Genomic DNA, 461,373 nt, shown 5'->3' with positions numbered 1-461,373 from the left:
GTGACGTTCGACGGCATGAACGCCACTTCGTTCACCGTGAACAGCGACACGACGATCTCGGCCGTCACGCCGCCGGGCACGGGTCCGGTGTCGGTCACCGTCACCACGCCCACCGGCTCGCCGAGCGTGCCGGGCGGGTACGAGTACGTCGGGGTGCAGGCCGCGACCCTCGCCGCGCATTCGGTACACAAGGACGCCGCACAGGAGCCGGCCGGGACGGACGCCAAACAGGCGCACAAGGCCGGCGCCAATGCCAAGGCGAAGGTCAAGCACAAGGCGGACGCCACGGCCGCACCCCGGATGAAGAAGGTCTTCTTCCGGATGCCCACCCCGGCCTGCCCGGCCCCGCCGAGCGCGCCCAGCCCGGTCACGGCCACCGCGGGTACGTCGTCGGTCAACGTGAGCTGGACGGCGGCCACGCCGCACGACTCGCCGGTCACCGGCTACACCGCGACGGCCACCCCCGGCCCGGCGACCTGCACCACGCTGGTCACCGACCCGGACCCGCTCAGCTGCGTGCTGGGCGCGACGGCCGGCCAGCAGTACACGGTGTCGGTGGTGGCCAACTCGGCCGCCGGCGCCTCGGATCCGGCCACGAGCAACGCGGTCACACCGGCCGCGCCGGCCGTGCCGGCCACGCCGCCGGACACCCCGCTGAACCTGACCACGGACAAGGGCGCCATCAGCACGGCCGAGCCCGGTCAGGACATCGTGGTGATCGGCACCGGATTCGCCGCCTACTCGACGGCGACGATCACGCTGTACTCGGAACCGGTGACGCTCGGCACCGTGGTCACCGACGGCAGCGGTGACTTCAGCAAGCCGGTCACCGTGCCGCACTCCCTCGCCGCCGGCGTGCACACGCTGGTCGCGCAGGGCGTCGCACCGTCGGGCAACCCGCGCGCGATGAAGCTCACCGTCACGGTGGCGGCGAGCGCGGCGAGCCCGCCGAGCCCGGCGAGCCCGCCGACGGGCGGCCTCCCGGTCACCGGCGCGCCCACGGGCCCGCTGGCGCTGGCCGGCCTCGCCATGGTGCTGGCCGGCTTCGGCCTGCTCCGGCCGTGGCACCGTCGCATGATGCCCGGCCTGCGGTAGGGCACGGCGCTCCGGGGCTGAGCAACCCTCAGCCCCGGGGCGCCGCAGTCGCGCACCGCATCGCCCGCCGCCGCTACCCGTGGCTCTCCGCGCCCGGCGCCGCGGTCGCGCTGCAACCTCCCGCCCCGGCCGTGAACATCGCCGGCGTCCGGCACGTCATACGTGCAGCTGATTGGCGGCTGGGAGGGCGTGCTTTGACCGGTGAGGTGCCTCGCGCCTGGTTGTGGGCGGAGACGACGGCGGAAGACCTGATCGCGGCCGGCGAGGACGCCGCCCGGCGGGGCACCTTCGAGTTTCGGGCCACCCGGGATGTGCTCGCGTTGACGCTCTTCCTCGCCGATGCCGACCGGTCGCCCGCCGGCCTGCGCATGGAACTGCTCCACGACCATCTCGCCGTCGCGACGGCATGGCTGGCATGGTGCCGGTCCCGTCTTGACGGACAGCAGGCGGCCATGCGGACCCCGGACATGCGCCTGGCCGGAGACGCATGGCGATGGCTGCGGCGCAGCCGGCTGCTGGCCGGCCCAGGGCTCAACGACGTGGCGGGTGACGATGACGCCTGGTGGATCGCGGGGCCGGCCTGCCGTGTCGGTCTGAGCCGTGCACGCCGGGTCGTCGATGCATGCCTGAGCGGAGGGGTCTGACGGACCTGTGCCGGGTCACTGGCGAGCGTCAGTGACCGGACCGCTGCGCTTGTCGTGAGAATCGCCGGCGGCCGCGATGTGCGGCGGCATGATCGCCGATGCCAGCAGCGCGAGCTTGTCGGCGTCGGCGGTGCCGGCGTCGGGGTGGTAGATGACGAGCAGGATGCCGTCCGTGCCGCTGATGTGCAGCTTCTCCCGGTTCAGGCACAGGTCGCCGACCAGCGGGTGCAAAAACGGCACCACCGCAGCCGCCCGCGGGCGTACGTCATGGCGGGCCCACAGTTGCCGGAACAGCGGGCTGGCCAGGGACAGTTCGCCGACGAGCTCGATGAAGCGCGGGTCGTCGGTGTCGGTGCCGACAGCGCCGCGGAACGAGGCGACCAGCGCGGCGGCGGCCGCCTCCCAGTCGGGCCACAGGGCCTGCTCAGTGGGGTCGAGGAACACGTCGCGCAGCCGGTTGGCGCCGGCGACCAGCCGCGGCGACAGGGCGGTGGCCAGCGGGTTGGCCGCGAGCACGTCGAGGTAGCGCCCCTCGATGAAGGCCGGCAGCGGGAGCGTCGCCACGAGTTTGGCGGTGCTGGGCGGGACGGTCTCCTTGCGCGGACGCCGCGGCCGGCGGGGCTTGTCCATGGCGATCCCCAGCAGGTACTCCCGCGCGCTGTCGTCCAGTCGCAGGACGCGGGCGAGGGATTCCAGGACCTGGACCGACGGGCTGCGGTCGCGGCCCCGCTCGAGGCGCAGGTAGTAGTCGGCGCTGATACCGGCCAGCATCGCGACCTCCTCGCGGCGCAGACCCGGCACCCGCCGAACGCCCACCACGGGAACACCCGCCTGCTCGGGAGTCACAAGCTCACGACGGGCGCGCAGGAATGCGCCCAGTGGATTCGATTCCCCGGCCATACCGCCACCCTAGGCGCGACGCTTCGCCGGTGAGGGGGCCCCGCCAGGCCCCCGGCTGGCGAGGGCTCTACCTCTGCCGCAGCGCCGGCCGGATCGTTGTCCCCGGCGTCGCGAGAACGCGCGGCGCGCCGTACGGATTCCACTGATGGACGAGGCGGATCACATGACTCAGCGGCGTGTTCTTGTCACCGGCGGTTCCGGCTTCATCGCTGGTCACATCATGCTTCAGCTGCTCGAGCAGAGCTACCAGGTGCGCACCACCGTACGCTCGCCGCAGCGTGAATCCGCGGTCCGTGCGGTGCTGCGCGAGGCCGGGATGGTCAACGAGGACGCGCTGAGCTTCGCGGCCGCGGACCTGCTCAGCGACGCCGGCTGGGCCGAGGCTGTCGTCGGTTGCGAGTTCGTGCTGCACGTGGCCTCGCCGGTGCACATCGGCAACACCGGGGATGAGAACACGATCATCGCCCCGGCCCGCGAGGGCACCGTGCGGGTGCTGCGCGCCGCGCGGGACGCGGGCGTCAAGCGGGTCGTGCTCACCTCCGCCTTCCACGCCATCAGCTGGGGCCACCCGCACCGCGATCGCGCGTTCACCGAGGACGACTGGAGCGTCCTGGACGGACCGGGCGTCGACGCGTACGCCAAGAGCAAGACCCTCGCCGAGCGTGACGCCTGGAACTTCGTCGCCGAAGAGGGCAAGGGGATGGAACTGGCCGTCATGTGCCCCGTCGCCGTCGTCGGACCGGTGATGGGCAAGGACATCTCCGGGGCGAACCACCTCGTCCAGCGCAGCCTCGAAGGCAGCATGCCCGGCTACCCGAACATCTACATCCCGTTCATCGACGTGCGCGACGTCGCCGCCGCGCACGTGCTGGCCATGACCAAGCCCGGCGCCGCAGGCCAGCGTTTCCTGCTCGCAAGCGGCCCGGCGATCCCGATGCAGCAGGTCGGCGCCCTGCTGAGGGCCAATCTCGGGAACGCGGCCAAACGCGTGCCGAGCCGGACCATTCCCAACGCCGTGGTACGGCTGGCCGCGCTCTTCAACCGGGAGTTCCGGCCCATCGTCCCCGACCTCGGCTACGCCAAGAAGGTCTCCAACGACAAGGCCCGCCGCGTGCTGGACTGGACGCCCCGCCCGGCCGATGCGGCCATCATCGCCGCCGCCGAAACCATGATCAGCAAGGGCCTGGTCAAGAACTGATCGTCCCGAGCCGGTGTGCGGCTTCGTCGCCGGCCCCTTCGCGGACACCGGCGTAGTTACGCTGTCACAACCCTTGCCGAAAAGGTTTTCGTGCGTCAGAGTGGCCCCAACGCATCGGTACATGGCTATACCGTCGGCCCGCCGCCAAGGGCCGCCGGGGTCCCAAGCGCCACACCCATCGCCGCCGGTCGATGCTGGACTGGCCCGTCACTGGCGTTTCGAACGGATGGTGTTCGAGCCGTGAAACTCCTCCAATCGCGCTCACGCTGACCCTCGAACCGAGGCAGCCCGAACCCCGGCGTCCCCGACGCGCCCGGCACCCAGCTGCCGGGGCCGTCCGGCGAACCCGCGTACCGATGCGTGCGCCCGGGTCCCGTCGTGCCCCGGTTCGCACACCCGTCACCGAGCCCGGCCCGGCCCATCGGGGCGCGCTCGGGCCACATCCCTCGAAAGGGAATCGAGCCATGCGTCAACGTCCCTGCCTCGCGGCCCTGGCCGTCGCGACCACCCTGGCCACCGCGTTGATCCCGGCCGCACGGGCGTCGGCATCGCCGGGCGAATCATCCGCTCGACTGGCCCGGCCCGCCGCCGACGGTGGCGGCACGGCCCCCATCGGCGGCGCCGTGCCGGGCCTCACCGGCGCCGCCGCCCGGGCCGCCGCGGGCCCCGTCGCCGAACGCCACGGACGCTCGAAGCTGCAGGCCGCACAGGCACAGGCCGCGCAGGCACAGGCCGCACAGCTGCACACCGACTGGGGCGTCAACATGCCCAGCGCCACCACCCAGGGCCTGCACGCCACCCAGAGCGTCCTGGACACCGGCCCCACCACGACGACCGGCGGCGACTACGTGTACGCGCCGACCGCCCTCCCCGGCGGCGGCGCCTGCATCGAGCTCACCACCGCCTACACCCCGACCGGTCCGTACCTGTGGGCGTGGGACTGGTGCGGCGGCCGCGACGGCGTCGGCAAGCTCACCCCGATGGACGCGACCTTCCTTTCGACCTACACCACCGTGGTCAACGGCCGGCGCGCGTACAGCGTGGACGAGCACCGCACGTCCAGCACCGCCAACACCTGGACCGCGTACCTGTACAACTACGTCACCCATGCCTGGGACACCTACTTCACCAGCTCGGGCACGTACGACCTGCCGCAGTTCAACTTCGGCTGGAACATGTTCGAGATCTACACCTCGGTGGACCCGGCCACCGGCGCCGGCTACTACTGCCAGACCTTCGCCGGACGCGGCTTCGAGAGCAGCGGCCTGCAGGTCTACACCGGCGGCGCCTGGGTCGCGGCCACCGCGGCGAACACCACCACAACCCACCGCACGCCCCCGCCCGGCAGCGCCTACGACTGCCCGGCGCTCACGTTCACCATGGTCACCGCCAACGACCACTGGCTCGCCCAGATCGGCGGCGGCCAGCCGACCACCGGGACCTCGTACGAGGCCGAGGCGTCCGGGAACACGCTCGGCGGGCAGGCCGCCATCCGCTCGTCGTCCGGCGCCTCCGGCGGCGCGCTGGTCGGCTATGTGGGCAACGGCACCGCGAACTTCCTGCGGTTCAACAACGTGACCGCGGCGGCGGCCGGCAGCAAGACCGTGCGGATCTACTACGCATCGGGCGCGGCACGGTCGGTGACACTCACGGTCAACGGCGCGGCCGGAGCGACGGTGAGCACACCGTCAACGGGCGGCTGGGACACCGTCGGGTCGGTCACCGCCACCGTCACGCTCCAGGCCGGCAACAACACCATCCAGCTCGGCAACGCCACCGGCTGGGCCCCCGACATCGACCGCATCGTCGTCTCCTGAGGAAGGAAACATGCTCGCCGCGGCCGCCGCCGTGGGTGGCGGCCGGGCCGGCGCATCGCCGCCGGACAGTGCGTCGAGCAACGCTTGCCATCCTGTGTAGCCTCGACAGGTGACCGAGCAACAACCTTGGGCGATTCGGGTGACGCTCCTGGCCTCCGACGCAGAACTGAGGTCGATAGTCGACCGGATCGGCGCGGCGATCTGCGCGCCACTCGACCATCCCGGACCGTGTGCGAATCCATGGTCGATCATCTCGGCGCCGGTGAACGAAATCGATGAGCCGGAGCGCTCGACGTGGCTGTCGTCCGTCGACGAACTGCTCGAACAACGCCGCGCGGAACAACAGCAGTAACCCGCGGCCGGAGATGACGTCGACCGAGAGGTCGAGGCGGCCGGTCCGCTCGGCCGTTGGCATGGGGCCGTTCGACCAAGCGCCTACCGGAAGGTGAGGCGTGCGGTGTACATGCCCATGACGCAGGAGTAGCGCACCAGCCCCCGGGCACGCACGCCGAGGTCGATGCGGACGTCGCCGTCGGCTGGGAGCACCCACTCGCCGTCGCGCCCGGCGATCACCACGGTGCGGATGCAGCCGGTGGCGTTCCTGGCGCGCAACACCAGCGCCGTGGGCACGCCCGCGCGGACCGTGACGTCGGCCGGGTCGAAGCCGTTCGACCGTACCGTCACGACGACCGTCTGGTGGCCATCCGCGACCGACACCACCGCGCCGCCCACGCTGAGCGGACGGTCCACGGTCGCTCGCGGTACCACCACACCGGCCGCGGCCAGACCGCCGACCGCCGTCCACCCGCCGGCCGCGACGAGCGCCGCACCGGTGACCAGACGCAGCCGGCCCCGCCACGCCGTCACCGCGCGGCGCGCGAACAGCCCCAGCACCCCGAACAGCGGCCAGGTGCCGAGCACGAACACCGCCATGACCGCCGCACCGGCCGCCACGGAGCCGGACGCGGCCGCCAGCGCCTCCACCGCCACCGTCACGCCGCAGGGCACCAGTACGGTCGCGAACCCCGCGCCGGCCGCGGCGGGCACCCCGCTGAGCAGGCCGCGATCGCGCCGGTCATGGCCGCCGAGGCGCCAACCGGCCGGACGCCGTAGCCACGGCATGCCCAACTGCCCCAAGCCGAGCGCCAGTACCAGCGCGCCCACCGCCACCTGCACCGCGCCACGCGTCGACGCCCCGACCGGCAACACGGCCCCGGCCAGGCCCAGCGCCGCCCCCAACGCCGCGTGCGACGCCAGCTTCCCCGCCAGGAAGCCGGCCACCGGGGCCAGGTCCGAGCGCAGCGCCGCCGAATCGCCCGCGTCCTCCCCCGCCGCGCAACCAGCGTGGCGGGTGGCGACCCCGGCGAGCAGGCCACCCTGTACCACCGCGCACGACGTGCCACCCGCGGTCAGCCCGAGCAGCAGTACCGGGGCCAGATCCACGGCCGGCTCCGGGTGTGCGCGGGCTCAGCCGTGCAGTCCGTGCAGGACCTGCCGGCATGCCTCGGCGCACTTGAGTGACGCCTGGGAGCACATCCGGCAGTGCTCGTGATGGTGGGCGTGCTTGGCGCACAGCTCCGCGCTGTGCTCGCAAGCCATCACACACGCCTCCAGCTGCGCGCTGAGCAGCGCGGCGTCGCTGCCGCGGCTGAGCACCCGGCGGGTCGTCGCCACCGTGTCGACGCAGTTCAGGTCGCGGATGATCGCCTCTTGCAGCGCACCGACATCCTCCGCCGCGACCATCGCGGCCGCGCAGGCGGTGACGGCTTCCTCGCATTCCAGCATGGCGTCGATCGCCGCCCCCAGGCGCTCGCTGCTCACCTGGGGCCGGAAGCTGACGGTGAAGGTGTCAAGGAGTTCCCGAGTCTGCGGCATGGCGATCCTCCCGATGCCCGGTGCATGGACCGCACCCACCTACCACGCAACGTTCGCCTCAAACCAGCACCTGCTCCCGCAGCAGGGTCAGCACTCGACCACGATCAGGGCGAGCTCCTCCAGTGCGTCGCGCCGGCTGCGCAGCCGCGCGTCGGGCTCGTCGGATTCCAGCAGCCGCAGGATTCTTCTGCGGGTCTTGACCCATCGGCCGCGGCGCTTCGAGTCCAGGCAGCGGATCAGTTCCCGTTCGGCCTCGTCGAGGACCTTCTCGCCGCCGGCCAGGATGATGTCGACGACGGTCGTCAGCAGGGTGTCGACGTCGTCACCCGCCGGCTCGGCCCGGCGTGCCGCGGCGACCAGCTTCACCAGAAGCCCGGTCAGGCGCTCGGCCGAGGTGTCGGCGCGCAGGACCGTTTCCAGCACGACACGTGCCCGGGCAACGTCGTCCCGCTCCCGCAGGTAGCGAAACGCCGCGTTGGCATGGCCGGCGGCGGCGAGGTCCAGCAGGGCGGCGTACACGGCCGGTCTCGGTTCCTGCGACGCCGCGACGATCTCGTCCAGCCGTTGCCGCACGTCGATGTCGCGCAGCCGCCCGGCGTGGCTTTGCAACAGCGCCTCGGCCTTGCTCCAGTCCTCGGCGGCGAGCCATTCGGCCAGCTCGGCCGGCGGCGGCTCCGGCGCGGGCGTGGCGAGTCCGGCGGCGTGCCGCAGCGCCTCGCGCAGGGCCGGCTCGGCGAACGTGCGGACCGACCCGTCCGGACCGCGCACGATCCAGGCCTCCTGGAGCCCGGCCGGCCCGCGGTGGACGACCGCGAGGCCGTGCCGGTGCGTCGCATCCAGCGTCCACGGGTCCGGCCGGCTCCGGGCGAGCACGACCGGCGAAGAACCGCTCCACCGGTACCGCCGCAGCACAGTGTCGAGGAGCGCGAGCGTACCCGGCTCCGCGACGACCAGGGGCGCGTCGACGGCGCCCGCATGCTCGGCGACGGTCCGCCGGAACGGCCGGGCGGCGGCCGCGGCCGCGCCGAGCACCGTGATGCCACCGTCCAGGTAGGTCCCCGCGGGCAGTCGAAGCGGAAGGCCCCGTAGCGCGGCCCGGTCCGGCGGTACGGCCCGGTCCGGCGACGTGGCCCGGTCCGGCGACGCGGGCCCGCTCACGGGTGTGTCCGTGCCCGGATCGTCCACGCCGCCGAGGTGCACGCCCCCGCTGACCTGACCGGTGTCCACGGCGGCGATGCCGTCGAACGGCCGCACCAGCGATTCGTCGCCGGCCTCGATCACGTCGTTGACGACGTCCCACGGCTCGTCGTCGAACGCGGTGAGCAGGCGCCACGCCCGGCCGCCGAGGGTGACGACGTCGCCGCGCCGCCGCGCCGAATCGACGACGATGTCGCCCTCCGGCAGCAGGACGTCGTCGCCCCAGGCCGCGCGCATCGCCACCGCGAACTCGTCGGGGACCGCGCCCGGCTCGCACGAGGCGAGCACGAGCGGGCCGCCGGCGCCCAGGAGGGACTTGGCCACGGCGGTCACCTGCGTCACGTCGAGGAGCTTCTCGTACTCCCTCCCGGCCGGGTCTCGTACCCCCACCCGGGCATACCGGCCCTGGTGGCGCACCAGCAGGGCGGGGAGATGGCCGTCGGGCAGCAGGGTGCCGGAGGCCGCCGCGGCGAAGTCAGCCCTGGGCAACAGCGCCATCGTCATCCGGCGCTGGTATGACCAGTGGATCAGCAACTCGGCGCCGTCGACCCGCCACACCCCCTGAGCATCCCTGGTGACGGCGGCGGCCCGGGCCGGGTTGCCGGCGGCGGTCGTGCCGATGTGGTAGTGCTCGTCGAGCGCCGGCAGGGACGCGAAGCCGGGCGGCTGATCGAGGAGCCGGGTGGCGGTGACGTCGGTGATCGCGAGGATGGGCTGGTCCGGGTGGGTGAACCGACGCATTCGGACGCGGCCGGCCAGGGCGGCGATCGGGCCGCTGAGCACGCCGGTCGCGTCCGGGAACCCGTGCAGCCCCAGCCATTGGTCGAGGGGCATCGGCTGGCCGGGAACCGCGGGGTCGAGCACCACCCAGAAAGCCGACGGCCCGGAGGCGACCCACAACGCGAGCACGGATGGCACGGTCCGGCCGGTGCCGTTCGGGTCGACCAGCACCTTCGCGGCCGGGATCCCCCACTCGGCCAGCGTCAGAGCCTGCCGGTGGACCTCGGGCACGCCGCCCGTCCCGGCGACGGCCGTGCCGAGTTGCTGGTGCGCCCGCACGGCGATGTCCCACGGCACCGGCGGCACGGCCGGGTCGAACGGGTCCGGCGGGTGCTCGATCGCGGTGAGTATCCGCTCGACGCCGGCGACGTCGCTGTCGAGGCGTTCGACCGCGCCGGCGTAGATCGACCGGACCGCCTCGACCCGCGTCTGCTCCGGGATGTCCTGCCGATCGACGGTCTGCGCGGCGTGCACGACGCCGGCGTTGAACCGCTCGCGCGCGTCGTCCAGCAGGCCGGCGATCGTGGGCCGCAGCGTCGGTGGTGTCCGTTGCCACAGCGCCGGGACCCTTCCGAACGCGGCCGCGACCCGGGCGGTGTGCTCTTCGATGGCGTCGCCGAACGCCTGGTAGGCGGCGTCGCCGTTCTCCCGGTACCAGCGCGCGTCGGGGTAGTACGTCTGGATCCTCGCGTCGATCCAGTCGTCGATCAGGTCGACGTGGTCGAAGCGCTCGAAGATGTCCTCCGACGTCGTGATCCGGCGCAGCTCCACAACGGACAACGGCTCGCCGGCCAGCCGCCCGTGATGTTCGTCGAGCGCGGGCAGGGCGGTGTGGATGGAGAACATGTCCTTGTGCAGGACGAGCAACGAGGGTCCCGGCAGCAACGCGTCGAGCAGGTACTGCTCTGTCGTCCAGTGCTGCCTGGTGTTGGTGAAGTAGTGGCCGAGCAGCCCGCCCGGCCGGTGCGTGATCCAGTTCCCGTCAAGGTCCGGGTGGCTCGCCGAGAACAGGCGGTCGAAGGCGCCGATGATCTCGCGGTGGTACTGCTGCAGGTAGAGCTGAACCCGATACGGCAGCCCGTCGCGGACCACGCCCAGCGGCTGCCTGGACAGCACCGAGACGTACGACTTGACCACGCCAATGCTGCGGTTGTTGTGCATCAGCCACGACCGCAGCGGGTACCCGGCGGCGTGCAGGTACACCAGGGTGAGGTACCCGTCGAGCCCCACCGAGTGCTGTGGCTGCAGGCCGTGGCCGGCCGCCCTCGCCCGGACGGCGGCGCCGAACCGCAAGGCGTCGCCGAGGTGGCTGGTGATCTCGGGACGCTGCCGTGTCGTGGCCACGAAGGCGATGAAGTCGTGCAGCGCGCGCAGCGGGACGCCGCGGTTGAACTGGTTGTACGTGCGCACGTCGGCGAGGTGCCGACCGTGCGGTGGCGCGGCCACCGAGACGGTGCTGGCGTTGCCCTGCTCCGTGATCAAATACTCGCCGCCGCCGAACACATTGCCGAGCGGCACGCCGTCGGCCCGGTCGACCCGGCGTAGCCGGTCCATCGCAGCCCGGCGCGCGGCGAGCGTATCGCGTTTGGACGCAAACAGCCGCTCGGCCGTGAGCAGCCGAAACGGTTGGGTGACCAACTCGTTGATCCACCCCTCGCCGGAGGCGTCGACGACATCGCGGAGGAAGCGGTTGGACATCAGAAGATCGTTGTGCCGCAGATCAGGGCCCTCGACGCCGTATCCGGTCTCGGTCTCGTCGCCGCCGCCGAAGCGGGCCGTCGCGGTGACCTGTTCCAGCTCGTCGGACGGCACCGCGTCCCACGTCGCGGGCGCGCCGAGGAACTGGGGCTCGGCGTTGCGCACGAGGCGCACCCATTCGCCCGGCTCATTGTTCGGGCCGGGCAGCAGGCCGATGTTCGCGCTCCGGCCGTCGAGCACCACCATTCCCCACCGGCCGACCAGCAGCGGGATGTCGTCCAGCTGATCCGCGACGTGCTGGGCCAGCAGCCGTCCGTCCGGCCCGAGGTCGGACGCGGTGCACTGCGGGAGGATCATGGCGTCGCCGGCGCCGGCCCGCAGGTCCTGGACACTGGGCCGGCGGGCCAGCCGGTCGCCGAACGCCGGCCACGACAGCCGCTCCACCAGGAACTGCACCGTGTCACCGGTGGCGTGCCCGGCCGGCATGTACACGACACCCAGCGGGCTGCGCGGCATCGGCGCGATGTCGGCCACCGGATGCCAGGCCACCGAGCCGTCCGCATCGACCTGCCGGACGCGGGCGAACGTCGGCTTGGACAGGTCGATGCGGTCCAGGCGCAGCCGCGACCGCTCGGCCGGGTCCACGAGCGACCGGACGAGGCCGCCGGGCACCTCGATCCGGGAACTGCCGGCGTCCGCCGGTCCGGACGCTTCGGTGGCCGGGTCGGCTGACTCCGTCCGGCCCGGATCGACCGGGTTCGTGGTCGGCAGGGGCGGCTCCGCCGGGCCGGTGCCGAGATCCAGCTCGCGCAGCCCGCTCGGCAGGAACCCGCGCAGCCGGTCCACCCGCCGGCGGACGCGCTGCGGCATGGCGACTCCCGGCGCGCCGTACACCAGCACCGGCCGATCATCCACAGTGGACTCCGCGGTCAGCTCGGCGGGCGGTGCGCCGGCCATCGCCGCGGGCCGCACCCACAGCCCGCGCTCGAAGACCTCGACCACCCAGCCGCCGGCCAGCCGGTAGGTCCCCGGCCGGTCGCCGCGATGCAGACCGAACCGCTTCCTGGCCCGCCGGTCGCCGTCGACGCCGCTCGGCACCACCAGGGCCGACACCGCGAACGGACGCAGGGTCGGCGCACCGGCGCCGTCGCGGTACTCCAGCCGGCCGGCATCGACGACGTCCGTGGCGGCCGGCACCGGGCCGACCGCGACCCCGAGGCGGTCGGCGGCGGCGAGCACCTCGGCCGGCGAGGGCGGCGGGTGCACCGCGCCGGCGTCGATCTCCAGCCGCTCGCGCGGCACGCGGTCCAGGTGGGGCTCCAGGAACTGGTCCAGCTCGTCGGCGCTGAGCAGGTTCTGGTCGAGCACGACCCGGATCCGGCCGTCGTCCGGCAGCGTTGCGACATATGCGAGTACCGCGGGCGCTACCGGCTCGGTCTCGGTCCGGGGCCGGGCCACGATGCCGCGTGCGGTGGGCATGGACGTCAATGGCGGGCACAGGTTCAGCAGTGCATGATCTGCCGGCTCCATGGCTCCCGGACCCTCGTACGACGCGGCACCCCCGCCGCTTGCGAACCTACGGCCGGCGACCGGGTAGGTCGCCAGTCCCCCGTTCTCGCCGCCGCCGTCACCCGGAAGCGGTCGTTTCCCCCGCGGCGCGGGCGGGACGAAGCCTTCGTGCTGGACGTCACAGGTCCTACCGGACCCGGTCGGCGAACCGGCGGCACCGCCGCGTCCGCGAGCCCCCGCGGCGACCGTCGATGCCCTGGTCAAGGCCCGGACCGCCGGCGCCGCGCGGACGGAACGTCGTGGCGCTCGCACCGGTCGGGGGCGTCCCAGGGGCCCGGAAATTGGGACCCCCTGGGCGGGATGTTCGCCTCATCCCCCGGGGGTCCCGCCGACCGTACGGTTCACGCCGTCGGTACCCGCGGATGGGGAGGTCGGAGATGAAAGTACGCGAACCGTGACCGCGGCGCTGGCCGAACGCGCACCGGCCGATCTCGACGGCGCGCTGCGGGAGCTGTACGACGTGCACGCGCCGGTGCTGCTGGCGTACCTGCTGCGGCTGACCGGTGGCGACCGGCACCGGGCCGAGGACATCCTGCAGGACACGCTGATCCGGGCCTGGCGGCACCCGGAGGCCCGGCGGCCGGACGGTTCGTGGAGCCGGGCCTGGCTGTACACGGTGAGTCGCCGCATCGCGATCGACGGGATCCGGGCGGCGCGGACCCGCCCGGCCGAGCTCGGCGACCAACGGCTCGACGACCGGCCCGGCGACGTCGACGTCGAGGAGCGGGTCCTCGACACCAGCGGGGTCCGTGACGCGCTCGCCGCCCTGCCGGGGCGCTTCCAGGAGGTACTGGTCGCCACGTACGTCCACGACCACCCGATCACCGAGGCGGCGGCCCGGCTCGGGGTGCCGCCCGGGACGGTCAAGTCGCGGACGTTCTACGCGCTCAAGGCGCTGCGGGTCGAGCTGCTCGCCCGCGGGTTCGGGCATCCCGAGCAGCCGTGACCGGCGGCATGCGCACGCACCCGCCGCGCCGTCCCGAGGTACCGCGCGTGGCCGTGCACCGCCCGGCCGACGAGGTCCGGGACGTGTCGCCGGGGCCGGCCCGGCTCCCGCGGTCGTTGCCGGGACTGACCGACGTCGTCCTGGCGCCGTCCCGCGACGGCGGTCTGACCACCTCCGGCGGCTCCGGTCCGGGCCTCACCGCGGCCGGGCTCGCCGACCTGCTCCGCTCCCGCGGCTCGGGCGGCCACGACGTGCGGATCGTCGCCGCCGACGGCGCCCGGCACCGCACCTTGCTGGCCGCGGTCGCGCGGATCCTGGACCGGGACGTGTACGTCACCCCGCTCGGCGCCGACGTCCGGGTCCTCGCGGCGCGCGGCGCGACGCCCGGCACCGAGGAGTACGTCGCCGTCGACCGGGTCACCCGCCGGCGGGCCGCGTGGCAGGTCATCCCGCCCGGCCCGGCGGCGCGCCCGTCCTGGTTCGCGGTCGCCGACGGCGCGGTCCGGCCGCGGTGGGGGATGGTGTCCGTACCGCTGCCGGAGGGCCTGTGCCTGGCGACCCGGGCCGACTTCGCCGCCTGGCGGGCGCTCGCGGCCCGGCTGGCGCCCGGGCATCCGCGCCTGGTCACGATCGGGGTCGGGGTCGACGGCGGTGACCTGGTCGTCGGCGGCTACGACGGTTCCGCGGCGCGGCGCGGCGGCGAGCGGCTCGCCGCCGACCTGGCGAGCCTGTGGCTGTACGGCGGCGACGTCCGCATGTGGCTGACCTGGCCCGACGAGCCGGTGGAGCGGCGGCGGCTGCGGGACAACCTGTCCCAGCTGGCGCACAGCACCGGCGCGGTGGTGTGGGCCCCGGCCGCCGGCCGCCGGATCGAGGTCGCCGGCGACTGTGGCGATCTCGTCGTCACCGGCGGCGGCGACGGGGCCTGGCAGGCGTTCCGGCCCGGGCACGACGGCCCGGCCCGGTTCGAGGCGGATCGCGACGGCCGGCTCGTGCCCGCCGGCGGGTTCGTCGTGCGCCGATACCGGGGCGTCGCCGCCGTGTCGGTGCCCCAGTCGCGGTCCCCGCGGCTGTCCGGCGCGTACCCGAGGGTCCGCCCGCGGCGCGGGCTCGCGGTCGCCGACCTGGCGGTGCTCGACGACGGGCGGCTGGCCGGGCTGTGCACCGACGGCGTCGCTGTCGCGCTCGGCGGGGCGCGGCTGCGCCGCCTGCTCGGCGACCCGGCCGCCTCGGGTCCCGGCGCCGCGATCGCGCTGCTGGCCACGCCGTTGCCCGAGCAACTGGAGGGGCTGCGGCGGTACCTGCGCGGCGCGGCGCCCGGATGCGCGGTGTTCGTGCCCGAGCCCGGCAGCGGAATCGTGATCGCCGACGATGCTCCGCGAGTGGTACGCGCGGACGGCCCGGCCCGCTGGGAGCGGCTGGACGACGGCGATCCCCGCGGCGGCGATCCCGGCTGGGAGAGCCGCGACGGCTGGCTCGTGCCGCGGCGGCGCTCCGACGTGTCCAAGCCCGAGCCCGGCCCGGTCGATCCGCCCGCGGCCGAATGGCCGGAGGGCCCGTTCATCGGGCCGCGGCTGGAGGAGGCCGACCGGGACGGGCGCGGGCACGGCCTGCCGTGGCTGCGCGAGCGGCCGCAGATCAACGCGGCCCCGTTCGAGCTGTACCTGCCCAGCGTCCAGGACCCGCAGCGGGTGCTGGAGCGCGGGTTGGCCAACCCGTGGCTGTTCCTCGTCGGGCATCTCGACCCGGGGCTGCTCGCCCACGAGATCCGCCAGGGGTACCTGCTGCAGGTCTCGGTCGAGCGGCACGGCGCGGTCGACGTCCCGGCCAGCGACGCCATCGCCCCCGGCGACGCAGCGGCGCGGGCGGCGCGGCTGGGCGCGTACCTGCTCCCGGCGGCCTGGCTGGAGCGGACCCGGGTGGTGTCGGTGTTGCGGGTCGCCGGTGGTGAGCTCGTGGCCCGGGAGCCGGTGGCGGACGGCCGGCTGCGGACCCGGTGTTCCGGTGCCGGGCACGGCGTCGCCGGGCTGCCGGAGGAGGCGACGGCGTGGCCGCAGACCCGGCTGCGGCGGTACCGCACCGGCTACGCGCTGCTGCCCGTCGCCGGCCCGACCCCGGCCTGGCTCACGCTGCACCGCCGGCCGCCGGCGCCGCAGGACGGGTTCCGGCTGGCGACGCTGCGGGTTCGCGCCGGCACGGCGATCGACGTCGCCGCGACGGCCGAGCGTCTCGCTGCGCTGCCCGCGGTCCACGCCGCCGCCGATCGCCTCGTCGGCCGCGGCACCGCGCTGGTCCTGCCGTGGCGCTCGTACCGCGCGACGCCGCTCGTCGCCCTCGCCGAGGTCCGTGGCAGCCGCTGGCGGCGCGTGTCGCGGGGCGCGGCCCGGACGCTGACCGCGCACCTGCCGGCCGGCGGGACCGCGCCACCGTCACGGGCGTGACCGCCCTGCAACGAGACCCTACGAACCAGGAGCCACCGTCATGCCAGTGACCTCCGGGCCGTACGCCCAGATCGCGCTCGCCGCCTCCGCCCTGCTGCTGGTGGCCGTCGCGGTGCTGCAGGTCGCGCTCGTCGTGCAGAGCCGCCGCGCCAACCGGGAACCGTCGCACCGGCGGCGGCGCATTCCGCTGGCCGCCGCCGAGGCGTTCGTCGCGACCGCACGGGCCGCCCGGACGCCGCCGTCCGCCGAGCTCACGGCGCTGCTGCCGGCTACCCGCACCCCGGTCGCGCTCGCCGCGCGGCCGGCCGGCGACGGCCCGGACGACGTCGTCGACGACGGGCCGGAGCGCTTCGGCGAGGTCGGTGGTGCGATCGTGCGGGCCGTGGTCGCGGCCGGGCCGATGCTGCTCGACGTCAGCCTCGTGGGCGTCCGGCCGGGCCGGGGCGCGGCGCCGTTCCGCTGGGCCGGGCGGGCCGCGGACGGGCCGGGCGGGCCCGGCGTCGTCGTGCTCGGCGAGCACCCGCGGCTCGGCGCTCTGGTCGTCGACCTGGCCCGCGCGCCGGACGTCGTCACCGTCACCGGCTCCCCCGCCGAACGCCTCGCCTACGCCCGGCAGCTCGCCCGCCAGCTCGTCGCCGGCGGCGCGGCCGTGACGGCCGGCCAGGACGTCCTCGGACCGGGCGCCGGCCGCCCGGCCCACGCCCGGTCCGCGACGTCGGCCGTCGTGTTCCGCACCGGGCCGGGCGGCCCGCCCGAGCCACCGTCCCCGGACGCGACGATCCTCGTCGGTGACCTGCCCCGGGCCCGCTGGTCGATCGACGCCCGCTCGCGCTGAGCAGCGTCAGCGGACCTCGAACTCGTAGAGGGAGTGGCCGTAGCCGTTGGCCCGCACCGTGCCGTAGACGGTGACCGGCCCCTGCTGAGCCGGCGCGGCGCCGCGGCGACCGTTACGGCGGCGTTGCCGTTTGCGATCATGGGTTGCGCCGGGGTCGTACGACCCCGGACGATGACGGCGGCACCCGTCCACACGACCCGGGACGGCACCCGTTGACCTCGCTCTCCGACATCGGTCACCCGCGCGGCACACAGCCGGCCGGCCCGATCGACCCGGCCGTCGCGCCCGCCGCCGTATGCCGGTCGCTGCTGCTCGGGCGGGGCGCGGTCGTGCTCGTCGCGGCCGGGTCGGGGCTGCTCGTCGTCGACGAGGCGTGGCGGGTCGCCGCCGTGCTCGCCATCGCCGCCGCCGCGACCGTCGCCATGGTCAGTGTGCTGACCCGGTGGCCGCAGACGGTCCGGCATCCGAATCTCGTGCTGCTCGCCGACCTCGGGATCGCGGTGGCGGTCCTGGCGGCCGGGCGGGCCGGCATGGCGTACTTCTGCTGGCTCGCCGGCTCGGCCGCGATCGCGGGCGCGCTGCAGGGGATGCGGGGCGCCCCGGTGTGGTTCGCGCACTCCGCGCTCGGATACGTCACCGCCGGCGTCCTGCTGCGGACCAGCCCGACCTCGGCCGAGGTGACGGCGTTCCTCGCGGCGTTCCCGGTGATGTGCGTCCTGGCGGGGCTCGGCGCGGCGACGGCGACGAAGGCGCTCGTGCGGTTCATGGCCCTGAGCGTCGACGCGATCGGCCGGGCCCAGCAGTCGGCGGCGGCCTCCGAGCGGGCCCGGCTCGCCCGCGAGCTGCACGACTCCGTCGCCAAGACGCTGCGCGGGATCTCGTTCGCCGCTGTCGCCCTGCCGGCGTCGCTGCGCCGCCACCCCGACCTCGCCGAGCAGCTGGCGACAACCGTGTCGAAGGGCGCCGAGGCGGCCGCCCGCGAGGCCCGGGAGCTGCTGGAAGGCCTGCGGGTCGACGCCGCCGACCAGCCGTTCCCGCAGACGGTCCGGGCCGTGTGCCGGCAGTGGTCGCAGCGCTCGGGGATCGAGGCCGCCGTCAGCGTCGCCTCGGTCGAGCCGCCCGTCGACGTGCGGTACGAGCTCGGCCGCATCCTCGGCGAGGCCCTCGCCAACGTCGAGCGGCACGCCGAGGCGACCCGGGTCGCGGTCCGGCTCGCCGGCGGCGCCGGGCGGGTCGAGCTCACCGTCAGCGACGACGGGCGCGGGTTCCAGCCGCGGGACCCGACAAGCTGGCAGGCCGACGGGCACTTCGGGATCGTCGGCATGCACGAGCGGGCCCGGCGGGTCGGTGGCGAGCTGCGGCTCGTATCGGCACCGGGGACCGGGACGACGATGACGGTGGTCGTGTCGTACCGCCCCTGATGCCCTGCCGATCAGGCGGGCTTCTTCTCACAGTCCACCACGACCATCGCGAGTTCGTGCAAGGCTTCGTCGAGCAGGACCTTGGCCACCGGCCCGAACTCGTATTTCTCGTCTTCGATGACCTTCAGGGCATGCCGGCGCTCCTGCATCCAGTCGGCACGGCGGGCACCTTCCAAGCACAGGATCGCCTTCCGGTCGTCCTCGCTGAGCTCCACCTCGCCGGTCACCAGTACGGTCTCCGTCGCGATCTGCAGCACGACCTCGGTGTCGGTGCCGGCGTCCGCCCGCCGCGCGGACCTGATCAGCCGCTCCAGCGGCTCACTCGGCACCGCGTCCCGCCACGCCGCGAGCAGCAGGAGCCGGTGCCGCTCGGCCAGTCGCCGCTGGCCCAAGTAGTCGAACGCCACGTCGGCATGGCCGGCCCGGGCCAGCTCCAGCACCGCTTGAAAGACCTTCAGCCGGTGATCGTTCGGTGACCGGTCGGCGATCTCCTCCAGCCGGCGCGGCAGGTCGTCGGCGAGCAGGAGCGCGCGGTGTTCGGTGAACACGCCCCGCGCCGCGGCCCAGTCTCCGGCCGACAGCCAGTCGGCCAGCTTCGCCGGCGGCCGGTCCGGCTCCGGCATGGTCTGCGACAGCGCGTGGGCGTGTTCGACGGCCGATCGCAGCTCCGCCAGCTCGAAGCTGTCCGCCGGCCCGGCCGGACCCTCCACCTGCCACTCGTCGTCAAGGCGCGCCGACCGCTTGTACACCATCGCGACCTGCTGCTGCCGCATCGCCCGCACCACGGCGTCCACGGTCCGCGACAGGAACACGACCGGCTTGTGCCCGCGCCACCGCAGCTGCTCGACCGCGGCGATCAGGTCCGGCAGCGCGTCCGCGCTTTCCATGGCCAGCACCGGGAAAGGCACCGCCTCCGCCACCGTGCGCAGTGTCTCGCGGCCCCGACCGACCGGGGCCTTCCCCGCCCCGATCACGATCAGCCGGCCGTCCGTCGTCGCCGTCGACGGCACCTGCGATTCCTGGTCTTGCACCGCCTTTGCCCCGGACAACGGCGCCGGGCTGCCGGGATCGGAGCTGGTGTAGGAACCGGAATCGGTGCCGGAGTCGGCGCTTCTGGGGCGCTTGCCCGTGCCGACCATCTCGATCTGGCCGCCCGCACCGAATGTGCCGGTGCCGGGGACTCGCGTCAGATTGCCGGTCGCCTCGCCGAACCGCTGCTTGGCGAAGTGCTCCGGTTCGGCGTCAGGGGAGAACCACACCCACTCCCCCGGCTCGCCGTTCGGGCCCGGCAGCAGGCCGATGTTCGCGCTCTCGTCGCCCAGGAACATCATGCCGTAACGGCCGACCCACGCGCCGCGGCCCAGCTGGTCGACCGCGGCCTGGGCGCGGGACCGGCCGTCGGCCCCCAGATCCGCCGCTCCGCAGCCCGGCAGGATCACGAAGTCACTCGCCCGCAGGTTGCGCACACTCGGCCGGCGGCGCAGCCGGCTGCCCAGCGTCGCCCACGACTCGCGATCGTCCAGGAACCGCACCTGGTCACCGTCGCCGTGAAACGCCGCCACGTAGCCGGTCCCGAGACTGTCCCACGGCACCACCGCCTCGTCGGATTCCGGGTACCAGCTCACGGAACCATCCGCACCGACTTGCCGGATGCGCGCGAACCACCGGTTCGACAGGTCGATCCGGTCCAGGCCCAGCCGCGAACGCTCCGCCGGGTCTACGAACGCCCGGCCCAGGCCGCCCGCCGCCTCGATCCGCCAGCCCTCCGGATCGGCGGTCCCGGCGGTTTCGGCCGGGACCGTCAGATCGGCAAGGGTGTCGGCCCAGTCGACGGTCGAGTCGACCGGCTCGGTCAGGTGCGCATCGACGGTGCCCGCGGTCGGCAGGAACAGCACGTCGACGCGCCCGCCCACGGGCAGCTCCGCCGGCGCCGCCGACAACGGGTCGACGAAGACGACCTCGCCGTGGCGGCCGGTGAAGACGTTGAGCAGTCGCACGATCGGCATGCCGAGATCATCGATCTTGCGGTAGATGACGAAGCCCTGCCCGGGTGCGGTCGCGAGCTGGTGGATGACGCCGTCGAAGCCGGACACGGGGTCACCGGACGGGCTGAGGAACCGGACGAATCCGCCGCTGTCCGGGAAGTGCAGCGCGAGTTCGCCGGGCAGCGCCTCCCACGGTTCCGGCGCAAACGCTCCGGGATCGCCCGCCCCTGCTCGGTGCCGGTCCAGAGCGAACGCACGGGTGTACTCGTCGACATCGTCGACCGGCGGATGGGAAACCCCGGCGCGCGGGACGCCGGAGTGTTCCAGGAGCAGCAACCGCGCCGCGTTCGTCGCCGGGTCCGGGGTGCTCGCGGGTCCGGACGACGCGTGGACGACCGTCACGGTCAACCCGCCGGGCAGCGGCCACGCGGTGCCGGCCTCGTTCAGCAGCGCCGCGTGCAGTCCGGCCATCGCGCCCGGAACGCCGCTTTCGCCGGCCAGGTCGTATGGTTCGGCGGGCCGGCCGAGGATGTTCCACGCCTCGACGTAGTGGCGAACGATCGACGGCTTGAGCGCGCCGATCCACTGACCGCTTCGCGCGGCGAACAGCAGGAAGCGCCCGGCCGCCGTCTCGCCGAGGTCGCTCAGTGCCGGCGGAGGCCAGCTGAACAGCTCGTCAAGCGTGTCGCCGCCGACCGGCACGAAGCTTGCCGGGGTTTCGTCGGCGGTCGGGAGATACAGCACGTCGACCGTGTCGCCGGCGGGCAGTACGGCCAGCGCTGGGGCCAGCGGGTCGACGAAGACCACCTCGCCGTCCTTGCCGGCGAAGACGTTGAGAACGTTGCCGGCCGGGTCGCCATCGGCTCCCCTCGTGCGGTACACCACGATGCCGCGGGCTGCGGGTACGGATGCGATGTGGTTGATGACGCCGGCGAATCCCGGCACGACCCGTCCGGCGTCATCGAGGAACCGGCCGAACCCGTCGGCCGACGCGATCGCCCGCACGACTTCGTTGACGGTCTTCGGCCTCAGTTCGTCGAGCCGGTACCACTGCTGCGTGTCGAACGACAGGATCGCGTCGGCGTTCAGTGCGCGGTGGAACCGCACCGCCGCACCGGCCCCGGTGACACCGTCGGTGCCGGGCAACAACCTGTGGAGATGGAGGTACAGGTTCTCGTGCGCAGTCGGGGCGGTGGCGGACTCGGCCGCGTGAACGATTCGCACCGGCGTGGTTCCCGGCCGCTGCCGGGGGGTGCCGACGCTGCCGAGCAGGGTCTGCCGCAACGGGCCGGCGTCGGTCTTCCCGGACGTGACGTACGAGAAGTAGGCCCGGCGGACCTCGGGCGACAGGCCGCCGATGTCGATCCGGTTGAACGCGTCCTGGTAGATGTCGACCAGTTGCGTCACGCGGAGGTTCGGACCGAGGTACTCCAGCAGGCTCAGCGGGCCGCTGACCGTGTCCGGATCATCGAGCTGGTCGGCGTCAGCCAGCGCCTGCCGGAGGTCTGCGGTCGACGCGTTGCGCGGGGTAGCCTGGCCGAGCCGGAGGTATACGCCGAACAGCCACCGTGATGTCACCCCGAATTCGCGCGCTTGCCGCGCGATCGCCTCGGTCATGCTGGTTCGCTCGACGAGCACGTCGAGGATACGCACCGCCGTCCGCATCGAGAATTTCGGCTGTTGCCGCAGCGCCCGGAACGCGTTGCGACCCAGCCCGAGTTGCGTCGCCTGCCAGAGTTCCACGCGCACACGCAGTTCGTCGGCCATGTCTGACCAGCGCAATGTCAACCCGGAGTCATGCATGGCCTCCAGCAGCGTCGGCGAACCGACGCCGATGGCAGAAGCCCGCTCCGCCAGCCACTCGAACCACTTCGACAGCTGCTCGTCCAGGTCACGGCTGTGCTCGAGCAGCCTCAGGATCGGCGACACGTACGCCGAATCGACGCCGAACCTCGAAGCGACGCGGAAGAGGGTGTGGACATCGGTTCGCAACCTCTCGGCCCGCGCCGGCAGATGGTCGGGAATCCAGCCGAACACCCGGACGTACTGCCACACATTGTTGAAGGGCTCGCCCGGCATGGTTTCGGTGGTGAACGTGTGGAGCTGATGGTGGATCAGCCACGGGCGCTCGACCAGGTCGGCTTCGATCTCGGTGGCGTCGACGCCCAACGTCGCAGACCAGTGGTCGGCCCGCGTCCTGGCGACAGTCTTCGCCAGGGTTTCGGTCGGCACCCCCACGATCGACCGATGCTGGTCGGCCAACTCCCGCATGACCAGCTTCGCCTCGGCCGGACTCAGGTCGTAGCGTTGTACAGCCTCGGCCATCGCGATGAGCAGCGGGCCCAGGCTGCGCGGTGTCGACCGGTGCTCGCCGGTGGCGATGGTCGCGGCGACGTCGGCCACCGACATGGTGTTCAGCCGCTGCAGGTCGTCGGCGTCGTTGAACTCTTCCAGGTGCGTGCCCAGCTGTGACGCCAGTGCCAGCAGTTTGCCCGGTGCGTCGACCCCGAACCGCCGCGCCGCTCTCGCCACGTCGACAACCGGCCGGCGGGTCGCCAGGCTCAGGGCCGCCAACCGCGGCCATCCGACGCCGAGCAGGGCGGCCTCGCGTCGCAGATCGCGGATGTCCCATCCCTCACCGGCGACGAGTGCGCCGAGCAGGATGGTGTACCCGTCAGGTGCTGCCGCAAGGACCGATTGCAGCTCGGCCTCGGTGAGGTGCAGCACCTCCCGCAGCCAGGCGGCGAACCGCACCGGCATGGCTTCATCCGGCGTCTCGAGCTGCTCGACGTCCTCGACGCCGAGGCCCTCGTCGGCCATGAACGACAGCAGGAAGCCCGACGACGTGTGCAGGCGTCGGCGTTGGTCGCTGAGCCATTGGCCCCAGCGTGATGCCAGCTGCGACGGCGGGATCTGCCAGTCATGCTCGAGCAGTGGCCTCAGCAGCCGGGGATCCACCTGCTCTGACGGTTTCCGGTCGTAGGTGGTCAGGAACTTGAGGAGCACTTGCGGGGGCAGGCCCGCACGGCCGGACAGTTCGGTGATGTCGGCCGGCACACGGCCGATGTCGAGGCTGAGCTCGCGCAGATCGCTGAACGCCCCCAGGCCGCGCCGGGCCAAGGTCTCCAGATCGGCGGGCCGCAACCACGGCCGATCCAAGAGGTCGTCCTCGACATCGTCCTCAGTGCGGTGGAACATGCTTGCCAGCACTCCGGCGCGAAAGCGAGTAATCTCCGCTCCGGCCACCTCACTGCGCGTGAGCTGACCGATCGACATGCCCGCGTCCCGCAGGAACCTTGGCAGTTCCACCATCTCCACGGCGGCGATGCCGAGTCGTTCGACGATCGTGGCCGCCGGGAGCAGCCGAGAGGCGAATCGCGGACGCGGCGGGTGGGCGGCGGACCATTCGGCGTCGGCGCGGAACCCGGATAGGATCATGTCCAGTGCGGCGGGCCAAGCGCGGGCCGGCACGGCGGCAAGCCACTCGATGACGTCCGTCGAGATGTCTCCCGGCTCGGCGTCCAGCCGCGCGGCAACGGTCATCAGCCGCCGGTTCACGGCAGCCGACCAGCCGCTGAGCTGCGGATCCAAATCGTCGGGAACCATGCCGTTGCGCACGCTGAACGTGGCCAGCCAGGTGAAGCTCACGTCGAGGCGGGCGGCGAGGCCAGGGAGCCGCTCGACGCCGTCGGGGTGCACGACGCCCGCGGCCTGCGACCGGATGAGACCCATCATGATCTCGATGATCCGCAGCGGGACTGCGTCCTGCTCCGGCGCGAACCCGAACACCAGCGCTGCCCAGTCGCGCAGATGACGACGAAGCTCGTCCTCGTGCCCGGGCGAGGGCAGCGCAACACCGAGGTCGGCAAGTGCCTCACCGAGCCAGCCGGCGGTCCAGCCGACCGCCTCGGCGGCCTCGTGGAGCCGTCGCCACCACCGCGCCGACGCCGACCACACGGGTTGTGTCAGGTCAGCGGCGTCGGCGACAACGGCGATCACCCGGGGTGGCATTTCACTTTCCACCGCCAAGCTCAGCAGCGTCGCTGCCGGAATGCCGAGGGTGGCGGCGATGGCCGGCGCCGCGTAGGGCAGCTCCGCGAATATTTCGCGCGCGCGGTAAACGTCCTCCACCCGCAGGTCGTTGCCGCGAGCGAAGCGCAGCAGCTCCTGAGCTGTGACATTCCACTGTTGCAGGTTCCGCTCAACCCCGAGCGGGGCGACACCGGCGGCCTTCGCGAACCGCAGCGTCAGCCAGGTTTCGACCAGTTTTCTGCCGCTGGCGAGGGGGTCAACGACCTCCGCCTCGACGACCGGCCCGTCTTCCCCGTCGACGTCGAGTTCCGATCCGGCGTCCGAGACCTCCACCTCGACGGCCGGCCCATCTGACCCATCGACATCGAGTTCCGATCCAGGGAAACGGGCGCGGTTGGCGTGGTCCTCGTCCAGCCAGGAGAAGAACGACCAGATGTCGTCGCCGGCGAGCGCGTAGTCGCGGTCGAGGTCACGTGCCCAGTCCGGGTACTGCTCCACGATCGCGAGGTGCACGGCAGCGGCTTCGGTGGGCAGCGCCGGCGGGACGCTGCGACCCCTGACCGCGGCGAGGCCGGCCTGGTGCGTACGCCAGCGGATGAAGCGGGCCACCAGCCGCGGATCGACGTCGAGGTCCCGGGAGGCGCTCAGGAGCACCGCGACCGGCACTGCGCCGTCTGCGCTGTCCGCCAGCGCCAGGATGTCGTCCGGTGCCCGTTTCGTGGTAACCATCACGTGCAGCAGGTCGTGCACGACGTCGCGGGCGGGCGCCGGGTGCCGGGATTGGCGGATGCGTTCCCGGACGGCCCGGGCCAGCTCGGCGACTCCGGCCAGCCGGCCCGCCCCGGGCGCGGACGCGTTGAGCGAGCGCAGGCCGTCGGTGTCGTGCAGGTCGCGGACGTCGACGCCGGCCAGCGAGGCCACCGCCAGCAGCCGCACCGGATCGTCGACGCCGAACCACTGCGCCAGATCGGGCAGGTCGACCGGGACCCGGCCGATCCGGACGCTGTACGCCGCGAGGAGGTCGGAGCTGATCCTCAGTCGTGCCGCCAGCTCCTCCAGCAGGAGGACGTCCGGGGGTTCGACAGCGGCGAACTTCGTGATGGTCGTGAAGAGCTGCTCGTGCTGCTCATCTGTGAGCTCGACGGCGAACCGGGACGCCTCGGCCGGCGAGACACCCCAGAGGACGGCTCGCCACAGCAGCGGCGCACCGTCGTTGATGACCGGCGATTCCGTGTGCTCGGCGAAGACCAGGCCGGTGTCGGACATCAACGCCAACACGTGTTCCTTGCCGAGTTTCAGCGCTCGGCCCCACGTGTCGATGGCCCGCCCGCGCCGGTCCCGCTCCTCGGCGGTGGGTATGGCCAGCCGGCCTTGAACGGTGAAGGGGGCCAGCAGGTGCGGAGGTGTGCTCCCGGTCAGGGCCAGCTTCGCCAGCTCGGCGGGGGCCACCTGCCACGCGGCGGCGAGGTCCGGCAGTTCGAAGGGCACACGGCCGGTCATGGTGGCGATCCCGAGCATGTCCTGCCACGAGACGCCGGTCGCGGCGGCGAAGTCGGCCACGGCGTCGAGGTCGAGGTGGCGCTGCTGCTCGATGACCTGGCCGATACGGTACTCAGACGTGCCGAAGCGGCCTGCCCACCAGGGCAGGAGCAGTGCGTTGTAGGGGTCGTGGGAGGCGAAGGGATCCGTGGGCTCCCGGCCATTCCGGGGTGGCGGCGGCGGGCCGAGATCCTGGCTGGGGGACAGCCATGGGAGGGTGTGGTCGAGGAGGTCGTCGAGCGGGTTGAACAACGGCGAGCGGCGCAGGGCCAGCGCGGCCCACCGCAGCCGAGTCCGGAACAGCATCTCGTTGCGGCTGTCGATCTTGCTGTGGCTGACCAGGTAGAAGAAGTGCGCGATCCCGTCCTCGTCGGCGGGGTACGACGTGCCCCGCAATGCGATCGTCGCCACCTCCCGCAGCGTGGAGAGGATCTCGGCGGCGGGGATCCCGCCCGGGAACAGCGCTGACTTGGTCCGGCGGATGAGGCCGCGGAACGGCAACAGGTGCCGCGGGTCCGCGCGCAGCTCGGCCGCCAGCGCCAGCAGCACGGCCGGCGCGGTGCCGATCCGGTATGCCAGCGAGCCGAGATCCGTCGGCAGCCGGCCGATCCGCACGGTGAGCGTGACCAGCCGCGCGACCAGCTGCACCTCCTGGTCCGGGTCCACCCTCAGACCGAGCCGGTTGGCCAGGTCGGCGATGTGGTGCGGTCGCACGCCAAGGCCGGCCAGCGCGTCGTCCTCGTTGTAGGCCGGCGGGTCCTCGACCACCGCGTGGACGGGCAGCGGACCCTCGACCACCGGCTCCAGGAACAGCGGATCCTCGGCCGCCGCGTCGTAGGCCGGTAGCGATTGCTCCTGCCCGGCGCGCGGGAGCCGGGCGATCAGCGCCTCGGCCGCCCCGAACGGCTGCGAGCTGAAGGCCCGGGCGACCAGCCCGTTGCGGTGCCGGCCCGGCGGCAGCACCGTCAGCTCCGTCGGGACGAAGCCGAGTTCGCCGGTCAGCTTCAGGTACGGCTCGACCTGGGCCGCGTCGAGGTCGAGAACCACACCCAGTGCCCGGCGGACCGCTCCGGCGAGTCGTTTGACCCAGTGAGGCATCCGCTTGCGTCGCTCGTCCGAGGTGGCTGCGGAAAACTCCACGTCGGGATGCTCGTCCGCGAATCGCGACGCGGCCGCATCCAGGTGGTCACCGTACAGCTCGGCCAGATCCTCCGGCACGGTACGCAACTCGTCAGCGAGCGCATGAAGCCAATCCAGGGAGACGAGCCGCCACTGCCGGACCAGCCCGACCGGATCCGTGGGCTCGGCTATTCGTTGCCGTTGCCGGAGCAGCAGCCGTTCCACCGTCGCGGCCGGCAGGTCGTGCAGCAGTTCCAGCGACGTGCCCCGCCCGATCACGGCGGCGAGGACGGCCAGGTCGCTCGGGGTGAACTCGTGCCGGACGCCGAGCTCCAGCAGCCACACCAGGTCGGCGTCGACGTGCACGCCGAGCGTCGTCAGCCGCGTGCGGAGTTCGTCGAGCATCCGCCCGGTCCCGAGGCGTGCCGTGCCGGCCACCGCCCTGAGCTGGTTGCCGATCACGCGGAGACTGCGCGGGTCGACGCCGAGCTCCCGCACGAGCAGGTACAGGCTCCACGGATCGTCGAAGCCGAACTCGACGGCCAGCTCGGGCAGGTCGTCGGGCACCCGGTTCGTCACCTGGCTGAGCCGGATCAGCGCGTCGATGTGCTGCGATCGGGCCGTCTCGGTCGGGCTCCGGCCGGGGATGCCGAGTGCCTCGATCAGGCCGGGCAGCCGGGCTCGGTCGAGCCCCAGCGAGCCGTGCTCCTCGAGCCTTTCGAGGTGCTGCGGACTGTAGAGGCCCGGCGGCCCGGCGGCACTCGCGTCGTCGAGAATTCCCGGCGGGAGCGCGTCGACCGGCACCACCACGCCTTCGAGTTCGGCCGCCACCGGCTCCGGCGGCCGCGCGTAGGGAAAGTGCCGCACCGCCGTGCCCTCGGCCACCGCGAAGACCGGCGCCGGGGGTCCCGCGTCGTGCGGGCCCTCGGCCACCTCGAAGACCGGCACCAGGGCCGGCGGTCCGGCGTCGTCCACCGGGAGTCCGGGCTCCACGGTGCCGTCGGGCCGGCGCACCCCGAGGCGTTCGAAGACGATCAGCTCGGTCCGCGCCAGCTTGGTGATCCGGTCGGCGAACTCTGGTCCGGACCACCGGTCGCTGTCCATCGTGGTGATCAGTGCGACCGGCCCGGCCTCGAGCGGCCGTCCGAGCCCCTCCGCGACCGGACCGAGCGCGGCGACGAACGCTCCCGCGTTGTCCAAGCCGTACGAATGGCCGTCCCAGAGCAGCTTGTCGTCGCGCACGTGCACCACGATCCCGAACACCTCGCCGAGGTTCGGCAGCGTCTCGGCGAAGCTCAGATGCTGCTCGCCGGGCACGTCGATGGTGTCGCCGGGGGGCAGGTAGACGCCGGCGGCGATGCGTTCGGCGGCGGACGGCGGCCCGAGGTTGACCACGGGCGTGCCGGCCGGCAGCGCGTCGCGCAGCGCGGCCACCCGCCGCGCCACGGCCGCCGGGGTGACGACGCCGCGGACGCCGTGCATGAGTCGTGGCGGTGCATCCGCCGCTGCCGCCGGGCCCAGCGCCGCCGGGACGTCGCCGGGCGCACCGGCCGGGCGCACCCATAGCCCTCGGGGGAACACCTGGACGACCCAGCCACCGGTCAGGGCGTAGGTATCCGGCTCGGGGGTGCGGCGAAGCCGGAACCGTCGCAGGACACTCGCATCGTTCGGGGCCCCGCTCGGCAACACCCGCAACGTCGTGGCGAACGGCCGGAACGTCGGGAGGCCTTCGGCGTCACGGTACTCCAGCCGGGCGTCGCCGAAGCCGGCGATCGCGCTGAGCGGCAGTTCGATCGGCAACGTGAGGCGGTTGGCCGCGGTGAGCGCGTCGGTCGCCGACGGCAGCGGCTGCAGCGCACCGGTGTCGATCACGATGGCGGCGCGCAGCAGCGGCGAAATCCCGGTCACGAACGGTACGAGAAACTGCTCCAGCGCGGAGGGGTTCAGCAGGTCGCCGTCCAGCACGATCCGGGTCGCCTTCCCGGCCGGACGGGACTTGGCGTAGTTCAGCACGGCCGAACTCACCTCGCCGGGCGACGAGCGAAGGCGGATCACGGTTGCCCGTTGGGTCGGCCACGGTCGCAGTGCCGGGCAGGGATTCAACGGCTGAGCTTCCGTCGTCACCTCGGTCCACGCCCCTCGTCCGGCGCGGCGGGCCCGCGCAAGGATCAACGTAGGTCCGACCGCCGGGTCGGCCACCAGTCCCCGTTCCCGCCGCCGCCGTCACCCGGGCAGGGATCGTCCGGGTCAGGCGGGAACCGCAGCCGCGGCGGTGACGTCTTTGCAGTTGACGACGAGGTCCGTCAATTCCTGGAGGACAGCGGTGAGGCGGTCGGCATCGGCCCCGGCCAGCTCGGTGATGGCGGCGCCGATCGCGCGCCGCTCGCGCAGCCACGCCTGGCGGCGTTTCGGATGCAGGCAACGCAGCGCCTTTCGTTCGGCCGGTCCGAGATGATCCAGCCGACCCAGCGCGAGCGTCGTCTCCGTCGCGACCAGCAGCACCACGTCCTCCGGGTCGATGCCCCGTCCGTCCGCCCGCCGCGCGGCCCGGACCAGCGCGGCCAGCAGTGCCGGCAGGCCGGGGTCCCGGGGGGCGCCCAGCAACAGCCGCCGCCGGGCATCCGGGTCCTGCTCGCGGAGGTATTCGAACGCGAGCTCGGCGTGGCCGGCCCGGGCCAGGTCCAGGATCGCCCGGAAGGTCCGCAGGCGATCGTCGTACGGGTGCCGGGCGGCGATGGTGGCCAGCCGGTTGGACGCGTCGTCCTTGAGCAGGGCGGCCGGGAACTGCTTGTACACGTCCCAGGCCTCGGACCAGTCGTCGGACCGCAGCCACGCGGCGAGCGCCGCCGGCGGCCGGTCCGGTGCCGGCATCGCCTGCGACAGGGTGCCGGCTTGTTCGAGGGCACGGTCCAGTTCCGGCCTGGTGTGGCTGCCGGTCTCGCCACCCGGCCCCTCGACGTGCCATCGGTCGTTGAGCCCGTCCGACCGCGGGTACACCACCGCCACCCCGTGCCGCGCCAACTCCCGCTCGGCAGCGAGGTCGGCGCCGGCCGGCAGGAATACGACGGGTGCCTTGCCGCCCCAGCGCTGCCGCTCGACGGTTGCGAGCAGTTCTGGCAGCGCCGTGTGGTGTGCGAGCACCAGCACGGGTACGTCGGGCAGCCCTTCGGCGGCCAGGTGCAGCACATCCCGCACCGGACCGGCCGGGACTTCGCCGGCGCCGATCACGATGAGGCGGCCGTCGAGCGTCGCGAAGCGCGGCAGCCGCGGGGTGACGTGGTCGAGGGCCAGCAGCACGCCGCCGCGGATCGTGTTCAGCGCCGCCGTGAAGCGCCGGGAAGTGTCCGGATCCCCGGTGGACACCAGCAGGATCGGCTCGTCGCGGGGCACGATCGTGTCGGCGATCGAGGCCAGCGCTTTCGGGTCGATGAGGACGGTGCGCTCGTTCCCGGCGGCGTCCCGGACGCCGACGTGGGCGAACAGGCCCTCGTGGTGGACGACGAGCACGGCATCGGTGCCGTCCGGCAGGTGTGCGATGCCGTCGGCCAGTTTGGCGGCCGGCAGGATGGCCCGGCCGGGCCGGCCCCCGGGGACAGCATGGATGACCAACTCGTCCGCGTCGACCCGCCAGACCCCGTCGGCGCCCCGTTCGACGGTGGTCGCGACCCCGATCACCCGCCGTTCGCGCAGCGCGGCACGCAGTTCCGGGCCGAGCGGCCGGATCGCGCCGTCGGGGGCGATGGACCACCAGTCGCTCTGGTCGCCGTGCGCGTCCTCGGCGAAGGCGTTGACGGCGGTGCGGCGGACCGGGCGGTCGGGCACGACGACCTGCCCCGTGCCGGTGCGGGCGTAGGCCTCGGCGAACAGCCGGGCCCCGTCGACGCTGCCGGGCGCGTCGAGCGGAACGAGGATGAGGTCGGTGTCCGGTGACACGGCGTCGGCCGTGTGCCGCCCCCGCAGGGAGGCCGGGGTGAACACGGTGCCGTCGAGCGCGGTGACGACGCTGCCGTCGGCGGCGAACGTGCCGACCACGCCGAACACGTCGGACAGGCCCAGCATGTCCATGGATTCGTCCGTCGGCGGTGCCGCGGGCGGGTCGAGGACCGTGTGGTGGGCGCGGATGATGTCGGTCGCCGCGACCCACCGCCGGCGGGGCGCGCCGTGCTCGTGCCAGGTGTCGGAGTCCTTGCGCCGGCGCCGGGTGACGCCGGTGACCTCGAACAACACGTGGCGGTACATGATCCGGTGAGCGGACGGGGCCTGGGGGTCGGGGCCGATGCCGGAAGTGTCGCCGAGCGGGTCGGGGACCAGCCGGGGCGCGCGGCGGGCATGGCTGACCCCGGCGGCGGCGGTGGTGTGTTCGGCGCCGGACTGGGCGGCGAGGCGCCCCGGGGAGAACACGCCGGTGGCGCGGTTGCCGAGGGTCGCCCCGTGCTTCGGGTCCACGACGCCGGGCGTGTCCTTGACCCGCCAGCCGAGCTGCAGGGCGAGGCTCCACCGGCGGCTCGTGGTGGCGGTGAGCTCGGTCGACTCCGTGTGTTTGGTGAACCGCTCCAGGTTCACCTTGGTGGCCTCGCCGAGGGGGACGGGGGTGCCGGTGGGGGTGCCGTCGTCGAGCCGGTCGGTGACGGGTTGCCAGCCGGTGGCCCGCAGCGGCCGGATCGTGAGGACCTCCTCGTAGACGTGCACGGGGTCGCGGCTGTCCACCGGGAACGTCCGCCGGTCGCCGGTCGCGGTCGAGATCCGTTCGTGAAGGGTGGCGGAGCCGAGGCCGGAGAGGTACTCCTTGACGGCCCCTTTGGCGAGCCGGGTGTTGTCCGCCTTCTTGAGGACTTCGAGGGCGGCGATCGTGATCGGTCCAGCCGCGCCGGACACCATCGTGCGGTGCACGGCCGGCGGTTCGGTGTACAACCGCGGCCACGCCTGGATCCCGGCCGCCGTGAACGACCCCAGGGCGGGGTGCGGCGCGGAGCCGGCCAGCGGGTCGCTCGTGAACCGGCTCGCGGCGCGCAGCCAGTCGGGCGTCTGGCCGTTGACGTGCGGGGCGGTGGTGGCGTCGTGCTGCAGCAGGTCGAAGTCGACCGACATCTCCGTCCAGCCATCCGCCGGGGCGGCCGTTCGCCCGGACGGCCGGACGAACGACTGAACTGCCGACCAGGCGGCCGAGATGCCGCGCAGCATGACCGGTCCGATGCCGGTGACGAGGCTCTTGTCCGGCTGCGAGAGCTCGACCCGCACGGCGAGGCGCAGCGGCACGTCGCCGAACCCGGCGGTGCCGTCGGCCGTGCGTTGCATGTACCGCTGCGACGACTCGTGCTTGTTCTGCTGACCCCGGCCGCGGCCGCCGCGCCGCTCGAAGGTGATGCCGGGCAGGCCGGCTTCCTCGAGGGTCGACACGCCCCGCGGAACGCCGCTGACGACGACGCCGCCGTTCCATCGGGTGCCGGCGGTGAAGCCGTCGGAGCGGCCCTCGGCGATGAGGCCGTGGTTCTCCATGTCGACGTCGGCGGTGACCCGGCCGGACAGGGTGCGCAGTCGCGGGTCCGGGGTGGCGTCGGCGACGAGGAGCACCTCGGCCTGGACGAGTCCGAGCGCGGTTGTCGTGACGAACACGAAGGAGGCGAGCGGAATCTCCCCGGCGGGGTTTCCGGTCGTGCCGGATTTGAACCACTGCGCCACCGCCGGGGACACCACCGCGGTCGACACGAGGTTGGCCAGGTTCTGGTGGACGCCCGGCAGGTAGCTCACCGAGCCGGGATCCATCGCCCCCGGTACCGCGTCGTTGACCGCCTTCAGGCCGGCGTCGAGCAGCTCGCGGTGTCCGCCGCGGGGCCGCACGTCGGTGATGGTCGCGTCGCCGAGGCCGTGCCGGGCGGTGACCCACCGGGGCAGGAACCGCACGTCGGGCCCGGTCGCGAACCGGCCCGCCGCCCGCAGGGTCCGGTCGGCCAGCGTCTGGCGGTACAAGGCGTGAATCCGGTCCTGGACGTGCTGCGGGAGGCCGCCGACGAGCGTGTCGACGCTGGCGTGCGGGGCGAGCCGGTGCATCGCGGCGAGCATCTTGACCAGCGTGCCGAGGCTGGCATGGACGGTGAGCGCGTCGGGGACGGTGACGTACCCGATCGCGAGCGTCGACATGTCGGACAGCAGCGACGCGGGGGTGGCCAGGACGTTACGCGGCGCGCCGCGGACGATGGCGACGTAGGTGAGCGCGGCGTGCAGCGTGTACGTGTCGCCGGTGAACGTCCAGGTGCGGTCCTCGCTGCTCTCGCTCCCGTGCGACCGCTCCCGCCGCTTCGGCGCGCTCCGGCCGCCGCTGGCCTGAGGCGCGATGTTCCAGTGGTCACTGATCGGGACGACCGGGCCGATGCTGCCGCCGGCGCGAAGCGCGCGTTCCTGCCCTGTTTCCGCGGCCGAGCCGCCGCTGGCGACGGTGGTGTCCTCGATATACATGGCGTTGGTCTCGACGCCGGTGTGGTTCGGCCGGTACTGGAAGATGCCGGGGAACGCCCGCAGCTGCACCCAGCCCTCCCACTGCGACAGCATCCCGGGCTCGAACAGCTGGTCCGAGGCGTACACCCCCCGCATCGCCTGCTCGATCGCGCCGGGCAGCCGCGCCGGGGACGCGAAGACCCGCATGGCCTGCGCCGACAGGCCGGCCTGGTCCGCCGGGCCGGTCCCCGTTGCGAACACGGCCTCCAGCAAACGCGTGAGCAGCCGGTTCACGTCCACCGACCCGCCGACGAAGGCCATGCCGGGAAGTTTCGGCGGCGGCTCGGTCGCCGGCCGCAGCCCCGCCTCGATCTCGGCCAGCTTCGCCTTCGTGGGCTTCGCCACGACCGTGATCGGCGGCTCGGCGGGATTGGCGGCCCGGGAGGTCAGCATCCGGAAGTCCGGGACCAGCAGCGTCACGCTGCCCCGTTGCGGGTTCGCGGCGGTGAGGACCGGGCCGGCGGTGCCCTGCCGGCGGATCTCGGCGACGAGCTCGAACCGCACGACGGTCCGGTGCTGGGAGCCGCCGGTCGGGGAGGCCACCACGGACTCTTGCTCGTACGCCCCGCCGAGGTGCAGGGTCCGGTCGGCAGAGGCGGTGTACTGCAACGGGCCGGCCGCCGCGGAGAGGGGGATGTCGTCCGTCACGCCGATCATGACGTCGCCCTGGACGAGGCCGTGGGCGCTGTCGCCGGTCTGGTGGGCCAGGTCCATCGCGACCTGCCGGTCCCACAACCGCCAGACGGTGAGGTCCTCGACGACGCCGGTGCTCTGCGTCGTGCCGACCCGCCGGACGCGCCAGCGCACGACGACCCGCTGGACGCCGGTCAGCGTGGTGCGCGTGAACGGCTCCCAGATCCCGTGGCCGTCGAGCTCGTCCCAGGCCGTCTCGCGATGGTCGGCGGTGGTGACTTCGAGGTAGCGCCGGTGGTTGGCGAGCTGCTCGTCGGTCGCGGACGGTCCCGCCGCGATGAACCCCTGCTGCTTCAGCCAGTTCCCGATCTCGTCGTCGACGGGTTCGGCGACGGGCTCGCCGGGACCACGGTGCTGCGGCGGGTGGAGCGTGAATTCGGCGGCATTGGCGAGTCCGGAGCCGCCACCGTGCTCGACCCCGGCCGGCGGGAACAGCCCGGGGACCGGTGATGCGGCCGTGAGCGGCGCGTGCCGGACCCGGACGCCGGGCTCGCCCGTCTCGGCGCTGTCGATCCGCAGCGGCTGGGCGCCGGCGGGCGCGCCGACCAGGGTGATCAGCCAGACCAGGTTGGCGTCGGCGACGCGGATCGGCCGGGCCTGGCTCGCCGTGGCCGAAAGGCCGCTGCCGAGCCCGGCGCCGCCGTCGGCCATCAGGGTGTCGGCGGTGAACCCGCCGATGCCGCCGCCGACGTGCAGGCCGCCGGCCGAGCCGGGTACCCGGCCGATGGTCTCCTCGTAGGGGTGCCGGGTGCCGGTGATCCCGATGGTGCCGCTGACTTCGGTGGCGTTGCGGATGGTGGCGGAGCCGCCCTCGCGCACGTAGTGCCGCCGCCACATCTCCATCCACCCCTGCCGCTGGAGGGTGACGGTGCGGTACTCCTCGACCGTCGGCAGCTCCAGCCGCAGGAACCCGACCGGTTTGCCCTTCCGGTCGTACAGCGGCTCCGACAGCAGCCCGCCGGCCCGCGCCTTCGCGAACCCGGCCCGCAGGTTGCGGCCGCCGACGAAGCGCAGCAGCGCCCGCAGCGACGCGACGTTGAGCTCCTTGAGCCGCGGGTAGTGGCCGGCCAGCCGGGCGTGCAGGAACTCCGGATCGTGGAACCCTTCGGCGGCAACCAGCTGCTGGGGCAGCGGCGTCGGCCGGGCCGCGCTGGTGACCTGTCCCGGCGGGCGGGCGATGTGGTGCGGAAACCAGACCGTCAGCGGCTCGGGATCGGTCCGGGTGGCCGGCGCGGTCGCGGCGGGCGCGCCGAGGACGGCCTCGGCGGCGGTCACCGTCCACGTCACCACGTAGCGGTGGGCGTACTGCTGCTCGCGGAGCCGGTGAACCTGCAGCTGGGTCGTGCTCTGCTCGGTGACCTGCCGGCGATGGTACTGGTTGAACGTCCAGCGCAGGGTCACGGCCAGCAGGATGACCCGCAGGAACGTCAGCATGCCCATCCCCCAGGCATGGACGTACGACAGCGGCAGCTCGCGGTAGGTCGTGGCGAGCTGCTGGGCGAGCCCGATGATCTGCTGGAGGTAGCGCAGGTCGCTCTGCATGTCGCCGGGGCGCACCGGCAGCTCGGCATGAGCACCGTCGGGAAGGCGCCGCAATCCGGCGTTGAACCGCAGCTGGACGGCGTGGTCGTGGTCGCCGAGCAGCAGCGCCCTGCCGGTGGCGGTGCGCAGGCCCGGCAGTTCGACCTTCACGAACTCCAGCGTGATCCGCTTCCGCAGCTCGTCCAGGATTTTCGGCGGTACCCCCCTTCTCCGGCTGCCGAAGTAGTCGGCGAGGGCCTGCTCGGCGGTCTCGATGAGCCGTGCGACGTGACCGTTGGTGAGCTCGTCGACGGTGCCGGCGTCGAGCATGGCGAGGGAGCCGTCGCCGAAATCGGTGAGGTCGGCCTGCCGGCCGATGCGCCGCCGCCAGGCGGTGACCTCGCCGGCCAACCGGTCGGCGGCTTCCCGCAGGGTGCTCCGGTTCGCCTGGGCCGCGTCGCGGCGCCGCGCCGCGTTGTTGACCGCGTTGTGGGCCTCCAGCAGCGCCGAGCCGGCCGCGTCGCGCCGCCGGGTGTACTCGGCGACCAGGTCGTCGGCGGTGCGGTGGCCGGCGCTGGGCCCGGCCGGTCCGGCGAATCCGTCAAGCTCCAGCTCGGCGGCGGCGAGGTCCCGGGCGAGACCATCGGCGCGATCCTGGTACCGGGTGACCTCGCCGGTGACCTCGAACAGGCGCCGCCGGGCCAGCTCGACGGCGGGTTCGTCGGGCTGCTCGGCCAGTTGCCAGGCCTGGTCGAGCGTCTCTTGGGCGGCACGTTCGAGGGCTGTGGCCGCGCGCACGGCGTCCTCGGCCTCCTGGTGCTGCCGTCGCAGGCCGGCGGCCTTCGCGGCGAGCCGCTGGACCGCCTGGAGCTCCCTCGCCCGCCGCCGTAGCTCCTCGGTACGTTCGGTGAGGCTCGTCCTGGAGTCGTCGGAGGCGGTCTCGCGGTCGGCCACGGTCCGCTGCGCGACCTCGAGGACCGTGTCGGCCTCGTCGCGGGCGCGCAGCGCGGCGGTGTGCCGGTCGTGGGCCTGAGCGGCGGAGAGCGTCAGGTGCGGGTCGCGAACCGGGGTGGGCGGCAGCAGCCAGGCAACCTCCGCGTTCTGACGCGTGGCGGGGCGGCCGGCGGAGTCGCGGTACTCGATCCGGTTCTCGTCGGCGCCGGTCGCGGCCGGCGCTCGCAGCTGGACCGGCACCGCGAGCCGCTCGGCGGCGGCGAGGGCGATGGCGGCCGTCGGCGGCGGGTCGAGCACACCGGTGTCGATCGCGACTCGACGGCGCACGGCCGGTGCCAGGCCGGCGACGTACGGCACCAGAACCCGCTCCAGCATCGGATCGGTCAGCAGGTTCTCCTCCAGCACGAGCCAGATCGTGCTGCCGGCCGGGCGCTGCCTCGCGTATCGCAGCACCCGGTCGTCGATGTCGCCGGTCCGTGCGCGGCGCCGGATCACGGTGCTGCGCTCCGTCGGCACCGGCCAGATCGCCGGGCAGGGGTTCAGCGCCAGCGGTTCCACTGTCACGGGCTGACCGTACGACCGAGCACCGGGGAGGCAGCTAGTCACTACTTCACGTCGCGGCAGTCATCTAGACACGGACGGTTCACGTTTCGTTCGTGTTTCGTTAACCATCGCGGTAGGCGAGCGGGGTCAACGCCGGGGCAACACGAAGCCGCGCCGGGCGCGCCGCGTCAGCGGCAGCACCCGGCGCGGCGGCGTGGCCCGTCGGGGCGGGGGTCGTGTTCGGCTCGCCCGATGTCAGCAGTTCAGGGTGAGCTCCCCCAGTTCGTCGAACGCCGCCCGCTGGCCGGCGTTGAACTGCTCCATCTGGCTCAGTTCGTAGAGCCGGTCGGCCCACCGTATCTTGTCGTTCCCGTCGAGGTGCCTGATGCGGTTCAACGGGAACCATTCGGTCCTCGGACGCTCCTCGGTCTTGGTGAGGATCTCGTCCAGGGACTCCAGGACCGCGGCGTTGGCGTCGTCGACCAGTCCCTCGCCGACAGCCAGACCGAGGCGCCTCAGCACGTCCGCCACGCCCGGCAACTGCTCCGGCGTGACCGACAGCGTCACCTCGACCCGGGCCATCGCATCGGGGGCGGCGAGGAACTGGTACGCGAGGTCGGCCTGCTTGATCCGGTCCAGCCGGACGACCGCGTCGTGCACCCGCGCGTCCTCGACACCGTGCGGAGCCCGCTGGGCCATCTCGGCGAGCCAGTTCAGGACCGCATCGGACGTCAGCTGCGCGGAATGCTCCGCGAGCATGGTCCGCGACCCTTTCCGGTCGCCGCGCGCCCAGGCATCCAGCCACGCGGCGAGCATCGGCGGGGACGGCGGCGCCGAGACCGCCAGCGCCTCCGCACCCTGCAGGACCTGCCCGGTCAGCGTCTCCTCGTGATGTTCGGGCCGTCTGGAGCCCGGGCTGGTCACCGCCCACACGTTGCCGATCCGCAGGCCGGACTGCCCGCTGGGTGGCGGCGCCTGGTGGACGATCGGCACCTTGAACTGATGGCTCACGACTGTGAGCGCCGGCGTCAACCGGGACGCGAGGACGACCGGCACCTGGCCGAGCAGCCGCAGCCGCTCCAGCAGGACCTTCAGCTTCACCACGGCCGCGTCGTCGCCGGACTGCTCGACGAGCACGAGCCGCCGGCTCAGGGAGCCGGTGAGCGGCTCCGCGGTCCTCCACAGTGGACTGTTCGCGGCCGGATCGCCGACGAGCAGCGCGCCGCCGTCCAGCTCGCTCACCCCGTCCGGCAGGAGCAGGGGCGGCAGGAACAGCTCGGCCAGGGTGCCGGCCCAGTCGGCGTCGGCGTCGACCGATTCGGTCCGGCCCGCAGGCGTTGCGGGCCCGCCGGTGGGCAGGAACAGCACGTCGGCGCTCGCACCGTCGGGCAACTCGGCCAACTGCAGGCTGACGGGGTCGACCAGCACGACCGTGCCCTGCTCGTCGAACGCGTACAGCACCCGCTCGTCGGGCCGGCCGGCGGCGCCGAGGCTGCGGTGCAGCACGATGCCCGCGCCGCCGGTGCCCGCGAGTTGCCGCACGAGGCCGCCGAGGCCAGGCGCCCGCCGGCCGGTCCCGTCGAGGAACCGGACGAATCCGCCGCTGTCCGGATACTGCCGGAGCAGGTCCGCGATCTGCGGCCGGCCGAGCCGCGGAAGGGGATGATCGGGGTCCGGTCCGCGGCGCCACTCGTCGAGCGCCATCACCCGCTCCAGCGGGTCCGCGGCGGTGTCGGCACCCTGTGGGCGGGGCAGGCGCAGGCCGCTGCGGATGAGGTACAGCCGCCGCTCGATCGGCGTCGCGGTGCCGGAGCGCGCGTGCACGACCCTGACCGGATCCGCATCCAGCCTGGCGACGGCCTCGGCGACCTGCGGCAGCAGGAAGGCGAGCGCCTGGGCGTCGCCGAGCACGGCCGCGGCGTACGCCGCCCGCACCGGCTCCGGCAGAGCGCCGACGTCGATGCCGTCCTGGGCCAGCGTCGCGCGCAGCGCCTCGAGCTGCTCGGCGGTGGCGTCGCCGATGTACGGCAGCAGGCGCAGCACGCCGGCCCAGGCAGCCCGCCGCCGCGGCGGGGGGAATCCCTCGGCCAGCGCCTCGACGGCCTCGTGCCAGCCGTTCGGGCCGCGCTCGGCCAGCCGGCGCGCGTCGGAATCGGTCAGGCCCGAGCCTTCGCTCGGGTGGCTGCCGAGTCGCGCGAAGAGGGCGACGACCGCCGCCTTCTGCCACGCGGCGGGCCGCTCGCCGTCCGCGGTCCTCCGTCGAGGCGGCCCGGCGATGCCGTTCTGCGGTGGATTCCCCGCCGGCCGGTCGGCGAGGTCCAGAAACTCGGCCGGGCTGACCCCGGTGAGCAGGACCGCGGTGTGGAACCACGGCCGGGAGACGCCCAGCAGGCGGGTCATCATGGCGACGTCCTCGTCCGACCAGCCCGCGAGCCGGACGAGCCGGGCCGTCAGCAGCTGGATCCGCGCCGATTCCGAGGGCGGGACGCCGGTCGCGCCGAGGACCTGGGCTTGCCAGGCGTCAACGACCGCTCGGGCGGCCGCCAGGTCACCGGCCCAGGTCGCCGTCAGGCCCGCGTCGACGAACGCCTGCCCGACCTCGAGCCGGGGGATTCCGAGGGCGTCCGACCAATCCCGCAGCGGGTCCGGCCAGGAGCGGTCGGTGCGTGGATCGACGGGGGTGACGTCGCCGGTGGGGCGGGGACCGTGCGTCGGCAGGAACAACACCTCGACGTCGCCTTCAGCGGGCAGGACCGCCGGCAACAGGGTGAGCGGGTCGAGCAACAGGACCTCGCCGGCCGGGCCGCGCAGCGCGTTGAGCACCCCCGTCTCGGTCGCGGTTGCCGTGCTCGTGCGATAGAGCACGATGCCGCGGGTGTCCGGGGTCGTCGCGAGGTGCGCCACGACGCCGTCGAAGGCACGCGCGGGGTCGCTGTCGGGGGCGCCGAGCCGCAGAAAGCCGCCGTCGGGGTACGCCGCGAGCAGGGAATCGATGAAGATGCCGTGTGTGTCCTGCAGGTACGGCCCGAACGACCTGGCGTCGGCAGGAGCGTCATCAATTTTGTAGATGAAGTTTCTGATGCGCAGATCGCCGTCGGTGTCGAGCACCCCGACGGCGCGGTCGAAGCCGAGTGCGCGCGACAGCCGGGCCGGCTCGGGGGCAGGCGGGCGCCCCACCCAGTGCTCGATACGCGCGTCGTCGAAGAGGTCGATGACGAACTGCAGGTACGCCTTCACGCCGCTGGGCGTCGCCCGGCGCTCCACGCCGGCCGCGTGGACCACCAGCGCCGTCTGCGCGCCGGACAGGCCTGGGACCGGCCAAGGCTCGCCGAGCCACTCGGCGAGTCGGGCCATCAGCCGCACGCGAAGCTGGTCGTGGGTTGAACTGGACGCCAGCCTCCATGCAGCGAAGGCGGTTCGGACCTGCGGGCTCAGCGCTCCCAGGTCCGTCGCGCGATCGTTGCCGTTCTGCTGATGGCTCACCAACCGGCGGAAATCTTCGAACCAGACGCTGCGGGTCCGGCCCGGTGGCAGCGGGAGCAGCGGGTACGCCAGAAGCAGCGCCAGGTCGATCGCGACCAGCGGCCGATCGCCGGGCGGTTCGGACGAGGTGTCCGAGCCGGCGCTCGACCGGCTGTCCCGCTGAGTGCTCTGGTGATCCTGCGTGGCCCCCGGCGCCTCGGCGGCCGGTCGATGGCGCACGGCGGCCGTCATCTCCTGGACGGCCGCCCACCACCCGGCCGGCCCGCGGACGGCCAGCCGGTCGGCTTCCGCAACGGTCAGCTCCGGCCAATGCCCCAGGTCGGCCGCGAGCGCGAGCTGCGCGGCCGGCTGCGGTGGCGCGTTCCACCCGTCGAGGTCGGATGTACTGCTGCCGAAGCGGAGCATCGCGCCGCGCAGCCACACCGCCGACACGCCGAGCCGCTCGGAGAGCGTGGTGAGCGGTGTGCCCGGCGGCGGCGTAGTCACCGCCGCCATGAGTTCCCAGCCGGCGCGCAGGTCGAGCGAGCCGGCCCGCTCGAGCTCGCGGAATGCCTCGACGTTCTGACCGAGGGTCGTCGCGATCCAGCTGTCGACGATGTCGCGCAGCTCCTCGGGGGTGCCCGCCCACTCGACGGTCATGCCGGTGTCGTGCAGGGCGGCCATCAGCAGCCCGCGATCCGCCCGCACGTGCGTCCACCGGTCGAACCACGCCGTCCACTCGGCGATGCGCTCCGCCAAGGTTCGCTGGTCGTCCGGCCGGTACACCCCAAGGATCGGGCTCAGGTGGCGCGGGTCGGCGTCGAAGGTGACCGCGATCCGGAACAGCGCGCTGGGCCGGATGCCCCACCGTTCGGCGATCTGCTGGATGTCGTCGGGCAGGCGCCCGATGCGGACCGCGAACCGCCACGATTCGACGAGGTCGGTCTCGGCGCCGATCGCGGCGGCGACCGCCTCGACGGCCTCCGGCGACAGCCAGGCGAAGTGGTGGTTCAGGTCGGCGGCGACGTCCTCCACCGGCTGCCCCAGCAGCGGCGCCCACTGCCCGGCCCACTGCTGGATGAGCATCGACCGCGCGATGCGGCCGGCATCCATCGGCTCGTCGTCCTCGCGCGCCTCGCGCACCGCACGGCTGATCACGTCGCGCTCGTCGTCGGTGACGGCCGGCAGTTCGTCCAGGAGCCGGCGCAGACCGTTGCCGTGTACCTCGTGCCCTGGGCGCAGCCTCCCGGACTGGCGCAGTTCCTCGGCCAGGGCCCGCGCCGCGCCGTACCGGTTGCCGGCCGGCTGCGGATCGTTCAGTCGGTGGTGCAGCCCGTCCCAGCCGCGCAGCCTGTCCGGGTCGACGCGCAGGGCCGCGGCGACCGCGAGGAGCTGCGGCGCGTTGACCTCGAGCCGCCGGGCGACGCGGGCCAGGTTGGTGAGCGGCTTGCCGGTGCGGGCGCTGGCGGCGGCCAGCCAGTACGGGCTGACGCCGCTCGCGTGGGCCTCCCGGAGCAGATCGCCCGGCGTGTTCGTGAGCCCGTCGGCGGCCCACAGCACCGGGTCGAGGTACCGCCGGCCGAGCCGTTGGCGGTAGCCGCGGGCCTTCGCGGTGTCGATGCCGAGGATCATCGCCGCCCACGCGTCGAGGTCGTCCGGCGTCGCGCGGTCGAGGTCGGCGGCGGTCCGGCCGGTATCGCGCAGGAACGCCAGAGCGATGCGGTCGGAGACGCGCAGCCGCGCCGTCAAGCGGTCGAGGTCGGCGCGGATGTCGGCGACGGCGCGCCGCGTACGGCCGGCGAGGATCGGCTCCAGCGCCCACGGGTCGAGGCCGAGGTCGATCGCCAGGTTCCACAGCACGCCGGCGGTGATGCCGTGCCGCTCGGCGACGTCATCGAGGCCCGTCGGCTGGTCCTCGGCGGCGAGGGCGGCCCGGCGCACGACCTGCGGGGCGATCCGCAGCCGGCGGGCCAGGTGCAGCGCCGCCCCGTGTGCCAGCCACGGCCGCTGCGCCGCGTCGGCGTCGATGTCGTCGGGCCGGACCCGGAATTCGGCGGCCAGCCACTGCAGGCGCAGCTGCGACCGCGCCTCGGGCGGCTCGCCGGCGAGGCTGTCGAGGTCCCGCCCCTGCACGGCGAGCCAGCCGGCGAACGGTCCCAGTTCGTCGGTGGCGAGGTCCAGATCACGCGCCCGCCGTACCGTATCCCTCAGCTGGGCCCCGAGCGCCTGCTCCGGCGGATGCGCGGCCGTCCACGCCGGGTCCCCCAGCAGCCTGAGCGCGGTCACGCGGGCGGCATCGGCCGGCCCCGCGACCGAGTACGGCGCCGAGACCGGCGCTTCCAGCAGGTCGAGCAGAGCGCGCTCGGCGAGCAGTACGGCCGGGTCCAGCCCGAGCCGCGCGGCGAGCAGGGTCACTCGCCCGTCCCGGTCGGCGGTCGCGAGCTCGACCGGGACCCGCCCGATCCGCAGGCTCAACGCGGACACGACGGCCGCGCTGACGCCGGTCGCGCGGACCACGGCCTCGATGCCGGCCCGGTCGAATCCGGCCGCGTCGATCCGCTGTTCGATGAGGTCGAGCAGCAACGCGAGCGACTCGTCCGGGTAGGAACTGGCGTCGCCGCCGAGGAGGAGCGCGGCCCACTGCGCGACGAGATCCTTGACATTGCCGGACGTGATGTTGTCGAGGGCAACGCCGAGATCGGCGAGCATCCCCCGCAGCGAGCGGTACTCGAGGCCCGCGGGCCCGGCCAGGAGCCGGAGCCGTTCGCCGGCGCCGGCCGGGTCGTCGGGCCCGGTCAGCTCAGCGGGAGCGGCCTCGACCGGCACGACGGGCTCGGGCTGCCGTGTCACCGCGGCCGGTTCGGCGGTGTCGGGGAGTTCGGTGACCCGCGAAGCGGGCCGTTCGCCGAGCCACTCGACCCGCAGCCGGGCGACGGTGCGGATCGGCAGGCGGCGGCGCATTCCGTCGAGCCGGTTCAGCACGGCGTCCGGGACCGTGCCGCCACCCGGCACTCCGAGGAGCACCAGCGGACGGGGGTACGGCAGGGCTTCGGGGGTCGCCTCGGCGGCGATTCGCCGCTCGACCTCGGCCACCACCTGCGTCACGACGCCGGACGCGACACCGGCCGGCCGGACCCACAGGCCCCAGTCGTAGTCCTGCACGAGCCAGCCGTGGCCGAGGTCGTACGTCCCCGCCTCGGGCCCCGCCACCACCTCGAACCGCGCCGCGATCCGGCCGGCCGCCTCCTCGGCCGTGTTCACGCCTTCGTCCAGGGCATCGGCCGGCCAGACCCGCACCCGGTCCGCCATCGCCTGCGGCACCGCGCCGAGCCCGTCCCTGAACTCGAACTCCCCGTCCGCGAATTCGTGGGCGGTCTCCAGACGTACCTCGATCGGCCGGGTGAGCGTGTTGGCGGCCCGCGTCACGGCTCCCGCCGCCGGTGGTGGTTCGGCGATGGTGGCGTCGATGTACACGGTGTCGAGAATGGACAGTGGAAACGGCCTGAGGTATCGCCGCAGCGACAGCCCCTGCAGCTGCCGCGCCAGGGCGATGATGATGCGGACCTCGTTGGTCTGCGGAGCGCTCAGGGCATATCGCCGCGCCAGCGCGGCCTGCTCAAGGGGCACCACCGGCGGCAACAGCAGCGAACCCGACGGGTGCGGCTCGGATTCCTTGTCCGGACAGATGGAGGGGGTATGAGCACCCGGCACGCCAACCTCCGCAGCTGAAAAGCCTACTTCAACGCCCGACGGTACGGCCGGTCAGCGGAACCCGACGAGTCCCCCTTTCGGCCTCCCTGTCCCACGAAACAGGCATCCACCTGCGGAAACGTGTCCGAAATACGCCGTGCACCCGGCTGATATCCATGGCGTCAGTCGCACCCGACCAGGATGCCGAGCAGCACGTTCAGCTCCGCCGCGTGCTCGGGGTGCCGTCGCTTCTCGACTTTCATCTTCTTGATCCACTCTTGCCGGGCCAGCGGTGTGAAGTCGCACCGTACGTCGGTGGCGGCCGCCTGGGCGCCCGGCCAGTCCCCCGCGACGACCATGTCGATCAGCCGGTACACCTTCCGGTCCAGCTCGCTGCGCGGATCGGGGTCCGTCGCCGGCGCCGCCTCCGGCTCGGGCACCGCCGGTTCGCCGGTAACTGGATCGGCCGAGTGCGGATCGGCGGGCTCGCCGGTCGCGAACGCATTCGCGGCCGGATCGGTGACCGGGGATGTGACCGGCAAGGTGACGGGCGATGCCGGCACAACCGGCGACGGCATCGACGGCGGGACCAGCGGCGTCACCACGGGCGTCGACGGCTTCGGCTTCGTGTACCGCGGGATCACCTTGCCGTGCCGGTCCACCAGCAGGAACCGCATGCCGTCAGGCAAAGTGCCCGGGGTGGCGCCGGGCCGGTCAACCCGCGGCCGGTCGGTCGTGTCGACCCAGACCAGGCCCCGGTCGGCGGTGTAGTACAGGGCATTGGTGCGGCCGTCCCGCCCGACCACGAACGCCGTCGTACCCGGGCCGGATCCGCGCACGAGATTCTCGACGGCGGACCACGACGACGCCGGAATCCAGTACGGCACATCGGCGAACCGGTGCCGCGGCTCGGTCCGGGCGCCGGGCCCGCCGCGGGTGGGCCCGGCGTCGAACCGGTTGCTGCCGGCCGGCCGATCGCGGAAGATACGGTCGCGAAGCCGCGCCAGGCGCTGCAGGCCGTCCGCGGATGGGCCGTCCGCGGACGAACGGGCCACGGCCGACCTGAGGCCCCGGTACTCCAGGATCGGCGCGGCCGGATCCTGCGCGATACCGCCGACCAGTGGCGATCCGGTCTCGCCGGCGAGGGACACCGCCGCGGCCAGCACCCGCTGCGGAACCGCGACGCCGGCCACGCCACCGATCACGATCGCGGGCTTGCCCCCCGCCCCGGACGGGACAGCGACGGCCGGTCGCCGGGTGCCCCGGGGCAGCTCGCCGGGCCGGATCCACACCCGGTCGGGCCGGCGGATGTCGAGCACCCATCCCTCCGGCAGCCCGTACACCAGCGGGCCTGGTCCCGCGGTGAGCCCGTGCGGCGGCGGTACCCGGCCGATCGACGCGCCGTCGGGCACCGCGAGCAGGAAGTCGGCGAACGGCTCCAGCGTCGGGACGACGGATTGCAGATACGGCAGGAACTTCCCGCCGCGGTATCCGCGCCCCGGCGAGGCCAGCACCGGCACGTGCGTGTGCAACTCCTGGGCGAGCATCGTCGCCAGGGCGGAGGCGTCGCCGGTGCCGGCGTGCAGCACGACGCGGTCGCGCAACTCCTTGGGCAGGTTGCGCAGGTACGCCGCGGTTCGCTGGTTCGACACGGATCCGTCGACGACGATGAGGGTCCGCCCGGGCAGGTCCGGCAGCTTGGCGGGGATCTGGTCGGGGCCCGGCGGTTCGCCGCGCGCCGACAGGACGAACCGGCCGGGGGCGAGGAAGCGCAACGCCAGGTCCCGCGGCAGCGACTGCCGCCACACCAGCGTGGCCAGGTGCGACCACCAGTCGGCGGCCCGGCCCGGCGGCTTGCCGTCCACGTGCAGCTCCAGCACGCCGGACCCGGGCGTGGCGCGGAGCTCGTCGAGGATCTTCGCGATGGCGACCTGCACCGCGCGGGGGACCGCGACACCGCCGACCCCCACGTGCATCCGCGGCACCCCTGACGCCGCAGTGCTCAAGGGTTCGAAGTCGGACGCGGGCGGCACGACCGTGATCCCCGGGCCGCTCGCGTCGAGGACCCAGCCATCCGGCAGCGCGTACCGGCCCGGCCGGTCCAGGACGGACAGCCCGTGCGGGGTGCGGACGCCCGGCCGGGGCGCCTTACGGCCCAGCACGTGGTAATGCGACGCGACCGGACCGAACGTGACGACCGGCCCGTCGGGCCCGTCGACGACCGCGAGCATGCGATCCGTCGGCACCGGCCGAGTCCTGAACCGCTTCGCCGGGACCACGAGGGTGGCCGCGCCGAGGTACCGCTCGGCCCAGGCGACGATTTCTTTGGGCTCGTACCGCCGGCCGGCGCCGGTGGTGAACCAGCGCTTGAACTCGCCGAAGTCGTGCGGCTGCGCGGAGGTGCCGACGTGGACGTGCAGCTTGGCCTGGACCGGTGCGGGCAGGGCGGCGATGAGGTCGCCGGCGGCGCCGAGGAGATCCCGGCCGAGCGACGGGTCGAGATGCACACCCGGCCGGCGGGCGGAGGCGGTGCCGACGGGCGCCGTGCCGTCCCGGCCGATCACGACGGCGCCGTTGCCGAGGAAGTGCAGCCGCAGCGGGGAGCCGGATGGCAGGGCCCGCAGCAGCGCGCCGTGCAGGACGTTCTCGTCCGGGGTGGGGACGCGGCCGAGCTGTTCGGCGCGCACCCGTGGCCCGAGCCGGTTCACCAGGCGGTCCAGCACGCGCCGGACCGCGGCGGGGACGACCTGGCCCGGCTCGCCGACGGTGAGGGGGACGTCGGCACCGCGAGACACCGGGTCGGCCGGTGTGGCAGGCTCGCCGAGGGCCTCCTCGGGGACGGCGCGCAGCCGCCCGTCGCCGCGCGCGTCGAGCACCCAGCCCGCCGGCAGCTGGTACACCCCGGGGATCGTGTGTGGCCGCAGCCCGTGCGGCGGCGGCAGGTCGAGGGGCGCGGCGCCCGGCGGCTCGATCAGGTAGGCGGTGGCCAGCTGCGGCAGGGTCGGACGGCCGCCGGCGAGCGGCGTGACGCGCATCGTCGCGGGCGGCGTCCCGATGAGCCGCTTCGCCGGGATGATGACGGGCACGCCGGCGCCCGCGCCGAGTTCGTCGGCGCTCCACCGGCCGAGCTGGTCGGCCGGCACCGGCTGCTTCCCGAGGTCGTGGAGAACGATCTTGCGGCGGGTTTCCGGGTCGAGCGAACGCAGCAGGTCCGCGACGGCGCCGTCGCGGACGCCCGGCGACACGGAGAGCACGACCAGGCCCTCCAGCCCGCCCGCGAACCGGCTGGAGGGCTCGAACCCGCCGAATGCCGGCCGGCCCGGCTTCTCCAGCACATACCCGCCGGGCACACGCCGGGCGGTGACGCCGTCCGGCAGGGCGTCCAGCACCGCGTCCAGGACCGGCTGCCGCGGGTCCGGGGGCGGCGGTTTCGGGCGATAGTACGCGTACGCCTCGACGTCGGCGGGGTCCGGCAGGTCCGTCCCGGCCAGCAGCTGCCGCTTTCCCGACTTCAGCCACGCCCAGGTCTTCACGCCGTCCCCGCCGAGCGGGTCGCCGTCGAGCTGCGCGGGCCGCAGCGCGACCGGCGTCCCGATCGCGGTCGACATCTCGGCCGCGACGGCCGCGGACATCGAACCGGCGGGCCGCACCACCGGCGACGGGTGGCGCCGGCCGGGCTCCCGCCGGTACGCCGCCACGTAGTCGGCGACGTCCTTCGTGGCGATGCCCTCGGCGAGGTGCAGGGTACGCTTGCTGACGGCCGGCCCGGTCACCTCCGGGGCGGGGTGGCGCGAGTTGTGCAGGATCCCGCCGTCCGGCGTGGGCTTGAGCTCCAGCCGGCCACCGGTCCGTGGCAGCTGGGCGTGCTTCGGCGGCCGCCATGCCGGAATCTCGACCGGCGCGGGTGCGGGGTTCGTCTCGGGCACGCCGACCGGCTCGTCGGTGCCGTAGAACGTGTACTCGGCCGCGCGGTCCAGTGTGGACACCGAGAAGGGGCCGAACGCGCCGTGGAGAATCGCGGTCTCCCCGGCCGCGTTGCGGCCGATGACGGTGGCGCCGGCGCCGAGGCGGTCGGCGAAGCCGCCGATCAGCTTGTACATCGGGACGACCACCCCGACCTTGAGCTTCTTCGCCAGCGCCACCGCGTCGTACGCGCTCATCGAGTGCTGCGGGTCGACGAGAATCCGGGTGTCGTGGCCGAACGCGCTGCGCATCACGTCGACCAGGCGGGCCGTCTCCTCCGGCGTCGAGCGGTGCGGCAGCCGCATCGCCGGCAGGCCGGGCTTCGCCGGGGGCGGCTCGGGGGCCGGCTTCGGCGCGGGCTTCGGCGCCACGGTCACGAGGGGTCCGGCCGGCGGCCTCCCGTCACCGAACGACCAGTCGAGGACCCGCTGCCGCACCGGAGGCTCGGCCTCCAGCACGACGGTGGACCGGTGCCGGGACGGCGGCGACGGCAGCTCGGCGACGGACGGCGTGGTGCCCCGGGCACGCGACGGCGCGCCGAACAGCTCCTTGAACCGCTCCGGCACCGGCTGGGCCGCTTTCGCGGCACCGGCCGAGCGCCTCGCCGGGTCGGCTGCGGCCGCGGCGGGTACCTCCGGCGTGTCCATCGGCGCGTCGAAGTCCGCCCGGCGCAGGTAGACGTATCCGGACGCCTCGCCGTTGAGCTCCTCGAACGGCCCGCTGCGCCGGCTGGTCGGCCGCACGACGATCCCGTCCGGCAGGTCAGCACCCGGCGCCGTGGTCAGATGCGAGCGGGAGACGAAGATTCGGTGCCAGTACCCGTCGAGGACCATCTGCCCCGCCTCGCGCGCGGTGATGGGGCGGTTCGGATCAACCAGCGTCTTGCTGCCGGTCGGCGCGCCCATGACGCGGTGGTACCGGGCGGCGAAGGTCTTGACGTCGGTGGCGCCCAGATCGCCGGCCAGCCGCAGCCGCTCGAAGCCGGGCGGGTTCTGCCCGGTCAGGCCGGTGCCGGAGCGCTCGGGCCGCGGGCCGCCGGTGCGGTACAGGTCGCCGCCGCCGGTCGCGCGATAGATCGACACGTTCGCGGTGTTCAGCGTGTCCCAGTCCTTCGGGAAGGGACGGAAGGTGTACTCGATGGGCCCGCCGCCGCGGCCGCGTTGGCTGCTCGGCTCGAACGACGCGGTGTCCGGCACACCGTCGGCCGGGCCACCGAGCAGGTGCTGGCGGCGGACGACCACGGTGACGTGCTCGTCGAGGGCGAACTTCGCCGCGGCCGCGGCGGTGATCGGCCGGTCCAGGTCGAACACCGGCACCCAGGGGTCCCCGTCGGCGAGACGGTACTGCCTCAAGTAGGCCTTCGCGGCCGACGTCTCGACGCCCTCCGGGACGACAAGGCGGAACCTGCCCTTCCAGCCCGCGTCCGGCGGTCGCGGCGCCGGCGGCGGCTCACCCGTCCGATACAGCGTCGCCCCCGCACCAGGGCCCTCCGCGCGCACGACCGACAGCCCGGCCGCACTCTGCGGCAGCTTCGCCCGCCCCCCGATCGCCTCCGTGTACTCCGACGCCCGCAGATACACGTAGTCCGTCGCGCCACCGTCGACGAGCTTCTGGAACGGGCTCGTCCCTCGATTCACCGGCCGGACCACGATCCCGTCGGGCAGATCGGCATCCGGTGCCGTGGTCAGATGCCGGCCCGAGACGATGATCCGATGCCAGTACCCGTCGAGCACCATCTGACCGGCCTCACGGGCACTGATCCGCCGGTTCGGGTCGACCAACTGCGCCGAATGGCCAGCCGGGCGGTCCCGGTGCGCGGCGTACCTGGAAACGAACGCCTCGACCTCGGCAGCCGTGAACTCCCCGGCCAACCGCAACCGCGCATGCCCTGGCGGAGCCGACCTGGCCATCCGCGCGGACGCGGACAGCTCAGGCGGCTCGGTGCCCGGCCGGTGCAGGTCACCGCCGTCGTGCGCCCGCCGGAACGACACCTCCGCGGTATCGAACGGATCGGCCCGACGCACTCCCTTCGCCGGGGCCGGGCCGGCGACTCGGGAGGGCGCATGCTCGAAGACGTAGTCGGTGGTGCGCTTCGCCTTGGCCTCGGCGAACCCGTTGCGGGCATCGACCGGCCGCACGGTGACCCCGTCGGGCAGCCCGTCGGCTGGAGCGCCACGCAGATCCTCACGGCGGACGATGACCCGCGACGCCGGCCCCTCCTGAACGAGGCGGGCGGCCTCACTCGCCGTCATGGGCCGGCCGAAGTCGACCGCGGGCGAACGGTAACCGCTCTTGCCCTCGTGATCGCCGACGTACCGGCCGAGGTAGTTTCGAAGCTCGACCGGATCGACGCCGTCGGCGACCTCCAGCCGCACGATACGACCGGCGGTGTCGCCCTGTGCCCTGGACTGGGGCGGGGTCGTCCCGGTTCGGTACAGCGTCCCGCCGCCACCAGGATCGCCGGAACGGGCCAGCGACAGCTCCCCCACCCGGTCCGGCAGGTCCCCGGGCTTGCGGACCGGGACTGGCAGGTCCCCGGGCTTGCGGACCGGGCCCGCGACCTTCGCGGGCGGTGTCACCGAGGTGCCCGCCTCCGACTCGGACGGCACGCCCCTCGCCGGGACCGAGCGGGCCCCCGCGTGCACCGGCTCGAAGACGTAGTCGGTGGCGTGCTCCGGCGTGGTCTCGGCGAACCCGTTGCGGGCGTTGACCGGCCGCACGGTGAACCCGTCCGGCAGCCCCTCGGTATGACCGCCTCGAAGATCCTCACGGCGGACGATGACCCGCGACGCCGGCCCCTCCTGAACGAGGCGGGCGGCCTCACCCGCCGTCATCGGCCGGCCGAAGTCAACCGCCGGCGAACGGTAACCAGGCTCGCCCACGTGATCACCGGCGTACCGGGCGAGGTATTTGCGAAGCCCGACCGGATCGACGCCGTCGCCAACCTCCAGCCGGACGATACTGCCTGGCGTGTCGCCTTGGACCCTGGACGGGGGCGGCGTCGTCCCGGTCCGGTACAGCGTCCCGCCACCACCAGGATTATCGGATCGGGCCAGCAACAGCTCATCAACCCCGTCAGCCAGCTCACCGGGCTTGCGCACCGGCTCCACGACCTTCTGACCGGACGGGGCGGCAGCGGGACGAGCCGCATCGCCGGTGCCCTCGGGCCGCTGGTGCGCCGGCGGCGTCACGGAGGTGCCCGCCTCCGACTCGGACGGGCGCTGGCGACTCGACGACTGCGGCCTCGCGACGGGACGCACCGACACCTCGGCGTCGCCCGACACCGGCCGGGTCCCGTCGCGTGCGGGCGTCTCCGGCGCCGGCGTGACCGTCCGGTCGAGGCGGGCCGGTGGAATGTCCGACTCGCGGGTGAGCGGGGGGCGCTCCGAAGCTCCACCCCGGCCGCCGCCCGACAGCGAGCGATCGGGGGTGGTGGCTTCCGGTGTGTTCGTGCGGGACGGTGGCGGGGTCGTCAGCCCGCCGCCGTTACCGTGCCCGCCGTGACCGTCGACGCGATCGGGCGGCGGGACATGCGCCCCCAACCGCGGCGAACCCGACGGACCCAACGGATCCACCACCGGCGCCTGCCGCGACGGAGACGGCGCCAACCCACCAGCGCCACCATGCGCGCCTGGAACGTCAACGCCTTCCCGTGGCGGAACGTGCGGACCCAACCGCGGCGAACCCGCCGGACCCAACGGATCCGACACCGGCGACAACCGCGGCGACGGCGGCAACCCACCAGCCCCACCATGCCCACCCGGAACATCAACACGATCCCGCGGCGGAACATGCGGACCCGACGGATCCGACACCGGCGACAACCGCGACGACGGCGGCAACCCACCAGCGCCACCATGCCCACCCGGAACGTCAACGCGATCCCGTGGCGGAACATGCGGACCCAACCGCGGCGAACCCGACGGACCCGGCGGATCCACCGGCGCCTGCCGCGGCGGAGACGGCGGCAATCCACCAGCCCCACCATGCGCACCCGGAACCTCAACACCTTCCCGCGGCGGAACATGCGGACCCGACGGCTCCGACACCGGCGAGTGCCGCGGCGGGGAAGGCGGCAGACCACCGGCGCTACCATGCCCACCCGGAACCTCAACACCATCCCGCGGCGGAACATACGCCCCCAACCGCGGCGAACCCGACGGACCCGGCGGATCCGACACCGGCGACAACCGCGGCGACGGCGGCAACCCACCAGCGCCACCATGCCCGCCGGGAACCTCAACACCATCCCGCGGCGGAACATGCGGACCCAGCCGCGGCGAGTTCAACGGAGTCCCTACCGGCGACAACCGCGGCGACGGCGGTGGCGTATTCGATGGGCTCGACCCCGGCGACCAGTCCGGCGCAGGCCGGTGCGACGGCAGTCGTGGTGGTGGCGCGCCGCCGGCGCCGATCGGCTCGGGCGAGGTTCCGGTGCTGCCCGAGCCCGGCGTCTCGTCGCGCCGATACAGCGGGAGCCGGCCCCCGTTCGGCAGTTCCACCGGCGTCTTGGTCGTCGCCTCGGGCGGGTTCGGGGAGCGCTCGGGAACGGGAACCACCGGAGTGTCGGTGACCTCGGCGGGTTTCGGGGTCCGCGCGCCGTTGTTCGGCGGGGCGTTGCCGGCGCGGCGTTCCGGCGGACGCCAGGGGATGACCTCGCCGCCGCCCGGCAGGTGGAGCTTTTCGGGATCGGGCATGCGGGCGGGGCCACGCATGCCGTTGACAGCCGAGCGCGGGCCCTCGCCCAGCATGACGCCCATCAGGCCGCCGCCCGTGAAGGCCGTGACAGCGTTCATGATGAACTGGTTCCAGTCCAGCAGCGACCCGAGCGGCACATCCATGATCGCGCTCACGGTGCCGTTGACGATGATCTCGAACGCGGTGGACAGTGCGGCGCCGACCGTGCCGTGGAAGAGGAAGGTGGCGATGAACTCGGCCGCCGCGACCGGCAGGATCCGGATGCCCTGCAGCAGCCGCGAGAGGCTGGTGATCGCGGAGGTGATGAGGTCGCTGAGGCCCGCGAACATGGTCGCGAATCGCGTCAGGAACCCCAGCGCGCCGACGAAGATCAGGATGAAGTTGACGAACGCCATGACGATGGAGACGATTTTCGCCGCTTCCCGCCGCTTGATCTCCTCGCGGATGTCCTTCGCGAAGCCCTCGATGTACCGGGCCATGTCGTCGCACCTGGCGGCGACCCGCTCCAGGTGGCCGAAGATCGCCAGGGCGGCCCGCAGCGCCTGGCCCTGCGCCTCGCCCGTCCAGGTGGTCCCCTGCACGGCCGGGCCGAGATGCCGCCCGAGCTCACGCAGCTGCTCGCCCTGCGCCCGCCAGTCCAGCGCCAGCTGATCCAGCGCGTCCGGGTTCGGGTGCAGGACGTCGTCGCTGCGCTGCTGATCGGCCACCACCCCTCCCCCGGGCGCGAACCGGGGCCGGTCCGGCCCACCGACCGTAGGCCGGGGCGGTACGACCGGGACAGCCCTCGTTCCGGCCCGTACGGGTCCTCGCAACGGGGACCTGGAAGCCTCGGCCGCCGTCGCCGACAGTGGCAGGGTCGGCCGTAGAAGGGAGGGCCCGTGCCCAAGGACGAGAGCCCGTCACACGACCTGCTCCAGACGGCACCGCCAGACCCCGGCCCGATGTTGGCCTATCCGGTCCCGCCGGTGCTCAACCTGATCTGGCCGACCCGCCCCGACCTCGCGCTGAGCGGCGGCACGGGCGAGTCCGGGCGGGCCGACCCGCCGGAGCGGGCGGCCTACCGGATCGGCCCGGGCAGCATCCTGGCCTCGGAGCAGGACCTGCTGAACCAGATCGGCGGGGTCGTGCAGCGCTACGAGGAGTTCCGGCTCAGCATGGCCGCCCGGCAGAAGTGGATCTGGGTGGTGACCGACCCGAGCGTCGATGCGTCGATCCCAACGCCGGAGACGGCCGAGGAGGCGCACGCCCGGGAGAACGGCAACTCGATGACGCCCGGCTCGAGCAACTTCCAGGGCAAGGGAGCCCAGCCGGAGGGCAACCGCTACTGGGGGCTGAGCCAGGAGCAGGTCGACGACATCAACCGCGGGATGGACAGCCTCCTGCTGCTGGTCGCCGACCGCATCCACCTCGTCGGCAACTTCATCGCGGCCCTGAACGAGGCCGCCCAGGCCTACGCCAACGCCGACCACAACGCGACGATGCCGTTACCTTTCAGTGAGTCAATGTGACTCACGATTGGCAGTCGTCCGTTGCCGGGCGACGTTGACCGGATGAACCGGTCTTGACGCTTCGCGGCCCGCTGCCCTGCCTGCGGGTGCAGGTCTTCCAGGTCTTCTGTGGGCTCCACGTCCTGTTTTTGCGTCGCCCGGCGACTCCAGGTCGACGTGCCGAACGAGGTCGGCAAGGTTGCGTGCGGCGTTGACGTCCCGGTCCAGGGACAGTCCGCACGTGGTGCAGTGGTAGGTGCGCTCGGCCAGCGACAGCTTGGGTTTCACCGTCTTGCAGGCGGAGCACGTCTTGGAGCTGGGGTACCACCGGTCGGCGATGTGCAGGGTGCTGCCGTACCAGCTGGTTTTGTAGCCGAGGTGCCGGCGCAGCGTGGCGGGGGCGGCGTCGGTCAGGGATCGGGCCAGCTTGCGGTTGCGGACCATCCCGGCCACGTGGAGGTCCTCGACCACGACCGAGGTGTACTGCTGGGCCAGGCGGGTGGTGAGGTGGTGCCACGAGTCGGCGCGGACGGCCGAGACGGTGGCGTGCAACCGGGCCACCGCGTCCTGTGCCCGCTGCCACCGGTTCGACGCAGTCCGTTTCCGCCTGGTGGCCGGATCGTAGGGACCGATCCGCCGGGCAGCCCGGCGCTGGGCCCTGCCAAGCTTGCGCAACATAGCCTTGAACGGCGCCGGGTTGGGCACCAACTCACCCGTGGACAGCACCGCCAGGTATGTGATCCCGGCGTCCACGCCGACGACCCGGCCAGCGTTCGGCGCGTGCGCCGACCGTGCGAGCGTGCGCTGGACCGCGACCTGGAACGCGCAGAACCACCGGCCGGCGGTCTCGGTGACCGTGGCGGACAGGACCTTCGCGGTGCCCGCCCGCACCCGCCGGGCCAGCTTGCGGGTGGACTCGTGGGTGCGGATACGGCCCAGCCGGGGCAGCACGACATGCCGGTAGCCGGGGCCGACCCGGATCGCGCCGGTGGTGAACCGGACCGACCTACGGCCGTGCTTCCTCTTGGCGCGGGGCCAGCCCACCCGGCGTCCCGTACGGGTGCCGGTGCGCGACGCGCGCCAGTTACCCAGTGCTACGGACAGGTTGGCCAGTCCAGTGTTGAACGCCTCCTTGGAACATTCCGCCCACCACGGCGCCACCCACGCCTTGATCGCGTTCCAGGTGCGACGCAAGTCCGGCAGGGACCAACCCTGCCACGGCGTCAGATCCGCCTCCGCCACCCCGTAACTGGCCTCAGCGGCACGCTGCGCCGCGACCGCGCCGACCCGCCGCAGCATGTGGTTGTACACGAACCGGGCCGCACCGGTGTTACGGCGCAGACCGACCACCTGGACATCACTCGGGTCCAGAGCGAACCGGTACGCCTGCACGGTCCAGCCCGCCGGCGGCTCGTACCGCTTCACGAACCGTCCCAGGCGGTGGCGGCAGCCACCGCACGGCTGAACCGCGCGAACCGATCCCGGTGCTCGACCACGATCGTCGTCACGTCCGGGTCGCGCAGCAGCCCGGGAACCTTTTTGCGCCTTCCGTTCAGCGCGGAGCCGACCTCAGTGACAACGCGCGAGACGGCCATGCCCTGCCCGGTGACCCATGCGGTTACCCGGGCGACCTGCCGGTCCGGGTCGGCTTGCTGGCCGGCCGATGACACCCGGGCGTGGACGACGACCTGACCCTGCTGCGCGTCGCCGGCCACCTCCACCATGATCGTGCCGGATGGAAGACGCCGAGCGGGCACCGGCATGGTCCCCTCACGGAACCAGCGGTACCCGGTCTGCGGGCGCACACCATGACGGCGCACCCCCTCGGCAAGCTTCACAGAAGAACACTAACACTCACAGATTCGCATATCTGCTCACAGGAGAGTGAGCAGTTGTCAACCCTCACCCGAGCACGGGTGAGGGCATCGGCCCGCCGTCAAGAAGACCCGCCGGCAAGAAGGCTGAGCGTCAGGAAACCATGCCGTGGCCCATCGCGAGCAGCTCGCCGTACACCCCGAAGACGCCCATCGCCAGGGGCGCCACCGCGAGGTGGCACAGCAGGCCGATCACCTCGGCGGCCGAGCGCCGCCCGGGCGCGGCGGCGCCGCCGAGCGACACGTCGGTCGTCCCGCCCTTGATCGGCATGCGGACGACGGTGACGAACAGGCCGGCGCCCAGGACGGCGCAGCCGCCGAGCAGCAGTACCGTCGCGAGGCCACCGGTGCCGGCCCAGCGGCCGGCGAGCTCGGTGACGACGGCGAACAGCCCGGTCATGGCGGCGGCGCCGAACCCGAGGATCTCCGCGAAGGTACCGGCCTGCTGGGTGCGCACCAGCAAGCCCGCGGCGGCCACGGCGGCGAGCAGCAGCGGGAACCAGCCCGGCGAGCGGGCCAGGACGAACAGGCCGGCGATCAGCGCCAGCAGCGGGCCGGCGATGAGCGTCGTGAGCAGCCAGTCGGCCCGTTCGAGCAGCCGGTTGACGGACCGGGCCGCGGGGCGGTCGGCCCAGGCGGTGATCGCCGCGGCGAGCCACTTCGACAGGCCGAGCAGCGCGACGGCGAGGACGACCGCGGCCGCGGCCACCTGCGCCGGGCCGACCGGCAGGGCGATCAGCAGCGGGCAGAGCAGCGCCGCGGCGATCGCGTGCAACTGCAGCGCGGCGAGGACGACATCGGGGACGGCGGCGAAGGCCATGAGCACGCCGAGGTTCGCCCCGGCGACGATGCCGATCCAGCGGTACTGCGGGCCGGCGAGCCCCGTCGCGAGCAGTCCGCAGGCGACGGCGACGCAGACGGCGGCCGTGAGCGCCATCCCGAGCGGCAGGGCCGCCGGGACCATGGTACGCCGCTGCCCGAGCAGCCATGCGGTGCCCAGCAGCGCCAGCCCGGTCACCGCGAGCACGGTGGCGGCGGCGAGGCCGCCCGGGCGCGCGGCGAGGACCGCGGCGGTGGCGGCGAGCCAGGCCAGGGCCAGGCCGGCGACGACCGTTCCCCGGCGCGGCTGCTTGGCCCGGGCCCGCTCCCGCGCCTCCGCGACGAGTTCGGCGATGTCCTCGACCGCGGGCTCGCGGGCCGGATCGCCGGCGAGGTCGGTGAGGTACAGCACGGCGCCGTCGGCGATCCCGGCCCCGGCGAGGGACTCGTGAGCGGCGATCGGCGCGGCGCCGGGTGTGGCGAGCGACCACGCCGGCGGGAACACGTCGTCGCGTTCCTGGCCGCACAGTTCGGCGAGCCGGCCGGCGTACTCGCCGACCGGTGCCGCCGACGGGAGGGTGACGTCGACGCGTTTGCGGGTGCCGACGACGGTGACCCGGCTGAGCTGGTCGATCATCAGTGCTTCCAGGCGTTGCCGTTGACCGTCTCGGTCTCGGCGTAGTTCTCGTAGTTGACGTTCACCGCGTGGGCGATGGCGGTGAGCACGCCCTGTTCGCCGAACAGGCCGTCGGCGGCGGCGTTCCACATCGCCTGGTACTCCTGGTAGGCCAGCTGCGTGTCGCCCTGCCACACGTCGCCGAGTGGTGCGAGCTTGCCCTGCAGCGTGGTCAGCTCGCCGACGAGAATCTCGCCGACGCCGGACAGGAACGGCCCGGCCTCGGCCAGGCTCGCCGGGACCCGCAGCTGGGACGACTCGATGTCCGCCATGACAACTCCCCTCTCGCTCTTGCCGCGCCGGCGCGGATCACAGCCGCGCGGGCTGCAGGTCGCCGTCGATGCTCAGCAGGTTGCTGTCGACGACGCCTTCGTTGTCGGTGTAGTTGTAGTGGTTGGTACGCAACGCCCCGCCGATGCCGACGAGCGCGCTGTGCAGCGTCTGCGCGTACGTGTCCCAGTTGGCCATCAGCTGCTCGAACGAGGTCGCGGCGACGCCCTCCCACTCCACGCGCAGGCCGGTCACGTACTTCTTCAGCGTGTCGAGCTGCTCGCTGACCTGCTGGGCCGTCTGCTCGCAGTCGACCGCCGCGGCGGCGAGGTACTGCGGGGTCACCACGAATGCCACGGCGACCTCCTTTCCGTCGGCTTTGCTTTCGCTGCAGCATCGCAGCGTGAGCGCGGACCCTGCCATCTCCCGTATGCGGTGTCCCGCCACGCCGGATCGGGTACGTCACGGGGTGTCCGTCAGCGCGACCTGGACCAGCCGGGTCGCGGCACCGCGGCGGACCAGCGTGCCGCGCCCCGGCACCCGCTGCGCGGCGCGTTCGCCCCCGAGCACGGCCCCTTCGCGCGGGTCGCCGGAGAGCACCAGCCCCGCCGCGCCGAGCTCCTTGACCCGGTTGAACAGCTGGTCGCCCAGCGCCCGGCCGGCCCCGCCGACCCGCCGGGCGAGCACGACGTGCAGGCCGATGTCCCGGGCGTGCGGCAGCAGCTCCACCAGCGGCGCCAGGGGCGACTGAGGGCCGCCGCCGATGAGGTCGTAGTCGTCGACGACGACGTAGATCTCCGGCCCGTCCCACCAGCGCCGTTCCCGCAGCTCCTGGGGCGTGATCGTGGCCGGCGGCAGCCGCTCCCGGAGCTTCTCGGCCACCTGCTGCGCGTAGGCGGTGGCGGCCCGGGCGTCGGCGGCGTACGCGCCGAGGTGCTCGTCGGGCACCGCGCCGAGCAGGGTCCGGCGGTAGTCCACGACGACGGCGCGGGCCTGCATCGACGACTGCCGGGCGGCGAGGCCGGCGAGCCACGTCCGCAGAAACGCGGTCTTCCCGGCGCCGGTGTCGCCGAAGACGATGAAGTGCGGGTCGGTGCCGGACAGGTCGACGACGGCCGGGGTGAAGTCCGGCTCGCCGATCCCGACGGGCACGGCCGTCTCCGGCAGGTCGGCCGGGACGGCGAGGTCCGCGACGGCGAGCCGTTCGGGCAGCATCCGCACCGCCGGGGCCGGCTCCCCCCGCCACGATTCGGCGAGCTTGGTCAGCACGTCCTGCTGGGCCTCGCGGACGGCCTCGTCGTCGTCGCGGCCGTCGGCCCGCGGCAGGACCACGTGTGCGTACGCCCCGGGCGGCACCAGCGCCCGGCCGGGTACGCCGGCCGGCATGCGCTGTGCCATCCGGCGGTTGACGTCGGACTCGGTGTGGTCGTTGAGCCGCAGTTCGAGCCGGGCACTGATGGAGTCGCGCAGCGCCGGCCGGATGTCCAGCCACCGGTTCGCGGTGAGGACCAGGTGCACGCCGACGCCGAGCCCGCGGGCGGCGATGTCGGTCAGGACCGCCTCGGCGCCGTCGTGCTCGGCACGCACCGCGCCCCAGTTGTCGACGAGCAGGAACACGTCGGCGCCGCGCACTCCGGCCGGCAGCCGCCCGGCGTTGCGGCGCATCCGGAAGTCCACGATGGACTCGATGCCGCGGTCGCGGAAGAACCGCTCCCGCTCGGTGACAACGGAGCGGACGTCGGCGAGGGTCCGCCCGACGCGCTCGGTGTCGAGCCGGCCGGTGACCCCGCTGACGTGCGGGGCGGTGGCGTACGGGTGCAGCGTCTCGCCGCCGAAGTCGACGCAGTAGAAGTGGACCTCGTCGGGGGTGTGGGTGAGCATCGCCGACAGCATCAGCGTGCGCAGCAGGGTGCTGCGGCCGGACCGGGGCGCGCCGACGATCGCGACGTGGCCGTGCTGGCCGGCGAAGTCCAGGACCATCGGCTCCTGGGCCTGCAGCGCCGGGAGGTCGATGACGCCGACCGGGATGGCGAGGGTGCCGGCCGACGGCCAGGTGCTGGCGGTGAGGCCCCGCTCGGGCTCGACGGCCAGGGACCCGAGCAGCGCGTCGAGGGGAATGGCCGGCGGTAGCGGCGGCAGCCACACCTGCCGGGCGGCTGGACCGAGCCCGCGCAGCTTGCGCACGATGACGGACAGCTCCGTCGGCGGCTGCTCGCCGGCGGGCCGGGGCGCCGGGTCCGCGGCCGGCTCCGGCGGGGCGGGCTCGTCCTCGGCGGCGCTGCGCAGCCCGAACGCCACGATCGGGATCCGGTCCGCCACCCGCTCGCCGGGCCGCTCGCTGGGCACCGGCGCGGTGACGTGCGCGACGCGGAAGCGCTGGTAGATCGACTCGTCGACCTTGAGGTAGGCGGAGCCGGGGATCGGGGGGAGCCGGTACGCGTCGGTGTTGCCGATGACCGCCCGGCTCTCCTGCGCGCTGAACGTGCGCAGGCAGATCCGGTACGACAGGTGCGAGTCGAGGCCGCGCAGCCGCCCCTCGTCGAGCTTCTGCGTGGAGAACAGCAGATGCATGCCGAGGCTGCGGCCGACCCGGCCGATCTGGACGAACAGCTCCACGAAGTCGGGGCGCTGGGACAGCAGCTCGGAGAACTCGTCGATGATGATGAGCAGGTACGGCATCGGCTCCAGCGGTTGGCCCGCGGCCCGCAGCCGCTGGTACTCCCGGATCGAGTCGACGTTGCCGGCGGAGCGCAGCAGCTGCTGACGGCGCTGCTGCTCGCCGGCGAGCGCGGCCTGGACCCGGTCGATCAGCGCCGCCTCCTCGGCCAGGTTGGTGATCATTCCGGCGACGTGCGGCAGGTCGGCGAGGGAGGCGAACGTGGCACCGCCCTTGAAGTCGACGGCGACGAAGTTCAGCACCTCCGGCGAGTGCGTGAGGGCCAGCCCGGCGACGAGGGTGCGCAGCAGCTCGCTCTTGCCGGACCCGGTCGCGCCGACGATCAGCCCGTGCGGGCCGGACCCGCCCTGCGCCGACTCCTTGAGGTCGAGGATGACGTGCTGCCCCTCGCCGTCGGTGCCGATCGGTACCTTGAGCAGGTTGTCCGCGGAGGCGGCGGCCCAGCCGGCGGCGATGTCGGCGTCGAGCCCGTGCGTGCCGAGCAGGGTCTCGGTCAGCGACACGGTCCGGGCGAGGACCTGGTCCTGCTCGTCGGTGAGGGTGAGCGGGGCGAGGGCCCGGGCGACGAGCTCGGCCGTGACCGGCTCGATCGCGTCGGCCTCGGCATTGTCCGGGGCGGCGCCGCCACGGCCGAGGACGCGCAGTGAGCCCTCGGCGTCGACGGTGACCCGGACGTCGACCCGGCCGGGCTCGTCGGTTTCGCGTTCCCCGACGAACAGCAGCGTCAGCCCGTACTGCGGCCCGGCCGCCTCCAGCAGCGTGCGCAACAACGGGCTGCGGCCGAACTCCGACACCGGGTTGAAGCCGGTGAACACGACGAGCAGGCGCTGCTGCTGCGGTGCGGCCGACCGGTCGTAGCCGACCGCCAGCCGCCGGGCGGCCTGCGCCTCCTGCCGGCGGGCGAGCTCGCGTTCGAAGAACCCGGCGAGGTCGGCGGGGCCGGCCGCGACCAGCGACGCCCGGGAGCCGGGCTCGCACGCGTGCGGCAGCCACTTCGCCCACTCCCACTGGGCCCCGGCGGTGGCGTCCACGGCGACGAGGACGTCGTCGGGTGCGTGCAGGACCGCGACCTGGCACAGCAGGGCCCGGGTGAGGGCCTCGGTGCGGTCGGGCAGGCCGAGGACGCTGATCACCCCGGCGGTACCGATGTCGAGCGGGACCGGCTGCCCGCTGACGGTCCCCATCCGGTCGACGAGCCGGCGGGCGGCGCTCATGCAGTCCCAGTCGTAGTCGGCGAGCGGGTCGAGCCGGCTGCCGATCTGCAGCGGGGTGGCCAGCGGGGCGTCGCCGCGACCGATGCGCACCTGCAGGAAGTCGGGGTCGCCCTGGCGGCGTTCCCAGACCCGCCGGGCCGCGGCGGCGACCGCGAGGAGCCGGTCCGGTTCGGGGTGCGCCCAGGCGGCGAGCATCCGCTGGGCGGCGGCGACCTCCCGGGCGCGGGCGCGCACGTCCATGAGCAGCGCGCGGTACCGGGCCCGCTGCCGGACCCTCGCGCGCTGTTCCGTGTGGCGGGTCTGGGTCCGCATGCCGATGGCGGCGCCGATCGACACCATCGCGAAGATGATGGCCAGGGCGATGAGCGTGGGGCGGCCGTACGAGATCATGTAGGCGGCGATGCCGAGGCTGCCCATCAGCGGCAGGATCATGGCGATGACGTTGACGGCGCTCTGCTTCACCTCCGGCGGTGCCGGGAGGACGACCTTGTCGTCGGGGGCGGGCGGCGGCATGAACCGGGCCGGGCGATGGAACGAGAGGCGGGCCATGGCATCCTACCGATCGAGTGCCGCGTCGGGCAGGTCCTGCGGATCCAGCTCGGTCAGCTGCTCCGTGGTCGGGTCGGCGAGGTCGGCGACGCGGGCGGCGTGCCGCTCCGTCATCCGCTGGAACACGCGCCGGGCGTAGCGGCCGTTGCCGAAGCCCGGCCCGCGGTCGGCGTCCTCGAAGAGCAGCCGCAACGCCTCCAGGGTCGCCGGGACGAGTGTGTACCGGTGCTCCGCCGCCTGGTACTCCACAATGGACACCAGCTCGCCGGCCGTGTAGTCGTCGAAGGTCAGGGTGCGGGTGAACCGCGACGACAGGCCCGGGTTGGTGGCGACGAACCGGTCCATCTCGTCGGGGTATCCGGCGACGATGACGACGACCTCCTCGCGGTGGTCCTCCATCAGCTTGACCAGGGTGGCGATCGCCTCCTGGCCGAAGTCGGCGCCGTGGCCGTCGGGCACCAGCGCGTAGGCCTCGTCGATGAACAGCACGCCGTGCATCGCCCGGCGGAACACCGCCTGGGTCTTCGGTGCGGTGTGCCCGACGTACTCGCCGATGAGCGCCGAGCGGTCCGCCTCGACGAGGTGTCCGCTGCTGAGCATGCCCAGCGCCTTGAGGATCTGGCCGTAGAGGCGGGCGACGGTCGTCTTGCCGGTGCCCGGGTTCCCGGCGAACACGAGGTGCCGCGACATCGGCGGGGGCGGCAGCCCGGCCTCGCGGCGCCGCTTCACCATCTGCACCAGCTTCACCAGCGCCCCGACGTCCTGCTTGACCCGGTCGAGGCCGACGAGCCGGTTCAGCTCGTCGAGCAGGGCGCCGAGTTCCGGCTCCGCGGTATTCCCGGCCGGTGCCTGCGCCGCCGGCGGTACCGCATCGGGAGCCGGCTGCGCGTCGAAGACCGGCGCCGCGGTGGCGTCGATGTTGAGGTCGGTGTCGCAGTCGTGGATGGTGAGGCCACGCAGGACCGGACGGGCTTGCGGCCCGACGTACAGCGCCGGGAAATCGGTGCCTGACACATCGGCGCCGGACACGCTGGCCCGGCAGCCCTGAGCGAGGTAGAGGCCGTTCTTGGCGCAGCGGGCGACGGTCAGGCCGCGGATCGTCGGCGCCGACCCGGTCCAGGCGACCAGACCGCTGCCGGCGGTCCGCTCGACCCGGCAGTCCTCGACGAGCGGCGCCGCGGCCGCCCCGACATAGATCCCGGCCGCGCCGCACGCCGTGAAGCTGCTCGACCGTACGATCGCCGAACCCCCCTCGCCGATCTCGAGCCCGGTCTGGGCGATCTCGCCGACCGTGCAGTCCTCGACGAGCGGCCGGTGCGGGGTGTCGAGCCGGATGCCCGTGCCGCAACCGTTCACCGTCACGGCGCGCAGCCGGGCGTCGCCCCCCTCCTCGACGCGGACCCCGGCCTGCCCGGCGGCGGCGATCCGGGCACCGTCGAGCGCGAGCAGCGCCCGGCCGGTGACCCGCACCCCGCACTCCGGGGTCGTGTCGACCTCGCCGTCGGTGACGGCGGCGACCGCCGTGCCGCCGATGTGCACGGCGGTGAACCCGGACCGGTGGGCGGCGACGCCACGCAGATCGGCGCGGCTGTCGTCGGCGAGGAAGAATCCGTTGGCGGCGCTGTCGGTGACCCGGCAGCCGCCGGCCCAGGCCCGGGCCGTGTCACGCAGCGCGAAGCCGGTGCTGCGGCTGCCGGCGACCGCACAGTCGCGGGCCAGCAGCCGGGCCGCACCGCCGGCCAGGACGCCGGCGGCGCCCGTGGTGTCGATCGCGCAGTCACGCAGTACCGCATGGGCGTCACCGGACAGGGCGACCGCGGTGCCGCCGGTCCGCTCCACCCGGCAGCCGACGACGGACACTCCACCGGGGTCGCCACCCGGCTCCGGGACGTCGGCGGCGCCGCGCATCGGGTCCGGGTCGCGCCACCAGTCCCCGAACGGGCCGCTGCCGGCCAGATGCAGGCCGTCGCCGTCGTTGTCGTGCAGGTGCGACCCGCGCATCCGCAGCCGTCCGGCGCCGGCGACGACCACCGCCGCGGTCGCGGTCCCGGAGATGACCGCGTCCGTGACGACCGCGGCGGCGTGCTCGGCGACCTGCAGCCCCGCCTTGCCCGTGCGGCGGATCGTGGTCTCGGCGAGGGTCACGCTCGCGCCCCCGCCGACCGCGACGCCGACCCCGTCGACGTCCTCGACCGTGCATCCGTCCAGCTCGGCCCGGGCCGCGTCGGCGGCGCGCAGGCCGGCACCCGGGCCCGCGAGCACGCAGTCGCGCAGGATCGCCACCGATCGGCCGGCGACCCGCACCGCTCCGGCGCCGATCCGGCACCCGGTCAGCCGCGCGTCGGCGTCGACGGCCACCGCGGTCCGGCCGTCACCGTCGATGGTCAGCCCGCTGACCTCGACCGGGCCGGATCGCAGGATCAGGGCCGGCCCGCCGGAGCAGGAGAGCCGGACGTCGCCGCCGGCCTCGGCGACGATTCGCAGCGGCTTGTCGACGACGACGCTCTCGGCGTAGAGGCCGGCGGCGACGACGACGGTCGCGCCGGGGGTGGCCGAGCGGACGGCGGCGCCGATCGTACGGTGCCGGCCCCAGCCGCGGGCGCTGACGCGCTCGACCCGGCCCGGGCTGACCGAGATCATCCTTCCCTCCCGCAGCCGACCCGCAGTTGGCTCACCACGACCCGCCCGTCCTTGGGCTCGGGCGCACCGCCCGAGGCGGCCAGGCGTACCGTCAACGTGCCCTGGTGCAACGGAAACGTCCCGGCGTCGGTCCAGCCGGCCGGGGCCTTGGCCATGTCCAGCTGGAACGTCGCCGCCACGGCACCGTCGCGCCCGGCCAGCACGTGGTAGGTCGTCGCCTGCGCCGGGGCGGTCTCGGGGCGGTACACCGCGAGCGTGCAGCGCCCGGACGCGAACCCGGGGCGGAACGTCCACAGCGCCCCCTCGCTCGGCGAACCCACCGGCACGGTGAGGTACGACCCGCCGCAGCCGTCGCCGGTCCACCCCCCGTCGGGGACGCTCATCCACCGGCTGGTCCGGCCGAACGCCTCGAACTGCCGATCGGTGCCGCCGCGGCAGTCCCAGCCGGCGACGGCGGTCCAGGCGGCGGGTGCGGCCGAGGCGGTGCGCTGCTTGCTGTCGTTGCGCAGCAGGCCGGTGATGATCCCGCCGACGACCACGCCGACAACGGTGACGACCGCGACGAGCAGCAGGCCTCTCGGGCCGGCGGTGAGCCGGTCGGCGCTCGGCCGGGCCCTGGTGTGCTCGACGAAGGCGTCGATGAACTCCCACCGCTCCGCGTGCGGCACCGCCTCCTGTGGCATCTCAGGCGGCCGGGTAGCGCCGCAGGTCGCCGGGCACGTGGCCGAGTTCGATCGCGAGGCGGGTCAACTCGGCCTTGTTGCCGGCGTTGAGCTTCGCCCGGATCCGCTTGGCGTACGTGTTGACGGTCGCCTCGGTCAGCCCCATCCGCCCGGCGATCTGAGCGTGGGTGAGGCCACGGGCGATCCAGCGCAACGTTTCGACCTCGCGCGGGGCGAGCCCGGTCGGGTCCTCGTTGACGTTTCGGACCAGCTCGCCGCGGAAGCGGTCGGCGAGGTCGGGCGAGACGTAGAACCCGCCGCAGCCGACCGCCTCGAGCGCGGCGACGATGATCGGCCCGTCGCAGTGGCTGGACACGAACCCGCAGGCGCCGGCCCGCAGCACCGCCCCGAACGTCAGCGGCCGCTCCCACGAGGAGCTCACGACGACCGGTGCCATGCCGCAGAGCCGCTCGATCGCGGCCAGAGCCGGGCCGCTCGCCCGCAGCGGCAGATCGAGGATGACCACACCGAACCGCGTCTCGGGGTCGAGAACGTCGGCGCCCCCCACCGACTGGGCGACCTCGAGGCCGGGCGTGTCGGCGATGAACTTCTCCAGCCCGGCCCGCCGGACCGGGTGGTCGTCCACGATGGCGACAGGGAGCATGGTGGTCCTCCTCGTTCAGGTTGGCGCCGGTGTAACGAGGAGTGGGACGTTCCGGTTCACACCGGGGTCAGATTGAGCCCATTGCGGACCTCCACCCGCACATAGCTGTCGTACGTCTGCTGCATCCGGTGGATCGCCTCGTCGAGCACCTCCAGCAGCTGACCGCCGGCGCGGCGGATCTCGGCCAGTTGCGTGGCGTAGGCGTCCGCGGCCGGCCCGTCCCACACCCACAGGGCCGACACGAGCTTGGTGTCGAGCTGCTGCATCAGCGACGCGATCTGGTTGCGGCGTCCTTGGACGTACCGCGTCCCCTCGGCCAGCAGCGGCAGGTCGACCGCGAAGTCGACCAGAATCTCGTCGCCCTTGCCCATCTTGGTCGGATGGTTGTGCTCATCGAAGATCGTCCACCGGCCGTCGCCGTAGGTGTACTTCACGTCGCCATTGCCGAGATAGGTGAGCGTGATGGTGTCGCCGCCCAGCCGCTCGGGCAGTCTCAGCTGCGTCGGCCGGTTCTTGGCGCCGAAGCGACTCCACGTGTATCCGTCGGCGGTGGTGATGCTGAGCAGCTTCCTGCCCTTGCTGTACTCGATCACCGCGGTCTTCTCGATCGTCATCCGCGACGACCCGTCCCGCCGGTGGAGGATGGTGACCGCCTTGTGGTCCTTGGTCCTCCCCCGGATCGGCCGCCGCTGCGAGTCGAACGCGTCGAACACCGTCTTGTCGGGAGTGACCATCAACGTAGGCTTCCCGTTGGGGTCCGCCTTGACGATAGTCTTGTCCTCGTAGGTCGTGGTCGAACTGCCGTCGGGCTCGTAGACGGTGTCGAATCTCAGGCCGTGGCGGGTCTTGCCGCTGGTCGGCAGATCGGTGAGCGGGTCGAACCCGCCATACTCGGTCCCGTCCGGCGTCCTCATCCACGTCGGGTGGCCGGCCTTGTCGGCTTTGACGATCGTCTTGTCCGCGTAGGTCGTGGTAGAACTACCGTCGGGCTCGTAGACAGTGTCGAATCTGACGTTCAGCCGGGTCTTGCCGCTGATCGGCAGATGGGTGACCGGGTCGAACGCGTCATACTCGGTCCCGTCCGACGTTTTCATCCAGGTCGGATGCCCGGCCTTGTCGGCCTTGACGATCGTCTTGTCCACATACGTCGTGACCGAACTGCCGTCAGCGCCGTACACGGTGTCAAACTCGACCTTGTCGCGCGTGACACCGCTGGTGGGCCGCCGCAACTTGTCAAAATGGTCGTAGACCGTCAAGTCCCGCGTGCGCATCCACACCGGCTCGCCGAAGCGGTCGGCCTCGACGATGGTGTCATCCTGGTACGTGGTGACGGAGCTGCCGTCGGCCCGGTAGGTCGTGTGAAACTCGACCTTGTCCGGGGTGATACCGCTGATCGGCTTGTTCGTGACGGAGTCGAACGCGTCGTAGACGGTATGGTCGGCGGTGCGCATCCAGGCAGGCTTACCGTCGGCGCCAGCCTTGACGACGGTATCATCCTCATAGAACGTCGTCGACCCATGCGCGTTGTAGACGATGTCAAAATCGAGATCGTCTTTCGTCGTGCCGTGCACCGGCTTGTGCGTGACCAAGTCAAACTTGTCATACAACGTCCGATCCGGCGTCCGCATCCACTCCGTCTCACCATCAACCCCAGCCGAGACGACCGTCCCGTCCTCATACCGCGTCGTCGAACCATGCGCGTCGTAGCCGATACTGAAATCAACGTCATCACCGGTCGTACCATGCACCGGCTTATGCGTGACCGGATCGAACTTGTCGAACAACGTGCGGTCGGGGGTCCGCATCCACTCGGTCTCACCATCAACCCCGGCGGAGACGACCGTCCCGTCCTCATACCTGGTCGTCGAACCGTGCCCGTCGTAGCCGATACTGAAATCAACGTCATCACCCGTCGTACCATGCACCGGCTTATGCGTAACCGGATCAAACTTGTCATACAACGTGCGATCCGGCGTCCGCATCCACTCCGTCTCACCATCAACCCCGGCCCCGACAACCGTCCCGTCCTCATAACGCGTCGTCGAACCATGCGCATTCTGGAAGATGTCAAAATCGACGTCATCACCCGTCGTGCCATGCACCGGCTTATGCGTAACCGGATCAAACTTGTCATACAACGTGCGGTCCGGCGTCCGCATCCACTCCGTCTCACCATCAACCCCGGCCCCGACGACCGTCCCGTCCTCATACCTGGTCGTCGAACCGTGCCCGTCGTAACCGATACTGAAATCGACGTCGTCACCGGTCGTGCCGTGCACCGGCTTATGCGTTACCGGATCGAACTTGTCGAACAACGTGCGGTCGGGGGTCCGCATCCACTCCGTCTCACCATCAAGACCAGCCCCGACAACCGTCCCGTCCTCATACCGCGTCGTCGAACGATGCGCATTCTGGAAGATGTCAAAATCGACGTCATCACCGGTAGTGCCGTGCACCGGCTTATGCGTGACGGGATCGAACTTGTCGAACAACGTGCGGTCGGGGGTCCGCATCCACTCCGTCTCACCATCAAGACCAGCCCCGACAACCGTCCCATCCTCATACCGCGTCGTCGAACCATGCGCATTCTGGAAGATGTCAAAATCGACGTCATCACCCGTCGTGCCGTGCACCGGCTTATGCGTAACCGGATCAAACTTGTCGAACAACGTCCGATCCGGAGTCCGCATCCACTCCGTCTCACCATCAACCCCAGCCCCGACAACCGTCCCGTCCTCATACCTGGTCGTCGAACCGTGCCCGTCGTAACCGATACTGAAATCGACGTCGTCACCGGTCGTGCCGTGCACCGGCTTATGCGTTACCGGATCGAACTTGTCGAACAACGTGCGGTCGGGGGTCCGCATCCACTCCGTCTCACCATTATGACCGGCCCCGACAACCGTCCCGTCCTCATACCTGGTCGTCGAACCGTGAACGTCGTAGCCAATACTGAAATCAACATCATCACCCGTCGTACCATGCACCGGCTTATGCGTAACCGGATCAAACTTGTCGAACAACGTCCGATCCGGCGTCCGCATCCACTCCGTCTCACCATCAACCCCAGCCCCGACAACCGTCCCATCCTCATACCGCGTCGTCGAACCATGCGCATTCTGGAAGATGTCAAAATCGACGTCATCACCCGTCGTGCCATGCACCGGCTTATGCGTTACCGGATCAAACTTGTCGAACAACGTCCGATCCGGCGTCCGCATCCACTCGGTCTCACCATCAACCCCAGCCGAGACGACCGTCCCGTCCTCATAAAACGTTGTCGAACCATGCGCATTGGACACAATACTGAAATCGACGTCATCACCCGTCGTACCATGCACCGGCTTATGCGTAACCGGATCAAACTTGTCGAACAACGTCCGATCCGGCGTCCGCATCCACTCCGTCTCACCATCAACCCCAGCCCCGACAACCGTCCCATCCTCATAACGCGTCGTCGAACCATGCGCATTCTGGAAGATGTCAAAATCGACGTCATCACCGGTCGTGCCGTGCACCGGCTTATGCGTTACCGGATCGAACTTGTCGAACAACGTGCGGTCGGGGGTCCGCATCCACTCGGTCTCACCATTATGACCGGCCCCGACAACCGTCCCGTCCTCATACCGCGTCGTCGAACCATGCGCATTCTGGAAGATGTCAAAATCGACGTCATCACCGGTAGTGCCGTGGACCGGCTTATGCGTTACCGGATCGAACTTGTCGAACAACGTGCGGTCGGGGGTCCGCATCCACTCCGTCTCACCATCAACCCCAGCCGAGACGACCGTCCCATCCTCATACCTGGTCGTCGAACCGTGCCCGTCGTAACCGATACTGAAATCAACATCATCACCCGTCGTACCATGCACCGGCTTATGCGTAACCGGATCAAACTTGTCGAACAACGTCCGATCCGGAGTCCGCATCCACTCCGTCTCACCATCAACCCCAGCCCCGACAACCGTCCCATCCTCATACCGCGTCGTCGAACCATGCGCATTGGACACAATACTGAAATCGACGTCATCACCCGTCGTACCATGCACCGGCTTATGCGTAACCGGATCAAACTTGTCGAACAACGTCCGATCCGGAGTCCGCATCCACTCCGTCTCACCATCAACCCCAGCCCCGACAACCGTCCCATCCTCATACCGCGTCGTCGAACCATGCGCATTCTGGAAGATGTCAAAATCGACGTCATCACCCGTCGTGCCATGCACCGGCTTATGCGTAACCGGATCAAACTTGTCGAACAACGTGCGGTCGGGGGTCCGCATCCACTCCGTCTCACCATCAACCCCAGCCGAGACGACCGTCCCATCCTCATACCTGGTCGTCGAACCGTGCCCGTCGTAACCGATACTGAAATCAACATCATCACCCGTCGTACCATGCACCGGCTTATGCGTAACCGGATCAAACTTGTCGAACAACGTCCGATCCGGAGTCCGCATCCACTCCGTCTCACCATCAACCCCAGCCCCGACAACCGTCCCATCCTCATACCGCGTCGTCGAACCATGCGCATTCTGGAAGATGTCAAAATCGACGTCATCACCCGTCGTGCCATGCACCGGCTTATGCGTTACCGGATCGAACTTGTCGAACAACGTGCGGTCGGGGGTCCGCATCCACTCCGTCTCACCATCAAGACCGGCCCCGACAACCGTGCCATCCTCATACCTGGTCGTCGAACCATGCGCATTCTGGAAGATGTCAAAATCGACGTCATCACCGGTCGTGCCGTGCACCGGCTTATGCGTTACCGGATCGAACTTGTCGAACAACGTGCGGTCGGGGGTCCGCATCCACTCCGTCTCACCATCAAGACCGGCCCCGACAACCGTCCCGTCCTCATACCTGGTCGTCGAACCATGCACGTCGTAGCCGATACCGAAATCAACGTCATCACCGGAAGTACCGTGCACCGGCTTGTGCGTGACCGGATCAAACTTGTCATACAACGTACGATCCGGCGTCCGCATCCACTCGGTCTCGCCGTCAAGACCGGCCGACACGACCGTGCCGTCCTCATAAAACGTCGTCGAACCATGCGCGTTGGACACGATATTGAAATCGACACCGTCGCCCGTCGTGCCGTGCACCGGCTTTCCGGTCGTCGGGTCGAACTTGTCGTACACCGTTTGGTCGGGCAGTGTCTGGCGAATCAGCTCACCCGCGTGGTTCGCCTCGACGATCGTCCGGTCCTCGTAGGTCGTGATCGACGAACCGTCAGGACGGTAGGCAATGCGAAAGTCCACGCCGTCCGGGGTTGTGCCCGCGGTCCACCGGCCGACGCTGTCCGGGTGCGAATACGTCCAGCGACCCGGAGTCACCTTGCAGATCGCGTTGCCCTCGGCGTCGAACGTTACAAGCGTGCCGTCGGCATAGCGTGCCACCCCGCCGACCGGTTGATACTCAGCCATTTTGCCACCGTCACTTGCCGCGGCGAGCAGCGGCAAGGCACCAATACCGGGACTTTGCCGATGTCCGCCTCCGGCCGGGAGCATGGCCCGCACAGGGTGGGAAAGGGCAACGGGAAAGGCTCAGCAGTGGGCGTCGACTACAACACGGGCGGCTCGTTCTCCGTCGACCAGGGCAAGCTGTACGAGATCGGCCGCGACGTGGCCCAGCTCGGCCGAGCCATCGGCGTCGAGTACGAGGCGATCGGCAAGCGGTGGCAGGAGCTGAAGATCGGCTGGGCCGGCAAGTCCCAGCAAGAGGCCGAGAGCTTCGTGGAGGTCCTCCGCGCCGTCACGGCCGACTACTTCGGTGAACCCGAGGAGTCGGCGACCGAGGCGCACCACTCGTCCGGCGGGAAGCCCGGGTCCGAGTCCGGCAAGGAGGGGGACGAACCCCAGCAGGGCGTCCTCAACCGGTTCGCCACCGCGATCCTGGGCGGTGCGATCGTCTACGACACGACAGAGCGGCAGCTGTACTCCATGTTCAAGACGATGACCGAAGAGGTCTTCACGATGACGGCGCAGCTCGTTTCCGGCGGGGGCGGCGCGGATCCCGGCGAGGCGCAGAACTACAACCGCAACTTCACCGAGGGGCCGGTCACCGAGATCACGCCCACGGTCGCGCCGTAACCACTGAGGAGCGTACGTAATGCAAACCGACAACGGCCGCGGCCTCGACGAGTTTCTCGCCCGCGCCGAGGCGTTCCAGCAGCAGCTCGCCGACGTGGAGCAGGCGCTGCGTGAAACGACCGTCACCGGCTCCGCCGGCAACGGTCTGGTGACCATGCACATGGGGATGGAGGGCCAGCTCATCGACCTGCGTATCGATCCGGAGATCGTCGACCCGAACGACGTGGCCACCCTGGAGGCGCTCGTCCGCGAGGCGTTCCATGACGTTACGGCGGCGCTGCGGCAGGCGTCGCAGGAGCGGCTGCGCCCGGTCACCGAGTACATGGGCGAGCTCGGCGGCTTGTTCCGCTGAGCCCTCGCGCGACCTTCGCTCAGCCGAAGTCCACTGACCACCGGGCCGACGTGACGTCCCCGATCAGCACGGGCACCGCCCGGGCCCCGGCGTCCTGCATCCACGTCCGCAGCGCCGCCAGGTCCTCGCCGGCTCCCACCAGGCACACGACGACCGAGGGTTGGGTGACCGGCCCACTGGGAACCGTGAGCGACCCGACGTCCGCGACGCGTGAGCATCCGTCCGACAGGTGCTCGTCGAGGCCCGCCCCGACGACCGTGACGTCGGCCCCGGCGGCGACCAGGCCCTCGACGGCCCGCCGGGCGAACCGCAGCCGCGCCGGCTCGTCGCCGATCACGGTCACCGCGTCCGGCGCCGCGGCCAGGTCGATCCACAGCCGGCGCGGTTCCTGGCTCCCGGCCGGTCCGGAGGACTCGGTGGATTCTCCGGCGACGATCACGGCTCGCCCCGGCGGTGCCGGCTCGCCGGCCCTGAGCCAGCCGTGCCCCTGGTCGGTTCGGGACCCGATGAGCCGTACCCGGGCCCGGTCCCCGGCACAGTCGATCACGCACTCGGCGGCGGAAGTCGACGGTGGAGCATCCGAGCCGGCCGAATCAAACCCCGAGGCGGTCGGAACGGGTACGGCGTCGATCGGCACGGGCGCGGGCAACAGCGCCTCGGGCTCACGGTCAGGTAGGGCGGACGGGACAGCCGGCGAAGAGTCAGGTGGGGCGGACGGGACAGCCGGCGAAGAGTCAGGTCGGGCGGACGGGACAGCCGGCGCGGAAACCGGCGAAACGGGCCCGTCCAAGACCCGGCGGCGACCGCCCCGCAGAACGCCGGCGGCGGCCACGAGCAGCACGACCGCGACCCCGCCCGCGCCGACGCTCAGGGCGATCGCTCCCCCGCCGCCGGAGGCTGCGCCGGTCGTACTGGACGGCGCCGCGCTGATCCCCGCCGGGGCGAACGTCGGCGGCGTGCCCATCCGGACACGCGGACCCTTCGCGTCGGCCGGAAGCAGCAGGATCCAGCCCGGGGCCACGACCGCGTCGGTCATCCGCCGGCCGTCGGGCTGGACGCGGTCGCGGTTGAGGTCGAGGATCTCCCGGTATCGGCGGCCGTCGCCGAGGGTCTCCGCCGCGATGCCGAACAGGTGCTCCGGCTGCCCGTTGACGCCCGGCCCGACCACGGTGTACCGGCCGGTGCCCGACGGCGCAACGGATGTGGACGGCCCCGGCGCAGCCGCGGACGGGGCCGCCACGCTGCCCAAGGCGACCGCCGTGCCGCACCCGGCGACGACGACCACGACGAACCGTACCGCTGCTCGGGAAGCCACAGCCGGATGACGGACAGCGGGCCGCTCCGGTTCACGGACGTCCCCGGCCGAGGGCGCTGTTACGCGGGTATTTCGCTCAGATGTATGTCTCTCTGCAAGGTTGCGTACGGGCGGGTCAGCCCGCACCATGGTCATCGGTTTGGGGGAAAGGGTTCGCATCGCGATGGACTCGACGACTCGCATCGCCAGCACCGCGGTCACCGACCGGCCCGGCCCGGGTCGGCGGCGCGCAAACCCGGCGCCGGGCACGGCCGCGCGGCTGCGGCGCTGGCGCAACGTCTGCCTGGCGACCGCGATCGGACTGATCACGGTGGCGGTGCCGCCCCTGCTCATTCCCGACCGTGACCCCGCCCCGGTCAAGGATGCCCAGCAGGATGCCCAGCCGCAGCCCGGGCCGTCCCAGGAGCCGTCCTCGACGGCCGCGAGCCCGGCGAGCAGCCCGGCGGCGTCGGCGGCCAGCAGCGCAGGACGGCCGTCGGCCAGCGCCGGGGCCACCGTGTCGCGGCCGCCGTCCGGCGCGGCCGGCGCGGCGCCCTGCGCCACCTCCGGCGGGGCCGCATCGCCGCCGGCCTGCACCGTGTACACCAACACCCTCGGGCCGGGCTGGCAGGCCGCCGGGGCCGGGGCCAATGTGTTCCCGGCCGAGCGCGTCCCCGGCTCCGACGTCGTCGCGATACGGGTCGAGCCGAAGCAGGACGGCGCGTCCGTCTGGCTGAGCGCCGGCACCGCCGCGACCGTGCCCGGCACGCTGCGGCTGCGGGTGTACGGCGGGCGCGTCAACGGCACCGTCGCGCGGGTGTCGCTGTCGTCGACGGCCACCGCCGACCGGAGCCGGACGGCCCTGATCAACGCGCCGGCGGATGTCTGGACCGAGTTCGAGTTCCCGGTCGCCAGCCTGCTGCCCGACGGCGGCCGCACCGTCCAGCGGATCGATTTCATGATCGTCGACGAGGCCGTGCCGGCTTCGTACCGGTTCTTCATCGATGACATCGCCTTCGTCCAGCGATGAAGCGGCCGGGATGGGCGGTCCACCTGATGGGACAGCACCTGTGAACGCCGTCACGGTCCTGGTCACGGACGACAACCCGATCGTCCGCGGGGCGTTGTGCGCGGTCCTCGCCGGCGAGGACGACATCGAGGTGGTCGGCGAGGCGGTCAACGGCGTGCAGGCACTCGACCTCGCCCGCGCGGCCCGCCCGCGCGTGACGCTGCTGGACTACCGCATGCCGGTCGCGGACGGGCTCGACGTCGTGGCCGAGCTCAGCCAGTACACCTCGATTCTCGCCCTGACCAGTGACGACAGCACGCAGGTCATCACCGCCATGCTGCGCGGCGGGGCGCGGGGATACCTCGTGCACGGGCAGTTCGACCCGCCGGACCTGGTGCGGGCGGTCCGAGCGGTCGCGGCGGGGCAGGGCTGGCTCTCCCCGGCGGCGGCGACTGCGGCGGCGGCGGCGCTGCGCGAGCACGACGACCGGGAGCAGGACGACCGCGACCGTCTCGAGGGCCGGCGCGCCGACTTCGCCCGCCGCACCGGGCTGACGGCCCGCGAGCGGGAGATCCTGACGCTGCTCGGCGAGGGACTGTCCAATGTGGCCATCGGGCAACGGTTGGGGCTCACCGAGAAGACCGTGAAGAACCACTTGAGCAGTGTTTTCTCCAAGATCCACGTGACCAGTCGCACGGAGGCCGCGGTGCGCTGGAGCACGCCGTCCTGACCGGGTCGCGACCGGCCGGGCGAGCGTGGGACGGTTCCGGCGTCTCCGTCCGGAGGATGCGACGCCGTCCCCGTGGGCGGTGACACCCGTGGTGAACATCGAGTGAACGGCAAGCCTCTCCCGCCGGAGGGGGCCGTAACAGCGGCGTGCGCCCGCGTTTGCGAGCGCCTCCGGAGTCCCCGAGAGGGGACGGCGCCGCGTTCCCGGATTCGGGGATCCGGCCGTGTACCCCGCCGTCCAGCCGGCGCGGATCGTCGGATCTGACGGCTCGTCCGCCCCGTTCGCCACTGGCTACCGTCGGACCCCGGACGACGGAACAAGGAGGCCGCGGTGACGGCACCGGTGAGCGCGCCTCGAGAACTGTGTGCCGATGGCCGGACCCAGCCGATACCGTCCGGGGTCTATCTTCACATCGGGCCGATGAGCCGGGAGTTGGACCCCGCGACGCGGGCTTACGCGCGCAGGGCGACGCCGCTCGCGGGGACCGCGCGGATCGTCGTGCCGCCCGGTGGGCTGGGGTCAGGGCTGCTCGGACGTTACGTGGGGCGGCTGGCACTGGACGACGAAATCCAGTTCCTGCTCGACGTCGGCGAACCCGCGCAGCCGCCGTCGCAGGCCGACGCCGAGGGCTACGCCGAGCAGTACGGCCTGCCGATCGAGCTGCCGGCCGGTCCGGTCGAGGACCCGGCCTCGCCGCGGCTGATGGCGGTCGACGAGGCGGGGCGGGCGACGTTCATCCCGCTGGCGAACCGCCTGCGAGCGCTGCCCCCCGCCAAGGCCGGCGACGCGCGGCCGAAGCCCTATGGGCTGGCGCCCGGCGCGCGGCCGCAGACGTACAACCTCGGCGACGGCTGGGAGCTCGCGGTCGGCGACACCTGGCTCTGGCTGCGCCCCGCCGGAGCGGCCACGGCGCCGCCGAGCACGAGTGACGGCCCGGCAACCGTCTACATCGGAGTCCCGGACGCCGCGGTTCCCGCCCGGATCGCGGCGTTCGCGGAGCTGCTTCCGGATACGGTACGGCCGCAGTGGCTGGGCGAGCAGCCACCGCCGGACGACGGAGGCTCGGCGACCGGACCCGCCACCGCAGCGGTGCGCAGCAGTCCCGGCCTGGCGCGGCTGGTCGAGGCGGCCCGCCGCGTACTCGCGGACGCCGGCGCGAGCCTGGAGATCGCCGTTGCCGGCGGCGACACGGTCCGGTTCACCCGCAACGGACGCGTCCGCACGGTCGAGGTCGACCTGACCCGCGGCGGGTGGGACGCCGGGTCCGACGAGGATGCGCTGCGGCTCATCGGGCTCGGCGCGCAGGCCCTCGCCGAACCGCGGGGGCGACTCAGCCGGTTCCGAACCATGTTGGGGGGTCGGCGACCCGACCGGCTCACGCCGACCGGGGCCACCCTCGTGCACCACGCGGCGACCCCCGCCGACCGGGGCCGGCTGTACCTCGCCGAGCTCGCGGTCGCGGCCTGGCAGCGGGCTCCGGCCGACCGCCGCGGGGAGGCCGAACTGCGGCTGACCGCGGCACTTCGACGCCTCGGCGCCCTGCGGGACACGACCGGCGGGATCCGGCGCGGCGAGAAGGTCCTGCGCGGGCTGTCGTTCGCGACACTCGCCGGGCCGGAGCGGGAGGTTCTGCAACGGATCATGTGGTCGGCCCGGACGGACCTCGGTGACACGCAGGTGCTCGACGCGGTCGACCGGGCCGCGACGTCGTTCGCGATGCGGCACCCGGACGTGATCGACTCCGTCGAGCTGGCGCGCCCGGCCGGCGGCACACCCACGCTGCGTCTGACGACACCGGGGGCACCGGACGGCGACGTCGTCACCCTGCCGGTCCGCCTGGTGCCGCCGCAGCGGTGGGGCGTGCCGGACCGGGCGGTCGTCCGGCGCTCCGGCGCCCTGGAGGTGCGCTCGGACGCCAGCGACGCGGCGATCGCCGTCTCCCTCGCCGGTGAACTGCACGCGGAGGCCGTGCGGCGTCGCGAGCCGGCGGCCGCCGAGCCGGTGCTGCAGGCCTGGCGACTGCTGGCGGAGCACCGCACGCTGCTGCATCTGGCGTTCCAGCGGGGCCGGTTCCGCCGCGGCGCGCACCGGGTCCGGACCGCGGTGACGCCGTACGCGGCCGACTCGGCCGAGGTCGCGCTGCGTGCCGTTGAGAGCCGTATCCGCCACCTGCTCGGCGGGCCCGACGCGAACCTGCCGACGGAGATCAAGAAGCAGCTCGGCGACGCGCTGCACGAGCGGCGGGCGGCGCGGGTCGAGGAGCCGCTGTCGGGCAACGCCGCGACGACCTTGCACATGACGCGGCGGCTCACGGCGGCCACGGCGCAGGCCGCGCTCACGGCCGGTGTCGCGGTGCTGGCCGGCCGCAGCCCCGGGCTCACCGCCACCAGCATCGCCACGTCGATGTCGCAGGCGGTCAGCCAGGCGCACGGCGACGGGCTCGCCGCCGCGTCCAGCGCCGCCGGCCCGGCCGCGCGGGTCCTGGCCAGGCCCGGGCCGCCCAAACCGACACGGCCGTTTCAGCCGCCGTCGATCGGGCTGCCGAAGGCGGCGCTGCAGAAGCGGGGCGAGTCGGCGGTCGTCAGCTCCCTGGTCAGCCTGGTCCTCGCCAGCGTGACGAAGGGCCCCGAGGTCGGCGCCATGGCCCTCGGCCTGAACGTCGCCCAGAGCCTCGTGACGGGGGCGGGTGGTGAGTGGGTTGCCGAATGGCGGGAGGGGGTCGCGAAGCGCCGGTTCGATCACCTGTACGGCGCCAGCCCCGACGGATTGCGCAACGGCTCCCTGGAGGCACTGTTCTACCACGTGTTCGAGGCCGCCGAACGGCTCACCGGCGCCGATCGGCCGCTGACCGCCCGCGAGCAGGCGACGGCCGAGCAGGCCGCCGAACGGCTGCGCGCCATGCGGGACGCGCTCGTGCGGGAGGTCGGCATCCGCCTCAAGGAGCTGCGCGCCCGCCGCCGGTTCGCCCTGGCCAAGGCCGGCAGTGCGGCCCGGCGGGCGCTGCGGCGCGGGGGCGAACCCGCCCGGGATTCCGCACCGGACCAGCCGGTGACGTACGACCTGTTCGCCCGGGGCTTCCCGCGCGCCGCGCCCCGCCACCGGGTCAACGTCCTACGGGTCGGTGTGCAGGACCCCGGGCTGCAGGTCCCGTCGCTCGTCCTGGCGCACCTGCTCAACAGCGTCCCGTGGCTGTCGGACTCGATGATGATCGCGGCGGCGCTGCGGGCGGTCGGCTACGGCTACGGCCGCAGCGAGGTGAGCCGCCTCGCTCGCGCCGACGACGCGGCACTGAAAGCGGCCGACGCGCTGTATTGGCTGACCAGCGCGCTCAACGCGCTGGAGGCGCTGCTCGCCGGCCAGCCGGTGGTCATGCCCCGGTCGGCCGACCCGGCGAACCGTCCATGGCTGCGTCTGATCTCCAAGCGCGCCGCGGTCGCGGCCGACCAGGCGGCGCTGTACAAGGAGCGGAAGCGGCCGAAGCAGGTGCCGCTACGGCGGGAGATCTACAAGCATCTGCCGTCCGGGGCCGGGCAGGCGGCCGGGCTCGGCATCGCCATCGGGGCCGGGTTGCTCGCCGGGCCGCCCGGCTGGGCCTTGCTCGGCGGCGGCATCGGGGTGTCGCTGCTGGCGTTCCTCGGCGAGACCGTGATGCGCAACCTGGAGCCGATGTCCACGCATGCGGCCCGCGACCGGACGGCCCGGCAGGAGGTCCGGTTGCTGCCGTGGACGGTCGAGGAACGGCTGACGGTCATCGACGCGCTCGCCACGCAGGCGGCGGCGTTGCAGGCCGAGGTGACGCCGGTACCGGTGCCGGTCCGGCAGTGGACCCACCGCCTCGGCGGCGGGCTGGGGCGCCGCCTGTACCAGAGGGGTGTCCGCGTCGCGATCCGGACCGCCGACCTGGCCCACCGCGACGGCGGCCGAATCCTCAGCCGCGCCCCGCTGCCCGCCGCCCGGGGGCTGCGGCTCACCCCGCAGGACCGGTCGGCCCTCGACCGCCTGCACCGCCTCCTCGACGACCTCGCCCTGGCCGAGAGCGGGACGGCCACGGCCCGTGCCGACCTCGACGCGGACCGGCTGCGGGCCGAGGTGGCGGTCCTCGTCGACGAGCTCGGCCTGCGCGATGAGCAGCCGGAGACGGAACGCCGCTGGACGCTGGTCCGGCCGTACATGTGGCGCCGGTACCGCCGTGACCTGGGCCCCGAGGTCGCCGTGGCCCGGGCCCGCCGGGTCGTGCTCGGCACGCCGCCGGCCGCCGGCGCGCGGGAGCGGGCGGCGTACGAGGCGATCCGGGACTCGCGGGCCGCACAGCACCGGATGGAGCGGCTGTGGGCGGCGGCGGAGCGGGTGTGGGCCGCCACCGGTGGCCCCCGGGTCCGCGTCGACGTCCGGTCGGCGACCACGCTGGAGGTCAGCACCGGTGCGGTGCCGTTCATGCTCACCGTCGCCGAGGGACGGCTGCCGTACGGCCGCCGGGGAGAGCTGCGGCTGGCCGACGACGACCTGCTGCACGCCGTGCCGGGCCGGGCACCGCGGGACCCGCACACGCTGACGGTGACCGCGCAGGCCCTGGCCGACCCGGCCCTCCTCGCGGACCTCATCGAGCAGGCGGCACACATCGTCCGGCTGGAGCGGCGCTCGTCCCGGCGCCGGCACCTGCTGTGGTCCGGCGACCCGTCGCCGACCCGCGCGCTGAGCGGGCTGCGGACCGTCAACTGGCCGCTGGTTCTGCCGCCCGGCGTGACGACCCGGGACCGGGCGCACTTCGTCGACGCCAGCCCGGCCGCGCCCCGCCCGTGGTGGGATCGGGTGAACGAGCTGGCCGCCGCCCGCGGCACCCCGGTCGTGGTGTTCGGCGCCGGCGGCCGCGCCACCATCCTCGCGGCGCTGCTGGAGCGCATGCGGTGGCGGCGCGAGCGGCCCGTCGTCGTCACGCAGGGCCCCGCGACCGACGAGCTCACCGCCCTCGCCCGCGCCCATGGCCTCGCCCTCGTCCATCAGAGCGCGCCGTCCGCCGGACCGCTCGCGGGCTGGCAACCCGTGCTGCGGATCGGCAACGTGTGGACCGTCAACGGCCCGGACGGCACGACCGCGACCTTCGGCGAGGCGTTCACCGACGCCCTGTTCGACCACGCCGCCGGTGCGGTCCAGCTCGTGGACACCGAACCGCCGGTGGCGCTGGCCGACTGGCTGGCCGCCCCCGACTGGTCGCAGTCGGAGCGCGTGCTCACCGAGCAACTGAACACGCTGCTCGATCCGGCGGCCCGGCAGTGGCTCGCCGAGGTCGCCGGCCGCGCCGCCCCCGGCGACCACTCCGTCGCCCTGCATGAGGCGATCCTCGACCTGGCCGCCCAGGGTGACGCCGGCCTCGCGTACACGTACCTGACGCAGGAGCGCGACACCCGGTACACCACGACGTTCCAGCAGGCCCTGCGGCAGCCGGCCCGGCTGGAGCCGCTGAGCCGGCTGGTGGTTGCCGCGGCCCGCGACGACGTCGAACGCGCCGACGCGGCGATCCTGCAGTCCCTGCACCGGCTGCTGAACGAGTCGGTGACCAGCACGGGCGGATTCGACGCCGAAGTCATGAAGTGCCTGCCCGCCGACAACCGGGCCCGCTGGACCAACCTGCTCCGCCCGTTGCGCGACCGGGCCCAACCGCACGCCGAGGCCGTGCGGCAGCTCAACATCCTGATCTTTTCGTGCTGACACCGAACCGCCCCGCCCCGTGCGGCGGGGCGGGGACGGCCGGGTGCTGTCGCAGTGTCAGGCGCGGTCGGGGTCGCCCGCCGCCGGCTCCCGGCTGAGCAGGCTGCGGTCCAGCAGGTCGGTATCGCCCGGATCCCGCGCGTACGGGTCGCGGCCGGCGGGTTCCGGTTGCTCGCCGGACTCCTGGGCCGGCTCGGTGCGGGCCCAGCGGCGGACGCGGATCATGAAGAGGGCGACGGCGGCCAGTACGACCACGACGATCACGACGACGGCCAGCACGACGCCGCCGGTCGAGCCGCCCTTGCCGGTCGAGCCGGACGCGTCCGCGTCGGGCACCTGTGTCCCGGACACGGCCGCGGCCGCGTCGATCATGCCCCAGCCGACCCGCGTGTCGGGAGCGGCGGCGCCCATCCGGTCGGCGGTGCGCGTCAGCCGGTCCTTCACCTGGACCGCGGTCAGCTTCGGCTCGGCCGAGCGCACCAGAGCCGCCGCCCCGGCGACCAGAGCCACCGCGTACTGGTCACCGGAGACACCGATCTCGCCGGTGCCGGCGATACCGAGGCTCCGCACGTCAACCCCCGGAGCGACCACCTCGACAAGCCCGTCGGGATGAGAACCCGCCGGCGCACCGGCCGGATCAACCGCCCCCACCAGCAGCAACGCACCGGTCGAACCGTCCCCGGGCGCCGCCGGCGGCGAACCCTTACCCGGCGCCGCCGCCACAACCAGCACATCATGCCGCAACGCCAGCGCGATCGCCTCCGCGACAGCCGGATCAGCGACATCGAACCCCGCACCCAACGCGACCACATTCGCGCCCGCCGTCACCGCGACCTCGATCGCCGACGCCTTCGCCGCACCACTCACCGCCGCACCCGAATCGCTGACCCGAACCGGCAGAATCTGCGCGGCCGGCGCCACCCCCAACGGCTGATCACCACCCCCGGCAATCAGACCCGCCATCGCAGTACCACTGCCAAGACAATCCTGATCACCACGCCCCTCACCGGTAACCAGATCAGCACCCGCCAGCACGCGGTCGCCGAACTGCGGCAACGTACCGTCAACCCCCGAGTCGACAACCGCGACGGTCACCCCCGCACCGCGGGCCCTGCCCCACGCGGGACCCGCCGAGACACGCTCGCGCGCCCAGTCCGACTTGGGGCCGCTCGCGCCGGCGGCGCACCCGCTCGTGGAGCCCCGGACCGGGGTCGGGGTCGGCGACTGCGGCGACGACGGACTCGGGGAGGCGGACGCGGCGGACGACGCGCCCGGCACCGCGGGAGTGCCCGGTGCCGCGCTGGTTCTCGGCACCGCGGGGCTGGCCGGTGCCGCCGGGGTGCCCGGAAGCTGGCCGTATCGCACACCGGTCCCGACCGCGTCCCACGGCAGGACCAGGTGCCAGCCGACGTGCAGCTGCGCCGGGTCACTGAGGGCAGCGCCGTCGGGCTGGACGCGGCCGGCATTGAGCCGGTACAGGTCGCCGGCGCGGTTCACGTCGCCGAGCAACCGCTCGGCGGTGCCGGCGAGCGTCTCACCGGGCGCGGCGACGGTGTAGTACAGGACGAACGGCGCCTCGGCGGGCGCGGCGGCCGAGCGGCCCGGCGGCGCCAGCAGCAGGGCCGTCAGCAGCACGGTGAGCAGCACGGACACGCGCTGCCAGCGGGTGGTTACCACTGGTTTCCTCCTCCGCCGGAGCTCCGGCGCAGCGGGCGAACAGGCGCCCGGTAGACGAGCGCGCCGCCGCCGCGGTTCACGACCGGATGGTGTCCTTGACCGCGATCGTCCAACCGGCCAGCAGCGGGCGACGGCCGGACACGCCGACCGAGGTGGCCTCGTCGACCGCTTCGGGCCGCAGCGGGATGCACGATCGTAGGTCGCCGTCGAGCTCGCCGATCCGGGCCAGGCTGTGCCGGACGCGCTCGACGGCCGTGCGGGGGTTGGTCACGATCCCTCCCCCGCCGCGCCGGAGCGGGCGCCGCCCGGCACGACCAGCAGCAGCTGGCCGCCGGGGCGGGTGGTCATCCGGACCGGCATCCGCAGGGTCCGGCCGGCGCGCACCAGCAAGGTCGCGGTGTCGAGGTCGGCGACGCGCAGGCCGGGCGCATTGGCCCGGGTGGGGCCGCAGACCAGCAGCATCGCGCGCCAGGCGGCCTCGGACAGCAGCCGGGCGTGCCGGGCCTGGCGCGGCCGATGCGGCAGACGCAGGCCGTGCGGCCGGCCGCAGATCTCGACGTACCCCTGCTGCCAGGTGCGCTCGAGCAGGCCGAGGGTGCCGAACTCGGTGAACACCTGGGAGATCTCGTAGCGGTGCCGGTTGCCGGCGGTGTAACGATGCACGCTCGCCAGCCGACCGATCGCCTGCAACAGCTCGGCCAGCCGGTCCGCCGCGCTGGACCGGCTGAACTCCGCGAGCGGCCCCGACGCGATGCGCGCGAGCCCCTTCCGCGAGCCGCGCTGTGCGTCCCGGTCCCAGGTCCCGGTGCACCGCACGAGCATGCACGCCTCGAACGCGGCGATCTCCAAGGCCTGGCGGCGGTGCGGATCCGAGGCCGTGTCGATACTCGCAATCGCTGTCGATTCCGCCAAGGACATGCCGAATGCCTCCCTGTGGTTCGGATGATGGTTGAGCGCCGTAGCGCACGGCAGCGCCGGCCCGAAAGCCCGATCGTCCACTATGGACACTTCATCGCGCGACGCGGCGGTCGCGCGTTCCGAGCGCGATGACGGGCCGGGAAACACCGCCAGGGATCGTCAATCGGCCGCGCACCGCGTCACCGGCGGCGGCGTCGCTCGCCGGTGCGGCGCCTGTATCGGATTGCCGGCCGGGTCAGCGCCGCCCGCGATCGGCTGACGCGAGCGCCGGCGCCGCCCCGGTGGGCCGTGCGCGTCCGCCGACCGGGACCTCATCGACGATGACGAAAGCCAGCATTGCCCCTCCAGTTGCCGTCACACCGCCTGGGAGCGCTTCCATAGCATCGCCCGGGCCCACGTAGAACGGCCGCCCCGCCGGTTCGGTTCAATGTCGCCGGAAAGTCACCTAAAATTTGTCCGGAGGCGCTTTCGTCGCCGGACCCGGCTTGCAGGTCAGGACGAGCAGGATGAGCTTGCCGAGCACCTCGACGCGGTCGAGGTCGTCGCCCAGCGTCGGGGTTAGCTGCTCGAGTCGCTCGACCCACTCCAGCCGATCTTCACCGGGCAGGCAGAAGATCGCGGACCGGTCGAACTTCCCGGGATCCGGCTCCTCAGCGTTGAGAACGATGTCGATGGCGGCGAGGACCGCCGCGTTGGCACGGTCGATCCGGTCCGCTGCGGTCGCCGAGGCCAGCCTGGCCAGCGGGTCCGCCACCGTCCGCAGCTGCGCCAGCTGCGCCGGGTCGGTGCCGAACGCCGCCGCCGCCCGCCGCTGCGGATTCGGCGCGGCCCGGTAGGCCAACCCCCGGTCGGCGTGTCCGAGCACGGCCAGGTCCAGCAGCGCGATGTGCGCCGGGCCGGTCCCGTCGCCGGCCGCGGCCCGGTCGGTCATCTCCTGCAGCCACCGCCGCACCTCGGCGTCGGTCAGCTCGGTCAGCTGCTCGATCAGCATGGCACCGGATCGCTGCGGATCGGCGGTCAGCCAGTCGACGAGGGCCGCCGGCGGCGGTCCGCCCGGCGACCGGGGCGACCGGGCGGCCGCCTCCTGGAACACTGCTGCGGTCAGTTCGGCGCCGTCGTACCGCACGCTCGCCCCGTCCGGGCCGGTGACCGCCCAGACGTTCGTCAGCTGCGGCGCCGCGCCGTTCGCCGCCGCGGGCGGCGCCTGGTGCACCAGCGCGACCCCGTGCCGGGCCAGCAGCTCCAGCAGGTCCGGGCCGGGCGGCGCGGTGCTGCCCAACACGACGATCGGGCCTTCGGCGTTCCAGCGCAGCCGCTCCAGCAGCTGCCCCAGGGCGACCAGCGTGGCCGGGTCCTCCGGCGACTCCACGATGACGGGCCGGCCCAGCCCGGCTGCCCGCTCGCCGACGATGCTCCACAATGGACGTACGCCCGGTGACGCACCGGCGACCAGTACCCCGGCGAGCTCCGTCACGCCCTGCGGAAGGACCAGCGGGCGCGGGTCGGGGCCCGCCGGCCCGGCCGAGGGCCGGAACGGGGCGGTTCCGGTGGGCAGGAACCGCAGCCCGGTCGCCCCCGATGTCGGCAGGTGCCCCGGCAACAGGGTCACCGGGTCGATGAAGACCACCTCGCCGCCAGGAGCACGGACCACGTTCAGCACGCCCTCGGTCTGGACGCCGCCGGCGCCGGCCGTGCGGTGGAACACGAGGCCGTGCCGGCCGGGCGACCCGGCAACGTACCTGATCACATCGTGCAGCCCGGAATCGGCCGGGAGATCTACCGGCCCGCGGCTGCCCGGGTAACGGCGCAGCAGTTCGTCGAGCTCGATCTCGGCCGGGGTGGGCGCCAGCGCCGCTGCCGGATTCACGGCGGCCAGCCGCCGGTCCACGGCGAAGGCGCGGTGCAGCCGGTGCGCGGCCTGCTGCGGATCCGTGACCGGGTGGGCCGCCTCGTGCAGCCCCAGCTGGTACAGGTAGAGCCGCCGCGCACCCGAACCCGCCGGTTCCGGCTCACCCGAGGCGGCATGTACCACGCGGTGGACCTCACCCGTCGGCACCGTCCAGTCGGCGCCCAGCCGGGCGGCCAGTGCGTCCCGGGAGAAGCCACCACTGTCCGGTTGCACGATCGCGCGGAGCTTCGGCCACGTGCGGGTCAGGTCGAAGGCGGGCTCCTGCTCCAGTTCGTGCAGCACCGGCCGGCTGATCCCGAGGACCTCGGCGACCCACCGGTCGACGATCGACCGGAGCGCGTCGAGGTCGCCGAGCGAGTTGATGTCCAGGCCGCTCGCGCCGATCGCCTGCAGCACGAGGGCGCGGTCGCGGCCGAGCGCCGACGAGAAGTGGTAGAGCTTCTCGCTCCACTGCTGGACCAGCTCGGTCAGGGACCCGCCGGCCGGCGGCGAGACGAGCATGGGGCTCAGCCAGCCGGGTTCGACGGCGATGCGCACGGCGATCTCGGCGATGACGTCGGCTCCGACCTTCCACTTCGCCGCCAGGTCGGGCAGCTCGTCCGGCATCCGGCCCAGGCTGCGCGCAAGCGACCAGATGCGACGGATCCGCTCCGGCTGTTGCTTGTCGGACGGCAGCAGGTTTCGCAGCCGGTCGTGATCCAGCCACGGCCGGTCGGTCCGGTCGGCGTCGACCTCGTCGGCCTCGACCTGCAGCAGGTGCGCCTGGTGCGTGGTGCGGACCTTGCGGACCGCCTCGTCCGCGTTCTGCGCGGTGTCGGCGAGCCCGCTGATGACCGGCCCGATCTCGTGCGGCCGCAGCGCGTGCCGCTGCACGAACTCGGCGAGGCGGACCAGGAAACGGCCGACCGTACCGGCGCTGTCGATGTCCATCGTGTCGGTGCCGGTGTCCGGCGTGGTACCGAGGTCCCGATGGATCATCGGATGCGCCCGCAGCCGCCGCACGGCCTCCTGCTGCCAGCTCGTCCCGGCGGCCTGGGCGGCTCGCGCGAGGTCGTCGGCACTACCCGCCACGGCAAGCGCGGCCCAGTGCAGCAGCGAGTGAACCGGGTACGGCGCGTGGAGCAGCTCGCTGCTCTGCTCAGGTGCCACGTCGAGCACGTCGCGAAGCCAGGCGTGGTATCGCTCGACCAGTATGTCGTCACCGAGGTCGTCGAGATCGCCGGCGGTGACGCCCGCGTCGGTCAGGACCGCCAGCAGCGTCGCGACAGTGTCGCCGACCCGCCGGCTGACCCGGGTGAGCCGGTCGTCCAGCCGCGTCACGGCGGGGCCGTCGGCGCCCTCGCCAAGCATCGACGCGACTTGCCAAGGGTCGGCGCGCAGCGTCGACGCCCACTCCCACAGCTGACCCGGTGTGGACCCGATCCGGCGGGCCAGGTCGGGCAGGTCGGCCGGGACCCGCCCGATCGTCATGCTCAGCTGACGGACGTGTGCCGGTGGCGCACCGGTCGCCCGGGCGAGCGCGACCATCTCGGAGTACCCCAGCCAGGGCCGCTCCTCGAGCTCCTTCGCGATGATCTCCGGCCTCAGCTGGAACAGCCTGCTCCACCGGCCGAACCGCCAGTGGCGCACGGCGGCCACCGCGTCCGGGCCGGTCGGCGCGGGCCCGGTGAGCCCGGCGATGAACGGCCCGACCTCGACGGGGTGCAGCCCGAGACCGGATACGTCCGGGGCCGGCCGGTCAGGCACCGCACCGGCGCTCGGGTCGGCCGGTTCGAACGGCGCGGTCACGCCGCCCTCGGTCGCCTGGAACAGCACGTCGAGCGGCGCGGTCCCGGAAAGGTCGGCCGGGCTGCCGGTCAGCGGATCGAGGAAGACGACCTCACCGGCATCGCCGCCGAAGACGTTCAGCACGCGCACACCGCTTCCTGCGGTGCCGCCGGGCGAACGCAGCATCACGATGCCCCGGCCCCGGACGGTGCCGGCGATGTGCTCGACGACCCCGTCGAGGCCGTGCGCCCGGGAACCGTCCGCGGACAGGAAACGCCCCCACCAGCCGTATTTGTCGCCGGCGCGGCGGGCCGGCTCGGGCGCGTCCCCGGCTGCCGGGGGCTCTTCCGCGTCCACGGCGGCCGGTTCGCCGGCCCGGAGACGGTCCAGTTCCCGGGCCAGCGTCCCGGCGCTGCCCTGGTCGGTGGCCGGCCAGTCCGCGGGCACCCCGAGCAGGTGCTCGTACAGCCGCTGCTCACCGGATGCGTCCGGCCCCGGCGCCCCGGACCCGCCGTGCACGACGGTCGCCGACCGCCCGCCGGGCAACTGCCACGGGTGGCCGAGGCGCCGCAGCAGCAGCTCGGCCACCGGCTTCGACCAACCTCCGCGCCGGTCGCGCCGCGCCTTCCAGTACGCCTGGTACGCCGCCGAGACCTCCGGCGTCAGGGTGTCCAGCGGATACCCGCCGGCGACCGATTGATCGTGCAGTTCGACGGCGTCCGCACCGCTCAGTCCCGGGTCGATCAGCGACAGCAGCTTGACCATCCGCTGGTACGGCCCGGGTTCAGCGGCGGGGGGCGTGCGGGAGAGCAGATCCGTGAGCGCGGAGGACTCCCAGGATTTCGGTATCTCCAACACGGGGCCGAGCCGGACGGTTGCCCCGTTCGCGTACAGCTGCGAGATGCCGAACAACGCGGCGAACGTGTCGATCGCCCGGCTGGGCTGCAGGCCGGCGAAGTGCTCGACCACCGCCCTGATCTGGTCCAGGTCGAACCCGGGTGTCTGGGCGAGTTGCTGGTATGCGGGCCCGTCGAGGCCCGCGGTGACGGCCAGCCAGGCTTCGACGATGGTGCGGGCGTGCTCGGCGCCGGTGACCTTCCTGATGGGTACCGACGAGTCGCTCATCGCCAGAACCAGCGTCGCAGCGTCGTATCCGGTCTCGGCCGACCAGGTGTCGAGGGCCGCACGCCGCTGCCGGATCAGGGCGGCCCGCGCTTCGCTGGTGCCGTGCAGGCCCTCCATCAGCGGCCGGAGGTATATCGGGTCGATCCCGATCGCGGTGACCACCTCGAACAGCCTGGCCGCCGGCACACCCCATTTCTTGGCGGCGTGGAGCACGCTCGTCGGCTGCCGGCCCACCCTGCGGGCCAGGATCAGCAGGTCCCGGTGCGCGACGTTGGCGGCGTTCGCGGCGGACACCAGATCGACATGCGACAGCCAGGGGCGCTTGGCGAGGTCTTCCGCGATCTCGTCCACCGGCACGCCGAAGTGGTCCGCCCAGTAGCCCGCTCGTTCGGCCGTGACCATGGCCGCGAACCCGGCATCCGTCACGGACAGCGCGTCCAGGCCCGCCTCAGCGAGTCTGCGCAGCACCGACACCACCTCGTGCGTGGCGAGCGCGTGCTTGCGTACGAGCCGCGCTGTCGCCGTGATCAGCGGTGCCACGGCCGGCGCTGAGGGCAGGCGCCGCTGATGGTCCGGCTCCTGCCGGAACCAGTCGGCTACCTCCTCGGCCGTCGACGTGTTGAGCCGCCGGATCCACTCCTGCTCCACGAGGACCTTCGGGTCGACGCCGAGCACCTGCCCCAGCTCCAGCAACCGCAGCGGGTCGTCGACCCCGGCCCGGCTCGCCAGCTCGGGGACGTCGCTCAGCGCCCGCCCGACCCGCAGGCTCAGCACAGCCAGCCGATGATCGGTGACGCCGAGCCGGCGCGCGGCGGGGAACAGCTGCGCGTGCCACTGCCGGGCGTGCACCAGCCAGGACAGGATCGTCCGCCAGCCGGTGCCGCCCTTGGTGGCGAGCTCGTCCAGCTCGCTCTGGTCGGCCCCGAGCAGGCGCTGGGCCCACTGCGCGAGCCGGTCCCGCTGATCGGTAATGGGATTGTCGAGGTCGGCGACGGTCCATCCGGAGTCGAGCATCGCACCGAGCAGCGTGGCGTCGTCGGTCCGCGCTCGTTCCGCCATGCCGTCCAGCCAGGCGCGCATCGCAGCCCCGAGCCCGGCCCGGTCGGTCGGCCACTCGTGGCTGAGCAGCGGCACAACCAGCGCGGGATCCACCCCAACGGCGCCGGCCAGGTCGAACAGCTCAGCGGGCGGCACGCCGACGCGAGCGGCGAGGCCGACGATGTCGTCGGGTACCCGGCCCCAGACGCGGCTCAGTTCCCAGATCAGCTCCGCGCCGCGGCCCAGCTCGCCGCTCAGCTCGCAGATCAGAGCGGGCTGCAGCCACGGGAAGGACGTGAGGTCGCCGGGGGCGCCACCCAGCGTCGTGGGAAATCGCTGCACCCGCCAGGCCCGCAGCTGCGGCAGGTCGGGTCCGTCTGCTTCGCTCAGCTGGAGCTCGTTGTCTTCCATCCAGTTCTGGAACCGCACCGATTCCGTACCGGTGAGCGCCAACTGCCGAGCCAGTACCAGCACTGATCGCAGCTTGGCGGCGAGGCGGGACGGGGCCGCAACCGCCGGGCCTCGTTCGGTGCGGATGTGCTCAGCAGCGGTCCGCACGGCCTGGGCCCGGGTCGTACCGGGTGCGTTGAGGATCTTCCGAACCTCGGCGTCGGCGAGGCCCGCGGGGTCCATCCCGAGGTGGGCGCCGAGCAGAACGAGCCGGCGGTTCTCCTCGGCACCCCATCGGTGTCGATTCCGCAACGTGAACTTCTTGTCCGTGTGCAGACTCAATGCCATGACCACGACCGGGCTCAGCCCGAGGCTGTCGGCAGCCTTGCGCGGCCCCGTGCGGTCCAGGCCGAACCGAAGCTCGTACAACAACCGCAACGCGACCCGCAGCAGGTCCGCGTCGCCGGGGGCGGGGACGTCGATGCCGAGGACCAGGCTCGTCCAGCTCAGCATGAGCCGGCCGAGGTCGTCGCCGGACCCGGCGTCGGCCAGCGGCACGCCCAGGTCGGTGAGCACGACTTGGACCAGGGCGGACGGCGCGCCGAGCGGCGTCGGTGCGCCGAGCGAGGCGGCAGCGTCGTACGCGTTGCGGTGCAGCGCCTTGGCGGCCTCCGCGAGGGGTGAATCGCGGTCGGCCGGGGTGGTGAGCACGCCGATCTCCGCCGGCGTGAACGTCGCGGCCTCGGCGAGCGCCAGCAGCCGTCGCGGCGGCAGGTTCAGCGCCGCCGCCGTGTCCGCGACGACGATCGGGTCCGGTATGAAGCCGAGCGTGTGCACCACACGCACGTAGTCCACCGACGACAGGCCGGCCCGTCCGGCGTTCGCTCGAAGCTCGCGCGAGGCGGCGCGCATCCGCTTCAGCTCGGCGTTGCCGAGGGAGAGCCGGGCGAGTTGCTGGTCGAACCATCTCGTCACCAACGCGGTCGCGTCACCCGGGTAGCTCGATGCCAGCGTCCGGTCGCCGGCGAGCCAGGTGAAGAACGACCAGATGTCGGGCTCCGGCAGACCGTGGCCGCGGTACAGCCCAGCGGCCCAGTCCCGATACCGGTCGAGGATCGCCTGCCGCAGCGGAACGCCCCGGGTTGTGCCATCCAGTGACGTGGCGGTCGCGTTGACAACGCCGGCCGCCCGGTCCCGGACCAGGGCGGCCACCGAGCGCGGGTCCACCCCGAGGTCGCGAGCGGTGGCGAGCAGCAGGGTCACGGGTAGCTCGCCATTGGCGCTGTCGGCTAGGACAACCAGGTCGGCCGGCACCCGTGCGGTGTGAGTGGTGAGCCACAGCAGGTCCTCGAGCACGTTGCGCTCCGGGCGGTCCCGCTCCGGCCAGTCGCCGCTGGCCTCGATCTCCCGGGCGAGCTTCTCGACACCGCTCAGCAGATGCCCGCCGGGCTGGTCCCGGTTGAGCCGCTGCACTCCGTCGGAGTCCCGCAGCACTCTGATGTCGACGTTGAGCCGGGCGGCGAGCGCGAGCAGCCGCGCGGGGCTGGCCACCCCCAGGCTCGCGGCGACCGTGCCGAGATCGGTCGGCACCCGGCCGATGCGCAGAATGTACGTCTCGAGCAGCATGCGGCTCATGCGGACCTGGCTGATGAGCCGAAGCGACGGCGACTGATCCGGGAGCGACTGATCCGGATACAACCTGGCGACCAGCTCCGACACCAGCCGGGCGAGCGCGGTGTGCTGGACCCGGTCGAGCCGGGTGCCGTAGCCGGCGGCGGCATCGGGTGGCATGCCCCACGCGATCGCACGCCACTCGGTCAGGTCAGCCGGCCGGGGCAGTCGGTCCGGGTCGAAGTCCCGTCCGAAGTCGGCCATGATGCTCAGGATCGTGGCCGGGTCCACCCCGAACTGCGGGACCAGCACCGTCTCCAGCATGCTCGCCCGATTGAACAGCGGCGACAGATCGCCCCGGCTGTCCCGCAGAACGACGGGCAACGTCAGGAGCGGGTCGACCTTCAACGTGGCCCCCGCCCACACGATGTCGTTGACGGCCACCTTCGAGTTGCCGGTGAACGCCCGCAGATCGATCGGGACACGGCCGATCGCCGTTGCGTACGCGAGCAGCGCCAGACCGCCGATCTTGTAGTCCGCAGCCATCGCGACAAGGGCATCGAGGTCGGCGTGGCGATGCTTCCCGGCAAACGTGGCGACCTGAGCGATGTGCGCCTGCAGCCGCTCCGCCCAGTACTGCACGAGCAGCATGCGGTAGGGCGCGGTGCCACCGAACAGGACCTTGCCCGGGTCCGGCGGCGTGATGCCGGGCCAGTCATTGCCCGCCCAACCGGTCTGGCTCAGGATCTCGTCGAGCGGCTTGCCCCGCAGTTCGGTTCGCAGTCGCTGCGAGAACGTGCTGAGGCGGTCGAGGAAGGTCAGTTCCCGGTCGGCTCCGAGCTGCGCGGCCGTAGCCAGCCAGAAGAAGATCGGAACCTGCTGCCAGGGATCCGTGACCGTCGGCGAGGCCGGGCCGAGCGCCTCCACCGCCAGCTCCCGCAGCCGCCTGACGATCTGGTCGACGCCGATCCCCTTCTGCTGCGTCCCCCGATCCGCGCGGTACAGCAACCTCCCGAACGGCAAGAGGTGCCGCGGATCGGTGTCCAGGGCCGCCGCGACCTCGAGAAGCAATCGCGCCGGGATGTCCATCCGGTACGCGAGCGCCGCGAGGTCGGCCGGGACCCGGCCGATCGTGTCGGTGAGCCGGGCCAGCCTCGCCAGGTCCTGCGGGCTCAGGCCGAGCCGCCGGCCCAGTCGGTCGACCTCCGACAGATCGCGTCCCGGATACGCGGGTAAGGCCGGCTCGCCGGGCGGTGCCATCATCGCCAGCAACCGCATGGTGTCGCGCGGGATCCCGTCCATCAGCGTCTGGGCCAGCAGGAGGTCGCGGTGCCGGGTCGAGGGGATGCCGGCCAGTTCGGTCACCGGGAAACCCAGGCGCCCCGAGGCTTCCATCGCCCATGGGAGGCCGTTCGCCGCGACTCCCCATTCCGCACGCAGTGCCTTCTCGACCTCCGTCGCGAGGTTCGTCACCCAGCCGTTGACGGTCGAGGCGTACCGGGCGTGCAGCGACGTGACGTCCGGGCGCTTCGCCCAGAGCTGCTGTACCGCCGCGTCCAGTTGCCGGCCGTACAGTCCGGGAAGGTCCTCGACGCTCACCCGCAGCCGACGGGCGAGCTTGCGCAACGCCGGTTCATCGCGCAGTTCCCACTGCTCGACCAGCGCCTGCGCCGACGCCGGTTCGGTGATCCGCTGACGTTCCCGGGCCAGGATCCGGTTCGTGAGCTCGGCCGGCAGGTAGTGCAGCAGCTCCACCGGCAACCCGCGCCGCGCCAAGGACCGCAGCACCGGCAGGTCGGCGGCACCGAGCGAGTGCCGGTCAGCGAGCTCCAGCAGCAGGACCAGGTCCGTGCCGCTGTGCGCGCCGGCGTCGTGCAGCGCCTCCCGCAGCCGGGACCACGCCGCCACGGGCCCGTCCGCGAAGGCGGCCGGCAGCAACTCGGCGAACGGCCGGAGCAGGCGCGGGTCCACGGCCAGCCGGCGGGCCAGGTCGAACAGGTCTCTGGGCCGCACGCCGAACTCGGTGGCCAGCGCCGGCAGGTCGTCCGGGACCCGCCCGATCACCTCGATCCACCGGAGCAGCTTCTTCGCCAGCGGATCCCTCGGCTGGATTCGCAACGCCTGGCGCAGGCCCGGAATCGCCTGCCAGTGCAGCCGCTCCAGCGTCGGCGTGGCCAGCAGGAGCAGCTCTTCCGGCGTGTACTGCCGCGGCGGCCCGGCCGGTTCGCCCGGCCGGGCGGTCGTGTGCAGCAGCCGCAGGGTGTCGTGCAACGCCGGGGCGAGCGGTTGCGCAACGGTGTGGCCGGGGGTGAACAACCGCGCCGGTGACCCGTCCGCCGTTGTGAACCTCTCCGGCCCGGCGTTGATCTCGGACAGGGGAATCGGTGCCGGCCCGTCGACCAGGACGACCGCCGTGCCGAGCGACTCGCTGACCTGCCTGCCGAACGCCGCGTCGAGCTGGGCCACGTCCCGGGCGAGATTCACCACCATCAGCCTGCGGCCGTGCAGCGGCACGCCGAGTGCCTGCGCGATCCCGGGGATCGCGGCGGAGAACTTGTCCGCGTCGTACAGCTCGTGCTCCCACACGATCGCGGCGCCTTCGCCGTACACGAACACGACGAGCATGTCCGCGATCATCGGGTGCAGCTCGGCGAGGTGCAGGCTGTCGGCAGTCTGCAGGCCGGAGGCGTCTCCGGGCGGCAGGTGAACCCCCGCGAGGACATAGTTCGCCTCCGGCCACAGCCGTGGCCCGGAACGTCCGGGCGCCGGCTGCCGCGCCTGGACGCCGGGTGGCAGGGCATGGGCCGTGCGCGCGTAGGGCAACCCAGCCGGCACGCCGTCGGCGTCCAGCAGCTCCAGCCGGTCCCAGTCCACATCTTCCGGGGCGTCGCCGTCCCACGGCAGTTCCACCCGGACGCCCAGCTTCGTCGCCGCGGCCAGCGCGTCCAGGGCCGACAGCCGCGGCTCGACCGCGCCGGCATCGACCAGTACCCGCGCGCGGACCCGCGCCGGCATCGACTTCAGGTAATCGGCCAGCAGCTCGTCGGCGAGCAGATCGGCACCGAGGACGATCCGCACCATGCGGTTGGGGTTGGGTACGACCACCGACCCGTAGGCCACGAGCCGGCCGTCCGGGCGCACCGGCGCGCTGCGCGGCCGTAGCAGCAGACCCCGCGACATCGGCGTCGCCCGCCACGGCGGACACGGATCAAAGGTCGGCATCACAGCGCTCCGGTCCGGGTCAGCATTCGAGCGTCATCCTCTGCAGCACGGCCAGTGCCGCTTTCTGGGTCGAACCGTCGCTGAACGGTGTGCCGATCCGGTACAGCCGGTTCTCCCACTCGACACGTTCCGCCCTCGACAGGCGCTGGATGCGCTCCTCGTCGAACACCTGGGGCGTCGGGCTGTCGGTGGTGAGGATGTGCCACACGGCGTCCAGCACTGCCGCGTCGGCCTCGTCGACCGGACGGCCCTTCGCGGTGGCCCGGGCGAGGCGCACGAGCGGCTCGAGCCCACCGGTCGGTGCCTGCAGCGCGGCCTCCATCCGGGCGGCCGGGTCGGGCGCGGCCAGGAATCGGTAGCCGTGATCGGCCGCGCCGAGTCCGGCCAGGTCGAGCAGCGCGGCGTGGATCGCGGCCGTGTGGTCGCCGGGCACCGCCCGGGCCGCCATGCCGTCCAGCCACGCCCGCACGGCCGGCTGCGCCAGATCGCCCAGCTGTACCCCGAGCAGCCGCTGCGACTCGCTCCGGTCGCCCGCCGCCGCCGCGTTCAGCCACTCGGCGAGTGCCGTCGGCGCCCGCTGCGGCAATGGTGCACTCATCGTCGCGGCCGCCTCGAAGACCTGCCGCGTCGGCTGTTCGCCGTACAGCGCCGGGTCGCGGCCGGGGCCGGTCACCGCCCACACGTTGTCCAGCCGGGCGATCGTGAGCGAGCCCGCCGGGGGCGCCTTGTGCACCAGGACCACGCCGTGCGCGGCGCCGAGGTCGCGCAGCGGTGGCGTCAGGGTGGCCGGGTGTACCACGACCGGCCGCCGGCCCTGCAGCCGCAGACGCTCCAGCAGCGTTGCCAGCGTCGCCAGGTTCTCGCGCCCGGACCGGGCGTCGAGAATCACGACCGGCGACCGCAGACCCGTTGTGAGCTCGATGATCCTCTTGCGCTGCGGATCGTCCGTGGTGTGGTCGCCGACGAGCAGCGCGCCGTCGATCTCGGCCGCACCCGGCGGAAGGACCAGCGGCACCGGTGGGAAGAGGTCCGCGAACGTCGGCGCCCACGCCGCGTCCGCATCGACCGGTTCCGTTCCGCCCGCCGGCGCATCCGCCGAGGTGCGCAGCAGGAGCACGTCGACCGGCCGCCCGGTCGGCAGCACGGCGGGCGCCAGCGTCACCGGGTCCAGCAGGATCACGGCCCCGTCCACGGCGATCGCGTTGAGGACCGCCTGGACCCCTCGACCGGTGTCGTCGAGGCTGCGATGCAGGAGTATGCCCGAACCTCCGGTGGCGGCGAGGTGAGCGACGGCGGCGGTGAAGCCCGGCACCCGGCGGCGGTTCGGGCCCAGCAGGCGGACGAAGCCACCGGCGTCCGGATAGTGCTCGACGAGCTCGCCGAGCGAGCGCTCCTCGGTCTGGAAGTGCCGCCGGCCGGACGACGGGCTCCGGTACCAGGCGTCGACCGCCAGTGCGCGGGCGACGGGTACCCCCGCCGATCCCGGGCCGCCGGGTACCCCCCGGACGCCGTCGCTGCCCGGCCGGGGCAGGCCGAGCTTGTCGAGCAGCAGTGCCAGCGCGGGTCCGGCCGCCGAGCCGTGCACGACCCGGACGCTCCTGCCATCGGGCAGTGTCCAGCCGTCCGCGGCCTCGCGCAGCACGGCGCCGGCCAGTGCGTTGACGTCCTGTTGGGACACGTACTGCAGGTATGCCCGCAGAACGTCCTGCGACAGGGCGGCGAAGTCGACCGACTCGGCGTTGGCGTGGTCGCGCAGCTCCGCGAGCTCGTCCAGATAGTTCTGCGTCCGGTCGAAGGTTTCGTCCTCGAAGCGGTCCATCGTGTGCAGCGGCACGAGATGGAACACCTGGGTGTTCGCCTTCGCGACGGGTGCGGACCCGGCCGAGCGCAGCTGCCCGGCCGTTCGGGTCACCGCCGCGAACCAACCCGCGGGAGTGGACAACCGCTTGACCTGATCGTCGGTCAGCTCGAAGCTGGCCGGCGCCCGGCGCAGCTGCACCGCCAATGCCAGCTTCGCCCGCCGCAATCGGGGATCGTGCCGGTGCTGGTGATCGATCACGTCGGCCGGACGCGCGCCGGTGAGCAGGACGGCGCCGTGCAGCCACTCGGGAGAAACGCCGAGCGCCGTCGCGGTCTTGCTGACCTCGCCGCCGGTCCAGCCGTTCTCGCCCACCAGGTACTGCAGGCTCTGGCGCATGTGGTCCTGCTCAGCGGCCGGAAGCGCCCGCAGCTTCCGGTACAGCTGCGGGGTCAAGCCGAGCGCCGTAGCCTCCCAGCGTTCCTTGACGGCGGCGAAGTCACCGCTCCAGCCGTCCTGCACCCCGCTGTCGGTGGCGATCCGGTACGCGTCGGCGCGGTCGATGCCGAACGCGGCGGCCCACTCGCTGAGCTGGTCCTGCCAGTCCCATGCTTCTTCGCGCGGGTCGGCCGGATCGGCGCCGCGCGGGGTCTGCGCCTGCGGCGTCGTGTCGAGGAAGAGCGCGTCAACGGTGTCGGCGGCCGGTAGCCGAGCCGGGGCGAACGTGAGCGCGTCGAGAAATACGACCTCGTCGCTGGGTCCGCGGTACACGTTGAGCACACCGGTCGTGCTCCCGGCGACACCGGCCACCCGGTAGAGGACGATGCCTCGCCCGTGCCGCTTCCACCTGATGTGCCGCACGACGCCGTCGAAACCCTGCGCGGACCCGCCGCCCGGCAAACGGAACCGCACGAAGCCCCGGCCAGGGTACGCGGCGAGCAGATCCTCGAGAAACATGCCGCCCGTGTCGCCGAGGCGGATGCCGTTGCGAGGATCGTCGGCGGGCAGACTGCCGGCGGTGCCGAGGAACCGGTCGAAGCCGACGGCCCGGGAGAATCGAGTCCCGGGCGGCGCGGGCGTGACGACCTGCGGGCCGGGCAGTGTGAGCCAGAGGTAGAGCACCGTCTCAGCCGGGCCGGGCGGGCCCGCCGGGCCGCTCACACCGGCGTGCACGACCCGTGCGGGCGCCAGGACGAGGTTCTGCTCGTCCGGCCCCGGGAGCAGCCGCCAGTCGCCGGCAACCCTTGTGAGCAGCAGGGTCATCAGGTCGTCGCGTTGTTGGGAGGTGGTCGCGCCGGTAGTGTCCCGCCCGTTCCACAGCCGTACGTAGCCGGCCCGGATCTCGACGGGCAGGTCGAGCAGCGGGATCGCGTATCCGCGCAGATGCCCTACGAGCTGCTCAACTCGCTCCAGAGTGGCTGAGACACCCGCCCGCAGAAGCTCGATGAACGCCTCGGCCTCCGTGACCGGTTCGCCGGTGCGGGCCGTAGTGCCGGCCGGGAGTTCGGCCGCGACCAGCTTGACCGCCGGCCACCACCCGGCCGCCGGGTCCGTGACCAACCGGGCGGTCTGCTGGCTGGTCAGGCCGAGGTGCGCCGGCGGGCGGCCCAGCGCGGCGGCGAGGGCGAGCAGCGCGGCGACGTCGGCACCCCCGCCGGAGGCCGCGGCGGCGACATCGGCCGGGGAGATGCCGGTGCGGACCAGGACCCCGCGCAGCCAGACCACCGGGAGGTCGAGCCGCGCCGCCAGCCGGTCGAGGTCGCGCGGCCGGCCATTGTCCCCGCCGGTCCGCTCAGCGATCCGGCGCACCGTGTCCCATGCGGCGGGCAGGTCGAGCGGCGCCGCCCGCTCAAGATCGCGCAGCGTCGTGCGGTCCGTGCCGATGGTCGCGGCCAGCCAGTCGTCGACCATGTCACGCAGGTCGTCGACGCTGCCGGGCCAGTCCAGCGACAGGCCGAGGCCGTGCAGCGCGAGCACCAGCGTGCTCCTGTCCGCCCGGACCGCCGACCAGCCGCCGAGCCGGTCCGTCCACTCCTGGAGCTGGGTCGCGAGTGGCCGCTCCGGGTCGTACACCTTCAGCACGGGCGACAGATCATGCGTGTCGACCTCGAGCATGAATGCGATCCAGTAGAGGTTCACCGCGTCCAGCCCGCGAGCCGCGGCGAGGTCGTCCAGGCCGGTGGGGAGCCGCCGGAACCAGACCGCGAATGCCCAGATCTTCAGCGGGTCGGCACCGAGCCGGGCTGCGAGCGACTCGACCGCGGCCGGGGTCAGCCAGTCGTGCCGCCGCAGGTCCCGCGCGACGGCCTCTTCGGGGAGCGCGTGCTGGACGGCCCACTCCTGCGCCCAGATGTCGCTGAGCCGGCCGCGAACCAGCCCGTCGAGGTCATCGCCGGTGAGCTCGGCCGTCATGATCCGCTCGGCGAGGCGCACCGACGTATCGTGGCCGACCTCGTATTTCAGGACCAGGTCCAGGAACGGACGCAGGAGTGACGCGTACGGCGGCAGATCCCCGTCCGTGCGGTCGCGTGTGCGCAGGGTCCGGGCGAGTTCCCACGCTTCCTGGTACGGATAGCCGGTTTGCGGCAGGCGCCGGTACCGCGCCATCACGTTCGGCTTTTCCCGCTGGGAGGGCGGCAGGTCAGACCCGTGCGCCGAGATGAGCGCGAGGAGCTGCCTGGTGCTGGTCATGCCGTACTCTTCGGCCTTCTCGGGCAGACCCACGAGCGGCCTGCGAACGCGAATCGATGTCAGGACGAGCCAGAGCGGACTGATCGCGATCTGGCGGGCGGCCCGGGTGAGCTCGCCGTCGCGGTCGAACGCCTCCGCGAACCACGACAGCGGCTCCAGGTCGGCGGCCGTGACCGGCCGCCCGAGCGCGTGCGTGTCCGCTGTCCCGTGCCGGCCGAGCAGCATGCCCGCCCACGCGTCCAGGTCGTCGCGGGTCATACGGGCCGCACCCGAACTGGCGGACGGCCGCGTGTCGAGCACGAACGCGAGGACGACGCCGGCCGGAACGCCGAGGGCCGCGGCCCGGTCCTGCAGGTACGCCCGGACGGCGGCGGCGAGCGCGTCCCGGTCCACCCGCCGGCCGGGCCTCACCAGGCCGGCCAGCAGCGGTTCGAGGGCCCACGGGTCGATCCCCAGGTCGGTGACCAGGTGCCACAGCATCCGCTCGGGCAGCCGCAGCCGCTGCGCCCGCTCGTCCAGGTCCATCGGCACCTGCCGGAACCGCAGGCTCCACGTCCGCACCTCGGCCGGGGGTACGTCCAGGCGCTCGGCCAGCAGCAGCGCCTGGGTGTGGCGCAGCCACGGGTGCCGATCGAGATCGTCCTGAATGGAGGACTCGTCCGCATCGAACTCGGCGGCGAGCCACTCCAGCCGCATCGAGCCGACGAGCACGTCCTGCATCCCGGCGAGGTCGGCCGGCCCTCGGCCGTCGCGGGCGAGCCACGCGACGAACGGGACCACCTCGTCAGGTTGGAGCCTCAGCCTGTCCGCCAGCCGTATGACGTTCATCAGATCGGCGCCGAACGCCCGCTCGGGTGGATGCCGCCGCTGCCACTCGGGATCGTCGCGGCGCCGGGCCATGGCCGCCCGCGCGGCGGCCCCGGGTCCGCTCGGCGACCGCTCACCGGACGGGAGCTCGTCCAGCAGCTGCCGCAGCTCCTCCCGGGCCGGCCCGCCGGGATCGACGCCGAGCAGGACGGCGAGCAGGAGCAACCGCCCGTCGCCGGCGCTGCCCAGCCGGGTCCAGTCGGCCAGCTCCACCGGCACCCGGCCGATGCGCAGGCTGAACGCGGCGATGAGCGTGCTGCTGAGTCCGGACGACCGGGCCAGCCGCTCGATCCCGAGGCGGTCCAGGCCCGCCTCGTCGACCCGCCGCTCCACCAGGTCCCGCAGCGGTTGCAGCGAGTCGAACAGCTGCTGGTACTGCGCCCCGTGGGCGTCACCGAGCACCAGCGAGATCCAGTCCTGCCGCAGCGTCTTCAGCTCGTCGTCCGTGGCGGCCTCGTCCAGGCGCACGTCAAGGTCGGCGAGGATCTCGCGCAACTGCACCGCGGTGAGCCCGGCCTGCTCCCCCCGGGAGAGCAGCGCGCTGTGCCACTGCTGCCCGGCGTGGTCCGCGACCTCCAGCAGCCGTGCCGGTCTGCCCGAGTGACGCACGATGTGCTTGTCCGTCAGCAGGACCCGTACGGCGAGTGGATGCTGCTTCGTGACGTGCATGAGGTCGAGGAGCCAGCCGATCGCGCTTCCACGCATCGCGGCGAGGTCCGGCACCTCGATCGGCAACCGGCCGATGCTGACCGTGACCGCGTACAGCGCGCCCAGCCGGGCCTTCCACGCCGCCGCCGTGGTCCGCACCGTGAGCAGGTCGGTGCCGGCCTCACGCAGCCTGGCCCGCATCTGCTCGACGGTGTCGTCGAGCCCGCCTTCCGGCGCGGTGCCGAGTATCCACTCGTCGACGAGTGCTCCCAGCTCGTCGGGGAGCCGTCCGGCCCGCTCGGGCTCGTCGAGCCACGCGAGGAACGGCTTGAGCTCGTCCGGGGTGAGACCGCGCTCCGCCGCCCACTGGTGGTACCGCTCGACGATCGCCGCCGGGGAAGGTTCGACGGTGGTGCCGAGGTGCTTGAGGGTCTGCGCGACCACGTGCGGGTCGGCGTCGAGGTCGGCGGATACTCGCAGCAGGACGGCGGGCGAGATCCCGGAGTCGAGCTCGCCGGCGAGCCGGAAGAGGTCCGTCGGCACCCGGCCGTGTCTGGCGATCGTCGCCGCCAGATCGTCCATGAACTGGCTGCCCGGCCGCGGGAGGGTGCTGCCGTGTTCGCCGCCGAACTCGGCCGCGGTGGCCAGCACCGCGCGCTGCCGGCTGTCGTCGTTGCGGCGGGCCAGCGCGGCCAGCTGGTCCGGGCCGGCCAGCGACCGGATGTCGGTGCCGAGGAGGGAGGCGAGCGCGAGCAGCCGCCCCGGATGCACCCGGGCGGCGGCGGCGAGGTCGAACAGGTCGTCCGGCACCCGGCCGATGCTCAGGCTGTACATCGCCAGCAGGGTCGGGCTCACCCCGGCCCGGGCCGCCAGCCGGTGCAGCAGCTGCGGGTCGTTGGCCTGGGCGGCGAACGCGGCGGCGGCGAAGGCGCGCAGGCCCTGCGCGAGTGCGGTCCAGGGACCGACGCTGACCGTCTGCACCCGATCGGGGCCCCACAGCCACTCCCACCATCGCTCCGCCAGGTCCTCGGAGGTCCACGAGGACCAGGCGTCGGCGAACGTGAGGTCGAGGTCGGTCAGCAGGGCCAGGGCGCTGCCCCTGTCCCCACCGTGGAACCACTCCCGCCACAGGGAGTGCGTCTGGTCGATCGCCTCCGACGGGTGCCGCATCGGGGCGAGGGCGGCTGGGTCGACGTTCCACCTCACTGCCTCCCGCAGCAGCCGGTCCGCGTCGACCCCCCACCGCTGGACCAGGCCGGGCAGCTCGGCGGGGATCCGCCGGGTGTCGAGCACGAACCGCACGAGCGAACCCGGGCCGCCCGGGAGCGTGGCGGCCAGGGCGACGAGCGCGTCGAGGTCGACCCGCAGACCGGCCAGCTCCTCGACCGGCACGCCGAGCTGCGCCGAGAACCACCGTTGCCGCAGCCCGCCGGACAGGTCGGCGCCACCGAACGGGTCGCCGGGCGGCGGGGCGGCCGGATCCAGGGCGGCCAGTACCGCCGGTGTCGTTCCGGCGAGGTGCGCCAGCGCGGACAGGTCGGCCGGCTCCCGCCCGGTCCGCGCCGAAAGCGCCGCCAGGTCCGGGTCGAGCGTCTCCGCGATGGCGGGCGCCGGTCCCACCGGCGGTTCGGCGGGCCGGTGCGGGGTGAGGTCGGCCTCGATCAGCGCGTTGAGCAGATCGGGAAGCAACGGCTGCGGCCCGCCGCCGTCGGCGCGGTAGCGGGTCACCGTCGTGCCCTGCGGCACGGCGAGCGCAGGAGGCGGTCCATCGGCCGGCGGGGTCACGCTCACCGTGCCGCCGGGACCGCGGAATCCCAGGCCGGGGACCTCGATCACGTCGGCACCGCGCAGGACGGCGAACCGGGCGGCGTAGTCGGGGCTCAGCCGGGCGGTCCCGCTCAGGCTGCTGACGAGCAGGAGCGGGCCGTCGTCGTCCGTTCGGGGCACGATGCCGGCCAGCCCGGCCGCGTCGTACAGCCGGTCCTCGTACACCACCCGCCCGGCGAAGGCGTGAACGACGAGCGCCCGTGCGCCGACCGCCGACAGGTGCTGGGCCAGCTGCCGGCCGGCCGAGCCGTCGAGACCGGAGCGCGGTCCCGGGTCGAGGTGGACGGCGCCGGCCGGGGCGGTCGCCGCCGTCCGGGCCGGCCGCCGCGGGCGCTCACCCAGCCATCTCAGGCGCAGCCGGGCCAGGAGCTGGGGCGGCAGCTGGCTGCGCAGTTCGTCGATCCGGCGCAGCACCGAGTCCGCAACGGCGCCGCCGCGCACCCCGACCACGACCAGTGGCCGGCTGTCGGCCGGCCTGCCGTACCGCCGGCGAACCTCGTCGGCGACGCCGGCCGGGACGGCGGCCGGGCGGACCCACACTCCCCAGTCGAAGACCTGCACCACCCAGTCGTCGCCGAGGTCGTACGTCCCGGGTTCGGCGCCCGGCGCGACACCGAACCGATTCGCCACCTGGTCGGTGCCGTCCCGTTCCTCCAGCACGTCCGCGGGGAACACGAGGGCCGCGGTGGCGAACGGCAGCGGCATCGGGCCGAAGCCGTCGACGAACTCGAGCACGTCCGGGTCGAAGCCCGGCGCACCGCCGCGCGGCACCCGGATCGCCACCGCGTGCTGGTTCGCCGCCGCCACCACGTCGACCGGGTCCGGCTGCGGGTCCAGCATGACGATGTCGATGGACGCCTGCTGCTCGGGCGTCAACTCCATCAGCTGGCGAGCCAGCATGGGCGTGTCGAGCAGATCCTCGGCGAGGTAGACGCGTACCTCGCCGGTCTGCGGTTCGTCGAGCGCGTACTCTTGGGCCCGGTCGGACTGCTCCGCGTCGACCTGCGACGTCTGCAAGAGCGTCCCGGCCGGCATCGCCACCGACCACTTGCCGGGGCAGGCGAGCGGCGCGTGTCCACCAACCGGCACTTCGACCTCCCGATGACAGCGGTCCGACGTTACGGCCGGTCAGGGTTGGCCGGCGAGTCTCTGTTCCTTCGCGCCGGGTCATCGAAAAGCGGGCGTCATCGGCTCTGCGCCGCAGCCGCGCGTCGCGCTCGTCCTGCGCGCCGTCCCGGCCCGCCGCGGAAGCGGCGCACTGGCCCGGCGACGTCGCCGAGATGAAGGTTTCAGACCGTGTCGGTGACGAGCGGCGCATGGGCGCAGGACGAGGCCAAGCCGCCGGGAACTCGACACCGATCCTTTACCTCGCAAATATTGCGGGGAACACTGGACGGAGCATGATCCAGGCGCCGGGTCGAACCATTTTCACGTTCCACGCCTGCTGCGCCCGAGTCCCGGCGCGCCGCAAGCACGTCGTGCCGAGGAGAACACCGATGGTGAAGTCGAGACTCCGAAGACTCGCCGTACTCGTCCTGCCGTTGGCCGCCGCTTTCGCGATCGGCCCGACCGTTCAAGGTACTGCCGCCAGCGTCCAGGCCGACGGCCTGCCGCTCTGTGTTGCCAATCGCTGCCCCAAGTAACACACAACGAACGGCCGGGTGTCACGTCCCTGTGACGCCCGGCCGTTCGTGCCCGTATCGGCGTCACCCGCATCGCCACGTAACGTCCCATTCCGGGGACTTGGTGAGCCGGGACACGGTTGCATCCGCCGCACCGACCACGCACCATGGTGGCGGGCCGGGTCCGCGACGACTCCAGGGATCACACCGTTGGAAAGCAACGATCAGACACCTTCGGTCGAGGTCGTCGGGGCCGGCGACACCGCGCCCTCCGCGCGGGAGCGCAGGCCGGCGTCCGCCGTGCTCGCCCAGCGGTGGCGCACCCTCGGTCTCGTCGTTGCCATCGGCCTGATCACGGTGACGGTCCCGCCGGCCATCGTGCCGGACCGCAAGCCCGCCGGAGCGGCGGGCGACATGATGCCCACGGGGGCCAGCCCGGCTTCCGTCACGGCCTGGACGACCGCCGGCGCGTCGCCGTCGGCGACCACCGGCCCGTCGGCGACTTCGGTGCCGACCGGCAGTCCGAAGCCGTCCGCGCCGCCCACCGGCCCTCCCCGGACGTCGCCGGCGACGTCGGTCTCCGCGCGAAAGCCGCCGTCGAGCACGACCAGCTGCACCGCGTCCACCACGTTCGCCGACGTGGTTGTCCAGGTCTGCTGGGTCTGGGAATACCTGGGCACCGGCTCGACGTGGCGGCCGCGGCAGTTGCGGCTTTCGACGACGGATGTCGGCCGGCGCGTGAGCATCCACGTCATGACGAACGACACGGACAGCCCGGTCGACATCTACCTGGGCGTGCACGGCGGCGGCACGATCTGGGACGTGCCGAGCTCGTACAACTGGGACTTCACGGCCGCCCAGTCCACCACGACCCTGGTGGCCCGCCGCCTCGCCAACCACACGACCGAGTGCTTCGCGCGGTTCCGGCACCAGCCCAGCGGGGTGGCCCTGGTCAGCGTGACAGGTTCGTGCTGACGCTTCGCCCGGCGGCGTGTCCCTCAGCTCGGCTCCCTCACTCGACTGCGTCGAGGAAACCGACGAGCGACTCGCGGTACTGTTCGGGCTGGTTGCCCGCGATGGCGTGGCCCGCCCCCGGCACCGCGACGAGCTTCGCCCCGGGCAGCGTGCGGCGATACTCCTCGGCCGTCTCCGGCGGGACGAAGTCGCACTCGCCACGCAGGATCAAGGCGGGCACGTGGACCTTCCGCAGTGCCGGGCGCGGGTCGGGGATGTGGGCGAAGTCGGCGACGGTGAGCTGGTTGCTGTAGAAGCCTTGGTGGTTGTCGTGTACGCGGGCCGGCTGGCTGCCCGGGCAGCCGGTGGCGTCCTTGCCCAGCACGCCCACGCGGTGCAGGAGTTCGTCGGCCTCGTCGTCGCCCATGAACGCGTGGGCGGCGTTGGGGTTCACCTGCTGCAGCAGCGCCTCCACGATGATGCGGGGGCTCGAGAGCAGCTCATCGTGCTGCTCACGTTGCGACGGGGTCATGCGCGTCCACGGATCGCCGGCGTCGCCGCCCGGGTCGGCGCCCGGCCAGATGGGGCCCGGTCCGGTGAACGCGACCGCGCGCACGTTGGCCGGGTGCTGGGCCAGATACTGCGCGGCGAGCGAGGCGCCCCAGGACTGGCCGACGAGGACCATCCGGTCGACGCCGAGCAGGGCGCGGATCGCCTCGAGGTCGGCGACGTGCCGCGCGACGGTGTACCCGGTCACGTCCTGCAGCCGGGTGGAGCGACCCGCGCCCAGCTGGTCGTAGGCGTACACGTCGAACCCGGCCGCGGTCAGGGCCTCCGTCACCGCCGGAAGGCCTTCGCCCGGGGTACCGGGGCCGCCGTGCAGAAACACCACCGGCCCGCGATGCACGGTCGCGGTCGCGGGGGCGTGGACGTAGGCGATGCGTGAGCCGGTCGGCAGCGACCAGAACCGCACCCCCGCGGGCGTGGCGCCCGCCGCCGGGTGCGGGCCGGCCGGCAACACGATGACCGCCGCGAGGCCGAGCCAGGCGACGGCGGCAAGCGCAGCCACCCAGGTCCGGGACCGCGCGGGAAGCAGGAACCTGGTGGCGGCGCGCGACAGCCCGTAGGCGGACCCGGCGAGCGCGAGCGCGCCCGCTCCGAGAAACAGCGGCAACGAGTCGGTGACCGCCGCGGTGGCGAACACGACGGCCAGCGCGGCGACCGGTGGCAGCGCGATGACGAGAAGGGCGAGCAGGACGCCGGCGATCCGGCGGGCGAAGATCGGCATGCTATCCAGTTTGTGGGCCGGCCGGCCGCCGAGCGTCCTCAATCAGCACGGTCCTCACCGGCCGGGACCCCGCCGCACGGCGGGGGTCGGGCTCCCCAGGGCCGCCCTCAGGCCACCCCTGGGCGGACCAGGCCGGTCTCGTATGCGGCGATGGTCGCCTGGACCCGGTCGCGGACGGCGAGCTTGCCCAGGACCACGGCGACGTGGTCCTTCACGGTGGCGGGGCTGATGCCGAGGTCGGCGGCGATCTCCGCGTTGGACAGCCCCCGCGCCACGCGTGTGAGGACCTGCGTCTCGCGAGGCGTGAGTTGCTCCAGCCGCTGCGCGGCGCCCGGGCCCGGTCCGGTCGCGAAGTGCTGGATGAGCCGGCTGGTGATACCCGGGTCGAGCAGCGCTTCGCCGGCGGCGACGACCCGGACCGCGTCGACGACCCGCTCCGGCTCGGCATCCTTGAGCATGAAACCGGCGGCGCCGGCGCGCAGAGCGGCGAAGACGTACTCGTCCAGGCCGAAGGTGGTGAGCACGACGACGCGGGTGCGCGGATGCCGGACGCTGACCTCGGCGGCGACGGCCAGGCCGTCGACGCGTGGCATGCGGACGTCGAGCACGGCCACGTCGGGCGCGGTGGCGGCGATGAGGGCAAGCGCTTCGGCGCCGTCGGCGGCCTGCCCGACGACCGTCATGTCGGCCTCGGCGTCCAGGATGGCGGCGATTCCGGCTCGCACGACACTCTGGTCGTCGGCGACCAGCACCCGGATCAGCGCAGAGTCAACGGCAGCCACACTCGCACCGTACCGCCTTGCCCGTCCACCGACACCGCGCCTCCGCCCGCGTCGACCAGCCGCCTGGCCCGCGCGACGCCCCCGTCGGCGCCGGCGGCCCTCATCAGCACACTGCGGCGACCGCGGTCACCGGCCGGTGGCCGGCGCACCGTCACCTCGAGCGCGTCGGGCAGGTAGCTCATGGTCACGGCCGACCCGTCGGCCAGCAGGGCGGCGACCGCCTCCTGCGCCGTGAGGGCGACCGAGTCCGGAAGATGATGTGGTTCTCCGAGCACGCGGACGGTCGAGCGGCGCGCGGCGGCGACGGCGCGGATGCCGAGCAGGCCGGGCGGCGGCTCCGGCGGCTCCTCGACGGTGACCAGGTGCCGCAGCGCGTGCAGGCCGTCGCGGGCCTCGCGATGCACGGCCTCCAGGTCGCCGCGCCGCCGAGCCTCGAGCACCGCCACCACATGCCGCCGGACACGTACCTGCAGCCCCGAGACGATCCGCCGTCGTTCGTGGTGCGCCGCTGAGTCCGCGGCGACGGCTGTATCGCGCCGGCGCTCCTCGGCCCGCCGGTCCTGGCGGAGCCGGCGCACGCGGGCCAGCCGTCCGGCCGCCCACACCGGCCCGAGAAGCACCGCCAGAATCGCGGCGAGCACCGCGGCGGCGGCCGGGCGGGGCCCGGTGATGCCGTGGCCGGCGGCGAGTGCCGCGCCGCCGAGCGCCGCCACCGCCAGCGGCGCGGGCCAACCCCGCCCGGCGCGGTGCGCGCCGACCGCGTACACCAGCGCCACCTCGACCCACCAGGTCCACAGAAACGCCTCGGCCGGGTCGAGCGGGATCCACCCGGCGCTGGTGCATCCGGTCAGTGCGGCTGAAACCACGCAGGCCGCGGCCAGCGCCGCCGCCGGCGCGAGCCGCCGCCCCGCCAGCGGCAAGGCGTGCAGCACCAGCAGCACCAGCAGCGCGCCGGCCGGGCCGGGCCGGGCGAGCAGGTCCATGTCGTCGGGGCCCGGCAGCAGGACAAGGCCGGCAGACAGTCCGAACGCCAGCACCGCCATGGCGCGGTCCCGGGCGGCGGCACCGCCCCGGTGCGCCGGCCAGCCGCCCGCCGCGGCGTCCTTGGGCAGCGGCAGCTCCGCCCGGACCCGCCACCCGCCGCCGGCGCGCGGCCCGGCGTCGAAGCGGCCGCCCGCTGCCTCGACGAGCGCCCGCAGGCCGGTGAGGCCCTGGCCGGTGCCCACGTCACGACTCGCTGCGGCGCCGCCGTCGTCATCGACGACCACCCGCACATCGCCCACACCCTCGTCGATCTCGACCTCGAGCCGCGCTCCGGCGGCGTACCGCGCCGCGTTGGTCAGCGCCTCGCGGACCACCCGGTGGGCCAGCGCGGCCACCGGTGCCGGCACGTCGGCGACGGTGCAGCGCAGCACAGTGCCGGGACGCTCGGCACACAGCCGCCGGACGTCCTCCAGCGTCGGGTCGGCCACCTGCGCCGCCGCGATGTCGTCGAGTTCGGCGAGGGCCTGCCCGCCCGCCACCTCGGCGTGCGCCAGCGCCTCGGCCTGCAGCCTGCGATCGGCCAGTCGCCGCGCCGCGGCCACGGACACCACGACCCCGGTCAGCCGGTGTGCCACGACGTCGTGCAGGTCCGCCGCGAGCCGCCGGCGTTCCGCCGCCGCCGCGAACGCCGGCAGCGTCGCCGCCGCGGTGCGTGCCGCGGCCGCGGCCCGGCGATCGGCCAGGCCGCGGCGGCGGCGCCGCCCGACCGCCCACACCCCGGCCGCGACGGCCCCGACGACCAGGGCCACACCGGCCGCGTCGCGGACCGACCCACCGCGGGCGGCGGCCACCACGCCGGCCGCCACAGCCACGGCGAGCGCGCCGACCACCGCGACCCCCGCGGTGCGCCGCACGCTGAGCGAGTAGAGCGCGACCGCGACCGCCGCCGGTCCGGCCGGGGCATCGGCGGCGACGGACCAGCCCAGCGCTGTGACGACGACCGTCGCGGCCAGCACCGCCTCGGGTGCGCGCTGACGGTACGCCAGCGCACCGCCCACGACCGCGCAGACCACCGCGACCGGCAGCAGCCGCGCCTGCGGCACCTCCTGGCCGGACCACCACGGCACCAGTGGCCACCACAGCGCCTGCAGCACCAGCAGTCCGAGCGGCACCGCCACCGCTGACCGGGCCGGCCTGTCGAGCTCCACGGCATTGAGGCTACGCGGTACCCCAGTGCCGGAAGCCGATCCGGCGCTCATGCGGTATCGCGGGGAATCTTCCCTGGACACTGCATAAGGTCACTGACCGGCCGGTTTTTGCCGCCGCACGTGGTCGTCCGTCCGGCGGGGCGTCAGGAAGTGCTGCGGAGGTGGGGCGGGGGTCGGACGGTGGAACGGGAAGGCCAGGGTGGCGCGGATGGTGGTGCCGGTAAGCAGCATGACGAGCCGGTCGACGCCGATGCCGAGGCCGCCGGTCGGTGGCATGGCGTACTCGAGGGCGGTGAGGAATGCCTCGTCGAGCTGCATGGCCTCAGGGTCGCCGGCGGCGGCCTTCAGCGATTGGGCGGTGAGGCGGGCGCGTTGCTCGGTGGGGTCGATGAGCTCGGAGTAGGCGGTGGCCAGTTCCATGCCGTAGGCGACGAGGTCCCATCGTTCGGCGACGCGGGGGTCGTCGCGGTGCGCGCGGGTCAGCGGTGAGGTCTCGGTCGGGAAGTCGAGGTAGAAGGTGGGGTACGTGGTCTGCTTCTCGACGAGCGCCTCGTAGAGCTCCAGGACGAGCTCGCCGGCGGTGGCGTCGGCCGGCGCGTGGATGCCGTGGCCGGTGCAGATGGTCCGCAGGTCCCGGGCCGGGGTGTCGGGCGTCAGGTCGGTGCCGCAGGCCCGGCTGACCGCGGCGTGGACGGTCACGACCGGCCAGGGGTCCGTCAGGTCGACCAGATGCGTGGTGCCGGTGTCATCCGGGCGCAGGGCGCAGGGGGTGCCGTGGACCGCGGTGGCGACCTCGAGGATCAGGCTCCTGGTGAGTTCGCGCATGGTGTGGTAGTCGGCGTAGGCCTGGTAGGCCTCGACGGAAGTGAACTCCGGATTGTGGGTGGCATCGGCGCCCTCGTTACGGAAGTTCCGGTTGAGCTCGAACACCTTCTCCATGCCGGCCACGCAGAGGCGCTTGAGGTGCAGTTCGGGGGCGATGCGCAGATAGAGGTCCATGTCGTAGGCGTTGATGTGGGTGCGGAACGGCCGGGCGGTCGCGCCGCCGTGAACCGGTTGCAGCATGGGGGTCTCGACCTCGGTGAATCCGCGGGCCGCGAAGCCGTCGCGCAGGGCCTTGACCGCGGTGCTGCGCCTGCGCAGGACCAGCATCGCGTCGGTGTTGACGAGGAGGTCGAGGTGGCGCTGGCTGACGCGGGCCTCGGGGTCGGTGAATCCGGCGTGCTGGTCGGGCAGCGGCCGCAGGCACTTGGCGGCCATCGTCCACGCCCCGACCAGGATCGACAGCTCGCCCCGCCGGGAGGTGACCACCTCGCCGGTGACGCTGACGTGGTCGCCCAGGTCGACCGTGGTCTTCCACCACCGCCTGGCCTCGGCCGGGGTCGTGTCGGCGGTGAGCATGGCCTGCAGGATCGCGCCGGTTCCGTCCTGCAGCACGCCGAACGTGACCCCGCCAAGGTCGCGCAGCGCCCGCACCCGGCCGGTCACCGCGACGCGGACGCCGGTGCGGTGGTCGGGGCCGAGGCCGGCGTGCGCCTGCCGGACGTCGGCCAGCGTCGCGGTCCGGGGAACGGTCACGGGGTAGGGCTGGTGGCCGGCACGGGCGAGTCGTTCGGCCTTGGCCAGGCGGGCACGCTGCTGCTCGGCGACGCGGCGCTGCGGCCGGGCGGAAGACAGCAGCTCCTGCTCCTGCTGGCGTACGGCGACCGGGAACGCGACGGTCCCGCCGGTCTCCAGCGGGATCTGCTCGTGATCCTGGACGCGCACAGCGGGGTTGAAGGCCGGCAGGAATCCCTCGGCCATCCCGGCGGCGAGGGCGGCCCGGGTCAGCGTCAGGGAGGAGTCGTAGCACAGGAACCGCGGCAGCCAGGCGGGCAGGTACTTGGCGTTGGCCCGATAGAGCGACTCGAGCTGCCAGAACCGTGACGCCACCGAGAGAGCGGTGTCGGTGAGGCGGACGACCGGGCCGGCGCCGACGCGGTCGGCCGAGCTGAACACCGCCCGGAACATGGCGAAGTTCAGTGAGATCTGCCGCACGCGCAGTTCACGGCATACCTCGATCAGGCCGGCGATCATGAATTCGTTGATGCCGTTCTCGGCCGTGCGGTCGGCCCGCATGAGATCGAGCGAGAGGCCGTACGCACCCCACGGTACGAACGACAACAGCCCGCGGACGCGGCCGCCGGCGTCCCGGGCGATCACCATGACGCACCGCTCGTCGGCGGGGTCGCCGAGCCGCCCGAGGGCCATGGAGAAGCCGCGCTCGGGCGCGTCGCCGCGCCACGCCTCGGCCACGCGGACGATGTCGGCGAGCGTGCCGGCGTCGAGGGAGCCGTGCCGCTGGACCGCGACCGTGTAGCCCGCGCGGCGGACCCGGGTGACCGCCTGCCGGACCGGCCGCATTGTCCGGCCGTCCAGGCTGAAGTCGGCGACGGTGAGGATCGCCTCGTCGCCGAGGCTGAGCGCCTTCAACCCGGCCGCGACGTAGGCCCCGGCACCGGCCTCGCTGGCCGAGAGCACGGCTGGGAACCAGGCGTACCTGCGCGCCTCGGCCAGCCACGCCTCGATCGCGGCCGGCCAGGAGGCGACGTGACCGATCGGGTCGGCGCTGGCCAGGCTGACGGAGGCGACGACGCGGTAGGTGATCGCGGCCCGCCCGTCGGGCGAGAAGACGACGGACTTGTCGCGCCGGGTGCCGAAGTACCCCAGCGAGTCCCACTCGCCGTGCTCCAGCAGCAGCCGCCGGATTCGCAGTTCGTCGCCGGCGCCGAGAAACTGCTTGGCCCGCGCCGAGCGCAGGAACACTCCAACCGCCGCGAACAGGGCGGCCGCCGAGGCCGTGCCGGACAGCACCGCGATCCAATGGTGCCCGCGATGACCGTGCAGGCCGGCCTTGTCCTCGGGCGCGGTCAGCCCGAACGCCGATCGGGTGGCCCAGACCAGCGACTCGCCGAGGCCGCGCAGCGTATGCGGGAACAGCTCGGTCAACCCGAGTGCGAGCAGCCAGGACAACGCCAGCCCGGCGGCGAGGACGGCCAGCGCGGTTCGGCGGCTGCCGGGTGCCAGCCGGGCCGGGAAACGACCGCGGGCGCGCCACAGCAGCACGACCAGGACCACGCCGATCGGGAACGACGCCGCGATCAGCACGACCTCCCACTTGTGCGGGCGATCCGATGCCGTCAGGCCGTCCCAGTCGACCGACAGGAAGGCGATGGCCACCGCGTCGAGCAGCGTGACCAGCGCCTGGTACGCCACCAGCAGGATCAGCGCGACCCGTAGACGGCGGCGCAGCGCGCTGCCCAGCAACAGCAGCGCGGCCGCGATGAACACGTTCGGCGCGACCGGCAGATTGAGCAGACTGAAGGCGTCGTCGACCCGCCACACCCACGCGGAGTGTCGCAGGGGCAGGCTGACCACCACCCACAGACCCGCGACGGTCACAACCCGCCCGGCCCACGCCGCCACCTGATCCGGCCACTGGCCGGCAGGCCCGGCGGCCGATGCCACGGGCGGCGCGGTATCGCGTGTGAGCATCACGAGGGTATCTTCACACGCCCAGGCTCGCGGCAAGCTGGGTATCACCAGTGGTGCGCGCCGCGGCGGCTGCTGGATGTCGTACGTCATCCTCCACAAAGGACGCGATGGCGTCGATCAGTCGATCAGTGGGGCGGCCTTCTTCCACTCGAAGGCGAGGTCGACCGGCGTACCGACGGCAACCCCCTCGCCGGGCGCGACAACCACCTGGACGGTCGTACCGTCCGGAAGTCGCACGTCGTGCAGGACGCCGCCGGGCTGGTACTCAACGGCGCGGACGACGCCACGGTGGACGCCGTCGTCGATGCCCGCCCCCGGGCCGGTTTCCACCATCCGGATCGCGTCCGGCCGTATCGCGACCGCGACCACCGGCACCCCGGTGTCGGACCGGGTGTCCATCTCGATCACGTCGCCGAACCCGGTGCGCAGGTGGTGTCCGTCCGGTGCTACCGGGATGACGTTGGCCAACCCCAGGAACTCGGCCGTGTACCGGTGACGGGGCCGGTTGAACACGTCGATCGGGGTGCCGGTCTCGACCACCCGTCCGGAGTCCATCACCGCGATCCGGTCGCCGAGCGCGAGCGCCTCGGTGTGGTCGTGCGTGACGTACACACCGGTAAGGCCGAGTTCCCGCTGCAGCCGCTTGAGCTGCCCGCGCAACTGGACACGGATACGATGGTCCAGGCTGCTCAGCGGCTCGTCCAGCAGCATGACGGTGGGTCTGGTGACGAGCGCCCGGGCCAGCGCGACCCGCTGCTGCTGACCGCCGGAAAGCTGCTTGGGCTTGCGGCCGGCGAAGTCGGCGAGCCCGACCAGCGCGAGGGCGTCGTCGACCCGCTGCTGGCGCTCCACGCGCGGCACTCGCCGCATGCGCAGCCCGAACCCGACGTTGTCCCGCACCGACATGGTCGGGAACAATGCCCAGGTCTGGAACACCATGGGAATGTTGCGTCTGTGGGTCGGCACGGCTGTGAGGTCGCGGCCGTCCAGCCGGACGCTCCCGGCGTCCGGCTGGAGCAGGCCGGCCAGCACGCGCAGCAGGGTCGTCTTGCCGCATCCGCTGGGCCCGAGCAGTACGAGCATCTCGCCACGCGGCAGCGCCAGGTCGACGCCGGTCACGCCGCCGCCGGTGGGGTACTGCTTGCTGATACCCGAGATGGTCAGGTAGTCGGCTCCGGTCATTGGCGTCTCCGTTCGGCGCCGCCCGCGAGGTGACCGAGACCGCCCAGCCGCCCGAGGACCAGGGCGGCGGCGATGCCCACGACGACGAGGATCGTGGAAATGGCGGCCACGGTCGGATCGGCGTTGTTCTCCAGGTACTGGAAGAGGGTGATCGGCAGCGTCGTCTGACCCGGCGAAGACAGGAACAGCGAGATCGACACATTGTCGAACGAGAAGATGAAGAGAAAGACCGCCGCGCTGCCGATCGCGGGCAGCATGCTGGGCAGCGTGACGGTGAGGAACGCCCGCATCCGGGAGGCGCCGAGCGTGGCCGCTGCGGCCTCGAGGTTCGAATCGACCGCGGCAAGGCCCGCGACCAGCACCTGGAGTGCGATCGGCAGGCCGACCAGCACGTGCCCCAGCACGAGCCCGACCAGGCTGTTCGACAGCGACAACTGGCTGAGCATGATGAGCAGGCCGAGCGCCAGCAGGATGTCCGGCGTGACGAGCGGCATGGCCATGGCCAGCTGGACGGTCCGCTGAACTCGCCCGCTCCCCCGAGTGAGCGCGACCGCCGCGGGAACCGTGATGAGCAGGCCCACCACCACCACGATGAGCGCGATCTGGAGGCTGAGCGCGAGCGAGGTCCGGAAGCTCGGATACGCGAACGCCTCGCTGAACCAGCGCAGCGAGAATCCCTCCGGCGGGAACAGCAGGTACGGGTCCGGGTTCAGCGCCGCGAAGGCCACGACCACCAGGGGCAGGAGCAGCAGCACGGTGATCACCAGGGTGAACACCGAGACCTTCTGCCGCTCTTCGCGGGCGGCACGTCGCTGCGGGGTTTCCGCAGTGGTGGCCATCAGCGGGGCCCCGACGTGTCACGGCTGCCGAAGTGCGTGCCGAGCATGATGGGGATGACCAGGACGACGACCAGGACCACGGCGAACGCGGAGGCGGTCGCCCAGAGCTGGGACTGGCTCACCGACGTGTAGATCATCTGGGGCACGGTGTTCACCCGGCCGCCGCCCATCATCGCCGGCACGACGAACGTGCCCGCCGCCGCCGCGAAGGTCAGTACCCCGCCGGCGACCAGACCCGGCACGGCGATCGGGAGGAGCACCCGAACCAGCACCGACAACCTGCCCGCGCCGAGCGTCCGCGCCGCCTCCAGCTGTGAGGTGTCCAGCCTGGACAGGCTCGCGTACACGGCCATCGCCATGAACGGGAACTGGAACATGACCAGGGCGATGACGATGCCGGCGAACGAGTAGTCGAGGCCGAGCGGCGAGTCGATCAGGTCGGCTCGCAGCAGCAGGTGGTCCACCGAGATCAGCCCGAGTTGCAGACCGAAGATCCGTACCACGCCGTTGACGAGCAGCGGCGTGAGCAGCAGCGCGAGCTGGAGCCGGCGCAGCCCTGGCCGCACGGTGAGCTGGTACGCGTAGACCAGACCGATCGCGCCGGTGATGACCGTGGTCAGCACCGCGATGAGCAACGTGTTGGTCAGCGCCTTGACGTACAACTCGTCGGAGAAGAAGGAGATGTAGTGGCTGAACGTGAAGCCACCCGAGTCCACGTCGTTGCTCTTGGCCAGGCTGGTACGCAGCACGGTGATCGCCGGGTAGAGGAACATGAACGCGGTGAACAGCAGCAGCGGGGCGGCGAGCAGCCAGCCGCCCTGCGCGTTGCGGGCGCCGCTGTCCGCCGGCTCGGCGGCCCGACGGGTCGGCGGAGTGACCGTCACCTGCCGAAGATCCTCTGCCAGCGGGTCGTCCACTCGGTGATGTTGTCGCCGAACTCGTACCAGTCGATCGGCCACAGGCGGTCGGCGATCTGCGGGGTCTCGACCAGGTTGGTCGCGACGTCCGCGGGCAGCGTCACGGTCGTGGAGCCCGGTGCCGCCTTGCCCTCCCTCGCCCATTGGACCTGGGTCTCGTCCTTGAGCATGTAGTTGATGAAGTCGTACGCCTGGTCCTTGTGCTTGGCGGCGGCGGGGATCGTGAGGTTCTGCACGCTCCAGGTCGAACCTTCCGCCGGCACCACGGTCTCGACGCCCCGGCCTTTCAGCGCGATGCCCTGGTCGGCGATGGTGACGATCGCCGCGACGCTGCCGGCGGCCAGCTTGCTGACGCCGTCGGTGCTGGTGGTGAAGAGGAACTGGACGCTGTCTTTGAGCCGCTCCAGGGCCGCCCAGCCGGCCTCGTAGTCGGTCGGGCCGTTGCCGAACAGCCGGGCTCCGATGAAGACGAGGAAAAGGCCGCCGATGGACGGCGCGTTCTGCAGCGCGACCTGACCCTTGAGCTCGGAGCGCCAGAGGTCCTTCCAGGAGGTGATCTTGAACGGGACCTTGTCCGTCTTGTAGAGGATTCCGGACGCGGTGTAGCTGATCGGGACGGCGCTGACCTTGCCGTCCTTGGTCTGCCCTTCGGCAAGCCGCTTGACGATCGAGCCCCACTTCTCGATGCGGGACGTGTCGATGGGTTCGAGCACGCCGCTATTCAGGCCGCGGGCCGCCTCGCTGCCGATCAGCCACGCGAGGTCGTACTGCCCGGGCTTCTGCCGCAGCAGGGGCACGGTGTCGCTGCCGGGGTCGTTGAGCACCTCCACGCCGGTGGCGGCGGTGAACCCGGGAGCGACCTTCCGCAGGGCGGTTTCCCAGACGCCACCCCAGCATCGGGCCACGATGCGGGGGTTGCCGGCGGCCTTGGGGGATTCCCCGCCGCACGCGGCCAGCAGTGTGCCCGCGCCGAAGCCCAGGCCCAAGGAGAGCAGACCGCGCCGACTGCACGTTGTTCCCATGACTCCTCCTGCGGTTGGCAGTGCGCACCAACTCCCATTCACCAGGTTCGAACTGATACCACACTTGCGGAGTTTCAACCATCTTCTGGTATCGATTGCCGGACCCGCATCGTCTGGTAGTGCCGACACGTCCCGACGTTTGTCGGGGCTGCTTCTCGCCCTTACCGGCACCCGGTCACCAGCCCGTCAGGCCCCCGGGGACGTGCGATTACCCCTGCGCGCCGACGTTTCATTCCCGGACACGCTGAAGGCGGTTCAGGCAATCCCCTGAACCGCCTTCAGCGTGTCCGGCGAGGTCAGCAGCCGGAGCCGGCGCCTACACGCCGACGCTCAGGTGCGTGGCGAGTTCGGCGACGGAGGCTGACGGCGTGCCTCTGATGCGGCGCAGCACGTCGCTGAGTACCTCGTGGGCCAGCGGCCGGCAGCGGATCTCGGACGGGGCGTGCCGGTCGCCCTCCAGCAGCATCTCGCTGGCCACGTCGATGTCGCCGATCAGCACCCGGGCGCGGGCCTGGTTGAGGAAGTGCTGCGCCCGGCGCTCCGGCAGCAGTGCGTTGAACCCTTCGAGATCCAGCCGTTCATGTACCTCCACCGCCATTCGGGCCTCGCCGAGCTCGAAGGCCGCGGCGGCACGGTACAGCTGCACGTTCGTCGGCCCAAAGCTGGTCCGGTAGTGGTTGTGGTCGCCGCCCAAGGCCAGCGCCGCCTCCTGCGCGCTGCCCAGCAGGTCATGGACGGTGCTGCTGTCACCGATCCGCGCCGCGGTAAGGGCGGCCTGCAGCAGCAGGAGGCCGTAGACCGACAGGCGCTCGGGCGAGCAGTCGTTGCCGTTGGCACCGGGTGCGAGCCGGTTGGCGACATTGAGGTTGATCTCCAGCGCGGGCCGCGCCCGCCCGAGCGACAACAGCGCCATCGAGACCCGCGTGGTGGCCACACCGGCCAGCAGCTGGTCGCCGGCCCGCCGCGACACTGTGACCGAACGGTCCGCGGCGATCCAGGACAGCTCGTGGTCGCCGAGCTTGCGCAGCACCGCCGCGGAGATCTGGTAGACCTGCCCGAGCAGGTGGGCGGCCTCCCTCGCGTTCGGGCCGTCGCTGTAGGCGGTGTCGGCGGCCTGCGCCTCCCGCAGCAGGCGGGGCAGGGTCCGGGCGAGCGCGCCGTACTTCGCGTGCTGGAAGGACAGCCAGGCGTGGGTGACCGCCTTGCGCATCTCGCTCAGTGGCAGCGGCTCCGGCGGGGCGTAGAAGAAGGCGCTGACCTGGTCGTAGCGCTCCAGAGCCGCGCGGATCTCCTCGACCTCGACCTGGTCGACGCCGTTGGGGTTCTCGGGACGGCGCTCCGAGTCCTTGCCGAGCAGGATCTGCACGTCGAGCTGCAGCACATCGGCGATCTCGTGCACGACGGAGAACTTGTCGAGCCGGCGCACCCCGCGCTCCACCTTGTCGACCCAGCTCTTCGATTTACCGAGCCGATCGGCGAAGACCTGCTGTGACATCTTCCGCCGGTTCCGCCAGTACGCCACGCGCCGGCCGATGGGCAGCTCATCCACGTCGCTCACCTCCGGAGCTCACCCCGCCCAGCCGGCACCGCACGTGCTGCGCGAACACTGGATGTTCCTGACGCTGCCCAACAAGCACCATCCCTGCACGAACATCACGCACAGGCATCTTGAGGCACCTAACGTAGCCGCAACATTGCTCCACGTCGACCCCTGTCACACCCAAGGAGTACTCACAACTGGAACACCCACTGCACAGCCATCGCGTGCCAGTCACTTAATTGATCATGCCAACGTCATCCGGTTCAGTACCGGAAGCCGGCCACCAGCGTGTTGAGTTCGCTGGACATGCGGGCGAGCTCGCCGGTGGCCCGCCGCGTGTCCGCGACACCCTGACTGGTGTCGATCGCGCCCTGGGCCACGGCGGTGATGCTCCGGGCGATCTCATTGGTACCGCTGGCCGCCTCGCTGACGCTGCGGCTCATCTCCCCCGTGGTCGCGGTCTGCTCCTCGACCGCGGAGGCGATGGTCGTCTGGTAGTCGCTGATCCGGCCGATCACCTGGGAGATCCGCTCGATCGCGGCCACCGCGCCGGTCGTGTCGCCCTGGATGGCCTCGATCCGGCGAGAGATGTCCTCCGTCGCCCGGGCGGTCTCCTGGGCAAGGTCCTTGACCTCGGAGGCGACGACGGCGAACCCTTTGCCGGCGTCGCCGGCCCGAGCCGCCTCGATGGTGGCGTTGAGCGCGAGCAGGTTCGTCTGCTCGGCGATGGCCGTGATCACCTTGACCACGTTGCCGATCTCGGCGCTCGACTCACCGAGTTTGTTCATCGTCTCGGAGGTCTCGGTCGTGATGCTGACGGCCTCGACAGCGACCCGGGCGGCCTCCGCCGCGTTCTGCGAGATCTCGCGGATCGAGGCACCCATCTCCTCACTGCCGGCCGACACCGTGTCGACGCTGCGGGAGACCTGCTCGGCGGCGGCCGAGACCGTCTGCGCCTGGCTCGAGGCCGTCTCCGCGGAGTTGGCGATCTGCACCGCGGTGCTGCTCATCTCCTCCGCGGCAGTGGCCAGCGAGGAGGCTGAGCCGTCGATCGTGCGGACCGTCTGGCGGAGGTTTTCGATCGCGGTGTCCAGCGCACGCGCCATCTGGCCCGTCTCGTCGCGGGAGGTCACGCCACTGACCACGGTGAGGTTGTTGGCGACCAGCGCCTCGCAGACGGCCTTGACCCTGTTCAGGGACCGGACGATCCGGCGGGCGACGAGGATACCGAGAAACAGTGCCAGCACCGCACCGACGACCATGACGATGACCATCACGAGCCGGCCGTTCTTGTACCCGGCGGCGGCCGCCGCGGCGTTCTTCGCACCGTCGGCGGTCTCCGCGGCGTCCAGCTCCGCCAGCTCGCCGTCGATCCTCGTCAGGATGGGTGTGGTCTTCTCGTCGCGGATCTTGGCCCAGCCCGCGTAGTCGTTGCGGGAACCGGCGGGCAGCATCTCGTTCCGCACGATGGTCGCGTACTGTTCCCAGTCGCTCTGCAGCGTGTTGGTCGTGTTCCGGTCGCCGGCCGGAAGACTGGCCCGATACGCCGTCATCGCCTGGTCGAACGCTTGCGCCTGCGTGGCGAACAGGTCGGAGAACTTGGTGACGTCCGCGTCGTTCCTCGAGATCGCCTGGTTCGCGGCCGCCTGGCGAGCCTGGTAGACCGCCGACTTGATCTGTCCAAGGGCCTTGATGCTGGCCACGTTGCTGCTGGAGATGAGCTCCGCGGACTGACTGCTGTCCCGCAGCTTCAGCACACCGACGACCCCGACCACCACGGAGACCGCCACCGCGGTGAAGACGGCGATGACAATCTTCAGGTTGATGCTGAGGTCTTCGAACGAACGTCGCCGCGCCGAAGGCGGTGCACCGTGAGCTGCCATGTCCATGCCCATTTCCGTCGAGCTCACTCGGACTGGCGAGCTGCCCATCGCAACTATCACCCCCACAGGTGGGCAAATACCGGCGAATCGGAGAATCACTGGCAAACCGGTGCCCGCCGAGGTAGCGGGCCTCTGGCCGGTCAGCGGATCGGTACCCGCAGACTGACGATGCCCGCATCGGTGGCCACCGCGATCTGCGAACCACCGCAGAGCGCGACCGCCCGGATCTCGCTGGACACATCTATCGACATCACATCCGAGATCGACAATGTGAGCGGATCGTCCGGGCGCTCTGCGGCGTCTACCGTCGCCTGCCGTATGTGCAGCATGTGGTCGTCGCCGCCCGACACGATGACGGTTCGGCCGTCGAGCCGGCCCACCGCGACGGCCCGGACGGGCTTGATGTGGCCGTTGAACGGCTCGCCGACCGGGTCCCCGGTGGCCGCATCCCATATTCGGACCGTCTCGTTGTCGCCGCCGGAGACGACGACGGTGTGGCCGCCGACGTCGCCGACGGCTACCGACCACACGGTTCCATGGTGGCGGACGAGGAGTCGGCGCAGCGGGGCGCCAGTGGCCGCGTCCCAGAGCCGGACGGTGGCGTCGTCGCCGCCGGACGCGACGATCGTCCGGTCGCCGAGCGGTCCGATCGCCACGGTGCGCACCTGGTCGAGGCGGCCGGCCAGCGGTTTCCCGATGGGAGTGCCGGTGGCCGCATTCCAGAGCCGCACGGTCCGGTCGTCGCCGCCGGAGACGACGATGGTCCGGGAGCCGAGCCGCCCTACCGCCACCGCGCGCACCTGCCCGGCGTGGCCGGTGGCCCAGGAACCGACCTGGGTCCGCGTGGCCGCGTCCCAGATCTGGATCATGCCGAGCGTGGTGCAGGAGGCGATGACCGGGCGGCCTTCGATCTGCCCCGCCGCGACCTCGTGCACCGCGCCCGCATGCTTGGTCAGCGGGTCACCGATCGGGGTCCCCGTCGCGGCATCCCACAGCCGCACGGTGCGGTCGTAGCTGGCGGACGCGACGAAGGTGCGGCCGTCGACCTGTCCGGCGGTCAGCGACCACACCTGCTCGGTGTGGCCGGTGAACGGATTGCCCAGCGGCGCGCCGGTGGCGTGGTCCCAGACGCGCACGGTGCGGTCGATGCCGCCGGATGCCACGATCGTGCGGCCGTCCGCACGGCCGACGGCGACCGAGAGCACGGCCCCGGTGTGGCCGGTGAGGGGATCGCCGATCGCGGTGCGGGTGGTGGCGTCCCACCGCCGCGTCGTCTTGTCATCGCTGCCGGAGACGATGACGGTGCGGCCGTCGACGTGGGCGATGGCGATCGATCGCACCGATCCGGTGTGGCCCGTGAGTTGGCCGGCGATTGCGGTACGGGTGCGGACGTCCCAGAGCCGAATCGTGCGGTCGGCACCGCCCGCGACGACCACTGTGCGGTGGTCGATCCGGCCGATGGCGACCGCCAGCACCGATCCGGCGTGGCCCCCGATCACGGTTCCGATGCCGGTGTCGGCGTCCCAGAGCCATACGTTGTTGTCGTCGCCCCCGGAGACGATGATGTCCCGGCCGTCGATCTGCCCGAGCGCCACCGACCGCACCCAGCCGAGCCGGCCCGTCAAGGGGTCGCCGACCTGGGCACGGGTGGTGGCGTCCCAGAGCCGTATGGTTCGGTCGGCGCCGCCGGAGACGATCAACGTGCGGCCTCCGGCTCGCCCGATCGCGACCGCCGAAACGGGTTCGGTATGGCCGGTGAGCGGATCGCCGAGCGAGGCGCCGGTGGCGGCGTCCCAGATCCGCACGGTGTGGTCGGCGCCGCCCGAGACCAGGACAGTGCGGTCGCCGACCTGCCCGACCGCCACTGCCTGGACCCAGCTGGTGTGGCCGGCGAGTGGGGATCGGACCGCGGTGCCGACGAGGGCATCCCAGATCCGGACCGTGGCATCGTCACTGCCGGAGATGACGACCGCGCGCCCGCGTTCCTGGGCTATGGCCACCGCATTCACGGACGCGGTGTGGCCGGTGAACGGGTCGCCGACCGGGGCGCTGGTGGTGGCGTCCCAGATCCGGACCGTGCGGTCGGCGCTGCCCGACATGAGCACCGCCCGCCCGTCCACCTGCCCCATCGCCACGGACCACACCCGGGTGGTATGGCCGGTGAACGGGTCACCGATCTGGACTCCGGTGACCGCGTCCCAGACTCGTACCGTGGCATCGTCGCTGCCGGAGACGATGACGCTGTGCCCGTCGAGCTGCCCGACCGCCACCGCGAGCACCTCGTTGATGTGGCCGGTGAGCGGCCCACCGATCGGCGCCCCGGTCGTCGCGTCCCACCGCCGGACCGTGTCGTCGTCGCTGCCGGCGACGATGATGGCGCGCCCGCCGGCCTGGCCGAGGGCCACCGCGTTCACGCCCTTGGAGTGGCCGGCGAGCGGGTTGCCGATCGGGGTTCCCGTGCTCGCGTCCCAGACCCGCACCCGGGCGTCCTCGGCACCGGAGACGATGACGGCGCGTCCGCCGATCCGGCCGAGCACCACCGACCACACCGGGCCGGCGTGGCCGGTGAGCGGGCCACCGATCGGGGCGCCGGTGGCGGCGTCCCAGATCCGCACGGTGTGGTCGGCGCCGCCGGAGACGATGATGGTACGGCCGTCGAGCCGCCCCACCGCCACCGACGATACGGACTTGGTGTGGCCGGTGAGCGGGGCGCCGATCGGGGCGCCCGCACCAGCGTCCCAGATGCGCACAGTGCGGTCGGCGCCGCCGGAGACGATGATGGTACGGCCGTCGAGCCGCCCCACCGCCACCGACGTCACGGTGTCGGCGTGGCCCCGCAGCGGCTTGCCGATCGGGGCGCCGGAGGCGGCATCCCAGATGCGCACCACACGGTCGCTGCCGGCCGAGACGATCACGGTGCGCCCCTCCAGCTGCGCCACCGCGACCGCGTTGACACTCGCGGTGTGGCCGGTCGCGATGTGATGCGGGATCCGCAGGCGCCAGGACGCCCAGTCAGTGCTCCAGGCGAGGGGGAGGTCGCCGGCGGCGATGGCGTCGGCAAGACGCGGTGCCCGTGCGCAGCGGGCGGCGAGCTGGAGATACGCGGGCCGCAGGGGCGCATCGGCGTTGCGTAAGCGGGGCACGGCCCGGCGGTAGGCGTCGGCGGCGGCCCGCGAGTCCGGCCCGGTCGCGGCCGGCAGCGCGAGCAGCAGCGGGCCCGGGTCGGCGCTGAGCAGGAAGCGCGGGTCGGTGAGCAGGGCGTCCAGGGCCAGGGTGCCGATCGCGTGGGTGGCCAGGTGGGTACGGGTGTACGGGTGCGCGCGGGACCAGTCGGGATGCCCGTCGGCGCGGCGGGGGCAGTGGGCGGCCAACAGGCCCGTGATGCGGCTGGCGTCGTCGGCCGGGTCGGCACGGTCCGCACGGAGGTGCTCGGCGAGGGCCTCGTGGTACAGCCGGTAGGTGGAGCGGCGGCCGCCTTCGGTGGTGGCCTCGGTGATGTAGTAGCCGGCAGTGTCGATGAGCCAGTCGATGTCGGCGTCGGTGTAGCGGCGCCCGGACAGGGCGGAGGCCAGGGCGGGCCAGAGGTCTTCCCAGGGCAGGCCGCTGCCGCGCGAGTAGGCCAGCGGCAGCAGCAGGTCGCGGGCGCGCCCGGCGTCGGCGCCGAGGCGCTGGTCGAGGTCGTTGCGCATGGCGGCGTCGGCGGCAGTGGGCAGCGCGGCTCGCCAGGCCGGGTCGTGCGGGTCGGCGAACTCCCGGCGCAGGGCGAGGCTGCGGGCGGTGATGAGTGCGACGAGGAACGATCGGCCCGCCGCGCCGGCGATGGCATCGGCGACGGTGTCGAGCAGGGCGGTGGGCTGGTGCCGGTACGGCGAGTCGTCGGCGAGCTCGACCAGGCAGGCTCGCGCGTAGTGGCTGATGCTGGGCCGGTCGGCGTACTGCTCCAGGTCCAGGTCCAGGACCAGCGCCGCCCGGCCGAACGCCGGGAGCAGGTGCCGGCGGGTGCCCAGCAGCAGGCGCAGCGGGGTCCGCGCCGCCGCGGCGATCAGCGGCGCCAGGACCGTGTCCACGAGCGGGAAGAATCCCTGGCCGTCGTGGTCCTGCCCGCCGGCCGCCTCATCGACCGCGTCGATGATCACCGTGCGCGGGCGGCCCGCGGCGCGGACCGCGGCCAGCAGTGCGCCCGGGCTCGTGGTCGCCGGCACGTCGCACGCCTCGCAGAGGGCGGCCATCACCTCGTCGGGGGTGCGGCCGCGGGCGTGGATGAACCGGTCGATGCCGCCGGCTGGCGGCAGGGTGGACTCGGGCAGCGTGTGCAGGCCGGGCACCCGACCGCGCAGGCGGGCGTCGGCGAGCACGAACAGGCGGGCCAGCAGCGCGGACTTTCCCGAGCCTGGGTCACCGGTGACGATCAGCGCGGACGGCTCCCGGCTCCGCAGCCATCCGCACGCCTCGGCCAGGGCGGCGTGCCGGCCGGTGAACAGCCAGCGGTCCTCCGCCGGCTCCGCGCTGTCCAGGCCGCGAGCCCGCGGCAGGGCGTGGTCCCGCTCGTCTGCCCGGCGGTCCGCGCGCAGCCGGCGCAGCGCCTGGGTCCGCAGGTCCAGATCACGCAGCCACCGGTCCAGCCGCGGGTTGGGCAGGAACTCGGTCACGCCCTCGCCGGTCAGGAAGAGGCGGGCGTGCTGGTACTGCGGGGTGGCGGCGTTGACGATGCCGACGATGCCGTCCAGGGCGAGAAACTCCGGCTCGTGCCCGCCGCTGGCCCGGTGCCCGACGGCCTCGGCGAACGCCCGGCTGAACTCGCTCGCCCCGGCCCGCTCGTACGGCCGCGCGGCCACCACCACCGCGACCTGCGGCGCCGTGGCCAGCCCCTTGAGCCGGTTGACGAAGTCGATGCCGCCGCCGAGCAGCGCCGCGCCGGCCGCCGCGGCGTAGCACGCATCAAGGATGATCAGGAGGCGCTGGACCGCCGCCCCCGACAGCACGCGGCCGGTCAGGTCCGCCGCCCGCAGCGCAGTGAACGCGACGTCGGCCGTGGTGTCGGCCATCGGCAACAGCAGCTCCCCGTCGGCGAGCGTGCCGTGGCCCGTATGGTAGACGACCACTACGTCCTCGGCGGCCCGCTCGGCGCCGGTCAGGAACCCCCGAAACCGAGCCAGGAAGGCATCGGCGCCGAGGCCCGGGCCGAACCCGGGCACCTCCTCATACCCGAGCGAGGCGAACAGCGCCGCCATCCGGGTCGCTTCGCCGGCGAGCTCCGGCCGGTCCTCGAACCCGGACTCGACCCGGTAGTGGGTCGCGGCGGAGCCGATGAACCAGCGCCTCACCGACCCAGACCCGCCATGATGCCGGCGCCGGTCTCCTTGGCGGTCAGGTACCGGGTGACGTCATGGAACTTCCAGCCGTTGTTGATCTCGACGTCGGTGATGCCGCCGAAGCGTGGGGCGAGCCGCTTGACCAGGGCGACGAAGTCGAGCCGGTCGGCCACGTTGGTCCAGGACCGCACACCGCCCGGCCACGTCGCCCGCCAGGCGTCGCCGACTCGCGACGGGGCCGGGATCAGCCGGTCGAAGATCACATTGCGGATGCCCAGCGGCGAGCCGAGGGTCACCAGCCCGCGCACCGGCCAGGCCGGGTTGGCGCACAGGCCCTCGTAGGCCACTACCGAACCGAGCGAGTGCGCCACGACGACTTCGGTGTCGGTTCCGATCACCTCGGCGAGGCGCCGCCGCACCGCCGCGCGCACCTCGATGTCGGTGAAGTACGCCCGGACCTGGCGCAGCAGCCAGATCAGCAGCCGCTCGCTCGCCCCGGCCAGCAGCCGCGAGCCGGCCAGCGCCGCGAGCGCCGCCTGAACGCTCGCGGCGGCGCCGAGCGATCGGGTGTCGGGCGGGATGACCGCCGGATCGACCGCGGCGGCCGCCCGCCACCACTCCAGCAGCAGCTCGGTCTCGCCGTCGCCCGGCACGTCGGAGGCGTCCAGGGTCTCGACGTCGTCGTCGCCGAGGTACCGGCCGGGCGGGCGAAAGAGATCACCGTAGAAGACGGCCTCGATGTCATCCGCCGACAGCAGGCCGGCGCCGCCCGCCAGCCGGACTCCGGACAGCAGCGCGGGCACCCACTCGGCCGCCTCGACGTCCGCGCCTTTGTACGTCTGCAAGATGCCGTGCACGAGCACAACCCGGGCCACCGCGACTCCCGCCAGAGACTTTCCCCAACATCACCGAAGACGACTTCACCACGATCGACGCACGAACGGCAACACCGGGTCAGGGCTGGGAGACGATGCGGTGGCGAGCCATCCGGCGTCGAAGTGCTCGTAGCCGGATGCCCCATGCGCCGGGCGCTTGACCTTGACGTGGGCGTCAGTCTTTACGTTCGGGTCCCATGACGACAACCATGCAGTTCGACGGCAAGGCTGTGATCGTGACCGGCGCGGGTACCGGTATCGGGCGCGCGACCGCGCGAGCCTTCGCCGAACAGGGCGCCCAGGTGCTCATCGTGGGACGCACCGCGTCCCGGCTCGCCGAGACCGCGCAGGGGCTGCCGGGCATCCGCCCGCTCGCGGCCGACATCACCGGCTCCGGCAGTCCGGAGATGATCGTGCGGACCGCGGTGGAGGAATTCGGCCGAATCGACGTGTTGGTGAACAACGCCGCCATCGTCCGGCAAGCCGTGCACGGCGACATCAGCCGCGACGTCGCCGTCGAGATGACGGCCACCAACCTGCTCGCGCCGATCTATCTCACCCAGGCCGCCCTGCCCCAGCTGGCCGCGGCCGGCGGCGTAGTGGTCAACATCAGCACCTCCATCGGTCAGCGAGGCTGGCCGATGCCTGGCAGCGAGCTGTACGCGGCGTTGAAGACCGCGCTGGAGTCACTCACCCGCAGCTGGGCCGTGCAGTTCGCACCACGCGGAGTTCGCGTGGCAGCCGTGGCGCCGGGCCCGATCGCGACGCCCATCGCCCAGCACCAGGGACTGACCCGCGAGCAGATCGATGCGACACGCGAGGCTCTGATCGCGCACGTCCCGCTCGGACGGATCGGCCGGCCTGACGAGGTGGCCTTCTGGGTCACCCAGCTGGCCCGCCCGGAAGCCGCCTACACCACTGGCCTGGTGATCCCGGTGGACGGCGGAGCGGTCGTCGGCTGACCCTCGGCCGGGTAGCCTGCCCATGTGCGAATCGGCGAGTTGGCGCGGGCCACCGGTGTCTCCACGAGGGCGTTGCGGTTCTACGAGCAGCAAGGGCTGTTGCGGTCCCGCCGCACGTCCAACGGGTATCGCGCCTACGGTGAGGAAGCGGTGACGCGGGTCAGGAACATCCGCTACCTGCTGGCTGCCGGTCTCACCCTGGAGGACGTCGCGCATTTCTGGCCTTGCCTGGACGGCGACGTGCCCGGCACCACCACGCCCGATCCGGCGCTGGTCGCGATCGCCCGGCGCCGGCTCGCCGTGCTCGACGAACGCATCCAGGCACTCGTCCAAGTACGCGACCACCTGGCCACCGAACTGGAGGGCAAGGCCGTGCCGGTCGCCGTTCGCTGACAGCCGGGCCGCGACATCGTCGCACCAGGTCGCTACTCGAACGGCTTCAGCACCGGGACCGGAGGCCGGTACTCCTCGAGTGTCCCGCCGTTGTCCGTGGACTGCCGCACCAGCATCGTCAGGGTGCCGACAAGGTGATGCTGCACCGCCTCGCTCGCGCCGGGCGCGTTTCTCGCCATGACGTTGTCATAGATGTTCTCGTGAACGGCCAGAATGTCGGCGAGTGTCCGGGTCCTGGTGGTCGACAGGCCGAGCGCGTGCATCTGGGAACGCGTGTTCGCCACCACCTGAACGACACGCTCGTTGCCGGCCGCCCGCACGATCGTCTCGTGGAAGACGAGATCATGCTTCTGAAACAGTCGCTCGTCGCCGGTATCGCACGCTTTGCGCATGCCGTCGAAGGCTCTCGTCAGCGCGGCACGCTCACGGTCGCTCATGCGCGTTGCCGCGCGGTATGCCGACGGCGCCTCGAGCAGCAGCCGTAATGAGTAGATTTCCTCGATGTCCTTGACCGATAGCTCAAGAATGCGCACTCCACGGCTGCGCTCGAACCGGACCATGCCGTTCGCCGCGAACTGCAGGAGCGCCTCACGCACTGGCGTGCGTGACACGCCGAGTTGATTCGCGATCTCCACAACCGAATACAACGATCCGGGGACCAGTTCGCCGGACAGGATCGCGGTCCTGATCTGTTCGAAAACGCGCTCGGTCAGCGATGCCTGGTCAACGGACAGCGGCTTCACTCACGCTCACGCTTCCCATCGGCAAGGCACGGGAGGCCACTGCGGCCTCTCCTGTACGGCAAAGTTGCGGGCACCATCGTTCCCCAGGTTTCGGTCCTCGGCGTCACAGAAAGGATAGATCAGCGCCTTGACTGGCCGGCAGGACCGTCTCGGCGTAGAGCCGTCGCCAGCCGCGGCTGGGTAGCGGGGCCGGCGTGAAGTCACGCAGGCGCCGGGCGATCTCAGCCTCGTCCACCATGAGGTCGAGCCGGCGAGCGGGCACGTCGAGCCGGATCAGGTCACCGTTGCGGACGACGGCGAGCGGCCCGCCGGCGGCGGCCTCGGGATCGCAATGCAGCACGACGGTGCCGTACGAGGTGCCGCTCATCCTGGCGTCGCTGACCCTGACGATGTCCCGGATGCCCTGCCGCGCCAGCTTGCCCGGAATGGGCAACGCGCCGGCCTCGGGCATCCCCGCACCGACCGGCCCGGCCCCCCGCAGTACGAGAACATGATCGGGCGTGATGTCGAGGTCGGGGTCGTCGAGGATCCTGGCGATGTCCTGGCCGGCCTCGACCACGAAGGCCGGGCCGGTGTGCTGCAGCAGCTCGGCGCTGGCCGCCGAGGTCTTGATCACCGCACCGTTGGGAGCGAGCGATCCGGTCAGGACGGCCAGCGCGCCGGGAGGGCCGAGCGGGTCGCCCAGGGGTCGGATGACGTGCTGCCAGTCCTCGCGCGGGCGAGTCTGCTCGAGCAGTTCGGCGAGCGGACGCCCGCTGATGCCGACCGTCGAGGTTTCCAGGTGTGGTTCGAGCTCCTTGAGCAGCGCGGGGAGGCCGCCGGAGCGGTGGAAGTCCTCCATGTAGTTCGCGCCTGACGGCTTGCAGTCCACCAGCAGCGGCACCTTGGCGCCGATGGTGTCGAACTCGGTGAGCGACAGGTCGATGCCGGCGCGTCGGGCCACGGCGACCAGATGAACGAGGGCGTTGGTGGAGCCGCCGAGCGCGGCGAGCACCTTGATGGCGTTCTCGAACGCGTGCTTCGTCAGAATCTCCCGGGGAATGGGTGCCCCCTGCCGTGCGAGTTCCACGGCTCGCCGCCCGGTCGCGGCCCCGTGCCGAAGACGCTCGCCGGTCGCGGCGCCCGCGGTGGCTCCCCCGGGAAGCATCATGCCCAGCGTCTCGGTCATGCAGGCCATGGTGGATGCGGTACCCATGACGGCACAGGTGCCCGCGGTCGTCACCAGTTCGCCGCGGGCCTGCGTGATCTCGCCGGCGTCCAGCTCCCCGGCCCGGTGGCGAGCCCACAGCCGCCGGCAGTCGGTGCACGCGCCGAGTCGCTCACCTCGCCAGCTGCCGGTCATCATCGGCCCCACGACCTCCAGCAGGACCGGCTTGTCGGCCGAGGCCGCGGCCATCAGCTGGGCGGGAACGGTCTTGTCGCACCCGCCGAGCAGGATGGCGGCGTCCATCGGCAGTGCGTGGATCATCTCCTCGGTGTCCATCGCCATCAGGTTGCGGAACAACATGGAGGTGGGCGAGGTGAGGATCTCGCCGAGGGAGATGGTCGGAAACTCCATCGGCAGGCCACCGGCTTCCAGGACGCCCCGCCGGACGGCGTCCGCGAGCGCCGGCATCTCCCGGTGGCACGTGTTGTAGGCGGAGGTGGTGACCGCGATCCCGATCACAGGCCGATCGAGATCGACGTCGTCGTACCCCGCCGAGGCGAGAAACGCGCGGCGGAGATACCGGCTGAAGGCCTCGTCGCCGTAGGCGGTGCGGCTGTGGTCGATCGCGGAAACGGACTCTTGTGCAGACATGGCAGGGGTCGCCTTACGTGTACGAAGTATTGACGGTATGGGGCCGTGACCGGGAGCGCTCAGCCGGCCAGCGGCATCGCGAGCGGACGCATGGGCGCCCCGGTGGCGCCGCGGATCTTCAGGCAGGCGCCGACGAACGCGAACTCGTGGATGGATTCCGCGGCGAGCCGCTCGCAGTCGACGATTTCCATCATCGGCACACCGGCCTCGCCGAGCAGGTAGGTGTGGACGACCTGCCAGTTCTCTGGATCGTCGGCGGGCATCTGCTCCAGCGCCGAGTTGTCCCCACCGATCACTGATGCTCCGGCGCGGGCCAGATACTGCGCGCCCGCGAGGTTCAGTCCCGGGCTGTTGTCGATGTACCGTCGCGGGTCGGGCCACTGGGTCATGCGTCCGGTGCGGACGAGGGCGATGTCTCCCGGGAAGAACGACGTGCCCTGTCGTCGCAACGCATCGCGGAGATCGTCGGCGCCGATCCCGTAGTTGTCCGGCAGCATGTCGACGCCGTGCAGGCCCGCCACGTCGAAGAGCACACCGCGACCGATGATCGGCGGTATCTTGTCGGCGCCGCACTTGGTCCAGTGCCGCGAGCTGAGGTGCTGAGCCGCGGAGAATCCGTTCCAGATCTCGCCGTTGTAGCCGAAGTGGTTCAGCGTGTCGATGTGCGTCCCGGTATGGGTGTACATCGACACCGCGTCCCCGGAGTAGGAGACCAACTGGTTCTGCGTGAGACCGGCGCCGGTCAGGTCGTCCAGGATCGTGCCGCCGGGGGTGTGGGTCATCCACTGCTGGAAGGCCGGGTCGCCGGCCTTGATCCACGACGGCATGCCGACGAACAGGTCCACGGAGAGGTCGATCGCGGCGCCGCCATCGGCTCGACGCATCACCTCCCGTGCCCGTTCCGGCGACAGGAGGTTGAGCATGCCGATTTCGTCCTCGGCGCCGAAGGGGCTCGTCGTCACCTTCCGGAACTCGGCGGCGTACGCCGCGATTCTCCTGCGGGTCTCCGGCGTGATGAACTCAGGTCCGCACACGAGCGATCTCCTTTCTGCCTGCTTGTCCTGCCCGCTGACGGCGTCCCGGCTACGAGCCGGGCACGGAAGTCCGGGTTATTTCCCGGTACAGGTCGGGTTTGCGCTCGGCGAAGACCGCGACTTCGTACTCGTCCGGGATGATCACGAGCTTCTTGGTCCGTGCCTGAGCGAGGTCCACGCCGGCACCGAAGATCCCTTCGGCGTCGCCCGCGTCGACGAGCACCTCGCCGGCCGGTGACACCACCTGGCTGCGGCCGAGGAAGGCGACGCCGTTCTCCTCGTCCGCGCGATCGGCGACGGCAAGGTAGACGAGGTTCTCCAGCGCCCGTACGCGAGTGACGTGCTCGGCGAGGAAGGTGGCGCTGCGCGGCCATGCGGTCGGCATCGCGATGATGTCCGCCCCCTGCAGTGCGAGCACCCGCGCGGACTCGGGGAACCGCAGGTCGAAGCAGATCATCACACCGATGTTGCCGATCGGGGTCGGCACCACCCTCGGGTCCTTGCCGAGGCCCGGCGCCACGAAGCGGTCCAGACCCAGCAACGGCAGGTGCTGCTTGCGATAGATCCCGAGTATCCCGTCAGGCCCCAGTGTCACCGCGGCGTTGTAGAGCACGTCGCCGGCCGACTCAAGGAACCCGACCACGGCGATGACCGACGCCTGGCGGCAGGCTTCGACGAGGTGGGCGACTCGCCGGTCCCCGACAGCGATGGCCTGCCGCTCGGCCTCAGCCCGTGAATCGACCATATATCCGCTGAGCGCGCACTCGGGGAACACGAGGAGCTCGTGGCCGGCCGACCCGGCGCGTCCGATCGCGTCGATCGCCCGCTCGAGGTTGGCATCCAGATCTCCCTTGGCTGAGGGCAGCTGGGCGACCGCGACGCGTGTCGTCCTGTCCGTTTCATGCACCTCGGTTGACCCGCCTTCCTGTTCCAACGGGGTCGAAAAGTAGCATGCTGCATGCAGCACGTCAATCAACGAACGTTGCTCGCGCCCCCCTTGACATGCTGCATGCAGCATGTCAGCCTCGTTCGAGCTTGCAAGTCGTTGACGCAGGTCAGATCGTCGGACTACCCCCCGATCGACTTGCTCTGGTCGCCGCGAGCGCACGCTTGGCGGGACTGCGAGGTACCCCTCGACACCTGGCGCCAAGGCACTTCCCAGGCGCGACTGAGGACTCCTAAAAATCGAAGGATGTCGTTGTGAGGAACGTCGTCATGATTACCGGTGCGAGCGGTGGGATCGGCGCCGGCGCCGCCCGGGCCGTCGCCGATACGGGCAGCGCCGTGCTGCTGGTCGATCACCGCGTCGACGGCATCGAGCGACTTGCCGCAGAGCTGCGCGCCGACGGGCGACAGGCCCTGGCCTGCGCCGCCGACGTCACGGACGAAGCCGCCGTCCAGGGCGCGGTCGCGGCGGCGGTGAACGCCTGGGGTGGCATTCACGGCCTGGTCAACTGCGCCGCCACGATGATCTCCCGGCCCCTCACCGAAACGACGCTCGAGGACTGGACGCGGGTGCTCAGCGTCAACGCCACCGGCACGTTCCTCACGTGCAAACACGTCGTCCGCGCGATGGTCGGACAGGCAACGGGCGGTGTCATCCTGAACCTCTCGTCGATCTCCGGTCGCGTCGGCCTGCCGAATCAGCCGGCGTACTGCGCGTCGAAGGGCGCGGTGCTGCAGTTGAGCCGGCAGATCGCCGCCGACTACGCCCGGCACAACATCCGCTGCAATGTCGTGAGCCCGGGATCGGTGCGGACGGATCAGCTGCGCTCGTACCTCGCCGCACAGCCGGACCCGGCCGCGGCCGAACGGGCGCTCGTGGACTCGCATCCGCTGCGCCGGACCGCGGACGTCACCGAGATCGCAGCGGTCGTCGTGTTTCTGCTGAGCGCTCAGGCGAGCTTCATCACCGGCGCCGACGTGCCGGTCGACGGCGGCTACACCGCCGTCTGACCAGCTGAATCCCGGCTCATAGAAGGTACCTGCCGATGTCTTTCGACATACGCGAACCGGAGCAAACCACCGTGTTGACGCGTCGACCCCGTCTGAGCCTGCCGCGGGGTCCATTCATGCCGGTGTGGGTGATGGCCGCCGGGCTCTTCGCGATCAGTCCGCTGATCGCACCCGGCAGCCTCTCGATCTCGGCACTGCAGTCGATGCTGCCCTTCGCCGCGATCCTTGCGATCGCCGCGCTCGGCCAGTCGTTCGTCATCAGTCAAGGCGGCATCGACCTGTCGGTGCCCGGGGCGATGGCACTGGCCGCCGTGTTCGCGACCAAGGTACCCCAGACGACCGGCATGCCGGTGCCGCTCGCGGCCGCCCTCGGCCTGCTGGCCGGTGCCGTCGGCGGGCTCGTCATCGGCGTCGCCGTAGTGCGGTTCGAGATCGCCACGTTCGTGGTCACCCTGGCCATGAACGCGGTGCTGATCGGCGTCGTGCTGCAACTGTCGAAGGGCTTTCCGGGATCGGCTCATCGTCGTTTCAGCGAGTTCGCGGCCGGTTCGCTGTGGATCTTCCCCAACCTGCTGATCATCGCCGCCGTCCTGGTCGCCGTCACGCAATGGCTGCGACGCCGTACGGTGGTGGGTCGCCGTTTCATGGCCGTCGGGGCCAACCCTGCGGCGGCGCGGCTGCTCGGCGTCCGGACGTCGGCGTACCAGATCTCCGCCTACGTCGTGGCCGGGCTCCTCTACGCGTTGGCGGGCCTGCTGCTCGCGGGATACCTCAGGACGCCGGACATCCTGCTCGGCAACACCTACCAACTGTCGTCGATCGCCGCCGTGGTACTCGGCGGAAGTCTGCTGACCGGTGGCATGAGCAGTGCGCTCGCCACCGGCGGGGCGGCCTTGTTCCTGACCCAGCTCAGTCAGGTCGTCCTGGCAGCGGGCGCCACAACCTCCGTCCAACTGCTCGTCCAGGCGGCTGTACTCGCACTGGCGGTCATCCTGCGCCGGGTGCCGTTCGGCGCGATCTCTCGCCTCTTCAAGGCAACCGGATTCCACCCCCGGTGACCGGGAACCGAAGGAGACGCTCCGTCCTGCCTTCGATCACCGGGAACCGGAACACACCCCAACTGGAGTGACGATGCTCTACAAGCGAAGCCGCATGCTGGCGGCCGGATCGCTGGTCACCGCCGCCTTCGTGGTCACCGGATGCGCCACGGCGAAGGGTGACTCGGCGGGCTCCACCAACGTCGACAAGGTCTACAGCGACAGCAGCCGGATCGGCGACGTCGGCCAGCTGAAGTCGATCACCGAGTTCTGCGGCACCAAACCGCTGAAGGTGGCGCTGGCCGACGGCACGGGCGACAACGCCTGGCGCAAGACGGCCCGCGCGGAGTTCGAGAACGAAGCACACAAGTGCTCCAACCTCACAGTGCTGCCGTACTCCGACGCCCAGAACAACCCGCAAAAGGCCATCAGCGACATCAAGGCGCTCGTGAGCCAGGGCGCCGACGCGATCGTCGTCTTCCCCGACGCCGGTGAGGCACTGCTACCCACCCTCCGGGAGGCACTGCAGGCCGGCGTGGCCGTCGTGCCCTGGACCGCCAACCCGGGTGGTACGCCGGGCAAGGACTACACCACGTTCGTCGGCCACAACACCATCAACGACGGACACACCTGGGCGCGGTGGACGTGCGAGCACCTGGGCGCCGCGGGAGGCAACGCCCTCTTCCTCGGCGGTACGCCCGGCAACACGCAGAGCACCACCGAGATCAAGGGCGTCGAGGAGGAGTTCGCCAGCAACGCGGCCTGCAAGAACGTGAAGCTGTTGAACGATGCCGGGAAGCCGATCGACACGAACTGGAACCCGGCCCAGACGCAACGTGTCGTCGCCGGGCTGCTGACGAAGTACCCGAAGATCGACGCCATCATCTCCGACTCGGGCGACGGCTCGCTGGGCGGCATCCGGGCCTTCCAGGCCGCCAACCGCAAGCTGCCGCTGTGGACGGCGAACGACCTCAACGGCTTCGCATGCGAGTGGCAGCAGCTCAGCACCCAGCAACCGGGTTTCAACATCGTCACGGTGTCCAGCCGTACGTGGATCGTCCGACTCGCCTTGCGCAAGGCCGTCGCCGCCAAGCAGGGCATCAAGAACGATGAGCCCGAGATCATCAACATTCCGATCTACGAGGACAGCTTCGACACCGCCAAGCGGCCCAAGTGCGACCCGGCGTTGCCCAGCAGCGCCATCCTGTCGGCCCAGATGCCCGCCGAGGAACTCAAGAACGTCTACAACTGACCGCCTCGACGCCTGGTCGCAGCCGGTTGATCCGGCTACGACCAGGCACCGAAAGGACACCCACCCATGGACGCATCGAACGCCCGCCTGGTCATGCGCGGTGTGACGAAACGCTTCCCCGGCGTCCTCGCACTCGACAGTGTCGACTTCGAAGTCCGTGCCGGTGAGATCCACGCGCTCGTCGGCGGCAACGGCGCCGGCAAGTCCACGCTCATGGCCGTCGCCTCCGGCGCGTTGAAGCCGGACAGCGGGCAGATCGAGATCGCCGGACGAGCGATCACCGCCAGCTCCCCTACCGCGGCGCGGTCGGAGGGGCTCGCCATCGCCTTCCAGCACCCGGCGCTGCTGCCCGACCTCACCGTGACCGAGAACCTCATGCTTTCCGTACCGGACCGGCAGCGGCCTCGGTTCTCCGCGGCGACACGGTGGGCGGCGGACCGGCTGCTCCCGATGGGGATGCCCATCGACCCTACCGCTGCGGCCCGGACCCTCACCCTGGCGGAGAAGCAGGCGGTCGAGATCTGCGGCGCACTCGCCTGTGATCCACAGATCGTCATCCTCGACGAGCCCACCGAACCCTTCATGGCCGCCGAGACCGCCCGGCTGTTCGAGTGCATCCGGCAACTGGCCGCCCGCGGCGTCGCGGTCGTCTACATCAGCCACCGTCTGCCCGACGTCTTCGCGCTGGCCGACCGCATCACGGTGCTGCGGGACGGGCAGACGCGCGGAACGTTCAACCGTTCCGAGGTCACCGAGCAGGAGATCATCACCCGCGTGGCCGGCCGCGAGGTCACGGCGCTGTTTCCCGATCGAGGCCGCGACCCGGGCGAACCCGTCCTGCGAGTCCAGCACCTCACGTCCGAACGCTTCACCGATGTCAGCGTGGAGCTCGCGCGGCACGAGATCCTCGGCCTGGCCGGAGTCGAAGGCAATGGCCAGCGTGAGTTCATCAGGGCCCTCGGCGGCGCCGCACCGGGTCACGGGCAGGTCCTGGTCGAGGACCGTCCCGTCAACGTGTCGAACCCGCGCCGGGCGCGCCGGGCGGGCATCGTCCTCATGCCACAAGAACGGCACGTCGAGGGTGTCGCCAACGTCCACTCCGTTCGCGAGAACCTCGCGGTCGCGGCCGTGGAACGCACGGCACGACACGGCATCATCGCGCTGGACCGCGAAGATCAACTCATCGGCCGCGAGATTGCCGACCTCGGCGTCAAGCTCGCCTCGCCCGACGTGGCGGTCGAGACGCTCTCCGGCGGCAACCAGCAGAAAGTGGTACTCGGCCGGTCACTGCTCTCCGATCCCAAGGTCCTGCTGTGTGACGAACCGACGCAGGGCATCGACGTCGGCGTACGCTCCGACATCTACCACCGGCTGCGGGCCACCGCCGACGACGGCGTTCCCGTCGTCGTCCTCAGCTCGGACAACGTGGAACTCGCCGGACTGTGCGACCGGGTCCTGGTCTTCTCCAGAGGCAGCGTGGTGGCCGAACTCGTCGGCGACGAGATCACGGACGAGGCGATCACCGCGGCGTCTCTGACCGGGTCGGCCGCCAACCAGGCCGACCGGGGCACCTCGTCCGCGGACGCCCCACGCCAGCGCTGGCGGAGCTTCCTCGCCGGCGAGCAGAGCCCGACCTTGTTCCTGGCCGCCGCCGTCCTCGCCCTGGGCGTCGTCGGCGCCGCGCAGAACGACCGGTTCCTGTCGAGCTTCAACATCACCAGCGTGCTGGAGCTGCTCGCTCCCGTGCTGTTCCTGGCCACCGGTCAGTTGATCGTGATGCTGACCGGCGGCATCGATCTCTCCGTGGGCCCGCTGAGCGGCACGCTCGTCGTCGTGGCGTCGTTCTACGTCGGCGCCGACTTCCCGGTCGGGTGGTGGATCCTGGGATTCGTCCTGATGGCGCTGCTGGCGGGAGCGGTCGGACTGTGCAACGGGGCACTCGTACGCTTCGCCGCCGTCACCCCGGTCGTGGCCACGCTGGTCGCGTTCATGGCGTTGCAGGGACTGTCGCTCGCCATGCGCGACACGCCCGGCGGGACGATCGCCCAGCCGGTGACCGATGTGTTGCAGGCGCGGCTGGGGCCGGTCCCCTGGTCGGTACTCGCCGGTGCGGCACTCGTCGTGGCACTCGAATTCGCCTCCCGGCGCAGGATGACCGGACTCTTCCTGCGGGGAACCGGGTCGGACGAGCAGGCGGCGCACAAGCGCGGCATCCCGGTCGGCCGAGTCAAGGTGCTGGCCTACGTCGCAAGCGCGTTGTGCACGCTGCTCGGCGGATTGTTGCTCGCGGCCCAGATCGGCGTGGGCGACCCGACCGCCGGGACCTCCTACACGCTGGCGAGCATCACCGCCGTCGTCCTCGGCGGGGCATCCATCTTCGGGGGCCGCGGCAGCTTCTTGGGAGTCTTCTTCGGAGTACTGCTGGTGCAGGTCACCCAGAACGTCGCGGTGTTCGCCGGGCTTTCCCAGGCATGGCAATACTGGCTACCCGGCCTGATGGCCCTCGCGGCGACCGGGCTCTTCGCCCAGGCACAACGCCGGACCCGTCTGCCATGAGCCCCGTTGCGCATCGGCGGCGACGGGCACAACCTCTCGAGTGACGACATCACGGCGTGGGGCGGCGAGGATTGCACCTCGCCGCCCCACGACTCCGTCCGCGATCGAAAGCCTCCGAGCTGTCGGGGGGGAACCGCCAGTCGTCACGACGCCGCGATGTGACGGCGCGGCGTCGGCTCCTCGGTGAAGGTGTGTTCGGCGAAGCCTGAGGCCAGCGCGATCAGCGCGGCGTCGAGGTACACGGTGAGGTTCGCGTCGGCGCGGGCGACCCATCGCTCGTAGGCGGCCCGGCACGCCGCCAGCGTCACTCGCCCGACCGCGAGCGGGTAGAGCGAGTCGGCCGGCTGACCGACCCGCTGCGCGACGTATTCGCTCACCACCCGCTCCCAGGCGTCGTAGTGCTTCGCCGCGCCGAGGTTGAGGCCAGGGATCGACCCGATCAGCTTCATCCGGGCACGCAGCTCGGGCACGTCGTCGGCCCGGTAGTGATTGACGGCCACCACCGCCTTGCGGATGGCCTCCATGACGGGAGTGCCGGGCGGCGCCGCGGCGAGCTCCTTGCGAAGCGCGTCGACCTCCGCGTCGAAGGCACCCCACAGCACGGCGGCCTTCGAGTCGAAGTATCGGAAGAACGAGCGCTTGTTGATCCCCGCCTCGGTGGCGATCTGGTCGACCGTCGTCTGCTCGAAGCCGTGCTCGGCGAAGAGCCGCAGCGCGATGCGTTCCAGCTGACGCCGGCTCGTGCCGGGGGGCCGCCCACGGCGCGGAACAGACTCGGTCATGGATGTAGTCTCCTGCACCGGCCTCGCCCGGTGCACCCCGGCACCGCCGACCTCTTGTGGAGGGCGCGTCGGCGGGTTACCGTCCATACATTCATCACCGAGTGACGAATATACGGCGCGGTACCCCCGATCACGGCAAGGAGCACCTGATGAATCCACCCCTGGAGTCGGCGATTATTGTCACCGACCCTCGAAATGCGCCGGTCGCGGTCGAGGGCCACACGGTGGTTGACGAGACCCTCGTCGAGGAGGACCTCCTCGTCGAGGAGGTCTCGATCGACGGCATGTGCGGTGTCTACTGAGTCCGGGCCGGACGGCTTCGATCCGCAGGCCGCATGGCGCCTGCACCCGCAGGTCTCCGTCCGGCCCGAGCGCTTCGGCGCGCTGCTCTACCACTTCGGCACCCGCCGTCTGTCGTTCCTGAAGAGCCCGACGCTGCTCACGGTGGTCAAGGGCCTGGCGGACGCCCGGACGGCCGACGACGCCTGCCGGTCGGCCGGCGTCCGCCCGCAGGAGCTGCCCACGTACCACCGGGCCCTGGCGACGCTCGCGGGGTCACACATGATCTGCGAGAGGGGCGAAGACGCGTGAGTGGTACCCCGCTGCCGTTGGTCGAGCAGTTCCAGCACGGGCTTGACGCGCCGATCTGCCTGACCTGGGAGCTGACCTACGCCTGCAACCTGTCGTGCGTGCACTGCCTGTCCAGCTCCGGGCGGCGCGATCCACGCGAGCTGAACACCGCCGAGTGCAAGGCCGTGATCGACGAGCTGGAGCGGATGCAGGTCTTCTACGTCAACATCGGCGGCGGCGAGCCGACCGTCCGTCCCGACTTCTGGGAGCTGGTCGACTACGCGAGCGCCCACCACGTCGGCGTGAAGTTCTCCACCAACGGTGTGAAGATCACGCCCGAGGTAGCCCGCCGCCTCGCCGCCAGCGACTACGTCGACGTGCAGATCTCCCTGGACGGGGCGACCGCCGAGGTCAACGACGCGGTCCGCGGCGCGGGTTCCTACGACACCGCGATGCGGGCCATGCGGCACCTCGCCGACGCCGGGTTCCGCGGCTTCAAGATCTCCGTGGTGGTGACCCGGCACAACGTCAGCCAGCTGGACGCGTTCAAGGCGATCGCCGATCGCTTCGACGCCCAGCTGCGCATCACCCGCCTGCGCCCATCCGGCCGCGGCGCCGACGTCTGGGACGAACTGCATCCGACCGCCGCACAGCAGCGGGTCCTCTACGACTGGCTGGTCGCCAACGGCGAAGGGGTGCTGACCGGCGACTCGTTCTTCCATCTTTCCGGGTACGGCGAGTCGCTGCCCGGGCTCAACCTGTGCGGCGCGGGCCGGGTCGTCTGCCTGATCGACCCGGTCGGCGACGTCTACGCCTGCCCGTTCGCCATCCACGAGAACTTCCTCGCCGGCAACGTCCGCGACGGCGGCGGCTTCGCCCGCGTCTGGCGCGAGTCGGCCCTCTTCGCCGACCTGCGCCGCCCGCAGACCGGCGGCGCGTGCCACTCGTGCTCGGCGTATGACGCTTGCCGGGGCGGCTGCATGGCCGCCAAGTTCTTCACCGGGCTGCCGCTCGACGGCCCGGACCCGGAGTGCGTCAAGGGACATGGCCAGGCCGCCCTGGCCGCCGCCGCGCTCCGCGAGGTACCCCGACCGTCGGCCGACCACTCGCACCGCGGCCGTCCCGTGCCGGTCACGCTGACCCGGCGGGGACCCGACCGCGCCTGCGACGAAAGCCCTCTGGCCGGACTCTCGCCGGCCTGACGCCGCCCGCGGCTCGGCCGCATCACCCACCCGCTTTGACGTCGCAGTGTCGACGCTGTCCGCACCGTGAGGGAGTCGATTGCCGTGTCCGCCTGGGTGGCCGACCTGCCGTGGCCCGTCGTCCGGCAACGCGCCGCGGCCGGCGCGATCCTCGCCGTCCCGCTCGGCTCGACCGAGCAGCACGGCCCGCACCTGCCGCTGTCCACCGACACCGACATCGCCGTCGCGCTGTGCCGCCGGCTCGCCGCGGCCCGCGACGACGTGCTGATCGCACCGCCATTGCCGTACGGCGCCAGCGACGAGCACGCCGGCTTCGCCGGAACGCTGTCGATCGGCCAGAACGTGCTGGAGCACCTGGTGACCCGGCTCGCGCGCTCCGCATGCGAGACGTTCGGCCGGGTCCTGCTCGTCTGCGCCCACGGCGGCAACGCGGAGGCGGTGACGCGCGCGGTCGCCCGGCTGCGCGCGGAGTCGCGCGACGTACGGGTACACATGCCGCATTGGGAAGGCGAGCCCCACGCCGGCCGCACCGAGACAGCCATGCAGCTGTCCATGACACCGCAGCGCGTGTCGATGGCCGACGCGGTCGCCGGGGACCCACGGCCGATCGGCGAGCTCATGCCGCTGCTGCGGGCCGGCGGCGTCCGGTCGGTCAGCGCGTCCGGTGTGCTCGGTGATCCGGCGGGGGCGACCGCCGCGGAGGGATCGCGGCTGCTCGACACGCTCGCGGTGCGGCTGATCGAGGAGGTGGAGGCATGGCCGGTCCGCAGCGAAGCGGAGGGGCCGGCCACCATCAGCTCAGCCCACAGGCCAGGCGGCCGGAGCGAAGCGGAGGCCGCATGGCCGGTCCGGAGCGAAGCGGAGGGGCCGGCCACCACCAGCTCAGCCCACAGGCCAGGCGGCCGCAGCGAAGCGGAGGCCGCATGGCCGGCCGAGTCGCGCTCGTGACCGGCGCAGCCCGTGGGATCGGGGCGGCCACGGTGCTGGCGCTGGTCGACGACGGGTGGTCGGTGCTCGCGGTGGACGTCGTGGAGGACAACCCCCACCTGCCGTACCCGATGGGGACGCGGGAGGAGCTGGACGCGGTGGTCGCGGAGGGCAACCGGCGCGCGGGTGACGCGGGCCGGGTCCGCGCGTTCGTCGCGGACGTGCGTGATCCGGTGGCGATGGACGCGGCGGTACTCGCGGCCGAACGCACCTGGGGCGGGCTGGACGCCGCGCTCGCGGTCGCCGGGGTGATCGCCGGCGGCGCGCCGCTGTGGGAGGTACCACCGGCCCAGCAGCAGGCGGTGCTGGACGTCAACCTCGGCGGAGTCGTGTCGCTGGCCCGCGCCGCCGTGCCGGCACTGCTGCGCCGGCCCGCGCCCCGGTCCGGCCGGTTCCTCGCGGTCGCCTCCGCCGCCGCGACCCGCGGGCTGCCGATGCTCGCCGTGTACTGCGCCGCGAAGGCCGGCGTCACCGGGCTGATCCGCGCACTCGCCGTCGAGCTGGGCGGCACCGGGGTGACGGCCAACGCGGTGAGCCCCGGCTCCACCGCGACGCCGATCCTCGACGAGAGCGCCCAGCTCTACGGGCTCGCCGACGCCAAGGCGTTCGCCGCGCAGCAGCCGATGCGCCGGCTGCTCGACCCGGGCGAGATCGCCGCCGTGCTGGCGTTCCTCGCCGGGCCGGGCGGCAGCGGCATGACCGGCGCGGTCGTCCCGGTCGACGGGGGGCTGGCGCTGTGACACCGCTGCCGATCGGGTTCGGGGTGGCCTTCGATCCCGGCGCACGGCTACTTGACGGTGCGACGCTGTCGGGCGGTGCGCCACCGCGGATCCTGCGGCTGGCGCCGGCCGGGCGCCGCGCGCTGAACGAGCTGCGGTGCGGCTCGGTCACCTCCGCCGCCGGCGGCGCCCTCGCCCGCAAGCTCACCGACGCCGGCCTGCTGCATCCGCGGCCGCCGAGGATGCGCGAGCGGCCCGACGCGACCGTGGTCATCCCGGTGCGCGACCGGGTGCCGCAGCTCGACCGTTGCCTCGCCGGGCTCGGCCGCGACTACCCGGTGATCGTCGTCGACGACGGCTCCCGGGACCCGCGCGGGGTCGCCGCGGTCGCTGCCCGGCACGGCGCCACGGTCGTGCGCCGGCCCCACAATGGCGGCGCAGGTGCCGCCCGCAACACCGGCCTGCGCCACGCCGGCACCGAGATCGTTGTCATGGTTGACAGCGACTGCGTCCCCGTGCCCGGCTGGATCGAGCGGCTCGCCGCGCACCTGGCCGACCCGCTGGTCGCGGTCGCCGCGCCAAGGATCGTCCCACTGGCCACCGCCGCGCCGGTGCGCAGCGTGGGCCGCTACAACCAGGCCTGCGGCAGCCTGGACCTCGGCGACCACGAGGCCCGGGTCGTGCCGCTGACCCGCGTGGCCTACGTCCCGACGGCTGCGCTGGTGGTGCGGCGGGCCGCGCTGCTCGACGTGGCCCGCGGCGAGGACGTGTTCGACCCGGCGATGACCGTCGGCGAGGACGTCGACCTGATCTGGCGGCTGCACCACGCGGGCTGGCGAATCCGGTACGACCCTGCGGTACAGGTGCAGCATGACGAGCCGAGGACCTGGCCGGCGCTGCTGTCGCGGCGATTCCGGTACGGCAGCTCCGCCCCGCAGCTGGCGCGGCGGCACCCGGCCGAGATGCGGCCGCTGGTCGTGTCGGCGCTGCCGACGGTGACCGTCGCCGCCCTGCTCGCCCGCCGGCCGCTGGCCGCGGGCGCCGGGTTCACCGCGGCGGTCGCCGCAGCCGCGCGGACGCTGCACCGGGCCGGCGTGCCCGGCGGTCCGGTCCGTGATGCCGTGCCCGCCATGCTCGGCGCCACCTACCGGACCTGGCTGAACCTCGGCCGCTACAGCGTGCAGTTCGCCTCGCCGCTCCTGCTCGCCGCGGTCCTCGCGCCCGCGGTCCGGCACGAGCGGCGCCCGTGGACCCGCCGGCTCGGCGCAGCCTCGCTGCTGATCGGCCCCGGCCTCGCCGGCTGGTGCCGGCACCGTCCCCGGCTGGACCCGCTCCGATTCACGGCGGCGGCGATCGCCGACGACATCGCCTACGGCAGTGGCGTGTGGTTCGGCTCCATTCGCCACCGCACTCTTTCCGCAGTCCGTCCGGTCATCGCGAGTGGCCGTCCTTTCGATCGGAGTAACACATGAGCAGCGGGTGGTTCGAGACGGTGGCCGTCGCTCAGCGCCAGGCCCGCAAGCGCCTGCCGAAGTCGGTCTACGGTGCCCTGGTCGCCGGCTCCGAGAAGGGGCTGACGCTGCAGGACAACCAGGCCGCGTTCGACGCGCTGGGCCTCGCACCCCACGTGGCCGGCCTGCCCGCCAAGCGCGACCTCGCCACCACCGTGATGGGCCAGTCGATCTCCCTCCCGGTGATCATCTCGCCCACCGGAGTCCAGGCCGTACACCCCGACGGCGAGGTCGCCGTGGCCCGCGCCGCCGCCGCCCGCGGCACGGCGATGGGCCTCAGCTCGTTCGCGAGCAAGCCGATCGAGGAGGTCGTCAAGGCCAACCCGCAGACGTTCTTCCAGATGTACTGGGTCGGCACTCGCGAGCAGATGGCCGCGCGCATGGACCGCGCCCGCCGGGCCGGCGCGGTCGGCGTCATCGCCACGCTGGACTGGTCGTTCTCCAACGGCCGCGACTGGGGCAGCCCGCACATCCCCGAGCGACTCACCCTCCGCGAGGCCCTGCGCTTCGCCCCCGAGGCGCTGACCCACCCGCGGTGGCTCGCCAAGTTCGTCAAGGCCGGGCACGTCCCGGACCTGCGCGCGCCGAACATGGCCGAGGAGGGCAAGCAGCCGCCGACCTTCTTCGGGGCGTACTTCGACTGGATGCAGTCCGCGCCGCCGAGCTGGGAGGACGTGGCGTGGCTGCGCGAGGAGTGGGGCGGACCCTTCATGCTCAAGGGCGTGACCCGCGTCGACGACGCCAAACGGGCGGTCGACGCCGGCGTCACCGCGATCTCGGTGTCCAACCACGGCGGCAACAACCTCGACGGCACCCCGGCGTCGATCCGCGTCCTGCCGTCGATCGCCGCCGCCGTCGGCGACCAGATCGAGATCCTGCTCGACGGCGGCGTCCGCCGCGGCAGCGACGTGGTCAAGGCCCTGGCCCTCGGCGCCCGCGCGGTGATGATCGGCCGGGCGTACCTGTGGGGCCTGGCCGCCAACGGCCAGAAGGGCGTGCAGAACGTCCTGGACATCCTGCGCGGCGGCCTGGACTCCGGCCTGATGGGCCTCGGCCGCGCCTCGATCGACGAGCTACGGCCCGACGACATCGTCATCCCGCCGGACTTCACGCGTACGCTCGGAGCTTAACCGGACCGCCACGGACCGAGGGGCTCGCCGCGCAGCATCGTCTCGATGTCGGCGGCCACGGCCGGCAGTTGGCCCCGGCGGCCCGACGCCGAGCAGTGGTTCCAGAAGTCGACGGCGTGCAGGACGCGGTAGATCGCGACGCGCCGGGCCCAGCCGGCCGGCAGCGGCCCGTAGCCGCGCAGCAGTGCGTCGCGACGGCTGTCGTCGTCGCGGATCGCGTAGTACTCGGTCTTGGCCAGATCGAGCAGCGGGTCCGCGGCGACCGCGTTCTCCACGTCGATGCAGCCGGTGAGCGTGCACCGATCGCCCTCTGCGGCCACGAGGACGTTGCCCTCGTGGAAGTCGTTGTGACACAGCACCGGCGAGCGGCACGCCGCCAGCTCGCCGGCGTGCCGCACTGCGTGCGCGGCGACCGCCTCGCGCAGCGCGGGATCGCCGCCGAGGTCGGCGAAACGCTGCAGCTTCTCGGCGAACTCGGCCTCCATGTAGGCGACATTCGTCGGCTTCGGATCGTAGATGCCGGTCACGATGTACCCCCAACGGCCGCACCGGACCCGGTGCAGGGCCGCCAGCAGCGTGCCCATCTGCTCGTAGACACGGCCGATGGCAGCCCCGGACAGCCGCCCGGCGACCGCGGACAGGGGCTCACCGTCGAGCCGGGTGAGTACGACGAACGGCAGCGGCAGCGCCGGGACGCCGGCCGGTTCCGCGTGCAGCACCCGGGGAACGCCGGTGATGCCGCGCCGGGCCAGCTGCCGGTAGACGTACACCTCCTTGGCGAGCTTCCACCGCCACCGCTGCGCGTAGACCTTGACGATGAGCGGGCGGAGCGGCCCGTCCAGCCGCACCTCGAAGACCCGGACCACCTCCCCGCCGGGCCGCGTCACCACCTCGGCGACGCGGCAGCCCGGCACGACCGGCCGCAGGATCGCCTCCGCGTCGGCAGCCTGCAACCACGGGACCTGCACACGCAGAACACTACTTCGGTTTCCCGCCACCGGGGGGAGGCGCACTTCGGGTGGATGAGCCGGTTCGTCGGACTGGACGTGCCGGCATCGGTTCACCGCCTCGGGGTCTCGCCGGCAGCCTGTTCCACCCGGCGTGCGGTGGCGTCGATCGAGGTGCGGATGTGCGCCGCCATCAGGCGCCGGGCCCGCGGGCCGTCCTGGGAGAGGATCGCGTCAGCGATGGCCTCATGTTCCTTGAGGTTGCGAGTGATCAGCCGTGAGTTTCCCGCGTAGGCGGCGAAGGACAGGTTGTGCGGCAGGCGGCGACGCAGTTCGTTGATGGTGAGCGAAAGGTAGGGGTTCCCGGCCGCCTCGAGAATGACGGAATGAAACTCCTCGTTCGAGATCGCCCACTGCTCGGCCTGTTCCGACGGTGACCTGCCGAGCGATTCGCGGAAGGTCTCCCACGAGCCGGTCATGCGCTTGATCTGGGCATCGTCCATCCGGTCCGCGGCCAGCTCCGAGGCGAACCCTTCCAACTCGGCGCGCACTTCGCCGATCTCACGGATGTCCTGCCCCGACTGCCCGTTCACCTGCGCACCCCGGTTCGGTGCGATCGTGACGATGCCCTGCGCGGCAAGGATCCGCAAGGCCTCGCGGACCGGCGTCCGGCTGATCCCGAGTTCTTCGGCGAGCGCGCCGTGCCGCAGCCACGTGCCGATCGGGATCTCACCGGAGAGGATGCGACGCTGCAGGACGGCGACGACGACGTCGCTGAGGGACTCCCCGCTACCCGAACCGCGGGTCAGGATCGCACCATCGGACACCAAGTCCCGCCTCATCTTTCAGAACCGGATCGTTGAGAACACGAACACAACCCATCTTAATGCGTTCAATTCATGCACGATTGAATGCACCGCCGATCTTGCGCGCCGGCTGCGAAGAACTTGACTCAGCCGCGCGCCGGCCAGGGATTGTACCCGGGCAGCGTGAGGTGGCCCGCGTCGACCGGAAGCTCGATCCCGGTCACGTAGCGGGCTTCGTCGGAACTGAGCCAGACTGCGGCGAGGGCGGGCGCGCTGGCTGGGATCACCCCGGTGTTGCGAAGCACGGTCCACACGTGGAGGGCCTCGAGGTAGTCCTCGCGGGTCGCGTCCGGCTTCCCGCTGGCCCTGCTCCAGCCCGTTTGGTGGTCATTGATCTTGGTGTCGGTCGTGCTCGGCAGGAGCGCATTCACCCTGATCCCGTATACGCCCAGTTCGAGCGCCGCGGTCCGCATCAAGCCGATGACACCGTGCTTCGCGGCCACGTAGGGAGCGCTGAACTGAGCTCCCTCCCTGCCCAGGTTGGAGGAGGTGAACACCATCGATCCACCCTCGCCCTGACGGATGAGGTGGGGGGCAACGGCCTTGGCGCTTCGCCACACACCCTCGAGGCACACCCCGATCTGGTCCGTCCAGGCCTGGTCCGAGGTCTCCCAGAGCGGGCTGGAGGACCAGTCGTAGATCCCGGCGTTCGCCACGAGGATGTCGACGCGGCCGAGTTCGGCCACGGTGGCGTCCACGGCCGAGTCCAGGGCCTGCTGGTCGCGCACGTCGGCGATGCGGGCGACGCAGCGTCGGCCCTGGGCCTCGACGAGCGACTTGGTTTCTTCCAGGTCATCCTGGGTGGCGAGCGGATAGGGGACGGACGCGATGTCGGTCCCGATGTCGACCACGGCGACGTCGGCGCCCCGCCGGGCGAATTCGACCGCGATTTCCCTGCCCTGCCCGCGGCCCCCGCCGGTGACGAACGCGACCTTGCCTTCGAAGTTGCTCATCGGATCTCCTTTTGCCGAGGCGGAATCAGTTGATGTCGAGTACGGCCTTGCCGGTGATGCGGCGGTTCAGCAGGGCTGTGTAAGCCTCCTCGGCCCGCGACCAGTCGCCCCTCCAGCCGATCTGCGGGTCGAGCTCGCCGGCGGCGACTCGGGCGGCCAGCCAGCGCAGGTCGGGACCCAGGCCGCGCAGGTCTCCCAGGAAGAAGGTGACGATGGCGCGATCGTGCCGGCCCTCGTCTCCGAACAGGTCTCCGAAGTCGAAGGTCTCGCCCTGCCCCGATGAATGTCCGATGGCAACGAGAGTTCCGTGTGGGGCGAGCCGGCGGAAGGCGTCGACCAACTGGCCGCCGCCGACCTGGTCGAGCACACCGTGAACGGGCCGGGTCACCTCGGCCGGGGTGGCGACGATCTCGCTGGCGCCGAGCCGGCGCAGAGTGTCGCCGTGGGCGTCGGGGTTGCTGGTCGATGCCACGACCTCGGCGCCCGCGAGGCGGGCCAACTGGAGGGCGAATGTGCCGACCCCGCCGCTGGCGCCGGTGACGAGAACGCGCTTGCCGAGGATGGGGCCCAGCCGGGCCAAGCCGTGCAGGGCGCTCAGTCCGGCGACGGGCAGTGTGCTCAGCACGCCGAAGTCCGTGCCCGCGGGCGCCTCGGCAAGGAAGTCGGTGCTGACGGCGCGGAGTTCGGCCCAGGCGCCGCCGATACCGAGGGTCACGACGGTCGCGCCCGCGGCCGGGCCGGACCCGTCGGCGGCTGCCTCGATGACCACGCCGGCGGCGTCGTTGCCCATGACGGTGCCGTCCGGGATCTGTCGCAGGTGGTTTCCCTGGGTGCCGAACGCGTGGGAGACCTCACCGAAGTTCAGCGCGGCCGCGTTGATCCGCACGAGAGCTTCGTGCGGCCCCGGCGTCGGGTCAGGAACGTCCCGCACCCGCAGGATGGGGCTGGCGGCTCGGTCCAGGATGATCGCGCGCATGCCGCTCCTTTCAGCGGGCCGCTGCAGCGGCGTCCGACTCCGGCAACGCCGGGGTGACAAGCCGCGCCGCCAGCCAGTCGGCCGCCTGGGGCAGCCACTCCCACCGGGCGTTGGCCACGTTGTGGTCGCCTGTGGGCACGAGCCGGTACTCGGCGTTCGGTGCGGTCGAGGCGATCCACCGGCCGGTGAAATCGCCCTGGACCAGGGCATCCTGGCCTCCGTCGACGAGCAGAAGAGACTGCGTGATCGCCGGGATCCTCGCGGTGATGTCGAGCGAGTCGGCGAATTCGCGGGCGACCTGCTCGCTTCCCGCCCGGAAGGTCATCAGACTCTGCACGTACGGGTGCACGGCGGCCCAGGAGGCGGTGGCGAAGCCGCTGACCACGACCGCCGCTCGGATCCGAGGCTCGGCGGCCAGGCTGCGCAGCGTGTAGTGGCCCCCCAGGCTGGTGCCGAGCGCGCCCACCGCGGCCGGGCTCCATCCCGGCACGGCCCCTGTGCAGGCGGCGTCCAGGGCCGCGCTGACCACCGCGGCGAAGTCCTGCGTCGGGGGGCGGCTGCCCGCCAGCTCGCCCTGGCCGGGCCCGTCCAGGGCGAGGGTGGCCAGTCCGCGTCGGATGAGCTCGTCCGAGACGGCGAGCGATTCCTCTTTCGCCCCGTCGACTCCGCCGAGAATGACGACCAGGGGCGTAGTGTCCCCCGACCCTGAAGGCAGCCGCAGCACGCCGACGAACTCTTGACCGACGACCCGGGCGCTGCGAGCGCCCTGCAGGTCGAGGGCCGCCTGTTGAGTATCTGCGGCGTCCCGGTAGCTCGCGAAATCTGGTGAGGGGAACGCACCGGCGAAGTAGAACCAGAGCGATGCGAGGCGATAGTTGTCCGCGGCGGTGATCGCCCGACCGTCGTCCCGTGCGTCGCGGGCGGCCGACCGGTGTCGTTCGGCGGTCTCCCGGAAAGCCGCGGGCCACTCGGTCAGGTCCTGCAGCGCTCCAGCGACCTGGTCGTACTCATAAACGTCAATTCCTGCCGCGACCGCTCGCGACCTGGTGGCCGCGGCGAGTTCGGCGGCTGCGTCGGCTGTCATTTCGCCCCTTGTCGGTTGGATTAGCTCGGACATCACCATTCGGGCAATCTGCTTGGGAGGCGGGCTAGCCTCGGCTGGCCGCGAGCCGCTGGCGGACGCGGTCGAAGTACACGGCCATCAGCAGGATCACGCCCGTGACGAGCATCTGCCAGCTGTTGTTGAAGCCCCGCAGAGCCAGTGCATTCGACAGCACCTGCAGGAATGCGGTGCCGATCAAGGCGCCGTACACCGATCCGGCACCGCCGGCGACCGCGACGCCGGACAGCAGCGTCGCCGCCACCACGTACAGCACGATCGAAGAGTTGCCGGCGGTGGGATCGGCGATGGTCTGCCTGCCGATCGTCATGACCCCGGCCATGGCGGCGCATGCGCCGCTGATCCCGTAGACGCACGGAACGATCCATTCCCGGCGCAGCCCGGACAGTTCCGCCGCCTCGGCGTTACCTCCGACCGCGTAGACGGAGCGCCCGAACACGGTGTAGCGCAGGGCCAGCCCCGCGACCAGGACCGCACCGAGAGCGATGACGGCGCCGTACGGAAGCACGGTTCCGATGACGCTGTTGCCGATCGCCGCGGCCAGGGCGTCCTGAGACATGTCGATCTGCTTGTCCTGCGCCCAGAGCAGGGCAATCCCGCCCAGGGCGGAGGCCGAAGCGAGCGTGACGACGAAAAAGGACATCCGCAGGCGACCGATCAGGATGCCGTTGATCCCGAAGCCGATGGCCGCGCCGAGCAGCACCGTGAGCAGCAGGGCGAGCAGGGCCGGAACGCCGGCCACTCGCAGCTTCGCGTAGGCGATACCGCTGATGCCGAGGATACCGCCCATGGACAGGTCGATACCACCGGTCAGGATCACCATCGTCATTCCCACTACGAGCAGAGCGGGGACGGCGCTGGTTCTGAGCAGATTCGTGATGTTGGACGAGGAGGCGAAGTTCGGCTCGGTCAGGATCTCTACAATGATCAGCAGGATCAGCAGGGCGCTGACGGCGATCATCGGGGCCGACGAGCCGGTGAGAGATCGCTGCAGCCACGTGGCTGACCGGCCGGTGACCGGTGGACGTGACGCGACTCGCGCACCAGCCTCGTCGCTCGCGGCGGAGTGTTGCCGCACGGCGCGGTTCATCGTGCTCCCTCCGGCACCGGCGCGGCAAACGCCATTGCGGTGATCGATTCTTCGCTCGCCTCGGCCCCGGGCTGCTCGCCGACGATGCGTCCATCCGCCATGACCACGATGCGGTCTGCCAGCCGCAGGACCTCCAGCAGCTCCGAGGAGACGACGATGACGGCACCGCCGTCAGCGGCGAGGGCCTCGATCAACGCGTAGATCTCAGCCTTGGCCCCTACGTCGACCCCGCGCGTCGGCTCGTCGAGGATGAGGATCGCCGGTCGGCGGGCCAGCCACTTCCCGATGGCGATCTTCTGCTGGTTGCCGCCGCTGAGCGTGCCCACCTCCACGTCCAGTCCGGCCGCCCGAAGCGCCAGCCGGTCGGCCATGCGCTTGGCGGCGTGACGCTCCCGCCCGGGACGGCGGACTCCACCGACGGCCATCCGGGACCACGTCGCCATGGTGAGGTTCTCCTGGACGGTCATCGACAGCACGAGCCCGGATCTCTTGCGGTCCTCCGGAACAAGCGCGACCCCGGCCGCCACGGCCGCGCGCGACGATCGCAGCTTGACCTGGCGACCATTGACCAGGACCCGGCCACGGTACGGCCAGCGCCCGAACAGCGTCTCGGCGAGGCTGGTCCGCCCCGACCCTGCCTGGCCCGCGATCCCGAGGATCTCTCCCGGCCGCACCGTCAGGTTGATGTTCTGCAGGTGATCGGTGTGCAGTGCGGCCACCTGCAGGGCGGCGGGGGGTCCCCCGTCGGTGGTCTGGTGCTCGGGTCGATGGTTGCGGGTAGCGGGCCGCTGGAACAGCCCGGTCTGCTGCCGCCCGACCATCAGCTGGACCAAACCGTGTTCATCGACGTCCCGGGTCTGCTCGGTGGCGACGTTCCTGCCGTCGCGCAGAACCGCCACTCTGTCGGTGACCTCGAAGTAGTCCTGGAGCCGGTGCGTGATGTAGACGGCGGCCGTCCCCATGGCCCGCAACTGCCGGATCATGGCGTGGACGGTGCTCGCCTCCTGCGCCGTCAGAGAGCTGGTCGGCTCGTCGAACAACGCCAGGCGGGGCCGGCGGCGCACCACCCGGGCGATGGCCAGCATCTGCTGCTGATGCAGGGGCAGTCGCCCGGTGACCACCGCCGGGTCGAGCGCGAGCCCGAGTGACTCCAGTTCCTCCTGCGCCAGCCGACGGGTCTCGCGCCACCGGACCAGACCGGCCCGCCGTGGCATCCGGCCGTCGAGGAGGTTCTCGGCAACCGTCAGCTCGGGCTGGATGAGCACCTCCTGGGCCACCAGCGCGATCCCGAGGCGCAGGGCATGAGCCGGGTTGGCGATGGAGACGCGTTGCCCGTCGACGTACACCTCACCGCTGTCGGGCGAGTACCGGCCGGCAAGGATCTTGAGCAGGGTGGACTTGCCGGACCCGTTCTCCCCTACCAGGCCGAGGACCTCGCCGGGCCTGACCGTCAACCGGACGTCCTCGAGGGCCTGGACCCCGGGGAATCGCATGCAGATCCCCTCGACGTGCAGCAGGTCGTTCGCCGTGCGCGACGTATCCATTTCGTCAGCTCTCCACCGGGCACGCCACGGACTCGCGAACGTTGTCGGGAACCTCCAGAACGGGCGTGTCGTCGCTTCGCAACATCGGCTGCAGCCCGGTCTTCGACATGTCCCGGCCCTCGGCGATTCCCGCGGTGCGGACCGCGACCGACGGCACCTGGGCCGCGGTCTTCTTGCTGACACACTTCGGGTAGAGCGTGATGTACTTCGGCGCCTTCTGCCCCGTCGCCAGGGCGATCATCACGTTGACGGTTTCCTGCACCTGCTCGGGCTGTCCCCAGAGGAAGGAATAGTCGATGGTGCCCTTCTGCAGCGCGTCGAGGCCGACCGCGTCGACGTTGTAGCCCACGATCGTGAGCTGGTTGCGGATGCCGAGGTTCGACGCGGCCCGCGAGGCGGCCACCGCATCGGTGTCGTTGTAGGCAACCACACCGATGACCTTGGGGTGTTGCTGCATGGCGGCCTGGGCGGTACTGAGGCCGCCGGCAATGTCGTCGGTCTGGTTTTGGTAGGTCGCCACGACCTTCAGCTTGTTCGCGCTGCACGACGCGAGTTCCTGGGTGAACCGCTTCTGCATGTCCAGCAGATCCTGCTGAGGCTGTCCGTAGGCGCCGTAGATGACTTCTCCGCCGTCCGGATGCTTTGCGCAGAACAGCTTGGCGGCGTTCACTGCTCCGGTGAGGCGGTCCTGGTGGAACGTCGTAGCGGCGCCGGTGAAGTTCGTCAGCTCCCCGGCGACGACCGGGATGCCGGCGGCAGCCGCCCGCCTGCTCGGGGCTGTCATCACATCAGCGGTGAGCGGGAAGAACGTCACCGCGTCGGCCTTCTTGGAGGTGATCAGGTCCATCGCGCTGATCATCGTGTTGAGCGGATCATCGGCCTTGGCCTCGACGACGAGCGGTGTCGCGCCGCAGGCCTTGGCGGCCGCGTCGAAGGCATCGTTGGAGGCCTTGCCGGCAGCGTTGGAACTCCACACGGCGGCAAAGCCGAGCGTCAGGTCCTTGCCGCTGGTGCACGCGGTGGGCGGGCCGGCGTGGATCTCGTCGAGGATCTTGTTCGCCTCCGACGGCGCCACCGTGCTGTTGACGGCGTCCTCGGTGCCCGGCTTCGACCCGCTGGAAGTGCAGGCAGACAGGATGGTCACGGTCGCGACGGCGATCGCTGGCAGAAGGCGGCCGGTGAAATGGTTCATGGTGCCCTCGGTTCTCTGCTCATGGGGTGCGGAGTGCTCTGTTCATGGGGTGTGGAGCGCTCATGGGGTGTGGCGTGGGCGTCACGTTTGCCGCCGGCTACTGACGCAGCGCGCGCTTGAGGATTTTGCCGGTCGGACCCTTGGGAAGGGCGGCGACGATGTGGATTTCGCGGGGGTACTTGTAACTTGCCAGGCGCTCACGGCAGTGAACGTGCAGTTCCTGGCTGTCGGCTCGCGCACCGGGCCGCAGCACGACGTGGGCGGTGACTTCCTCGCCCAGTCGTTCGTCAGGCCGACCGACGACAGCGGCCTCGGCCACCGCGGGGTGTTCGTACAGCGCCTCTTCGACCTCTCGCGGATACACGTTGTACCCGCCCCGGATGATCAGGTCCTTGAGCCGGTCCACGATGAAGAAGTAGCCCTCCTCGTCGCGGTAGCCGAGGTCGCCGGTGTGGAACCAGCCGTCGCGTATCGCGCGGGCCGTCTCCTCGGGCCGGTTGTGGTATCCCTTCATCACGTTGTGGCCGCGGATGACGATCTCACCGACCTGCCGGGGCCCAGGCGGCAGCTCGGCGCCATCGGGGCCCACGATGCGCACTTCCACGCCCCAGATGGCTCTGCCGATGGAGAGCACCTTGCGCTGTTCGGCACTGACGTTGAAGGTCGCCACGCTGGCCGTCTCGGACAGCCCGTACCCCTCCAGGACGACGACGCCGGAGAACTTGTCCTCGAACTGCCGGATGACCTCGCCGGGGATGGCGGCTCCGCCGGAGACGGCGGCGCGCAGGCTCGAGAGGTCGCGCCCTGCCGCGGCGGCGCGGAGCAGGGCCACGTACATCGTCGGCACGCCCCAGAACACGGTGCACCGCAGGCGTTCGATGATGTCCAGGACCTCGTCGGCTTCGAAGCGGGGCACCAGAGCGAGGCCAGCGCCGTAACGCACCGCGAGGTTGAGGACCGTGGACAGGCCGAAGACGTGGAACAGCGGCAGCACCGCCACGGACACGTCGTCGGGCCTGATACCGAACAGTTCGCCGGCGACCGTGCAGTTCATGAACAGCTGGAAATGTGTCAGCTCGGCACCCTTGGGTTTGCCCGTGGTCCCGCTGCTGTACAGCAGCACCGCGGTGTCCTGCGGCGCTGACGGGTGGAGGCCCGCCTCGTCGTCTCCCGTGAGCAGATCATCGAAGTGGGCGACGCCATCCGGCGCGGCATCGCCGGTGACGACGTGGACGGGCAGGTCGCCGATGCCGCGTGCCGCTTCGGATGCCTGCCCGACGGAAAGCTCGTGGGTGATGATGAGCCTGGCCTGGCTGTCGATGAGGTGATACCGCAGCTCGTGGGCGGTCAGCTGTGGATTCAACGGGACCATGATCAGACCGGCCCGCAGCGCCCCGAAGTACGCGATGACGAACTCGGGCACATTGGGCAGCTGCACGGCGATCCGATCCCCGGGGCGCAGCCCGAGCCGGCGCAGAGCTGCGGCGAGCCGCCCCGACGCGTCGTCGACGGCGCGATAATTCCATGACGCTGCGCCCGCATGGAGCAGAATCCGGTCGGGGTTTCTGGCGGCCTGCTCACGCAGTATCACTGCCAGATTGAACGACACTGCCCTCACGTCCCCTCGAAGCGTCGCAACTTGTAGGTATGTGCGGTCCGGTACCAGCCGGCCTTCAGGCGGGCAGGGACCCGAGGAACCCGGTCAGCGCGTGGTTGACCTCCGACGGTCGTTCCTGCTGGATCCAATGCCCGGCTCCATCCACCACGATGTTGGCCCGCAGGTCGGTGAGCATGTCGCTGATCCGCGTGGCCGGCATGAACGACCGCACCGGGTCCTGCGAGCCGGTCAGAAACAGCGACGGCTGGTCAATGGTGAGCCCGGCGAGCTCGCCGCTCTGCGCCCAGTTGCGGTCGATATTGCGGTAGTAGTTCAGACCGCCGGTGAATCCCGTGGTCTCGAAGGTCTTCACGAAGACGTCGAGTTCGCGGTCCGTGAGCCAGGGCGGACGCCTGGAAGCCATGCTCAGCCAGGCCTGTGGCCCGCCGGTGACCGGCCAGCCGTCGAGGCTGAGCGACGCCCGGACCGACCGCTCGAACACCGGCTCGGCCACTGCCGGGTCTTGGAACCAGCACATGTAGAAGTCCTCGCCGAAGCGTGACCGCAGCACCTGCATGGGCGGGTGGGGCGGCCGAGGCGCCGGAGGCACGCTCAGACCGGCGACGGCGCGAACGCGTTCGGGATGCTGCAGCGCGAGATGCCAGACGACGTTGGCGCCCCAGTCGTGGCCGACGAAGACGGCATCGTCCACGCCCGCCGCGTCGAGCAGCCCGACCAGGTCGGCGCCGATCGTTCGCAGGTCGTACGCAGTCGGCGCGTCGGGCCGGGAGCTGCCGCCGTAGCCGCGCAGGTCCGGCGTGAGGGTGCGGTACCCGGCGGCAGCCAACGCGAAAACCTGGTGGCGCCAGGAGAATCCGAGTTCGGGAAAGCCGTGGCAGAGCACGACCAGTTGGCCGGTGCCGTGCTCGACCACGCGCAGCTCGATCCCGTTGGTGGAAATCTGGCGTGCACCCAGCCCGGCCCATGCCGTGACGGCATCCACGGTGTCGTTCATGGTTGTCGGCACCTCCGACATCTGTCTCTTCGCCCTTCGACGCTTGGGTTCAAGCCTACGCAGACCTTAGTAACTTGAGATGCAGCTTGTCTATAATCGGATGCAATATTGTGCCGGAATCTGGCCTGGCGCAGCAGCCGGCAGGGGGCGGAGCGCGTCGCCGTGGATCGGGCCGCGGGCTGGGAATCACTGCGGCGCGACCCGACGGCACGGGGATGCCCTATCGCACGCGGGGTCTCCGGCCACCGAGCGCGGCCACCGCCGCCACGATCAGGCCGGCGACGAGCAGGCCCGCACTCGCGTTCCAGCGCAGCAACGCCGCTCCGACCGCCGCCCCGCCCAGGATCAGCACGACCGCTGTCACTCGCCGGATACCCAGGCCCTGGTCCGCGTGCGCGGCGGGTGGCAGCGCCAGTCCAGCCGCCCAGGCAGTGATCGTGGAGGTGACAACGACGGTGGTGACCTCTTTGACGGCGATATGCCGCGCCGTGGCCGCCTGGACACCCATCGCCGCGCCGAGCACCGTGGAGATCGTGACCTGAATACTCTTGGCCGGATCCGTTGCGCCAAGCAGTGCGGCACCACATGCCAGCAGGAGGCCGGCCGTCAGCGTCAATAACCCGGTGGTTCGCCACGACCAGCCGGGGCTGCGCCCGCGCAGGGTCCAGCCGGCCAGCGCTGCTCCGATGATGAAGCCGCCCAGTGCCAGCAGCGGGCCGAGTACCGAGAGTTCCTCCGCACCGGCAAGCGCCATCCCGAGGATGACGACGTTCCCGGTCATGTTCCCGGTGAAGACCCGGTCCAGTCCGAGGTAGCCCACCGCGTCAACCACACCGGTGGAGAACGTCAGGGCGAGCATCAGGGCCAGGTGGACGCGGCCTGATGTCACTGCCACGCCCGCACTGCCCGTCACGCGACCACCGAGGAGAGGGCGCCCGGCTTCATCCGGGCTACGAGCGCGTTGGACACCAGTTTCGGGGCGGCAGCGCCGGGAACCAGGACCGCACCAATGACGGGATCCGCGTCGAGACACTCCCGCTCGACGACATATTCACTTGCGGCGATGGCGATGGCGATGGTCATGGCTGGCTACAACTCACCTTCTGTCTGTCCGGTGGCATCACGGCGAAGCCGCGACGCAACTGTGCGCCGCGGCTGAGAATTCGACTCGCTGAAGCGTTCAGTCCTGCTCGGTCGTCACCGACAGCAACGGATTGGTCGTGTAACCCCGGTCGTTCGACTCCGTCGGGAGTGTGGACGGGCTGGGCGACGGCTCGCTGATCAGTTCGATGATGTAGTGCGTGACGGGGCGGTCCTCGAGATTCTGGATGCGGTGCGGGACCATCGGGCCACCGCTGCCGACCGTCTTGAACATCACGAAGCCCGGCTCGGCCACCTGCGAGACGGTCCAGTCCGCGTCGCCGTACTGCATGGCCCGGGCCCGGCCGGCGTCGGGCCAGATGATGACGTGGTCGTGCTCGTGCTGGTGAAAGTCGTAGATTCCGCCGTTCGCGGCCAGGGTCATCGTCCAGACGCGCACCCGCTCGTTTTCGAAGATCAGTGTGTCTCCGGGGGCGGTCGGGAACGTCTGTTCGCCGTGGTCGTGGGTCATGCCCGTCATCCTCCTCGTCGATCCTTCGCCGCCACACTGTAACCGATTGCATCCAACTTTCGCACTATCCGATGCAATACTTAGCCGCATGACCACTGAACCCCTCCCCCTCGCCCGACCGAACATCCACGGGACGTTCGGAGCGTGTGCCTCAACACACTGGATCGCCTCGGCCGTCGGTCTGGGGGTGCTGGAACGTGGCGGAAACGCCTTCGATGCCGCGACGGCAGCGGCGTTCGTTCTCCATGTCGTCGAGCCGCACCTGAACGGGCCCGGCGGTGACCTCGTCGCGATCGTGGCCCCGGCCGGGGGTGAGCCGATCGTGCTGTGCGGACAGGGTCCCGCGCCGGCCGGCGCCACGATCAGCCACTACGCACGGGAAGGCCTCGCGGCTGTGCCCGGCTCCGGGGCGCTGGCCGCAGCGGTGCCTGGTGCCGTGGACGGTTGGCTGCTGCTCCTGCGCGACTACGGCACCTGGGAGCTCGGCGACATCCTCGAGTACGCGATTCACTACGCCGAGAGCGGACATCCCGTACTCGGCCGAGTCGTGGACGTCATCGCTGCTGTCCGGGAGCTCTTCGTCGACCACTGGCGCACGTCGGCTGACCTATGGCTGCAGCACAGCGCGCCGCCCCGCACCGGGGAGTTGTTCACCAATCTCGCCTACGCCCGCACACTGCGCCGCCTACGCGACGAGGCAATCCTTGCCGCAGGCCGTCGTGCCGACCGGCGCGCGGTCATCGACGCGGCGCGCCGGACCTGGGCGACGGGATTCGTTGCGCAGTCCATCCATCGTTTCGTGGCCGACACCCCGCATCTGCACTCGACCGGCGGAGTGCATCGGGGTGTCCTCGATTCGGCGGACCTGGCCCGCTACCAGGCGCACTTCGAGGCTGCAGTCAGCGCCGAATTCCGAGGTCATCGGATCATGAAGGCCGGTGCCTGGAGTCAAGGTCCCGTGCTGTTGCAAACGCTGGCGATCCTGGATGCGTACAGCGACGCGGAACTGGACGTCGACACGGCCAACGGGGTACACCTCGCAGTCGAAGCGCTGAAACTCGCGTTCGCCGACCGCGACGCCTACTACGGCGACGGGCTCAAGCCGGATGTTCTGGACACCCTGCTCTCGCCCGCGTACTCGGCGACCCGCCGACAGCTGATCGGCGAGCACGCATCCGTCGCGGTGCGTCCAGGTCACGTCCCCGGACTGCGCGCACCGTTCACCGCGGTCCTCGAACGGGCGGACGGACCGACGTCCGAGGCCGCCGGCGAGCCGACCGTGCGGCCCACCGGAGAGGTTCGCGGGGACACCTGCCACGTGGACGTCATCGATCGCTGGGGCAACGCCATCTCGGCCACGCCGTCGGGCGGATGGCTGCAGTCCTCCCCCACCATCCCGGAGCTGGGTTTCTGCCTCGGCACCCGGCTGCAGATGACCCATCTCGATGCGGCGAGTCCGTCCGCGCTCAGGCCGGGCATGCGGCCGCGTACGACACTGTCCCCGACCATTGTCACGACCGCCGACACGATCACCGCGCTCGGGACGCCCGGCGGGGACCAGCAGGACCAGTGGCAGCTGCTCTACCTGCTGCGTACGCTCACCGCCGGCTTCGGGGCGCAGCAGGCGATCGAGGCACCCGCATTCCACACCACGAGCTTCCCGGGCAGTTTCTGGCCGCGGACCTGGGAGCCCGGCGGACTCGTGATCGAGAACCGCGTCATGCCGGAACTGCTGGCCGACCTGGACGGTCGCGGCCATCGCATCACCCGATCGGGAGCCTGGTCGCTGGGCCGGCTGTCGTCCGTACGGCTGGACAGGTCGACCGGGCTCATTACCGCGGCAGCCAATCCGCGCGGTGCCCAGGGATACGCGGTCGGCCGGTGAGCGCGACCGGCCACGACCGCCCGGGGGTGCCGCTGCGGGCGATGCTGGGACGCCGTTCGTCGGCTGGGACGCACGCGTCGACGAGGGCTCGACGCGGCGCAGGATCCCTTCGCAGATGATGGCGATCTTCCACAGCCCGAGCGCGTGCCAGTAACGGACGGCGTCTTCGTCCCGGCCAGTGGTCGACAGGTAGGCCTGGACGAGTTCGGCGCGGGTGGCGAAGCCGGGTAGTACAGACGCGGCGAACAGTCCGGTGGAGCTGTCGTCGGCCTGGGGCCAGTAGGCGAGCATGCTGCCAAGGTCGGCGAGCGGATCGCCGAGGGTCGCCAGTTCCCAGTCGAGCACCGCCCGGACGTGCCCGTCCTGCGACGACGAAATGACGTTGCGGAGATGGAAGTCCCCGTGCACGAGCACCGTCTCCTGTTGTTCGGGAACGGCGCCGGCCAGCGTGTCGGTCAATCGCTGCAGAGCCGGCAGGTCGCGCGTCTTCGACTGGCCCCACTGGGCAGTCCAGCGCCTGAGTTGTCTGGGCGCGTACGGTCGGTGACTGGCGAGCCCGGCCGTGCGGAGGTCGGCCGCGTGGATTGCCGCCAGCGCCGCGATCATGCTGTCCGAGAGACGGCGGCGCCGTTCCCGCTCCAATCGCTGCGCGACGTCCAGGCGGTCGACCACGACTCCCTCAACGTGTTCCATCAGCACCAGCGGCACGTCGGTGATCCGCGGGTCCTGACAGAGCCCGTAGACGGTCGGGACCGGCACTGCGGTGTCGACCAGACTCTGCATGATCCTGGCTTCGCGAGCCACGTCGTGCGCCGACGCCAGCAAGGCGCCGAGTGGGGGGCGGCGCAGTATCCATCGCCCGCCCGAGCTGTCGCGTACATCGACGGTGATGTTCGACTGGCCGACACCGATGCGTTTGTACGTCAGCTCCGTCCCCGCGCCGATCCCCAGACTGCCGATCCACCGGGTGACTGCCGCCGGGTCGATGCCGAGGTCAGCCCGGCGTGACACCGCGGCGGTTCCGATCAGGATTGACGCGGGTCAGTTCGGACCGGGCGATCGTGCGCTTGTGTACCTCTAACCGGCGGGGCGCCGGGCTCAGGACACGAGGTGGGTCAAGGTGTGTGCCGGCGGCGGCACCTCCTCGACGGATCTGGCGCCCATCGGCGTGCTCGTCGTTGCCGCGCCGCGGTGACGGCTCGGTCGCGACTCATGGCTGGTAGACCAGTCGTCCGACGGTGTGTCCGTCCGCGAGTCGCTGCACAGCGTGCGGCAGTTGCTCGTGGGAGAGCCGCTCGCTCACCAGCGGCCGGATGAGCCCACGTTCGACGAGGGCGCTGAGCTGGATGTGGCATTCGCCCAGTGCGGCTGGCTGCCTGTCGGCATACAGGCCCCAATGCAGGCCGAGGATGGAGTAGTTCTTGACCAGCGCGTGGTTCAGGGCGGCGGACTGGATTTGGCCACTGGCGAAGCCGACGACGAGGATCCGGCCTTCGAAGGCGATGCACCTGGTGGAGCGTGTGTAGGTCTCGCCTCCGACCGGGTCATAGACGACGTCGGCTCCATGACCGGCCGTCTCGTCCTTCACGGCCTGTACGAAGTCGTCCTGGCGCCGATCGATCACCACGTCGGCCCCCATCGCTGTGGCCACCTCGGCCTTGGCCCCTCCCCCGACTACCGCGATGACACGGGCGCCGGCCGCCTTGCCCAGTTGCACCGCCGCACTGCCGACACCGCCGGCCGCCGCGTGGACCAGCAGGGTCTCGCCCGCCTGCAGGCGAGCCCGACGGTGCAGCCCGAACCAGCCGGTCTGGTATCCGATGAACAGCGCCGCGGCCTGGGCATCATCCAGCTGGGGCGGTGCCGGGAACGTCGCGTCGGCTCTCATGACCGCGAACTCACCGAACCCTCCATCGGGCAGCAGCGTGGTTCCAACGACCCGATCGCCCACAGCCGGGCCCAAGGTGCCGGGGCCGCACCCTACGACGGTGCCGCACACCTCCAGTCCAGGAGTGAACGGCAGCTCAGGCCGCACCTGGTACGTGCCCCGGCAGAGCAGGACGTCCGGGAAGTTGACAGCACTGGCGAGCACCCGGACCACGATCTGCCCCGCCGCTGCCTCGGGGACCCCGCGCTCAACGGGCTCAAGCACCGCCGCCGGCTCGCCGGCCCGGCTGACCTGGTAGGCGATCACGATTGCCCCGCTGCCTGGTCCACGCGCTGCTGGACGCGGTTCATCGCCGCCAGCCACGCGTCCCCGTCCGCCACCTTGGCTTTCGCATAGTCGGCGACCTGCGGGTGCGGCAGGACGAGAAAGCGATCGTGTCCCAGGGCGTGCCAGACGGCGTCGGCCACCTGGTCGGGGCTCAGCACACCGTCGTGGTCGAGCAGGTCCCGCCGGGTGTCGGCCGCATCCAGCATGTGGGTCCACACCCCCTGCGGGCAGACCGCCTGCACGACGATGCCCCGGTGCCGGTAGGTGGCTGACAACCATTCCGCGAACGCGACCGCACCATGCTTGGTCACAGAGTAGGCGGGGGTGACCACCAGTCGCCGGGTCTCGCGGCTCCGGGTGCTCAACGCAGCCCCAGGTCCCGGCCGATGAGCTCCTTCACGATCTCGTTCTACCCGGCTCAGATGCACGTGACGCGGTCGTTCCGCCACGCGCTGACCACCTGCCGCCGCGCCTCCCGACGAAGCGACGCGATCTCCGCCTGGCGCTCCGGCGTCATGGCGTGGAACTCGCTGCGCAGTGGACGGGGGTTCGCGCACGCCCATGGACAAGTCGTCTCCTCAGTGCCAAGGTAAGCAGACGCATACCTATGCAGTCGCTTACCTATGCAATCGCTTACCTCGCGCAAAGTCAACCCAGGGAGCCACCATGCCGAAGGCAGTCATCGTTGCCGCCCGCACACCGATCGGACTTGCCACGAGGGTGCGCTCGAGGACTTCAGACCCGCCCCGGTCCGGGATCGACATCGAACGGCTCAGCATCAACGGACAAATCCATCGGACTGATCAGGATGTGCGTCGGCGGCGGCCGGGGCATGGCACTGATACCGAGCGAATCTGGGGAGCGAACATGGAAATCAGTGAGCTGTTCCGGCTCGACGGGAAGGTGGCGGTCGTGACCGGCGCATCCAGCGGCCTGGGCGTCGCCTTCGCACAGGCCATGGCCGAAGCGGGCGCCGACGTCGACCTCGGCGCACGCCGGAGCGACCGGCTGGAGGATACTCGGCAGCTGGTTGAGCGGACCGGACGGCAGGCGCTCGCCGTCGCAACCGACGTCAGCGACCCGGAGTCGTGCTCAGCCCTCGTCTCCGCCGCGATGACGCGCTTCGGCCGCGTCGACATTCTCGTCAACAACGCAGGCGTCGCCACGGCGGTGCCCGCGACGCGCGAGACACCCGACGAGTTCCGCCACGTGGTCGAGATCAACCTCAACGGCTGCTACTGGATGGCACAGGCATGCGGGCGAGTCATGTAACGCGGCTCAAGCATCATCAACATCTCCTCGATCCTCGGCATCACCACCGCGGGCCTGCCCCAGGCCGCGTACGCCGCGTCGAAGGCCGGCCTGATCGGCCTCACCCGGGACCTCGCGCAGCAGTGGACGGGCCGCAAGGGCATCCGGGTGAACGCGCTCGCGCCAGGTTTCTTCACCTCTGGGATGACCGGCCAGTACCCGGCTGGATACATCGAGACGCAACTCAACCGCGTGCCCGCGGGCCGCAAGGGCTACCCGCATGAAGTTGCCGCAACAGCCGTCTTTCTCGCCTCGCCCGCGGCCGGCTACATCACCGGCCAGACCCTGGCGGTCGACGGCGGCATGACCATCACCTGATCCGAGCTTCCCCACACAACCGAGCACTTGGTTGTCGTCATTCTGTCGAATAGATGATGAGGAAGGACGTGTTGTAGACGGCGTGGAGGACGACGCCGGGCCAGATCGACCCGGTGCGGCAGAGAAGCCAGCCGCAGCAGAGACCGACGAGGAAGGCGGACGGAAACACGAGGTTGATGCCGTGCCAGAGAGCGAAGATGAACGCACTCACGAGCACGGTGACCCAGGTGCCCCAGCGCTGGAGGAAGCGGGCGAACACGCCACGGAACAGCACCTCCTCACCCAACGGCGTCAGCAGTCCGCCCAGGGCGATCGTGCCGAGCAGGGTGGCGAGGCCGGCTTCGGACGCCGCGCGCAGATCGCCCTGCGCGTCGTCGACGTTCGGATAGAGCGACGCGACGATCTTGTCGAAGGTCAGGATCACCGCCAAGCAGGCGGCAGCGAAGCCGACCGCGACGAGCAGCCACTTCGCGTCGACGCGGCGTATGCCGAACGCTCCGAGGCCGCGGATGCGTACCAGGACCACGACGGCGAACACGCTGAGCGGCGCCAGCCCGGAGAACGCGAGTTGTGCGATGCCCTCGAGCGCTGGCGTGCTCGCCGGGAATGCCACGAGCAGAACGATGCCGCCGCTGTACAGCACGATCGCCGCGATGAGAGCGACCCCGACCTCGAGCCAACCGGGCCGGACAGGCGTGGCCGTCGTCTGCGGGTCCGGGCCACCTGGACCGCTCAGTGGGTAGGTTCCGGCTGCGCGGTTCGGGTTTCCACTCATAAGATCTAGTGCAAACCCTGCCCCTGGGGCACGGTCAAGCGGCTCGGCCCGCCGGCGCCACGCGGGGCGAAGCCGATCCGGAGTCCTGGGCATCGGGCTATCGGGAGGTGCCGCCGCTCGCAGCGGTGATGGGAAGTTCCACGCGCAGGCTGGTGCCCGCCCCGCGAGGGCTGTGCAGAGCGATTCGGCCGCCGAGTGTCTCGACGCGGTCCTTGAGCCCGACCAGGCCGGTGCCGCCGGTGAAGTCGGCGCCGCCGATGCCGTCGTCGCGGACCGCGACGCGCAGGACGGCGTCGGCGGTGTCGGCCTCGACGGTGACCGTGACGGCCGAGGCGCGCGCGTGTTTGGCCGTGTTGGTCAGCGCCTCGGCGACAACGTAGTACGCGCTGACCTCGATGTGCTCGGGCAGCCGCCCCTCGGCGCGTATGTCGAGCTCGACCGGGATCGGTGAGCGGCGGGCGAGCACGCGCAGCGCGGCGCCGAGGCCGCCCTCGGTCAGGATGGCCGGGTGGATGCCACGCGCGATCTCGCGCAGCTCGTCCAGCGCGCCGGTCGCCCCGGCGACGGCTCCGTCGAGCTGTGCGCCGAGCGTGTCGAGCGCGGGCGGCATGGCCTCCTGCGCCGCGCGCAGCTGCAGCACCAGCGCGACCAGCCGCTGCTGGGCGCCGTCGTGCAGGTCCCGCTCGATACGCCGGCGGGTCTGGTCGGCGGTGGTGACGATCCGCGTGCGCGAGGCGGTGAGCTCCGCCCGGCTTTCGGTGTTGGCGATGGCGGTGGCGATGAGCTCGGTGAAGTCAGCCAGCCGTTGCCCGGTGTCCTGGGGCAGCCGTTCACGCCGCGACCCGACGCGCATGGCGCCCCAGACCCGGCCCTCGACCACGATCGGGCTGGCGACTGCCGAGCGGAGCCCGGCGGTGATGTCCTCCGGCGGGCCCGCCGATGTCAGGTCGTCTGCCAGGTGGTCAGCGTCGCGGCGGGCCGCACGGCCGGTGGCCTGGACCAACCCCATGGCCGAATCGGGGTCGGGCCTGCCGCGCGAGCCCGGCTGGCAGCGGTCGAGGCCGTGGCGTCCCATCACGGTCGTGTCCCCGTCCGGCTCGAACCGTACGATCGCTGTGCTGTCGGCGCCGAAGAGCGCGCCGACCTCATCGGCGACCGCGGCGAAGACGAGGTCGGGCCTGACCCCGCGGGCGACGAGTGTCGCCACTCGCCGCAGGGCCGTCTGCTCATCGGCGATCTGACGGAACCCGGCGTAGAGGTGGGCGTTGTCGAGGGAGACGGCGAGCTGGCCGGCGATGAGCTTGACGCCGTCGAGCCGTTCGGTGGTGAAAGCGCCACGGATGAGGCGGTTCTCGAGCAGCAGCACCGCCTGCAGCGTGCCACGGCTGAGGATGGGCACGGCCAGCAGCGAGCAACGGGTGACGTCGGTGAAGTACGGGTCGCGGGCGAAGCGCTCGTCGCGGGTAGCGTCGCACACGACGAGCGGCGCACGCATCCGCCGGGCGTAGCGCAGCACGGACATCGGGACTGCGCGTTCGTGGCCGGTTTCGAGGCCCGGACTGACCGGGATGACGCCGCCCTCGCCGCCGGGCGCGGGCAGCAGCCAGGCCTGCCGGTCGTCGCTCCACAGCAGCAGGTGTACGTCGGTGGCGCCGGCCATCGCGCTGAGCACATGGGCGACCCGCGAATGGAGCCCTTCGACGCTGGTCTCCGAGCTCAGCGCCTGCGACGCGGACAGGATGCCGAGCAGGTCGATCGTTCCGGTCGTCACAGTGGAGCGACGACGGGAACGATCGCGGCTCTGGTCGGCGTGTGTTCGCAGGATGGGGTAGGCCCAGTCGAGTTGGTCGACCTTCGCGGTCGCGCCCCATTCGAGGTACTCCTGGCGGGCCTCGGCAAGCAGGTCGTAGCCTGCCTGCTCGAGGCCGTGGGCGAGGCAGAAGCGGGCCGCGCGTTCGGTGATCAGGGCCTGATGCCATGGACGCTGCCGCTGGGCGGCCTCGCGCCGCGCGGCGTCGAAGCCGAGCGCCGCGGCGCGGAAGTCGCCGACCGCCCAGGCCCGCTCCGCTTCGAGCAGCCGCACGAGGTGCTGAAAGTTCTCCGGTGCGTCCGCGGCGCGGGCAGCCAGCCACTGCGTCAGCTCGTCCAGCTCGGACAGCAGAGCATCGCGCTCGCCGCCGTGGCCGGCACGGGCCTGACCGGCGAGGGCCAGCCCGCGCAGCACGCGTGCCAGGGCGGTCGCGTAGAACCCCTGGTCAATGGCCGGTAGCAGCATCGTCGCCGCGCTGTGCCGCGCCAGGCCGGCCAGATCATCGAGGATGGCGGCGGCGATCGCGCTGGTGATCTGCACCTGGAGCAGCGCCTGCGGGTTGTCGGCGTACCGGTCGAAGGGGGCTGCCTCACCAGCCGCGGCGGAGTTCTCGCCGCGCAGCACTCCGACCAGCCACCGGTACGCTTCGAGCCACTGGACGGTCTGCTCGCTGCCGGTGCGGTGCACGAAGGCCAGGCCGGCCCCCAGTTGGGTGACGAAGTCGTCCAGCGACGGTGTGCATTCCAGCAGGCCCGTCGCGGTCGTGTAGTAGGTGTATCCGGCGTTGGCCAGGTCGCCGCCGGCGATCAACCCTTCGCGGGCCCGCTGAGCCTGTTGGACACTGCTTTCGACCGGTTCGAACCAGAAGTTCAGCAGCGCGAACAGGAAGCGCGTGTGCGAAGTGGTGGGCTCGTAGCCGCGGGCCTCGCCCAGCGCCAGGAAGCGCCGCAGCGTCCGGTACGCGGCGGCGTAGTCGCCGCGTACCGTCGTCGCGGCGAAGCTGATCTGGTTCACCGCGCCGAGCAGGATCGGGGCGGGGCCGTGCTCGATCCAGATCCGCAACGCTTCCAGGCTCAGCCAGCTGGCCGTGGTGTGATCGGCGGCGATGTAGGCCGACGGCAGGATCGCGTGGATCAGGCGGCTCGCGGCGAGCAGCGTCGGGTCGGTGACTTCCGGCCGGGTCAGTTCGTCGGCCTCGTCGGTCTGGTCCAGCCACCGGTACATGGCGTCGAACCGGCGGTCGAGCTCCATCGGGAGCCGGTCCGCGGGCGGCACGGCGAAGCCCAGCTCGCGCAGCGACTTCAGACTGAGCTCGATCGCCTCCGCGAAGCGGTTTCGGTGGGTGAGGCTGCGCGTCTGCACCGCCGTGGCATCCGCACGGTCCAAGGCGGTGGTGCACAGCCCCTCGATCGTGCGGTACTCCTCGTCCGCCTCGTCCAGGCGGCCCATGCTGTACAGCGCGGAGTGGCGGCCGATGTGGACCTCGACGAGCACGGTCGGCTCATCCGGGTCGATCAGCCGTAGCGCGGCGCTCAGCAGTGCGTTCACCAGTGCGTAGTTCCCGGTCAGCCGCGCCTGGTCGGCGGCGCGCCGGAGCAGCCCCACCACCACCTGCCGCTCCGCGGGGTCGTCGACCGCGTCGACCACCGGCAGGTACTGCTCCGCCGCGACCGCGAACAACTCCGGCGCGGCCGCCAGCCGCCGCGCCATCGCCAGCCGCAGGGTCCGCAGCCGCTGCGGGCCGAGCCCGCGCAGGGTCGCCTCGCGGATCCGGTCGTGGTGAAACCGCACCGCCTGACGCGCCCCCGGCTCCACCACGAGCACCCCGTCGTCGAGGGCGGGCGCCAGCCGCTGCTCCACCAGGTCCGCCGGCTCGGCGGTGGCGGTCTGCAGCACGCCCAGCTCGACCCGCCCGCCAAGACACGCCATCGCCTCCAGCAGCTGCCGGGACATCGGCGGTATGGCATCAATCCGCGCCGCCACCGGCCCGCCAACCTCGGACCGGCCCAGGTGAGCGCACACGGCCGCCGCTTCCCATCGCCACCCGGCGGCCGTGGCGGCCAGCACGCCGTCGTGTCGCAGCGCGTTGAGCAACTCCACGATCTCGTACGGGTTGCCGGACGTGTGCGGGTTGATCACGTCGACCAAGCCCTCCGCAGCGGCTCGGCCCACGCGGAGCATCTCGGCAACCATGGTCACAGAGCCTGATACCGGCAGGTTGACCAGCCGCACATGCCGAACGCCGGGCTGTTGACGCCACCGGGACAGCGGCCCCGCCAGCGACTGCGCCGCGTCCACGTCGTCCTCGCGGTACGCACCAACCAGCAACAGGCCGTCGATCTGCTCCTCACCGAGCACGAGGTCGACGAAGCCCAGCGGCGTGCGCCCAGCCCACTGCAGGTCATCGACGAACATCACCACCGGTCGTTCCCGCGAGACAACCGCGTGCAGCACGTCGGCAGCCGTTCGCTGTGCCCGAACCTGTGCGGTCAGCGGATCCCCCTCTTCGGGCGGCACCGCCAGCAGCGCCGCGAACTCCGGCAGCACCGCACTCACATGACCCGCGTTCGCGCCGAGCACCTCCAGGATCCGTTCGCGAACCTTGTCAAGGTCGCCCTCCGGCTCGGCCAGCAGCAGCCGGCCCAGCGCGCGAAACGCCTGGTAGACCCCGTCGAACTCCAGATCCCGCCGGTACTGGTCGAACTTGCCTGCCACGAACCAGCCGTCGCCGCCCGTCACCACCGGCCGCAGCTGGTCGACCAGCGCCGTCTTGCCCACCCCCGGCGCCCCGCTGACCAGCACCCCGCGGCACCGGCCCGCCAGTGCGTCCGCGAACGCCACACGCAGCGCCGCCACCTCGTCATCGCGGCCCACCAGCCGCGACGGCGGCAACAACCGCAGCGGGACATCATGCTCGCCGATCCGCAGCGCAGCCGCCGCACGCGGATCCGAGTCGCGCAACCGCTCCAGGTCGTAGACCACACCGCCGGCCGTCTGGTACCGGCTGTCCGGCTCCTTCTCCAGCAGATGCATGATGATCCCGGACAACGGGCCGGGCACGGCTGGATTCAGCTCGGCCGGTGGCGCCGCCACACGAGCCAGATGGTCATGCGTGAGCCGCAAGGGGTCCCCGGAACCGAACGGCGGCGCACCCGTCGCCAACTCGTACAGCAGCGCACCCAGCGCGTACAGGTCGGCCCGCTGATCCACCGACCGGCCGGTACGCCCGGTCTGCTCCGGCGCCAAGTACGCCAACGTGCCGACGATCTCGGTGTGATGCGTGAACTCGGGGCGGATCTCGGCGAACGACGACGCCAACGCGAAATCCACCAGGCAGGGTGCACCGTCGCGGGAGATCACGACGTTCGCCGGCGTGATGTCCCGGTGCAGCACACCCCGCCGGTGCATCTCAGCCACCGCCCGGGCCAGCCCCACCGCGAGCCCGATCAGGTCGTCGACGGCCAGGGGTTTGGCCAGCCCGGCCAGGCAGGTGCCACCGACATCCTCCACCACGACCGCCCGCGGCCACCGCGGCGCCTCCACCAGCTGCGCGACCCCCGCGGCGCCGCGCAGCCGCCCCAGGATCGCCTGCTCGTGCCGCACGCGCCGCTGCGCATCCGGTCCCAGCGGTTCCTTGCGGATGACGGTGCGCCCAGCCAGGACTACCCGAGCAACGCGCGTGCGTTCGCTCTCGTGCAGTATTTCGGTCCGAGCGGGTGCGACTCGGCCGGGCGGCATCTCGCCAACGCCCATCCGACACCTCCGCGGACGGTCGGATCTCATCTCATACCGTATCAAGACTTATTTGCGGGCGAAGGCAACAGTTCACGACGCCGCGCGCCAGTGCTCGTACGCGGCGCGCCGCCGTTTCCCGGCGCCAGGGCGGGCCGTGTCACGCTGTCGACGACACTGGACAGAAACGTGCTGAGCTGCGGGATAGCAGATGGCGGCGTTCACCCGCACGGCCCGTGGGTCAGTTGCCGTACGTGATGACCATCGGCTGAGGTTGCAGGGCCATCACTTCCTGCGGGGTCATCAGCCTGTGCTTCGACTCCAGCTGGTAGAAGATCTTGAATCCGCCGTACTTGAAGTTGCCGTACTGCTGCATGCTCTGGGCGACCCAGGCGGAGTACTGCTGTTCCTTGAGCTCGATGTCGCCGGGCCAGCCGCCGACGGAGTCGACGTGGATGATGACGTCGACCCGGTCGTCGTTGACGAGGTTGCGCTTGTCGGCGATCAGCGCGTTGCTGGGATCGTACGGATCGGCGAGGCCGTCGCCGTCGGGTCGGTACTGGTGGATGAGGAACATCTTGCGGGGCACCTTGTACTCCTCCGGCATCGCGGCGACCGCCTGAATGAGCGGGTTCAGGTCGGATGCGCGGACATTCGCCAGGTTCGTGCCGGGAACGCCGTTGTGCCGGGGGAACATCCACTCCGGGTCGACCGCGACGTGCACGAAGGGCAGCTTGAGGTACTCACGGAAGGCATTGAGCTCGGTGAGCGGATCGGTCCAGCCGAAGTTGAGGTCCAGAAACAGCACCAGCCCGTTGGTGCGGCAGAACTCGACGTAGCTGTCGATGGTCGCGTTGTCGACGTGGTGGCTGTAGGTGCCGGCCGGCCCGCGGTATCCGTCGGGCACGCTGACCACCAGGTCGATCCCGGCGACGACGGGGTGCTGGGGGTCGAGGGCTTGATACTGCGCGGCCTGGTCTTTGAGCCGGGTGAGCATCGCCGGGCTGAGCTGGTAGGCCGGCCCGGTCGCCGCCGCGCCCGGCACCGCGTAGAACGCCACAACCCGGTTCTTCGGCAGCGGCGCGCCGACGCTCGGATCGAACGTCGGCCTGGCCTGCTCCGGCGCCGCCGTGGGGGTTGCCCCGGTCTGCGGCCGGACGTGCGAGGTCGTCTGCGTGAGGTATCTGGCGACCGCCATCGTGAATACGATCCCGAGTGCGAGCGGCACGGCGATGAGCGCGGCGGATACCGGTCGTCGATTGCGGATTGGAAACCGAGCGGGCATGGGGACGGTGTCCTTTCGTGGAGTCGTGGTGGCCGCCTCGAGCACGGCCACACGTCCGCACAGTTCCTGGCTCACCCGGAGACGACCCCTGCCTCTCCACTTAGGACGGCACAAAACATCCAGATTCATCGGGCTTCACTCGTTCGGTCCACGCTCTGACTCCGGGCCGGCCTCCACCGTCGTAACAACGACAGTCACGGGCATACAGCCCCGGCGCTGAGCAGACTCGCCGGCTATGAGATTGACCCGAATCCTCGTCGTGGCGGCCACCGTTGCGGCGACAGTGGCGATCGCTCCGCAGGCCGCGTTCGCCATTCCACCCGGCACTGGGTGGTCCGGCTCCTGGAAGTACACCGGCGGCACCAGCGTCCAGGTCAAGCTGGACGTGCCGGGGGCGAAGCTGGTGGCGAACGGCTGGGACGCGCTCGGGACGCGCGCCTTCGTCCTGAGCATCACCGACACCGTGGCCGACGGCAAATGCGCCTACGTCAAATGGACCGCGGCCGCCACCACCGAGCACTGGGCCTGCGGCAACGGCACCACCGTACAGGTCACCGGCCTGCCGACCTCGACCACCGCCATCACCGCCGTCCTGTGCCGCGACTCCACCGTCCACAACAACAAGACCAACTGCAACGTCATCGACGTCCCCTCGTCCTACACCGACGAGTTCATCCGCACTGAGGGCAACGGTGCGCGCTGGAAGTACTACGACGCCAGCGAGCACTACGACGGCGGCGAGGACTGGGGCGCCTGGATCACCATCGGAGACGCCGACTTCGACTACTTCGGCTGGGACGACATGCCCGATGGGCAGCGCTGGATCCGGTCCTGGCTGACAGTCTTCGAGCCCGCCTGCGCATCGGGCACCCTGCTCAACGCCACCCCGGCGTCGACCCTGTCCTTCTGCTCCCAGTACGACCTCATCGACGCCCTGCCGGTCACGAACGTCACCGGTACGGCGTGGGGCCGGGGCTGCACCTGGGCCATCACCAGCCGAAGCCCCAATCCGCCCAAGCACTGCATCACGCTCCGCGTCCCCGAACCCAGCTAACCCTTATCCGCCTCCCTCCGGTATTTCGGGCTCAGGGCGCGAGTTGATCTCCATTCGCGTCGCGGGGTGCGGATCCACAGGATCCGCACCCCGGCGACCCGTTCAGGACCGGGTCGGCCACCGGGGACGGTGCCGGCCTGTTTGCCCGCCCCGGCGCCGCGAAGGCGTGGCACTCACACTACCGACGCAACCAGTGCGGTTGCGCCCGATCGGAACCGTCCTCACCCTGCTGTGTCCGGCCGCCGCTCAACCGGACGGCATCACCATGGAGTGAGTGTGATGGAACGGGGTAGGCCTTCCTCCCGGACGACGCAGGAGGTGTGCCGCGACATGGCCAGCTACCCCGCAGCAGAGCGCCCCGGTGGCGCCACCATCGCCGTCCGCTGGTCGGTCCTCGGTCCGGCACTCGTCGCCGCGCTCGGTGGCTTTCTGTTCGGGTACGACACTGGCGTCATCTCCGCCGCCCTGCTCTACCTCACGGCGGTGTTCGGCCTGTCGAGCACACTGCAGGAGGTGGTCGTCGCCGCGCTGTTGCTCGGCGCGATCTGCGGCGTGGTCGGCGGCGGGCCACTCGTCGACCGCTTCGGCCGGCGGCGACTGCTCATCGTCTCCGCCGCCGTGTTCTGCATCGGCGCGCTCGCGTCGGCGTTCACCCCGAACCCGGGGGTGCTCATCGCCGCCCGGTTCGTGCTCGGCCTGGCGATCGGCACGTCGTCGCTGGTGGTGCCCACGTACATCGCCGAGATGGCGCCCCGGCAGGTGCGCGGGCGCCTGGTGTCGTTACAACAGCTGATGATCACCGTCGGCATCTTCGTGTCGTACCTCGTCGGCTTCGCGTTCTCCGGAGTGGGCCAGGGCTGGCGCTGGATGCTGGGGCTTGCCGTCGTGCCGGCCGCGGTGATGTTGCTCGGCCTGCTCGGCCTGGCGGAGAGCCCGCGCTGGCTGCTCTCGCGGGGCCGCGACGACGAGGCACGGGCCGTCATGCTGCGCTCCCGCGGACCGCGCGAGGCCGACGAGGAACTGACCGAGATCCGGCAGATCAGCGCGGCGGAGCGCGGCATGTCGATCCGCGACGTGTTCAGCCGCCAGCTACGCCCGGCCGTGCTGCTCGGCGTCGCCGTCGCCGCGACCAACCAGCTCGTCGGGGTCAACGCGGTCATCTACTACACGCCGACCCTTCTCACCCGGGCCGGGTTCGGTGACGCCGCGGCGCTGCTGTCCACCGTCGGTATCGGGCTGGTCAACATGCTCGTCACGATCGTGGCGCTGCTCGCCATCGACCGGGTCGGCCGGCGCCCGCTGCTGCTCGGCGGTACCGCGATCGTCGTGGTCAGCCTCGTCGTGCTCGGCGTCCTCTACCTGCTTCCGAGCCAGACCGGCATGGCCGGGGCCGTCCTGGTGGCCGTGTTGTGCGTGTACATCGCCGCGTTCGCCGCGAGCCTCGGCCTCGGCATCTGGCTCATCAACAGCGAGATCTTCCCGACCGCGGTGCGCGGGAAGGCGGCCGGCGCCGGCACCGTCACCCACTGGACGCTCGACTTCCTCATCTCGCTGACCGTGCTCACGGCGATCGGTGCGCTGAGCGCCACCGGACTGTTCTGGCTCTACGCCTTCTTCGGTGTCCTGGGCTTCGTGTACCTGTTCCGCAATCTGCCGGAGACCAAGGGCCGCAGCCTGGAGGACATCGAACGGGCCCTGCGCCGCCGCACCGGGGCGGTCTGCTGACGCTTGCACGCGCTGGCGGCGGCCGCCCCGCAGTCGGCACAGGGCGGCCGCCATTGACGCCTAGACCTTGGCGCAGGCCGTCCCGTTGAGGGTGAACTGCGCCGGTACCGCGTTCGCGCCGCTGTACGCCGCTTGGAAGCCGAACTGCACGTTGCCCCCCGCCGTGACGGTGGCGTTGTAGGACGTGTTGACCGCGGTCACCGCTTGTCCCGACTGCGTGACCGTGGCGTTCCAGGCGTTGCTGATCGTCTGGTTGCCGCCGAACGTCCACTTGAGAGTCCAGCCGGTGATCGGGGCGGCACCGGTGTTGGTGACCGTCACGTTGACCGTGAAGCCGGTGCCCCAGTCGTTGCGGCTGTATCCGACCGTGCAGCCGGCACCGGTCGGCGGCGAGGCCGAGGCGGACGGCGAGGCGGACGGCGAACGGGAAGGGGACGCCGACGGGCTGGTCGAGGGGTTGCCCCCGCTCTTGGACACCATGTACGCGGAGTGTGCCTTGAACACCGACAGTTCCGGTGCACCGCGCTTGACGCTGTAGTTGTCGCCGCCTGCCTGCGCGTCCGGGTACCACCAGAACGCGCTGCCGTCCGCGTCCTGCGTCTGCAGGTCGTTGTACATGGAGGTCCACCAGGTGCTGCGGTCCACGCCCTGGGTGTTGAACTCACCCAGGAAGAACGGCTTGCCGACCACCGTGTGCGAGTCGGACACCCAGGCGTTGATGAGGGTGAGCGTCTGCGCCAGCGTGAGGTTGGCCCAGCCCTCGTTCGGGTACGGGTGCGCCGAGGTGAAGTCGATGTACGGTGACTGCTGGATGGCGACGAACGGGTTGCCTTCGTCGCCGCCGAAGCCGTACTTGGTGCCGTGCCCCTCCAGGCCGGCGTCGACCATGTGGTTGCCGTCGATGCCCTTGATGTAGGCGGCCATGGTGTCGACCCACTTGCGCAGCGTGGTCCCGTTGACGCTTTCCGCGGTGCCCTGGCCCTCGTACCGCGGCTCGTTCATCAGTTCCCACGCGAACACGGTCGGGTCGTCCTTGTACTTGACACCCGTGTAGTGGTTGGTGCGGTTGAGCGCGTACGACACGTAGTTCTGGTACTGCGTGAAGCAGCCCGGGCAGGCGGACTGGTTGAAGAACCGCCACCGGTTGGCCTGTCCGGTGGTCAGGCCCTCCCAGGACAGCCGGGTGTCGATCCCGCCGTACGCCTCCCAGTAGTTCTCCAGGACCGGGATCACCCGGATGTTGTGCTGCGCGGCCGAGTGCAGGACGTAGTCGAACTCGGCGAACTGCTGCTCGCTGTAGACGCCCTTGCTGGGTTCGAAGCCGTGCCACGCCTCGTGGTCGAACATCCACGTGCGCAGCACGGTGACCCCGTCGGCGGCCATCTCGGCCATGTGGTTGTCGATGCGGGCCTTGTCCATCCACTGGGTCTCGGTGTCCCCGTAGCTGCCGCCGTAGGTGAAGATGTCGTAGACGTTGGCTCCGGCGAAGTAGTACGTGTGGCCGCCCAGGCAGAAATGGATGCCGCAGCGGGTGACAAAGCCGGTGGTGGCGGCGGACGCTTGCCCGAGCGGCACCGCGACCGCGGCGGCGAGCAGTGCGGCACAGGACGCGACGGCGAGCGCGAGCCGGCGCCGGGCGCCTCGCCGGCCGACGGGTGCGGGATGGGACTGATGCATAGGAGTGCGCCTCCTGGCGTGGACCCCGAACGTGATCGGTGTGGACGGTGAACCCACGGTGGCGCCTGGCCACCGTGCAACTGAACCGCTTCAGTAGGCTCGCGCTCAACGACCGGTGTCAACGCGTGTGCGACCGCGGCAGCAGCGGCCTCGGACGAACGGCGCCGCGGCGCGCACAAACGGGATGTGCCGCCCGTCCGACGGCGCTGAAAGTTTCCCGGCCACCGGCCCGTACGGCCGGCTGAGCGGCGGCAGGTCCCACTTTCCTCAAAATCGTGTCGCTGCCGGTGTCCCTTGCGACATTGACTACGAGCAGGTGCGTGGGGACTGGCGGCGAGCCGTCACCAGCCCGCCTTCGCCAGCGCGGCCGACAGTTGCGGGGCGACCAGGTCCGTGTCAGCCAAGGCTGCGATGTGGTCGTGGCCGTCGAGTTCAATGAGCTCGAAGCCGGCTCGACGCAGCTCGTCGGCGTGGTTGCGGATGTTGCGGGCGATGGCGGCGCCGCCCACGAAGTCGTACATGCGGCAGTCCGGTTCGCAGTCGCGGCTGCCGAACCAGAGGATCTTGGGTCCGGTCATGGCGGTCAGGGCGACCGTGTCGTCGCGGCTGCCCCATGCCCGGTAGAGCAGGCGGCCGAGGTGGTGTCGTACCACCGGTGCTTAGTTGGCTGCACCACCAGGGCTGTGGCCTGTGCTCAGCCTCGTCATTGTCTGGTCTTGGTCTTGGCGGTGCGGGCGATCCATCGTCCGTCGCGGTGCTCGACTTCGATGGGGTGCTCGAAGGTGGTGGTCACGTTCTCGCTGGTGAGGATCTCGCCGGTCGGGCCTGCCTCGACGATCCGGCCGCCGGAGAGCAGGAGTGCGTGGGTGGTCGTCTCGGGCAACTCCTCGAGATGGTGGGTGACCAGGACCGAGGTGAGGTCGGGGTGGGTATGGGTGAGCAGGTCGATGGTGTCGAGCAGCTGTTCGCGGGCGGCGACGTCGAGGCCGGTGGAAGGCTCGTCGAGCAGCAGCAGTGCCGGGTCGGGGGCGAGGGCCCGGGCGATCAGCGTCCGGCCGCGTTCGCCCTGGGACAGGGTCGGCCAGATGTCGTCGGCCTTGCCGTCGAGGCCGAGCAGGCTGATCAGCTCATGAGCACGGGCGAGCTCGGCGGGACTGGCCTGCCAGCGCATCGGCGTCTCGATGGTGCCGGTGATGCCGGTCAGGACGACCTCGGTGACCGTCAGCGGGGAACGCAGCGGGTGGCGCGGGTTGACGTGGCCGATCCGCCGGCGCAGGGCCTGCAGTTCGACGCGGCCGAGCTGGTGGCCGAGCACGTGGACGCTCCCGGTGGTGGGGTGGGTGACCGCACCGCAGAAGCCGAGGATGGTGCTCTTGCCCGCGCCGTTCGGGCCGAGCATCACCCAGTGCTCGCCGCGGGCGACGGTGAAGGACACGCCGTGCAGGATCTGCTTGCCGTCCCGGCGGAAGGTCACGTCGGCCAGGTCAAGAATCATCGGTGGGAAGGTGCTGCTCTCCACGGGGAACCTCACAGGGGTCAGGGCGTTTCGGACGGTTCGGGTGCGGCGGATTTGACCGAGGCGCTCAGCGCGTACGCCGCGTCAGCGGCGGCCTGCGGGTCGCGGTGCTGGATCGCGCGCAGCAGCCGGGCATGAGTGGCGCCGACCTCGGGGTCCTCCGGCAGCACGGCGGTCTGCTCGATGGACGCTTCGATCAGCTCGGCGACCGCGGTGTGCAGCCGGATGAGCAGTGGGTTGCCGCTGGAGTGGATGACCGCTCGGTGGAAGTCGGCGTCGGCCGTGGAGTACGCGGTCAGGTCGCCGGCGTCGTGCGCGCGGCTCCTGGCGTCGAAGGCCGACACCAGGTCGGCGAGCACCGCCGGGGTGGCGTGCTGGGCCGCGAGCCGGGCGCTGGCGGCTTCGAGGCCGGCCCGGGCGTCGAGGACGTGCTCGAGTGACGACAGGTCGTCGCGGGCCAGCAGCCCGGTGATCTCGTTGGTGGCGCGCACGTAGGTGCCGTCGCCGATCCGGGGTTCCAGCAGGCCCGTGATGCTCAGTCCGCGCAGCGCCTCTCGCACGGTGGCGCGGCTGACGTCGAGCTCGGCGGCCAGCTCGTGCTCGCCGGGGATCTTCTGCCCGACCGGCCATCGCCCGGAGGCGATCAGGTGGCGAAACTCGTCGCTGACCTGCGTGACCAGCGGAACCTGCCGAACCGGGCCGCGCATCAGTGACTCTCCGTTGCCGAACAGGTCATGGTCGCCTCCGCCTCTCGCCGATCAGTCCCGTCAGGACACAACTGTAGTACAAATGCCTGACATCTGTACGGCAAGAAACGGGACGTCCCGATGATCCGGCGCCCGCTGCCGATCTCCAACGAAGCTCCAGTCGATTCCCAACCGCTGCGGCCATCGTGGAGCGGCACACGACGAAAGGGACTTCATGCGCAACGTTCTTGTCACAGGCTCGGTTGACGGCATCGGCCTGCGAACCGCGGCCCAACTCGTCGCCGGGGGGCATCGCGTGGTCCTGCACGCCCGCGACGAGGAACGGGCGGCGGTCGCCAAGGCGGCGCTCCCGGCAGCGGCTGGGATCGCGGTGGGCGATCTGCGCTCGCTCGAGGAAACCACGGCGCTCGCCGGGTCGCTGGCCGCCTTCGGACGCTTCGACACCATCGTGCACAACGCCGGGATCGCCCGGCTGGACAGCTCGGAGCGGGAGCTGACCGGCGACGGGCTGGAGTCGACCTTTCAGGTCAACGTTCTCGCGCCGTACCTGCTGACGGCACTGCTTGCCCAGCCGGAGCGCCTCGTGTTCGTGTCATCGGCAATGGCCGCGGACGGTGTCGTCGACCTCGCCGACCTGCAGTACGACAGTCGCCCGTGGAACGGGTCCGAGGTGTATTCCACCTCCAAGTTGTTGGACCTGATGCTCGCCGTCGCCGTCGCCCGTCGCTGGCCCGGGACACTGAGCAACGCGGTCGACCCCGGGTGGGTGCGGACCAAGATGGGCGGCGACGCCGCGCCGACGAGCCCCGACGACGCCGCGCGGGCCCAGGTGCGCCTCGCCGCCGGCACCGATCCCGACGTCCTGGTCAGCGGGCACTATTTCAGCGAACGCGACTGGCTGCCGTCCGAGGCCAGTCTGGACCCGGCGCTGCTGGACGACCTGCTCGCATACTGCGGTGAGCTCACTGGCGTCCAACTGCCCGAGGAGTCGTCCGCTCCGCGCTGACGTCCGGCACCGTGACCTTCGACGACCTCGCCGGCGAACAGCCGTTGATCCCCGAACGGTGGGGCTGACCGGAGCCAGGCCATCGTCTGCTCCACCGAACGGTCGCGTCCGTGCGCCTCAGCCGCCGCGAACCGGTCCGGCGGGCTGCCCGACGGTATCTGCGCGAGGTAGCCCGCCAGTTCGGCGTCCATCGCCTCGGCCTGGTAACCCACGCGATCGCCCAGCGACCGCACCGTGCCGAGCAGTTCCGCCGCCTCTTCGGCCCGGCCCGCGCGTGCCATGAGATGCGCGTACATCGCCACGCTCACCAGCCACCCGGTCGTGTCCGCGTGGCGGTGGGCCTCCTCGAGCATCCGCCGGACCAGCACCGCTGCCGGGCCGGGCCGGTCCAGCGACAGCTCGATCTTGCTCATCAACCACAACACGGACACCGTCGCCCAGCCGTGACCGCACCGGTCGGCCTCGCGCAGGGCGGCGGCGAGCGTCGCCTCCGCCTGCACCGCCAGGCCGGACCGGCGCTGTGCCTCGCCGAGACACATCAGTGCCTCCGCCGACGTGGCACGGTGACCCACCGACCGGGCCAGTGCCAGTGCCTCGGCCGCGTGCTGCACTGCCGCCTGCGCGGCGCCGTCGGCAGCCTCGAAGTACGCGATCGTCGCGAGGACCTGCGCCCGCACCCCCCGGTCCTCGGTGGCGGCACCGTGCCGCCCGGCCATCGCCAACGCCTCCGCGACCTGGCCACGCGCCCCGCTGACATATCGCAGAAGCGCGAGCCCCATGGCGGCGCGGGCGATCGACGCGGGCTCGTGAATCCGCGGGTCGGCCTGGCGCAGCGCGGGCTGTAGATAGTGCAGACCGTCATCGACGCGGCCCTGCCGGTACCAGAACCAGTACAGTCCACCGGCGATCTGCAGCACCGCGGCGGTGTCCCCGGCCGCGCTCGCCCTGCGCATCGCCGCACGCACGTTGTCGCTCTCGATGTGCAGCAACCGCATCCACGTGGCACTGTCGGGCCCGCGCAGCTCGTCGCCGGCGACGTCCGCCAACTCGCGGACCCAGGCGGTGTGCCGGCCGCCCAGCGCATCACGACGTTCGGCGGGTGTGCGGCGCAATGCGTACTGGCGGATGGTCTCCAGCATCACGTAACGGCGGTCGTCGCCATTCACCACGGTCACCACGCTCACCAACGACTTCTCCACCAGGCTGGTCAGGTCGATCAGGGTGTCGCTGCGCCCGGTCACCGCTTTGGCCGCGGACAACGCGAAACCACCTTCGAACACCGCCAACGCCTGCAGCGCCTCCCGTTCCGCATCGTTGAGCAGTTCGTACCACGAGTCCATCAGACCCAGCAGCGTTGTGTACCGCGAGCTGGTGCGCTCGCCGGCCAGCAGCGCGAACCGGTCGTCGAGATGCTCCAGGATCTGTCGCGGTGACAGGACGCGGCACTGCGCGGCGGCGAACTCGATGGCCAGTGGCATGCCGTCGAGGGCCGCGCAGAGGCGGGCGATCACACGCCGCTCGTCCGCGCCCGGTGACCATCCGCTCAGCACGGCGGCGGCCCGCGCGATGAACAGCGTGACCGCCTCGCCGTCGACGCCGCTCGACAACGGCGGGACCTCGAACAGATGCTCCCCGTCGACGCGCAATGATTGGCGGCTGGTGGTCAGGACGCGGACATTCGGGCAGGCACTGAGCAGCGCGGAGACGAGCGCGCCGACGGCACTGGCCAGGTGTTCACAGTTGTCCAGAACGATCAGCATGGCACGGGAGCGCAACGCCGCGATCAGGGTGTCGATGCCACCCGTGCCGGTGATCTGAAGCGCCGCGCAGAGCCGCCCGGCGAGCACAGCGGGCTCGTGCAGGCCGGCCAGCTCGACGAACCACGGGCCGTCGGCGTCCCGGCGCGCACCGGCCACCGCCAGCGCGAGCCGCGTCTTGCCCATGCCGCCCGCGCCGGTGAGGGTCACCAGGCGGTGCCGGCTCAACAGGTCGGACACCACCTGCCGTTCGCCGACCCGCCCCACCAGTGTCGAGATCGAATGCGGCAGGTTGCTCGAACTCCTGGCGGCACCGCCGCGGTCCGTGAACGGTGTCGGCACCAGCGTGAGCGCCTGGTCCAGGATGTCATGGTGCAACTCGGCCAGCTCTGGTCCGGGCTCGACGCCGAGCTCGTCCATCAGGCGGTTCCGCGCGTCTCGCAGCGCCGCCAGCGCGTCCCCCTGGCGACCCGCCCGGTACAGCGCCCGCGCCAACAACGCCCAGCCCCGCTCCCGCAGCGGGTGTTCGGCAAGGAACGCCCGCAGCGCAGCGGCGGCCGTTTCGTGTGCGCCCAACTCAATCAGTGCGGCCAGGCGATGCTCCACGGCACCGGTCCGCAGCTCCTGGAGCCGTTGCGACTCCGCGACCACGAACTCGTAGTCCGCGCAGTCCGCGTACGCCGGTCCCCGCCAGAGGGCCAGCGCCTCATCGAAGCAGACCAGCGCGGACCTGGCGTCGCCGCCGGCCAGCAGGTCCCGTCCCTGGGTCACCGCCGCGGCGAACCGGTCGGCGTCGAGCGTGATCAACCCCAACCGCAACGCGTACCCGGCGCCGTCTCGAATCAGCACCCGTCCGGGTTGCCGTGGCCGCCGGTCGGGCTCGAGTGCCCGGCGCAGGACCGACAGGTAGCCCTGCGCGGTGATCCGTGCACTCGGCGGCGGGTCGTGCGGCCACAGGCAGTCGACCAGCGCGTCGATCGACACGAACCGGCCGTTGGCGATGACCAGGCGGCACAGCAACGTACGCGGTGCCGGGCCGCCGACGGCGACGGCTCGACCGTCGTGCAGCACGACGGTCGGGCCGAGCACACCGAGCGCCAGGTCCGCCCGGGCCTCGGATTCAACGGCGATGTTCACGACACCTCACGTGCGGGTCTGGATCATTTCCATGCGGCCCAAAGGTTCCCAATGCACCATTCGACTGTCAGCCGCATGTATGACACCCACGAGCACGACGGTGACCGGCATCACCGGGGCGGCATGCCGTCATGCCCGACGGCGCGCAACCGTCCGGCGCAGGTGACGGCTCGGTTCGTCGCCTCGGTCCAGTGCCGCAAGGTTCGATTCATGTGAGCGTTGACGGGCCGTGGGATCCTTCTGTCGGCAGCGGGTCGATCGGTGCCGGGGGTTGCGCCGAGTGTGAGGTGTTGACGGGTGCGGGTTGAACGGCCGGGGTCGGTGCCGCCGGGTGCGAAGTACGACATCGGCAACGGACAGTGGCGTGCGTGGGTCACCGACGGCGAGCGGGCCACGGAGCGGGTCTGGCTCGGTGGTGGCGAACTGGCCGCTTCGACAACGCTGCACGGCGGGGCCAAGACGCTGGTGCAACACTTTCACCGCGACGGCCGGCTCGCCTACGAGTGGGTGTACCGCGACGGCGTCGAGGTCAGCCGGCGCGCCTGGTACGAGGACGGTACGCCGTACTACGAAACGGAGTTCGCGGCGGGCGAGATCACCCGGTCGATTCGGTATTCCCGCGCTGGGTCGGTCGAGTCCGAGACCGCCGAGGGGCGGACCCGGACGTTCTTCCCGTCGGGTGCCGTCGCGTCCGAGTGCTTCGATGATCACACTACGTGGTTCGCCGCCGGCGGCAGCGTTGTCGCCACCGAGGAGCCGCATCCGGAAATCCAGGACGCGTACCTGCGGCGGGAGTTCCACCCCGGCGGTCGGTTGCGCGCCGAAGGCCACGTCGACCGCCGCGCCTGGTCGGCTGATGGCGCGGTCGGCTTCTGGCGGTTGTTCGCCGCCGACGGCACCGTTCGGGGTGAGGTGGACTTCGAGCCGCTGCACCGCCCGCCCAAGGACACCGTCGCCGATGTGGCGGAGACGCTGCTGGCGTGGCAGTCGCTGCCCCGCGCGGGCTGGCTCGACGGGGCCGAGGCGGTGGCGTGGAACCGGCAGAAGGTCTTCGACGGCTGGCCGGAACACCTGTCGTTTCACCTCAACGGGCTCAGCTGCCCCCGCGAGGACGTGTTCGACCTGGCGTTGTCGAATCTCAGTGCCGCGCTGTACGCGCAGGGCACCGTCGCCGCCGCGGCGAAACGGGTGGCACCGATCCTGGTCGAGGCCGCGGCCACGCTGGATGGCGCACACCGTGACCGGGTCGTCGAACTGCTGGTGACGATGCTCAGCGGGGGCGGCTCGCTCGACACCGCCGAGCTGCGGCTGCGGGCCGGCGCCTCCACCGCGGCTGGCGCGTTGCGCGTGCAGGTCGCCGCCCGGATCGACCGGTGGCGGCAGCTGGCCGGCGATGGGGATGCCTGGGCCGCCCGGCTGCTGCCGTTGGCCGCCGGTCGCACCCGCGGTCATCTTGTACTGTCGGACGCTCGGTCGGTGACCGATCCGCTCGTGCGCGCCGAGCTCACCGTGGGCCTGTGCCTCGTCCGGCCGGCCGCCGGCGCCGTGCCGTGGCTGCGCGACCAGCTGGGCGAGCCCGACCCGCGGCAACGGTTCTGCGCGGGCGTGGCCCTGGCTCGCCTCGGCGACCCGGCCGGGGCCGATGTCCTCGTCGATGCCGTCACCGCCGCTCCACCGGGATACGCCGAGCTGTTCTGGACCGGCCGCAGCACCGAGGCCGCCGCCTGCGCCGCCCTCGGGCGAATCGGCGAGGGGCTGCCGGCACTGCTCGCGGCGTTCGAACGCGCCCCCGCGACCGTCGCGATCGACATCGCCCGCGCCCTGCTCGACGTCGCGTTCCGCCAGCGCCCGGACGCCCTCACCGCCGAACAACGGCAGGTCCTGCGGGCCATCGTCGAGCACCGCCGGGTGTGGGAGTACGTCAACCTCACCGACCTGCTCGGCACCTGGAACCTGCCCACCGACCGCGACGCGCTGAACGGCATGGCAGAAACCGATCCGGATTCCTCGCCAGAGCACACAGGCAGATAACCACCCTTAGAGGCCGCGCAAGTAGGTCAAGATCATGGGCGGCGGGCGGGGCGCTTGTCCCACCGGTACAGGGTCCACGCCTGCCGGATCGGGCTATGTGGCGTGGTGATGGTGTCGGCGAGGTCAAGGAACGCGTCGATGACGCGTGCTTTGCGTTGGTAGCAGCGTTGCAGGCGGTTGGAGGTGTTGTGCGAGGAGTTCGTCCACTCGACGTGCCACCTCCGGCTCGCCTGGATGGGCGCTTTGTCGCCCTTGCGGGTGACCGCCGAGTCGTAGCCGGTGTCCAGATGCGCCGTCACGTTCCCGGGCAGCGGACCGGACGCGTCCGGTGTGTCGGGGGTTGGCCCCAGCAGCAGTGGTGGATCGTGTCGGTTCGCGCCGGCCGGGACCCAGTCCTGAGGGATCCCTGTACCCTCGACCGTGCTGGAGCGTTCTTATCCCACGTTTACCCCGGTCGGCCGGGGGCCGGCCGGCGACCTCACCGCCGCCGGGGGGCTTTGGTGATGCATCCGTCCACGGCGATGTTCTCCAGGACCAGGCCGACAGTCCGGTCGTAAGCCCCAAAACGATCATGTTGAGTTGTTTGAACACACCCAAAGCGATCCATTCGTCACGCCGGTTCCGGATCGTCGTCGCCGAACAACTCCTGTCCGCGAACGACTCGTACGAACATCCGAACCGCAACACCTGCAACAACTTCTCGAACACCAACCGATCCGCCACCCGCGGACGGTGATAGCCCAGCGGATGCAAGGGATGCACCACCGGCCATAAAATTAAGACGAGCGGAGCCGCAACGCACTGCTGCACCTTCTTGCACCGGCGCAGCTTCACGCCACCCATTGTGAAGGACACGGTCGACGCACGTGCCTCGTGCGTCGTCGTCGTTCTTGAGGCGCTCGGAAATGCTGGTCGGTGGTCCGTTGGGATAGGGCTGGACGGATTTCGTGCGTGAGATTTCCCCGGGAACAGTTCTCATGTGCCGGCAGGCGCTGATACTCGCCGGTATTACTTCGCAGTGTCGTGTCAGCGGGCCGGCGCGGATTCTCCCGGGCGTGCCCGCGCCGCGCCGACGGGCCGGCGGGATGGCGCTGATGCGGTGGGTGCGGGTAGGCGCTGCAAGGCGGGGCCGGGTTGATCGGCGCCATGCGTCGGGTGCGGCACTGCGGTGTGGTCGTCCGGGCCGGTATCGATCGCGGGGTTGCCCGGGCCGCGCGGGCGCTTCGGCCGGCGGCGGTGTTTCGGCCGCTGGCGGTGTTTCGGCCGCTGGCGGTGTTTCGGCCGCTGGCGGTGTTTCGGCCGCTGGCGGTGTTTCCGCCGGTGGTGTGCCGAGGCCCTGTCCTTGGCCGGCGGTGCCGAGGTCCTGGTTGGGGCCTTGGTCGGCGGCCGCGCCGTAGCCGTGGCCATGGCCATGCGCGGTGCCGGGGTTGCGGCTGGGCCATGCCGGGGTCGTGCGCGGCGCCGAGGCCGGGGCGAGGGTCGTGGCCGTGCGTGGCGCCGAGGTCGGGGCCGTGGCGGGAGCCGGGGCCGTGGCGGGAGCCGGGGCCGTGGCGGGAGCCGGGGCCGTGGCGGGAGCCGGGGCCGTGGCGGGAGCCGGGGCCGTGGCGGGAGCCGGGGCCGTGGCGGGAGCCGGGGCCGTGGCGGGAGCCGGGGCCGTGGCGGGAGCCGGGGCCGTGGCGGGAGCCGGGGCCGTGGCGGGAGCCGGGGCCGTGGCGGGAGCCGGGGCCGTGGCGGGAGCCGGGGCCGTGGCGGGAGCCGGGGCCGTGGCTGGTTCGTTCACTGAGTTTTCCCGGCCGTCGGCAGCCACGCTTGCCGGCGGGGTGCTCGCGCGTATTCGGCGGAGTTTCTCGGCGTGTCGTTGGGCGAGGCCCCACGCGCGATGCCGAGCATGTTCCCGACGGAACTCCTCATTCGCCGCAGAATAACGACGCGACCTGGTCCGGTCACGCATGGCAGCCAATTCAGACTTGCAAAACAATTGCAGCTGCCCCATGCATTCATTCTCCCAGAATCCAGCCCGACCCACCGCCCCGCACGCCCGGCGGAAATGTCAAATGGTGCACGCACACGCCGCATCGAGGCCTGCTACCCAACGCGACAGAGGCCGGGTCGTCGGCCACGAACATGCCGAATACAGAGGCACCCGATCACGACGCCAGGTCACTGCGGCACTTCGCCCCAGCGTCGTGGTGCTTGACGCAGGAACGCCGGACCGAAGACAGACGACAAGACAGCTCGACAACACCGACGCCCCCGCCGTGGCGAGCCACATCGAACACTGCCCGTGCGAGATCAACAGATCGTCGGCTCGATCCGGGAGAACATCGCCGTGGACGGATGCATCACCAAAGCTCCCGGCAGCGGTGAGGTCCCCGACCGGCCCCCGGCCAACCGGGGCAAACATGGGATAAAACGCCCCAGCACGGTCGAGGGTACAGGGATCCCTCAGGATCAGGTCCCGGCCGGCGCGAACCGACACGATCCACCACTGCAGGGGCCAACCCCCGACACACCGGACGCGTCCGGTCCGCTGCCCGAGCAGGTGACGGCACACCTGGACACCGGCGACGACTCGGCGGCCACCCACGAGGTTCCGGCCGCCCGAACCCCGGCCGGCGAAACCACCCACAAAGGCGACAAAGCACCCACCCAGGCGAGCCCGGAGATGGCACGCCGAGCGGGCCAACTCCTCACACAACACCACCAACCGCCTGCAACGCTGCTACCAACGCACAGCACGCGTCATCGACGCGTTCCTTGACCTCGCCGACACCATCACCACGCCACATAGCCCGATCCGGCAGGCGTGGACCCTGTACCGGTGGGACAAGCGCCCCGCCCGCCACCCATGATCTTGACCTACTTGCGCGGCCTCTAAATCACACTCACCTGCCGTGCCGTAATTGGAGGCCGGCCATCGAGCACCACTAAAAGCGACTCGGGCCGCCATACCTAGCGAACTAGCTTGCTAGCATGCTAGCCTCGGCGTGTGAGTGATGACCAGGTCAAGCAGTTCAACGTGTACCTGCCGGTTGGATTGATCAAGCAGGTCAAGCACCACGCCATCGAGTCGGGGACGTCCCTGTCCGCGTTGGTGACCGACGCGTTGCGCGCCTACCTCGATGACGCTCGCCGGCAGCAACAGCCCTCTTCCGACAAGGAGTCATGATGAGTACTGAAGGCATCGAGGCGATATTCCTGGAGACCCACAATTGGGGCAGGGCCGCGAAGTTCTTCCAGGCGTTGGGATTCCAGCTCGACGTCTCCGCCGGCGATGGCTCCGGCGTGCTGCGCAACGGCGAAGGTCCCTATCTCGTTCTGGTCGAGGTACCGCAGGACCGGCCGCCACAGACGCAGATCGCGTTGAAGGTGCCCGACGCGGACGCGTTCGGCGAGGATCCCGCGGTTGAGGTGGTCACGCCGTTCGAGGACACCCACTACGGGACCCGGGAGATGACCGTTCGCGATCCTGACGGGCGGGTGTGGAGCCTTCAGGCCCCGCCGGCGAGATGAACACCCATGCGTAGCTGGCGCGGTAATCCCTGGGCGGTGCTGCTGACGCTCAGCCTGGGCTTCTTCATGACGCTGCTTGATTTGACGGTCGTCAACGTCGCGATTCCCGACATGATCGGCAAGCTCGACGCGTCGCTCGACGAGATGCTGTGGGTCATCAACGTCTACATCCTGGTACTGGCCGCGCTGCTGGTCGTGTCCGGTCGGCTCGGTGATGCGTTCGGCGCGCGCACCATGTTCGTCTGGGGCGTCGTGCTGTTCACCGCGGCGTCGGTCCTGTGCGGCGTGGCGCAGAGCCCGGCTCAACTGATCGCCACCCGGGTCGTGCAGGCTCTGGGCGGGGCCGCGCTGATGCCACAGACCATGACGATCATCATCGCGATGTTTCCACCGGCACGCCGAGGTGCGGCGCTCGGCGTGTGGGGGGCGGTCGCGGGTGTGGCCACGATCGCCGGGCCCACGCTCGGAGGGCTCCTGGTCAGAACCGTCGGCTGGCGATGGATCTTCTTCATCAACGTACCGATCGGCATCCTGGTGCTGGCGATGACGCTCACGCTGGTGCCGGCGGTGCGGCGCGACGTACGGCACAAGCTCGATCTGCCGGGTGTCGTCCTCGCTGCGGCGACGCTGTTCTGTCTGACCTTCGCACTCACCGAGGGTCAGCGATACGACTGGAACGCCGCGATCTGGGCGCTGATGGTCGGGGCCGTGGTGCTGCTGGTCGCCTTTCTGGCCTACCAGCGCACCCAGCAGCGCGGCGAACCCCTGCTGCCGTTTGCGCTCTTTCGCGACCGTAACTTCGCGGTGATGAGCATCGTGTCCGCCGCCGTCCAGGTCGGGATGCTGGGCCTGTTCCTGCCGACAATGATCTACTTGCAGTCGGTGCTGACCTTCAGCGCGTTGAAGGCCGGCTTGGTGATGGCACCGGCGATGGCGGTGTCGGCGTTGCTGTCACCGATCGCGGGCCGGATGGCGGACCGGATCGGCGGCAAGTACATCCTGATGGCCGGCCTGCTCGTGTTCGCGGCCGGCATGGCATGGCTGGCCGTGGTCGTTGATCCTGGCCGCACGTGGTACGCGCTGCAGCCCGCGCTGATCGTGGTCGGCGTCGGCATCGGCCTGGTGTTCGGCCCGATGGTCACGGTGGCGATGTTCGGCGTGGAGCCGAGGATGGCCGGCGCCGCCTCCGGGGTGCTGAACACCATACGGCAGATGGGCACGGTCATCGGCAGCGCCGCGGTCGGCGCGGTATTGCAGAGCCGTCTCGCCTCGTCGCTGCACGACGAGGCCGTCAGGCAGGCCGCCGACCTCCCGGCGAGCGTTCGCGGTCCATTCGTGGCCGGCTTCAGCAATGCCGGCGGCGGCGTGGAGATCGGTGCAAGGCAGACCGGTTCAGCGCTCACGCCGCCACCGGGCACGCCGCCGGACCTCGTCGACCGCGTTCACCACACGGCGGTGGCCACCTTCGGGCACGGCCTCGTCGACGCCATGCGGCCGACCCTCGTGCTCCCGATCGCTGTCATCGCGCTCGGCGCGCTCGCGTGCGCCCTGGTGCGGCACCGGCCCGCGGCCAACCCGGGCAACACCCCGGAAATGGTCGACAGCAGCACATCGTCCGAACCGCCCCGGCTGGCGCCGTAGGTATCACCGAGGCTCGTCCCGGCCGTTTCCCATGCCCTGGGGGACCCGGGGATTGCTTCAGATCTGGGCCGACCTGCTGCCAGTAGGCTGCAGCGGTGTTGGATGAAGTCGACTGGTCGGTGCTGACGCATGCCTACGGCCGCGCTGATGACATGGTGGATCTGCTGCGCAACGCCGTTGACGAGTTCGACGAGCTGGTGGACCGCATCTTCGCGCAGGGCACTGTCTTTCCCGCGACGGTGGCAGCTGTGCCGTTCATCGCCGAGCTTGCCCGCACGGCACCGGAACGGCGGGCCGAGTTCGCCTGGCTGTTGGGAATGGTCGCCGATCCGCGGCATGCCTCGGGTCACGTGTTTGAGGCGGTCCGCGCGGCAGTGACTGCCGAAAAGCCGCCGCCGCTCGACGATCCGGATCGCGAGGTACGGGCGGCGGCAGCCTACATCGTGGCCCAGGCCGGAGGTCCGGTCACGGCGCTACGCGAGCGTGCAGCGGTCGAGGACGAGCCGGGAGTCCGAGCATCGATCATGCTGGCGCTCGGCCACCTCGACCCGGATGGCGTGGACCGCTTCGCGCGCTGCGACTCCGGTGAGGAACGGTTCGCCGCGGCGCTCGCCGCGGTCCGGGCCGGCCGCCCGCTGCCGTCCGGCGCGGCAGCCGCGGTGACGGCCGCGCTCGATAAGGGCGTGGAGCTCGGCTTCGCGTGGATGGACGGCGAACCGGTGGACGCGCTCATCGTGCCCGCCACCGACCAGACGGCCGCCGAACTGGTCGCTGCCCTGGTCACCAGCCCGAACGCCGGCATCCGACAGGCCGCGGTCTTTGCCGTGGCGGAGCGGGCGCTCCACCAGCGGCGCCGGTCGACGCCCGCGTTGCTGGTGCCGCTGGTGGCCCCGCTACTAGCAGACCCGGAAGCCCGCGTGCGCGACGAAGTGATCAGTACCCTGCGCGGCTGCGGAGCGGCCGCGGGCCCGTACCGCGACCAGATCGCCGCCGTAGCCGCCCACTACCCGCAAACGGCAGGGTCCATTGCGATTACCGCGGAGTCGCAGGCGCTGGAGACGATGATGTGGCTGGGCGACCAGCGCTGGGTCGACCTGGCCCCGAACCGGTACGACGTTCGCCGGGTGACCTTCACACCCGAGGTGCTCGACGCCCTGCGCCGCCGCCTGGCCGACCACCCCCACCTCGCCGCCGTGCTCGGGTCCTGGGGACCACAGGCCGCGGCCGCCGTGCCGGAACTCGTCGCGGTGCTTCCCCGGGACGGCCGGACAGTGGCGCTGGCCCTGGCCCGCATCGGCCACCCGGTCGCCGAGGCCCTCCCGTACCTGCGGGAACTCGCGGACGAGGCGGACCTCGACGCGGCCGCCGCCGTACGGCTGCTCACCGGCGATGCTCAGCCACTCCTGGACGCGTTCAACGCGGTGTTCCGCAAACCCACCGGCGTCCGCTGGCCGGCCGGACTCGATGCCGACGCCGAACTGCTGCCGCTGGCGCCGGCCGCGCGCACGTACCTCACCGGTGAAGCCGGGCGAAACCACAACGAGCGGATGACGCAGATCCTGGCGGCCCGGCTGGTCGCCACCGCCACCGGCGACACCGCCGCGGTCCTGCCAACCCTTTGGGCCCTCGTGACAGACAACGGGCACAACGCGCTCGGCGATGCCGCGCAGCTACTCGCCGAGCTGGCCGGCGACGACAACCAGCTCGCCGAGCGGCTCCACCACCTCGCGACCCGCGACCGGCGCGTCATCGACGGCGGTATCGCGGCCGACATCGCGTGGCAGGACGAAGCGATGGCAGCCAGGCTGCGCACCATCGGACAGCACATAGGAGAATGTCCGCACTGACGGGCCGAGGGCGACCTTCAGCCGATCGGTAGGAGATCCGAACGGTTCTGTCTTGCGCCGCGCCGCTGGCAGGAGGTCGCTCAGAAGCGGAACTGCGACACGAGCTGCTGCAGGTGGGCCGCCGTTCGGGCCAGTTCCTGGCTGGCGGACTGGGTCTCGGTGATGCTGGCCGCGGCCGCCTGGGAGGCCTCGGCGACGCCGTTGATGTTGTCGGCGATCTCGTTGGTGCCGGTCGCGGCCTGGGTGACGTTCCGGCTCATCTCGCCCGTCGTGGCGGTCTGCTCCTCCACGGCGGCCGCGATGGTCGACTGGTACTGGTTGACCCGCTCGATGACCTCCGCGATGCCGGTGATGGACACCCTGGCGGCCTGCGCGTCCGTCTGGATCGCGGCGACGCGGGCCGAGATGTCCTCGGTCGCCTTCGCCGTCTCCTGGGCCAGGTCCTTGACCTCGCTGGCCACGACCGCGAAGCCCTTGCCGGCGTCGCCGGCCCGGGCCGCCTCGATGGTGGCGTTCAAGGCCAGCAGGTTGGTCTGCTCCGCGATCGAGGTGATCAGGTTCAGCACGTTGCCGATCTCCGTCGAGGAGGAGCCCAGCTTTCCCACGGTCTCGTTGGCGTTGCGGGCGTCGCGCACGGCCTGCCCGGCGACCGCGGCGGCCTCGGCGGCGCTCTGCGCGATCTCCTTGATGGAGGCGGCCATCTGCTCGGCGCCGGTCACCACGCTCTGCACGTTGCTGGACACGTGCGTCGCCGACGCGGCCACCACGCCCGCCTGGGCGCTGGTCTCCTCGGCCGTCGCGGCGATCTGGTCGCTGGTGACCGACAGCTCCTCCGAGGACGCGGCAACGCTGCCCGCCGTCTCGGCGACCGCCGCGATCGTCTGCCGGGTGCGGGCGGTCGCGGCGTCGAGGGCCTTCGCCATCTGCCCCACCTCGTCGCCCGAGTCCACCTCGGCCAGCCGGGTCAGGTCGCCCGCCGCCACCGCCGACAGCACCTCGTTCACCCGCCGCAGCGGCCTGGTGATCATGCGGGTGACCCACCAGGCCAGCAGCAGCGCGAGCATGATGCCGGCGCCCAGCACGACGTACAGGACCGTCCGGCCCTGCTGGTAGGTGGAGCGGGCGGCGGCGACGGTGCCCTCGGCCTGGCTCGCCTCCGCCTTGGTCGCGGCGTCGAGCTCGGCCTGGGCCTTCGTGGACAGCGGCGACGTCACCTCCGCGCTGGCCTTGACGAAGGCGGCGAAGTCGTTCGCCCGCGCCGCCGGCAGCAGCTGGTTGTTCAGGGCGTCGCGGTACTGTCGCCACAGGTCGATGAACCGCCGAACGGCCGCCTGGTCGGCCGCGTACGGCAAATACGCCTGGATGTTCGTGTCCACCGCGGCGTCGGCGGTGCGCATCCGCTGCTCGGCCGCGTCGACCGCCGCCCGGTCGGAGGTGAGCGCCACGTCGCGGACGGCGATGCGCACCGCGTTGGCCTGCACCCGGGCCTCGGCCAGGCGCATCGACGGGAGGAGGTTCTGCTCGTTGATCTCCTGCCCGCGCTGGTACGTGCGTGACAGCGCGATGGTGGCGACGACGCCGCCGGCCACCGCGGCGACGACGACGGCCGCGACGGCCGTGTAAACCTTCGTGCCGACCCTGCGGTCGGCGAACCACCGGACCGGCCCAGCGGAACTTGCCATGGACGTACCCTTCGCACGAGTGCCGGGGACGTCACGCTCGCCGCGGGGGCCGCCATAACGCCTGTGCACAAAGCGGTCCCCGCCGGTCGGCGCCGGCGATGAACCGCGACATCAGAGAACCCCTTGCCCCGGGGTCACTGATCATGACGATACGACGACGGGTGCCCCGGCGAGGTCGATTCACGCAAGCCCGATCCGTGACCCCGGGGCGTCGCTGCACGTGACAGGATCGATCACGATGACCCGGCCTTCAGCGAGCGGCCTGGCGGTACTGCGCCGGCCACAGGTCCTTCTCAAGCTCGCCGAGCTCGTGCTTCGCCCGAAGGGGCCAGTGCGGGTCGCGCATCAGCTCACGCCCCAGAAGGACCACGTCAGCAGACCCTTCAGCGACGATCTCCTCGGCCTGCTTCGGGTCGGTGATGACGCCTACCGCACCCGATGGAATGCCGGCCTCGGTGCGGACCCGGCGGGCGAACGGCGCTTGGTAGCCGGGGGCGGCCGGGATCGTGGTCAGCACATTGCCGCCGGAGGAAGTGTCGATGAGGTCGGCTCCCTCCGCGTGGAGGATGATGCTCAGAGCGACCGTATCGTCAACGGTCCAGCCGCCTTCGACCCAGTCAGTGGCAGACAGCCGGACGACGAGCGGCAGGCCGGCGTCGATGCGGCTACGTATCTCGCGAACGATCTCCAGCAGCAGTCGGATGCGGTTGTCGAAGGAGCCGCCGTACTCGTCGTCACGGTGGTTCGAAAGCGGCGAGAGGAACTCGTGGATCAGGTAGCCGTGCGCTGCGTGCACCTCGGGCACGGCGAACCCGGCGGCGACGGCACGTGCTGCGGCGTTCCCGAAGTCGGTCACGACCTTTCGGATGCCCGTGCGGTCGAGCGCCTGGACGTCCTCATGCAGGCCGGGGAACGACTCGCCCGACGCGCTGACCGGTCGCCACCCACCGTTGGATTCCGGGACGACGCCCTGCTCGGCGCCGAAAGGCGAGTACGTCGACGCCTTGCGTCCGGCGTGTGCGAGCTGGATGCCGGCCACAGCACCCTGGCTGTGGATGAAGTCGACGACCTTCGCCCAGGCGGCCTGCTGCTCGTCGTTCCACATGCCGGTGTCCTCGGGGGTGATTCGACCCTCGGGCGAGACGGCAGTTGCCTCGGCGATCACCACTCCGGCTCCGCCTCGCGCGAACGATCCGAGGTGGACGAGGTGCCAGTCGTTCGGGAGACCGTCGATGGCGGAGTACTGACACATCGGCGCCACCCAGACCCGGTTGCGGACGGTGACGTCTCGGAGCGTGATCGGCGTGAAGAGCTTGCTCACGGGCTGCATCTTTCTGGAGGGGACCCCGTCAGCAAGGACGGGTAGTTCAGGTGGCCAGTCCGTCGTTGAGCGAGACGAACTGGCCCTGGCGTCCGAGAAGCCACACCGTCGCGCCATGGTCAAAGACTTCATCGACTACCATGGACACCGGACCAGGGAACAACACCTGGACTACACGTCGAGCACGAGGCGTGGTGTGAGGGATCGACCGACGCAGATCATCATGGTGCGGCCGCCGGCCTTGTCGGCGTCGCTGAGGATCGTATCGCGATGGTCGGGGGTGCCATCCAGGACGTCGACCTCGCAGCTTCCGCAGTAGCCTTCCTCGCAGGAGTAGAGGACTCCGGGTGCGACCTCCTTGACGACTTCGAGCAAGGTGCGGTCGGCAGGAACCTCGACGGTGATCCGCGAACGGCGCAGTTCGACGGTGAACGGGCGTTCGTCGGCCACCGGCGTCGGTGCGGTCTTGGCGGCTTCTGCCGGGGGCGCGCCGAATCGTTCGATGTGGAGGGCATCGGAGCGCAGCGTTGCGCGGCATTCGCGTTCGACCGCGCGCAGCAGCCCCTCTGGCCCGCAGCAGTAGACCGCGGTGTCGCGGTCGGCGCTGGTGATGGTGGCGTGCAGGTCGGGCAGACCATCGGTGTCCTGGGGTACGACGACGACGCGGCGGCTGTCCAACCGCTCGGCTTCCTCCAGGAAGGCCATGCTGCTGCGACTGCGCCCCCCGTAGACCAGGGTCCACTCGGCGCCCTGGCGCTGTGCGTGCCGGACCATCGGCAGGATGGGCGTGATGCCGATGCCGCCGGCGATGAACAGGTAACTGCCGGACGGCATGAGGGCGAAGTGATTGCGTGGTCCAGCGACGGTCATGGTCGTGCCGGCGCGGGCGTGGTTGTGGATGTGAACCGATCCGCCGCGGCCGCGTGTCTCCTTCAGCACGGCGACCCGGTACCGGTACGGATCATCTGGATCGCCGAGCAGCGAATACTGGCGCACCACACCGGTAGGGAGTACCAGGTCAATGTGTGCGCCCGGTGTCCAGGCGGAGAGTTTCCCGCCGGCCGGATCGACGAACTCCAGGCTCAGGACGTCGTCTGCCTCCCAGGTGGTCTGCCGGATGAGTAGTTCGCGGGGTGCGGTGGTGGATCGTTGCGATCCGAGACTCGACATAGTGCTACTCCGGTGGGGCCCGATCCTCTCCGGTGCCGCCCGGGCGTCCCGGGCGGCGGAGGGCGGTTCGTTGTCTGCGGTAGCGAGTGATCCGGCACAGGTCCGAGTCAGCTGAACTGAAGGACGACCTTGCCGACCTTTCCGGATTGGGACAGGCGATCGAAGGCCGCGGTGACGTCCTCGGCGGCGAATACCTGGTCGATCGGAATGGTGAGTCGCCCGCTGGCGGCCAGTGGCAGGGCCGTCTTGGCGACCTCGGCGACGAGGAGTGCCTTCTCGGCGGCCGATCGGCCACGCAGGACGGTTCCGTGCAAGCCGGCACGCCGGGCCATGAGCAGACCGAGCGGCACGTTCGGGTCGGCCCCCGCGGCGGTGCTGACCACGACGATCTGGCCTCGGACCGCGAGCATGGCAAGATCTGCGGCGACGTAGGAGCCCCCGACAAGTTCGACGACCGCGTCCGCTCCCCCGTGCTGTGCGACCAGGTCGGCGGCCTCGGAGTCCGTCACGGCGGTGATACCCAGTTCGGTGACCTTGGCGAGTGCTTCGGCCGAGCGGCCGATTCCGATGACGGTGGCTCCTGACGCGGCGGCGAGTTGGGCCGCCGCCAGACCGACGCCGCCGTTGATGCCGCGGATGACGGTGACCCGTCCCGCGGCGCTGCCGACACGGTGAAGGGCATCGTACGCGGTGATGAGCGCCTCGGGCAGCGCCGCGAGTTCGGCATCCTTGAGCTGCTCGGGCGCCGGGAGCAGGTGGTCCTCGTGAGCGATCACCCGGTCGGCGAGGCCGCCACCGCTCACGATGCCGCAGACACGGTCGCCGACGCTCCAGCGGCGTACGCGGGAGCCGACGGCGATCACCTCGCCGGCGGTCTCCAGGCCCGGCACGTCCTGCGGCGCGTCCGGTGGCACGGGGTAGCCACCGTTGCGTTGCAAGACGTCAGCGGGGTTGACACCGGCGTAACTGGCCGAAACGAGTACCTCGTGGTCGCCGGGCACGGGGTCGGGACGGTTCTGAAGTTCGACGACTTCGTTACCGCCTGCTCCGCTGAAAACGACTGCCTTCATTGGTGTGCCTATCCGTTCTGTGAAGAGTCGATGACGTTGTCGGGCCGACTGTCAGCCGAGGGTTCAGGAGATCCAGACGTTGGTGAGGTCGGGATAGTCGCCCGGACCGGCGGGGGCGCCGTGCACCTTCGCGGCCGTCACGCGGACCTGGTTCTTGAAGTACGAGATGCCCAATGGGACGTCGTCGTTGAGGATTGTTGCGATCTTGGTGCCGATGCCGGCGCGTTTGTCCTGGTCGAGTTCGGCGTCGAAGGTCTTCACCAGTTCGTCGAGGGTGGGATTGGCGTAGTGCGCGGAGTTGGACGTGCTGCTGGTGAGCACGGTGGCCTCGATGATCTGGGATGCCGATCCGCGGGACCCCCAGTTGGTGATGGCCAGGGGGGAGTTCAACCAGGGTGAGTTGGATCCGGAGGCGAAGTAGGCATCCGGGGTCAGGATGTTCAGGGTGATGTCGAATCCAGCGTCCTTGGCCATTTGTTTGATCAAGGTGGCGTGGTCGACACACTCGAACAGTCTCGCGGTGGTCAGTTCGACGCTCAGCCCGTTGGGATGGCCGGCGGCGGCGAGGAGCGTCTTGGCCTGCTCGATGTCCCGCTTGCGCTGAACGATCGTCTTGGCGACAGGCTCCGAGACCGGGAAGATCGGCGCGAAGAGGTGGTCGTTCGCGACGGTTCCCTTCCCGTTCATCAACGTCGAGATGAGGGCGCCGCGGTCCAGGCTGAGCGCGAGGGCCTGCCGGATCCGTTTGTCGGCGAGCGGGCCGGAGTCGGTACGCATCTGCATGCTCTGGAAGGACGAGGATCCGGCTGGTAGCTGGACGATGCTGCTGTTGCCCTTGATCGCGCGCAGCGCCGAGGGCTCGACCGAGGGGATCAGGTCGATGGAGCCGCTTTGCAGGGCGAGGATCTGGGCGTTGGGATCAGCGAAGTAGCTGATGTTGAGGGCATCAACGTACGGCCGGCCCGGCTGCCAGTAGTTCGGGTTCTTCACCAGCGACGCTCGCACCTGCGGGGTGTAGCTCTTGAACATGTACGGCCCGGTCCCGACCGGTTTGCTGGTGAACTCCCCCGGGGTGTATCCCTTCGGCAGGATCACGGTGTTGTACCCGAACGCGGAGACCAGATACGGAAAGTCGGCGTACGGGCGGTCGAGGTGGAAGGTCACCGTATGGTCGTCGACCTTCTCGGTGTTGCCTTTGGACAGGACCCCGCCGAGGCTCTGCGAGGCTGCGGAGTTCGTGGCCGGATCGGTGATCAGGTCGAAGGTGGCGACGACGTCGGCAGCGGTCATGGGCTGTCCATTGTGGAACTTCACGCCCTCCCGCAGCGTGAACGTCCACGTCTTGGCGTCCTGCGCCTTCCAACTCGTCGCCAGCCGGGGACGAAGGGTCAGGTCAGCGTCGGGGAAGCACAGGTACTCCCCGACCATCATGACGGTGTCGACCGCGCCGACATCGATCATGAAGACCGGGTCCACCTGGGAGCTCGGCGTAACCAGTCCGACGTTGAGCGTTCCGCCGGCCTTCGGTGGGCCGCCGGCGGCAGTGCCGCCGTCGGACGGCGCCGATTCCGAGGAGTTCCCGCAGGCGGCGAGCACCGCGCCGATCGTGGGAATCGACAGACCCGCGACGCTGGCGCGAATCAGGAAGCTTCGGCGGCTGAGCCGGCCGGCCAGCATCTCGTCGCCGAGGTGCTTTTCGTAGTCGTTCAGTCTCATGGGGTTACTCCATTGACATTCAGCGATAAGGAGTCGGCTGCGACACCCGCGGTATCGCCCGGCGTGGCGAACGGTGCGGTGTCGGTGAGCTGTTCAGGGCTGAGGTGGCACTTGTACTGCTTGCCGCTGGGAGTGCCTTGCCAGGGCGGGACGGTCGACGAACAGCGCCCGTCAGGCAGTGCGACGGGGCATCGGGTGTGAAACACGCAGCCTGTCGGCTTGTTCGCCATGCTGGGGGTTGATCCCGCCAGCCGGATTCGCTGGTTGCGGACGGGGGCGCCGATGCTCGTGGCAGCGGACAGCAGGGCCGCGGTGTAGGGGTGGTGCGGGCCGTCGAACACGGCGGCGGTGTGGCCGATCTCGAGGATCTCGCCGAGATACATGACGGCGATCGTGTCGGCGAGGTATCGCACCACGCTGAGGTCATGCGAAATGAACAGATACGCGGCACCGGCGTCGCGTTGCTGCTCGGCCAGCAGATTCAGGATGGCAGCCTGGACGGACACATCCAAGGCGGACACCGGCTCGTCACAGACGATCAACGGTGGGCTGCCGGCGGAGGCCCGCCCGATCGCGAGTCGCTGCTGCAGCCCTCCGGACAGCATCCGGGTCTTGAGCGGCAGGTGCTGCGGCCGTAGCCGGACCTTCTCAGCCAGGGCGGCGGATCCGTCCGGATCGGCGCCGGCCATCTTCAGCGCCCGGCGCAGGACCGCCGAGACGGTCTTTGTCGGGTTGAGCGAGGTGGCCGGGTTCTGGAACACCAGCGTGATGCGCTTGCCTGCGAGGCGTCGCAGCCGGCGGCGTTTCTTGTGACTGCGCGGCAGCACCGTGCCGTCCAGGATCAGTTCGCCGCTGTCGACGGTCTCCAGACCGGCCAGACACTTGGCCAGCGTCGACTTGCCGCTACCGGATTCGCCGACGATCGCGAAGACTTCGCCGCGATGGATCGTGAAGGAGACGTCACTGACCGCCTGGACGTCACCGACCGGCGAACGGTAGGACTTGTGCACTGAACGTACCTGCAGCAGCGGCTCGCTGTCGATCGTGTCAGTGATCGTGATCTCGTCGAACTGGTCGTCCGCACTCGTGGCCGGCAGCGGCGCGACACAGCGGGCCAGGTGGCCCGGCCCGACGGGCCGCAGTGCGATCGTTGCGGTGGCGCACTCGGGCAGCGCGGCGTCGCAGCTGTCGCGGAATGCGCAGCCCGCCCCGCCGGGGGCAGGCGCAGCCCCGGCGATGGATTCCACCGGTCTGACAAGTTTGCGGTGGGCGAGGCTCGGCACGGCGCGCAGCAGGCCGGCAGCATACCGGTGAGCCGGCGTGGCGAGCACCGTGGCGGCGGGTCCTTGTTCCACGATGCGGCCGGCGTACATGACCGCAACGCTGTCGCACATGTGCTTGACGACGCTCAGGTTGTGACTGACCAGCAGCAGGGCGGTTCCCTGCCGGGAGCACAGATCGTCGATGAGTTCCAGCACCGACGCCTCGACCGTGGCGTCCAGCCCGGTCGTGGGCTCGTCGAGGATGAGCAGGGCGGGATCCGAGGCCAGGGCCATCGCGATCATCACGCGTTGCTGCTGTCCGCCGGACAGTTGGTGGGGATATCGGTGCGCCAGTTCGGCGGGGCTGGGGATCTCGACCCGCTCGAGTGCCTGGATCGCTTCGCGCTGGGCCTCGCCGCGAGTCTTGCCCATGTGCTGCCAGAAGACCTCGGCGACCTGCCGGCCGATGGTCATGGTCGGGTTGAGCGCGCTTCCCGGATCCTGATAGACCGCAGCCAGGTGGCGGCCGCGCAGTTCACGCAGCTCGCGTTTGTCGGCGGCAAGGACGTCGCGGCCGCCGACGCGCACTGACCCGGACAGGATCTCGGCGTTGCGCGGCAGGTATCGCAGGGTCGCCATGGCAACGGTTGTCTTGCCACTGCCTGACTCGCCCACCAGGCCGACCTTTTCGCCCGCGCCGATGCGCAGGCTGACATCCTCGAGTGCCAGGCGCAGACGGCCGCGGCTGCGGTAGCCCAGGGTCAGGCCCTCGATCTCCAGCGCGGCCGGCTGGTTGGCCGGCTCCGATGGGGTAATCGTGTCGGTCACCGGTCGATCATCTCCTTCAGGCCGTCAGCGAAAAGGTTGATCGCGACGACGAGGCTGGCCAGCGCGATCGCGGGGGCGAGGCTGACCCACGGGGCCACTTCGAGATAGGGCCGGCCGAGCGAGATGGACAGGCCCCAGTCGGGTGAGGGTTCCTGGACCCCAAGGGACAGGAATGACAGGCCGGCGCCGACGAAGATCGCGTAGCCGACGCGGACGGTCGCTTCGACGGCGATCGGGGCCAGGATGTTGCGAAGGATCTCCCGGACCATGATGTAGCCGTTCGAGGAACCCTGCAGCCATGCGGCGGCGACATACTCGCGGTGCCGCTCGATCAGTACGGCCGACCGGACGGTCCGAGCGACGTGCGGGGTGAACAACACCCCGATGGTGAGGACCACGTTCAGGGTGGACGGGCCCAGCAACGACAGCAGGGACATCGCGATCAGGATCACCGGAAAGACGAGAACGGAGTCCAGGACACGCATCACCGCCTGGTCCCACCAGCCGCCGAAGTAGCCCGTGGACAGTCCGAGGATCGTGCCGAGGAACAGGCCGGTGATGGTGGCCAGAGGAGCGATGGTCAGGACGGTGACCGAGCCGGCGAGCATGCGGGTGAACACGTCACGGCCGAGGTTGTCCGTCCCGAGCCAGTGCTCGGCGGAGGGTGCCATCAGGATGGCATTGGTATCGGTGGTATCGGCGCCGTACGATGCGTACAGGTGCCACGTACAGGCAATGGCGATCCAGCCGAGCACAACCGCGCCACCGATCAGGAAGGCCGGTGAACGCCAACGGGCGTCCTGCCGCAACACGCCGAGCCCACGACGGAGGCGACTCGTCGGCGTCCCACCGGAGGCGGGAACGCCCATCGTCGAGGAGCTCATGAGGAACGCCCCAACGTGACGCGAGGGTTGAGCACCGCGATCAGGATGTCGCCGAGGAAGTTCGCGGCGAGTACTGCTGCGCCAACCATGAGCACGCTGGCCTCCAACACATTGACGTCGTGGAACTTTGCGGCCTGGTAGGCAAGGTTCCCGATACCGGGGTAGGAAAAGAGCGTCTCGACGATGACCAGGCCGCCGACGAGGTAGCCCACCTGGCCGGTGATGACCGTGATCACGGGAAGCAGCGAGTTACGCAAGACGTGACGGCGAATGACCGCGCTCAGCGGGAGGCCCTTCAAGACAGCCGTGCGTGTGTAGTGCTGATCGAGGACTTCGATCATGGACGCACGCATCATGCGGGCGATGTAGCCGAACAAGATGAGGCACAGCGGAATGACCGGCAGTGTGAACTGGCGCAGGATGTCGATCGGATCGCCCGACGGCACATGCGATTGCGTCGGGAACCAGCCCAGGTTGACGCCGAAGATCACCAGCAGGACGACCCCGCTGACGAACTCGGGGATAGCGAGCAGCGATACGCCGAGCAGCGAGATCACACGGTCGATCAGACGTTCACGATGCAGGGCGGCCAGTGTCCCAGCGGCCAGTGACAGCGGTACCACGACCACCAGGGCCGCCACTGCCAGCAGGAGTGAATTCGTGAGTCGCTCCAGGATCAGCGGACGGACCGCACCGCCGAGTTGCAGCGACTCTCCCCAGTCGCCCTGAAGGAAGTTTGTCAGCCAGGTCACGTATTGGCTCAGCGCGGGCCGGTCCGTGCCCAGTTGATGGTTGAGCTGCGCGACCTGCTCATCGGTGGCGTACTGCCCCAGGATGCTGCGCCCGACGTCGCCGGGCAGCAGTTGCAGCATGCTCAGCGTCGCCACGGAGATCGCGAACAACGTGATGATCGTGGTCAGGAGCCGCTTGACGGTGTACCGAACGAGCGGCCGGAAACGATGTGTGCGGCGCGTCGCCGACGCGTCGATCGAGTCGGTCGTCGTTCGCACGGGAAACGTGGCAGTCATGGTGTCCTCGGAGTGCCATCGTCAGAGTCGGGAAGGCGGGAATGGGAAGCGTCGGCGCGTCGCGCGCTCGCGAGTGGTCCGTAGGGGAAGTGGGTGCTGGCCAGCCAATCCGGGGCAGCGGCCGGCGTCGAGAAGATCTCCTCGAACTGCGCGCCGGACAGCCGCCACTCGCCCGCCTCGCGCCGGAACGAGTAGGTCATTCGTCCGGCGATGAACAGCGCCGTGAGACCCTCTGTGGTGCGGACTGTCGCGGTCTCCCAGCAGTACCATTTGCCTTCCGCGCGATCGCCGTCGACGCGGATCTGCTCGTTGGTCAGGAAGTGCAGCATCCTCGGCATGTAACGGCTGCGGGGGGTGCCGTCGTCCACTGCGGCACCGTTCTGGTCGCGGGGCCACATCGCGCTCAGACCCAGGCCGCTCCAACTCATGCCTTCCTGGGACCGGTAGCGCTCCAGCCCCGCGGGATCGGCCGGCGGCTGTTCCGGCCGATCCCAGGGTGGCGTGGTTCCGCTGTCCGAACCGGCATCGTTGCGCCACTGATAGTCGGCCACCAGCCGCCGAACCGCGGCCTCGGCCTCCAAGTGCTGGATGCGCGACTCGAGGGCCAACAGCCGTGCGCTCAGGCCGCCGGAATCAACTGTGGTGGGCAACGAGGCGGTCATCTGCGTTCAGCCTCGCGCCAGTTCCCGCATGGAGGTGTCGGGGTCACCGGTGAAGGCGGAGAACTTCAGGTCGCGGTAGAGCTTGCCGTCGTCCAGTCCTGGAGGCGTCCCCGTCCCACCGTCGTGGGCACGAACCAGGTCAAGCAGATAGCGGCGGACCTGAACCAGGACCGTGTCGCCGGACGTGAGGTGTTCCTTGGTGCGATCCACGACCGGGCCCATGCTGTGCTGGACGGCCAGGTCCTGCTGCAGGATGCCCTGGATGCCGGAGAAGCTGGAGCCGTCGGCCATGCGGGCGCGGTCCTGGGTGAAGCCGTTGCCGTTCCAGGAGTTCGCCCGATAGTTGTTGTCGGGGTTCACGTCTCCGTAGCCGCGGGTCGTGTCGATGTAGTCCCGGAATTCCTGACTGATCGGGCCGTCCTCGGACCAACTGACTGACCACACGAAGTGGTTGTTGTCGTTGCTGGGCACCCAGGCGTGCATCAGTCCGCCGGTGATGTCCATCAGGTTGCTCTCGAACAAGGTGAAGAACGGCGGGATGAACGGGTGGATCCAGAACGTCGCCTCGTCCCCGCTCTTGTGCAGATACCGGAACACCGACTGCACACCCCAGCCGGTGGTGACGGCTGCCGCCTTGGGGCGCTTGTCGAAGATGTACTCGTTGGCCCTGTTCTTGGCCTGCTGCTGAGCTTCCGCTTCGTCGGCCGTGTAGTGCAGGTAAGGGCCGTGGGCGGCGTCCAGGTCGCCCTCGAGACCCTGCAGCCAGTTGCACTCCTGGAAGGCGTGGGTGGGGTAGACGTTCTCGACCGGCACGACGTTGAAGGCCCACATCGGGAACGGAGGCTCACTGTCCGCGGGGCCCATGTAGGCCCACAGGATTCCGCCGGCTTCGCGCGTCGGGTAGGCGGTGTGCCTCACCTTGCTCGCAAGGCTGACTTCAGGCGGTTCCGGCGGGGTCTCCAGGATCGTCCCGTCCGGTCCGATCTTCCAGGCGTGGTAGATGCAGCGCAGGCCGCACTCCTCGTTGCGGGCCAGCGCCAGCGAGGCGAGCCGGTGCGGGCAGAACTCCCCCAGCAGGCCCGTGGCACCGGCCGGATCGCGGTAGGCGACGAGTCGCTCGCTGAGGATCTCGATCGGCACCGGCGCACCGCCGGCCTGCAGCCGCTCGGACAGCGTGATCGGGATCCAGTAGCGCCGCATCAGCTCACCCATCGGCGTGCCCGGTCCGGTTTGGGTCAACAGCGCATTGTCTTCTGCACTCAGCACGGGACTAGCTCCTTTCCTGCGTATCAGACGTTGTTGTCGAGAGCAGCGACGAGTACGCCGCCCAGGCATCGCTCGGGACCAGATGCCGGTCGAGGCCGCTGGCGAGCGACACCGCGATGCTCGTGTAGGGATTGACGATCTGGCAGAGTTTGATCTCGAGCAGCAGCGAGACGATCAGGAACGCGTTGGCCTTGTCGACGTCGCGCACCGCGGAGACCCGGGACAGCAGGGTCGGCAACACCCCGGCAAGCGCCGACTCCACGCTGTCGCCGATTCCGATCAGCCAGGCCCGGTCGCCGCTCATCACGACCGGATGCGTCAGCTCCCAGTCCTTGAGCGCGGTGGCCCGCAGATCGACACGCGCGGGCACTTCCACGCCGGTGCCGCAGATCTCCCCGTCGCCCATCGCGGCGTGCACGTCGCCGGCGAAGACTCCCGCGCCGTGCGTGCCGGCCCGCACCCAGAGCATCGCGCCGGACTGCAGCATCGGGACGTCCAGGTTGCCACCGTAGCTGCCGAGACTGCGGGCCGGTGCCGGCGACTCGGGCAGGACGCCCAGCGTGCCGGTGTGGACCTGTCGCGGCGCGCTGACCGCTGGGGATCCCAGGGAGGTGACGTGACGGTCGTCGACGGTGTAGCGCTGTACGGCGAATCGACCGTCGCTGCCGAAGCCCAGCCCCGGGCGGGACCACACGTGACCGTGCGCCTCGGGCCGGATGGCGTCGATGAACACCCCGACCGCGTCACCGGCCGCGACACCCTCCACCGCCACTGGACCGGTGACCGGGAACAGGCGCTCCGGCCGGATCTGCCCGGGATCGATCCCCGGGCGGATCTGGTTCCCGGAGGCGTCCAGTGTCACCAGGGTGAAGCGCTCGCCCGCGGCGACGACCTCCACCGGCTTCGCCCCGGGCGCCACCTCATAGAGTCGCGTGCGGGGAAGCTCGCCATCGACGACAGTTACTGGCTCACTCACGGTCATCAGGCGCCCCGTCGCTTGGTTCCATTGGTCAACACGGCAACGAGCTTGGTCGCCGCCGCCTGCATCGCCTCGGCACGAACACGATGATCACGCTCGGTCCAACTGCGCGTGGTGTTCGCTATCGAGGCCGCACCCAGCACCGAGCCCGTTGCATCGACAATGGGCACGGCCACCGCGGACACACCGATGTCGACCTCGTCGATGCTCAGTACGTAGCCGTCAGCCAGGGCCTTCCTCCGAAGCTTCCGAAGCGCCACAGCGGACACGTGAGACTTGGCCGTTCGCGGCCGCAAGTCCCCTGCGACGTAGGACTCGAACTGCTCGTCGCTCAACTGCGCGAGCACCGCCCTCGCCGACGCACCGATGTGCAGCGGCAGCCGGCGACCGACGTCGCAGTAGAACACCAGGCTCGCCCCCGCGGTGATCTTGTCCACGATGAAAATCTCGTGGCCGTCGGTCTGGGCGATCGTGACGGTCTCGCCGAACCGCATCGCCACCGGGCGAAAGACAGGGCGCGCGACCTCCGGCAGGTTGAGCATGCTCATCCGGCGGGTGCCGAGTTCGGCGATCTTCAGCGTCGCGACGAACCCGGTGCGGAATCCCGCGGGCCGCACAAACCCTGTCTCGATCAGCGTGCTCATGATCCGAAATGCGGTCGGCTTCGAGACCGACAGCTCGCTCGCCAGCCGCTCAAGCGAGACGACATCTTCAGAGGCGCACACGATCTCCAGCGCTCGCAGTACCTTGACTGCGGAGGAGACCACTGCGCGCGGGGGTTCCGTCATTCCGAGACCACAGCTTCCCGTTCCTGATTCAACGGTCGACTTTCACGTTATGAAACTCGATTTTCACGGATGTGCCGGAGAGTTCACCTCACCGACAAGGATGTGTCAAGACCCCGTGCTCGCTCGTGGCCGGCCGAAGAGCGTTGTGAACGCGGGCGCACACGAAACCGCCTGCCGAAAAAGGGATTCCCGTACGGGAAGGGCCGCGATCCGGGCGAGCGGCGAGGATTGATCGCCGCCGGTTATCAATCCTCGGACTTTCCGTCCTTGTCTTGCTCCGATTCGAACCTAGGGTGGCAACAGGGCCGACCGGGCGAGCGACATCACCGCTGGCCGGGCGCGGCACGGAGAGGATCGAACCTGTGGAGCTGCGGCAGTTACGCTACTTCGCGACCGTTGCCGAGACCTGCCACTTCGGCCGGGCGGCCGAGCGGCTGCACCTCGCGCAGCCCGCGTTGTCGCATGCGATCCGCCAACTTGAGTCCGACCTCGGCACGGCATTGTTCAACCGCACGACTCGCCACGTCGCACTGACCCCGGCCGGGGAGTTCCTGTACGAGCAGTCGCGCACGATTCTGGCTGCCGTCGACACAGCGGTGGCAGGCGTGCGGCGGGTAGCGACCGGGCTCGGCGGCCTCCTGCGGCTCGGGCTGGTCGGCACCGCCGCCACCTCGCACCTACCGCGGATGGTCCGCGTCATCAAGCGCGAACTGCCCGACGTGGCCGTGGAGATCCATGCGGACATGCTGACGCCGGCACAGTGCGACCGGCTACGCGAAGGCACATTGGATCTCGGCCTGCTTCGCCCGCCGGCCACCGGTGAGGGAATCGCCATCCGGACCATCGACACCGAGCCGCTGATCCTGGCCGTCCCGCGCGATCACCACCTGGCCGCGCAGCCACGTATCAAGCTGGTGGACCTACGCACCGAGCCGTTCGTGCTCTACGGCAACCGTGATTCGGCGGTCAACGACGCGGTCCTGCAGTCGTGCCGCGCCGCCGGATTCGTGCCGCACCGCGAACACGAGGCACCGAGCACATCGGTTCTGCTCGCCTTGGTCGCAGCGGGCCTGGGCATCGGGCTCGTCCCGGAGGCGGCGCGTTCGCTCGCCCTGGACGGCGTAGTGCACCGAGAAGTGATCGATGCCGGGCACATCGAACTCGCGCTGGCCTGGGCCGAGGACTCGGAGCCGCCGGTTGCCGCAGCGGTGCGCGACGTGCTGCTGAGCCAGCTGGACACCGACCAGCTCGCCGCATCTCTGCCCGCCGGCGGTGCGGCATGAAGATCACCGCAGTCGAAGCGATTCCCTTCGCGATCCCGTACGTCAAGCCGCTGCGCTTCGCCAGCGGCGAGGTGCACACCGCCGCGCACGTGCTCGTACGGATCCACACCGATGACGGCATTGTCGGGGTCGCGGAGGCACCGCCCCGGCCGTTCACCTACGGCGAGACGCAGGCGGGCATCATCGCGGTGATCGGGCAGATCTTCGCTCCGCAACTGGTCGGACTCACCTTGCTCGAGCGTGAGGTCGTCGCGGCCCGCCTGGCGCGCACGGTTGGCAACCCGACCGCCAAGGCCGCCGTCGACATGGCGATCTGGGACGCGCTGGGCCGCAGCCTGGATCTGCCGGTCGGCGACCTGCTCGGCGGCTACACCGACCGGATGCGGGTCAGCCATATGCTTGGCTTCGACGATCCCGCAGCGATGGTCGCCGAGGCCGAGCGCATCCGGGATGCCTACGGAATCACCACCTTCAAGGTGAAGGTCGGGCGGCGGCCGATCGGGCTGGACGTTGCCGTGGTCCGCGCGTTGCGCGAGGGACTGGGCGAGGGCATCGAGCTCTACATCGACGGCAACCGCGGTTGGACGCCCGCGGAAGCCGCCGATGCGATGCGGCAGATGGCCGACCTCGGGCTACTGTTCGCCGAGGAGCTCTGCCCGGCCGACGACGTGCTCGGCCGCCGCTGGCTCGTCCGGCAGCTGGACGTGCCGTTCATCGCAGACGAGTCGGCGGTCACGCCGGCGGACGTCACCCGCGAGATCCTCGGTGGTTCGGCCACCGCACTGAGCATCAAGACCGCCCGCACCGGCTTCACCGGCTCGCAGCGCGTGCACCACCTGGCCGAGGGCCTCGGCCTGGAAGTGGTGATCGGCAACCAGATCGACGGCCAGCTCGGCACCGCATGCTCGGTCGCCTTCGGTGCCGCGTATCCCCTCACCTCCCGCCGAGCGGGGGAACTGTCCAACTTTCTGGACATGCGCGACGACCTGCTCACCGAACCCCTGCAGATCGTCGGTGGCGAACTGCAGGTCCGTCCCGGCGCCGGGCTCGGCGTCGAGATCGACGCGGACAAGCTGGCGCACTACCGGCAAGACCGCTAGACCCAAACCCATCACCCCAGGGAGAACATCATGAGCATCACCGACGATGCACCCGCCGCGACCGCTGCCGCCTCCGGCGCCTCGGCCACAGCCCGCTTCCACGCCGACAAGTCACCCTACGACGCCGTCCGCGACACCCCGAAGGAGCGGGTCTCCCTGCTCGCACGGGAGGTGCTCGAGGCCATTCACGACACGATCCGCAAGCACCACGTCACCTACGACGAGTACAACGCCTTGAAGGCGTGGATGATTGACGTCGGCGAGACCGGCGAGTGGCCGCTGTTCCTGGACGTGTGGGTCGAACACGTCGTCGAGGAGGTCGCCAACGCGAGCCGGGTCGGCAGCAAGGGCACCATCGAGGGCCCGTACTACGTGCCGGACGCCCCGGAACAGGGCGCCGACGGCACCCTGCCCATGCGCGACGGCGAACCCGGCACACAGCTGTTGTGGTCCGGCACGGTCTCCTCCACCGACGGCACGCCACTGGCGGACGCGAAGGTCGAACTGTGGCAGGCGGACGCCGACGGCTTCTACTCCCAGTTCGCTCCCGGCCTGCCTGAGTGGAACCTGCGTGGGACATTCACGGCCGGTCAGGACGGTGCGTTCCGGATCCGCACGATCCAGCCCGCGCCCTACCAGATTCCCACCGACGGCGCCTGCGGCCGGCTCATCGCCGCGGCCGGCTGGCACGCCTGGCGGCCTGCCCACCTGCATGTGAAGGTGTCCGCGCCGGGGCACCAACTGCTCACCGCGCAGCTGTACTTCCCCGGCGACCCGCACAACGACGACGACATCGCCACCGCGGTCAAGCCCGAACTGATGCTCAACCCGCAGCCGCAGCCCGACGGCTCGGCCGCCGTGGAGTACGGCTTCGTGTTGGACCCCGCCTGATGTTGTATCTGGCACATATGGTGGTGCAGCTGCCGCACGATCTCGACCCGGACTTCCGGGCCGAGATCGTGCAGCGGGAGAAGGACTACTCACAGGACCTGCAGCGCCGCGGCGTCTGGCGGCACCTGTGGCGTGTGGTCGGCGAATACGCGAACTACTCCGTTCTGGACGTCGAATCCAACGACGAGCTGCACAAGGTCCTTTCCGGATTGCCGTTGCTTCCGTATCTGAAGATCACGGTGATCCCGCTGGCCACGCACCCGTCCGACATCGCAGCCGGAGCGTAGGGGCCGATGGCGGTGCCCACGATCTCCGGCGCCGAGCTCGGAGGCTCTTCCCGGCTGCCGGCACTCGTCGTCGGGCCATCGCTCGGCACCTCGACGGCCACGCTCTGGGGCGCGGTCGCGGACCGCCTGACCGACCGGTTCCACGTCGTCGGCTGGGACCTGCCCGGACACGGCAGCCCAGTCGGCGAGGCGTTCGACATGGCCGAACTCGCCGCCGGTGTGCTGACCTTCGTCGAGGACTCCCTCGGCGTCGGGAGGGAATTCGCCTATGCCGGCGACTCCGTCGGCGGGTGCGTAGGGCTGCAGCTGATGCTCGAGCACCCGGCACGGGTCCGTTCAGCGGTACTGCTGTGCACCGGCGCGAGGATCGGCGACGCCGACGGCTGGACCCAGCGCGCCGCGCTCGTCCGTCACGACGGAACCGCTGCCGTGGTGCGGGGATCGGCGGATCGGTGGTTCGCCCCCGGCTTCCGCGACCGCGAACCGGTTGTCGCCGACCGGCTGCTGCACGAGCTCGCAACCTTCGACGCCCGCGGATACGCGCAGGTCTGCCTGGCGCTGGCGGCCTTCGACGTGACCGAGCGCCTCCCGGAGATCAGCGTGCCCGTCCGCACCGTCGCCGGTGGACACGACGTAGCAACCCCGCCGGCGTCGCTGCGCCAGATCGCCGAGCGAGTCCAGCACGGCCACGCGGTCGTCCTCGACGACGTCGCGCACCTTGCCCCGGCCGAGGCACCCGACCGGGTCGCCGACCTGATCGCCCAGCACCTCAGCATCCGGCACCCACCCAGAGGAGAACCATGACCGCGGCATTCCTGTACGCGGCCGCCCGCACGCCCTTCGGCCGGTTCAACGGCGCGCTGTCCGGCGTACGCCCGGACGACCTTGCCGCACAGGCGCTCACCGGCCTGCTGGCCAAGGCACCCGCGCTCGACACCGACGAGATCGGGGAGGTTGTGTGGGGCTGCGCGAACCAGGCCGGCGAGGACAACCGCAACGTCGGCCGGATGGCGGTGCTGCTCGCGGGCCTGCCGGTCGGCCTGCCGGCGACCACGGTCAACCGGCTGTGCGGGTCCAGCCTGGACGCCGCGATGATCGCCTCCCGCACGATCGACACCGGTGATGCCGACGTGGTAGTCGCCGGCGGGGTCGAGTCCATGACCCGCGCCCCGTGGGTACTGCCCAAACCTGAGCTCCCCTACCCCGCGGGAAACGTCACCGCAGTGTCGACCACGCTCGGCTGGCGGCTGGTCAACCCGGGCATGCCCGCCGAATGGACCGTCTCGCTGGGCGAAGCCAACGACGCGATCGCGATCGGGCACCCACTGGGTGCCTCCGGCGGACGCGTCCTCGCCACCCTCGCCGCCGTCCTGCGGGAGAAGCGGGCCCGCTGGGGCGTCGCCGCGATCTGCATCGGCGTCGGCCAGGCCCTCGCCGTCGTCCTCGAGAACGTGAGCAGCTGATGGCCGCGACGATTTGCTCCACCGCTGACGACGCGGTGGCCGGCATCGCCGACGGCTCCACGGTGCTGGTCGGCGGATTCGGCCTGGCCGGCATGCCGTTCGACCTCATCGAGGCACTGATCCGGCAGGGTGCAACCGACCTCACCATCGTGTCGAACAACGCCGGCAACGGGGAGGTCGGACTCGCCGCGCTGCTCAAGGCCGGGCGGGTGCGCAAGGTGATCTGCTCGTTCCCCCGCCAGGCCGACTCGTACGTCTTCGACGCCCTCTACCGCAGTGGTGAGGTGGAACTCGAAGTCGTCCCGCAGGGCACACTCGCCGAACGCATCCGCGCCGCCGGCGCGGGCATCGGCGCCTTCTACTGCCCGACCGGCGTGGGAACGGCATTGGCCACCGGCAAGGAGGTCCGCGAGATCGACGGACGGACGTACCTGCTGGAGTACCCGATCAAGGGCGACGTCGCGCTGATCGCGGCTCATCACTGCGACGAGCTGGGCAACCTCGTCTACCGCAAGACCGCACGGAACTTCGGGCCGGTCATGGCCACCGCCGCGACGACGGTGATCGCCCAGGTCACCGCGATCGTCCCGACCGGTGCACTCGATCCGGAAGCTGTCGTCACACCCAGCATCTACATCGACCGTGTCGTCCGCGCCGACGCACGGCGGCTCATGGTCGAAGGGCACCGCTGATGAGTACGGCCACCACCGCCATCGAATACCTCAACCGTGGCCCGCTGAGCGCCGACGAACTCGCCGCACGCATCGCCCGCGACATTCCCAGGGGCGCATACGTGAACCTGGGCATCGGCCAGCCCACCCGCATCGCCGACTATCTCGACCCCGGCTCCGGCATCATCCTGCACACCGAGAACGGCATGCTCGGCATGGGCTCAGCCGCCGTCGGCGACCAGATCGACACCGACCTCACCAACGCCGGCAAGGTCCCCGTCACCGAACTCCCGGGCGCCGCGTACTTCCACCACGCCGACAGCTTCGCCATGATGCGCGGCGGCCACCTGGACGTGTGCGTCCTCGGCGCCTTCCAAGTCTCCGCGACCGGCGATCTCGCCAACTGGCACACCGGAGCCGCCGACAGCATCCCCGCGGTCGGTGGCGCGATGGACCTTGCCATCGGAGCCAAGCAGGTCTTCGTGATGATGTCCCTGTTCACCAAGGACGGGACGCCCAAGCTGGTCGCGTCCTGCAGTTATCCGCTCACCGGCGTCGAGTGCGTCAGCCGCGTGTACACCGACCACGGCGTCTTCGACCTCGACGCCCACGGCGCTCGAGTCCTGGAGACGTACGGCATCACGCTCGTCGACTTGCAGGAACGCCTGGACGTCACACTTCGCCAACCGTGAGCCCAGCGCGTTCCTCGCGAGTGTGACAGGCGGGATCGTCAGGCCGCCACGAGCGGGCGTCGGACCTCGGGGCGTGCCGCGGTGCTGCGGCGCACGACGAGGCTCGGCCGGATGGCCGCCTCCGACGCCGAATGGGCCAGGGTGTCCGGGAAGCCGGCTTCGATGCGCTGCAGCAGGGCGGCGAAACAGCGTTGGCCGACGGCGTCGAAGTCCTGGCGGACGGTGGTCAGCGGCGGGGTGAGGAACTCCGCTTCGGGGATGTCGTCGAAGCCGACGACGCTGACATCGTCGGGCACGCGGATGTTCCGCTCGGTGAAGGCGCGTATGAGGCCGAGCGCCATCTGGTCGTTGCCGGCGAAGACCGCGGTGACGTCGTCCCGATCGGCCAGCCGCAGTCCGGCTTGGTAGCCGGACTGCGCGCTCCAGTCCCCGGTGACCGGTGGCGGCGGGGCGATGCCGGCCTGCTGCAGCGTGCGGCGCCAGCCGTCGGCTCGGGCCCGGGCGTCCAGCGCCTCCTCCGGTCCGGCGACGTGCCAGACCGACGAGTGCCCGAGCCGGAGCAGATGCACGACCGCCAGCCGGGCGCCGCCGGCCTGATCCGTGCAGACGGCCGGCACCTGGCTGTCGCCGTCCGGCTCGACGGCGACGGCAGCCGTGCCGGAGGGCAGATGCTGCAGCGCCGCGGCGGCCGCCCGCTGCGCTGCGATGACGACCACGCCGGCGACGGACTGGCCGGCCAGCGCGCCCACGGCCGACAGCACGCCGTGGTAGTCCACGCGTTCCAGTGCTGTGGTGATCATGCCGTAGCCGGCCGCGCGGGCGGCGCGCTCGATGCCGAACAGGGTCGCGAGCGACCCGTATCGCGGCGTATCGGGGCTGATCACGCCGATCATGCGGGAGCGTCCGCCGGCCAGCGTACGAGCCAGCGCGTTGGGCCGGTAGTCGAGCTGGCGGATCGCGGTCAGAACCCGCGCCCGGGTGGCCGAACTGACGGCTGGGTGTCCGTTGAGCACCCGTGAGACCGTCTGGTGCGATACGCCGGCCAACCGGGCAACGTCGGTGATCGCGGCCGCGCGACGTCGGGTCGTGGCTGTCATGGCGCCGGCTCGACAGCTACGCCTGAGCGCGCGCGTCGCCGGACAGCGGCTGCGCCCCCGGGCCGGCCTCGGCAAGGTCACCGACGGCGAAGGTGATGGCGGCCGGCGGGCAGCCTTCGGCGTGGACCGTGACCGTCACCGCGCCTTCGGTCCCGTCGGGGCGGAGCACGGCCAGCGCATGCCCCTGATACGTGGTGCAGGCGGCGGCGAGGAAGGACTCCTCGGTGACCGGCCTGGCCGTGCCCAGTCCCTGTAGCAGCGCCGGGCCGCTGACCTCGACCGTCACTGCCCGGTCGAGGTGCGGGTTGACCGTGCCGTGCTCGTCGACGAGCGCGATGTCCAGGAAGGCCAGGTCCTGGTGGTCGGGGCGGATCTGCTCCCGGTCGGTGCTGAGCCGGACCCGGACCGGGCTGTCTGCGGTCACCAGCCGGCAGCGCCCGATCTGCGCGCCGGCGCGGTAGCCGACCGCCTCGAGGGTGCCCGGCTCGTAGGGCAGGTCGGCGGTGGCCACGTAGGCCTTACCAGTGCCGACCGGCACCCGGGCCGCAGGAGTGCCGTTGAGCACGAACTCGACCTCGTCAGCGTCGGCGTAGGCCTCGACGGTCACCGTCGTGCCGGGCGGCACGTCCCAGGTCCAGCTGGCCACGGTGTCGGTCCAGGTCCAGGCCTGCGGCCGGGCCGGGTGCTCACGGTGCTCGGGACGCTGGACGGCGAGGTACGGCTCGGTACGCAACCCGTAGACGATCTCGCGGTAGTACGACACGGGCCGGCGCCGGCCGGTGATGTCGATGTCACCCGCGGAGGCGGTCAGCCAGGGGAACGGCGCTCCGAAGGCCACCTCCTCGCCCGGATAGACGACGCGCCCGAGCCCGGCCTCCCCCAGATAGTCCCAACCGGTCCAGGTGAAGTCGCCGATGACGTGCGGGTGCTGCGTGACGAGCTGCCAGTACCGCTCGATCAGGCTCGGAAACGTTTCGGAGCCGACGACCACCCGGTTGGGGAACTGCTCCCGGTCGATCAGGTACCGGGATTCGCCGTAGTTGAGTCCCACGACGTCCAGCAGCGCGGCGGACTCCGCGATGCGCTCACCGACGACGGGCGATGCGATGACCGCGGGCATGACCTCGGTGAGCTGCCCCAGGATGGAGTTGAACCCGCCGTCGGCGGCGGCACCCGGGCCCGCGCCGTCCGTACCCGCGTCACCGCTTTGATCCTGGGTCAGGATCTGGGACAGGTCGCCGTCGAGGGCCATCATGCCGTTGATCGCGTTGGTCACGAGCCGGGTCGGGTCCTGGGCCCGCACCCGCTCGGCGAGCCGTCGTCCCCAGCGTGCCCCGTGCGGCGTACCGATCTCGAGGATCTCGTTGCCGATCGAGTACATGATCACGCTCGGGTGGTTGAAGTCCTTCGCGACCAGCGCGTCGACGTCCCGCTCCCACCACTCGGGGAAGTGGCGTGCGTAGTCGTCGTCGGTCTTCTTGCGAGTCCACATGTCGAACGTCTCGTCCATGACGAGCATGCCGAGCCGGTCGCAGGCCTCGAGCATGGCGGTGCTCAGCGGGTTGTGGGCCGACCGGATGGCGTTGAAACCGGCGGCCTTGAGCAGCTGGACCCGGCGCTCTTCGGCGCGGGCGATGCCGGCCGCACCGATCACGCCGTTGTCGTGGTGGACGCACGCCCCGCGCAGCTTGACCGGGCGGCCGTTGATGCGAAGGCCTCGGACGGGATCGGCCGACACGGTACGGATCCCGAAGGTGGTGCCCGCCTCGTCCACCTGCCCCTCGGCGCCGGTCAGCCGCACGGTGGCGGTGTAGAGGTTCGGGTTGTCCACGTCCCAGAGGAGGGGGTCGTGGATGTAGGCCCGCTGCCGCACGGTGACCTGCTCACCGGCCAGCACCGTGGCCCTGGCGTGGTCGGTGGCCACAATGTCACCGCGGCTGTCACGCACCTCGAGCACCACTGCGACCGTACGGGTGCCGATGCCCTCGTTGCGGATCTGGGTGCTCACCGCGGCTACAGCGAGCTCGGCGTCGACCTCGGGAGTCGTCACGCGCAGGCCGGTGGGCGTGATGTGCACCAGCTCACCGATCAGCAGGTGGACCGGGCGGTAGATGCCGGCACCGGTGTACCAGCGCGAGTCGCGGTGGGACCGGGCCTCGACCTTGATCGTGTTGGTCTGCCCGTACAACAGATACGGGTCGGCCTGGACGTGGAACGTCGAGTATCCGTTGGCCCATTGCCCGGCGAACGCGCCGTTGATGTAGACCATCGCATCGCGGTACACGCCCTCGAACTCGAAGGTCACCCGCTTGGTGGCCCACGCCTCGGGCACCTCGAAGTCCTTCTCGTACTGCCAGGACCCGGCCCGGTGGTAGCCCGTGTGCATGCCCTCGGACCCCTCCGCCGACCTGCCCCCGGTGAGCATGGCGTCGTGGGGCAAGGTCACCACCTCGGCGGCGTTTCCGGGGGCGAACGCCTCGAACGTGGACTTCCAGGGCGAGAACCGCCACGCGGCGCCGAACGATTGCCGGATCACTGATCGAACTCCTTGGCTCAGCCGCGCGTATTCGACGCGCGGGAGGAAGAGAGGGTTAACGGACGCCTTTGATGAAGCGCACCGAGACGGCGCCCAGGACAGTGGTGACGATGAGCATCACGAACAGGAACGAATAGTTGCCGGTGGCACCGACGACGGCACCGCCGAGGGCGGGCGCGATGATCTGTGGGCCCGCATTGGCGATGTTCATGATCCCCAGGTCCTGCCCAGCGTTGTCGACACTTGGCAGCACCCGGGTGATCAGCGCCTGATCGACGGCGAGGTAGATGCCGAACGCCACACCCGTGATCGCGGTGGCCACCCAGACGCCCGTAAGCGTGGGCACGACCAGGTACACCACCCCGGCCGGCACGAACATCAACGTCGACAGCCCGACGAACAGCCGCAGCCGCCCGAGCCGGTCCGAGATGAAGCCGCCGACCGCGGCGAACACCAGGCTCAGGGTCGTGCTCAGCCCCGAGAGCGCCACCAGCGTCGTGGCAGCCTTGTCGATGTCCCCGATGCCGACGTAGTCCTTCAGGATGTACAGCTGGAAACTGGACACCGAGAAGGAGCCGAAGATGAGCAGGAAACGGCCCGCGAATGCCCACCAGTAGTCCGGATGCTGCCGCAGGCTCGGGATCCCACCGGCCGCCTTCCGCTCGGCCTTCGTCCGGCTGCCGCGGTCCGGTGCGGGCTGATCCTTCGTCGTCCACGCGAAGACCTGCGTGATCAGCAGGAACAGCCCGGCGACGAGCAGGTAGCCCCGGAAGACCTCGTGCGACAGCCCCGCGAGTGCCACCCCGACGAAACCGCCGAGGATCGAAGCGGCACCGACCAGCCCGGACATCGACCCGCGCAACCGTTCCGGCACCCGCTCCGGAAGCACGGCCGAGAGGCCGGCCTGCACGCCGTTCAGCGGCCACATCAGCACCGCCCAGGCGACGGCCAGCGCGAGCGTCGAGGTCAGCTGCGACATGGCGGCCACGCCCAGCGCACCGACGATCCCCGCGCCGAAGATCCACACATTGCGCCGGCCGAGGAACCGGACCCGCGTCCGGTCCGACAGCCTCCCCACGATCGGCTGCGACACCACGCTGGAGACGGCGGCCACGGTCAGCACCGTGCCGAGCGCGGCCGCAGCGGCGGTAGCTCCAGGCGCGATCACCGCGAGTTGCTTGCCGAGCAGCACCTGCATCACGCCGCCCCAGACCGCGGACATCGCCATCAGCGACAGCGGGTAGATCACCCACAGCCAGCGGCTCACGTGCTGCGGGCCTTCCGTGTCCACCACGCGGGCCTCGGCGACAGATGCGGCCGCGAGCGGCGAACCAGGCTCCGGCGCGACGCCGGTCAGCGGTAATGCACGGGGGTGTTGCTCCGAGGGGTTCAGAGCCGTCATCGGGGTCTCCTGATCGTTGCTTCAGGCGGGTCAGCGCAAAGGAGCAGGGCGCGTGAAGGCTGCGGCCGGGCAGGGGGGGGTGTTCCCGGCACGCATCTGCGCCGTGCGGCGAAGGAGCCCTTCGCCCCGGTCAGCAACTGCGGCCAACAGCAGCAGGTATCACGTGTTACCGAGGAAATCACGGCTAGTATCACGTGTCAACAGGATGGGTACCACGTGTTAACAACGCTGTGCGACACTGGACCACGTGACTGCGAACCCGGCACCGCGCCCCGAAGTGACCAGCTTCGACGTCGCTCGAGTCGCGGGGGTCTCACGGGCGACTGTCAGCCACATCCTCAACGGCCGAGGCCGGCGGTTCTCCTCCGAGACCCAGGAACGCGTCCGGCGCGCCGCCGAGGAACTGCAGTACCGGCCGTCTCCGGCGGGCAGGGCACTGGTCCGAGGACGCAGCGACCTCGTCGTCGCCGTCGTTCCGAACACGACGTTCGGCACCAACTTGCAGGACACGATCGACTGGCTGGCCGCGGAATTCGCTCCCGCCGGCCTGCAGGTGGTCGTCCGGCTCGCCGGCCCCGATCCGTCCGCCACACTCGGGGCGCTGCAAGCCCTGCGGCCCGCCGCGGTCCTCGACCTCGGCACGCTCCCGCAGTCCGACCGTGACGTGCTGCTGAAGTCCGGCGTGGTGATGCTCGACTCCGCGCCCGACCTCAATGTCGAGGTCGGCCGCCTCCTGACCGAGGGTGCGCTGCGACGAGGACCTCGTCCGCTGGTGTACGCGGCACTACTGGACACCCGCTCCGACGTCTTCGGTCCGGGCCGCTTCGCGGGCATGGCAGCCGAAGCCGACAGCCGTGGGCTGAGCGCACCCACACAGGTCAACGTTCCCCTCGACCTGGCCGGCGCCACCGCCGCACTGCGGCCCCTGCTGCACACTGGTGTTCCGGTCGCGGTCGGCTGCTACAACGACGAAGTCGCCATCGCCGTACTCGCCGCAGCCCGCGAACTCGAGCTCGACGTGCCGACCGACCTGACCATCGTCGGCGTGGACCACACCCCGATCGGCCAACTCGTCAGCCCCCGGCTGACCACCATCCACGTCGAAACCGCCCACATGGTGAGCAAGGCCGCACGCACGATCCAGAAGGCACTCGGACTTTCCACGGCACGAACCACCACACCGCCGACCATTGCGGATGGTCCCGTCCTCCGGCTCGTTCCTGGTGACACCACCTGATACGGCCGTCGCAGACGTTGGCCGGTTACTCGGTCGCCGCGAAGGCGTCCGCGAGCACGTCCAGCCCTTCGCAGAGCAGCTGCTCGGCAATCACCAGCGGGGGCAGGAAGCGCAGGACGTTGCCGTTGGTGCCGCACGTCAGGGTGAGCACGCCTTGCGCGTGGCAGTACGCCGACACCGCAGCCGCCCGTCCCGGGTCGGGGGTGTGCCCGTCCGCGGTGACGAGTTCGACGGCGACCATCGCGCCCCGTCCACGGACGTCGCCGATCGCCGGGTGGCGCTCGGCCAGCCCTCGCAGCCTGCCGAACATCAGCTCGCCGATGCGCCGGGCCGCGGCGTTGAGGTCCTGGCCGCGCATGAGCTCGATGGCGCCGAGCGCGGCGGCACAGGCGACGGGGTTGCCGCCGTACGTCCCGCCGAGCCCGCCGGAGTGCACGGCGTCCATGATCTCGGCGCGGCCGGTCACCGCGGCGAGCGGCAGGCCGCCCGCGATGCCCTTCGCCGTGGTGATCAGATCGGGGACGACGCCCTCGTGGTCACAGGCGAACCAGTCGCCGGTACGGCAGAATCCGGTCTGGATCTCGTCGGCGACGAAGACCACGCCGTTGCTCCGCGCCCATTCGGCGAGCCGGGGCAGGAATCCCTTGGCCGGCACGACAAATCCGCCCTCGCCGAGGATCGGTTCGATCACGACGCACGCGACGTTGGCCGCACCGACCTGCTTGTCGATCACGTCGATGGCCCGCTCGGCCGCGTCGGTCCCGTCGACGGCGGCTCCCTCGCGGAACGGGTAGGACATCGGCGCCCGGTAGACCTCGCCGGCGAACGGTCCGAATCCCTGTTTGTACGGCATGTTCTTCGCGGTCATCGCCATGGTGAGGTTGGTACGGCCGTGGTAGGCGTGATCGAAGACGACAACGGCATGCCGGCCGGTGTACGCCCGGGCGATCTTGACGGCATTCTCGACCGCCTCCGCCCCGGAGCTGAGCAGGACGGACTTCTTCGCATGGTCTCCGGGGGTCAGCCGGGCAAGCTCCTCGCAGACATCGACGTAGCCGTCGTACGGGGTGACCATGAAACAGGTGTGCGTGAACGCCCGCACCTGCTCGGCGACCCGCGCGGCGACCGCCGGGGCCGCATTGCCGACACCGGTGACAGCGATGCCCGAGGCGAGGTCGATCAGCGAGTTGCCGTCCACGTCGCGCAGCACGCCACCGCCGGCCGCCTCGATGAACACCGGCAGCGTGGTGCCGACACCACCGGCGACGAACCGCTGACGGCGGGCGAAGCGCTCGCGCGACACCGGACCGGGGATCTCGGTGACGAGGCGACGGGACTGGGGCAGCTCCGGCCCCCCGGCGATCGACGTTGACATGACGCCACCGTAGGCCGGCCGCCGATCGCCTGCGTTGGCCGATCGGTACAAGATGGGCCCGGGCACCTGTACAGTACGGACAAGTACCCAGGATGGTGGAGGTGCCGGTGCCCGCGACCCTCGGCGCGTTGCTGGCGAATCGGCACCTCGGGCTGAGACTGCTGAGCGACCCCGGCCCTGACTCGGCCGCGCTCGCGGTGCCGATCCGGTGGGTGGCGACCAGCGAGCTCGACGACCCCACGCCATACCTGCAGGGCGGCGAGCTGCTGCTGATCACCGGCCTGCGCTTGCCCCGGGGCAGTGCACGGATCACCGCCTACATCGACCGGCTCCTCGACGCCGGCGTCGTCGGCCTCGGCTACGGCGTCGGACTCGTCACCGACGCGGTGCCGGCGACGCTCGTCCGGGTGGCCCGCGAGCGGGGCCTGCCGCTCCTCGAGGTCGACCAGCCGACGCCGTTCATCGCCGTCAGCAAGGCGGTCTCCGACCTGCTCGCCGCGGAGCTGTACGCCGACGTGACCCGGGGGTTCACCGGGCAACAGTCGCTGACCCGGGCGGCGGTCACCGGCCGGGCTCGCGGGGTCGTCAACCGCCTCGCCGCACTGCTGCGAGGGCGGGTGGCGCTCCTGGACCGCAACGGGCAGACCCGGCACTGCTCGCCGCCGTCCGCGCAGGCGCTGGCCGGCACGGTCGCCGGCGAGCTGAGCAGGCTGCGCGGACGCCGGCCCGCCGCCCTGGCGCTGGTCGAGGGTGATTCGCACGTGGTCGTGCATCCCCTGGCCCTCTCCTCGGGCGGTCGCGAGTTCCTCGTCGTGGGGCTCGAGCGGGCACCGGGCACCACGGACCGTTCCCTGGTCAACGTCGCGACCGCACTGCTGTCCTTCGATCTGGAGCAGGCGCGGGCCGAGCGGGCCGCGCTGCGGTCGGCGGCACTGCTGCGGTTGCTGCTCGACGGCGTCGACCTCACCGAGAACGTGCTCACCGGGCTCGGCGGAGCGATGCTGGCCCGCCGGCCGCTCTGGGTCACCGCCCTGACCGGCGAGCCGGCGGTCCTCGACGAGCTGCTGTTCGATCTGCTCGCCGGGCTCGGTGACCACGTGCTCGCGGCCGTCGTCGACGGTGATCTGATCGCCGTGACGGCCACCCGCGCCGACCAGGACCTGCTGATGCGAACCGTTCCCGGCGACCGGTCCGTCGCGGCCGGCACGAGCCGCGCACACACCAGGTCCGAGGTGGCACAGGCCGTCCGCCAGGCTCGTCAGGCCGCGGCCGGGGCCCGTCACCTGGTGCCGGCGGTCCTGGACTACGAGCAGATCCGCGCCACGAGCGTGGTCGAGCTGATGGACCTGTCCGTCCTGTCGGCCTACACCGACAGCCTGCTGGACCCGGTCGACGAGTACTGCCGGAGCACCGGGATCGACCTGGTGACATCCCTGGGCGTCTGGCTCGCGCATCACGGTCAGTACGACCCCGCGGCGGCCGCTCTCCACGTCCACCGGCACACCCTCCGATACCGGGTGCAGAAGGCGGAGGCGCTGCTCGGGCGCGATCTCGGCACCGCGGATGCCCGGATGGAGCTCTGGTTCGCCATCACTGTCCGGCAGGGGAGGTTGTCCACTGCGGCCAAACGGACGGACGGTCCCTTGCCACAGTGAACAGTGGTGGTCACGGCGGCGTTGCCTAGCTTGGCAGCCATGACCGACTTGATGCCGCTGTGGGTCGCCGGAGTTGCGGTTCACGGGGAGACGACGTTCGAGGTCCGCAGCCCGTACGACAACCACCTCGTCGCGACGACGAGCCACGCCACCGACGACCAGGTGGAGCGGGCGGTCGCCGCCGCCGTCGCCGTCCGCGACGAGGCCGCCGCGCTGCCGATCCACACCCGCGCCGACGCGCTGGCCGAGGTCGGCCGGGCCCTCGCCGAGCGGGCCGAGGAGTTCGCCCGGCTGATCACGGCGGAGAGCGGCAAGCCACTGTTCTGGGCCCGTGCCGAGGTCGGCCGCGCGATCTCGGTGTTCCGCACGGCCGCCGAAGCCACCCGCGTCTGGTCCGGCGAGGTGATGCGGCTCGACACGGACGCTGCCGCCGAGGGCCGGCTCGCCTACGTCCGCCGGATCCCCAAAGGCCCCGTGCTGGCCGTCTCCCCGTTCAACTTTCCACTGAACCTGGTCGCGCACAAGGTCGCCCCGGCGATCGCGGTGGGTGCCCCGGTGGTCGTCAAGCCGGCGCCCAGGACGCCGCTCTCCGCGCTGCTGCTCGGTGAGATCATCGCCGGGCTCCGGCTGCCCGCCGGCATGGTGAGCGTGCTCAACGTGCCCGACGCGAAGGCCCCGGCGTTGGTGGCCGACGACCGCCTGCCGATCGTCTCCTTCACCGGTTCCGGCCCGGTCGGCCGGGCCATCGCGGCGGCCGTCCCGCACAAGCACGTCGTCCTCGAACTCGGGGGCAACGCGGCGGCCTATGTCGGCGCCGACTTCTGCCGGCCGGGGGACCTGGACCGGGCCGCCGGGCGGATCGCGACCTTCGCCAACTACCAGGCCGGCCAGTCGTGCATCAGCGTCCAGCGCGTCTACGCCGACGCGGCGGTGTACGCAGAGGTGCAGCAGCGCCTCGTGGCCGCGGTCGAGGCGCTGCCCACCGGCGACCCGGCCGATGAGCGGACCAGGGTCGGCCCGCTGATCGACGCGGCGGCGGCCGAACGGGTGGAGCAATGGGTGGACGAGGCCGTCGCCGCCGGCGCGCGGGTGCTCACCGGCGGCGTCCGCAACGGCACCACCTACGCCCCGACCGTGCTCGAAGACGCGCCGGCCGGCGCCAAGGTGGTGTGCGAGGAGGTCTTCGGGCCGGTCCTCGTCCTGCAGCGGGTCGATGGCGCCGACGACGCCTTCCAGCGGATCAACGAGTCCAGGTTCGGCCTCCAGGCGGGGGTCTTCACCCACGACATCCACCTGGCGTTCCGCGCCCACCGCGAACTCGAGGTCGGCGGCGTCATCATCGGCGACGTGCCGTCCTACCGCGCGGACCAGATGCCCTACGGCGGTGTCAAGGACTCCGGCGTGGGACGCGAGGGCGTGCGCTACGCGATGACCGACTACACCTACGAGCGGGTCATGGTGCTGACCGGCGTCGACCTGTAGGACCGCGGGCTCAGCCGCGGCCGCGCGCCGACCCGCCCGGGGTCATCGCGGACAGCAGTTCGTACGCGACGTGGGCACCGGCGAACCCGGTCAGCTGAGCATGGTCGTACGCCGGTGCCACCTCGACGACGTCCGCCGAGACGATGTTGAGGTCCCGCAGCGACCGTAGGACGGCGAGAAGTTCACGGCTGGTCAGTCCGCCGGGCTCGGGCGTGCCGGTACCCGGCGCGTGTGCCGGATCCAGCACGTCGATGTCGACCGAGACGTACACCGGCCGGTCGCCGATGCGCGCGTGGATTCGCTCGATCGCACCGGCCACCCCGTCGGCGGCGATGTCCGGGCAGGTCACCGCGGCGAACCCGAGGCGCCGGTCGTCGGTGAGGTCGTCCGGTCCGTACAGCGGGCCCCGGACGCCGACGTGCACACTGGCCTCCCGGTCGATCAGGCCTTCCTCGGAGGCACGACGGAACGGGGTGCCGTGGGTGTACTCCGCGCCGAAGTAGGTGTCCCAGGTGTCCAGATGGGCGTCGAAGTGCACCACCGCGACCGGCCCGTACCGGCGGGCCACCGACCGCAGCAGCGGCAGCGCGATGGTGTGGTCACCGCCGATGGTCACCAGCCGGCTGGCCGTGTCGAGCAACGCGTCGGCGCCGCGTTCGATCTCCGTGATCGCCTCCTCGATCACGAACGGGCTGCACGCGATGTCCCCGGCGTCGACCACCTGCATGGCCGCGAACGGTTCGACGTCGAGCACCGGGTTGTACGGCCGGAGCAGTCGGGAGCTCTCGCGGACGTGTGCCGGGCCGAAGCGGGCGCCGGGCCGGTACGACACACCGGTGTCGAACGGCACGCCGACCACGGCGACGTCGTAGCGGGTGACCTGGTCCAGCCGGGGAAGGCGGGCGAAGGTGGCCGGCCCGGCGAACCTGGGCACCCGACTCGCGTCCACCGGGCCGATGGGCACGGCGGGATCGCCTTCGGTGGTGCCGGCCGGGCCGGCCTTCGAGGTGTGGGGCAACGAAGTCAACGCCTTTCAGTGGGCTGAGGAGTGGAAGGACACCGGCTCACACCAGTACCTTGGACAGGAACGCACGTGTACGGGGATGCTTCGGCGAGCCGAACAGCTCACCCGGCGGGCCGGACTCGACCACGGCACCGTCCGCCATGAAGACGACCCGGTCGGCGGACTCCCGGGCGAAGCCCATCTCGTGGGTGACCACGAGCATGGTCATGCCCTCCGCGGCCAGATCGCGCATCACGTCCAGCACCTCACCGACCAGTTCGGGGTCCAGGGCCGAGGTCGGTTCGTCGAAGAGCATCAGCGTGGGCCGCATGGCGAGTGCCCGCGCGATCGCGACCCGCTGCTGCTGCCCGCCGGAGAGGTGTGCCGGGTGGGCGTCCGCCTTGTCGGCCAGGCCCACCCGTCCGAGCAGGGTCCGGGCGCGGTCGACCGCCTGGGCCTTGGGTTCCCGGCGGACCTGCAGCGGGGCCTCGATCAGGTTGTCCAGGACGGTGAGATGGGGAAACAGGTTGAAGTTCTGGAAGACCATGCCGATGTCGGCGCGCCGGCGGCAGATCTCCTTCTCGCGAAGCTCGTAGAGCTTGCCTCTCGCCCGGCGGTAGCCGACCAGTTCGCCGTCCACGGTCAACCGGCCGGAGTCGACCTTCTCCAGGTGGTTCACGCAGCGCAGGAGCGTGCTCTTGCCCGAGCCCGAGGGCCCGATCAGGCACACCACCTCGCCGCGGAAAACCTCCAGGTCGACCCCGCGCAGCGCCTGCACCGAGCCGAAGCTCTTGGTGACTCCTTGGGCACTGACCAGCGGTTCTCCTGTCATGTTGTGGCTCCCTTGCCGAAGCGCCGTTCGAGGTAGAACTGGCCGAGGCTGAGCACGCCCGTCATCAGCAGGTACCAGATGCACGCCACGGTGAGCAGCGGGATCTGCAGGAAGTTGCGGGCGTAGATGATCTGTACCGAGGTCAGCAGGTCGGGCAGCGAGATCGCGATGACCAGCGAGGTCATCTTCAGCATGGAGATCGCCTGGTTGCCGGTCGGCGGGACGATGATCCGCATGGCCTGGGGCAGGATGATCCGGCGCAGTGCCTTGCCGCGGGACATGCCCAGGGCCGCGGCCGCCTCGGACTGTCCACGAGGGACGCTGAGGATGCCGGCGCGGATGATCTCCGACATGTACGCCGCCTCCGCCAGCCCGAGGCCGAGCAGGGCCGCCCCGAAGCGGGTGATCAGCGAGTTGGTCTCGGCCTCGGCGAAGACCGGGCCGAACGGGATGCCCACGCCGATGGTTGGCAGGATCGCCGACAGGAAGAACCAGAACAGCAACTGGACCAGGACGGGGATGCTGCGGAAGAGCGCCGAGTAGCCGATGCTCACCGCGACGAGCACCGGATTGGCCGACAGCCGCATGATGGCGAGGAAGGCACCGAGAACGATGCCGATCGCCATGGCGACGACGGTGATCTCCAACGTCGTGACCAGGCCTTCGAGCACCGGCTCCGAGAACAGGTAATCCCCGACCACGTCCCAGCGCATCGCCGGGTTGGTCACCAGACCCTCGCCGATCATCACGGCGAACAGCAGGAGGACGGCGGCCAGGATCCACCGCGACAGGTGCCGCTGGGGCACCACGACCTCATCCAGGCCGGCAGGTCTGGCGCGGCGGTACCGAAGGGTCTTCAGCACCACGGTCAGGCTGCCTTCCCGTTCACGGTGATCGTCTTCAGGCCGGCGTCCGAGACCCCCCACTCCTTGAGGATGCGCTCGTACGTGCCGTCCTCGATCATGGCGGCCAGCCCGGCCCGGATCGCCTCGGCCAGCACGGTGTCGCCCTTGGGCACGGCGATGCCCATCGGAGCGGCGCTCAGCCGCTCCCCCGTCACCGCCAGCTGCCCGCCGGTCTGCTTGGCGAAGTAGAGGTTGGCGACGTGGTTGGCGAAGGTCGCGTCGATCCGGCCGGTCACGATCGCCTGGGCGACCTCGGACCCGGTGGGCAACGTCTGGACCTGGATGGGTTGCTTGCCCTCGGACTTGCAGGTGGCGGAGAAGCCTTCGAGCTGCTCGATGTAGACACTGCCGACCGTCTCGCCGACGTTCATGCCGCACAGGTCGCCCGGTCCGTCGATGCCACGCGGGTTGCCCTTCTTCACCAGCACCGACAAGCCGCTTTCCAGGTAGTCGACGAAGTCGACCTCCTTCTGGCGTTCGGCGGTGTCGTTCATGCCGGAGGTGACGATGTCGAACCGGTCCGCTTTCAGGCCCGGCAGCAGACCGGCGAAGTTCGACTCCACGCGTTCGATCTTCAGACCGAGCTTCTGGCCGAGGGCGTCCATCAGCGCCGGCTCGATGCCGTCGTACCCGTTCTTGTCGTTCTTGAAGTTCATCGGGGGGAAGTTGAAGCTCGTGCCGACGCGCAACACACCCTTGGAGCGGATGTCGTCGGGCAGGGTCACCTGGATGGTCTTGGCGGGGGCAGCGCTCGGGGCACCGGAGTTACCGGAGGTGTCGGCGGAGTCGTCGCCGCAGGCCGAGACCGTCAGCACGGCGGTGGCGAGCAGCGCGGCGTAGGCGAGCGGCCGGGACCGGCGCACATGGTGACGTAACGACATGTCATGCCTCTTTCGGGTGTCCGTACTTCTCAGATGTGGGGGTGGTGACGACGTTGCTGAGGAAGACGTCTGCCGGATGTCCGGCCGGGTTGAGCGGGTGGTGATCGGCCCACCAGGCGGCCATCCGGTCGGCGCTGGGGAGCCACACGTCCCCGGAGCCGACGAGCGTGGACAGCACGTCCTCGACAAGCTGAATCCGCCCGGGGGTGCCACAGATCTCGGGATGCAGCTGCAGGACGAACAGGAGTCCTTCACGGCGGCAGCCCTCGAACTCCAGGAGCCAGTTGTCCAGGACCTCGCCGTAGGGCGCGATCCTCGACTGCCCGGCGGGGAACGGCGGGTTGACGTTCCAGAAGAACGCCGCCCGGTCGTCGAGCGCGTGGCTGATCGGCAGCTCGACCAGCGACCGGCCGTGACCGGCGGGCAACACGAACGGTGTGTCGTCGCCGAACCACGAGGACGACCAGTTGATGCCGGTGTCCATCAGCTCGGCGGCGAGCGGCAACGGCCACTCGCCCACCGGCAGGCGGAAACCGCGTACGGGCGTGCCGGTGATCGCCACCAGCGACTCGGCGGCGCGGTTGAGCATCCCGACCCGGGACTCGGCGTCCATCCGGTCGAAGCGCTCGAAGGCGTCGCCGCGCAGCCCGACCGAGTGGCCCGATCGTGCCACGTCCCGCACGACCGACGGATGAGCGGCGGCCGTCGCGGCCGGCACGAACCAGGCGGCCGGAGTGCCCGCACCGTCGAGCACGTCCAGGAGGCGCTGGGACCCGCGGGTCGCTCCGTACCGCATGACGGAGAGCGTCTTCTGCCGGTCGGCCATCGCCGGATCCTGCGCCAGCAGCAGGGTCTCGGCGTCGAAGTTCACCGTGACCAGCGCCGCGCACGACATCCCCGCGGGCCACCGCGGCCGGCCGTCCTCATGGACCACGGGCGCGGTGGCCGCCCGTTCGGCGCTCATGCCACGCCCCCGGCGACCGGTGGACGCCCGGTTTCGGGCCGGGCAAGCCACCACTGGGCCACCTCGCGGCAGCGCGCGAACCAGACGTCGCCGCCCGCCGTCATGTGCTCCAGCAGTCGCTCCAGGACGATCGCCCGCCCTGGAGTGGCGGACACCTTCGGATGCCAGATGGTCGTCAGACAGGCTCCGGCGCGGTGGTGCCCGTCGAACTCGCGCCGCCAGTTGTCGAGCGTCAGCCGATAACTGGCGATGCGGTCCTGGCCACGCGGGAAGTCGGGGTCGCGGTGGTAGGCGAAGTAGGCGTAGTCGTCGAGGTCGACCCGCGCCGGGATCTCGATCAGCTCCGAGACCTGGCCGTCGACGGTGTGCCGGTACGGGCGCTCGTCGTCGCGCATCGAGCTGGAGTAGAAGATGCCGTGCTCCAGCAGCAGCCGGGGCGTCTGCGGGTGCCAGTCACCCGACGGGGTCCGGAATCCCACGGCCGCCATACCGAAGTGCTTGCGGAACACCGCCTGCGAGCGGGTCAGCACCTCGTGCTGCTCGTCCGGTGTCAGGTCCCAGTAGCACTCGTGCTGGTAGCCGTGGTGGGCCACCTCGTGCCCCCGGTCGACGATGCCGCGACAGGCGTCCGGCCACAGCTCGACCACGGCCGCCGGGACGAAGAAGGTGGCCGGGATCCCGAAGCGGTCCAGCAGATCGAGCACCCGGGGCAGCGCCCGGTACGCGTCGTACCCGCCCAGGCTGAAGTGTCGCGGCGACCGCCAGATGCTCCCGTCGATCATCCCCACGCCGGTCGGGCCGTCGAGGTCGAAGGCGAGCGCGACACACGACGTGGCGCCGCCCGGCCATGTGTCCGCGGTCATGTCCGCGGACCGGTGTACGGCGTCGCCCAGCCGCGGGCGTCGGACACCTCCGCAGCGAGGTCTTCGAGCTGTTCGGCGACCCGTTGCGGTGCGGTCGCGCCCGGTGCGGTGCGCCTGGCCACGGCCGACTCGAGGTCGAGGATGGCGAGAACGTCCGGCCCGAGCCGGGAGTCGACGCTTCGCAGGGCGGCCGCATCCAGGTCCGGGAGGTCACACCCCCGCTCCTCGCACAGCCGCACCAGCCGGCCCGTGATCTCGTGCGCCTCGCTGAACGGGACGCCGCGCAGCGCCAGCCAGTCCGCGACCTCGGTGGCGAGCGTGAAGCGGGCCGACGCGTCGCGGCGCATCCGGTCGGCGTCGAACTCGAGGGTGCGGATCAGCCCCGCCATCGCCGGCAGCGTCAGCAACAGGGTGTCCACGCTGTCCATCGCGGCGCGCTTGTCCTCCGCGAGGTCCCGGTTGTACGCCAGCGGAAGGCCCTTCAGCGCGCCCAGCAGGCCGGTGAGGTTGCCCATCAGCCGGCCGGCCTTGCCCCGGGTGAGTTCGGCGATGTCCGGGTTCTTCTTCTGCGGCATGATGGAGCTGCCGGTCGAGTACGAGTCGTGCAGCCGCGCCCACCGGAACTGGTCGGAGACCCACATGCAGATCTCGTCCGCCAGCCTGGACAGGTGGATACCGGTCATCGACGCCACGAACAGAAACTCGGCCACGTGGTCGCGGGCGGACACGGCGTCGATGGAGTTGGGGCACACGCCGGAGTAGCCGAGCTGTCGTGCCGCGTGCTGCGGGTGCGGGACGATCGGGGAACCGCCCAGGGCGGCCGCACCCAGCGGGGAGAACGCGACTCGCGCGTCCCAGTCCCGGATGCGGCCGGCGTCCCGGCACAGGCTCTGGGCGTGGGCAGCCAGCAGGTGCCCGAAGACGATCGGCTGGGCCGGTTGCAGATGGGTGAAGCCCGGGGCCAGGGTGTGCAGGTGCCGGCGCGCCTGGTCGACCAGCGCCGCCGCGACGTCCAGCAGCTGACCGTGCACCACCCGCACCTGGTCGCGGAGGTAGAGCCGCAGGTTGTTGGCCGCCTGGTCGTTTCGGGAGCGTCCGGCCCGGACCTTGCCCGCCAGCGCACCCAGCCGTTGCGCCAGGACCCGTTCGACGAATCCGTGGACGTCCTCGTCGGCCGGCGTCGGCGCGAGTGTGCCGGCGCGGTGGTCGGCGACGATGGCGTCGAGTTCCGCGACGATCCGCCCGGCCTCGTCGTCGGTGAGCAGTCCGAGCCGGCGGAGGCCTTCGACGTGCGCCTGGGATCCCGCGACGTCGTACGGCAGCAGGTCGAAGTAGCGCGGTTCGGAGCGGGACAAGGCGGTGAGCTCCGGCGCGGGGCCGTCGGCGAAACGGCCACCCCACAGCTTCCCGTCACTGGACATCCGGGACCTCCGAGGCGTGCGTCTGCGCGGTCAGTTCACCGGCCGCGGCCAGCAGCCTGTCCACCTGTGCCGTGGAGGCGGCCCGCACCAGTGGCACGTCCACACCGGCGGCGCGGTAGCGCTCCAGCCGCCGCCTGACCTCCGGGACGGGACCCGAAGCCGTCAGTGCGTCCACATAGGAGTCCGGGAGCGCCGCCAGCAGCGCGTCGTACCCCTGCTCATGGAAGATGGCGGACAGTTCGGCCGGCGCGTCGGCGCTGATGTTCGGCTCGCCGACGAGGACCTTCCCGCGTGCCGTGGACGGATACTTGAACTTGGACGCGATCTCCCAGCGCACCGCGTCCAGCGCCGCGGCCTTCGTCTCCTCGATCGAGGTGTTGATGAGCTGCGCGACAGTGAACCCGTCCATGCTCCGGCCGGCGGCTGCCCGTGCCTCCCGGACGATGGCCAGCGCGTTGGCGCTGTACTCCGGTGACGTCCCGGCGTCGAGCAGGACCCCGTCCCCGATCCCGCCCGAGATGCGCAGCCCCAGCGGGCTGGCCCCGGCGATCCAGATCGGGATGTCGCTGCGCGAGGGGGTCCAGTTCAGGCCGACGCCGTCAAGGCTGACGAACTGGCCGTGGAAGGTGACCGGCTTGCCCGTGAGCAGCTGCCTGACGCACTCCACGTACTCGCGCAGGACCACCGCCGGCTTCTGCGGCGGCAGGCCGTTGCGAGCGGCGTGCTTGTCCGTGCAGGCACCGACCACCAGGACGAACCGTCCGCCGGTGAGCTCGTCCAGGGTGGCGGCGGTCTGGGCCATCACCAGCGGGCTGCGCAGCCGCACCACCTGCGTGGTGCCGAGCGCCATCCGGCCGGTCGCCCCGGCGAACGACGCGATGGCCGAGACGGAGTCCCGGTTGGTGTAGAAGGTTTCGGAGAAGAAGCCCATGTCGAAGCCGTGTTGCTCGGCCCGCTGCATCAGCGTGGCCATGGCTGCCACCGACGCCGACGGGTCGTAGCCGACGGCAAAGCCCAGGCGTCGTTGCGCGGTCGCGGTCATGAGGAGTTCCTTGATTGGTTGGTGGGAAGTGCCGGGGTTACCACCCACAGCACCGTCGCCGGGTCGGGGCCGGGATTGTGGAAGGCATGCGGCACGCTGACGAACGTCAGCGAGTCACCGGCCGAGAGCTCGTAGACCTCGTCCTCCAGGGAGACCGTCAACAGACCCCTGATGACGTGAACGAACTCCACTTCGACCGGAAACGTGTAGTACTCCTGGCCGGAGCCCCCGCCGGGCCTGATCTCGCTGAGCAGGACCTGGAGCCGATGCTCGTCGGCCGGCGTGAGCTGGTACTCGGTCAGCCCTTCGCCACCGAGCGCCACCTGCGTAAGGGCACCGGCGCGGACCAGGCGTCCCTCCGGGCCGTTCATGATCTCGGCCAACTGGACGTCGAGCGCGGCGCAGATGCGCAGCAGGGCCCCCATCGAGACCGACGCGTGCCCGCGCTCGAGCTTGGACAGGAAGCTCTTGGTCAGACCGCAGCGCCCCGCCAGCGAGTCGAGCGTTTCGCGCCGCCGCAGCCGGACCTCCCGGAGGCGGGCGCCCAGTACCGCGACCGCCGCGTCGGGACCGTCAGCGTTCTCGCTGGGACGTTTGTTCGGCATTCGTACCTCACCGTCGTCGACGCGGGTTGTTCCCCTGCCAGGACACAGATGTTTCATGACAGGAAACCATGTGTCCTCGGTTATCGGAAGAGGGCTCCAGGACGAAACTTGAGCCGGGCGCCGGGTCCGTGGTCATCGCCGGTTCCGGGGCATCGACGCGCGGACACGGCGGCAGGGTCTGGGCAGCGGTGCGACAGGGCGGCGGGCCGCGACGGTTGGGCGTTGGGCGAGCTGCGGCCAGGCGCGCCGGGCGGCACCTCCGGCGTGGACCACACGACGCGGGCGTGGCCTCGGGCATCAACACCGGCCGGCGCTCGGCCGGCTACGCCACGGTGTTTCGATGGTGATCTTCGGTTCGCCGCTGCGCAGCGGCCCGCTCACCCGCCCGGGAGCCGCCCCAGCAGGCCAGGCCGCACGACAGCTACGGACGTCGCCAGGTCCTCGCAACGTCCGGTGCCGGGCGCCGGGGCCGTTCCCGCGTGGGCCCTTCAGCGCGACAAGCCGTCACGGGTTCCGGCGGCGCAGCGGTTCGCCCTGGCCCGGGTGTGTCGTGACCCGGTCGCCGGTGCAGATGGTGCGCCCCCGAAGGATCACCTCGGCCAGTTCACCGCGCACCCGCCGGCCCGCGAACGGGGTCCACCCGGCTTTGGTCTGCAGCGTTTCCTCAGTGATGCACCCGTTCGCGTCCGGGTCGACGAGGATCAGGTCCGCGTCGGCGCCCGGCCGGATGACTCCTTTGCGGCCGTACAGTCCGGCGATGCGTGCCGGGGCGGCGCAGGCCAGCTCGACCAGCCGCGCCAGGCTCAGCCGTCCGTCGATGACCTCGGTGAGCAGCATCCGCAGGGCGGTGTCGAGTTCCGGGTAGCCGGACGGGGAGTCGAGCAGGACCTGCTCGCCCCGGCTCTTCTCGGCGAGCGTGTGCGGCGCGTGGTCGGTGGCCAGCGAGTCGATCAGGCCGGTGCGCATGGCCTGCCACAGCGCGGACACCTCGTCGGGTCGGCGGTACCGGTCGAAGCCCAGGACGCCGGCCGAGGCGATCAGTTCGGTGGACATGAACGGCAGGAAGGATTCGGCGGTGACCCGTACCCCGTCCGCCTTGGCCCGGCGTACCAGCGGCAGGGCCGCCGCCGAGATGTGCACCAGGTGGACATGCGCACCGGTTTCCCGGGCCAGCAGCAGGACCCGTTGCGCGGACTCGACCTTGTCGAGGCGGGATTCGGCGGCGACGGCGTCGGCCAGTTCGGCGAAGGACCGGCCGTGCCAGGCCGCTCGCCACCGGTTCTCGATCGCGGGGTTGGCCAGGTGCACCGCCACCGGCAGGCCGACGCGGGCCGCGCCGGACAGCACGGCGAGCAGGTGACCGTCGTCGCGGACCATCAGGTCGTCGGAGTACTGCGCGCCCTGGGCCGGGCCGGCCAGGTACACCTTGAGGCCCAGCGCGCCCAGGTCGGCGAACGCCTCGAACTCGTCGGGGTCGACGCCGGCCGCCCACAGGCCGAAGTCGACGTGTGCCTTGCCGCGCACCGATTCCAGCTTCTGCCGGTACCGGGCGGCGGTGCTGGTCGGCGGCTGGTTGTTGGGCATGTCCCCGATGGTGGTGACGCCGCCGTGAGCGGCGGCCCGGGTACCCGTGGCGAAATCCTCCTTGTCGGGGTACCCCGGATCGCGTAGATGGACATGGATGTCAACCATGCCTGGCATCACCCAGCGGCCCGTGGCGTCGATCACCCGAGCGGCGTCCAGTTCGACGTCCGGTGCGCTCAGCGCGGCGATCCGGCCGTCGCGCACCGCGACCCCGCCCGGGTGGCAGCCGGCCGGGGAGACCACCAGGCCGCCGAGCACGGCCAGGTCGTACCGGGTCAACGCGCGTCCCGGGCGCCGCACAACCGCACCGCGGCCAGTGCGATGGTCTGCGCGCAGGTGCGCAGGTCGGCCGTTGCCACCCGGCCCCGGTTGGCCCGCCGGTATGCGTGCCCGGCCGGCCCGTAGCTGACCGCGGCGCAGCCCGCCGCCGCCATGATGAGCCCGTCGCACCCGAAGTAGGAGTTGGGCAGGATGGCGCCGATCTGCGGCGCGGTACCGGCGACCGTCTGATGGGCCTCGGCCAGGGCGGTCACCACCGCGCTGTCCGGGCTGATGTTCAGCGGCTCCCGGTACCCGGGTCGGGCGGTGACGGTGACGTCCAGCCCGGGGCGGGCGCGCCGCACCGCATCGAGGGCGGCGTCCAGGTCAGCGGTGATCTGCCGGGGCTCCTGCCCGGCGACGGTGGAGACGCCGAGGCGCAGCAGGGCGGAGTCGGGGGCGAAGGCCATCGGCAGCCGGGTCGGCCCGTACCCGGCGATGACCTGCCGTACCTGTACGTGTGGCATGTCGGGCATGGCGGGGTCGGGTCGGTGGGTGAGCCGCACCCGATCGATCGCGCGGAGCACGTCGGGCAGTGCGTCGATCACGTCGACCGGCAGGTCATCGAGCGTCGCGTACTGCCGGAACAGATCGGCGCCACCCGCCGGGCCGGTGCGCCCGCGCAGGTTCACATCGACCACCAGGCTGCCGATCTGGATGGTACGGATGCCCAGGTCGGTCGGTTCGGGGATGATCGCGTACTCGGTGCGCAGCCCGTCGGCGAGCATGGCCCGGGTGCCGACGCCGCCGTCATGGTGGCCCATGACGGCGGTGACCCACAGGTCGCCGGCCAGCGGCACGCCGAGCCGCTTGACCGCCACCGCGGCGTAGGTCAGCGCGGCCAGGCCGCCTTTCATGTTGCGCGCGCCGTGCCCCTCGATGACCCCGCCCACCTGGCGCACCGTGTGCCCGCTCGGCCAGTTGGCATCCATCGGCGTGGTGTCGAGGTGGCCGTTGAGCATCAGCGCCGGGCCGTCGCCCGTGCCGCGCAGCCGGGCGACCACGTTGGGCCGCCCAGGGGCGATCTCGGGCAGGTCGACCTCGATGCCCGCGGCGCGCAGGGTGTCGGCGACCAGTTCGGCGCAGGGGCCCTCATCGTCGATGCCGCATTGGCTCGGGGTTGCCACCAGCTTGGCGGTGAGGTCGGCGAGTTCGCGGTCGACGATGACGTCGGCCACCGTCTGGTTCGTCAGGCAGGTTGGGTCGGGGCTCACGAAGGTTCTCGGCTTTCGGGTCGGAAGGCTCGGTTACATCTGCTCGCGCAGCGGGTCCGGCGGTGCGGTCCGCTGCCGGCCACGCCCGGAACCCCGGGCGTTGACCGTGCCGCCGCCGGTGCGGCGTAGCCGCGCCTCCCAGGACAGCCGCCGTTCGACGACGGAGATGAGCAGGAAGGTGACCGAGCTGATCAGGACCAGCACGACCAGGGTGGCGAACAGCTCCCGGGTCTGCAGGGAGGCGTTGAACGCGATCAGCAGGTATCCGAGCCCGGCGTTGGCGGCCACCCACTCGCCGACGATGGCGCCGATGACGCTGACCGTCAGGGCGAGTTTCAGACCGGCGAACAGAAACGGTACCGCCGCCGGCAGACGCACGTGCAGGTACACCTGGCGGGCATTCGCGTTGACCGACCGCAGCAGTTCGAGCTGGCCGCGGTCGGCGCTTTCCAGCCCGGACACCGTGTTGATGAGCACCGGGAAGAAGGCGAGCAGCGCGATGACGAGCACCTTGGGCATCAGGCCCACGCCGAACCAGAGGATCAGCAGCGGGGCGATGGCGATCTTCGGGATGGTCTGGGAGGCCACGACCAGCGGATACACGGCCAGCCGGAACAGCGGCAGCACGGTCATGGCGACCGCGAGCACCAGCCCGACGGCCACCCCGAGCGCGTACCCGACGCCGAGTTCCAGCAGCGTGGTGAGCGCGTTCTCGGCGAGGGTCCCGGTGTTGTCGAGCAGCGCGGCGGCGATCGCCGACGGAGCGGGCAGCACGAACTCGTCGACGTCCATGACGGTGACGAGCACCTGCCACAGCACCAGGACGACGAGAATCGAGGCGACCGGCAACAGGCGCCGCAGCCAAGGTTTTCCGGTCACGCCTCACCCCTCCGCCGTGGTCATGCCGGCGAGCAGGTGCTCGTGCACGATCCGCACGTACTCGGTCATCTCGCTGCCGAACCGCAGGTCGGCGCGGCGCGGCCGGGGCAGGTCGACATCGATCTGCGCGATGACCCGGCCGGGCCGGGGCGCCATCACGAAGATGGTGTCGGACAGGTACACCGCCTCGCCGATGCTGTGGGTCACGAAGATCACCGTTTGGCGGCGCCGCTCCCAGATGCGCAGCAGTTCGGTGTTCATCCGCTCCCGGGTGATCTCGTCCAGCGCCCCGAACGGCTCGTCCATGAGCAGGATGCGTGGGTCCAGCGCGTACGCCCGGGCCAGGGCGGCCCGCTGACGCATGCCGCCGGAGAGCTCGTGCGGGTACCGGTCGAGAAACCCGCCCAGCCCCACCATCTCCGCCAGTTCCTCGACCCGCTCGCCGGTGATGGGCCGGCCCGCGACCGCGCTCAGCAACCGGATGTTGTTGCCGATCGTCTTCCAGGGCAACAGCGTGGCGTCCTGGAACATGTGCCCGATCTGCCGCTGCCGGCGCAGCTCGGCCGGCCGCGCACCGGCGATCGTCAGCTCCCCCGACGTCGGCTCCAGCAGGTCACCGAAGATCTTCAGGAGCGTGGTCTTGCCGCAGCCGGACGGCCCGACCAGCGAGATGAACCGGTCGGCGGGCACCGTGAACGAGACGTCGTGCAGGGCCTCGACCGTGGTGCCGTCCACGCCTTGGTACGTCACGCCGAGATGGCGCCCGCACAGCTGCGCCGCGGCCACCGCGGTCACGTCCATGAACGGTCGGCCGGCAGGTAGTCGTTGGCGTAGAGCCCCTTGAGGTCGGGCGCGGTCTTGAGCACGGCGCCGGACACCAGCTCGTCGACCAGGTTCTGCCACACCGCGTCGGTCATCGCACCCCAGCCGTTGTCGCGGGTACGGTCGCTGTGACTGAGCTGGAAGATGATCGGGACGGCCTTGGCGAGCTGATCCGCGGGATCGGTGGTGTCGAGCTTCTGGATGAGCGCGATCGAGCCGGCCTGGTCCTTCTCCGCCGCCTGGTACCCCTGGTAGGTCGCCTGCAGGAAGCGCTTGACGACGTCCGCGTGTTGCGCGAGGTAGTTGTTGTTGACCATGATGACCGCGCCGGGCAGCGGCCGATCGGGCGAGCTGAACGGGATGAACTGGACGTCCTCGCCCTTGAGCTGCATCTGGATGAACTGCGCGTAGCTGAACCCGGTGCAGCCGTCGGCCTTGCCACTGAGCATCAATGTGCACTTGGCCTGAGCATCGACATTGAGCACGGTCACCTTGTCGGTGAGCCCCCGCTGCTTGAGCTGGGCCGCGAACAGGCCCGCCTCGGCGGACGCCTGGGCGGTGGCGATGGTCTTCCCGCGTAGGGCATCGAGCCCGCTCACCGGCTCCTTGCTCTTGAGGATGACGCCGGTGGCGTCGTTCTGGATGTGATTGGCCACCACGGTGACGGGCAGGTTCTTGTCCTTGCCGGCCAGTACCGAGTCGGGTGCGGCCAGGCCGATCTGGCTCTGCCCGGAGCCGGTGGACTGCACGGCCAGGGTCGAGCCCTTGAGGTACTGCAGATCCAGCTGGATGCCCTGGGCGGTGTAGAAGCCCTTCTCCTGGGCCATGTAGATACCGATCCAGGACGGCTGGGGCACGTTGAAGTGCAGCGCGATCTTGATGGTCTCGGTGGCGCCGCCGCCGCCCGAGCCGGCCTTCTCCTTGGTACCGCAGGCCGCTAGGCCGGCCACCACGAGCAGCACGGCCGCACAACCGGCGAGCCGTCTCTTGATCACCATTTGGGGGTGCGCCTCTCTCGCCAGGAGTTCGCAGAAGCCGTCAACCACAGGTCATACGGTCATCTGATGACCGGATGCTATGGGTCGGCCCCGACCGAGTCAAGAGCGAGATCGCGGCCGGCAGCAAGCGCCGGACCAGGCGGAACGGTCAGTCCACCGGCGGCGCGGCACCCCAACCGGACTCGGTGGACAGCCACTCCCAATGCGGCCCCAGCTGGTCCAGATGGGCCAGCGCGTAGTCGTGAGCGCGCTGCGGATCACGGCTCTCGATCGCCTCGTAGATCTTGCGGTGGTCGGTGTCCACGGTCCACTCGGGCTTCATCGACGAATCCGGCCGCGCACTGCCGTCGGCCAGCTTCATGACCATCAACGCGCGCAGGGCACTGGTCAGGATGCCGTAGATCGGGTTGTGGGTCGCCTCGGCAATCGCCTCGTGAAACTCCAGGCTCCACAGCGCGACCTCGTGCTTGGTCTGCATCTGCGCCTGCCGGTCGAGGATGTCGCGCAGCCGGGCCAGGTCCGGCTCCTCCGCCCGGGACGCGGCCAGGCGGGCCATCTCGGGTTCCAGCAGCCGGCGCACCTCGACCAACTGCCCCGGATGCAGGTGGTAGCGCATCGCGCGGACCACGCCGGGGTCGTGCAGGTTCCACTGACCGCGCGGGTTCACCACGGTGCCGGTGCCTTGCTGCACGGTGACGAGGCCACGGATCGCGACCACCTTCATCGCTTCCCGGATGACCGACTTGCCGACACCGAAGTGGTTGGCGAGTTCCTGTTCGTTGGGCAACCGGACGCCCGGCGGAATGGCCCCGGTGGCGATGTCCTCGGTCAGCTTGCCCGCCACCGTGTCGGCCAGGCGCTCACGGGCGGGGCGGACCCAGGTGCCGAGGTCCGCGACCTGGCTGGAACGAATATCCATCGATCCCCTTCTCAGGCGGGCCGGCCACTGTCACCGGACGATTGATGTTAACGCGTCGCTGGCCTATCCTCTGACCACGGACATCAGAACATCAGATGACCTGTTGACTGGCGCCAAGGAGATCACATGAAGGTAGGCCTGCACTTCTCGTGCACCGCCGTGGACCAGTCCAGCTGGCCCGACCTCTACGATGCTGCCCTCACCCAGGCCGAGATCGCCGACGAACTCGGGTACGACAGTGCGGTCGTGTCGGAGCACCACTTCAAGGCCGAGGGCTGGATACCGTCGCCGTTCGTGCTCTGCGGCGCCATCGCCGCACGGACCCGCAACCTGCGCATCGGGACCGACATCGTGATCCTCCCGTTCCAGCACCCGATCAAGATCGCCGAAGACGTCCTCACCCTGGACAATCTCTCCCGCGGCCGGGCCGTGCTGGGGGCCGGCATGGGACACAGCGCCGCGGAGTTCGAGGCGCTGCAGATCCCGTACCGGCAGCGGGTCAGTCGCTCGGAAGAAGCGCTCGAGGTGATCCGGAAGGTCTTCACCACGCCGACCGTGAGCCACCAGGGCAAGTACTTCCAGTTCTCCGGCATCACCGTCACCCCGCGACCGGTGCAGCAGCCGGCGCCGCCGATCTGGTACGGCGCGATCAGTCCGGCCGGTGCCCGGCGGGCCGCCCGGTTCGCCGACGCGCTGGTCATCGGCCCGTCGCTGAGCTTCGCCGAGATGCTCGACGTGCGCGAGGCGTACCACGACGAGCTGCGCAGCCTCGGACGTGACCCCGAGGACGGCGAGATCATCGTCCGCCGCGAAGCATACGTGGCCGCCGACTCCCGCGACGCGTGGACCGATGGCCTGGCCGCCCTCAAGTACCAGGCCTCGCGCATCTACGCCGATTTCCCGGCCGACGGCACTGACGCCGACTTCCGCGAGTTCTCCGCCACCCGATACCTGGTCGGATCCCCGGACGAGGTATACGAGCAGTGCCTGCCCATCCGGGACAAGCTCGGCGCCGGCAACCTCCTGCTCCGCATCCAGCTCCCCGGGTTGGACGACGACCTGGCACTGGCCGCCACGCGGCTGTTCGGTGAGCAGGTACTCCCCCGCCTATGAACCCCGCCAGCGACCTGCGCGCCGCCGTCGACGCCGCCGCCGCCCATGTCCGGGCGCTGCGCCGCGACCTGCACCGGCACCCCGAACTGGGCTGGAGCGAGTACTACACCACCGCCCGCCTGCGCGACGAGCTGCACGCCGTCGGCATCACCGACATCATCGCCGGCACTGACCTGTACCGCGGCGCGACCCGCCTGGGTGTCCCCGACGCCACCGTCCTGGCCGCCGCGGCCGGCGCGGCGGGCGTGAGCGAAGCCGACCTCGCGACGATGCGCGCCGGCACCGGCCTCATCACCACGCTGGACAGCGGCCGGCCCGGCCCCGTCGTCACGCTGCGGGCCGACATCGACGCACTGCCCATCGACGAGTCCACGGACCCGGATCACACGCCCCATGCCGGGGGGTACCGGTCCAGCCGCGCCGGGATCATGCACGCCTGCGGTCATGACGCACATGCCGCCGTCGTCGCCGGCGTCGCCCGCGTGCTGCGTGACCTCGGCGCGCCCCGGCGCGGTGCCGTGCAGTTCATCTTCCAACCGGCCGAGGAGGGCACCCGCGGCGCCGACGCCATCGTCCAAGCCGGCTGGTTGGACCGAACCGACTACTTCCTCGGGCTGCACAACGCCGCCCGGCCCTGGTTCGGCACCGGACACCTCTGCCCGGGGGTGCACGGCCTGCTCGCGACCACGAAAATCGACATCCACATCCGCGGCCGCGAAGCCCACTTCGGCCTGGCGCCGCATCTCGGGCGCTCCGCCGTGGACGCCGCCTCCGCCATCGCCCTGCTCGCCCATGCCATCCCACGCCGCCCAGGCGGATCGGGACTCACCAACATCGGACGCATCGACTCCGGCCGGGCCCGCAACGTGGTGCCCGGCGAGGCCCTGCTCCTGGCCGAAGTACGGGCGGATCGCAACGAGGACGCCGACGCTCTGCTGGCCGGAATGCACAGGCTGGTGGAGGGCATCGCGCACGCCTTCGACGTGACCGCGACCGTCGAGGTGGTCGGCCGCAGCCCGGCCGCCGACAGCGACCGGGAACTCGCCACGCTCGTCGGCGAGGTGGCCGCCGAACAGCCGGGCATCACCGTCCACGACACGATGGCGTACGAAGCCAGTGACGACGCGGCGGCCATGATGCGCCGGGTGCAGGAGCGCGGCGGCCAGGCCACCTACCTGCACATCGGCTCACACCTGCCCGGCACCACCCACACCCCGCGGTTCGACGTCGACGAGGCGAGCCTGCCGCCGGCCGTCACCGTCCTGGCCGGCACCGTCCTGCGGCTCACAGCCGCACCGTAGCTGGCGGCCGTCTCTTCCGGAGAAACGCAGAGCGCACGGCACGGAAGCCATAAGATCGCCCGGAGTCGTCCACCGATGGGCAGGAGCAGCGGATGAGAGTCGGAATCTCCGGGACGCATGGAACCGGGAAGACGACCCTGGTCGAGGCGCTGTGTGCACACCTACCGGACCACGTGGCGGTGGACGAACCGTACTACCTGCTCGTCGAGGAGGGGTACGAGTTCCAGTTCCCGCCATCGCTGGAGGATTACCGGGCGCTGCTGGCACGCTCGGCACAGAGTCTGGGATCGCCGCCGTTGCTGCCGGGGGTCGTCTTTGACCGCACGCCGTTGGACTACCTCGCATACCTGGCCGCGACGGGTGCGGACCCCTCGGATGAGGCCGATGGCGCAACGCTCCGTTCGGCCTTCGCGAATCTCGATCTGCTGGTTGTCACGCCGACTACGCCCGAGACGGAGCGAGGTCTGCCGGCTGCGGAGCTGCCCGGGCTCCGTTCGCGAATGAATGACGCACTGCTGGAGTTGGTCTACGGCGATCCGCTGGACGCCTGGGAAGACGTACCAGTGCTGGAGTTGAACGGGCCGCTTGAGGGCCGGCTGGACGCGGTCGTCGCCGCTCTGGGCCGGTCCCGGTGACCGAACGATCATCCCTTACCGCCCGCGCCGCGACGTCACGGGGCGACCAGGAACGGGGTGATCACGTCGACCGGGGCGGTCGGCGGGGACTCGTCGCCGTTCGCGTCGAGCGCGGTCAGGCGGTACTGGTGGCGTTCGGCGCCACGGGTGCGCAGGGTCACGGCGTTGCCCGGGTACGTGCCGACCACCGTGGCGCCGTCGTACAGGCGGTAGGCCAGGCCGGGCGCCGGGGTCCAGGACAGCGGGACGTCGGCGTCGTAGGTGTTGACGATCGTCGGCTGGGCCGCGTGGAAGCCCAGCGGGGCCGCCGGACGGCCGGCGGGGCCCGGCAGCGTGGTCACGGTCAGCGGCGCCGAGGCGGGCGTGTCGGGGCAGCCGGGCAGCGAGCCGACCACGCGCAGGCTGTGTGGCGAGGCCGGCGCCAGGCCCGTGAGCACCGCGGCCGGGTCGGTGACGGTGGCGACGGCGCTGTCGCCGTCCAGCACCGTGTAGGAGCCGGCGGCCGACTCGAGGGTCCAGTCCAGGCGCAGGGTCGACGCGGTGACGGCGGTGGCGGTCACCCGGGACGGGGACGGCGGGTGAACCGGGCAGGGGGTGGTCGAGGGGGACAGGACGGGGCTGTGTTCCGACTCGTTGCCGGCCACGTCCAGCGCCGCCACGGTGAAGCGGTGCACGGTGTTGTGGAACAGGCCGGTGACCGTCGCCGACGGGGTCCACGTCGTGGCGACCCGGTAGGCACCGTCGTAGATCGCATACTGGTGGATGTAGGAGCCGTCGGACGGGGCCGACCAGGTCAGGCCGATCGAGCGGTCGGTCTGGGCGGTGGCGGAGAGGTTCCGCGGCGCGGCGGCCGCGTTGGTCGCGCCGGGCAGCGTGCGGGTGGCGGCGTAGCCGACTGCCGGGTTGCGCTGGTCGCAGTTGACGCGGCGCAGGGCGATCGCGTACGCGGTGTCGGGGGTGAGGCCGCCGACGCGCAGACTCGTGCCGGGCACGATGCCGTAGTCGCGGCCGTTGACCGTCAGGGCGAGCTGCGGCGACGCCCGGCCCACCGACCAGCGCACCGACAGGGCGGAGGACGTCACGTCGAAGACGGTGAGCGGCGCGGGCTCGTCGCACTGGGGCGCCATGCCGGGCGTCCAGGTGGTGCCCGTGAACGGCGCCGACGGGGGCGACTCCACGCCGTTGAAGGAGACCGCGGTCACCGTATAGGTGTGGGTGGTGTTGACACCGATGTACTGCATCGGGGCCGACGTCGTCGCTGTGCGCCGCACGACCGCGCCGCCCTCGTAGACGCGGAACGACGCGACCGCGGGTCCGCCCGCCGGCTGCCGCCAGGACAGGGAGATGCCGGTCACGGCGACCGAACCGGTCAGGTCGGCCGGCGCCAGCGGGGCCGGGCCGGGGGCGGCGGTCGCGGCGCCGGTGGTGACGGCGAGCACGGTCAGCAGGGCGGCCAGCGCGGCGGCTGGGGCGACGAGCGGACGCATCGGCGATCCTCTCTACGGAGACGCCGAGAAACAGTAAACAATGCTTTCTGTAGATGTCAACGTCAGGGGTTCGGCCGGACCTTCACGATTCTCGACTGGGGTCCGAGGTTGTACATGCCGAAGCCGCACGCCTCGGTGTAGGTGGTAGGGCCGACGAACACCCAGTTGGCGGGGTGCAGACCCCACTCACAGGCTTCGAAGTTGGTGTACATGGGATACCCGTCGCTCGACACCACGTTGGCGGCGTTGTTGCCGAATCCGGTACCGCAGCTGGGGTTAAAGGTGAAGGACACGGTGATGTAGTTGCCGGTCAGCCCCATGCCGCACACGCCGCCGGCGGCATGTGCCGCCTCCGGCACCAACAACAGCCCGGCCGCGATCAACAGCGTGGCCAGCACCCTGCGCACTTTGACCATGTACTCCTCCATCACGCGGACCGATTTAGATAGCTGCCCACGAATATAGACATCCAATGATTCACTCGCAAGTGGCCGCCATGCCGACGTCCAGGAGGGGATTCGACGCACAAACGTCGGATCACTTTCGTTGCGTCGGCCGCCGGATCGGACTGGCTACGAGCCGGCGGCCGCCTCGGCGAAGACCCATACCGAGCCGGCGCCGCGCACCCAGACGCGGCCGTGCGCGACGGCGATCGAGGCGCCGAGAATCCGGCGGTCACCGGGGTTCGGCCGGGGCACCAGCGGGCTGTCCGGCAACGGGAGCCGCCACACGACCGTCCGCGGCGTGGGGGTTGACACGCACACAAGCTCGGTCGAGCTCGCCAGCAGCAGATGGGTGGCGTCCACGTACGCGATCACCGGCGGGTCCCGACGCGCGACGTCGCCGACGGCATCGACGTCGATCTCAGCGGGTTCACTGCGGCGCGGCCGCGGCCCGTCCACAAGGATCCGCTCCAGCCGGTAGCGCCGCTGGCCGTCGACGACCACGGCACAGACCATCGCGGGGCCGTCGGCGATCGAGACGACCTCGCCGTGCACCGGATACCGCCACCGCTCACGCCCGCCGGCCAGGTCGTACCCGACCAGCTCCTCCCCCGGCGCAGGATGCCGCCGTTCCCAGGCTCGAGCCAGGTCGTCGAGGTCGGGTTCCACGTCGAGCTCCGCCGCGCGTGCGACGATCGCCTCCTCCCGGGCCGCGGCCGCGGCGAGCCTGCGCCCGCGGTCCACCAGCACCGCCGTGTCGCCCACCACCGCGCCGAACGAGCGGGCCCGCCGCGGGAAGATCTGGGCCGGCGGCAGCCGCCACCGTTCGCGGCCGTCGGCGATCGCCCGGCAAACGATCTCGCCCCCATGTTCCTGGCCCGGCGCGGTCTCGGTGACGGCGACGTCCCCGGCCGCGGCGAGAGCCCGCTCCGCCGCCTCCCAGCGCAGCGCCCCGGTCGCCAGGTCCCGGCACTGCAGATGCCAGGAGTAGGCGCGGTACACCCACGACGCGAGATAGGCGCCGGTCCCCACCGCGAGCGGCTCCTGCCACAGCTTGACGCTCACGTCGGCGCCGTACACGTCCAGTGCCGACTCCCGGCCGCCGGCGAGATCGTCCGCGCGCAGGATCCGCCCGTGCGCGTCGACCAGGTACACCGTGAACGACTCGTCCCACTGGTAGACCGGCAGCAGGATGCGGGCGTCCGGCAGCGGGCGGGGCACGCCCACCTGACACCCGTCCGCTCCCCGCCACCCGAGCGGCACCCGCACCCGGAACCGCTCCACCGCCGAGCGCGCGTCGAGCGCGATGAGCGCCGGCACGGTGCCGGTCACCGGGTCGCATGCGGACCCCGCGGCGACGAGCAGCCGCCCGTCGCCGACCGCCGGCGGCAGATACGACTCGTGCCAGGCGTCCGGCACCCGCACCGTGGACACCAGCTCCGGGCGGCGGACCGGACAGTGCCGGTCCCCGTCCGCTCCGCCGCGAGCCCGCATCGCCGCACGGTAGCAACGGGTGGCTACAGTCTCCCGCAGAGAGGGTGCGGACCGCATGAACGATGGGCATCGGGAGTTGGCCGACCAGCTGGGCCGGGCCGCGCAGACCCGGTCGGTGACGTTGCGCGACGTCGGGCTGGAGCCCGACTCGTACGATCTGCTGCGCACCGACACCCGCTTCGCCGACGTGGAACGGCTCACGCTGCACCACAACCGGCTCGGCGACGGCGGGACCGCGGCATTGGCGGCCAACCCCGCATTGACCGCCGTGACGCACCTGGAGCTGGTCGGCAACGCGGTCGGCCACGCCGGCATCCGCGCGCTCACCACCAGCCGTCTGCGCACCACCGTGACCCGGCTCGACCTCAGCGGCAACCCGGTGACGCCGGAAGGCTTCGAAGCACTGGCCGACGCGGCGATGCCCGCACTGCGGGAACTGCTGCTACGCAACGTACGCTGTGCGGGCCTGGGCGCGCTGTTACGCGCGGCGGCCCTCGACAAGCTCACCCTGCTCGACCTGTCCGAGAACGACCTCGCCGACCACGACCGCGAGTACTACGACTGGGCCGGCCCGCCGGTCTACACGATCCCGGCCGACGAGGTATGCGTGGAGCTACGCCTGCGGCTGGGGTACCGCCTGGATCTGTAGCGCCGACCTCTGCTTCGCGGCATTGTCCACAATCCGCGTCGCGGCTCACTCCCGGGCGGGGGTGGCGGTGGCCGCCGGCGTCGCCGGACGATCCGCTCGACAACGGCGACCGCGATGAAGAAGGCCGCGGTCAGAGTCGGCCAGACCAGGTGGCCGGCCGCGTTCCAGAAGCCGGTCTCGGCCCACAGGTAGACGAGCCCGGCGGCGGCCAGCACAAGCACCACGAGGAAGCTGGCATACCTCGCCTCTCCCGCGCCGTTCCGATCGCCGCCGGCCATCAGAACAGCCAGTCCGGGGTCAGGGGTGACATCCAGTCCGGCATCCAAGGTATCGGCATCTTTCGGCCTTCTCGACGATCCACTTACGCACCCCTGACGGCAGCTTCTGGAACGCCTTCCAGCCCAGGTTCGGGGACCCGATCCCAACGTACTGCGGCCCGGCGTCGATGAAACACTCGGCCCAACTCTGCCAGTCCTCCGGCCGGTTCTTGATGAGACAGGTGAAGAGGACGTGCCACGCAAGGTACGGCGATGCAGACCAGAGTGTCGATCGGGTTGAAGAAGCAAATGATGCCGATCTCCACGATCGCGGCGGCCAACAGAGCGTCGCAGATCAGCTTGCAGACGAACTGGAGCACATCGAGCACGTTGTCAGCCCACTCCACGATCCTGTCCACTGGCAGACTGCGTCGATGCCGGGCCGGCGGCAGAACCCGGCATTCGGGGAGCCGTCCCGATCGACCGGGCAGGTCACGCCGGGGCAATTACCGAACGGCCCGGCTGATCGTAGATCGCGGTTCGAGTGGTGGTACCCCCGCCCGGCGGTATGCGAGCAGGCCGTACGCCACAACCCGCCCGGGGCTCGTGGTGGATCAAGCGCTGGATCGGCCGGCGCTGGTCAGCCATTCGGTGAGGACGGCGGCCTGGCTGTGTTCGACATCGTGGGTGGCGGTCAGCAGCGTCAGCTTGTCGTGGCTCGCGATGTCGCGCAGATGGTCCAGGGCACTGCGCCGCGCGGGCTCGTGCAGTTCGGTGAGGTAGCGGCGGCGGAACTCGTCGAAGCGGCTGGGCTCGTGACCGTACCATTGGCGCAGTTCCGTGGACGGGGCGACGTCACGCAGCCACTCGTCGAGGTGTGCGTCCTGCTTGCGCATCCCCCGCGGCCAGACGCGGTCGACCAGCACCCGCTTGCCGTCCTCGGGCGAGGACTCCTCGTAGATCCTGCGGTATCTGATGTCCGTGCTCATGACACGACTCCCCCATTTTCTTCCCATCATCCGCCTGCGCGATCGGGTCGTCCTGGACGGCCGGGTTGAACATCGGTGGCGAGCCGAACGCCAGCGTGATGTCCAGACCGCCCTCCACCGGTGGGCCGCGGGCGGTGTGCTGGCCGCGCCGCGGGTCGCCTACGCCGGGCGCGGAGCGGACGAACGGGTGCCGGCGGGTAACAGACCGAACCGCTGTTCACCCCCGGCACCCGGTTCAGCTACAGCAACTCGGGGTTCTGGGTCCTCGGAGCCATCGTGGCGAAGGCCTCGGCAGAGCCGTACAGGGGACTACCGTTCGCAGGCGGGCTGAATTCGCTGTGCGAGGGGTTTGTGGGGCGGCACCGGGGAAGTGCTCCGCTGCGCCGACAGGAATCCGGTCCGAGGTGGGTCATGAGAATGCGCACCGCCGTCGCGGGCACGTCGCTCATCATCGTCGTCGTCTCGATCATCCTCGTGGGGCAGCTGCACCATTCGAATGGGACACCGCGACGGCCCGGGTCCCCTGCGTCGAACGGGGAACCCCAAAGGTCCGGTTTCCATGTTGCCAACGGGCGCCTTTACGATGCCGACAACAACGAGTTTGTCATGCGTGGCGTGGGCCAGAACCACGCCGTGTATCCGGAGAAGACGCCTCGGATGTTCAGCGACGTCAAGGCGATGGGCGCCAACACCGTACGGGTCGAGCTGTCCACGGGCGTGGTTGCCAGAAGAAGCGACGCGGCCGATGTCGCGCACGTGATCGCGCTGTGCCGGCAGAACCGTCTCGTCTGCGTCCTGGTCGTCAACGACACCACGGGGTGGGGTTACCGCCCGGAGGCCATTTCGCAGGCGCGGGCGGTGGACTACTGGATCAGTATTCGCAAGGCGCTCATCGGCCAGGAGAAGTACGCCGTCGTCGACGTGGCCAACGAGCCGTACGTCCTGGACAACTTCCGCTCCTGGCCCGGCGACACGATGGACTCGATCCACCGCCTGCGCCGGGCCGGCATCCATCAGACCCTCATGGTCGATGCGCCCGACTGGGGCCAGGACCTGTCGTTCACCATGCGCGACCACGCCGCCGACGTCTTCGCCGCCGACCCGGAGCGTAACACCGTCTTCTCCATCCACATCTACGGCGCGTTCGGCCGCGCCACGAACGTCCACGACTACCTCGGCCGGTACCTGCGGGCGAAGCTTCCCATCGCGGTGACCGAGTTCGCGTACACGCATCACGACGGCGACATCGACGAGGACGCGATCATGGCCGAGGCGCAGGCGCACCGCATCGGCTACCTCGCCTGGTCCTGGAGCGGCAACAGCGGAGACGTCAGCAACCTCGACATGGTGAACCAGTTCAACGCCAAGTCGCTCACCTGGTGGGGCCGGCGAGTGTTCGACGGCCCCAACGGTATCCGGCAAACCTCCCGCGAGGCGACCGTCTACACGCCGTAGTCAGAACGCGGCCGCGCGGTCAACTTCACCACACCGCCGGCGGCGTTCATCCTCCTCTCATCTTCGGCAGCCTACTGTCGGTGTGCACGAGGGTGAGGAGGCACGGCGGTGGGCGGTTTGACCGGCCTGGTCGAGCACTACGGATACCTGGGCCTGGCCGTCCTGGTCCTCGTGGAGGGGCTCGGGGTGCCCGCCCCGGGCGAGACCGCGATCATCCTCGCCGCCGGCCTGGCCGGGCACGGCCGGCTCAACGTGATCGCGATCGGCGTGGTGGCCTTCACGGCGGCGGTGACCGGCGACAGCATCGGCTACTGGATCGGCCGCCGCGGCGGGCGGCGCCTAGTGCTGCGCTTCGGTCACTACGTGCGGCTGACCGAGCCCCGCCTGGCCAAGATGGAGCGGTTCATGACCCGCCGCGGCCCGATCGTGGTCGCCGTGGCCCGGTTCGTCGAAGGGCTGCGCCAGCTCAACGGCGTCGTGGCCGGCGCCACCGGCATGCGGTGGCGGCGGTTCCTGGCCTTCAACGCGCTCGGCGCGGCGCTGTGGGTCGGCGCCTGGACGACCGGCGGCTACCTCGTCGGCGACCACATCCGGATGATCCGGGCGGCATTGGGCCGCTACGAATGGTACGCCGTGGCCGCTCTCGTCGTCGCCCTCGCCGGCTGGCTGCTGCTGCACCGCGTGCTTCGCCGCCGGTAGCCGGGCCGGATACTGCTGGCCGTCGCCGCCGGCCCGACAGCTGACCCACGCCGGCACGACGATCGTCACTCCTGCCGGGCGAGGCGCTTGGGCACCGGCGCGATGACCGTTGCAGCTAAGGCCTGTTTCATAGCTCGTGGTTAGTGCTGGAGCTATGGAACAGTCCGGGGTGTGCGCCTCGTCGTTCCGGTGCGGTCCGGTGCAGTGGCTGCGCCGGGCTCATCCCGGGGTTGTCGAGGGCACCGTTTCCGGTATTTCGCCGAGCACGCCGGCCCAGCCGGCGTGGCTGGTGCTGCGCTGCGGCCGCCGCGGATCGGCATCTGGATGATGCGGTACCCGGGGCGGTGGTGTCCGGTTGACTCGGCCGGGCCCCTTGCGGCCCTTGGTGGTGCGTCGAACACCTTCAGAATACAGCCATGTGGCCTCAAGTCAATCGGCCGTGGATCCGATGGCGCGCCGCTACATCGTCAGCCGAATTCGAACCACGGATTTGTGAACAGACCTTAGCTTAGCGTCGACCGACGATCTGGGAGGAAGCATCATGAGCGATCTGATTGTGATCGGATACCGCGACTTGACTACCGCGAACGCCGCCCGGGAAAAGATCATCGATCTGCAGCGGCAGGGGCTCATCACCGTGCGCGACGCCGCTGTCGTGGACGTCGGTCCCAACGGCAAGGTCCGGCTGCATCAGACGACGAACCCGGCCGCGGTCGGGGCGGCCGGTGGGGCCCTGTGGGGTGGCCTGATCGGGCTGCTGTTCTTCGCTCCGTTCATCGGCATGGCCGTCGGTGCGGCCAGCGGTGCGATCGCCGGAAAGGTCACCGACACCGGGGTGGACGACAAGTTCATCAAGGACGTCGGCGCGTCGCTGCAGCCCGGCTCGGCGGCGCTGTTCCTGCTCATCGACCAGGTCACCGTCGACAAGGTCGTGGCGGAGATGGCACCGTTCCAGTTCGGGGGTCAGCTGCTGCGCAGTTCGTTGAACATGGAGGCCGAACAGCGCCTGCGCGACGCCATCGAGGCCGCGCATCTGTCGCCCGCACGATGAGCGGCGCACGCCTGGCATAGGGCGTCGAGCAGCTGCCCCCACCCGTGGACCTCCCGGTGTGCGGCATCGACCGCGTACGCTGGGAAGGCGGCTGGCTACGGAGGGGCGGTGCCGGATGGCGAGACCGATCGAGGCGGCCCGGCGGCTGGTGGTGCTCACGGCGATCGACATCGAATACGCCGCGATGCGCCGCCACCTCAATGACCTCGTGCCCCGCCGGCACCCCGCCGGGACGATCTTCGAGGTCGGCGCGGTGCCCGGCGCGCCGTGGCAGGTGGCCCTCGCGGTCACCGGCCCGGGCAACATCGGCGCCGGGGTCCTCGCCGAGCGGGCGATCGCGCTGTTCGCCCCGCAGGCGCTGCTGTTCGTCGGCATCGCCGGGGCGCTGCGGGAGTGGGTGGCGCTCGGCGACGTCGTGGTCGGCACGCGGGTCTTCGCCTACCACGGCGGCCGCGACGACCGCTCCGGGTTCCAGCACCGGCCCCGCAGCTGGGACGCCGCGCACGGCCTGGAGCAGCTGGCCCGGCACGTGGCCCGCGACGACGTGCGGCCCGAGGGCGACGAGCGGCCCGGCCCGGCGGTGCACTTCCTGCCGATCGCGGCCGGGGAAGTACTGCTCAACTCGCCCTCGTCGCCGCTGGCCCGGCAGCTGCAGGGCCAATACGGCGACGCGGTGGCCATCGAGATGGAGAGCGCCGGCGCCTCCGCGGCCGCCCACCTCAACGGCGGCCTGCCGATGCTCACGGTGCGCGGCATCAGCGACTCCGTCCACCGCCCCAAGGAGGAGGCCGAGCAGGCCGGCTGGCCGCTGCTCGCCGCCCAGCGCGCCGCCGCCTTCGCCGCCGGCCTCATCCGCCGGCTCGAACCGGAGCACACCGGCGCCGCCCCCACGGCCGCGCCCGTCGTTGCGGACCGTCCCGCGGCTCCGGCCACCGTTGCGGACCGTCCCGCGGCTCCGGCCACCGTTGCGGACCGCCCCGCGGCTCCGGCCAACGTGCAGGTCAACTCGGCCTCGGGCGGCGCCGTCTTCGCGGTGCAGGGCGGCGACCAGATCGTCCACGGCGGCCCCCGCTAAGACCTCAGAACCGTTCGTCGTCCAGGGCGGCGCGCAGCTCGTCGAGCCGGGCCGCGACCGCCGGGGCCACCCGGGCCAGCCGCTCGTCGCGGGTGCGCAGCTGCAGCCGCTGCGACCACAGCACGGCCCGGCCGCCCTCCAGCAACTCCAGGGCGAGGCCGGGGCGCTCGCCCGCCACGGCGGCCGCGGCGCCCTCGCCCGACAGGCCCGCCCACCGCACCAGGTGCGTCTGCCGGGTGCGCCGGTCGCCGCCGCGCCAGGCGGCCTGGGGCAGCAGCGCGACCGCCTCGGCGTAGGCGGTGGCGGCGGCCGGGGACTCGCGGGCCGCCATGGACAGCTCCGCGTCGATCGTGCGGGCGCCGAGGCGGACCGCGACCGGCGCCGCGCGAATGTCGGCGGCCTCCCGCGCGGCCCGCTGGGCGCGGCGGCGGTCGCCGCGGTCGCGCAGCAGCACGGCGAGCCCGCTGAGCTGGGTCGCCCGCGCGGGCGAGCCCGGTGCCGCCGCGGCGGCCGCCTGCCGCGCGCCGACGATGGCGCGGCGCAGGTCGCCCGGGTCGCGGCCGACGAACCACCGCTGCGCCCAGGCCGCCGCGAGGTTGCCGATCCGGCCGGGCCGGCCGGGCGGGCCGCTCGCGGCCAGCGCACCGCGGTGGGCGCGGATCGCCGCCTCGATCGTCGCCGGGTCGTGGTCGCGGCCGTAGGCGACGGTCAGGACGTTGCCGAGGCTGCTGCGGATCGCCGCCCGGTCCGAGCGCGGCGCGGCGGACGCGTCGGCGGCGCGCGCGGCCGCGAGCGCCGCGCCGAGGTCGCCGTCGAGCCCGGCGTCCGGGCGCTCACCACGCCGGTCGAGGGCCCGGGCCGGCAGCAGCTCGGCGAGGTTGGGCAGCCGCGCGGCGGCCGTCACGTTGTCCTCGGCGGTGTCGGCCGCGGCGGCCGGGGCCAGCTCGATCGCGGCGTCGAGGTCGCCGTCCGGGCGCTCGCCTCGCCGGTCGAGGGCCCGGGCCAGGAGCAGCTCGGCGAGGTTGGCCAGCCGCGCGGCGGCCGTCACGTTGTCCTCGGCGGTGCCGGCCGCGGCGGCCCGGGCCAGCTCGATCGCGGCGTCGAGGTCGCCGGCCGTGCCGAGCCGGCTCCACCGGGCGTGCAGGATGTTGGCGAGGTGCGCGGCGAACATCGCCCGCTCGGAGTGCTCCGGCGGCACCTCGTCCAGCGCGGCCCGGGCCGCGGCGACGGCCGACTCCAGGTCGGCGAACCCGCCCCGGTCCAGCAACCGCAGCCGCAACGCCTCCGCGAGGTTGCTCAGCCGATACGCCCGCTGCAGGTCCTGCGGCGGGGTCGCGTCGGCGGCCGCCCGGTAGGCGTCGATCGCCGCGTCGAGCGCGCCGGGGTCATTGCCGTGCTCGTAGCGGCTGTGCAGCACGGTGGCCAGGGTCGCGAGGCGCTCCGGGCGGTCCGGGCCGCCGCCGGACAGGGCCCGCCGGGCGAGGGTCTCGGCCTCGTCGAGGTCCGCGGCCCGCCCGGCGTGCTCGAAGCGCATCCGCAGGGTGGTCGCCAGCTTCTCGGCGCTGCTGTAGTACTGCGCATCCGCCGCCCGCGTCGACTCGTGGGCCTCGCGGTGCAGGTCGACGGCCCGGTCCAGCGCCTGCGGCCGGCCGCGGTGCAGATAGGCCAGCGCCCACGCGTCCCCGGCCCGGGCCACCATCTCCGGCCGGATCGGATGCTCCGCCGGCACCTCGGCGCACAGCCGGTCGTACTGCTCGACGGCGTCGTCCAGGTCGCCGGGCCGGCCGCGCCGGCGGAACCGCACCAGCAGGACGTTGGCGAGGTTCGCCCGGTAGCCGGCGATCGCGTCGGCCGGCGCGTCGGGCGGGACGTCCTCGGCGGCCAGCCGGGCGCACTCGACCGCCTCGTCGAGGGTGTCCGCGCCGGCGACGGAGTACGCGAGCTCCAGGGCCGCGCCGAGGTTCGAGCGGTACGACGACAGGTACGGATCGCCGGGCGCCGCCGCCGCGACCGCGGCCCGCAGCTCGGCGATCGCGGCCTCGAGGTCCCGCCCGTGATAGTGCTCGGTGAACCGGGTGGCCAGCGCCGCCCCGAGGTTGGAGTGCACCAGCGCCGCGTCCTCGTCGCCGGGCGAAAGCAACCGGCGGGCGCGCCACCCGAGCCGGACGGCGGCCTCCAGGTCGGCAGGGTCGCCGGCCAGCTCGAACCGGCTGGCCAGCGCCGCCGCCAGCCCGGTCAGCCGGATCGGCCGGGACTCGTGGCCGGCCGGGGTTTGCGACAGCAGCGTGCGGTACAGCTCGATCGCCCGCTGCAGCAGCACGACGTCGCCGCCGGCCTGCGCGCGGGACAACGCCTCCTGAGCTTCCTCGGCGAGGGTCACGACGTCGACGGTACCGCCGCGAGCCTGTCGACCATGGCGGCGCGATGGTAGGCATGAGGCATGTCGGCGGAGTCCGTGCAGCGCAACGATGCCCGGCAGGACGGCCGGGTGTACGCGGCGCAGCACGGCGGGCAGGTCAACGTCGAGAACGTACACCTGACCGTGGCCGGGCAGCGCGCCGAGCAGGCGGTCTCGGTCGTGCCGCCGCTGGGCCGGCGCGACCCCGCGCGGCCGCTGCGCGGGCGCGAGACGCTCGTCACCACGCTGCACTCGGCGCTGCACACCCCCACCGGCGGGCCGGGGTGCGCGTGCTGTGCGGCCTGGCCGGCAGCGGCAAGTCGGCCGTGGCCCTGGAGGTGGCACACCGGGCCGCCGCCGCGGGCGCGGACGTGTGGTGGGTCGCCGGCGCCGCCGAGCACACCGTCGCCGCGGGCATGCTGGCCGTGGCCCGGCGCCTCGGTGTGCCCGCCGAGGCGCTGCACCACGGCGACGCCGCCGACCAGGTGTGGCGGGCCCTGGCCGCGCGCGGCGGGCCGTGGCTGCTGGTGTTCGACGGCGTCGACCGGCCCGAGGTCCTCGCCGGCTCCGGCGCGCTCGCCGACGGCACCGGCTGGCTGCGCCCCGTCGCCGGCGGCGGGCTGGTGCTCGTCACCTCCCGCGACGGCGACCCGCAGACCTGGGGCGCCTGGTGTGTGCTCGACCCGGTCGGCATGCTCGGGCCCGCGGACGCAACCCGGGTGCTCACCGACCTCGCCGGGGAGGCCGGCAGCCAGCGCGCGGCGAGGGCGCTCGCCGAACGGCTCGGCGGCCTGCCGCTGGCGCTGCGCATGTGCGGGGCGTATCTCGCCGACACCGCCGAGGTCCCCTGGCCCGAGCCGGGCGCGGTGACGACGTTCGAGGGCTATCTCGCCGCCCTCGACGCCGCCCCGCCGGGCGCTGCCGGTTCCCCGGCCGAGGCGCACCGGCAGATCATCGCCCGCGCCTGGGAGCTGTCGCTCGACCTGCTCGACGAGCGCGGGCTGGAGCCCGCCCGGCCGCTGCTGCGGGTGCTGTCGCACCTCGCCGACGCCCCGGTGCCGTACCAGCTGATGCTGAGCCCGTCCGTGCTGGCCACGGCGGCGGAGTTCGCCGGGCTCACCGCCTCGCGGCTGTGGCGGGTGCTGCGCGGGCTGGCCGCGCTGGGCCTGGTCGACCTGGCCGACGACGCGGTCGCGGTGCACCCGCTGGTGCGGCAGGCCAGCCGTGAGCCGTCGGCCGGCCTCGCCCCGCTCGCCGCCGAGCTGCTGGTCCGGGCGGTCGCCGGCGGCGCGATCGGCCCGCCGCACGACCCGGCGGCCTGGCCGCGCTGGCAGGCGGTGGCCGCGCACGCGCTCCACCTGGCCGCGACCCTGCCGGACGGACCGGCGGCCGACGCCGAGGGCGTGCTGGCGTGCGCCGTCGCCGCGGTCCGCCATCTGCGGGCCCGGGGCATGTTCGAGCCCGCCGGGCCGGAGTTGCGCCGGCTGCTCGGCGTCGCCGGGCGGGTCCTGCCCGCCGGCCACCCGCTGCTGGCCCAGCTGCGGCACGAGCTGGGCTACACGCTGTACTACACGGGCCGCCTCGCCGACGCCGAGCGCGAGTTCCAGGCGGCGCTGGCGGCCCGGCTGGAGGTGCTGGGCCCGGCCCACCCGGACACGCTGCAGAGCCAGCACGCCCTCGGCCGGGCCGCCCGCAGCCTGGGCCGCTACGCGGAGGCCGAGGCGCGGCTGCGGTCGGTGTACGAGGCCCAGCGCGGCCTGCTCGGCCCCGACCACCCGGACACCCTGACCTCGCAGCACCAGCTGGCCCGCGCGCTGATGAGCCTCGGCGCCCTGCAGCAGTCCCGGGCCGAGTTCCAGCGGGTGCTCTGGCGGCGGCGCCGGACCCTGGGCCCGCTGCACCCCGACACGCTGATGACCCGCCACCAGCTCGCCGCGGTCGCCTACCGGCAGGGTCGCTACGGCGCCGCCGAGCGGCAGGGCCGCAGCGTCGGCGAGCTGCGCCGGGCGATGCTCGGCGAGCACCACCCCGACACGCTGCACTCCCGCCAGTGGGTGGCCCTCGCGCTGGCCGCCCAGGGGCACGGCGCGGTGGCCGAGACCGAGCTGCGCGACCTGCTCGACATCCGCCGCCGCGTCTTCGGCCCCCGCCACCCGGACACGATGACGACGCACTTCCACGTCGCCGGCCTGCTCGCGGCGCTCGGCCACACCACACAGGCCGCCGAGGAGTACCGTCAGGTGCTCGCCGGCCGCCGCCAGCAGCTCGGCGACGACCACCCGGACACCCGCCTGGCCGGGACCCGGCTGCGGGAGATCGCCGGGGGCGGGGCACCATAGCGGCGTGACCGAGGTAGACGGTGCGCCGGATCCGTCCCGGAGCGTCGACCGGCGCATGGCGCTGGCCCGCGAGTGGGACGAGCTCGTCGAGCAGGTGCGGCAGCTGGACGGGTTCGAGGACTTCCTGCGCCCTCCGCCGCTGGACAAGCTGCTGCCGGCCGCGGCCGACGGGCCTGTCGCGGTCATCAACGTCAGCCGGTGGCGCTGCGACGCGCTGCTGGTGACCGAGGACGAGGTGCGGGTCCGGGACCTGCCCGGCCTTACCGCCGCCGACGTGCAGCGCCGGGTCGAGGGATACCTGCGGCAGCTGCAGCGGGTCGGCCAGTGTGAGGCCGCCTACGTGCGGGCCCGGCGCGACCCCGCCGCCACGGGCGAGGCCCGGGCCCGCGCCGCACATGAGCTGCGCGTCGCCAGGCTGCGCGCCGAGACGACGCTCCGGGTCGTCCTGCAATGGCTGTGGGACAGCGTGGCCGAGCCGGTGCTGACCGAGCTGGGGTTCGCCGAGACCCCGGCGGAGGGCGCCGTGTGGCCGCGGCTGTGGTGGTGCCCGACCGGGCTGCTGACGCTGCTGCCCCTGCACGCGGCCGGAGACCACCGCGCGCCGGGGCCGGACCGGCCGACGGTGCTCGACCGGGTGGTGTCGTCGTACACGCCGACGCTGCGGGCCCTGCTGGAGGCCCGCCGGCCGCTGCCCGCCGGCGCGGACCCGCCGGGGCTGCTCGCCGTCACCGTGCCCGACGCGCCCGGGGAGGTACCGCTGGACAACGTCGCCGCCGAGCGGGACATGCTCGTTGCGCGCTTCGCCGGCCGGTGCACGCTGCGCGACGGCCGGGACGCCGTCGTCGCCGACGTGCTCGAGCTGCTGCCCGCACACCGCTGGGTGCATTTCAGCTGCCACGGCGACCAGCTGCTCGACGACCCGTCGCAGGGCGGGCTGCGGCTCTACGACGGCGTGCTGACCATCGGGCAGATCAGCGAGCGGCAGTACTCCGGCGACTTCGCCTTCCTCTCCGCGTGCAAGACCGCGACCGGCGGCCTGGCGCTGGCCGACGAGGCGATCACCCTCGCCGCGGCGCTGCACTACACCGGCTACCGGCACGTCATCGGTACCTTGTGGACGGTCTACCAGTCCGAGGCGTACACGGTCGCCGACGCCGTCTACGCCGACGGTTTCGAACCGGCCAAGTCCGCGCACCGCCTGCACGGGGTCCTGCGCCAGATGCGCGAGACCGAGCGGCTCAGCGCCTGGACCCCGTTCACCCACACCGGCCCGTGACGTCCGGCAGCAGGCCGGTGCGCCGGCTCAGCTCGTCGAGGATGTCCTGCAGGGTGGTGCGGGCCCGCGGTGTGCGGGCGGTGGCCCGCGCGGCCGCGACGGCGTCCATCACCCGCTGCGCGTCCAGGGCCGGGTTGAGCGCGGCGTGGCTGGCCGCGGCGTGCAGGCGCGGCTCGGCGGTGTCCAAATTGGACAGTAGCGGCTCGGGATCGCCGAGGTAGCCCAGCGCGATCAGCCGGCCCGCGGCCACGCTCGGGTGCCGCCCGGCCGGGTCGAGCCCGGCGATGCGGCGCTCGACGGCGGCCGCCGCCCGGTCGCCGGGCGGGGCCAGGCTCGCGAGGAAGCCTCCGGCCGACAACAGCTCCGACGGCCAGGCGAGGGAGAGGATGCCGTACTCCCGGTAGGTCGCCTCCCGGACCATGGCGCCCGGCACCGCCAGATCGAGCAGCTCCCCCACGAGCGGCAGCGCCTCGGTCAGCCGCGCGGTCGCCGCGGCCCGGACGAAGTCGACCGCCGCCCAGGCCGGTGCCGCCGCCGGAGCCGCGGCCGCGAGCGCCCGCAACGCGTGCGGGCTGAGGTCGTACTCCTCGGGCCGGGCGCCGTCGAGATGGAAACCGGGCCCGCAGAGCGTGGCGACGCCGAGCGCGGGCTCCTCGACGAGCAGCCGGCTCCACAGCTCCCGCCGGGGCATGGCCCGGGCGATCGCGGTGCGCAGCGGCCACCGCAGCCGGGCCGGGTGCTCGGCCAGGGCGTCGGCGACACCGACGGCCAGCCGCCCGCCGCGGACGGGATCGCGGTGGGCGACGGCCACGAGCAGCGCGGCGAGCGCCTCGGCCGGCAGCGTCCGGGCGAGGATCTCGGGGTCCGGGTCGGCGTCGGGCACGTCGGGCACCGCATCGCCGAGGTCGAACGTGGACCGGTGGGCCAGCACGAGCTCACGGTCCCCGGCCAGGGGCCCGCGCAGCAGCTCCCGCTGCTCGTCCTGCGCGGCGTCGGCGGCCGCGGTGGTGCTCAGCATGGGCAGCAGCCGGTCCAGCTCGGCCAGCCGTCCGGCGGCGGCCGAGCGGTAGGCCGCGCGCTGGGTCGCGGGCAGCGGGACGCCGAGCCGGTCGAGGGCGGCGTGGGCGGCGCGCCGGTACGCCCACGGCGCGTCGGGGCCGCAGCCGTCGGCGATGAGCAGGGCCAGGTGGGTGGCCCGGCGGTCGGCCGCGAGCCGCGCGGCGTCGGCCCGCAGCCCGGCCGGGTGCCCCGGGTCGGCGAGCAGGTCGCGCAGCAGGTTCACGGGTGCGGCGGCGCCGAACGCGGCCAGGCCGGCCGTCCGCGCGCCCTCGGGCCGGGCCGGGTCGCCGATCGCGTCGCGCAGCGGCCGGGCGCCGTGCGGGCCGAGCGCGACGAGCGCCGCGGCGGCCCGCCGCCACGCCGCGTCGCCGGCGGCCTCGTCGCGCAGCGTCTCGTCCTGCTCGGCGACGAACGCCCGGACCGTCTCGTCGTGCGCCGGGAGCCCGGCCGCGGCGATGAGCCGGCCCGCGAACGCCGGGTCGGCGCGGCGGACGACCGGCAGCACGGCCGCGAGCAGGCCGGCGGGGCGCTCGTCGCGGGAGGCGGCCAGGCGCAGCGGCTCCTGCCAGTCCAGCCGCCGGGCGCGGGCCGCCACCTCGCCGGGGTGGCGGATCAGGTGTGTGGCGGCGAAGAAGTCGCGGTACGCCGGCCGGGCGAAGGCCGGGCCGGCGTCCGGCTCGGCGAGGATGCCGGCGGCCACGAGCAGCGCCCGGTCGGCCCCCGCGGGCGCAGCACCGCCGGCGGCGAACGCGGCCGCCGCCGTGCAGGCCGCGTCCCAGCCGGCCGCACTGGCCTGGGGGCGGCCCGCGAAGTGCCGCTCGAGCAGCGCGCCGAGCCCGGGCGGCCGGCCGTGCGGGGCGAGGTGCTCGGCGAGCATGCTCAGCCACAGCGGGCTGGCGAGCAGCTCCGCGGTCGCGGGCGCGCCGGCCAGCACGCGGCGGACGTTGCGCACCGGCAGGCTGCCCAGCGCCGCCGACTCGGTGAGGTACGCGACCGCCATCGCGGCCGTCGGCGGCAGCAGCCGGTAACGCCGCGGCCCGCCGGGTTCCGCGCCGGGCAGCGTGCGGCCGCACAGCAGCACGGCGGTGCGCGGGTACGCCCGGCGGACCTCCCGCGCCCACGCCAGGGCGCCGGGCCACTGCGTCGCCGTGGCGATCCCGTCGACGGTGACGTGCAGGCAGCCCGCGCGCAGCAGGTCCTCAACGTGCCCGGCGGCCGCCTCGGTGAGCGGCGCGTGCCGGGCGACGAGCTGCGCGACGCCGCCGCCGGGCAGGTCCGCCGCCGGGATGAGCACCGGCAGGCGGGACCGCGCGGCGAGCATGCGCTCGGCCATCGTGGTCGCGACCGTGGTCTTGCCGGAGTCGGGCGGCCCGGCGAGGACCGCGAACGGTTCGGCGGCCAGCGCGGTCACCGCGCCGAGAACCTCCCCGGCGGGGTCCGCGGTGCCGACCGGCTCGGCCGCGAGGTCGATGAACGGCCGCCGGGCCGGGCCCGGGGCGGGCGGGCGCAGCGCGGCCGCCGCGACCCGCACGGCGGCGGCCGTCAGGGCGCCGGCGACCTCGCCGGTAGCGCCCCGCCGGTCGGCCTCGGCCGCGACCGCCCCGAGCAGGGGCGCGCCGGCCACGCCGGCCCGGGCCAGCGCGTCGGGCAGCGCCGTGGCCAGGGCGGCCAGGTCGCCGTCGGGCCAGTTCGCGAACGCGGCCGCGAGGTCCTGCCACTCCGCGCCGACGGCGGCAACCGCGGCCGAGGCGGCCAGCCGGGTCGGGGCCTGCTGCGCGTCGGGCCACTTGAAGGTGCGGTGCGCGGCGACGATGAGGTGCCGGTTGTAGTCGGCGAACCAGCGCGCGCGGTCCTGTCGCGGGTAGGAGCGCCAGGCCTCCCAGCGCAGGCGGGCGAGCGCCGGCCAGACCGCGGCCGGGCCGGGCGGCAGCAGACCGGTCATCGCCGCGTGGACGGTGCTCACCGGCGCGGCGGGCCCCCGGTCCTCGTCGGGGCCGAAGGCGAACAGCGTGGCCGCCGCGGCCAGGGTGCGCTGCAGTCGTACCAGGTCGGCGAAGCGCGGGTCGCCGGCGCAGGCGCGCATGAGGTTGACCTCCAGACAGACGAAGTCGGCCAGCAGATGGCCGTCCTGGGTGGCCGCGGCGTAGTCGATCAGGTACGGCCGGTCGTGCGGGGTCAGGCCGTGCGGGGAGTCGACGAGCAGCACGTTGCGCGCGTTGAGGTCGCCGTGGACCCGCGAGCGAACCGCCGGCAGCCGGTCCCCGAGCAGGGCGCGGCGCAGCCCGGCGTACGGGTCCGCGACGGCCACCTCGCGCAGCCCGTCGACGTGCTGCTCCAGCCGGCGCCTGACGGTCTCGGGCCGGACCGCCACGACCCGCCCGTCCAGGTCGAAGGCCTCCCCCGGGGCGACGCCGGGCGGAGTGCCGCCGCGGATCTCCGCCGTGGCCGAGTCGCGCAGGCCGACGGGCACGCCGGCGAGGTGTCCCAGCGTCAGCCCGGTGATCGTCACCCGGTCGCCGACCCCGACCCCGTGCGGGGCGGCGGTGCCCGCGGCGAGGATCTGCGACGGGTACACCGGCGAGCCGCCCGGCCCGGGCTCGACCGCGATGTCCGGGCCCAGCCGGCCGGCGAGCTCCTTCAGGGACGCCTCCGCCGCCACGACCGGCGCGCCGTGGAAGACGTCCCGGGCCCGCGACAGCGTCGAGGCCACCGCCGCGGTGGCGCGCCGGGCCGCGCCGGCGTCGCCGAGCGAGGCGCGCGCGAACACGTCCTCGAGGGTGGTCAGCGCCGCGGCCGGCTCGCCGACGAACGCCGCCACGTGCTGGTAGACGATCGCCTCCCGCTCCCGGGAGCCCGGTCCCAGCACGCCCGGCGTCGCCGCCACGATCGGCGGGCACAGCTCGCTGGCGGCGGGCCGGACGACCTCGTCGTAGGCCTGGTACTCGGTCCGCGTCCGCTCGGCGGTGTCGACCTTGACGACCACGACGAAGGTGCGCCGCTCGTGGTGCACGACGACGTCGAGGACGGTGGCGCCGCCGAGGCCGGAGAGCTTGCGCCGGACCTCGATCCGCACCGGCGGGGTCCCCCAGGGCTCGGGTCCGTGCGCCTCGGCGAGCTTGCTCAGCACCGACTCCAGCTCCGGCCGCTCGTCCTGCGGCACGTCGCTGCCGTCGAGGGTGATGTCGGTCATCGTCCGTCGTCCTCGTGATAGCGTCCGCGTGCCGCCTTTCGAACGATACTGTCACGTTCCCTGCCCGGCGATGGAGGTGACTCGATGTCCGACGTCACCGGTTGGGCGCACGTGTGCGAGGAGTTCGAGGACCTGCGCCGCGGGACCGTCAGATACGGGCTGAGCGAGCAGTTCGCCCGGCTCGACACCGACGAGGGCCGGGCGCCGGACCGGCTCGCCGAGTGGTCGGCGCTGCGCGCGACGATCGCGCGGGCCCGCGACGACGAGGCCAACTACGGCAAGCATCCGCTCGACGGCGACCTCGCGCGGGAGCTGGACTGGCAGGGCATCCCCGAGGAGCCCTCGGCGGCGTTCGCGTGCCCCGACGGGCGCTGTGCCCGGCGCGAGGAGGCGATCTATGACGAGCCGCCCCCGTGCGACCTGCAGCGCCGCCCGATGAAGCCGATGTGACCTCAGGCGTCCTCGGGGGCGTCGAGGGCGCGGCGGACCCGGCGCAGCGCGCGGGCCAGGTCGGGCCGGACCGCGGCCAGGTCGGTCAGGTCCGGGCGGTGGGCGAGCGACTGCGCCCACAGGATGCCGCGGCCCTGCTCCAGCCGCCGCAGCGCGTCGGCCGCCCGCCGCCGGTCGGCGACGGTGCTCGCCGCGGCATCGCAGGCCAGGCCGGACCAGCCACCGATCGCGTACTCCTGGTCCGCCCGGCGGGTGCCGTGCCAGGCGAGCGTCTCCAGGTGCTCCACCGCGGTGCCGTAGCCCGAAGCCGCGTCGTCCCAGGTGCCCAGGCGGGCGGCGGCGCGGCCCCACGCGGCGCCGGCGATCACCCGCACCGCGACCGGTGCGGCGGGCCCGGTCGCGGCCTCGGCCCACGCGTCGCGCGCGGCGCGCAGGTCGTCACCCGGCGGGCCGTGATCCGCGCCGCGCAGCGCCCGCATCTCGTGAGCACTGCCCAGGTTGACCAGCGACCGGCTGCGGGTCGGGCTGGCGGGCTCGGCGACGGCGACCGCCTCCGCGCTCAGCGCGAGGGCCGCGGCCAGGTCGGCGGGCACCCCGGTCCGCTCGAAGCGGCGCAGGCGGGCCAGCGCCAGGTTCGACAGCCGGCTGGGCCGCGTCGGGTGGCCGGCCGTCGTGCTCGCCGTCGCCCGCTCGCCGGCGTCGAGCGCGGCGTCGAGATCGGCGCGGCTCCCGTGCCGCAGGTAGCGTGTCTGGAGCACGACGCTCAGGTTGGACAACCGCCCGGGCCGGTCGGGGCTGCCGGGGCCGGTCGCGGCGACGGCGTCCCGGGCCGCCGCGACGGCGCCGTCGAGGTCCTCGTCCCGCTCGGCGCGCACGAACCGGGCCTGCAGGCAGATGCCGAGGTTGGTCAGGTATCGCGCCCGGTCCACGTGCCGCTCGCCCACGAGGGACACCGCCTCGTGCAGCGCGTCGACGGCATCGTCGAGGTCACCGGCGGAGTTGAGCAGCTCCGACCGGCCGAGCAGCGCACTGGCCAGGTTGGCCAGGCAGCGCGCCCGGTCGGCCGGCGACGCCGCGGCGGCCGCCACCGCCTCCCGGCCGTGGGCGATCGCCGCGTCGAGGTCCTCGACCACGCCGGTGCGGTCGTGCCGGGTGCTGTGGATGGCGCTGAGGTTGCTCAGGTAGCGGGCCCGGTGCGGGTCCTGCGGCGCCGCCGACGCCACGGCCCGCCGGTGCGCGTCGATCGCCGCGTCCAGGTCGGCGGGGTCGCCGAACTGGGTGTAGCGCAGCCGGAGCATCGCGCCGAGGTTGCTGCAGTACCGGCTCAGGCCCGGATGGCCCGGCGGCACCGTGCCGATCGCCGCGGCCGTGACCCGGATGGCCTCGTCGAGGTCGTCGCGGCGGCCGACGTGGTCGAAGCGGCTGCGCAGCGCGTTGCCGAGGTTGACGGCGATGCCGGGCGCCCGCGGGTGCCCGGGCGGGGCCGCGGCGGCGGCCCGGCGGTGGGCGTCGATCGCCGCCTCCAGGTCGGCGGCCTCACCCGTGGCGTCGTACGCCGCGCGCCGGGCGGTCCCCAGCCCGGACCAGCGCATCGGCAGCTCGGGATCGCCGGCGGGCGTGGCGTCGGCGGCCCGCCGGGCACACCGCACGGCCTCGTCCACGTCGGCCCGCTCGCCCAGCGCGTCGAACCGGGTCAGGAGGGCCTGGCCGAGGTTGGCCAGCTGCCGCGGCCCGTCGCCGGCCCGGCGCAGCGCGTCGACGGCTCCGTCGAGGTCGCCGCGGGCGCCCGCGAGCTCGAAGCGGGTCCGCAGCAGGTTGCCCAGGTTGTTCAGCGCGGCCGGATCCTCCGGCGCCGCGCCGAGCAGCGCGATCGCCTCGTCCAGGTCGGCGCGCGCCCCGGCGAGCTCGAACCGCTCGGCGAGGGCGGTGGTGAGGTTGGTTCTCCCCGCGGCGCGGGCCGTCCCGCTGCCCCAGTCCAGGGCGAGCCGGGCGGCGGCGACGGCGGCGTTGAGCGCGTCGAGGCCACCGTGCTCGATCAGGTGCGCGGACGCGCCGACCGCGGCGACGGCGGTCGCCGGCCGCAGCATCTCGGGGACGCCGCCGGGCTCGTCCAGCGCGAGGACCAGCGCCAGGTCGCCGGCGCGACGGACGGACTCGGCGCGCCGGGCCGGGTCGGTCGCGGCGAGGGCCCGGGCCTGGTGCAGCATGGCGGCGCTCAGCAGGAGGCCGGGCCGGGCCACGCGGCCGTCGTCGACGGCGGACTCGGCGAGCAGGTCGGCCAGCGGTACCGTATCCGGCTCCATGATCGGAGCCGGATCGCCCTGGGCGAAGGTCAGCAGGCGGCGACGCGCCTCGGCCAGCGCTTCCCCGCTCATCCGGTCCCCTCGTCGCCGCTGGTCAGGCCGGGCGTGGCGACCAGGGCCCGCCGGCAGGCGTCGAACTCCTCGGCGGTGCTGGCCAGCAGGTGGACCGCGCTGACGCCGGGCCGCCGCGGGGCGCCGAGGTGGTGCATGATCGCGCCGAGCATGGCGTCGACCGTCGGCCCCAGCGCACCGCCGGCGACGCCGACCCCGAGCAGCGGGAACAGGATGCTGCGCACCGGCCCGGCGGCGGCGAGCCGCTCGGCCTCCGCGAGGGCGTTGGTGACGCAGCGGCCGACGTCGGCGACCGGGCGGTATCCCTGCCCGGGCTCGCCGCGCACCGCCGCGACGTGGATGACGTGCCGCACGCCGTTGGTCGCGGTCAGCCGGCCGGCCCCGGTGGTGATCGCGGTGCCGGCCGGGACCGGGCGGCGGCCGGAGACCGCCCGCTCCAGCTCGTCGGCCACCAGGTCGTCGACGACGGCGCCGGACGCGTCGCGGACCGCGCCCTCGAAGCGGATGACCGCCGACACGGAGTACTCCTCGAAGCGCGACATCCGCATCTCGGTGTTCTCGGAGTTGACCCACGCGTCGATCCCGGTCACCCGCCGCAGGTCGCCGGCGACGACGCCGACCGTGCCGCCCCGCTGGGTTTCGTAGCGAAGCGTCCGGCTGTGCGGCAGGAGCCGGCGCCGCCCGTCCGGGCGCTCGCGGACGACCGGGGGGCCGCCGCCCTCGGCGACCCGCTCCCACGCGTCGAGCCACGGCCGCAGCCGCTCGACGCCGAGCGCCCGCAGGATGTCCTCGTACACGTCGGCTGGGCACAGTCGCTTACCGTTGAGGTACGGCTCCAGGGTGCTCGGCGCCCGGCGCACGCGCGCCGCGAGGTCCCGGATCGACAGCTGCACCTGCCCGGGTCGCGCGGCCTGCCGCCGTAGCCGGCGCAGCTCGCGCGCCAGGTCCTCGAGGGTATGGACCGTCTCCGGCCCCGACTCCGGCACCACCCCATTGTTCCGTCCCGCCCGCCACCGGGCCACCGCGGACATTCGCGGACACCGGCAATGCGCCGCCGGCCGCCCGCTCCGGCCGCACGCTGAGCGCAGAACACGGAGGTGTGCGGTGAACGTACGTCAATGGCTCGATGAACGGACCGACCCCGACGGCCCGAACTGGCCCGAGCGCCTGGCCCGCCTGGCCACGCTCCTGCTGCTCCACGTCCTCGAGGCGGTGCTGAACTCATGGACCAGCTGACCGAGCAGCAGCCGCTGATCATCCGGATCGTGCTGGTGCTGGCCGACACCGAGGCCGCGGCACCACCGCCGCAGCCGTGCCCGGGGTGGCACTGCCTGACGGAGCGGGAGCGCACGGTGGCGGGCCTGGCCGGGCGGGCGCTGACCAACCGCCAGATCGCCCGCCGGCTGGGCATCACCCAGCACACGGTGAACTACCACCTGCGCCAGATCTTCCGGAAGCTGGAGATCACGTCCCGGGTCAGCCTGGCCGGCTACGCCAAGCCCCCATGAACACGGCCGGGCCGAGCGCGCCACGGGTGTCACCCCGGCCGACCTCAACGGCGCGCTCGACCGCGCCACGGCGACGCTACCCGGCGGTTTGGTACGCGGGCACGCCGAGCAGTTCGTCCACTGTCACGAACCGGTAGCCGCGGGCCAGCAGGCCCTCGACCGTCGCGCGCACCGCGACGACCGTCTCGGCGCGGTCGCCGCCGCGGCCGTCGAAGCCGTCGTGGAAGATGAGGATCGAACCGGGGCGCGTCTTGGCGATGGCGCGGCGGGCCATCCGGTCGCCGGACGGCTGGAACACCTCCAGCGCGTGGCCGAACTCGCCGGCGACCGGGTGCAGGCCGCCCCGGCGCAGCATCCGCAGCAGCGCCGGTTGCCGCCACAGCCACGGTGTGCGGGCCAGCGCCGGGGTCCGGCCGGTGATGCGCGCCAGAATGCCCTGGGTCCGCGCGACCTCCCGCTCGAACGCCCTCGGCCGCAGATACGTGCTGAACCGGTGACTCAGCGAGTGGTTGCCGACGACATGGCCGGCGTCGATCACGCGCGCGGCGACCTCGGGGTGCCGCTCGGCACACTGGCCGACGTGGAAGAAGGTCGCCCGGATGTCGTGCGCCGCCAGGATGTCGAGGATCTGCGAGGTGTAGGGCTCGTTCGGGCCGTCGTCGAAGGTCAGCGCCACCACCCGCTCGGCGGCCGGGCCGCGGTGCGGGTAGTCACGCGACGACGGGGCGAACGGCGACATCAGCAGCCAGTACAACACCGTGCCGAGGACGGCCAGGAGCACCAGCACAGCCAGGACGATCAACGCTCCGCCTCCCGGCCGGCCGCCAGGGTCGCCTCGAACGACCCCGCGTCGTCGCGGAACGCCGGCGCCGATCCGAGCACGCGCCGCCCCGCGATCCGGTTCACGGCATACGTTAACAGATAGTGCACGGGCAGGGTCACGAACAGGTTGTACGTGAGCCCGCGGCTGAGCCGCCGGCCCGAGGTGTACGTAGGGTTGCCGTGGTCGTAGACGACCCGGCCCCGCCCGCGCAGCCGGCGCAACTGGTCGAGCTCGTCGCCGCCCTGCGTCAGGCTGGTGTCGTACCCCGTCCACGCCTCGCGCCGGAAGGCGATGTTCGTGGCGCTCGCGTACACAGCTCGCCCGGTCAGCCGATGCACGCCGTTGACGGCGCCGAAGAGCGCCCGGCCGTAGTGCCGGCCCCAGCGCGGGCCGTCGGCGTATCGGCACGGCCCGACGACGGCGACGATGTGCTCGTCGCTGCGGAACCGTGCGTCGATCCGGCTGAGCCAGTCGCGGCCGTGGACCGTGTCGGCGTCGGTCGACACGACGATCTCACCCCGCGCCTCCTGCGTGCCCCGCTGGCGGGCGTTGCACACCCCCGGCACCGGCTCGGCCACCACCCGCGCACCGAAGTCCCGGGCGATTCCCGCGGTGTCATCCGTGCAGTTGTTGTCGACCACGATGACCTCGAACGCTCCGTCGAAGTCCTGCTTACGCAGGGACAGAAGCGCGTCGGTGAGGTAGCCGGCCTCATTGAAGCACGGAATGACGATGCTGAACCTGGGCCTCTCTGTCATGCGAATGAGTCTTGGCCAGCGCATCCGCCAAAACGATCCGGATGACCCCCGAATTCAACCGGGGGCTTTCCCCCCACTGCGCGACGAGGATCCCCTAAGCTAAAGTGACGCCGGCGCTGGCGACCAGGGCCTCGCCGGCTGGCGTGCCCGCACCGGGAATAGGCCGCCGTTACAACCCTCGCACCAGAATACAACCTCGCCGCGCGGCTCCTTGTCGCCGACGACACACCACCTCGTGCGACCTCATACGCGTCCCTCTTGCATTCTTCGTAGAGTATTTCGGGTGACAGGACCGGTTCGCCCGCGCTGCAACCCGGCTGCCCTCGCCCCGCGTCTGGTAGGTATGCGTCTGGCGACGAAGGGGCCGGTGGCCGGCATCCTGATCACGGCGGTGCTGATCCTGCTGGGTACGACCGCCGGTGACAGCGACCGCGACCGCGTGCGCGGCGCCGCGAGCCCCGCACCACCGGTCCCGGCGCCGATCCCGGTCGCCGCGGCGGCGTCGCCCAGCCCGGCGCCGTCTTCGAGCCCGTCGGCGCCCCGCTCGGTGCGCACCGCGGACGGGCCGGCCGGCTCGTTCCTCACCACGGGCACCGCGGCCGTCGCCCTGACCTTCGACGACGGGCCGGACCCGATCAACACACCGAGGCTGCTCGCGATGCTGCGCGAGCGGCACATCCACGCGACGTTCTGCATGGTCGGCTTCCGCGTCCGCGACCGGCCGGACCTCGTCCGGCAGATCGCCGCCGACGGGCACACCCTGTGCAACCACTCGTGGCAGCACCTGACGGACCTCGCCAAGCGCGACGACGCCTACATCGACTGGGACCTGCGCCACACCAACGACATGATTCACGCCGCGGTGGGCGCGGACGTACCGGTACGTTACTTCCGGGCGCCCGGCGGAAACTTCACGCCCGCGCTCGTAGCGAAGGCGAAGTCGCTCGGCATGGACTCGATCTACTGGGACGTCGACCCGCGGGACTGGGACCACAAGCCCGACGCCAACGCCGCGGCCCACATCGCCCGCGTGGTCGGCGATGTGCAGCACCACGTCCGCCCGGGCTCGATCGTGCTGTCCCACGACAACGGCCAGCCCAACACCATCACCGCGTACCAGAGCCTCCTGCCCTGGCTCCAGGAGCGCTACGCGCTCGAGGGGCTCCCCCCGTCGGGCTGGTGAGCAGCCGGCGGCTCAGGCCGGGTCCAGCCATCGGGGAAGATTGCGCGTATGGATCGTTTCGAGGGCCGATGCTGGCTGGACTGGTGGGCGAACTCGTCCACCCTGCTCGGCAGCGCTGAGATCGCGCTCGTCATCACTGCGACCGCCGGCGGCTGGGACGCGCGTGGGCACCTGACCGGCGGCAGCGATGAGGAGCGCGAGTGCTTCGCGTTCCTCTGCGAGCTCGATCCCGTCGTCATGCTGAGATTCGAAGACCACAGCACGATCCCGGCGACCGTTCACGTCCTTGCCGACGACGGCCGGTTCGTCCTGGCCGAGTACACCGGGCCGGCCAGCCGGTCGATCGACCATCGGCTGGACTCGTAGGCGGCCAGGTCTTCGTCGAGCAGAGACTCGAACCAGCTCGTTCGGGCGCCGGCGGCGTCGCTCTGCCGAGGATGGCCACTCGATCAGGAGCTACCGCCGCTGGGGAAGCCGCTCCGCGAGGGTCTCGCGCAGATCGTCGGGCAGCCCGTCGATCCCGACCAGCTCGGGCAGCAGCTCCGGCTTGGTCATGTACGCCCGAAACGCCTGCCCGATCGTCACCCCGTGCGCCGGACGGTCTTCCACGGTCACCGGATCGCCGGCCCACACGTCGCCCGGCTCCAGCACGCGCAAGTACGCGCCCGGGCGGATTGCCCGGGTAAAGGTCTTCACCCAGCGCGGCTCGCCCATCTTACGCTGGAACGTGACGCACGGAATGCGGCCGAATGTCGGCTGGAGGACCAACCGTGGGCCGATGCGCCACCGCTTGCCGATGACCGCGCCGTTGACGTCGACCCCCTCGGTCGTCAGGTTCTCGCCGAAGAGCCCGTTGGCCAGCCGGCGGCTCAGCCGCGCCTGCCACCAGTCGTAGTCCTCCCGCGCGTACGCGTAAACGGCCTGGTCGTCGCCGCCGTGGTGCTCGATGTCGAAGATCTGGTCACCGACCAGGCCGGTGTGCAGCCCGGTCGTCTTGGGCCCCGGCGCGCGCACGGTGACCAGGTGATCAACCGGCCGCTTGTTGATGCCTGTGAGACCAGCGCCCTTGGCCGGGTTGGGCTCCGGCACCGCCAGGTTGACCGAGACAATCCTGCTCACGCCCGGCAACCTAACAGCCCTGGCCACCGCACGCCCCGCAATTTCCCGCCATCCGCCGCCGCCCCGTTGACCATTCTTAGAGATCCACGGGAGTCAGCACGGCCATGACGAAGAATCGATAGGTGGTCGCTGAAACGATCAGGCGTCGGAACTCGCTCCGGGTTTACAGACCGCGATGACGGCGTCGGACCGGCGTCACGGCGCCGTCGGGGTTAGCTAGCCGGCGCCGACCTCACCACGGCCGAGTTCCGAGGCGTCCGCATGCACAACGTCGATCTCAGCGCCGTACGCGGCCACGACGGCGTGTTCACCAACGTCGACTTCGCCAACGCGAACCTCGCCGATGCCGACTTCCGCCGCGCCGACCTGCGCGGCAGCATCCTGACCGCCTTCGACCCACGCGTCGTCAACCTGCGCGACGCGATCATCACCGCTGACCAAGCCGTCAACCTCGCCGAAAGCCTCGGACTGTCGATCCGGAACTGAACGGCGGCAACGGCTCGCCGCCCACCCCGGGCGCCGCAATCCGGCACCAACGGACGTAGCCCCACCCGCATCGGCCACCTGCCGGCCAGCACCGGCTTGATACTGCCCTGGTTCGTTGAAGACCTCGTCAACTACGTTCGTCACCGCCTGCATGCATAGCGATCATGCAATAGGTTGTCATGGCGGCCGTGTGATCCTCCGGACATGATTCGGGATAGGTCGCGGCTGGGCGTGCAAGTACCGCCAGCCGCGACCGCGTTCCTCCTGCCGGCCGTCTGCTGACGAACAACGGAGGCAGGCAGGACACCACCGGCATGACGCGGGCGGCGGAGGACCGTCGATATGAGCGAAACCGTGCCAGCACGGCCATCAGACCACCCGAACCGGGCCCGTTGTCCGGGTCGGCTATCCCAGCTACAGGGGTGCCAGCGATGATCGGCGACCCGGCGGGCGCTGCGTTCGTCTGAGCGTTCACCGACGGAGACCTGACACACCGAACTGCCTTCGCCGTAAGCGTGGCGGTAGACTCGCCGCAGTTCACGGATTGACGGAGAGTGAGGAACCATCCCATGCCGTCCATGGATCGCCACCGTTGCGCGCGGTGCCGAGCGCCACTCGCCGTGGACAACGGTGCTGACTACTGCGCGTCATGCGAACCACTCGTCGCCGCACTACGCCTACACCCCCGACGGTGCTGCCACCCGAGTTCTGGAACCACCCGCCAATCCAGACGGCAGCGCGCAAGCAGCACATGGGCAACCTCGTAGCCGCCTACCGCCGCAATCCGCATCACGGCTCCCCCATCGCGCAAGAGATCGTCGGCGAATGGGCCGGCATGTCACAGACCCAGGTCAGTCGCATGGAGACCGGACCGCCGGAACAACACATCGACCGATTGCGATTCTGGGCAGCACTCCTACGCATCCCGCACGACCTGCTGTGGTTCCTGCCGGCGCCCAGCTCGACACCAACCGAAGTCACCCAAGGAATGACGAAAGCAGCCGACCGCGATCAGCACATGCGTCGGGCCGCCGTCGGAGACGACCGAGGGGCTGCGGACAACCAGGACCACCAACCGTTTGACACAACCAGCGCCATCGACGATCGTCGCCGGCTCGCCACAGAGTCCAACGTCGATGAAGCGGTGCTTTCGTACCTCGACGCCGAGATCCGCGACATCATCGCCACCTACGAGCAGCGGCCACCACTCCAGCTTGCCCCTCAGGTACGGGGCCTCCGGGCACGCGTACAAGATCTTCTCGACGGCCGTCAGCCGCCTGAGCATCGTGAGCAGCTCTACGTCGTAGCGGCGAGACTCTCCGGCATACACGGGGTGCTCGCGCTGGATCTCGGAGAGTTCGCGTTGGCCGACCGATACGGCGTTGAAGCGTTCGCATTCGCCGACGCCGTACGCCAACCAGATCTACAAGCATGGGTCCGGGCCGGTCAAAGCCTGATTGCCTACTACTCGGGGCACTACCACGACGCGGTGGCCTACGCCCGGGACGGACACGCACGGAGTCCCCATGGCCCACAGGCCGTTCGCCTCGCGATCAACGGCCAGGCCCGCGCACTCGCACGGCTCGGCCACGCACACGCCGTCGACAAAGCAGTCGAACGTGGGCTGACGGCGCTCGACGACCAAGGCGAACATGGTGTGAGCCCGAGCCTCGCATTGGAACCGTATTGTCAGGCCCGTGCAGCCGCCAACGCAGCCACCGCCTACCTGATCCTCGGCCGCCACCACGAAGCCAGCACACACGCACGCCTGTCGCTCGAAGCGTTCGATCGCGCCGACCTGCACGGGCCGCGAGCGCTGAGCCGACTCGACCTTGCAACGGCCGAGCTTCACCGACCGCGCCGCGAACTGGACCTCGAGTTTGCTTGTGCGGTCGCCGCCGAGGCGCTGACACTCACGACCGAACATGCCTTCGAGTCCGTCACGCAACGTGCCAATGAGTTCCTCACCAACGCCAGCCAATGGTCCAACCACACCCAGGTCCGGCACGTAGCAGAGCTTCTCCAGCAACAGCGCCAGCGGACACTGCCCGCCCTACCATCTACGTCATGACATCACCCGAACGAGACAGCTTCGAGCAGCGGTGGCTCGCATACCAGACCCTGAGCTCCCTGCGCAATCACTGGTACTGGCGCCCGGGCTGGAACGCAAACCGCCAGTTCTACACCTGGCACATCACGTTCGCCGGCCAGGACGAAGTCATCCAACTCGTTCGCACCGTCCAGCAGCACCTCCGCCTCCCCAGCCTCGATCTTGTGCCGCTGGAAGGGCTACACCTCACGACACAGGGCGTCGGATTCACGGACGAGGTCTCAGACGGCGACCTCACGGCCATCATTGCCGCGGTCACCCGCCAATGCGCGCAACTCGCTCCATTCGACCTCAGCCTCGGCCCGGTCGATCCAGACGCCGAGGGCGTTGGATTGCTGATCGACCCGTGGGCGCCGGTCATCGCACTCCGCACAGCAATCCGAGCCGGCATCGCGACCGTGTGGCCAACGGTTCCCGAACCTGCAACCGGGTTCAGGCCCCACGTCACCGTCGCCTACAGCGGCGCGGACGCGCCAGCAACTGACGTAGTCACCGCGATCAAGCCGTTACGAAACGAACCACCTGCGAAGGCGCGGATCACCGCCGCACAGCTCATCGCGCTCCGCCGGCCCGGGCGCGCCTACCAATGGGAAAACATCCACACGGCGCCGCTCGGCACTCCGTAGCACCTACCTCGCGGCAATCAGCTCACGAAGCGCTCGCCGATATGTGCTGGTCAAGAAGATTCAACCGGACTGGGACACGCGCAACGCGGGGCGCATACTCGGCCTGGCCCAAGCCTCCCAGGACGGGCATGGCAACTACCGGCCAGGGTCATGGCCGAAGCAGCGCAGCAGCAGGCCAGAGGGCTCGCGATGCTCGACGCACCCCCGGAAGGAGACGTCGACGACGCTTGAGTGAGCCGGCGAACTCCTCAGCGCTGGCGCTGAGGAACAGACGCAGCTGGCCGCCCACTACGACGCCGCCTTGTTCCGGCTGCAGACGGCGATCTGCTACAGGGAGTCCGATGTCCAGATACCTCGATGGACCGGCTATACACACTGCGTCAACGACATTGACGGGTGGTAAGGTCGGCTCGTACCGAACGATCGGTGTCGTTGCGCGAGGTGCCGATCATTGCTGGCCAGCGACAACCAGGGCGCGTACTGCGCAGCATGTGATGCCGCCGTGAACCGCCTACGCCAGCGTCCCCCAGCCGTCCCCGCAGATCGCTTGAGGACCTGCCAGCGCGTTTGAAGGAATTCACGGGCGGCTGAGCCTCGAGCGCGAATCTACGAGGACCGCAGGTTCCCTACAAGGTACCCGTCTGTGCAGCTGCAGATCGCGGCGTCAGTTCGCGTGCAGGATGGCGTCGAAGATGTCGGCGTCGGTTTCGCGTTGCCATTCGGGGAGATCGGGCCAGTCGGCGGTGTAGGACGGCTTCGGGTCTGGGAAGTGCCGCAGGATTTGGGCGATCCCCAGCAGAGGGCGACGAAGCGGCCCTCCTGCTCGCGGCTGAGTCTGGCGGCGACGGCGCCGTCGGAGAGTTCGGCGAAGGCTTGGATCTGGTGTTCGACGGCTGCTGCGGCGGCGGCTCGTTCCCAGTCTGGGGTGTCCTGACAAGGTGTGATCTAGCCGGGCTTGGGTTCGCCGGGGAAGTGGGCGCGGACGCCGGTGATCCAGGCTTCATGGAAGCGTTGTCCGGGCTCGGCGGTGGTGGTCACAGGGTTCCTCCGGTCAGTGCGGTGATGTGTTCGTCGAGGCGCCGGACATGCCGGTCGGTGTAGAACGGCGCAAGGTGGTGCTGTAGGCCGTGCAGGCGGCTGTGGATGACGGCCGAGTGGGTGGTGCGGGCGGTTTCCACGGCGGCGCTGCCGTGGTGCACGACCTGAGTCGGGTCGCCGCGCAGGGCGCCGCCGGTGGCCAGGCTGGTCAGGGCGCAGCCCTACGGCGCGCGGGCAACGGGCCAGCGAGCATGCCGGTGAGGATCGCTCGGCACGGTCGGCTTCGCCAAGGCAGAGCAGTGCGCTGGCGTGGTCTTCCTTGAGGAGGCTGCCGTCGAAGCGCAGCCATCCGCCGTTGTGGACCGGTCCAGGCTGGTCGTGGACGGCTTTGGCGGCGTCGAGCGCGGCAACGGCGTCTTTGGTGGATCGGACGGCCGTGGTAGGGGTGGGAGCGGTAGGCGGCGATGAGCGCGCCCATATGGTCCCGGGCGGCGAGGGCGTCACGGATGCGGGCGGTCTACCAGAACTCGGCCGGCACCCGGGGCGGCCGTTGCGCGAGCGTGCGGCACTGACAGCACACGCGCCACACCGGCCGGTCAGGTTACCGGCGGCCAGCGCGGTCCCGCACGAGCCGTACCGCGACACCATCGCGCTCCCCTCCGCCGGTACGCATCGAATCGGTATCGGTCACTGTACGCGCGGGGGTGGATATGCATGGCGTGCATATCGAATATGCGCAAGACGACATGCCCCGTCGCGCTCGGCTGTCTCAGGCTGGAGGTCGTCAACGTGAGTGTCGGCCGTCGATGGCGGTACCGACCTGAGAGGAGTTGCACATGCAGGGCAGCGGAATGGGTCCGTCCCTGGTGGGCGGGTCGACGGAGCAGCAGGCGACGGGCGCGGGCCGGTTCGAGCTCGATGTGCGCCTGGTCGAATCGGGCGAGCTGGACCGGGTGCTGCTGGCCAGCACCGACGACGGCTGCGACACCCAGAAGAACGGCGACTGCTAGACCGGCGTAATCGGGTGGCTCGTCCGGCACCGCTCGACGGTCCCGGACGTGCCACCCGCACGACGCAGGGCGATGGTCGACGGGAGACGAAAGGGGGGACGTGGATGCGCCGGCGCCGATCGCCGTACCGGCCTGCGGACGGCGCGTTGCTGCGCGCCAGCGTCCATGCTCCGGATGCAGGCGCCGGATATCCGTGGCCGGGCCTGGATGAGCGCATGCCAGGGCCGTGGTGCGAGTGGCTGCGCCAGATGTGGAAGAACCCGCAGATCGCCGAAGCGGTGACGCTGGCCAGTCCGGTCCTGGCCGAGCAGGTGCGGGCCGCAGTCGACGATGGCGGGCTCGATGCGGTGCAGGCGCGCCGCGTCGCGTTGTCGCTGGCCCGCTATCTGGTGCGGATGCGGGGCCGGGCCACACCATTCGGGTTGTTTGCCGGCGTCGCTCGGATGCCCCTTGCTGAAGCTGGCGCGGTGGTGTGGAGCAACCGGCATCGGCTGCGGGTGCGGGCTGACGCCGCCTGGCTGGCCGAAGTCGTGACCTGGCTGGAGTCGTATCCGCGGCTCCTCGCACGGCTGAGGGTCGTCGCGAACGGCTTGGCGGTCGTCAGCGGCGGCCGGGTGACCGTGCCCGCCCGGTCTTCGGGGCGGCAGTCCAGTCCAGGAGGTGTGACGGCGTCGGTGGTCCACAGCGAGCCGGTCCAAGCCGTGCTGCAAGCCGCTCGCGCTCCCGTCGTTGTCGACGACCTGATCGGCAGTCTGTTCCCGGAGGATGCCTCGGCGGCATCGGCGATGCTGCGACAGTTGGTGGCCGTAGGGCTGCTGGTCACGAGCCTGCGTCCACCGTCGACGACCAGCGACGGCCTAGCCCACGTGCTGCACGAGCTCGACAGGGTCAACGCGACGGCCGTCGCCGACGTCACGCCGCTCGTGCGGACGTTGCGCCAGGCCCACGCCCGGCTGGGCGCGGCGCAGCGGGCCGACTGGCTGGACGGCGCGAGCCGGTCCGCGGCGGCAGAGCGGCTGCGACGCGTGGCCGACACCCCGCAGCCGCTGATGGTCGACGTCCGACTCGGATCGGCGGTGACCCTGCCACGGCGGGTCGCGGCCGAGGCCGCGGCGGCGGCCGGTGCACTGCTGCGGCTGGCCCCGAACCCGCACGGCGACCCCGACTGGCGCGTCTACCGACAGCGGTTCCTGGACCGCTACAGCCTCGGTGCTGTGGTGCCGCTCCTGGACCTGATCGACCCGGTCGCCGGGCTCGGCTTCCCCGACCACTTCACCCGACCCGCCGCATCCCCCACGCGCGCCGGGCTGTCAGCCCGTGGCGAGCTGCTCCTGCGGCTGGCGCAGCAGGCCACGCTCGACGGCGCCGCCGAAGTCGTCCTCGACGACACGACACTCGACGCCCTCGCCAGCGACGAGGCGATGCAGCCTCGACCCGTGCCGCACCTCGACCTGTGCTTCGACGTGCGGGCCGCGTCCATGGCGGCCATCGGCGCAGACACCTTTACGATCGCGGTCACCGGCATCGGGCAGACGGGCATGGCCACCAGCGGCCGATTCCTCGACATCATCCATGACGATCTCCGCGAGGCCGCAGCGCACACTGCGCGGCTACCAGTCGCGGTCCGCGACGCCGTACCGGTGCAGCTATTGTTCCCCGCGCTCGATGCGCGGACCGGCAACGTCCTCCGAGCCCCGCAGCTGCTGCCCGACCTGCTGCCGGTCGGCGAGCACCATCCCGGCCCCGGCCTCCTCGATGTGCATGACCTAGCCGTCACTGCCGACCTCGACCGGCTCTACCTGCTGTCGTTGACGCGGCGGCAGGTGATCGAGCCAGTCCTGGCCAACGCTGCCGCCCGGCGCGCCATGCCACCCCTGGTCCGGCTGCTGGCCGAACTGTCCCGAGCCGCGAGCACGCCCGTGTCGCTGATCAACTGGGGCGCGGCCGACGGCCTGCCGTTCCGGCCGCGGCTGCGCTACGGCCGGGCCATCCTGTCCCCGACCCGGTGGCGCATCGGCCCAGCCGGCCTGCCGGGCCCGGCCGCAACCAGCGCGGTCTGGAATGCCGGCCTGGACGTGCTCCGCGAGCGGCTGCGTCTGCCCTCCTGGATCATGGTCGGGACCGGCGACCAGCGGCTGCGGCTGCACCTGGACGACCCGATGAGCCGTGCGCTGCTCCGCGCCCATCTCGACCACGCCGCCGGGTCAATCGTGCTCGCCGAGGCAGCGGCGCCGCAGGAATACGGTTGGCTCGGCGGCCGTGCACACGAGGTCCTGGTCCCCCTCATCGCGGACACCCCGCCGGCGACGCCACCGGCGGTGCTGCGTGGTCGCGGCCCACTGCGCCCGCACGACCCGGCCGAAACCGTACTGCCGGGCGGACCGGTCCTCACCGCGAACCTCTACGGCCCGCCGGACCTGCTCGACACGATCCTGACCGACCAGCTGCCGCAGCTGCTCGCCGCCTGGGAGACACCACCGATGTGGTGGTTCATCCGCTACCACGACCCGGCACCGCACCTGCGGCTCCGCCTGCACGGCGACGACTACGGCCAGACCGCCAACCGCGTCGGCGCATGGGCAGCCGACCTGCACCGACAACGACTCATCAGCGGCCTCAGCCTCACCACCTACCGGCCGGAAACCGGCCGATACGGCCACGGCCCGGCCATGACCGCAGCGGAGGCATTCTTCGCCGCCGATTCCGCCGCGGCGGTTGCCCAACTCAACGCCGGCGCCGACCTCGATCCCCCGCAGCGCCAGGCGTTGACCGCTGCCAGCCTCGTCGACCTCGCCGCCGCCGTGCTCGGCGACCGTGACGAAGGGCTGCGCTGGCTGATCGAGCACCCAGAGCTCGCGGCCACGTCCCGTCCGCAGGATCGCGTCGCCCTGCGGCACACGCGCCACCTCACCGACCCGGAAGCTAGTGATTCGGCCATCGCCGCGCTGCCCGGCGGCGCCGCAATCCTGGCGGCCTGGAAATCCCGCCGCGAGGCCGCCACGGCGTACACCGCCTGCCTCGACGACACGACGCACCTTTCACCCGCATCGGTGCTCACGGCCCTGCTGCACCTGCACCACGTCCGCGTTCACGGCCTCGCCCCCGGCCCGGAAGCACACACCCACCGTCTGGCCCGCGCCGCCGCCCTCGGCATCACCGCCCGCACCAGGGAGCCGGCGTGAGCCCGCCGTTCATCGACGAGCCGACCAGGGCCACCGCGGCAGCGGCATGCACCCGCCTCACCGAAGCGCTCGCCGACCCAACAGCCGACAACGACCAAGACGCCGAGCTGGGCGGCCGGCGCTGGCACGGCCAATCGCTGTACCGCGGCGCCGCGGGCTGCGCCATCCTGCACGGCGTCCGCGCGCAGGCCGGTTACGACAGCACCAGCCGGGTGCAGGCATGGCTGACCGAGGCCACCCGCGAAGACGTCAGCGTCGCCTCCACCGCCGGGCTGTGGTTCGGCGCCCCCGCGATCGCCTTCGCCATCACCACCGCGGCACCGGGCCGGTGCCCGCAGACCCTGCAGCAGCTCGACACCGCCATCGCCCACCTGACCCGTACCCGGCTGGACGCCGCCGAGGCCCGCATCGCAGCCGCCGCCCGGCCGGTACTGGCCGAGTTCGATCTCGTCCGCGGGCTGACCGGGCTCGGCGCCTACCTGCTGCACCACGCCCCGCACGGCGACCTCACCCGTGCCGTCCTCGCCTACCTGGTGCGACTCACCGACCCGGTCCCGGCCGCAGACGGCCTCGGGGCCGCTGCGCCGGGCTGGTGGTGCGGCGCGGTCCCGTCCGGCGAAACCGCTGCCCGCTACCCGGGCGGGCACGTCGACCTCGGCATCGCCCACGGCATCAGCGGCCCCCTCGCCCTGCTCGCCCTGGCGATGCGCCGCGGCATCACCATCCCCGGCCACGCCGAGGCCATCGACCGGATCTGCCGCTTCATGGACTGCTGGCAGCAGGACGCCCCCGTCGGAGCGTGGTGGCCCGAACGCATCGGCATAGCCGAAGAGCACCGCGGCAGCCCCCGGGCGCATGGGCCGGCCCGGCCGTCCTGGTGCTACGGCACCCCGGGCATCGCCCGCGCGCAGCAGCTCGCCGCGATCGCGCTCGGCGACACCACCCGCCAGCGCGCCGCCGAACTGGCCCTCGCCCAATGCCTGTACGACCCCGCCCAGCTCGCGGCTGTCGTGGATGCCCGGCTGTGCCACGGCTGGGCCGGCCTCACCCTCACCGCCTGGTACGCCGCCACCGACGCCGCCACCGACGAGATCACCGCCAGCCTGCCACCGCTGCTGCGGCACCTGACCGCACTGGCCGAACACATGCCGACACCGGGCCGGGCCGGGCTCATCGACGGCGACGCCGGTGTCGCGCTCACCCTGCACACCCTCACCGCGGCAACGGCCACCGCCTGGCCCACCTGTCTGCTCATCACCTGACCCAACGACACGAAAGGCCGAACCTGTGCCCGATCCCTCCGCCGGCGGCTGGCGTCAACTCAACCTCACCTTCGACAGCTGGCAGGCCGCCGAACGCGCCGCCACCGAACACCTCGGCCCGCTGCTCATCAGCGCCGGCGACGACGGCACCCTGTCCAGCTGGTGGTTCACCCGCAAAGGCCCCACCTGGCGGTTCCGGCTGCAACCAGGCCACGACGCCGACCCCCACCAGCACATCGACCAATTGCTCAAGGAGCTCACCGCCGCCGCAGCCGGCGGCGGGCTGCGCGACTGGGCCGAACCGATCTATGAGCCCGAAACGCACCGGTTCGGCGGCGACCCCGCCATGACGATCGCGCACGCGCTGTTCCACGCCGACAGCCGCCACCTGCTGCAGCACCTCAGCACCGGGCCCGAGCGGCGCCGGGAGCTCGGGCTCATCCTCGCGGCCCGGCTCATGACCGGCGCCCGGCAGGACTGGTACGAACACGGCGACATCTGGCAGCGCGTCGCCGCCCACCGCACCACCACAGCCGCCCCGCCCGACCTCACCCCGGCGCAGCTGGCCGCGGTCCGGCGGCTGCTGCTGGCCACCGCCGACACCGACGCCAGCCCGCTGCACACGACACCCAGCTGGCCGGCTGCCTTCGAGCAGGCCGGCGCCGGCCTCGGCGACCTCGCCGCCCGCGGCCGGCTGACCCGCGGCCTGCGCGCCATCCTCGCCGACCACATCCTGTTCCTGTACAACCGGCACGGCATCGCCGCCGCCGACCAGCACACCCTCGCCGTCGCCGCCAGCCGCGTCGTCTTCCAGCATGAACCCGCCACCGACCAGCCCACCCCCGCGCGGCCCGGCACTACAGTCGCCCCGGTGACCACCGACACCGCCACCGACGACCAGCAGCTCCGCGACGCCCTCGCCGACCACATCCGCGACCGCGGCACCTTCCGCACCCCTGCCGTCGAGCGCGCGTTCCGCACCGTGCCACGCCACCTGTTCCTGCCCGGCGTGCCGCTGCCCACCGCGTACGGCACCCAGCCCGTCGTCACCAAACGCGACAGCGACGGCGCGTCGATCTCCTCGGCGTCCAAACCGAACCTCGTCGCCGCGATGCTCGAACAGCTCGAGGCCCAGCCCGGGCAACGCGTCCTGGAGATCGGCGCCGCGACCGGCATCAACGCCGCCCTGCTCGCCGACATCACCGGCCCGGCCGGCACCGTCGTGACCATCGAACTCGACGACGACCTCGCCGCCGGCGCCCGAGCCGCCCTCGACCGCGCCGGCTACCCACACGTCACCGTCATCTGCGGCGACGGCACCCTCGGCCACCCCGCCGGGGCCCCCTACGAGCGGATCATCGTCACCGCCGAAGCATTCGACATCACCGAAGCCTGGTGGGACCAGCTCGCACCCGGTGGCCGGCTCGTCGCCCCGGTCCGGCTGCACGGCAGCGGCCTCACCCGCTCCCTCGGCTTCGCCCTCGGCAGCGACGGCCACCTCACCAGTACCGAGGCGGAAGTCTGCGGGTTCGTCCCGATGCGCGGCGCCACCACCACGCAGAACCGCTACGTCCAGCTCACCGACGGCGTCGTCCTGCGCTACGACACTGCCGACCAGCCCAGCGACGCGGCCCTCGCCCGCACGCTCGAGCACCCCGCCCACCACAACCGCACTGGCATCTACGTCGACGACCACGACCCCGCCCAGCACCTCGACCTGTGGCTGCTCACCCACACCGACCAGCCGTTCGGCCGGCTCTCCGTCACCGCCGACGCCCGCCGTCTCGGCCTGGCCGACCCGGCCCGACGCTGGGCCGGCGCCAGCCTCTACCACGGCGGCACCATCGCCTACCTCACCGCCCACCCGATCACCGACACCCGCGACGAACTCGGCGTCACCGCCCACGGCCCCGACGCCAGCACCCTCACCGACGTCCTCACCGGCCTGCTCCACCAATGGGCCCAGGACCGGCCAGCCCAGCCAACCGTCACCGCCCGGCGCACCACCCCGACAACCCCAACCGACCGCAGGCCCGGCCGGTTCGCCCGCACGCACACGCAGTTCAGCATCACCTGGTGACCCACCGCTGATACGCCGGCCGCCAGCCCACCGGGACCTGACGGCCGGCGAGGAGGAGACATCGATGCCCACGCTCGTCCCGCCATTCGTGTCGCTCAGCACGATCGACGAACTCCTCAAGCTGCACTTCCCGCTGCTGCCGCGCACCCGGCCCACCTGCCGCCCCCTGCAGGCGCGCATCGCCCACGTCGAGAATGTTCTACGGCAGGCCCAGCAGCCGGCCACGGACACCCTGCTGCGCGCCGCCGAAGCACACAACTTCGCCGCGCTGATCGCCAGCGACTGCGGCATGCCCGACCTCGCCCGCGACCTCTGTCTCCGCCAGCACGCCGCGATCCACACCGCCACACCGGTCGGCATCGCCCACGCCAAACTCACCCTCCAACCCTTGATCAACCTCGCGCGGCTCCGCATCCGCGCCGGCGACGGCACCGCCGCATACCAGCTGCTGCACGGCCTTTTCCAGGCCGTCCAGGCCCGCACCTCCACCGTCGTCGACGACGTCCGCTTCGACGGCGCTCACCTCGTCAACGACGCCGACCATGCCGAACTCAAGCAATGGCTCTGGACGATCCTGCTCGCCGACGGCACCCGCGCCCTGGCCCGCGCCGGCCGCTGGGACGAGGCAGCGCAACACGCCGAACAGCACCACGGTGTCGGGACCCGGCTTTTCGACGGCCGGCAGGTCGCGATCATCGCCGCCCACCCCCAGACGGCGCTCGCTATGCTGCACGCCACCGACACCCCCACCCCGTGGGAACGTGCGATCGCCGCCTGCCTCACCGCCGTCTGCAGCATCCGCCTCCAGCAGGACACCGACGCGGCTGTCTCGGCGATGATCGCCGCCTACCACGCTGTCGCACCCGACGCGGCCGACCCGGTGTTTCAGGCCCGCCTCGCGCTGACCGTCACCGCCTACGCCGCCGGCCACGCTGGCGCAGTACCGCTCGTCACGCAGGTGCAGCGCATCGCCCAGGACACCGCCGACGCCTACATCGCCCGCGACATCCTGGCGGCCGCTCACTTGATCCCGCTCACCGGCAGCAGCATCGACGGCCTCGCCGACATCGTGCGCCGGGCCGGGCTCGGCATCGGCACTGTCCTGCCTCTCCTCCTGGACCGGCTGCTCCACGCGACCGAACACGCGGAACGGCTCATCAGCACAGCTGCCGGGTCCGCCACGTGACGAACCGGATGCCGCAATGCGAACGACCGGAAGGGACTTCCGATGCGGCACGAATCCCCGCGATGACGGCGTCGGACCGGGGTCACGGCGCCGTCGGGGTTGGGGCGGGCGCCGGCTCGGGGTGGCGATCCAGTTCACGCCAGGCCGGAAAGACGTACGGGGCCAGCGTGGTGACGAGGTAGGCGCCGCCGAACACCCACAGCGCAGTGTGCAGACCCCACGCCTCCGTAAGGTATCCGCCGGCCAGCGCGCCGAACGGCAGACCGAGCCAGGCGGTCGAGCGGAGCACGCCGAGCACCCGAGCCCGGAGCTCGGGCGGGATCCGCTCGTAGGCGGCCGCGTGGATGACGGGGTTCAGCGTGCCACTGAACACCTCGGCGACGAACCAGGCCGCCAGGACCAGCGCCAACGAGTCGGACAGTGCGAGGACGGCGAACCGCGGAGCCCCGCTGAGCACGTACGACGCGGCGAACGTCGTCCGTCGTGGCAGCTTCGGTGTCAGCCAGGTGCCGAGCAGGCTGCCGAGAACGGCCCCGCCGCCGCCGACGGCGCCGATCAGCCCGAGCGCGGTAGCCGAGCCGACCTCGTCGCGCGCCCACACGGGTACCATTACCTCGGCGAGACCTTGGTCGAGCAGGTTCGTGACGGCGACCATGGTGATGATGCCCAGCAGCAGTCGGTCGCCGCGGGCGAACCGTAGTCCTTCGCCGAGGTCGCGGAGGTAACGGCGCACGTCCAGACCATCCACTGTGGAGGATTCGGGGACCCGCACCCAGATCGCCGCGATGATCGCGGCCACCGCGAAGGTGCCGGCGTTGACGGCCACGACCGCCGGTGGTCCGAGCAGCGTCACCAACACGCCCGCGAGCGGCGCGCCGAGCAGCAGCGCGGCGCGGTTGGCGCCGGAATTGAGGCCGGCGGCCCGTTCCATCGCGATCCCGCCGATCTCGGCGGTCGTCGGGACCAGCGGTCCGTTGGCGCAGTCCGCGGTGCCGCGGCACAGGCCGACGAGCACGGCCAGACCGATGAGGACCGGCGGTGTCAGGACGTGGAGGGCGTAACAGGCTGGGATCAGGGCGATCGCGACGGCCGCCGCCGCGTTGCCCCACACGAGCGAGCGGCGCAGCCCGAATCGATCGACGACCGGCGCGGCCAGCAATTGTGTGGCGACGTAGGGCAGCAGCTGGGCGAACACGACGACACCGGTCTGCGCTGCGCTGCCGGTGGTTGTGAGCACCAGCCAGGGGATGGCGATCGCCGACATTGAGGTGCCGGCCACTGACACCAAGTACGCGGCGATCAGCGCCGTGAAGGGCGCGCGCCGCCTCACGACACGTCCTCGCCGGGCACTCGCACATGGTAAACCGTAAATTGATTGGCCGATTCAGCAGCGCGTCGGGCGGTTTCCGCTGCCCCAGTAGAACGGTCCGGAGGTTGGCTGGATCTTGATGCGCCAACCGATCCGGTCGAGCTGCTGTTCGAGGTCCGCGGGCTGATGCGGGACCTTGACGATCCGGTAGGCCGTCCCGTCGGTGAGCCGGCGTTGAATGACCGGGGAGTGCTCGCCCTCGATGAGTTCCTCGTCCGTACGATAGCCGTCGTCAACGAAGAACACTCGCCCATCCGGCTGCAAACAGTCGGCTACCAGTGACCAGAACGACGCGAAGCGTTCGGTCGGAACGTGCGACAGCCAGAACCCGAAGAACACGACGTCATAGCGACGGTCCGGCCGCCAGCGGAACAAATCGGCCAAGATGAATCGCACCCGTTCCTGGCCCACCCGGGCCGAGGCGATGCCGAGCATCTCGGCAGAGGCGTCCACGGCCGTGACGTCCGTAGCGTGTCGCAGCAGCTGGGTCGTCCACGTACCCGGACCGCAGGCGAGTTCCAGCACACTGCCGGTCGGCCGGAAGGCATCCAGCGCCTGGGACAGCTCGGCGCCGCCGGAAAATGGCAGCGCATGGTCGTCGTACTCGGCCGCAACCGCTTGATAGAACGCGGCCTGTTCGTCAAGCAACGCCGCCAGCTGGTCACCGTCATCCATCCGTCGAATATCTCGGAACCTCGGCCGAGCCGCAACATCGACGCCTTGGAATCCCTCTTCGCCGCACGCTTTCGTTTCAGGCGTATCGTCCGGCCGCCGAGATGGCGGGGAGCACGAGCAGCAGGACCAGGTGCGCACTCGCGCGGTCAGAGGATGCGTCCGAGTTGTCGCCGAGATTCGACGCCGAGTTTGCGGAAGACCTTGCGCAGGTGGTAGTCGACGGTGCTCGTGCTGATGAAGAGGCGTTCGGCGATCTCCGGGTTGGTGAGGCCGTCGCGGGCCAGGGCGGCGATCGTGGCCTCCTGTGGTGTGAGGTCGCTGGTGGTGCCGACGCTGCGCTGGCGGGCGGTCTCGCCGGTGGCGAGCAGTTCCTGGCGGGCTCGCTCGGCGAAGGCCGGCGCGCCGATGTCCTCGAAGGTGCTCAGGGCGATCCGCAGTGCGTCGCGGGCGTCCTTGCGCCGCCGCTGCCTGCGCAGCCATTCGCCGTAGAGGAGGTGGGTGCGGGCGACGTCGCCGATGGCGGCGGTGCCCTGCAGGGTCGTGAGCGCTCGGCGGTACAGCGCCTCCGCGTCCTCCGCCGGCGCGAGCAGCGCCCGGGACCGGTCGAGCAGGCTCAGTGCCCACGGGGTACCGCTGGCCGTCGCCCGCTCGGTGAGCAGCGCGAGCGCGTGCCCGGCCAGCGGCAGGTCGTCCGCGTGGGCGGCGGCCTCGACGAGGTCGGGCAGCACCCGGGTGTAAGCGCCGGCATGGTCGTGCTCGGTCAGTTCGGCGGCCGCGACGGTGGCGGCGGCGTAGTTGCCCAGGCCGAGCTCGAGGGTGACGAGGCCGATGCGGGCGAGGTTGGCGCTGGCGCCCATGCCGAGCCGGGTCGAGGCGTGGTAGGCGCGGTCGAGACGCTCCCGGGCATCGTCCGGCGCCCGCCAGCCGACCTGTTCCGGGCTGCGGTACACCTCCCACATGTACGACGTGTTGGCGACAGCGCTGCGCAGCTCGTGGACCTCCAGCAGCAACTCGTCGGCCGCATCGAGCCGGCCGAGCGTGGTCTCGTGCAGTGCCGAGGCGAAGAGCACGGTTTCGAGCATGTGCAGGGCGCCGGTGCGCCGGGCCACGTCCGCGGCCCGCCGCAGGATGGCCTCGCGCAGCTGGTCGTCCCAGATCCGGGTGGCGGCGGTGACGCCGGTGACATAGTGGGTGAGCAGGTCCACGTCGCTCAGCACGCCGGTGGCGAGCAGGACCAGGCCGCGGCGCACCGTCGGCACGGCGGCGTCGAAGCCGTCGACGACGAGCGTGCCGACGCCGTCGAGCAGTACGTCGGCGAGTGTCTCCTCCTCACCGGGCCGGGCGCGGCGCAGGGCCGTCTCGGCGAGCCGGCGCAGGTCGGTGCCTTCGGTGAGGTGCTCCGACTGCAGCGCCGCGTCGACCGCGCGGAAGAGGGCGTCGCGGGCCAGGTCCGGGTCCTCGGCGCGGAAGGCCTCGTGCGCGGCGAGGCAGGTCGCGGCGACCTGCGTCATGCCGCGCTCGCCGCCGAGGGCGACGATGGTGCGGGCCCGCAGCATGAGCCGGTTGCCCTGGTCGGTGGCGTCGAGCAGACCCGGGTCGATGGCGTCGAGCAGCACGTGGGCCTGGGTCGGCGCGCCGGCGGTGAAGGCGGCGTCGGCGGCGGCCAGCAGCCGCGCGGCACGGGGGCGCTCGTCGGGGGTGAGCTCAGCGGCCCGGGTCAGAAATGTGGCCCGCGCGGCATAGCCGCCCCGGCTGGCGGCGCGGCCGGCCGCCAGTACCAGATCGGCCGCGACCTCCTCGTCGGGCTGCAGCGCCGCCGACGCGCGGTGCCAGGCCCGCCGGTCGGCGTCGGTGGAGCGGGTCGTCGCGCCGGCGAGCGCGCGGTGCGTCTGGCGCCGTTCGGAGCTGGTCGCGCCGCCGTAGACGGCCGAGCGGACCAGCGGGTGGCGGAACCGCACGTCGGGGCCGAGGGACACCAGGCGGGTCCGCTCGGCCGGGTCGGCGGCCTCGGGCCCGACGCCGAGCTCGGCGGCCGCGACGGTGACGTAGCCGATCTCGCCCTGCGGTTCGGCTGCGGCGACCAGCAGCCAGCGCTGGGTCGGCTGGGGCAGGCGGCGTACCTGCTGCAGGTAGTGTGCCTCGAGGCGGTTGCCGACCGGCAGCGGTTCGGGCAGCAACAGGGCCCCGGCGAGCTGGTTGCCGGTCAGCGATGAGGACAGGTCGGTGATGGCGAGCGGGTTGCCGCGGGTCGCGGCGACGATCTGGCCGGCCACCTTCGGGTCCAGGGAGCCGCTGACGACCGATCGCAGCAGCTCCAGCGCATCCTGCTCACGCAGCCCCGCCACCTTCAGCACCGGCAGCCCCTCCAGGACCGCCACGTCGTCGGTGCCCGTGCGGACGGTGAAGACCAGGCCGATGCCCTCGGCATGCACGCGGCGGGCCACGAACGCGAGCACATTGAGCGACTCGCGGTCCAGCCACTGCGTGTCGTCGACGCAGCACAGCACTGGGCCACGGTCAGCGACGCCGGCGAGGAGCGACAGCACCGCGAGGCTGACCAGGAACCGGTCCGGTGTCGCCCCGTCGGCCAGGCCGAACGCCACCGACAGCGCGTCGCGCTGGGTGGCCGGCAGCCCGCCGAGGTCCTTGAGGTGCGCGACGAGCAGCCGGTGCAGCGCGGCGAACGGGAACTCGGCCTCGGCCTCGACGCCGGCGACCCGCAGCACCTGCACGTCGGCCGCCGCCTCGACGGCGGCGTCCAGCAACGCCGTCTTGCCGATGCCGGCCTCGCCCCGCAGGACGATGACCTGGCTCATCCCGGCGCGAATGTGCCCGATCAACGCGTCCAGCGACGCCCGCTCCGTGTCCCGTCCCAGCAGCACGGCAGCAGACTACCGCCGCACTACGCAGTCGCACGGGGACGACTACGCACTCGGGGGTACGACTACGCAGTCCTGAGGACGCGATCGGCGACCCGGCGTTCTTACCGTGACCCGAAACTCACGGTACCGGCCGAGGGGAGGGTTACCGTCGATGATCGAGTTGGCTGACGGCCGGCACATCATGCACGGCCGGGACGCCGAGCTGGCCGCCGTCGAGCGCCTGCTGGCCGGCGCGCGCGCCGGCCAGGGCGCGGCGCTGGTGGTGCGCGGGCACGCCGGCATCGGCAAGACGATGCTGCTGGCGGCCGCCCGCCGGGCCGCGGTCGAGGCCGGGATGGTGGTGCTCACCACCAACGGCGCCGAGGCGGAGGCGGCGCTGCCGTTCGCCGGCCTGCACCAGCTCCTCGCGCCGCTGCTGGACAACCTGCGTGCGCTGACCCCGCGGCTGCAGCGCACGCTGCGCGGCGCGTTCGGGCAGGAGGACACCCGCCCGGACCTGTTCACCGTCGGGCTCGCGGTGCTGGAGCTGCTCGGCGACCGCGCGGCGAGCACGCCGCTGCTCATCCTGGCCGAGGACGCGCACTGGCTGGACCCGGAGACCTTGGACGTTCTGGTGTTCGTCGCCCGGCGGCTGACGGTGGAGCCGATCGCCGCGGTGATGGCGGTGCGGGCGCAGCACACCGGCGTTCTCGCCGGCACCGGCCTGGGTCAGCTGCACGTCGAGGAGCTCGACGACGACGCGGCCCGGCGGGTGCTGGCCGACCACGCGCCCGGGCTGGCGCCCGGCCTGCGCGAGCGGATCCTGGCCGAGGCGGCCGGCAACCCGCTCGCGCTCGTCGAGCTGCCCCGCCTCGTCACGTCCGGCGGCGCCGAGGACCTGCCAGAGCTGCTGCCCCTCAGCGAGCGGCTGGAGACGGCGTTCGCGGACCGGTTCGCCCAGCTGCCCGCGCCGACCCGGGCGGTCGTGGCCGCGTTCTCCGCCGACACCGGCTGCCCGTTGCCGGCGCTGCTGGCCGCCGCCCGCGCGCTGGCCGGAGAGCAGGTGGCCGCGGAGGCGATCCAGCCGGCGATCGACGCCGGCTTGCTGCAGATCCAGGCCCGCCGGCTGAGGTTCCGCCATCCGCTCGTCCGCTCGGCCGTGTACCGCACGGTGAGCGACTTCGCCCGGCTGACGATCCACTCGGTACTCGCCGACGCGCTCCCCGACGACCCGGACCGGCGCGCCTGGCACCGCAGCGCCGCGACGCTCGGGCCCGACGAGGAGGTCAGCGGCGAGTTGGAGGCGGCCGCCGATCGGGCGCTGGAGCGGGGTGCGCTCGGCGTCGCCGTCACCGGGCTCGACCGGGCCTCGGAGCTGACCGGCGACCCGGGCCGGTGTTCGTCGCTGCTGCTGCGGGCCGCGGAGCTGGCCTCGCAGCTGCACGACCGGCGGGTCGCCGTGCGGCTGCTCGCGAAGGCCGACCCGGCGCAGGGCGACGTCGCCGACCGGGCCCGGCTGGCGCTGGTCGGCGACATCGTCGAGCCCGGCGACGTGCGCGACGCCAGGCGCATCGACCTGCTGTGCGACCTGGCCCTGGAGGTCCACGCCGGCGGCGACACCGCGCTCGCGGCCATGCTGTGCTGGCGGGCGGCGTCGCGCTGCTGGTGGGCCAGCCTGCCCTCGGACGTGGGCGGGCGGGTCACGGCGGTGCTGGGCAAGCTCGGCTTCGCCGCCGACGAGCCGGCGGCGCTGGCCATCGCTGCCTACGCCCAGTCCGACGTGCTCGGCGCCGGCGTGCTGCGGCTGCTGCCCACGCTGGTACCAGACCGCAGCGACACCGACGGCATGCGGTTCCTCGGCGGCGCGGCGCTCATCCTCGGCGACTTCGTCACCGCGTCGTCGTTCATGGGTACCGCCGCGGCCGGCTACCGCGCCCAGGGCCGGGCCGCGCTGCTGGCCCGCACCCTGTCGTCCACCGGCTTCGTCCGGCTCTGGCTGGGACGGTGGCCTGCGGTGCGGGCCGACCTGGAGGAGGCCGAGGCTCTCGCCGAGGAGACCGGCGACCACTTCTGGGTCGTCGCGGCCCGGGCCAGCCAGGCGTTGCACGAGGCGATGTGCGGCCACCACGAGGCCGCGTTCCGCCTCGCCGCCGACGTTCTGGCCAGCCCGCTCGTCGTCGGGGTGCGCTTCGCAGCCGAGGCCGCGCAGCACGCCCGCGGGGTCGCCGCGAACGCCGCCGGCCGCCACGACGAGGCCCTCGACATCCTCGTCCGGGTCTTCGACCCCGCCGATGGGACCTACCACCTCGACATGTCCGGCTGGGCCCTGCCTGACCTCGCCGACGCCGCCGTGCGCTCGGGGCGGCAGCACGAGGTACAGGACATCATGGCCCGGGCCCGGGAGCGGGCGGCCCGGTTCCCGTCACCGGCGCTGCTGCACTGCCTCGCCTACGCCGCCGCGGTGCTCGCCCCGGAGCGGGAGGCCGGCGACGCGTTCCGCGACGCGCTGGCCATGGACCTCAGCGAATGGCCGGTCCACCGCGCCCGGCTGCAGTTGGCGTACGGGGCATGGCTGCGCCGGGGCAAGCGCATCCTGGAGTCCCGGGCGCCGCTGCGCGCGGCCCGGGACGGCTTCGACGCGCTCGGCGCCGCCGCCTGGGGCCGTCTCGCCCGAGAGGAGCTGCGCGCCGCCGGCGAGGAGAGCACCGGCCGCGCCGTACCGTCCGGGGAACAACTCACCGCCCAGGAACTGCAGACCGCGATGCTGGCCGCGGCGGGGCTGAGCAACCGGGAGATCGGCCAGCGGCTGTTCGTGTCGCACCGCACCGTCAGCTCGCACCTGTACCGCATCTTCCCGAAGCTCGGCATCACCGGCCGCGCGCAGCTACGTGGGGCGCTCGACGCGCTGCAGCACGGCACCGGCTGACACAGTCAACCTACGGATGCGCGCCACCTGGCCGGCGTGCAGTGTCGGGTGCAGCCGACCGCGCACCGCAGCGGGCCCGACACACAGGTGAGGACGACACCGTTGAAGGACGTACGAGTCACGCACATCGGGGGCCCGACGGCCCTCATCGAGGTCGCCGGCTGGCGCATCCTCACCGACCCCACGTTCGACCCGCCCGGGCGCCGCTACTCGTTCGGCTGGGGCACGAGCTCCCGCAAGCAGACCGGCCCCGCCCTCGACCCGAACGAGGTCGGGCCCATCGACGCCGTCCTGCTGTCCCACGAGCACCACGCCGACAACCTCGACGACCGCGGCCGGGCGCTGCTCGCCGGCGCGCCGGTCGTGGTCACCACCCGAGCCGGGGCCCGCCGCCTCGGCGGCACCGCCCGAGGCCTGCGGCCCTGGGACGACACCGTGCTCGACGGCCCCGAGCGGCGGCGGATCACCGTCACCGCGACGCCCTGCCGGCACGGCCCGCCGCTGAGCCGCCCGATCGCCGGCCCGGTCATCGGGTTCGCGCTGCAGTGGGGCGGCCAGGAGCACGGCGTCCTGTGGATCACCGGCGACACCGTGCTGTTCCCCGGGGTACGCGAGGTGCCGCGCCGCCTGACCGTCGACACCGTGCTGCTGCACCTCGGCGCCGTCCGGTTCCCGATCACGGGCCGGCTGCACTACAGCCTGACCGCCGCCGAGGCGGTCCAACTGTGCACGCTGGTCCAGCCGCGCACGATCATCCCCGTGCACTACGAGGGCTGGACGCACTTCAGCCAGGGCCGCGAGGCGGTCGAGCGGGCCTTCGCCGCCGCCCCGGACGGGCTCGGCGAACGCCTCCACTGGCTGCCGCTGCGCCCGGCGCAGTCGCCGTAATCAGCGACAGTAAACCTACCGATGCCCGGCCGGCCCGGGATCCCACAGCGTGGTGGCACACCGCTCCTCACTGATGAAAGGGAACCAGACATGCCGACCACCCGCCGAGCGCTGATCGCCGGCTCCGCCGCGGTCGCCGCGGGCACCCTCCTCGGGGCGCCTGCGGCGTCCGCGCAGGGCCGGCCCGGCCAGAACAAGCCCACCGTCGTGCTGGTGCACGGCGCGTTCGCCGACGCCTCCGGATGGAAGGACGTCGCCCGCATCCTGCAGTGCGACGGCTACCAGGTCCTCGCGCCGGCCAACCCGCTGCGCAGCGTCTCCGCCGACTCCGCCTACCTGGCCAGCATCCTGGCCACGCTCACCGGCCCGATCGTGCTGGCCGCGCACTCGTACGGCGGGATGGTCATCACCAACGCCGCGCTGGGCAACCCGAACGTCAAGGCCCTCGTCTACGTCGCCGCGTTCGCTCCCGACCAGGGCGACACGCTGCAGGGCCTGCAGCTACAGTTCCCCGGCAGCAGGCTCGGCCCGGAGGCGCTGGACTTCCGGCCGTACGGCGAGGGCGTCGACGGCTACGTCAAGCCGGCCGTGTTCCGCGACGTGTTCGCCGGCGACCTGCCGAAGGCGACCACCGACGTCATGGCGGTCACCCAGCGCCCCGGCGATGTGCGCACGCTGCAGGAGCCCTCCGGCGCGCCGGCCTGGAAGAGCATTCCCAGCTGGTACCTCGTGGCCCGCAACGACCACCTCATCCCGCCCGCTGCGCAGCGGTTCATGGCGCAGCGCGCCGGCGCCCGCACCACCGAGGTCAACGCCTCGCACGTCGCGATGATCTCGCAGCCGCGCGTCACCGCCGCCGTCATCACGTCCGCGGCTCGCTGAAAGGGGCCAGCATCATGTACGTCACCACCACCGACGGCGCCTCCATCTTCTACAAGGACTGGGGCGCCGGCCGCCCGGTCGTGCTCTCGCACGGCTGGCCGCTGAACTCCGACAGCTGGGAGGCGCAGGCGCTGTTCCTGGCGGCCAACGGCTACCGGGTCATCGCCCACGACCGGCGCGGCCACGGGCGATCCACGCAGACCTGGCACGGCAACGAGATGGACACCTACGCCGACGATCTGGCCGCGGTCGTCGAGGCCCTCGACCTGCGCGAGGCGACCCTGGTCGGGTTCTCCACCGGCGGCGGCGAGGTCGCCCGGTACATCGGCCGGCACGGCACCGGCCGCGTCGCCCAGGCCGCGCTGGTCTCCGCGGTCCCGCCGTTCATGCTGCAGACCCCGGACAACCCCGGCGGGGTGCCGATCGCGGCGTTCGACGCGATCCGGGCCGGGTCGGCGGCCGACCGGTCGCAGACGTACAAGGACCTCGCCGACGGCCCGTTCTTCGGCCACAACCGGACGGGCGCGCACGTCTCCCAGGGCATCCGCGACGCGTTCTGGCTGCAGTCGATGGCGGCCGGGCACCGCAACGCCTACGAGTGCATCGCGGCCTTCTCGGCCACCGACTTCCGGCCCGACCTGGCCAAGATCGACGTGCCGACGCTGGTCATCCACGGCGACGACGACCAGGTCGTGCCGTTCGAGGTCGGCGGCATGGCCTCCTCCGCGCTGATCAAGGACGCTCGGCTGATCGTCTACCCGGGCGCGCCGCACGGCATCACCGACACCCACAAGGAGCAGCTCGGCCACGACCTGCTCGCGTTCCTCGAGGAGTACGACGGATGAGCACCATCGTTCTGGTCCACGGCCTGTGGGTGACCCCGCGCAGCTGGGAGCACTGGGTGCCCTACTACGAGGCGAAGGGGCACACCGTCCTGACGCCCGCCTACCCCGGCTTCGAGGTCGAGGTGGAGGCGCTGCGCGCCGACCCCAGCCCGATCGCCACGGTCACCGTGCCCGAGACCGTCGCGTACCTGGAGAAGATCATCACGGCGCTGCCCGAGAAGCCGATCATCATGGGCCACTCGTTCGGCGGCACGCTCACCCAGCTGCTGCTCGACCGCGGCCACGGCGCCGCCGGCGTGGTCATCGACTCGGCACCGCCGGAGGGCATCCGGGTCACCCCGCCCTCGCAGATCAAGTCGCTGTTCCCGATCCTCAACAACCCGGCGAAGCGGCACCAGGCGGCCGGGTTCACCCCGGCCCAGTTCCACTACGCCTTCACCAACACGCTGTCCGAGCAGGACGCGATGGCCGCCTACGAGCGCTACGCGATCCCGGCCCCCGGTAGCTGGGTCTGGACCTACGGCCTGCTGGCCAACTTCACCCCCGGCAAGCAGGAGACGTGGGTGAACTTCCACAACGAGCAGCGGGCGCCGCTGCTGTTCATCGCCGGCGGCGCCGACCACATCATGCCGCCGTCGGTGAACAAGTCCAACGCCCACCACTACAAGGCGCCCGGCACGGTCACCGAGTACTACGAGTTCCCCGGCCGCTCCCATTGGACCTGCGCCGAGCCCGGCTGGGAACAGGTCGCCGACCACGCCCTCGACTGGGCAACGCGCCACACACGGTAGGCCAACCCGCAGGAGCCACGCATTCCCGACCATGCGCACGGCGGACTCAAATCCTCCGGCCAACACCAGCCATGACCGGGCGAACAGTCTCCGACCGCTCCGCGCATCGCCGCACTTCCGGCTCCCAGAACGTCTCACGCCTGCTCACCGGCACGTTGATCCGGACCGGTGAGCAGGCGTGTCGCGCAAAGACGACCAACAAGATCAACGCGATGTCATCGGCAAAATCGCGCGGCGGTCCCCGCTATGTGCCGGAGGCCATGTCGGCGGCGAGGATGTAGCCAGCATGGCGGTCGACGTTCTTGCGGGCGTGGTCGTAGCGCATGGTGGTGCGGGGGTCGGCGTGGCGGGCGGCGATCCGCACGTCGCGCAGGCTCACGCCGGCGTCGAGCACGGTCGTCACGAACGCGTGTCGCAGCACGTGGGGGTGCATCCGCGACATCCGGACGCCGGCGGCAGCCGTAGGCGAACACGTTGCGCGACCGGTGCCGGTGCTGCTCCGTGCCGCACAACGAGATGCCGGTCACGCCATCCGCCAGTGGGCGCGTGAAGGCGGCCTTGCCGGCCGAGTGTCTCCCGCTACGACCGCCGCGGTCCGCAACGCGTCCATGGCCGGGTTGTCGGGCGTGGAAACGGCCCAGGACAGGGGCGGGGGCGCCCCTTCATGGCGGGCGATCAAGGCCTTCGACAAGTCAGATCATCCAGATTGCGAAGGCACTCACTCATTCCTGATCATGGGTTGACGCACTCAGCGGCTCGGTCGCCGGCGCGGGTTGGGCCCGTGTGGACGTGCCGATGCGGTCGCCGGCCGTAGATTGGTGGGCATGACGTCGTTGCTGTCGTTGTCTGTTGAGCGCCTGAGGGTGATTGTGCGTATCGACGGCGACGACGTCAGCCGCGCCGACGGCAACGACGGCCCCGATCCGTGGCACGCACTGGTGCCGGTGAACCGCTTCGTGGCGACCGGCGAGCCCACGACCGCGACGATTGCGTGCTGCCCGAGCTGCGGCCCGGATTGCGACGCCGTCGAGGCGCGCATCCGCCGCGAGGGTGACGCCGTGCGCTGGGAGTGGGGCCGGCGAGGAGCGCGATAGGAGGATAGGCGGCACACGACGCTGTTCGACGCTGCGGCCTACGACGCCGAGGTGGCCCGCGTCGGGGCCGAGCACGGCTGGGAGACGGCGGAGCGCCGGGCCGGACGGCTCATCCTCACCGGCCTTGCCCTGCCGCCACGGATCGAGGGTGTCAGGGTCCACGCCGACCGCTCCGGCAAGCTCGAGGTGTGGCTCGAGGAGCCGGACGAGTACCAGATCTTCGTGAGCGCGCCCTGGGACGAGGAGCGGCCCGACGAGAGCGCCGCCGAGGTGCGGGCCGTGCTCACCGGGCCGGCCGCACGATGGCCCGCGAGATGGCACAGCATCAAGGCGTGCCGGGAGGGCCCGCCACCGTACGCCGGTCCGTCCTGGCAGCCCATGAAGTTCTGATCCCAGGGCGGAACCAGGCCCGACTGGCGGTGATGAGCGGACACGACGCTCGGGGGCACCGGTCCGGAGACTGATCAGTGTTGGGCGCACATCTCCGCCAGACACTGCTCCCGATACCAGCGGCGAGAGCGCGTACGCGACCCTGGGCCGGATCGTCGAGGAGGCGCCGGCCGGGGCGCTGCTCGAGTCCTGCAGCTCGTCGGTGACGTGGACCAGGCGATGGCCTGGCAAGCCGGGCGGCCGCGGGCACCTGGCCAACGTGTTCGGCCTCGACGACAAGACCGCCATCCGCTACGCCGACGCAGCCAAGCACATCCTGCAGACAACAACCGAGCAGCATGCCCGTATGGGCGTACAGGTCCACGTACACAGCCAGGTACACGCTGACTGCGGAGATCGGCGGCCCCCGCCGTAGCAAAGCCGGATCCACATGGGGCCGAGATCAACGCCTGCCGTCCGTGGCTGCCATCGCCGCAGGGATCACCGGCCCGTACCGACTACGGTCCGCTCACCGTACGTTCGATGGTTGCGCGCGGATCGCGGCGTGTGCGTGCACCATTTGACATTATGGCCAGCCGTGCGGGGCAGCGAGTCCGGCTGGATTCTGGGAAAATGAATACATGGGGCAGCTGCAATTGTTTAGCAAGTCTGAATTGGCTGCCATGCGTGACCGGACCAGGTCGCGTCGTTATTCCGCGGCGAATGAGGAGTTCCGTCAGGAGCATGCCCGGCATCGCGCGTGGGGGCTCGCCCAGCGACACGCCGAGAAGCTCCGCCGAATACGCGCGAGCACCCCGCCAGGAAGTGTGGCCGCCGACGGCCGGGAAGGCTCAGTGAACGAACCGGCCCTGGCCACGCCACCGGCCCAGGCCACCGCCACGGCCTCGGCGCTACGCACGGACACGGCCTCGGCACCGCGCACGACCCGGCATAGCCAAGCCGCAACCCCGGCACCGCGCACGGCCACGGCACGGCCGCCAGCCACGACCACGACCTCGGCACGGTTGCCAGCCACGGCCGCGACGCGACCGCCCGTGGCCCCAGCCACGACCTCGGCACCACCACCGGCCATGGCCACGGCCACGGCGCGGCCGACTGAAGCCCCAGCCAGGGCCTCCACACCACCACCGGCCATGACCACGGCCACAGCGCGGCCGACTGAAGCCCCAGCCAGGGCCTCCACACCACCACCGGCCATGACCACGGCCACAGCGCGGCCGACTGAAGCCCCAGCCACGGCCTCCGCACTGCCGGCCAAAGACAGGGCCTCGGCGCCGCCACCGGGCAAAGCACCGCCACCGGGCGAAGCGCCCGCGCGGCCCGGGCAACCCCGCGACCGATACCGGCCCGGACGACCACGCCCGCACCCGACGCATGGCACCGACCAACCCGGCGCCGCCACGCAGCACCGGCCCGCACCCACCGCTCAGCGCCATCCCACCGGCCCGTCGGCACAGCGCCGACACACCAGCGAGAATCCGCGCCGGCCCGCCGACACGGCACCACGAAGAAATACCGGCAAGCACTCCAGAGCTGTTCCCGGGGTGACTGATCAGGTGTTGGTCGGCGGGTTGACTTGACCTGCGTGGTTTGTGCTGGATCATGATCGGGTGTCCGGATCGCCGTCCATCGTGGAGCTGCTTGAGCGGCTTGCCCGGTTGGAGGCTCGGATCGGTGCGCTTGAGCGTGAGAACGGCGGGCTGCGGCAAGAGAACGCGGTGTTGCGGGCGGAGAACGCAGATCTGCGGGCCCGGCTCGGGCAGGACTCGTCGAACTCGTCGAAGCCGCCGTCGTCGGACGGCCTGGGGAAGCCGGTGCCGAGGTCGTTGCGGCAGCGGTCGGGTCGCCGCCCGGGCGGGCAGCCCGGCCATGAGGGCCGCACGCTGCGGCAGGTCACCGACCCGCACGAGCGCATCACGCATGAACCGGCCGGCTGCGGCCGGTGCGGTGATGACCTGAGTGGTGCCCCGCTGGCCGCGACGGTGGTGCGGCAGGTGTTCGAGCTGCCCGATATCGGGGTGCGGGTGAGCGAGCATCGGATCGTGTCGCGCCGGTGCGGGTGCGGGCAGGTCACCGCGGGCCGGGCGCCGGACGGGGTCGATGCCCCGGTGCAGTACGGGCCCCGGGCCCAGGCTGCCGCAGTGTATTTGCAGCAGGCGTTGTTCGGGGCGCAGGCGCGGACCGCGCAGGCGATGGCGGATCTGTTCGGGGTGGCGATGTCGGCCGGCGCGGTCGCTGCCGCGCACGCTCGTGCCAGCGACGTCCTGGCTGATTCGGAGTTTGTCGATCAGGTCCGTGACGCGCTCAGCAGCGCGAGCGTGGTCCATGTCGACGAGTCCGGGTTGCGGGTCGCGGGGCGGCTGCACTGGGTGCACGTGGCTACCACCGGCAAATACACCCTGGTATGGGTCCATCCGAAGCGTGGCCGGGCCGGGATCGACGCCGGGCAGATCATGGGCTGCATGACCGGGATCGCCGTGCACGACGCGTGGGCCCCGTACGACACCTACACCCCGGGTGGACACCAGTTGTGCTGTGCGCATCTGTTGCGCGAGCTTGCCGCCGCCGGCGAACTGGCACCCGAGGCGGTGTGGCCCGGACAAGCGACAGACGCGCTGCTGGCACTCAAGACCGCCGCTGACACCGCCCGCGCTGCGGGCCGGACCGGGATCGACGCGGACCTCCTCGCGGAGCAGACCGGCTTGTTCCGCCAGGCCGCCCTGGTCGCGGTCAAGGACCACCAGCACGAGACCTGCAAGACCGGCCGGAAACTGACTGCCCTGGCCCGGCGGATGCGCGACCGGATCGACGACTACCTGCGCTTCGCGACCGATCTGCGGTCCCCGTTCGACAACAACACCGCCGAGCGGCAGATCCGCATGGTCAAAATCCGGCAGAAAGTATCCGGCTGCTTACGCACCCTCGACGGAGCCCAGCAATTCACGCTGATCCGCTCCTACCTCGCCACCGCCGCCGCGCACGGCCGCAACATCATCAACGCCCTCACCGAACTCGCCACCGGCCATCCCTGGCTACCCACCGCCGCAGCCACCACCTGATCAGTCACTTCCCGGGAAATGCCACGCACGCAATCCGTAAAGCCCTATCCAAACGGGCCACCGACCAGAAATTCCGAGCGCCATAATCATGACGACGACGCACGAAACACGCGCGCTCATCGACAGGAGCGGATGGAAGGTGGCCGCTTCTCGAATCGCCGCCTACACGCGCGGTTACCGCGTTGTCCCGTGTCGATCTCCACATGCGCCATGCGGACGATGACGGCGGCTGGCCGGTCCCCACCTTCGGTGTGTAGGCCAAGCTGTACGTAACATTCCGGCCAGCGCGCCGACATCCCGACCGGTTCCATCGAACCCAAGGAACCGGTCGCGCCGCCAAAGGCCGATGGACCCTGGGGTTCCCGGTGAGGAACCGTCAGTTTCGCCGAACGCACGGGGGCCGAGGCCCTGCGCTTGTGTAGCTGACCCGCGCCGCCAAATCTTTGATCTTGCCGGGTGGTGATCGGGGTGAGGAGGACTCGCGCGAAGAAGGCGCGAGGGTGATCTTGGAACCTCGACGGTGACTCCGGGCGAGCGGCCGATGCCGCCGACCATCTCAGACACTGCTCCCGATACCAGCGGCGAGAGCGCGTACGCGACCTTCTCGGCCTCACCGTCACCACCCGGAAGCGGATCGCCTCTTCGCCGGCCACCTGGAGCACTACGAGGCCGGCAGGGAAGCCGGACCCACGCGCGTTCCGGCACACGGTCGAACGATTCGAGGAGCCTTTCCATCGCCAGGGCAGAGCATATACCGCGACATGGTATATGCTCCGGGCATGGAGTCATTGAGTGAGCAGTCGTTCCTGATCCTCGCGGCGCTCGCCGATCAGCCCCGGCATGGCTACGGGCTGGTTACGGAGGTCGCCGCGATGTCCGAGAACCGGATCCAGCTCCGGGCGAGCACGCTCTACGCGGCGCTGGAGCGCCTCGCCGGGCGCGGACTCGTCGAGTCTGAACGTGACGAGGTGGAGAACGGCCGGCTGCGCCGTTACTACCGCTTGACGGACGCGGGTGCGGCTGCGGTGGAGGCCGAGACGCAGCGGATGACCGCCCAGGCCCGCGCGGCGAAGCGCCGTCTCGCCCGGCGTGCCCAGCAGTCGGCGCCTCGGCTCGGGCTGACCGGATGAGCCCCTCGGACCCGATGGGGCCGCTGGAACGGCGCTACCGCCGGCTGCTGCGGCTGTTGCCCGCCGGACACCGGGCCGCCCGTGGTGAGGAGCTACTCGGGCTCCTGCTCGACCTCGATGACGGTCGCGACCGGCCCAGCCTCCGGCAGGCCGTCGGGGTGTTCGGCCTCGCGCTGCGGCTTCGGCTGGCCGGCGCGGCATCCCTGCTGCTCGCCGCGTTCCTCGTGGCTTACAGCACGGAAATACTCGAAATCGTGTACAGCATCAACACCGGCGGATCGATCAGCGTCGACAGCCGGTTCCCCATGCACAACACGGCCCTGGTACTGCTGATCCCCAGCCTGCTCCGGATCGGCCTCACCGTGTCCTGGATCGTAGGAGCCCGCCGCACGGCCCTGGCGGTCCTCGCTGTGCTGCTCGCCTACTCGCTGTCCGCCGGCGGCCCTTGGCTGCTCGACGTCGCGCTCCTGGTGCCGCTGGGAGCAGCCGTGGCGTGGCGGTGGCCGGCACCACGCCCGCGGGTCGTACTGCTGGCAACGATCCCGCTCGCGATGCTGCTGTGGACGCTCATGGCGGTGTGGAACGTCTACATGTTGCCCGACAGCAAGCTGCTGTCCGTTAGCGCCGTCGTCGCCCTGCTCGGCATGGTCGGCGGTCTGTTGCGCCACCGGCCCTCCCGCAACGGTAGCGATCCGCACGGACCACGAGACCGACCGACACCCGCAACAGGCTGACCTGGTTGCCGGCCCCGGGTTGTCTGTCGCTGATGGACAGACAACCAGCTGCACGAAGTCCGGGAAGGCGGTGAGGCGCCTTCCCGGACTTCGTGGGGTTTGCCGGACGGGGTCAGATGAGCCAGCGGTTGCGCTGGACGATCGGGAGCTTGGCCCAGCGGCGGCCGAGGCCCCAGGTGTGGCCGGCGTAGGCGGCGGCCAGGACGATGAGCACGACGGCGTAGACGACGTGGTAGTCGGTGAGCGGGTTGGTCGAGCCGGTGGGCGCGCCCTTGGCGGTGTGCTGGGCGAGGGGCCACTCGGCCAGCCACATGCCGGCCATGATGAGGGTGCCCGAGGCGGCGGCGACGCGCAGGCCGATCCCGGCGATCAGGGCCAGGCCGATACCGAGCATGCCGAACATGAACAGCCAGTTGGCGTACCAGGTGCCGGCGATGGTGTGGAAGAAGCCCTGCAGCGGTCCGGCGTCCACCGAGGCGAGGAAACCCTTGGTGGGGTTGCCGCCGTTGATCCACGCCTTGGCCTCAGGAGTGCTGTAGCCCAGGCCGAAGGTCTTGTCGAGGAACGCCCAGAGGAACACGAACCCGGTGGCGTAGCGCAGCACCGCGAGGGCCTTGGCGGCGGTCCGGGTGAGCATGCCGCCCGGGGCTTCGACGTGCTCGAGTTGGCTGGCCTGGTGGATGTGTGCGGTGCTCATTTCGGCCTCCCTGTGCCGTGCTCTCTCTGTGACACACACATCGTCGTCCGGGGCCCGCACCGGGCGCCCGTGCCGAACCTCCCCGAACCGGCGGGACGGAGGTCCCGAATCCGCGAGGACCTTCTCCTACCAGTAGTGGCGCCGCCCGCCGACCGGCCGGCCGAGCGAGCCGAGGATGAACAGCACCGCGCCGATGACGATGAGGATGATGCCGATCGTGGTGAGGACCGAGATGCCGAAGAACAAGCCGAGCAGCAGCAGGATGACGCCGAGGATGATCATGTCTGTCTCCCTCCGTCCGGTCGGGCGGCGTGGCACCTACCCTGCTTCGCGGCCGGCAATCCTCGCGGGGTGTTTCGGTACCGCCGGTGTGGGCAACCCAATGATCGACGGTGCCGGTGTGATCCGCATCGGCGTGATCGACCGACGACGGGAGGGCTCGATGAGCTTCCAGGACAAGGTCCAGCACAAGGCCGAAGAGGCCAAAGGCGCTGCCAAGGACAAGGTCGGCGACCTGACCGACGACGAGCGTCTGCAGGCCGAAGGCCGGTCCGAGCAGAGCTCCGCGAACGTCAAGCAGGCCGGGGACAAGGTGAAGGACGCGGCCGGCAAGGCCAAGGACGCCCTGAGCTGACCCGGCGGCAGACACGAGAGGAGTACCGATTCACGCCAGCGGTGGTTGGCATGAATGCGGCGCGGACGGGAAAATGGCGGCTCATGGCAGTACCGCAGAATGTGACCGCGACCCGGCAGGCCCTCGGCGCCGTCGGCGTGTGGACCACCTCCCTGCAGCGTGAGCCCGCCGCCGTGCAGCGTGAGGCGGTGGCGCGCATCGAGGCGCTGGGCTACGGGTCGGTGTGGCAGGGCGAGGTCGTCGGGGCCAACGACGTCTTCGCGCAGGAGGCGGTGTGGCTGGCGGCCACCTCCCGCATCGTGGCCGGCACCGGGATTGCGAACATCTGGGCCCGCCACGCCGGCACGGCCCGGGCCGCGGCGGCCACGCTCGCCGACGCGTGGCCGGGGCGGTTCGTGCTGGGGCTCGGCGTCAGCCACGCGCCGATCGTGGAGCGGTCCGGGCAGGCGTACAGCAAGCCCCTGCAGCGCATGCGCGAGTACCTCGACGGTATGGGCGACGTGCCCGCCGGCCTGCCGGTGGTCCTCGCCGCGCTGCGCCCGCGGATGCTGCAGCTGGCCGCCGACCGGGCCGGCGGTGCGCACACGTACTTCGTGCCGCTGGAGCACACCGCCCAGGCCCGCGCGGTGCTCGGGCCCGACCGGCTGCTCATCCCCGAGCAGGCCGTCGTCGTGGAGACGAGCCCGCAGGTGGCGCGGGAGGTCGCGCGCCGGCACACCGTTCGTTACCTGCAACTGCCCAACTACGTCAACAACCTCCGGCGCCTCGGCCTCACCGGCGAGGATCTCGACGGCGCCGGCAGCGACCGGCTCGTCGACGCGATCGTGGCCTGGGGCACGCCTGCGGACATCGCGGCGCGGGTCCGGGCCCACCTTGACGCGGGCGCCGACCACGTGCTCGTCCAGCCCCTCGGCGACGGCGCCGGCGACGCGCTGCGCCAACTGGAGGAGCTGGCCCCGGCGCTCATGCCCTGACGGGCGGCGACCCGGCCTCACGGCTCGCCGGGCGCGGGGCCCTCCTGGCGTACGACGCCGGCCCGGGCGGCGGCGACGATGATCCGCACGAACAGCCCGATGTACGCGAGATCGGCGAGCATCTGCACCATGACCAGCAGCCGGGCCGCCTCCGACACCGGGACGATGTCGCCGAAACCGACGGTGGCGAACACCGTCACGGAAAAATAGAGCGCGTCGAAACGGGTGACCCGTTCGGAGAAGGCGGCGGGGCGGGCACCGGACATCAGCACGTACGACGTGGCGAACAGCAGCATCAGCAGCGGAAACGACAGCCCCAGCGCCTCGGCGGCGCGCAGCCACGGGTGCGCCGAGCGCAGCACCGCGCGGACCTGCCAGGCGACCAGGGCCCCGATGAGCGCCAGCCCGCCCACGGCCTCCGCCCACACCGGCGCGCTCGACGCCCCCGCCAGCGGCGCGATGAGGTACCACACCACGGCGGCCGTGGTGACGAGGACAGTGCGCAGTACGGCTGCGAGGTACGTGCCGGCACGTGGAGTGCTCATGCGTTTCCTTGTCGAGGACACCGACCCCTCGGACTCCATCAGCCACGCCGCCGCCGCGCGGACAGATCCGTCGCCCGGCCACCGGATTTCCCCCGCGTCCGCCCCGGCACGGCCGCGCCATCACCCGGGCCGGGACGTCCTGACCGGCTCAGTCGAGGGCCCGCGCGCCGGATCGCGGCCGGTCCGGGCCCGGCCAGGACAGCGCGGCATGCGGGCCGGCGCCGTGGACGAATCGGTCCGGGCGCAGCACGGCCAGGCCGACGCCGTGCCGGTCGAACCAGTCGCCGAGCGCGCCGCCGGCGTCGACGACGTTGATCACGTCGTGGGCCGGGGCGGGCGGGGACCCGGCCGAGCCGGCGGGCAGGACCCGCACGAACGTCGCCGCGGGACCCGCCCAGTCGGCCACGGTACGCTCGTCCACGGCCGGGCCGATCACCGTGAAGGCCGGGCCGAGTACGTCGTCGAGCCGCCGCAGGATCGCCGAACCCGGGGTGGTGACCTTGGGCTGGGGGAACATGGTGCCGATCGGGCCCCGGGCGACGCCGCCGGCCAGCGCCGGGGCCGGCTTGAACTCGAAGTGGCGTACGAAACGGCGGACCCGGGGCAGGGTCTGCACGGCGCGCAGCACCGCGTCGCGCGCGGCGGCCGCGTAGCGGTTGCGGACCAGGAAGACCTTGCCCAGCCGGACGCTCGTGACCGCCATCTGCTCGGCGTGCGGGCGCCGTTCGGCCTCGTACGTGTCGAGCAGGTCCGGGTCCGCGGCGCCCTCGAGAACCAGTGCGAGCTTCCAGGCGAGGTTCGCGGCGTCACGCAGCCCGCTGCACAGGCCCTGGCCCAGGAACGGCGGCATCTGGTGGGCCGCGTCGCCGAGCAGGAACACCCGCCCGTGCCGCCACCGCTCGGCGAGCAGGTGGTGGAACGTGTAGACGACGGCGCGGGTGACGGTGAAGCGGTCCGGGTCGACGTACGGGGCCACGAGCCGGGCGATCGTCTCCGGGCGGGTCATCTCCGGCGGCGTTTCGCCGTCGCGGAGCATGAACTCCAGGCGGTACGTGCCGAACGCGCCCGGCGAGACGAACGCCGGACGGCGCCAGTCGCAGACGAACCGGGTCCGCGGCAGCCGGACGCCGCCGGCCGCGACGTCACCGGAGACCGCCAGCCACGGCTCCTCGTACGACGTGCCGGCCAGCCGGATGCCGGCGGCGGTCCGCGTCGCGCTGCGGGCGCCGTCGCAGCCGAGCACGTACCTGGCCCGTACCGGGCCGGACTCGCCGGTCGTGACGTCGCGCAGCGCGACCGTGACGCCGTCGCCGTCCTCGGTCAGGCCGGTGAGCTCCACCCCGGTGCGCAGGGTCACGTGCGGGAACCGGGCGAAACCCGCGCGCAGCGTCGCCTCGAGGCGCGGCTGGTCGAAGAAGTGCAGGGGTGCGGCGCCGAGCCCGAAGTCGATCTCGTCGAGGGCGATCGTGGCGAAGGGCCGGCCGTCGCCGCCGACGTAGTCGACGACCGGCGGCGCGTACATGTCCGCGGCCACCTCGTCGCGCAGCCCGGCCTGCTGGTACACCCGCAGCGCCTCGTCGTCGCAGGAGAACGCGCGCGGCTGCCGGTGCGGCTCGGTGCTGCGCTCGACGACCAGGGTGCGCACGCCGCGCGTGCCGAGCAGGTTCGCGGTGAGCGCGCCGACCGGCCCGCAGCCCACCACCACGACGTCGTAGTCCATACCCCCTAGACAAGACGAGGGCTGTTGGAATCCTGTTGAGGCCGGTCTCCACAGCGGGCCGCCAGCAGCCCGGCACCCTGCTCGGCGGCGATCGCGGCGCCGTGGCGCAGGTCCCGCTCGTCGCCGCGGGCCAGGCCCCGCAGGCGGCACAGCTCGGCGGTGAGCACCCGTTCGCCGACGGCCTCGGCCGCGGCGAGGCCCACGTCGGCCAGCTCCGCGGCGGTGCGCCGCTCGCCGGCGGTGAGGTACGCGTCGGCCATCGCGGCGATCGCGATCGTGCGGGTGGAGCGCAGCCCGTGGCGGTAGATGGCCTCGCCCGCGGCCCGCATCGCGGGCAGCCGCGCCGGCTCGCCGCCGTGCACCGCCGCCCAGTGCTCCAGGAAGTCGCCGATGCCGACGAAGTGCGGTATGTGCTGGCGCGCACCGATCTCGCGGCACCGCCCGGCGGCCTCCCGGCCGGCGCCGGCGTCGCGCTCCTGCAGGGCCGTCCAGGCCGCGAACAGCACGGCGTTGCCGCGGCCGTACGGGTTGTCGGCGCGCTCGGCGAGCTCCCGCGCGGCCGCCAGGTCGGCCTGCGCCGCCGGCCGGTCACCGCGCAGCGAGCGCACCAGCGCCCGGAAGTTGTACGGCGACAGCGTCGGGGTGCGGCCGATCTGCCCGCGCAGCCGGCGCGCCTCGACCGTGCGCAGCCGGTCGACGGCGGCGGTCAGGTGCGCGTCGGCCGCGGCGAGGCGGCCGGTGAAGTAGGCGACGACGCCGAGCAGGTACGGCCCGGCGGCGGCGAGCAGCGGATCGTCGTGCGGTGCGGCGCCGGTCAGCCGGTGGCCCAGGTCGGCGGCGATGGCGAACTCGGCGCGGTTGCAGGCGACCTCGCCGAGCGTCCACAGTGCGGTGCGCAGGTCGGCGGCGGGGCCGGCGAGCGGGAGCAGCCGCCGGGCGCGGGCCGCGGCCCGTTCGACCGCGTCGCTGCCCACGCCGACGGTGATCTGCAGCAGCGAGGTGCGGTGCAGCTGCACGGCGAGCTCGGCCTCGGCCGCCTCCGGCGAGGTGGCGGCGTCGGGTGCGAGCCGGTCGGCGGCGCGGTCGAGGTGGGCGAGGGCGTCCTCGTACGCCAGCCGCCACGTGGCGTCGTCGGCGGCCCGCAGCGTCCAGCGCAGGAAGTCCTCGCCGTGGCCGAGCCCGGTCGCCTGCCCGTAGTGGCGGGCCAGCTCGGCCGCGGTCAGCCCGCCGAGGCCCGGCATCGCCGCCGCGGCACCGGCGAGGCGGGCGTGCAGCACGGCCCGGCGCGGCGCGGCGAGCTCGGCGTAGGCGATCTCGGCGAACAGCGGGTGGCGGAAGCGCACCGCGCCCGGTCCGGCCCCGGCGATCAGGTGCGCGGCGGCCGGGGCGGCCAGCAGCGCGGCGGCGTCGGTGCCGCTCGCCGCGCCCAGCAGCCGCAGGTCGAGCTCGCGCCCGGCGACGCTGAGCAGGTCGAGGCACTCGCGGGTGGCCGGGCCGGGCGCGTGCAGCCGCAGCCGGACGGCGTCGCGCACGCTCGGCGGCAGCGCGTCCCGCTCGTCGGGCGGCCCGGCCGGCGCGAGCAGCTCGGTCAGGAAGAACGGGTTGCCGCCCGTGCGGTGCAGCAGCCGCTCGACGAGCCCGGCGGCCGGTGCCACTCCGGTCCGCCCGCGCACCAGGTCGGCCACGGCGTCGGTACCGAGGCCCTCCAGCCGCAGCTGAGCGCCGCCGGGGGCGCGGGCCAGGTCGGCGAGCGTGGCGACGAGCCCGGCGTCGTGGTCGTACGGCCGCGTCGTGACGACGAGCAGCACCCGGCTGCGGTGCACGGTGGTGGCCAGGTATCGCAGCAGCAGCCGCGAGTCGGGATCCGCGGCGTGCAGGTCATCGAGGACGACGACCAGCCCGGCCGGCCCGGCGACCGCGTGCACGAGCCCGGCGACGGCCTCGTAGGCCCGGAACCGGGCCGCCGGGCCGGGCTCGTCGGCGCCGTGGGCCGCGTCCGCCGTGAAGCCGGCCAGGGCCGCGTGCGCCGCGGGATCGCCGGCTCCGGGCAGTACCGTCAAATCGCGCAGGACCTGCGTCCACAGCCAGAACGGCGGCGCCTCGCCGAGGTCGGGGCAGCGGCCCCAGACGACCGGGACCGCCTCCCGCGCGGCCCGGTCCGCGATCGCGCAGGCCAGGCTGGTCTTGCCGATGCCGGGCTCGCCGACGATGATCGCGACGCGGCCGCCGTCGCGGGCGGCCTCCGCCAGCAGCCGGGCCAGCCGGGCCAGCTCGGCGTCCCGGCCGACGAGCGGGGACCGGTGCGCCGCGGCGGGGGCGGCGGGGTCCTCGACGGTGTGGGTGAGGATGCGCCGGTGCAGCTCGCGCAGCCGCGGGCCGGGCTCGACGCCGAAGTCGTCGGCCAGCAGCCGGCGGCCGGTGTCGAACACGGCGAGTGCCTCGGTCTGCCGGCCGGCGTGGTACAGGGCGAGCATCAGCTGCTCGCGCGCCGCCTCCCGCGCCGGGTGGCCGGCGACCAGGCGCCGCAGGTCCGGCAGCACCGCGTCGTGGCGCCCGGCGGCCACCGCGGCGGTGAGCCGGCCCTCCTGCGCGCTCAGCCGGGCCTCGGTGAGGCGGGCGACGTCGGGGCGTACGGCGGCGAGGTCGGCGACGGGCAGCTCGCCGCGCCACAGGGCCAGGGCCTCGGCGTAGCACCGCTCGGCCGCGCCGGGATCGCCGTCGGCGAGCGCCCGGGCACCCGCGCCGGCGAGCGCGGTGAACCGTTCGGCGTCGATCGCCTCGGGCGCGACGCACAGCTCGTGGCCCCCGTCGCGGGAGCGCACGATCCGGCCCGGCGAGCGCGGCCCGCGGCCGGGTTCGAGGGCACGGCGCAGGCCGGCGACGTAGGTGCGCAGCGTCACCGCCGCGCCCGGCGGCGGCGCGCCGTCCCAGAGGGCCTCGACGAGCCAGTCGGCCGTGACCGGCCGGTTGGGGCGCAGGAGCAGCAGCGACAGCAGCGTGCGCTGCTTGGGGCCGCCGATCGCGACCGGCTCGCCGTCGCGAGACACCAGTAACGGCCCCAGGACCCCGAACCGCACGGCGCTTTCCCTCGTCACTCCGGCACGAACCTGCTGAGTTTACCCCGGCGGGTCTACAGCGCCGGGGTCGTCCAGATCGGAAACCAGCGGCCGAGGTCGGACTCGACGGGCAGCTCGCCGCCGAGCTGGGCGCGGACCTGCAGCTCCAGGGCGTTGTCGCGGGTGTGCGCCCCGGTGGGTGCGAACGGGTAGAACGTGCCGCGCTTGAACAGGTACACCAGGCCGAGGCGGCGCTCGTCGGCGGCGCCGGTGAACCCGATGACCGTGCACAGCAGGCTGGGGCCGTAGCCGGCGTCGGCGAGGGTGCTGTTCACCGCGTGCAGGTCGGTGACGAGGCCGGCGAGGTCGTCGCGGTCGTGCCGGCCGGCGACCCAGGTGTAGCCGTACTCGTCCTGGCTGACCGCCACGCGCGCCGCCTGGTCGGCGGTGAGCAGCGCCACGGCGTCGGTCTGCGCCCGCGCGGCGGCCGGGCCCTCGGCCGTCTTGAAGCACACGGCGCCGACGCCGGTCGGGACGAGGTCGAGGGCCGCCTGCAGGGTGGTGGCCGCGGCCGGCACCGCGAAGAGTGCGTCGAGGTCCGGCTGGACGGGTTTCGTGCGCCCCAGCAGCGCGTCGAGGAATCTCATGCCTCCGGTGCCGCCTCCTCGAGTTCGGCCGAGATCTCGGCCAGCTGGTCCAGCCGCCGCTGCAGGCTCGGATGGGTGGAGAGCAGGCTCGCCAGGCTCGGCCGCGCCCCGAGCGCGGGGGTGAAGAAGAACGCGTTGAACGCCTGCGCGGTGCGCAGGTCCCGGTCCGGGATGCGGGCCATCTCGCCGGTCACCTTCGTCAGCGCGGAGGCGAGCACGGAGGGGCGGCCGGTCAGGGTCGCGCCGGCGCGGTCCGCGGCCAGCTCCCGGTAGCGCGACAGGGCCCGGATCAGCAGGAAGCTCAGCGTGTACACCACCGCGGAGACGGCCATGACCAGCATGAGCAGCAGGGCTGTCTGGTCGCCCCCGCGGCGGCGGCCGCCGAAGAGCTGCGAGTAGAACATGAAGCGGGTGACCATGCCGGCCACGACGCCGAGGAACGCGGCGAGCGTCATGACCGTCACGTCGCGGTGCGCGATGTGCGACAGCTCGTGGGCGAGCACCGCCTCCAGCTCGCCGGTGTCGAGCCGGCGCATGAGGCCGGTGGTCACGCACACCACCGCGCGCTCGGTGTTGCGGCCGGTGGCGAACGCGTTGGGCAGGTCGGTGGCGGCGACGGCGACGCGCGGCTTGGGCATGTCGGCGGCGGCGCACAGCCGGTCGACGACCCCGTGCAGGCGCGGTTGCTGCTGCGCGTCGACGATCCGGGCGCCCATCCCGGCCAGCGTGATGCGGTCGGAGAACCAGTACTGCACGGCCAGCGCGCCGCCCGCGATGACCGCGATCGCCACCCATGAACGCAGCAGGGTGACCAGCACGGCGACGAACGCCACGTACACCAGCCCGAGCAGGAACACGGTCAGCACCATGCGCGCCGTGAGCCGGCGGTCGGGGCGGAACCGGGTACGCATCGCCGGCTCCTCAGCCCGGGATGAGGCCCTCGTCGCCCAGCAGCGCGGCCACCTGCGCCAGATCGCTGTCGGGCGCCGGCAGGACCAGGTTGGAGGCGGTCAGCACGTCGTCGGGCACGCCGGTGCCACGCTCGCGGACGGCGGCGAGCAGGTCGCCCAGCCGCGCGCGGAACGCTTCCGGGTCGCCGATGTCGACCGCCGCCTGCACCTCGGTGTCGAGCGCGTTGAGGTCGTCCAGCGCGGCGTCCGGCACGTCGTACTGGCCCTCGCCGAGAATCCTGATGATCATCGCCGGGCCTCCTCGTCCGACGGCCCCCCGCCCACCGCGCGAGGCTCGGGGCGCCCGCCGACGGCCGGAGCCGGCCGGCCGGCCTTGAGTGCGGCGAGCTCGCGGTCGACCCCCGACTCGCCGCGCGCCGCGTCGAGAGCGGCCTGCAGGTCGTCGCGGCCGGCGGTCGTCGCGGTGGCGTCCTGCAGCGCGCCGGAGGTGAGCAGCTCGTCGATCGCGCCGGCGCGGGCCTGCATCTGCGCCGTGCGGTCCTCGGCGCGCTGCACGGCCAGCCCGACGTCGCCCATCTCCTCGGAGATGCCGGACACGGCCTCGCCGACGCGGGTCTGCGCCTCGGCCGCGGTGTAGGTGGCCTTGATGGTCTCCTTGCGCGTGCGAAACGCCTCCACCCGGGCCTGCAGCCTGGTGGCGGCGGTGGTGAGCTTGGCCTCCTCGCCGCTGAGCGCCTCGCGCTGGTCGGCGATCTCACCCATCTGGGTGGTGACGGCGACCCGGCGCGCGAGCGCCTCGCGGGCGAGGTCGTCGCGGCCGACGTCGACCGCCTGCCCGGCCTGTTCCTGCAGCTTGTCGGCGGCCTGCTGCAGCTGGGCGAGCTGCAGCTCGAGGCGTTTGCGGCTGGTGGCGACGTCGGCCACGCCCCGGCGGACCTTCGTCAGCATCTCCAGCTGGCGTTCGTAGGAGTAGTCGAGCACCTCGCGGGGGTCCTCGGCCCGGTCGAGGGCCTTGTTGGCCTTGATCCGGAACAGATTGGCCAGGCGGCGGGAAATGCTCACGACACCTGTCCTTCCTCTCGACGAAGGGACGCCGCTGCGGCGCCATCTCCAATCTTGCGCGCCGGTTCCGGCCCAGTTTCGGCGCCGCCGCCAGGGGTAGCGGCGCCGGTCATGGCGAGCGGCGCGCGGGGCCGTGCGCGCCGGCGCCGGAATCGCCCGAATATTCGTCCGGCAGGGGGAAACATCCGGCATGAGGAAACGGCTTCTGGCGATGGGCCTGTGCGCGGCCGCCGTGGCGCTGCACGCCGGCCCCGCGGTAACGGCGCTGCCGACGGTCCGCCGGCGGCTGCCGGCACTGTCCGGCGCCGGCCGCCCGGGCACCGTCGCGCTCACCCTCGACGACGGCCCGGATCCCCGCTCCACGCCGGCCTTCCTCAGGTCGCTGGCGCGGCTGGGCATCCCCGCCACGTTCTTCGTGCTCGGTGACCTGGCGGCGAAGGCACCCGGCCTGCTGCGCCGCATCCACGAGGACGGGCACGAGATCGGCGTGCACGGCTGGAGCCACCGCGACCACCTGCGGATGACGCCGGGCCGCGTCCACGACGACCTCGCCCGCACGGCCGAGCTGATCCTGGGCGTCTGCGGGGTTCCGCCGGTGTGGTTCCGCCCGCCGTACGGCGTGCTGTCCGCGGGGAGCCTCCTCGCGGCCGCCCGGCTCGGCCTGCGCCCGGTGCTCTGGAGCGCCTGGGGCCGCGACTGGGAGGCCGGCGCCACCACCGGCACGGTGCTGTCCCACCTGCGCTCCGGCGGCATCCGCGGCGGCGCCACGCTGCTGCTGCACGACAGCGATCACGCGGCGGCTCCCGGCTCCTGGCGATCGGCCCTCGGCGCGCTGACGGCGATCGCCGCCGACTGCCAGCGGCAGGGGCTGCGATTCGCCCGCATGAGCCACCACCTTCGGTGACGGCGGGCCGGGCGAGCCGGGTTCCGGACCGCCACCACGAGCGGTGGCGGAGGTTACGGCCGCGAATTGCGGGTAGCGCTCCGCCATGCGCGGCATGGATCTCTTCGCGGTGTCACCCGTCACCTCCGGCGCCCGGGCGGACGCCTGACATGGGCGACGGCGTGACGACGCAGGCGGCGGCACCGCCCGGCGGAGGCGTACCGCCGAAGTCACGGGCCGGTGCCGAGAACTTCCCGGTGGCGCTTCGCGTCCTGCCCGAGGCCACCCGCCGGCACCTGTATGCGCTGTACGGCTACGCCCGGTTCGTCGACGACCTGGGCGACGAACCGGTCCCGGGCATGAGCGCGGCCGACCGGATCGCGGCGCTCGACGCGTTCGAGGCGGAGGTCCGCCGGCTGTACGACGGGCGGCGGGTCCGGCATCCGGTGCTGCGCGGGCTCGCCCCCACGGTGGTCACGTGCCGGCTGCCCGCGGGGCCGCTGCTGCGCCTGATCGAGGCCAACCGCGTCGACCAGACCGTCACCCGCTACGGCACCATCGAGCAGCTCGTGGGGTACTGCTCGCTGTCGGCCGATCCCGTCGGCGAGCTCGTCCTGCACGTGTTCGGCCAGGCCGGACCGGCCCGGATCGCGCTGTCGGACCGCGTCTGCACCGCGCTGCAGGTTCTCGAGCATCTCCAGGACGTCGCCGAGGACTACCGGCGCGGCCGGATCTACCTGCCCCGGGCCGACCTCGACCGGTTCGGTGTGCGCGAGGCCGACCTGGCTGAGGCCGCCGCCGGCGACGCGCTGCGCGAGGTCGTGCGGTTCGAGGCGGCCCGGGCGAGGGCGTGGCTGCACGCCGGAGCGCCGCTGGTCGCGTCGCTGCACGGCTGGGCGCGGGTGGCGGTCGGCGGATACCTCGCCGGCGGCCACGCGACGCTCAGGGCCCTGGAGCGCAGCGGCTACGACCCGCTGCCCGCAGCGCCCCGGCCCCGCCGGCGCGACATCGCGACGTCCTGGCTGGGCGCGATGGTCAGGAGCATCGGGTGAGCGCGGCCGGCGACGTCGAGGCGGCGTACCGGCGGTGCGAGGAGATCACCCGGCGTGAGGCGCGCAACTTCTCCTACGGCATCCGGCTGCTGCCGCCGGACCGCCGGCGCGCCCTGTCCGCGGTGTACGCCACCGCCCGCCGCATCGACGACATCGGCGACGGCGACCTGCCGCCGGACGAGCGGCTGGCCCGGCTCGACGCGATCCGCGGCGCGCTGCACCGGCTGCCGGACGCGGCCGCGGACGACCCGGTGCTGCTGGCCCTGCACGACGCCGCGCGGCGGCTGCCCATCCCGCTTCCGGCCTTCGACGAGCTGATCGACGGCTGCGCCGCCGACGTGCGCGGCACCACCTACGCCACGATCGACGACCTGCTGTGGTACTGCCGCTGTGTGGCCGGCTCCATCGGCCGCCTGTCGCTGGGCGTGTTCGGCACCGGCACGCCGGGGCGGGCCGCCGAGCTGGCCGACGCGCTGGGCGTCGCGCTGCAGCTGACCAACATCCTGCGCGACCTGCGGGAGGATCGCCTGGCCGGCCGGGTGTACCTGCCCAAGGACGACCTCGACCGGTTCGGCTGCAACCTGGAGCTCGACGGCGACGGCTTCGCCGATCCGCCCAGCCGCTTCGCCGAGCTCGTACGCTTCGAGGCCGAGCGGGCCGAGCAGTGGTACGAGACCGGCCTGCGGCTGCTGCCGATGCTCGACGCGCGCAGCGCAGCCTGCACCGCCGCCATGGCCGGCATCTACCACCGGCTGCTGGCCCGCATCGCCGACGATCCGATGGCCGTCACCCGCACGCGGCTGTCGCTGTCGCCCCGGGCGAAGGCCATGGTCGCCGTCCGGGCCCTCGTGAGGCGGACGGCGTGACGCACAGTCCGCCGGCGTCGATCGCCGGCCATGACGTGTGCGTCGTCGGCGGCGGGCTCGCGGGCATCACCGCCGCCGTCCTGCTCGCCGACGCCGGCGCCCGGGTGACGCTGCTCGAGCGGCGCGGCGAGCTCGGCGGGGCGACGTACTCCTTCGACCACGGCGGTCTCGTCGTGGACACCGGGCAGCACGTGTTCCTGCGCTGCTACGAGCGGTACCGGGCCCTGCTGGACCGGCTCGGCAGCGCGGGCCTGACCGGGATGCAGCCGCGCTTCCGTGTCCCGGTCCTCGCGCCCGGGCAGGCGCCGCACGTGCTGGCCCGCACGCGGGGACTGCCCGCCCCGGCCCACCTGCTGCCGGCTCTGGCCGGCTACCGCCTGCTCAACGCCCGCGAGCGGTTCGGGGCGATCAGGGCGGCCGGCGCGCTGCGCGCGGTGGACCCGGACGACCCGGCCAACGACCGGCTCACCTTCGGCGGATGGCTGGCCGAGCACGGCCAGGGTCCCCGGGCGGTGCGGCGGCTGTGGGACCTGATCACCGTCGCCGCGCTCAACGCGCCCGCGCAGCAGGCGTCGCTGGCCCTCGCCGCGCGGGTGTTCCGCACCGGGCTGCTGGAGCGGGCCGACGCCGGCGACATCGGGCGCCCGCTCGTGCCGCTGTGCGACCTGCACGGCCGTCCCGCACAGCGGCTGCTGGCCCGGCTCGGCGTGCGGGTGGTCACCGGGAGCCGGGTCGAACGGGTCCAGCCGGACGGCACCGGGTTCCGCGTCGTGACCGGCGGCGCCAGCGGCCGGGCGGCCCGGGACGAGCTCGTCGCCGGCGCGGTCGTCGTGGCCGTTCCGCCGCTCGCCGCCGCACGGCTGGTGCCCGCCGCGGCGGACGCCGGCCGGGACGACTGGCACCGGCTGGGCAGCAGCCCGATCGTGAACGTCCACCTGCGCTACGACTCGGCCGTCACCCGCCTGCCGTTCGCCGCGGCGGTCGAGTCCCCGGCCCAGTGGATCTTCGACCGCACGCCGGCGTCGATGACCGACGGGCAGTACCTGGTGGTCTCGATCTCCGCCGCGGACGACACCATCGCGGTTCCGGCCGGGCGGCTGGCCGCCACCTACGCCGACGCCGTCGCCGGGCTCCTGCCCGCGGCGCGCTCGGCGCGGCTGGTGGACGTGTTCGTCACCCGCGAGCCGCGGGCCACGTTCCGGCAGGCTCCCGGGACCCGCGCGCTGCGGCCCGGCCCGGCGACCCGCCTGCCCGGCCTCGTCCTGGCCGGCGCGTGGACCGACACCGGATGGCCGGACACGATGGAGGGCGCGGTCGCGAGCGGTCACCACGCCGCCGACGTCGTGCTCGCCCACCTCGCATCAGCCGAGAGAAACCTGGAGGGCACACGTTGACCATCGCACCCGTCAGCTGCCTCGAGCAGGTGCCTGCCCTGGTCGAGCCGTGGATCCGAGGGCTGCTGGGCCGCCTCGATCCCCGCACCCAGCGGGTCACCGCCTACCACCTGGGCTACTGCGACGCCGACGGCGCGCCGACCGCCGCCGGCGGCAAGGGCATCCGCCCGGCCCTGGCCCTGCTGTCGGCCCGGGCCGCGGGTCATCCACCCGACCGGGGTGCCGCCGCCGCGGCCGCCGTCGAGCTCGCCCACAACTTCTCGCTGCTGCACGACGACGTCATGGACCGCGACACGGTTCGCCGGCACCGCCCCACCGCCTGGGCGGTCTTCGGCACCGCCGCCGCGATCCTCGCCGGGGACGCCCTGATGATCCTCGCCCGCGACGCGCTCACCGCGGACAGCCGGCCGGGCGCGGTCCGGGCGGCCCGGCGGCTGGACGCCGACGTGCACCGGTTGATCGCCGGACAGGTCGCCGACCTGGAGTTCGAGCGGCGCGACGACGTCAGCCTCGACGAGTGCCTCGCGATGAGCGCCGACAAGACCGCGGCGCTGATGTCCTGCGCCTGCGCGCTGGGGGCGGTGCTGTGCGGCGGGCCCGCGGCGCTGATCGAGGGCCTGTCGCGCTTCGGTACGCACCTGGGGATGAGCTTCCAGCTCGTCGACGACCAGCTCGGCATCTGGGGCGCGCCTGCGCGCACCGGCAAGCCGGTGGGGTCCGACCTGCGGGCCCGCAAGAAGTCGGTGCCGGTCGTGCACGCGCTCGCCTCCGGCACCGCCGCGGGCGAGGCGCTGCGGGCGCTGTACGCGTCCCCGGGCGAGCTGAGCGACGCCGACCTCGCCACCGCCACCCGGCTGCTGGAGGAGGCCGGGTCGCGGGACTGGCTGCAGCAGGAGGCCGATCGCCGTCTCCGGCAGGCGCTCGGCGAGCTCGCCGCGCTCGGCCTGGCCCCGGACGTGCACGACGACCTGGCGGGCCTCGCCCGCCTCGTGACGGGGCGGGACCACTGATGACCCAGGTTCCGGCGCGGGCGCCCGCGCGCGACGAGCTCATCGACCGGGTCCGCGACGGCCTGGACCGGGCCACCGCCCACCTGCTCGCCCGGCAGGACGCCGAGGGCTGGTGGAAGGGCGAGCTGGAGACCAACGTGACGATGGAGGCCGAGGACCTGCTGCTGCGCCGGTTCCTCGGGATCAGCGACGAGCGGCTGACGGCGCAGACGGCCCGCTGGATCCGCTCCCGGCAGCTCGACGACGGCGCCTGGGCGAAGTACCACGGCGGGCCGGGTGACCTGTCCACGACCGTCGAGGCGTACACGGCGCTGCGCCTGGCCGGCGACACACCCGACGCGCCGCACATGGCCGCGGCCGCCGCGTTCGTCCGCGACCGCGGCGGCATCGAACGCAGCCGGGTCTTCACCCGCATCTGGCTGGCGCTGTTCGGCGAGTGGCCGTGGCGGCAGGTGCCCGCCATCCCGCCCGAGCTCGTCCTGTTGCCCGCCTGGATGCCGTTCAACGTGTACGACTTCGCGTGCTGGGCCCGGCAGACCATCGTGCCGCTGGCGATCGTGCGGTCGCTGCGACCCGTACGGTCGCTGGGCTTCTCGCTGCCCGAGCTGCGCACGGGGCGGCGCCCGCCGCCACCGCCGCCGCTGTCGCGCCGGGCCGGCTGGCTGCACCGTCTCGACCTGGCCGCGCGCGGCTACGAGCGCGTCGCCGCCCGGCCACTGCGCCGCCACGCGCTGCGCCGCGCCGCCGAGTGGATCGTGGCCCGGCAGGAGGCCGACGGCTCCTGGGGCGGTATCCAGCCGCCGTGGGTGTACTCGCTCATCGCCCTGCACCTGCTCGGCTACCCGCTCACGCATCCGGTACTGCGGGCGGGCCTTTCCGGGCTGGAGCGCTTCACCGTCCGCGAGCCCACGCCCGACGGCACGATCCGCCGCCTGGAGGCGTGCCAGTCACCGGTGTGGGACACCGCGCTCGCGGTCACGGCGCTGGCCGACGCCGGGCTGCCGGCCGACGACCCCGCGCTCGCGCGGGCCGGGGACTGGCTGGCCGGGCAGGAGATCACCGTCCGGGGCGACTGGGCCGTCCGCCGCGCGCACGTCCCGCCGAGCGGGTGGGCGTTCGAGTTCGACAACGACGGCTACCCCGACACCGACGACACCGCCGAGGTGATCCTCGCGCTGCGGCGGACCCCGCTGCGGGAGCATCCCGTGCTGCAGCGGGCCACCCGCTGGCTGATCGGCATGCAGTCCCGCGACGGCGGCTGGGGCGCCTTCGACGCCGACAACGACCGCGCGCTCGTCGCCGAGCTGCCGTTCTGCGACTTCGGCGAGGTCATCGACCCGCCCAGCGCCGACGTCACCGCCCATATCGTGGAGGCGCTGTGTGCCCAGGGCCTGGCGAGCTCGGCCGCCACCCGCCGGGGCGTGCGGTGGCTGCTGCGGGCGCAGGAGCCGGACGGGTCCTGGTTCGGCCGGTGGGGCGCCAATCACGTGTACGGCATCGGCGGCGTCGTGCCCGCCCTGGTCGCCGCCGGCCTCCGCCCGCAGCACCCGGCGATCCGCCGCGCCGTGGAGTGGCTGCTGGGCCACCAGAACGGCGACGGCGGCTGGGGCGAGGACATGCGCTCCTACGACGACGCGGCCATGCGCGGGCGCGGGGTGTCGACCGCGTCGCAGACGGCCTGGGCGCTGCTGGCGCTGCACGCCGCCGGTCAGCACCGGACGCCCGCGGCGCGCCGGGCCCTGGCGTGGCTGCTGGACACTCAGCGCCCCGACGGCACCTGGGACGAGCCGTACTACACCGGCACCGGCTTCCCGGGTGACTTCTTCATCAACTACCACCTGTACCGGCTGGTGTTCCCGATCAGCGCCCTCGGCCGCATCCTGCGCGACACTCCACCGGAGGAACCATGAGCACACCGACACGGCCCGAGACCGACGCCGGCTGGGTGCTCTGCGCGCCGATGCGCACGGAGGCGGCGGCGCTGCGCCGTGGCCGGCCCGGCCCGGCCGGCACCGTCCTGCACACCGGCACCGGGCGCCACCGCTCGGAACGGGCCGCCCGCGAGGTCACCGTGACGGACGCCGGGGCACTCGCCGTGGCCGGTGTCGGCGGCGGGCTGGACGCGGCGCTCAAGCCCGGCGACGTCGTCGTGGCCACCGAGGTCCGCGCCGCCCCGTGGGTCGACGGCCCGCGCCCGGCCACGACCGTGCTGCCCGCGGCCGGCATGCTCGAGCGTGCGCTGCGCCGCCAGGGGCTCACCGTGCGGACCGGGCCGGTGGTCAGCACCGATCGGCTGGCCCGGGGAGCGACGCGCGAGCGCCTCGCCGCCACCGGTGCGCTGGCCGTGGACCTGGAGTCGGCCTGGCTGCTGGCCGGGTCCGCGGACCGGCCCGCCGCGTGCGTGCGGGTCGTCGCCGACACCGGTGCGCTGCTGCGGCCGGGCACCCTGGGGCAGCTGCGCACGGCGCTGGCGGCTCTGCCGGCCGTCGCCGCCGGGCTGCAGGAGTGGGCGGCCGCCACCACGCTGCGCCGCGTCCTGCTCGCCGCGCCCCGCTCGTTCTGCGCCGGGGTGGAGCGCGCCATCCTCGTCGTGGAGCGCGCCCTCGAGCTGCACGGGCCGCCGGTGTACGTCCGCAAGCAGATCGTGCACAACACGCACGTGGTCGCCGACCTGTCCCGCCGGGGCGCGGTCTTCGTCGACGACGTCGAGGACGTCCCGGAGGGCGCGGTGACTGTGTTCTCCGCGCACGGCGTCTCCCCCGCGGTCCGCTCGGCCGCCGCCGAACGGCGGCTGCCGGCCATCGACGCCACCTGCCCGCTCGTCACGAAGGTCCACACCGAGGCCCGGCGCTTCGCCGAGCACGGCGACACCGTCCTGCTCATCGGGCACGCCGGGCACGAGGAGACCGACGGCGTCCTCGGCGAGGCGCCCGAGCGGATCCGCCTCATCCAGGACGTCGGCGACGCCGAGCGGGTGCGGGTCGACGACCCGACGCGGGTGTCCTACCTGGTCCAGACGACGCTGGCCGTCGACGACGTCGCCGACATCGTCGCGGTGCTGCGCGAGCGGTTCCCCGACCTGGCCGCGCCGCCGTCCGACGACATCTGCTACGCCACGACGAACCGGCAGCGCGCGGTGTCCGAGGTCGCGGCCGCCTGCGACGCGGTGCTCGTCGTCGGCTCCGCCAACTCGTCGAACTCCCGCCGCCTGGTCGAGGTCGCCGAACGCACCGGAACGCCCGCGTACCTCATCGACGGCGCCGCCGGCATCGACCTGCGGTGGCTCGCCGGGGTCCGCACCGTCGGCGTGTCCGCGGGTGCCTCGGCGCCGCCGGCCGTCGTCGACGAGGTGGTCGGCGCGCTGTCGGGGCTCGGCGCGCGGACAGCCCAGGAGCACACCGCCGTCCGCGAGGACGTTCGGTTCATGCTGCCAAAGGAGGTACGGCAATGAGCATCCCCATGCGGCAACGACTGCGGATCGGCCGGTACCTGGTCGAGCAGAAGCTGCGCCGCCGCGAGAAGTTCCCCCTGCTGGTCGAGCTGGAGCCGCTGTTCGCCTGCAACCTCAAGTGCGCCGGCTGCGGCAAGATCGAGCACCCGGCCGACGTGCTCAAGCGCCGCATGCCGGTCGAGCAGGCGCTCGCCGCGATCGACGAGTGCGGCGCGCCGATGGTCTCCATCGCCGGCGGTGAGCCGCTCATGCACCCGCAGATCGACGTCATCGCCGCCGAGCTCGTGCGGCGCAAGAAGTACGTGTTCCTGTGCACCAACGCCCTGCTGCTGCCGAAGAAGCTCGACAAGTTCCGGCCGTCGCCGTACTTCGCCTTCACCGTGCACATCGACGGCCTGCGGGAGCGCCACGACGCCTCGGTGTGCAAGGACGGCGTGTTCGACGAGGCCGTGGCCGCCGTGCGGGAGGCGCAGCGGCGCGGGTTCCGGGTCACGACCAACACCACGTTCTTCAACACCGACACCCCGCAGACCGTCATCGAGGTCCTCGATCACCTCAACGACGAGCTGCGGGTCGACGAGATGATGATCTCCCCGGCGTACGCCTACGAGAAAGCGCCGGACCAGGAGCACTTCCTCGGTGTGGAGCAGACCCGCGAGCTGTTCGCCAAGGCCTTCGCCGGCGGGCGGCGCCGGCGCTGGCGCCTGAGCCACTCCCCGCTGTTCCTGGACTTCCTCGAGGGCCGCATCGACTTCGCGTGCACGGCCTGGGCGGTGCCGTCGTACTCGCTGTTCGGCTGGCAGCGGCCCTGCTACCTGATGGCCGACGGACACGTCGGCACCTACCGGGAGCTGGTGGAGACCACCGACTGGGAGCGCTACGGCCGGGGCCGCGACCCGCGGTGCGCCAACTGCATGGCCCACTGCGGCTACGAGCCCACGGCCGTGCTGGCGACGATGTCGTCGCTGAAGCAGTCGCTGCGCGCGCTGCGGGCCGGGTAGCGTCAGCCGAACCGGGCGGCGAGCCACCGGTACAGGCCGGGGGCCGCCCCGCGCACCGCGACCGGCAGCCGCAGCCAGCCGGGGGCGTAGCGCTCGGCACCACCCGTCGCGATCGCCCCGACCAGCAGGTCCGCGACCCGGTCCACGGGCAGCGGCCGGGGGCTGCGCCGTTCGTACGGCCGCCCCCGGCGCTGGAAGAACTCGGTCTGCACGACCCCCGGCACGAACACGCCGATCCCGACGCCGGTGCCGCGCGTCTCCAGCCGCAGGCTCTCGGCGAAGGTGTCCAGACCGGCCTTGGTCGCCGCGTAGACCGCCTCGCCGGCCACCCCCGTCCGGCCGGCGATCGACGTCACGAACATCACGTGCCCGTCCCCGCGCTCGCACATCGCCGGCAGCAGCGCCCGGGTGAGCCGCAGCGGCGCGACCAGGTTGACCGCGACCAGCCGCTCGATGTCGCCCGCCGCCATCACCCGGAACGCTCCGGCCCAGCCCACGCCGGCGTTGCTGACGAGGATGTCCACACCGCCGGCGAGCCGGTCCGCCTCGGCCGCCAGCCGGTCCGCCTCCCCCGGCTCGGCGAGGTCGCCCGCCACCGCGAACCCGCCGGTGCGCTCGGCCAGCGCCGACAGCCGCCGCCGGTCCCGCCCGTGCAGGACCAGCCGCGCACCCGCGCCGGCCAGCCGCAGCGCCGTGGCCTCGCCGATGCCCGAGGAGGCGCCGGTGACGAGCACGACCCGGTCCGCGATCCGCATCGCACTGCCCTTCCTTCCCGGTTCCGGTGACCACCGGAGCGTTAGAACCACGCGCTGTGCGGTAGATCGCGTGGCGTGAGCACTACCGAGTCTGGTCCGGTCCGCACCGATGCGCGCCGCCGTGTCGTGGTGATCTCGGCCAGCGTCGGCGCCGGGCACGACGGCACGACCCGCGAGCTGGCCGCCCGGCTGCGCGAGCGGGGCCTGCGGGTCGACTGCCTGGACGTCACCGACGTCTTCCCGTGGCGGCTCGGGCGGCTGCTGCGCGGCACGTACCACGGCCTGCTGCTGCGGCTGCCGTGGATCTACGACGCCCTGTTCACGCTCGCCTGCCGGTTCCGCGGCGCCGGGCCGGTCACGCGCGCCCTGCTGCGCCCGGTGCGGTCCCGGATGCGCCGGGCGCTGCCCGCCGACGCCCACGCGGTCGTGTCGACCTACCCGATCGCCAGCCAGCTGCTCGGCCCGCTGCGCCGCGACGGGCACATCGCCGTGCCGGTGGTGACGTACCTGACCGACTTCGCCCCGCACCCGATCTGGCTCTCCCCCGGCATCGACGCGCACTACGTGGCGCACGAGACCGGCCGCGCCCCGGCGCTCGCCCACGCGGCGGCCGGCGTACGCGTGGGCGGCCGGCTGGTGTCCGCCCGGTGCGGCCCGGCTTCCCCGGCGGCGAAGCGGCAGGCCCGGCTGCGGTTCGGCCTGCCGCTCGACACCCCGCTCGCGCTGGTGGTCGCGGGCGCGTGGGGGGTCGGCGAGGTCGCCGCGACGGCCGCCGACATCGCGGCCACGGGTGCCGCAGTCCCGGTCACGGTCTGCGGGCGCAACGCGGCGCTGCGGAGCCGGATGCTGCGGGCCGGGACCGGGCCCGTCCTCGGCTGGGTCGACGACATGCCGGAGCTGCTGCACGCCGCCGACGTGCTGGTGGAGAACGGCGGCGGGCTCACCGCCCTCGAGGCCATGGCGTGCGGGCTGCCCGTGCTCACGTACCGGCCGCTGCCCGGCCACGGCCGGGCGAGCGCGGCCGCCATGGCCGAGGCCGGGGTGACCACCCTGGTCCGCGGGCCCGGCGAGCTCGGGCGGGCGCTCACCGAGCTCATCGCCGGCGAGCGGGGCCGCCGGGCCCGCGAGGCCGGGCTGGCGCTGTTCGCCGCCGACCCCGCCGCCGCCATCGCCGACCTCGCCACCGGCGCGCAGCCGTCGCTCGCCCGTGGCGATGCCGGCCACCGGTGACGTCGACGCCGCCGGGCGGATGTCATGAACGCGAACGCGATCGCGGTCGTCGCGGCGCTGGGTTCGGCGGCCGCGTTCGCCGTCGGCGCCGCGCTCGAGCAGAGCGAGGCCAAGCAGGAGGAGCGGGCGCCGCCGCTCGATCCGCGGCTGCTGCTGCGCCTGCTGCACCGGCCGAGGTGGCTGCTGGCCTGGGTGCCCGAGGGCGTCGGTACCGCGTTGCAGGCCGTGGCGCTGAGCTTCGGCCCGCTCATCCTCGTCGAGCCGCTACTGATCACCGGCCTGTTCCTGGCCATACCGCTGGCGGCCGCCCTCAACCGGCGCCGCGTCCACCCGCGCGACTACGGCGTGGTGGCGCTCGGCGGTGCCGGCCTGGCCGCGTTCCTGCTCGCCGCCCAGCCCCGCCCCGGCATCGCCGAGCCGTCGGTGGCGGGCTGGCTGGGCGTCGCGCTGTGGGCCGGGCCGCTGCTCGCGGTGTGCCTGATCAGCGCGTGGTGTGCCGGCAACTCGGCCCGGGCCGTGCTGCTGGGCATCGCCAGCGGCCTGCTCTACGGCGTGGCGGCCTCACTGCTCAAGGCGTTGACCGCGGAGCTGTCCACGCACCCGCTCGGGATCTTCACCCGCGGGCAGACCTACGCGCTGGTCGTCGTCGGGCTCGCCGCGGTGATCCTCAACCAGAACGCGTTCCAGAGTTCGCGGATCGCCGTGCCGCTCATGGCGATCACCATCGTCGACCCCGCCGTCGGTGTCGCGATCGGGGTCACCGCGTTCCACGAGCAGATCGACACCGACGGACCGCGGCTGGCGATCCAGGTGATCGCCGTGCTCGCCATGGTCTCCGCCATCTGGCTGGCCAGCACCACCCGATCGGACATCCGCCAGGGCCGGCCCGCGGGCGCGAACGGCCCCGGGCCATGATGCCGCAGGGGCCCCGGCGCGCGAAGTGGCACCCGCCACCGCGGCGGGGGGCCCTCGCCCCCGCAAGGTGATCCCGCGACCGCTCGCCCGGTCACCGCGCGTCAGGGGGCCGGGTCGGACAGGGTCACGGCGGTCTCGAGCAGGAGGGCGTGGACGAACGCCTGGGGCAGGTTGCCCCGCAGCTGCCGCTGCCGCACGTCGTACTCCTCCGCGTACAGGCCGGGCGGGCCGCAGGCGGCGCGGTTGCGTTCGAACCACCGGGCGGCCGCGACGGCGTTGCCGGCCTGGTGCTCGGCCAGGGCCATGCCGTAGCCGCACAGCAGGAACGCGCCCTCCGCGTCGCCGAGCGGGCGATCGCCGGCCCGGAACCGGTACACGTAACCGTCCTCGGCGAGGTCGGCGCGCACGGCGGCGAGGGTGGCGGCGGTGCGCGGGTCGCCGGGCGGCACGGCGCCGCGGATGCCGGGGAAGAGCAGGGCGGCGTCGGGGCGCGGGTCGCCGGGTGATCGCTGCCACCGGCCGGTCGGGTGCAGGCCGGTGGCGGTGGCCTCGGTGAGGATGTGCCCGGCCAGGTCCCGCCAGCGGGCGGCGGTGGGCCCGGTCCGCACCTGCGCCGCGGCCCGCAGCCCGGCGACGCAGGTGAGCCGGGAGTGGGTCCAGGACCGGGGCCGCAGCTCCCAGATGCCGGCGTCGGGCTCGTGCCACCGCTCGGCGATGGCGTCCGCGGCGACGTGCAGTGCGCGTCGCCCGTCGGTGTCGAGCCGGTCGCGGCGGGCGGCCGCGGACAGCAGCAGCAGCGCCTCGCCGAACGCGTCGAGCTGGAACTGGCCGTTGGCCCGGTTACCGGTCCGCACGGGCGCGCCCGGGTAGCCGGGCAGGAACCCGAGCTCCCGCTCGCCCGGGACGGGCTCGCCCGAGCCGGCGACGTAGGCCGGAGCCAGGCGCGACCCGTCGGCCAGCAGCCGCCCGGACACGAACCGCACGGCCGGGTCCAGCAGCGCGTCCACGCCCGCGGTGGCGGCCGCGTGGCCGGCGAAGGACTGGTCGCGGATCCAGGCGTAGCGGTAGTCGTAGTTGCGGCCGGCCTCGGCCCGCTCCGGCAGCGAGGTGGTGGCCGCGGCGACCATCCCGCCCTCCGGCGTGGTCAGCCCGTGCAGCACCGCGCAGGCGTGCCGGGCGTCGCGGCCGGCGAAGCCCGGCAGCGCGGCGGGCACGACCGCCTGCCACGCCGACTGCGTCGCGGGCCAGGCCGCGTCCGGGTCGGGGGCCGCCGCGGTGAACGGCCGGGTCGACAGCTGCAGCACGAGGTCGTGGTGCGCGCCGGCCGGCAGCCGCAGCTGCCCGCGCAGGACGCCGGCCGGGTCCGGGTGGGCGTGCGCGGCGCCGGTCCAGCGCACGTGCAGGCCGCCGGTCCGGCCGGTCCAGCCGTGCTCGTCGCGGGTGAGTTCGCGCAGCCGGTGACGGCCGAACCCGGCCCGCACGTCGAGGATCAGGTCCACCGCCGCGGTGTCGCGGATCGCCTCCACACGCCGCAGCAGGCTCACCGTGTCCGGCTCGCCCGGGAAGGTGAGGGCCTCGCGGCTGTGGATGATCGCGTCGGTGGTGATCCAGCGGCTCGTCCACAGCAGGGTGCCCGGCTCGTAGAAGCCGCCCCACACGAACCGGTCATCGGACGGCGTCACCGTGTAGACGCCGCCACCGCCGAGCAGGCCGGCGAACACGGCGTCGGACTCCCACGCCGGCGCGCACAGCCAGGCGACGTCGCCGCGCGGCCCGACGAGCGCCCCGCGCCGGCCGTCGGCCAGCAGCGAGTACTGCCGCAGCACCTGTGGCGCGCACGCGGCGGGCGCGCCGGATTCGGGCATATCGCCTCCTTCCGACGAGCCGGGTCGAACCCCGCCGACTTCCCGTACCCCGCCGGCCCGGCCGTAACCGTCCGCACGGCGGGCCGGCTGTCCCGCCAGCAGGCGCGCCTTCGCCGTGTCGAACTCGGCCTGGGTGAGCGCGCCGGACCGGCGCAGCTCGTCGAGCTGAGGTTCGCGAGCGCCAGCACGCCATCAGCGAGAAGCGACAATTGATCAGCACATAGAATAATCTTGATTTCATGAATTTTCGAAACAAGGCCTTGACGTAAATTCCCCGAGACGTCGAAGTAACGCGTAAACCGCACTGATCGTCATTCACAAACCGGCAACAACCGCTTTACAAGCAGGGCATATGTTCGCTCACCGACCCGCGAAAGGGATATCCGGAATCGCTTTTCGGATTGCCGCCCGACGCGGCGCGCACCTAGCGTGATGCGCGTTGTGGCACCACCTCGGAGCAATCTTGAGCGAGAGGAATCATCGGTGACGCAAACCAACGATGCGGCGCGGTGGACCATTCCCGATCAGCTGAGGCTGCGCGCGGCGCAGCGGCCCGGCGCGGTGGCGCACGAGGTGGCGGACGGGCCCGGTCTCACCTTCGGCCGGTGGGACGCCGCCTCCGACGCCGCCGCGCACGGGCTGCGAGCGCGGGGCGTGACGCCCGGCTCCCGGGTCCTGCTCAACGTCTCGTCGCGGCACTGGACCGACTACGCCGTGGCCTGGGCCGGCGTGCTCAAGGCGGGCGCCGTCGCGGTGCCGGTCTCCCCGTCGGCCGGGCGGGAGCAGGCCATGGCGGCCTTCCGCGCGTCCCGCTCGGTGCTCGTCGTCGCCGACAGCGATCTCGTCGACGCCGAGCGGTGCACCGTGGCCGACCTGCTCGCCGGTCGGCCGGAGACGCCGTTTCCCGGGCCGGTCTCCCCCACCGACGATGCCGAGATCATCTACACCTCGGGCACTACCGGGCTGCCCAAGGGCGTCGTCGCGACGCACGAGAACCTGCTGTACCCCCTGATGCGGTCCCGGGCGCGCACGCCGCGCACCGCGCTGCACGCGCTGCCGCCGGGCACAACCGTCGGCCAGGGCCTGCTCGTGCAGCCGCTCGGCCCCGGCCCGCACCGCACGCTCACGCTGGCGCAGTTCGTCCCCGCGGACGTGCTCGAGGCCATCGACCGGTTCCGGCCGACGGACCTGGTGCTGGTGCCCGCGATGGCGATCGCGCTGATCACCGCCGGCACGCGGGCACGGTACGACCTCAGCAGCGTGGAGCAGGTCCGCACCACCAGTGCCCCGATCCACCCGGCGACGCTGCAGGCCCTCGCCGAGCTCTTCCCGGCGGCCCGCATCCGCAACGTCTACTCGACCACCGAGTGCTGGCCGCGGCGGATGGCCACCGACTACGACCGCGCCCGGCCCCGGTCCCTCGGCCGCCCGTCCGCCGGATCGCAGGTGCGCATCGTCCTGCCGGGCGGCGCCGTGGCCCCGGCGGGTGTGGCCGGCGACGTCCAGCTGCGCAGCGACGCCCCGCAGCGGCGCTACGACGGCGAGACCGCGGAGTCGGCGGTGTTCCTCGACGGCGGGTGGACCCGCACCGGCGACATCGGCCTCGTCGACGCCGACGGCTACTTCTACCTGGTCGACCGCAATCCCGACCTCGTCAACACCGGCGGGCTCAACGTGTCCACATTGGACGTCGAGGCGTCGCTGATGGACTTCCCGGGCGTGGTGGAGGCCGCGGTGTGCGGCGTGCCGCACCCGGTGCTGACCGAGTGCGTGATGGCCGCGGTGCGGGCCCGGCCCGGCCTCGACGTCGCCGCCCTGCAGGAGTTCGCGCGCGAGCGGCAGGGGGCGGCCGCGCCGCTGCGGATCGTGGTGGTCGAGGACATGCCCCGCAACATGATCGGCAAGGTCGACAAGCGGCAGCTGCGCAAGGACCTGGAGCAGTACGTGGCCGCGCGCCCGTACGAGCCGCCGCGCACGCCGACGGAGATCCGCGCCGCCGAGCTGTGGTCGGTGGCGCTCGACGTCGGGCAGGTCTCCGCGGGCGACGACTTCCTGCAGCTCGGCGGGGCATCCCTCGCGGCCATGGAGGTGGTCAGCGAGCTGTCTGAGGAGCTCGGGCGCCGGGTCACGGTCCGGGACCTGCTCGACAGCACGAGCCTGCGGGAGTTCGCCGCGCGCGTCGACGCCGCTCCCCCGGCGGACGGCGACGAGCTGCTCGGCGCCGGCCCCTCGCCGAACGGGGTGCCCGCGTGAGCGCGGCGACGACCGGCAGCACGGTCGCCGGCTCGTCCGCGCCGGTCACGGCGACCGCGCCGCTGTCGTACTGCCAGGAGTCGTTCCTGGTCGCCGCCGAGTCGGCGGTGAACGTGCCCGCCGTCGTGGCGCTGCCCGGGCCGGCCCCGCTCGAACGCGTGCGGTGGCTGCTCAACGAGCTGGCGGCGCGGCACGGTGCCCTGCGCACCGAACTGACCCGCGCAGCCGGCCCCGGCGCGCCGCCCGAGCAGCGGGTGGCGGACGCGGCCCGGCTGGAGCTGGTGTACGAGCAGCACGACGGCAGCGTGCGCGAGCGGCTGCCCGGGTGGCTGCTGGCCGGCTCGCAGCGGCCGTTCCGGCTCCTGGACGCCCCGCTCGCCCGCGCCGAGCTGCACGCGGCGGACGACCGGCACGTCCTGGTGCTCTGGCTGCACCACGCCATCTCCGACCTGGGCACCAGCCAGGTGCTCGCCGACGAGGCGGCCCGGCTGTGGCGGGGCGAGCGGCTGCCCCGGCCCGTGACCCACATGGCCGACCACGCCCGGCAGGAGCGCGGCGTGCGGCCGACGGCGGCGCAGTGGCGGTACTGGGAGCGGGCCCTGTCCGGGGCGGACGACACGTTCGGCCTGCCGTACCCGGCCGGCCCGCACGCCGGCCACCTCATCGACCGCCCGGCCCTGCCCGTGCTGCCCGCCGACGTGGTCGCCGCCCTGCAGCGCCTCGCCTCGAGCGCGCGGACGACGATGACCGCGGTGCTTGCGGCGGCGGCCGTCGCCGCGCACCACGAGACGGCGCGGGCCGAACGGGTCGTGCTCGGGCTGACCGTCGGCAACCGCGACCAGCCGCACCTGCGCTCGGTGGTCGGCTGCCTCGCCGACCAGCTGCCGCTGGTGGTCGGGCTCGCGGACGCGACGACCTTCCGCGGCCTGGTCGGACGGGTCCGCGAGGCCCTGCTCGACGCCTACGAGCACCGGCTGCCGCTGGGCCGCCTGGTCCCGCTGCTGGAGCGCCGGCAGGCGCCCCACTTCGCGGTGAACCTCAACTTCCTGCCGCCGGCGACGAGGCCGGCGCCGGGCGGGGCCGCACCCGCGGTGCCCGACGACCTGGCCCTGCCGTACGGCATGGTCAAGACCCGCCCCGACGCGTGGTGGCTCGGCGACGCCACCCTCGCCTACCGGCCCCGCATCGACGGCGGCCGGCTCACCGGCGAGCTGGAGGGCGACGCCGACCTGCACGGGCCGGCGCGGGTACGCCGCTTCGCCGAGCGGTTCAGCGGCGTGCTGGAGCGGGCCGCCCGGGAGCCGGACCTCGCCCTGGCCGCGCTCGTGGCTGGCCTCTGAGCCGCCGTCCGTCCGTTCACGGGAAAGGAGATCCCGGTCATGACCCGGACACTGGCCGAACCGGCGCGGCTGCCCACCAGCTACTACCAGCGGGACTGGGTGCGCGCGTGCGCCGAGGGCCGTTCGTACTACAGCCTGCCGATCGCCTGGGACGTCGACGGTCCGCTCGACGCCGAGGCGGTGCGCGTCACCCTCGCCAACCTCACCGACCGGCACGCGGCGCTGCGCACCGGATTCCGGATCCGGCCCGGCGGCACCGACCCGGACGTGGACCAGATCGTCGAGCCGTCGCTCGAGGCCGGCCTCGAGGTGATCGACCTCGCCACCGCGGCCGATCCGGGGGCGAGCGCGGACGCGTACATCGTCGCGGAGTCGCAGCGGCCCCGGGTGCTGGACCGCCCGCCGCTGTGGCACGCCGCGCTGCTGCGCCTCGGCCCGGACCGCTTCGTGCTGGCGCTGTTCATGCACCACCTCATCTTCGACGGCTGGTCGCACGGCGTCCTGCACGACGAGCTGGTCCGCTGCTACCGGGCGGTGCTCGAGGGCCGGGCGGCGCGCCTGCCCCGCCTGGCGCTGCACCTCGGCGACCACACCGCGGCCGAGCGCGCCCGGCGCGACGCCGGCCGCGAGTGGTGGTGGCGCGAGCGCCTGCGCGGCCTGCCGCCGCTGGCCCCGCTGCCGCCCGTCGGCGGCCGGTTCATCTGCGCACCGGTCGCGCCGCTGCCCGCCCGGGCCGCCGACGCGCTGCGCCGCGTCGCCGCCGAGCACGGCGGTGGCCTCAACACCGCGCTGCTGGCCACGCTGCTGCTGGCCCGCCGCGAGCACGCCGGCGACGACCAGATCGTCGGCGTCACCCGTGCGGGCCGCGACCGGCCGGGCGCGCAGCGGGTCGTCGGCCCGCTGCTCGACCACCTGCCGGTGCGGGTCGACGTGTCGCGCTCGAAGCACTTTCCGGGGCTCGTCGCCGACGTGGCCGGCGCGTACCGGGAGGCGCTCACCCACCAGCTGCCGCTGGGCCGGATCCGTCAGGTGGTCCCCGACGACCTGACCGCGCGCCGGCAGCGCCTCTTCGACACCCGGTACAACTACCTGCCGGCGACCGCGCCGCTGGCCGTGACGCTGAGCGCGCCGGACGGCCGGACGGTGCGCATCGCGGCCCGCCCGATCGACCCGCTGCGGCTGTCCCCGCGGCACACCGAGGACCACCCGGAGGTGCTGCCGCTGTCGTACAACCTGCGCCGCGATCCCGACGGCGCGCTCAGCGGCGAGGTCTGCGGGCACGACGGGCTGCACCCGCCCGACCGGCTGGCGGCGGTCGCCGACGAGTTCGCCGCCGTCCTCGCCGAGGTCGCGGCGGCGCCGCGGGCGAGCCGATGGTGACGGCGCCGGCCCGGACCGCCACGGCGGTGCGGGCGGCGCCACCCGCCGGCCGGCGGCGGGCCATCGTGCTCATGGCGTGCGTGGCGAACTTCGTCGTGCTCGCCGACGCGACGATCGTCAACGTCGCGCTGCCGGCCATGCGCCACGATCTGCGGATCGACCCGGCGCGGCTGCCGTGGGTGGTCGACAGCTACACGCTGGTGTTCGGCGCCTGCCTGGTTCTGGGCGGGCTCGCCGCGGACCGGGCCGGGTCCCGCGTGCCGTTCGTCGCCGGCATGGCGGTCTTCACCGCGGGCTGTGTGCTGTGCGCTCTGGCGGACGACGCCGGCGCGCTGTTCGCCGGCCGGGCGGTGCAGGGCGCCGGCGGGGCGCTGTTCAGCCCGGCCGCGCTCGCCGTGGCGACGGCGGCGGCGCGGACCGCGGCCGGACGCGCCCGGGTGCTGGCGCTGTGGGGCGCGGTCGGCGCCGCGGCCGTGGCCGCCGGTCCGGTGCTCGGCGGGCTCGGCACCGCGTCGCTCGGCTGGGCCGCGCTGTTCTGGCTGCCCGCCCTGCTGTGCGCGGCGACCGCCCTGGCCGCGCTGCGGCTGCTGGCGGCCGGCCGGGTGCCCCGCGCGGGGAAGGGTCCCGGCGCCGAAGCACCGGATCCCGCGCCGTTCCCGGCCCGCCGGGTGGCGACCGCCTGGGCCGCGACGGCGCTGTCCTGCGGGGCGCTGGTGGGGGTGAGCTACGCGGGCACCCTGTGGCTGCAGGAGGTGCTCGGATTCGGCGCGGTCACCGCCGGCCTGCTGCTGCTGCCGCTGAGCCTGGGCATCGTGGCCGGCTCGGCCGCGGCACCCCCGCTGCTGCGCCGGTACGCGCCGTGGCAGCTCGCGGTGGCCGGGTCGGTGGTCACGGCCGCGGGCATCGCGGCCCTGATCCCGATGTCGGCGCGGTCGCCGGCGGTGTGGCCGGCCGCGGCGCTCGGGCTGCTGGCGTTCGGCTTCGGCGCGCAGTCCGTGCCGGTGACGATGGCGGCCACGGCGGTACCGCGCCGGGCCGGGCTCGCCACGGCCGGCTACCAGACGGCGGGCCAGCTCGGCGGCGGCGTGGGCCTCGCCGCGCTGGCCGCGCTCGCGGTCGCGGTGGCCGGGGCCGCACCCGCCGGAGCCGGCACGATCCCGGGCTACCGGGCGTTCTTCGCCGGGGCCGCGCTGACGGCCCTCGCCGCGGCACTGCTCGCCGCCGGGATGCGGGACCCGGCGGCCCCGGGCCGGGGCTCGCGCTCAGAAGTCCCAGCGACGCCGCAGCAGCTCGGCCCCGTCGACGCTGACCCGCGCCGTGGCGCTGCCGGCCTCGCGGGTCAGCCGCAGCCGCACCACCGTGCGGACCCGTTCGCCGGTGGGCAGCACGACCGTCGTGTCGGCCACGCCCTCGACCCGGGTCGCCGCTGACGCCTCCCGGTCGGTGCCGGCCGAGACGCGGTTGGCCGCGTCCACCCGCACGTCCCCGCGCGGCAGCAGCGCGCTGGTCTCGTCGCCCACCACCACCGTGACCCGGTCCTGGGCCGGTTCCCGGACGATCTCCCACCGCGGGCGGTGCGACAGCCACGGCGACGCGCCGCCGGGGCGCGCCGGGGCCGGTACCGTCGCCGGCTTGCCGGCACCGGCGGGCGCCACGGGGATCGTGAGGCCGACCCGGCCGACCCGCAGCGTCCCGCCGCCGGCCACCGGCCACAGCCGCGGGAAGGCGCTCTCGCTCACCGCCACGCGCAGCGCGTGGCCGGCCGGCAGCTCGTGGCAGGCGGGGTCGAGCGTGATCCGCACCGCCGACCGGTCGGCCGGGACATCGGCCAGGATCCCGCCGGTGATCAGCACCGACCGGCCGGCCGGGTCCACGTCGGTCAGCTTGACCACGACCCGCCGCGCCGCCGACCAGGTCAGGTCGAGCGTCACGACCGGCCGGCCGAGCAGCCGCAGCGGCGCCCGGACCGCCTCGCCGGTGACGGTGGCGGCGCGGGTGTCGTCGTCGTGCTGGTCGAGGTCGCGCTCGGCGCCCCCGGCGGGGATGCCCCACACGCCGCTGAGCACGCCCACGGTGGCGTCGGGCGTGGCGCTCACCCCGGCCCCGGTCGCGACCGGGACCGCCTCGGGCGACACGGCCGGCGGCGGCCAGGCGTCGAAGTCGTACCAGCCGGCGTCGGCGCCGGGCAGGTGCAGCGTCACCGGCGGCTCCGTGTCGACACCGTTCTCCTCGCCGGCCAGCCACCGCCGCCACCAGCGCAGCGCCAGCGCGCACGTGTCGGCGGCGTGCTGCGGCGCGTCGTCGGGGATGGTGTGCGACCACGGCCCGACCAGCAGCTTCCGCGGGCCGCCGAGCCGCTCGAAGGTGCGCAGCGAGCCGTCGCGGAACATGTCCCGCCACCCCGCCACGCACAGCACCGGAGCGGTGACCGCGGCGGCGTCGACCACCCGTTCGCGCCACCGCGGGTCGCCGGCCGGATGACGGTACAGGTCGGCGAGGTAGGGCTCCGCGGCCTCGGCGCGCCGCCGCCAGCGCCGCTGCTCGTCCGCCGCGTGGAAGTCGCCGACGGGCGGCAGCACCTGGTTGTGCAGGGTGGTCAGGCCCCACATCGCCAGGGCGGTGAAGCAGCCGGGCGCGCCGCCGGGGTGCACGAAGTCGCGCTCGGGGTCGAGCAGGCCCAGGACGGACACCACCGCCCCCAGCCCGGGCGGCCGGCGCTCGGCCGTGCGCAGCGCGAGCAGGGCGCCGTAGGAGAACCCCCACATGCCGACCGCGCCGGTGGACCAGGGCTGCCCGGCGGCCCAGCGCACGAGGTCCTCGCCGTCGTCGGCCTCGGCCGGGTCGAACGGCGGCCGGGCGATGCCGTCGGAGGAGCCGAGCCCGAGCGGGTCGGCGAGCACACCGGCGACGCCGCCCGCGGCGAACTCGTGCATCACCGCGCGGACCCCGAGGCCGCCGAGCGCGTCCTTGCGGTACGGCAGCAGGCAGACCACCACCGGCGCGGGCCCGGCGGCGCGGGGCAGGAACAGGTCCGCGGACAACGTGACCCCGGGCGTCGCCGTGGGCACCCGGACGTCGTGGCGCACCACGACCTCGTACCGCTCGCCGCCTGCCGGGTCCATGATCCCCCTAGCTCGAATCGCGTACGACGAGACGCAGGCCGAGCGTGATGTGCTGCACCGGCGCCGACGGGTCCGCGATCACCTCGGCGAGCAGCCGCGCGCCGATGCGGCCCGACTCCTCGAACGGCTGGCTCACGGTCGTCAGGCCGGCCGCCTCGGCGACGCTGCCGTCGTCGAAGCCCGCCACGGCGAGGTCCTCGGGCACCCGCAGGCCCTGCCGGCGCGCCTCCAGCACCAGGCCGGCGGCGAGCAGGTCGTGATGGGCGAAGACGGCGGTCGGCGCCGGGCGCAGGGCGAGCACCTCGCCCAGGGCCCGGCGGCTGCTCACGATGTCGTTGCCGGTCAGTACCGTCGGCACCGCGGCGGCGTCGATGCCGGCACCGCCCAGCACCCGCAGGAAGCCGCGGTCGCGCCGCTGGCCCTGGGAGAGGAACGCCTGGGACTCCTGCGGCTCGCGCAGGAAGGCGAACGACGTGTGGCCCCGCTGCAGCAGGTGCCGGGCCAGCATGGCACCGCCCTCCTCGTCGTCGATGTTGACGGTGCTGAACTCCGGCCGGGAGCTGTCCACCAGTACCGTCGGCAGCCGCCGGGTGCTCAGGTGCTCGGCGAGCTCGTCGTCGAGCGGCAGGCCCATGATGAGCAGGCCGTCGAGGCGCCCCGTCACCGGCAGCGTGCGCAGCAGCGGCGACACGCTGGCCGCGGCCGACTCGTGGTCGTAGACCACCACGTCGCGGTTCGTGCCGTCGGACTCGGCCAGCACGCCCATGAGCCGGCGGCGGAACGAGTCGTAGGAGGTGAACGGGGCGAGCACGCCGACCCGCCCGACGCCGCGCCGGGCCTGGGACACCGCGACGCCCTTCGGCACGTACTGCAGCTCCTCGATCGCGCGCAGGACCCGCTCGCGGGTCTTGGCGTTCACCCGGTTGGGCCGGTTGATCGTCTGCGAGACGGTGGAGATGCTCACCTGGGCGTGGGCGGCCACGTCGTAGATGGTGACGGCGTCAGACACGGCTGTGCTCACCCTGCGCGCGGCGCCGCCGCTGCTCGACCGGGTCGGGCACGGGCGCCGCGGCGAGCAACGCCTGCGTGTACGGATGCTGGGGCTGCTCGGTCACGTGAGCCGCCGGGCCGGTTTCCATCACCCGGCCACGGTAGAGCACGACCACCCGGTCGGCGGCGTGCCGGATGAGCGCCAGGTCGTGGGTGATGAACAGGTAGCCGATGCCGGACTCGCGCTGCAGGCGTCGCAGCAGGTTGAGCACCTGCGCCTGGATGGAGAGGTCCAGGGCGCTGGTGGGCTCGTCGCACACGATCAGCCGCGGCCCGGCGACGAGTGCCCGCGCGATCGCGATGCGCTGGCGCTGGCCGCCGGAGAACTCGTCCGGATAGCGGTCGGCGGCGTCCGCCGGTAGCCCGACCCGGTCCAGGACCTCGGCGATCCGCTCGCCGGCCGCCGCGCTGGCGCGCCCGTGCGCCAGCAGCGGCTCGACCAGCGTCTGGCGGATGGTTCGGGACGGGTTGAGCGAGCCGTACGGGTCCTGGAAGATCGGCTGGATGTGCCGGGTGAGCTCGCGCCGGCGGCGCCGACCGGCCGCCGTGATGTCCTCGCCGTCGAAGTGGACGCTGCCCGCGCTCGCCGGGACGAGGCCCAGCACCACGTTGCCGATCGTGGACTTGCCCGAGCCGCTCTCCCCGACCAGGGCGACCGTCTCGCCGGGCGCGACCGTCAGGCTCACGTCGCGGACCGCGTCCGGCGGCCGGTGCCGGCCCCGGCCGTAGTTCACGCTCAGCCCCCGCAGCTCCAGCAGCGCGTCGCCGTTCACAGCGCCGCCACCTCGTCCGCGCGGATGCACCGGGTCACCCGGTCGCCGGACCCGCCCGCCAGCGGGATGCGCCCGGTGGCGCACTCGTCCACCGCGAAGCGGCACCGCGGGCGGAACCGGCAGCCGGGCGACCAGCGCCCGGGCGGCGGGACGGTCCCGGCGATGGTCGGCAGGTCCCGCCCGGCCACCGCGAGGTGCGGGTTGGCCTCGAGCAGGCTGCGCGTGTACGGGTGGCGGGGATCGGCGTACAGGTCCTCGACGCCGGCCTGCTCGACGACCTCGCCCGCGTAGACCACGACCGCGCGGTCGCAGATGTCGGCCAGCACGCCCCAGTCGTGCGTGACCAGGATGACCGCCATGCCGAGGCGCCGGCGCAGGTCGCGCAGCAGGTCGAGGATCTCGGCCTGGACGGTGACGTCCAGCGCCGTGGTGGGCTCGTCGGCGACCAGCAGGTCCGGCTTACCGGCGAGCGCGAGCGCGATGACGACCCGCTGCGCCATCCCGCCGGACAGCTCGTGCGGATACCGGCGCGCGACCCGCTCGGGGTCGGTGAGTCGTACGGTGCGCAGCAGCTCGACCGCCTCCCGGGCGGCGCGCCGCCGGCTCATCGGAGTGTGCCGGCGGATCACCTCGGCGACCTGGCTGCCGACGCGGAACGCCGGGTCGAGGCCGCTGGCCGGCTCCTGCGACACCAGCGCGATCCGGCGGCCCCGGACGCGGCCGAACCCGCGCTCGTCGAGCCGGGCCAGGTCGAGCGCCGGCCCGGACCCGGTGCGGAACATGGCGGCGCCCGCGGTCACCGCGCCGCCGGCCGGCAGCAGGCCGAGTAGGCTGCGCGCGATCATCGTCTTGCCCGAGCCGGACTCGCCGATGACCCCGACGCACTCCCCCGCCGCGATGGAGAAGCTCACGTCACGCACGACGGTGACGGGGCCGCCGGGTCCGGGGAACTCGATGGTGAGCCCGTCCACCGACAGCAGCGGCGCCGGCCCCGCCGCCGGCGGCTCCTCGACGGCCGGCTCGGCGGCGCGCACCGGGCGCAGCCGGGCCACCGGCCCGCGGTGATCGGCGGTGACGTCGCGGACCGCGTCGCCGAACAGGCCGAGCGCCAGGACCGTCAGCGTGAGCACCGCGCCGGTGGGGACGGCCAGCCACAGGTCCGCGCTGGTGACCTGGGCCGCCTGCGCGATCATGTTGCCCCAGCTCGGGCCCTCGGTCTCGGGCGCGCTGAGGCCGAGGAAGGACAGTGCCCCCTGGACCAGCACGGCGGTGGCGGCGAACAGGGAGACCTGCACGAGGATCGGGCCGGCGAGCCGGGGCAGGACGTGGCGGAGCATGATGCGCGCCTCGCCCAGGCCGGACAGGCGCGCGGCCCGCACGTACAACTCCTGCTTGACGCTCATGGTGACCCCGCGGGTGACGCGCAGCAGCATCGGCGCGGAGATCACGCCCAGCACGACCATGGTGGCGGCCGTGTTGCCCGGGAAGACCGCGAGCACCATCAGCAGCATGACGATGCCCGGCAGCGCGAGCAGCAGGTCGGCCAGCCACGAGATCGCGCGATCGGCCCAGCCGCCCAGATGCCCGGCCGTGACGCCGAGAACCACGCCGAGCACGACGAACACCGCGACCGCCTCGACCACGCTGACGAGCGTGACCTGGGCGCCGTACAGCAGCCGGCTCAGCACGTCGCGGCCCAGCCGGTCGGTGCCGAGCCAGTGCGCCGCGCTCGGCCCGGCCAGCGCCGCGGCCAGGTCCTGCCGCTCCGGGTCCGTCGGGGCTACCCACCGCACGCCCACGGTCACGGCGGTCAGGCCGAGCAGATAGGCACCGGCGAGCAGGCCGGGGCCGGGTCGCAGCAGCCGCCGCCAGCGCGAGCGCCGGGCCGCCCGCCCGTCCGGGGGTGCGTCGGTCGCGATCAGGGACATGCTCATGCGGCACGCACCTTCGGGTCGAGCCAGCGGTACGCCAGGTCCACCAGCAGGTTCACGGTGATCACCACGACGGTGAAGCAGAAGGCCACGCCGGTGATGACCGGCAGGTTGTGGCTGCCGGTCGCGGTGACGGCCTGCTGGCCGAGGCCCGGCACGGAGAAGATGCCCTCGATGAGGACCGCGCCGCTGAGGAGGTTGACGAACAGCAGCCCCAGCATCGTGACCACCGGGATGGCGGCGTTGCGCAGCGCGTGCTTGTAGAGGATGGAGCGCAGCGGCAGGCCCCGGGCCCGCAGCATCGTGACGAACTCCTGGCCCAGCACCGCGGCCATCGAGTCGCGGGTCTGCTTGGCGACGAACGCGATCGCCCCCGCCGAGAGCGTGAGCACCGGCAGGGCGATGGCGCGCAGCCAGCCCACCGGGTCACGCCCCGGGTCGACGTAGCCGCCGGAGGGCAGCCAGGAAAGGCGTACGGCGAACAGCTCGACGACGAGCAGCGCCAGCCAGAAGCTCGGCACCGCGAGGCCGGCCAGCGAGGCCGCGTCCAGCAGCCGGCCGGCCGGGCCGCTGCGCCGGGCACCCGCGACGCCGAGCCAGGTGCCGACGACGGCCGAGACGATCACCGTGCCGACGATCACGGACAGGCTCGGCAGCAGCCGGGCGCCGACGATCTCGACGACCGGCTGCCCGCTGAACAGGTCCCGGCCCAGGCTGCCGTGGAACAGATCGCTCAGCCAGTGCCAGTACCGCACGTGCAGCGGCTCGTCGATGCCGAGCAGTTCGCGGGTGCGGGCGTACTGCTCGGGGGTGTAGCTGCCCGACTGGCTGCTGAGGACGGACGTCGCCGCGTCCCCCGGCGCGAGGGACACGAGCACGAAGGACAGCGCGGTGACCACGAAGAGCAGCGCCACCGACGAGGCGAGCCAGCGCAGCGCGGCGCGGAGCATGGCGGCCGACCTTTCTGCGCCGGCTAGGCCGCCGGCACGATCTCGTAGAGGGACAGCAGCGGCTCCTTCGGGGAGGTCACGATGCCGCCGACCGTGTTCCTGGCGTAGTACGGCAGCCCGGTCATGACGACCGGCACGAACCAGGCCTGGGTGGTCAGGTACGCCACGACGCTCTTGTCGGCCGCGGTCTTGTCCTCGCCGGTGGTCCGCGCCGCCTCGTCGTAGCGCGACTGCAGGGCCGGGTCGGCGTACTTCAGCGGGTTGAACGCCGCGGACGGCAGGAACAGCGACGGCCCCTCCATCCAGATGGGTATCTGGCCGAAGGCGGTCATGAACGCCGGGAACTTCCCGCCGAACGCGTCCGCCGAGTACTGGTTGGCGTTGGCGTAGTCGGTGATGCGCAGGTCCACGCCGATCTGTTTCCACTGCTGTGCCAGCGCCTGGGCCATCAGGTGCAGCTGCTGGTACTCGGGCGTGACGACGGCCAGCGTGAATCCGCCGCCGTAGCCGGCCTCGGCGAGCAGGGCCTTGGCCTTGTCGACCTGGTACGGATAGGCGGCGGCGAGGCTCTCGTCGTATCCGTAGCCGCCGGGGACGGTGACCTGGTGCGCCGGCTCGCCGGCGCCGGTGAACAGCGCCTTGGCGATCGCGGCCCGGTCGGTGGCGAAGTTCAGCGCCTGCCGCACGCGCGGGTCGCCGAGCGGCTTGGCGAGCGTCCCGCCGCGGTCGGCCAGCACCACGCCGTTCCACAGAAACAGCGAGGAGGCGACGGTGAGCCCGGCCTGCTTGGCGGCGGTGACGGTGGACGGGTCGCCGACGGCGACGTCGGCCTGGCCGGTCTTGAGCGCGTTGAGCACGGCCTGCGGGGTCGTGATGACCCGGATCACCACCTTGCGCCAGCGCACCGCCGCCGCGTTGTAGTAGTGCGGGTTCGGCACGTACGTGTAGTGGTCGCCGGCGACGCTCTGCGGCGCGTCGAGCATGTAGGGGCCCGCGCCGACGGTCGTGGTGCCGAGCGTGGCCGGGTTGGCCAGCCCGCCGCTGCCGATGACGCCGCCGATGATGTAGTCCTGCGTGAGCATGACCGGGAAGTCGGGGTTGGGCGCCGGCGAGGTGATGGTGACCGTCGCGGCGTCGGTCGCGGTGAAGGTGCAGCCGGCCAGCAGCGGCGCCATCTGCCCGGCCGAGCTGACCACGTACTTGAGGTGGTCGACGACGTTCTGGGCGGTCAGCGGCGAGCCGTCGGAGAACGTCACGCCGGGGCGGAGCTTGAGCACGAAGGTCTTGTTGCCCGCCCCCTGGTACGACCACGACTCGGCGAGGCCGGGCGTGAGCGTGCCGTCGGACTTGCGCACGATGAGCGGCTCGTAGGCCAGGTTCTCCAGCCAGCTGTTGTTCTGCGCGGTCTTCGCCGGGTCGAGGGTCTGCGGCGGCGAGGCGGTGACCACGGTGAGGGTGTTACCGACAGTGGAGTTCGCCTCCGGCGTGGAGCCACAGCCGGAGACCGATAACGCGGCGATGAGCGACAGGGCGGGCACGGCCCTGCCGATGACTCTGCGGCACGTCCGCACGACTCCTCCTTCGGGCATCTGCGGGTTCGCGGGGCCTGTGAGTGGGGTGTTACACCGACGCAATGCCTAGGTAACAACGGCCTTCGATCAAGTGTCAAGACCTTTCTGCGAAGCACTTCGCAACGCTATGGTGAAGCCCCGGTCCCGCGAGCCTTGGAGGACGACGTGTTCCTGGATCGCGACGGCGCCACCTTCCGCACGCGGGTCTCTCGCGACATCCGCATCCCCACCGCCGACCCCGGCGTGACGCTCTCGGCGGACCTCTACCGCCCGGTGACCGGCGAGGCGGTCCCCGGCCTGGTCACCGTGCAGCCCTACCGCAAGGACTTCCTCGCCGGCGGAAGCTACGCCGGGCCGGCGCAGTGGTTCGCCGAGCGGGGTTACGCGAGCCTCGTCGTCGACCACCGCGGGACGGGCGCCTCCGACGGGCAGCGCCGAGCCGAGTTCGACCGCGGCGAGGGCGACGACGCTGTCGCGGCCATCGACTGGATCGCGGCCCAGCCCTGGTGCACGGGCGCGGTCGGCGCCTGGGGAATCTCGTACGCGGCGAACACGACCCTGCGCGCGGCCAGCCTGCGCCCGGCGAACCTGCGGGCGGCCGTCGCCGTCGCGCACGGCCTCGACGCCGGGCGCGACAGCATCCACCCCGACGGCGCCCGCGGCGACCTGCACGCCCTGGCCAACCGCGGCAGCGCCATGCTGCTGCAGCAACTGCTGCCGCCGCTGTCCGGCTACGCCGATCCCGACGCGCAGCGGCGCTGGCGGACCCGGCTGCGCACGCAGCGGCCGATGGTCCTGGACTACGCCCGGTCCCCCGCCGACGACCCGGTCTGGGCCGAGCGGGCGATCGACGGCGACCGCATCGTGATCCCCGTGCTGTGCGCCGGCGGCTGGCGCGACAGCTTCACCCACGCGGTCATCGACGCCTACGAGCGCATCCGCGGCCCGAAGCGGCTGGTGATGGGGCCGTGGGGCCACGTCATGCCGCAGGACTCGGCCCACCACCCGGTCGACTTCCTCGAGCTCATGGCGCAGTGGTGGGACCACTGGCTGCGCGGCGTGCCCAACGACGCCATGGCGGCCCCGCCGGTCGTGCTGCACCTGGACGGCCCGCGGCCCCAGTGGCGCGGCTACGCCCAGTGGCCCCCGCCCGGACGCGGCACCGTGCTCGCCGCCGACGGCGACACCCTCGTGCCGGCGGCGCCGGACACCCCGGGCCGGCCGCCCGGCCCGCACCTGCCGGACCCGAGCGTCGGCACGCTGCGGGGCCTCGCCGGCCTGGGGCTGGGCGAGGCGTGCCCGCCGCGGGACCAGCACGACGACGACCTGCGCTCGCTCTGCGCGACCGGCGCCCCGATCGGCGCCGATCTGCTGCTGGCCGGACGCCCGCAGATCCTCGTCCGGCTCGCCCCGGACGAGGACGGCCGCATCGCGCCGCCGCCCCGGCTCGTCGCCCGCCTGTGTGGCGTCGACCCGAGCGGCCGCTCGACGCTGATCACCGCCGGCACCCTGCGGCCCGGCACCGCCGAGGAGGAGCAGACGATCACGCTGCGCCCGGTCCACCACCGGGTGCCGGCCGGCACCCGCCTGCGCATCGCGCTCGGCACCGCCGACTTCCCGCGGCTCACGCCGCTGTGCGGCGACGGCGCCGTCCGCATCGCCGGGATGCGGCTGGTCCTGCCGGTCACCGACGAGCACGCCGGCACGGAGGCGGACCTGCCCGTGCCGGCGGCGGGCGTGCCCCGGCGGCCCGGGGCCGCGGCGCCGAGCTGGCGGGTCGAGCGGGACCACACCCGCGGGGCCACGACGGTGACCGTCGCGAGCGAGGTGCCGCACACGGTCAGCGCGGACGGGCACGTCTACCGCCTCACCAGCCGCCTGCGGGCACACCTGCCGGGCGGCGCGCCGCAGGCCGTGGTGACCAGCGGCACCCACACGGCGGAGGTGTGGCTGCACAGCGGCGAGCGGGTCTGGGCGAGCGCGTCCGTGCGATGCACGCAGGACGCGCTGCGGGCCCACGGCGTCGTACGCATCGGCGAGTTCACGCTCTTCGAGGCGGAGTGGACGGCCGAGCTGACCCGCGAGCAGCACCGGCCATGTTCGTCAGCCGTAACCGCCAGGTAACCACGGGTATCGATCGGCGTGGCAGCCTCGGAGCCGATGTCCGAGTTGCCACTGGACCGGCACGTCGTCGCCCGCTCCACCGACAGCGACGACGTGAACGGCCAGTTCGCCCGCGAGCTGCCGGACCACCGGCTCGAAGGCAACACCGAGGACCTGCGGCTCGACGCCCGGCTGCACGCCGTGCGGCTGCCGCACATCGTCGCGCTGTATCTGTCGTACGGCTGCGAGGTCCGCTGCTCCTACGACAGCACCGCGACGTCGGTGTGGATCCAGCTGCCGGTCTCCGGCAACCTGCGGGTGCGGGTCAGCGGCGCCGAGTTCGTGTGCACCACCGGCCAGGCGTCGGTCACTTCCGGGTCCGGACGGGTGGCGATGACCTGGAGCCGCGACTGCGCGGCGCTGGCCTTCCACATCGAACGGCGGGCGCTGGAGGACGAGCTCGAGTCGCTCATCGACGGCCCGGTCGAGCAGCCGCTGCGCTTCGAGCCGGTGATGGACCTGGCCGGCGAGCGCGTGCGGTCCTGGTTCGCGATCGCCACGGCGTTCACCCGGGAGCTCAACGCCGGCGGCGGCCTGCTCGAGCACCCCCGGCTGGCGGCGCAGACCGAGCGGCTCCTGCTGCGCGGGCTGCTGCTGTCGCAGCCGCACAGCTACTCGGCGCTGCTGCGCGACGAACTGCCGGAGTCCACGCCCTGGCACGTACGCAGCGCCGTACGGTTGCTGGAGGACCGGCCCGAGCGTGACTACAGCGCCCTCTCACTGGCCCGGGACGTCGGGGTCAGCCCGCGCGCCCTGCAGGACGGCTTCCGGCAGCACCTCAACGCCTCCCCGATGCAGTACCTGCGCACCGCCCGGCTTCACCGGGTGCGGGCCGACCTGCTCGCCACCACGCCGGCGACGGCGACCGTCGCCAACGTCGCGCACCGCTGGGGGTTCACCCACCTCGGCCGGTTCGCCCAGTACTACCGGGCCCGCTACGGCGAGTCACCCTCGGACACGCTACGCGCTTCCGGCTGACGCCTCGCCCAGCGCGGCGTTGTGGGCGCCGGGCCGGTCCAGCGTGCCCGGGCCATGAGCAGGTCGGTGATCGCCTCGGCCGGCTGGGGCCGGCCGAGGTGGAAGCCCTGCCCGGTGTCGCAGCCGAGCTCCAGCAGCCGCCGCACCTGGGTCTGGGTCTCGATGCCCTCGGCGGTGACGGTGAGGCCCAGGTCCTGGGAGAGCTTGATCATGGCGGTGAGCACCGTGTGGTCGGGACCGGCGGCGGTGTCCCGGTCGCGCAGGAATCCGATGAAGCAGGCGGCGAGCTTCACGGTGTGCACGGGCAGTTTGCTGATCTCGGCCAGCCGGCAGTTGCCCGTCCCGAAGTCGTCCAGGGCGATCCGCACGCCCGTGCGGGCGAGCTCGTCGAGGGTGCCGAGCGCCGCCCGGTCGAGCAGCACGTTCTCGGTGACCTCCAGCTGCAGCAGCCGCGCGGGCAGCCGGGTCTCGTCGAGGATCGCGCTGATCATGGCGGGCAGGCCGGGCCGGCTCAGCTGAGCGGCGGCGATGTTGACGCTGACGTACACCGGATGGTCCGCGTCGACGGCGCGCCACGCGACGGCCTGGGCGCAGGCGCGGCGCAGGACGTCCTCGCCGAGCGGCACGATGAGGCCGGTCTTCTCGGCCAGGTCGATGAACCGGCCGGGGTAGAGCAGACCGTCGACCGGGTGCTCCCACCGCACCAGCGCCTCGACGCCGGCGATCCGTCCGGTGGCCAGGTCGACCAGCGGCTGGTAGTGCACGGCGAACTCGCCGCGGGTGAGCGCGTCGGGCATCTGGGCGCTGAGGGCGTGGCGGGCGGCCTCCGCGGCGGCGCGGTCGGGGTCGAAGCGCGCCCAGTGCCCGCGGCATTCGGCCTTGGCCCAGGCCAGGGCCCGCTCGGCGGCGCCGAGCAGCGCCGCGGGGCCGGTGTCCGCGACCGATTGCTCGACCACCCCGACGCTGGCCCTGATCGGCAAGTTGTACCCGTTGTTGATCGGGAACGTGTGCGCGATGGCGGCGAGCGCCTCCTCGGCGGCCTTGCTCACCTCGTCGGGCCCGAAGGTGTCCTCGATGAGCAGGGCGAAGGCGTCGGTGCCGACGTGGGCCAGGAAGTGCCCGGAGGCGGCGGCGAGGCGCTCGAGCCGGTGCGCGACGGTGCACAGCACCTGGTCGCCGCTGCGATAGCCCAGGCTGTCGTTGATGGTCCGGAACCCGTCGAGATCGATCAGGTACAGCCCCAGCCGGGCCTGCGGCGCATGACCGGTCCGGAGCGGAGCGGAGGGGCCGGTCATCATCGGCTCAGCCAGGAGGTCGTGCGGCCGGAGCGAAGCGGAGGCCGCATGACCGACGAGCGCTTCGCTCAGCCGCCGCAGCAGCGAGTCGCGGTTGGGCAGGCCCGTGAGGCGGTGGCGGAGGAGGGCGTCGCTGACCCGCTGCTCGCTGCGGGCGAGGGCGTCCTCGATCCACTGCCGGTCGACGAGTTCGGCCCGCCGCAGCGCTTCCTGCGCCGCCACGGTCTGCTCGGTCAGGGCACCGGTGTAGCCGGTCACGACGGCGCCCAGCAGCTCGCCCAGGCGGGCCCGGGCGTCCGGGTGATCCAGGCGGACGTCGTCGAGGAACCGCTGGGCGATGAGCGTGATCGTGCGGCCGAGCAGTTCCGGCGTGGCGATGCCCGCCGCCACGAGGTCCGCGCCGATGCGCTGCCCCGGGGCGGCGGCGAACGGTTCGGCGAGCAGCGCGTCGGCCACCCGCCGGACGAACCGCTCCAGCAGGGAGTACACCTCGCTGCGGCTGTGGCGCAGCACCGTGTGGCTGGTGACGACACGGGTCCAGGCCCGGGTGAACGCCTGGACGCCGGCCACCCCGCTCACCGCGCGGGGGCCGGGCAAGCGCGGTGCACCAGCGTGGGTTCTGGACTCATTGCCGTCCTTCCCGCCGAAGGGGTCACGCCACCGTGGCCCGCCTCCAGCCGGAGATTATGAGGCAACGATACATCTGAATGCCGGCGCCACGCCGGGCGGTCACCGGCCGGACGGTTTGCGGCCGACTGCGGCGAGGACCTCGGGCCGGGGCTCGGTGCCGGCGTCCTCGGGCTCGGGATGCCAGTCGGTGACCGGCACGACGCCCGGCTCGACGATGTCCAGGCCGTCGAGCAGCCCGCGGATCTCCTCCGTGCTGCGCAGGTGCAGCGGCGTCGAGGTGCGCTGGTAGACGCTGGTGACGGCCGCGGCGTCCTGCTCGCGCTGCGGCGGCGGCGAGCCGTGCGAGATGGCGATGTAGCTGCCCGGCTTGACGGCCTCCCGGAACCGGCGCACGATTCCCGCCGGGTCGTCGGCGTCCGGCACGAAGTGCAGCACCGCGATGAGCAGCACCGCGACCGGCTCGGTGAAGTCGAGCAGCCCGCTCACCTCGGGATGGCGCACGATGTCGTCGGGGCGGCGCACGTCGCCGAGCATGGCGTCCGCGTTCGGGTTGCCGGCCAGGATCGCGCGGCCGTGGGCCACCGCGACGGGGTCGATGTCGACGTACATGACCCGGGCCCGCGGGTCCGCCTGCTGCGCCACCTCGTGCACGTTGGCCAGCGTCGGAATCCCGGAGCCGACGTCGAGGAACTGGCGCACCCCGCCGGCGACCAGCCGGCGCACCACCCGGCCGAGAAACGCCCGGTTGGCCAGCCCGATCTGCCGGGCGTTCGGCGCCAGCGACACGACCCGCTCGACCATCTCCCGGTCGACCGCGAAGTTGTGGAACCCGCCGAGCGAATAGTCGTACATCCGGGCCGCGTTCGGCACGCTGATGTCAACGTCCTCCGGTGCCCACTCCGGTCGCGTCACGCCGCACCTCACCCCTGTCGTCATCCCGTGTCGTCACGCCGACGAGCCCCGATCATATTAGGGCCACATGGCCCCAATTTGGAAGCGGGGCGAGCGCCGCTGAGTCTAGCCGGTTGACGCCGCATCGATCAGCGGTGATACGCGCAGCGCCGAGGCCCGCCGGTCGCCCGGATCGTGGGCCGGCGGTGGCACGCCTCACGTATTGTCCGTGTCGCCGAGCGAAGCCAGACGACCGAACCCGGGAGCGAACCCATGTCGACGGACCCGATCGACCACGCGGTGTCCCGCGTGCGTGCCGCCTTACGCGCGTGCGAGGATCTCGAGCTTCGTCCGCCGGCGACGGAGGCGGCGGTGGCCGCGTTCGAGCAGCGGATCGGTGTCCCGCTGCCCGCGTCGTACCGCCGGTTCGTGCTCGAGGTGGCCGACGGGATCTGGACGGACGACGAGCCCTGGCTGTACGGGCTCGACGACGTGGCGCTCGAGGTCGAGAACGGTCACGGCGATCCCGCCCAGCCGTTCTGGTACGGCGCCGCCGAGACGTCCGCGATGCTCGCGGCCATCGCCGAGCTCCCCGAGGGCGAGGGCGTCCTGGACGACGAGCGCCTGGCCGCACTGCAGAAGAGCGGCGACCCGGACGGCTGCCTGACCATCGCCAACCACGGCGGCAACGACTTCTCGGTCCTCGTGGTCACCGGCGAGCAGGCCGGGTGGGTGTGGCGCACCGGTGAGATCGACGTGCCGGAGACGCGGGAGCTCTACTCGGCGGCCCGGGGCGCGACCCCGCTGGACTTCCTGTCGTGGCTGGAGGTGTGGGCGGAGGAGTTCGGCTGATCCGCGCCGCCGGCGGCTACTCGTCGGCCAGGAGCGTGCGGTGGCGCTCGCGGGTCTCGTAGCGGCACCAGACCGGGATCTCCTCCGCCGGCGCCGGGACCACCACCTCGCGGCCGCCGTCGACGGCCTCGCCGGTGCGCAGGTCCACCCACCGGCCGGGCGGCAGATACGCGGCCCGGGTCCGCTCCCCCGGCTCGACGACCGGCGCGACGAGCAGGTCGTCGCCGAGCTGGTACTCGAACGGATGGCTCCAGGCCAGCGGGTCCGACGGGTTGGTGAGGCAGACCGAGCGCAGCAGCGGCCAGCCGGTCTCGATGGTGCGGGCGGCCTGCTCGGCGAGGTAGGGCACCAGCCGCTCGCGCAGCCGGGCGTATCGCCGGAACACCGGGAGCACCCGCGGGTCGCCGGTCTGCTCCGCGATGTTCCACGGCGTGCGGTCCCGCGAGGGCGTGCGGTGGTGGTTGTACTCCGAGTGGTACTGCATGATCGGCAGGAACGCCGACACCGCCGTGGCGCGCAGGTACAGCTCCGCGTCCGGGACCGGGCCCGAGAAGCCGGCCAGGTCCCAGCCCCAGTAGACGATCCCGCAGGCGGCCGCCGTGAACCCGGCGCGCAGCGAGCAGCGCATCGCCTCCCACGTCGAGTCCTCGTCGCCGGCCCAGAACACGCCGTGCGCCTGCGAGCCGGTGAACCCGGCCCGGCTGAACGTGACCGGCGCCTTGCCGCACGAGCGCAGCAGCTCGCCGTAGGCCGCCGCGTAGTGCACCGGGAAACGGTTGTTGCCGCCCACGCCGAGCGAGCCGTCGGCGTAGCGCAGGTCGTGGCCCCAGGCGTGCTCGCCGCCGTCGGTCTTGAACCCGTCGATGCCGACCTCCTCGACGAGGTAGCGGCGCTTGGCGAGCCACCAGTCGCGGGCCTTCGGGTTGGTGAGGTCGGGCATGAGCGCCTGCGGGAACCACCAGCCCCGGTTGCGGTACGGCCGGTCATCGCCCTGGCGGATCCCGAAGCCCTCGCGCACCATCGTCTGCGCGTCGGCCCTCGCCTGCCCGGACGGCGGCGGGCGCATCTTCGCGAGGGGGATCTGCCAGAGCACCACGCGGATGCCCGCCCGGTGGAGCTCCTCGACCATGCCCTTCGGGTCGGGCCAGGCGCCGTCCGGCGGGAACGTGAAGTCGGCGAGGCGGTGCGGGCGGCCGTCGGCGTGGACCTCGTACCGCGCGTCGCGGAACGCCACGAACGTCGACTCGTCGCTCCACGCCTCGATGACGACGACTCCGACGGGTATGTCGTGCTCGCGGTGCAGCGCGGCCTCGGCGGCGACGCGCTCAGCCGTGTTCCACTCGTTGCCGCTGGCCCACAGCCGGAAGACCCAGTCGGGCAGCGGCTGCGGGCGCCCGACGCGCTCCAGCCACGCGCGCAGGACCTCGCCGGGCGGGCCGTCGAAGAACCGCACGTCGAGCCGGCCGTCCTCGACGTCGGCCTCGACCCAGAGCCGCTCGCCGATGTCGAACCAGGTGCGCTGGGCGGTGTCGACGTGGAACGCCCACCCGTCGCCGCCCAGGACGTGCGCGAACGGCATCGGCAGGTAGGTGCGCCCGGCGGCGCCCTGGCCCTTGTACTGCTCGAAGACGGTCGCGTCGATGGCGTGGCCGCGCTGGTCGAGCCGGTCGAAGCGCTCGCCGAACCCGACGACCCGCTCGGCGTCGGCGAGCCGCATCGCGAACCGCACCCGGCGTACCCCGCCGGGGCCGGTGAGCCAGGACTCGCTGCCGGCGACGATCCGGCTCGTGCCGTGTATCGTGAGCGTGCCGCCGGTCGGCGACCAGGCCGCCCCGCTCACCTCGAACCACCGCGTGCGCCTGGTTCTGGTGCCGTCGGTGGCGACGAGGCGGTACCGCACCGCCCGGTCCGCGGGCAGCGGCGGGCTGTCGGCGGCCCAGCGCACGCCGCGGCCCCGCTTTCCGGCGGCCGCCGCGAGGTGGCCCTCGGCGCCGGCCGTCGGGCCGGTGGCGGCCCCCTCGCGGGCGAGGTCGAAGGTGCCGCCGTCCCACTCGCAGCGCACGGCGGTCACCGACTCGGCGGCCGCGACGCCGACGTTCACGGGTTCGCCGGCCAGCGGCACGACCGGCAGCAGCTGGTCGATGGAGGGCTGGTACGGGTGGCCGGACCCCAGCGGGCGGTGCCGGATCACGCGGTCACCCCCAGGCCCGCGGCGAGGGACAGGTAGGCCCCGTGCGACCACAGCAGCGGTGTCGCCACCGGCCCCCAGCGCTCCAGCCACTCCTGGCGGTGCTGCGGGGCGAGCAGCCGATCGCTGACCTGTTCGGGCAGGTCCCCGCCCTCCTCGGCGGTCCCGGCGATCCAGGCCAGCTCGCGCCGGGCGTCCTCGCGCCGGTCCAGCCGCAGGTACGCGAGGCCGAGCAGCGCGGCGAGGACCGGCCAGCGGCCGCCGCCGTAGAAGACGTCGGCGCGGAAGCGGTGCACGCCGCCGTCGTCGAGCAGATCGCGCTCGACGGCGGCGACCGTGCGGGCGCCGGTGCCGGCGTCGACGACCTCGAACGGGGCGACCGCGGCGAGCAGGCTGCCGTCGACGGCGTCGGAGCCGAGCCACTTGCGCAGCCGCCCGTCGACGCGCCCGTCGCCCGCGATCACCGCGGCGACGGCGGCGGCGGTCGCGCCCGCCGCCGCGGCGTCGTCCGCGCCGAGCAGGCCGGTGCGCAGCGCCGCCCGCAGCCCGGCCTCGACGGAGGCGAGCGTCGCGACGTGGACCTGCTCGGCGTGCTCCTCCCACCAGTCGTAGCAGGGCAGCCGCCAGGCCGCGCACAGGTACCGCACGGTGCGGGCGACGGCGGGCGCGAACCCGGCGTCGACCCCGGCGGTGGCGAAGAAGCGCTCGAGCGTCCACAGCCAGGTGCCGTACCCGTCGAGCTGGAAGTCCCACCAGCTCTCCGCGCCGTCGGCGCCGTCGAGCGTGTAGCGGGTGGGCAGGAACCGCGCCTGGTCGACCTCCTCACCGGCGGCGAGCGCCGCGACCACCGCCTCGATCCGCTCCGCGCGGTCGCCGATCACCCGCGCCGTCCACTCGTGGAAGGCCCGGGGCCCGTCGACGACGCCGTGGGCGCGCAGGCCCTCGGCGACGAAGGCACCGTCGCGCAGCCACGCGTAGCGGTACACCGGAAAATTGGCGCAGGCGGGGTAGGCGCCGCTGGGCGCCTGCTCGCGGGTGATCACCGTGATGCTGTGCTCGACCAGGTCGCGCATGTGTCGTTCCTTTGCCTCGCGCTGTCGAAAGGGACGTTCGCTTCTCAGGCGAGCAGGGCGGTGACCTGCCCGGCTGCGTCGTCGAGGGTCTTCTGCAGGTCGGCGCCGCCGCCCGCCTTGGTCAGGGCGTTGTTGACGATGTCCTGCATCTGCTGCTCCTTGGCGATGACCGGCAGCAGCGACTGCTTGCCCAGCGCGTCCACGACCGCCTTGCGGTTCGCCGGCGGCGTCTTGGCGAGGTACCCCGACAGCTTGGCCGCGTCGGCGACCGGCGGCAGCTCCCAGGACGAGTCGACGCGGGCCTTGACGCTGGCGTCGGAGGTGGCGAGGAAGGAAAGCCAGCGGAACGCGGCATCCTTGTGGGCGCTGGCGGCCGAGACCGCGACGCCGTTCTGGAACACGGCGCTGGCCTTCTGGGCGTCGCCCGGCTCGACGACGACGTCCCAGCCGAACGGCACGTCCTTGAGCGTGTCGAACTGCCAGTTGCCGTTGTGCCACATCGCGAGCTTGCCGGACTTGAACAGGTTGGTGTCGAAGTCCGGGGTGCCGCCGATCTCGGTCAGGGTCGGCATCGTCGTACCGGCCTTGCCCAGCAGCCACTTCGCGGCGGCGACGCCCTGCGGGCTGTTGAACGTCGCGGTCTTGCCGTCGGCGCTGAGGAACGTGCCACCGGCCTGGTTGACGGCCTTGTAGTACTCGTAGAAGCTGAGCGGCTGGAAGTCGCCGTACTGGCCCTTGGCCTTGTCGGTGAGCTTCTGCGCCGCCGCGGTCTCGTCCGACCACTTCCAGTCCGCCGTCGGGTAGGCCACGCCGGCCGCGTCGAACAGCGCCTTGTTGTAGATGAGCACCACGGTCGAGAACGACTCGGGCAGCGCGTACTGCTTGCCGGCGTGCTTGAACGCGTCCAGGGCGCTCGACGAGAGCAGTGAGGGCTGCCACGACTTGTCGCCGGCGGCCGGCCCGGCGAGGTCGGCCAGCGAGCCGGCCTGGGCGTACGTCACGAAGTTCTGGTAGTCCAGCTCGAAGGCGTCGGGCGCGGTCCCGCCGGCGATCGACGTCTGCAGCTGGGTGAAGTAGTCCTTGTACGGCGCGGTCTGCACGGAGATCTTGACGTCCGGGTTCGCCTTCTCGAACGCGGCGACGATGGCGTTGAGGTCGTCGAGGTGGTCGGGGGCCGCGGAGAACGTCAGATAGCGCACGGTGGTGACGCCGTCCGCGGAGGTGTCCTTCGTGGCGGAGCCCTTCGAGCAGCCGGCCAGGGCGACGGCGGCGAGGGCGAGCAGAGCGACGGCCCGGTGTAACCGGAGCCGGGGGCGAGCGGACATGTTCGGCCTCACAATCGGGGTGTGGGTGTGCGGGTGCGGGTTACTTGAGGCCGGCCTGGGCGACGCTCTGCACGATGTGCTTCTGCGCCACGGCGTAGAGGGCGAGCACGGGAAGGATGCTCACCACCGAGCCGGCCATGATGGCGTTCCACTGGATGGTGTATTCGCCGCTGAGGCTGGCCAGGCCCAGCGGGAGGGTCATGAACTCGCGCGAGCGGATGACGACCAGCGGCCACAGGAACGCGTTCCAGCTCGACATGAACGCGAACAGGCCGTAGGTGACCAGGGCGGGGCGGATCAGCGGCAGCGTGATGCGCAGGAAGATGCGGATGTGCCCGGCGCCGTCGACGAACGCCGCTTCGTCCAGCTCCTTCGGCAGCACCGCGACGGACTGCCGCAGCAGGAACACGCCGAACGCCGAGGCGATGGTGGGCACGACGAGCGAGGCGTAGGTGTCGACCAGATCGAACGCGCGGACCTCGATGAACAGCGGCACGACGAGGACCTGCATGGGGATCATCAGCGTCGCGAGGTACGCGACGAAGACGGCGTTCTTGCCCGGAAACTCCAGCCGCGCGAACGCGTAGGCCGCGGTGGAGCTGGTGATGAGCAGCAGCGCGGTGGAGACCACGGCCAGCACGAGGCTGTTGAGCGCGATCCGCCAGAACGGCAGGGCCTCGAAGAGCTTGCGGTACCCGTCGAGGCCGGGCTTGTCGGGGATCAGGCGGGGCGTGGTGAGCACGTCGCCGCCGGCGGTGATCGAGGTGACGACGGTCCACACGAACGGGAAGATCATGAGCAGCGCGCCGACGGCGAGCACCGCGATCAGCAGGCGCCTAGACATAGTTCACCCACCGCCGCTGCAGGCGCTGCTGGATGACGGTGACCACCAGGATCAGCGCGAACAGCAGCATGCTCAGGGCGGACGCGCCGCCGGCGTCGCCGTAACGGAACGTCAGGTCGTAGATCTCCTCGACCAGCGGCCGGGACGCGCCGGCCGGCCCGCCCCCGGTCATCACGTAGATCTGGTCGAACACCTGGAACCCGCTGATCAGCGAGATCACCACGACGAAGTAGCTCGACGGCGTCAGCAGCGGGAACGTGACCCGCCAGAAGCTCTGCCAGGCCGACGCCCCGTCGAGGCGGGCGGCCTCGAGATACTCCTCCGGGATCGACTGCAGCCCGGCGAGGAGGATCACCATGACGAACCCGGCGTCCTTCCACACCGAGGCGACGACCGCCGACGGGATCGCCCACGTCGGCGACGCCCACCACCCCGGCCCCGGTATCCCGACCGCCTCCAGCACGTGGTTGACCAGGCCGTTGGCCGGGTTCAGCAGCCACTTCCAGGTCAGCGCGACGACCACCCAGCTGGTGACGACCGGCAGGAAGTACATCGAGCGCAGCAGGTTGCGGCCCGGGAAGCGGCGGTTGAGCCCGACGGCGAGCGCGAGGCCCAGCACGTAGACCAGCGGCAGGTACAGCGCCAGGAACAGCAGCGTGTGCAGCAGCGCGTCGCGGGTGTCGGCGTCGCCGAGCAGGCGGGTGTAGTTGTCCAGCCCGATCCACCGCATCGGCGACTGCAGGTTCCAGTTGTGCAGGCTGATCCAGGCCGCGCCGAACATCGGCGTGATGGTGAACAGCAGCAGCGGTACGGCGCTGGGCAGCAGGAACAGCCCGACGATGCCGGCCTTGCGCAGGCCCCGGGGCCCGGCCATCAGCCCACCACCCCGTCGGCGGTGTCGAACCGGCCGTGCAGCCGGGCGACGACGAGGTCGGCCTGCTCGCCGCCGAACCCGTCGAGGTCGAACGGGGCGGCGAGGACCAGCGCCGCCGCGCCCTGCGCCCAGCTGCTGTCGTCCCAGGTGTGCACCATCACGCTGATGCCGTCGCCGCCGCGGACCTGGCGGCGGGCGAACTCGGCGCGAAACGCGGCCTCCCAGTGAATCCAGTGCGCGACGCCCTCGCCGGCGATCACGATCCGGTCCGGGTCGAGCATGTTCGCGGCGCCCGCGACGGCCCGGCCGAGCAGGCGTCCGGCGTCGGCCAGGACCTCGCGGGCGGCGGTGTCACCGCGGTCGGCCTTGCCGACGAGCGCGGCGAAGCCCTGCCGGGGCCCGATCACGCCGCGCTCCCGCGCGGTGCGCTCCAGCGCGGGCTCGCCGAGCCAGGCCTCCAGGCAGCCGTGCCGGCCGCACTGGCACAGCGGCCCCTCGTCGTCCATCGGCACGTGACCGAACTCCCCGGCACCGCCGCGCCCGCCGCGGTACACCGAACGGTCGGTGACGATGCTCATGCCGATCCCGCGGCCGATGGTCAGCACGAGGAGGTCGTCGACCTCGCGGCCGTGGCCGTAAAGCACCTCGGCGACGGCGAGCGCGTTCACGTCGTTCTCCACGACGACCGGGAGCCCGAGCACGCCGCGCAGGTGCCGGCCGACCGGCAGCTGCCGCCACTGCAGCACGTCCGCGTCGACCGTGCCCTTGTCCGGGCGGTGCACGACCCCCGGCACGGCGACGCCGACGCCGAGCAGCGGCGGGAGGTCCGGGTCCGGCCCGGTGTGCGGCGCGAGGTGCGCCGCGAGCCGCGAGAGTGCGTCCGGGACCATCGCGTCGAACGGCGTGGTCCAGCTGGACAGCATCTGCCCGTCGAGCCGCACGCTGACCACGACGAGGTGGTCAGCCGCGACCTTGACGCCCAGGGCCCGCCCGGCCGAGCCGACCAGGCCGATGAGCGATCCCGGTCGCCCGCCGCTGGAGGGCGCCTGCGCGACCTCCTCGACCATTCGCTGCTCCAGCAGCCGGCGCATGATCTGCGACACGGCGGCTGGGCTGAGACCCAGCTCACGGGCGATGTCCGCCCGCGAGGTGGGTCCCCGGCTGCCCAGCAGCGCGAGCACTGCTGATCGCGACAGGTCCCGCCCTGACCCATGCTTTGCCATCGCCACTTCGTCCACCTACTTCATTAAGTCGCAATACAAAGTCCCACGCGGCGCCGCCAAGGTCAAGAGGCGATTTCCGATAACGCACGGGTGCGACCTGAGCCGCGACCCGGCCTCCCTCCGCGACGATCGCGGGCGTGGCACACACCGGCGCCCGCAGGCCACGCGGCGCGCGGGCGCGCGGAGTAGATGGAGTATTCGTCGAGATAGCGGGCCGTGGCGGTGATCGCGATGAGGGCGATCCCGCCGTGGGTGGGCTCGGCCATCAGGGCCGGCGGGGCTCGCATCGCGGCGCTGATCTCCTGGCGGACGCGCCGAGCGGGGTTCCCGGCCAGATCAGGGACCACACGGCGCCGGGCTCAGGGTCGCGTGAACAACCCGCGGCGCAGCAGGCCGCCCTCGCGGCGCAGCCGGAACCGCGAGGGTGGCCTGCTGGGCATCGCCGTGATCCGGCCCGCGCGATGCGGTCTTCGCCGCTCAACCCTGCCGGCCGGGGCCGGCCTCACACCGCCGTCGACGGCGGCGTGGGCCTGCGGGCATGCCGCGTCACATGCCCGTGCCGGGAGACGGGGACGTCTGGCCCGGGGACGGTGTCGCCGGGGCCGGCGACTGCATGCCGGCGTGCTCGTGCACCCGTACGATCCGCGCGGTGTACGTCTCGCCGCCGGCGCTGTTGGTGCTCGTCGTGCCGGCGACCAGGATCTTCATGCCGGCCGTCAGGGCGCTGGGCTGCAGGGTGTGCCGCTGCTCGTAGACCCGCAGGTTGTTACCCAGGTTCCACGTCCTGGCCCATCCGTCGGCCGACTTCACGGTGACGGACGTGTCCGTGACGGCGGTGAGCGTGCCGACCTGCATGGCCACGTGCACCTGGCCCTTGTCGGTCTGCACGACGCCCTCGCCGTGCTCGACACCCTTGAGCATGTCCCCGTGGTCGTGGTCTTGCGCGCCGGCCGTCGAGCCCGGGCTCGGCGGGGACGGGCTCGGCTGAGCGCTCGCCACGGCCGGAATACCCAGCGCACCGGCGCCGGCGAGCACCGCGGCGCCGACCGCGAGGCCGATTCGATTGCGTGACATGTCCGGTCCCTCCTCACACGTGGACCTTCAGCGCCCCTACCACACCCGAACCGGCGGCAAACCACCCCGGCGGGCCGAAATGCCACGCATCACTGGGCGGGGGACGGCCCGCCCGGCGCGCTGGCCCGTCAGCGGCGGGCGGCTGGCCTCGCGCGGCGCCTCGGCCACCCCGCTCGGCGGCAGCGCCGATGGACAGCAGGATGTCGGCTATCTGACGGCCCCACGCCTCGCTCTCCTGATGAAGGCGTACACGACCGGCACTGGCAGCTCGGCGGCGATCGGCGAGCCGGCTGTCAACGGCGGCTCGGCCAGCAGCCGCAACCGCGCGTTCGTGGACTTCATCGTCAACGTCCCGCAGGGCGCACCGAACTCCTCCGGCGTGACCGCTGGCGGCCCGGGTTTGCCGTTCCGGCAAAGATGTTTGGCGGTTTCCGGTCCGCGACCCAACGCTGGTCGCCATGGACTGGGACGCAAGGTACCGCGCACAGGACCGCCTCTTCAGCGGCAACCCGAACGGCGTACTCGTCACGGAGGCCGCCGCCCTGCCGCCGGGCCGGGCCCTGGACGCCGGGTGCGGCGAGGGCGCGGACGCGCTGTGGCTGGCCGCGCGGGGCTGGACGGTGACGGCCATGGACATCGCCCCGACGGCCCTGGCCCGCGCGGCCGAGGCGGACGTCGAGGGCCGGGTGACCTGGACGGAGTCGGACCTGAGCACGACCAGCCCGCCGCCGGGCATCTTCGACCTGGTCTCGATCCAGTACTTCCCCCTGGCCCCGGAGCCGGACCACAAGGCCCTGCGCGGCCTGCTGGACGCGGTGGCCCCGGGCGGCACCCTGCTCTTCGTCACCCACGACCTGTCCGACCTGCCCGACCCGGCGGAGTTCGACAAGGCCGGCTACTACTGGCCGCAGGACGTAGCCGACCTGCTGGACGACACCTGGACGATCGTGACCAACGGGCAACGGCCCCGGACGACCCCGCCCCCGCCCGGTACCCACCACCGTCACGACCTCGTCCTGCGAGCCCGCCGCGCGTGACGGCACCAGCGCCGGGCGTCGTTGTGCCAGACTTCGCGCATGCAGCCGGTCTCCGTCACCTACCAACGCCGGTTCGGCAACGCCTGGAACGTCTTTCTCTCCACCGGCGAGCGGCTGACGGTCGACGGCGAGCTGGCCGAGGCGCGGGCGGTGGTTCGGCAACACATCGGCGGGGCTGAGGTCGGTGTCGAGCGGGTCGACACGCTCGCCGGCCACCTGGCCGACGCGGGCACCGTCGTGACCGGGCCGCAGGTGCGGGGACTCGACCACGCGCGGGAGCAGTTCCGCCGTGCCTGTGCGCTGCCGGTGCCGGACGGGTTCGTCCGGGTCGTGCGGGAGCTGACCGGGTTCGAGGAGGAGGGTTCGATCGGCGCCATCCACCTCGTGCTCAAGGAGCGCTGGGACGCCGACCGGCCGTCGTAGATCTGGACGGGGCCGGAGCGGCCGCTTGCACTTCGCCGGCACGCTCAACCACACCGTGGACGTCATCGCCCCCGGCTCCCCGGCCACCCTCGGGTCACCGGGGCGAGCGCGGCCCCTGCTGATGCGCGGGCGAGCCGTGCGCTGCGGCCGCGCCCGGATCGCGGGTTCAGGTCCGGTCGTCGGGCTGGCCCTTGGCGATGCGGCGCAGGTAGTGGTCGACCTCCTGGCGGTTGTACCCCCGCAGGACCACGTGGAAGCTGACCGCCTGGGCGTCGGCCCGGGCCCTGGCCTGCCGGGCCGGGTCGCCGGACGCGACGGCGTCGCTGGTCTTCTGCACGAACGTGTTGACCTCGGCCCGGTCGTAGCCATGGAACTCGATCGTGAACTGCCTCATACCACGAGTGTGCGCCTCTTGCGGCCGGAGCACACCCGCCCACTGCGGAGGGTCAGCCGACCCACGCAAGGACACCCCACCGCCACGCCCGGACCAAGGCCGCGGGCGGCGATCAGGCCGGCTCGGGTAAGGACGACGCCCGGCCGGCGGCTGGTCAGGCGTTGAGGTAGGTCAGGACCGCGCGGACGCGGCGGTTGTCGTCGTCGGACGGGGGCAGGTCCAGTTTGGTCAGGATGTTGTTGATGTGCTTGCTCACGGCCTTCTCGGTGATGCGAAGCTTGACCGCGATCGCCGAGTTGGAGCGGCCCTCGGCCATCTCGCCGAGCACCTCGCGCTCGCGGGTGGTGAGCGCTGCCAGCGGCTCGCGGCGGGCGAGCATCTGCGAGATTACCTCCGGGTCCATGGCGGTGCCGCCGCCGGCGACGCGCCGGACGGCGTCGATGAACTCGCCGATGTTCGAGACACGGTCCTTGAGCAGGTAGCCGACGCCGCCGTACGGGGTGGCGAGCAGCTCGCGTGCGTAGAGCGGCTCGACGTGCTGGGACAGCATCAGCATCGGCAGGCCGGGGACGCGGGCGCGGGCGGCGATCGCGGCCTGCAGGCCCTCGTCGGTGAACGTCGGCGGCAGGCGCACGTCGATGACCGCGACATCCGCCCGGTGCTCGAGCAGCGTCGGCAGCAGGGCCGGCCCGTTGTCGACGACCGCGACGACGTCGAATTCGAAGGCTTGCAGCAGCCTGGTCAGTCCATCACGGAGGAGGGCGTGGTCCTCGGCGATAACAACACGCACGGCAGCTCCATGGTGATCACGGTGGGTCCCGAAGGCGGGCTCGACAGCGTCATGGTGCCGTCGAACGCGGCCAGGCGGCGCTCGATGCCGCGCAGACCGGAGCCGGACGCGGGGTCGGCCCCGCCGGCCCCGTCGTCGGTGACCACGATCTTCAGGATCCCGTGCGCGTGGCGCAGAATCACGGAGCCGCGCCGGGCACGGCTGTGGCGGATCAGGTTGGTCAGCGTCTCGGCGACGGCGAAGTAGGCCGCGGACTCCACCGGCGTGTCGGGCCGGCCCGGCAGGTCGACCTCGACCGCGATCTCCACGGGCAGGCCGATCGCCAGCGCGCGGACCGCCCCGCCGAGCCCGCGTTCGGCCAGCACGGGCGGGTGGATGCCGCGGACGAGATGCCGAAGCTCCACCAGCGCCGCCCCGCTGGACTCCCGCGCCTCGGCGAGCAGCCGGCGGGCACCGGCGGGGTTGCGATCGAGCAGCTCGTCGACGAGCCCGATCACCATGCTCAGCGAGACCAGGCGGGCCTGGACGCCGTCGTGCAGGTCGCGCTCGATACGGCGCAGCTCCGCCGCCTGGGCGTCCACCGTGTCGGCCCGGGTCACCGTCAGCTGCGTGACGCGCAGGCGCAGCTCGGCCGTCCGGGTCGGCGCGAGGAACAGCCGGGCGAAGTGCGCGTCGACGCGGCGCAGCCACGGCGCGACCGACAGGCCGCCGGCCAGGATGACCGCGCCCTGGGGCACGCAGAGCAGGCCGACGACGATCGAGTCGACGGACCAGATGGAGCCGTAGCCGTACCACCCGGTGCCGAGCCAGATCCACACCGGCGCCAGCGTCAGGCCGGCGAGCCCGTAGAGCGGCACCAGGACGCCGATCAGCCCCAACCCGCACCCCACGAGCGCGCCCGGCGCGAGCCACGCGAGGTCGCGCCAGGTGGCCGGATCCGTCACCGTCCACCGGAAGCGCTGCCAGCCGCCGGGCACGGCCCGCTCCGGCGCCGGGTGATACGGGCAGGTCACCAGCACGCCGGTCCGCGACGCACGGCGCCGCTCCAGGTTGGCGCGCATCCGGACCAGGCTCATCGTCCACGGCACCAGCGCCAGGCCGAGGAACGGCACCGGCGCCAGGGCGAGCACCACGATGGAGACGACCAGCAGCGGCAGGTTGGTGACCGCGAGGCCGACCGACGCCAGGCCGTCGAGGACCGAGCGGCCGCCCCGGCCCGCCCGGCGACCCGCCCGCGCGACGGCTCCGGTCATGCTCACGGACCCATTGTGCCAGCGGCCGGCCCGGCCCCACGGCGGGGCCAGCAGCCATCCGGCTTCCCGGCGGGGCCGGCGGTACCAGCGTCGATCCAGCCCAGCGGCGGTGCCGGCGGCCCTGCGGACAACCGACGGTGGTGCTAGCACCCCCACGGCGGAGGAGCTGGCGCTCCTGACGGCCCGCGCGCGGGAGGGTGGAATACCGACATGACGACCACCACGACACCGCCGCGAGCGCCGGCGGGCAGTGACTTCGCCGTGCTGGCCCGCCGAATTACGAACGAAGGGCTGATGCGGCGGCGACCCGCCTACTATCTCGCCCGGCTGAGCCTGGTCACGCTGTTGTTCCTCGGCGGCTGGACGGTGTTCGTCCTTGTCGGCCCGTCCTGGTGGCAGCTGCTGACCGCGGTCCTGCTCGCCGTCGCCTTCGCCCAGCTCGCGCTCGTCGCCCACGACCTGGCCCATCGCCAGGTGTTCCGCACCAAGCGGCCCAGCGCGTTCGCTGGGCTACTGGCCGGTAACCTCGGCATCGGCATGAGCTACGGCTGGTGGATGGACAAGCACACCCGCCACCACAACAACCCCAACCACGACGACCTCGACCCGGACGTCGCCCCCGAGGTGCTCATCTGGGCCACGGAGTCGGCCGTGGGCCGGCGGGGGCTGGCCGCCTTCATCACCCGGCACCAGGCTGGGCTGTTCTTCCCGCTGCTCACGCTGCTGGCCATCGATCTGAAGGTGTCCAGCGTCAAGGCGCTGCGCAACGGCACGGTGAAGCGCCCCGGGATCGAGATCGCGCTGCTCCTGCTGCACGCCGCCGCGTACCTCTCGGCGCTGCTGCTCGTGCTGACGCCGGCGCAGGCCGTCGCCTTCCTGCTGGTGCACCAGGCGCTGTTCGGGGTCTACCTGGGCATGACGTTCGCCCCCAACCACAAGGGCATGCCCCACCCGGTGGGCGACGAGGACTTCCTGCGCCGCCAGGTGCTCACGTCGCGCAACGTCCGCGGCGGCCGGCTGACCGACCTGGCGCTGGGCGGCCTGAACTACCAGATCGAGCATCACCTCTTCCCGGGCATGCCGTCGGCGAACCTGCGCCGGGCCCAGCCCATCGTGCAGGAGTACTGCGCGAGCATTGGCGTCACCTACGAGCAGACCGGCCTGATCGAGTCGTACCGGCAGGCCCTGCGGTATCTGCACGAGGTCGGGGAGCCGGCCCGGGCGGCGCACGCGGCGCGCTGATCCGCGCGCGGCGCCGCCGGTGCGGGGTCTGGACCGTTACTGTCCGCGGACGGTGAGGCCACGGGAGTCACGGTCCGGACCACGGCGGGCGTCGCGGATGGCGTGGAAAACCGGGGAGGCGTGCGGCTTGACCGAGACCCGGTCGTTCGGGCCGAGATGGCGAAGTACAGCGTCGTGAGCACGGTGACGAGGGAGGCCGACGAGGCCTGGTGACCGCCGGCCTTCACCCCGTCGCCGGTGGCGCGCTCGCGGTTGGCGGCGTCGACCATGCGCACGGCCAGCCACAGCAGGCGCCGCTCGACCTCCCGCAGCAGGGCGTCGTCGTCCATCACCGCTCCCCCGCCGGCAGGACCGCAAGCGCTCCGGGAACGAGCGCCTCGACGCCGCGGCGCAGGGTCCCGCGCCCGCCCGGCCCGGGTCCGGAAGCTGCTCGACCTCGTCGGCCTGCGGGAGGACCTCGCGCAGCGGTACCCCCACCAGCTCTCCGGCGGCCAGCGCCAGCGGGTCGCGATCGCCCGCGCCCTGGCCGTGAACCCGTCGTTCCTGGTACTCGACGAGCCGGTGTCGGCGCTGGACGTGTCGATTCAGGCGCAGTGCTCAACCTGCTCGCCCGGCTCGGCCTGACGTACCTGTTCGTCGGCCACGACCTGGCGGTGGTGCGGGACGTCAGCGACCGGATCGCGGTGATGTACCTGGGCCGGATCGTCGAGGAGCCGCCGGCCGGGGCGCTGCTCGAGTCGTGCGCGCACCCGTACACCCGCGGCCTGGTCTCGGCCCTGCCGGTCGTCGACCCGGACACCGAGCGGGTGCGGGAGCGCATCATGCTCACCGGCGACCTCCCGTCGCCGATCACGCCCTCGACCGGCTGCACGTTCCACCCGCGCTGCTGGCTCTACACCCGGCTCGGGCAGCCGCAGCGGTGCCGGGCCGAGCGGCCGCCGCTGCGCCCGGCCGGCCCGGACCAGTCCGCCGCCTGCCACTTCAGCGAGGAGCTGGCGAACAGCCCGCTCGGCCGGGCCCCGTCGCCGCCACGTCCCCCAGCCCGTCGAAGGAGCCGAAGCATGGTCCGGTGTTGCTCAAGTACCTGCACGAGGACGAGGCGAGCGTGCGCTGGGCCCGGATCAACGCCGACAACGACCGGGTCGTCATCCGCGTCACGCCGAAGAAGGTCATCTGGCGCAACGCGGTACGGTGAGCCTGGCCCGGGTCGCTGAGCCTCCTGGACGATCGCTGTGTAGGCTCGCGCCCCGTGGACAGCACGCCGACTCAGGTCGACCGGCTGGCGGCCGCGTGCCGCACGCTGGTCGCCGCCTCGTGGTTCAACGCCGCCTCGTTCGCCGTGATCATGCTCAATGCCCTGACCCTGGGCCTGGAGACGTACCACGGGTTCGTCGCGTCCGCGGGGCCGGTCTTCCACCTTCTGGAGTACGCCTTCCTGGCCTGCTTCTCCCTCGAACTGCTCGTGCGCTTCGGCGCGTACCTGCCCCGCCCCGGCGGGTTCGTCCGCGACGGGTGGAACCTCTTCGACCTCGCCATCATCCTCGCGCCGCTGATCCCGGGCGTGCGCGAGAACGTCACCCTGCTGCGGCTGCTGCGCCTGGCCCGGATCGTGCGGGCGTTCCGGCTGTTCCCGAGCCTGCGGGTGATCCTGCTCGGCCTGCGCCGCAGCCTGCCCGGGCTCGGCAGTTTCCTGCTCATCACGGTGCTGGTGCTGTACGGCTACGCGATGCTCGGCTGGATGGTCTTCGGCAAGGCGTACCCGGAGCAGTACGGCACCGTCGGCCAGGCGATGCTGACGCTGTTCCTGCTGCTGTCGCTGGACGGCATCACGGACACGCTGCAGGCCGGGCGCGAGGTCACGCAGTGGGGGATCCTGTACTACCTGTCGTACATGATCGCCGCGTCGTACCTGCTCACCAACCTCCTGGTCGGTGTCGTGCTCAACGCGCTGCAGGAGGCGCACCAGGTCGAGAAGGCGCCGCCCCCGCCGGCCCGGGCCGGGATGGAGGAGCGCCTCGCGGTGCTGCGGGCGGCCCTGGACGATCTGGAGCGGGAGTACGCCCTCTCGCAGACCGCCCCCGAACCGACAACACCCGCCGCCGCCCCTGTCCGCGTTTCCGTCGACGCTTAGCCCCGCTTCAGGGCTGCTGTTCGCAGGGCGTCGCCGACGGTTGCGGTTGCCGCGACGGCGGCGGCGCGCTCGCCGGCGCCGCGGGCCGGCAGGCGCTCGACGGGGTGTCGCCGCCCGCCGCCCACACCGCGACGCCGATCGCCACCGCGGTCAGGATGCCGGCCGTGACGGCCACCCACCGCTGACGCCTGCGCCGTCGCGCCTTCGACCGCTTTCCGCGCCTGCCGTGCGGACGGGCCGGACCGCCCGGACGAGTCTTGGCCCTGGGCCTCGGCGGGGACGCGACAGGATTCGCGGGTGCCGGGAACCCAGCGGAATCGGAATCGTTCCTGGGAACCGGGACCGCAACGGACGCGGGAACCGTGACCGGAACAGTCACGGACTCAGCCGGGGCGGACACGGGCTCGGACCGGGCCGACGCCAGCTCGGCCGGGACGGACGCGGGCTCAGCCGGGGCGGACACAGGCTCGGGCTCGGACTGGGCCGACGCGGCAGGTGTGGGCTGGGCGGGCAGGATCGGAGGCGGTGCGGCCGCGATCGGGGCGGGCTCGGCCTGGGCGCGGGCGGACTTGGCCTGGATGCGGGACTCGGCCTGGGCTCGGGCGGACTCGGCCTGGGCGCGGGCGATGAGCGTCGCGATCCTGGTGCTGGCCGCGCGCAGGCGGGTGGCCTCCTTCGCGGTCAGCTTGCGGCCCGAGATGATGGCGCAGGCGCGGGCGACGGCGACGACGAGGACCGGGTCGCTGATCAGCTCGCGGTGGCCGGTGAACAGCGCGGCGACCATGTTGCGGTCGACCCGCCGGCCCGGGGCGAGCCGGTACGAGCGGATGACCTCGGCCAGGTGCCGCCGCGTGCTCTTGGCGCGGCCCTTGGGCCGGGCGCGGCCCCGCGGTCGCTTGCGGCTGCGGTCCGCGGCCCGGGCAGCCGCCGACGCCAGGACCGCGACCAGCGACTCGACCGCCTCGTCGACCTGCTGCCACCGCGGCGTCACTGCATCCGCCAAGCGGGTGTCCTCCAAGGGGCGTCGCGATCGGGGTGTCGGCCCCATCGTTGCGTGTGCCGCCGCCCACCGCCCGGGCACGCGCCGCCCCCGTGAGAAATGCAACACGATCGGTACCGCAGCCGCCGCAACGCTTGCCCCTGCCCCGGCGGCAGGGTTCGACGATGCCGGCATGACCGAGATGGCACGGCGCATCGCCGAGTTCTGCGACACGGGCCCGCACGGCCCGGCCCACCGCTGCTCCGGCAGCCGCATGACCCGGCGGTCGCCGGTGTGGCGACCGCCGGGCCGGCGGGCGGGGTGTGCGGGTTACGCGTACGTCTCGAACTCCGCGACCCTCGGGGTCGCCGTCGCGCTGGTGATCTCGAACGTCACCTTCTTCATCGACGTCTTCGTGAAGGTGACGACGCCCGCGCCGGTGCCCGTGGCCAGGACCGCGCCGGTGTCGCCGTTCAGCACGCGCCAGTTGCGGATGTTGCCCGTCGCGCCCGAGGCCTCGCGGATGTTGATCCGCGAGATCGAGGTCGCCGAGCCCCACTTGATGGAGATCGAGCCGGTCGTGCCGTTCGGGGACCAGTAGGTGTTCATGTCGCCGTCGCGCACGTCGCCGTAGCTGGTGCCGCTGGCCTTGCTGGAGCCGTCCGAGCCGGCGCCGATGCTCAGGTTGGTGCCGCCCGTGGTCGGCGTGGGCGTGGGCGAGCCCGGGGCCGTCGGGCCGGCGCTGGTCGGCTTCGGCGTGGTCGGGCCGACGGTCGGGCTCGTCGGGGTGCAGCTGCCGTTGGAGACCTGCAGGCCCTTGTTCGCGCCCGCCGTGCGGTTCACCACGTCGGGGACGCAGCTGGCCGGGTCGAGCGAGTACGAGTACGGGATGCTGACGCTCGTGTTGGAGGTCGGGTTCGGGCCCGCGGGGTTGTTGTCGCTCGCCTTCGCCGACCAGGTCACGTTGTCGAAGATGTTGCCGTTGACCTGCCAGTAGCCGGCCGCGTCGGTGTAGAACGTGCCGAGGACGTCCGCGGAGTCCTTGAAGTAGTTGTTGTCGACCCGCGCCTTGCCGCCCGCCCGGGAGTTGATGCCGGACTTGGTCAGGCCCACGTAGTAGTTGTTGTAGATGTGGGCGGTGCCGCCGCGCAGCAGGGGCGTGCGGGAGTCGATGTTGCTGTACAGGTTGTGGTGGAACGTGATGAAACTGTTGGACAGGTCGCTCTCGCTGGAGCCGATGAGCCCGCCACGGCCGGAGTTGCGCAGCGTGCTGTAGGACAGCGTCACGTACTGCACGTTGTCCTTCACGTCGAACAGCCCGTCGAAGCCCGCGTCCTCGCCGCCGGACGCCTCCAGGTTGACGTGGTCGACCCAGACGTTGCGCACGGTGCTCTCCATGCCGATGGCGTCGCCGCCGTTGGACGTCGGCGAGCCCGACTTCTTGACGTTACGGACCGTCACGTTCTGGATGATGATGTTGCTCGAGTCCCGGATGTGGATGCCGAGCTGGTCGAAGACCGCGCCGTTGCCCACCCCGAGGATCGTGACGTTGCTGATCTCCTTGAGCTCGATCTTGTCGGCGGCGGTGTTGCAGCTGTTGCCGGACACCTTGGTCGTGTTGCCGTGGTTGATCGTGCCCTCGACCTGGATGATGATCGGGGTGCTGCTGCTGGCCCGGTTACACAGGGCCTGGTGAATGGCCGTGCCGGTGGTGGCCCGCACGGTCTGCCCGCCCGCCCCGCCGGTGGTCCCGCCGTTCTGGGTCGCGTAGCCCGTCACGCCGCCGGTCGCGGCCGACGCCTGCGGCATCGACTGCACGACCACGACCCCGGCACCGACGGCCATCGCGGCCGCGGCCGGCAGGAGTCGCCATACGACTGCTCGCCTCATCCTCGCCTCACCTTCGTCATAGCGCTTGGGGGTGTGTGTTCCCGGGCCGTCGTCGGCGGCGACGGCGCATCAGGAAAGCGCTTTCCAGCCCGCGACAATAGAGCTACGTCTATCGACAAGGCAAGCCGGTGTCCGGATATGCGGCATTTTCGCCGTGAAACTTTCCTGCAACCAGTTGCAGGAAAGGCCTTACCTAAAGGGTTTCGGCGTCAAGACCCGGCAAGCCAGGGCTCCCCGGTCGTCGCGTCGAAGCGGCCGATGGAATTCCCGGCGGCGACGAACAGGGCGGTACGGCCGTCCACCGGACCGAGTCCAGATCACCGGCTCCGCGACCGGCGCCAAGGTGGCGGCGTCGTAGCACCACAGGTTTGCCGACCCGCGACGGTGTAGGCCGCGACCCGGTGGACGCCGACCTCGTCCTGCACCAACGGCGTGGCAGCCTCGGCGTCGAAACGGCGGACCGAGCCGTCGGACCCCCGAGCACCAAGACCACCCGGCCGCCGGCGGCGTGGGACGTCACCGCACAGGCCAGGGGGTACGCGGCCAGGCGCAGGTCGGGGCGTCAGGGCTCGCGTCCAGTCCGTCGCCGCGTCGAAGGCCGACCCGGCTCCCCCCGCACCGGCAACGACACCGGCGAGCGCGCCCTCCATCGTGCCCAGTGACCGTCCCGGACGGCGAACGGCGGTCCCGGCGGTTGAGAATGGCATAGTCGCGTAATCCAACTGTCGGGTATCCGCGCTCGTCGTCGGGCCGCCAGTCACGTTGAGTATCGCCGGGTCGGAGTTGCTGGCGGTTAGGGTCGCCGACTTCTGGGCGTGGTCGAGCTGCGAGGGGCGCTGGGCAGCGCGTGGGCAGGCGCCCCTGCGACTGGCCCGGAACGTAAACGCGGCTACTGGTTCCAGTCGTTGACGCTGTGCCGCCCGGACCGTGAATAGGGTTCCGGCGACAGCGACCCGGTGTCATGGTGCGTTGCGGGCTGGGCTGTAGCGGTTCCAGGTGCCGCGGGTGCGCCGCGAGTTAGTAGACGAACGGCCATCCGGCGCTGTCGTAGCCGACGAGGTTGATGCCGAGGTAGGACGCGCCCGAGTTGCTGTAGTAGTGGTAGAACAGCACCTCGGCGTCGGTGTCGGCGAGCACCGCCTGGTGGCCGGGGCCGTGGATCGAGCCGTGCGTGGCGAGCATCTGCGTGCCGCCGCCGGAGGTCATCGCGGTGCCGTTGCGGTCGGCGTACGGGCCGGTGATGCTCGTGGAGCGGCCGACCATGATGCGGTAGGTGCTCGACGCACCCCGGCAGCACAGGTCGAACGACACCCACAGGTAATAGTAGTTGCCGTGCCGGAAGATGTACGGCGCCTCGATCGCCGTCGACGAGCCGGTGCGCTGCGCGATCGACGTGACCGTGCTGTCGGCCCGCAGCCCGCTCGACGGGTTGAGCCGGATCAGCTTGATGCCGGTCCAGAACGAGCCGAACGACAGCCACCAGCCCCCGGACGCGTCCACGACCAGGTTCGGGTCGATCGCGTTGTAGCTGCTCGACGTCGTGGTCTCGATCACCAGGCCGCGGTTGATCCAGCTGCCCGCGGCGCCGGACGGGCTCGTGGCCAGGAAGATCGCCGAGTGGTTCGAGCCGAACGTCGAGGCCGCGTAGTACATGTAGTACTGGCCGTTGCGGTACGAGATGTCGGGCGCCCACAGCTGGTTGCTGCCGCCGGTGTACGGCAGCGTCCAGGACGCCCCGCTCGGGAACGCGGCCCCGGCGTTGCGCCAGGCGGTCCGGTCCGACGAGGTCTTGAGCTGGATGTTGGCGCCGGTGTACGCCACGATGTAGCCGCCCGAGGGCGTCTTCACCGCGGACGGGTCGTGCGCGGCGGTGTTGCCGGTCACGACGCCCGGGTTCGGGTAGGAAGCCGGCGGGCTCGTCGGCGCGGCGAGCGGGGCCGGCGCCGTGGCGGCCGTCGCGTTCACGCCGGCGACCGTGCCCGTGACCAGGACGGCCGCGGTGGCCGCGGCGAGCCACAGGCGCCGGGATCTCAGCAGGGACATGGCGGTATCTCCTCGAATGTGAGCGCTCACACATTCTCGGCGAACCGCATCGATGATTGTCAAGGTTTGGGCTTCCCGGGACGCCGGGCGGGCCTGAAAGTTACCGGCGCCCGGGAAGGGGCCGAGCTCAGCCGGCGGCCTGGTCCTCGCGCGCGTCCTCGTCGTGGTGGGCGCCGCGCTGGGCCGGCAGCAGCTCGCCCGCGGCCTGCGGTGCGTCCTCGAACTCCGCGGCGACCTGCGGCTGGCCCACCCACAGGGCGCGCATCTGCTGCTGCATGAACGTGGTCAGGCGGGCGCGGTACTCCTGGTCGAAGCGCTCCAGCGACTCGATCTGCTGCTGCAGCGCCTGCCGCTTGGAGGTGAGGCCGCCCACGACGTCCTCGTAGATCTGCTCGGCCCGCTGCTTGATCTCGTAGGCGTTCTCCTGGGACTCGCGGACGATGTCCTCCGCCCGCCCCTGCGCCTCGGCGAGCACCTCGCCGGCGTTGTGCTCGGTCTCCGCGGCGTAGGCCTCGGCCTCCCGGGCGATCTTCTCGGCCGACATGCGCGCCCGGCTGAGGATCTTCTCGGCCTCATCGCGCAGCGCGCCCGCCTGGGCCTGTGCCTCGGAGACGATCTGGCCCGCGGTCGCGTGCGCCTCGGAGATGATCGCGTCGTGCTCGCGCCGCGCGGTCTCGATGTGCTCCTCGGCGGTGCGCTGCGCCATGGTCAGCACGGCGAGCGCCTTCGCCTGGTCGTTGAGCGCCTGTCCGCCGCCCTCCGGGGCGTTGAGGAGGCCGGGACCGCCGGCATGCCGGTCGTCGTACGGTCGCATCCCGTTCTGTGTCATGGCCCCTGTCCCTCTCACCTGCCCGCCGAATGCCCCGCGCACGATACCCGACATGCGCAAGGGTGCGGTATCGCCGAAGGGGTCTTAAGCTGCGCCAAAGCCATCCCTAAGCTCTGGCGGAATGTCGCTTTTTCGAAATCCGGACCGCCCGGGTGGCCGATGGCGGGCGCCGGACTCAGCCAGGATGATCGATGCGTGCTGACTCCGGCCGATCCGGTCCCGGTGCCCTTCCGCGGCGAGCGCTCCGCCCGCGGCCCGCTGACCCTCGGTCAGCTCAACACGGCGAAGTGGCTCGAGGACGCGCCCTACACCCCGGCCGCCCGGCTCGACCAGCGCCTCCCGGTCCCGCCCGGCACGCCCCTTCCCGACGTCGTCGCCGCCCTGAGCGCGCTCCTCGCTCGTCACGAGGCGTTACGCAGCCGATACATCCTCGGCGACCCCGGAGAACAGCACGTCCTCGCGGCCGGCGAGGTCCCCCTGGCCATTTTTCGTGTGACAAACGACTCGTCGCCGGATGAGGTCGCCGCGGAGCTCGCCGCCCTCGGCCGCGAGAAGCCGATCGACCCGGCGGTGGACTCACCGGTACGGTTCTGCGCCGCCGTCCGCGACGACGCCGTGGCCGTCCTGGTCGCCGTCTACTCGCACCTGGCCGTGGACTTCCAGGCCCTGATGGTCCTGGCCCGCGACTTCGCGGACCCGCCGGCCGGCGCGCCCGCGGTGCAGCCCCTGGACCGCGCCGCGGCCGAGGCGAGCCCGTCGCGCCGGCGCCGCCAGGACCAGGCGCTGCGCCACTGGGTCCGGCACCTGTCCGCGGCCCCGGCACACCTCTACGCCCGCCCCCGAGACTCGGCCGGGCGCGGCTCCGGCGCCTGCGGGATGTCGTCGGCGGCCGCGGCCCACGCCCTGGACCACATCGCCGCCCGCACCCGGGTGAGCCGCCCGACGATCGTGATGGCGGCGCTGTGCGCCCTGCTCGCGCACCGCACCGGCTACGGCACGCTGCGCTTCGTGATGCTGTCGGCCAACCGCTTCGAGTCGGACCTGCGCGACTACGTCGGAACCCTGGCCCAGTCCACCTACGTCGCGCTCGACACCGCGGGCGCGGGCTTCGACGAACTGGTCCGCCGCTGCTTCGGCGCCGTGCTGCAGGCCGGGGTCAACGGCGCCTACCACGTGTACCGCCAGCACGAGCGCTCCGCGGAGATCAACGCGGAGCGCGGCATCGCCCCGAGCTTCGAGCCGCTGTTCAACAGCGTCGTGGTGGACACCCGCGGCTTCGACCCGCCACCCCCGCGCCCGGCCCCGGCCCCGACCCGGCTGGCCTGGATGGACCTGCCCCCGACGGACATCCTGCTCCGCTTCGACCTGGGCCGGGTCGACGACGAGTTGGTCGCCCGCGTCTGGACCGGCGACACCGGCCGAGTCACCCGCGGCGAGGCGACGGACCTGCTGCTGGCCCTGGAACGCCTGCTCGTGACCGCGGCCCGCGGCGACCTGGACCCGCCGGCGGTGGCGCGGGCCGTGGCGCTGCCGCCGCTGCCCCGCCCGGACGGCTGGCACCTCATCGACGGTTGCTGGATCGACCTGGCCGAGGTGCAACGGCTGCTGGACGACGCCTTGTCCCCCTCCGCGGCCCGCGCCCGCGTCGAGGACGGCCGGCTGACCGCTTACCTGGCCGATCACCTGTCCGCTGACGCGGAGGGCGCGCGGGCGCGGTGCCGGGCGCTGCTCGCCGGCCGACATGCGGCGATGGTCCCGCATCGCTTCGTTTCCGCCCCGCCCTTGCATTGAGAATCTTGAGCGGAAAGGGTTCCGCCCCCGCGAGCATCTCTTGTCTGATATCCACGTCCCCTCGACCAGGGAGGTTATGTGGGATTCAACAAGAGGCTCGCCGGCACCGTGGTCGCGACCGCGGCCCTCTCGGTGACGGCGGCCGGCCTGATGTCCGCCCCGGCGGTTGCCGAAGCGACGGCGACGACGCAATACACGGTCATCGCCGCGGACAACGCCTCGGTCGCCGAAGCCACCGCCGCCATCGGCAAGGCCGGCGGCAAGGTGGTCGGCAGCAACGACGCGGTGGGCATGTACACGGTGCTCGCGCCGCAGAACGGGTTCATCGAGAAGGCCGGCTCGCAGGCCAGGCTCGTGGGCGCGACGCACAAGGTCGCCATCGGCAAGGCTCCCCGGAAGGAGCGGCCCGGCAACGCCGAGCGCGAGGCCCAGCAGGCGGCCAAGGCCGCCAAGAAGGGCGGCGGCACCAAGCCGGCCACGGCCGGCATGGACCCGCTGGACGACAAGCTCTGGGGCCTCACGACGGTCAGGTCCGACAAGGCGCGGAAGGTCAACGCCGGGGACAAGCGCGTGACCGTCGGCATCCTCGACACCGGCGTGGACGCGTCGAACCCCGACATCGCCCCGAACTTCAACTGGGCGCTGTCGAAGAACTTCGCGCCGGACGTCGTCGACATCGACGGGCCGTGCGAGGTCGCGAGCTGCCTCGACCCGGTGGGCACCGACGACGGCGGCCACGGCACGCACGTCGCCGGCACGATCGGCGCGGCGGCCAACGGCTTCGGCGTCTCCGGCGTCGCGCCGAACGTGTCGCTGGTCGAGCTCAAGGGCGGCCAGGACTCCGGGTACTTCTTCCTGGAGCCCACCGTCAACGCGCTCGTGCACGCGGCCGACCACGGCATCGACGTGGTGAACATGTCCTTCTATGTCGACCCGTGGCTGTACAACTGCGTCGCCAACCCGGCCGACTCCCCGGCCCAGCAGGCGGAGCAGCGCACCACCATCAAGGCGATGTTCCGGGCGCTGACCTACGCCCACCTCAAGGGCGTGACCCTGGTGAGCGCCATGGGCAACAACCACGAGGACAAGGGCAAGCCGCGCACGGACATCTCTAGCCCGGACTACCCGGCCGACACGGCGTACGACCGGCCGGTCGACAACAGCACGTGCTGGGACCTGCCGGCGGAGGGCCCCTTCGTCATCGGTGTGTCCGCGCTCGGCCCGTCGTTGAACAAGGCCGACTACTCCGACTACGGTCTGGAGCGCATCGGCGTCTCCGCACCCGGTGGGTACTTCCGGGACGGCCTGGGCACCGACACCTATCGGAGCGTGGGCAACGAGATCCTCTCCACGTATCCGAAGAAGGTGCTGCAGGAGGAGGGCTCGGTCGACGCGGCGGGCAACGTCCTGCCCGAGTTCGCCGACTCGGTCTTCAAGCAGTGCAACGCGGTCGGGCAGTGCGGGTACTACACCTACCTGCAGGGCACCTCGATGGCCTCGCCGCACGCCGCCGGCGTCGCGGCGCTGATCGTCAGCGCACACGGCAGCAAGCAGGGCCGCAACGGCTTCGGCCTGGAGCCCTGGAAGGTCGAGTACCTGCTCTACTCCACGGCGGCCGAGCACGCGTGCCCGAACCCGCCGCTGGTGTCGTACGTCAACGTGGGGCGCTCCACCGAGTTCGACGCGCTCTGCGAGGGCGGCCCGCACTTCAACGGTTTCTACGGCCACGGCATCGTCGACGCCTACGCCGCGGTCACCGCGCACGCCTGGTGGGAGCACCACTGAGCACGGTCCCTGAGGCGGGGTCCCCGGGTCGGCCGGGGACCCCGTCGCCGTTCTGGTTTGTTCCGGAAGAGCGCTCACGGATGGTGCGCCGCCGCCTTATCCGCAGGGCTACACGATTGATCAACTAAGGCCTGTTTCATGGCTCGTGGTTAGTGCTGGAGCTATGGAACAGCGAGAGTCCTACTTTCCCTATATATTAAGTAGTGTTATGCCTCACATTCACTGACATCCAGCTATCGGCGCGGCCTAGCCTGTTTACGTGAAGGAAGAAAGTAGGCGCCTCGTCAGCTTCGATGCCCAGCAGCGTCGCGGTGGCCCCGTGGTCCGCGCGGCTTGCGGTCCGAGGTGCTGTCGGCAGGTCCAGGCGGCGACGGTCGTTCCAGAATGTGGGATCGGTGGGGTTAAGTAAAGCTGGAGCGTCCATCGAGATATGGGAGTTAGTCGTGATCGATGGAGCCACGACTTCTGGAGCGGTGGGGCCAAGAAGGTCCCGGAGAAAACACCCGTTTGTCAACCGCATCGCGCCGCCTTGCCGCCTTGCCGAACGGTCGCGCTGTCTGGCTGCAATCCGATGACCAAACCCCGAGCTCACGCTCAACTGAGTCCGCCGACGTGCTCGTGGCCGGCAGTGGCCCAGCGGTCACCCGGGCGGTGCCTACCGCGCCACCGCTGGTAGCGGGACCGCTCGCGACGCCAACGGCCCAAGAGGTCGAAAGCGTGAGCCGGGAATGGGTAGGGGGACCAGCGGTTGAGCTCGCCACAGGACCAGATCAGTCCGCAGACTCAGGCAACGACCACGGCTGGCTCGAGTGCACCACCGGAGGGCAGGTCAGTCGATGTTCTGACGCACGAGGCCCGGGAGGTGGAGTCGCAACTGGCCGCTGCCCGGCTGAGGGTCCTCGAATCCAACGAACGACAACGCGCGGTCACCGCCGACCTGTCTGACCCGGCCAACGAACTTGGAGTGACGCGGGAGCGCGTGGCCGAGGCGACCAGGCACGAAGTTGAACCACAGCCGGTCGCCGGGCAGGTCGACGAATCCGGGGAGCAGCCAGCGCCCGATCCCACGCGCGGGGGCGTGACCGAGGCGGTACGGCAGTACGGGTCGCAGCTGGATGGGGTGCAGGGACTCGAGTACGTCACGCCCGTGCCCGAGAGCGTTGTCCAGTGGCTGCGTGAGCAGGTAAGGGCGGCGGTGGGCACGCGGGGAACGCAAGCCTCCTTTGGCGCGGATCTTGATCGGCGGCTCACCGCGGAATACCTGCTCGCGGAGTGGCCACGGGTGCGCAGCGAATCCGGGTTGCCGCTGTCGATTCCCGCCGATGGCGGGCAGACCACGTGGCTGCGGGTGGTGTTGCGCGACGTGGTGGCAGCGGACCCCGGGATCGAGCAATTGCCCGACGGCCCACCCGTCGCATTCCAGCGCTGGGCGTTCGGCGGATGGGAGGTGGCTGAGACCGGCAGCGCCGGCGATCTGCGGTCCATGCGTCTCCCGTTCGCGTATTCGCACAAATGGCCGGTCGACAACGGCAGCGAACTGCGGCGGGTAGTGCTGACGGTGCAGCCGACCGTGACATACAACCAGACGTCGACCTCGGTGACGGTCGCTGGCGGGGTGCAGGTGCTGACGCTGTTGCGCAGCCGCGAGCGCTCTTGGCCGTACAGCTATGAGATGCGTTGGCAGATGCGTGTGGGCGGCGATGTGAACCGCCCGTGGACCGACCTCATCGCCTCGCCGGCCGAGCGGCTGACGGTGTGGTTCCCGAAGCATCTCGTGGAGGATCCGCGCGCGGATGCGGAGCAGCCCCAGCCGGCGCCGCTGGACACGTTGCGCAACGACGTGCCCTTGTTCGGGGTGCAGTCGGTGCCGAACGCGGACCGAATTTTCAGTGATGTCATGGCGTCGTTCCGGCCGCACCTCGCGGCGCTGTCGAAGGCATCGAGACGGGACCTGCGGGAGTTCTTCGGCGAATACAGCCTGCGCGCAAATATTCCGTTGATGTGGGCGGGAAGCCACCCATCGCCGCTGTTGTTCGAGGAAAACGGTTCCGTCATCGGATACCTGCGGGTGCGTACGCGGTTGGTCGCGCGGGAGGTCACCGGTCCGGCGACGCAGGATGCCGTGCTGGAGTCGCACGTGCTGCGGACCCTGCGTATCGAGGGTTCCGCCAAGGTAACCAACGCGGTCGGCGTCGACGGCTTCCTGAGCTTCGGCATGTCAAAGGCGCCGGCCGATGCCGACACCGGCGTCGAGCCGACCGGCGGATCCGTCCGGGGGCAAGCCGGTGTGCGGCATCAGGTGTCGCACGCACTGGGATCAGGCGGTGGGGCGCGCACCTCGCACTCGCTGCGGACAAGGAAGCCGCTGATCCCGCAGGCTGTCGACGTGAGTTTCGAGGTGGAACTCGTCCGCGCGGCTGATGCCGCGGCCCGCCCCGGGCCGGTGACGCCTTTGGGGTCTGGCGTGTCGCACCGGGCGATCCTGCGGGTACCGGCTGCGGACCTTGTTACTCAGAGGCCGACCGCGCCGCGTTACCTGCCACCCGAGATCGCGCAGCTTCGTTCGCTCGGCGTTTCCACCACGCCGTTGCGGGTCACTGGCACCGAGTCGTTATTCGCATCGGCCGAGACTTGGCTGGTGGAGCGGGGCTTCCTGCCGCCCGACAACGACCCGATGCTGGAAAAGCTGACTGACGAGGCGACCAGGGTTCAGCGCCTGGAGAACGTTCGCAAGCTTGATGTGGCCCGCTCCGGTACGGGGCTGCGCGGCGCTGTGGACGAGATGGTCGAGGGCGGTTATTCGATCGTGTTCGAACTGCCTGTCCGCGGTGAGGTTCAGCGTGTCGAAGTTCGCGTGTCCGCCGAGCGCCGCTTCACCGACGAGCCTGAGGGAGGAGTCGTCCACAACCTGGTCCTGCCCGACATCCAGACGTTGAATTGGACTGGTTCGACGCTCCCCGCCAGCGAAGGGCGCACTCGTTCTCCGTTCGGCTGGAACGTTGGCTTTGCTGGTTCGTACTCCAACCCACTTGATCTGGCCGACTATGGAAGGCCGCTGCAGAGCGTTTCCGGCGGAGTCAACCGCTTCTCTCGCCCTGCCAAGATCACCGAAACCAACATCGGCTTCGGGCAGGAATTGTACGCGCTCAGCCCGAGCGGCGAGGGCTCGCACGCCTTCGAGGTGCCGGTGCGGCTACGGATGGAGATTTCGTGGAGCCACGGCGGCGCGCCCGGGCCGAACAGCGTTGACGGGACGTTCGCGTTGGCGGTACCCACCTACCGCACGCTCGCGCAGCCGGTGGAGATTCGCCCGTACCAGATTCCGGTACCTCGGGAGGTCACTGATCAGGATCGCGCCAGCCTGAACCGACCGGACGGTGATGTGATCTACCGGGACGGAGTGCTGCGGCTGCCGGAGCTGGCGTATGTGGACCGGGTGGAGGGCAGCCGGTCGATCCGTGCGGTAGTCAGAGACCTCGTCGGTACCGTGCGCCGCGCCGCCACGGCCGCGGAACAATCCGCTGCTTCAGGCCCTGATATGCCCGGCGCATTCCCCGTCGATGATGCGGCTTTGCCGTCACCGGTCGAGGGCGACATGGAGATGCAGTCTCCGAGGCACGCGCGCATGTTGCATGGCCAGGCGGAGGATGATCGAACGTTCGCCATGCCCGGCGCTTTCCCTTCTGGCGAGGCGAATGCGCCGGTGGAGGTGAGGGGCGACGAGCCGGCCGCCGGCGACCAGACGGTCGGGCTATGGGGTGCTCGTGCGGCGCGATGGTTCGGCGGGATGGTGGTGGGTGGGTGGGCGTGGGCGAAGCGGCGGGCGATCGGCGAGCCGTTGACCCGACCTGAGAGCATGGGGCAGGAGGTGGTGCACGCCGCGGTGTCGCCCCACCATCTGGCGGCCAACGCCCTGCAGGTCTTCAACAACCAGTACGTGTCCGAGAACATCGGCGAGCACGGCATGGTGTGGGGTACCGATGTGTCGGTGACTGTTGAGGGCTACCTCACCGACGTAGAGACCCTGCCCCCGCCTGGAACCATGGACATGGAATGCTGGCTGCAGTCCCTTGACGGGTCGTCGCACACGGCAGAGAGCAGCGTTTCGTACGAGGTGCCGGCGACGGTCACGGGCACCTACGGCAGCGACACGCAATTCGTACCGTCCGGGACGTACACCCACGGCAGACGTAGGGACGCCCGCACGACGTTCAGCGACAACACGATGGCGTTCAGGGTCACGACTGAGAACGACGTCTCGACGTTTCGCTTCAGGGCGAAGGCGATCTACGTCATCACGGTCACAAAAGGCGGCCGCAACGTGGTGGCCGGGACCCTCTGGGGCAGGCCGTGTTTCGAGGAGCAGATCGCGGTCGAACTGCCCGAGGCCGTGGAGTTCCTTCTCGTCGAGAACGACCTGTTCAACCACCCGGAGTTGCGGCAAGTCCCCGGGGTCCCGCCGGCTGACCCGCAGAAGGCTGTCGGGACCGCCGACCGCAGGCTGCCCCCCTGGTTCGTTCGCAGCCGCGGGGAGCTTGGCTTCGGCGTGGCCACCGCAGTGGCACCCCTGGGCTCGCGTCCGCAGTTCCGCGAAGGCATCCGCGCCCTGGTCGAGACCCAGGCGCCGGGGGTGACCCGTCCCGGCCATGCTGCGTACCTGCCTGGTGTTCGATCGCGGATTGCCGACCACAGCTCCCCCCTTGGGCTGCGGACACTGATCAACGCTGGTCCCGAGGGCCGCGCCTCGTTCCACTTCGTGCACCGGTCGTGGCTCGGGCCGCGACTGGTGGAGGTCGAGTTCAGCGCGCAGCCCTCGCAGAACGCCGCCCAGCTCGCGGAACGGCGAGGCCGGAAAACCTCGACCAGCGCGGGCCTGGACACCATCCTGGCCCATTCGTCCGGCGAAGGCGGATCACTACAGATCCCGGGCGCGAGCAAACAGAGCGTTACCCGTGTCATCGCCAACAACGTCGCCTTCTCGCCGCTGGTCAAGCGGAACGATCACCAGGGGCAACCGTCCCTCGCAATGGCGACCCAGCACAGCCGGACGAACGCCGCGTCATCGCTACGGGAATCCCGCACCTGGCAGCGGACCGTCGCTACCACCCAGTTCGACCGCGTCCCCTACACGCTCGGCGTGACCGTACGATCGATGCCGCTGAGCGACGCACTCATCGTCGGCGTGGGTAGGGCCGCGATCAACGGGCTCGTCGCCGTGGGCTGGCTCGTTCGGCCGGCCTGGCGGAGCCTGCCGAGGGTGAGCGCGGTCAGCGAGTCGTCCCAGACCTTCCCGGCCCTGGCCACGTTGCGTTTCAGCGAGGCGGAGACGCCCCACGACCCGATTGCCGAACAGCGGCGGGTCCAGCCGGTGATGCTCAGTTCTGCCCCGACACCGGTCGTACCCCCGCCCACCGGCGCGGTCGTCATCGACATGGAGGTCCCGCCAGAAGTTCGTGCACTGGCGACCGGCACATCCTGGCTGCCGAGCCGAGCGTTCTCCGTGTACGACTTCGACGCCGTTGCGCAACTTGCCGAAGCGATCCGGACCGTCGACCCGTCCCTCGCACGCGATGATCGGCTGCACAACTCCACTTCTGCGGAGGGGATCTTCGTCCGCCTGGCCCACCTTGCCCGCTCGGGCAAGGTCACCATGATGGAACCAGCTGCGGTGGGCCGGTTACTGGGTCGCACTGGCACGCCGGGTACGTCGCTGCAGTTCGCGCTGTATTCACCAAAGCCCGCGAGCTCAAGTCGCAACGTGGCCATCGATAGCATCAACGCCAACACCGATAGCTTCACCACGACCGTCAACGCGTCAGTGACCCCGACGTCAACCGTTGGCGGTACCCACCCATTCACTCATGACGTCAACAACTACGGCGGCCCGGCGGTACCGATCGTCGGGGTTGAAGCGGCTCAGGGCCAGAGCGCCGGCGGCTCGGCGCAGCGGCGCGAGATCCTCCGGTTCGGCACCTCCATGGAATCGGCTGACGGGCACGGCACACCGGGATACCAGGTCACCGCGGTCGCCGTGATCCGGGTCGAGGGTCCCAACGGAACCCGTTGGGTCGTCGGCAACCTCGAGATGCGCACCACGGAAGCCCCGCCTGTCGAGGTAGCGGCCGAGGCCATTGCGCTTGGTGCGCCCGACACAGACGCTCCCGCCCTGGACGTGCTCGCCAGTAGTTCGTCGAGTTTGCGGGCGCCCTCTGCACAGAGCACGCTGACGACCACTGCCCCGCTGATCTTCGACTTGGAGCGGACGGCGCTGACCGCACACGACGACGCGGCGCCACCTCGCACCATGGCCACCACACAGCAGGCGCCGGCCGATGCGCCCTCCGCCACCTTCGAGGTCGGCACGGGCGATCCAGCGAACGCCGTATCCGACCCTGTCGACGACGACCCAGTACTGCCCGATGAAGTCAGATCAATGGATGGGGTTTGGTTCGCCGGCGCCCTGCCTGGGAGCCGCGACGAGCTGGCGCTGACCAGGCTGACGCAAGCGGTACTGGCGGCCGGAGCGCAGCGGCATGTGGTGATCGTCAACACGCCCCGGCTGCAGCCACAGAACGCCTCCATCGTTGCGGCAGTGCGACAGGCAGCGGACCGGCTCGCGTGGTGGGATGGGCGTGGCGTGATCGTCGTGGTGCTGGACGCCGACCCGACGCTACAGGCATGGCTTGAACATGCGCCGGTGGTGACCACGCGACGAGTGCCGGCACCGGCCGACAAGGACCAGACAGTCCTCGACACCGTATGGGAGCTACGCGCTGCGGGAGGCCGGCGCGAGCTGTTCCAGGAACGACCGACCGCCGACATGTTCACTGCGGCGGTCGAGATGAGCCGGGCATCGGCACGCCCGCCGCTGCCGCGGGACCTGGCTCGATGGGTCTGCACCAACACGTGGACGCAGCGACAGGACATCTTCGACGAATTCAGGGACCGGCTCGTACGCCCCGAGCTGCTCGACGCGCTCGAGCGGCTCGCGTCCGTGAACGCCCAGGCCGGGCCGGAAAGCGTCATGACCTGGCTCGACCACGTTGGTCTGCGGCAAGTGGCCGAGCGGATTGGACACGACTCGCAACGCGTTCGCCGGGGGCTTGAGGGGGCCGATTCCAGCAGCATGCGGCGCGGAATCGCCAACCGGGTGCTTGGGGAGATATGGGCGGAAAGCCGCGCAGCTCGTGAACTTGCCGCGATGTCAGTAATCCTGCGCCGCGAGCTGGCCACCCATCATGACAAAGCACACGCAACGACGCCCGGCTCGGTCAGTGCGCCAGTCGCCGTTGGCCCATTCAGCCAGCATCCCCCCGTCGCTGCCCTGTCAACCCAGCAGATGTTCGCCTACCTCTCGCGCAGCGCGCCCGAATGGAAGGATCCTCACGCCGGCCGCTTCATGCTTCGCGCCGTATTCGATCGCCAGCTGTCGCATGAGGACTATGCCTCGTTGGTGATGGCGGGCGGCACCACCACGAGCCAACGGATGGAAGGCATCTTTTCCGCGGCAGTCGCAGTCGTCCTGGAGTTGACCCGGCGAGTCCCCGACCAACACCGCGACCGGCAGCTGCTCCGTGGCCTCGACGACTTGATCACGAGCGTGCGGTGTCTGATAGACGGGACACTACGATTTGAGTGGGTGTCGCGTATCAACCCCGCCTGGTGGAACGACACGCCACTGGCCAACAGTATGCATAGCCACGACCAGCTTCCGTCCGCGATAGCCCGACTCAACCATCTCGCCGAGCTAATCGTGACGTGCGGTTACTAACCCCCCTTCAGGAGCCGATCCAGTTCGCGCCGGACACCTTCGGCGCCGTCCTCTTCGGCGAGGCGGGCGGCGAGGGCCTCGGCGCGGTGGCGGTAGGCCGGGTCGGCGACCGCCGCCGTCAAGGCTCCGGCCAGCCGGTCGGCGGTCAGCCGCCGGATCGGGACCGGGCCGGGCGAGACGCCGAGCCGGGTCAGGCGCCGCGCCCAGAACGGCTGGTCCACCATGAACGGCACCGGCACGGCCGGGAGCCCGGCCCGCAGCCCGGCCGCGGTCGTGCCCGCCCCCGCGTGGTGCACGACCGCCGCCATCCGCGGGAACAGCCACTCGTGCGGCACCTCCCCGACGGCGAGGACGTCGTCGCCGGTCGCCGTCAGGCCCGCCCAGCCGGCGCCGACGACGGCCCGCAGCTTCGCCTTGCGCACCGCGGTCACGACGAGGGCCGACAGGGCGGCGCGGTCCCGGGCCGGCATGCTGCCGAAGCCGACGTACACCGGAGGCGGGCCCGCGGCCAGGAAGTCCGACAGCCGCGGGTCGGGCTCGAAGCCGGGCTCGGGCGCCGGCCACCAGTAGCCGACCGGGCGGTGCCAGGCCGGCCAGTCCGGCGGCGGCGGGACGACCAGCGGGCTGAAGCCGTAGCAGATCGGCCAGCGCGCCTCCTGGGCCGCCAGCCAGGCCGAGGGCGTCGCCGGGGGCAGGCCCAGATCGGAGCGCAGCTCGTCGACCGCGGCGCGGAAGGGGCGCTGGCCCACGTCGAGCAGGAGGGACGCGGCGCGGTGGTTGGCCCAGCCGCCCAGGGACCGGGTGGTGAGGACCGGGGGCGGGAACTGCCGCGTCGGGGTCAGCGGCTGCAGGTACACGCCCAGGCTGGGCCGGCCCAGACCCTCCGCGATGTGGATGCCGAACCAGCTGGTCGGGGTCACCAGCAGGACGTCGGCCGCGCGGGCGGCCGCCAGCATCGCCGCGGCCAGCGGGCGGGCGTGCTCGGCGACGACCCGGTTCACGGCCAGGCTCATGCGGACCAGGCCGCGGTCGGCGAAGTGGGTCGCCAGCTGCTCCCGGGTGTCCATCGGCAGCGGCTGGAAGTCCAGGCCGTGCCGGCGGACCAGGGGTTCGAACAGGGCATGGGTGGCGAGGGTGACCCGGTGACCCGCCTCCTGCAGCCGTACGCCGAGCCCGGTGTACGGCGCGACGTCCCCCCGGCTGCCGATGGCCATGATCGCGACTCGCGCCATGGTTCGATTCTCGCCGACGCGCCTGTCAGCCGGCCGGGTCCGGGCCGCTACCGAGGGCGCGCTTGTCCGGCTTCCCGCTCGGCCCAGTGGCACCTGGTCGATGACCCGATGTCGGCGGGCCGCCCGGCGCACCAGACGCCGGCCTCGCGGGCTAGGGGTGTGGCGAGATCGGGAAGCGGCCGCGGCGCCAGTGCCAGTGGCGGCCGGCCCGCAGGTGATCGACGATCGCGCGCTGGAGCAGGGTGCGGCGCGGCAGCTGCTCGAGCGGCGTGGTCAGGCTGCGGAACGCGAACCGCAGCACCTCGACGTCGGCGTCCAGCCCTTCCGGCTCCTCGTAGGGCTCCAGCTCGAACCGCTGCTGGAACCGGACGATGTTGGAGTCCCCGGGCAGGTACTCCAGCAGCTGCGGGTCGAGCAGCCACGAGCCGCAGGCGAAGGCCGTGTAGTGTTCGTCGGGGAAGTGGCGCGGGAAGAACGCGCGGGCCTCGTCGAGCGACGCCGCGACCGCCTCCGGGGTCATCGGCCCCGACTCGGGGATGTGCAGGTCGATGGCGGTGCCACCGCGCTGGTGCTGCAGCCGGCCCAGCTCGTAGATGCCGCCGCGCGCGTGCAGCGTCAGCCAGCTCTGCATGACCGGCCAGCCCTCGCGGTGCATCCGCCGGTCGATCGCGAGGTTGCGGCCCAGGTCGGCGAGGGTCACCCGCGACACGTCATCGGCGATGCCATGGTCGCGGTGGTACCCCGTGACGACGTCGACCAGGGCCAGGTACGCGTACACGTAGAGATGCCGCCAGGCGGGGCCCCGTTCGCGCGGCAGCTCCGGACCGGGCGGCAGCCAGTCGTGGCCCCCGAGATCGGCGCGGACCAGGGCGATCGAGCGGTCGAGCAGCCAGCGCAGCTCCGGAGTCCACAGTGGAGAGCCGGGGTCGGGCCAGCCCGCCATGATCTCGGCGGCGTCGTCCGGCCGCACCGCGAGCCGGTCCAGGAGCGCGGGCGCGTCGGCCTTGGCGGGCAGCGGAGCCGACGGCCGGTCGCCGGCGAGCCGGTGCACGCGGTCGACGTCCTCGACGGGTACCCCGAGAAGGGCGGCGGTGTCGTCCAGATCCACGCGGACGACTCTATCGATCGATAACCATGATCCGCGAGACGGACCGAATTCCGCCTCGTCGTAGCGGTCGCATGTTCCATCCCGTTCCATTCCGCCGCCGCGGCAGTGGTGGATTGACGACAACCCATGGCCGCGGCGGCGCAACTAGCGTTGCGATCCATGAGGGTGAAGGTCTCCATGGGCGGGGCGCTATACAAGGACGAGGGCCGCCTGTACTGGGCGGGCCCGGCGGGGGCGCGCTGCGCGATCACGCCCCGCGGCGAGGCGGTCCCGCACTGGTTCGCCACCTGGCGCGACCTCGACAGCGTCCTGGACCTCGGCGAGCCGGCCTTCGAAGTCGCCCGCCACCTGAACCCATGATCGGGCGGCCGGTAGTTAGTTAACTTTCCTGACTGTGCCAAACGGGCAGGCTGGCAAATCTTTACAAAACCTATCTATTGAACTCGGTCCATGTGATCGTTAGGTTCCCTGACAGCGGCCGCCGCCTACCCCTTGTTCGTGGTCAGGAGGCGTATCTTCGTGCGTCGAAATCCCCTCAGGCGTGTCCTGGTTGCCGCGGCGGCCCTCGCCGTCGCCACCGGATCCGCCCAGCTGTTCGCCGTCCCCGGCGCGTCCGCCGCGGTGGCCGACCCCGCCGCCGCGGTCAACACCCTCATCGGCTCCGCCAACAGCGGGGAGACGTTCCCGGGCGCCGACACCCCGTTCGGCATGCTCCAGTGGAGCCCGGAGAACACCCGCGGCGACCAGACCCGCACGCCGCAGCCCGGCGGCTACGACTACAACGTGACCCGCGTCCGCGGCTTCAGCCTGACCCACATGTCCGGCACGGGCTGCGCCGGCGGCTCGGGTGACGTGCCGTTCCTGCCGTACCCGGGCAACGTCACCTCCTCGCCGTCGTCGGACAGCACGGACGCGACCTACGCGAGCAACTTCAGCCACGCCAACGAGACGGGCGCGGCCGGATACTACCGCGTCGGGCTGGACTCGGGCGTCAACGTGGAGCTGTCGGCCACCACGCACACCGGCGCCGGCCGCTTCACCTACCCGGCCGGCAAGACCGCCTCGCTGCTGGTGCGGACCTCGAACTCGGAGGTCGGCAGCAGCGCCGCCCAGACCACTGTGGACACCGCCAACCGGGTCATCAGCGGGTCGGTGACGAGCGGCAACTTCTGCGGCTACATCAACACCGAGGACCGGCGCAGCTACTACACGCTGTACTTCTACGCCGCCTTCGACAAGCCGTTCAGCAGTACCGGCACGTGGCAGGACGGCACCCTGAGCGCGGGCTCCACCGGCTCCAGCGGCGGCACCACCTACGGCACCGCGGGATGGCCGCCGCCCGGCAAGGGCTCCGGGGCGTACGTCACCTTCGACACCAGCTCCGGCCCGGCCGTCGGGGTCCGGGTCGGCATCTCGTACGTCAGCGCCGCCAACGCCAAGGCGAACCTCGACGCCGAGAACCCGGCCGGGACGTCGTTCGACACCGTACGGACCCGTGCCCACGACGCCTGGAGCGCCGAACTCGGCCGGGTCGCCGTCACCGGTGGCACGAGCGCGCAGCAGACCACGTTCTACACGGCGCTGTACCACTCCCTGCTGCACCCGAACGTCTTCAGCGACGTCAACGGGCAGTACCGCGGCATGGACCAGCAGGTGCACACGGTCGCGGGCGCCCAGCACGCGCAGTACGCGAACTTCTCCGGCTGGGACGTGTACCGCGACCAGATCCAGCTGGTGACCCTGCTGCGCCCGGACATCGGCGCGGACATCGCCCAGTCGCTGCTGAACCAGGCCAACCAGAACAACGGCGTGTGGGACCGCTGGACGCACAACCAGGGCGGCACGCACGTCATGACCGGCGACCCGGGCCACGCCGCGGTGGCGAGCATCTACGCCTTCGGCGGCACCACGTTCGACGCCGCGGGCGCGCTCAACTCGATGGTGTCGGCGGCCACGACGGTCACCGCGGCCGACCTGAGCCGCACGGGCTGGAACGTCATGGTGGTCGGCGAGCGGCCGTCCCTGGACAAGTACCTGTCCATCGGCTACGTCCCCTCCGACGGCAACGCGTGGGGCGGCGCGGGGGAGACCCTCGAGGACGTCTCCGCCGACTTCGGCATCAGCCAGCTCGCCTCCCGGCTGGGCAGCGCGAGCACCGCGTCGCAGTTCCTCGGCCGGGCCCAGAACTGGAAGAACGTGTTCAACCCGGCCACCGGCTACATCCAGCAGCGCAACTCCGCGGGCGCGTGGCAGTCCTTCGACCCGGCGAGCTCGGACGGCTTCGCCGAGGGCAGCGCCGCGCAGTACACCTGGATGGTCCCCTTCAACGTCAACGGCCTGTTCGCCAAGATGGGCGGCGCCGCCGCGGCCGTGTCCCGCCTCGACGGCTTCTTCCACAACGCCGACGGCAGCTGGGCGCTGTCCAGGGCCGGCGGCACCAAGTCCGACCTGAGCAACGAGCCGTCGATCGGCACGCCGTGGCTCTACGACTTCGCCGGCCAGCCGTACAAGACCCAGCAAACGGTCCGCCAGGTCGTCAACACGCTGTGGTCCGACGGCCCCGGCGGGATCCCCGGCCAGGACGACCTCGGCGCGATGTCGGCGTGGTACGTCTTCGCCGCGATGGGCCTCTACCCGCTCGCCCCGGGCCGCGCCGAGCTGCTGCTGGCCAGCCCCCTGTTCACCCAGGTCGCCATCCACCGCGGCAACGGCGCCACCATCACCGTCAACGGTACGGGCGCGGCCACGAACGCGCCGTACATCTCCAGCGCCAAGCTCAACGGGGCCACCACCACGAAGCCGTGGCTGCCGGAGAGCGTCGTCAGCGGCGGCGGCACCGTCGAGCTGACCCTCGGCACGACCGCCAACACGTCGTGGGGCAGCGCCGCCGCCGACGCCCCGCCGTCGTTCGACACCGCCACCACGCCGGCGAACCTGGCCCTGAACAAGCCCGCCACCGCCGACTCGTCCTGCAACGCCAACGAGGGCCCCGCCAAGGCCGTCAACGGCAGTGTCTCGGGCGGCACCAGCGACAAGTGGTGCTCGACGGGCAGCGGCAAATGGTGGCGGGTCGACCTCGGCGCCACCACGGCGGTGCGGACCGTCACCATCCGCCACGCCGGCGCGGGCGGGGAGACCACGGCCTGGAACACCAAGGACTACGACGTGCAGGCGTCCACCGACGGCACGACGTGGACGACGATCGTGCAGGCGCGCGGCAGCACCGCGAGCGTCACCACGCACGCGGTGAGTGTCTCGGCCCGGTACCTGCGGCTCAACGTGCTCACCGCCGAGCAGAGCGGCACCGGCGGCGCGGCGCGCATCTACGAGTTCGAGGTGTACGGCTGATTCCGCAACAGGGGCCCGCCGAGTCCGGCGGGTCCCTTCGGCTTCACCCTGACTGGTGGAAGATCACCCAGATCGCCTGATCCACCCCGAAAGGGGGCCGGGCCGCACACGGGCCCCTTGACGGGTGGCGGAGGCCGACTAACGTGCCGGACCATGGGTTCAGTTGCGTTAGCCGAGGAATTGCTCCTGCTCGCCTACGATGACGAGTCGGGCCGGGCCACCGGGTCGACCATCGGGCTCGACCTGGGCATGGCCGCCGCCGTGCTCGTCGATCTGGCGCTGGCGGGCCGGGTCGCGTACGTCGGGGGCATGATCGTCGCCACCAACGCCGACCCGGTCGGGGAGCCGATCGCCGACGCGGTGCTCACCCGCGTCGCCGGCGACACGCCGCACACGCCCGACTCCTGGATTCAGCGCCTGCGCCACGGGCTGCGCGACCGCGTCCTGGCCGACCTGTGCGCCCGTGGCGTGGTCTGCGACGTCGACGAGACGATGGCCGACGGGTTCAACCACCTGCACCGGTATCCGACCATCGACCCCAGCGTCGAGGCGGACGTGCGGGCCCGGCTCAGCCGCGCGCTGATCGGCGACGAGCAGCCCGACGAGCGCACCGCCGCCCTGGCGACCCTGGTCGCCGCGGTGCGCATGGAGCCGGCCCTGGGCCTGACCGGCGCCGACGTCGCCGCCGCGCACCGCCGGCTGGAGGAGATCAGCGACCATGCCGGGTTCACCGGCTCGGTGAGCATGGAGGAGTCCTCGATCCGCCCGTCGGTCGCCCTGGTGGTCGCGGTCCTGGTCAAGGCCATCCAGACGGCCCTGGGCACGGCCCGCGCCTGAGCCGGCCGGGGTTGCGGGCGCATCGACGGCTGTGCCGTCCCGGGCGCGCCGGCGGTAGGGTGACCCACCATGACCCGGCGGACGACGGCCTCGGCGCTGCGCAAGCATCAGAAGTCGCATGAGCTGGTGCGCGTCGGCCGCGTCTGGTCGGAGGAGACCTTCGAGGGATACGTCGGCGCGGTGTCCGGGCAGTGGGCCGCGCTGACCCCCCTCGCCGGCAACATCTTCCTGGACGGCTATGCGGTCGTGCGGCTCGACGACATCACGTCGCTGGAACCCCGCGGCGGCCCCGAGTCGTTCCCGGCCCGCTCCCTGACCCTCGACGGCGCCTGGCCGCCGCCCCCGCTGCCCGAGGACGTCGAACTGGCGTCGGCGCGCGGCATCCTGGCCTCCGCGGCCCGCCGCTACCGGCTGGTGAGCATCTACATCGAGCGCGACGACCCCGGCGTGGTGTTCCGCGGCCGGGTGGCGGGCTTCGACCAGAAGTCGCTGCGCCTGCTGGAGCTGAGCTCGGCGGCGCAGTGGTCGCGCGAGCCCACGGCCTGGCGCCTGGACGAGATCACGCGGGTCGACTTCGGCGGCGAGTACGAACGCAAGCTCCTGCGCGTCGCCGACGAGCCCCGGTAGGCGGAGGGGCCGGGGGCCCGGCGGGAAGACGCCGCTCAGCGTGAGGCAACGCCCCCCGAGTCCTGTCGAGCACGGGATACCGGGAGAATTTCGGGTAGACGTGCGCCGGCCGACTGTGGAACCTTTCGTGGGGGACCGAATGAGCACGCCGCCGACGACCGGCTCGCCCGCCAGTATCACCCCGAACCTCTTCGGCATCGCGTACGGTGTGGCCGGCCTCGCGGTCGGCTGGCGGTACGCCGCGCAGGTGGGGCTGGCTCCGGCGCTCGTGTCCGACATCATATTCGCCGTCGCCGCCGTGGTCTGGCTGGCGCTGCTGGCCGGCTATGTCGCGCAGGTGCCGCGCCGGCCCGGGCGGTGGCGCGCCGAACTGGCTCACCCGGTGTTCGGGCCGTTCGTCGCGCTGATTCCGATCGTCGGCATGCTCCTGGGGATCGGCCTGCTGCCGAGCAGCCCGGCCGCCGGACGCTGGCTGCTCGGGGTGTTCATCACCGTCACGATCGCCCTGGCCGGCTGGGTGACCGGCCAGTGGATCACCGAGGGTGTCGAGCCGGAGCAGTTGCACCCCGGATACGTTCTGCCCGCCGTCGCGGGCGGGCTCATCGCGGCCATCGGTGCCGCCCTGGCCGGCTGGACCGGCCTGGCCCGGACCTTCTTCGGCCTCGGTCTGGTGTCGTGGCTGGTCCTCGAGGCGATCATCGTGTCCCGGCTGTACCTGCGGGGACCGCTGCCAGCGCCGTTACGTCCGACCCTGGCGATCGAGGCGGCACCGCCCGCCCTCGCCGGCCTGGCGTACCTGGCCATCACGCACGGCCGGGCCGACGCCGTCACCTTCGCGCTCGGCGGCTACACGCTGCTCGCCGTCATGGTCCAGGTGCGGCTCATCGGGTTGTACCGGAAGCTGTCCTTCACACTCGGCTTCTGGGCATTCGCCTTCCCGTACGCCGCCGTCGCCACCTTCACGCTGCACTGGATCGACTACGCGCGCCCGCCCGGGTACCGAATCTGGTCCTGGATCGTGATCCTGGCGATCAGCGCGTTCATCGCCGTCCTCGCCGTTCAGACGGCCATCGTCGTCGCCCGCCGCCGGCTCCCGCGACAACGCCTGCGCCTGACCCATTGACGCCGTGCCGCCGCTCCCGCGCTACGGACCGTCGAAGCCGACCCGGCGCACGTGCGCACCACAACGTCGCGTGGGCGCTGCGCGACCCGGACGCCGGTGAGGATGAGTGAGCCTGGCCGTGGCAAGAGCGGAGCTATGAACCGTCGTCGCCGTCGCGCAGGGAATGGATCATGCTCTTCAGGATCCGGAACGCGTCTGACTGCTCGGTCCCGGTCATGCCGGCCAGCATTCTGACCTCGACGGACCGGACCGCTACGCTCGCCTTCTCCAGGCTCTGTTGGCCGCGTGGCGTGAGCCGCGTGGGAAGAACCTTCCCGACGGGCGCCTCCGCCGGCCTGGTCACGTAGCCCTCTCGTTCCAGGGCCTGGAGCAGCACGTTCATCGACTGCCGAGTCACGAAGGCGCCCCGCGCGAGCTCGGAGTTCGACAAGCCTGGCCGTTGAGCCAGCAGTTCGAGGCAGGCGTAGCGCGTCACGCTCATCCCGAGCGGCCGCAGCACCTCCTCCATGGCCGCGCGGAGGGCGCTCGACGCCTCTTTCAGCAGGTAGCCCAGTGATTTTTCCAGATCGACGCCGGCACCGTCTTGACTCATGTCAGCATTCTGACATACCTTGGTCCGTGTCAGGAAGCTGACATGAAGAGAAGGAGCACCATCTTGCCCGCCACCGGCCCCGACTTCATCTCGCTGCAAGTGCGCGACCTCGACGCTTCGCAGGCGTTCTACGAGCAGTACCTCGGCCTCGTCCGCTCGCAGGCCGGCCCTCCGCACGCCGTTGTCTTCGACACGAAGCCGATCGCGTTCGCGGTCCGCGACGTCATTCCCGGCACCGATCTCACATCCGTTGCTCAGCCCGGCATCGGTGCCGCGATCTGGCTCCACGCCACAGACGTTCAGGCCATTCACGATGCCCTCGTGGCCGACGGTCACACCATCGTCTCCGCGCCGATCGACGGCCCCTTCGGTCGAACATTCACCTTCGCCGACCCCGACGGCTACCAGATCACTCTCCATGACCGTGCCTGAGTCGAGCACCCTGGTTTTTGGGGCTACCGGGGCACTCGGTCGCCACGTCCTGGACGCGCTGGCCGCCCGGGGAAGCAGTCCCAAAACGATCACCGCGGTCGGTCGGAATCAATTGCGCCTCGGGGAACTTGCCTCCGCCGGTTTCGGCACCGCTGCCGTCGATCTGTCGGATTCAGTCGGCGTCGCAGAACTGGTTGCCGGGCACACTGACATTGTGTTGATCTCGGGCCGCGACCCGAATCGCCTCGCTCAGCACGAGTCGGTCATCAAGGCTGCGACGAACGCGAATGTCCGACACGTCTACTACACCAGCGGAGTTCGAGCCGACGATGACCGGTTCGAGATCAATGCGGACCACAGGGCGACCGAGGATGCTCTTACCGCTTCCGGTGTGACGTACACGATCCTGCGGAACACCTGGTACATCGAGAACTACCTTCAGGCGCTGGCCGGCCCCCGCTTCACCGGCGTTCTCGCCGCGGCGACCGGTGACGCCGTCGTTGCGGCAGCCAGCCGGAAGGACCTGGCTGAGGCATTGGCCATCGTTGTCACCACAGATGGGCACGACAATGTCACGTACAGCCTCTCAGGCGACACGAACTTCACCTACGCCGACATTGCCGAAGCGATGTCGGTCGTGCTGGAGCGAGACGTCACTTACCAGCCTGTCACTCCCGAAGCGTTGCAGGTAGCGCTCATCAATTCGGGGATGGACGGCGAGCTGGCCAGCTTCTTGGTAAGTCTCGACGAAACCATCGCTGCCGGGGTTTTTGCTCGGGTCGGTGACGATCTTTCCCGGCTCCTCGGCAGGCCAACGACCGGCCTTGTCGAGGGACTGACGGCAGAGTGAACAGTTGGGCCGCCGCGCCGAGCCGGCAACCTCGGCTCGCGCCGTCCCTTCTCCCGATCAGCGATTCTGGATCAACACCGCCAGTCTGGATCACGTTGAAGCGGCCATCCAGGAGGAACCGTCCACTGGGGAGCGTAAGGCGGCCAGGACCGTGGGTGCCTCGCGGGGCAGGCCGACCAGGATCGCGCCGGTCAGGGTGTCGCCGGCGTAGAGGAGGCGGCGGTACGTCGTGCCGTCGCCTTCGGCCACCACCCGATCGGTCGCGGCGGCGACCAGGCGCCCGGCCGCCAGCACGTCCAGGCCGATGTCCTTGACCAGGATCGGGGTCCGGTCGACGCCGGCGGTCCGGTCGCCGCCGAGGATGTTCGCCGCGACGACCTCGCCGTGGCGCACGGCCGCCGGCCACAGCCCACTGACGGCGCCGCGCACCTCGGCGGCGTCGCCCGCGGCGTAGACGCCCGGCGCGGCCCGCAGCCGGTCGTCGACGACGATCCCCCGCCGGACCGGCAGGCCCGCGGCCCGGGCCAGGTCCGCTTCGGGGGCGGCGCCGGCACAGAGCAGTACGATATCCGCGCTCATCCTCCGGCCGTCGGCCAGCGCCACGGTGCGGACCCGCCCGGTGCCCTCCAGCGCCGCGACGGCGGCGGGCGCCACCACGGCGATCCCGCGGGCGGTGAGATAGGCGCTCAGCAGCGCCGCGGCGCGCGCATCGAGGTGGCGGGCCAGCAGGTGCGGGCCGCGGACGGCGATCGACACGGCCAGGCCCAGCCGGTGCAGGGCGTAGGCGCCCTCGACGGCGAGCGGCCCGGCGCCGACCACGACCGCACGGGACGCCTGTCCTTCGCCATCCAAGATGGTCCGGCTTCAGGGCCGCTGCCTGCGTCGACACAATTGGATGGCACGGATGCATGCTGGATCGTCTGGCGACGTTGGCGGAGTTGGCCGTCGGACTGGACAGGTGTGCCATCGAAGTTTGCCCGATTGGTGCGCGGTGCTCATCGAAGGCCGGTTGCTGTGCTGCCGCGAGTGGCTGCATAACTTCGCCAAGGCGTATCTCGGCGTTGCCAGAAGGCAGTTTGCCGCGCGTACTGGCTCGTCGAGGTTTCTACGCACGGCGTCATCGATCCGCGGATCACTGCCAGCTCAGTCCCTGGTGGAGTCAACGATTGCTGAACGCGTCCCGCACAGCGGCGAGCGCTTCGTCAGCGTCGACGCCGAGCCGACGTACGCTGTCCACGTACTCGCGGGCGCGCTGCTGGACGATCACCGCTCTGCGTCGGCTGACGGCGCCCGGCTGAGGTGCGACGCGGGTGCCGCCGCCCCGGCGCGTGGCCACGTAGCCGCTGACCTCCAGCTCCTGGTATGCCCGGGCAACGGTGCGGGTCGCCAGCCCGAGGTCGGCGGCAAGCTGTCGCACCGGCGGCAGCCGTGCGCCTTCCTTCAACTCGCCAGCGCTTACGAGGTCGGCGATCTGGTCCCGGATCTGCACGTACGGCGGCGCCGGTTGGCTCGGATCAATCGTGATCAGCGGTTCGGCGTTCATCGGACGGCCGTGACCGTCGGGCGTGGCTCAGCCGGGGTGGCGGCCGGAAACACCAGCCGTGCCGCGTAGTAGGCGGCGGCGGCCGACGCGATGATCAGCACGGCGATGAGCCAGGGCCGCGTTTGCGACGCCACCGGCTCTTGGCAGACAAGCGGCTGGCCGAGCACCGAGTAGGCGAAGTAGGCGGCACCGGCCAGCGGCACGGCGACGACGAGGCCGACGGCGGCAACGATCGCAGACGCGGTCCGACGACGGTAGGTGTCGCCCGAACAGGCGGCGGATTCGGCAAAGGGGCGCGCGACGACCCCCCGCAGAGCGACGACTGCCACCGCGATCGTGGCGAGGACTGGAATCGCGTAGTACCAACCCGGCCACGGCCCTGACTGGGTCATGCCTCCAGAGAGGCACCCGATGTGTCGTCCATCGTCCGGGTTTGCCGGTGTGATCTCGGAGAAGTTGTGCGGCGTTGACGCGGCACTGGTGACGGCGAGCAGGCCGCTCAGGCCGACCGTGAGCACGAATACGCCGGCGGCTGGCCCTATCGGCACGATGTCGAGCACGCGACGCCGCACCAGACGGGCTGTCCGCACGCCGGCGCTTTCCGGCCGGGCCACCGTTCGGTCCGCCGCCAGCAGACCCGCGGCGAGCAGCGCGGCCATCACGGGCATCGCGACGGCCGGGCCGATATCAGCCTCCGGCCCCGCCGCCAGCAGAATCGCCGCCAGGAGACCGGCAGACATGCCGGCAAGCCGTAGGAGTCGCCCGCGAGCCATCTGTTCTCCTTGCTTGTATCACTCGATTGCAACAAGTTAGCAGTGGCGCGCACTTGTATCAAGGCCTTGATGCAATCACCGCCGGCGCCGCGGCGGCGAACCGGCAGACGCGCTTTCCCGCTGCCGTGGGCTGCCCGGATCTCGGCGGTCGCTCACGGCTTGCTCCGCCGTTGTCTGACGACGAGGGTGACGTTGCCGTAGGAGACCTCGATGTCGGTGGTGTCGAGGATGCGTTCCCAGATGTGCAGGGCCGAGACGTTGGGGGTGGGCGTCGAGCAGTTCGTCGATGAGGGCGGGGAGTGCGAGCAGGGACGTCTTGTTGGGTGGCTTCCAGGGTGGAGGCTCGGGGGAAGCAACCGCGAGGGCCACGGTTCGGGCGCCGACGCGGAAGCGTTTGCAGAGGCCGTGGACGCTGATGTCGGGTTCGGCGGCGAGGGTCGCGCGGATGGCGCGATAGAGGGCGGGTTTCTCCGAGTGGCGCCGGCGGAGCCGGTCAGTGCGTTGCGGCCGGTGTTTCTCGACGTGGAAATCGGTGAGTGCTCTGGTGAGCGTGTCCGCGGTGCGTCCGGACAGCGCGACGAGGCGTTCTGGGCGGACCGCTGAGAGCCAGGTCGGCCGGCCGGCGAGATAGCGGCGTAGGTAGCTGGGGCGCAGGTGGTTGGCGTGGGCGAGCCGGCGGATGTAGGACTCGACGGTTTCGCCGTGACGTGGCCGGACCGCGATCGGCAGGGTACGCAGCTGCTCCTGCTCGGCGACCGGACGGTGGTCGCTCACGTGGTGGGTTGGGCGCGGGTGCGGTAGTGGTCGGCGGCGTGGTCGAGATCTTCTCGGTGCCGTCGAGGATGGCCTCGATCGCGGCGCCGCGGATCAGGTGGGACAGGCTGCCGATCATTCCGCCGGTGCGTTGGTGCAGGTACTGGTCGAGCCGGCTGAGCGTTCCGGTGCGGTGATGGTGCAGGCGCAGCGCTTGCTCCAGGGAGGCGACCAGGCCCTGCCATTCCGTGGTGTAGGGAAACGGCACGGTCTCGACCAGGGTGAAGCGTCCAGCGATCTGCCTGCCGCGGGTGCCGGAGAACAGGCCCTCGCGCTCGACATCAATGCCGGCGTAGACGAACGTGGCGGGAATGCGTTCGTTATCTGGAGCCAGTACAGGCATGTCCGTGACGTAGTCGACGGGGGTTGAGGTTCCCGGGGATGTCGTCGTGGATGGGATTACCTTCCGCTTTCCATCACGGAAACGGGAGGTGCGATGCGCGTGCAGCGCGTGATCATGCCGGAGACCGGGCGCGAGTCCTGGACACTGCTGGGCGACGAATTGGTTCCGGTCGAGCCGGTCGAGCGGTTCCTGGCCTTTTTGGCGTCGGTCGAGAAGTCTCCGAACACGGTCAAGGCCTACGCCCACGACCTGAAGGACTGGTGGGCCTACCTGTCCCGGCACGGGCTCGGCTGGCAGTCGGTGACGTTGGAGGATGCGGCGGGGTTCGTCGCCTGGTTGCGGCTGCCGCCGGAGGCCCGCGACGGCCGGGTTGCTGTGCTGCCAACGGTGGAGCACCACTGCTCGGCAGCCAGCGTGAACCGGAAGCTGGCGGCGTTGACCTCGTTCTGCGAGTTCCATGCCCGCCACGGCGTCGACCTCGCCGGGCTTCTGGTCAGGATGCAGCCTGCCGGCCACCGCAGATCGGCGACGTCATATAAGCCGTTCCTCCAGCACGTCACCAAGAACAAGCCCGAGCGCCGGCGCGAGATCAAACTGAAGACCTCGCCTCCCCGGCCGAGAGTCCTTACAGTCAAACAGGTTCAGGCGGTCCTGGATGCCTGCGAGCATCTGCGGGACCGCCTGCTGTTCGCGATCTTGCTGGACACTGGCGTTCGCATTGGCGAGGCCCTGGGCCTGCGGCACGAAGACATGGGGATCGCCGAGTGCGAGGTCACCGTGATGCCGCGGGACAACGACAACCTCGCCCGCGCCAAAGCCGGCCGGTCCCGCGTGATTCCGGCCAGCCCGGAGTTGATGCGCCTGTATGCCGACTACCTCAACCGCGAGTACGGGGCGCTGGACTCCGACTACGTGTTCGTCAACATCTGGGCGGAGCCACGCGGCCGAGCGTGGGCCTACCCGGCCGTCTACGACCTGGTTCTGGGACTTCGCGAGCGCACCGGCATCGACTTCGAGCCCCACCAATACCGCCACACCTACGCGACCTGGCTGCTTCGCCGCGGCGCGGGCATGGAGGCGGTGAAGGAGCTCCTCGGCCACGCCTCGATCGCCACCACGATCGACACCTACGGGCACCTCACGGTCGAGGACGCGCGCAAGACCCTCGAGGCCGCCGGCTGGTTCACCGGGCAGGAGGTTCGCTGGTGAGGGCCGCAGCGAAGCCTACTGCGGGATCGGTGCTGGCGAAGCTGATGGCCGTCGTCCGGACGGAATTTCGTGCCGACGTCTACGTTCCCGCGCCGAACGACCCCGTGTTCGTCTCCGACCAGTGCATCGTCACCGACTGCGACCGGACCGCGGAGGCGCTTGCGCAACGGCTGTGCTGCGCCCACTCGCAGCGCTTCCGCAAGCGGGGCTACTCGTCGATGGAGGAATTCCTGGCCGATCCCGGACCGCCGACACGGGGCCGTAGAGCCCTCGCAGCCTGCGTCATGACAGGATGCCGGCACGGTCGCTGGGACCGAAACGGGTTGTGCCGCAAGCACAACGGCTATTGGAAGCGTTCCGGACGGCCGGACCTGGCCGTCTGGGAAGCCCCCGACTTGGTCCCCACCGGCTCTGCGTCGGCCGAGTGCCGACTGCCGTTCTGCGATCTGTGGGTCGACAGTCCCGCGAAGGTGTTCTGCCCTGGTCATGACGACCGCTGGGTTCGGCACGGTCGGCCCGATCTCGAACGGTTCGTCACCGACTGCGAGTTGGTCGGCACCGCCCACATCGATCTGCGAGCCCTGGCCCCGCAGCCGCGACTGGAGATCCAGTACGCGCTGCAATGCCGCTACGACGCCCGCTCTCGTGTCGCGCCTCCTCGCATGGTCACACCCGCCGTCCGGCTCGTCATGACGCTGGGCATCGCCTCGCTGCTGGAGCTGAGCGAACAACAGTGGCGCGTCGCGGCCGCATCCCGGCCCAACCAATCGCTGATCTTCCTGCTCGATGCCCGCTACGCGATCGAGGCCCTGCGCGACGGGATCGGCTGGGCGAGCGAATATGACAGGGATGTCTGGCGGTTGGACAGGCTGCCCGGCATCGCCGGGCCCGGCGGGCGCCCATGTCCCCGGGTCCGGTTGCGGTTCGACCGGATCGCCCATCCTCAGCTGCGTGATCTGGGTAAACGGTGGACCAGGCTGCGGCTGACGTCCGGGCTGAGCATCGGCGCGGCCCGCGCCGGAGTCGATGCCCTGATCCGGTTCAGCGATTTCCTTGCCCTGGTCGGTGTCCACTCGCTCGCCGACATCGACCGGCCACTGCTGGAGCGCTACCTGGCCCATGCGCTGTCCCAACCCGGCGGCAACGACGTGAAGAGACACCGGATCAGCGCGCTCAACGTCTTCTTCCAGGCCGTTCGCCAGCACGGCTGGGACGACAGCCTGCCGGGCAGGGCCACGTTCTATGCCGGTGACACGCCCCCGATCCGCGCTCAGGTGGACCGCCGGCTGGCGGAGTTCGTCATGGCCCAGGTCGAATCGCCGGCCAATCTGGGCCGTTGGTCGGACCTGTCCGCCAAGCTGGTCACCCTGATCCTCACCCGGTGTGGTCTGCGGGTCTCGAGCGCCTTGTCGCTCGCGTTCGACTGCGTGGTCCACGACGGGCAAGGCGCTCCCTACCTTCGCTACTTCAACACCAAGATGAAACGCGAAGCCGCCGTTCCCATCGACGAAGAGCTCGAAGCCGGGATCGGTGAGCAGCAACGCGCGGTGCTGCAGCGGTGGCCAGACGGAACACGGCTGTTGTTCCCGCGTGAGCGTTCCAACGTCTCCGGCAACGTCCCGCTCGATCCCGGCACCTACCGCCGGAAGCTGAACTGTTGGCTGCAAGCCTGCGATATCCGCGACGAACACGGTCGCCCGGTGCACCTGACACCCCACCAATGGCGGCACACCTTCGCCTGCCGTCTCATCAACCGCGACGTCCCGCAAGAGGTGGTACGGGTACTGTTCGACCACGAGTCACACCAAATGACCAGCCACTACGCCAAACTGACCGATCAGACCGTGCGCCGCCACTGGCAGGAGGCCACGAAGGTCAACATCAAGGGTGAGAGGGTCTCGATCGACCCGGACGGGCCGCTGGCCCAGGCGCAGTGGGCCAAGACCCGCTACGGCATGGCCACCCAGACCCTGCCGAACGGCTACTGCGGCCTGCCGCTACAGAAAAGCTGCCCGCACGCCAACGCCTGTTTGACCTGCCCGGTGTTCCTGACCGGGCCGGAGTTCCTGCCCGAACTGCATGAGCAGCGCCACCGCACGCTCACCCTCATCGACGTCTCCAAGGCCAAAGGACACGACCGCATGATCGAGATGAACCACCAAGTCCTGGCCAACCTGGACCGCATGATCGGTGAGGTCGAGAAGGACCAGCCAGAGGACACCGCCGATGCAGGCTGACAACTCCCACCACGTCATCGCCGCCGCCCACCGTAGGGCGGCAGCCACCCGCAAGCGTGCCGTCGCCGCCCTGCGCCGCATGGACAAATCCGGGCTGCTGATCACCTTCGACGCTGTCGCCAAGCACGCCCATGTCTCCCGATCCTGGCTCTACACCCAACCCGACCTGCGCGCCGAGATCGAACGCCTCCGCGCCCGGAGAAATCCGGCTCCATCGGGCCAGCCAGTTCCAGTTCGGCAGCGCGCATCCGACGCATCGCTGTTGCGCCGGCTGGAGGTCGCAGCCGATCGCATCCGACGGCTGGAAGCGGAAAACCAGCAGCTTCGCGAAGCGCTCGCCCTGGCCCTCGGCGACCGCCGAGCGGGCAATTGGCTTCGTCGGTGAGAGCTTGGGCACCATGATCCGCATCAGTTCATGGTCAATGGTCGCGAGTAGTGACCGCAGTTATTGATCGTGGGGCCCGCTCGCCCCAGCGCCGGAACCGCTGGTAGGCGGTCTTCCACAGCCCGTGCCGTTCGGGCAGGTCACGTCACGGCGAACCGGTGCGCTTGATCCAGTAGATCGCGTTGACGACCTGCCGGTAGTCGCGCCACTGACCACCACAAGTGGGCTGCGCCGGAAACAGAACCTGGCCGCTCGCGGCCGGGCCGTGTCGGATCTCCCGTCACGGCCCGGCACGCGAAACGCGCCCGGACTCTCTTGCACAGATAAGTCTGCAATGCAAAGCTTAAGTCATGGCACACGAATCCGTCCCCCAGGGGAACAGTCCTCACGAGCTGCTGGCGGCCTTGCGTGACCTGACGCGCCAGGTCCGTGTCGCCCAGCGCGGCACCTGGTTCCCGCTGCTGGTCTTCGCGACGATCACCCTGGTCGCGATACCCGTCTACCGCTACGCCCCCTACCTCGACCTGTTCGGCACCTGCCGATCAAGCCCGGGGCACAGGGTCTGCGCTGCGCCCAACCCGGCGGATCTCGGATACTGGACGGTCGCGCTGGTGCTCGCCTACGCGGCGATCGCAGGCTTCTACGTCAGGAAGTCTCGACGGCGCGGCGTGGGCACCCTCATCCGTCCCTACGTCGTCGTCGGTGTCGCGTTGGCCGTCCTGATGACGGCCGTGTCGATCTGGTTGACGTTCCACCCGCTCCTTCCTGTCCCCGCCGACCCCTTCTCCACCGACCCGGTGCAGATCGAGGTCGGGCCAGCCGCGTGGCTCATTAACGGGCTGGCCAGTCCCCTGGCGGTGATCGGGCTGGCGCTGCTGGTGCTCGCCTGGGTCGAACGCCACTGGGCGCTGCTGGCGTACACCCTCGTCTACCTGGCGATCGGGATGGTGCAGGGCAACCAGGTCATTCACTCGTCGTCGCCGTGGTTCTTCCTGCCGTATCTACTCGTCCCGGCGGCGGTGCTGCTACTGGGCGCCGCCGTCTTCGCCCTGTTCCGTCCGACCGCCAAGGTTCGCGCGTGATGACCGATCACCCCGCCAACGGCCTCGACGACGTCGTCCACCAGCGCGTCCGGCTCGGCATCATGGCCATCACCCACCAGGCCCGCCAAGCCGAGTTCGGCTTCCTCCGTACCACCCTGCAGCTGACCGCCGGTAACCTCGGGCAGCACCTGACCGTCCTGGAGAAGGCCGAGCTGATCCAGATCGAGAAGGGCTACGAGGGCAAGCGCCCGCGCACCTGGGTCACCCTCACCGCCGCCGGGCAGACCGCCCTGCACGCCGAAATCGCCCACCTCAAGCAACTCATCCAGCAGGTCGAACAAGCGGAGATGCCGCCGACCGCCGACCGGTGACCGGCGGCCAGCCGACGTGCGCGGACCGGATCCGGTCCGCCCGCGGCTTAGCAAGGGTTCATTCCGGCAGCAGCTCGCTCGAGCGGGCCGAAACTACCGGCCCCGCGCGCGTCCCGACGGATCGCCGCGTAGAGATCGACCTTCGACATGGGCGGCGTCGGCAAGCCCCTCACCCGGACCCGCTGATGCCCACCGCCGAGGTGGTGTCGGAACTCGCGACCACAGACTTCACCCGTCCGTGGATGCGGTCGTCGCCAACGACCAAGTGGTGTCGCTTCTCACCAACGAGGCCAGGCAATGTCCTCGGCCGCGCCCCCGACACGCCGAGGAAGAAATCTCAAGCGATCATCGGCCCCTGCTGACGACCGCGTTATCGACACTGTCCTCAGCACATTCCCGCAGGTCAAGTCGATGATCCTTTTTTCAGCTCAAGATAACGAACGGAGAAGTACTTCAGAGTGTCGGACACCTCAGCGCCGCTGCGGGTCGACAGCTGCAAATCGTGGCTCTCGTCGACACAGACCAGGCCGACGTGAGCGTCGACGGCGACACCGCAGACGGCCTCGATCACGTCGGTCATGTTGGCCCGGTAGGTCATGGGCAGGCCGAGGAACCGGGCAAACTCCACCGTCAGCATCCTTGGCGTGGCCGCCGGGGGGGACGGTCACGTAGACCACCGGGATCCGCGCCAGCCCAGGGTAGCGCAGCCGGTCGGTGGCCTCATGGGTCTTGCCGAGTTGGGTGATGGCGGTGGTCTTGCCGGTGCCGGCCGCGCCGGACAAGATCAGACCCCGCCGGGCGCTTCCCGCATGCCGGTTGAGCAACGCCAGCCGTCGTCCGGCGTTGACAACCTGGCGCAGGGTGCTGGTCGCGACGACCGCCATGTGGGTGTGGTAGTCCAGCCGGTGTTCGTCGTATCCGGCCCGGTCGACGTCGGTCAGCGCCTTCCACTTGGCGGCCGGTAGCAGCGCGGGCGCGGCGACCTCGGCGGCGGTGAACTGCCGCCAGCCTTCCAAGGTGGTCAGATGCCGGTGATACTCCACCTGCCCGCCGGCCCATGTCTGCTCGGCAGGCTCGTCGGGTCGCGGGCCGCCTTCGGTCGTGTCGGTGTTGGCCGTCGTGGTCATCGGCGTCTCGCCTCGGCGAACGGGTCGAACAGCGGCAACGGGATCACGGGCGCCATCGGGGTGTCGTCCTCCTCGTCTTCGAGCACCGGGTCATGCGGGACGAGATCTGGCGGTGCCGGCGCGGCCGTGCCTGGCTGCGCCGCAGCGCGGCTGGTTGCGCGGGTCCGTGCTGCAACCCGCAGCGCCCGCCGGGTGCGACGGGCATCCCGTTCCGGGCCTTCATGAGCGCGGGACAACAGCGCGGCCACCGCGTCAGCGAGCTGTTCCTCACTGCCGTCGGGCCGCTCGTGACGCACGTGGTCCCAGGCCAGTTCACCGAACGGTGTCGGCACCCGGTGCAGGTGCTTCCAGAATGCGGTGATCCAGCCATGGCTTCGTCGGTGAGAACCGGGCCCAGATGTGCGTGACTTCGGGGCCCAGGTTGATCGCTTTCTCTTGATCGTTGTTGGCGAGTTCGGGACCCACCTGGTCAGAGTGGACTGATCAGACAGGCGGTTCGGAGCCTGCTGTCCATTGCCAGCGCAGTTGATCCGCTTGCCACTGAACGTGCTCCGCTGCCGCTTCTTGTCACGGAAGTTGCACCGCCGCTGGTAGAGCCCCCGCCGTCGGCAGCTCGGCCGCTGCCGGACATCGTGCGGGCAGGGTCGGCCCGGCCCTTCCGCGTTGCCATCCAATCTGATCCGCCCTGGTCACGGCGTTGGCGTTTGGGCCAGGTCCGGTGTCAACAGACACCTGCGGCGAGGTCTGGGTAGGTGGGTTGCGGCAGTGTCGGGATGTCCCGGCTGGTCGGGTGGGTCCAGGTTCTGATCGGGCGGCGCTCGGTGCGCGTGGAGCGTTCGATGGTGTCGGTGAGACCGGGATCTCGATGTCGCTGACCACGAAGGTGGTGCCGTTGTTGTCCTGTTTGACGACGAGTTAGGGGTGCGTGTCGGGGGTGCGATGAGGGCGCCGACGGAGGGCAGGTGGCGCATGTCGCCGTCCCAGCGGACGTGGTGGGCGGTGTCGGCGAGGGCGAGGATGGCTTGCAGCGCCCCGACCCGGACACCGACTTCGACCACGGCCTGCTGCTGACCGGCATCCAGGCGCGCCTGGCTACGGCCACCGCTCAGTAACCTCGCCCACGACGTCGAGCAGCCGCCCCGCCGCGCCCGGCCCGCCCACCTCGACGACCGCGGGCACCAGCGGCGCGAGCGCGGCGAGCACCTCGCCCCGCCCGCCGGCGTCCAACGCGGCCCGGATACGCGCCACCGGCGGCCGCGCGTCCCCGGCCGGCGGGTCGATGAACTGCCGGGCGAGGGCCACCTCCTCCGCGCCGATCCGGGCCGCGTCGGCGAGCGTCCCGGCGGCGATCCCCGCGCCCTCCGCGGCCGGCAGGTGCGGCCGGACGGCGGCCAGCGCATACGCGCGGCTGTACGGCCGCCCGATCGTCGCGATGAGCTCGACCGCCGTCGCGAGCGCGGCAGCGCGCCCGGTCGGCGACAGGTGCGGGGCGAGGTCGCCGAGGAGCCGCGCCCGGCTGATCGGATTGGTCTCGGCGTCGACGGCGGCCATGAGCCGCCCCAGCGCCGCGTCACGCGTCCCGGCCGGCAGATGCGGCAGCAGGGCGATCACGCCCGCGACCCGGTCCGGCAGGAACCCGACGCCCTCGGCGTGCGCGAGCGCCGCGACGAGCTGCTCGCCGCTCAGCAGCGGCGCCAGCCGGGCGACCAGGTCGGTACGGGCCGGATACGCGGTCGCGCGGGCGAGCGCGCTGGCCACGACCACGTCCCGCGCGGACGGGTCCAGGTGCGGGGCGACGAGGGGCAGCGCGTAGGAGCCGACCGACGGGACGAGTGCGGCCGAGGCCGCGCGCCCGCGCCGCCGCGCTTCGCCCGTCAGGTGCGGCATCAGCGCGGCGACCACGGCGGCCCGCTCGTCGTGGTCGTCGATACCCGGCGCGTCGGCGAGCGCGCGGGTCAGGGCGGCCTGCCGGTCGTCCGGCGGGAGGTACGGCGCCAGGCCGATCGTCGTTGCCATGCGCTCGGGCCGGCCGGGGAACCCGGCGGCGGCCGAGACCATCCGCCGGACACGCTCCGGCGGCAGGTAGGGGGCCAGCACCACGTACCCGCGGCCGCGGAACTCGTCGACCACGAACCGGTCCAGCTCGTCGGCCGCCCGCTCGAGCTGCGCGGGCGACAGGCGGGGCGCCAGCCGGCGCAGCGCGGTGAGCAGATGCGGCAGCCAGAGGTCCAGGACCGCGGCCAAGGCAGCCTCGACGAGGTCGTCCGGCAGCAGCGGGGCCAGCGCGACGAGCCGCCCGGTTCCGCGCACATCGTCGGGCATTTGCGCCGCCGCGGCGAACGCGGCCCTGACGACCCCGGCGCGGTCGGGCGCGGGCACATAGGGTGCGAGGCCAGCCAGGGCCTCGGCCCGGCCGGCCGGCTCCGGCAGGGCCTCGGCCGCGCGCCGCGCAGCGGCGAGTTCGGCCGGGGTCAGGTGCGGGGCCAGCCGAGCCAGCGCTGCGGCGCGGGTCTCGGCGAGGCGCAGCGCCTCGGCCCGCGCCGCGCCGGACAAGTGCGCGGCCAGGCCGGTGAGCGCCAGGCAGCGGTGCCCGTCGTCGGGCAGGGCGCGGGCCGCGGCGACGACCACAGCCCGGTCGCCGGGGGCGAGGTGGTCACCGAGCGCGGCGTACAGGCCGGCGGCGGTGTGCCCGTCCAGGCCCCGCGCGGCGTCGAGCACCTCGGCGGCGAGCGCGGGGCGGCAGTCCTCGGGCAGACGCGGCAGCAGCCGGGTGAGCAGGTCCACGCGGGCATACACGCCGGGATACAGCGCTGCGTGCGCGACGGCCCCCTCGATCGGCCACAGGCCGGCGTCGACCAGCCGCTCGGCGAGCCGGGGCGAGACGGCGTTGATGACAGTGCGCACGCTCGCGGCCAGCAGCCCGTGGCGGATCTCCTCGACGACGGTCAACGCCGGTCCGCCAGCGTCAAGTGCCTCGTCGGTGCGGGCGGCGGCCGCGGCCCGGGCGGCCGCGAGGTCGCGTAGTTCCGCGCCGGGGTCGTCGGGCAGTGCCGCCGGGGTCATGCCCGACAGCCTAAAGAGGCAGCCCTACGGCCGTCGCGGTACCGGGCGGCATTTCATTCCAGCTGGCGGGTCGACACGGACGGAGCTACGGCCGGGCACACGACGGACAGTTGGCCGAGGCGGTGGCCGCCGCGGCTGGCGGGCAGAGCCGCCTGGTGGTGCTGGTCGGCGGGTCGTCTACCGCAAGACGCGGGCGTGCTGGGAGACGGTGCAGGGCGGAAACCAGCGATCACGATGAGCCTGCGACATCTCGGCGACGTCCGGTCCCAATGAGCCCACCGCTGCAGGCTACTGCTGCCGCTGCTGACCGTTACGAGAACCGCCATCGTGGTGGGTCCCGAACTGACGAACACACGATTGAACCGTCGGACGGTGGACCCGAGCTGACTGACAAAAGGGTCCCAGACTCACCGACGAAGCCACAGCCACCATCGCGGTGGTTGCGCACCCACACCCGCGACACGTCGTACGGATCGTGGTGGATCTCCCATAGCCCCTTCTTCTCCTTGACTCCGGAACGCTGCCGACGGATCGGGTTGAGCCCCTCGTCGTCGTAGGTGCGGCGGTTGATCCGGATGCCGTAAGCGTTGATCGCCTGCCAACGGGGCGGGAGCAACTCGACGTAGTCGTCGGCGGATAACGCCACCGGCACGTACCCTGCCGCCTCGACCAGCGCGGCGTACTTCTCGTTCGGGTGAACGCGCGGCCCGGCGCGGCCGGATCACGTAACTCGTCGTGCGGACGGTTCTGCCACGCCGCGACGAGCCACTCGTCCAGCAACTCCTGCAGTTCCAGCATCGACCACAGGGGACCGTCTTCGACCTTGACGCCGCGCCGTTCGACGTTCGAACCGGTGTAGCCGGTGACGAACTGCGCGAACAGCGTCGCCACCGAACCCAGCATCCGCTCGACATGCGGCTTGTCGGTCGGCGTCCCCTTGTGCGCCGGTTGGAAGTTGATCCCCAGAAACCGGCACGACGATCGGAAAGCACGGGAGATGAACACCTTGCCGTGATCACACACGATCGTCTCCGGCACGATCACCAGCCGTGCCGCCGCGTGCGCCAACCGCTCGTCGATGCTCAGCAACCGCGTGAACGGCAGCACCGAGTGCGACATCCGCAACGCATCGACCCAGCCCGGCCGCATCGGCTCCGGGGTCACCGTACGGGCCAACAGCACCGACGCGTCCAACGCCTTCGTGGTCGGGCGCAGCACCGCGGCGGTCACCGTCCGGGTCGCTACGTCGATCATCCCGGTCATCTCCACCCGTCCCACCACGGCGTCGTCGAGCCGGACCAGCACGTCCAACGGCGTCGAGTCGATCTGCACCAACTCGCCGGGCGCGCAGGGGTGTCACCTGCCCGAACGGTGGCGCCGGGCGGTTCGCCTCCGACCGGCGGGTGCGCACCGACCCCGTCGTATGCCGGCCCTGCGCCAGCTTGCCGAACAACCGATACAACGTCCGCCGCGACGGCATCACCAGCGTCGCCGCGTCCGGCGACTGCTGCACCATCTGCACCGTCCGCCACAGCACGAACCCGGCCGTGCGGGTCGAGGACTGGGTCGTCTCCTCGATCGCGGCGCGCATCGCCTCGACCACCTGGGCGTCGACCCGCCCGAACTCGGCGGTGCGCTTGTCGGCACGGTGGTCAACCAGACCGACCACGCCCCGTGCCTCGTAGCGTTGCCGCAGGTACTTGACCGTTCTGGCGGTCACCGCCTGCCCGTCAGCGGACAACTCGGCCGCCTTCGCTCGCTCCCGGCTGGTCAGCGAGTGCAACGACGGGTCGTACAACGATTGAGGTACGGTGCCCGGTGCCGCGTCAGGCCGGACGCCATGCAGCACCTCGAGAATATGCGGCTCCCACCACAACGCCCGCGCGACAACCTCGTCGGGCAGTCGTTCCAGCAACCCCATCGCTGGCAGTGCCCGGGGTGCCGGACGGTCCAGCACCGCGAAGTCCGGTCTGGACTGAAGCGACGTCAGCGGCATCTCGGTCATGCCACCGCACGCGTCGACCAACCGCACCAACACGCCTGAGAACCCGACTACGGTGTGCACCGCCGCGTCAGCGCGCACGCGGTCCCCAATTGTCAGCACGGCCGGTCCGCTCATGGCTGCCGACCCACCCGGACCAGGCTCCCCGGCCGTAACGGCTCGGTAGTCAGGTCAACCCGAAGCACCTGCCGCCACAGCAGGTGATACGCCACCGGCAGCACCGCAAGCCGATCCCCGACTTCCGCCACGCCAGCGAATAAGCCGGTCGGCTCGGCGAACACCGCCAGGAGCGCCTCGACGACGTCGCGCCGGCCCCGGCAACGAGGATGTCGATACCGCGCCAACCACCGCACGTTCGCCACGAGCACCGGATCCGGCGTACCGACCCGGCGGTAGGACCACCCAACCTCGGCACACGCCCTCGCCGTCGCATCGAATGCCTCCGCGTCAGCCTGTTCGATGCGATCCTCGGGACGCACGTCGATCACCACAGCAGTCCTGTCAGCGCGCCGAGCGAAGAAATCCGGCGCGTGCCGACGCATCCGGCCGTGCTGCGTCCACAGCAACCAGAACGGCTGCGACGCAAACGCCACCACATCCCGGTCCTGGTCCAGGTCCATCGCGTGGTCGCGTTCGAGCCAGGATTCGAAACCCCACGTGCTGCGCCATCGTCTCCGACCACCACCAGCCGGCGAAACTGCCCATCCCCTTGGCCCATCGAAATTGCCGTACCGGCAGCACCTGCTCGAACTACACCTGCCAGTAGGACCCGAGGCGCCCGCGTTGGACCCCACCGTCTCCGTCCACGAACTTGACCGCGAACGTCGATCGACCCTCTACCGCCGTCGAGACCACAAGCTCATCCACGAGCGTCACTCAGACAGCATCGCGTCCGGTGGACAAACTTCGATGGCGCCACGCCGCCAGTCGGACAAGCTTCGATGGCACCGGACAAGTTTCGATGGCACCGGACAACGCCCGATGCTCCTGGGCGTAGGCGCGGATGCGGATGGCGTCGTCGGCGTCGCGCAGGACGAAGCAGCCGGGCAGGGCGGCGCCCGGCAGATCGGGGACGGTGGCGCGGGCGCCGGTGGCCAGGACGAGGACGTCGTAGCGCAGCGTCGCCCCGGTCCCCAGCGTCACCGTCCGGTCTACTGTGGACAATTCGGTGGCCCGGGTGTTGAGCCAGCTGGTGATGCCGCGCCGCTCGTACCAGTCCTCGGCCTGCAGGAACAGCCCGGTCATCGCCGAGCGCCCGTAGACCATCCGGCCGATGCCCATGCGGTTGTACAGCGGGTGCGGCTCCCGCCCCACGAGCTGGATGTCGCACGCGGGGTCGGCCCGGCGCACCTCCTGCGCCACGGTCACGCCCGCGATGCCGTTGCCGATGATGACGAGCCGGCGGCCGGACTGCTTCACCAGGGCGGGCGCGGCCGGCGGCCCGGGCGGCGGCTCGGGCGCGGCGGCCAGGTCGACGACGGCGGGGCCGCGGACCCGGGCGCAGCAGGCCAGCCGGGCCGACGGGCCGAGGTCGAGGCGGCGCAGGGTCGCGGCCTCCTCCTCGGTCGGCGGGGACAGCTCGCCGGAGATGACGCGGACCGGGTCGGCGCCGCAGACGCCCATCCGGCAGCCGGCCTCGATCGGCAGGCCGTCGCGCTCGGCGAGCTCCAGCAGGCTGGCGCCGGGCTCGGCGACGACCCGGCGGCCGTGCGGCTGGAAGGTCACCTCCGGCCCGGCCGGGCCGGGCGCGGCGAGCGGCAGCGCGGTGGCGATCGCGGGCGCGGCGGCGGCGTGGCGGAAGTAGCGCAGCCGTACCCCGTGCGTGCGCCACAGCCACACCACGGCGACGACCGGCACGGCGAGCCTCAGCGCCAGGAACGGGGCGGCGAACCAGTAGTACAGCGAGATCGCCACGGCGCCGTAGCCCGCGGCGAGCAGGCTCGGGCGGACCCGCGGGAGGCGCTCGAGGACGAAGTACGTGCCCGCGGCGGCGAGCACGGCGAGTGGGAAGAACGCGGCCGGGAACGCGAAGTAGCCGAGCACCACGCCGGGCATCGCGCCCGCGAACGCCTTGCGCGGCACGGTCCAGGCCGGGTCGCGGTCGTGCAGGTCGGCCTGGTACGCCACCTTCGGGTTGAAGTCGTAGCAGTGCTTGGCGCAGCCCACGCACGGGCGGCAGTGGCTGTTGGGCACCACCGCGAACGGGGTTTGCCCATAGAGGCGCTGGATCGGCAGCAGCGGGCAGATCGAGGAGCACCAGCCGCTCTTGCCCTTTAGCAGCAGCCCGCCGGTGAGCGCGCCGAGCAGGGCGGCGGCCAGCAGCGCGGCGCTCGCGGGTCCGCTGTGGTCGAACAGCGGGCGGCGCAGGCCGACCGCGAGCACGAACAGCCCGGCGCCGATCGCGAAACCGTGCTGTTTCAGCCAGCGTGGCGGTTCCCGGCCCAGGGTGATCGCGCCCAGTTTGGCTCGGCGTGGCTTCGCGCCGGCCGGCCCGGACCAGGCGCCCAGGAGTCTCGGCAGCTGGTTGGTGGCGGCGAGCGGGCAGCTGTTGCGCCACACGCCGGGGGCGAGCAGCCACAGCAGCGGCAGTGCCGGCACGACGCCGCGCCACAACAGCGCCAGTCCGACACCGGGCCGTACCACCAGGAAACCGATCAGTGTCAGCACAGCGGCCACGGCGACGATCTGGGCGGCGTACCAGACCCCGGCCGGGACGCGGCGGCGCAGTTTCAGGTAGTTCGGAAACGGATCGGTTTCCGGACGTGGACGTCGCTGCGGCGGCGCGGTGCCGGCGACGGTGATCCGGGCGCCGGCCACGCCGATCACGCCACCGGGCGCGACGACCGTCGGGGCGGTGATGCGCCGGCCGTCGACGTGGGTGCCGTTGCGGCTGCCCAGATCGGTGACGACGAGCCGGTCGCCGAGCACCTCCAGCCGCGCGTGGCGCCGGGACACCCCGGGATGCTCCAGGCCGATCAGGGCGTCGCCGCGGCCGATCTCGGCCGGGCCCGTGACGGGTACCTGCCGATCGGGCCGGCCGGGCTCGGCGACGGTCACGGTGATCCGGCGGGCGCGCAGGTCGATCGTCGCCGTCAGCGACCCGTGCCCGTCCACGTCAGACCAGCCGGCGCAAGTCGCGCAGGCGCAGCGCCAGCCCGCGGGCGAGGTCGAACAGCAGGTGCCGGGCCAGCGCCGGGTCCTGGCCGGCGAGGACCTCGAAGCGCTCCAGGGTCAGGCGCAGGACCGTGGCGCCGGTCAACGCGCGGACGGTCGCGGGCGCCGGCTCCCCGTCGAGGAACCCCAGCTCGCCGAAGACCCCGCCGGGCCCCACCGCGCCGGTGCCGGTGGCGACGCGCCCCTCGGCGACGATCCACAGGCAGCGCTCGGCGGCGCCGGCGGCGAGCACCGTCTCGCCGGCCCGGAACCGGCGCGCCGGCGCGTGCTCGCGCACCAGCGCCCACGCGCGGTCGCCGGCGTCGCGCAGGAGCGCGGCTTCGCCGGAAACGGGCGGTGCGCCCGGATACGCGAACAGGGAGTCGTCCATCGATCGCAGACAGTATCTCGTACACGCAAGCCCCGTTTTGGGCGTTGACGGCGGTGGATGACGCGCCTACGGTCGCCGCATGTCGCTCCTGACCGATCTGATGGACGCCGTCACCGCCGGTTCGATCGAGGTCGTCGATCTGACGGCGCCGTTGAGCGGTGACACGCCGATCCTGCAACTGCCCGAGCCGTTCGGCAACACGTGGCGCTTCCAGTTCGAGGAGATCAGCAAGTACGACGAGCGCGGCCCGGCGTGGTACTGGAACAATTTCCGCGCGGGCGAGCACACCGGCACCCACTTCGACGCTCCGATCCACTGGGTGACCGGCCGCGACGGCGAGGACGTCGCCCAGGTGCCGGCCCGCAAGCTGCTGGCGCCCGCCGTCGTCATCGACCGCTGCGAGCAGGCCGCCGCCGACCCCGGCTACCTGCTGCGGATCGAGGACGTCCAGGCGTGGGAGGCCGAGCACGGGCCGCTGCCCGCGGGCGGATGGCTGCTGTACCGCACCGGCTGGGACGCCCGCGGCGACGACGACGCCGCCTACCTCAACGCCGGCAACACCCCCGGTGTCTCCCCCGCCTGCGCGGAGTGGCTCGCCGAGCAGACCCCGATCGCCGGGATGGGCGTGGAGACCGTCGGCACCGACGCGGGCGCCGCGCACTCGTTCGACCCGCCGTTCCCGTGCCACTCGTTCCTGCTGGGCGCGGGGAAGTACGGGCTGACCCAGCTGCGCAACCTCGACCGCCTCCCGCCGACCGGCGCCGTGGTGCTCGCCGCCCCGCTGCCGATCGTGCGCGGCTCCGGCAGCCCGGCCCGCGTCCTCGCCCTCGTCGAGCGCTGAGGCCGCCGCCGTGCTGGTCGCCGAGGCCGCCGCCCGGGCCCTGGTCGCCTCCGCCGGCGTCGAGTGCGCGTTCGGCCTGGTGGGCAGCGGCAACTTCCACCTGACCAACGCGCTCGTCGCCGCCGGCGCCCGCTTCGTCGCGGCCCGCCACGAGGCCGGCGCCGCCGTGATGGCCGACGCCTACGCCCGCACGTCCGGCCGCCTCGGCGTGCTGACCCTGCACCAGGGCCCGGGCGTGACCAACGCGCTGACCGGCATCGCCGAGGCGGCCAAGAGCCGCACGCCGCTGCTGGTGCTCGCCGCCGACACCGGCGCGGCCGGGGCCCGCTCGAACTTCCGCCTCGACCAGGCCGCGCTGGCCGCCGCGGTCGGCGCGACCCACGAGCGGGCCGCCACCGCGGCGTCCGCGGTCTGCGACGTCCTGCGCGCGGCCCAGCGGGCGGTCGTGGAGCGGCGAACCGTGCTGGTCAGCCTGCCATTGGACGTTCAGGCGGGCGAGGCGGTCGTCCCCGCGGCGCGCCGGTGGCCGCGGCCCGCGGTACCGCTGCCGGATCCGGCCTCCGTGACCGCCCTGGCGGACCTGCTCGCGGCGGCGCGGCGCCCGGTCCTCATCGCCGGCCGCGGCGCCCGCGACCCCGGCGCCGCCGCGGCGATCGCCGCCCTGGCCGAGCGCTGCGGCGCCCTGCTGTCCACCTCGGCGGTGGCGAAGGGGCTGTTCGGGGCCGGCCCCTGGCACCTCGACGTCGCCGGCGGCTTCGCCTCTCCCCCGGCCGCCGAGCTGATCGCCGGCGCCGACGCCGTGGTCGCCTTCGGCTGCACGCTGAACATGTGGACGACCCGCCACGGCCGCCTCCTGGGCCCCGGCGCGGCGGTCGCCCAGGTCGACGTCGAGCCCGAGGCGCTGCACGCCAACCCGCGCGTCGGCCTGGGCGTCCTCGGCGACGCCGCGGCGACCGCGACCGCGGTCCTGGCCGAGCTGGCCGCGCGGGGTCACGCGTCCACGGGCTACCGCGCGGCGCCGCTACCGTCCGTCCGCTGGCGCGACGTGCCCTACGACGACGAGACCGGCGACGGCCGCATCGACCCGCGCACCCTGTCGGCGCGCCTGGACGACCTGCTGCCGGCCGCCCGCACGGTGAGCGTGGACTCGGGCAACTTCATGAGATACCCGTCGATGTATCTCGCCGTGCCCGACACCGCCGGTTTCTGCTTCACCCAGGCGTTCCAGTCGGTCGGCCTGGGCCTGGCGACGGCGATCGGCGCGGCGGTGGCCCGCCCCGACCGCCTGCCGGTGGCGGCCCTGGGCGACGGTGGCTTCCTGATGGGCGTCAGCGAGCTGGAAACCGTGGTGCGGCTGGGCCTGCCGATGCTCGTCGTGGTGTACGACGACGCGGCCTACGGCGCGGAGGTCCACCACTTCGGCCCCGGCGGTGACCCCCTCGACACCGTGACGTTCCCGGACACCGACCTGGCGGCGATCGCGCGGGGCTACGGCTGCGCGGCCGCGACCGTCCGCTCGCCGGCCGACCTGGCCGTGGTCGGCGAGTGGCTCGCCGGGCCGCGCGAGCGTCCGCTGCTGCTGGATGCGAAGGTCACCGCGTCGCACGGCTCGTGGTGGCTGGAGGAGGCCTTCCGCGGCCACTGACGGCCGGGCCCGCGGGCGCGGGCGGGCCGTCAGGAGGCGGTGGAGGCCGGCACCTCGGCCGCGGCCCCGGCCGCCTCCGGGGCCGGGCGGTCGCGGAAGACCCACCAGCGCGACAGCGTGTAGGTGAACACGGCGACCACCCCGGCCGCGAGCAGGCGGGCCAGGCGCACGTCCAGGCCGAGCGCGTAGAGGCCCGAGGAGACCCCGACGGTGATGAGGTAGTCACCCAGCGCCACCAGGGCGTAGCGCAGCACCTGGCGGCCCACCGGGGCGTGGGAGCGGAAGTTCACCGTCCGGTTCAGCAGGAAGTTCAGGCCGAAGGCGGTGAGGTAGGCGATGGAGACCGCGACCGGCATCGGCAGGCGCGTCGTGTGGCGCAGCAGGAGCAGCAGGGTCAGGTCCACGCTGAACGTGAACGCGCCCAGCATCGCGAAGCCGACCAGCTCGCGGGGCAGCAGACGACGCAGCCGCGGCGGCAGGCGATCGACCCATCCGGTCAGCCGGTCACCCGCGCGATCGGCCCACCGCTGCCCCGTTGCGTCCATGCCACGGATCCTGCCCTACCCCGCTTACGCCGTGGCGCCGCCCCTGCCACCCCGCAGCGGTCGGAAAGGCGAACAACTGCCGAACGACGGGTGAGCCGTCGGCGGATCGGGCGCCGCGGTGAGGTGAGCCGCTAGGCTCGGGGCATGTCCGTCACCGAGGAGTTCGAGCAGGCGCAGGCCGACGTCCAGGGGCTCGCCGCGCGGCCGGGCAACGACGTGCTGCTACGGCTCTACGCGCTGTACAAGCAGGGAACGCTGGGCGACGCGGGCGGCAGCCGGCCCGGGATCTTCGACGTCACCGGCCGCGCGAAGTACGACGCCTGGAAGGCCCTGGCCGGCACCGAGCCCCAGCAGGCCCAGCGCCAATACGTCGACCTGGTCCGGCAACTGCGCAGCGGCTGATCGCGGCCGCTGGCGCGGCGGGGATTTCACAGCTACCATGATCGATGAGTCCGGCATCTCCCCCCGTGGATGCCGGACTCCTTCGCTCTGGCGTCTCGGCTTTACTGCGGCGCCTCCTCGAGCAGATACTCGTCCAGCCGGGCGGCCGCGGTGAGCATCGCGCGGGCCTGCGCCGCGTGCCGCTGCCGCCAGGTGCGTAGCGACTCCGCCAGCGCGTCCGGGCCGCCGGCCGCGCGCACCTGGCGCAGCACGCCCGCGATGTGGTCGAGCCGGTAGCCGCCGCGGCGCAGCAGATGGGCGAGCTCGGCGTCGCGGACGTCGGCGGCGTGGTACACCCGCTGCCGCGTGGCCCGGTCCCGCTCCGGCTCGACAATCCCGGCCCGCTCCCACTTGCGCAGCGTCGCCGGCCGCACGCCCAGGCGGTGGGCCACCGCCCCGATCGGCACCGCGCGGGCCGGCGGCTCCGGCGCCGGGATCCCGACCAGTCCCTGGACCGCCTCCTCGACCCCGTCGAGGATCTCCCGGTCGCGCAGCAGCCGGGCGTGGCCGCGGTCGACCGCCCGCAGCGCCGCGTCGCTCTGCCCGGCGACCACCGCCCGCATCACCTCGCCGGCGACCGCGTAGCCGTAGGCGGGCACCAGCGCCAGGTAGGCGCGTAGCGCGGCGGCGTGCCGGGCGGTGTAGCGCCGGTAGCCGCTGGCGGAGCGCTGCGCGGGCGGGATCACGCCGTCGCTCTCGTAGTTGCGCACGCTCTGCGCCGAGATGCCGTGCTCCCGCGCCAGGTCCACCGGCCGCTGTCCCGCACTTTGAGCCTTCACACCGTCTCTCCTGGGCCGTGGCGACCAAACCTTCACAGGGTGGTTCAACGATACGGTAGAGGTCATGACCAAAACCCTGGAAGTCGTACTGCATGACGGTGCCACCATCGCCGCGGAGGTGACCGGCACCGGGCCGGTGCTGCTCATGCCGGTCGATCCCCGCCCGGTCGAGGGCGAGCGGGCCGAGGAGCTGCGGCGCTGGGGCACCGATCCGGCGCTGGGCCGCAGCCTCGTCGACGGCCTCGCGGACGCGTTCACGGTGGTCGCGTTCGACTACGAGGGGCACGTGCTCGCGGTGCCGAAGCCGGACACGCTGACCCCGGCCAACGTCGCCGCGGACCTGCTGGCCGTGGCCGACGCCGCCGGGGCGGCCCGGTTCGCGTACTACGGGTACAGCTGGACGGCCCTCGGCGGCCTGCAGCTGGCGGCCCGCACCGACCGGCTCACAGCCCTGGCGATGGGCGGCTGGCCCCCGCTCGGCGCGCCTTACGCGGCGATGCTGCGGGTCACCGCCGCGACCCACGCCATGGCCGTGGCCAACGCCGCCAGGCCGCCGGCCCCGCCCGCCGCGAGCACCGGCGAGGCGGACTGGTCGACGGCCGAGGTGACGCTGTCGCCCGGGCAGACCCGGCAGTTCGTCACGCTGTACGAGGCCCTGCAGACCTTCGACGAGCGCGCCACCCTCGCCAGGCTGGCCTGCCCCGGCCTGTGCCTGATCGGCGCCGCGGACGCGATCGCCTACGACGAGCGCTGGGGCGGCGTCCGCGTCGACCTCGCCGCGCCGGTGCTCGAGCACCGCGCGGAGCTTGCGTCGCTGGGCTGGCGAGTGCACGTCCCGGCGGGCCTGGACCACATGGGCGCGATGCAGGCGGCGACGGTCCTGCCGATCCTGCGCCCGTGGCTGGCCGAGTCCATGCGGTGACGCCGCGCTACCGCCGGGGCGGCAGCCGGCGCCGAAGGCGACCGCCCCGGCCCGCGCGGAGCGCCGCTGCGCCCCTGAAGCACCGCCGGGGATGCCGCCCTCGTCACCGGTCTCGGGTGAAGCGCAGCTTCCACGGCATCATGGCCGACTCCAGCTGGACCCGCAGGCTCATCTTCGAGGCGCCTTCCGTCCGTTCGGCGAAGTGGATCGGAACCTCGACGATGCGCAGGCCTTGCCGGGCCACTCGATAGTTCATCTCGACCTGGAACGAATAGCCGTTGCTGCGGATCGAGGAGATGTCGATACCGCGCAGTGCCTCGGCCCGCCACGCCTTGAAGCCGGCGGTGGCGTCTCGAACGCCCAGGCGCAGGATGGTGTCGACGTAGAAGTTCGCCCACGCCGACAGCGCCTTGCGATGCCACGCCCAATCGCCGGCCACGCGACCGCCCGGCACGTAACGGGAGCCGAGCACGACGGCCACTGTCTCGTCGGCGAGCGCGTCGACCATCGCCGGGATGGCCGAGCTCGGATGGGACAGGTCCGCGTCCATCTGGATGACGACGTCGGCTCCGTCCTCGAGGGCGCGCGACATGCCGGCGACGTATGCCCGCCCGAGCCCGTCCTTCGCGGTCCGATGCAGCACGGCGACCGTCTGCGGCGATTCGATGGCCAGCTTGTCGGCGACCTCACCCGTGCCGTCAGGGGAGTTGTCGTCCACGACCAGCACGTGCAGGTTCGGCAGCGGCAAGGCGGTCAGCTGAGCGACCAACTCGGGCAGGTTGTCCCGTTCGTTGTAGGTCGGTACGACGACCGTGACCTTCTGAAACCCGTCTGGCACAGATCATTCCCCCTGCAACGGCCCGCATGAACAGCGTTGGCCTACGTTGAGCCGGCAAAGTCACACGATAGCGGACCGCCGCGCGATCACGGTCCGGTGTCCATCTCGACGCGTCCGCCAGCGGCCTGCGCGCAGCCGGCCGGTGGTCCAGATTCGCCGGCACGGCTGTGGAGTCCATGCGTTACGGTGCGCTGCGTGCAGAACTCGATCGACGCCGCCATCGTCGCGGTCACCGTGTACCCCACGCAGGCGCGGGTCACGCGCCGCGGCCGGACCATGCTGGCAGCCGGCGAGCAGACCGTCGAGGTGGGGCCGCTGCCCCTGGGCCTGGACGGCGACTCCATCCGGGTCAGCGGGCGCGGGGCCGCGACCGTCCTGGGCGTCGATCTTGTGCTGCGCCGCCGCGACCGGCCCTCCGACACCACCGTCGCCGCGGTCGACGAGCAGCGGCGCGCCCTGGTCGCGGAGGCCGGCGAGATCGACGACGCGGAGACCGTACTGCGGCAGCGCCAGGCCTTCCTGGTGGCCCTCGGCGAGCGGGCGAGCGGTGCCTACGCCCGCGCGCTGGCCGGCGGCGAGGCCGCGGCCGAGTCGGTGACCGCGTTCTCGGCGACCATGGGCGGCGAGCTGACCTCGGTGCTGGCCGGGATCCGTGAGCTGCAGCGCCGCCGCGCCGAGGTGACGGACCGCATCGCGGCGCTCGACCGGCAGTTGCGGGACCTCTCCGGCAAGCGGGAGCCGGACGCCCGCTTCGCCGTCGTCGCGCTGGCGGTGTCCGAGGCCGGCCCGGTCGAGCTGGACGTGTCCTACCAGGTGCCCGCGGCGGGGTGGCGCTCGACGTACGACGTGCGGCTCACCGGCGACACGCTGCAGCTGAGCTGGTTCGGCCTGGTCGAGCAGCGCACCGGCGAGGACTGGCCCGAGTGCGAGCTGTCGCTGTCCACCGCCCGCACGTCCGGCGTGGCCACGATTCCCGAGCTCTCGCCGTGGTACCTCGACCCGATCGTCCAGCCCCCGGCGGTCTACGCGTCGCGTTCGTTCGGCGGGGCGCCCGGCGGCCCGCCGCCCGCGCCGATGATGGCGGCCGCGCCGGCCGAGGGGGCGCCGATGCTGCAGGAGGCGGCGTTCGACGCGGCCCCGCCGGTGCGGCTCGGGCAGGCCACGGTCGAGGACGGCCCGGTGGCGGCGACGTACCGCCCGGCGCGCGCGGTCGCCGTCCCCGCCGACGGCACCACGGCCCGGGCCACGATCTCGGTGCTGGACCTGTCCGCGCGCCTCGACCACGTCACGGCCCCGGCCCGGTCGGCCGACGTACACCTGCGGGCGCTGGTGACGAACACGTCCCCGCACACGTTCCCGCCGGGCCCGGCCGCGGTCTTTCACGAGGCGGACTTCGTGAGCCGCACGAACCTGTCGACGTGGGCGCCGGGCGAGGAGCTGGAGCTGGCGCTGGGCCTCGACGACCGGGTGCGGGTCGAGCGCGAGCTGGTGCGCCGCACCGCGACGAAGGCGACGCTGGGTTCGAGCCGGCGGCGCGAGGTGGAGTACCGCACGACGCTGGCCAACTACACCGGCGGCGAGATCCGCCTGACGGTGCTCGACCAGCTGCCGGTCAGCCGCCACGACGGCATCACCGTGCGCGAGACCGTCCTGGAGCCGGCCCCGGCCGAGCGCACCGAGCTGGGCGTGCTCACGTGGCGGTTCACGCTCGCGGAGGGCCAGTCGCACACCCTGAGGCTCGGCTACCGCGTCGAGACCGCCAAGGGCGTGGAGCTGTCCGGCTGGCGCGAGTGACGGTCTGAGCCGCGCCGCAGCACGTCAGCCGGCCGGACGCACGCGGTACGTCGCACCGGCGCGGGCCGCCCAGCGCCGGCGGTGGCGGCCGCTCGGGGCTTCCTCGACCGGGGTCGCCGCCACCGGGATGCCCTCCGCCGTGGTGATCCGGGCCGGGGCCGAGCACTCGACGACCAGCGGGCCGCTCGTGGCCGCCGTGATGCTCGCCTCCGTCAGGGTGCCGGCCGACCACGTCACCGTGGCCGTGTGGCCGCCCCGGCAGCGGATGCCCGCCACGCGGCCCTCCGTCCACGCCGGGGGCAGGGCGCGCAGCAGGGAGATCGCACCGTCGTGGCTCTGGACCAGCAGTTCGGTGATGCCCGCGACCACGCCCAGGTTGCCGTCGATCTGGAAGATCCAGCCGCTCGGGCGGCCCGTGTCGGGGTGCAGGGTCAGCAGCGACGCCGAGCACAGCTCGTCGAGCAGGGCCGTGATCGTGTGGGCGGCCAGCGCGCGGTCGCGCAGGCGGGCGGCCAGGCACAGGATCCACGCCCGGCTCCAGCCCGTGTGACCCGAGCCGAAGACCAGGCGCGTGTGCAGGGCCAGGCGGGCGGCGGCGAAGTCGTCCGGCGTCGCGGTCTCGGTGATGCGGGTGCCGGGGTACAGACCGTACAGGTGCGACAGGTGGCGGTGGCCGGGCTCGCGGGGCGGGCGCTCGTCGTACCACTCCAGCAGGGAGCCGTCCGGGCCGCGCTGGACCGGGCGCAGCGCGCTCAGCGCGGCCGCCGCCTCGCGGGTCAGGGCCGCGTCGGCGGGGGCCGGCCAGCGCGCCGACAACGCGGTGAACCGCGTGAGGACCTCGCGGGCCAGCTCCTGGTCCATCGCGCAGCCCCGGCTCGTGGCGGCGTGGGCGGCGGTACCGACGAGAAAATGGTGCTCCGGAGACGTCGACGGGCTGAAGACCAGCGCGCCCGCGCCGTCGTCGACCAGCATGTCCAGGGTGAAGCGGGCGGCGGCCCGCAGGATCGGCAGGGCCGTCGAGCGGCCGAACTCGGCCGGGGCGCCGTGGTCGAGATGGTCCCAGGCGTGGGCGCTGAGCCACAGCAGGGCCGACGGCCAGTTCGCCCACTGCGGGTCGCCCGGCACGGGCGCGGTGAAGCGCCACAGGTCGGTGTTGTGGTGCGCCGCGGCGCCGCGGACCGCGTAGTGGCGGCGGGCGGTCCGCTCGCCGGCGACCGACAGGTCGCGGGCCAGGGCCAGCAGCGGCTCGTGCAGCTCGGGCCGGCCGGTGGACTCCGCGGCCCAGTAGTTCATCTGGGCGTTGATGTTGAGGGTCCAGTTGCTGCTCCAGCCGGGGCGCACGTCGGCGTTCCAGATGCCCTGCAGGTTGGCGGGCTGGGTGCCGGGGCGGGAGCCGGCGACGAGCAGGTATCGGCCGAGGTGGAACAGCCGCTCGGCGCGGTGGGCGTCGCCGGGCGGGCACCGGGACAGGTCCAGGTCGGCGGCGGCGAAGAGGCGGCGGTGGTCGGCCACGTGGCGGGCGCGCAGCTCGTCCGGGGCGACGGCCAGGGCCCTCGTGAGACGGGCGACGGCCGCGGCGGCCAGGGCGTTCAGGTCGGCGCTCGGGCGCTGGCCGGGGCCGCGGAAGCCGGTGACCGCGGTGATGAGCAGGCGGGCGCCGGGGCCGTAGCGCCGCACGGCGGCGGCGACTGCGAAGCCCATGCCGGCGGCGACGGTGCCGGCGGCGTCCACGGCGATGTCGTAGAGCACCGCCGGGTCGCGGTCGACGACGTAGTTCGGCAGGACGTGGGCGGGGGCGCGGCCGGTCCAGACCAGGCAGTCGGCGAGCCTGGTCGCGGCGACGTCCGGGTGCGGGGAGTGCAAGCGCGGGGTGATCGCCGCCGGGACGGCGCCGGGGCCGGTCGCGGTCAGGACGACGACGCCGTCGGGGTTGGAGGCGAGGGCGGTGAGCCGCACCGGGCCGGAGGCGCTGGCATACTCGGTCACCGCCTCCGCCTCGGCAAGATCCAGGCTGCGGCGGTACCCGCTGACGGCCCGCTGGTCGCCGTAGCGCCACTCGATGCGGCCCAGCGGCTGGTAGGACTGCGTCCAGGCGGCGCCCTGCAGCCGGCGGGCCAACTCCTCGGCGAGCAGGTGCTCACCGTCGGCGATCGCCTGGCGCAGCCGCGGCAGCAGCCGGGCCGGCGGCGGGCCGGGCTCCGGGGTGAGCGGGCCGCCGGACCACAGCGTGTCGGCGTTGAGGTCGAGCAGCTCCACGCCGGGGCGGCCGCGCAGCATCGCGCCGAGCCAGCCGTTGCCGATGGGGAACCCGTCCTCGAACTCGGCGGCGGGCTCGCCCACCTCAATCCGGTACCGCATGCCGGATCTCCGCGGTGTCGTCGTTGTGGTCGAGCAGGAACACCCAGTCGCCGCGGCGCACGGCCTCCACGCCCGGCGGCAGACCGGGCACGACGGGCTCGACGCCGGTGTCGGCGCACACCCGCGCGAGCAGGCGCGCCAGGGCCTCCGCAGCGGGCAGGGTGGCGATGTACCAGGCGGTGCCGGCCCCGTACCGATTGCGCAGCACGACCGGGCGGCCGTCCAGCGGGCCGCCGCGGACCTGCGCCACCACGTCGGCGCCGCGAGCCTGCGCCCACTCGGCCCACGTCGACGCGGTGAAGTCGCCGAGCTCGGCGCTGTCCACGTCCAGCACGACGCCTTCGGGCAGCGGCCAGTGCTCCTCGACCCGGACCCCGAACACGTCCTGCCACGGGCCCGGCCAGCCACCGGTGAAGATGCGCTCGTCCGGGTCGGCGACGCCGCTGAACGGGCCGAGGACGACGGTCCCGCCGACCTCGACGTAAGCGGCCAGGTTCGCGGCCGCCGCCGGGGTCACCTGGTACAGGTTGGGCACCAGCACCAGCCGGTAGTCGCGGAAACGACCGCCGGCCCGGGCGAAGTCGCAGGTGATGTTGGCGCGCCAGAGCGGTTCGTAGTATTCGGTGAGCCGGTCGACGTAGCGGAACCCGTCGTGCGGCTGGTGCGGCAGCTCGGCCGCCCGCCACGCGTCCCAGTCCAGCACGATCGCCACGTCCGCGGGAACGCGCTCGCCGAGCAGCCCGTCCACTTCGGACAGTCGCGCCAGCTCGGCGCCGAGCGAGCAGATCTCGCGGAAGACGCGGGAGTCCGGCCCGGCGTGCGGGACCATCGCCCCGTGGGCGCGCTCGGCGCCCTGGCGGGAGGCGCGCCACTGGAAGTGCAGCACGCCGTCGGCGCCGCGGGCCACCGCCTGCAGCGACCACAGGCGGTTGAGGCCGGGGCGCTTCGGGGTGGCGACAGGGCGCCAGCTGGCCGCGCCCGGGGACTGCTCCATGAGCAGCCACGGGCGGCCGCCGCCGAGGGAGCGCATGATGTCCTTGGACATGGCGCCGCGCATCCCCGCGCCGGGATCGTTCGGGTCCGGATAGGTGTCCAGCGACACGACATCGGTTTCCACCGCCCAGGCCCAGCCGTCGGTGTGGCGGTAGAAGTCCATGAAGTTGGTCGTCACCGGCACGGCGGGGTTGTGCCCGCGCACCGCGTCGCGCTCGGCGGTGTAGCACTCCAGCAGGATGTCGGAACCGAAGCGCTGGTAGTCCAGGTCCTGCAGCGGGTTGACGACGTACGGCACCCGCAGCGGCGGCAGCACCTCGGCCCAGGCGGAGTACCGCTGCGACCACACGGCGGTGCCCCAGGCGGCGTTGAGGGAATCGAGGTCGCCGTAGCGCTCTTTGAGCCAGCCCCGGAACCGCTCGGCGCATTGTCCACAGTGGCAGGACGGGCCGTACTCGTTGCCGATGTGCCACAGCCGCAGGGCCGGATGGTGGGCGTACCGCGCGGCGAGCGCCCCGGCGATCGCCAGCGCGGCGGCGCGGAAGACCGGGGAGCTGGGGCAGTACTGGTTGCGGGAGCCGTAGTGGCGCCGGATGCCGTCCGGGCCCTGCGGCAGGGTGTCCGGGTGGCGGTGGCCGAGCCAGGGCGGCGGGGAGGCGGTCGGGGTCGACAGCGCCACCCCGATCCCGTTGTCGTGCAGCAGATCGAGGACGGTGTCGAGCCAGCCGAAGTCGTACCGCCCCGGCTCCGGCTCCAGCGCGGCCCACGAGAACACGCCGACGGTCACGAGGTTGACCCCGGCCTCGCGCATGAGCCGGACGTCCTGCGCCCAGACGTCCGGCGGCCACTGCTCGGGGTTGTAGTCCCCGCCGAACAACAACGGCACGGGATCAGCCCTTGATCGCGCCGACCAGCATGCCCTTGGTGAAGTGCCGCTGGACGAACGGGTAGGCGACGAGGATCGGGATGAGGGTCAGCGTGACGACCGCCATCTGCAGCGACAGGGTGGCGATCTGCTGGTGCCCGGCGTACTGCCCGGTGCCGGTCACACCGGAGCCGGGCATGCTGGCGCCCTGCAGCGTGTACAGGTACAGGATCACCTGCAGCGGCCACTTGCCGTTGTCCGGCAGGTAGAGCAGCGCGTTGAAGAACGAGTTCCAGTAGCCCACCGCGTAGAACAGGGTGATGACGGCGAGCACGGGCCGGGAGGTCGGCAGCACGATGGAGCGCAGGATGCGCCACTCCCCCGCGCCGTCCATGCGGGCCGCGTCGAGCAGCTCCGGCGCGGTGCTGCTGAAGAACCCCCGCATCACGAGGATGTTGAACACCGAGACCGCGCTCGGCAGGATCATCGTCCAGTACTGCCCGTAGCCGCCCAGCGCCGTCACCACGAGGAAGCTCGGGATGAGCCCGCCGCTGAAGAACATCGTGACGACCAGGAAGATCAGGATGCCCCGGTGGCCGAACGAGCCGTGCCGGGACAGCCCGTAGGCGCACAGGGTCGACACGAGCATCGACAGCGTCGTGCCGATGACGGTGATGGCCAGGCTCACCAGCAGCGAGTGGGTCACCAGCTGGTTGGTGAAGATCTGGCGGTACGCCTCGATGGTGAGCTCCCCGGGCACCGTCACCAGCCCGCCGGCCTCGTTGATCGCCGCCTGCGTGGAGAAGCTGGTCAGGATGATCGAGTAGAGCGGCACCAGGATCAGGGCGCAGACCACGACGAGCGTGAGCCCCTTGAGGCCCTGGCCGACCGGGCCGGTGCGCTCCTGCCAGGCGGGCGCGTCGTGGCGGCGCCGGGGCGGCCTGGCCACGGGTACGGTGTCAGCGGTCATCTCTGCGGTACAACCCGTCCTCGCCGAAGGCGTGCGCGAGCTTGTTCGCGGCCAGCACCAGTATCAGTGACAGGATCCCCTTGAACAGGCCGGCGGCGGCGCCGTAACTGAAGTTGTTGTTGACCACGCCGTAGTAGTACGCGAACGTGTCGAGCACCTCGGAGGCGTCGCGCCCCACGGCCTGGCGCTGGATGAGCATCTGCTCGAAGCCGACGGTCAGCGCGTTGCCCAGCCGCAGGACCAGCATCAGCACGATGACGCTGCGCATGCCGGGCAGCGTGATGTGCCACAGCCGCCGCCACTTCCCGGCACCGTCGGCGGCCGCCGCCTCGTAGAGGCTCTGGTCGATGGCGGCCAGCGCGGCGAGGAACACGATGATGCCCCAGCCCGCCTCCTTCCACACCGCCTGGGCGGTGACCAGATACTTGAAGGCGTCGGCGTTGGTCATGATGTCCCAGGTCTCGTAGCCGTGCCGGCGCAGCGCGGTGTTGAGCGCGCCGGCCCCGCCGAGCATCTCCTGGAACACGGTGACGACCAGGACCCAGGAGAAGAAGTGCGGCAGGTAGACCACGGACTGCACGAACGAGCGGATCCGCGGGTTCATGACCTCGTTGAACAGCAGCGCGAGGGCGATCGGGACCGGGAAGTACAGCACCAGCTGCACGGCGCTGAGGACCAGGGTGTTGCTCAGGGCGTGCCAGAAGATGTCGTCGGTGAGCAGCCGCTGGAAGTTGTACATGCCGACGAACGGGCTGTACCAGAACCCGCTGTAGATGTCGTAGCTCTGAAACGCCGTGATCAGGCCGAACATGGGCGCGTAGGCGAACACCGCCAGCAGCACGACCGCCGGCAGCGTCATGAGCAGCAGCGAGCGGTCGCGGCGCAGCCGGATTCGCCAGCGCTTGGGGCGGGGCGCGGCGGCGCCGCCGGCCTCCTCGGCCGGCGGCGCCGTCGATGGTTCGGACGAGATGGCAGTCACTTGCCGGTGCCGTACTTCTCGCGGATGCCGTCGTAGAACTTGCGCAGCTCGTCGCCGCCCTGCTTGCGCCAGTTGTTCACCGCGTCGGTCCACGCCGAGATCGGCTTGCGGCCCAGCTTGACGTCGGTGATGGTGTCGATCATCGGCTGGCCCAGCGAGGAGTACTGCGCGGGCTCGCTCACGTTCATGCCGTAGAACAGCGGCTTCACGGCATGCTTGACCATGTCGGCCTGCCAGGCGGCGTAGTCCTTGACGACCTGGGCCGCGCCCGACTGCACGACGACGGCCGAGGCCGGGCACGACAGGAACTGGAAGGTCGTGGCCACCTCCTTGTTGCCCTGCTCGGTCAGCAGCGGGTTGCCGTCGGTCAGGTTGTAGTCGGTGCCGGGAGCGCCGAAGTTGACCGTGAGCCACTCGGCCGAGCCGTAGGGCGCGGCCAGGTAGTTCGCGATCTGCAGCAGTTCCTTGATCTGGGCGTCGCTGAGCTTCTTGTTGAAGTAGCTGTACATCCCCGCGCCGTTGCCGAGCTCGACCTTCGCGTCGCCGCCCTTGGCGCTGAAAAGCTTGAAGGCCTGCCGGTTGTAGTCGGGGTTGGCCGCGGTGCCGGACTTGTGGTCGTCGCCGTTCCAGGCGCCGGTGCCGTCCGCGCAGATCGCGACCTTGCCGCTCCAGAACCGCTGCTTGCCGTTCTGGCTGTTGTTGGCCACGGCGTCGGGGTGCATGTATCCGGCCTTGACCATCTTGGCGTGCCAGTTGAGCGCCTCGACGATGTTGTCGGTCTCGTAGCGGTGCAGCAGCTTGCCGGCCGGGTCCGTGGTCCACGGGTAGCCGCCGCTGGGGAACTCGAAGATCTGGTCGATGTAGGCCGCGTCGTTGCCGAAGAGGTCGTCGAAGGCCCACACGCCGGCGCTGGCGTTGGTCAGCGTCTTGCCGAGCGCCTCCAGGTCCGCGATGCTCTTGACGTCGGCCGAGGCGCCGGCCTTGTCGAAGAGGTCCTTGCGGTAGTAGTAGGCGCCGGCGACGACCGCGTTGGAGGAGTAGATCGGGAAGCCGTAGAGCTTGCCGTTCCACACCCCGGCGATCCAGGCGTTGGGCGAGAGCGCGGCGAGGTTCGGGTACTGCTTGATCTTGTCCCCGGCCAGGTACGGGGTCAGGTCGGCGAACTTGGCCGCGACCGCGTCACCGAAGTTGAGCTTCTGGGTGTTCCAGCTCGGGATGTTGATCCAGTCCGGCAGCTTGTCGGAGGCGAACAGCGCCGGAAGGGTGTCGCCGTAGGTGACGCCGTCGGCCGGCTGCATCTTCAGGGTGGCGCCGATGGCCTTGTTGACGGTGTCGTAGTAGACGTTGCCGCTCGAGGGCGGGATGGAGCCCCACAGCGGGGTCATCGTGGTGTACGAGCCGCCCGAGCCGATCGCGCCGGTCACCGACTTCGGCGGGCTCGCGGGGTAACGCAGGAACGCCGGGTCGGTCGCGGCGCCGTTGGCCCCGGCGACCGAGGGGATGTCGGCCTTGACCGCGTTGTTCGGCACGTACGACGGCAGGGCCTTGGACAGCTCGCTCTCGCTGGTGGTGCCCTCGTTCTTCGCCTTTGGGCTGCCGCAGGCGTCCAGTAACGGGGTTGCGGCGATGATGGCGACGGAGGCGAGCAGGCCGCGCCGGCTCAGGCTTGCCATGGGTGGACCACCCTTCGGGGGATGGGAATTGTGCGCGGACGGTAGGCGCTCCGGGGTGCTCGAGGGGTGTCGAAGCGCTTCGAAGCACAGACAGTAGGACATCGATGGGGACACGACAAGGACATCGAGGGCGATCGCCACTGCGCTGGGCAATCCGGCGCCGATCGCATGAAAGTTGCGCCGGATTGACATCCGGGGGTGCGCCGACCATCATCGAAGCGCTTCGACCAGCGAAGGTAGGAAAATGCCGTCGATCGATGAAATGCTCGCCCGGCTCACCCTCGCGGAGAAGGTGGCGATGCTGCACCAGAGCCAGCCGGCGGTCCCCCGGCTGGGGCTGGCCGCGTTCCACACCGGCTGCGAGGCGCTGCACGGCGCCGCCTGGCTCGGCCGGGCGACCGTGTTCCCGCAGGCCGTCGGGCTCGGCGCGAGCTGGGACCGGGCGCTGGTGCGCGCCGTCGGCGAGGCGGCCGCGACCGAGGTGCGGGCGTTTCGCCACGACCCGCCGGAGGGCACCCCGGCCGCCTCGCTCAACGTCTGGTCGCCGGTGGTGAACCCGCTGCGCGACCCGCGCTGGGGCCGCAACGAGGAGGGCTACAGCGAGGACCCGCTCGCCACCGCGGAGCTCGCCATCGCGTACTGCGCGGGCCTGCGCGGCGAGCACCCCGCGGTGTGGCGGACCGCGCCGCTGCTCAAGCACTTCCTCGCCTACAACGTGGAGACCGAGCGCGACACCGTGGACGTTTCAGTGCCGCCGCGGGTGCTGCACGAGTACGAGCTGCCGGTCTTCCTCGAGCCCCTGCGGGCCGGCGTCGTGGCCGGCGTGATGCCCGCCTACAACCTGGTCAACGGCGTGCCGAACCACGTGCACCCGCTGCTGCGCGAGGCGCTGCGGGCCGTGGCGCCGGACGTGGTGATCTGCTCCGACGCGCAGGCCCCGTCGAACCTCGTCGTCAGCGAGCGGTACTTCCCCACCCACGCCGAGTCCCACGCCGCCGCCCTGCGGGCCGGAGTGGACAGCTACACCGACAACGGCCCCGACCCCGCGCCGACGATCGAGCGTTTCACCGAGGCCCTGGAGCGCGGCCTGATCAGCGAGGCCGACGTCGACGCGGCGGTGGGGCGAATCCTCGCGATGCGCGCCCGGACCGGGGAGTTCGACCCGGACCAGGACCCGTACGCGGGCATCCGCCGCGACGTCATCGCCGGCGACGCGCACGCGCGGCTGGCCGCCCGCGCCGCCCGGGCCGGGATGGTGCTGCTGCGCAACGAAGGCGGCGCCCTGCCGCTGCGGCAGCCGGCCAACGTCGCCGTGATCGGGCACCTCGGCGGGCGGGTGCTGCGGGACTGGTACAGCGGCACCCTGCCCTACGCCGTCACCGTCGAGGCCGCCCTGCGCGACCGGCTCGGCCCGGACCGGGTCACCGCGGCCGAGGGCCTGGACCTGATCCGGCTCGTGGCGCCGGACGGCCGCCAGGTCCACGCCGGGCCGGACGGCGCGCTCATCCTCGCCGACGGACCCGGGGCCGTCTTCGCCCACCAGGACTGGGGCACCAGCGTGCAGTGCCCGGAGCCGGTGCACACGCTGCGGGAGACGGCCACCGACCGATACGTCACCGTCGACGACAACGGCGTGCTCGCCGCGACCGCCGAGACGCCCGACGGCTGGGTGGTGCGCGAGCTGTGGGAGCTGCACCCCGGCGGCTTGCGCAGCAACGCCTCGGGCCGCTTCGTCACCGAGTCCGGCGGCCGGCTGGTGGCCGGCGCCGAGGGCGAGGGCCTCGCGTTGCGGGTGGAGCGGGTCGCCTCCGGGGTGGCCGAGTCGGTCGCCGCCGCCCGGTCCGCCGAGCGGGCGATCGTGGTGCTCGGCAACGACCCGCACATCAACGGCCGCGAGACCGTCGACCGCGACGACCTGGCCCTGCCGCCGCGCCAGGAGGAGCTGCTGCGCGCGGTCGTGGCGGCCAACCCGAACACGGTGCTCGTGCTGGTCTGCGCCTACCCGTACGCGATCGACTGGGCCGCCGCCAACGTGCCGGCGATCCTGTGGACCTCGCACGCCGGCCAGGAGCAGGGCAACGCGGTGGCCGACACGCTCCTGGGCGCGAACAACCCGGCCGGGCGCCTGCCGCAGACCTGGTACCCGGGCGACGCGAAGCTGCCCGCGCCCGGCGACTACGACGTCATCGGCTCGGGGTGGACGTATCAGTACCATCGCGGCGAGCCGCTGTTCGCGTTCGGCCACGGCCTGTCGTACACCACCTTCGCCTACGGCCCCCTGACCGTCACCGCCGCCGCGGACGGCACCGTCACGGCGAGCGTCGCGGTCACCAACACCGGCGAGCGCGCCGGCGACGAGGTCGTGCAGCTCTACGCGACCCCGCGCGACTGGCCGGTCGAGGCGCCACGGCGCCGGCTGGCCGGTTTCGAGCGCACCCCCCTGACCCCGGGCGAGACGCGAACCGTGGAGCTGACCGTCCCGCGCTGGGTGTTGTCGTACTGGCACGACGGCCGCCTCCACGCCCCCACCGGCACCTACGAGTTCCGAGCCGGCGACTCATCGACCGTGGTGGAGCTGACACCGAACAGCTGACCCAACCGAGGCAGACGGCCGGGCGGCACCGACTCGTCCGCCGCCCCAGCCTTGACAACGCCTGACGGATCCGCCCCGGCCGCCAGCAACACTCGGACGTTGTCCGCCATGTCCTGCACGCCGGCCCGGCACAGCGGCGTACCCCCGCCGCGGCCGGGCATGTTCGGATCGGCGCCAGCCCGCAACAGCGCAGCCAACTGCTTGGCATCGGCCCAACCCGCGCCGGGCGCAGCTTCACGCCACCCATGGTGAAGGAAACGGTCGACGCGCGTGCCTCGTCCGTCGTCGTCGTTATTGAGGCGCTCGGAATTCTGGTCGGTGGTCCATTAGGATAGGGATTGACGAATTTCGTGCGTGATATTTCCCGGGAACAGTTCTCATGTGCTGGCCGGCGCTGATTTCTTCGCGGTGCCGTGTCAGCGGGCCGGCGCGGATTCTCGCGGGCGTGCCCGCCCCGCGCCGACGGGCCGGCGGGATGACGCTGCTGCAGTGGGTGCGGGCCGGTGCTGCGAGGCGGAGCCGGGTTAATCGGCGCCATGCGTGCCGCACTGCGGTGTGGTCGTCCGGGCCGGCATCGATCGCGGGGCTGCCCGGGCTGCGCGGACGCTTCGGCCACCGGCGGTACTTCGGCCGGTGGCGTGCCGAAGCCCTGTCCTTGGCCGGCTGTGCCGAGGTCCTGGCTGGGGCCTTGGCCGGCGGCCGCGCCGTGGTCGTGGCTGGCGGCCGCGCCGTGGTCGTGGCTGGCGGCCGCGCCGTGGTCGTGGCTGGCGGCCGCGCCGTGGTCGTGGCTGGCGGCCGCGCCGTGGTCGTGGCTGGCGGCCGCGCCGTGGTCGTGGCTGGCGGCCGCGCCGTGGTCGTGGCTGGCGGCCGCGCCGTGGTCGTGGCTGGCGGCCGCGCCGTGGTCGTGGCTGGCGGCCGCGCCGTGGTCGTGGCTGGCGGCCGCGCCGTGGTCGTGGTCGTGGTCGTGCGCGGTGCCGGGGTTGTGGCTGGGCCATACCGGGGCCGTGTGTGACACCGAGGCCGGGGCCGTGCCTGGCGCCGGGGCCGGGGCCGGGGCCGGGGCCGGGGCTGGTTCGTTCACTGAGCCTTTCCGGCCGTCGGCAGCCACGCTTGCCAGCGGGGTGCTCGCGCGTATTCGGCGGAGTTTCTCGGCGTGTCGTTGGGCGAGGCCCCACGCGCGATGCCGAGCATGTTCCCGGCGGAATTCCTCATTCGCCGGGGAATAACGACGCGACCTGGTCCGGTCACGCATGGCAGCCAATTCAGACTTGCTAAACAATTGTAGCTGCCCCATGGATTCATTTTCCCATAATCCAGCCGGACCCGCCGCCCCGCACAGCCGGCGGTAATGTCAAATGGTGCACGCACATGCCGCGTCGAGGCTTGCTACCCAACGCGACGGAGGCTGGGTCGTCGGCCACAAACATGCCGAATACCGTGCACCCGATCATGGCGCCAGGTCACTCCGGTACTTCGCCCCGCCGTCTTGGTCCTTGATGCAATGCCGTTCAGATAAGGCTTCTGCCGAGGTCAGCGTGGTGAGCTGACGTCGATTGTGGAGGCCGGTACGGTGGCTGGCCGTGACGTCATCGATGGCGGAGGAACGGCTGTGGGGTCGGTTGACCGACCATGTCGGGTTGGGTGTGGTGTCGGCCCGGTTCAGTCGCGACCTCCTCGAGGAGGTCCTCAACCGCACGCAGCGGCGGGAGCAGCGGTCCCGGCGGCTGCCGGCGCACGTGATGGTCCGGTATGTGATCGCGATGGGGTTGTTCTTCGCCGAGTCGTACGACGAGGTGATGCGCAGGCTGGTGGGTAACCTGCGCAAACTCGGTTCTTGGGACGACGATTGGCAGGTCCCGACCAAGTCGGCGATCACCCAGGCCCGGCAACGCCTCGGTGTCGAGCCAATGCAGGCGTTGTTCGAGCGGGCCGCGGTGCCCCTGGCCACGCCGGGCACGAAAGGCGCCTGGCTCGGCCGGCGCCGGTTGATGGCGATCGACGCGACCAGCTTCGACGTGGCCGACACCCCGGACAATGCGGAACGGTTCGGCCGGATGGGGTCCGGGCCGAAAGCGTCGGCGTACCCGAAAGTGCACGTCGCCGCCCTCGCGGAGTGCGGCAGCCACGCCATCATCGGCGCGGTGCTAGGCGGCTGCCGGACCGGGGAACGCACTCTGGCCGCTGGCCTTGCCGGCGCGGTCGGCCCGAACATGCTGGTCATGGCCGACGCCGGCCTGTATTCCTACGAACTGTTCCAGGCGTTCGCCGCCACCGGCGCTGACCTGGCCTGGCGGATCGGCGCGTCGGTATCGGTCGGGCACCTGCGCTGGCTGCCCGACGGCTCCTACCAGGCGCTGATCTACGCTCCCGGCCTGAGTGCTCAGCGGCGGGCTCGGCTGGTCGAGCAGGCCAGAGCCGGCCACGATGTTCCCGCGGACCTGGCCCGTCTGGTCCGAGTGGTCGAGTACACCGTCCCCGACCGCAACCCTGACGGCGACCTGATCGTCGTGGTCACCACCATCACCGACCCACACGAGGCCCCGGCCAGGGACCTGGCCGAGGCCTATCACCAGCGCTGGGAGGAAGAATCCGCGCTGGACGAACTGAAAACCGACCTGCGTGGCCGCGGTGAGGTCCTCCGCTCCAAGACCCCGGACCTGGTCGAACAACAAATGTGGGGCCTGCTGCTGGCGCACTACGCCATCCGCGCGCTGCTGCTCGACGCCGCCGACCCAGCCGGTTACGACCCGGACCGGATGTCGTTCATCAAAGGCCTTCGCGTCGTGCGCCGCCAGGTCACCGACCAGGCGGCCATCACCCCCTGAACACCTTTCCGACGCCCTGACCGACGCGCTCACCGAAATCCGCAGCCAGCCCAACCCACCCCGCCGCGACCGGACCTGCCCCCGCGTCATCAAACGCGCCCGACACAACTCCTACCGCGTCAAACGCCCCACCGACCGGATCACCTGCCATCCCGGCCCACCCACACCGTTACTGGCCTGCCCAGACGGCCTTATCTGAACGGCATTGGTCCTTGATGCAGGCAAGATGGACCGATAGCGACGACAAGACGGCCCGACAACGCCGACGCCCCCGCCGTGGCGGGCCTCATCGAACACTGCCTGCGCGAGGGGCAACAGTCGCGACTATCCGAGCGAGGTCATCGAGCGGATGTACGACCACTGCAGACGGGTGAAGCGATCGCGACTTCCGCGACGACACCGGCGAAGTCATAACCCATCGAACATGGAAAACCGCGCCCGGTAACGAACTTTATCGGGTTCGCCGAGGCCGCACGTACACGGACAAGCACCTCGTGGGCACCGAGCGGCGCGGGCTGGAAGTCTTCGAGCCGCATGACCTCCGGTCCGCCGTACTGGTGGTATTGCGTGGTTATTCCCTTTCGTTGTCTCTGCCTGAGGTCGTTCGGTGCGGTCACCGCGTGCCCACGGCTGTCCCGTGGACGTGGCCTCTACCGCGTCGCGGATCCGCTCGATCGGAAAGCGACCAGCGATGGGGGCCAGCGCTGGAGTCAGACGACCACCGCCGATGACTACGGCGAGATCGCGCAACGGGCACTTGCCGACGTGCAAGCAGCCCAAGCCCTCGTGCTGGCACGGGCGACTCCGAACTCGGGGTGACGAACGCGTCGAAACTGGCGTATCCGGTCCGGGCCGGCCCGGCAAACGTCTCCAGACATCCGGTCGCGTCGGCGCGTTAGGGACTTCGTTTGCTCCGCCGTGCGCGTTCTCGCGCGCAGCGGGACCATGCTTCGACCGGCCGCGGCTACGACAGTCGCGTCTGGGAACGCCTCGACCAGCTCATCACGAGGCGACTCACCGACGATGTCCACATCGGACAGCGAACGGTCGCGCCGACTGAACGATGCTCGCCGCGGCCTGGTTGCCGCCGATGACGTGGACCTCGCCGCCGGAGCCGGGCTGCAGGACTGCGGCGTCTGTATCTTTCACCGGCGCCGGGAACCGCCACGCACGTCAGCGGAGATCTCGAAGCGCTTCGATTGAGTTTCGAAAAGGCCGGGCGTACTGAAGTACGGCATGAGAAGACGACTCACGATCTTCGGCGTCGCGCTCGTCGCGGTCGCCGCGTCGTTCGTGGTGTACGCCCAGCAGGCGTCCGCCGCTGTCGGTCTCCACGTGAGCGGCCGCAACATCGTGGAGGCCAACGGCCAGCAGTTCATCATGCGCGGGGTCAACCACCCGCACGTGTGGTACACGGGCCAGACGCGCGCGTTCGCCGACGTCAAGGCCCTCGGCGCCAACACGGTCCGGGTGGTGCTCGGCTCCGGCAAGCGGTGGGGCCCGTCCAGCGACGTCGCGAACGTCATCTCGCTGTGCAAGGCTAACAAGCTCATCTGCGTGCTGGAGGTGCACGACACCACCGGCTACGGCGAGGAGGGCGCGGCCGCCACGCTGGACGAGGCCGTGAACTACTGGATCAGCCAGAAGGCCAACCTGGTCGGCCAGGAGAGCTACATCTCGATCAACATCGGCAACGAGCCGATCGGCAACAACAACCCGCAGCAGTGGACCGCCGCCACGGTCGCCGCGATCCAGAAGATGCGCAGCAACGGCTTCCAGCACCTGCTCATGGTCGACGCGCCGAACTGGGGCCAGGACTGGCAGAACGTGATGCGCGACAACGCGCAGACCGTGCTCGACGCCGACACCCAGAAGAACACGGTGCTGTCGATCCACATGTACGCCGTGTACAGCAACGGCCAGACCATCATCGACTACCTCGACCGGTTCCAGAACGCGGGCTGGCCGCTGGTCATCGGCGAGTTCGGCTGGCAGTTCCAGTCCGGCGAGGTCGACCACGAGACACTGCTGGCCCAGGCCGACGCGCGCGGGCTGGGGTACATCGGCTGGTCGTGGAGCGGTAACACCGACCCGATCCTGGACATGGCGACGAGCTTCGACCCGAACCAGCTGACCACCTGGGGCCAGCGCATCTTCAACGGCGCCCACGGGATCAAGGCCACCGCCAAGGAGGCCTCGATCTACGGCGGCGTCACGAGCCCGTCGCCGAGCCGCTCCTCGGTGAGCCCTTCGCCGAGCCGCAGCGCCTCCACCAGCCCGTCGCCGAGCCGCAGCGCGTCGAGCAGCCCGTCGCAGGGCGGCGGCAAGACCTGCACCGCGGCGTACTCCATCGTCGGGCAGTGGCCGGGCGGCTTCCAGGGCCAGGTGCTCGTCACCGCCGGCAGCTCGGCGATCGCGGGCTGGACGGTCAAGTGGACGTACGCCAACGGCCAGACGGTCAACACCGGCTGGAGCGCGAACTTCAGCAGCAGCGGCGCGAACGTGACCGCGACGAACGTCGACTACAACGGCACCGTCGGGGCCGGGCAGAGCACGACGTTCGGCTTCCTCGGCTCGTCCAGCGGCACCAACTCGGTGCCGGCCCTCACCTGCACCGCTCGATAGCAAGCCCGATCGGGGAGCCGAAAGGTTTTCGGCTCCCCGATTTCCTGGAACATTCTGTCACAACATTGACCAGCTTGAGTCTAGCTGGGCACCATCTCCGAAAGGGTTTTCGGAATTCAACCGAGGACGTGAGAGATGACCAGACAAGCCCGTCCGCCACGGGCCGCTGCGGCACTGCTCGCCGCCGCACTGCTGCCCCTGGTGGCCCTGCAGGCCTCGCCGGCCGCCGCCGCGCCGGTGACGTTCACCAGCACCGTCGCCCTGCAGGCCGGCTCGACCTGCATGGACGTTCCCGGCGGCGCCTCCACCGCCGCACTGCAGCTCGTCGACTCCACTTGCGGCAGCACCGCGAGCCAGACGTACACGTTCACCCCGGTGTCCGGCGTCGCGAACACGTACACCGTCGGCACCCTGACCGCCGGCTCCTGCGTCGACATCACGGGACAGTCCACTGCGGACAATGCGGCCGTCATCCAGTACCCCTGCAACGGCCAGAACAACCAGCGCTTCCGGCTGCAGGCGGTGACGGTCTCCGGCGCCACCAACACGTTCAACCTCGTCGGCGTGCAGTCCGGCAAGTGCGTCGCCCCGACCGGGGACAGCACCGCCGCGAACGTCAAGCTGGTGCAGTTGCCGTGCACGACCGCCACGACGCGCGTGTGGCGCCTGGCCGGCTACAACCCCGGCACCGGCGGCGGGACGGGCAAGACGTTCACCAACCCGCTCGACCCGCAGGGCCCGGACCCGTGGCTGCAGTACTACAACGGCTACTACTACCTCGCCGCGACCACCTGGAACCGCACCGTCACCATGCGCAAGTCGGCGACGCTCGGGGGCCTGGCGACCGCGCCGGAGACCGTCATCTTCAACCTGACGCGCTCAAACGGCGCGGGCACGATGTGGGCGCCCGAGTTCCATCTGCTCAACGGCCCCAACGGGCAGCGGTGGTACATGTACTACGTGGCCGGCGTCGAGCCGTACAACCTCGGCACGCAGCGCATCCACGTGCTGGAGAGCGCCGGGCTGGACCCGATGGGCCCGTACACGTTCAAGGCCGACATGCTCGACCCGACCCAGGACAACACCTGGGAGCTGGACCCGACCATCCTGCAGCTCAACGGGCAGCTGTACCTGCTGGGCACGTACTACAACGGCTCGCAGCCGATGTTCATCCGCCCGCTGTCCAACCCCTGGACCGCCAGCGGCACCCGGCGGCTGCTGTCGACGCCGACGTACAGCTGGGAGACGGTCGGCGGCGCGGTCAACGAGGCCCCGGAGGTCATCCAGCACGGCGGCAAGACGTTCATCGTCTTCTCCGCGAGCCACTGCTCCACCCCCGACTACAAGCTGGGGATGCTCACCTGGAACGGCGGTGACCCGCTGAACTCCTCGTCGTGGGTGAAGACCTCGACGCCGGTGTTCCAGCGCTCCAACGCCAACGGGGTGTACGGCCCGGGCCACAACGGCTTCTTCAAGTCGCCCGACGGCACCGAGGACTGGATGGTGTACCACGCCAACACCTCCGCCGGCGGCGGCTGCGACATGAACCGCAGCGCCCGCGCCCAGAAGATCACCTGGAACGCCGACGGCACCCCGAACCTGGGTGTACCGGCCGCCCTGAGCACCCCGCTGGCAGTGCCGTCCGGCGAGCCGTCATAACTCGATCCTGAACGGCCGGTACGGCTCGTTCGTCTCCTGGTCCTTCCACCCACCCCCAAGTGCCGGTCCCGGCCGCCGCCTCCCTTCCCTGACGGCGACCGGGACCGGCCGCGTCCTGCCATCGCCAGGCCGCGACCCGGACCCGGTAGCCCACGGAGACGACGACGCTGTGCCCTTGAGCCCGGCCAGGCCTGAACCGCCGTCTCGATCATCCGCCGCGTGTTCGCGGAAACATATTCTTCGCCGGCTCAGGACTGCAGTGCCTGGCGGACGGCCGCGGCGACGTATTCAGGGTCCCGCGTGTCACGCAGGACGATCACCATCGATCCATCCGTGGTGTGCGGGTCGGCGGTGAACAGCTGTACCACCCGGGCCATCGCGGCATCCAGCTCCGCGGCGGGCTCGGCGGCCTCGCGGCGCAGCCACCGCCGCAGGACGTGGTTGTGCGCGGAGACGACGGCGGCGGCCATGAGCTCGGCGCGCAGCGCGTCGGCCGGCGCGGACCCCATCCAGTCGGCGATGAACTCGCGGAACAGCCGCTGATAGCGCGCCACGCTCGCGATCTCCCGGTCGCGCAGGGCGGCCACCCGGCTGGTGATCCGGTAACGGCGCCGGGCCCGGGCCCCCTCCTCGACGTAGCTGAGCAGCACCAGCCGGACCGCGTCGGTCACCGCCGCGATCGCCGTGCCGGCGCTGGAGGTGGCCAGTCGCTCCCGGACGGCGGCGATGAGCCGGTCGTGGTCCGGGAAGATCACGTCCTCCTTGGACCGGTAATGGCGGAACAGCGTGGTCCGCCCGACGCCGGCACGGTCGGCGATGTCGTCGGCGGTCGTCTGCTCGTAGCCACGCTCGTCGAACAGGTCGAGGGCCGCATCCACCAGGCGCTCGCGCACGGGGGTGACAGCTGGGGTTCCGGTCACGTTGTCATCCTCGCGCACGGTCTGAGCAGGTATTGCCCCGCCCTCATGGAATCTAGTACCGTCTGAATGGTACTCGGTACCGCCAATCCGGGGAGGGGTCATGAGCCTGACGTACACGACCGTCGAGGCGCGCGACGCCGTGCTGGGCGCCGCCCTGTTCGACCATCTCGACGACGCCTCCGCCGAGGCGCTCGCTCTGGAGTTCGACACCGTGGAGGCGGCGCGCCGCACGGTCCTGTTCACCGAGGGTGACACCGGCGACTGGCTGTACGTGCTGCTCGAGGGCAAGGTGAAGCTCAGCCGCCGCTCCGGCGACGGGCGCGAGGGGCTGCTCGCCCTGCTCGGGCCGGGCGACGCGTTCGGCGAGGTGGAGCTGCTCGACGGCGGGCCGCGGACCACGACGGCGACGGTCGTGGCGGACGCGCGGCTCGCGCGGCTGCACAGGACGGCGCTGTACCGCTGGATCGCGCAGCGTCCCGACGTGGCCGAGCAGCTGCTGCGGGTCGTCGCACGGCGGATCCGTGGCAACCGGGCCACCGTGCACGACCGGCTGTTCAGCGACGTGCCGGGGCGCGTGGCCGGGCAGCTCATCCAGCTGGCGAACCAGTTCGGCATCCGCGAGGACGGGGCGACCCGCGTCGTGCACGACCTCACGCAGACGGAGCTGGCACAGTTCGTGGGTGCGTCGCGGGAGTCGGTGAACAAGGTGCTGGCGCACTATGCCAGCCGCGGCTGGGTGCGGCTGGAGAACAAGTGCATCGTCATCCTCGACGACGCCCCGCTCGCCCTGCGCGCCCAGCACAAGCGCCGCCGCTGAACGCACCGGCTTTCATCAACCGCTCTCCCGAGCCGACCGGCGTTTCCTGCGGGGTGGTCTTCACCGCCCAGCTGCGGGCCGGGTTCTCGCGGCGGTCCGGCACCCTTGCCCGCGCCGGGCTCAGACCCGGGCGCAGCAGGCCCAGACGCGGGCGCAGCAGGCTCAGACCCGGGCTCGGCGGGCCAGGCGCTCCGGGTCGGCGATGACGACGCTCTTGCCCTCCAGGCGGATCCAGCCGCGGGAGCTGAAGTCGGCCAGCGCCTTGTTGACCGTCTCGCGGGAGGCGCCGACGAGCTGGGCGAGCTCCTCCTGGGTCAGATCGTGCGTGACGCGCAGGACGCCGCCGTCGCGGATGCCGAACGGGCCCGCGAGCTGCAGCAGCTTCTTGGCCACCCGGCCTGGGACGTCGGTGAAGATCAGGTCCGCGAGGGCGTCGTTGGTCCGGCGCAGGCGGCGGGCGAGCACGCGCAGCAGCTGCTCGGCGATCTCGGGCCGGCGGACCAGCCACGAGCGCAGCGACGCCTTGGTCAGGCGCGCGGCCCGCGAGTCGACCACGGCCGTCGCGGTCGCGGTGCGCGGGCCCGGGTCGAACAGGGCCAGCTCGCCGACCATGTCGCCGGGGCCCATGATCGCCAGCAGGTTCTGCCGGCCGTCGTGGGCGCGCCGGCCCAGCTTGATCTTGCCCTGCAGCACGATGTAGAGGCTGTCGCCCGGCTCGCCCTCGTTGAACAGCACGTCACCGCGGCGGACGTCGACTTGGTCGAGGCCGCGTGCGAGCTCCTCCGCCGCCTCGGCGTCGATGCCCTGCATGATCCCGCTGCGGGCGAGCACCTCATCCATCGACCGTCCTCCCCCACCGCCAACCATGACCATTCTGGCATGCTTCCCCATGCCGCAGCAGGACCAACATTCTCACTCGCTCACGGCGTCCAGCCGGCCACCGCGACGACGTCGGCCTGGCGGGGGAAGATCTTCCTGGTCAGCATGCGGTGGACCTCCTCGTCGTTGTCGAGGCAGCCGTCGGCCAGCACCGTCAGGCCGTAGTCGAGGTCGGCGGCCTGGCGCAGCGTGGACAGCACCACGCCGCTGGTCGCGATGCCGGTCAGCACCAGGTGCTCGACACCCCTGGAGCGCGGCAGCAGGTCGAGGTCGCTGCCGGCGAAGGCGGAGACGCGGCGCTGGACGTCCATCACCAGCAGCACGGTCGAGCCCATGCGGTCCTCTCTGCCTAGCCATCGCCCAGGTCGCCAGATTCCCAAGTGGAATTCGCCGGGTCGAAGGTTACCCGTGGCGCGGGCAAGGAATCCTGGGTGGGAACGCGAAGCCGTCCCGCACGGAGGTGCACAAGATGATCTTCATCACCGTCAAGTTCCGCACCCTGCCGGAGCACGCCGAGGCCTGGCCGTCGATCACCGCCGGCTTCACCGCCGCGACCCGCGCGGAGCCGGGCTGCCTGTGGTTCGACTGGTCCCGGAGCCTGGACGACCCGAACGAGTACGTCCTGGTCGAGGCCTTCCGCGACGGCGAGGCGGGCAGCGCGCACGTGAACTCGGAGCACTTCAAGGAGGCGCAGCGGACGCTGCCGCAGTACCTGCTCGAGACCCCGCGCATCGTCAACACCACGGTCGAGCAGGACGGCTGGTCCGAGCTGGGCGAGCTGGCCGTCAACCGCTGAATCCCCCGCCGCCGGCCCGGGCGGCCGGGCACCGCCCCCGCCCGGGTCAGCTCACGTGGACGATGGCCTCGTCGATCAGGGTGATCAGGTCCCGCCAGTCCTCCAGCAGCTGGGCGCGGTCGAGGCGGGCCAGCTTGCGGCGGGCGGCGGCGGCCGTGGGCTCGAGGCGGTGACGGCGCAGGATGTCGTCGGCGCTGTCGATGGTCGAGTGCTCGCCGACGAGGTCGTCGGCTCCCTCGAGGTCGAGGAAGATGGCCAGCTGGGCGCCGAGGTCGCGGCAGCGGCAGACGTACGCGGGCAGCCACCGCTCCGGCGGCTCCCCCAGGTGCGCCGGCAGCAGGTCGAGGTCGAAGTGCAGGTCGTCGGAGCCGTCGTTGCGCACCCGCCACGGGGGCACGGCCATGAGCGGTTCGGTCGCGGCGTGCAGAGCCGCGTGCCGGCCCAGGGCGCCGGCGTCGGCGAAGAGCAGCAGGCGCCCGTCGGGGTCGGTCGGGAAGACATGCTCGACGACGCCGAAGCCGGCGTGCAGCTGGCCACGGAGGGTGATGCCGTCGTACCGCGGGGTGCTCACGCTGATCAGCTCCACCACGGTGATGACCGCCCCGGACCCGCCCACCGGCATCCCCGGACCGGGCGGGGCGGCCGGATAGCCGGGCGGCGGCATGACAGCTGGCATAGCCGGCGGCTGAGGCGGAACCATGCCGGCCGGCATAGCCGGATATGCGCCGGGCGGCGTGACCGGTGGCGGCGCGGCCGGGGCCTGAGTCAGCGGCGAGACCTGCTGCCAGACCGGGACGGCGCCGGGCGGCGTGACCGGTGGCGTAGCCGGCGACGGCGCGGCCGGGGCCTGAGTCGACGGCGAGACCTGCTGCCAGACCGGGACGGCGCCGGGCGGCGGAATCGGCGAGGCAGGCGACGCCGGATAGGCCGGCGGCGGGGCCGACGACGGCCCGAACGGCGCAACCCAATGCGGCGGGACCGGGTGCGGGGTCGGCGGAGCCTGCGGGGCCGGGTGCGTTGGGAACAGGTGCGGAGCCGATGGGTCCTGCGGGACCGGGTGCGTTGGCGAAGGATGCGGAGCCGACAGGGCCGACGGGACCGGGTGCGTTGGGAACAGGTGCGGAGCCGATGGGGCCTGCGGGACCGGGTCCGTTGGCGAAGGATGCGGAGCCGACGGGGGCGGCGAGGAGAGGTGCGGGGAGGCCTGCGGAGCCTGCGGAGACAGGTGCGGGGAGGCCTGCGGAGCCTGCGGAGACAGGTGCGGGGAGGCCTGCGGAGCCTGCGGAGACAGGTGCGGGGAGGCCTGCGGAGCCTGCGGAGACAGGTGCGGGGAGGCCTGCGGAGCCTGCGGAGACAGGTGCGGGGAGGCCTGCGGAGCCTGCGGAGACAGGTGCGGGGAGGCCTGCGGAGCCTGCGGAGACAGGTGCGGGGAGGCCTGCGGAGCCTGCGGAGACAGGTGCGGGGAGGCCTGCGGAGCCTGCGGAGACAGGTGCGGTGGGGACGGTGGGGTCTGAGGGGCCGGGGCGGGGGGCGGGAGCGGACGGCCGGTCAGCAAGGGGTCGACGCTGCCCGCGGCCACGACGAGCTCCGGCTGGTCGATGATGGTCGGGGCGAGGTTCAAGGCCCGGTGCAGCATGGTCGCGACCAGTGGCATCCGGCTCGCGCCGCCGACCAGGATCGCCCCGGACAGCGGGGCCAGCGGGGCCGGGCACGCGGACAGGGTGGCCATGATCGCGTTCAGCGTGCGCTGGATGAGCGGCTCCGCCGTGCGCTCCACCTCGGCGCGGGTGAGGAGGTGGTCGGTCTCCAGCAGCGGGAGGTACACGTTCGTCGAGCTCGAACGGGACAGCATCTCCTTGGCGCCGCGTACGTCGTCCCACAGCTGGCGGCGGGCCGCGCGGTCGGCGACCGTGGCCGGGTTGTCCAGGCGCGCCCACAGCTCGGGCGGCCCGCCGCGGGCGCGCAGCAGGGACACGATCGCGGCGTCGACGTCCTGGCCGCCGGTGTCGTCCAGGCCGCCGCTGCACAGCACCGACATGGGCGCCGCGGTGCCGGGGGCGTAGCGGACGACCGCGACGTCGAAGGTGCCCGCGCCCAGATCGTAGATGAGCAGGTCGGCCGGGCCGGTGCCGTGGCGGCGCAGGTGGAAGGCGGCCGCGGCGACCGGCTCGGGGACCAGGCGGGTCTGGGTGAAGCCGGCGGCGGTCGCGGCGCGCTGCAGGGTGGCGCGGCGGCCGGGGCCCCACGCGGCGGGGTGGCAGACGGTGACGGCGGTGACCGGGGCGCCGGCGATGCGGGCGGCCTCGGCGAAGACCCGGTGCAGCAGGGCCGCGAGGAGGTTCTCGACCGACACCTCGACGCCGAGGAACACGGCCCCGTCGTCGATGCGGCGCTTCGGGTTGCCCTCGAAGCGCTCCGGGCGGGCGCGGGCGGAGTGGATCGCGTCGCGGCCGACCAGCAGGCGGCCGGCCTCGTCGGCGTGGACCGCCGAGGGCAGCAGCGGGGCGCCGTCGAAGAGGACCGGCTCCGCGGTGCCGTCGTCGCGCCGCAGGAACGCGACCGTGCTGGACGTCCCCAGGTCGACACCGAGCTCCACCGCGCCCCCGTTCTCCTGCGACATGCGTGCCCGCTCATCGAAGTCACGCCGGGGAGCCCGTGTCAAGAAACCGGCCGGGCCCGCAATCGCGGACCCGGCCGGCCTTTCACTACTTGATCAGCTTCCAGGGGCCGTTGGGGTCGCCGGGCGCCTGGTTGCGGCTGTACCACCGGGCTTCGTACACGTGGTTCGCGTACGTCACCCGGTCTCCGGTGTTGTACACCGTCGTCGGGGTCCACGCCGCCGGTCCGCCGCCCGGTGCCGGTGGGGCGATCTCCTCCCACGGGCCTTTCGGGTCGCCGGGGGCCTGGTTGCGGGTCCACCAGCGGGCGCGGAACTTCTTGTCCTTGTACAGCACCGTGTCCCCGGCGTTGAAGATCCGCGACGCGGTCCACAGGGCGGTGCCGTCCTCGGCCATGGCCAGCTCCTGCCACGCCCCGTTCGGGTCACCCGGCTTCTGGTTGCTGGTCCACCAGGCGGCGGTGTAGATGCGGCCGTCGTAGGTGACCCGATCGCCGGTCTGGTACGCCTTCGTCGCGCTCCACGCCGCCGGCCCGTTCACGGTCACGGTGACCGTAGCCTGGGCGGGTTCGAAGGTCTCGCTGCCGCCGTAGGTCGCCAGCAGCGTGTGAGCCCCGGGCGTGAGGCCCGGCGGGAGCTTGAACGTCGCCGCGAGCTCGACCAGCCCGACGGTGCCGCGAACCTTGTCGCCCTCCCGCAGCTCGACCGTACCGCTGACGGGCAGCCCGCCGGCGTCCGCCTTGACCGTGACGGTCGCCGCGGTTCCCCAGTCGACCGGGTTGGTGGCGGCGCTCAGGGTGGGCCGGCCCTTCGGGGTGCGGAACACGGCCGGGTGGGCGATCGCCACGCCGCCGTCGGCGCTGCTGGCCGTGACCAGCCAGCCGTACGACGTGGCCGGGGCGAGGCCGTTCCAGGCGGCGGTCGCGGTGCCGCCCGCGGTGACCCGGTCGGTGCCGATCGTCCCCGCCGGGACGTAGGCGGCCAGCGAGTCGGTGCTGAACGACGTCTTGCGGCTGGTCAGGTCGACCGGCAGCGTGAGGTTGTCCTCGGCGCCGTTGTACCGCGGTTTGGTCTGGCTGCCGTCCTGGCGGATGTCGTACTCGGTCGCCCCGTAGTTGTTGAGGAACGGCGAGTACGTGTCGATGTGCATCACCGACCGGTCGACGTCGAACTGCAGCAGGCGCAGGAAGCTCGCGCCGAACTGCAGCCGGTCGCTGGCCTTGTGATCGACGGTGCCGTCGCCGTTGACGTCGATGTTGCCGCTCGCGTCGACCAGCGTCGGCCACAGCTCACCGGCCGGGACCGTGTAGAACTGGTAGTCGGCGAGCAGCTCGACGACGTCGTGGGTGACGGTGACGCCGACCTTGGTCTTGAGGTTGGTGCCGACGCCGTGCTCGTGGCCCGCGAGGACCAGGAAGACGTTCGGGTTGGCCTCGACGACCTGCTTGTACAGCGGCGACCCGTCCGGCGCCGAGAAGTCCGCGCCGCGCCCGTCGGGGTTCGTCGACGGCTTGAGGTAGTCGTGCGAGAGCAGGATGCCGTTGCGGTCCTTGTACTTCTTGAAGATCGAGTCCGCCCACTTCGCCTCCTGCGCGGTGACCCCGTAGGAGAGGCCGACCGCGACGAAGTCGAGGCCGCCGGCGGAGAACAGCACGTAGTTGTTCTGGTTGTCCTTCCCCGGCTTCCCGTTCGCCTCGTCCCACGCGTGGTACTCGGTCCCGGCGGGCCAGGACTTCGCCACGTTGTAGTACCGGTCCGCGCTGAACGTCTTGCTGAACCGCGAGTCGGGGCCGGTCTCGGCGCCGAGCTGGTCGTCGTGGTTGCCGGCGATGACCTGGTTGACCACGCCGTGGTCGTCGAGGGTCTTCTGGAAGCCCGACGCGGCCGCGAGTTCCTTGTCGACCTGCTCGTTGAGGCCGGGCCGCTTCAGCGAGCCGTCCGGGTTCTTGGCGAGCGGGTCGTAGTAGTCGTTCTCGATGATGTCGCCGGTGTGCGCGGTGTAGGCGATCTTCCGGCTGCCGGCGTTGTCGGCGATCCACTGGGTGGTGTCGCTGTACGCGGCCGCCCAGATCGCCTGTTCCTCCGCCGTCTCGACGTCGGAGGCCTCCGCCTTGCCGTTCCAGTTGTCGTAGGTGCCGCCGGCGGCGCCCTCGGTGAGGTACTGGGTGTCGGTGAAATGCGCCAGGGCAAAGTCGTACGAAGCCGGGTCCTCGAAGTGGTCCTTGTCCTGCTGCGCGGTGGCGTCGCGGGGCGAGAGGTCGTCGGCGAACGGGTCCTCGCCGGTGACCAGGACGTGGACGGTGCCGTTGTCGCGGTAGGCCTCGGCGACCTGGGTGGCGAGGACCGTGCTGTGCTCGGCCTGGCCCCGCGAGCTGGTCAGCGCGTCCCAGCGCTTCGCGGCCGGGTTCCACGCCCGCAGCGCCACGACCCGCTCGGGGTCGATGGTGCCCTCCCAGCGCAGCGTCGGGTCCGCGGCGGTGCCGACATTGATGTCGTACCGCTGGAAGACCACGTCCCGGCCCGACGGCGTGGCGATCGCCTTGCCGTCCAGCGGGCGCAGCGAGTTCACGTCGACGCTGCCGTCGTGGGCCACGTCGAGCGCGGTCGGCACGGCGGCCGCCGTCCCCTGGTATCCGCCGGTGGGCAGGACCACGTCGGCCTTCGTGAACGTGGCGGTCAGCGCGACGCCGGCCGCGCCGGGGATCTTCGCCGAGAGGTTCGCCGACGGGGCGTTGACGCCGCCGGTGAGGGTCGCGGTGAGGTCGGCCGGCACGTCGGGGATGTCGGCGCTGGTGAAGTGGATCTGCCGGGTGGCGGTGTTGCCGAGCGTGTCGGTCGCGGTGACCGCGATCGTGTGCGCGCCGGCGGGCAGGCCGTGGCCGATCTGGTCGCCCTGGTTGACCGCCTTGCCGTCGAGCGTGATCGCCGGCTTGCCGGCCACGCCGGAGGCGTCCTTGACGTCGACGACGAGCGCGACGGTGGAGGTGAGCCGCTGCCCCTCGGCCGGAACACTGCCGGCGACCTGGGGTGCGGTGTTGTCGACGGTGAACGTGCGGGTCGAGGTCTTGTCACCGACGACGGCCTTGATGGTGTGGGTGCCGTCGGCGAGCGTCGTGCTGTCCACGTCGGCGCGCTTGCCCGCGGCCGGGGCGCCGGCGACGTCGAACATGATGGTCTTGTTCAGCGTCGCGTTGAACGAGCTGCCGCAGGTGCCGTCGCCGATGTACACCGTCACCGGCTGGCCCGCGGGGTAGCTCGCGGAGCCGATGGTCACGGTGTTCTCGGCGATCATCCTGGTCAACTGGGTCGCGGTGCCGCCCGCCGGGGCGAGCTGGAAGTCGCGCAGGGTGAAGTCGTCGTAGTTGTCGCAGCCGCCCTTGGCGCTGCCGTGGTCGCTGCCGGCCAGGAACTCGACCGTGTTCACGCCGGGCACGAGCCACTCGTTCGGGAAGCTGAGGTCAGCGACCTCCTTCTCCCAGATGCCGAGGTCCAGCGGGATGCCGTTGATGCGCACCATGTTGTCGAAGCCGTTGTCGGCGCCGTTGCCGCCGACGAAGAACTTCAGGTGCGCGTCGCCCGCCGCGGCCAGGGTGTCGACGGTGCGGGTGGTCGGGGCACCGGCGATGTCGAAGTGGAACTCGGCCTCCTTGTTGGGGCCGCAGGTGCCGTCGCCCAGGGCGAGCGAGGCGTCCGTCGTCGCCGTCTTCGTCACGGTGGTACCGCTGGTGGTCACCAGGTAGGTGGTGCCGTTGGTGACCGTGCCGGCGGTGCCGGGCGCCAGCTGCGCCGAGACGCGCGTGATGCGGAAGTCGTCGTGGTTGGCGCAGGTGGCACCGTTCAGGGTGCCGTTGTAGTCGCCGGTCTTGACCTGGATGACGTTGTCGCCGTTGTGCAGGAACCGGTTCGGGAACTTCAGCGCGACGGTCTCCTGCCCGGCCACGCCGTAGTCGCCGCCGAGGTCGACCCGGTTGCCGTTGACGAGCAGGTAGTTGTGGTACTTCGCCTCGGCCGAGTTGCCGGCCTCGATGGTGAGCCCGAGGGTGGCGGTGCCGGCCGCGAGCGCCTCGGCGTTCTCGGCGGGCCGGTCGTCGATGGCCAGCGACTCGACCGGGCCGGCCACGCCCGCCGGCAGCGCGGCGATCACGGGCCGGGTGCCGCGCACGAGGGCGCCGTCGGCCGGGGTGATGCTGGGCGCGCCCGCGGGGGCGTTGTTGACGTTCACCGCGGCCTTGGTGGTGACGCCGGACTTCGTGGTCGCGGCGATGGTGTGCGGGCCGTTGGCGAGGGTGCGGGTGTCGAGGTCCGTACCCAGACCGGCGGTGCCGCCGTCACCGGAAACGACGAAGGTCAGGTCCTGGGTGAGCAGGTGCGGGCTGCTGCCGCAGGTACCGTCGCCGAAGCTGTAGCTGAAGGAGTTCTGCTCGCCGTCGGCGACGACACCCAGCAGGCTGAGGCTGATGCTCGACAGCGGGAAGTCGTCGTAGTTCGGGCAGCGCAGGCCCTCGCCGAACGGCAGCTGGTTGACCCCGACGGCGCCCGCGTTGGTGGTGTCGACCCAGTTCCAGCCGGCGTGCACGGTGATCGTGTTGACGCCGGGGTGCAGCCACTCGCCGGGGAAGCCCAGCGAGCCGGCGCGGCCGCCGGGGATGTCCGGGAAGTACACCCGGTCGGCCTCGGCCGTGTGATCGTTGACGGTCATGTAGTTGTGGTAGCGGGCCTCGGTGCCGTTGCCGCCCATGTCGAAACCGAAGTGCGCGGTGCCGGCCGTCGGCTTGGCGTCGATCGCCCGGCCGTCCACGGTGAGCGCGGTGACCGGGTCGTTCTCGATCGTCGGCTCGGCCTCGATGCGGGTCGTGCCCTCCAGCGTGCGGCCGTCGCCGACGTTGAGGACCGGCGCGCCGGTCGCGGACGGCGCGTCCTCGGCGCCGGCGCCTTGCGGCCCGATCGCGGCGCTGGTCCCCGCGACCAGCGCAACGGTGAGCGCGGAGGCCATCAGCCGCCGCGTGCGTTGCCTCATGGCTTCGCTATCTCCTTTGCTTTGCGTTTCTTGACGAACAGGAGCGCAGCCGCTCCCGCGAGCAGGAGGCCGCCGACGACCGCCCCGAGCTGCAGGGCGGCGCTGCGGCCGAGACCCGCGCCGGGGGCTGCGGCGCCGAGGGGCCAGTCGTGGGAGTCCTCGCCCTGGCGGTACACCGCGCGCTCGCCCTTCGGGCCCGTCGCCAGGGTCTGGTACGCGGGATTGAGGTCGGTGAGCATGTGCACCGCGACCGTGGCGGTGCCGACCGGCCCGGGGCACGTGTAGTCGACGGTCACGCCGCTCTTGGCCAGGTCGGAGGGCGGCTCGACGGTGCCGGTGCAGGCCTTCCCGCCGCCGGCGACGGTGATCTGCTTGAGCAGGTAGGCGGCGAAGCGGTCGGAGGGGCCGATGGCGGCGGCGTCGGAGTCGCGGTAGAACACGGCGCCGTCGAGCATCACGCGGTCCTTGGGCAGCAGCCCGAGCGAGACGCCGAGCAGTACCAGGTCGTCGAGGCCGCCGGCCTTCCAGCGCACGCGCACGACCTCGGGCCGGGCGCCGTCCAGCGCGATCGAGACGGTCTGCGGGTCGCCGAAGGGGTGCGCGGCGGCCGGCCCGGGCGTGCTGCCCAGGGCCGCGGCGATCCCGGCGGCGACGGCCGCGGCCAGGCGGCGTCGGTGGTGCTTCACGAGCGCGGACTCCGGTTGTGCAGTTGGTCGGCCGCCGACTATTCCGGCCCCGCGCGAGCATCAGGCAACGCGAACGTGAACGTTGATGATCAAAAATGCCGCGTGATCATGGCGCTCGCCGGTCACCCGGCCCCGGCGCAGCGGCGTACGGCGGCGATGCCCTCCCCGGCATGTTGGAGAATCGACGGCATGATCTTCGGCAACGGACAGCGGGTCCTGTTCATCGGCGACAGCATCACCGACTGCGGCCGCACCGGCCCCCTGGCGCCGCACGGCGACGGCTACTTCAACCTGCTCCGCTCCCTGGTCACCGCCCGCCACCCCGAGGTCGCCCTCACGTGGCTCAACCGCGGCGTCTCCGGCGACACAGTCCGCAACCTGCGCCAGCGCTGGTCCCGCGACGTGCTCGACGAGCGCCCGGACTGGCTGTCGGTGATGATCGGCATCAACGACGTGTGGCGCGCGTTCGGCGACCGCCCGCACGAGGCCGTGCCCATCGACGAATACGAGTCCACGCTGCGCGCCCTGCTGACCGAGGCGGTGGAGGCGACCGGCTGCCGGCTCATCGTCGGCACACCGTACTTCATCGAGCCGGACCTGACCGACCCGCAGCGCGCCCAGAGCGACCGGTACGCCGCGGTGGCGCGCCGCATCGCCGCCGAGCACGGCGCACTGCTGGTCGACACGCAGGCCATGTTCGACGATCTGCTGACCCACCGCCCGCCGTCGGCCTGGGCCCCGGACCGCGTCCACCCGGGCATCGAGGGCCACGCCGCCCTGGCGCTGACGTTCCTGAGCACCATACAGTGACGTAACTTCGACGCAGAGCAACGGGATCCGCGAGGATTTGTTGGCGGGCTGTAGGATTAGGTTGATTGATCTGCGCGGGACCGGCCGAAACCGTGCCGTTCACTCGACCGCCCGACGACCGCACTCCGACCGCACCACTTCGCCGCCCGGCAGCCCCTGTCACCCGCTCCGACCACCCACGCTCCGTGCCGACCGGCGGGCCCGGCGCGCTCGCCACGAACCGGGCCGCGCGGGTTCCGGAAGCCAGGCCGCGGGTTTCGGACGGGCCGCACGGGTTTCGGACGGGCCGCACGGGTTTCGGACGGGCCGCACGGGTTTCGGACGGGGCGCGTGGGTTCCGGAAACCAGGCCACGGGTTTCGGGAACCGGGGCGCGCGGGTTTCGGGAACCGGGGCGCGCGGGTTTCGGGAACCGGGGCGCGCGGGTTTCGGGAACCGGGGCGCGCGGGTTTCGGGAACCGGGGCGCGCGGGTTTCGGACGGGGCGCGGTGGACGGGCTGGTCAGCGGTGCGGGTCGACGAGGAGCTTGGGGCCCTGGCCGGCCGCCGCCGGGCGGTGGCCGGCCAGGGCCGCGGCCACCTCGTCCAGCCCGATGGTCGCGCCGACCAGGGGGCGCGGGTCGACCGAGCCGTCCGCGTAGGCGGCGATCGCGCCCGCCAGGCCGGCCGACGCGCCGAGGATGCCGACCGCGGTGACGTCCTTGAGCACGGCCTCGCGGGTGTCGACGGGGCTCGGGACGCCGGACAGCCCGATGTACACGATCCGGCGGCCCGGCTCGACCAACTGCAGGGCCAGGGCCGGGGAGGTGGGGTCGTTGGTGGCGTCGACGACCGCGTCCCAGGGCAGGCCGGGCAGGTCGGGACGGGTCCAGACGCCCGCGAAGCCCAGGTCGCGGGCCAGGTTCAGCTGCGGCTCGTCGCGGCCCAGCAGGTGGACCTCGGCGCCGCGGACCCGGGCGAAGAGGGCCGTCAGCAGGCCGATCGTGCCGGTGCCCAGGACCAGCAGGCGCTCGCCCGGCGCAACGGCGGTGGCGTCCGCGCAGCGCAGGGCGTTGCCGCCGGGCTCGACCAGGGCGCCGGCGGCCGGGTCCAGGGGCGGGGGCAGCGGGTGCAGGGTACGGGCGGGGACGGCCAGGCGCTCGGCCAGGGCGCCCGGGATCGCGCCGCGGATGCCGACCTCGTCGCGGGCGGCGCAGACGTGGTGGCGGGACGTGCGGCAGCGGTGGCACCGGCCGCAGCCGATCATCGTGTCGCCGGTGACCCGCCGGCCCAGCCAGGCCGCGTCGACGCCCGGGCCGAGCGCGCTCACCGTGCCGCACCACTCGTGACCGGGGCGGATCGGGTACGTCGTGATGCCCGTCTGCACGTAGCTCAGCTCGCCGGTGAACAGTTCCACGTCGGTGCCGCAGACGCCGGCTCGCTCCACGTCGACGACCACCTCGCCGGGGGCGGGCACCGGATCGGCGACCTCGCGGACCCCGGCCTCGCCCGGCGCGGTCAGGACCAGCGCCCGCATCGTCACGGCGTCCAGTAGACCGGGGGCTGGCCGGTGGCGTCGACCCTGGCGGTGAACAGGCGGCCCGAGGCGGGGTTGGCCGCGCGCAACGGCGACGGGACGCCCCGCGCGGCCGTCGTGATGACCAGGACGTCCAGGTCGGGGCCGGCGAAGGTCACGCTCGAGGTGTTGGGGGCCGCCACCTCGACCACGGCCCGCAGCGAGCCGTCGGGGCCACGGCACTCGACGCGGCCGCCGCCCCAGATGGCGATCCACAGGTTGCCGGCCGCGTCCACGCACAGGCCGTCCGGGTGGCCGTCGGCGATCGTGAGCAGGTCGCGGCGCTCGCCGACGCGGCCCGTGGCCGGGTCGTAGCCGCGGGCGTGGACCACGCCCGGCAGCGTGTCGACGCTGTAGAACTCGGTGCCGGACGGGCTCCAGGCCAGGCCGTTGGACAGGTCCAGGTCGGCGTCGAGCACGGTGACCTCCCCGCCGTCCAGCCGCACGAGCACCTCCTCGCCCCGGCGGTCGTCCTGCGCCAGGCTGCCGACCAGGAAGCGGCCGGCCGGGTCCACCGCGCCGTCGTTGAGCCGGCTCGCGCGGCCCTCGGGCAGGACCCGGGCGACGAACGTGCGGGTGCCGTCCGGATCGACGCGGGTCAGCACGTGGCGCTCGGCGACGAGCAGCGCGCCGTCGGCGGCCGGGGCGACAGCGCCGACGGTGTCCGGGAACTCCCACGAGCCGATCGGCACGACGGCCGGGCCCAGGCGGCCCTCGTGCACCGTGTTGGCCAGGATGTCGACCCACAGCAGCCGGTCCCGGACCGGGTCCCACACCGGCCCCTCGCCGAGAGCGTACGCGTCGGCGCTGGCCGGTCGGGCGACGTATCGCGCAGGCATGGATCGAATGGTAGATCGAGACAGCTCACCGGCGGTACGGTTGCGGAGCAGCGCGTTGAGGAGGGCTCATGGCCGCACGGCGCAGCGCCCAGTGGTATTCCGGCGACGACCGCAACAGTTACATCCACCGCGCCTGGATGCGCCGGGGACTGCCCGCCGACGCGTTCGACGGGCGGCCGCACGTCGCGATCGCCAACACCGCCTCGGATCTCACGCCGTGCAACGCGCACCTGGACGAGGTCGCGCGCAGCGTCGCCAACGGCGTCTACGAGGCCGGCGGCATCCCGCTCGACCTGCCCGTGGTGTCGCTCGGCGAGACGCAGGTCCGGCCGACCGCGATGCTGTGGCGCAACATGGCCGCGATGGCCACCGAGGAGATGCTGCGGGCCAACCCGATCGACGGCGTCGTGCTGCTCGGCGGCTGCGACAAGACCATCCCGGCACTGCTCATGGCCGCCTGCTCGGTCGGCCTGCCGGCGGTCGTGGTGCCCGGCGGGCCGATGCTCACGGGCACGTTCCGGGGCGTGCCGCTGGGCTGCGGCACCGACGTGTGGAAGCTCTCCGAGGAGGTGCGCGCCGGGACCCTGTCGCCGCGGGCGTTCCTGGACTCCGAGTCGTCGATGATCCGCAGCCGCGGCCACTGCAACACCATGGGGACCGCCTCGACGATGGGGCTGCTCGCCGAGGTGCTCGGCATGACGCTGCCCGGGATCGCCGGCATCCCGGCCGCCGACTCCCGGCTGCTGGCCGCCGCGCACGCCACCGGCGTCCTCGCCGTCGAGCTCATCGACAGCGAGCGGCCGCCGGGCGCCGTGCTGAGCCGTGGATCGTTCCGCAACGCGATCGTCGCGCTGGCGGCGCTGGGCGGATCGACCAACGCCGTCGTGCACCTGCTCGCCATCGCCGGGCGGGCCGGCGTCGCGCTGGGCCTGGACGACTTCGACCGCTTCGGCGCGGACGTACCGCTGCTGGCCGACCTGCAGCCGGCCGGCCGCTTCCTGATGGAGGACCTGCACCGCGCCGGCGGCCTGCACGCGGTCCTGGCCGAGGTCGCCGACCTGCTCGACCCGGCCGCGCTGACCGTCACCGGCCGCCCACTCGTCGAGCACCTCGCCGACGCCCGCATCTGGGACGGCGAGGTGATCCGGTCCCGCGCCGAGCCGCTGCGGCCGCGGGCCGGGATCGCCGTGCTGCGCGGCAACCTGGCCCCGGACGGCGCGGTCATCAAGCCGGCCGCCGCGTCGCCGCACCTGCTGCGCCACCGGGGCCCCGCCGTCGTCTTCGACTCCGTCGAGGATCTGCACGCCCGCATCGACGACCCGGGGCTGGACATCACCGCCGACTCGGTGATCGTGCTGCGCGGGTGCGGCCCGAAGGGGTACCCGGGCATGCCCGAGGTCGCCAACACCCCCATCCCCGCCCGGCTGCTGGCGCGCGGCGTCCGCGACATGGTGCGGGTGTGCGACGGGCGGATGAGCGGCACGGCGTACGGCACGGTCGTACTCCACGTCGCTCCCGAGGCGGCCGCCGGCGGACCCCTGGCCCGTGTCCGCACCGGGGACATGATCGTGCTGGACGTGCCCGCGCGCACGCTGCACGCCGAGGCCGACCTCGCCGCGCGGGAGCCGTCGGGCGAGTTCCTGGCCGCGCTCGCCCGGCCGCGGCGCGGGTGGGAGAAGCTCTACGTCGACACTGTGCTGCAGGCCGACACCGGTGCCGACCTGGACTTCCTCCTCGGCGCCAGCGGCGAGCGGGTCGCCCGCGAGTCGCACTGAACGCGATCGGTTCTGAACCGGCAGTGCACGCGCCGCGTGGTGGTGCTCAGGCCTCGGGCTCCAGCAGCGGGAACACGCGTGCGACGACCGCGACCGGGCCGGCACCGGCGGGGCGGCGCCGCTCGCGGTGGGCGTAGCCGGCGATGAGCGCGCGCACGGCGCCGGCCAGCTCGGTCATCTCCCGCGGGGTGAGGTACACGACCTGGCTGAAGGCCTCGTCGCGCCGCCACCGGCCGGGCGCGGCGTCGCGCATGGCGAGCCACCGGCGGTAGCTCTCGTCCTCCAGGCCCCGGTTCAGCTCGCTCTGGTCCAGTGCGCTTTGCAAAGGCGCGACCTCCACCAGGCGCCACGGCTTCGCCCGGCCGCGGGCGGGGATGACCTCCTCGACCAGGCCGTAGCGGGCCAGCTGGCGGAGGTGGAACGAGTGCAGCCCGGAGCTGCCGCCCAGCTCGCGGGCCGCCTCCGTGGACGTCACCGTGCCGCGCTCGCGCAGCAGCTCGACGAGGGCCACCCGGATCGGGTGGCTCAGGGCGGCCTCCTCGGCCTGTCGGGACGTCACTTTGCAAAGTATGCTGCTTTGCAAAGCTGACCGCAATCGTGAGTGAGGCTGAACCCATGAGCGTTGTCCCGGTCCGGATCTTCGGGGACCCGGTGCTGACCACCGCCGCGGACGAGGTCACCACGTTCGACGCCGAGCTGCGCCGGCTCGTCAAGGATCTGTTCGACACGCTGCGGGCCGAGCAGGGCTCGGGCCTCGCGGCGAACCAGGTCGGCGTCGGGCTGCGGGCCTTCGTCTTCCACGTCGACGGGGTGTCCGGGCATCTGGTCAACCCGGTGCTGGACTTCCCGGACGAGCAGGAGCAGGACGGGCCCGAGGGGTGCCTGTCGATGCCCGGCCTCTACTTCGACACCGTGCGGCGCCAGCACGTCGTGGCCAAGGGGTTCTCCGACCGCGGCGACCCCGTCCAGGTGGTCGGCACCGGCGAGCTGGCACGGTGCCTGCAGCACGAGACCGACCACCTCGACGGGGTCATGTTCATCGACCGGATGGACGCGCGGCGGCGGCGCGAGGCCATGCGGGCGATCCGGGACGCGCCGTGGTTCGGCCAGGGTGCCCCGCGGGTGAAGATGAGCCCCCACCCGCTGTTCGGCAGGATCCGTTAGACCAGCAGCCGGACGGGCGCGCGGCGCAGCCAGGTGTCCAGGGCCAGGACCTGCTCGATCGCGCGGCGGGCGGCGCCGAAGCCGTCGTGCTCGTAGGGTGCGGCGGCCAGCTCGGTGATCCGCTGCGGGTCCAGCAGGGCGGCGGCGGGCGAGTCGGCGCCGAGCGTGGTGAGGTTCTCGCGCAGGGCCCGCTCGTACCGCTCGTCCTGCGTCGACGGGTACGGGCTCTTGGTGCGGTTCACCACCGAGGCCGGCAGGACGTCGGCGGTCGCGGCGCGCAGCAGGCTCTTCTCCCGCCCGTCGAAGGTCTTCATCGACCAGGGCGTGTTGTAGACGTACTGCACCAACCGGTGATCGCAGTACGGCACCCGCACCTCCAGCCCGTGCGCCATACTCATGCGGTCCTTGCGGTCCAGCAGCACCTGCACGAACCGGGTCAGGTGCAGGTAGGACACCTCGCGCATGCGCCGGTTGTGCGGGTCCGGGTCGTCGCCGTACTCGACCTCGGCGAGCGCGGCCCGGTAGGCGGCGGCGCGATACTCCGGCACCGCGAGGGTCCGGACCAGGCCGGGCTCCAGGGCGCTGCCGGCCAGCTCCCCCAGCGCGAGCCAGGGGAACGTGTCGGACTCGATGACCGACGGGTCGTGGAACCACGCGTAGCCGCCGAAGACCTCGTCGGCCGCCTCGCCGGACAGGGCCACCGTGGAGTGCTCGCGCACGGCCCGGAACAGCAGGTAGAGCGACGTGTAGATGTCACCGCCGGACGTCGGGGCGTCCATCGCGTCGATCACCGCGGCCCGGGCGAGGGGGTCCATCAGGCTCGCCGAGTTCAGCACGATGTCCTCGTGGTCGATGCCCACGTGCTTGACCACGTCGTGGACGAACGGGGTGTCCGGGGTGGCGCGCATCGGGTCGGGCCGGAAGTGCTCGGCCTGGCCGACGAAGTCGACGGCGTAGGAGCGCAGGCCGGTCAGCGCCGTGTGCGCGAGCGTGGTGATGGCCGAGGAGTCCAGGCCGCCGGAGAGCAGGGCGCACAGCGGCACGTCGGCGACGGTCTGGCGGGCCACGATGTCCTCGAGCAGGGCGCGCACGGTCCGTACGGTGGTGTCGACGTCGTCGGTGTGCTCGGCGTAGGACGGGCGCCAGTACTGCCGCCGATGCGGGCCGGCCGCGTCGACCCGGATGAGCTCACCCGGTACGACCTCGTGCAGGTCCCGGTAGACGCCATGGCCGGGCGTCTTGACGAACGCGAGCAGCTCGCGCAGGCCGTCGACGTCCACGACCGCCTCGGCCAGCGGGTGCGCGAAGACCGCCTTCGGCTCGGACGCGAACAGCACCGAGCCGGGCACGCCCGTGTAGTAGAACAGCGGCTTGACGCCCATCCGGTCGCGCACGAGCAGCAGCTGCTCGCGGCCGACGTCCCACACACCGAAGGCGTACATCCCGTTGAGCCGGTCCACGAAGTCCTCGCCCCACTGCAGGTAGGCGCGCAGCACGACCTCCGTGTCGGAGTCGGTCCGGAACGCGTGCCCGTGGCCGCGCAGCTCCTCGCGCAGCTCGCGGTAGTTGTACAGCTCGCCGCTGTAGGTGATCGCGGCGACCGTGCCGCCGTCGTGCTCGACGGTCATCGGCTGGTCGCCGGTGACCAGGTCGATGACGGCGAGCCGGCGGTGGCCGAACGCGACGTGCTCCCGCACCCAGAGCCCCTCGGCGTCCGGGCCGCGCAGCGCCATCGTGCCGGTCATGGCCCGCACGGCGGCGCGCTCGGACCGAAGGTCACGGGAGTGGTCGACCCAGCCGACGATTCCACACATCTGACACACCTCCCACCGCGGAACTCTGCCCATGTGACGTACCGCTAACCGCGCTCGTACGGGGGCATGCTGCGGGTGAAGAGGCCGCTGACCGGGATCCACATCCTCCGTACTGTGTGGGCAGTGTGCGGGCACCGTTGGTGGGTTCGGGCGCCCGCCGCGCGCAGGCTCGTCGCATGACATCGACGACGAGCGCCCAGGCGCTGCCGAATACTCAGGAGATGGTGGTCATCCACCGCGTGTTCCGCCGCGAGCTGGCGGCGATCCCCGGGCTGGCCCGGGCCGTAGCCAGCGGCGACGCGGCCCGGGTGCGGGTGGTGGCCGAGCACACCGGATTCGTGCTGGGCTTCCTGCACGCCCACCACTCGGGCGAGGACGAGCTGCTGTGGCCACTGCTGCTGCGGCGGGCGGCGCCCGCGGCGGCGCTGGTGCACACCATGCAGGAGCAGCACCACGGGATCGAGGAGCGCGCGGACGCGGCCGCGGAGGCGCTGCGCGCGTGGTCGGCGACGCTCACGGCGGCGGCCGGCGAGCGGCTGGCGGCGGCGGTGGACGGGCTGCGCGAGGCGCTGCTGGTGCACCTGGACCTGGAGGAGCGCGAGATCCTGCCGCTGGTGACGCGGCACGTGAGCGCGGCGGAGTGGGCGGCGCTGGCCGAGCACGGCAAGAACGCCACCCCGCGCCGGCAGCTGCCGCTGGTCTTCGGCGCCATGCTGGAGGGGGCGACCGCGGACGAGCGGGCCGCGCTGCTGGCCGCGGTGCCGGCCCCGATCCGCTTCTTCCTGCGCACCGCGGGGGCGCGGCAGTACCGCACCCACGTCACCCGCCTGCGCGCCGGCTGACCGCTGCGGCGACCTCGGCGAGGCGTTCGGGGCCGAGCAGGCGCCCGTCCTCGAACGCCGCCTGGAAGGCCGCCTCGCCGAGCGCGGCCCGCACGGCCTCGGCGTCGCCGGCCGCGCCCCGGCGCGACGCGGGCACCCGCCCGCCGGCCGTGACCGTCGTCGCGCCGGCCGAGGCGACGGCCCCGAGCAGGCGCGCCGCCGCCTCGAGCTCGCCGAGGCGCGCGGCGACGGCGGCGAGGGCCGGCAGGGCGTAGGCGAGGCTCCACTGGTTCCCCGCCGCCACCGACCGCGCGACCGACTCGGCCAGCAGCCGGGCGGTCGTCCGATGGTCGCCGGCGGTCTCGGTGACGGTGGCCCGCATGTTGAGGATGGTCGCGATCGCGAACGGGTTGCCGCCGTCGCGAGCGGTCGCCTCGGCGTCGTCGAGCCGCGCGGACGCCGCACCGAGGTCCCCGGCGAGGATCGCGACCTGGGCGCGGACGCCGTGCAGCAGCGCTCCCGCCGACCGATCCCCCGCGAAGCGTTCATCCCCCGCGAACCGATCGGGCACGGTGGCCAGCACCCGCTCGGCCGTGTCCGTGTCGCCGACGTACACGGCCGCGAGCGCCGTGATCGCCGCGGTTTCGGCGAACATCCACGGTTCGGCGCGTTCGAAGGCGGCCGCGGCCCTGGCCCGGGCCGCGGGGAGGTCCCCGAGGGCGTAGGACAGGACGGCCGCGGCGGCGATCGCGCACGGGGTGTCCGGGGCGGTGGCGAGCCAGGCCAGCCCCTCGGCGGCGTGGCCGCGTAGCGCGAGGTACAGCCACAGGTCCCAGATCATGGCCGCGGCCGCTTCCGGGTCGGTCGCGAGCAGGCGCTCGACGGCGGCCGCCAGGTCGGCGTGCGCGGCCTGCAGGGCGTCGAGGACCACCGGCAGGTCCTCGCCCCGCCGGCCGGGGCGGGCGTCGGCGGCGACCGCGCGGAAGTGGCGCGCGTGCCGGTCGGCGGCCGCGGCGGCGTCGGGCCCGGCGGCGAGGCGGCGCAGCGCGTACTGCCGGATCGGCTCCAGCAGCCGGAACCGCGTGTCGCCGCCGGGCGTGGCCGGGGCGCGGGCGACGAGGGACTGCTCGACGAGCGCGCCGAGGTCGCCCAGCACGTCGCCGTCGCCGACCGCCTCGGCCGCCGTCAGGGTGAACGGCCCGCGAAACGCCGCGAGCCGCGCGAACAGCGCGCGGGGGGCCGGGTCGAGCAGGTCGTGGCTCCAGTCGACGGTGTCCTGGACGCTCTGCTGGCGCTCCGGCAGGTCGCGCGGGCCGCCGCGCTGCTGCAGGGCCTGGTCGAGGCGCTCCAGCAGGGCGGCGGGCTCCAGGACGCGGGCGCGCGCGGCGGCCAGCTCCAGGGCGAGTGGCAGCCCGTCCAGGCGCCAGCAGATGGCGGCGAGCGTGGCCGCGTTGTCCGGCGTGACCTGCAGCGGGGCGCCCATCGCGGCCGCCCGGTCGAGGAACATGGCCACGGCCGGGGCCCGGGCGACGTCCCCGGTGCCGGCGGCGACCGCCCACGCGTCGGGCACCTCGAGCGGCTCGACGACGACCTCGTGCTCGGCCCGCACCCGCAGCGGGGAGCGGCTGGTGGCCAGGACGGCCAGGTCCGGGCAGCGCTCGACGAGCGCGGCGATGCCGGCCGCGCAGCCGGGCAGGTGCTCGAGGTTGTCGAGCACGAGCAGCATCGCCCGGCCGGCCAGGTGCGCGGCGAGCGCGTCGAGGACACCGCCCCGGCGGCGCTGCTCGGCGATGCCGAGCAGGCCGGCGACGGTGTCGAGGACGCGGTCCGGGTCGCGGAGGGCGGCGAACTCGGCGATGGCGTACCCGTGCCGGAACCCGGCCGTCTCCGCCACCCGCAGGGCCAGGCTGGTCTTGCCGACGCCGCCCGGCCCGGTGAGCGTGACGAGGCGCCGCCGGCGCAGCAGCGCGGTCACCGTGGCGACCTCGGCGTCCCGGCCGATCAACGCGGGCGCGGAGGCGGAGGCCCGGGCGGGCGCGGAAGCCGGGGCGGGAGCCGGGGACAGCAGCTCGGCGGTGTCGACGCCGAGGGCGGCGGCCAGGGCGCGGACGGTGTGCTGGTACGGGCGGCGGCGCAGCCCCCGCTCCAGCGACCCGATCGCGTTGACGCTGAGCCCGGCCCGCTCGGCCAGCTCCTCCTGGGTGAGGGCGCGCCGCTCCCGCAGCCCGCGCAGCCGCTCGCCGAAGGACTCGCTCATGTGGGCATTGTGGCCGCACGGCGCTCGGCCCGGGCCGGAATGAGCCGCCACACGGCGAGCTGGACCAGCGACAGGACCACGGCGAACGGCATGAGGGTCCAGATGCCGACGTGCTGGGCGAGCCAGCCGGCCAGCCACGGCAGGGCCGCGCCGCCCAGCAGCGAGACGCCGTTCATCACGCCGATGGCGGTGGCGACCAGGGCGGGCGGCACCAGCTGCGGCACGACCGCCATCGCGGTCGGGAACAGCGGGCCGAGGAAGAAGCCGAGCAGCACGAAGCCGGCGGTCGCGGCCGGGGCGGTCGGGGCGGCCCACAGCAGCGCCGAGCCGGCCGTCACGCCGGCCAGGCACGTGGTGGCCATGCCGGCCGGGCGCATGCCGAAACGCGTGGCGACCGGGCTGATGAGGAAGCGGCCCAGGGTGAGCCCGAGCCAGTAGCCGCTGACCGTGTACCCCGCGACGACGTCCGGCTCGCCGTGCTCCTGCACCAGGAAGGTGAACGCCCACGTGCCGACGCCGATCTCCAGCCCGACGTACACGGCCAGGAAGAGCGAGCCGAGCACCACGGCGGGGCTGCGCACCGCGTCGCGCAGGCCACCGCCGGGCGGGTGGGGCGCGTCGGCGGAGCGCTCCGCGGCCGGTGCTCGGCGCGGGTACGCGATGAGGAACCCGGCCCCCAGCGGGACGCACAGCGCGGCGAGCACCAGCCACACCGACGTCCAGTCGAGGTACTGCAGCAGCCAGGCCGCCAGCAGCGGCCCGAGCAGCGCCCCGACGCCGAAGAAGGCGTGGAGCCGGTTGAGCAGCGTGGTCGAGTTCGGCAGCTCGGTGAGGAAGACGTTGAGGATCGACTCGAGGATGCCGGTGCCGTAGCCGACGAGCAACTGCACGGCGACGAGCGCGGCGAACGCAGGCCGGGCCGCCATCACCAGCGCGCCGGCGGCATAGGCGGCGACGCCGATGACCAGGGCCATGCGCACGTGGAGACGGTGCAGCAGCGCCCCGGCGGTGGCACCGGCCGCCATGTACCCGGCCGAGGAGGTGAAGAAGGTGACGCCGATGGTGGCCTCGTCGACGCCGTAGTCGGCCATCTGCGCCGGGATGAGGACACCGCCGACGCCCGCGTTGAGGCCGACGAGAGCGAAGGCGGCGTACGAGAGCAGGACGGGCGCCAAACCGGGACCGCGCGTAAGGTTCACGCGCCGTATGGTGACCTTATTCCGACGTTCCCGCCACCACCGGGCCGACGGTGGCGCGGTTGACGCCGTCGGCGGAGCACTCCTGGACCGGCCACGGGACGAAGCCGGCGGCGGTCTCGTCGGGCAGGTAGACGCGGTAGCCGGCCACCTGGACCGGCCCGCAGCCGGGGAAGTTGCCCGGCTGTCCCCAGTGGACGAGCACGTGCGCGGCCTGGCGCGGCTGGAGCGTGACGAGCTTGGGCTCGGTGCCGCGGTCCCGCTCGGCGGGCTGGTTGACCGGCTGCCCGGACGCGCCGGTGACCCAGGAGACGCCCGGGTAGCCGAACAGCGTGCAGGTCCGCGCGGACGTGTTGGTCAGCAGGATCCAGCCGTACACGCTGCCCGCCGCCCCGCCGCCGGGCGCGTCCTGGGCGCTCAGCCCGATCTCGCCGGAGTGGCAACGCCGGGAGCCGCCGTCCTCGCTCGGGCCGGCCCCGCCGGACTGCGGCGGGGCCGAGGCGGCCTGGGCTGTCGCCGGGCCGGTCGACCGCGCCGCCGAGGTGTCCCCGGCGTCGCCGGAGCAGCCGGCCGCCGTCAGGACCAGGGCGAACGGGGCGATGGTCAGCGCAAGCTTACGTCGCGTCATGGTGACCTCCTCCTGGCTTTCCGGTTACCCGAGGCGCGGCACCCAGGAACATCCACGAGTGTTGAGTTACAAAATTTGTAACCTGTAACATCTCCGGGGTACGGTCCCCGGGTGGAGATGAGACGACTCGGCACCGACGGCCCGCTCGTGCCCTCGATCGGTCTCGGCTGCGGCCCGATGTCCGCCGGAACCCCCGACCCCGATCGCGACGCCGTCAGCGTGGCCACGATCCGCGCGGCGATCGACGCCGGCATCACCCTGATCGACACCGCCGACTTCTACGGCACCGGCCACAACGAGTGGCTGATCCGCAAGGCCCTGCGCGAGGCCGGCCGCGACCGCGTCGTGATCAGCGACAAGTTCGGCGCCCTGCGCGATCCCGCCGGCCGGTTCGTCGGCATCGACGCGCGCCCGGCGTACCTCAGGAGCGCGGTCGCCTACTCGCTGCAGCGCCTCGGCACCGACCACATCGACATCTACCGCCCCGCGCGGCTCGACCCCGCCGTCCCGATCGAGGACACCGTCGGCGCGATCGCGGAGCTGGTCGAGGCCGGCTGGGTGCGCCACATCGGCCTGTCCGAGGTCGGCGCGCAGAGCATCCGCCGGGCCCACGCGGTGCACCCGATCGCGGACCTGCAGATCGAGTACTCGCTGTTCAGCCGCGGCGTCGAGCGGCAGATCCTGGCGACCTGCCGCGAGCTCGGCATCGGTGTGACCGCCTACGGAGTGCTCGCGCACGGCCTGCTCACCGGGGCGTACACCGGCGGCGGCGAGGTCGGCCACCTGCCCTGGTTCCACGCCGGCAACCTCGAGACCAACCTGGCCCTCGTCGAGCGCCTGCGCCCGATCGCGCGGGCCCGCGGCGTGAGCGTCGCGCAGCTCGCCGTCGCCTGGGTCCTGTCCCGCGGCGAGCGGATCGTGGCGCTGGTCGGCGCGAGCCGCCCCGGCCGCGTCCCCGACGCCGTGGCCGCGGCCGGGATCGCCCTGAGCGACGCCGAGCTGGCCGCGATCGAGGAGGCGGTGCCTGACGGCGCCGTCGCCGGCACCCGCTACGCGGCACCGCTGATGGCCATGCTCGACAGCGAGCGCTAGGGTCGGCGGTGATGGCCGCGCTGGACGCCGAGACGATCATGCTCGCCACGGAGAACGTCCTGCGCCGCTACGGGCCCGCGAAGGCGACCGTGGTCGACGTCGCCCGGGCGCTGGGCGTCAGCCACGCGGCCGTGTACCGTCACTTCCCCTCGAAGACGGCGCTGCGCGAGGCGGTGACCCGCCGCTGGCTGGGCCGCGCGCACGACGAGCTGGCGGGCCTCGCCGCCGACGCGCACCGCCCGCCGCCGCAGCGCCTGCACGCCTGGCTGCGCGCGCTGTACGACACCAAGCGCGGCACGGCCCGGACCGATCCCGAGCTGTTCGCGACCTACGGCGTGCTGGCCCAGGAGAACAGCGCGGTCGCCGCCGAGCACGTCGCGGCGCTGCTGCACCAGCTGGAGACGATCGTGGCCGCCGGGGTGGCCGCGGGTGACTTCGCCGCCGCCGACCCCGCGGCCGCGGCCCGCGCGGTGTTCGCGGCGACCGCCGCCTTCCACCACCCGGCCCACGTCGCCGAGTGGCGCCGCGACGACCGCGACGAGCTGTTCGCCGGCGTCTGCGCGCTCGTCGTCAACGGCCTGCGCCCCGGCGGTTAGCGGGAGCGGCTCGCCAGGGCGTCCAGGAAGGCGGCGATCGCGGCGCGCTGCTCGGGCCCGGTCCAGCCGGCCAGGATCTGCGCGGTCTCGACCGGCTCGTGCTCGTCCATGCGCTCCACGGCGTCGCGGCGCAGCTGGGCCTTGGTCAGCGCGAACGTCTCGGCCGGCAGCACGGCCAGGCGGTCCGCCTCGGCCAGGGCCCGCTCCAGCAGCTGCGCGGGCGGGACCACGGCGTCGATCAGGCCGGTGCCGACGGCCTCGGCCGGGGACCTGGTGCGGGCCGACAGCACGAGGTCGTTCGCGTGGTGGCCGGTGGCGTGGCGCAGGACCTCCATCGGCACGGTCGGATACGGCACGCCGACCGCGAGCTCCGTCACGCCGATCGTGCCGCCCGACATGAAACGGCGGTCGCACGCGGCGGCCAGGATGCAGCCGCCGGCGATGGCGTGGCCGTTGACCGCGGCGACGACCGGGCGGGGGTGGCCGAAGACCGCGCGGCACGCGGCGCCGAGGGCGGGCAGGAAGGCGGCCGTGTACTGTGCGCCGCCGTCCAGCACCCGGCGCAGGTCCACGCCGGCGCTGAAGCACGGGCCCGCGCCGGTCAGCACGACCGCCCGGCCGCGCAGGGCGGCGAAGGTGTCGCGCAGCGCGGTCAGCAGCTCCAGGTCGAGCGCGTTGACCTTGCCGTGGTGCATGCGCACGACGCGGACCGCGCCGTGCTCCTCGACGTCGATCACTCAGCGACCGTACCCCTCCCGACCGGGTCAGCACCGGCTCACGCGGTAGAACACGGCGCCGTGCGCGGGCACCCGGCTGCCGATCGGCTCACAACTCGCGCCCGGAAGATCCGTCATGGGAGGTTGTCACGTCGGGATCCCTTCGAGGATGCGGTCGGCCCAGCGGTCCATGAGGGCCGGGTCGTGGGTGACGAGCAGGACGCCGGTGCCGTGGTGGCGCTGATGCTCGGTGATGACGGCGGCGACGTGGGCCTGGGTGGAGGCGTCGAGCATGGTGGTGGCCTCGTCGCAGAGCAGGTAGCCGGGCCGATGGACCAAAGCGCGGGCCAGACACGCCCGTTGCAGCTGCCCGTCGCTGACGGCGTGCGGCCGGCGGCGCAGCAGGTCCGGGGTGAGCCCCACGGCGTCGGCGAGCTCGGCCACCCGCGGCGCGACCGCATCGGCGGGGCGGCGCAGCGCGCGCAGCGGCTCGGCGATGAGCTCGGCGAGGCTGAGGCGGGGATCGGCGGCGGCGCGCGGGCTCTGAAAGAGCACACCGATGCGGATGCGTATGGCGGCGGGCACGCTGAAGCGAGTACCGGTGACGGGTTCTCCGTCGATGCTGATGTGGCCGCGGTCGGCCCGGTGCAGCAGGGCCAGGACGCGCACGAGGGTCGACTTGCCGCAGCCGGACGGGCCGCGCAGGCCGACCGTCTCGCCCGGCGCGATGTGCAGGTTGGCCCGGTCGAGGACGGTGTGGCGGCCGTAGGCGACGGTGATGTCGTGTGCGGCGAGTCCGGGGGAGCCGGTCATCGGGCGCCCGCCCGGGTGAGCGGGTGGTGGCAGGCCGCACCGTCGGCGGTGGCGGGCTGGACGGTGCAGGCGTCGTCGGTGTGGGCGCAGCGCGGCGCGAACGGGCACCCGGCGGGCAGGGCGGTGAGCATCGGCGGGTGGCCGGGAATGGGCCGGAACGCCCGGCCGGGGAGGGCGTCGAGCAGGCCCGCGGTGTAGGGGTGGGCCGGGGCGGCGAACAGCTCGGCCGCGGGGCGGTGCTCG

328 protein-coding genes and 8 pseudogenes (2 of these 336 running past the window's edge) are annotated in these 461,373 nt (G+C 72.2%); 146 read left to right on the top strand and 190 right to left on the bottom strand.

The window, feature by feature from the left end; genetic code table 11:
- Positions 1-1,095, top strand: the 3' portion of a protein-coding gene (locus ACQPY0_RS23065) for an IPT/TIG domain-containing protein (protein WP_432992225.1). The gene continues 1,464 nt to the left of window position 1, outside the view; 1,095 of the gene's 2,559 nt are visible here — the last part of the coding sequence; its start codon lies beyond the left edge, outside the window; its stop codon occupies positions 1,093-1,095.
- Positions 1,096-1,289: 194 nt separating this feature from the next.
- On the top strand, positions 1,290-1,739 hold the full coding sequence (locus ACQPY0_RS23060; protein WP_432992222.1) for a hypothetical protein: 450 nt from the start codon (positions 1,290-1,292) through the stop codon (positions 1,737-1,739).
- 15 nt (positions 1,740-1,754) lie between these two features.
- On the opposite strand, the gene ACQPY0_RS23055 is transcribed toward ACQPY0_RS23060, so the two are convergent.
- Positions 1,755-2,639: a helix-turn-helix transcriptional regulator gene (locus ACQPY0_RS23055; protein ID WP_432992219.1), complete on the bottom strand. Its 885-nt coding sequence runs from the start codon at positions 2,637-2,639 to the stop codon at positions 1,755-1,757.
- 220 nt (positions 2,640-2,859) lie between these two features.
- On the opposite strand from ACQPY0_RS23055, the gene ACQPY0_RS23050 reads away from it, so the two are divergent.
- The 3 genes from ACQPY0_RS23050 to ACQPY0_RS23040 all read left to right on the top strand — a co-directional run bounded on the left by ACQPY0_RS23050 (position 2,860) and on the right by ACQPY0_RS23040 (position 6,006).
- Positions 2,860-3,837 carry an NAD-dependent epimerase/dehydratase family protein gene (locus tag ACQPY0_RS23050; protein WP_432992216.1) on the top strand — a complete coding sequence of 326 codons (978 nt, stop codon included), beginning with the start codon at positions 2,860-2,862 and terminating at the stop codon, positions 3,835-3,837.
- Between the two features lie 464 nt (positions 3,838-4,301).
- On the top strand, positions 4,302-5,654 hold the full coding sequence (locus tag ACQPY0_RS23045) for a carbohydrate-binding protein (protein WP_432992213.1): 1,353 nt from the start codon (positions 4,302-4,304) through the stop codon (positions 5,652-5,654).
- A gap of 109 nt (positions 5,655-5,763) precedes the next feature.
- Complete coding sequence (locus ACQPY0_RS23040; protein WP_432992210.1) at positions 5,764-6,006, top strand: hypothetical protein; 243 nt, start codon at positions 5,764-5,766, stop codon at positions 6,004-6,006.
- 83 nt (positions 6,007-6,089) lie between these two features.
- Here ACQPY0_RS23040 and ACQPY0_RS23035 read toward each other — a convergent pair whose 3' ends face one another.
- From ACQPY0_RS23035 to ACQPY0_RS23025, 3 genes are all read right to left on the bottom strand, one after another.
- The gene (locus tag ACQPY0_RS23035; RefSeq protein WP_432992207.1) at positions 6,090-7,097 is read right to left on the bottom strand and encodes an urease accessory protein UreH domain-containing protein; all 1,008 of its coding nucleotides are present in this window, start codon (positions 7,095-7,097) and stop codon (positions 6,090-6,092) included.
- A 24-nt stretch (positions 7,098-7,121) separates the two neighbouring features.
- Entirely contained in the window at positions 7,122-7,529 is a 408-nt protein-coding gene (locus ACQPY0_RS23030) for a four-helix bundle copper-binding protein (protein WP_432992204.1), read from the bottom strand.
- A gap of 87 nt (positions 7,530-7,616) precedes the next feature.
- Positions 7,617-12,683, bottom strand: a complete 5,067-nt coding sequence (locus ACQPY0_RS23025; RefSeq protein ID WP_432992201.1) for a hypothetical protein — start codon at positions 12,681-12,683, stop codon at positions 7,617-7,619.
- A gap of 484 nt (positions 12,684-13,167) precedes the next feature.
- Here ACQPY0_RS23025 and ACQPY0_RS23020 point away from each other — a divergent pair, with 484 nt between their 5' ends.
- From ACQPY0_RS23020 to ACQPY0_RS23005, 4 genes are all read left to right on the top strand, one after another.
- On the top strand, positions 13,168-13,719 hold the full coding sequence (locus ACQPY0_RS23020) for a sigma-70 family RNA polymerase sigma factor (RefSeq protein WP_432992198.1): 552 nt from the start codon (positions 13,168-13,170) through the stop codon (positions 13,717-13,719).
- Positions 13,720-13,766: 47 nt separating this feature from the next.
- Positions 13,767-16,160, top strand: coding sequence for a hypothetical protein (locus ACQPY0_RS23015; protein ID WP_432992195.1), 2,394 nt, complete (start codon positions 13,767-13,769; stop codon positions 16,158-16,160).
- A gap of 40 nt (positions 16,161-16,200) precedes the next feature.
- Positions 16,201-16,995 carry a hypothetical protein gene (locus ACQPY0_RS23010; protein ID WP_432992192.1) on the top strand — a complete coding sequence of 265 codons (795 nt, stop codon included), beginning with the start codon at positions 16,201-16,203 and terminating at the stop codon, positions 16,993-16,995.
- A gap of 212 nt (positions 16,996-17,207) precedes the next feature.
- Entirely contained in the window at positions 17,208-18,416 is a 1,209-nt protein-coding gene (locus ACQPY0_RS23005; RefSeq protein WP_432992190.1) for a sensor histidine kinase, read from the top strand.
- Between the two features lie 11 nt (positions 18,417-18,427).
- Here ACQPY0_RS23005 and ACQPY0_RS23000 read toward each other — a convergent pair whose 3' ends face one another.
- From ACQPY0_RS23000 to ACQPY0_RS22985, 4 genes are all read right to left on the bottom strand, one after another.
- Positions 18,428-29,104: a hypothetical protein gene (locus tag ACQPY0_RS23000; protein WP_432992187.1), complete on the bottom strand. Its 10,677-nt coding sequence runs from the start codon at positions 29,102-29,104 to the stop codon at positions 18,428-18,430.
- A 234-nt stretch (positions 29,105-29,338) separates the two neighbouring features.
- Positions 29,339-37,315 (bottom strand): hypothetical protein, encoded by a 7,977-nt coding sequence (locus ACQPY0_RS22995; protein WP_432992184.1) that lies wholly within the window; start codon positions 37,313-37,315, stop codon positions 29,339-29,341.
- A gap of 234 nt (positions 37,316-37,549) precedes the next feature.
- Positions 37,550-44,467, bottom strand: a complete 6,918-nt coding sequence (locus ACQPY0_RS22990) for a hypothetical protein (RefSeq protein WP_432992181.1) — start codon at positions 44,465-44,467, stop codon at positions 37,550-37,552.
- Positions 44,468-44,628: 161 nt separating this feature from the next.
- Positions 44,629-53,814, bottom strand: a complete 9,186-nt coding sequence (locus ACQPY0_RS22985; protein WP_432992178.1) for a hypothetical protein — start codon at positions 53,812-53,814, stop codon at positions 44,629-44,631.
- Between the two features lie 171 nt (positions 53,815-53,985).
- Here ACQPY0_RS22985 and ACQPY0_RS22980 point away from each other — a divergent pair, with 171 nt between their 5' ends.
- On the top strand, positions 53,986-54,615 hold the full coding sequence (locus ACQPY0_RS22980) for a hypothetical protein (protein ID WP_432992175.1): 630 nt from the start codon (positions 53,986-53,988) through the stop codon (positions 54,613-54,615).
- Here the strand turns inward: ACQPY0_RS22980 and tnpB are convergent.
- The 10 genes from tnpB to ACQPY0_RS22930 form a co-directional block, all read right to left on the bottom strand.
- Positions 54,607-56,019: an IS607 family element RNA-guided endonuclease TnpB gene (gene tnpB / locus ACQPY0_RS22975; protein WP_432992172.1), complete on the bottom strand. Its 1,413-nt coding sequence runs from the start codon at positions 56,017-56,019 to the stop codon at positions 54,607-54,609. The two genes, ACQPY0_RS22980 and tnpB, sit on opposite strands and share 9 nt — an antisense overlap.
- Positions 56,016-56,357, bottom strand: coding sequence for a recombinase family protein (locus tag ACQPY0_RS22970; RefSeq protein WP_432995334.1), 342 nt, complete (start codon positions 56,355-56,357; stop codon positions 56,016-56,018). Before ACQPY0_RS22970 ends, tnpB begins: the two co-directional genes overlap by 4 nt.
- A gap of 205 nt (positions 56,358-56,562) precedes the next feature.
- The gene (locus ACQPY0_RS22965) at positions 56,563-57,924 is read right to left on the bottom strand and encodes an EsaB/YukD family protein (RefSeq protein ID WP_432992169.1); all 1,362 of its coding nucleotides are present in this window, start codon (positions 57,922-57,924) and stop codon (positions 56,563-56,565) included.
- Positions 57,924-58,235, bottom strand: coding sequence for a WXG100 family type VII secretion target (locus ACQPY0_RS22960; RefSeq protein ID WP_432992166.1), 312 nt, complete (start codon positions 58,233-58,235; stop codon positions 57,924-57,926). Before ACQPY0_RS22960 ends, ACQPY0_RS22965 begins: the two co-directional genes overlap by 1 nt.
- Positions 58,236-58,272: 37 nt before the next feature.
- Entirely contained in the window at positions 58,273-58,590 is a 318-nt protein-coding gene (locus ACQPY0_RS22955; protein WP_432992163.1) for a WXG100 family type VII secretion target, read from the bottom strand.
- Positions 58,591-58,695: 105 nt separating this feature from the next.
- Positions 58,696-62,673, bottom strand: a complete 3,978-nt coding sequence (gene eccCb / locus ACQPY0_RS22950; protein ID WP_432992160.1) for a type VII secretion protein EccCb — start codon at positions 62,671-62,673, stop codon at positions 58,696-58,698.
- Between the two features lie 6 nt (positions 62,674-62,679).
- Entirely contained in the window at positions 62,680-65,313 is a 2,634-nt protein-coding gene (locus tag ACQPY0_RS22945) for a right-handed parallel beta-helix repeat-containing protein (RefSeq protein WP_432992157.1), read from the bottom strand.
- Positions 65,310-65,996 carry a hypothetical protein gene (locus ACQPY0_RS22940; RefSeq protein ID WP_432992154.1) on the bottom strand — a complete coding sequence of 229 codons (687 nt, stop codon included), beginning with the start codon at positions 65,994-65,996 and terminating at the stop codon, positions 65,310-65,312. The genes ACQPY0_RS22945 and ACQPY0_RS22940 overlap by 4 nt, the downstream gene beginning before the upstream one ends.
- 1 nt (position 65,997) lies before the next feature.
- The gene (locus ACQPY0_RS22935) at positions 65,998-66,639 is read right to left on the bottom strand and encodes a LuxR C-terminal-related transcriptional regulator (protein WP_432992151.1); all 642 of its coding nucleotides are present in this window, start codon (positions 66,637-66,639) and stop codon (positions 65,998-66,000) included.
- A gap of 56 nt (positions 66,640-66,695) precedes the next feature.
- Positions 66,696-72,164, bottom strand: a complete 5,469-nt coding sequence (locus ACQPY0_RS22930) for a hypothetical protein (RefSeq protein ID WP_432992148.1) — start codon at positions 72,162-72,164, stop codon at positions 66,696-66,698.
- 33 nt (positions 72,165-72,197) lie between these two features.
- Between ACQPY0_RS22930 and ACQPY0_RS22925 the strand changes: the two genes are divergently transcribed.
- A complete protein-coding gene (locus tag ACQPY0_RS22925) occupies positions 72,198-72,737 on the top strand; it encodes a hypothetical protein (protein WP_432992145.1) in 540 nt (179 codons plus the stop codon).
- A gap of 19 nt (positions 72,738-72,756) precedes the next feature.
- Positions 72,757-73,089 carry a YbaB/EbfC family nucleoid-associated protein gene (locus ACQPY0_RS22920; protein WP_432992142.1) on the top strand — a complete coding sequence of 111 codons (333 nt, stop codon included), beginning with the start codon at positions 72,757-72,759 and terminating at the stop codon, positions 73,087-73,089.
- A gap of 19 nt (positions 73,090-73,108) precedes the next feature.
- Here the strand turns inward: ACQPY0_RS22920 and ACQPY0_RS22915 are convergent, their stop codons facing one another.
- Positions 73,109-74,404 (bottom strand): hypothetical protein, encoded by a 1,296-nt coding sequence (locus ACQPY0_RS22915; RefSeq protein ID WP_432992139.1) that lies wholly within the window; start codon positions 74,402-74,404, stop codon positions 73,109-73,111.
- A gap of 163 nt (positions 74,405-74,567) precedes the next feature.
- Here ACQPY0_RS22915 and ACQPY0_RS22910 point away from each other — a divergent pair, with 163 nt between their 5' ends.
- The 3 genes from ACQPY0_RS22910 (at position 74,568) to ACQPY0_RS22900 (ending at position 81,828) form a co-directional block, all read left to right on the top strand.
- Positions 74,568-75,413 carry a hypothetical protein gene (locus ACQPY0_RS22910; protein WP_432992136.1) on the top strand — a complete coding sequence of 282 codons (846 nt, stop codon included), beginning with the start codon at positions 74,568-74,570 and terminating at the stop codon, positions 75,411-75,413.
- A 40-nt stretch (positions 75,414-75,453) separates the two neighbouring features.
- On the top strand, positions 75,454-76,122 hold the full coding sequence (locus ACQPY0_RS22905) for a LuxR C-terminal-related transcriptional regulator (protein WP_432992133.1): 669 nt from the start codon (positions 75,454-75,456) through the stop codon (positions 76,120-76,122).
- A gap of 420 nt (positions 76,123-76,542) precedes the next feature.
- Positions 76,543-81,828: a hypothetical protein gene (locus ACQPY0_RS22900; protein WP_432992130.1), complete on the top strand. Its 5,286-nt coding sequence runs from the start codon at positions 76,543-76,545 to the stop codon at positions 81,826-81,828.
- A gap of 57 nt (positions 81,829-81,885) precedes the next feature.
- On the opposite strand, the gene ACQPY0_RS22895 is transcribed toward ACQPY0_RS22900, so the two are convergent.
- The 6 genes from ACQPY0_RS22895 to ACQPY0_RS22870 all read right to left on the bottom strand — a co-directional run bounded on the left by ACQPY0_RS22895 (position 81,886) and on the right by ACQPY0_RS22870 (position 105,684).
- Positions 81,886-83,505, bottom strand: a complete 1,620-nt coding sequence (locus ACQPY0_RS22895; RefSeq protein WP_432992127.1) for a S8 family serine peptidase — start codon at positions 83,503-83,505, stop codon at positions 81,886-81,888.
- Between the two features lie 76 nt (positions 83,506-83,581).
- The gene (locus tag ACQPY0_RS22890) at positions 83,582-83,776 is read right to left on the bottom strand and encodes a hypothetical protein (protein ID WP_432992124.1); all 195 of its coding nucleotides are present in this window, start codon (positions 83,774-83,776) and stop codon (positions 83,582-83,584) included.
- A complete protein-coding gene (locus ACQPY0_RS22885) occupies positions 83,773-84,423 on the bottom strand; it encodes a hypothetical protein (RefSeq protein WP_432992121.1) in 651 nt (216 codons plus the stop codon). The genes ACQPY0_RS22890 and ACQPY0_RS22885 overlap by 4 nt, the downstream gene beginning before the upstream one ends.
- Positions 84,424-84,868: 445 nt before the next feature.
- The gene (locus ACQPY0_RS22880) at positions 84,869-95,443 is read right to left on the bottom strand and encodes a hypothetical protein (protein WP_432992118.1); all 10,575 of its coding nucleotides are present in this window, start codon (positions 95,441-95,443) and stop codon (positions 84,869-84,871) included.
- A gap of 61 nt (positions 95,444-95,504) precedes the next feature.
- Positions 95,505-104,405 (bottom strand): hypothetical protein, encoded by an 8,901-nt coding sequence (locus tag ACQPY0_RS22875; protein WP_432992115.1) that lies wholly within the window; start codon positions 104,403-104,405, stop codon positions 95,505-95,507.
- 757 nt (positions 104,406-105,162) lie between these two features.
- Complete coding sequence (locus ACQPY0_RS22870; protein ID WP_432992112.1) at positions 105,163-105,684, bottom strand: hypothetical protein; 522 nt, start codon at positions 105,682-105,684, stop codon at positions 105,163-105,165.
- A 7-nt stretch (positions 105,685-105,691) separates the two neighbouring features.
- Here ACQPY0_RS22870 and ACQPY0_RS22865 point away from each other — a divergent pair, with 7 nt between their 5' ends.
- Positions 105,692-105,913, top strand: coding sequence for a hypothetical protein (locus ACQPY0_RS22865; protein ID WP_432992109.1), 222 nt, complete (start codon positions 105,692-105,694; stop codon positions 105,911-105,913).
- Between the two features lie 37 nt (positions 105,914-105,950).
- Here the strand turns inward: ACQPY0_RS22865 and ACQPY0_RS22860 are convergent, their stop codons facing one another.
- The 12 genes from ACQPY0_RS22860 to ACQPY0_RS22805 all read right to left on the bottom strand — a co-directional run bounded on the left by ACQPY0_RS22860 (position 105,951) and on the right by ACQPY0_RS22805 (position 127,258).
- Positions 105,951-107,180: an alpha/beta fold hydrolase gene (locus tag ACQPY0_RS22860; RefSeq protein ID WP_432992106.1), complete on the bottom strand. Its 1,230-nt coding sequence runs from the start codon at positions 107,178-107,180 to the stop codon at positions 105,951-105,953.
- A 107-nt stretch (positions 107,181-107,287) separates the two neighbouring features.
- A complete protein-coding gene (locus ACQPY0_RS22855) occupies positions 107,288-107,962 on the bottom strand; it encodes a response regulator (RefSeq protein WP_432992103.1) in 675 nt (224 codons plus the stop codon).
- Positions 107,938-110,154 carry an ATP-binding protein gene (locus ACQPY0_RS22850; protein WP_432992100.1) on the bottom strand — a complete coding sequence of 739 codons (2,217 nt, stop codon included), beginning with the start codon at positions 110,152-110,154 and terminating at the stop codon, positions 107,938-107,940. The genes ACQPY0_RS22855 and ACQPY0_RS22850 overlap by 25 nt, the downstream gene beginning before the upstream one ends.
- 90 nt (positions 110,155-110,244) lie before the next feature.
- Positions 110,245-113,688 carry a bifunctional lysylphosphatidylglycerol synthetase/lysine--tRNA ligase LysX gene (gene lysX, locus ACQPY0_RS22845; protein ID WP_432992097.1) on the bottom strand — a complete coding sequence of 1,148 codons (3,444 nt, stop codon included), beginning with the start codon at positions 113,686-113,688 and terminating at the stop codon, positions 110,245-110,247.
- A 117-nt stretch (positions 113,689-113,805) separates the two neighbouring features.
- Positions 113,806-114,870 (bottom strand): ABC transporter ATP-binding protein, encoded by a 1,065-nt coding sequence (locus tag ACQPY0_RS22840; protein WP_432992094.1) that lies wholly within the window; start codon positions 114,868-114,870, stop codon positions 113,806-113,808.
- A complete protein-coding gene (locus ACQPY0_RS22835) occupies positions 114,867-115,709 on the bottom strand; it encodes an ABC transporter permease (RefSeq protein WP_432992091.1) in 843 nt (280 codons plus the stop codon). Before ACQPY0_RS22835 ends, ACQPY0_RS22840 begins: the two co-directional genes overlap by 4 nt.
- On the bottom strand, positions 115,709-116,593 hold the full coding sequence (locus tag ACQPY0_RS22830; protein WP_432992088.1) for an ABC transporter permease: 885 nt from the start codon (positions 116,591-116,593) through the stop codon (positions 115,709-115,711). The genes ACQPY0_RS22835 and ACQPY0_RS22830 overlap by 1 nt, the downstream gene beginning before the upstream one ends.
- Entirely contained in the window at positions 116,590-117,648 is a 1,059-nt protein-coding gene (locus tag ACQPY0_RS22825; RefSeq protein WP_432992085.1) for an ABC transporter substrate-binding protein, read from the bottom strand. Before ACQPY0_RS22825 ends, ACQPY0_RS22830 begins: the two co-directional genes overlap by 4 nt.
- A gap of 316 nt (positions 117,649-117,964) precedes the next feature.
- Positions 117,965-119,197, bottom strand: a complete 1,233-nt coding sequence (locus tag ACQPY0_RS22820) for a helix-turn-helix domain-containing protein (RefSeq protein ID WP_432992082.1) — start codon at positions 119,195-119,197, stop codon at positions 117,965-117,967.
- A gap of 254 nt (positions 119,198-119,451) precedes the next feature.
- A complete protein-coding gene (locus ACQPY0_RS22815) occupies positions 119,452-121,077 on the bottom strand; it encodes a methyl-accepting chemotaxis protein (RefSeq protein ID WP_432992079.1) in 1,626 nt (541 codons plus the stop codon).
- 134 nt (positions 121,078-121,211) lie between these two features.
- Positions 121,212-126,395 carry a hypothetical protein gene (locus tag ACQPY0_RS22810; RefSeq protein WP_432992076.1) on the bottom strand — a complete coding sequence of 1,728 codons (5,184 nt, stop codon included), beginning with the start codon at positions 126,393-126,395 and terminating at the stop codon, positions 121,212-121,214.
- Complete coding sequence (locus tag ACQPY0_RS22805; RefSeq protein WP_432992073.1) at positions 126,392-127,258, bottom strand: hypothetical protein; 867 nt, start codon at positions 127,256-127,258, stop codon at positions 126,392-126,394. The genes ACQPY0_RS22810 and ACQPY0_RS22805 overlap by 4 nt, the downstream gene beginning before the upstream one ends.
- 197 nt (positions 127,259-127,455) lie before the next feature.
- On the opposite strand from ACQPY0_RS22805, the gene ACQPY0_RS22800 reads away from it, so the two are divergent.
- Together ACQPY0_RS22800 and ACQPY0_RS22795 are read left to right on the top strand one after the other, a co-directional pair.
- The gene (locus tag ACQPY0_RS22800) at positions 127,456-128,220 is read left to right on the top strand and encodes an SDR family NAD(P)-dependent oxidoreductase (RefSeq protein WP_432992070.1); all 765 of its coding nucleotides are present in this window, start codon (positions 127,456-127,458) and stop codon (positions 128,218-128,220) included.
- Positions 128,221-128,244: 24 nt separating this feature from the next.
- A complete protein-coding gene (locus tag ACQPY0_RS22795; RefSeq protein WP_432992067.1) occupies positions 128,245-128,613 on the top strand; it encodes a MerR family transcriptional regulator in 369 nt (122 codons plus the stop codon).
- Positions 128,614-128,645: 32 nt separating this feature from the next.
- Here ACQPY0_RS22795 and ACQPY0_RS22790 read toward each other — a convergent pair whose 3' ends face one another.
- The 4 genes from ACQPY0_RS22790 to ACQPY0_RS22775 all read right to left on the bottom strand — a co-directional run bounded on the left by ACQPY0_RS22790 (position 128,646) and on the right by ACQPY0_RS22775 (position 133,206).
- A complete protein-coding gene (locus ACQPY0_RS22790) occupies positions 128,646-129,356 on the bottom strand; it encodes a GntR family transcriptional regulator (protein ID WP_432992064.1) in 711 nt (236 codons plus the stop codon).
- 103 nt (positions 129,357-129,459) lie between these two features.
- A complete protein-coding gene (locus ACQPY0_RS22785) occupies positions 129,460-131,154 on the bottom strand; it encodes a dihydroxy-acid dehydratase (RefSeq protein ID WP_432992061.1) in 1,695 nt (564 codons plus the stop codon).
- 59 nt (positions 131,155-131,213) lie between these two features.
- Complete coding sequence (locus ACQPY0_RS22780; protein ID WP_432992058.1) at positions 131,214-132,188, bottom strand: cyclase family protein; 975 nt, start codon at positions 132,186-132,188, stop codon at positions 131,214-131,216.
- Between the two features lie 49 nt (positions 132,189-132,237).
- Entirely contained in the window at positions 132,238-133,206 is a 969-nt protein-coding gene (locus ACQPY0_RS22775; protein ID WP_432992055.1) for a carbon-nitrogen hydrolase family protein, read from the bottom strand.
- 182 nt (positions 133,207-133,388) lie between these two features.
- Between ACQPY0_RS22775 and ACQPY0_RS22770 the strand changes: the two genes are divergently transcribed.
- From ACQPY0_RS22770 to ACQPY0_RS22755, 4 genes are all read left to right on the top strand, one after another.
- On the top strand, positions 133,389-134,144 hold the full coding sequence (locus tag ACQPY0_RS22770) for an SDR family NAD(P)-dependent oxidoreductase (protein WP_432992052.1): 756 nt from the start codon (positions 133,389-133,391) through the stop codon (positions 134,142-134,144).
- Between the two features lie 116 nt (positions 134,145-134,260).
- A complete protein-coding gene (locus ACQPY0_RS22765) occupies positions 134,261-135,202 on the top strand; it encodes an ABC transporter permease (RefSeq protein WP_432992049.1) in 942 nt (313 codons plus the stop codon).
- A gap of 73 nt (positions 135,203-135,275) precedes the next feature.
- Entirely contained in the window at positions 135,276-136,433 is a 1,158-nt protein-coding gene (locus ACQPY0_RS22760) for a substrate-binding domain-containing protein (RefSeq protein WP_432992046.1), read from the top strand.
- 66 nt (positions 136,434-136,499) lie between these two features.
- The gene (locus ACQPY0_RS22755; protein WP_432992043.1) at positions 136,500-138,989 is read left to right on the top strand and encodes an ATP-binding cassette domain-containing protein; all 2,490 of its coding nucleotides are present in this window, start codon (positions 136,500-136,502) and stop codon (positions 138,987-138,989) included.
- 143 nt (positions 138,990-139,132) lie between these two features.
- On the opposite strand, the gene mftR is transcribed toward ACQPY0_RS22755, so the two are convergent.
- Complete coding sequence (gene mftR / locus ACQPY0_RS22750) at positions 139,133-139,771, bottom strand: mycofactocin system transcriptional regulator (protein WP_432992040.1); 639 nt, start codon at positions 139,769-139,771, stop codon at positions 139,133-139,135.
- Between the two features lie 149 nt (positions 139,772-139,920).
- Here mftR and mftA point away from each other — a divergent pair, with 149 nt between their 5' ends.
- The 7 genes from mftA (at position 139,921) to mftD (ending at position 145,890) form a co-directional block, all read left to right on the top strand.
- Positions 139,921-140,073, top strand: a complete 153-nt coding sequence (gene mftA / locus ACQPY0_RS22745) for a mycofactocin precursor MftA (protein ID WP_432992037.1) — start codon at positions 139,921-139,923, stop codon at positions 140,071-140,073.
- Complete coding sequence (gene mftB / locus ACQPY0_RS22740) at positions 140,063-140,362, top strand: mycofactocin biosynthesis chaperone MftB (RefSeq protein ID WP_432992034.1); 300 nt, start codon at positions 140,063-140,065, stop codon at positions 140,360-140,362. The genes mftA and mftB overlap by 11 nt, the downstream gene beginning before the upstream one ends.
- On the top strand, positions 140,359-141,543 hold the full coding sequence (gene mftC / locus ACQPY0_RS22735) for a mycofactocin radical SAM maturase (protein WP_432992031.1): 1,185 nt from the start codon (positions 140,359-140,361) through the stop codon (positions 141,541-141,543). The genes mftB and mftC overlap by 4 nt, the downstream gene beginning before the upstream one ends.
- An 84-nt stretch (positions 141,544-141,627) precedes the next feature.
- Positions 141,628-142,491, top strand: a complete 864-nt coding sequence (gene mftE, locus ACQPY0_RS22730; RefSeq protein ID WP_432992028.1) for a mycofactocin biosynthesis peptidyl-dipeptidase MftE — start codon at positions 141,628-141,630, stop codon at positions 142,489-142,491.
- Positions 142,467-143,270 carry a mycofactocin-coupled SDR family oxidoreductase gene (locus ACQPY0_RS22725; RefSeq protein ID WP_432992025.1) on the top strand — a complete coding sequence of 268 codons (804 nt, stop codon included), beginning with the start codon at positions 142,467-142,469 and terminating at the stop codon, positions 143,268-143,270. The genes mftE and ACQPY0_RS22725 overlap by 25 nt, the downstream gene beginning before the upstream one ends.
- Positions 143,267-144,721 carry a mycofactocin biosynthesis glycosyltransferase MftF gene (gene mftF, locus ACQPY0_RS22720; protein ID WP_432992022.1) on the top strand — a complete coding sequence of 485 codons (1,455 nt, stop codon included), beginning with the start codon at positions 143,267-143,269 and terminating at the stop codon, positions 144,719-144,721. The genes ACQPY0_RS22725 and mftF overlap by 4 nt, the downstream gene beginning before the upstream one ends.
- Positions 144,718-145,890, top strand: coding sequence for a pre-mycofactocin synthase MftD (gene mftD / locus ACQPY0_RS22715; RefSeq protein WP_432992019.1), 1,173 nt, complete (start codon positions 144,718-144,720; stop codon positions 145,888-145,890). Before mftF ends, mftD begins: the two co-directional genes overlap by 4 nt.
- Here mftD and ACQPY0_RS22710 read toward each other — a convergent pair.
- The 13 genes and pseudogenes from ACQPY0_RS22710 to ACQPY0_RS22650 form a co-directional block, all read right to left on the bottom strand.
- On the bottom strand, positions 145,887-146,858 hold the full coding sequence (locus ACQPY0_RS22710; RefSeq protein WP_432992016.1) for a phosphotransferase family protein: 972 nt from the start codon (positions 146,856-146,858) through the stop codon (positions 145,887-145,889). The genes mftD and ACQPY0_RS22710 overlap by 4 nt on opposite strands.
- A 92-nt stretch (positions 146,859-146,950) precedes the next feature.
- Positions 146,951-147,664, bottom strand: coding sequence for a GntR family transcriptional regulator (locus tag ACQPY0_RS22705; RefSeq protein ID WP_432992013.1), 714 nt, complete (start codon positions 147,662-147,664; stop codon positions 146,951-146,953).
- Positions 147,665-147,789: 125 nt separating this feature from the next.
- Positions 147,790-148,656: a mycofactocin-coupled SDR family oxidoreductase gene (locus tag ACQPY0_RS22700; protein ID WP_432992010.1), complete on the bottom strand. Its 867-nt coding sequence runs from the start codon at positions 148,654-148,656 to the stop codon at positions 147,790-147,792.
- Positions 148,657-148,681: 25 nt separating this feature from the next.
- Complete coding sequence (locus ACQPY0_RS22695; RefSeq protein WP_432992007.1) at positions 148,682-149,632, bottom strand: zinc-binding dehydrogenase; 951 nt, start codon at positions 149,630-149,632, stop codon at positions 148,682-148,684.
- Positions 149,633-149,642: 10 nt separating this feature from the next.
- Entirely contained in the window at positions 149,643-150,716 is a 1,074-nt protein-coding gene (locus ACQPY0_RS22690) for an alpha/beta hydrolase (RefSeq protein ID WP_432992004.1), read from the bottom strand.
- 64 nt (positions 150,717-150,780) lie between these two features.
- Positions 150,781-151,842, bottom strand: coding sequence for an ABC transporter permease (locus tag ACQPY0_RS22685; RefSeq protein WP_432992001.1), 1,062 nt, complete (start codon positions 151,840-151,842; stop codon positions 150,781-150,783).
- Positions 151,839-153,386, bottom strand: coding sequence for a sugar ABC transporter ATP-binding protein (locus ACQPY0_RS22680; RefSeq protein ID WP_432991998.1), 1,548 nt, complete (start codon positions 153,384-153,386; stop codon positions 151,839-151,841). Before ACQPY0_RS22680 ends, ACQPY0_RS22685 begins: the two co-directional genes overlap by 4 nt.
- A 4-nt stretch (positions 153,387-153,390) precedes the next feature.
- The gene (locus ACQPY0_RS22675) at positions 153,391-154,578 is read right to left on the bottom strand and encodes a sugar ABC transporter substrate-binding protein (protein WP_432991995.1); all 1,188 of its coding nucleotides are present in this window, start codon (positions 154,576-154,578) and stop codon (positions 153,391-153,393) included.
- A 97-nt stretch (positions 154,579-154,675) separates the two neighbouring features.
- Positions 154,676-156,187 (bottom strand): long-chain-fatty-acid--CoA ligase, encoded by a 1,512-nt coding sequence (locus ACQPY0_RS22670; RefSeq protein WP_432991992.1) that lies wholly within the window; start codon positions 156,185-156,187, stop codon positions 154,676-154,678.
- Positions 156,188-156,251: 64 nt separating this feature from the next.
- The gene (locus tag ACQPY0_RS22665; RefSeq protein ID WP_432991989.1) at positions 156,252-157,190 is read right to left on the bottom strand and encodes an alpha/beta fold hydrolase; all 939 of its coding nucleotides are present in this window, start codon (positions 157,188-157,190) and stop codon (positions 156,252-156,254) included.
- Positions 157,191-157,410: 220 nt separating this feature from the next.
- On the bottom strand, positions 157,411-158,049 hold the full coding sequence (locus tag ACQPY0_RS22660) for a YoaK family protein (RefSeq protein ID WP_432991986.1): 639 nt from the start codon (positions 158,047-158,049) through the stop codon (positions 157,411-157,413).
- Between the two features lie 68 nt (positions 158,050-158,117).
- Positions 158,118-158,231 (bottom strand): annotated as a pseudogene (locus tag ACQPY0_RS22655) (alanine dehydrogenase); the annotation flags it as partial.
- Between the two features lie 139 nt (positions 158,232-158,370).
- Positions 158,371-158,802 carry a hypothetical protein gene (locus tag ACQPY0_RS22650; protein WP_432991983.1) on the bottom strand — a complete coding sequence of 144 codons (432 nt, stop codon included), beginning with the start codon at positions 158,800-158,802 and terminating at the stop codon, positions 158,371-158,373.
- 88 nt (positions 158,803-158,890) lie between these two features.
- Between ACQPY0_RS22650 and ACQPY0_RS22645 the strand changes: the two genes are divergently transcribed.
- On the top strand, positions 158,891-160,687 hold the full coding sequence (locus ACQPY0_RS22645; protein ID WP_432991980.1) for a gamma-glutamyltransferase family protein: 1,797 nt from the start codon (positions 158,891-158,893) through the stop codon (positions 160,685-160,687).
- Positions 160,688-160,966: 279 nt separating this feature from the next.
- Here the strand turns inward: ACQPY0_RS22645 and ACQPY0_RS22640 are convergent.
- The 3 genes and pseudogenes from ACQPY0_RS22640 to ACQPY0_RS22630 all read right to left on the bottom strand — a co-directional run.
- Positions 160,967-161,698: pseudogene (locus tag ACQPY0_RS22640) on the bottom strand (phosphotransferase family protein); the annotation flags it as partial.
- A 199-nt stretch (positions 161,699-161,897) separates the two neighbouring features.
- Positions 161,898-162,881, bottom strand: a complete 984-nt coding sequence (locus tag ACQPY0_RS22635) for an NADPH:quinone oxidoreductase family protein (RefSeq protein WP_432991977.1) — start codon at positions 162,879-162,881, stop codon at positions 161,898-161,900.
- Entirely contained in the window at positions 162,878-163,234 is a 357-nt protein-coding gene (locus ACQPY0_RS22630) for an SDR family NAD(P)-dependent oxidoreductase (protein WP_432991974.1), read from the bottom strand. The genes ACQPY0_RS22635 and ACQPY0_RS22630 overlap by 4 nt, the downstream gene beginning before the upstream one ends.
- Before the next feature lie 54 nt (positions 163,235-163,288).
- On the opposite strand from ACQPY0_RS22630, the gene ACQPY0_RS22625 reads away from it, so the two are divergent.
- Positions 163,289-163,495, top strand: coding sequence for a hypothetical protein (locus tag ACQPY0_RS22625; protein WP_432995964.1), 207 nt, complete (start codon positions 163,289-163,291; stop codon positions 163,493-163,495).
- A pseudogene (locus tag ACQPY0_RS22620) lies at positions 163,464-164,531 on the top strand (SDR family NAD(P)-dependent oxidoreductase). Before ACQPY0_RS22625 ends, ACQPY0_RS22620 begins: the two are co-directional and overlap by 32 nt.
- A 37-nt stretch (positions 164,532-164,568) precedes the next feature.
- Here ACQPY0_RS22620 and ACQPY0_RS22615 read toward each other — a convergent pair.
- The 3 genes from ACQPY0_RS22615 to ACQPY0_RS22605 all read right to left on the bottom strand — a co-directional run bounded on the left by ACQPY0_RS22615 (position 164,569) and on the right by ACQPY0_RS22605 (position 172,046).
- Positions 164,569-165,174 carry a lysostaphin resistance A-like protein gene (locus ACQPY0_RS22615; RefSeq protein WP_432991972.1) on the bottom strand — a complete coding sequence of 202 codons (606 nt, stop codon included), beginning with the start codon at positions 165,172-165,174 and terminating at the stop codon, positions 164,569-164,571.
- A gap of 229 nt (positions 165,175-165,403) precedes the next feature.
- Positions 165,404-170,719, bottom strand: a complete 5,316-nt coding sequence (locus ACQPY0_RS22610) for an AAA family ATPase (protein WP_432991970.1) — start codon at positions 170,717-170,719, stop codon at positions 165,404-165,406.
- A 370-nt stretch (positions 170,720-171,089) separates the two neighbouring features.
- Positions 171,090-172,046 carry a hypothetical protein gene (locus ACQPY0_RS22605; RefSeq protein WP_432991968.1) on the bottom strand — a complete coding sequence of 319 codons (957 nt, stop codon included), beginning with the start codon at positions 172,044-172,046 and terminating at the stop codon, positions 171,090-171,092.
- 322 nt (positions 172,047-172,368) lie between these two features.
- Between ACQPY0_RS22605 and ACQPY0_RS22600 the strand changes: the two genes are divergently transcribed.
- Together ACQPY0_RS22600 and ACQPY0_RS22595 are read left to right on the top strand one after the other, a co-directional pair.
- On the top strand, positions 172,369-173,187 hold the full coding sequence (locus ACQPY0_RS22600) for a hypothetical protein (RefSeq protein WP_432991966.1): 819 nt from the start codon (positions 172,369-172,371) through the stop codon (positions 173,185-173,187).
- A gap of 330 nt (positions 173,188-173,517) precedes the next feature.
- A complete protein-coding gene (locus ACQPY0_RS22595) occupies positions 173,518-174,912 on the top strand; it encodes a sugar porter family MFS transporter (protein ID WP_432991964.1) in 1,395 nt (464 codons plus the stop codon).
- Between the two features lie 60 nt (positions 174,913-174,972).
- Here ACQPY0_RS22595 and ACQPY0_RS22590 read toward each other — a convergent pair whose 3' ends face one another.
- The 4 genes from ACQPY0_RS22590 to ACQPY0_RS22575 all read right to left on the bottom strand — a co-directional run bounded on the left by ACQPY0_RS22590 (position 174,973) and on the right by ACQPY0_RS22575 (position 178,812).
- On the bottom strand, positions 174,973-176,589 hold the full coding sequence (locus tag ACQPY0_RS22590; RefSeq protein WP_432991962.1) for a cellulose binding domain-containing protein: 1,617 nt from the start codon (positions 176,587-176,589) through the stop codon (positions 174,973-174,975).
- Between the two features lie 341 nt (positions 176,590-176,930).
- On the bottom strand, positions 176,931-177,242 hold the full coding sequence (locus tag ACQPY0_RS22585) for a hypothetical protein (RefSeq protein WP_432991960.1): 312 nt from the start codon (positions 177,240-177,242) through the stop codon (positions 176,931-176,933).
- A 50-nt stretch (positions 177,243-177,292) separates the two neighbouring features.
- Positions 177,293-178,084, bottom strand: a complete 792-nt coding sequence (locus ACQPY0_RS22580; RefSeq protein ID WP_432991958.1) for an ABC transporter ATP-binding protein — start codon at positions 178,082-178,084, stop codon at positions 177,293-177,295.
- 41 nt (positions 178,085-178,125) lie between these two features.
- Positions 178,126-178,812: a FadR/GntR family transcriptional regulator gene (locus ACQPY0_RS22575; RefSeq protein ID WP_432991956.1), complete on the bottom strand. Its 687-nt coding sequence runs from the start codon at positions 178,810-178,812 to the stop codon at positions 178,126-178,128.
- Between the two features lie 214 nt (positions 178,813-179,026).
- On the opposite strand from ACQPY0_RS22575, the pseudogene ACQPY0_RS22570 reads away from it, so the two are divergent.
- A pseudogene (locus ACQPY0_RS22570) lies at positions 179,027-179,548 on the top strand (SDR family NAD(P)-dependent oxidoreductase); the annotation flags it as partial.
- Positions 179,549-179,688: 140 nt separating this feature from the next.
- Here ACQPY0_RS22570 and ACQPY0_RS22565 read toward each other — a convergent pair.
- The gene (locus ACQPY0_RS22565) at positions 179,689-182,712 is read right to left on the bottom strand and encodes a BTAD domain-containing putative transcriptional regulator (protein WP_432991954.1); all 3,024 of its coding nucleotides are present in this window, start codon (positions 182,710-182,712) and stop codon (positions 179,689-179,691) included.
- Between the two features lie 297 nt (positions 182,713-183,009).
- Between ACQPY0_RS22565 and ACQPY0_RS22560 the strand changes: the two genes are divergently transcribed.
- Entirely contained in the window at positions 183,010-184,743 is a 1,734-nt protein-coding gene (locus ACQPY0_RS22560) for a HEAT repeat domain-containing protein (RefSeq protein ID WP_432991952.1), read from the top strand.
- A 32-nt stretch (positions 184,744-184,775) separates the two neighbouring features.
- Here the strand turns inward: ACQPY0_RS22560 and ACQPY0_RS22555 are convergent.
- A pseudogene (locus ACQPY0_RS22555) lies at positions 184,776-185,571 on the bottom strand (transposase).
- A 2,161-nt stretch (positions 185,572-187,732) separates the two neighbouring features.
- Here ACQPY0_RS22555 and ACQPY0_RS22550 point away from each other — a divergent pair.
- The 4 genes from ACQPY0_RS22550 to ACQPY0_RS22535 all read left to right on the top strand — a co-directional run bounded on the left by ACQPY0_RS22550 (position 187,733) and on the right by ACQPY0_RS22535 (position 191,744).
- Positions 187,733-187,912, top strand: coding sequence for a CopG family transcriptional regulator (locus ACQPY0_RS22550; RefSeq protein ID WP_432991950.1), 180 nt, complete (start codon positions 187,733-187,735; stop codon positions 187,910-187,912).
- Positions 187,912-188,256 (top strand): VOC family protein, encoded by a 345-nt coding sequence (locus tag ACQPY0_RS22545; RefSeq protein ID WP_432991948.1) that lies wholly within the window; start codon positions 187,912-187,914, stop codon positions 188,254-188,256. The genes ACQPY0_RS22550 and ACQPY0_RS22545 overlap by 1 nt, the downstream gene beginning before the upstream one ends.
- Before the next feature lie 6 nt (positions 188,257-188,262).
- Complete coding sequence (locus tag ACQPY0_RS22540) at positions 188,263-189,897, top strand: DHA2 family efflux MFS transporter permease subunit (RefSeq protein WP_432991946.1); 1,635 nt, start codon at positions 188,263-188,265, stop codon at positions 189,895-189,897.
- 95 nt (positions 189,898-189,992) lie between these two features.
- On the top strand, positions 189,993-191,744 hold the full coding sequence (locus ACQPY0_RS22535) for a hypothetical protein (protein WP_432991944.1): 1,752 nt from the start codon (positions 189,993-189,995) through the stop codon (positions 191,742-191,744).
- Between the two features lie 80 nt (positions 191,745-191,824).
- Here the strand turns inward: ACQPY0_RS22535 and ACQPY0_RS22530 are convergent, their stop codons facing one another.
- From ACQPY0_RS22530 to ACQPY0_RS22475, 12 genes are all read right to left on the bottom strand, one after another.
- Positions 191,825-193,426 (bottom strand): methyl-accepting chemotaxis protein, encoded by a 1,602-nt coding sequence (locus tag ACQPY0_RS22530; RefSeq protein ID WP_432991942.1) that lies wholly within the window; start codon positions 193,424-193,426, stop codon positions 191,825-191,827.
- Between the two features lie 250 nt (positions 193,427-193,676).
- Positions 193,677-194,747, bottom strand: a complete 1,071-nt coding sequence (locus ACQPY0_RS22525) for an NADH:flavin oxidoreductase/NADH oxidase (RefSeq protein ID WP_432991940.1) — start codon at positions 194,745-194,747, stop codon at positions 193,677-193,679.
- A 171-nt stretch (positions 194,748-194,918) separates the two neighbouring features.
- Positions 194,919-195,917 (bottom strand): PDR/VanB family oxidoreductase, encoded by a 999-nt coding sequence (locus ACQPY0_RS22520; protein ID WP_432991938.1) that lies wholly within the window; start codon positions 195,915-195,917, stop codon positions 194,919-194,921.
- Between the two features lie 107 nt (positions 195,918-196,024).
- Positions 196,025-196,987, bottom strand: a complete 963-nt coding sequence (locus ACQPY0_RS22515; RefSeq protein ID WP_432991936.1) for a zinc-binding dehydrogenase — start codon at positions 196,985-196,987, stop codon at positions 196,025-196,027.
- Between the two features lie 63 nt (positions 196,988-197,050).
- Complete coding sequence (locus ACQPY0_RS22510; RefSeq protein WP_432991934.1) at positions 197,051-198,703, bottom strand: ABC transporter substrate-binding protein; 1,653 nt, start codon at positions 198,701-198,703, stop codon at positions 197,051-197,053.
- Positions 198,700-200,793 (bottom strand): dipeptide ABC transporter ATP-binding protein, encoded by a 2,094-nt coding sequence (locus tag ACQPY0_RS22505; RefSeq protein WP_432991932.1) that lies wholly within the window; start codon positions 200,791-200,793, stop codon positions 198,700-198,702. Before ACQPY0_RS22505 ends, ACQPY0_RS22510 begins: the two co-directional genes overlap by 4 nt.
- Positions 200,790-201,464, bottom strand: coding sequence for an ABC transporter permease (locus ACQPY0_RS22500; protein ID WP_432991930.1), 675 nt, complete (start codon positions 201,462-201,464; stop codon positions 200,790-200,792). Before ACQPY0_RS22500 ends, ACQPY0_RS22505 begins: the two co-directional genes overlap by 4 nt.
- A gap of 209 nt (positions 201,465-201,673) precedes the next feature.
- Positions 201,674-202,687, bottom strand: coding sequence for an ABC transporter permease (locus tag ACQPY0_RS22495; protein WP_432991928.1), 1,014 nt, complete (start codon positions 202,685-202,687; stop codon positions 201,674-201,676).
- A 14-nt stretch (positions 202,688-202,701) separates the two neighbouring features.
- The gene (locus tag ACQPY0_RS22490) at positions 202,702-203,367 is read right to left on the bottom strand and encodes a nuclear transport factor 2 family protein (protein WP_432991926.1); all 666 of its coding nucleotides are present in this window, start codon (positions 203,365-203,367) and stop codon (positions 202,702-202,704) included.
- A 6-nt stretch (positions 203,368-203,373) separates the two neighbouring features.
- Complete coding sequence (locus ACQPY0_RS22485) at positions 203,374-204,633, bottom strand: Rieske 2Fe-2S domain-containing protein (RefSeq protein WP_432991924.1); 1,260 nt, start codon at positions 204,631-204,633, stop codon at positions 203,374-203,376.
- A gap of 4 nt (positions 204,634-204,637) precedes the next feature.
- Positions 204,638-205,615: an acetamidase/formamidase family protein gene (locus ACQPY0_RS22480; RefSeq protein ID WP_432991922.1), complete on the bottom strand. Its 978-nt coding sequence runs from the start codon at positions 205,613-205,615 to the stop codon at positions 204,638-204,640.
- Positions 205,615-206,400 carry an IclR family transcriptional regulator gene (locus tag ACQPY0_RS22475; protein ID WP_432991920.1) on the bottom strand — a complete coding sequence of 262 codons (786 nt, stop codon included), beginning with the start codon at positions 206,398-206,400 and terminating at the stop codon, positions 205,615-205,617. The genes ACQPY0_RS22480 and ACQPY0_RS22475 overlap by 1 nt, the downstream gene beginning before the upstream one ends.
- A 362-nt stretch (positions 206,401-206,762) precedes the next feature.
- On the opposite strand from ACQPY0_RS22475, the gene ACQPY0_RS22470 reads away from it, so the two are divergent.
- The 8 genes from ACQPY0_RS22470 to ACQPY0_RS22435 are packed head-to-tail and all read left to right on the top strand — an operon-like array spanning position 206,763 to position 212,787.
- A complete protein-coding gene (locus ACQPY0_RS22470) occupies positions 206,763-207,683 on the top strand; it encodes a LysR family transcriptional regulator (protein WP_432991918.1) in 921 nt (306 codons plus the stop codon).
- Positions 207,680-208,783, top strand: coding sequence for a mandelate racemase/muconate lactonizing enzyme family protein (locus ACQPY0_RS22465; RefSeq protein ID WP_432991916.1), 1,104 nt, complete (start codon positions 207,680-207,682; stop codon positions 208,781-208,783). The genes ACQPY0_RS22470 and ACQPY0_RS22465 overlap by 4 nt, the downstream gene beginning before the upstream one ends.
- A 30-nt stretch (positions 208,784-208,813) precedes the next feature.
- On the top strand, positions 208,814-209,674 hold the full coding sequence (catA, locus tag ACQPY0_RS22460; protein WP_432991914.1) for a catechol 1,2-dioxygenase: 861 nt from the start codon (positions 208,814-208,816) through the stop codon (positions 209,672-209,674).
- Between the two features lie 17 nt (positions 209,675-209,691).
- Positions 209,692-209,961: a muconolactone Delta-isomerase family protein gene (locus tag ACQPY0_RS22455; protein WP_432991912.1), complete on the top strand. Its 270-nt coding sequence runs from the start codon at positions 209,692-209,694 to the stop codon at positions 209,959-209,961.
- 6 nt (positions 209,962-209,967) lie between these two features.
- Complete coding sequence (locus ACQPY0_RS22450) at positions 209,968-210,765, top strand: alpha/beta fold hydrolase (RefSeq protein ID WP_432991910.1); 798 nt, start codon at positions 209,968-209,970, stop codon at positions 210,763-210,765.
- Entirely contained in the window at positions 210,762-211,424 is a 663-nt protein-coding gene (locus tag ACQPY0_RS22445; protein ID WP_432991908.1) for a beta-ketoacyl synthase N-terminal-like domain-containing protein, read from the top strand. Before ACQPY0_RS22450 ends, ACQPY0_RS22445 begins: the two co-directional genes overlap by 4 nt.
- Complete coding sequence (locus ACQPY0_RS22440) at positions 211,424-212,116, top strand: 3-oxoacid CoA-transferase subunit A (RefSeq protein ID WP_432991906.1); 693 nt, start codon at positions 211,424-211,426, stop codon at positions 212,114-212,116. The genes ACQPY0_RS22445 and ACQPY0_RS22440 overlap by 1 nt, the downstream gene beginning before the upstream one ends.
- Positions 212,116-212,787: a 3-oxoacid CoA-transferase subunit B gene (locus ACQPY0_RS22435; RefSeq protein WP_432991904.1), complete on the top strand. Its 672-nt coding sequence runs from the start codon at positions 212,116-212,118 to the stop codon at positions 212,785-212,787. Before ACQPY0_RS22440 ends, ACQPY0_RS22435 begins: the two co-directional genes overlap by 1 nt.
- Positions 212,788-212,825: 38 nt before the next feature.
- Here the strand turns inward: ACQPY0_RS22435 and ACQPY0_RS22430 are convergent, their stop codons facing one another.
- From ACQPY0_RS22430 to ACQPY0_RS22420, 3 genes are read right to left on the bottom strand one after another with little or no spacing between them, the layout of a single operon-like run.
- Entirely contained in the window at positions 212,826-213,884 is a 1,059-nt protein-coding gene (locus tag ACQPY0_RS22430; RefSeq protein ID WP_432991902.1) for a LacI family DNA-binding transcriptional regulator, read from the bottom strand.
- Between the two features lie 16 nt (positions 213,885-213,900).
- Positions 213,901-216,420, bottom strand: a complete 2,520-nt coding sequence (locus ACQPY0_RS22425) for a glycoside hydrolase family 2 TIM barrel-domain containing protein (protein WP_432991900.1) — start codon at positions 216,418-216,420, stop codon at positions 213,901-213,903.
- Between the two features lie 55 nt (positions 216,421-216,475).
- Complete coding sequence (locus ACQPY0_RS22420) at positions 216,476-217,822, bottom strand: MFS transporter (RefSeq protein ID WP_432991898.1); 1,347 nt, start codon at positions 217,820-217,822, stop codon at positions 216,476-216,478.
- 247 nt (positions 217,823-218,069) lie between these two features.
- Between ACQPY0_RS22420 and ACQPY0_RS22415 the strand changes: the two genes are divergently transcribed.
- Positions 218,070-219,059, top strand: a complete 990-nt coding sequence (locus tag ACQPY0_RS22415; protein ID WP_432991896.1) for a LacI family DNA-binding transcriptional regulator — start codon at positions 218,070-218,072, stop codon at positions 219,057-219,059.
- Positions 219,060-219,084: 25 nt separating this feature from the next.
- Here ACQPY0_RS22415 and gabT read toward each other — a convergent pair whose 3' ends face one another.
- Entirely contained in the window at positions 219,085-220,434 is a 1,350-nt protein-coding gene (gabT, locus tag ACQPY0_RS22410) for a 4-aminobutyrate--2-oxoglutarate transaminase (RefSeq protein ID WP_432991894.1), read from the bottom strand.
- A 101-nt stretch (positions 220,435-220,535) separates the two neighbouring features.
- Here gabT and ACQPY0_RS22405 point away from each other — a divergent pair, with 101 nt between their 5' ends.
- Together ACQPY0_RS22405 and ACQPY0_RS22400 are read left to right on the top strand one after the other, a co-directional pair.
- Entirely contained in the window at positions 220,536-222,089 is a 1,554-nt protein-coding gene (locus ACQPY0_RS22405) for a PucR family transcriptional regulator (RefSeq protein WP_432991892.1), read from the top strand.
- A gap of 39 nt (positions 222,090-222,128) precedes the next feature.
- Positions 222,129-223,571: an aldehyde dehydrogenase family protein gene (locus ACQPY0_RS22400; RefSeq protein WP_432991890.1), complete on the top strand. Its 1,443-nt coding sequence runs from the start codon at positions 222,129-222,131 to the stop codon at positions 223,569-223,571.
- Between the two features lie 10 nt (positions 223,572-223,581).
- Here ACQPY0_RS22400 and speB read toward each other — a convergent pair whose 3' ends face one another.
- The 15 genes from speB to ACQPY0_RS22325 all read right to left on the bottom strand — a co-directional run bounded on the left by speB (position 223,582) and on the right by ACQPY0_RS22325 (position 238,821).
- A complete protein-coding gene (speB, locus tag ACQPY0_RS22395) occupies positions 223,582-224,598 on the bottom strand; it encodes an agmatinase (RefSeq protein WP_432991888.1) in 1,017 nt (338 codons plus the stop codon).
- A gap of 37 nt (positions 224,599-224,635) precedes the next feature.
- The gene (locus ACQPY0_RS22390) at positions 224,636-225,406 is read right to left on the bottom strand and encodes an amino acid ABC transporter ATP-binding protein (protein ID WP_432991886.1); all 771 of its coding nucleotides are present in this window, start codon (positions 225,404-225,406) and stop codon (positions 224,636-224,638) included.
- Positions 225,403-226,269: an amino acid ABC transporter permease gene (locus ACQPY0_RS22385; protein WP_432991884.1), complete on the bottom strand. Its 867-nt coding sequence runs from the start codon at positions 226,267-226,269 to the stop codon at positions 225,403-225,405. Before ACQPY0_RS22385 ends, ACQPY0_RS22390 begins: the two co-directional genes overlap by 4 nt.
- Positions 226,270-226,274: 5 nt before the next feature.
- A complete protein-coding gene (locus ACQPY0_RS22380) occupies positions 226,275-227,192 on the bottom strand; it encodes an ABC transporter substrate-binding protein (protein ID WP_432991882.1) in 918 nt (305 codons plus the stop codon).
- Position 227,193: 1 nt separating this feature from the next.
- On the bottom strand, positions 227,194-228,156 hold the full coding sequence (locus ACQPY0_RS22375; protein WP_432991880.1) for a polysaccharide deacetylase family protein: 963 nt from the start codon (positions 228,154-228,156) through the stop codon (positions 227,194-227,196).
- The gene (locus tag ACQPY0_RS22370) at positions 228,153-229,019 is read right to left on the bottom strand and encodes a polysaccharide deacetylase family protein (protein ID WP_432991878.1); all 867 of its coding nucleotides are present in this window, start codon (positions 229,017-229,019) and stop codon (positions 228,153-228,155) included. Before ACQPY0_RS22370 ends, ACQPY0_RS22375 begins: the two co-directional genes overlap by 4 nt.
- Positions 229,016-230,440: an argininosuccinate lyase gene (gene argH / locus ACQPY0_RS22365; protein ID WP_432991876.1), complete on the bottom strand. Its 1,425-nt coding sequence runs from the start codon at positions 230,438-230,440 to the stop codon at positions 229,016-229,018. The genes ACQPY0_RS22370 and argH overlap by 4 nt, the downstream gene beginning before the upstream one ends.
- On the bottom strand, positions 230,430-231,482 hold the full coding sequence (locus ACQPY0_RS22360; protein ID WP_432991874.1) for an LLM class flavin-dependent oxidoreductase: 1,053 nt from the start codon (positions 231,480-231,482) through the stop codon (positions 230,430-230,432). The genes argH and ACQPY0_RS22360 overlap by 11 nt, the downstream gene beginning before the upstream one ends.
- Positions 231,479-232,087, bottom strand: coding sequence for a helix-turn-helix domain-containing protein (locus tag ACQPY0_RS22355; RefSeq protein ID WP_432991872.1), 609 nt, complete (start codon positions 232,085-232,087; stop codon positions 231,479-231,481). The genes ACQPY0_RS22360 and ACQPY0_RS22355 overlap by 4 nt, the downstream gene beginning before the upstream one ends.
- Before the next feature lie 504 nt (positions 232,088-232,591).
- Positions 232,592-233,950: a dihydroorotase gene (locus ACQPY0_RS22350; protein WP_432991870.1), complete on the bottom strand. Its 1,359-nt coding sequence runs from the start codon at positions 233,948-233,950 to the stop codon at positions 232,592-232,594.
- Positions 233,947-235,203, bottom strand: a complete 1,257-nt coding sequence (locus ACQPY0_RS22345; protein WP_432991868.1) for a M20 family metallopeptidase — start codon at positions 235,201-235,203, stop codon at positions 233,947-233,949. The genes ACQPY0_RS22350 and ACQPY0_RS22345 overlap by 4 nt, the downstream gene beginning before the upstream one ends.
- 33 nt (positions 235,204-235,236) lie before the next feature.
- Positions 235,237-236,082 (bottom strand): ABC transporter permease, encoded by an 846-nt coding sequence (locus ACQPY0_RS22340; protein ID WP_432991866.1) that lies wholly within the window; start codon positions 236,080-236,082, stop codon positions 235,237-235,239.
- A gap of 3 nt (positions 236,083-236,085) precedes the next feature.
- Positions 236,086-236,877 carry an ABC transporter ATP-binding protein gene (locus tag ACQPY0_RS22335; RefSeq protein WP_432991864.1) on the bottom strand — a complete coding sequence of 264 codons (792 nt, stop codon included), beginning with the start codon at positions 236,875-236,877 and terminating at the stop codon, positions 236,086-236,088.
- Positions 236,874-237,902: an ABC transporter substrate-binding protein gene (locus tag ACQPY0_RS22330; RefSeq protein WP_432991862.1), complete on the bottom strand. Its 1,029-nt coding sequence runs from the start codon at positions 237,900-237,902 to the stop codon at positions 236,874-236,876. Before ACQPY0_RS22330 ends, ACQPY0_RS22335 begins: the two co-directional genes overlap by 4 nt.
- 148 nt (positions 237,903-238,050) lie before the next feature.
- Entirely contained in the window at positions 238,051-238,821 is a 771-nt protein-coding gene (locus ACQPY0_RS22325; protein WP_432991860.1) for a FadR/GntR family transcriptional regulator, read from the bottom strand.
- A gap of 126 nt (positions 238,822-238,947) precedes the next feature.
- Here ACQPY0_RS22325 and ACQPY0_RS22320 point away from each other — a divergent pair, with 126 nt between their 5' ends.
- The 3 genes from ACQPY0_RS22320 (at position 238,948) to ACQPY0_RS22310 (ending at position 241,870) form a co-directional block, all read left to right on the top strand.
- A complete protein-coding gene (locus ACQPY0_RS22320) occupies positions 238,948-239,934 on the top strand; it encodes an LLM class flavin-dependent oxidoreductase (RefSeq protein ID WP_432991858.1) in 987 nt (328 codons plus the stop codon).
- Positions 239,931-241,235 (top strand): amidohydrolase, encoded by a 1,305-nt coding sequence (locus ACQPY0_RS22315; RefSeq protein ID WP_432991856.1) that lies wholly within the window; start codon positions 239,931-239,933, stop codon positions 241,233-241,235. Before ACQPY0_RS22320 ends, ACQPY0_RS22315 begins: the two co-directional genes overlap by 4 nt.
- A 92-nt stretch (positions 241,236-241,327) precedes the next feature.
- On the top strand, positions 241,328-241,870 hold the full coding sequence (locus ACQPY0_RS22310) for an AAA family ATPase (protein ID WP_432991854.1): 543 nt from the start codon (positions 241,328-241,330) through the stop codon (positions 241,868-241,870).
- Between the two features lie 35 nt (positions 241,871-241,905).
- Here ACQPY0_RS22310 and ACQPY0_RS22305 read toward each other — a convergent pair whose 3' ends face one another.
- The 3 genes from ACQPY0_RS22305 to ACQPY0_RS22295 form a co-directional block, all read right to left on the bottom strand.
- On the bottom strand, positions 241,906-243,357 hold the full coding sequence (locus ACQPY0_RS22305; RefSeq protein WP_432991852.1) for a fibronectin type III domain-containing protein: 1,452 nt from the start codon (positions 243,355-243,357) through the stop codon (positions 241,906-241,908).
- Between the two features lie 62 nt (positions 243,358-243,419).
- Entirely contained in the window at positions 243,420-243,788 is a 369-nt protein-coding gene (locus ACQPY0_RS22300; RefSeq protein ID WP_432991850.1) for a hypothetical protein, read from the bottom strand.
- A 141-nt stretch (positions 243,789-243,929) separates the two neighbouring features.
- Positions 243,930-245,294: a hypothetical protein gene (locus tag ACQPY0_RS22295; protein WP_432991848.1), complete on the bottom strand. Its 1,365-nt coding sequence runs from the start codon at positions 245,292-245,294 to the stop codon at positions 243,930-243,932.
- 55 nt (positions 245,295-245,349) lie between these two features.
- Here ACQPY0_RS22295 and ACQPY0_RS22290 point away from each other — a divergent pair, with 55 nt between their 5' ends.
- Positions 245,350-245,943: a hypothetical protein gene (locus ACQPY0_RS22290; RefSeq protein ID WP_432991846.1), complete on the top strand. Its 594-nt coding sequence runs from the start codon at positions 245,350-245,352 to the stop codon at positions 245,941-245,943.
- 361 nt (positions 245,944-246,304) lie between these two features.
- Here ACQPY0_RS22290 and ACQPY0_RS22285 read toward each other — a convergent pair whose 3' ends face one another.
- Both ACQPY0_RS22285 and ACQPY0_RS22280 read right to left on the bottom strand, forming a co-directional pair.
- Positions 246,305-246,619 (bottom strand): hypothetical protein, encoded by a 315-nt coding sequence (locus ACQPY0_RS22285; protein ID WP_432991844.1) that lies wholly within the window; start codon positions 246,617-246,619, stop codon positions 246,305-246,307.
- 195 nt (positions 246,620-246,814) lie between these two features.
- Positions 246,815-247,189 carry a DUF488 domain-containing protein gene (locus ACQPY0_RS22280; protein ID WP_432991842.1) on the bottom strand — a complete coding sequence of 125 codons (375 nt, stop codon included), beginning with the start codon at positions 247,187-247,189 and terminating at the stop codon, positions 246,815-246,817.
- Between the two features lie 606 nt (positions 247,190-247,795).
- On the opposite strand from ACQPY0_RS22280, the gene ACQPY0_RS22275 reads away from it, so the two are divergent.
- The 4 genes from ACQPY0_RS22275 to ACQPY0_RS22260 all read left to right on the top strand — a co-directional run bounded on the left by ACQPY0_RS22275 (position 247,796) and on the right by ACQPY0_RS22260 (position 251,469).
- Positions 247,796-248,644, top strand: a complete 849-nt coding sequence (locus ACQPY0_RS22275; protein ID WP_432991840.1) for a cellulase family glycosylhydrolase — start codon at positions 247,796-247,798, stop codon at positions 248,642-248,644.
- Between the two features lie 108 nt (positions 248,645-248,752).
- Positions 248,753-249,343: a DedA family protein gene (locus ACQPY0_RS22270; protein WP_432991838.1), complete on the top strand. Its 591-nt coding sequence runs from the start codon at positions 248,753-248,755 to the stop codon at positions 249,341-249,343.
- 541 nt (positions 249,344-249,884) lie between these two features.
- Positions 249,885-250,394: a DUF1269 domain-containing protein gene (locus ACQPY0_RS22265; RefSeq protein ID WP_432991836.1), complete on the top strand. Its 510-nt coding sequence runs from the start codon at positions 249,885-249,887 to the stop codon at positions 250,392-250,394.
- Positions 250,395-250,509: 115 nt separating this feature from the next.
- Positions 250,510-251,469, top strand: a complete 960-nt coding sequence (locus ACQPY0_RS22260; protein WP_432991834.1) for a purine phosphorylase — start codon at positions 250,510-250,512, stop codon at positions 251,467-251,469.
- 4 nt (positions 251,470-251,473) lie between these two features.
- Here the strand turns inward: ACQPY0_RS22260 and ACQPY0_RS22255 are convergent, their stop codons facing one another.
- A complete protein-coding gene (locus ACQPY0_RS22255; RefSeq protein ID WP_432991832.1) occupies positions 251,474-254,131 on the bottom strand; it encodes a hypothetical protein in 2,658 nt (885 codons plus the stop codon).
- Between the two features lie 20 nt (positions 254,132-254,151).
- Between ACQPY0_RS22255 and ACQPY0_RS22250 the strand changes: the two genes are divergently transcribed.
- Together ACQPY0_RS22250 and ACQPY0_RS22245 are read left to right on the top strand one after the other, a co-directional pair.
- Positions 254,152-256,206 (top strand): tetratricopeptide repeat protein, encoded by a 2,055-nt coding sequence (locus ACQPY0_RS22250; RefSeq protein ID WP_432991830.1) that lies wholly within the window; start codon positions 254,152-254,154, stop codon positions 256,204-256,206.
- A gap of 4 nt (positions 256,207-256,210) precedes the next feature.
- Positions 256,211-257,482 carry a CHAT domain-containing protein gene (locus ACQPY0_RS22245; protein ID WP_432991828.1) on the top strand — a complete coding sequence of 424 codons (1,272 nt, stop codon included), beginning with the start codon at positions 256,211-256,213 and terminating at the stop codon, positions 257,480-257,482.
- Here ACQPY0_RS22245 and ACQPY0_RS22240 read toward each other — a convergent pair.
- Positions 257,463-261,731, bottom strand: a complete 4,269-nt coding sequence (locus tag ACQPY0_RS22240; protein ID WP_432991826.1) for a hypothetical protein — start codon at positions 261,729-261,731, stop codon at positions 257,463-257,465. The genes ACQPY0_RS22245 and ACQPY0_RS22240 overlap by 20 nt on opposite strands.
- 84 nt (positions 261,732-261,815) lie before the next feature.
- Here ACQPY0_RS22240 and ACQPY0_RS22235 point away from each other — a divergent pair, with 84 nt between their 5' ends.
- A complete protein-coding gene (locus ACQPY0_RS22235) occupies positions 261,816-262,181 on the top strand; it encodes a hypothetical protein (protein WP_432991824.1) in 366 nt (121 codons plus the stop codon).
- Positions 262,182-262,183: 2 nt separating this feature from the next.
- Here ACQPY0_RS22235 and ACQPY0_RS22230 read toward each other — a convergent pair whose 3' ends face one another.
- Both ACQPY0_RS22230 and ACQPY0_RS22225 read right to left on the bottom strand, forming a co-directional pair.
- On the bottom strand, positions 262,184-264,556 hold the full coding sequence (locus ACQPY0_RS22230; RefSeq protein ID WP_432991822.1) for a tetratricopeptide repeat protein: 2,373 nt from the start codon (positions 264,554-264,556) through the stop codon (positions 262,184-262,186).
- Positions 264,553-265,542: a helix-turn-helix domain-containing protein gene (locus ACQPY0_RS22225; RefSeq protein WP_432991820.1), complete on the bottom strand. Its 990-nt coding sequence runs from the start codon at positions 265,540-265,542 to the stop codon at positions 264,553-264,555. Before ACQPY0_RS22225 ends, ACQPY0_RS22230 begins: the two co-directional genes overlap by 4 nt.
- A gap of 118 nt (positions 265,543-265,660) precedes the next feature.
- Here ACQPY0_RS22225 and ACQPY0_RS22220 point away from each other — a divergent pair, with 118 nt between their 5' ends.
- Together ACQPY0_RS22220 and ACQPY0_RS22215 are read left to right on the top strand one after the other, a co-directional pair.
- Complete coding sequence (locus ACQPY0_RS22220) at positions 265,661-265,792, top strand: hypothetical protein (RefSeq protein ID WP_432991818.1); 132 nt, start codon at positions 265,661-265,663, stop codon at positions 265,790-265,792.
- Positions 265,780-266,064, top strand: coding sequence for a helix-turn-helix domain-containing protein (locus ACQPY0_RS22215; protein WP_432991816.1), 285 nt, complete (start codon positions 265,780-265,782; stop codon positions 266,062-266,064). Before ACQPY0_RS22220 ends, ACQPY0_RS22215 begins: the two co-directional genes overlap by 13 nt.
- A 76-nt stretch (positions 266,065-266,140) precedes the next feature.
- On the opposite strand, the gene ACQPY0_RS22210 is transcribed toward ACQPY0_RS22215, so the two are convergent.
- Together ACQPY0_RS22210 and ACQPY0_RS22205 are read right to left on the bottom strand one after the other, a co-directional pair.
- Entirely contained in the window at positions 266,141-266,866 is a 726-nt protein-coding gene (locus tag ACQPY0_RS22210) for a polysaccharide deacetylase family protein (RefSeq protein WP_432991814.1), read from the bottom strand.
- Positions 266,863-267,645, bottom strand: coding sequence for a glycosyltransferase family 2 protein (locus tag ACQPY0_RS22205; protein ID WP_432991812.1), 783 nt, complete (start codon positions 267,643-267,645; stop codon positions 266,863-266,865). The genes ACQPY0_RS22210 and ACQPY0_RS22205 overlap by 4 nt, the downstream gene beginning before the upstream one ends.
- Before the next feature lie 283 nt (positions 267,646-267,928).
- Between ACQPY0_RS22205 and ACQPY0_RS22200 the strand changes: the two genes are divergently transcribed.
- Both ACQPY0_RS22200 and ACQPY0_RS22195 read left to right on the top strand, forming a co-directional pair.
- Positions 267,929-268,828: a polysaccharide deacetylase family protein gene (locus ACQPY0_RS22200; RefSeq protein ID WP_432991810.1), complete on the top strand. Its 900-nt coding sequence runs from the start codon at positions 267,929-267,931 to the stop codon at positions 268,826-268,828.
- A 48-nt stretch (positions 268,829-268,876) separates the two neighbouring features.
- Positions 268,877-269,194: a hypothetical protein gene (locus ACQPY0_RS22195; protein ID WP_432991808.1), complete on the top strand. Its 318-nt coding sequence runs from the start codon at positions 268,877-268,879 to the stop codon at positions 269,192-269,194.
- 90 nt (positions 269,195-269,284) lie between these two features.
- On the opposite strand, the gene ACQPY0_RS22190 is transcribed toward ACQPY0_RS22195, so the two are convergent.
- Positions 269,285-269,947, bottom strand: a complete 663-nt coding sequence (locus tag ACQPY0_RS22190) for an MOSC domain-containing protein (protein WP_432991806.1) — start codon at positions 269,945-269,947, stop codon at positions 269,285-269,287.
- A gap of 261 nt (positions 269,948-270,208) precedes the next feature.
- On the opposite strand from ACQPY0_RS22190, the gene ACQPY0_RS22185 reads away from it, so the two are divergent.
- From ACQPY0_RS22185 to ACQPY0_RS22175, 3 genes are all read left to right on the top strand, one after another.
- On the top strand, positions 270,209-270,433 hold the full coding sequence (locus ACQPY0_RS22185; RefSeq protein WP_432991804.1) for a pentapeptide repeat-containing protein: 225 nt from the start codon (positions 270,209-270,211) through the stop codon (positions 270,431-270,433).
- Positions 270,434-271,124: 691 nt separating this feature from the next.
- Positions 271,125-272,504, top strand: a complete 1,380-nt coding sequence (locus tag ACQPY0_RS22180; protein ID WP_432991802.1) for a hypothetical protein — start codon at positions 271,125-271,127, stop codon at positions 272,502-272,504.
- Entirely contained in the window at positions 272,501-273,169 is a 669-nt protein-coding gene (locus ACQPY0_RS22175; RefSeq protein WP_432991800.1) for a 2'-5' RNA ligase family protein, read from the top strand. Before ACQPY0_RS22180 ends, ACQPY0_RS22175 begins: the two co-directional genes overlap by 4 nt.
- Positions 273,170-274,203: 1,034 nt before the next feature.
- On the opposite strand, the gene ACQPY0_RS22170 is transcribed toward ACQPY0_RS22175, so the two are convergent.
- Positions 274,204-274,368 (bottom strand): hypothetical protein, encoded by a 165-nt coding sequence (locus tag ACQPY0_RS22170; RefSeq protein WP_432991798.1) that lies wholly within the window; start codon positions 274,366-274,368, stop codon positions 274,204-274,206.
- Positions 274,369-275,043: 675 nt separating this feature from the next.
- Here ACQPY0_RS22170 and ACQPY0_RS22165 point away from each other — a divergent pair.
- The 5 genes from ACQPY0_RS22165 to ACQPY0_RS22145 all read left to right on the top strand — a co-directional run bounded on the left by ACQPY0_RS22165 (position 275,044) and on the right by ACQPY0_RS22145 (position 282,927).
- A complete protein-coding gene (locus ACQPY0_RS22165) occupies positions 275,044-275,217 on the top strand; it encodes an FxLD family lanthipeptide (protein ID WP_432991796.1) in 174 nt (57 codons plus the stop codon).
- A gap of 215 nt (positions 275,218-275,432) precedes the next feature.
- The gene (locus tag ACQPY0_RS22160; RefSeq protein ID WP_432991794.1) at positions 275,433-278,399 is read left to right on the top strand and encodes a lantibiotic dehydratase; all 2,967 of its coding nucleotides are present in this window, start codon (positions 275,433-275,435) and stop codon (positions 278,397-278,399) included.
- Complete coding sequence (locus tag ACQPY0_RS22155) at positions 278,396-279,661, top strand: lanthionine synthetase C family protein (protein ID WP_432991792.1); 1,266 nt, start codon at positions 278,396-278,398, stop codon at positions 279,659-279,661. Before ACQPY0_RS22160 ends, ACQPY0_RS22155 begins: the two co-directional genes overlap by 4 nt.
- A gap of 25 nt (positions 279,662-279,686) precedes the next feature.
- Positions 279,687-281,741 carry a methyltransferase, FxLD system gene (fxlM, locus tag ACQPY0_RS22150; protein WP_432991790.1) on the top strand — a complete coding sequence of 685 codons (2,055 nt, stop codon included), beginning with the start codon at positions 279,687-279,689 and terminating at the stop codon, positions 281,739-281,741.
- A 64-nt stretch (positions 281,742-281,805) separates the two neighbouring features.
- Positions 281,806-282,927 carry a hypothetical protein gene (locus tag ACQPY0_RS22145; RefSeq protein WP_432991788.1) on the top strand — a complete coding sequence of 374 codons (1,122 nt, stop codon included), beginning with the start codon at positions 281,806-281,808 and terminating at the stop codon, positions 282,925-282,927.
- Between the two features lie 82 nt (positions 282,928-283,009).
- Here ACQPY0_RS22145 and ACQPY0_RS22140 read toward each other — a convergent pair whose 3' ends face one another.
- From ACQPY0_RS22140 to ACQPY0_RS22130, 3 genes are all read right to left on the bottom strand, one after another.
- Positions 283,010-284,257, bottom strand: coding sequence for an MFS transporter (locus ACQPY0_RS22140; protein WP_432991786.1), 1,248 nt, complete (start codon positions 284,255-284,257; stop codon positions 283,010-283,012).
- Between the two features lie 54 nt (positions 284,258-284,311).
- Positions 284,312-284,971 carry a class I SAM-dependent methyltransferase gene (locus tag ACQPY0_RS22135; protein ID WP_432991784.1) on the bottom strand — a complete coding sequence of 220 codons (660 nt, stop codon included), beginning with the start codon at positions 284,969-284,971 and terminating at the stop codon, positions 284,312-284,314.
- 146 nt (positions 284,972-285,117) lie between these two features.
- On the bottom strand, positions 285,118-287,853 hold the full coding sequence (locus ACQPY0_RS22130) for an AAA family ATPase (RefSeq protein ID WP_432991782.1): 2,736 nt from the start codon (positions 287,851-287,853) through the stop codon (positions 285,118-285,120).
- Between the two features lie 151 nt (positions 287,854-288,004).
- On the opposite strand from ACQPY0_RS22130, the gene ACQPY0_RS22125 reads away from it, so the two are divergent.
- The 5 genes from ACQPY0_RS22125 to ACQPY0_RS22105 all read left to right on the top strand — a co-directional run bounded on the left by ACQPY0_RS22125 (position 288,005) and on the right by ACQPY0_RS22105 (position 294,164).
- Entirely contained in the window at positions 288,005-290,758 is a 2,754-nt protein-coding gene (locus tag ACQPY0_RS22125; RefSeq protein WP_432991780.1) for a helix-turn-helix transcriptional regulator, read from the top strand.
- Between the two features lie 102 nt (positions 290,759-290,860).
- The gene (locus tag ACQPY0_RS22120) at positions 290,861-291,646 is read left to right on the top strand and encodes an MBL fold metallo-hydrolase (RefSeq protein WP_432991778.1); all 786 of its coding nucleotides are present in this window, start codon (positions 290,861-290,863) and stop codon (positions 291,644-291,646) included.
- A gap of 90 nt (positions 291,647-291,736) precedes the next feature.
- Complete coding sequence (locus ACQPY0_RS22115) at positions 291,737-292,528, top strand: alpha/beta fold hydrolase (protein WP_432991776.1); 792 nt, start codon at positions 291,737-291,739, stop codon at positions 292,526-292,528.
- A gap of 14 nt (positions 292,529-292,542) precedes the next feature.
- Positions 292,543-293,373, top strand: a complete 831-nt coding sequence (locus ACQPY0_RS22110; RefSeq protein WP_432991774.1) for an alpha/beta fold hydrolase — start codon at positions 292,543-292,545, stop codon at positions 293,371-293,373.
- Positions 293,370-294,164 (top strand): alpha/beta hydrolase, encoded by a 795-nt coding sequence (locus tag ACQPY0_RS22105; protein ID WP_432991772.1) that lies wholly within the window; start codon positions 293,370-293,372, stop codon positions 294,162-294,164. The genes ACQPY0_RS22110 and ACQPY0_RS22105 overlap by 4 nt, the downstream gene beginning before the upstream one ends.
- A gap of 244 nt (positions 294,165-294,408) precedes the next feature.
- On the opposite strand, the gene ACQPY0_RS22100 is transcribed toward ACQPY0_RS22105, so the two are convergent.
- Complete coding sequence (locus ACQPY0_RS22100; protein WP_432991770.1) at positions 294,409-294,597, bottom strand: tyrosine-type recombinase/integrase; 189 nt, start codon at positions 294,595-294,597, stop codon at positions 294,409-294,411.
- Between the two features lie 391 nt (positions 294,598-294,988).
- On the opposite strand from ACQPY0_RS22100, the gene ACQPY0_RS22095 reads away from it, so the two are divergent.
- The 5 genes from ACQPY0_RS22095 to ACQPY0_RS22075 all read left to right on the top strand — a co-directional run bounded on the left by ACQPY0_RS22095 (position 294,989) and on the right by ACQPY0_RS22075 (position 300,571).
- Positions 294,989-295,258 carry a hypothetical protein gene (locus ACQPY0_RS22095; protein WP_432991768.1) on the top strand — a complete coding sequence of 90 codons (270 nt, stop codon included), beginning with the start codon at positions 294,989-294,991 and terminating at the stop codon, positions 295,256-295,258.
- 51 nt (positions 295,259-295,309) lie between these two features.
- Positions 295,310-295,648: a hypothetical protein gene (locus tag ACQPY0_RS22090; RefSeq protein ID WP_432991766.1), complete on the top strand. Its 339-nt coding sequence runs from the start codon at positions 295,310-295,312 to the stop codon at positions 295,646-295,648.
- Between the two features lie 1,610 nt (positions 295,649-297,258).
- Positions 297,259-298,707: an IS66 family transposase gene (tnpC, locus tag ACQPY0_RS22085; protein WP_432991764.1), complete on the top strand. Its 1,449-nt coding sequence runs from the start codon at positions 297,259-297,261 to the stop codon at positions 298,705-298,707.
- Positions 298,708-299,486: 779 nt separating this feature from the next.
- Positions 299,487-299,837, top strand: a complete 351-nt coding sequence (locus tag ACQPY0_RS22080; RefSeq protein ID WP_432991762.1) for a PadR family transcriptional regulator — start codon at positions 299,487-299,489, stop codon at positions 299,835-299,837.
- Entirely contained in the window at positions 299,834-300,571 is a 738-nt protein-coding gene (locus ACQPY0_RS22075; protein ID WP_432991760.1) for a hypothetical protein, read from the top strand. The genes ACQPY0_RS22080 and ACQPY0_RS22075 overlap by 4 nt, the downstream gene beginning before the upstream one ends.
- A 112-nt stretch (positions 300,572-300,683) precedes the next feature.
- Here ACQPY0_RS22075 and ACQPY0_RS22070 read toward each other — a convergent pair whose 3' ends face one another.
- Both ACQPY0_RS22070 and ACQPY0_RS22065 read right to left on the bottom strand, forming a co-directional pair.
- Complete coding sequence (locus tag ACQPY0_RS22070) at positions 300,684-301,268, bottom strand: hypothetical protein (protein ID WP_432991758.1); 585 nt, start codon at positions 301,266-301,268, stop codon at positions 300,684-300,686.
- A 126-nt stretch (positions 301,269-301,394) separates the two neighbouring features.
- The gene (locus ACQPY0_RS22065) at positions 301,395-301,550 is read right to left on the bottom strand and encodes a DUF6131 family protein (protein WP_432991756.1); all 156 of its coding nucleotides are present in this window, start codon (positions 301,548-301,550) and stop codon (positions 301,395-301,397) included.
- Here ACQPY0_RS22065 and ACQPY0_RS22060 point away from each other — a divergent pair.
- The gene (locus ACQPY0_RS22060; RefSeq protein ID WP_432991754.1) at positions 301,549-301,902 is read left to right on the top strand and encodes a CsbD family protein; all 354 of its coding nucleotides are present in this window, start codon (positions 301,549-301,551) and stop codon (positions 301,900-301,902) included. The two genes, ACQPY0_RS22065 and ACQPY0_RS22060, sit on opposite strands and share 2 nt — an antisense overlap.
- A gap of 83 nt (positions 301,903-301,985) precedes the next feature.
- Positions 301,986-302,876: a TIGR03620 family F420-dependent LLM class oxidoreductase gene (locus tag ACQPY0_RS22055; protein ID WP_432991752.1), complete on the top strand. Its 891-nt coding sequence runs from the start codon at positions 301,986-301,988 to the stop codon at positions 302,874-302,876.
- Positions 302,877-302,893: 17 nt separating this feature from the next.
- On the opposite strand, the gene ACQPY0_RS22050 is transcribed toward ACQPY0_RS22055, so the two are convergent.
- The 7 genes from ACQPY0_RS22050 to ACQPY0_RS22020 all read right to left on the bottom strand — a co-directional run bounded on the left by ACQPY0_RS22050 (position 302,894) and on the right by ACQPY0_RS22020 (position 310,817).
- The gene (locus ACQPY0_RS22050; protein ID WP_432991750.1) at positions 302,894-303,421 is read right to left on the bottom strand and encodes a potassium channel family protein; all 528 of its coding nucleotides are present in this window, start codon (positions 303,419-303,421) and stop codon (positions 302,894-302,896) included.
- 148 nt (positions 303,422-303,569) lie between these two features.
- Positions 303,570-305,141 (bottom strand): bifunctional 3-(3-hydroxy-phenyl)propionate/3-hydroxycinnamic acid hydroxylase, encoded by a 1,572-nt coding sequence (locus ACQPY0_RS22045; RefSeq protein ID WP_432991748.1) that lies wholly within the window; start codon positions 305,139-305,141, stop codon positions 303,570-303,572.
- A 5-nt stretch (positions 305,142-305,146) separates the two neighbouring features.
- Positions 305,147-308,218, bottom strand: a complete 3,072-nt coding sequence (locus ACQPY0_RS22040; protein ID WP_432991746.1) for a BTAD domain-containing putative transcriptional regulator — start codon at positions 308,216-308,218, stop codon at positions 305,147-305,149.
- A gap of 53 nt (positions 308,219-308,271) precedes the next feature.
- Positions 308,272-308,844, bottom strand: coding sequence for a PspA-associated protein PspAB (pspAB, locus tag ACQPY0_RS22035; protein ID WP_432991744.1), 573 nt, complete (start codon positions 308,842-308,844; stop codon positions 308,272-308,274).
- The gene (gene htpX, locus ACQPY0_RS22030; RefSeq protein WP_432991742.1) at positions 308,841-309,755 is read right to left on the bottom strand and encodes a zinc metalloprotease HtpX; all 915 of its coding nucleotides are present in this window, start codon (positions 309,753-309,755) and stop codon (positions 308,841-308,843) included. The genes pspAB and htpX overlap by 4 nt, the downstream gene beginning before the upstream one ends.
- A gap of 10 nt (positions 309,756-309,765) precedes the next feature.
- A complete protein-coding gene (gene pspAA / locus ACQPY0_RS22025) occupies positions 309,766-310,044 on the bottom strand; it encodes a PspA-associated protein PspAA (protein WP_432991740.1) in 279 nt (92 codons plus the stop codon).
- Positions 310,041-310,817, bottom strand: a complete 777-nt coding sequence (locus ACQPY0_RS22020) for a PspA/IM30 family protein (RefSeq protein ID WP_432991738.1) — start codon at positions 310,815-310,817, stop codon at positions 310,041-310,043. Before ACQPY0_RS22020 ends, pspAA begins: the two co-directional genes overlap by 4 nt.
- A 190-nt stretch (positions 310,818-311,007) precedes the next feature.
- On the opposite strand from ACQPY0_RS22020, the gene ACQPY0_RS22015 reads away from it, so the two are divergent.
- The 8 genes from ACQPY0_RS22015 (at position 311,008) to hpnH (ending at position 320,474) form a co-directional block, all read left to right on the top strand.
- Positions 311,008-311,721 carry a polysaccharide deacetylase family protein gene (locus ACQPY0_RS22015; RefSeq protein WP_432991736.1) on the top strand — a complete coding sequence of 238 codons (714 nt, stop codon included), beginning with the start codon at positions 311,008-311,010 and terminating at the stop codon, positions 311,719-311,721.
- A gap of 149 nt (positions 311,722-311,870) precedes the next feature.
- Positions 311,871-312,752 carry a squalene synthase HpnC gene (gene hpnC, locus ACQPY0_RS22010; RefSeq protein WP_432991734.1) on the top strand — a complete coding sequence of 294 codons (882 nt, stop codon included), beginning with the start codon at positions 311,871-311,873 and terminating at the stop codon, positions 312,750-312,752.
- Positions 312,749-313,618, top strand: a complete 870-nt coding sequence (gene hpnD / locus ACQPY0_RS22005; protein WP_432991732.1) for a presqualene diphosphate synthase HpnD — start codon at positions 312,749-312,751, stop codon at positions 313,616-313,618. Before hpnC ends, hpnD begins: the two co-directional genes overlap by 4 nt.
- A complete protein-coding gene (hpnE, locus tag ACQPY0_RS22000) occupies positions 313,615-315,012 on the top strand; it encodes a hydroxysqualene dehydroxylase HpnE (RefSeq protein ID WP_432991730.1) in 1,398 nt (465 codons plus the stop codon). The genes hpnD and hpnE overlap by 4 nt, the downstream gene beginning before the upstream one ends.
- Complete coding sequence (locus ACQPY0_RS21995) at positions 315,009-316,022, top strand: polyprenyl synthetase family protein (RefSeq protein ID WP_432991728.1); 1,014 nt, start codon at positions 315,009-315,011, stop codon at positions 316,020-316,022. Before hpnE ends, ACQPY0_RS21995 begins: the two co-directional genes overlap by 4 nt.
- Positions 316,022-317,932 (top strand): squalene--hopene cyclase, encoded by a 1,911-nt coding sequence (gene shc / locus ACQPY0_RS21990; protein WP_432991726.1) that lies wholly within the window; start codon positions 316,022-316,024, stop codon positions 317,930-317,932. Before ACQPY0_RS21995 ends, shc begins: the two co-directional genes overlap by 1 nt.
- Positions 317,929-319,473 (top strand): 4-hydroxy-3-methylbut-2-enyl diphosphate reductase, encoded by a 1,545-nt coding sequence (locus ACQPY0_RS21985; protein WP_432991724.1) that lies wholly within the window; start codon positions 317,929-317,931, stop codon positions 319,471-319,473. The genes shc and ACQPY0_RS21985 overlap by 4 nt, the downstream gene beginning before the upstream one ends.
- The gene (gene hpnH, locus ACQPY0_RS21980) at positions 319,470-320,474 is read left to right on the top strand and encodes an adenosyl-hopene transferase HpnH (protein ID WP_432991722.1); all 1,005 of its coding nucleotides are present in this window, start codon (positions 319,470-319,472) and stop codon (positions 320,472-320,474) included. Before ACQPY0_RS21985 ends, hpnH begins: the two co-directional genes overlap by 4 nt.
- Before the next feature lie 2 nt (positions 320,475-320,476).
- Here hpnH and ACQPY0_RS21975 read toward each other — a convergent pair whose 3' ends face one another.
- Entirely contained in the window at positions 320,477-321,229 is a 753-nt protein-coding gene (locus tag ACQPY0_RS21975; RefSeq protein ID WP_432991720.1) for an SDR family NAD(P)-dependent oxidoreductase, read from the bottom strand.
- Between the two features lie 75 nt (positions 321,230-321,304).
- Here ACQPY0_RS21975 and ACQPY0_RS21970 point away from each other — a divergent pair, with 75 nt between their 5' ends.
- Together ACQPY0_RS21970 and ACQPY0_RS21965 are read left to right on the top strand one after the other, a co-directional pair.
- Positions 321,305-322,459, top strand: coding sequence for a glycosyltransferase (locus tag ACQPY0_RS21970; protein ID WP_432991718.1), 1,155 nt, complete (start codon positions 321,305-321,307; stop codon positions 322,457-322,459).
- A 24-nt stretch (positions 322,460-322,483) separates the two neighbouring features.
- The gene (locus ACQPY0_RS21965) at positions 322,484-323,374 is read left to right on the top strand and encodes a DMT family transporter (RefSeq protein ID WP_432991716.1); all 891 of its coding nucleotides are present in this window, start codon (positions 322,484-322,486) and stop codon (positions 323,372-323,374) included.
- Positions 323,375-323,475: 101 nt separating this feature from the next.
- Here ACQPY0_RS21965 and ACQPY0_RS21960 read toward each other — a convergent pair whose 3' ends face one another.
- Complete coding sequence (locus ACQPY0_RS21960; protein ID WP_432991714.1) at positions 323,476-325,239, bottom strand: glycoside hydrolase family 15 protein; 1,764 nt, start codon at positions 325,237-325,239, stop codon at positions 323,476-323,478.
- 483 nt (positions 325,240-325,722) lie between these two features.
- Here ACQPY0_RS21960 and ACQPY0_RS21955 point away from each other — a divergent pair, with 483 nt between their 5' ends.
- The 4 genes and pseudogenes from ACQPY0_RS21955 to ACQPY0_RS21940 form a co-directional block, all read left to right on the top strand.
- Positions 325,723-327,492: an AMP-binding protein gene (locus tag ACQPY0_RS21955; RefSeq protein WP_432991712.1), complete on the top strand. Its 1,770-nt coding sequence runs from the start codon at positions 325,723-325,725 to the stop codon at positions 327,490-327,492.
- Entirely contained in the window at positions 327,489-328,832 is a 1,344-nt protein-coding gene (locus tag ACQPY0_RS21950) for a condensation domain-containing protein (RefSeq protein WP_432991710.1), read from the top strand. Before ACQPY0_RS21955 ends, ACQPY0_RS21950 begins: the two co-directional genes overlap by 4 nt.
- A 39-nt stretch (positions 328,833-328,871) precedes the next feature.
- The gene (locus tag ACQPY0_RS21945) at positions 328,872-330,212 is read left to right on the top strand and encodes a condensation domain-containing protein (protein WP_432991708.1); all 1,341 of its coding nucleotides are present in this window, start codon (positions 328,872-328,874) and stop codon (positions 330,210-330,212) included.
- Positions 330,206-331,243, top strand: a pseudogene (locus tag ACQPY0_RS21940) (MFS transporter); the annotation flags it as partial. The gene ACQPY0_RS21945 and the pseudogene ACQPY0_RS21940, both read left to right, overlap by 7 nt.
- Positions 331,244-331,474: 231 nt before the next feature.
- Here ACQPY0_RS21940 and ACQPY0_RS21935 read toward each other — a convergent pair.
- The 6 genes from ACQPY0_RS21935 to ACQPY0_RS21910 are packed head-to-tail and all read right to left on the bottom strand — an operon-like array spanning position 331,475 to position 339,609.
- The gene (locus ACQPY0_RS21935) at positions 331,475-333,334 is read right to left on the bottom strand and encodes a CocE/NonD family hydrolase (RefSeq protein WP_432991706.1); all 1,860 of its coding nucleotides are present in this window, start codon (positions 333,332-333,334) and stop codon (positions 331,475-331,477) included.
- A 7-nt stretch (positions 333,335-333,341) separates the two neighbouring features.
- On the bottom strand, positions 333,342-334,343 hold the full coding sequence (locus tag ACQPY0_RS21930) for a LacI family DNA-binding transcriptional regulator (RefSeq protein ID WP_432991704.1): 1,002 nt from the start codon (positions 334,341-334,343) through the stop codon (positions 333,342-333,344).
- The gene (locus tag ACQPY0_RS21925; protein WP_432991702.1) at positions 334,336-335,157 is read right to left on the bottom strand and encodes an ATP-binding cassette domain-containing protein; all 822 of its coding nucleotides are present in this window, start codon (positions 335,155-335,157) and stop codon (positions 334,336-334,338) included. Before ACQPY0_RS21925 ends, ACQPY0_RS21930 begins: the two co-directional genes overlap by 8 nt.
- On the bottom strand, positions 335,154-337,091 hold the full coding sequence (locus ACQPY0_RS21920; protein WP_432991700.1) for a dipeptide/oligopeptide/nickel ABC transporter permease/ATP-binding protein: 1,938 nt from the start codon (positions 337,089-337,091) through the stop codon (positions 335,154-335,156). The genes ACQPY0_RS21925 and ACQPY0_RS21920 overlap by 4 nt, the downstream gene beginning before the upstream one ends.
- Positions 337,088-338,038 carry an ABC transporter permease gene (locus ACQPY0_RS21915; RefSeq protein WP_432991698.1) on the bottom strand — a complete coding sequence of 317 codons (951 nt, stop codon included), beginning with the start codon at positions 338,036-338,038 and terminating at the stop codon, positions 337,088-337,090. Before ACQPY0_RS21915 ends, ACQPY0_RS21920 begins: the two co-directional genes overlap by 4 nt.
- Positions 338,039-338,061: 23 nt before the next feature.
- On the bottom strand, positions 338,062-339,609 hold the full coding sequence (locus ACQPY0_RS21910) for an ABC transporter substrate-binding protein (protein WP_432991696.1): 1,548 nt from the start codon (positions 339,607-339,609) through the stop codon (positions 338,062-338,064).
- A gap of 165 nt (positions 339,610-339,774) precedes the next feature.
- Between ACQPY0_RS21910 and ACQPY0_RS21905 the strand changes: the two genes are divergently transcribed.
- Positions 339,775-341,733 (top strand): CocE/NonD family hydrolase, encoded by a 1,959-nt coding sequence (locus ACQPY0_RS21905; protein WP_432991694.1) that lies wholly within the window; start codon positions 339,775-339,777, stop codon positions 341,731-341,733.
- Between the two features lie 36 nt (positions 341,734-341,769).
- Positions 341,770-342,750, top strand: coding sequence for an AraC family transcriptional regulator (locus ACQPY0_RS21900; protein ID WP_432991692.1), 981 nt, complete (start codon positions 341,770-341,772; stop codon positions 342,748-342,750).
- Here the strand turns inward: ACQPY0_RS21900 and ACQPY0_RS21895 are convergent.
- Complete coding sequence (locus ACQPY0_RS21895) at positions 342,708-344,642, bottom strand: putative bifunctional diguanylate cyclase/phosphodiesterase (protein WP_432991690.1); 1,935 nt, start codon at positions 344,640-344,642, stop codon at positions 342,708-342,710. The two genes, ACQPY0_RS21900 and ACQPY0_RS21895, sit on opposite strands and share 43 nt — an antisense overlap.
- A 132-nt stretch (positions 344,643-344,774) precedes the next feature.
- Complete coding sequence (locus ACQPY0_RS21890; protein ID WP_432991688.1) at positions 344,775-345,587, bottom strand: SAM-dependent methyltransferase; 813 nt, start codon at positions 345,585-345,587, stop codon at positions 344,775-344,777.
- A gap of 252 nt (positions 345,588-345,839) precedes the next feature.
- Between ACQPY0_RS21890 and ACQPY0_RS21885 the strand changes: the two genes are divergently transcribed.
- Positions 345,840-346,418 (top strand): SMI1/KNR4 family protein, encoded by a 579-nt coding sequence (locus ACQPY0_RS21885; RefSeq protein WP_432991686.1) that lies wholly within the window; start codon positions 345,840-345,842, stop codon positions 346,416-346,418.
- A 16-nt stretch (positions 346,419-346,434) separates the two neighbouring features.
- Here ACQPY0_RS21885 and ACQPY0_RS21880 read toward each other — a convergent pair whose 3' ends face one another.
- From ACQPY0_RS21880 to ACQPY0_RS21850, 7 genes are all read right to left on the bottom strand, one after another.
- Positions 346,435-348,609 (bottom strand): TIM-barrel domain-containing protein, encoded by a 2,175-nt coding sequence (locus ACQPY0_RS21880; protein ID WP_432991684.1) that lies wholly within the window; start codon positions 348,607-348,609, stop codon positions 346,435-346,437.
- Positions 348,606-349,679, bottom strand: coding sequence for a glycoside hydrolase family 15 protein (locus ACQPY0_RS21875; RefSeq protein WP_432991682.1), 1,074 nt, complete (start codon positions 349,677-349,679; stop codon positions 348,606-348,608). Before ACQPY0_RS21875 ends, ACQPY0_RS21880 begins: the two co-directional genes overlap by 4 nt.
- 44 nt (positions 349,680-349,723) lie before the next feature.
- A complete protein-coding gene (locus ACQPY0_RS21870) occupies positions 349,724-351,004 on the bottom strand; it encodes an ABC transporter substrate-binding protein (RefSeq protein WP_432991680.1) in 1,281 nt (426 codons plus the stop codon).
- A gap of 40 nt (positions 351,005-351,044) precedes the next feature.
- Positions 351,045-351,848 carry a carbohydrate ABC transporter permease gene (locus tag ACQPY0_RS21865; RefSeq protein WP_432991678.1) on the bottom strand — a complete coding sequence of 268 codons (804 nt, stop codon included), beginning with the start codon at positions 351,846-351,848 and terminating at the stop codon, positions 351,045-351,047.
- The gene (locus ACQPY0_RS21860; RefSeq protein WP_432991676.1) at positions 351,841-352,722 is read right to left on the bottom strand and encodes a carbohydrate ABC transporter permease; all 882 of its coding nucleotides are present in this window, start codon (positions 352,720-352,722) and stop codon (positions 351,841-351,843) included. Before ACQPY0_RS21860 ends, ACQPY0_RS21865 begins: the two co-directional genes overlap by 8 nt.
- Positions 352,722-353,945, bottom strand: a complete 1,224-nt coding sequence (locus ACQPY0_RS21855; RefSeq protein WP_432991674.1) for an ROK family protein — start codon at positions 353,943-353,945, stop codon at positions 352,722-352,724. The genes ACQPY0_RS21860 and ACQPY0_RS21855 overlap by 1 nt, the downstream gene beginning before the upstream one ends.
- 546 nt (positions 353,946-354,491) lie before the next feature.
- Entirely contained in the window at positions 354,492-355,019 is a 528-nt protein-coding gene (locus ACQPY0_RS21850) for a hypothetical protein (protein ID WP_432991672.1), read from the bottom strand.
- Positions 355,020-355,477: 458 nt separating this feature from the next.
- Between ACQPY0_RS21850 and ACQPY0_RS21845 the strand changes: the two genes are divergently transcribed.
- Together ACQPY0_RS21845 and ACQPY0_RS21840 are read left to right on the top strand one after the other, a co-directional pair.
- On the top strand, positions 355,478-356,056 hold the full coding sequence (locus tag ACQPY0_RS21845; RefSeq protein ID WP_432991670.1) for a class I SAM-dependent methyltransferase: 579 nt from the start codon (positions 355,478-355,480) through the stop codon (positions 356,054-356,056).
- 39 nt (positions 356,057-356,095) lie between these two features.
- Positions 356,096-356,479, top strand: a complete 384-nt coding sequence (locus ACQPY0_RS21840; protein ID WP_432991668.1) for a hypothetical protein — start codon at positions 356,096-356,098, stop codon at positions 356,477-356,479.
- Positions 356,480-356,645: 166 nt separating this feature from the next.
- Here ACQPY0_RS21840 and ACQPY0_RS21835 read toward each other — a convergent pair whose 3' ends face one another.
- The 3 genes from ACQPY0_RS21835 to ACQPY0_RS21825 all read right to left on the bottom strand — a co-directional run bounded on the left by ACQPY0_RS21835 (position 356,646) and on the right by ACQPY0_RS21825 (position 358,916).
- Positions 356,646-356,873 (bottom strand): DivIVA domain-containing protein, encoded by a 228-nt coding sequence (locus ACQPY0_RS21835; RefSeq protein ID WP_432991666.1) that lies wholly within the window; start codon positions 356,871-356,873, stop codon positions 356,646-356,648.
- Positions 356,874-357,027: 154 nt separating this feature from the next.
- Positions 357,028-357,663 (bottom strand): LuxR C-terminal-related transcriptional regulator, encoded by a 636-nt coding sequence (locus tag ACQPY0_RS21830; RefSeq protein WP_432991664.1) that lies wholly within the window; start codon positions 357,661-357,663, stop codon positions 357,028-357,030.
- The gene (locus ACQPY0_RS21825; protein ID WP_432995331.1) at positions 357,615-358,916 is read right to left on the bottom strand and encodes a sensor histidine kinase; all 1,302 of its coding nucleotides are present in this window, start codon (positions 358,914-358,916) and stop codon (positions 357,615-357,617) included. Before ACQPY0_RS21825 ends, ACQPY0_RS21830 begins: the two co-directional genes overlap by 49 nt.
- A 210-nt stretch (positions 358,917-359,126) precedes the next feature.
- Between ACQPY0_RS21825 and ACQPY0_RS21820 the strand changes: the two genes are divergently transcribed.
- Positions 359,127-360,158, top strand: a complete 1,032-nt coding sequence (locus tag ACQPY0_RS21820; RefSeq protein ID WP_432991662.1) for a fatty acid desaturase family protein — start codon at positions 359,127-359,129, stop codon at positions 360,156-360,158.
- A 93-nt stretch (positions 360,159-360,251) separates the two neighbouring features.
- Here the strand turns inward: ACQPY0_RS21820 and ACQPY0_RS21815 are convergent.
- Positions 360,252-360,487: pseudogene (locus ACQPY0_RS21815) on the bottom strand (hypothetical protein); the annotation flags it as partial.
- On the opposite strand from ACQPY0_RS21815, the gene ACQPY0_RS21810 reads away from it, so the two are divergent.
- A complete protein-coding gene (locus tag ACQPY0_RS21810) occupies positions 360,426-360,782 on the top strand; it encodes an ATP-binding cassette domain-containing protein (protein ID WP_432991660.1) in 357 nt (118 codons plus the stop codon). The pseudogene ACQPY0_RS21815 and the gene ACQPY0_RS21810 sit on opposite strands and share 62 nt — an antisense overlap.
- Here ACQPY0_RS21810 and ACQPY0_RS21805 read toward each other — a convergent pair.
- Positions 360,743-360,907 (bottom strand): hypothetical protein, encoded by a 165-nt coding sequence (locus tag ACQPY0_RS21805; protein WP_432995962.1) that lies wholly within the window; start codon positions 360,905-360,907, stop codon positions 360,743-360,745. The two genes, ACQPY0_RS21810 and ACQPY0_RS21805, sit on opposite strands and share 40 nt — an antisense overlap.
- Between ACQPY0_RS21805 and ACQPY0_RS21800 the strand changes: the two are divergent.
- From ACQPY0_RS21800 to ACQPY0_RS21790, 3 genes and pseudogenes are all read left to right on the top strand, one after another.
- Positions 360,845-361,081, top strand: a pseudogene (locus ACQPY0_RS21800) (oligopeptide/dipeptide ABC transporter ATP-binding protein); the annotation flags it as partial. The gene ACQPY0_RS21805 and the pseudogene ACQPY0_RS21800 sit on opposite strands and share 63 nt — an antisense overlap.
- Positions 361,082-361,227: 146 nt before the next feature.
- Positions 361,228-361,353: a hypothetical protein gene (locus ACQPY0_RS21795; protein ID WP_432995960.1), complete on the top strand. Its 126-nt coding sequence runs from the start codon at positions 361,228-361,230 to the stop codon at positions 361,351-361,353.
- Between the two features lie 54 nt (positions 361,354-361,407).
- Positions 361,408-362,289 (top strand): ion transporter, encoded by an 882-nt coding sequence (locus ACQPY0_RS21790; protein WP_432991658.1) that lies wholly within the window; start codon positions 361,408-361,410, stop codon positions 362,287-362,289.
- Positions 362,290-362,296: 7 nt separating this feature from the next.
- Here the strand turns inward: ACQPY0_RS21790 and ACQPY0_RS21785 are convergent, their stop codons facing one another.
- The 4 genes from ACQPY0_RS21785 to ACQPY0_RS21770 form a co-directional block, all read right to left on the bottom strand.
- Positions 362,297-363,292 (bottom strand): hypothetical protein, encoded by a 996-nt coding sequence (locus ACQPY0_RS21785; RefSeq protein ID WP_432991656.1) that lies wholly within the window; start codon positions 363,290-363,292, stop codon positions 362,297-362,299.
- Positions 363,293-363,598: 306 nt separating this feature from the next.
- Positions 363,599-365,158 carry a pectate lyase family protein gene (locus ACQPY0_RS21780; RefSeq protein WP_432991654.1) on the bottom strand — a complete coding sequence of 520 codons (1,560 nt, stop codon included), beginning with the start codon at positions 365,156-365,158 and terminating at the stop codon, positions 363,599-363,601.
- 1,017 nt (positions 365,159-366,175) lie between these two features.
- Positions 366,176-367,201: an arabinan endo-1,5-alpha-L-arabinosidase gene (locus ACQPY0_RS21775; protein WP_432991652.1), complete on the bottom strand. Its 1,026-nt coding sequence runs from the start codon at positions 367,199-367,201 to the stop codon at positions 366,176-366,178.
- Between the two features lie 127 nt (positions 367,202-367,328).
- Positions 367,329-368,030, bottom strand: a complete 702-nt coding sequence (locus tag ACQPY0_RS21770) for a DivIVA domain-containing protein (protein WP_432991650.1) — start codon at positions 368,028-368,030, stop codon at positions 367,329-367,331.
- A gap of 195 nt (positions 368,031-368,225) precedes the next feature.
- Between ACQPY0_RS21770 and ACQPY0_RS21765 the strand changes: the two genes are divergently transcribed.
- From ACQPY0_RS21765 to ACQPY0_RS21755, 3 genes are all read left to right on the top strand, one after another.
- Entirely contained in the window at positions 368,226-369,821 is a 1,596-nt protein-coding gene (locus tag ACQPY0_RS21765; protein ID WP_432991649.1) for a condensation domain-containing protein, read from the top strand.
- A gap of 150 nt (positions 369,822-369,971) precedes the next feature.
- A complete protein-coding gene (locus ACQPY0_RS21760) occupies positions 369,972-371,606 on the top strand; it encodes a S8 family serine peptidase (RefSeq protein ID WP_432995329.1) in 1,635 nt (544 codons plus the stop codon).
- An 862-nt stretch (positions 371,607-372,468) separates the two neighbouring features.
- Complete coding sequence (locus tag ACQPY0_RS21755) at positions 372,469-379,377, top strand: hypothetical protein (RefSeq protein WP_432991647.1); 6,909 nt, start codon at positions 372,469-372,471, stop codon at positions 379,375-379,377.
- Here the strand turns inward: ACQPY0_RS21755 and ACQPY0_RS21750 are convergent.
- Together ACQPY0_RS21750 and ACQPY0_RS21745 are read right to left on the bottom strand one after the other, a co-directional pair.
- Positions 379,374-380,609: a glycosyltransferase gene (locus ACQPY0_RS21750; protein WP_432991645.1), complete on the bottom strand. Its 1,236-nt coding sequence runs from the start codon at positions 380,607-380,609 to the stop codon at positions 379,374-379,376. The two genes, ACQPY0_RS21755 and ACQPY0_RS21750, sit on opposite strands and share 4 nt — an antisense overlap.
- A gap of 151 nt (positions 380,610-380,760) precedes the next feature.
- The gene (locus ACQPY0_RS21745; RefSeq protein WP_432991643.1) at positions 380,761-381,717 is read right to left on the bottom strand and encodes an acyltransferase domain-containing protein; all 957 of its coding nucleotides are present in this window, start codon (positions 381,715-381,717) and stop codon (positions 380,761-380,763) included.
- A 159-nt stretch (positions 381,718-381,876) separates the two neighbouring features.
- Here ACQPY0_RS21745 and ACQPY0_RS21740 point away from each other — a divergent pair, with 159 nt between their 5' ends.
- The 5 genes from ACQPY0_RS21740 (at position 381,877) to ACQPY0_RS21720 (ending at position 387,652) form a co-directional block, all read left to right on the top strand.
- Entirely contained in the window at positions 381,877-382,077 is a 201-nt protein-coding gene (locus tag ACQPY0_RS21740; RefSeq protein WP_432991641.1) for a hypothetical protein, read from the top strand.
- A 159-nt stretch (positions 382,078-382,236) separates the two neighbouring features.
- Positions 382,237-385,065 (top strand): GH92 family glycosyl hydrolase, encoded by a 2,829-nt coding sequence (locus ACQPY0_RS21735; protein ID WP_432991639.1) that lies wholly within the window; start codon positions 382,237-382,239, stop codon positions 385,063-385,065.
- 153 nt (positions 385,066-385,218) lie between these two features.
- The gene (locus ACQPY0_RS21730) at positions 385,219-385,902 is read left to right on the top strand and encodes a GOLPH3/VPS74 family protein (protein WP_432991637.1); all 684 of its coding nucleotides are present in this window, start codon (positions 385,219-385,221) and stop codon (positions 385,900-385,902) included.
- 69 nt (positions 385,903-385,971) lie between these two features.
- On the top strand, positions 385,972-386,529 hold the full coding sequence (locus tag ACQPY0_RS21725; protein WP_432991635.1) for a hypothetical protein: 558 nt from the start codon (positions 385,972-385,974) through the stop codon (positions 386,527-386,529).
- A 139-nt stretch (positions 386,530-386,668) separates the two neighbouring features.
- On the top strand, positions 386,669-387,652 hold the full coding sequence (locus tag ACQPY0_RS21720; RefSeq protein ID WP_432991633.1) for a hypothetical protein: 984 nt from the start codon (positions 386,669-386,671) through the stop codon (positions 387,650-387,652).
- A gap of 133 nt (positions 387,653-387,785) precedes the next feature.
- Here ACQPY0_RS21720 and ACQPY0_RS21715 read toward each other — a convergent pair whose 3' ends face one another.
- Positions 387,786-388,244: a MarR family winged helix-turn-helix transcriptional regulator gene (locus ACQPY0_RS21715; RefSeq protein WP_432991631.1), complete on the bottom strand. Its 459-nt coding sequence runs from the start codon at positions 388,242-388,244 to the stop codon at positions 387,786-387,788.
- 63 nt (positions 388,245-388,307) lie between these two features.
- Between ACQPY0_RS21715 and ACQPY0_RS21710 the strand changes: the two genes are divergently transcribed.
- Together ACQPY0_RS21710 and ACQPY0_RS21705 are read left to right on the top strand one after the other, a co-directional pair.
- Positions 388,308-388,676 carry a VOC family protein gene (locus ACQPY0_RS21710; protein WP_432991629.1) on the top strand — a complete coding sequence of 123 codons (369 nt, stop codon included), beginning with the start codon at positions 388,308-388,310 and terminating at the stop codon, positions 388,674-388,676.
- Entirely contained in the window at positions 388,663-389,526 is an 864-nt protein-coding gene (locus ACQPY0_RS21705) for an NAD(P)H-binding protein (protein ID WP_432991627.1), read from the top strand. The genes ACQPY0_RS21710 and ACQPY0_RS21705 overlap by 14 nt, the downstream gene beginning before the upstream one ends.
- A gap of 90 nt (positions 389,527-389,616) precedes the next feature.
- On the opposite strand, the gene ACQPY0_RS21700 is transcribed toward ACQPY0_RS21705, so the two are convergent.
- The 4 genes from ACQPY0_RS21700 to ACQPY0_RS21685 all read right to left on the bottom strand — a co-directional run bounded on the left by ACQPY0_RS21700 (position 389,617) and on the right by ACQPY0_RS21685 (position 392,616).
- On the bottom strand, positions 389,617-390,345 hold the full coding sequence (locus ACQPY0_RS21700; protein WP_432991625.1) for an FAD-dependent oxidoreductase: 729 nt from the start codon (positions 390,343-390,345) through the stop codon (positions 389,617-389,619).
- 340 nt (positions 390,346-390,685) lie between these two features.
- Positions 390,686-391,069, bottom strand: coding sequence for a GntR family transcriptional regulator (locus ACQPY0_RS21695; RefSeq protein WP_432991623.1), 384 nt, complete (start codon positions 391,067-391,069; stop codon positions 390,686-390,688).
- Positions 391,066-391,809: a hypothetical protein gene (locus ACQPY0_RS21690; protein WP_432991621.1), complete on the bottom strand. Its 744-nt coding sequence runs from the start codon at positions 391,807-391,809 to the stop codon at positions 391,066-391,068. Before ACQPY0_RS21690 ends, ACQPY0_RS21695 begins: the two co-directional genes overlap by 4 nt.
- A 108-nt stretch (positions 391,810-391,917) precedes the next feature.
- A complete protein-coding gene (locus tag ACQPY0_RS21685) occupies positions 391,918-392,616 on the bottom strand; it encodes a TniQ family protein (RefSeq protein WP_432991619.1) in 699 nt (232 codons plus the stop codon).
- A gap of 133 nt (positions 392,617-392,749) precedes the next feature.
- Here ACQPY0_RS21685 and ACQPY0_RS21680 point away from each other — a divergent pair, with 133 nt between their 5' ends.
- The 6 genes from ACQPY0_RS21680 to ACQPY0_RS21655 all read left to right on the top strand — a co-directional run bounded on the left by ACQPY0_RS21680 (position 392,750) and on the right by ACQPY0_RS21655 (position 398,243).
- Entirely contained in the window at positions 392,750-393,025 is a 276-nt protein-coding gene (locus ACQPY0_RS21680; RefSeq protein ID WP_432991617.1) for a hypothetical protein, read from the top strand.
- Positions 393,026-393,091: 66 nt separating this feature from the next.
- Entirely contained in the window at positions 393,092-394,207 is a 1,116-nt protein-coding gene (locus ACQPY0_RS21675; protein ID WP_432991615.1) for a tyrosine-type recombinase/integrase, read from the top strand.
- Positions 394,208-394,236: 29 nt separating this feature from the next.
- Positions 394,237-396,444, top strand: a complete 2,208-nt coding sequence (locus ACQPY0_RS21670; protein ID WP_432991613.1) for a tyrosine-type recombinase/integrase — start codon at positions 394,237-394,239, stop codon at positions 396,442-396,444.
- Positions 396,434-396,829, top strand: coding sequence for a DUF6262 family protein (locus tag ACQPY0_RS21665; RefSeq protein ID WP_432991611.1), 396 nt, complete (start codon positions 396,434-396,436; stop codon positions 396,827-396,829). Before ACQPY0_RS21670 ends, ACQPY0_RS21665 begins: the two co-directional genes overlap by 11 nt.
- A gap of 350 nt (positions 396,830-397,179) precedes the next feature.
- Positions 397,180-397,911 (top strand): hypothetical protein, encoded by a 732-nt coding sequence (locus ACQPY0_RS21660; RefSeq protein WP_432991609.1) that lies wholly within the window; start codon positions 397,180-397,182, stop codon positions 397,909-397,911.
- Positions 397,911-398,243, top strand: coding sequence for a winged helix-turn-helix domain-containing protein (locus tag ACQPY0_RS21655; protein WP_432991607.1), 333 nt, complete (start codon positions 397,911-397,913; stop codon positions 398,241-398,243). The genes ACQPY0_RS21660 and ACQPY0_RS21655 overlap by 1 nt, the downstream gene beginning before the upstream one ends.
- A gap of 470 nt (positions 398,244-398,713) precedes the next feature.
- On the opposite strand, the gene ACQPY0_RS21650 is transcribed toward ACQPY0_RS21655, so the two are convergent.
- Genes ACQPY0_RS21650 through ACQPY0_RS21640 form a run of 3 tightly spaced genes read right to left on the bottom strand, consistent with a single transcriptional unit; the run spans position 398,714 to position 399,835 of the window.
- Entirely contained in the window at positions 398,714-399,370 is a 657-nt protein-coding gene (locus ACQPY0_RS21650) for a hypothetical protein (RefSeq protein WP_432991605.1), read from the bottom strand.
- Entirely contained in the window at positions 399,367-399,702 is a 336-nt protein-coding gene (locus ACQPY0_RS21645) for a hypothetical protein (RefSeq protein WP_432991603.1), read from the bottom strand. The genes ACQPY0_RS21650 and ACQPY0_RS21645 overlap by 4 nt, the downstream gene beginning before the upstream one ends.
- A complete protein-coding gene (locus ACQPY0_RS21640) occupies positions 399,683-399,835 on the bottom strand; it encodes a hypothetical protein (protein WP_432991601.1) in 153 nt (50 codons plus the stop codon). Before ACQPY0_RS21640 ends, ACQPY0_RS21645 begins: the two co-directional genes overlap by 20 nt.
- Before the next feature lie 497 nt (positions 399,836-400,332).
- Between ACQPY0_RS21640 and ACQPY0_RS21635 the strand changes: the two genes are divergently transcribed.
- Positions 400,333-400,482, top strand: a complete 150-nt coding sequence (locus ACQPY0_RS21635) for a hypothetical protein (RefSeq protein ID WP_432991599.1) — start codon at positions 400,333-400,335, stop codon at positions 400,480-400,482.
- Here the strand turns inward: ACQPY0_RS21635 and ACQPY0_RS21630 are convergent.
- Together ACQPY0_RS21630 and ACQPY0_RS21625 are read right to left on the bottom strand one after the other, a co-directional pair.
- Positions 400,463-402,433 carry a hypothetical protein gene (locus ACQPY0_RS21630; RefSeq protein ID WP_432991597.1) on the bottom strand — a complete coding sequence of 657 codons (1,971 nt, stop codon included), beginning with the start codon at positions 402,431-402,433 and terminating at the stop codon, positions 400,463-400,465. The genes ACQPY0_RS21635 and ACQPY0_RS21630 overlap by 20 nt on opposite strands.
- Before the next feature lie 288 nt (positions 402,434-402,721).
- Positions 402,722-403,765, bottom strand: a complete 1,044-nt coding sequence (locus ACQPY0_RS21625) for a hypothetical protein (RefSeq protein ID WP_432991595.1) — start codon at positions 403,763-403,765, stop codon at positions 402,722-402,724.
- Positions 403,766-403,875: 110 nt separating this feature from the next.
- On the opposite strand from ACQPY0_RS21625, the gene ACQPY0_RS21620 reads away from it, so the two are divergent.
- Positions 403,876-404,118 carry a hypothetical protein gene (locus ACQPY0_RS21620; protein ID WP_432991593.1) on the top strand — a complete coding sequence of 81 codons (243 nt, stop codon included), beginning with the start codon at positions 403,876-403,878 and terminating at the stop codon, positions 404,116-404,118.
- A gap of 430 nt (positions 404,119-404,548) precedes the next feature.
- Here the strand turns inward: ACQPY0_RS21620 and ACQPY0_RS21615 are convergent, their stop codons facing one another.
- The 3 genes from ACQPY0_RS21615 to ACQPY0_RS21605 all read right to left on the bottom strand — a co-directional run bounded on the left by ACQPY0_RS21615 (position 404,549) and on the right by ACQPY0_RS21605 (position 407,979).
- The gene (locus tag ACQPY0_RS21615; RefSeq protein WP_432991591.1) at positions 404,549-405,055 is read right to left on the bottom strand and encodes a TnsA-like heteromeric transposase endonuclease subunit; all 507 of its coding nucleotides are present in this window, start codon (positions 405,053-405,055) and stop codon (positions 404,549-404,551) included.
- Between the two features lie 256 nt (positions 405,056-405,311).
- On the bottom strand, positions 405,312-407,549 hold the full coding sequence (locus ACQPY0_RS21610; protein ID WP_432991589.1) for an FAD-dependent oxidoreductase: 2,238 nt from the start codon (positions 407,547-407,549) through the stop codon (positions 405,312-405,314).
- Position 407,550: 1 nt separating this feature from the next.
- A complete protein-coding gene (locus ACQPY0_RS21605) occupies positions 407,551-407,979 on the bottom strand; it encodes a Crp/Fnr family transcriptional regulator (protein WP_432991587.1) in 429 nt (142 codons plus the stop codon).
- Between the two features lie 79 nt (positions 407,980-408,058).
- On the opposite strand from ACQPY0_RS21605, the gene ACQPY0_RS21600 reads away from it, so the two are divergent.
- Positions 408,059-408,820, top strand: a complete 762-nt coding sequence (locus ACQPY0_RS21600; protein WP_432991585.1) for a cyclase family protein — start codon at positions 408,059-408,061, stop codon at positions 408,818-408,820.
- Positions 408,821-408,830: 10 nt separating this feature from the next.
- On the top strand, positions 408,831-410,465 hold the full coding sequence (locus ACQPY0_RS21595; RefSeq protein ID WP_432991583.1) for a thiamine pyrophosphate-binding protein: 1,635 nt from the start codon (positions 408,831-408,833) through the stop codon (positions 410,463-410,465).
- Positions 410,466-410,494: 29 nt separating this feature from the next.
- Here the strand turns inward: ACQPY0_RS21595 and ACQPY0_RS21590 are convergent, their stop codons facing one another.
- A complete protein-coding gene (locus tag ACQPY0_RS21590; RefSeq protein WP_432991581.1) occupies positions 410,495-411,010 on the bottom strand; it encodes a GtrA family protein in 516 nt (171 codons plus the stop codon).
- A gap of 144 nt (positions 411,011-411,154) precedes the next feature.
- On the opposite strand from ACQPY0_RS21590, the gene ACQPY0_RS21585 reads away from it, so the two are divergent.
- Positions 411,155-411,412: an acyl-CoA-binding protein gene (locus ACQPY0_RS21585; protein ID WP_432991579.1), complete on the top strand. Its 258-nt coding sequence runs from the start codon at positions 411,155-411,157 to the stop codon at positions 411,410-411,412.
- A 101-nt stretch (positions 411,413-411,513) separates the two neighbouring features.
- Here the strand turns inward: ACQPY0_RS21585 and ACQPY0_RS21580 are convergent, their stop codons facing one another.
- Positions 411,514-412,230, bottom strand: coding sequence for a MerR family transcriptional regulator (locus tag ACQPY0_RS21580; RefSeq protein WP_432991577.1), 717 nt, complete (start codon positions 412,228-412,230; stop codon positions 411,514-411,516).
- Between the two features lie 64 nt (positions 412,231-412,294).
- Between ACQPY0_RS21580 and ACQPY0_RS21575 the strand changes: the two genes are divergently transcribed.
- Positions 412,295-413,152 carry an alpha/beta fold hydrolase gene (locus ACQPY0_RS21575; RefSeq protein ID WP_432991575.1) on the top strand — a complete coding sequence of 286 codons (858 nt, stop codon included), beginning with the start codon at positions 412,295-412,297 and terminating at the stop codon, positions 413,150-413,152.
- A gap of 103 nt (positions 413,153-413,255) precedes the next feature.
- Here ACQPY0_RS21575 and ACQPY0_RS21570 read toward each other — a convergent pair whose 3' ends face one another.
- A complete protein-coding gene (locus ACQPY0_RS21570; RefSeq protein ID WP_432991573.1) occupies positions 413,256-413,990 on the bottom strand; it encodes a polyprenol monophosphomannose synthase in 735 nt (244 codons plus the stop codon).
- A gap of 195 nt (positions 413,991-414,185) precedes the next feature.
- Between ACQPY0_RS21570 and ACQPY0_RS21565 the strand changes: the two genes are divergently transcribed.
- Positions 414,186-415,784 carry a mucoidy inhibitor MuiA family protein gene (locus ACQPY0_RS21565; RefSeq protein ID WP_432991571.1) on the top strand — a complete coding sequence of 533 codons (1,599 nt, stop codon included), beginning with the start codon at positions 414,186-414,188 and terminating at the stop codon, positions 415,782-415,784.
- Between the two features lie 24 nt (positions 415,785-415,808).
- Here the strand turns inward: ACQPY0_RS21565 and ACQPY0_RS21560 are convergent, their stop codons facing one another.
- The 5 genes from ACQPY0_RS21560 to ACQPY0_RS21540 are packed head-to-tail and all read right to left on the bottom strand — an operon-like array spanning position 415,809 to position 423,622.
- Positions 415,809-418,142: a glycoside hydrolase family 95 protein gene (locus ACQPY0_RS21560; protein ID WP_432991569.1), complete on the bottom strand. Its 2,334-nt coding sequence runs from the start codon at positions 418,140-418,142 to the stop codon at positions 415,809-415,811.
- Positions 418,126-420,021 (bottom strand): beta-galactosidase, encoded by a 1,896-nt coding sequence (locus ACQPY0_RS21555; protein ID WP_432991567.1) that lies wholly within the window; start codon positions 420,019-420,021, stop codon positions 418,126-418,128. Before ACQPY0_RS21555 ends, ACQPY0_RS21560 begins: the two co-directional genes overlap by 17 nt.
- A 4-nt stretch (positions 420,022-420,025) precedes the next feature.
- Positions 420,026-420,970 (bottom strand): carbohydrate ABC transporter permease, encoded by a 945-nt coding sequence (locus tag ACQPY0_RS21550; RefSeq protein ID WP_432991565.1) that lies wholly within the window; start codon positions 420,968-420,970, stop codon positions 420,026-420,028.
- Positions 420,960-421,949, bottom strand: a complete 990-nt coding sequence (locus ACQPY0_RS21545) for an ABC transporter permease (RefSeq protein WP_432991563.1) — start codon at positions 421,947-421,949, stop codon at positions 420,960-420,962. Before ACQPY0_RS21545 ends, ACQPY0_RS21550 begins: the two co-directional genes overlap by 11 nt.
- Entirely contained in the window at positions 421,946-423,622 is a 1,677-nt protein-coding gene (locus tag ACQPY0_RS21540; RefSeq protein ID WP_432991561.1) for a hypothetical protein, read from the bottom strand. Before ACQPY0_RS21540 ends, ACQPY0_RS21545 begins: the two co-directional genes overlap by 4 nt.
- A gap of 244 nt (positions 423,623-423,866) precedes the next feature.
- On the opposite strand from ACQPY0_RS21540, the gene ACQPY0_RS21535 reads away from it, so the two are divergent.
- From ACQPY0_RS21535 to ACQPY0_RS21525, 3 genes are all read left to right on the top strand, one after another.
- On the top strand, positions 423,867-426,215 hold the full coding sequence (locus ACQPY0_RS21535; RefSeq protein WP_432991559.1) for a glycoside hydrolase family 3 C-terminal domain-containing protein: 2,349 nt from the start codon (positions 423,867-423,869) through the stop codon (positions 426,213-426,215).
- 553 nt (positions 426,216-426,768) lie between these two features.
- Positions 426,769-427,227 (top strand): hypothetical protein, encoded by a 459-nt coding sequence (locus ACQPY0_RS21530; RefSeq protein WP_432991557.1) that lies wholly within the window; start codon positions 426,769-426,771, stop codon positions 427,225-427,227.
- 580 nt (positions 427,228-427,807) lie between these two features.
- Positions 427,808-429,040, top strand: coding sequence for an IS4 family transposase (locus ACQPY0_RS21525; protein WP_432995276.1), 1,233 nt, complete (start codon positions 427,808-427,810; stop codon positions 429,038-429,040).
- A gap of 338 nt (positions 429,041-429,378) precedes the next feature.
- On the opposite strand, the gene ACQPY0_RS21520 is transcribed toward ACQPY0_RS21525, so the two are convergent.
- Positions 429,379-429,576 carry an alcohol dehydrogenase catalytic domain-containing protein gene (locus ACQPY0_RS21520; protein ID WP_432991555.1) on the bottom strand — a complete coding sequence of 66 codons (198 nt, stop codon included), beginning with the start codon at positions 429,574-429,576 and terminating at the stop codon, positions 429,379-429,381.
- A 700-nt stretch (positions 429,577-430,276) separates the two neighbouring features.
- Here ACQPY0_RS21520 and ACQPY0_RS21515 point away from each other — a divergent pair.
- Both ACQPY0_RS21515 and ACQPY0_RS21510 read left to right on the top strand, forming a co-directional pair.
- Positions 430,277-431,665, top strand: a complete 1,389-nt coding sequence (locus ACQPY0_RS21515; protein WP_432991553.1) for a cellulase family glycosylhydrolase — start codon at positions 430,277-430,279, stop codon at positions 431,663-431,665.
- A 135-nt stretch (positions 431,666-431,800) separates the two neighbouring features.
- Complete coding sequence (locus tag ACQPY0_RS21510) at positions 431,801-433,324, top strand: family 43 glycosylhydrolase (RefSeq protein WP_432991551.1); 1,524 nt, start codon at positions 431,801-431,803, stop codon at positions 433,322-433,324.
- A gap of 248 nt (positions 433,325-433,572) precedes the next feature.
- Here the strand turns inward: ACQPY0_RS21510 and ACQPY0_RS21505 are convergent, their stop codons facing one another.
- The gene (locus ACQPY0_RS21505; protein ID WP_432991549.1) at positions 433,573-434,244 is read right to left on the bottom strand and encodes a TetR/AcrR family transcriptional regulator; all 672 of its coding nucleotides are present in this window, start codon (positions 434,242-434,244) and stop codon (positions 433,573-433,575) included.
- A gap of 100 nt (positions 434,245-434,344) precedes the next feature.
- On the opposite strand from ACQPY0_RS21505, the gene ACQPY0_RS21500 reads away from it, so the two are divergent.
- Entirely contained in the window at positions 434,345-435,061 is a 717-nt protein-coding gene (locus ACQPY0_RS21500) for a Crp/Fnr family transcriptional regulator (RefSeq protein ID WP_432991547.1), read from the top strand.
- A 162-nt stretch (positions 435,062-435,223) separates the two neighbouring features.
- Here ACQPY0_RS21500 and ACQPY0_RS21495 read toward each other — a convergent pair whose 3' ends face one another.
- The gene (locus ACQPY0_RS21495; RefSeq protein ID WP_432991545.1) at positions 435,224-435,901 is read right to left on the bottom strand and encodes a Crp/Fnr family transcriptional regulator; all 678 of its coding nucleotides are present in this window, start codon (positions 435,899-435,901) and stop codon (positions 435,224-435,226) included.
- An 80-nt stretch (positions 435,902-435,981) separates the two neighbouring features.
- A complete protein-coding gene (locus tag ACQPY0_RS21490) occupies positions 435,982-436,275 on the bottom strand; it encodes a cysteine hydrolase family protein (protein ID WP_432991543.1) in 294 nt (97 codons plus the stop codon).
- Positions 436,276-436,409: 134 nt separating this feature from the next.
- Here ACQPY0_RS21490 and ACQPY0_RS21485 point away from each other — a divergent pair, with 134 nt between their 5' ends.
- A complete protein-coding gene (locus ACQPY0_RS21485; RefSeq protein ID WP_432991541.1) occupies positions 436,410-436,736 on the top strand; it encodes a putative quinol monooxygenase in 327 nt (108 codons plus the stop codon).
- Positions 436,737-436,782: 46 nt separating this feature from the next.
- Here the strand turns inward: ACQPY0_RS21485 and ACQPY0_RS21480 are convergent, their stop codons facing one another.
- From ACQPY0_RS21480 to ACQPY0_RS21470, 3 genes are all read right to left on the bottom strand, one after another.
- Positions 436,783-439,356: an Hsp70 family protein gene (locus ACQPY0_RS21480; RefSeq protein WP_432991539.1), complete on the bottom strand. Its 2,574-nt coding sequence runs from the start codon at positions 439,354-439,356 to the stop codon at positions 436,783-436,785.
- Between the two features lie 85 nt (positions 439,357-439,441).
- Positions 439,442-444,370, bottom strand: a complete 4,929-nt coding sequence (locus tag ACQPY0_RS21475) for a carbohydrate-binding protein (protein WP_432991537.1) — start codon at positions 444,368-444,370, stop codon at positions 439,442-439,444.
- Entirely contained in the window at positions 444,367-445,056 is a 690-nt protein-coding gene (locus ACQPY0_RS21470; RefSeq protein WP_432991535.1) for a hypothetical protein, read from the bottom strand. Before ACQPY0_RS21470 ends, ACQPY0_RS21475 begins: the two co-directional genes overlap by 4 nt.
- A 189-nt stretch (positions 445,057-445,245) precedes the next feature.
- Here ACQPY0_RS21470 and ACQPY0_RS21465 point away from each other — a divergent pair, with 189 nt between their 5' ends.
- Positions 445,246-445,866: an SGNH/GDSL hydrolase family protein gene (locus ACQPY0_RS21465; protein ID WP_432991533.1), complete on the top strand. Its 621-nt coding sequence runs from the start codon at positions 445,246-445,248 to the stop codon at positions 445,864-445,866.
- 500 nt (positions 445,867-446,366) lie between these two features.
- On the opposite strand, the gene ACQPY0_RS21460 is transcribed toward ACQPY0_RS21465, so the two are convergent.
- Both ACQPY0_RS21460 and ACQPY0_RS21455 read right to left on the bottom strand, forming a co-directional pair.
- Positions 446,367-447,380: a zinc-dependent alcohol dehydrogenase gene (locus ACQPY0_RS21460; RefSeq protein ID WP_432995326.1), complete on the bottom strand. Its 1,014-nt coding sequence runs from the start codon at positions 447,378-447,380 to the stop codon at positions 446,367-446,369.
- Between the two features lie 2 nt (positions 447,381-447,382).
- Positions 447,383-448,258, bottom strand: a complete 876-nt coding sequence (locus ACQPY0_RS21455) for an SMP-30/gluconolactonase/LRE family protein (RefSeq protein WP_432991531.1) — start codon at positions 448,256-448,258, stop codon at positions 447,383-447,385.
- Between the two features lie 68 nt (positions 448,259-448,326).
- On the opposite strand from ACQPY0_RS21455, the gene ACQPY0_RS21450 reads away from it, so the two are divergent.
- Positions 448,327-450,033 carry a dihydroxy-acid dehydratase gene (locus ACQPY0_RS21450; protein WP_432991529.1) on the top strand — a complete coding sequence of 569 codons (1,707 nt, stop codon included), beginning with the start codon at positions 448,327-448,329 and terminating at the stop codon, positions 450,031-450,033.
- A 46-nt stretch (positions 450,034-450,079) separates the two neighbouring features.
- Here ACQPY0_RS21450 and ACQPY0_RS21445 read toward each other — a convergent pair whose 3' ends face one another.
- Positions 450,080-450,592 carry a winged helix-turn-helix domain-containing protein gene (locus ACQPY0_RS21445; protein ID WP_432991527.1) on the bottom strand — a complete coding sequence of 171 codons (513 nt, stop codon included), beginning with the start codon at positions 450,590-450,592 and terminating at the stop codon, positions 450,080-450,082.
- A 56-nt stretch (positions 450,593-450,648) separates the two neighbouring features.
- Between ACQPY0_RS21445 and def the strand changes: the two genes are divergently transcribed.
- Positions 450,649-451,197, top strand: a complete 549-nt coding sequence (def, locus tag ACQPY0_RS21440) for a peptide deformylase (protein WP_432991525.1) — start codon at positions 450,649-450,651, stop codon at positions 451,195-451,197.
- Here def and asnB read toward each other — a convergent pair.
- Entirely contained in the window at positions 451,194-453,011 is a 1,818-nt protein-coding gene (gene asnB / locus ACQPY0_RS21435; protein ID WP_432991523.1) for an asparagine synthase (glutamine-hydrolyzing), read from the bottom strand. The genes def and asnB overlap by 4 nt on opposite strands.
- A gap of 176 nt (positions 453,012-453,187) precedes the next feature.
- Between asnB and ACQPY0_RS21430 the strand changes: the two genes are divergently transcribed.
- A complete protein-coding gene (locus ACQPY0_RS21430; RefSeq protein WP_432991521.1) occupies positions 453,188-453,853 on the top strand; it encodes a hemerythrin domain-containing protein in 666 nt (221 codons plus the stop codon).
- On the opposite strand, the gene ACQPY0_RS21425 is transcribed toward ACQPY0_RS21430, so the two are convergent.
- Genes ACQPY0_RS21425 through ACQPY0_RS21415 form a run of 3 tightly spaced genes read right to left on the bottom strand, consistent with a single transcriptional unit; the run spans position 453,831 to position 457,913 of the window.
- Entirely contained in the window at positions 453,831-456,089 is a 2,259-nt protein-coding gene (locus tag ACQPY0_RS21425) for an ATP-binding protein (protein WP_432991519.1), read from the bottom strand. The two genes, ACQPY0_RS21430 and ACQPY0_RS21425, sit on opposite strands and share 23 nt — an antisense overlap.
- Positions 456,086-457,288 (bottom strand): MFS transporter, encoded by a 1,203-nt coding sequence (locus tag ACQPY0_RS21420; protein WP_432991517.1) that lies wholly within the window; start codon positions 457,286-457,288, stop codon positions 456,086-456,088. The genes ACQPY0_RS21425 and ACQPY0_RS21420 overlap by 4 nt, the downstream gene beginning before the upstream one ends.
- Positions 457,289-457,304: 16 nt before the next feature.
- Positions 457,305-457,913 (bottom strand): DUF4232 domain-containing protein, encoded by a 609-nt coding sequence (locus ACQPY0_RS21415; protein WP_432991515.1) that lies wholly within the window; start codon positions 457,911-457,913, stop codon positions 457,305-457,307.
- A 117-nt stretch (positions 457,914-458,030) separates the two neighbouring features.
- Here ACQPY0_RS21415 and ACQPY0_RS21410 point away from each other — a divergent pair, with 117 nt between their 5' ends.
- Together ACQPY0_RS21410 and ACQPY0_RS21405 are read left to right on the top strand one after the other, a co-directional pair.
- Positions 458,031-459,005: an aldo/keto reductase gene (locus ACQPY0_RS21410; RefSeq protein ID WP_432995323.1), complete on the top strand. Its 975-nt coding sequence runs from the start codon at positions 458,031-458,033 to the stop codon at positions 459,003-459,005.
- A gap of 11 nt (positions 459,006-459,016) precedes the next feature.
- Positions 459,017-459,601: a TetR family transcriptional regulator gene (locus ACQPY0_RS21405; RefSeq protein ID WP_432991513.1), complete on the top strand. Its 585-nt coding sequence runs from the start codon at positions 459,017-459,019 to the stop codon at positions 459,599-459,601.
- Here the strand turns inward: ACQPY0_RS21405 and ACQPY0_RS21400 are convergent.
- The 3 genes from ACQPY0_RS21400 to ACQPY0_RS21390 form a co-directional block, all read right to left on the bottom strand.
- Positions 459,598-460,338, bottom strand: a complete 741-nt coding sequence (locus tag ACQPY0_RS21400; protein ID WP_432991511.1) for an enoyl-CoA hydratase/isomerase family protein — start codon at positions 460,336-460,338, stop codon at positions 459,598-459,600. The genes ACQPY0_RS21405 and ACQPY0_RS21400 overlap by 4 nt on opposite strands.
- A 126-nt stretch (positions 460,339-460,464) precedes the next feature.
- Positions 460,465-461,130 (bottom strand): ABC transporter ATP-binding protein, encoded by a 666-nt coding sequence (locus ACQPY0_RS21395; RefSeq protein ID WP_432991509.1) that lies wholly within the window; start codon positions 461,128-461,130, stop codon positions 460,465-460,467.
- A protein-coding gene (locus ACQPY0_RS21390) for an ABC transporter ATP-binding protein (RefSeq protein WP_432991507.1) crosses the window boundary here: on the bottom strand, positions 461,127-461,373 show its 3' portion. Its footprint extends 665 nt past the window's final position; the window shows 247 of its 912 coding nt (coding positions 666-912); its start codon lies off the right edge, out of view; the stop codon is at positions 461,127-461,129. The genes ACQPY0_RS21395 and ACQPY0_RS21390 overlap by 4 nt, the downstream gene beginning before the upstream one ends.

It is taken from the genome of Dactylosporangium sp. CA-233914 (assembly GCF_050942935.1).
Classification (GTDB): domain Bacteria; phylum Actinomycetota; class Actinomycetes; order Mycobacteriales; family Micromonosporaceae; genus Dactylosporangium.
This window is presented reverse-complemented; position numbering and strand designations above follow the sequence as displayed.

Coding starts and splice junctions, on each gene's coding strand:
- ACQPY0_RS23055 (WP_432992219.1), bottom strand. CDS start 2,639: ATGGCCGGGGAATCGAATCCACTGGGCGCATTCCTGCGCGCCCGTCGT.
- ACQPY0_RS23050 (WP_432992216.1), top strand. CDS start 2,860: ATGCTTCAGCTGCTCGAGCAGAGCTACCAGGTGCGCACCACCGTACGC.
- ACQPY0_RS23045 (WP_432992213.1), top strand. CDS start 4,302: ATGCGTCAACGTCCCTGCCTCGCGGCCCTGGCCGTCGCGACCACCCTG.
- ACQPY0_RS23030 (WP_432992204.1), bottom strand. CDS start 7,529: ATGCCGCAGACTCGGGAACTCCTTGACACCTTCACCGTCAGCTTCCGG.
- ACQPY0_RS23025 (WP_432992201.1), bottom strand. CDS start 12,683: ATGCCCACCGCACGCGGCATCGTGGCCCGGCCCCGGACCGAGACCGAG.
- ACQPY0_RS23010 (WP_432992192.1), top strand. CDS start 16,201: ATGCCAGTGACCTCCGGGCCGTACGCCCAGATCGCGCTCGCCGCCTCC.
- ACQPY0_RS22970 (WP_432995334.1), bottom strand. CDS start 56,357: ATGCCGGTGCCCGCTCGGCGTCTTCCATCCGGCACGATCATGGTGGAG.
- ACQPY0_RS22965 (WP_432992169.1), bottom strand. CDS start 57,924: ATGATCGACCAGCTCAGCCGGGTCACCGTCGTCGGCACCCGCAAACGC.
- ACQPY0_RS22960 (WP_432992166.1), bottom strand. CDS start 58,235: ATGGCGGACATCGAGTCGTCCCAGCTGCGGGTCCCGGCGAGCCTGGCC.
- eccCb (WP_432992160.1), bottom strand. CDS start 62,673: ATGGCCCGCCTCTCGTTCCATCGCCCGGCCCGGTTCATGCCGCCGCCC.
- ACQPY0_RS22945 (WP_432992157.1), bottom strand. CDS start 65,313: ATGATCTCGGTCAGCCCGGGCCGGGTCGAGCGCGTCAGCGCCCGCGGC.
- ACQPY0_RS22940 (WP_432992154.1), bottom strand. CDS start 65,996: ATGCCACAGGAGGCGGTGCCGCACGCGGAGCGGTGGGAGTTCATCGAC.
- ACQPY0_RS22935 (WP_432992151.1), bottom strand. CDS start 66,639: ATGCTCCCTGTCGCCATCGTGGACGACCACCCGGTCCGGCGGGCCGGG.
- ACQPY0_RS22920 (WP_432992142.1), top strand. CDS start 72,757: ATGCAAACCGACAACGGCCGCGGCCTCGACGAGTTTCTCGCCCGCGCC.
- ACQPY0_RS22910 (WP_432992136.1), top strand. CDS start 74,568: ATGGACTCGACGACTCGCATCGCCAGCACCGCGGTCACCGACCGGCCC.
- ACQPY0_RS22900 (WP_432992130.1), top strand. CDS start 76,543: ATGAGCCGGGAGTTGGACCCCGCGACGCGGGCTTACGCGCGCAGGGCG.
- ACQPY0_RS22885 (WP_432992121.1), bottom strand. CDS start 84,423: ATGTCCTTGGCGGAATCGACAGCGATTGCGAGTATCGACACGGCCTCG.
- ACQPY0_RS22880 (WP_432992118.1), bottom strand. CDS start 95,443: ATGTCGCGGGGTCTGCTGCTACGGCCGCGCAGCGCGCCGGTGCGCCCG.
- ACQPY0_RS22870 (WP_432992112.1), bottom strand. CDS start 105,684: ATGCTCACGCGCCGGCCGACATCCGTCGTCGAAAGCCGCAACTGCCGC.
- ACQPY0_RS22865 (WP_432992109.1), top strand. CDS start 105,692: ATGACGAACGACACGGACAGCCCGGTCGACATCTACCTGGGCGTGCAC.
- ACQPY0_RS22860 (WP_432992106.1), bottom strand. CDS start 107,180: ATGCCGATCTTCGCCCGCCGGATCGCCGGCGTCCTGCTCGCCCTTCTC.
- lysX (WP_432992097.1), bottom strand. CDS start 113,688: ATGCTCACACGCGATACCGCGCCGCCCGTGGCATCGGCCGCCGGGCCT.
- ACQPY0_RS22840 (WP_432992094.1), bottom strand. CDS start 114,870: ATGACCGGAGCCGACTACCTGACCATCTCGGGTATCAGCAAGCAGTAC.
- ACQPY0_RS22835 (WP_432992091.1), bottom strand. CDS start 115,709: ATGGCCACCACTGCGGAAACCCCGCAGCGACGTGCCGCCCGCGAAGAG.
- ACQPY0_RS22825 (WP_432992085.1), bottom strand. CDS start 117,648: ATGGGAACAACGTGCAGTCGGCGCGGTCTGCTCTCCTTGGGCCTGGGC.
- ACQPY0_RS22815 (WP_432992079.1), bottom strand. CDS start 121,077: ATGGACATGGCAGCTCACGGTGCACCGCCTTCGGCGCGGCGACGTTCG.
- ACQPY0_RS22800 (WP_432992070.1), top strand. CDS start 127,456: ATGACGACAACCATGCAGTTCGACGGCAAGGCTGTGATCGTGACCGGC.
- ACQPY0_RS22785 (WP_432992061.1), bottom strand. CDS start 131,154: ATGTCTGCACAAGAGTCCGTTTCCGCGATCGACCACAGCCGCACCGCC.
- ACQPY0_RS22775 (WP_432992055.1), bottom strand. CDS start 133,206: ATGCTGCATGCAGCATGTCAAGGGGGGCGCGAGCAACGTTCGTTGATT.
- ACQPY0_RS22765 (WP_432992049.1), top strand. CDS start 134,261: ATGCCGGTGTGGGTGATGGCCGCCGGGCTCTTCGCGATCAGTCCGCTG.
- ACQPY0_RS22760 (WP_432992046.1), top strand. CDS start 135,276: ATGCTCTACAAGCGAAGCCGCATGCTGGCGGCCGGATCGCTGGTCACC.
- ACQPY0_RS22755 (WP_432992043.1), top strand. CDS start 136,500: ATGGACGCATCGAACGCCCGCCTGGTCATGCGCGGTGTGACGAAACGC.
- mftR (WP_432992040.1), bottom strand. CDS start 139,771: ATGACCGAGTCTGTTCCGCGCCGTGGGCGGCCCCCCGGCACGAGCCGG.
- mftA (WP_432992037.1), top strand. CDS start 139,921: ATGAATCCACCCCTGGAGTCGGCGATTATTGTCACCGACCCTCGAAAT.
- ACQPY0_RS22725 (WP_432992025.1), top strand. CDS start 142,467: ATGGCCGGCCGAGTCGCGCTCGTGACCGGCGCAGCCCGTGGGATCGGG.
- mftD (WP_432992019.1), top strand. CDS start 144,718: ATGAGCAGCGGGTGGTTCGAGACGGTGGCCGTCGCTCAGCGCCAGGCC.
- ACQPY0_RS22700 (WP_432992010.1), bottom strand. CDS start 148,656: ATGAGCAACTTCGAAGGCAAGGTCGCGTTCGTCACCGGCGGGGGCCGC.
- ACQPY0_RS22695 (WP_432992007.1), bottom strand. CDS start 149,632: ATGCGCGCGATCATCCTGGACCGAGCCGCCAGCCCCATCCTGCGGGTG.
- ACQPY0_RS22690 (WP_432992004.1), bottom strand. CDS start 150,716: ATGACAGCCGACGCAGCCGCCGAACTCGCCGCGGCCACCAGGTCGCGA.
- ACQPY0_RS22685 (WP_432992001.1), bottom strand. CDS start 151,842: ATGAACCGCGCCGTGCGGCAACACTCCGCCGCGAGCGACGAGGCTGGT.
- ACQPY0_RS22680 (WP_432991998.1), bottom strand. CDS start 153,386: ATGGATACGTCGCGCACGGCGAACGACCTGCTGCACGTCGAGGGGATC.
- ACQPY0_RS22675 (WP_432991995.1), bottom strand. CDS start 154,578: ATGAACCATTTCACCGGCCGCCTTCTGCCAGCGATCGCCGTCGCGACC.
- ACQPY0_RS22665 (WP_432991989.1), bottom strand. CDS start 157,190: ATGAACGACACCGTGGATGCCGTCACGGCATGGGCCGGGCTGGGTGCA.
- ACQPY0_RS22660 (WP_432991986.1), bottom strand. CDS start 158,049: ATGCTCGCCCTGACGTTCTCCACCGGTGTGGTTGACGCGGTGGGCTAC.
- ACQPY0_RS22650 (WP_432991983.1), bottom strand. CDS start 158,802: ATGACCCACGACCACGGCGAACAGACGTTCCCGACCGCCCCCGGAGAC.
- ACQPY0_RS22645 (WP_432991980.1), top strand. CDS start 158,891: ATGACCACTGAACCCCTCCCCCTCGCCCGACCGAACATCCACGGGACG.
- ACQPY0_RS22625 (WP_432995964.1), top strand. CDS start 163,289: ATGAGCTCCTTCACGATCTCGTTCTACCCGGCTCAGATGCACGTGACG.
- ACQPY0_RS22605 (WP_432991968.1), bottom strand. CDS start 172,046: ATGGCGGTCGCCAGATACCTCACGCAGACGACCTCGCACGTCCGGCCG.
- ACQPY0_RS22600 (WP_432991966.1), top strand. CDS start 172,369: ATGAGATTGACCCGAATCCTCGTCGTGGCGGCCACCGTTGCGGCGACA.
- ACQPY0_RS22595 (WP_432991964.1), top strand. CDS start 173,518: ATGGCCAGCTACCCCGCAGCAGAGCGCCCCGGTGGCGCCACCATCGCC.
- ACQPY0_RS22590 (WP_432991962.1), bottom strand. CDS start 176,589: ATGCATCAGTCCCATCCCGCACCCGTCGGCCGGCGAGGCGCCCGGCGC.
- ACQPY0_RS22580 (WP_432991958.1), bottom strand. CDS start 178,084: ATGATTCTTGACCTGGCCGACGTGACCTTCCGCCGGGACGGCAAGCAG.
- ACQPY0_RS22575 (WP_432991956.1), bottom strand. CDS start 178,812: ATGCGCGGCCCGGTTCGGCAGGTTCCGCTGGTCACGCAGGTCAGCGAC.
- ACQPY0_RS22545 (WP_432991948.1), top strand. CDS start 187,912: ATGAGTACTGAAGGCATCGAGGCGATATTCCTGGAGACCCACAATTGG.
- ACQPY0_RS22540 (WP_432991946.1), top strand. CDS start 188,263: ATGCGTAGCTGGCGCGGTAATCCCTGGGCGGTGCTGCTGACGCTCAGC.
- ACQPY0_RS22530 (WP_432991942.1), bottom strand. CDS start 193,426: ATGGCAAGTTCCGCTGGGCCGGTCCGGTGGTTCGCCGACCGCAGGGTC.
- ACQPY0_RS22520 (WP_432991938.1), bottom strand. CDS start 195,917: ATGTCGAGTCTCGGATCGCAACGATCCACCACCGCACCCCGCGAACTA.
- ACQPY0_RS22515 (WP_432991936.1), bottom strand. CDS start 196,987: ATGAAGGCAGTCGTTTTCAGCGGAGCAGGCGGTAACGAAGTCGTCGAA.
- ACQPY0_RS22510 (WP_432991934.1), bottom strand. CDS start 198,703: ATGAGACTGAACGACTACGAAAAGCACCTCGGCGACGAGATGCTGGCC.
- ACQPY0_RS22500 (WP_432991930.1), bottom strand. CDS start 201,464: ATGGCACCCTCCGCCGAGCACTGGCTCGGGACGGACAACCTCGGCCGT.
- ACQPY0_RS22490 (WP_432991926.1), bottom strand. CDS start 203,367: ATGACCGCCTCGTTGCCCACCACAGTTGATTCCGGCGGCCTGAGCGCA.
- ACQPY0_RS22480 (WP_432991922.1), bottom strand. CDS start 205,615: ATGACCGTGAGTGAGCCAGTAACTGTCGTCGATGGCGAGCTTCCCCGC.
- ACQPY0_RS22475 (WP_432991920.1), bottom strand. CDS start 206,400: ATGACGGAACCCCCGCGCGCAGTGGTCTCCTCCGCAGTCAAGGTACTG.
- ACQPY0_RS22465 (WP_432991916.1), top strand. CDS start 207,680: ATGAAGATCACCGCAGTCGAAGCGATTCCCTTCGCGATCCCGTACGTC.
- catA (WP_432991914.1), top strand. CDS start 208,814: ATGAGCATCACCGACGATGCACCCGCCGCGACCGCTGCCGCCTCCGGC.
- ACQPY0_RS22455 (WP_432991912.1), top strand. CDS start 209,692: ATGGTGGTGCAGCTGCCGCACGATCTCGACCCGGACTTCCGGGCCGAG.
- ACQPY0_RS22450 (WP_432991910.1), top strand. CDS start 209,968: ATGGCGGTGCCCACGATCTCCGGCGCCGAGCTCGGAGGCTCTTCCCGG.
- ACQPY0_RS22445 (WP_432991908.1), top strand. CDS start 210,762: ATGACCGCGGCATTCCTGTACGCGGCCGCCCGCACGCCCTTCGGCCGG.
- ACQPY0_RS22440 (WP_432991906.1), top strand. CDS start 211,424: ATGGCCGCGACGATTTGCTCCACCGCTGACGACGCGGTGGCCGGCATC.
- ACQPY0_RS22435 (WP_432991904.1), top strand. CDS start 212,116: ATGAGTACGGCCACCACCGCCATCGAATACCTCAACCGTGGCCCGCTG.
- ACQPY0_RS22430 (WP_432991902.1), bottom strand. CDS start 213,884: ATGACAGCCACGACCCGACGTCGCGCGGCCGCGATCACCGACGTTGCC.
- ACQPY0_RS22420 (WP_432991898.1), bottom strand. CDS start 217,822: ATGACGGCTCTGAACCCCTCGGAGCAACACCCCCGTGCATTACCGCTG.
- gabT (WP_432991894.1), bottom strand. CDS start 220,434: ATGTCAACGTCGATCGCCGGGGGGCCGGAGCTGCCCCAGTCCCGTCGC.
- ACQPY0_RS22400 (WP_432991890.1), top strand. CDS start 222,129: ATGACCGACTTGATGCCGCTGTGGGTCGCCGGAGTTGCGGTTCACGGG.
- ACQPY0_RS22390 (WP_432991886.1), bottom strand. CDS start 225,406: ATGACAGGAGAACCGCTGGTCAGTGCCCAAGGAGTCACCAAGAGCTTC.
- ACQPY0_RS22380 (WP_432991882.1), bottom strand. CDS start 227,192: ATGTCGTTACGTCACCATGTGCGCCGGTCCCGGCCGCTCGCCTACGCC.
- ACQPY0_RS22375 (WP_432991880.1), bottom strand. CDS start 228,156: ATGAGCGCCGAACGGGCGGCCACCGCGCCCGTGGTCCATGAGGACGGC.
- ACQPY0_RS22370 (WP_432991878.1), bottom strand. CDS start 229,019: ATGACCGCGGACACATGGCCGGGCGGCGCCACGTCGTGTGTCGCGCTC.
- argH (WP_432991876.1), bottom strand. CDS start 230,440: ATGTCCAGTGACGGGAAGCTGTGGGGTGGCCGTTTCGCCGACGGCCCC.
- ACQPY0_RS22360 (WP_432991874.1), bottom strand. CDS start 231,482: ATGACCGCGACCGCGCAACGACGCCTGGGCTTTGCCGTCGGCTACGAC.
- ACQPY0_RS22355 (WP_432991872.1), bottom strand. CDS start 232,087: ATGCCGAACAAACGTCCCAGCGAGAACGCTGACGGTCCCGACGCGGCG.
- ACQPY0_RS22330 (WP_432991862.1), bottom strand. CDS start 237,902: ATGGTGATCAAGAGACGGCTCGCCGGTTGTGCGGCCGTGCTGCTCGTG.
- ACQPY0_RS22325 (WP_432991860.1), bottom strand. CDS start 238,821: ATGGATATTCGTTCCAGCCAGGTCGCGGACCTCGGCACCTGGGTCCGC.
- ACQPY0_RS22320 (WP_432991858.1), top strand. CDS start 238,948: ATGAAGGTAGGCCTGCACTTCTCGTGCACCGCCGTGGACCAGTCCAGC.
- ACQPY0_RS22315 (WP_432991856.1), top strand. CDS start 239,931: ATGAACCCCGCCAGCGACCTGCGCGCCGCCGTCGACGCCGCCGCCGCC.
- ACQPY0_RS22310 (WP_432991854.1), top strand. CDS start 241,328: ATGAGAGTCGGAATCTCCGGGACGCATGGAACCGGGAAGACGACCCTG.
- ACQPY0_RS22305 (WP_432991852.1), bottom strand. CDS start 243,357: ATGCGTCCGCTCGTCGCCCCAGCCGCCGCGCTGGCCGCCCTGCTGACC.
- ACQPY0_RS22295 (WP_432991848.1), bottom strand. CDS start 245,294: ATGCGGGCTCGCGGCGGAGCGGACGGGGACCGGCACTGTCCGGTCCGC.
- ACQPY0_RS22290 (WP_432991846.1), top strand. CDS start 245,350: ATGAACGATGGGCATCGGGAGTTGGCCGACCAGCTGGGCCGGGCCGCG.
- ACQPY0_RS22280 (WP_432991842.1), bottom strand. CDS start 247,189: ATGAGCACGGACATCAGATACCGCAGGATCTACGAGGAGTCCTCGCCC.
- ACQPY0_RS22275 (WP_432991840.1), top strand. CDS start 247,796: ATGCGTGGCGTGGGCCAGAACCACGCCGTGTATCCGGAGAAGACGCCT.
- ACQPY0_RS22265 (WP_432991836.1), top strand. CDS start 249,885: ATGAGCGATCTGATTGTGATCGGATACCGCGACTTGACTACCGCGAAC.
- ACQPY0_RS22260 (WP_432991834.1), top strand. CDS start 250,510: ATGGCGAGACCGATCGAGGCGGCCCGGCGGCTGGTGGTGCTCACGGCG.
- ACQPY0_RS22240 (WP_432991826.1), bottom strand. CDS start 261,731: ATGACCGACATCACCCTCGACGGCAGCGACGTGCCGCAGGACGAGCGG.
- ACQPY0_RS22235 (WP_432991824.1), top strand. CDS start 261,816: ATGTCCGACGTCACCGGTTGGGCGCACGTGTGCGAGGAGTTCGAGGAC.
- ACQPY0_RS22230 (WP_432991822.1), bottom strand. CDS start 264,556: ATGAGCGGGGAAGCGCTGGCCGAGGCGCGTCGCCGCCTGCTGACCTTC.
- ACQPY0_RS22215 (WP_432991816.1), top strand. CDS start 265,780: ATGGACCAGCTGACCGAGCAGCAGCCGCTGATCATCCGGATCGTGCTG.
- ACQPY0_RS22205 (WP_432991812.1), bottom strand. CDS start 267,645: ATGACAGAGAGGCCCAGGTTCAGCATCGTCATTCCGTGCTTCAATGAG.
- ACQPY0_RS22195 (WP_432991808.1), top strand. CDS start 268,877: ATGGATCGTTTCGAGGGCCGATGCTGGCTGGACTGGTGGGCGAACTCG.
- ACQPY0_RS22185 (WP_432991804.1), top strand. CDS start 270,209: ATGCACAACGTCGATCTCAGCGCCGTACGCGGCCACGACGGCGTGTTC.
- ACQPY0_RS22175 (WP_432991800.1), top strand. CDS start 272,501: ATGACATCACCCGAACGAGACAGCTTCGAGCAGCGGTGGCTCGCATAC.
- ACQPY0_RS22165 (WP_432991796.1), top strand. CDS start 275,044: ATGCAGGGCAGCGGAATGGGTCCGTCCCTGGTGGGCGGGTCGACGGAG.
- ACQPY0_RS22160 (WP_432991794.1), top strand. CDS start 275,433: ATGCCAGGGCCGTGGTGCGAGTGGCTGCGCCAGATGTGGAAGAACCCG.
- ACQPY0_RS22145 (WP_432991788.1), top strand. CDS start 281,806: ATGCCCACGCTCGTCCCGCCATTCGTGTCGCTCAGCACGATCGACGAA.
- ACQPY0_RS22135 (WP_432991784.1), bottom strand. CDS start 284,971: ATGGATGACGGTGACCAGCTGGCGGCGTTGCTTGACGAACAGGCCGCG.
- ACQPY0_RS22125 (WP_432991780.1), top strand. CDS start 288,005: ATGATCGAGTTGGCTGACGGCCGGCACATCATGCACGGCCGGGACGCC.
- ACQPY0_RS22115 (WP_432991776.1), top strand. CDS start 291,737: ATGCCGACCACCCGCCGAGCGCTGATCGCCGGCTCCGCCGCGGTCGCC.
- ACQPY0_RS22110 (WP_432991774.1), top strand. CDS start 292,543: ATGTACGTCACCACCACCGACGGCGCCTCCATCTTCTACAAGGACTGG.
- ACQPY0_RS22105 (WP_432991772.1), top strand. CDS start 293,370: ATGAGCACCATCGTTCTGGTCCACGGCCTGTGGGTGACCCCGCGCAGC.
- ACQPY0_RS22100 (WP_432991770.1), bottom strand. CDS start 294,597: ATGCACCCCCACGTGCTGCGACACGCGTTCGTGACGACCGTGCTCGAC.
- ACQPY0_RS22095 (WP_432991768.1), top strand. CDS start 294,989: ATGACGTCGTTGCTGTCGTTGTCTGTTGAGCGCCTGAGGGTGATTGTG.
- ACQPY0_RS22080 (WP_432991762.1), top strand. CDS start 299,487: ATGGAGTCATTGAGTGAGCAGTCGTTCCTGATCCTCGCGGCGCTCGCC.
- ACQPY0_RS22075 (WP_432991760.1), top strand. CDS start 299,834: ATGAGCCCCTCGGACCCGATGGGGCCGCTGGAACGGCGCTACCGCCGG.
- ACQPY0_RS22070 (WP_432991758.1), bottom strand. CDS start 301,268: ATGAGCACCGCACACATCCACCAGGCCAGCCAACTCGAGCACGTCGAA.
- ACQPY0_RS22060 (WP_432991754.1), top strand. CDS start 301,549: ATGTCTGTCTCCCTCCGTCCGGTCGGGCGGCGTGGCACCTACCCTGCT.
- ACQPY0_RS22065 (WP_432991756.1), bottom strand. CDS start 301,550: ATGATCATCCTCGGCGTCATCCTGCTGCTGCTCGGCTTGTTCTTCGGC.
- ACQPY0_RS22055 (WP_432991752.1), top strand. CDS start 301,986: ATGGCAGTACCGCAGAATGTGACCGCGACCCGGCAGGCCCTCGGCGCC.
- ACQPY0_RS22050 (WP_432991750.1), bottom strand. CDS start 303,421: ATGAGCACTCCACGTGCCGGCACGTACCTCGCAGCCGTACTGCGCACT.
- ACQPY0_RS22045 (WP_432991748.1), bottom strand. CDS start 305,141: ATGGACTACGACGTCGTGGTGGTGGGCTGCGGGCCGGTCGGCGCGCTC.
- pspAB (WP_432991744.1), bottom strand. CDS start 308,844: ATGAGATTCCTCGACGCGCTGCTGGGGCGCACGAAACCCGTCCAGCCG.
- htpX (WP_432991742.1), bottom strand. CDS start 309,755: ATGCGTACCCGGTTCCGCCCCGACCGCCGGCTCACGGCGCGCATGGTG.
- pspAA (WP_432991740.1), bottom strand. CDS start 310,044: ATGATCATCAGGATTCTCGGCGAGGGCCAGTACGACGTGCCGGACGCC.
- ACQPY0_RS22015 (WP_432991736.1), top strand. CDS start 311,008: ATGAGGAAACGGCTTCTGGCGATGGGCCTGTGCGCGGCCGCCGTGGCG.
- hpnC (WP_432991734.1), top strand. CDS start 311,871: ATGGGCGACGGCGTGACGACGCAGGCGGCGGCACCGCCCGGCGGAGGC.
- shc (WP_432991726.1), top strand. CDS start 316,022: ATGACCCAGGTTCCGGCGCGGGCGCCCGCGCGCGACGAGCTCATCGAC.
- ACQPY0_RS21985 (WP_432991724.1), top strand. CDS start 317,929: ATGAGCACACCGACACGGCCCGAGACCGACGCCGGCTGGGTGCTCTGC.
- hpnH (WP_432991722.1), top strand. CDS start 319,470: ATGAGCATCCCCATGCGGCAACGACTGCGGATCGGCCGGTACCTGGTC.
- ACQPY0_RS21975 (WP_432991720.1), bottom strand. CDS start 321,229: ATGCGGATCGCGGACCGGGTCGTGCTCGTCACCGGCGCCTCCTCGGGC.
- ACQPY0_RS21965 (WP_432991716.1), top strand. CDS start 322,484: ATGAACGCGAACGCGATCGCGGTCGTCGCGGCGCTGGGTTCGGCGGCC.
- ACQPY0_RS21960 (WP_432991714.1), bottom strand. CDS start 325,239: ATGCCCGAATCCGGCGCGCCCGCCGCGTGCGCGCCACAGGTGCTGCGG.
- ACQPY0_RS21945 (WP_432991708.1), top strand. CDS start 328,872: ATGACCCGGACACTGGCCGAACCGGCGCGGCTGCCCACCAGCTACTAC.
- ACQPY0_RS21935 (WP_432991706.1), bottom strand. CDS start 333,334: ATGGACCCGGCAGGCGGCGAGCGGTACGAGGTCGTGGTGCGCCACGAC.
- ACQPY0_RS21920 (WP_432991700.1), bottom strand. CDS start 337,091: ATGAGCATGTCCCTGATCGCGACCGACGCACCCCCGGACGGGCGGGCG.
- ACQPY0_RS21915 (WP_432991698.1), bottom strand. CDS start 338,038: ATGCTCCGCGCCGCGCTGCGCTGGCTCGCCTCGTCGGTGGCGCTGCTC.
- ACQPY0_RS21900 (WP_432991692.1), top strand. CDS start 341,770: ATGTCCGAGTTGCCACTGGACCGGCACGTCGTCGCCCGCTCCACCGAC.
- ACQPY0_RS21885 (WP_432991686.1), top strand. CDS start 345,840: ATGTCGACGGACCCGATCGACCACGCGGTGTCCCGCGTGCGTGCCGCC.
- ACQPY0_RS21875 (WP_432991682.1), bottom strand. CDS start 349,679: ATGCGCGACCTGGTCGAGCACAGCATCACGGTGATCACCCGCGAGCAG.
- ACQPY0_RS21870 (WP_432991680.1), bottom strand. CDS start 351,004: ATGTCCGCTCGCCCCCGGCTCCGGTTACACCGGGCCGTCGCTCTGCTC.
- ACQPY0_RS21865 (WP_432991678.1), bottom strand. CDS start 351,848: ATGTCTAGGCGCCTGCTGATCGCGGTGCTCGCCGTCGGCGCGCTGCTC.
- ACQPY0_RS21860 (WP_432991676.1), bottom strand. CDS start 352,722: ATGGCCGGGCCCCGGGGCCTGCGCAAGGCCGGCATCGTCGGGCTGTTC.
- ACQPY0_RS21855 (WP_432991674.1), bottom strand. CDS start 353,945: ATGGCAAAGCATGGGTCAGGGCGGGACCTGTCGCGATCAGCAGTGCTC.
- ACQPY0_RS21850 (WP_432991672.1), bottom strand. CDS start 355,019: ATGTCACGCAATCGAATCGGCCTCGCGGTCGGCGCCGCGGTGCTCGCC.
- ACQPY0_RS21845 (WP_432991670.1), top strand. CDS start 355,478: ATGGACTGGGACGCAAGGTACCGCGCACAGGACCGCCTCTTCAGCGGC.
- ACQPY0_RS21840 (WP_432991668.1), top strand. CDS start 356,096: ATGCAGCCGGTCTCCGTCACCTACCAACGCCGGTTCGGCAACGCCTGG.
- ACQPY0_RS21835 (WP_432991666.1), bottom strand. CDS start 356,873: ATGAGGCAGTTCACGATCGAGTTCCATGGCTACGACCGGGCCGAGGTC.
- ACQPY0_RS21825 (WP_432995331.1), bottom strand. CDS start 358,916: ATGACCGGAGCCGTCGCGCGGGCGGGTCGCCGGGCGGGCCGGGGCGGC.
- ACQPY0_RS21820 (WP_432991662.1), top strand. CDS start 359,127: ATGACGACCACCACGACACCGCCGCGAGCGCCGGCGGGCAGTGACTTC.
- ACQPY0_RS21810 (WP_432991660.1), top strand. CDS start 360,426: ATGCGCACGGCCAGCCACAGCAGGCGCCGCTCGACCTCCCGCAGCAGG.
- ACQPY0_RS21780 (WP_432991654.1), bottom strand. CDS start 365,158: ATGAGGCGAGCAGTCGTATGGCGACTCCTGCCGGCCGCGGCCGCGATG.
- ACQPY0_RS21775 (WP_432991652.1), bottom strand. CDS start 367,201: ATGTCCCTGCTGAGATCCCGGCGCCTGTGGCTCGCCGCGGCCACCGCG.
- ACQPY0_RS21770 (WP_432991650.1), bottom strand. CDS start 368,030: ATGACACAGAACGGGATGCGACCGTACGACGACCGGCATGCCGGCGGT.
- ACQPY0_RS21760 (WP_432995329.1), top strand. CDS start 369,972: ATGTCCGCCCCGGCGGTTGCCGAAGCGACGGCGACGACGCAATACACG.
- ACQPY0_RS21750 (WP_432991645.1), bottom strand. CDS start 380,609: ATGGCGCGAGTCGCGATCATGGCCATCGGCAGCCGGGGGGACGTCGCG.
- ACQPY0_RS21740 (WP_432991641.1), top strand. CDS start 381,877: ATGAGGGTGAAGGTCTCCATGGGCGGGGCGCTATACAAGGACGAGGGC.
- ACQPY0_RS21730 (WP_432991637.1), top strand. CDS start 385,219: ATGGGTTCAGTTGCGTTAGCCGAGGAATTGCTCCTGCTCGCCTACGAT.
- ACQPY0_RS21725 (WP_432991635.1), top strand. CDS start 385,972: ATGACCCGGCGGACGACGGCCTCGGCGCTGCGCAAGCATCAGAAGTCG.
- ACQPY0_RS21720 (WP_432991633.1), top strand. CDS start 386,669: ATGAGCACGCCGCCGACGACCGGCTCGCCCGCCAGTATCACCCCGAAC.
- ACQPY0_RS21715 (WP_432991631.1), bottom strand. CDS start 388,244: ATGAGTCAAGACGGTGCCGGCGTCGATCTGGAAAAATCACTGGGCTAC.
- ACQPY0_RS21705 (WP_432991627.1), top strand. CDS start 388,663: ATGACCGTGCCTGAGTCGAGCACCCTGGTTTTTGGGGCTACCGGGGCA.
- ACQPY0_RS21695 (WP_432991623.1), bottom strand. CDS start 391,069: ATGAACGCCGAACCGCTGATCACGATTGATCCGAGCCAACCGGCGCCG.
- ACQPY0_RS21690 (WP_432991621.1), bottom strand. CDS start 391,809: ATGTCTGCCGGTCTCCTGGCGGCGATTCTGCTGGCGGCGGGGCCGGAG.
- ACQPY0_RS21675 (WP_432991615.1), top strand. CDS start 393,092: ATGCGCGTGCAGCGCGTGATCATGCCGGAGACCGGGCGCGAGTCCTGG.
- ACQPY0_RS21665 (WP_432991611.1), top strand. CDS start 396,434: ATGCAGGCTGACAACTCCCACCACGTCATCGCCGCCGCCCACCGTAGG.
- ACQPY0_RS21660 (WP_432991609.1), top strand. CDS start 397,180: ATGGCACACGAATCCGTCCCCCAGGGGAACAGTCCTCACGAGCTGCTG.
- ACQPY0_RS21655 (WP_432991607.1), top strand. CDS start 397,911: ATGACCGATCACCCCGCCAACGGCCTCGACGACGTCGTCCACCAGCGC.
- ACQPY0_RS21650 (WP_432991605.1), bottom strand. CDS start 399,370: ATGACCACGACGGCCAACACCGACACGACCGAAGGCGGCCCGCGACCC.
- ACQPY0_RS21630 (WP_432991597.1), bottom strand. CDS start 402,433: ATGACCCCGGCGGCACTGCCCGACGACCCCGGCGCGGAACTACGCGAC.
- ACQPY0_RS21615 (WP_432991591.1), bottom strand. CDS start 405,055: ATGGACCTGGACCAGGACCGGGATGTGGTGGCGTTTGCGTCGCAGCCG.
- ACQPY0_RS21605 (WP_432991587.1), bottom strand. CDS start 407,979: ATGGACGACTCCCTGTTCGCGTATCCGGGCGCACCGCCCGTTTCCGGC.
- ACQPY0_RS21600 (WP_432991585.1), top strand. CDS start 408,059: ATGTCGCTCCTGACCGATCTGATGGACGCCGTCACCGCCGGTTCGATC.
- ACQPY0_RS21590 (WP_432991581.1), bottom strand. CDS start 411,010: ATGGACGCAACGGGGCAGCGGTGGGCCGATCGCGCGGGTGACCGGCTG.
- ACQPY0_RS21585 (WP_432991579.1), top strand. CDS start 411,155: ATGTCCGTCACCGAGGAGTTCGAGCAGGCGCAGGCCGACGTCCAGGGG.
- ACQPY0_RS21575 (WP_432991575.1), top strand. CDS start 412,295: ATGACCAAAACCCTGGAAGTCGTACTGCATGACGGTGCCACCATCGCC.
- ACQPY0_RS21560 (WP_432991569.1), bottom strand. CDS start 418,142: ATGCGGTACCGGATTGAGGTGGGCGAGCCCGCCGCCGAGTTCGAGGAC.
- ACQPY0_RS21550 (WP_432991565.1), bottom strand. CDS start 420,970: ATGACCGCTGACACCGTACCCGTGGCCAGGCCGCCCCGGCGCCGCCAC.
- ACQPY0_RS21540 (WP_432991561.1), bottom strand. CDS start 423,622: ATGGCAAGCCTGAGCCGGCGCGGCCTGCTCGCCTCCGTCGCCATCATC.
- ACQPY0_RS21535 (WP_432991559.1), top strand. CDS start 423,867: ATGCCGTCGATCGATGAAATGCTCGCCCGGCTCACCCTCGCGGAGAAG.
- ACQPY0_RS21525 (WP_432995276.1), top strand. CDS start 427,808: ATGGCGGAGGAACGGCTGTGGGGTCGGTTGACCGACCATGTCGGGTTG.
- ACQPY0_RS21520 (WP_432991555.1), bottom strand. CDS start 429,576: ATGCGGCTCGAAGACTTCCAGCCCGCGCCGCTCGGTGCCCACGAGGTG.
- ACQPY0_RS21515 (WP_432991553.1), top strand. CDS start 430,277: ATGAGAAGACGACTCACGATCTTCGGCGTCGCGCTCGTCGCGGTCGCC.
- ACQPY0_RS21510 (WP_432991551.1), top strand. CDS start 431,801: ATGACCAGACAAGCCCGTCCGCCACGGGCCGCTGCGGCACTGCTCGCC.
- ACQPY0_RS21500 (WP_432991547.1), top strand. CDS start 434,345: ATGAGCCTGACGTACACGACCGTCGAGGCGCGCGACGCCGTGCTGGGC.
- ACQPY0_RS21495 (WP_432991545.1), bottom strand. CDS start 435,901: ATGGATGAGGTGCTCGCCCGCAGCGGGATCATGCAGGGCATCGACGCC.
- ACQPY0_RS21490 (WP_432991543.1), bottom strand. CDS start 436,275: ATGGGCTCGACCGTGCTGCTGGTGATGGACGTCCAGCGCCGCGTCTCC.
- ACQPY0_RS21485 (WP_432991541.1), top strand. CDS start 436,410: ATGATCTTCATCACCGTCAAGTTCCGCACCCTGCCGGAGCACGCCGAG.
- ACQPY0_RS21480 (WP_432991539.1), bottom strand. CDS start 439,356: ATGTCGCAGGAGAACGGGGGCGCGGTGGAGCTCGGTGTCGACCTGGGG.
- ACQPY0_RS21475 (WP_432991537.1), bottom strand. CDS start 444,370: ATGAGGCAACGCACGCGGCGGCTGATGGCCTCCGCGCTCACCGTTGCG.
- ACQPY0_RS21465 (WP_432991533.1), top strand. CDS start 445,246: ATGATCTTCGGCAACGGACAGCGGGTCCTGTTCATCGGCGACAGCATC.
- ACQPY0_RS21460 (WP_432995326.1), bottom strand. CDS start 447,380: ATGCGGGCGCTGGTCCTGACCGCGCCGGGCGAGGCCGGGGTCCGCGAG.
- ACQPY0_RS21455 (WP_432991531.1), bottom strand. CDS start 448,258: ATGCCTGCGCGATACGTCGCCCGACCGGCCAGCGCCGACGCGTACGCT.
- ACQPY0_RS21450 (WP_432991529.1), top strand. CDS start 448,327: ATGGCCGCACGGCGCAGCGCCCAGTGGTATTCCGGCGACGACCGCAAC.
- def (WP_432991525.1), top strand. CDS start 450,649: ATGAGCGTTGTCCCGGTCCGGATCTTCGGGGACCCGGTGCTGACCACC.
- asnB (WP_432991523.1), bottom strand. CDS start 453,011: ATGTGTGGAATCGTCGGCTGGGTCGACCACTCCCGTGACCTTCGGTCC.
- ACQPY0_RS21430 (WP_432991521.1), top strand. CDS start 453,188: ATGACATCGACGACGAGCGCCCAGGCGCTGCCGAATACTCAGGAGATG.
- ACQPY0_RS21425 (WP_432991519.1), bottom strand. CDS start 456,089: ATGAGCGAGTCCTTCGGCGAGCGGCTGCGCGGGCTGCGGGAGCGGCGC.
- ACQPY0_RS21415 (WP_432991515.1), bottom strand. CDS start 457,913: ATGACGCGACGTAAGCTTGCGCTGACCATCGCCCCGTTCGCCCTGGTC.
- ACQPY0_RS21410 (WP_432995323.1), top strand. CDS start 458,031: ATGAGACGACTCGGCACCGACGGCCCGCTCGTGCCCTCGATCGGTCTC.
- ACQPY0_RS21405 (WP_432991513.1), top strand. CDS start 459,017: ATGGCCGCGCTGGACGCCGAGACGATCATGCTCGCCACGGAGAACGTC.
- ACQPY0_RS21395 (WP_432991509.1), bottom strand. CDS start 461,130: ATGACCGGCTCCCCCGGACTCGCCGCACACGACATCACCGTCGCCTAC.